This is a genomic window from Microlunatus sagamiharensis, assembly GCF_900105785.1.
GTDB classification, from domain to species: Bacteria; Actinomycetota; Actinomycetes; order Propionibacteriales; family Propionibacteriaceae; genus Microlunatus; species Microlunatus sagamiharensis.
Genome location: NZ_LT629799.1, coordinates 2,632,620 through 3,086,300 on the forward strand (window position 1 = coordinate 2,632,620; position 453,681 = coordinate 3,086,300).

433 protein-coding genes, 4 tRNA genes, 1 other RNA gene and 8 pseudogenes (2 of these 446 running past the window's edge) are annotated in these 453,681 nt (G+C 73.3%); 184 read left to right on the forward strand and 262 right to left on the reverse strand.

Annotation, left to right across the window (positions count from 1 at the left end; translation table 11 throughout):
- Together BLU42_RS20630 and BLU42_RS20635 are read right to left on the reverse strand one after the other, a co-directional pair.
- On the reverse strand, nt 1–1,292 hold the 5' portion of the coding sequence (locus BLU42_RS20630) for a UvrD-helicase domain-containing protein (protein ID WP_157719953.1). It extends 745 nt beyond the left edge of the window; 1,292 of the gene's 2,037 nt are visible here — the first part of the coding sequence; the start codon lies at nt 1,290–1,292; its stop codon lies off the left edge, out of view.
- A gap of 182 nt (nt 1,293–1,474) precedes the next feature.
- The gene (locus BLU42_RS20635; RefSeq protein WP_157719954.1) at nt 1,475–2,305 is read right to left on the reverse strand and encodes a hypothetical protein; all 831 of its coding nucleotides are present in this window, start codon (nt 2,303–2,305) and stop codon (nt 1,475–1,477) included.
- 294 nt (nt 2,306–2,599) lie between these two features.
- Here BLU42_RS20635 and BLU42_RS12000 point away from each other — a divergent pair, with 294 nt between their 5' ends.
- Nucleotides 2,600–3,538, forward strand: coding sequence for a quinone oxidoreductase family protein (locus BLU42_RS12000; protein ID WP_091074673.1), 939 nt, complete (start codon nt 2,600–2,602; stop codon nt 3,536–3,538).
- A gap of 379 nt (nt 3,539–3,917) precedes the next feature.
- On the opposite strand, the gene pyk is transcribed toward BLU42_RS12000, so the two are convergent.
- Entirely contained in the window at nt 3,918–5,333 is a 1,416-nt protein-coding gene (pyk, locus tag BLU42_RS12005; protein WP_091074675.1) for a pyruvate kinase, read from the reverse strand.
- Between the two features lie 331 nt (nt 5,334–5,664).
- Between pyk and BLU42_RS12010 the strand changes: the two genes are divergently transcribed.
- Both BLU42_RS12010 and BLU42_RS12015 read left to right on the forward strand, forming a co-directional pair.
- A complete protein-coding gene (locus tag BLU42_RS12010; RefSeq protein WP_091074677.1) occupies nt 5,665–8,670 on the forward strand; it encodes a hypothetical protein in 3,006 nt (1,001 codons plus the stop codon).
- Complete coding sequence (locus BLU42_RS12015) at nt 8,667–10,271, forward strand: ATP-binding cassette domain-containing protein (RefSeq protein ID WP_091074679.1); 1,605 nt, start codon at nt 8,667–8,669, stop codon at nt 10,269–10,271. Before BLU42_RS12010 ends, BLU42_RS12015 begins: the two co-directional genes overlap by 4 nt.
- Here the strand turns inward: BLU42_RS12015 and BLU42_RS12020 are convergent.
- The 19 genes from BLU42_RS12020 to mraZ all read right to left on the reverse strand — a co-directional run bounded on the left by BLU42_RS12020 (nt 10,223) and on the right by mraZ (nt 31,256).
- On the reverse strand, nt 10,223–11,149 hold the full coding sequence (locus BLU42_RS12020) for an RluA family pseudouridine synthase (RefSeq protein WP_091074681.1): 927 nt from the start codon (nt 11,147–11,149) through the stop codon (nt 10,223–10,225). The genes BLU42_RS12015 and BLU42_RS12020 overlap by 49 nt on opposite strands.
- Nucleotides 11,142–11,690 (reverse strand): signal peptidase II, encoded by a 549-nt coding sequence (gene lspA, locus BLU42_RS12025; RefSeq protein WP_231918118.1) that lies wholly within the window; start codon nt 11,688–11,690, stop codon nt 11,142–11,144. The genes BLU42_RS12020 and lspA overlap by 8 nt, the downstream gene beginning before the upstream one ends.
- 92 nt (nt 11,691–11,782) lie before the next feature.
- A complete protein-coding gene (locus BLU42_RS12030; protein ID WP_091080303.1) occupies nt 11,783–12,301 on the reverse strand; it encodes a TraR/DksA family transcriptional regulator in 519 nt (172 codons plus the stop codon).
- Between the two features lie 183 nt (nt 12,302–12,484).
- Entirely contained in the window at nt 12,485–13,429 is a 945-nt protein-coding gene (locus BLU42_RS12035; RefSeq protein ID WP_091074683.1) for a DivIVA domain-containing protein, read from the reverse strand.
- 138 nt (nt 13,430–13,567) lie between these two features.
- Complete coding sequence (locus BLU42_RS12040; RefSeq protein ID WP_231918119.1) at nt 13,568–13,876, reverse strand: YggT family protein; 309 nt, start codon at nt 13,874–13,876, stop codon at nt 13,568–13,570.
- 160 nt (nt 13,877–14,036) lie between these two features.
- Nucleotides 14,037–14,621, reverse strand: a complete 585-nt coding sequence (locus BLU42_RS21130; protein ID WP_091074685.1) for a cell division protein SepF — start codon at nt 14,619–14,621, stop codon at nt 14,037–14,039.
- Between the two features lie 127 nt (nt 14,622–14,748).
- Nucleotides 14,749–16,005, reverse strand: a complete 1,257-nt coding sequence (gene ftsZ / locus BLU42_RS12050; protein ID WP_091074687.1) for a cell division protein FtsZ — start codon at nt 16,003–16,005, stop codon at nt 14,749–14,751.
- A gap of 293 nt (nt 16,006–16,298) precedes the next feature.
- Nucleotides 16,299–17,048 carry a cell division protein FtsQ/DivIB gene (locus tag BLU42_RS12055; RefSeq protein WP_091074689.1) on the reverse strand — a complete coding sequence of 250 codons (750 nt, stop codon included), beginning with the start codon at nt 17,046–17,048 and terminating at the stop codon, nt 16,299–16,301.
- Nucleotides 17,045–18,556, reverse strand: a complete 1,512-nt coding sequence (murC, locus tag BLU42_RS12060) for a UDP-N-acetylmuramate--L-alanine ligase (RefSeq protein WP_091074692.1) — start codon at nt 18,554–18,556, stop codon at nt 17,045–17,047. Before murC ends, BLU42_RS12055 begins: the two co-directional genes overlap by 4 nt.
- Entirely contained in the window at nt 18,556–19,689 is a 1,134-nt protein-coding gene (locus BLU42_RS12065) for a UDP-N-acetylglucosamine--N-acetylmuramyl-(pentapeptide) pyrophosphoryl-undecaprenol N-acetylglucosamine transferase (RefSeq protein ID WP_091074694.1), read from the reverse strand. The genes murC and BLU42_RS12065 overlap by 1 nt, the downstream gene beginning before the upstream one ends.
- A complete protein-coding gene (gene ftsW, locus BLU42_RS12070) occupies nt 19,686–20,999 on the reverse strand; it encodes a putative lipid II flippase FtsW (protein WP_231918120.1) in 1,314 nt (437 codons plus the stop codon). The genes BLU42_RS12065 and ftsW overlap by 4 nt, the downstream gene beginning before the upstream one ends.
- 49 nt (nt 21,000–21,048) lie before the next feature.
- Entirely contained in the window at nt 21,049–22,566 is a 1,518-nt protein-coding gene (gene murD / locus BLU42_RS12075) for a UDP-N-acetylmuramoyl-L-alanine--D-glutamate ligase (RefSeq protein WP_091080313.1), read from the reverse strand.
- 181 nt (nt 22,567–22,747) lie between these two features.
- Nucleotides 22,748–23,824, reverse strand: coding sequence for a phospho-N-acetylmuramoyl-pentapeptide-transferase (mraY, locus tag BLU42_RS12080; protein ID WP_091074696.1), 1,077 nt, complete (start codon nt 23,822–23,824; stop codon nt 22,748–22,750).
- Entirely contained in the window at nt 23,821–25,290 is a 1,470-nt protein-coding gene (locus BLU42_RS12085; protein WP_091074698.1) for a UDP-N-acetylmuramoyl-tripeptide--D-alanyl-D-alanine ligase, read from the reverse strand. Before BLU42_RS12085 ends, mraY begins: the two co-directional genes overlap by 4 nt.
- The gene (locus BLU42_RS12090) at nt 25,287–26,831 is read right to left on the reverse strand and encodes a UDP-N-acetylmuramoyl-L-alanyl-D-glutamate--2,6-diaminopimelate ligase (RefSeq protein ID WP_456238010.1); all 1,545 of its coding nucleotides are present in this window, start codon (nt 26,829–26,831) and stop codon (nt 25,287–25,289) included. The genes BLU42_RS12085 and BLU42_RS12090 overlap by 4 nt, the downstream gene beginning before the upstream one ends.
- 56 nt (nt 26,832–26,887) lie before the next feature.
- Nucleotides 26,888–28,894 (reverse strand): peptidoglycan D,D-transpeptidase FtsI family protein, encoded by a 2,007-nt coding sequence (locus tag BLU42_RS12095; RefSeq protein ID WP_091074700.1) that lies wholly within the window; start codon nt 28,892–28,894, stop codon nt 26,888–26,890.
- Nucleotides 28,895–28,905: 11 nt separating this feature from the next.
- On the reverse strand, nt 28,906–29,487 hold the full coding sequence (locus BLU42_RS12100) for a hypothetical protein (RefSeq protein ID WP_091074702.1): 582 nt from the start codon (nt 29,485–29,487) through the stop codon (nt 28,906–28,908).
- A gap of 4 nt (nt 29,488–29,491) precedes the next feature.
- Complete coding sequence (rsmH, locus tag BLU42_RS12105; protein WP_091074704.1) at nt 29,492–30,583, reverse strand: 16S rRNA (cytosine(1402)-N(4))-methyltransferase RsmH; 1,092 nt, start codon at nt 30,581–30,583, stop codon at nt 29,492–29,494.
- A 247-nt stretch (nt 30,584–30,830) separates the two neighbouring features.
- Nucleotides 30,831–31,256, reverse strand: a complete 426-nt coding sequence (mraZ, locus tag BLU42_RS12110; RefSeq protein WP_091074707.1) for a division/cell wall cluster transcriptional repressor MraZ — start codon at nt 31,254–31,256, stop codon at nt 30,831–30,833.
- A 347-nt stretch (nt 31,257–31,603) separates the two neighbouring features.
- Between mraZ and BLU42_RS12115 the strand changes: the two genes are divergently transcribed.
- From BLU42_RS12115 to BLU42_RS12125, 3 genes are read left to right on the forward strand one after another with little or no spacing between them, the layout of a single operon-like run.
- A complete protein-coding gene (locus BLU42_RS12115) occupies nt 31,604–32,533 on the forward strand; it encodes an AAA family ATPase (protein WP_091080319.1) in 930 nt (309 codons plus the stop codon).
- Between the two features lie 15 nt (nt 32,534–32,548).
- Nucleotides 32,549–33,811, forward strand: a complete 1,263-nt coding sequence (locus BLU42_RS12120) for a DUF58 domain-containing protein (protein WP_091074709.1) — start codon at nt 32,549–32,551, stop codon at nt 33,809–33,811.
- Nucleotides 33,808–36,063: a transglutaminase family protein gene (locus tag BLU42_RS12125; protein ID WP_091074711.1), complete on the forward strand. Its 2,256-nt coding sequence runs from the start codon at nt 33,808–33,810 to the stop codon at nt 36,061–36,063. The genes BLU42_RS12120 and BLU42_RS12125 overlap by 4 nt, the downstream gene beginning before the upstream one ends.
- A 24-nt stretch (nt 36,064–36,087) precedes the next feature.
- On the opposite strand, the gene BLU42_RS12130 is transcribed toward BLU42_RS12125, so the two are convergent.
- From BLU42_RS12130 to BLU42_RS12155, 6 genes are all read right to left on the reverse strand, one after another.
- The gene (locus BLU42_RS12130; RefSeq protein WP_157719955.1) at nt 36,088–36,975 is read right to left on the reverse strand and encodes a hypothetical protein; all 888 of its coding nucleotides are present in this window, start codon (nt 36,973–36,975) and stop codon (nt 36,088–36,090) included.
- Nucleotides 36,976–37,332: 357 nt separating this feature from the next.
- Nucleotides 37,333–37,746: a DUF3040 domain-containing protein gene (locus tag BLU42_RS12135; RefSeq protein ID WP_091074715.1), complete on the reverse strand. Its 414-nt coding sequence runs from the start codon at nt 37,744–37,746 to the stop codon at nt 37,333–37,335.
- A gap of 161 nt (nt 37,747–37,907) precedes the next feature.
- Entirely contained in the window at nt 37,908–39,122 is a 1,215-nt protein-coding gene (dinB, locus tag BLU42_RS12140; RefSeq protein WP_231918122.1) for a DNA polymerase IV, read from the reverse strand.
- Between the two features lie 93 nt (nt 39,123–39,215).
- On the reverse strand, nt 39,216–39,947 hold the full coding sequence (locus BLU42_RS12145; RefSeq protein ID WP_091074717.1) for a methyltransferase domain-containing protein: 732 nt from the start codon (nt 39,945–39,947) through the stop codon (nt 39,216–39,218).
- 333 nt (nt 39,948–40,280) lie between these two features.
- The gene (locus BLU42_RS12150) at nt 40,281–41,048 is read right to left on the reverse strand and encodes a glycosyltransferase (RefSeq protein WP_091074719.1); all 768 of its coding nucleotides are present in this window, start codon (nt 41,046–41,048) and stop codon (nt 40,281–40,283) included.
- A complete protein-coding gene (locus tag BLU42_RS12155) occupies nt 41,041–41,373 on the reverse strand; it encodes a SelT/SelW/SelH family protein (protein ID WP_091074720.1) in 333 nt (110 codons plus the stop codon). The genes BLU42_RS12150 and BLU42_RS12155 overlap by 8 nt, the downstream gene beginning before the upstream one ends.
- A 539-nt stretch (nt 41,374–41,912) precedes the next feature.
- Between BLU42_RS12155 and BLU42_RS12160 the strand changes: the two genes are divergently transcribed.
- Entirely contained in the window at nt 41,913–42,713 is an 801-nt protein-coding gene (locus BLU42_RS12160; RefSeq protein WP_197680427.1) for an alpha/beta fold hydrolase, read from the forward strand.
- A gap of 608 nt (nt 42,714–43,321) precedes the next feature.
- Here BLU42_RS12160 and BLU42_RS12165 read toward each other — a convergent pair.
- Nucleotides 43,322–43,672 carry a VOC family protein gene (locus BLU42_RS12165; RefSeq protein WP_091074722.1) on the reverse strand — a complete coding sequence of 117 codons (351 nt, stop codon included), beginning with the start codon at nt 43,670–43,672 and terminating at the stop codon, nt 43,322–43,324.
- A 619-nt stretch (nt 43,673–44,291) separates the two neighbouring features.
- Between BLU42_RS12165 and BLU42_RS12170 the strand changes: the two genes are divergently transcribed.
- The 3 genes from BLU42_RS12170 to BLU42_RS12180 all read left to right on the forward strand — a co-directional run bounded on the left by BLU42_RS12170 (nt 44,292) and on the right by BLU42_RS12180 (nt 46,996).
- Complete coding sequence (locus BLU42_RS12170; RefSeq protein WP_091074724.1) at nt 44,292–44,972, forward strand: TetR family transcriptional regulator; 681 nt, start codon at nt 44,292–44,294, stop codon at nt 44,970–44,972.
- Nucleotides 44,973–45,143: 171 nt separating this feature from the next.
- Nucleotides 45,144–45,674: a VOC family protein gene (locus tag BLU42_RS12175; protein WP_231918123.1), complete on the forward strand. Its 531-nt coding sequence runs from the start codon at nt 45,144–45,146 to the stop codon at nt 45,672–45,674.
- Between the two features lie 59 nt (nt 45,675–45,733).
- On the forward strand, nt 45,734–46,996 hold the full coding sequence (locus BLU42_RS12180; protein ID WP_091074725.1) for a winged helix DNA-binding domain-containing protein: 1,263 nt from the start codon (nt 45,734–45,736) through the stop codon (nt 46,994–46,996).
- Nucleotides 46,997–47,076: 80 nt separating this feature from the next.
- On the opposite strand, the gene BLU42_RS12185 is transcribed toward BLU42_RS12180, so the two are convergent.
- Entirely contained in the window at nt 47,077–47,682 is a 606-nt protein-coding gene (locus BLU42_RS12185; RefSeq protein WP_157719956.1) for a TetR/AcrR family transcriptional regulator, read from the reverse strand.
- 161 nt (nt 47,683–47,843) lie between these two features.
- Between BLU42_RS12185 and BLU42_RS12190 the strand changes: the two genes are divergently transcribed.
- The 3 genes from BLU42_RS12190 to BLU42_RS12200 all read left to right on the forward strand — a co-directional run bounded on the left by BLU42_RS12190 (nt 47,844) and on the right by BLU42_RS12200 (nt 50,372).
- The gene (locus BLU42_RS12190) at nt 47,844–48,737 is read left to right on the forward strand and encodes an SDR family oxidoreductase (RefSeq protein WP_091074730.1); all 894 of its coding nucleotides are present in this window, start codon (nt 47,844–47,846) and stop codon (nt 48,735–48,737) included.
- A gap of 211 nt (nt 48,738–48,948) precedes the next feature.
- Nucleotides 48,949–49,386 (forward strand): VOC family protein, encoded by a 438-nt coding sequence (locus BLU42_RS12195; RefSeq protein ID WP_091074732.1) that lies wholly within the window; start codon nt 48,949–48,951, stop codon nt 49,384–49,386.
- A gap of 137 nt (nt 49,387–49,523) precedes the next feature.
- Entirely contained in the window at nt 49,524–50,372 is an 849-nt protein-coding gene (locus BLU42_RS12200; protein WP_091074734.1) for an alpha/beta fold hydrolase, read from the forward strand.
- 698 nt (nt 50,373–51,070) lie between these two features.
- Here the strand turns inward: BLU42_RS12200 and BLU42_RS12205 are convergent.
- The 3 genes from BLU42_RS12205 to BLU42_RS12215 form a co-directional block, all read right to left on the reverse strand.
- On the reverse strand, nt 51,071–51,310 hold the full coding sequence (locus BLU42_RS12205; protein ID WP_091074736.1) for an SMI1/KNR4 family protein: 240 nt from the start codon (nt 51,308–51,310) through the stop codon (nt 51,071–51,073).
- Nucleotides 51,307–51,486 carry an SMI1/KNR4 family protein gene (locus BLU42_RS12210; RefSeq protein WP_091074738.1) on the reverse strand — a complete coding sequence of 60 codons (180 nt, stop codon included), beginning with the start codon at nt 51,484–51,486 and terminating at the stop codon, nt 51,307–51,309. Before BLU42_RS12210 ends, BLU42_RS12205 begins: the two co-directional genes overlap by 4 nt.
- Before the next feature lie 160 nt (nt 51,487–51,646).
- Complete coding sequence (locus BLU42_RS12215) at nt 51,647–52,618, reverse strand: hypothetical protein (protein ID WP_091074740.1); 972 nt, start codon at nt 52,616–52,618, stop codon at nt 51,647–51,649.
- 311 nt (nt 52,619–52,929) lie between these two features.
- On the opposite strand from BLU42_RS12215, the gene BLU42_RS12220 reads away from it, so the two are divergent.
- The 3 genes from BLU42_RS12220 to BLU42_RS12230 all read left to right on the forward strand — a co-directional run bounded on the left by BLU42_RS12220 (nt 52,930) and on the right by BLU42_RS12230 (nt 55,213).
- Complete coding sequence (locus BLU42_RS12220; RefSeq protein WP_091074742.1) at nt 52,930–53,673, forward strand: hypothetical protein; 744 nt, start codon at nt 52,930–52,932, stop codon at nt 53,671–53,673.
- A 513-nt stretch (nt 53,674–54,186) separates the two neighbouring features.
- On the forward strand, nt 54,187–54,588 hold the full coding sequence (locus BLU42_RS12225) for a DUF4304 domain-containing protein (RefSeq protein WP_091074744.1): 402 nt from the start codon (nt 54,187–54,189) through the stop codon (nt 54,586–54,588).
- A 190-nt stretch (nt 54,589–54,778) separates the two neighbouring features.
- Nucleotides 54,779–55,213 carry a DUF805 domain-containing protein gene (locus tag BLU42_RS12230; protein WP_157719957.1) on the forward strand — a complete coding sequence of 145 codons (435 nt, stop codon included), beginning with the start codon at nt 54,779–54,781 and terminating at the stop codon, nt 55,211–55,213.
- Between the two features lie 561 nt (nt 55,214–55,774).
- Here BLU42_RS12230 and BLU42_RS21770 read toward each other — a convergent pair.
- Complete coding sequence (locus BLU42_RS21770; protein WP_456238001.1) at nt 55,775–56,257, reverse strand: immunity protein Imm33 domain-containing protein; 483 nt, start codon at nt 56,255–56,257, stop codon at nt 55,775–55,777.
- A gap of 65 nt (nt 56,258–56,322) precedes the next feature.
- Here BLU42_RS21770 and BLU42_RS12240 point away from each other — a divergent pair, with 65 nt between their 5' ends.
- The 4 genes from BLU42_RS12240 (at nt 56,323) to BLU42_RS12255 (ending at nt 59,948) form a co-directional block, all read left to right on the forward strand.
- A complete protein-coding gene (locus BLU42_RS12240) occupies nt 56,323–57,057 on the forward strand; it encodes an ATP-binding cassette domain-containing protein (protein ID WP_091074750.1) in 735 nt (244 codons plus the stop codon).
- Between the two features lie 92 nt (nt 57,058–57,149).
- Complete coding sequence (locus tag BLU42_RS12245; RefSeq protein ID WP_157719958.1) at nt 57,150–58,562, forward strand: hypothetical protein; 1,413 nt, start codon at nt 57,150–57,152, stop codon at nt 58,560–58,562.
- Between the two features lie 14 nt (nt 58,563–58,576).
- Entirely contained in the window at nt 58,577–59,329 is a 753-nt protein-coding gene (locus BLU42_RS12250) for a hypothetical protein (RefSeq protein WP_091074754.1), read from the forward strand.
- 70 nt (nt 59,330–59,399) lie between these two features.
- Nucleotides 59,400–59,948 (forward strand): hypothetical protein, encoded by a 549-nt coding sequence (locus BLU42_RS12255; protein WP_091074756.1) that lies wholly within the window; start codon nt 59,400–59,402, stop codon nt 59,946–59,948.
- A gap of 96 nt (nt 59,949–60,044) precedes the next feature.
- On the opposite strand, the gene BLU42_RS12260 is transcribed toward BLU42_RS12255, so the two are convergent.
- The gene (locus BLU42_RS12260; RefSeq protein ID WP_091074758.1) at nt 60,045–60,383 is read right to left on the reverse strand and encodes an Imm10 family immunity protein; all 339 of its coding nucleotides are present in this window, start codon (nt 60,381–60,383) and stop codon (nt 60,045–60,047) included.
- A 164-nt stretch (nt 60,384–60,547) separates the two neighbouring features.
- A complete protein-coding gene (locus BLU42_RS12265) occupies nt 60,548–60,985 on the reverse strand; it encodes a hypothetical protein (protein ID WP_091074760.1) in 438 nt (145 codons plus the stop codon).
- Between the two features lie 559 nt (nt 60,986–61,544).
- Here BLU42_RS12265 and BLU42_RS12270 point away from each other — a divergent pair.
- From BLU42_RS12270 to BLU42_RS12285, 4 genes are all read left to right on the forward strand, one after another.
- Nucleotides 61,545–62,882 (forward strand): FAD-dependent oxidoreductase, encoded by a 1,338-nt coding sequence (locus BLU42_RS12270; protein ID WP_157719959.1) that lies wholly within the window; start codon nt 61,545–61,547, stop codon nt 62,880–62,882.
- 133 nt (nt 62,883–63,015) lie between these two features.
- Complete coding sequence (locus BLU42_RS12275) at nt 63,016–65,202, forward strand: HelD family protein (protein ID WP_091074764.1); 2,187 nt, start codon at nt 63,016–63,018, stop codon at nt 65,200–65,202.
- A gap of 202 nt (nt 65,203–65,404) precedes the next feature.
- Nucleotides 65,405–66,865: a SulP family inorganic anion transporter gene (locus BLU42_RS12280; RefSeq protein ID WP_091074766.1), complete on the forward strand. Its 1,461-nt coding sequence runs from the start codon at nt 65,405–65,407 to the stop codon at nt 66,863–66,865.
- Complete coding sequence (locus tag BLU42_RS12285; RefSeq protein ID WP_091074768.1) at nt 66,852–67,283, forward strand: MerR family transcriptional regulator; 432 nt, start codon at nt 66,852–66,854, stop codon at nt 67,281–67,283. Before BLU42_RS12280 ends, BLU42_RS12285 begins: the two co-directional genes overlap by 14 nt.
- An 18-nt stretch (nt 67,284–67,301) precedes the next feature.
- Here BLU42_RS12285 and BLU42_RS12290 read toward each other — a convergent pair whose 3' ends face one another.
- A complete protein-coding gene (locus BLU42_RS12290) occupies nt 67,302–68,492 on the reverse strand; it encodes an ROK family transcriptional regulator (protein ID WP_157719960.1) in 1,191 nt (396 codons plus the stop codon).
- A gap of 97 nt (nt 68,493–68,589) precedes the next feature.
- Here BLU42_RS12290 and BLU42_RS12295 point away from each other — a divergent pair, with 97 nt between their 5' ends.
- Genes BLU42_RS12295 through BLU42_RS12310 form a run of 4 tightly spaced genes read left to right on the forward strand, consistent with a single transcriptional unit; the run spans nt 68,590 to nt 75,689 of the window.
- Complete coding sequence (locus BLU42_RS12295) at nt 68,590–70,044, forward strand: APC family permease (RefSeq protein WP_091074772.1); 1,455 nt, start codon at nt 68,590–68,592, stop codon at nt 70,042–70,044.
- Between the two features lie 4 nt (nt 70,045–70,048).
- Nucleotides 70,049–71,029 (forward strand): ROK family protein, encoded by a 981-nt coding sequence (locus BLU42_RS12300; protein WP_091074774.1) that lies wholly within the window; start codon nt 70,049–70,051, stop codon nt 71,027–71,029.
- Nucleotides 71,026–73,968, forward strand: coding sequence for a glycoside hydrolase family 2 protein (locus tag BLU42_RS12305; protein ID WP_091074777.1), 2,943 nt, complete (start codon nt 71,026–71,028; stop codon nt 73,966–73,968). Before BLU42_RS12300 ends, BLU42_RS12305 begins: the two co-directional genes overlap by 4 nt.
- Before the next feature lie 56 nt (nt 73,969–74,024).
- A complete protein-coding gene (locus BLU42_RS12310; RefSeq protein WP_091074779.1) occupies nt 74,025–75,689 on the forward strand; it encodes a beta-N-acetylhexosaminidase in 1,665 nt (554 codons plus the stop codon).
- Nucleotides 75,690–75,743: 54 nt separating this feature from the next.
- Here BLU42_RS12310 and BLU42_RS12315 read toward each other — a convergent pair whose 3' ends face one another.
- Both BLU42_RS12315 and BLU42_RS12320 read right to left on the reverse strand, forming a co-directional pair.
- Nucleotides 75,744–76,445 carry a cobalamin B12-binding domain-containing protein gene (locus tag BLU42_RS12315; protein WP_091074781.1) on the reverse strand — a complete coding sequence of 234 codons (702 nt, stop codon included), beginning with the start codon at nt 76,443–76,445 and terminating at the stop codon, nt 75,744–75,746.
- 117 nt (nt 76,446–76,562) lie between these two features.
- Complete coding sequence (locus BLU42_RS12320) at nt 76,563–77,504, reverse strand: methylenetetrahydrofolate reductase (protein WP_091074783.1); 942 nt, start codon at nt 77,502–77,504, stop codon at nt 76,563–76,565.
- A gap of 102 nt (nt 77,505–77,606) precedes the next feature.
- Between BLU42_RS12320 and BLU42_RS12325 the strand changes: the two genes are divergently transcribed.
- Nucleotides 77,607–78,749 carry a polyprenyl synthetase family protein gene (locus BLU42_RS12325; RefSeq protein WP_091074785.1) on the forward strand — a complete coding sequence of 381 codons (1,143 nt, stop codon included), beginning with the start codon at nt 77,607–77,609 and terminating at the stop codon, nt 78,747–78,749.
- A 13-nt stretch (nt 78,750–78,762) separates the two neighbouring features.
- Here BLU42_RS12325 and BLU42_RS12330 read toward each other — a convergent pair whose 3' ends face one another.
- Nucleotides 78,763–79,437, reverse strand: a complete 675-nt coding sequence (locus tag BLU42_RS12330) for a response regulator (RefSeq protein ID WP_091074787.1) — start codon at nt 79,435–79,437, stop codon at nt 78,763–78,765.
- The gene (locus BLU42_RS12335) at nt 79,434–80,651 is read right to left on the reverse strand and encodes a sensor histidine kinase (RefSeq protein WP_157719961.1); all 1,218 of its coding nucleotides are present in this window, start codon (nt 80,649–80,651) and stop codon (nt 79,434–79,436) included. Before BLU42_RS12335 ends, BLU42_RS12330 begins: the two co-directional genes overlap by 4 nt.
- Nucleotides 80,652–80,790: 139 nt before the next feature.
- Between BLU42_RS12335 and BLU42_RS12340 the strand changes: the two genes are divergently transcribed.
- Nucleotides 80,791–81,414, forward strand: coding sequence for a ClpP family protease (locus BLU42_RS12340; protein ID WP_091074791.1), 624 nt, complete (start codon nt 80,791–80,793; stop codon nt 81,412–81,414).
- Nucleotides 81,411–82,004 (forward strand): ClpP family protease, encoded by a 594-nt coding sequence (locus BLU42_RS12345; RefSeq protein WP_091074793.1) that lies wholly within the window; start codon nt 81,411–81,413, stop codon nt 82,002–82,004. The genes BLU42_RS12340 and BLU42_RS12345 overlap by 4 nt, the downstream gene beginning before the upstream one ends.
- 22 nt (nt 82,005–82,026) lie before the next feature.
- Here the strand turns inward: BLU42_RS12345 and BLU42_RS12350 are convergent, their stop codons facing one another.
- Nucleotides 82,027–82,359: a helix-turn-helix domain-containing protein gene (locus tag BLU42_RS12350; protein ID WP_091074795.1), complete on the reverse strand. Its 333-nt coding sequence runs from the start codon at nt 82,357–82,359 to the stop codon at nt 82,027–82,029.
- A 111-nt stretch (nt 82,360–82,470) separates the two neighbouring features.
- Between BLU42_RS12350 and BLU42_RS12355 the strand changes: the two genes are divergently transcribed.
- Nucleotides 82,471–83,250: an isocitrate lyase/PEP mutase family protein gene (locus tag BLU42_RS12355; RefSeq protein ID WP_091074797.1), complete on the forward strand. Its 780-nt coding sequence runs from the start codon at nt 82,471–82,473 to the stop codon at nt 83,248–83,250.
- 197 nt (nt 83,251–83,447) lie between these two features.
- Nucleotides 83,448–83,870: an ester cyclase gene (locus BLU42_RS12360; RefSeq protein WP_091080334.1), complete on the forward strand. Its 423-nt coding sequence runs from the start codon at nt 83,448–83,450 to the stop codon at nt 83,868–83,870.
- 15 nt (nt 83,871–83,885) lie between these two features.
- Here the strand turns inward: BLU42_RS12360 and BLU42_RS12365 are convergent, their stop codons facing one another.
- On the reverse strand, nt 83,886–84,293 hold the full coding sequence (locus BLU42_RS12365; RefSeq protein ID WP_091074799.1) for a hypothetical protein: 408 nt from the start codon (nt 84,291–84,293) through the stop codon (nt 83,886–83,888).
- Between the two features lie 81 nt (nt 84,294–84,374).
- Here BLU42_RS12365 and BLU42_RS12370 point away from each other — a divergent pair, with 81 nt between their 5' ends.
- Nucleotides 84,375–85,298, forward strand: coding sequence for an aminoglycoside phosphotransferase family protein (locus tag BLU42_RS12370; RefSeq protein WP_091074801.1), 924 nt, complete (start codon nt 84,375–84,377; stop codon nt 85,296–85,298).
- Between the two features lie 10 nt (nt 85,299–85,308).
- Nucleotides 85,309–86,091, forward strand: coding sequence for an SDR family oxidoreductase (locus tag BLU42_RS12375; RefSeq protein ID WP_231918124.1), 783 nt, complete (start codon nt 85,309–85,311; stop codon nt 86,089–86,091).
- Nucleotides 86,092–86,100: 9 nt separating this feature from the next.
- Here the strand turns inward: BLU42_RS12375 and BLU42_RS21605 are convergent, their stop codons facing one another.
- The 4 genes from BLU42_RS21605 to thiE form a co-directional block, all read right to left on the reverse strand.
- Nucleotides 86,101–87,327, reverse strand: a complete 1,227-nt coding sequence (locus BLU42_RS21605) for a cytochrome P450 (RefSeq protein WP_091074803.1) — start codon at nt 87,325–87,327, stop codon at nt 86,101–86,103.
- Between the two features lie 72 nt (nt 87,328–87,399).
- Nucleotides 87,400–87,744: a barstar family protein gene (locus tag BLU42_RS12385; protein WP_091074804.1), complete on the reverse strand. Its 345-nt coding sequence runs from the start codon at nt 87,742–87,744 to the stop codon at nt 87,400–87,402.
- A complete protein-coding gene (locus BLU42_RS12390; RefSeq protein ID WP_231918125.1) occupies nt 87,741–88,289 on the reverse strand; it encodes a ribonuclease domain-containing protein in 549 nt (182 codons plus the stop codon). The genes BLU42_RS12385 and BLU42_RS12390 overlap by 4 nt, the downstream gene beginning before the upstream one ends.
- Nucleotides 88,286–89,014: a thiamine phosphate synthase gene (thiE, locus tag BLU42_RS12395; RefSeq protein ID WP_091080342.1), complete on the reverse strand. Its 729-nt coding sequence runs from the start codon at nt 89,012–89,014 to the stop codon at nt 88,286–88,288. The genes BLU42_RS12390 and thiE overlap by 4 nt, the downstream gene beginning before the upstream one ends.
- Before the next feature lie 66 nt (nt 89,015–89,080).
- Between thiE and thiO the strand changes: the two genes are divergently transcribed.
- The 5 genes and pseudogenes from thiO to BLU42_RS12420 all read left to right on the forward strand — a co-directional run bounded on the left by thiO (nt 89,081) and on the right by BLU42_RS12420 (nt 94,633).
- On the forward strand, nt 89,081–90,247 hold the full coding sequence (gene thiO / locus BLU42_RS12400; protein ID WP_091074809.1) for a glycine oxidase ThiO: 1,167 nt from the start codon (nt 89,081–89,083) through the stop codon (nt 90,245–90,247).
- A complete protein-coding gene (gene thiS / locus BLU42_RS12405; protein WP_091074811.1) occupies nt 90,244–90,444 on the forward strand; it encodes a sulfur carrier protein ThiS in 201 nt (66 codons plus the stop codon). Before thiO ends, thiS begins: the two co-directional genes overlap by 4 nt.
- A pseudogene (locus BLU42_RS12410) lies at nt 90,437–91,264 on the forward strand (thiazole synthase); the annotation flags it as partial. The gene thiS and the pseudogene BLU42_RS12410, both read left to right, overlap by 8 nt.
- Nucleotides 91,265–91,441: 177 nt before the next feature.
- Nucleotides 91,442–93,604 (forward strand): Stk1 family PASTA domain-containing Ser/Thr kinase, encoded by a 2,163-nt coding sequence (pknB, locus tag BLU42_RS12415; RefSeq protein ID WP_091080349.1) that lies wholly within the window; start codon nt 91,442–91,444, stop codon nt 93,602–93,604.
- 63 nt (nt 93,605–93,667) lie between these two features.
- Entirely contained in the window at nt 93,668–94,633 is a 966-nt protein-coding gene (locus BLU42_RS12420; RefSeq protein ID WP_231918126.1) for a DMT family transporter, read from the forward strand.
- 68 nt (nt 94,634–94,701) lie between these two features.
- Here BLU42_RS12420 and BLU42_RS12425 read toward each other — a convergent pair whose 3' ends face one another.
- Nucleotides 94,702–95,355 carry an MBL fold metallo-hydrolase gene (locus BLU42_RS12425; RefSeq protein WP_091074813.1) on the reverse strand — a complete coding sequence of 218 codons (654 nt, stop codon included), beginning with the start codon at nt 95,353–95,355 and terminating at the stop codon, nt 94,702–94,704.
- Nucleotides 95,356–95,444: 89 nt separating this feature from the next.
- Here BLU42_RS12425 and BLU42_RS12430 point away from each other — a divergent pair, with 89 nt between their 5' ends.
- Nucleotides 95,445–96,119: a GntR family transcriptional regulator gene (locus BLU42_RS12430; protein WP_091074815.1), complete on the forward strand. Its 675-nt coding sequence runs from the start codon at nt 95,445–95,447 to the stop codon at nt 96,117–96,119.
- A 61-nt stretch (nt 96,120–96,180) separates the two neighbouring features.
- Here BLU42_RS12430 and BLU42_RS12435 read toward each other — a convergent pair whose 3' ends face one another.
- From BLU42_RS12435 to BLU42_RS12460, 6 genes are read right to left on the reverse strand one after another with little or no spacing between them, the layout of a single operon-like run.
- The gene (locus BLU42_RS12435; protein ID WP_197680430.1) at nt 96,181–97,722 is read right to left on the reverse strand and encodes a (2Fe-2S)-binding protein; all 1,542 of its coding nucleotides are present in this window, start codon (nt 97,720–97,722) and stop codon (nt 96,181–96,183) included.
- Entirely contained in the window at nt 97,719–98,000 is a 282-nt protein-coding gene (locus tag BLU42_RS12440; protein ID WP_091074818.1) for a (2Fe-2S)-binding protein, read from the reverse strand. Before BLU42_RS12440 ends, BLU42_RS12435 begins: the two co-directional genes overlap by 4 nt.
- Nucleotides 97,990–99,192, reverse strand: a complete 1,203-nt coding sequence (locus tag BLU42_RS12445; RefSeq protein WP_091074820.1) for an NAD(P)/FAD-dependent oxidoreductase — start codon at nt 99,190–99,192, stop codon at nt 97,990–97,992. The genes BLU42_RS12440 and BLU42_RS12445 overlap by 11 nt, the downstream gene beginning before the upstream one ends.
- Nucleotides 99,189–100,142, reverse strand: a complete 954-nt coding sequence (locus BLU42_RS12450) for a proline racemase family protein (RefSeq protein ID WP_231918127.1) — start codon at nt 100,140–100,142, stop codon at nt 99,189–99,191. The genes BLU42_RS12445 and BLU42_RS12450 overlap by 4 nt, the downstream gene beginning before the upstream one ends.
- Before the next feature lie 44 nt (nt 100,143–100,186).
- Nucleotides 100,187–101,677, reverse strand: a complete 1,491-nt coding sequence (locus tag BLU42_RS12455; RefSeq protein ID WP_091074824.1) for an aldehyde dehydrogenase (NADP(+)) — start codon at nt 101,675–101,677, stop codon at nt 100,187–100,189.
- Between the two features lie 17 nt (nt 101,678–101,694).
- Nucleotides 101,695–102,618 (reverse strand): dihydrodipicolinate synthase family protein, encoded by a 924-nt coding sequence (locus tag BLU42_RS12460; protein ID WP_091074826.1) that lies wholly within the window; start codon nt 102,616–102,618, stop codon nt 101,695–101,697.
- Nucleotides 102,619–102,837: 219 nt separating this feature from the next.
- On the opposite strand from BLU42_RS12460, the gene BLU42_RS12465 reads away from it, so the two are divergent.
- Nucleotides 102,838–103,734 (forward strand): bestrophin family protein, encoded by an 897-nt coding sequence (locus BLU42_RS12465; protein WP_197680431.1) that lies wholly within the window; start codon nt 102,838–102,840, stop codon nt 103,732–103,734.
- 124 nt (nt 103,735–103,858) lie between these two features.
- Nucleotides 103,859–104,083, forward strand: a complete 225-nt coding sequence (locus BLU42_RS12470) for a DUF4332 domain-containing protein (protein WP_091074827.1) — start codon at nt 103,859–103,861, stop codon at nt 104,081–104,083.
- 49 nt (nt 104,084–104,132) lie between these two features.
- On the opposite strand, the gene BLU42_RS12475 is transcribed toward BLU42_RS12470, so the two are convergent.
- From BLU42_RS12475 to BLU42_RS12485, 3 genes are all read right to left on the reverse strand, one after another.
- The gene (locus BLU42_RS12475) at nt 104,133–105,173 is read right to left on the reverse strand and encodes a threonine aldolase family protein (RefSeq protein ID WP_091074829.1); all 1,041 of its coding nucleotides are present in this window, start codon (nt 105,171–105,173) and stop codon (nt 104,133–104,135) included.
- 76 nt (nt 105,174–105,249) lie between these two features.
- Nucleotides 105,250–105,768 carry a hypothetical protein gene (locus BLU42_RS12480; protein ID WP_091074831.1) on the reverse strand — a complete coding sequence of 173 codons (519 nt, stop codon included), beginning with the start codon at nt 105,766–105,768 and terminating at the stop codon, nt 105,250–105,252.
- A 58-nt stretch (nt 105,769–105,826) separates the two neighbouring features.
- Complete coding sequence (locus BLU42_RS12485) at nt 105,827–107,242, reverse strand: class II 3-deoxy-7-phosphoheptulonate synthase (RefSeq protein ID WP_231918128.1); 1,416 nt, start codon at nt 107,240–107,242, stop codon at nt 105,827–105,829.
- Nucleotides 107,243–107,410: 168 nt separating this feature from the next.
- Between BLU42_RS12485 and BLU42_RS12490 the strand changes: the two genes are divergently transcribed.
- Entirely contained in the window at nt 107,411–108,109 is a 699-nt protein-coding gene (locus BLU42_RS12490; protein WP_091074835.1) for an alpha/beta fold hydrolase, read from the forward strand.
- On the opposite strand, the gene BLU42_RS12495 is transcribed toward BLU42_RS12490, so the two are convergent.
- Both BLU42_RS12495 and BLU42_RS12500 read right to left on the reverse strand, forming a co-directional pair.
- Nucleotides 108,093–108,923, reverse strand: coding sequence for a lysophospholipid acyltransferase family protein (locus BLU42_RS12495; RefSeq protein ID WP_407940184.1), 831 nt, complete (start codon nt 108,921–108,923; stop codon nt 108,093–108,095). The genes BLU42_RS12490 and BLU42_RS12495 overlap by 17 nt on opposite strands.
- A complete protein-coding gene (locus BLU42_RS12500) occupies nt 108,920–109,654 on the reverse strand; it encodes a lysophospholipid acyltransferase family protein (protein ID WP_091074836.1) in 735 nt (244 codons plus the stop codon). Before BLU42_RS12500 ends, BLU42_RS12495 begins: the two co-directional genes overlap by 4 nt.
- A 75-nt stretch (nt 109,655–109,729) precedes the next feature.
- Between BLU42_RS12500 and BLU42_RS12505 the strand changes: the two genes are divergently transcribed.
- Both BLU42_RS12505 and BLU42_RS12510 read left to right on the forward strand, forming a co-directional pair.
- Nucleotides 109,730–110,521 carry an alpha/beta hydrolase gene (locus BLU42_RS12505; RefSeq protein WP_231918129.1) on the forward strand — a complete coding sequence of 264 codons (792 nt, stop codon included), beginning with the start codon at nt 109,730–109,732 and terminating at the stop codon, nt 110,519–110,521.
- 43 nt (nt 110,522–110,564) lie between these two features.
- The gene (locus BLU42_RS12510) at nt 110,565–111,056 is read left to right on the forward strand and encodes a hypothetical protein (protein WP_091074838.1); all 492 of its coding nucleotides are present in this window, start codon (nt 110,565–110,567) and stop codon (nt 111,054–111,056) included.
- A 21-nt stretch (nt 111,057–111,077) separates the two neighbouring features.
- Here the strand turns inward: BLU42_RS12510 and BLU42_RS12515 are convergent, their stop codons facing one another.
- From BLU42_RS12515 to BLU42_RS21135, 6 genes are all read right to left on the reverse strand, one after another.
- A complete protein-coding gene (locus tag BLU42_RS12515) occupies nt 111,078–112,136 on the reverse strand; it encodes an ROK family glucokinase (protein WP_091080373.1) in 1,059 nt (352 codons plus the stop codon).
- A 65-nt stretch (nt 112,137–112,201) separates the two neighbouring features.
- Nucleotides 112,202–112,627: an SRPBCC family protein gene (locus tag BLU42_RS12520; RefSeq protein ID WP_091074839.1), complete on the reverse strand. Its 426-nt coding sequence runs from the start codon at nt 112,625–112,627 to the stop codon at nt 112,202–112,204.
- 5 nt (nt 112,628–112,632) lie between these two features.
- Nucleotides 112,633–113,769 (reverse strand): glycosyltransferase family 4 protein, encoded by a 1,137-nt coding sequence (locus tag BLU42_RS12525; RefSeq protein ID WP_091074841.1) that lies wholly within the window; start codon nt 113,767–113,769, stop codon nt 112,633–112,635.
- 3 nt (nt 113,770–113,772) lie between these two features.
- On the reverse strand, nt 113,773–114,957 hold the full coding sequence (locus BLU42_RS12530) for a hypothetical protein (protein WP_091074843.1): 1,185 nt from the start codon (nt 114,955–114,957) through the stop codon (nt 113,773–113,775).
- A gap of 106 nt (nt 114,958–115,063) precedes the next feature.
- Complete coding sequence (locus BLU42_RS12535; protein WP_091074845.1) at nt 115,064–116,128, reverse strand: C40 family peptidase; 1,065 nt, start codon at nt 116,126–116,128, stop codon at nt 115,064–115,066.
- 252 nt (nt 116,129–116,380) lie between these two features.
- Complete coding sequence (locus BLU42_RS21135; RefSeq protein WP_197680855.1) at nt 116,381–116,698, reverse strand: hypothetical protein; 318 nt, start codon at nt 116,696–116,698, stop codon at nt 116,381–116,383.
- Between the two features lie 167 nt (nt 116,699–116,865).
- Between BLU42_RS21135 and BLU42_RS12545 the strand changes: the two genes are divergently transcribed.
- The 4 genes from BLU42_RS12545 (at nt 116,866) to BLU42_RS12560 (ending at nt 120,177) form a co-directional block, all read left to right on the forward strand.
- The gene (locus BLU42_RS12545) at nt 116,866–117,690 is read left to right on the forward strand and encodes a class I SAM-dependent methyltransferase (RefSeq protein WP_091074847.1); all 825 of its coding nucleotides are present in this window, start codon (nt 116,866–116,868) and stop codon (nt 117,688–117,690) included.
- 170 nt (nt 117,691–117,860) lie between these two features.
- On the forward strand, nt 117,861–119,651 hold the full coding sequence (locus BLU42_RS12550; protein ID WP_091074849.1) for a DEDD exonuclease domain-containing protein: 1,791 nt from the start codon (nt 117,861–117,863) through the stop codon (nt 119,649–119,651).
- A gap of 9 nt (nt 119,652–119,660) precedes the next feature.
- Nucleotides 119,661–119,939: an Lrp/AsnC family transcriptional regulator gene (locus tag BLU42_RS12555; protein ID WP_091074851.1), complete on the forward strand. Its 279-nt coding sequence runs from the start codon at nt 119,661–119,663 to the stop codon at nt 119,937–119,939.
- Nucleotides 119,926–120,177: a hypothetical protein gene (locus tag BLU42_RS12560; RefSeq protein ID WP_157719962.1), complete on the forward strand. Its 252-nt coding sequence runs from the start codon at nt 119,926–119,928 to the stop codon at nt 120,175–120,177. The genes BLU42_RS12555 and BLU42_RS12560 overlap by 14 nt, the downstream gene beginning before the upstream one ends.
- A gap of 25 nt (nt 120,178–120,202) precedes the next feature.
- Here the strand turns inward: BLU42_RS12560 and BLU42_RS12565 are convergent, their stop codons facing one another.
- Both BLU42_RS12565 and BLU42_RS12570 read right to left on the reverse strand, forming a co-directional pair.
- On the reverse strand, nt 120,203–121,051 hold the full coding sequence (locus BLU42_RS12565; RefSeq protein WP_091074855.1) for a rhomboid family intramembrane serine protease: 849 nt from the start codon (nt 121,049–121,051) through the stop codon (nt 120,203–120,205).
- 19 nt (nt 121,052–121,070) lie between these two features.
- Nucleotides 121,071–121,601: a peptidylprolyl isomerase gene (locus BLU42_RS12570; protein WP_091074857.1), complete on the reverse strand. Its 531-nt coding sequence runs from the start codon at nt 121,599–121,601 to the stop codon at nt 121,071–121,073.
- Nucleotides 121,602–121,818: 217 nt separating this feature from the next.
- Here BLU42_RS12570 and BLU42_RS12575 point away from each other — a divergent pair, with 217 nt between their 5' ends.
- From BLU42_RS12575 to BLU42_RS12585, 3 genes are all read left to right on the forward strand, one after another.
- Complete coding sequence (locus tag BLU42_RS12575) at nt 121,819–123,177, forward strand: sunset domain-containing protein (protein ID WP_091074859.1); 1,359 nt, start codon at nt 121,819–121,821, stop codon at nt 123,175–123,177.
- A 187-nt stretch (nt 123,178–123,364) separates the two neighbouring features.
- Nucleotides 123,365–123,958 carry a hypothetical protein gene (locus BLU42_RS12580; protein ID WP_091074861.1) on the forward strand — a complete coding sequence of 198 codons (594 nt, stop codon included), beginning with the start codon at nt 123,365–123,367 and terminating at the stop codon, nt 123,956–123,958.
- A gap of 27 nt (nt 123,959–123,985) precedes the next feature.
- Nucleotides 123,986–124,663 carry a prepilin peptidase gene (locus tag BLU42_RS12585; RefSeq protein ID WP_091074863.1) on the forward strand — a complete coding sequence of 226 codons (678 nt, stop codon included), beginning with the start codon at nt 123,986–123,988 and terminating at the stop codon, nt 124,661–124,663.
- Here BLU42_RS12585 and BLU42_RS12590 read toward each other — a convergent pair.
- From BLU42_RS12590 to BLU42_RS12600, 3 genes are all read right to left on the reverse strand, one after another.
- The gene (locus tag BLU42_RS12590; RefSeq protein ID WP_091074865.1) at nt 124,653–125,087 is read right to left on the reverse strand and encodes a hypothetical protein; all 435 of its coding nucleotides are present in this window, start codon (nt 125,085–125,087) and stop codon (nt 124,653–124,655) included. The genes BLU42_RS12585 and BLU42_RS12590 overlap by 11 nt on opposite strands.
- A 97-nt stretch (nt 125,088–125,184) precedes the next feature.
- Nucleotides 125,185–126,249: an anthranilate phosphoribosyltransferase gene (trpD, locus tag BLU42_RS12595; RefSeq protein ID WP_091074866.1), complete on the reverse strand. Its 1,065-nt coding sequence runs from the start codon at nt 126,247–126,249 to the stop codon at nt 125,185–125,187.
- 10 nt (nt 126,250–126,259) lie between these two features.
- Nucleotides 126,260–126,691 carry a response regulator transcription factor gene (locus BLU42_RS12600; protein WP_091074869.1) on the reverse strand — a complete coding sequence of 144 codons (432 nt, stop codon included), beginning with the start codon at nt 126,689–126,691 and terminating at the stop codon, nt 126,260–126,262.
- Nucleotides 126,692–126,998: 307 nt separating this feature from the next.
- Between BLU42_RS12600 and ctaE the strand changes: the two genes are divergently transcribed.
- From ctaE to BLU42_RS12635, 7 genes are all read left to right on the forward strand, one after another.
- Nucleotides 126,999–127,703, forward strand: coding sequence for an aa3-type cytochrome oxidase subunit III (gene ctaE, locus BLU42_RS12605; RefSeq protein ID WP_456238011.1), 705 nt, complete (start codon nt 126,999–127,001; stop codon nt 127,701–127,703).
- A gap of 108 nt (nt 127,704–127,811) precedes the next feature.
- Nucleotides 127,812–128,630 (forward strand): cytochrome bc1 complex diheme cytochrome c subunit, encoded by an 819-nt coding sequence (gene qcrC, locus BLU42_RS12610; protein ID WP_091074871.1) that lies wholly within the window; start codon nt 127,812–127,814, stop codon nt 128,628–128,630.
- A 59-nt stretch (nt 128,631–128,689) separates the two neighbouring features.
- Nucleotides 128,690–129,736 carry a cytochrome bc1 complex Rieske iron-sulfur subunit gene (qcrA, locus tag BLU42_RS12615; protein WP_091080379.1) on the forward strand — a complete coding sequence of 349 codons (1,047 nt, stop codon included), beginning with the start codon at nt 128,690–128,692 and terminating at the stop codon, nt 129,734–129,736.
- On the forward strand, nt 129,736–131,526 hold the full coding sequence (gene qcrB / locus BLU42_RS12620; RefSeq protein WP_091074872.1) for a cytochrome bc1 complex cytochrome b subunit: 1,791 nt from the start codon (nt 129,736–129,738) through the stop codon (nt 131,524–131,526). Before qcrA ends, qcrB begins: the two co-directional genes overlap by 1 nt.
- Before the next feature lie 297 nt (nt 131,527–131,823).
- Nucleotides 131,824–132,687, forward strand: coding sequence for a hypothetical protein (locus tag BLU42_RS12625; RefSeq protein ID WP_091074874.1), 864 nt, complete (start codon nt 131,824–131,826; stop codon nt 132,685–132,687).
- An 86-nt stretch (nt 132,688–132,773) separates the two neighbouring features.
- On the forward strand, nt 132,774–133,775 hold the full coding sequence (locus BLU42_RS12630) for a LacI family DNA-binding transcriptional regulator (protein ID WP_091074876.1): 1,002 nt from the start codon (nt 132,774–132,776) through the stop codon (nt 133,773–133,775).
- Nucleotides 133,772–134,452, forward strand: coding sequence for a hypothetical protein (locus BLU42_RS12635; protein WP_157719963.1), 681 nt, complete (start codon nt 133,772–133,774; stop codon nt 134,450–134,452). Before BLU42_RS12630 ends, BLU42_RS12635 begins: the two co-directional genes overlap by 4 nt.
- Before the next feature lie 101 nt (nt 134,453–134,553).
- Here BLU42_RS12635 and BLU42_RS12640 read toward each other — a convergent pair whose 3' ends face one another.
- The 3 genes from BLU42_RS12640 to BLU42_RS12650 all read right to left on the reverse strand — a co-directional run bounded on the left by BLU42_RS12640 (nt 134,554) and on the right by BLU42_RS12650 (nt 137,987).
- Nucleotides 134,554–135,957, reverse strand: coding sequence for an ABC transporter substrate-binding protein (locus BLU42_RS12640; RefSeq protein WP_091074881.1), 1,404 nt, complete (start codon nt 135,955–135,957; stop codon nt 134,554–134,556).
- Between the two features lie 90 nt (nt 135,958–136,047).
- Entirely contained in the window at nt 136,048–136,989 is a 942-nt protein-coding gene (locus tag BLU42_RS12645; RefSeq protein ID WP_091074883.1) for a carbohydrate ABC transporter permease, read from the reverse strand.
- Nucleotides 136,990–137,000: 11 nt separating this feature from the next.
- Nucleotides 137,001–137,987, reverse strand: coding sequence for a carbohydrate ABC transporter permease (locus BLU42_RS12650; RefSeq protein WP_231918130.1), 987 nt, complete (start codon nt 137,985–137,987; stop codon nt 137,001–137,003).
- A gap of 355 nt (nt 137,988–138,342) precedes the next feature.
- On the opposite strand from BLU42_RS12650, the gene BLU42_RS12655 reads away from it, so the two are divergent.
- From BLU42_RS12655 to BLU42_RS12665, 3 genes are all read left to right on the forward strand, one after another.
- On the forward strand, nt 138,343–139,386 hold the full coding sequence (locus tag BLU42_RS12655) for a LacI family DNA-binding transcriptional regulator (RefSeq protein ID WP_091074885.1): 1,044 nt from the start codon (nt 138,343–138,345) through the stop codon (nt 139,384–139,386).
- Nucleotides 139,387–139,457: 71 nt separating this feature from the next.
- Complete coding sequence (locus tag BLU42_RS12660) at nt 139,458–141,704, forward strand: alpha-galactosidase (RefSeq protein WP_091074887.1); 2,247 nt, start codon at nt 139,458–139,460, stop codon at nt 141,702–141,704.
- A 29-nt stretch (nt 141,705–141,733) separates the two neighbouring features.
- A complete protein-coding gene (locus tag BLU42_RS12665) occupies nt 141,734–142,408 on the forward strand; it encodes an HAD family hydrolase (protein ID WP_231918131.1) in 675 nt (224 codons plus the stop codon).
- 59 nt (nt 142,409–142,467) lie between these two features.
- On the opposite strand, the gene BLU42_RS12670 is transcribed toward BLU42_RS12665, so the two are convergent.
- The 7 genes from BLU42_RS12670 to BLU42_RS12695 all read right to left on the reverse strand — a co-directional run bounded on the left by BLU42_RS12670 (nt 142,468) and on the right by BLU42_RS12695 (nt 148,065).
- Nucleotides 142,468–143,193: an urease accessory protein UreD gene (locus tag BLU42_RS12670; RefSeq protein WP_091074889.1), complete on the reverse strand. Its 726-nt coding sequence runs from the start codon at nt 143,191–143,193 to the stop codon at nt 142,468–142,470.
- A 3-nt stretch (nt 143,194–143,196) separates the two neighbouring features.
- Complete coding sequence (ureG, locus tag BLU42_RS12675) at nt 143,197–143,973, reverse strand: urease accessory protein UreG (RefSeq protein ID WP_231918132.1); 777 nt, start codon at nt 143,971–143,973, stop codon at nt 143,197–143,199.
- Nucleotides 143,966–144,640 carry an urease accessory protein UreF gene (locus tag BLU42_RS12680; RefSeq protein ID WP_091074891.1) on the reverse strand — a complete coding sequence of 225 codons (675 nt, stop codon included), beginning with the start codon at nt 144,638–144,640 and terminating at the stop codon, nt 143,966–143,968. The genes ureG and BLU42_RS12680 overlap by 8 nt, the downstream gene beginning before the upstream one ends.
- Nucleotides 144,641–144,659: 19 nt before the next feature.
- Nucleotides 144,660–146,360, reverse strand: a complete 1,701-nt coding sequence (locus BLU42_RS12685) for an urease subunit alpha (protein ID WP_197680432.1) — start codon at nt 146,358–146,360, stop codon at nt 144,660–144,662.
- Between the two features lie 3 nt (nt 146,361–146,363).
- Entirely contained in the window at nt 146,364–146,723 is a 360-nt protein-coding gene (gene ureB, locus BLU42_RS21140) for an urease subunit beta (protein ID WP_197680433.1), read from the reverse strand.
- Between the two features lie 30 nt (nt 146,724–146,753).
- Nucleotides 146,754–147,056: an urease subunit gamma gene (locus BLU42_RS12690; RefSeq protein WP_091074893.1), complete on the reverse strand. Its 303-nt coding sequence runs from the start codon at nt 147,054–147,056 to the stop codon at nt 146,754–146,756.
- 139 nt (nt 147,057–147,195) lie between these two features.
- On the reverse strand, nt 147,196–148,065 hold the full coding sequence (locus BLU42_RS12695; RefSeq protein ID WP_091074895.1) for an oxidoreductase: 870 nt from the start codon (nt 148,063–148,065) through the stop codon (nt 147,196–147,198).
- Nucleotides 148,066–148,128: 63 nt separating this feature from the next.
- Here BLU42_RS12695 and BLU42_RS12700 point away from each other — a divergent pair, with 63 nt between their 5' ends.
- Both BLU42_RS12700 and BLU42_RS12705 read left to right on the forward strand, forming a co-directional pair.
- Nucleotides 148,129–148,764 carry a TetR/AcrR family transcriptional regulator gene (locus tag BLU42_RS12700; RefSeq protein WP_197680434.1) on the forward strand — a complete coding sequence of 212 codons (636 nt, stop codon included), beginning with the start codon at nt 148,129–148,131 and terminating at the stop codon, nt 148,762–148,764.
- Nucleotides 148,765–148,813: 49 nt separating this feature from the next.
- Nucleotides 148,814–149,227 carry a RidA family protein gene (locus BLU42_RS12705; RefSeq protein ID WP_091074897.1) on the forward strand — a complete coding sequence of 138 codons (414 nt, stop codon included), beginning with the start codon at nt 148,814–148,816 and terminating at the stop codon, nt 149,225–149,227.
- On the opposite strand, the gene BLU42_RS12710 is transcribed toward BLU42_RS12705, so the two are convergent.
- Nucleotides 149,214–149,963, reverse strand: a complete 750-nt coding sequence (locus tag BLU42_RS12710) for a sulfite exporter TauE/SafE family protein (RefSeq protein WP_091074898.1) — start codon at nt 149,961–149,963, stop codon at nt 149,214–149,216. The genes BLU42_RS12705 and BLU42_RS12710 overlap by 14 nt on opposite strands.
- Before the next feature lie 44 nt (nt 149,964–150,007).
- Between BLU42_RS12710 and BLU42_RS12715 the strand changes: the two genes are divergently transcribed.
- Nucleotides 150,008–150,940, forward strand: coding sequence for an SMP-30/gluconolactonase/LRE family protein (locus tag BLU42_RS12715; RefSeq protein WP_091074900.1), 933 nt, complete (start codon nt 150,008–150,010; stop codon nt 150,938–150,940).
- On the opposite strand, the gene BLU42_RS12720 is transcribed toward BLU42_RS12715, so the two are convergent.
- The gene (locus tag BLU42_RS12720; RefSeq protein ID WP_091074902.1) at nt 150,937–151,665 is read right to left on the reverse strand and encodes an SDR family NAD(P)-dependent oxidoreductase; all 729 of its coding nucleotides are present in this window, start codon (nt 151,663–151,665) and stop codon (nt 150,937–150,939) included. The two genes, BLU42_RS12715 and BLU42_RS12720, sit on opposite strands and share 4 nt — an antisense overlap.
- 49 nt (nt 151,666–151,714) lie before the next feature.
- Complete coding sequence (locus BLU42_RS12725) at nt 151,715–151,999, reverse strand: hypothetical protein (RefSeq protein ID WP_157719964.1); 285 nt, start codon at nt 151,997–151,999, stop codon at nt 151,715–151,717.
- A gap of 141 nt (nt 152,000–152,140) precedes the next feature.
- Between BLU42_RS12725 and BLU42_RS12730 the strand changes: the two genes are divergently transcribed.
- Entirely contained in the window at nt 152,141–153,055 is a 915-nt protein-coding gene (locus tag BLU42_RS12730; RefSeq protein ID WP_091074906.1) for a hypothetical protein, read from the forward strand.
- Between the two features lie 4 nt (nt 153,056–153,059).
- Nucleotides 153,060–153,587, forward strand: coding sequence for a GNAT family N-acetyltransferase (locus BLU42_RS12735; protein ID WP_091074908.1), 528 nt, complete (start codon nt 153,060–153,062; stop codon nt 153,585–153,587).
- Nucleotides 153,588–153,645: 58 nt separating this feature from the next.
- Here the strand turns inward: BLU42_RS12735 and BLU42_RS12740 are convergent, their stop codons facing one another.
- Entirely contained in the window at nt 153,646–154,392 is a 747-nt protein-coding gene (locus tag BLU42_RS12740) for a polysaccharide deacetylase family protein (RefSeq protein WP_091074910.1), read from the reverse strand.
- Nucleotides 154,393–154,420: 28 nt separating this feature from the next.
- Nucleotides 154,421–155,515, reverse strand: coding sequence for an endo-1,4-beta-xylanase (locus BLU42_RS12745; protein WP_091074912.1), 1,095 nt, complete (start codon nt 155,513–155,515; stop codon nt 154,421–154,423).
- 356 nt (nt 155,516–155,871) lie between these two features.
- Between BLU42_RS12745 and BLU42_RS12750 the strand changes: the two genes are divergently transcribed.
- Nucleotides 155,872–156,906 (forward strand): LacI family DNA-binding transcriptional regulator, encoded by a 1,035-nt coding sequence (locus tag BLU42_RS12750; RefSeq protein WP_091080395.1) that lies wholly within the window; start codon nt 155,872–155,874, stop codon nt 156,904–156,906.
- Between the two features lie 2 nt (nt 156,907–156,908).
- On the opposite strand, the gene BLU42_RS12755 is transcribed toward BLU42_RS12750, so the two are convergent.
- Complete coding sequence (locus BLU42_RS12755; RefSeq protein ID WP_091074914.1) at nt 156,909–157,937, reverse strand: glutathione S-transferase family protein; 1,029 nt, start codon at nt 157,935–157,937, stop codon at nt 156,909–156,911.
- A gap of 91 nt (nt 157,938–158,028) precedes the next feature.
- Nucleotides 158,029–160,281 carry a LamG domain-containing protein gene (locus BLU42_RS12760; RefSeq protein ID WP_231918133.1) on the reverse strand — a complete coding sequence of 751 codons (2,253 nt, stop codon included), beginning with the start codon at nt 160,279–160,281 and terminating at the stop codon, nt 158,029–158,031.
- A 232-nt stretch (nt 160,282–160,513) separates the two neighbouring features.
- On the opposite strand from BLU42_RS12760, the gene BLU42_RS12765 reads away from it, so the two are divergent.
- Entirely contained in the window at nt 160,514–161,971 is a 1,458-nt protein-coding gene (locus BLU42_RS12765) for a GuaB1 family IMP dehydrogenase-related protein (RefSeq protein ID WP_091074918.1), read from the forward strand.
- 224 nt (nt 161,972–162,195) lie between these two features.
- Here the strand turns inward: BLU42_RS12765 and BLU42_RS12770 are convergent, their stop codons facing one another.
- Genes BLU42_RS12770 through BLU42_RS12780 form a run of 3 tightly spaced genes read right to left on the reverse strand, consistent with a single transcriptional unit; the run spans nt 162,196 to nt 164,784 of the window.
- Nucleotides 162,196–163,047, reverse strand: coding sequence for a PhzF family phenazine biosynthesis protein (locus BLU42_RS12770; protein WP_091074920.1), 852 nt, complete (start codon nt 163,045–163,047; stop codon nt 162,196–162,198).
- A 53-nt stretch (nt 163,048–163,100) separates the two neighbouring features.
- On the reverse strand, nt 163,101–164,495 hold the full coding sequence (locus tag BLU42_RS12775; protein WP_091074922.1) for an NAD(P)-binding protein: 1,395 nt from the start codon (nt 164,493–164,495) through the stop codon (nt 163,101–163,103).
- 16 nt (nt 164,496–164,511) lie between these two features.
- Complete coding sequence (locus tag BLU42_RS12780; RefSeq protein WP_091074925.1) at nt 164,512–164,784, reverse strand: DUF2277 domain-containing protein; 273 nt, start codon at nt 164,782–164,784, stop codon at nt 164,512–164,514.
- Nucleotides 164,785–164,847: 63 nt separating this feature from the next.
- Between BLU42_RS12780 and BLU42_RS12785 the strand changes: the two genes are divergently transcribed.
- Nucleotides 164,848–165,765: a ribonuclease Z gene (locus BLU42_RS12785; protein ID WP_091074927.1), complete on the forward strand. Its 918-nt coding sequence runs from the start codon at nt 164,848–164,850 to the stop codon at nt 165,763–165,765.
- Between the two features lie 27 nt (nt 165,766–165,792).
- On the opposite strand, the gene BLU42_RS12790 is transcribed toward BLU42_RS12785, so the two are convergent.
- Nucleotides 165,793–166,518 carry an SDR family oxidoreductase gene (locus BLU42_RS12790; protein ID WP_091074929.1) on the reverse strand — a complete coding sequence of 242 codons (726 nt, stop codon included), beginning with the start codon at nt 166,516–166,518 and terminating at the stop codon, nt 165,793–165,795.
- A 93-nt stretch (nt 166,519–166,611) separates the two neighbouring features.
- Between BLU42_RS12790 and BLU42_RS12795 the strand changes: the two genes are divergently transcribed.
- A complete protein-coding gene (locus BLU42_RS12795) occupies nt 166,612–167,448 on the forward strand; it encodes a LysR family transcriptional regulator (protein WP_091074931.1) in 837 nt (278 codons plus the stop codon).
- Between the two features lie 255 nt (nt 167,449–167,703).
- On the opposite strand, the gene BLU42_RS12800 is transcribed toward BLU42_RS12795, so the two are convergent.
- The 3 genes from BLU42_RS12800 to ctaC are packed head-to-tail and all read right to left on the reverse strand — an operon-like array spanning nt 167,704 to nt 170,819.
- Complete coding sequence (locus BLU42_RS12800) at nt 167,704–168,099, reverse strand: cytochrome c oxidase subunit 4 (protein WP_091074933.1); 396 nt, start codon at nt 168,097–168,099, stop codon at nt 167,704–167,706.
- Between the two features lie 6 nt (nt 168,100–168,105).
- Complete coding sequence (gene ctaD, locus BLU42_RS12805; RefSeq protein WP_091074935.1) at nt 168,106–169,929, reverse strand: aa3-type cytochrome oxidase subunit I; 1,824 nt, start codon at nt 169,927–169,929, stop codon at nt 168,106–168,108.
- Nucleotides 169,926–170,819 carry an aa3-type cytochrome oxidase subunit II gene (gene ctaC / locus BLU42_RS12810; protein ID WP_456238002.1) on the reverse strand — a complete coding sequence of 298 codons (894 nt, stop codon included), beginning with the start codon at nt 170,817–170,819 and terminating at the stop codon, nt 169,926–169,928. The genes ctaD and ctaC overlap by 4 nt, the downstream gene beginning before the upstream one ends.
- 209 nt (nt 170,820–171,028) lie before the next feature.
- Here ctaC and BLU42_RS12815 point away from each other — a divergent pair, with 209 nt between their 5' ends.
- Entirely contained in the window at nt 171,029–172,174 is a 1,146-nt protein-coding gene (locus tag BLU42_RS12815; protein WP_091074937.1) for a cysteine desulfurase family protein, read from the forward strand.
- Nucleotides 172,171–172,401 (forward strand): sulfurtransferase TusA family protein, encoded by a 231-nt coding sequence (locus tag BLU42_RS12820; RefSeq protein WP_091074939.1) that lies wholly within the window; start codon nt 172,171–172,173, stop codon nt 172,399–172,401. The genes BLU42_RS12815 and BLU42_RS12820 overlap by 4 nt, the downstream gene beginning before the upstream one ends.
- Nucleotides 172,402–172,705: 304 nt before the next feature.
- Here BLU42_RS12820 and BLU42_RS12825 read toward each other — a convergent pair whose 3' ends face one another.
- Nucleotides 172,706–173,071, reverse strand: a complete 366-nt coding sequence (locus BLU42_RS12825) for a HesB/IscA family protein (protein WP_091074941.1) — start codon at nt 173,069–173,071, stop codon at nt 172,706–172,708.
- 161 nt (nt 173,072–173,232) lie between these two features.
- Nucleotides 173,233–174,270: a glycerate kinase gene (locus tag BLU42_RS12830; RefSeq protein WP_157719966.1), complete on the reverse strand. Its 1,038-nt coding sequence runs from the start codon at nt 174,268–174,270 to the stop codon at nt 173,233–173,235.
- A gap of 277 nt (nt 174,271–174,547) precedes the next feature.
- Between BLU42_RS12830 and nadA the strand changes: the two are divergent.
- A pseudogene (gene nadA / locus BLU42_RS12835) lies at nt 174,548–175,554 on the forward strand (quinolinate synthase NadA).
- A gap of 196 nt (nt 175,555–175,750) precedes the next feature.
- Here nadA and pspAA read toward each other — a convergent pair.
- The gene (pspAA, locus tag BLU42_RS12840) at nt 175,751–176,035 is read right to left on the reverse strand and encodes a PspA-associated protein PspAA (protein WP_091074946.1); all 285 of its coding nucleotides are present in this window, start codon (nt 176,033–176,035) and stop codon (nt 175,751–175,753) included.
- Nucleotides 176,032–176,913 carry a PspA/IM30 family protein gene (locus BLU42_RS12845; RefSeq protein WP_091074948.1) on the reverse strand — a complete coding sequence of 294 codons (882 nt, stop codon included), beginning with the start codon at nt 176,911–176,913 and terminating at the stop codon, nt 176,032–176,034. Before BLU42_RS12845 ends, pspAA begins: the two co-directional genes overlap by 4 nt.
- Nucleotides 176,914–177,169: 256 nt before the next feature.
- On the opposite strand from BLU42_RS12845, the gene BLU42_RS12850 reads away from it, so the two are divergent.
- Together BLU42_RS12850 and BLU42_RS12855 are read left to right on the forward strand one after the other, a co-directional pair.
- Nucleotides 177,170–177,727: a DUF3043 domain-containing protein gene (locus BLU42_RS12850; protein ID WP_157719967.1), complete on the forward strand. Its 558-nt coding sequence runs from the start codon at nt 177,170–177,172 to the stop codon at nt 177,725–177,727.
- A gap of 26 nt (nt 177,728–177,753) precedes the next feature.
- Complete coding sequence (locus BLU42_RS12855) at nt 177,754–177,975, forward strand: hypothetical protein (protein ID WP_231918134.1); 222 nt, start codon at nt 177,754–177,756, stop codon at nt 177,973–177,975.
- 22 nt (nt 177,976–177,997) lie between these two features.
- Here BLU42_RS12855 and BLU42_RS12860 read toward each other — a convergent pair whose 3' ends face one another.
- Nucleotides 177,998–178,957, reverse strand: a complete 960-nt coding sequence (locus tag BLU42_RS12860; RefSeq protein WP_091074952.1) for a saccharopine dehydrogenase NADP-binding domain-containing protein — start codon at nt 178,955–178,957, stop codon at nt 177,998–178,000.
- Between the two features lie 128 nt (nt 178,958–179,085).
- On the opposite strand from BLU42_RS12860, the gene BLU42_RS12865 reads away from it, so the two are divergent.
- Both BLU42_RS12865 and BLU42_RS12870 read left to right on the forward strand, forming a co-directional pair.
- A complete protein-coding gene (locus BLU42_RS12865) occupies nt 179,086–179,793 on the forward strand; it encodes a TetR/AcrR family transcriptional regulator (RefSeq protein ID WP_091074954.1) in 708 nt (235 codons plus the stop codon).
- Between the two features lie 10 nt (nt 179,794–179,803).
- Complete coding sequence (locus BLU42_RS12870; protein WP_091074956.1) at nt 179,804–180,286, forward strand: NUDIX hydrolase; 483 nt, start codon at nt 179,804–179,806, stop codon at nt 180,284–180,286.
- A gap of 11 nt (nt 180,287–180,297) precedes the next feature.
- Here the strand turns inward: BLU42_RS12870 and BLU42_RS12875 are convergent, their stop codons facing one another.
- Together BLU42_RS12875 and gcvT are read right to left on the reverse strand one after the other, a co-directional pair.
- On the reverse strand, nt 180,298–180,642 hold the full coding sequence (locus tag BLU42_RS12875) for a hypothetical protein (protein WP_091074959.1): 345 nt from the start codon (nt 180,640–180,642) through the stop codon (nt 180,298–180,300).
- Nucleotides 180,639–181,766 carry a glycine cleavage system aminomethyltransferase GcvT gene (gene gcvT, locus BLU42_RS12880; protein WP_231918135.1) on the reverse strand — a complete coding sequence of 376 codons (1,128 nt, stop codon included), beginning with the start codon at nt 181,764–181,766 and terminating at the stop codon, nt 180,639–180,641. The genes BLU42_RS12875 and gcvT overlap by 4 nt, the downstream gene beginning before the upstream one ends.
- Nucleotides 181,767–181,920: 154 nt before the next feature.
- Here gcvT and BLU42_RS12885 point away from each other — a divergent pair, with 154 nt between their 5' ends.
- Entirely contained in the window at nt 181,921–183,477 is a 1,557-nt protein-coding gene (locus BLU42_RS12885) for a leucyl aminopeptidase (RefSeq protein ID WP_091074962.1), read from the forward strand.
- A 501-nt stretch (nt 183,478–183,978) separates the two neighbouring features.
- On the opposite strand, the gene BLU42_RS12890 is transcribed toward BLU42_RS12885, so the two are convergent.
- Entirely contained in the window at nt 183,979–184,314 is a 336-nt protein-coding gene (locus tag BLU42_RS12890) for a hypothetical protein (protein ID WP_091074964.1), read from the reverse strand.
- A 174-nt stretch (nt 184,315–184,488) separates the two neighbouring features.
- On the opposite strand from BLU42_RS12890, the gene lpdA reads away from it, so the two are divergent.
- From lpdA to BLU42_RS12935, 9 genes are all read left to right on the forward strand, one after another.
- Nucleotides 184,489–185,913, forward strand: a complete 1,425-nt coding sequence (lpdA, locus tag BLU42_RS12895; protein WP_197680435.1) for a dihydrolipoyl dehydrogenase — start codon at nt 184,489–184,491, stop codon at nt 185,911–185,913.
- Nucleotides 185,914–186,098: 185 nt separating this feature from the next.
- Nucleotides 186,099–188,081 (forward strand): 2-oxoglutarate dehydrogenase, E2 component, dihydrolipoamide succinyltransferase, encoded by a 1,983-nt coding sequence (sucB, locus tag BLU42_RS12900; RefSeq protein WP_091074968.1) that lies wholly within the window; start codon nt 186,099–186,101, stop codon nt 188,079–188,081.
- A gap of 35 nt (nt 188,082–188,116) precedes the next feature.
- Nucleotides 188,117–189,031 carry a TIGR01777 family oxidoreductase gene (locus BLU42_RS12905; protein ID WP_091074971.1) on the forward strand — a complete coding sequence of 305 codons (915 nt, stop codon included), beginning with the start codon at nt 188,117–188,119 and terminating at the stop codon, nt 189,029–189,031.
- 3 nt (nt 189,032–189,034) lie between these two features.
- Nucleotides 189,035–189,574 carry a GNAT family N-acetyltransferase gene (locus BLU42_RS12910; RefSeq protein WP_091074973.1) on the forward strand — a complete coding sequence of 180 codons (540 nt, stop codon included), beginning with the start codon at nt 189,035–189,037 and terminating at the stop codon, nt 189,572–189,574.
- A gap of 17 nt (nt 189,575–189,591) precedes the next feature.
- Entirely contained in the window at nt 189,592–190,323 is a 732-nt protein-coding gene (gene lipB, locus BLU42_RS12915; RefSeq protein WP_091074975.1) for a lipoyl(octanoyl) transferase LipB, read from the forward strand.
- A gap of 216 nt (nt 190,324–190,539) precedes the next feature.
- A complete protein-coding gene (locus BLU42_RS12920; RefSeq protein ID WP_091074977.1) occupies nt 190,540–191,583 on the forward strand; it encodes an ABC transporter ATP-binding protein in 1,044 nt (347 codons plus the stop codon).
- 5 nt (nt 191,584–191,588) lie between these two features.
- Nucleotides 191,589–192,560, forward strand: coding sequence for an ABC transporter permease subunit (locus BLU42_RS12925; protein WP_091074979.1), 972 nt, complete (start codon nt 191,589–191,591; stop codon nt 192,558–192,560).
- A 134-nt stretch (nt 192,561–192,694) separates the two neighbouring features.
- Nucleotides 192,695–193,618, forward strand: a complete 924-nt coding sequence (gene lipA / locus BLU42_RS12930; protein WP_091080406.1) for a lipoyl synthase — start codon at nt 192,695–192,697, stop codon at nt 193,616–193,618.
- Nucleotides 193,618–194,457: a DUF4191 domain-containing protein gene (locus tag BLU42_RS12935; RefSeq protein ID WP_091074981.1), complete on the forward strand. Its 840-nt coding sequence runs from the start codon at nt 193,618–193,620 to the stop codon at nt 194,455–194,457. The genes lipA and BLU42_RS12935 overlap by 1 nt, the downstream gene beginning before the upstream one ends.
- A gap of 33 nt (nt 194,458–194,490) precedes the next feature.
- Here BLU42_RS12935 and BLU42_RS12940 read toward each other — a convergent pair whose 3' ends face one another.
- Nucleotides 194,491–194,928: a nitroreductase/quinone reductase family protein gene (locus BLU42_RS12940; RefSeq protein ID WP_091074984.1), complete on the reverse strand. Its 438-nt coding sequence runs from the start codon at nt 194,926–194,928 to the stop codon at nt 194,491–194,493.
- A 66-nt stretch (nt 194,929–194,994) separates the two neighbouring features.
- Here BLU42_RS12940 and BLU42_RS12945 point away from each other — a divergent pair, with 66 nt between their 5' ends.
- The gene (locus BLU42_RS12945) at nt 194,995–196,776 is read left to right on the forward strand and encodes an ABC-F family ATP-binding cassette domain-containing protein (RefSeq protein WP_091074986.1); all 1,782 of its coding nucleotides are present in this window, start codon (nt 194,995–194,997) and stop codon (nt 196,774–196,776) included.
- Entirely contained in the window at nt 196,776–198,035 is a 1,260-nt protein-coding gene (gene kynU / locus BLU42_RS12950; protein ID WP_091080409.1) for a kynureninase, read from the forward strand. Before BLU42_RS12945 ends, kynU begins: the two co-directional genes overlap by 1 nt.
- Here kynU and BLU42_RS12955 read toward each other — a convergent pair.
- The gene (locus BLU42_RS12955; RefSeq protein WP_197680436.1) at nt 198,028–198,636 is read right to left on the reverse strand and encodes a YdeI/OmpD-associated family protein; all 609 of its coding nucleotides are present in this window, start codon (nt 198,634–198,636) and stop codon (nt 198,028–198,030) included. The genes kynU and BLU42_RS12955 overlap by 8 nt on opposite strands.
- 56 nt (nt 198,637–198,692) lie before the next feature.
- The gene (locus BLU42_RS12960; protein WP_231918136.1) at nt 198,693–199,142 is read right to left on the reverse strand and encodes an RDD family protein; all 450 of its coding nucleotides are present in this window, start codon (nt 199,140–199,142) and stop codon (nt 198,693–198,695) included.
- A 249-nt stretch (nt 199,143–199,391) separates the two neighbouring features.
- Here BLU42_RS12960 and glnA point away from each other — a divergent pair, with 249 nt between their 5' ends.
- Both glnA and BLU42_RS12970 read left to right on the forward strand, forming a co-directional pair.
- Complete coding sequence (gene glnA / locus BLU42_RS12965; RefSeq protein ID WP_091074990.1) at nt 199,392–200,813, forward strand: type I glutamate--ammonia ligase; 1,422 nt, start codon at nt 199,392–199,394, stop codon at nt 200,811–200,813.
- A gap of 674 nt (nt 200,814–201,487) precedes the next feature.
- The gene (locus BLU42_RS12970; RefSeq protein WP_091074992.1) at nt 201,488–202,219 is read left to right on the forward strand and encodes an HAD family hydrolase; all 732 of its coding nucleotides are present in this window, start codon (nt 201,488–201,490) and stop codon (nt 202,217–202,219) included.
- Nucleotides 202,220–202,482: 263 nt separating this feature from the next.
- On the opposite strand, the gene BLU42_RS12975 is transcribed toward BLU42_RS12970, so the two are convergent.
- The 5 genes from BLU42_RS12975 to BLU42_RS12995 all read right to left on the reverse strand — a co-directional run bounded on the left by BLU42_RS12975 (nt 202,483) and on the right by BLU42_RS12995 (nt 207,561).
- Entirely contained in the window at nt 202,483–203,901 is a 1,419-nt protein-coding gene (locus tag BLU42_RS12975; protein WP_091074994.1) for an ABC transporter substrate-binding protein, read from the reverse strand.
- Nucleotides 203,898–204,791 (reverse strand): carbohydrate ABC transporter permease, encoded by an 894-nt coding sequence (locus BLU42_RS12980; protein WP_091074996.1) that lies wholly within the window; start codon nt 204,789–204,791, stop codon nt 203,898–203,900. The genes BLU42_RS12975 and BLU42_RS12980 overlap by 4 nt, the downstream gene beginning before the upstream one ends.
- Nucleotides 204,791–205,750, reverse strand: a complete 960-nt coding sequence (locus BLU42_RS12985) for a carbohydrate ABC transporter permease (RefSeq protein ID WP_091074999.1) — start codon at nt 205,748–205,750, stop codon at nt 204,791–204,793. The genes BLU42_RS12980 and BLU42_RS12985 overlap by 1 nt, the downstream gene beginning before the upstream one ends.
- A 145-nt stretch (nt 205,751–205,895) precedes the next feature.
- Complete coding sequence (locus BLU42_RS12990) at nt 205,896–206,252, reverse strand: VOC family protein (RefSeq protein WP_091075000.1); 357 nt, start codon at nt 206,250–206,252, stop codon at nt 205,896–205,898.
- A 115-nt stretch (nt 206,253–206,367) separates the two neighbouring features.
- Nucleotides 206,368–207,561 carry a Fic family protein gene (locus BLU42_RS12995; RefSeq protein WP_172825791.1) on the reverse strand — a complete coding sequence of 398 codons (1,194 nt, stop codon included), beginning with the start codon at nt 207,559–207,561 and terminating at the stop codon, nt 206,368–206,370.
- Between the two features lie 116 nt (nt 207,562–207,677).
- On the opposite strand from BLU42_RS12995, the gene BLU42_RS13000 reads away from it, so the two are divergent.
- The gene (locus BLU42_RS13000; protein WP_091075002.1) at nt 207,678–208,565 is read left to right on the forward strand and encodes a DMT family transporter; all 888 of its coding nucleotides are present in this window, start codon (nt 207,678–207,680) and stop codon (nt 208,563–208,565) included.
- Nucleotides 208,566–208,633: 68 nt separating this feature from the next.
- A complete protein-coding gene (gene mshA / locus BLU42_RS13005; protein ID WP_231918137.1) occupies nt 208,634–209,920 on the forward strand; it encodes a D-inositol-3-phosphate glycosyltransferase in 1,287 nt (428 codons plus the stop codon).
- A 105-nt stretch (nt 209,921–210,025) separates the two neighbouring features.
- Here mshA and BLU42_RS13010 read toward each other — a convergent pair whose 3' ends face one another.
- Complete coding sequence (locus BLU42_RS13010) at nt 210,026–212,992, reverse strand: bifunctional [glutamine synthetase] adenylyltransferase/[glutamine synthetase]-adenylyl-L-tyrosine phosphorylase (protein WP_231918138.1); 2,967 nt, start codon at nt 212,990–212,992, stop codon at nt 210,026–210,028.
- A 103-nt stretch (nt 212,993–213,095) separates the two neighbouring features.
- Here BLU42_RS13010 and BLU42_RS13015 point away from each other — a divergent pair, with 103 nt between their 5' ends.
- The 3 genes from BLU42_RS13015 (at nt 213,096) to BLU42_RS13025 (ending at nt 215,123) form a co-directional block, all read left to right on the forward strand.
- Nucleotides 213,096–213,806: a sterol carrier family protein gene (locus tag BLU42_RS13015; protein ID WP_157719968.1), complete on the forward strand. Its 711-nt coding sequence runs from the start codon at nt 213,096–213,098 to the stop codon at nt 213,804–213,806.
- 74 nt (nt 213,807–213,880) lie between these two features.
- Nucleotides 213,881–214,306, forward strand: a complete 426-nt coding sequence (locus BLU42_RS13020) for a nuclear transport factor 2 family protein (protein ID WP_091075007.1) — start codon at nt 213,881–213,883, stop codon at nt 214,304–214,306.
- 40 nt (nt 214,307–214,346) lie between these two features.
- A complete protein-coding gene (locus BLU42_RS13025) occupies nt 214,347–215,123 on the forward strand; it encodes a helix-turn-helix transcriptional regulator (RefSeq protein WP_091075009.1) in 777 nt (258 codons plus the stop codon).
- Here the strand turns inward: BLU42_RS13025 and BLU42_RS13030 are convergent.
- Complete coding sequence (locus BLU42_RS13030; RefSeq protein ID WP_091075011.1) at nt 215,109–216,446, reverse strand: glutamine synthetase family protein; 1,338 nt, start codon at nt 216,444–216,446, stop codon at nt 215,109–215,111. The genes BLU42_RS13025 and BLU42_RS13030 overlap by 15 nt on opposite strands.
- 86 nt (nt 216,447–216,532) lie before the next feature.
- Between BLU42_RS13030 and BLU42_RS13035 the strand changes: the two genes are divergently transcribed.
- The gene (locus tag BLU42_RS13035) at nt 216,533–217,531 is read left to right on the forward strand and encodes an amidohydrolase family protein (protein ID WP_091075013.1); all 999 of its coding nucleotides are present in this window, start codon (nt 216,533–216,535) and stop codon (nt 217,529–217,531) included.
- Nucleotides 217,532–217,534: 3 nt separating this feature from the next.
- On the opposite strand, the gene BLU42_RS13040 is transcribed toward BLU42_RS13035, so the two are convergent.
- The gene (locus BLU42_RS13040; RefSeq protein ID WP_091075014.1) at nt 217,535–217,741 is read right to left on the reverse strand and encodes a DUF5302 domain-containing protein; all 207 of its coding nucleotides are present in this window, start codon (nt 217,739–217,741) and stop codon (nt 217,535–217,537) included.
- A 147-nt stretch (nt 217,742–217,888) separates the two neighbouring features.
- Here BLU42_RS13040 and BLU42_RS13045 point away from each other — a divergent pair, with 147 nt between their 5' ends.
- Together BLU42_RS13045 and BLU42_RS13050 are read left to right on the forward strand one after the other, a co-directional pair.
- Nucleotides 217,889–219,925, forward strand: a complete 2,037-nt coding sequence (locus BLU42_RS13045) for an NAD(+) synthase (RefSeq protein ID WP_197680437.1) — start codon at nt 217,889–217,891, stop codon at nt 219,923–219,925.
- Between the two features lie 76 nt (nt 219,926–220,001).
- Entirely contained in the window at nt 220,002–220,943 is a 942-nt protein-coding gene (locus BLU42_RS13050) for a DUF2510 domain-containing protein (RefSeq protein WP_091075016.1), read from the forward strand.
- Nucleotides 220,944–220,985: 42 nt separating this feature from the next.
- Here BLU42_RS13050 and BLU42_RS13055 read toward each other — a convergent pair whose 3' ends face one another.
- Nucleotides 220,986–221,825 (reverse strand): transglutaminase-like domain-containing protein, encoded by an 840-nt coding sequence (locus tag BLU42_RS13055; RefSeq protein WP_091080429.1) that lies wholly within the window; start codon nt 221,823–221,825, stop codon nt 220,986–220,988.
- An 11-nt stretch (nt 221,826–221,836) separates the two neighbouring features.
- The gene (locus tag BLU42_RS13060) at nt 221,837–222,124 is read right to left on the reverse strand and encodes a hypothetical protein (RefSeq protein ID WP_091075018.1); all 288 of its coding nucleotides are present in this window, start codon (nt 222,122–222,124) and stop codon (nt 221,837–221,839) included.
- A 180-nt stretch (nt 222,125–222,304) separates the two neighbouring features.
- Between BLU42_RS13060 and BLU42_RS13065 the strand changes: the two genes are divergently transcribed.
- The 6 genes from BLU42_RS13065 (at nt 222,305) to BLU42_RS13090 (ending at nt 227,730) form a co-directional block, all read left to right on the forward strand.
- Entirely contained in the window at nt 222,305–222,676 is a 372-nt protein-coding gene (locus tag BLU42_RS13065) for an SRPBCC family protein (RefSeq protein ID WP_197680438.1), read from the forward strand.
- A 115-nt stretch (nt 222,677–222,791) separates the two neighbouring features.
- The gene (locus BLU42_RS13070) at nt 222,792–223,862 is read left to right on the forward strand and encodes a sulfate ABC transporter substrate-binding protein (protein ID WP_091075022.1); all 1,071 of its coding nucleotides are present in this window, start codon (nt 222,792–222,794) and stop codon (nt 223,860–223,862) included.
- Between the two features lie 31 nt (nt 223,863–223,893).
- The gene (gene cysT, locus BLU42_RS13075) at nt 223,894–224,784 is read left to right on the forward strand and encodes a sulfate ABC transporter permease subunit CysT (protein ID WP_231918139.1); all 891 of its coding nucleotides are present in this window, start codon (nt 223,894–223,896) and stop codon (nt 224,782–224,784) included.
- Nucleotides 224,777–225,649, forward strand: a complete 873-nt coding sequence (locus tag BLU42_RS13080; RefSeq protein WP_091075024.1) for a sulfate ABC transporter permease subunit — start codon at nt 224,777–224,779, stop codon at nt 225,647–225,649. Before cysT ends, BLU42_RS13080 begins: the two co-directional genes overlap by 8 nt.
- Before the next feature lie 7 nt (nt 225,650–225,656).
- Nucleotides 225,657–226,694 (forward strand): sulfate/molybdate ABC transporter ATP-binding protein, encoded by a 1,038-nt coding sequence (locus BLU42_RS13085; RefSeq protein ID WP_091075026.1) that lies wholly within the window; start codon nt 225,657–225,659, stop codon nt 226,692–226,694.
- A 37-nt stretch (nt 226,695–226,731) separates the two neighbouring features.
- Nucleotides 226,732–227,730 (forward strand): DUF2332 domain-containing protein, encoded by a 999-nt coding sequence (locus tag BLU42_RS13090; protein ID WP_091075028.1) that lies wholly within the window; start codon nt 226,732–226,734, stop codon nt 227,728–227,730.
- 218 nt (nt 227,731–227,948) lie between these two features.
- Here BLU42_RS13090 and BLU42_RS13095 read toward each other — a convergent pair.
- Both BLU42_RS13095 and BLU42_RS13100 read right to left on the reverse strand, forming a co-directional pair.
- Nucleotides 227,949–229,400, reverse strand: a pseudogene (locus tag BLU42_RS13095) (catalase); the annotation flags it as partial.
- Nucleotides 229,401–229,568: 168 nt separating this feature from the next.
- Entirely contained in the window at nt 229,569–229,742 is a 174-nt protein-coding gene (locus BLU42_RS13100) for an SPOR domain-containing protein (protein ID WP_157719969.1), read from the reverse strand.
- 90 nt (nt 229,743–229,832) lie between these two features.
- On the opposite strand from BLU42_RS13100, the gene map (BLU42_RS13105) reads away from it, so the two are divergent.
- From map (BLU42_RS13105) to aroQ, 4 genes are all read left to right on the forward strand, one after another.
- Nucleotides 229,833–230,684 carry a type I methionyl aminopeptidase gene (gene map, locus BLU42_RS13105; RefSeq protein ID WP_091075035.1) on the forward strand — a complete coding sequence of 284 codons (852 nt, stop codon included), beginning with the start codon at nt 229,833–229,835 and terminating at the stop codon, nt 230,682–230,684.
- Between the two features lie 152 nt (nt 230,685–230,836).
- Nucleotides 230,837–231,685, forward strand: coding sequence for an alpha/beta fold hydrolase (locus tag BLU42_RS13110; RefSeq protein ID WP_091075037.1), 849 nt, complete (start codon nt 230,837–230,839; stop codon nt 231,683–231,685).
- Nucleotides 231,686–231,817: 132 nt separating this feature from the next.
- An RNA gene (gene rnpB, locus BLU42_RS13115) (RNase P RNA component class A) lies at nt 231,818–232,220 on the forward strand.
- A gap of 333 nt (nt 232,221–232,553) precedes the next feature.
- Nucleotides 232,554–233,000, forward strand: coding sequence for a type II 3-dehydroquinate dehydratase (gene aroQ, locus BLU42_RS13120; protein ID WP_091075039.1), 447 nt, complete (start codon nt 232,554–232,556; stop codon nt 232,998–233,000).
- 58 nt (nt 233,001–233,058) lie between these two features.
- Here aroQ and BLU42_RS21610 read toward each other — a convergent pair whose 3' ends face one another.
- From BLU42_RS21610 to BLU42_RS13135, 4 genes are all read right to left on the reverse strand, one after another.
- Nucleotides 233,059–233,193: a hypothetical protein gene (locus BLU42_RS21610; RefSeq protein WP_269457988.1), complete on the reverse strand. Its 135-nt coding sequence runs from the start codon at nt 233,191–233,193 to the stop codon at nt 233,059–233,061.
- 267 nt (nt 233,194–233,460) lie between these two features.
- Nucleotides 233,461–234,699, reverse strand: coding sequence for an ATP-grasp domain-containing protein (locus BLU42_RS13125; RefSeq protein WP_172825792.1), 1,239 nt, complete (start codon nt 234,697–234,699; stop codon nt 233,461–233,463).
- A 70-nt stretch (nt 234,700–234,769) separates the two neighbouring features.
- A complete protein-coding gene (locus tag BLU42_RS13130) occupies nt 234,770–235,519 on the reverse strand; it encodes an esterase family protein (protein WP_091075041.1) in 750 nt (249 codons plus the stop codon).
- Nucleotides 235,516–236,586, reverse strand: coding sequence for an alpha/beta hydrolase (locus BLU42_RS13135; RefSeq protein WP_091075043.1), 1,071 nt, complete (start codon nt 236,584–236,586; stop codon nt 235,516–235,518). Before BLU42_RS13135 ends, BLU42_RS13130 begins: the two co-directional genes overlap by 4 nt.
- A 92-nt stretch (nt 236,587–236,678) precedes the next feature.
- Here BLU42_RS13135 and BLU42_RS13140 point away from each other — a divergent pair, with 92 nt between their 5' ends.
- From BLU42_RS13140 to BLU42_RS13150, 3 genes are all read left to right on the forward strand, one after another.
- On the forward strand, nt 236,679–237,515 hold the full coding sequence (locus BLU42_RS13140) for an Fpg/Nei family DNA glycosylase (protein ID WP_091075047.1): 837 nt from the start codon (nt 236,679–236,681) through the stop codon (nt 237,513–237,515).
- Between the two features lie 88 nt (nt 237,516–237,603).
- Nucleotides 237,604–239,004 carry a M15 family metallopeptidase gene (locus BLU42_RS13145; protein ID WP_091075049.1) on the forward strand — a complete coding sequence of 467 codons (1,401 nt, stop codon included), beginning with the start codon at nt 237,604–237,606 and terminating at the stop codon, nt 239,002–239,004.
- Nucleotides 239,001–239,771 carry a hypothetical protein gene (locus BLU42_RS13150; protein WP_091075051.1) on the forward strand — a complete coding sequence of 257 codons (771 nt, stop codon included), beginning with the start codon at nt 239,001–239,003 and terminating at the stop codon, nt 239,769–239,771. Before BLU42_RS13145 ends, BLU42_RS13150 begins: the two co-directional genes overlap by 4 nt.
- A 3-nt stretch (nt 239,772–239,774) precedes the next feature.
- Here the strand turns inward: BLU42_RS13150 and BLU42_RS13155 are convergent, their stop codons facing one another.
- The 3 genes from BLU42_RS13155 to BLU42_RS13165 all read right to left on the reverse strand — a co-directional run bounded on the left by BLU42_RS13155 (nt 239,775) and on the right by BLU42_RS13165 (nt 242,733).
- Nucleotides 239,775–241,232 carry an RNB domain-containing ribonuclease gene (locus tag BLU42_RS13155; protein ID WP_231918140.1) on the reverse strand — a complete coding sequence of 486 codons (1,458 nt, stop codon included), beginning with the start codon at nt 241,230–241,232 and terminating at the stop codon, nt 239,775–239,777.
- A 59-nt stretch (nt 241,233–241,291) separates the two neighbouring features.
- Nucleotides 241,292–242,041: a zinc ribbon domain-containing protein gene (locus BLU42_RS13160; RefSeq protein ID WP_091075055.1), complete on the reverse strand. Its 750-nt coding sequence runs from the start codon at nt 242,039–242,041 to the stop codon at nt 241,292–241,294.
- A 113-nt stretch (nt 242,042–242,154) separates the two neighbouring features.
- Entirely contained in the window at nt 242,155–242,733 is a 579-nt protein-coding gene (locus BLU42_RS13165; RefSeq protein ID WP_091075057.1) for a histidine phosphatase family protein, read from the reverse strand.
- Nucleotides 242,734–243,001: 268 nt separating this feature from the next.
- Here BLU42_RS13165 and BLU42_RS13170 point away from each other — a divergent pair, with 268 nt between their 5' ends.
- Nucleotides 243,002–244,495, forward strand: coding sequence for an aminopeptidase P family protein (locus BLU42_RS13170; RefSeq protein ID WP_269458039.1), 1,494 nt, complete (start codon nt 243,002–243,004; stop codon nt 244,493–244,495).
- A 21-nt stretch (nt 244,496–244,516) separates the two neighbouring features.
- Entirely contained in the window at nt 244,517–245,617 is a 1,101-nt protein-coding gene (corA, locus tag BLU42_RS13175; protein WP_091075060.1) for a magnesium/cobalt transporter CorA, read from the forward strand.
- A 66-nt stretch (nt 245,618–245,683) separates the two neighbouring features.
- Here the strand turns inward: corA and BLU42_RS13180 are convergent, their stop codons facing one another.
- From BLU42_RS13180 to BLU42_RS20885, 3 genes are all read right to left on the reverse strand, one after another.
- Entirely contained in the window at nt 245,684–246,190 is a 507-nt protein-coding gene (locus BLU42_RS13180; RefSeq protein ID WP_091075062.1) for a general stress protein, read from the reverse strand.
- A 128-nt stretch (nt 246,191–246,318) separates the two neighbouring features.
- A complete protein-coding gene (gene dacB, locus BLU42_RS13185; protein ID WP_091075064.1) occupies nt 246,319–247,890 on the reverse strand; it encodes a D-alanyl-D-alanine carboxypeptidase/D-alanyl-D-alanine endopeptidase in 1,572 nt (523 codons plus the stop codon).
- A gap of 142 nt (nt 247,891–248,032) precedes the next feature.
- Nucleotides 248,033–248,758, reverse strand: a complete 726-nt coding sequence (locus BLU42_RS20885) for a VOC family protein (RefSeq protein WP_172825793.1) — start codon at nt 248,756–248,758, stop codon at nt 248,033–248,035.
- Nucleotides 248,759–248,872: 114 nt separating this feature from the next.
- Between BLU42_RS20885 and BLU42_RS13195 the strand changes: the two genes are divergently transcribed.
- The 4 genes and pseudogenes from BLU42_RS13195 (at nt 248,873) to BLU42_RS13210 (ending at nt 253,148) form a co-directional block, all read left to right on the forward strand.
- Nucleotides 248,873–250,201 (forward strand): magnesium transporter MgtE N-terminal domain-containing protein, encoded by a 1,329-nt coding sequence (locus tag BLU42_RS13195; protein ID WP_231918142.1) that lies wholly within the window; start codon nt 248,873–248,875, stop codon nt 250,199–250,201.
- A pseudogene (locus BLU42_RS13200) lies at nt 250,188–250,706 on the forward strand (DUF1003 domain-containing protein); the annotation flags it as partial. The gene BLU42_RS13195 and the pseudogene BLU42_RS13200, both read left to right, overlap by 14 nt.
- Before the next feature lie 214 nt (nt 250,707–250,920).
- Nucleotides 250,921–252,105 (forward strand): Mrp/NBP35 family ATP-binding protein, encoded by a 1,185-nt coding sequence (locus tag BLU42_RS13205; protein ID WP_091075070.1) that lies wholly within the window; start codon nt 250,921–250,923, stop codon nt 252,103–252,105.
- A gap of 149 nt (nt 252,106–252,254) precedes the next feature.
- Nucleotides 252,255–253,148 carry a cyclase family protein gene (locus tag BLU42_RS13210; protein ID WP_157719970.1) on the forward strand — a complete coding sequence of 298 codons (894 nt, stop codon included), beginning with the start codon at nt 252,255–252,257 and terminating at the stop codon, nt 253,146–253,148.
- Between the two features lie 89 nt (nt 253,149–253,237).
- On the opposite strand, the gene BLU42_RS13215 is transcribed toward BLU42_RS13210, so the two are convergent.
- From BLU42_RS13215 to BLU42_RS13240, 6 genes are all read right to left on the reverse strand, one after another.
- A complete protein-coding gene (locus BLU42_RS13215) occupies nt 253,238–253,663 on the reverse strand; it encodes a twin-arginine translocase TatA/TatE family subunit (RefSeq protein WP_157719971.1) in 426 nt (141 codons plus the stop codon).
- Between the two features lies 1 nt (nt 253,664).
- Nucleotides 253,665–254,909 carry a S1C family serine protease gene (locus tag BLU42_RS13220; RefSeq protein ID WP_091075076.1) on the reverse strand — a complete coding sequence of 415 codons (1,245 nt, stop codon included), beginning with the start codon at nt 254,907–254,909 and terminating at the stop codon, nt 253,665–253,667.
- Nucleotide 254,910: 1 nt separating this feature from the next.
- The gene (locus tag BLU42_RS20890; protein ID WP_091075077.1) at nt 254,911–256,398 is read right to left on the reverse strand and encodes an anti-sigma factor family protein; all 1,488 of its coding nucleotides are present in this window, start codon (nt 256,396–256,398) and stop codon (nt 254,911–254,913) included.
- A gap of 7 nt (nt 256,399–256,405) precedes the next feature.
- Nucleotides 256,406–257,020 (reverse strand): RNA polymerase sigma factor SigE, encoded by a 615-nt coding sequence (gene sigE, locus BLU42_RS13230; RefSeq protein ID WP_231918599.1) that lies wholly within the window; start codon nt 257,018–257,020, stop codon nt 256,406–256,408.
- 327 nt (nt 257,021–257,347) lie between these two features.
- Nucleotides 257,348–258,262, reverse strand: a complete 915-nt coding sequence (gene dapA, locus BLU42_RS13235) for a 4-hydroxy-tetrahydrodipicolinate synthase (RefSeq protein ID WP_091075080.1) — start codon at nt 258,260–258,262, stop codon at nt 257,348–257,350.
- Nucleotides 258,263–258,339: 77 nt separating this feature from the next.
- Nucleotides 258,340–258,561, reverse strand: coding sequence for a biotin/lipoyl-binding carrier protein (locus BLU42_RS13240; RefSeq protein WP_091075082.1), 222 nt, complete (start codon nt 258,559–258,561; stop codon nt 258,340–258,342).
- A gap of 178 nt (nt 258,562–258,739) precedes the next feature.
- Here BLU42_RS13240 and BLU42_RS13245 point away from each other — a divergent pair, with 178 nt between their 5' ends.
- Nucleotides 258,740–259,387, forward strand: a complete 648-nt coding sequence (locus tag BLU42_RS13245) for an O-methyltransferase (RefSeq protein ID WP_407940270.1) — start codon at nt 258,740–258,742, stop codon at nt 259,385–259,387.
- A gap of 88 nt (nt 259,388–259,475) precedes the next feature.
- On the opposite strand, the gene BLU42_RS13250 is transcribed toward BLU42_RS13245, so the two are convergent.
- Both BLU42_RS13250 and glgC read right to left on the reverse strand, forming a co-directional pair.
- Nucleotides 259,476–259,763 carry a DUF1540 domain-containing protein gene (locus tag BLU42_RS13250; RefSeq protein WP_091075086.1) on the reverse strand — a complete coding sequence of 96 codons (288 nt, stop codon included), beginning with the start codon at nt 259,761–259,763 and terminating at the stop codon, nt 259,476–259,478.
- Between the two features lie 413 nt (nt 259,764–260,176).
- Nucleotides 260,177–261,397 carry a glucose-1-phosphate adenylyltransferase gene (gene glgC, locus BLU42_RS13255; RefSeq protein WP_091075088.1) on the reverse strand — a complete coding sequence of 407 codons (1,221 nt, stop codon included), beginning with the start codon at nt 261,395–261,397 and terminating at the stop codon, nt 260,177–260,179.
- 191 nt (nt 261,398–261,588) lie between these two features.
- On the opposite strand from glgC, the gene glgA reads away from it, so the two are divergent.
- Nucleotides 261,589–262,773 carry a glycogen synthase gene (glgA, locus tag BLU42_RS13260; protein WP_091080441.1) on the forward strand — a complete coding sequence of 395 codons (1,185 nt, stop codon included), beginning with the start codon at nt 261,589–261,591 and terminating at the stop codon, nt 262,771–262,773.
- Nucleotides 262,774–262,873: 100 nt separating this feature from the next.
- On the opposite strand, the gene BLU42_RS13265 is transcribed toward glgA, so the two are convergent.
- Genes BLU42_RS13265 through dapE form a run of 6 tightly spaced genes read right to left on the reverse strand, consistent with a single transcriptional unit; the run spans nt 262,874 to nt 266,520 of the window.
- The gene (locus BLU42_RS13265; RefSeq protein WP_091075091.1) at nt 262,874–263,041 is read right to left on the reverse strand and encodes a DUF3117 domain-containing protein; all 168 of its coding nucleotides are present in this window, start codon (nt 263,039–263,041) and stop codon (nt 262,874–262,876) included.
- A 38-nt stretch (nt 263,042–263,079) separates the two neighbouring features.
- Nucleotides 263,080–263,712 carry a DNA-3-methyladenine glycosylase I gene (locus BLU42_RS13270; RefSeq protein WP_091075093.1) on the reverse strand — a complete coding sequence of 211 codons (633 nt, stop codon included), beginning with the start codon at nt 263,710–263,712 and terminating at the stop codon, nt 263,080–263,082.
- On the reverse strand, nt 263,709–264,218 hold the full coding sequence (locus BLU42_RS13275; protein WP_091075102.1) for an SRPBCC family protein: 510 nt from the start codon (nt 264,216–264,218) through the stop codon (nt 263,709–263,711). The genes BLU42_RS13270 and BLU42_RS13275 overlap by 4 nt, the downstream gene beginning before the upstream one ends.
- Nucleotides 264,215–264,550 (reverse strand): DivIVA domain-containing protein, encoded by a 336-nt coding sequence (locus tag BLU42_RS13280; RefSeq protein WP_091075104.1) that lies wholly within the window; start codon nt 264,548–264,550, stop codon nt 264,215–264,217. The genes BLU42_RS13275 and BLU42_RS13280 overlap by 4 nt, the downstream gene beginning before the upstream one ends.
- A gap of 54 nt (nt 264,551–264,604) precedes the next feature.
- A complete protein-coding gene (locus BLU42_RS13285) occupies nt 264,605–265,357 on the reverse strand; it encodes an LOG family protein (RefSeq protein WP_091075106.1) in 753 nt (250 codons plus the stop codon).
- A gap of 59 nt (nt 265,358–265,416) precedes the next feature.
- Complete coding sequence (dapE, locus tag BLU42_RS13290) at nt 265,417–266,520, reverse strand: succinyl-diaminopimelate desuccinylase (RefSeq protein WP_091075108.1); 1,104 nt, start codon at nt 266,518–266,520, stop codon at nt 265,417–265,419.
- 102 nt (nt 266,521–266,622) lie between these two features.
- On the opposite strand from dapE, the gene dapD reads away from it, so the two are divergent.
- Nucleotides 266,623–267,585: a 2,3,4,5-tetrahydropyridine-2,6-dicarboxylate N-succinyltransferase gene (gene dapD, locus BLU42_RS13295; protein WP_091075110.1), complete on the forward strand. Its 963-nt coding sequence runs from the start codon at nt 266,623–266,625 to the stop codon at nt 267,583–267,585.
- Nucleotides 267,585–268,490: a hypothetical protein gene (locus BLU42_RS13300; RefSeq protein ID WP_091075113.1), complete on the forward strand. Its 906-nt coding sequence runs from the start codon at nt 267,585–267,587 to the stop codon at nt 268,488–268,490. Before dapD ends, BLU42_RS13300 begins: the two co-directional genes overlap by 1 nt.
- A 9-nt stretch (nt 268,491–268,499) precedes the next feature.
- Here the strand turns inward: BLU42_RS13300 and dapC are convergent, their stop codons facing one another.
- Entirely contained in the window at nt 268,500–269,633 is a 1,134-nt protein-coding gene (gene dapC / locus BLU42_RS13305; RefSeq protein WP_269457989.1) for a succinyldiaminopimelate transaminase, read from the reverse strand.
- Nucleotide 269,634: 1 nt separating this feature from the next.
- Complete coding sequence (gene fdxA, locus BLU42_RS13310; protein WP_091075115.1) at nt 269,635–269,961, reverse strand: ferredoxin; 327 nt, start codon at nt 269,959–269,961, stop codon at nt 269,635–269,637.
- A gap of 149 nt (nt 269,962–270,110) precedes the next feature.
- On the opposite strand from fdxA, the gene BLU42_RS13315 reads away from it, so the two are divergent.
- Nucleotides 270,111–271,094, forward strand: a complete 984-nt coding sequence (locus tag BLU42_RS13315) for a GNAT family N-acetyltransferase (protein WP_157719972.1) — start codon at nt 270,111–270,113, stop codon at nt 271,092–271,094.
- Between the two features lie 33 nt (nt 271,095–271,127).
- Here BLU42_RS13315 and mshB read toward each other — a convergent pair whose 3' ends face one another.
- The 8 genes and pseudogenes from mshB to ispF form a co-directional block, all read right to left on the reverse strand.
- The gene (mshB, locus tag BLU42_RS13320) at nt 271,128–272,048 is read right to left on the reverse strand and encodes an N-acetyl-1-D-myo-inositol-2-amino-2-deoxy-alpha-D-glucopyranoside deacetylase (protein ID WP_231918144.1); all 921 of its coding nucleotides are present in this window, start codon (nt 272,046–272,048) and stop codon (nt 271,128–271,130) included.
- Nucleotides 272,049–272,123: 75 nt separating this feature from the next.
- A complete protein-coding gene (locus BLU42_RS13325; RefSeq protein WP_091075121.1) occupies nt 272,124–273,125 on the reverse strand; it encodes an ABC transporter ATP-binding protein in 1,002 nt (333 codons plus the stop codon).
- A 146-nt stretch (nt 273,126–273,271) separates the two neighbouring features.
- Nucleotides 273,272–274,255, reverse strand: a pseudogene (locus BLU42_RS13330) (ABC transporter ATP-binding protein); the annotation flags it as partial.
- Between the two features lie 57 nt (nt 274,256–274,312).
- The gene (locus tag BLU42_RS13335; RefSeq protein WP_091075125.1) at nt 274,313–275,299 is read right to left on the reverse strand and encodes an ABC transporter permease; all 987 of its coding nucleotides are present in this window, start codon (nt 275,297–275,299) and stop codon (nt 274,313–274,315) included.
- Nucleotides 275,292–276,212, reverse strand: a complete 921-nt coding sequence (locus tag BLU42_RS13340; RefSeq protein ID WP_091075127.1) for an ABC transporter permease — start codon at nt 276,210–276,212, stop codon at nt 275,292–275,294. Before BLU42_RS13340 ends, BLU42_RS13335 begins: the two co-directional genes overlap by 8 nt.
- Nucleotides 276,213–276,303: 91 nt before the next feature.
- Nucleotides 276,304–277,947, reverse strand: a complete 1,644-nt coding sequence (locus tag BLU42_RS13345; RefSeq protein ID WP_091075129.1) for a peptide ABC transporter substrate-binding protein — start codon at nt 277,945–277,947, stop codon at nt 276,304–276,306.
- A gap of 253 nt (nt 277,948–278,200) precedes the next feature.
- Nucleotides 278,201–280,681 carry an aminopeptidase N gene (gene pepN / locus BLU42_RS13350; protein ID WP_091075131.1) on the reverse strand — a complete coding sequence of 827 codons (2,481 nt, stop codon included), beginning with the start codon at nt 280,679–280,681 and terminating at the stop codon, nt 278,201–278,203.
- Between the two features lie 134 nt (nt 280,682–280,815).
- Nucleotides 280,816–281,316 carry a 2-C-methyl-D-erythritol 2,4-cyclodiphosphate synthase gene (gene ispF, locus BLU42_RS13355; protein WP_091075133.1) on the reverse strand — a complete coding sequence of 167 codons (501 nt, stop codon included), beginning with the start codon at nt 281,314–281,316 and terminating at the stop codon, nt 280,816–280,818.
- 54 nt (nt 281,317–281,370) lie between these two features.
- Between ispF and BLU42_RS13360 the strand changes: the two genes are divergently transcribed.
- The 3 genes from BLU42_RS13360 to BLU42_RS20645 are packed head-to-tail and all read left to right on the forward strand — an operon-like array spanning nt 281,371 to nt 283,808.
- Entirely contained in the window at nt 281,371–282,570 is a 1,200-nt protein-coding gene (locus BLU42_RS13360; RefSeq protein WP_091075135.1) for a GNAT family N-acetyltransferase, read from the forward strand.
- A gap of 30 nt (nt 282,571–282,600) precedes the next feature.
- Nucleotides 282,601–283,587 carry an aldo/keto reductase gene (locus BLU42_RS13365; RefSeq protein WP_091075138.1) on the forward strand — a complete coding sequence of 329 codons (987 nt, stop codon included), beginning with the start codon at nt 282,601–282,603 and terminating at the stop codon, nt 283,585–283,587.
- A 59-nt stretch (nt 283,588–283,646) separates the two neighbouring features.
- Nucleotides 283,647–283,808: a hypothetical protein gene (locus BLU42_RS20645; protein ID WP_157719973.1), complete on the forward strand. Its 162-nt coding sequence runs from the start codon at nt 283,647–283,649 to the stop codon at nt 283,806–283,808.
- A 27-nt stretch (nt 283,809–283,835) separates the two neighbouring features.
- Here the strand turns inward: BLU42_RS20645 and BLU42_RS13370 are convergent, their stop codons facing one another.
- The 3 genes from BLU42_RS13370 to ychF all read right to left on the reverse strand — a co-directional run bounded on the left by BLU42_RS13370 (nt 283,836) and on the right by ychF (nt 285,789).
- Nucleotides 283,836–284,255 (reverse strand): hypothetical protein, encoded by a 420-nt coding sequence (locus BLU42_RS13370; RefSeq protein WP_091075139.1) that lies wholly within the window; start codon nt 284,253–284,255, stop codon nt 283,836–283,838.
- Between the two features lie 92 nt (nt 284,256–284,347).
- On the reverse strand, nt 284,348–284,716 hold the full coding sequence (locus BLU42_RS13375; RefSeq protein ID WP_197680439.1) for a hypothetical protein: 369 nt from the start codon (nt 284,714–284,716) through the stop codon (nt 284,348–284,350).
- Nucleotides 284,716–285,789 (reverse strand): redox-regulated ATPase YchF, encoded by a 1,074-nt coding sequence (gene ychF / locus BLU42_RS13380; RefSeq protein WP_091075141.1) that lies wholly within the window; start codon nt 285,787–285,789, stop codon nt 284,716–284,718. The genes BLU42_RS13375 and ychF overlap by 1 nt, the downstream gene beginning before the upstream one ends.
- Before the next feature lie 103 nt (nt 285,790–285,892).
- On the opposite strand from ychF, the gene BLU42_RS13385 reads away from it, so the two are divergent.
- A complete protein-coding gene (locus BLU42_RS13385; protein WP_091075143.1) occupies nt 285,893–286,351 on the forward strand; it encodes a nuclear transport factor 2 family protein in 459 nt (152 codons plus the stop codon).
- Nucleotides 286,352–286,425: 74 nt separating this feature from the next.
- Here BLU42_RS13385 and BLU42_RS21145 read toward each other — a convergent pair whose 3' ends face one another.
- The gene (locus tag BLU42_RS21145) at nt 286,426–287,040 is read right to left on the reverse strand and encodes a DoxX family protein (protein ID WP_197680440.1); all 615 of its coding nucleotides are present in this window, start codon (nt 287,038–287,040) and stop codon (nt 286,426–286,428) included.
- 104 nt (nt 287,041–287,144) lie between these two features.
- The gene (locus BLU42_RS13395) at nt 287,145–288,422 is read right to left on the reverse strand and encodes a M18 family aminopeptidase (RefSeq protein ID WP_231918145.1); all 1,278 of its coding nucleotides are present in this window, start codon (nt 288,420–288,422) and stop codon (nt 287,145–287,147) included.
- A gap of 127 nt (nt 288,423–288,549) precedes the next feature.
- Between BLU42_RS13395 and BLU42_RS13400 the strand changes: the two genes are divergently transcribed.
- A complete protein-coding gene (locus BLU42_RS13400; protein ID WP_231918146.1) occupies nt 288,550–290,169 on the forward strand; it encodes a DNA recombination protein RmuC in 1,620 nt (539 codons plus the stop codon).
- Nucleotides 290,170–290,378: 209 nt separating this feature from the next.
- On the opposite strand, the gene BLU42_RS13405 is transcribed toward BLU42_RS13400, so the two are convergent.
- Nucleotides 290,379–291,407: a 4-hydroxy-3-methylbut-2-enyl diphosphate reductase gene (locus BLU42_RS13405; protein ID WP_091075146.1), complete on the reverse strand. Its 1,029-nt coding sequence runs from the start codon at nt 291,405–291,407 to the stop codon at nt 290,379–290,381.
- Between the two features lie 66 nt (nt 291,408–291,473).
- Here BLU42_RS13405 and xseA point away from each other — a divergent pair, with 66 nt between their 5' ends.
- The gene (gene xseA / locus BLU42_RS13410; RefSeq protein WP_091075148.1) at nt 291,474–292,700 is read left to right on the forward strand and encodes an exodeoxyribonuclease VII large subunit; all 1,227 of its coding nucleotides are present in this window, start codon (nt 291,474–291,476) and stop codon (nt 292,698–292,700) included.
- On the forward strand, nt 292,697–292,930 hold the full coding sequence (locus tag BLU42_RS13415) for an exodeoxyribonuclease VII small subunit (RefSeq protein WP_091075150.1): 234 nt from the start codon (nt 292,697–292,699) through the stop codon (nt 292,928–292,930). The genes xseA and BLU42_RS13415 overlap by 4 nt, the downstream gene beginning before the upstream one ends.
- Nucleotides 292,931–292,959: 29 nt before the next feature.
- On the opposite strand, the gene BLU42_RS13420 is transcribed toward BLU42_RS13415, so the two are convergent.
- Complete coding sequence (locus BLU42_RS13420) at nt 292,960–293,517, reverse strand: DUF4245 domain-containing protein (RefSeq protein WP_157719974.1); 558 nt, start codon at nt 293,515–293,517, stop codon at nt 292,960–292,962.
- 64 nt (nt 293,518–293,581) lie between these two features.
- On the opposite strand from BLU42_RS13420, the gene BLU42_RS13425 reads away from it, so the two are divergent.
- Both BLU42_RS13425 and BLU42_RS13430 read left to right on the forward strand, forming a co-directional pair.
- Nucleotides 293,582–294,289: a polyamine aminopropyltransferase gene (locus tag BLU42_RS13425; RefSeq protein ID WP_231918147.1), complete on the forward strand. Its 708-nt coding sequence runs from the start codon at nt 293,582–293,584 to the stop codon at nt 294,287–294,289.
- A 31-nt stretch (nt 294,290–294,320) separates the two neighbouring features.
- A complete protein-coding gene (locus BLU42_RS13430; protein ID WP_091075157.1) occupies nt 294,321–295,727 on the forward strand; it encodes a class II fumarate hydratase in 1,407 nt (468 codons plus the stop codon).
- 3 nt (nt 295,728–295,730) lie between these two features.
- On the opposite strand, the gene BLU42_RS13435 is transcribed toward BLU42_RS13430, so the two are convergent.
- The 10 genes and pseudogenes from BLU42_RS13435 to BLU42_RS13480 all read right to left on the reverse strand — a co-directional run bounded on the left by BLU42_RS13435 (nt 295,731) and on the right by BLU42_RS13480 (nt 305,391).
- On the reverse strand, nt 295,731–296,687 hold the full coding sequence (locus tag BLU42_RS13435; RefSeq protein WP_091075159.1) for a sugar kinase: 957 nt from the start codon (nt 296,685–296,687) through the stop codon (nt 295,731–295,733).
- A gap of 30 nt (nt 296,688–296,717) precedes the next feature.
- Nucleotides 296,718–297,518, reverse strand: a complete 801-nt coding sequence (locus tag BLU42_RS13440) for an enolase C-terminal domain-like protein (protein WP_331715275.1) — start codon at nt 297,516–297,518, stop codon at nt 296,718–296,720.
- Between the two features lie 99 nt (nt 297,519–297,617).
- A pseudogene (locus BLU42_RS21615) lies at nt 297,618–297,917 on the reverse strand (hypothetical protein); the annotation flags it as partial.
- A gap of 98 nt (nt 297,918–298,015) precedes the next feature.
- Nucleotides 298,016–299,047, reverse strand: coding sequence for a LacI family DNA-binding transcriptional regulator (locus tag BLU42_RS13445; RefSeq protein WP_091075163.1), 1,032 nt, complete (start codon nt 299,045–299,047; stop codon nt 298,016–298,018).
- Between the two features lie 41 nt (nt 299,048–299,088).
- Entirely contained in the window at nt 299,089–300,048 is a 960-nt protein-coding gene (locus BLU42_RS13450) for an aldo/keto reductase (protein ID WP_091075165.1), read from the reverse strand.
- A 223-nt stretch (nt 300,049–300,271) separates the two neighbouring features.
- Nucleotides 300,272–301,033 carry an aggregation-promoting factor C-terminal-like domain-containing protein gene (locus BLU42_RS13455; protein WP_091075167.1) on the reverse strand — a complete coding sequence of 254 codons (762 nt, stop codon included), beginning with the start codon at nt 301,031–301,033 and terminating at the stop codon, nt 300,272–300,274.
- 97 nt (nt 301,034–301,130) lie between these two features.
- On the reverse strand, nt 301,131–301,793 hold the full coding sequence (locus BLU42_RS21440) for an aggregation-promoting factor C-terminal-like domain-containing protein (RefSeq protein ID WP_231918148.1): 663 nt from the start codon (nt 301,791–301,793) through the stop codon (nt 301,131–301,133).
- A 188-nt stretch (nt 301,794–301,981) separates the two neighbouring features.
- Nucleotides 301,982–303,328: a PhoH family protein gene (locus tag BLU42_RS13465; protein ID WP_407940189.1), complete on the reverse strand. Its 1,347-nt coding sequence runs from the start codon at nt 303,326–303,328 to the stop codon at nt 301,982–301,984.
- Nucleotides 303,329–303,582: 254 nt separating this feature from the next.
- A complete protein-coding gene (locus tag BLU42_RS13470; protein WP_157719975.1) occupies nt 303,583–303,891 on the reverse strand; it encodes an endonuclease domain-containing protein in 309 nt (102 codons plus the stop codon).
- A 693-nt stretch (nt 303,892–304,584) separates the two neighbouring features.
- Nucleotides 304,585–305,391 carry an isoprenyl transferase gene (locus tag BLU42_RS13480; RefSeq protein WP_231918149.1) on the reverse strand — a complete coding sequence of 269 codons (807 nt, stop codon included), beginning with the start codon at nt 305,389–305,391 and terminating at the stop codon, nt 304,585–304,587.
- Nucleotides 305,392–305,511: 120 nt separating this feature from the next.
- Between BLU42_RS13480 and trhA the strand changes: the two genes are divergently transcribed.
- Nucleotides 305,512–306,222: a PAQR family membrane homeostasis protein TrhA gene (gene trhA, locus BLU42_RS13485; RefSeq protein WP_091075176.1), complete on the forward strand. Its 711-nt coding sequence runs from the start codon at nt 305,512–305,514 to the stop codon at nt 306,220–306,222.
- Here trhA and BLU42_RS13490 read toward each other — a convergent pair.
- From BLU42_RS13490 to mca, 4 genes are all read right to left on the reverse strand, one after another.
- On the reverse strand, nt 306,207–308,225 hold the full coding sequence (locus BLU42_RS13490) for a thioredoxin domain-containing protein (protein WP_091075178.1): 2,019 nt from the start codon (nt 308,223–308,225) through the stop codon (nt 306,207–306,209). The genes trhA and BLU42_RS13490 overlap by 16 nt on opposite strands.
- Nucleotides 308,226–308,354: 129 nt before the next feature.
- On the reverse strand, nt 308,355–309,104 hold the full coding sequence (locus BLU42_RS13495) for a VIT1/CCC1 transporter family protein (RefSeq protein WP_331715276.1): 750 nt from the start codon (nt 309,102–309,104) through the stop codon (nt 308,355–308,357).
- 4 nt (nt 309,105–309,108) lie between these two features.
- Nucleotides 309,109–309,333, reverse strand: coding sequence for a hypothetical protein (locus BLU42_RS13500; RefSeq protein WP_091075182.1), 225 nt, complete (start codon nt 309,331–309,333; stop codon nt 309,109–309,111).
- Nucleotides 309,334–309,405: 72 nt separating this feature from the next.
- Nucleotides 309,406–310,314, reverse strand: a complete 909-nt coding sequence (gene mca, locus BLU42_RS13505; protein WP_231918151.1) for a mycothiol conjugate amidase Mca — start codon at nt 310,312–310,314, stop codon at nt 309,406–309,408.
- Between the two features lie 75 nt (nt 310,315–310,389).
- On the opposite strand from mca, the gene BLU42_RS13510 reads away from it, so the two are divergent.
- Both BLU42_RS13510 and greA read left to right on the forward strand, forming a co-directional pair.
- Nucleotides 310,390–310,806, forward strand: coding sequence for a DUF4307 domain-containing protein (locus BLU42_RS13510; protein ID WP_157719976.1), 417 nt, complete (start codon nt 310,390–310,392; stop codon nt 310,804–310,806).
- Between the two features lie 82 nt (nt 310,807–310,888).
- Nucleotides 310,889–311,392 (forward strand): transcription elongation factor GreA, encoded by a 504-nt coding sequence (gene greA / locus BLU42_RS13515; RefSeq protein WP_091075186.1) that lies wholly within the window; start codon nt 310,889–310,891, stop codon nt 311,390–311,392.
- A gap of 156 nt (nt 311,393–311,548) precedes the next feature.
- On the opposite strand, the gene BLU42_RS13520 is transcribed toward greA, so the two are convergent.
- Nucleotides 311,549–311,953: a DUF2089 domain-containing protein gene (locus BLU42_RS13520; RefSeq protein ID WP_091075189.1), complete on the reverse strand. Its 405-nt coding sequence runs from the start codon at nt 311,951–311,953 to the stop codon at nt 311,549–311,551.
- Entirely contained in the window at nt 311,950–312,984 is a 1,035-nt protein-coding gene (locus tag BLU42_RS13525; protein WP_231918152.1) for a hypothetical protein, read from the reverse strand. The genes BLU42_RS13520 and BLU42_RS13525 overlap by 4 nt, the downstream gene beginning before the upstream one ends.
- A 137-nt stretch (nt 312,985–313,121) precedes the next feature.
- Here BLU42_RS13525 and BLU42_RS13530 point away from each other — a divergent pair, with 137 nt between their 5' ends.
- The 3 genes from BLU42_RS13530 (at nt 313,122) to BLU42_RS13540 (ending at nt 316,973) form a co-directional block, all read left to right on the forward strand.
- Nucleotides 313,122–313,583 (forward strand): MarR family winged helix-turn-helix transcriptional regulator, encoded by a 462-nt coding sequence (locus BLU42_RS13530; protein ID WP_091075193.1) that lies wholly within the window; start codon nt 313,122–313,124, stop codon nt 313,581–313,583.
- Between the two features lie 80 nt (nt 313,584–313,663).
- A complete protein-coding gene (locus BLU42_RS13535; RefSeq protein WP_091075195.1) occupies nt 313,664–315,433 on the forward strand; it encodes an MDR family MFS transporter in 1,770 nt (589 codons plus the stop codon).
- A gap of 286 nt (nt 315,434–315,719) precedes the next feature.
- Nucleotides 315,720–316,973 (forward strand): L,D-transpeptidase, encoded by a 1,254-nt coding sequence (locus BLU42_RS13540; protein WP_091075197.1) that lies wholly within the window; start codon nt 315,720–315,722, stop codon nt 316,971–316,973.
- 187 nt (nt 316,974–317,160) lie between these two features.
- Here BLU42_RS13540 and BLU42_RS13545 read toward each other — a convergent pair whose 3' ends face one another.
- Nucleotides 317,161–318,429, reverse strand: a complete 1,269-nt coding sequence (locus BLU42_RS13545; RefSeq protein WP_091075199.1) for an AI-2E family transporter — start codon at nt 318,427–318,429, stop codon at nt 317,161–317,163.
- A gap of 97 nt (nt 318,430–318,526) precedes the next feature.
- Between BLU42_RS13545 and BLU42_RS13550 the strand changes: the two genes are divergently transcribed.
- The 3 genes from BLU42_RS13550 to BLU42_RS13560 all read left to right on the forward strand — a co-directional run bounded on the left by BLU42_RS13550 (nt 318,527) and on the right by BLU42_RS13560 (nt 321,302).
- Nucleotides 318,527–319,786, forward strand: a complete 1,260-nt coding sequence (locus BLU42_RS13550) for an MFS transporter (protein ID WP_091080471.1) — start codon at nt 318,527–318,529, stop codon at nt 319,784–319,786.
- Nucleotides 319,764–320,447, forward strand: a complete 684-nt coding sequence (locus tag BLU42_RS13555) for a uracil-DNA glycosylase (RefSeq protein WP_091075201.1) — start codon at nt 319,764–319,766, stop codon at nt 320,445–320,447. Before BLU42_RS13550 ends, BLU42_RS13555 begins: the two co-directional genes overlap by 23 nt.
- Before the next feature lie 87 nt (nt 320,448–320,534).
- The gene (locus BLU42_RS13560; RefSeq protein ID WP_091075203.1) at nt 320,535–321,302 is read left to right on the forward strand and encodes a DUF1345 domain-containing protein; all 768 of its coding nucleotides are present in this window, start codon (nt 320,535–320,537) and stop codon (nt 321,300–321,302) included.
- 114 nt (nt 321,303–321,416) lie between these two features.
- Here BLU42_RS13560 and BLU42_RS13565 read toward each other — a convergent pair whose 3' ends face one another.
- On the reverse strand, nt 321,417–322,568 hold the full coding sequence (locus tag BLU42_RS13565; RefSeq protein WP_091075205.1) for a cystathionine gamma-synthase: 1,152 nt from the start codon (nt 322,566–322,568) through the stop codon (nt 321,417–321,419).
- Between the two features lie 130 nt (nt 322,569–322,698).
- On the opposite strand from BLU42_RS13565, the gene msrA reads away from it, so the two are divergent.
- The 4 genes from msrA (at nt 322,699) to BLU42_RS13585 (ending at nt 326,943) form a co-directional block, all read left to right on the forward strand.
- A complete protein-coding gene (gene msrA, locus BLU42_RS13570; RefSeq protein ID WP_091075207.1) occupies nt 322,699–323,331 on the forward strand; it encodes a peptide-methionine (S)-S-oxide reductase MsrA in 633 nt (210 codons plus the stop codon).
- A 187-nt stretch (nt 323,332–323,518) separates the two neighbouring features.
- Nucleotides 323,519–325,162: an ABC-F family ATP-binding cassette domain-containing protein gene (locus BLU42_RS13575; protein ID WP_091075209.1), complete on the forward strand. Its 1,644-nt coding sequence runs from the start codon at nt 323,519–323,521 to the stop codon at nt 325,160–325,162.
- A 43-nt stretch (nt 325,163–325,205) separates the two neighbouring features.
- A complete protein-coding gene (locus tag BLU42_RS13580; RefSeq protein WP_091075211.1) occupies nt 325,206–325,499 on the forward strand; it encodes a hypothetical protein in 294 nt (97 codons plus the stop codon).
- Nucleotides 325,500–325,665: 166 nt separating this feature from the next.
- Complete coding sequence (locus BLU42_RS13585) at nt 325,666–326,943, forward strand: MFS transporter (RefSeq protein WP_091075213.1); 1,278 nt, start codon at nt 325,666–325,668, stop codon at nt 326,941–326,943.
- Between the two features lie 9 nt (nt 326,944–326,952).
- On the opposite strand, the gene BLU42_RS13590 is transcribed toward BLU42_RS13585, so the two are convergent.
- A complete protein-coding gene (locus tag BLU42_RS13590; protein ID WP_091075215.1) occupies nt 326,953–328,140 on the reverse strand; it encodes an ROK family protein in 1,188 nt (395 codons plus the stop codon).
- Between the two features lie 161 nt (nt 328,141–328,301).
- Here BLU42_RS13590 and BLU42_RS13595 point away from each other — a divergent pair, with 161 nt between their 5' ends.
- From BLU42_RS13595 to BLU42_RS13615, 5 genes are read left to right on the forward strand one after another with little or no spacing between them, the layout of a single operon-like run.
- Nucleotides 328,302–329,321 carry a Gfo/Idh/MocA family protein gene (locus BLU42_RS13595; protein ID WP_091075218.1) on the forward strand — a complete coding sequence of 340 codons (1,020 nt, stop codon included), beginning with the start codon at nt 328,302–328,304 and terminating at the stop codon, nt 329,319–329,321.
- Nucleotides 329,322–329,347: 26 nt separating this feature from the next.
- The gene (locus BLU42_RS13600) at nt 329,348–330,685 is read left to right on the forward strand and encodes an extracellular solute-binding protein (RefSeq protein WP_091075220.1); all 1,338 of its coding nucleotides are present in this window, start codon (nt 329,348–329,350) and stop codon (nt 330,683–330,685) included.
- 37 nt (nt 330,686–330,722) lie between these two features.
- On the forward strand, nt 330,723–331,649 hold the full coding sequence (locus tag BLU42_RS13605) for a carbohydrate ABC transporter permease (RefSeq protein ID WP_091075222.1): 927 nt from the start codon (nt 330,723–330,725) through the stop codon (nt 331,647–331,649).
- Nucleotides 331,646–332,533: a carbohydrate ABC transporter permease gene (locus BLU42_RS13610; RefSeq protein WP_091075225.1), complete on the forward strand. Its 888-nt coding sequence runs from the start codon at nt 331,646–331,648 to the stop codon at nt 332,531–332,533. Before BLU42_RS13605 ends, BLU42_RS13610 begins: the two co-directional genes overlap by 4 nt.
- A 2-nt stretch (nt 332,534–332,535) precedes the next feature.
- The gene (locus BLU42_RS13615; protein ID WP_091075229.1) at nt 332,536–333,606 is read left to right on the forward strand and encodes an ABC transporter ATP-binding protein; all 1,071 of its coding nucleotides are present in this window, start codon (nt 332,536–332,538) and stop codon (nt 333,604–333,606) included.
- A gap of 76 nt (nt 333,607–333,682) precedes the next feature.
- Here BLU42_RS13615 and ypfJ read toward each other — a convergent pair whose 3' ends face one another.
- On the reverse strand, nt 333,683–334,549 hold the full coding sequence (gene ypfJ, locus BLU42_RS13620) for a KPN_02809 family neutral zinc metallopeptidase (protein ID WP_091080475.1): 867 nt from the start codon (nt 334,547–334,549) through the stop codon (nt 333,683–333,685).
- A gap of 123 nt (nt 334,550–334,672) precedes the next feature.
- Between ypfJ and BLU42_RS13625 the strand changes: the two genes are divergently transcribed.
- Both BLU42_RS13625 and BLU42_RS13630 read left to right on the forward strand, forming a co-directional pair.
- The gene (locus tag BLU42_RS13625; RefSeq protein WP_231918153.1) at nt 334,673–335,461 is read left to right on the forward strand and encodes a carbon-nitrogen hydrolase family protein; all 789 of its coding nucleotides are present in this window, start codon (nt 334,673–334,675) and stop codon (nt 335,459–335,461) included.
- A 26-nt stretch (nt 335,462–335,487) separates the two neighbouring features.
- Nucleotides 335,488–336,954, forward strand: coding sequence for an APC family permease (locus BLU42_RS13630; protein WP_231918154.1), 1,467 nt, complete (start codon nt 335,488–335,490; stop codon nt 336,952–336,954).
- Here BLU42_RS13630 and BLU42_RS13635 read toward each other — a convergent pair.
- The gene (locus BLU42_RS13635; protein WP_091075232.1) at nt 336,903–337,367 is read right to left on the reverse strand and encodes a hypothetical protein; all 465 of its coding nucleotides are present in this window, start codon (nt 337,365–337,367) and stop codon (nt 336,903–336,905) included. The two genes, BLU42_RS13630 and BLU42_RS13635, sit on opposite strands and share 52 nt — an antisense overlap.
- A complete protein-coding gene (locus BLU42_RS13640; protein ID WP_231918155.1) occupies nt 337,364–337,723 on the reverse strand; it encodes a hypothetical protein in 360 nt (119 codons plus the stop codon). Before BLU42_RS13640 ends, BLU42_RS13635 begins: the two co-directional genes overlap by 4 nt.
- Nucleotides 337,724–337,872: 149 nt before the next feature.
- On the opposite strand from BLU42_RS13640, the gene BLU42_RS13645 reads away from it, so the two are divergent.
- Nucleotides 337,873–338,553: an NUDIX hydrolase gene (locus BLU42_RS13645; protein ID WP_091075236.1), complete on the forward strand. Its 681-nt coding sequence runs from the start codon at nt 337,873–337,875 to the stop codon at nt 338,551–338,553.
- 246 nt (nt 338,554–338,799) lie between these two features.
- Here BLU42_RS13645 and BLU42_RS13650 read toward each other — a convergent pair whose 3' ends face one another.
- The 3 genes from BLU42_RS13650 to BLU42_RS13660 all read right to left on the reverse strand — a co-directional run bounded on the left by BLU42_RS13650 (nt 338,800) and on the right by BLU42_RS13660 (nt 342,396).
- On the reverse strand, nt 338,800–340,170 hold the full coding sequence (locus tag BLU42_RS13650; RefSeq protein ID WP_091075240.1) for a cystathionine beta-synthase: 1,371 nt from the start codon (nt 340,168–340,170) through the stop codon (nt 338,800–338,802).
- Nucleotides 340,171–340,205: 35 nt separating this feature from the next.
- Nucleotides 340,206–341,441 (reverse strand): NAD(P)/FAD-dependent oxidoreductase, encoded by a 1,236-nt coding sequence (locus BLU42_RS13655; RefSeq protein ID WP_091075243.1) that lies wholly within the window; start codon nt 341,439–341,441, stop codon nt 340,206–340,208.
- 100 nt (nt 341,442–341,541) lie between these two features.
- Nucleotides 341,542–342,396 (reverse strand): Bax inhibitor-1/YccA family protein, encoded by an 855-nt coding sequence (locus BLU42_RS13660; RefSeq protein WP_091075246.1) that lies wholly within the window; start codon nt 342,394–342,396, stop codon nt 341,542–341,544.
- 261 nt (nt 342,397–342,657) lie between these two features.
- On the opposite strand from BLU42_RS13660, the gene BLU42_RS13665 reads away from it, so the two are divergent.
- Nucleotides 342,658–343,341, forward strand: coding sequence for a DUF5710 domain-containing protein (locus BLU42_RS13665; protein WP_197680441.1), 684 nt, complete (start codon nt 342,658–342,660; stop codon nt 343,339–343,341).
- Between the two features lie 30 nt (nt 343,342–343,371).
- On the opposite strand, the gene BLU42_RS13670 is transcribed toward BLU42_RS13665, so the two are convergent.
- Nucleotides 343,372–343,444: transfer RNA gene (locus tag BLU42_RS13670), tRNA-Leu, on the reverse strand.
- A gap of 112 nt (nt 343,445–343,556) precedes the next feature.
- On the opposite strand from BLU42_RS13670, the pseudogene BLU42_RS13675 reads away from it, so the two are divergent.
- Together BLU42_RS13675 and BLU42_RS21715 are read left to right on the forward strand one after the other, a co-directional pair.
- Nucleotides 343,557–344,486 (forward strand): annotated as a pseudogene (locus tag BLU42_RS13675) (IS30 family transposase); the annotation flags it as partial.
- A gap of 91 nt (nt 344,487–344,577) precedes the next feature.
- Complete coding sequence (locus tag BLU42_RS21715) at nt 344,578–344,754, forward strand: hypothetical protein (RefSeq protein ID WP_407940193.1); 177 nt, start codon at nt 344,578–344,580, stop codon at nt 344,752–344,754.
- 110 nt (nt 344,755–344,864) lie between these two features.
- Here BLU42_RS21715 and BLU42_RS13680 read toward each other — a convergent pair whose 3' ends face one another.
- From BLU42_RS13680 to BLU42_RS13690, 3 genes are all read right to left on the reverse strand, one after another.
- Nucleotides 344,865–346,523: a metallophosphoesterase family protein gene (locus BLU42_RS13680; protein ID WP_091075250.1), complete on the reverse strand. Its 1,659-nt coding sequence runs from the start codon at nt 346,521–346,523 to the stop codon at nt 344,865–344,867.
- 89 nt (nt 346,524–346,612) lie between these two features.
- Complete coding sequence (gene def, locus BLU42_RS13685; RefSeq protein ID WP_091075254.1) at nt 346,613–347,170, reverse strand: peptide deformylase; 558 nt, start codon at nt 347,168–347,170, stop codon at nt 346,613–346,615.
- Entirely contained in the window at nt 347,167–347,682 is a 516-nt protein-coding gene (locus BLU42_RS13690; protein ID WP_091075257.1) for a glycine cleavage system protein R, read from the reverse strand. The genes def and BLU42_RS13690 overlap by 4 nt, the downstream gene beginning before the upstream one ends.
- 77 nt (nt 347,683–347,759) lie before the next feature.
- Here BLU42_RS13690 and BLU42_RS13695 point away from each other — a divergent pair, with 77 nt between their 5' ends.
- Nucleotides 347,760–348,644, forward strand: a complete 885-nt coding sequence (locus tag BLU42_RS13695) for a polysaccharide deacetylase family protein (RefSeq protein WP_091075262.1) — start codon at nt 347,760–347,762, stop codon at nt 348,642–348,644.
- 18 nt (nt 348,645–348,662) lie between these two features.
- Here BLU42_RS13695 and BLU42_RS13700 read toward each other — a convergent pair whose 3' ends face one another.
- From BLU42_RS13700 to BLU42_RS13710, 3 genes are read right to left on the reverse strand one after another with little or no spacing between them, the layout of a single operon-like run.
- Entirely contained in the window at nt 348,663–349,601 is a 939-nt protein-coding gene (locus tag BLU42_RS13700; protein WP_091075266.1) for a Ppx/GppA phosphatase family protein, read from the reverse strand.
- Entirely contained in the window at nt 349,598–350,149 is a 552-nt protein-coding gene (locus BLU42_RS13705) for a DUF501 domain-containing protein (RefSeq protein ID WP_407940194.1), read from the reverse strand. Before BLU42_RS13705 ends, BLU42_RS13700 begins: the two co-directional genes overlap by 4 nt.
- A gap of 9 nt (nt 350,150–350,158) precedes the next feature.
- Nucleotides 350,159–351,475: an MFS transporter gene (locus tag BLU42_RS13710; protein ID WP_157719977.1), complete on the reverse strand. Its 1,317-nt coding sequence runs from the start codon at nt 351,473–351,475 to the stop codon at nt 350,159–350,161.
- A gap of 142 nt (nt 351,476–351,617) precedes the next feature.
- Here BLU42_RS13710 and rbsK point away from each other — a divergent pair, with 142 nt between their 5' ends.
- On the forward strand, nt 351,618–352,577 hold the full coding sequence (gene rbsK / locus BLU42_RS13715; RefSeq protein ID WP_091075275.1) for a ribokinase: 960 nt from the start codon (nt 351,618–351,620) through the stop codon (nt 352,575–352,577).
- A 60-nt stretch (nt 352,578–352,637) separates the two neighbouring features.
- Here rbsK and BLU42_RS13720 read toward each other — a convergent pair whose 3' ends face one another.
- The 4 genes from BLU42_RS13720 to BLU42_RS13735 form a co-directional block, all read right to left on the reverse strand.
- Nucleotides 352,638–353,420 carry an FtsB family cell division protein gene (locus BLU42_RS13720; protein WP_091075278.1) on the reverse strand — a complete coding sequence of 261 codons (783 nt, stop codon included), beginning with the start codon at nt 353,418–353,420 and terminating at the stop codon, nt 352,638–352,640.
- Between the two features lie 9 nt (nt 353,421–353,429).
- A complete protein-coding gene (gene eno / locus BLU42_RS13725) occupies nt 353,430–354,710 on the reverse strand; it encodes a phosphopyruvate hydratase (protein ID WP_091075281.1) in 1,281 nt (426 codons plus the stop codon).
- Between the two features lie 121 nt (nt 354,711–354,831).
- Complete coding sequence (locus tag BLU42_RS13730; protein ID WP_091075285.1) at nt 354,832–356,205, reverse strand: hypothetical protein; 1,374 nt, start codon at nt 356,203–356,205, stop codon at nt 354,832–354,834.
- Between the two features lie 132 nt (nt 356,206–356,337).
- A complete protein-coding gene (locus BLU42_RS13735; protein ID WP_091075289.1) occupies nt 356,338–356,529 on the reverse strand; it encodes a hypothetical protein in 192 nt (63 codons plus the stop codon).
- A 116-nt stretch (nt 356,530–356,645) separates the two neighbouring features.
- On the opposite strand from BLU42_RS13735, the gene BLU42_RS13740 reads away from it, so the two are divergent.
- The gene (locus BLU42_RS13740; RefSeq protein WP_091075293.1) at nt 356,646–357,512 is read left to right on the forward strand and encodes an SDR family NAD(P)-dependent oxidoreductase; all 867 of its coding nucleotides are present in this window, start codon (nt 356,646–356,648) and stop codon (nt 357,510–357,512) included.
- 29 nt (nt 357,513–357,541) lie between these two features.
- Nucleotides 357,542–358,567, forward strand: a complete 1,026-nt coding sequence (locus BLU42_RS13745; protein ID WP_091075297.1) for an aldo/keto reductase — start codon at nt 357,542–357,544, stop codon at nt 358,565–358,567.
- A gap of 103 nt (nt 358,568–358,670) precedes the next feature.
- Here the strand turns inward: BLU42_RS13745 and BLU42_RS13750 are convergent, their stop codons facing one another.
- The 4 genes and pseudogenes from BLU42_RS13750 to mfd all read right to left on the reverse strand — a co-directional run bounded on the left by BLU42_RS13750 (nt 358,671) and on the right by mfd (nt 364,159).
- Nucleotides 358,671–359,030 (reverse strand): hypothetical protein, encoded by a 360-nt coding sequence (locus BLU42_RS13750; protein WP_091075301.1) that lies wholly within the window; start codon nt 359,028–359,030, stop codon nt 358,671–358,673.
- Between the two features lie 9 nt (nt 359,031–359,039).
- Nucleotides 359,040–359,630 (reverse strand): MazG family protein, encoded by a 591-nt coding sequence (locus tag BLU42_RS13755; RefSeq protein WP_091080497.1) that lies wholly within the window; start codon nt 359,628–359,630, stop codon nt 359,040–359,042.
- 62 nt (nt 359,631–359,692) lie between these two features.
- Nucleotides 359,693–360,244 carry a SurA N-terminal domain-containing protein gene (locus tag BLU42_RS13760; protein WP_091075304.1) on the reverse strand — a complete coding sequence of 184 codons (552 nt, stop codon included), beginning with the start codon at nt 360,242–360,244 and terminating at the stop codon, nt 359,693–359,695.
- Nucleotides 360,245–360,545: 301 nt separating this feature from the next.
- A pseudogene (gene mfd / locus BLU42_RS13765) lies at nt 360,546–364,159 on the reverse strand (transcription-repair coupling factor).
- A gap of 116 nt (nt 364,160–364,275) precedes the next feature.
- Between mfd and BLU42_RS13770 the strand changes: the two are divergent.
- Entirely contained in the window at nt 364,276–365,787 is a 1,512-nt protein-coding gene (locus BLU42_RS13770; RefSeq protein ID WP_091075307.1) for a M16 family metallopeptidase, read from the forward strand.
- Nucleotides 365,788–365,800: 13 nt separating this feature from the next.
- Here BLU42_RS13770 and pth read toward each other — a convergent pair whose 3' ends face one another.
- Both pth and BLU42_RS13780 read right to left on the reverse strand, forming a co-directional pair.
- Nucleotides 365,801–366,382: an aminoacyl-tRNA hydrolase gene (pth, locus tag BLU42_RS13775; RefSeq protein ID WP_091075311.1), complete on the reverse strand. Its 582-nt coding sequence runs from the start codon at nt 366,380–366,382 to the stop codon at nt 365,801–365,803.
- Between the two features lie 19 nt (nt 366,383–366,401).
- Entirely contained in the window at nt 366,402–367,088 is a 687-nt protein-coding gene (locus BLU42_RS13780) for a 50S ribosomal protein L25/general stress protein Ctc (RefSeq protein ID WP_091075315.1), read from the reverse strand.
- A 251-nt stretch (nt 367,089–367,339) separates the two neighbouring features.
- On the opposite strand from BLU42_RS13780, the gene BLU42_RS13785 reads away from it, so the two are divergent.
- The gene (locus BLU42_RS13785; RefSeq protein ID WP_091075318.1) at nt 367,340–368,113 is read left to right on the forward strand and encodes a DUF559 domain-containing protein; all 774 of its coding nucleotides are present in this window, start codon (nt 367,340–367,342) and stop codon (nt 368,111–368,113) included.
- Between the two features lie 103 nt (nt 368,114–368,216).
- On the opposite strand, the gene BLU42_RS13790 is transcribed toward BLU42_RS13785, so the two are convergent.
- The 3 genes from BLU42_RS13790 to BLU42_RS13800 form a co-directional block, all read right to left on the reverse strand.
- A complete protein-coding gene (locus tag BLU42_RS13790; protein WP_091075322.1) occupies nt 368,217–369,194 on the reverse strand; it encodes a ribose-phosphate diphosphokinase in 978 nt (325 codons plus the stop codon).
- Nucleotides 369,191–370,801, reverse strand: a complete 1,611-nt coding sequence (glmU, locus tag BLU42_RS13795; protein WP_269457990.1) for a bifunctional UDP-N-acetylglucosamine diphosphorylase/glucosamine-1-phosphate N-acetyltransferase GlmU — start codon at nt 370,799–370,801, stop codon at nt 369,191–369,193. The genes BLU42_RS13790 and glmU overlap by 4 nt, the downstream gene beginning before the upstream one ends.
- Before the next feature lie 85 nt (nt 370,802–370,886).
- Nucleotides 370,887–370,965: transfer RNA gene (locus BLU42_RS13800), tRNA-Gln, on the reverse strand.
- Between the two features lie 227 nt (nt 370,966–371,192).
- On the opposite strand from BLU42_RS13800, the gene BLU42_RS13805 reads away from it, so the two are divergent.
- Complete coding sequence (locus tag BLU42_RS13805; RefSeq protein ID WP_091075326.1) at nt 371,193–371,705, forward strand: MarR family winged helix-turn-helix transcriptional regulator; 513 nt, start codon at nt 371,193–371,195, stop codon at nt 371,703–371,705.
- On the opposite strand, the gene BLU42_RS13810 is transcribed toward BLU42_RS13805, so the two are convergent.
- The 7 genes from BLU42_RS13810 to rsmI all read right to left on the reverse strand — a co-directional run bounded on the left by BLU42_RS13810 (nt 371,694) and on the right by rsmI (nt 378,610).
- Complete coding sequence (locus BLU42_RS13810; protein ID WP_091075329.1) at nt 371,694–372,908, reverse strand: low temperature requirement protein A; 1,215 nt, start codon at nt 372,906–372,908, stop codon at nt 371,694–371,696. The two genes, BLU42_RS13805 and BLU42_RS13810, sit on opposite strands and share 12 nt — an antisense overlap.
- Nucleotides 372,909–372,944: 36 nt before the next feature.
- Nucleotides 372,945–373,874, reverse strand: coding sequence for a 4-(cytidine 5'-diphospho)-2-C-methyl-D-erythritol kinase (locus BLU42_RS13815; RefSeq protein ID WP_091075332.1), 930 nt, complete (start codon nt 373,872–373,874; stop codon nt 372,945–372,947).
- Nucleotides 373,875–373,884: 10 nt separating this feature from the next.
- Nucleotides 373,885–374,733: a 16S rRNA (adenine(1518)-N(6)/adenine(1519)-N(6))-dimethyltransferase RsmA gene (rsmA, locus tag BLU42_RS13820; protein WP_091075336.1), complete on the reverse strand. Its 849-nt coding sequence runs from the start codon at nt 374,731–374,733 to the stop codon at nt 373,885–373,887.
- Nucleotides 374,734–374,758: 25 nt separating this feature from the next.
- Complete coding sequence (locus tag BLU42_RS21620) at nt 374,759–375,844, reverse strand: resuscitation-promoting factor (protein WP_172825796.1); 1,086 nt, start codon at nt 375,842–375,844, stop codon at nt 374,759–374,761.
- A 151-nt stretch (nt 375,845–375,995) separates the two neighbouring features.
- Nucleotides 375,996–376,667: a nitroreductase family protein gene (locus BLU42_RS13830; RefSeq protein WP_091075342.1), complete on the reverse strand. Its 672-nt coding sequence runs from the start codon at nt 376,665–376,667 to the stop codon at nt 375,996–375,998.
- A gap of 1 nt (nt 376,668) precedes the next feature.
- The gene (locus BLU42_RS13835) at nt 376,669–377,550 is read right to left on the reverse strand and encodes a TatD family hydrolase (protein WP_231918156.1); all 882 of its coding nucleotides are present in this window, start codon (nt 377,548–377,550) and stop codon (nt 376,669–376,671) included.
- A gap of 178 nt (nt 377,551–377,728) precedes the next feature.
- On the reverse strand, nt 377,729–378,610 hold the full coding sequence (gene rsmI, locus BLU42_RS13840; RefSeq protein ID WP_091075349.1) for a 16S rRNA (cytidine(1402)-2'-O)-methyltransferase: 882 nt from the start codon (nt 378,608–378,610) through the stop codon (nt 377,729–377,731).
- Between the two features lie 173 nt (nt 378,611–378,783).
- Here rsmI and BLU42_RS13845 point away from each other — a divergent pair, with 173 nt between their 5' ends.
- Nucleotides 378,784–380,301, forward strand: coding sequence for a dolichyl-phosphate-mannose--protein mannosyltransferase (locus BLU42_RS13845; RefSeq protein WP_091080504.1), 1,518 nt, complete (start codon nt 378,784–378,786; stop codon nt 380,299–380,301).
- A 96-nt stretch (nt 380,302–380,397) separates the two neighbouring features.
- Here the strand turns inward: BLU42_RS13845 and BLU42_RS13850 are convergent, their stop codons facing one another.
- Nucleotides 380,398–381,183, reverse strand: coding sequence for an IclR family transcriptional regulator (locus tag BLU42_RS13850; RefSeq protein WP_091075353.1), 786 nt, complete (start codon nt 381,181–381,183; stop codon nt 380,398–380,400).
- A 91-nt stretch (nt 381,184–381,274) separates the two neighbouring features.
- Here BLU42_RS13850 and BLU42_RS13855 point away from each other — a divergent pair, with 91 nt between their 5' ends.
- Complete coding sequence (locus BLU42_RS13855; protein WP_231918158.1) at nt 381,275–382,444, forward strand: glycerate kinase; 1,170 nt, start codon at nt 381,275–381,277, stop codon at nt 382,442–382,444.
- The gene (gene allB / locus BLU42_RS13860) at nt 382,441–383,964 is read left to right on the forward strand and encodes an allantoinase AllB (RefSeq protein ID WP_231918159.1); all 1,524 of its coding nucleotides are present in this window, start codon (nt 382,441–382,443) and stop codon (nt 383,962–383,964) included. Before BLU42_RS13855 ends, allB begins: the two co-directional genes overlap by 4 nt.
- A gap of 214 nt (nt 383,965–384,178) precedes the next feature.
- On the opposite strand, the gene uraD is transcribed toward allB, so the two are convergent.
- A complete protein-coding gene (gene uraD, locus BLU42_RS13865) occupies nt 384,179–386,116 on the reverse strand; it encodes a 2-oxo-4-hydroxy-4-carboxy-5-ureidoimidazoline decarboxylase (protein WP_091075356.1) in 1,938 nt (645 codons plus the stop codon).
- Between the two features lie 325 nt (nt 386,117–386,441).
- On the opposite strand from uraD, the gene BLU42_RS13870 reads away from it, so the two are divergent.
- From BLU42_RS13870 to BLU42_RS13885, 4 genes are read left to right on the forward strand one after another with little or no spacing between them, the layout of a single operon-like run.
- The gene (locus tag BLU42_RS13870) at nt 386,442–387,968 is read left to right on the forward strand and encodes a xanthine dehydrogenase small subunit (RefSeq protein WP_091075359.1); all 1,527 of its coding nucleotides are present in this window, start codon (nt 386,442–386,444) and stop codon (nt 387,966–387,968) included.
- Complete coding sequence (gene xdhB / locus BLU42_RS13875; RefSeq protein ID WP_091075361.1) at nt 387,965–390,424, forward strand: xanthine dehydrogenase molybdopterin binding subunit; 2,460 nt, start codon at nt 387,965–387,967, stop codon at nt 390,422–390,424. Before BLU42_RS13870 ends, xdhB begins: the two co-directional genes overlap by 4 nt.
- A gap of 2 nt (nt 390,425–390,426) precedes the next feature.
- On the forward strand, nt 390,427–391,422 hold the full coding sequence (gene xdhC / locus BLU42_RS13880) for a xanthine dehydrogenase accessory protein XdhC (RefSeq protein WP_091075364.1): 996 nt from the start codon (nt 390,427–390,429) through the stop codon (nt 391,420–391,422).
- Complete coding sequence (locus BLU42_RS13885; RefSeq protein WP_091075368.1) at nt 391,419–392,759, forward strand: guanine deaminase; 1,341 nt, start codon at nt 391,419–391,421, stop codon at nt 392,757–392,759. The genes xdhC and BLU42_RS13885 overlap by 4 nt, the downstream gene beginning before the upstream one ends.
- Nucleotides 392,760–392,893: 134 nt before the next feature.
- On the opposite strand, the gene BLU42_RS13890 is transcribed toward BLU42_RS13885, so the two are convergent.
- A complete protein-coding gene (locus BLU42_RS13890; protein WP_091075371.1) occupies nt 392,894–393,529 on the reverse strand; it encodes a hypothetical protein in 636 nt (211 codons plus the stop codon).
- Nucleotides 393,530–393,791: 262 nt separating this feature from the next.
- Nucleotides 393,792–394,682: a LysR substrate-binding domain-containing protein gene (locus BLU42_RS13895; RefSeq protein ID WP_091075376.1), complete on the reverse strand. Its 891-nt coding sequence runs from the start codon at nt 394,680–394,682 to the stop codon at nt 393,792–393,794.
- Between the two features lie 193 nt (nt 394,683–394,875).
- On the opposite strand from BLU42_RS13895, the gene BLU42_RS13900 reads away from it, so the two are divergent.
- The gene (locus tag BLU42_RS13900; RefSeq protein WP_231918161.1) at nt 394,876–396,267 is read left to right on the forward strand and encodes an MFS transporter; all 1,392 of its coding nucleotides are present in this window, start codon (nt 394,876–394,878) and stop codon (nt 396,265–396,267) included.
- A 146-nt stretch (nt 396,268–396,413) separates the two neighbouring features.
- On the opposite strand, the gene pucL is transcribed toward BLU42_RS13900, so the two are convergent.
- From pucL to glp, 13 genes are all read right to left on the reverse strand, one after another.
- On the reverse strand, nt 396,414–397,304 hold the full coding sequence (pucL, locus tag BLU42_RS13905; protein WP_091075379.1) for a factor-independent urate hydroxylase: 891 nt from the start codon (nt 397,302–397,304) through the stop codon (nt 396,414–396,416).
- A 61-nt stretch (nt 397,305–397,365) separates the two neighbouring features.
- Nucleotides 397,366–397,692, reverse strand: coding sequence for a hydroxyisourate hydrolase (gene uraH / locus BLU42_RS13910; protein WP_091075382.1), 327 nt, complete (start codon nt 397,690–397,692; stop codon nt 397,366–397,368).
- Nucleotides 397,693–397,726: 34 nt separating this feature from the next.
- Complete coding sequence (locus BLU42_RS13915) at nt 397,727–399,178, reverse strand: nucleobase:cation symporter-2 family protein (RefSeq protein WP_091080519.1); 1,452 nt, start codon at nt 399,176–399,178, stop codon at nt 397,727–397,729.
- Between the two features lie 83 nt (nt 399,179–399,261).
- Nucleotides 399,262–400,179, reverse strand: a complete 918-nt coding sequence (locus BLU42_RS13920; protein ID WP_231918162.1) for a bifunctional allantoicase/(S)-ureidoglycine aminohydrolase — start codon at nt 400,177–400,179, stop codon at nt 399,262–399,264.
- On the reverse strand, nt 400,176–401,474 hold the full coding sequence (locus tag BLU42_RS13925) for a DUF6986 family protein (RefSeq protein ID WP_091075385.1): 1,299 nt from the start codon (nt 401,472–401,474) through the stop codon (nt 400,176–400,178). Before BLU42_RS13925 ends, BLU42_RS13920 begins: the two co-directional genes overlap by 4 nt.
- Complete coding sequence (aceB, locus tag BLU42_RS13930; RefSeq protein WP_091075388.1) at nt 401,471–403,069, reverse strand: malate synthase A; 1,599 nt, start codon at nt 403,067–403,069, stop codon at nt 401,471–401,473. The genes BLU42_RS13925 and aceB overlap by 4 nt, the downstream gene beginning before the upstream one ends.
- A gap of 386 nt (nt 403,070–403,455) precedes the next feature.
- The gene (locus BLU42_RS13935) at nt 403,456–405,285 is read right to left on the reverse strand and encodes a glycoside hydrolase family 15 protein (protein ID WP_231918163.1); all 1,830 of its coding nucleotides are present in this window, start codon (nt 405,283–405,285) and stop codon (nt 403,456–403,458) included.
- A gap of 220 nt (nt 405,286–405,505) precedes the next feature.
- Nucleotides 405,506–405,578: transfer RNA gene (locus BLU42_RS13940), tRNA-Ala, on the reverse strand.
- A gap of 72 nt (nt 405,579–405,650) precedes the next feature.
- On the reverse strand, nt 405,651–406,436 hold the full coding sequence (gene sepX / locus BLU42_RS13945; protein ID WP_091075390.1) for a divisome protein SepX/GlpR: 786 nt from the start codon (nt 406,434–406,436) through the stop codon (nt 405,651–405,653).
- A 99-nt stretch (nt 406,437–406,535) separates the two neighbouring features.
- A complete protein-coding gene (locus BLU42_RS13950) occupies nt 406,536–407,186 on the reverse strand; it encodes a GNAT family N-acetyltransferase (RefSeq protein ID WP_269457991.1) in 651 nt (216 codons plus the stop codon).
- A gap of 10 nt (nt 407,187–407,196) precedes the next feature.
- Nucleotides 407,197–407,652, reverse strand: a complete 456-nt coding sequence (locus tag BLU42_RS13955; protein ID WP_231918164.1) for a MogA/MoaB family molybdenum cofactor biosynthesis protein — start codon at nt 407,650–407,652, stop codon at nt 407,197–407,199.
- Nucleotides 407,653–407,684: 32 nt separating this feature from the next.
- Entirely contained in the window at nt 407,685–408,194 is a 510-nt protein-coding gene (moaC, locus tag BLU42_RS13960; RefSeq protein ID WP_091075400.1) for a cyclic pyranopterin monophosphate synthase MoaC, read from the reverse strand.
- Nucleotides 408,191–409,510: a molybdotransferase-like divisome protein Glp gene (gene glp, locus BLU42_RS13965; protein ID WP_091075404.1), complete on the reverse strand. Its 1,320-nt coding sequence runs from the start codon at nt 409,508–409,510 to the stop codon at nt 408,191–408,193. Before glp ends, moaC begins: the two co-directional genes overlap by 4 nt.
- A 175-nt stretch (nt 409,511–409,685) precedes the next feature.
- Here glp and BLU42_RS13970 point away from each other — a divergent pair, with 175 nt between their 5' ends.
- Complete coding sequence (locus BLU42_RS13970) at nt 409,686–410,486, forward strand: Fpg/Nei family DNA glycosylase (RefSeq protein WP_091075408.1); 801 nt, start codon at nt 409,686–409,688, stop codon at nt 410,484–410,486.
- A gap of 135 nt (nt 410,487–410,621) precedes the next feature.
- On the opposite strand, the gene BLU42_RS13975 is transcribed toward BLU42_RS13970, so the two are convergent.
- Nucleotides 410,622–412,307, reverse strand: coding sequence for a glycoside hydrolase family 13 protein (locus BLU42_RS13975; RefSeq protein ID WP_091075412.1), 1,686 nt, complete (start codon nt 412,305–412,307; stop codon nt 410,622–410,624).
- 159 nt (nt 412,308–412,466) lie between these two features.
- Here BLU42_RS13975 and BLU42_RS13980 point away from each other — a divergent pair, with 159 nt between their 5' ends.
- The gene (locus BLU42_RS13980; protein ID WP_091075416.1) at nt 412,467–413,498 is read left to right on the forward strand and encodes a LacI family DNA-binding transcriptional regulator; all 1,032 of its coding nucleotides are present in this window, start codon (nt 412,467–412,469) and stop codon (nt 413,496–413,498) included.
- Nucleotides 413,495–414,124 carry a 5-formyltetrahydrofolate cyclo-ligase gene (locus BLU42_RS13985; RefSeq protein WP_091075420.1) on the forward strand — a complete coding sequence of 210 codons (630 nt, stop codon included), beginning with the start codon at nt 413,495–413,497 and terminating at the stop codon, nt 414,122–414,124. Before BLU42_RS13980 ends, BLU42_RS13985 begins: the two co-directional genes overlap by 4 nt.
- Nucleotides 414,125–414,140: 16 nt before the next feature.
- On the opposite strand, the gene BLU42_RS13990 is transcribed toward BLU42_RS13985, so the two are convergent.
- The 6 genes from BLU42_RS13990 to BLU42_RS14015 all read right to left on the reverse strand — a co-directional run bounded on the left by BLU42_RS13990 (nt 414,141) and on the right by BLU42_RS14015 (nt 423,083).
- The gene (locus BLU42_RS13990; protein WP_231918165.1) at nt 414,141–414,428 is read right to left on the reverse strand and encodes an acylphosphatase; all 288 of its coding nucleotides are present in this window, start codon (nt 414,426–414,428) and stop codon (nt 414,141–414,143) included.
- A gap of 14 nt (nt 414,429–414,442) precedes the next feature.
- Nucleotides 414,443–415,363, reverse strand: a complete 921-nt coding sequence (locus BLU42_RS13995) for a Rieske 2Fe-2S domain-containing protein (RefSeq protein WP_197680443.1) — start codon at nt 415,361–415,363, stop codon at nt 414,443–414,445.
- Complete coding sequence (locus BLU42_RS14000; RefSeq protein ID WP_091075425.1) at nt 415,360–416,547, reverse strand: zinc-dependent alcohol dehydrogenase; 1,188 nt, start codon at nt 416,545–416,547, stop codon at nt 415,360–415,362. The genes BLU42_RS13995 and BLU42_RS14000 overlap by 4 nt, the downstream gene beginning before the upstream one ends.
- A gap of 89 nt (nt 416,548–416,636) precedes the next feature.
- Nucleotides 416,637–416,825: a DUF2795 domain-containing protein gene (locus BLU42_RS14005; RefSeq protein WP_091075428.1), complete on the reverse strand. Its 189-nt coding sequence runs from the start codon at nt 416,823–416,825 to the stop codon at nt 416,637–416,639.
- Between the two features lie 149 nt (nt 416,826–416,974).
- On the reverse strand, nt 416,975–420,214 hold the full coding sequence (ileS, locus tag BLU42_RS14010; protein WP_231918166.1) for an isoleucine--tRNA ligase: 3,240 nt from the start codon (nt 420,212–420,214) through the stop codon (nt 416,975–416,977).
- A 349-nt stretch (nt 420,215–420,563) separates the two neighbouring features.
- The gene (locus BLU42_RS14015) at nt 420,564–423,083 is read right to left on the reverse strand and encodes a penicillin acylase family protein (RefSeq protein WP_091075433.1); all 2,520 of its coding nucleotides are present in this window, start codon (nt 423,081–423,083) and stop codon (nt 420,564–420,566) included.
- A 286-nt stretch (nt 423,084–423,369) separates the two neighbouring features.
- On the opposite strand from BLU42_RS14015, the gene BLU42_RS14020 reads away from it, so the two are divergent.
- The 3 genes from BLU42_RS14020 (at nt 423,370) to mscL (ending at nt 424,936) form a co-directional block, all read left to right on the forward strand.
- Nucleotides 423,370–423,741, forward strand: a complete 372-nt coding sequence (locus tag BLU42_RS14020; protein WP_091075437.1) for an FmdB family zinc ribbon protein — start codon at nt 423,370–423,372, stop codon at nt 423,739–423,741.
- A 49-nt stretch (nt 423,742–423,790) separates the two neighbouring features.
- Nucleotides 423,791–424,438, forward strand: coding sequence for an RcpC/CpaB family pilus assembly protein (locus BLU42_RS14025; protein ID WP_091075440.1), 648 nt, complete (start codon nt 423,791–423,793; stop codon nt 424,436–424,438).
- A gap of 69 nt (nt 424,439–424,507) precedes the next feature.
- Entirely contained in the window at nt 424,508–424,936 is a 429-nt protein-coding gene (mscL, locus tag BLU42_RS14030) for a large conductance mechanosensitive channel protein MscL (protein ID WP_091080545.1), read from the forward strand.
- Nucleotides 424,937–425,072: 136 nt separating this feature from the next.
- Here the strand turns inward: mscL and BLU42_RS14035 are convergent, their stop codons facing one another.
- From BLU42_RS14035 to BLU42_RS14045, 3 genes are read right to left on the reverse strand one after another with little or no spacing between them, the layout of a single operon-like run.
- Complete coding sequence (locus BLU42_RS14035; RefSeq protein WP_091075444.1) at nt 425,073–425,396, reverse strand: hypothetical protein; 324 nt, start codon at nt 425,394–425,396, stop codon at nt 425,073–425,075.
- 1 nt (nt 425,397) lies between these two features.
- On the reverse strand, nt 425,398–426,789 hold the full coding sequence (locus tag BLU42_RS14040) for a UTP--glucose-1-phosphate uridylyltransferase (protein WP_091075447.1): 1,392 nt from the start codon (nt 426,787–426,789) through the stop codon (nt 425,398–425,400).
- Nucleotides 426,790–426,829: 40 nt separating this feature from the next.
- Nucleotides 426,830–427,867, reverse strand: a complete 1,038-nt coding sequence (locus BLU42_RS14045) for an alpha/beta hydrolase (RefSeq protein WP_091075451.1) — start codon at nt 427,865–427,867, stop codon at nt 426,830–426,832.
- A gap of 101 nt (nt 427,868–427,968) precedes the next feature.
- Between BLU42_RS14045 and BLU42_RS14050 the strand changes: the two genes are divergently transcribed.
- Together BLU42_RS14050 and BLU42_RS14055 are read left to right on the forward strand one after the other, a co-directional pair.
- On the forward strand, nt 427,969–428,379 hold the full coding sequence (locus BLU42_RS14050) for a VOC family protein (protein WP_091075456.1): 411 nt from the start codon (nt 427,969–427,971) through the stop codon (nt 428,377–428,379).
- Between the two features lie 25 nt (nt 428,380–428,404).
- Nucleotides 428,405–429,121: an AAA family ATPase gene (locus BLU42_RS14055; RefSeq protein WP_091075459.1), complete on the forward strand. Its 717-nt coding sequence runs from the start codon at nt 428,405–428,407 to the stop codon at nt 429,119–429,121.
- A 46-nt stretch (nt 429,122–429,167) separates the two neighbouring features.
- On the opposite strand, the gene BLU42_RS14060 is transcribed toward BLU42_RS14055, so the two are convergent.
- Together BLU42_RS14060 and BLU42_RS14065 are read right to left on the reverse strand one after the other, a co-directional pair.
- Complete coding sequence (locus BLU42_RS14060) at nt 429,168–429,587, reverse strand: hypothetical protein (RefSeq protein ID WP_091075463.1); 420 nt, start codon at nt 429,585–429,587, stop codon at nt 429,168–429,170.
- Nucleotides 429,588–429,841: 254 nt separating this feature from the next.
- Nucleotides 429,842–429,914 (reverse strand) — tRNA-Arg (locus BLU42_RS14065).
- A 99-nt stretch (nt 429,915–430,013) separates the two neighbouring features.
- Between BLU42_RS14065 and BLU42_RS14070 the strand changes: the two genes are divergently transcribed.
- Entirely contained in the window at nt 430,014–430,970 is a 957-nt protein-coding gene (locus BLU42_RS14070; protein ID WP_157719978.1) for a nucleoside hydrolase, read from the forward strand.
- A 100-nt stretch (nt 430,971–431,070) separates the two neighbouring features.
- Here the strand turns inward: BLU42_RS14070 and trxA are convergent, their stop codons facing one another.
- From trxA to BLU42_RS14085, 3 genes are all read right to left on the reverse strand, one after another.
- On the reverse strand, nt 431,071–431,457 hold the full coding sequence (trxA, locus tag BLU42_RS14075) for a thioredoxin (RefSeq protein WP_091075470.1): 387 nt from the start codon (nt 431,455–431,457) through the stop codon (nt 431,071–431,073).
- Between the two features lie 106 nt (nt 431,458–431,563).
- On the reverse strand, nt 431,564–432,337 hold the full coding sequence (locus BLU42_RS14080) for a class I SAM-dependent methyltransferase (RefSeq protein WP_091075473.1): 774 nt from the start codon (nt 432,335–432,337) through the stop codon (nt 431,564–431,566).
- Between the two features lie 161 nt (nt 432,338–432,498).
- Nucleotides 432,499–433,188, reverse strand: a complete 690-nt coding sequence (locus BLU42_RS14085; protein WP_091075477.1) for a metal-dependent transcriptional regulator — start codon at nt 433,186–433,188, stop codon at nt 432,499–432,501.
- An 86-nt stretch (nt 433,189–433,274) separates the two neighbouring features.
- Between BLU42_RS14085 and BLU42_RS14090 the strand changes: the two genes are divergently transcribed.
- Nucleotides 433,275–434,669, forward strand: coding sequence for a cryptochrome/photolyase family protein (locus BLU42_RS14090; RefSeq protein WP_197680444.1), 1,395 nt, complete (start codon nt 433,275–433,277; stop codon nt 434,667–434,669).
- Nucleotides 434,670–435,176: 507 nt separating this feature from the next.
- Here the strand turns inward: BLU42_RS14090 and BLU42_RS14095 are convergent.
- Together BLU42_RS14095 and BLU42_RS21150 are read right to left on the reverse strand one after the other, a co-directional pair.
- Nucleotides 435,177–436,739, reverse strand: a complete 1,563-nt coding sequence (locus BLU42_RS14095) for an ATP-dependent DNA ligase (protein WP_091075481.1) — start codon at nt 436,737–436,739, stop codon at nt 435,177–435,179.
- Nucleotides 436,740–436,754: 15 nt separating this feature from the next.
- Entirely contained in the window at nt 436,755–438,119 is a 1,365-nt protein-coding gene (locus BLU42_RS21150; protein ID WP_091075485.1) for a glycosyltransferase 87 family protein, read from the reverse strand.
- 133 nt (nt 438,120–438,252) lie between these two features.
- Between BLU42_RS21150 and BLU42_RS14105 the strand changes: the two genes are divergently transcribed.
- Nucleotides 438,253–438,933 (forward strand): HAD family hydrolase, encoded by a 681-nt coding sequence (locus tag BLU42_RS14105; RefSeq protein WP_091075488.1) that lies wholly within the window; start codon nt 438,253–438,255, stop codon nt 438,931–438,933.
- Between the two features lies 1 nt (nt 438,934).
- Here BLU42_RS14105 and BLU42_RS14110 read toward each other — a convergent pair whose 3' ends face one another.
- The 18 genes from BLU42_RS14110 to secY all read right to left on the reverse strand — a co-directional run.
- The gene (locus BLU42_RS14110; protein ID WP_172825797.1) at nt 438,935–439,339 is read right to left on the reverse strand and encodes a rhodanese-like domain-containing protein; all 405 of its coding nucleotides are present in this window, start codon (nt 439,337–439,339) and stop codon (nt 438,935–438,937) included.
- Nucleotides 439,340–439,409: 70 nt separating this feature from the next.
- The gene (rplQ, locus tag BLU42_RS14115) at nt 439,410–440,054 is read right to left on the reverse strand and encodes a 50S ribosomal protein L17 (protein ID WP_091075492.1); all 645 of its coding nucleotides are present in this window, start codon (nt 440,052–440,054) and stop codon (nt 439,410–439,412) included.
- 80 nt (nt 440,055–440,134) lie between these two features.
- Complete coding sequence (locus BLU42_RS14120) at nt 440,135–441,151, reverse strand: DNA-directed RNA polymerase subunit alpha (protein WP_091075495.1); 1,017 nt, start codon at nt 441,149–441,151, stop codon at nt 440,135–440,137.
- Nucleotides 441,152–441,295: 144 nt separating this feature from the next.
- The gene (gene rpsD, locus BLU42_RS14125; protein ID WP_091075499.1) at nt 441,296–441,901 is read right to left on the reverse strand and encodes a 30S ribosomal protein S4; all 606 of its coding nucleotides are present in this window, start codon (nt 441,899–441,901) and stop codon (nt 441,296–441,298) included.
- 32 nt (nt 441,902–441,933) lie between these two features.
- On the reverse strand, nt 441,934–442,338 hold the full coding sequence (rpsK, locus tag BLU42_RS14130) for a 30S ribosomal protein S11 (RefSeq protein WP_091075503.1): 405 nt from the start codon (nt 442,336–442,338) through the stop codon (nt 441,934–441,936).
- A gap of 44 nt (nt 442,339–442,382) precedes the next feature.
- Nucleotides 442,383–442,757 carry a 30S ribosomal protein S13 gene (rpsM, locus tag BLU42_RS14135; RefSeq protein ID WP_091075506.1) on the reverse strand — a complete coding sequence of 125 codons (375 nt, stop codon included), beginning with the start codon at nt 442,755–442,757 and terminating at the stop codon, nt 442,383–442,385.
- A 275-nt stretch (nt 442,758–443,032) separates the two neighbouring features.
- The gene (rpmJ, locus tag BLU42_RS14140; protein WP_091075509.1) at nt 443,033–443,146 is read right to left on the reverse strand and encodes a 50S ribosomal protein L36; all 114 of its coding nucleotides are present in this window, start codon (nt 443,144–443,146) and stop codon (nt 443,033–443,035) included.
- A 98-nt stretch (nt 443,147–443,244) separates the two neighbouring features.
- On the reverse strand, nt 443,245–443,466 hold the full coding sequence (infA, locus tag BLU42_RS14145; RefSeq protein WP_091075514.1) for a translation initiation factor IF-1: 222 nt from the start codon (nt 443,464–443,466) through the stop codon (nt 443,245–443,247).
- Between the two features lie 231 nt (nt 443,467–443,697).
- Nucleotides 443,698–444,729, reverse strand: a complete 1,032-nt coding sequence (locus tag BLU42_RS14150; RefSeq protein WP_331715240.1) for a proline dehydrogenase family protein — start codon at nt 444,727–444,729, stop codon at nt 443,698–443,700.
- 1 nt (nt 444,730) lies between these two features.
- Complete coding sequence (gene pruA / locus BLU42_RS14155) at nt 444,731–446,371, reverse strand: L-glutamate gamma-semialdehyde dehydrogenase (protein WP_091075518.1); 1,641 nt, start codon at nt 446,369–446,371, stop codon at nt 444,731–444,733.
- Between the two features lie 145 nt (nt 446,372–446,516).
- The gene (locus BLU42_RS14160; RefSeq protein ID WP_091080560.1) at nt 446,517–447,680 is read right to left on the reverse strand and encodes an amidohydrolase family protein; all 1,164 of its coding nucleotides are present in this window, start codon (nt 447,678–447,680) and stop codon (nt 446,517–446,519) included.
- Entirely contained in the window at nt 447,677–449,002 is a 1,326-nt protein-coding gene (locus BLU42_RS14165) for a type I glutamate--ammonia ligase (protein ID WP_091075523.1), read from the reverse strand. Before BLU42_RS14165 ends, BLU42_RS14160 begins: the two co-directional genes overlap by 4 nt.
- Before the next feature lie 36 nt (nt 449,003–449,038).
- Entirely contained in the window at nt 449,039–449,914 is an 876-nt protein-coding gene (locus BLU42_RS14170) for a GTP-binding protein LepA (RefSeq protein WP_091075526.1), read from the reverse strand.
- A 121-nt stretch (nt 449,915–450,035) separates the two neighbouring features.
- A complete protein-coding gene (locus tag BLU42_RS14175; protein ID WP_157719979.1) occupies nt 450,036–450,410 on the reverse strand; it encodes a DUF1707 SHOCT-like domain-containing protein in 375 nt (124 codons plus the stop codon).
- A gap of 10 nt (nt 450,411–450,420) precedes the next feature.
- The gene (locus BLU42_RS14180) at nt 450,421–451,470 is read right to left on the reverse strand and encodes a sigma-70 family RNA polymerase sigma factor (RefSeq protein ID WP_091075533.1); all 1,050 of its coding nucleotides are present in this window, start codon (nt 451,468–451,470) and stop codon (nt 450,421–450,423) included.
- 62 nt (nt 451,471–451,532) lie between these two features.
- Nucleotides 451,533–452,390, reverse strand: a complete 858-nt coding sequence (gene map / locus BLU42_RS14185; protein ID WP_091075536.1) for a type I methionyl aminopeptidase — start codon at nt 452,388–452,390, stop codon at nt 451,533–451,535.
- A gap of 10 nt (nt 452,391–452,400) precedes the next feature.
- The gene (locus BLU42_RS14190; RefSeq protein WP_091075539.1) at nt 452,401–452,997 is read right to left on the reverse strand and encodes an adenylate kinase; all 597 of its coding nucleotides are present in this window, start codon (nt 452,995–452,997) and stop codon (nt 452,401–452,403) included.
- Nucleotides 452,997–453,681: the 3' portion of a preprotein translocase subunit SecY gene (gene secY, locus BLU42_RS14195; protein ID WP_091075543.1), read on the reverse strand. The gene runs 623 nt beyond the window's last position; 685 of the gene's 1,308 nt are visible here — the last part of the coding sequence; its start codon lies beyond the right edge, outside the window — the gene reads right to left on this strand; it ends in the stop codon at nt 452,997–452,999. The genes BLU42_RS14190 and secY overlap by 1 nt, the downstream gene beginning before the upstream one ends.

A 453,681-nucleotide genomic window follows, 5' to 3' on the forward strand; every position in this document is an offset into this window, starting at 1 on the left:
CGAGGATAAATTGATGTATCTCTAGAAAGATAGTGGAGGACTTGGCGCTCGAGTGGACTGAAGAGATGGAACTCATCAACAAACAGTAGATCGTAGCCTTGGCTTCTACGGCTTCGATTCCACGAGTGAGTCTCAAGGTGGCTCAGAAGGTCAACGAGAACTTGGTCAGAGGTTAGAAGCGCTCGCCGATCGAGGCTCTCAACGTACCGGGAGTATATGGCGTAGACGACTTTAAGATCGCCAGGAGACTCAAGTGGCAACATCCAGGTCGCTCGCGAAAGTTGCAGATACCGGAGTTCTGCACCCACTCCTGGGAAGATCGCCGAGGCGCCGATGACTGAACCGAACTCAATTGACAGATCCCAGGCGAGCGCGAACCGATCGTCGATGTCCTCGGAGTCGATTCGACGCCGCAGCACCTCCGAGGCTTGCGCCCGGAAGGTTACCCAATCCGTCTCCTTGAACTCAGTAAGGACGTCCAGGATCTCATCGAGTTGGGCCTGCTTTCCACTGAAGCTATCTTCACCGATCAGACTAAAACCAGATTCGTCGTTGACATATTGGGGCGACAGGGTGCGGGCGATCTCGAGTAGTGGAAAGACGTCGATCTCTGGAATTGGTGCGCCATTGATGGAATCGATCGAGTTCGAGATCTGAGCCGCGAGCGACCAACTGTGGGTCACTATTAGCACTCGAGGCGACGATCCGCGAGATCTCGAACTTGTAACTTCCCGGATCGCTTTTAGTGTCAGAGCGAGGGTTTTTCCAGATCCGGCTGGACCCCTTAGTCGAATCGACTTGTCGACAGGGGCGTCGACAAACTGACGCTGGTCGCGACTAATAGCTGCGTGCCATTCGTCGTACGTCCAGCCCTTAGTGAGAGACGACTCAATCGGGGCGAGCGAGATCTCGACGTCGGAATTTGGTTTAACGACCTCAAGTTCACTCCGCGCATTTACCTCCTGAACGGCTCCCTTAAAGTCTTGATCCCAGCCTTTTGGAAGCTCCCGCGGAACGAGCGCGAATCTGTCCAGGTCAAGTTCGCGCTCGTTATCGGTCGACGTCCAGAAGACCACATCAGTCGGCTCGCCTGCGAGGGGTTCGGCTATCCAGCGCGTTGACCTAGGGTCCGATCTTGCATCAGCATAGAAGGCGACCAAACTGTTGTACTTATAAGAGGTCCAGTTCCTCGGTAGCTGAATTCCGCCAGGCGCTTGTGCCCGTTCGACAAAAGACGCCATCCGACTCAATACCGAAGCTCGCGAAGAACCGAGGCCGTCGGGAACAACCACCTCTACTTCATTCAATGGCCGCATGACGACGACGCGCGGACCAGAAATCGAGTCACCTCTCGCGACGATAAAGTCAACCAGCGCGCCGGTCCTAAGTAGCAGCGTACTTGACGTACCGATAGCGTCTGGCGATAAGCCCGTCGCTAGTTCTTTCAGCGCGCCGATCGTAGTGATAAGTGGCTTCACTGATACCTCTCTAGAAGAACCGACGAGTGCAGATCGCGAAGTTCCTCGTACTCTTCTGGTAGCCCGATCGACATGAACACGAGACCGAAACGTTGAACAAGCGCGTGAGAGTATTCCGTCTTGAGACGCGAGATACGCCGGTAAGATTTTTGGAGTCGAGTCGGCTGAAGCGCGATCTCTGGCTCGTAGACCTGTTCAAGGTGCCGGAGGTAGACGAAGTAACCATTCTCGTGCGAAGGTCCCAATGCCGAGACGAAGAGGGCATCTCCGGGTGGTTGCGAGAACGGCGAACGCAGACTCTCCTTGATCGAAGCAAGCACGTTCTTTCGGGATGGTGCATTAGGAAGTGATAGCTGGGCCGCCACGATGGCATTGACTGCCGCATCAAGATTATCAACATCGTCCCGAAGGTTGTGCAGCCCGGCGATAAGGGAGAACGCCTTCTTCCGCTCACCTTCGCTCAACTCAAGCGCGGTGGCGATCGACTCGGGCTCGCTTTCGCTCGTCCACTCCTGTAAGCGATCATTCGAGATGCCCTGAAGTGGAGAACGAGGGACTGCGGATCGCAGACTACCAAGCATCTTTAGTTGCAGGCGCCGACGGATTTTTGGCAACTGTAGGTGTAGTAGATACTCATCACTTGAGAGTATGGGTACACATGTGATACGCCCTGCGTTTTTATCGTGCGCGAGATCGCAGTCGGCTGTGATTACTAACAAGTGGCGCTTCCAGAGAGACGCGCTGGCGTCGACCGCTTCAAGTACGTCACCTTGCCGTACCGCAGTCGACGCATGCACAAGGTCGTACTCCCGCAAGATCTCAGTCACCGATTAGTCTCCCGCTGCGGCTGTATAGGGGTAGGTGGCAGGGTACGTGATCACTTCAGGCAGAAGCCCGCACCCCACACTTCTCCGAGAGATGCACCTGGGCGCTGCGCTCCCGCTCGACACATGGTGGTACGGCGCGTCTTGATGCCTTTGCGAGCGCGTTGAGTGGTCGACCGTTCCGCGAGCGCCGCTGGTGGACGCCGACGGGATCGTGAGACTGGGAATACCTCCGAGACCCTGATGCTGACACTCATGGCAAGTAGAGCTTGATGCATCCAAGGTTTAGGAGCGCTGATGAAGGCCGCCGTCGTCCACGACACCGACCAGGTCCCCCGCTACGACGAGTTCGCCGACCCGGTGGTCGGCGAGGGCCGCGTCGAGGCCGAGGTGCTCGCCTCCGCCGTCCACGTGATCGTGCGGACCATCGCGGCGGGGCGGCACTACAGCTCGACGACGAAGCCGCCCTTCGTGCCCGGCCTCGACGGCGTCGTCCGCCTCCCCGACGGCCGCCGCGTGTACGCCGCCGGCGCCCAGCCGCCGTACGGCCTGCTCGCCGAGCGCGTCGCGCTGCCGCAGGGCGCCGGGGTCGACGTGCCGGAGGGCCTGTCGTCGGCCACCGCGGCCGCCCTGGTCAACCCCGCCGGCTCGTCCTGGATCCCGCTCAGCCGGATCGGCGCCGAGGGCAGGACCGTACTGATCATCGGCGCCACCGGCACCTCCGGCCTGCTGGCCGTGCAGGCCGCCAAGGCGCAGGGCGCCGCCCGCGTCGTCGCCCTCGGCCGCAACGCCGAGGGCCTCGCCCGGGCCGCCGAGCTGGGCGCCGACGCCACCGTCACCCTGTCCGACGACCTGGCCGCCCCGCTGGCGGAGGCCGCCGGTCCGGACGGCGCGTACGACATCGTCCTCGACTACCTCTGGGGCGCCCCCGCCCGCGCCGTCCTCGACGCGCTCGTCGCGAACAAGGTCGACCCGCACCGACCCGTGCGGTTCGTCAACATCGGCAACCTGGCCGGCGCCGAGCTCGCCGTGCCCGCCGCGGTCCTGCGCAGCAGCGCGATCGAGCTCTCCGGCCACGGCATCGGCAGCTTTCCGTTGGAGCTCACCCGCGAGGCGACGAAGGCGATGTTCGCTGCCGCGCTCGAGGGCAAGCTGACCGTCGACTTCGAGGAGCGCCCGCTCAGCGAGGTCGAGACCGCCTGGGACCTCCCCGTCCGCCTCGTCCTGGTCCCGTAGGCGAGGCAGACACCCCACGTTCCGAGCGCTTGCGCGAGGAACCCACCTCCGAGCGTCGGCCAGGGCGGAGCCGGTTCGCGCCTGGACGACTGAACGAGCAAGGCCCCCGACCGCGGTCGCGAGTGCGACCGGGGTCGAGGGGCCTTGTGAGTGAGGGAGGAAGGCGCGGACGTCAGGCGCAGCCCGGGCGCGAGGAGGACAACGCAGCCTGGCGCGAGGAACACCCTCCGAGCGTCGGCAAGGCTGGAGCCCGCTCCGGCCTGGACGACCGAACGAACAAGGCCCCGACCGCGAAGGTCGGGGCCTTGTGCGTACCAGGGCCTTGTGAGCGAGGCCGCCAGGCCGGAGCGTCTGGCGTAAGCCGGGCGCGAGGAGGAGATCAGAGCGGCGCCCCGATCCGGCGCACCCGGATCATGTTCGTGTGGCCGCTGACCCCGGGCGGGGAGCCGGCGACGATGATCACCAGCTCGCCCTCGCTGATCAGGCCCGACTGGGTGAGGGCCAGGTCGACCTGGCGGATCATCTCGTCGGTGTGGCCGACCATGGGCACGAGGAAGGTCTCGACGCCCCAGGTGAGCGTGAGCTCGGCCTGGGTCTGCTCGATCGGGGTGAAGGCGAGGATCGGGATCTCGGAGCGGAGCCGCGCGAGGCGGCGGGCCGAGTCGCCGGAGTGCGTGAAGGCGACGAGGTACTTCGCGCCGAGGCGGTGTGCGACCTGCTCGGCCGACAGCGTGATCACGCCGCTGGTCGTGTGCGGGTCCCAGTCGACGTCGCTGATCTGCCCGAGGCCGTGCTTCTCGGTGTTCTCGACGATCCGCGCCATCGTCTGGACCGTGACCACGGGATAGTCGCCCACGCTGGTCTCGCCGGAGAGCATGACCGCGTCGGCGCCGTCGAGGATCGCGTTGGCGACGTCGGAGGCCTCGGCGCGGGTCGGGCGCGGCGCGCTGATCATGGACTCGAGCATCTGCGTCGCGACGATCACCGGCTTGGCCCAGCGGCGGGCCGCGGTGACGATCTGCTTCTGGACCAGCGGCACCTCCTCGAGCGGGAGCTCGACGCCGAGGTCGCCGCGGGCGACCATGATCGCGTCGAAGGCGTCGACGATCTCGTCGAGGTTCTCGACGGCCTGCGGCTTCTCGATCTTGGCGATGACGGGGACCCGGCGGCCCTCCTCGTCCATGATCTGGTGGACGAGCTTGACGTCCTGCGCGCTGCGCACGAAGGACAGCGCGATCATGTCGACGTTGTTGCGCAACGCCCAGCGCAGGTCGTCGGAGTCCTTCTCGCTCATCGCCGGCACGCTCATCGCGACGCCGGGGAGGTTGAGGCCCTTGTTGTTGCTGACCGGGCCGCCCACGACGACCTCGGTGACCACGTCGGTGTCGGTGACCTCGACGGCCTTGAGCGTCAGCTTGCCGTCGTCGACGAGGATCAGGTCGCCGGGCGAGACGTCGCCGGGCAGGCCCTTGTACGTCGTCCCGCAGCGCGACACGTCGCCCTGGACGTCGTCGACGGTGATGGTGAATCGCGCCCCGACCTCGAGGTGCTCCGGACCGTTCGCGAAGCGGCCGAGCCGGATCTTCGGGCCCTGGAGGTCGGCGAGGACGCCGACCGGCCGGCCGACGGCCTTGGCCGCCGCCCGGGTGTTCTCCAGCCGCATGAGGTGTTCCTCGTAGCCGCCGTGGCTCATGTTGAGCCGGGCCACGTCCATGCCCGCCTCGACGAGCTCGATCAAACGCTCGGGAGCCTCAGCGGCCGGTCCGAGCGTGCACACGATGTTGGCTCTCCGCACGCGTCGACCCTAGCCGACCCCGGGCGGCCCGCCGGTCGCCGTCCGGGCGCCCCCGGGAACGGTTGCACAGGGCCTGCTCAGGAGGGCGACGGCGCCGGGAGCAGCCGCCCGGAGGCGGTGGGCGACGTCGTCTGCAGGCGCCCGTCCACGACGCCGACACGGAGGTCGGCGGCGGCGACCGTCTCCACGACCACCTGCCGGACCGTCCCGGCGCCGGCTGCCGTCCGCGGGGCTGCGGCGTCACGCCCCGTGCCTGCCGGAGTCTCACCAGCGGGTCGCCGATGGTGGTTGGATCACCGCGAGGGCGCAGGAGACGGCGGAGGGGGCGCAGGTGGGCGAGCTCGCGCTGGCGTGGGCCGGGGTGCGCCACCGCCCCGGGCCGTGGCTGCTCCTCGCCCTCGGTGCCGCCCTCGCCGCCGTGATGCCGCTGGCTGCGGCTGGCCTGCAGGAGCGTGCCGCGACCGGTGCCGTCGAGCAGGCGGTGGTCGCCGTCCCCGACGCCTCGCGCGGCGTCCTCGCCGTCACCTCGCGCGACCTGCGCGGGCCGGACCTGACCGCCACCTCGACCCAGGTCGAGACCGCGCTCGCCCGCGCGGGCCTGCCGTCGCCCACCCGGGCCCTGGCCTTCCGCGCGCTGTCGCTGCAGGGCACCGACACCACGGTCGCCGCGCTCGACCCGCTGGCCGACGCCGTGACGCTGGACTCCGGCCGGCTGCCCTCACGCTGCTCCCCCGACGCCTGCGAGGTGCTGGCCGTCAGCAGCGAGGGCGCCGCCGGCACGGCGGCGCTGCCCGGGCTCAACGGGCCCGCCCGCACGCTCGGGCTCGTCGTCACCGGGACGGCGACCCTGCGGGAGCCGCGGCTCGTCGGGCTCGGTCTGGTCGCGCCGTCCCAGCCCCTGCTGCTCGGGTCCGACCCCGCGGCCATGGCCGACCTCGAGCCCCTCACGCTCTACGGCCGCAACCTGGCCTGGTTCACCCCGCTCGACCCCGCCGTCGTCGCCGCGACCGGGCCGGCCTCGTTCGCCGCGGCCCTGGACCGCGCCGCCGAGGAGGTGAGCCTCACCTCCGGCCCTCTGAACGTCGTCTGGCCGAGCGCCGCGGTCCTCGACGCGGCGGCGCGCGGCGAGGACTCGGCGGCGCGCTTCTCGGTGCTGGGGGTCGGGGCCGGGGCGCTCCAGCTCGGCTTCTGCCTGATGCTCGCCGCCGCCCGGCGCGCGCCGGCGCGCCAGCACGGGACCCTGCTCGGCCGCCGCGGCGCCCGTCCGGCCCAGGTGGTCGCGGTCGCGGCGCTGCAGTCCGGGCTGGCCGTCCTCGCCGGCGTCGTCCTGGCCGTCGTGTCAGCCGTCGTCGTGTCCAGGGCACTCGTCCCGGGAGCGCTGGCCGCCGCCTGGCCGGCGGTGCTCGCGCTGGCCGTCGCGGCCGTGCTCGGCAGCGTGCTGCTCACGGTCGGGCCACCCGTCCGCGGCCGGACGCTCCGCCTCGGGCTCGCGGCCCTCGTGCTGCTGGCCGCGGGCCTGGGGGCGCTCGCGCTGGTCCGGCCGACCGACGACCCGAGGGCACCGCTCCCGGTCGCCGCCCTGGTCGCGCTCACCCTGGCCGTCGGCGTCGTCGGCGTCCTGACGTGGAGCCCCGTCGTGGCCCTGCTGCAGCGCCGCGCCCGGGCGGCGCGCCGACCGCTGCGCCGCGTCACGCTCCTCGCCGCGCGCCGGCCGCTGCTGCCCAGCCTGACCGCCGGCTTCCTCGCCGCGACGCTGGCGACGGCCTTCCTGGCCGTCTCCTGGTCGTCCTCCACCCAGCGGTCCGCGGAGGACCGGGCCGCGTACGCGGTGCCGCTCGACCTGCGGGTCTCCCCCGGCACCCAGGTGCAGCTGCCCGCCACCGTCGTCGACGCCGCGCGGCTCACCGCGCTCGACCCCGGCGCCGTCGTGTCCGGGGTGACCACCACGACCGTGGGTGCCTTCGCCGGCAGCAGCGGCGCGACCACGCTGCCCCTGGCCGGCGTCGACCCCGCCGTGCTGCCGCTGGTGCACCGCTGGTCCACGGTCACCGGGAGCAGTGCCAGTGCCGCGGAGGTCGCCGACCGGCTCCGCGCACCGGGCGCCGGGTCCGCGGTCGTGGCGCCCGTGGTCCCCGCCGGCACCCAGGAGCTCGTCCTCGACGTGCGCGGGCTCGACGCCGACGTGACCCTGCGGCTCTGGCTCGCCGGGCCCGACGGCCAGGAGCGCGGGGTCGCGCTCCGGCAGCGCGGACCCGACGAGGCGTACGCCGAGCTCGGGGGCGGCGCGGCGCAGACCGTGCGCGCGCTGGAGATCGGGGAGTCGGCCGACCACCTGACGTTCCGCCAGCACGGCATCGGCGAGGGCAGCACCGACCGGCCGCTGCCGTCGGGGACGCTGCTGCTCGGTGGCGCGCGCGCCGACGGCCGGTCGTTCCCGTGGTCGTGGTCCGACTGGGGTGCCGACTCCGTCGAGGTGCGGGGCGACGGCGCGGGTCTGGCGGCGCGCTACCAGATCCGCGACGCGCGGGCCGTGCTGCTGCCCTCCTGGGTCCCGCCCGCCGAGCGGCCGGTCCTCCCGGTCGCCGTCGACCCCGTCACGGCCGCCCGCGCGGGCAGCCGCGGGACCTTCGGCATCACGGTCAACCAGACGACGGTGCCGGTCCGCGTGGTGGCGGTGCTGGACCGGATGCCGACGCTGCCCGCGCGCTTCGTGGTCGCCGACCGCAGCGCCGTCGCGGCCCTCGTCGACCGGGAGGCGCCGGGCACCGCCCCGGTCCTGCAGGTCTGGGTCTCGGCACCCGGTCCGGGCGGCCCGGCGGTCCGCGGCGAGCTCGACGCCACCGCCTCCGCCGCGACGCTCCAGGACCGCGACGCGCTCGCCCGGACCTACGCCGACGACCCGGTGACCCGCGGCTTCGTGACCCTGCTCGGCGCGGCCGGCCTGGTCGCCCTGCTCCTGGCGCTGGTCGCGGTCGTCGGCGGCGTGCGGGGCGACCGCGAGGCCGCGGCGGCCGACCTGTTCGCCCTGGAGGTCGACGGCGTGGCGCCCGGTGCGCTGCGGCGGGTGCTGCTGGCCCGCGCCGCCCTCGTCCTGGCCGTCGGGCTGCCGCTCGGGGTCGCGGGCGGCGCGGGTCTCGCCCTGGCGACCGGCCGGCTCCTCGCCTCCGGGCCGGACGGCCGCCCCCTCGAGCCGCCCCTGCAGGTCGTCCTCGCCTCGGCCGCGACCGCGCTCGTCGTCGCCGCCGCCGCGCTGGTCACCGTCGCGGCTGCGACCGCCACGGCGACGCTGGCCCTGCGCGAGGCGCGCCTGGCCGCCCCCGAGCTGGACCTGCGGTGACGGGCGTCGAGGGCGCGCCACCGGTCGTCGAGGTGACCGACGTGTTCGTCGCGCACCGCAGCGGTCCGGAACCCGTCATGGCGCTGCGCGGCGCCGACCTCACGCTCGGCGCGGGCGAGCGCCTGCTGCTCGCCGGCCCCAACGGGTCGGGCAAGTCGACGCTGCTGCGGGTCGTCACCGGCGACCAGCCGGTGCTCGCCGGACGCGTGCAGGTGGGCGGTACGGCCGTGCACGCGATGGACGAGGCCGCCCGGCGCCGGTGGCGGAGCACGGCGATCGGCTTCGTCGACCAGCACGCGCGGCGCAACCTGCTGCCCGAGCTCGACGTCCGCGACAACGTCGCCCTCCAGCTCCGCCTCACCGGCACCCGGGCCGCCGCCGCCCGCCGCCGCGCGGACGTCACGCTCGAGCGGCTGGGGCTCGCATCCCTGGCCGGGGCCGACGTGCGCCGCCTCTCGGGCGGCGAGGCGCAGCGGGTCGCGCTGTGCGCCGCGGTCGCGCACGCACCGGCCCTGGTCCTCGCCGACGAGCCGACCGGCGAGCTCGACGACGACGCCGCCCGCGAGGTCTACGGCCTGCTGGAGGCGGTGGCGGCGGACGGCACCGGCGTCGTCCTGGTGAGCCACGACCCGCGCTCGTACGCCTTCGTCGACCGCGCCGTGCGGCTGCGCGACGGACGGCTCGCCGAGGAGTGGGTGCCCGCGGGCGCCGGCACCGGCGGGCCGGACCTGGTCGCCGACAGCCGGGGGTGGGTGCGCCTGCCGGCCGAGCTGCTGGGCGCGGGCGGACGGCCGACGAGCTGGTCGGCGGCCCTGGCCCGGGACGGCCTGGTCCTGCGCCCGCGGTCGGCTCCCGCGGCACCCCTGGCCCCGCAGGACCGACCGGCTCCCCCTGCGGTAGTCGACGGCGGTCCCCTGGTGACGCTGAGCGGTGTCCGTGCGGGCTGGGGTGGGCGCGTGCTCGTCGACGCGCTCGACCTGCGCCTGGACCCGGGGTCGTGGACCGCGCTCAGCGGGCCCTCCGGCAGCGGCAAGTCGACCCTGCTGACCCTCGTCGCCGGCCTGGTCGACCCGCTGGACGGGCGCGTCGAGGTCGGCGGCACGGCGTGGGCCCCGATGGACCGGACCGACCGCGCCGCGCACCGGCGGCGCTGGCTCGCGTACGCCCTCCAGCGCGCCAACCTGGTCGAGACCATGACCGTCGCCGAGAACGTCGCCCTGGCCGCCGCCCTGCGCGGCCTCGAGGTCGACGCGGACGAGGTGGGCGCGCTCTGCACCGGGCTCGGCCTCGGCGCCCAGCTCGCGACCCCGGCCGGGGTCCTGTCCGGCGGCGAGCGCCAGCGGGCGTCGCTCGCCCGGGCGCTGGTCGGGCACTCGCCCGTGCTCGTGCTCGACGAGCCGACCTCCCAGCAGGACGAGGCCTCGGCCGCACGCGTGGTCGAGGCGCTCGCGCGGGCGACGGGTGAAGATTCGGCGGTGCTGGTCGCCTCGCACGACCCGGTCGTGCTGGCACGCGCCACCACGACGGTCCGGCTCGGGGCCGGGCCGGACGGTCAGGCCGAGGCGACGATCTCCAGCGCCCGCGCGAGATCGGCCGGGTAGGGCGACTCGAACTCGACCGGCTCGCCCGTCCCCGGGTGCACGAAACCGAGCCGGACCGCGTGCAGCCACTGGCGCTCGAGCCCGAGCCGCGCGGCGAGGACCGGGTCGGAGCCGTAGGTCGGGTCGCCCACGCACGGGTGGTGGATGGCCGCCATGTGCACGCGGATCTGGTGCGTGCGGCCCGTCTCGAGGCCGACCTGCAGCAGCGTGGTGCCGACGAAGGCGTCGACGGTGTCGTAGTGCGTGACGCTGGGACGGCCGCCGGCGACCACGGCCATGCGCCACTCCGAGCCCGGGTGCCGGGCGATCGGCGCGTCGATCGTCCCCGTGAACGGGTCCGGGTGGCCCTGGACGAGGGCGTGGTAGGTCTTCGTCACCGAGCGCGACTTGAAGGCGCGCTTGAGCACCGAGTAGGCGTGCTCGCTCTTGGCCACGACCATCAGCCCCGAGGTGCCGACGTCGAGGCGCTGGACGATGCCGCGCCGCTCGGCCGCGCCGGAGGTCGCGATCGAGACGCCGGCGGCGGCCAGGGCTCCGAGCACGTCGGGCCCGTCCCAGCCCAGGCTCGGGTGGGCGGCCACGCCGGACGGCTTGTCGACCACGACCAGGTCGGCGTCCTCGTGGAGGATCGTCAGCCCGGGGACGGCGCGCGCGACGACCGCCGGACCGGCGGGCTCCTCGTCGAGCTCGACCTCGAGCATCGCGCCGCCGCGGGCGCGCTCGGACTTGGCGACCTCGGCCCCGTCCAGGCGTACGCGGCCGGCGGCGATCAGGTCGGCGCTGCGACCGCGGGACAGGCCCAGCACCCGGGCGAGGACGGCGTCGACGCGCTCGCCCTCGAGCCCGTCGGGCACGAGCAGGATCTTCGGCTCAGCCACGGTCCGCCCGGCGTCGCCGGCCCGTCCGCGTCTCCGCCTCGGGCTTGCGGCCGTCGATGCCGACGTTGCGGAAGATCGACAGCACCACGACCATCACCGCGGCGACGGTGATGCACATGTCCGCCACGTTGAAGATCGGCCAGTGGGGCAGCTGGAGGAAGTCGACCACGTGCCCGCGGAAGGGGCCCGGCGCCCGGAAAAGCCGGTCGACGAGGTTGCCGGTGACGCCGGCGACCAGCAGCCCCAGCGCGACGGCCCAGCCGACGTGGCCGAGCTTGGGCACCAGCCTGATCAGCACGAAGGCGACCACGAGCAGCGCGGCGACGGCGAAGACCCAGGTGAAGCCCTCGCCCTGGCTGAACGCGGCGCCCGGGTTGCGGATCAGCCGCAGGCTGAGCACCGGTCCGAGGACCTGCATCGGGACGTTCGGCTCGAGGCGGTCGACCGCCTCCACCTTGGTGACGACGTCGAGGCCGAGCCCGAGCAGCGCGACGCTGCCGAACAGCGGCCACAGCCGCGGCCTCGGCTCCTCCGCGCGCACGACGGGTGCCGCGGCCGTCTCCGCCTCGGCCTGATCGTCAGCGGCCCCCGCCTCCTCCGGGCCGGGGCCCGGGGCGACGGGGGTCGAGGGGTTCAGCGCCGCTCTTCGCGCTGCTTGCAGGTCACGCACAGCGTGGCGCGCGGGAAGGCCTGGAGGCGGCCCTTGCCGATCGGCTGCCCGCAGTTGTCGCAGCGGCCGTAGACGCCGAGCTCGATGTGGCGCAGCGCGAGCTGCGACTGGTCGAGCATCTCGCGGGCGTTGTTGGCGAGGCTCATCTCGGCGTCGCGCTCGAAGTTTGCCGAGCCGACGTCGGCGGGGTCGCGACCTGCGCCCTCGGTGCCGTCGCGGAGCAGGTTGTGCAGCTCGGCGTTGGACGTGGCGAGCTGCTCGGCGAAGCGGGTGATGTCCTCGGCGAGGGTGGTGCGGACCTCGTCCAGCTCCTCCTCGGTCCACGGGTCCTCGCCCGCGCGCACCGGCAGCGAGGCCGGGTCGACCGGGACGGTCTCACGCTCGGCGTGCTCGACGGGCAGCGCGTGGACGTTCGGGGCGACCCGCGTACCACCCGCTGACGGGTCCGCCACGGCGCTGTCCGTGGTCTTGGTGGTGCTCATGAAGGGGTCCCCTCGCTCGACGTCGCAGAGACAGTAGGCGGTCACCTGCGTTTCTTCAACGACGAAGCACCCCGGGTCGTCCCCGAGGTGCTCGACCCGGCTGCCCGGGTCCGTCGTGGTCCCACCCGCGAGGTGGACCGGGACGTCAGTGCTGCGACGTCCGGCCCGCCGGCGGGTGGTCGATCAGCGCTGGTCGCCCAGCAGGGCGTCGAGCCGCGGCGTGGCGCTGCTCGTCGGTGCGTCGTCCCCGTCGCCGTCCGTCGTGCCCGCCTGCGCAGCGGTCGTGGACGCGGCGGCCTGCTCGTCGTGCGGCTCCTCGGCGGCGGCCGACGGGGTCGCGGACTGCGGACGCGCAGCGGTCCGCTCCGGGCCGCCCTCGGGCTCGATGCCCACCGTGCCGAGCGAGTCGAGCTGCCCGCGGAGGTGATCGGCGAGGCTCGAGCGGTAGCGCTGCTCGAAGTCCCGCAGCCGGGCGACGGTCTCGGTCAGCGACTCACGCTGCCGGTCGAGGTCGCCGAAGAGCTCGGTGCGACGCTCGGCCAGCTCGCGGTCGAGCGACTCGGAGCGGTTCTTGGACTCCGTCGAGAGGCGCTCGGCGTTGACACGGGCCTCGGACTCCAGGCGGTCGGCACGGGTCCGGGCGTCCTCGGTGACCTGCGCCGCGTCGCGGTTGGCGTCGTCACGGATGCGCGCGGCCTCCGCGTTGGCCTCGCTGACCAGGTGCTCGGCCTGCTCGGTCGAGAGCTGCACGAGCCGCACGACCGCGCTGCTCGCCTCGGCGCTCGTCGTCACGACGATGTGCTCGGCGTCACGGGAAGGTGCCGACGGGGCCGACGGGGTGGGCTGGGCCGGCTGCTCGGGCCGCTCCTGCTCGACCGGGGCGGACGCCCCGGCCTGCGGCGCGGCGGCGGGCTCGGCCTTCTCGCCCGTGGCGGGCTCGGCCTGACGGTCGCCCGAGGAAGACTTCAGCGCGTCGACCTGCTTCTTGAGGTTCGCGTTCTCCTCGAAGAGCTGGGCGAAGCTCTCCTCCACCTCGTCGACGAACTCGTCCACCTCGAGGACCTCGTAGCCGCCCTTGCGGGCCATGCGGAACCTCTTGTTGCGAACATCGTCGAGCGACAGCGTCATCTGGGAACACCTCAAGCTTCGTGGAGACGGCAGTACCGGGCCCTGCGGCCCGCCGACCACCGTATCCGACGGCACCGGGTGCTGCGTGCATCCTCGGCGACCGGGCCGGCCGTACGGGCGACCCCGCCCGGGCTCGGCTCAGATGGCGTACGCGACCGCGCGGTTGACCTGCATGAGGATGCTCACGAGCAGGAACAGCGCGATGAAGGCCAGGTCGAGGCTCATGTTGCCCACGCGGACCGGCTTGAGGACCTTGCGCAGGGCCCGCAGGGGCGGGTCGGTGATGGAGTAGACGACCTCGGCCAGGACGAGCATCGGGCCGCGCGGCTGCCACTCGCGCACGAGCACCGGGACCCAGGACAGGATCATCCGGGCGAAGAGGACCAGCATGAAGATCCACAGGACCATGCCGATGATGTAGCTGACGAGCCCCACGTCGATCTCCACCCCTCCTGGTGCCCCTGGGCCGTCGCGCCCTGGGTACGCCTCCATGGTAGGTCGGTCGCCCGCCGGCAGCACGCTCCCGGGAGCGGAAAGGCCCCGCGACGTCGTCGCAGGGCCTGGCCGGTCGTCCGCGACGACCACGGGGCGCGGGCCCCGGCAGATCTCAGCTCTGGTTGAAGAAACCGCTCGCGATGCGTTCCTTGTCCTCGGTCGCGACCGTGACGTTCTGCGGCGAGAGCAGGAAGACCTTGCTCGTCACGCGCTCGATCGTCCCGTGCAGGCCGAAGATCAGCCCCGCGGCGAAGTCGACGAGCCGCTTGGCGTCGACGTCCTCCATCTGCGAGAGGTTCATGATCACGGGCACGCCGTCGCGGAAGTGCTCGCCGATGGTGCGGGCCTCGTTGTAGGTGCGCGGGTGCACCGTCGTGATGCGGGACAGGTCGGCCGTCCTTGCTCGCGGGGCGGGCGTCGGGGCCGGGGCGGGCGCCGGGGAGGTCTGCGTGGCCACGGCGGCGACCGGGGCCGGCGCGATCGTCGTGGTCGTCGGGCGCTTGCTCTGCAGCGTGGTCACGCTGCCGCCGGCACCCGCACCCGCGGACGCCGCAGCGCGGTCACGCTCCTGGACGCCGATGAGCTCCTCGCGGCTGATGCCCTCGGTGCGCTCGGCGTCGTCGACCTCGTACTCGGCGTAGCGGTCGTCGGTCACCAGGCCCAGCCACGCGGCAGCCCGCTTCAGTCTCTCCGCCATCGTCGCCCCTCGGTCAGCTCAACGCTCGATCGTCATGACGCCGCCTCTCCCTCAAGGAGGAGGCGGCGTCGACGACACTACCGGCCGGTCGACGGGGCACCAGCCACGCCGACCACCGACACGCGGCCTACTTCAAGAAGTCCGGGACGTCGAGGTCGTCGTCGGCCGGCGGGCTCGGCGGCCGCAGCGGAGCGGGCCGGGGGGCCGGGGCCTGACCCGGAGCGGCGCCGCTCGGGGTGGTCGCCGGGACCGGACGCCCGGAGCCGTACGACGGCTGCGGGGACTGGGCCGGGGCCGAGGTCTGGTAGGGACGCTGACCGCCCTGCTGGCCCCCGCCCTGCTGGCCGCCTTGCTGGCCCTGGGCGGGCTGGCCACCCTGCTGTCCGCGGCCGAGGTCGGCGTTGCGGCTGATGCCCGGCTGGCGGCGCGGAGGCTGCCCGCCCTCGAAGCCGGCGGCGATGACGGTCACGCGGACCTCGTCGCCCAGCGCGTCGTCGATCACGGTGCCGAAGATGATGTTGGCGTCCTCGTGGGCCGCCGCCTGGATCAGGTCGGCCGCCGAGGAGACCTCGAACAGGCCGAGGTCGGAGCCGCCGGCGATCGACAGCAGGACGCCGTGGGCGCCCTCGATGCTGGCCTCGAGCAGCGGCGAGCTGACGGCCATCTCGGCCGCGGCGCGGGCCCGGTCCTCGCCGCGCGCCGAGCCGATGCCCATCAGGGCGGAGCCCGCGTTCGACATGACCGCCTTGACGTCGGCGAAGTCGAGGTTGATCAGGCCGGGCGTGGTGATCAGGTCGGTGATGCCGGAGACACCCTGCATCAGCACCTGGTCGGCCTGCTTGAAGGCGTCGAGGATGGCGATCTGGTGGTCGACCATCTGGAGCAGCTTGTCGTTCGGGATGACGATCAGGGTGTCGACCTCCTCGCGGAGGCTCCCGATGCCCGACTCGGCCTGGGTCGCGCGGCGCTTGCCCTCGAAGGAGAACGGCCGGGTCACGACGCCGATGGTCAGCGCGCCCAGCGCACGGGCGATGCGGGCCACGACCGGGGCGCCGCCGGTGCCGGTGCCACCGCCCTCGCCCGCGGTCACGAACACCATGTCCGCGCCCTTGAGCGCGTCCTCGATGTCCTGGGCGTGGTCCTCGGCGGCCTGGCGGCCCTTGTCCGGGTCGGCGCCAGCGCCGAGGCCGCGGGTGAGCTCGCGGCCGATGTCGAGCTTGACGTCGGCGTCGCTCATCAGCAGCGCCTGGGCGTCGGTGTTGACGGCGATGAACTCCACGCCGCGCAGGCCGGCCTCGATCATCCGGTTGACGGCGTTGACACCACCGCCGCCGACGCCGACGACCTTGATGATGGCCAGGTAGTTCTGTGACGCAGAGACCACGGGGGTTCCTTCTCCTCGCTTGCGCGCTCGACCGACTCGTCCGACGTTCCTCCGACCCGGACCTCCGGGCCCTCGACCAGGGGTCGAGACCGGCGGGCCGACCCGGGGAAGGCAGGTCGACGAGGGGAGACGCGAACGCAGGCGAATCTATAGAGGGCCGGATGCGGAAGTCCACGTGGCCAGGGGCCGACACGCGTACGGTCCGCTCCAACCCCCGGATCTCTGGAGATCCACTTGAGGGTGAGGCCGGACGGGCGTCCGACGGCCCCGGACGACGGGGCCGGGGGCCGGGCTCAGCGGGTGGCCGGCGCGTGCGGGGCGGAGACGTCGATCGACGTCTTGACCCCGGAGGCGAGCAGGGCGGTGGCGACCTGCGCCTTGAGCGCGGACTGCGAGGAGTCGCCCCAGGTGATCGTGATGCCGGAGACGGTCTTGAGCCGGATCGAGTCGGGCGTGACCGCCTCGATGCTCGTGACCTGGTCGCGCACGTCCTGCGGCAGCGCGTCGACGACGGAACCCAGCTCGACGAGCAGCGGGCGGTTGGCCGGGTCGGCGGAGACCTGCACGACGCCCGGGGGCAGCGTCGTCTCGGCCGCGAAGACGACGCCGGCCTTGTCGGCGACGAGGAAGCCTCCGGGCTGGGTGATGCCGAGCAGCGGCTGGCGCTCGGTGACGCTCACGCGGACCGTTCCCGGCCACTCGCGGGTGACCGTGGCCGCCGACACCTGCGGCAGCGCCGTCGCGCGTCGGGCGATGTCGTCGAGCGCCTGCCGCGCGAGCGGGCGGCCGAGCGGCACGGCGGCCGCGGCGGTCACCTGCTCGGCGCTCAGGTCCCGGGTGCCGGACACGACCACCGACCGCGTCGCGAGGACGGAGGAGAAGTAGACGAGCCACACGGCGGTGGCCACCAGGACCACCAGCACCACGGCGACGACGGTGCCGACGACGCGGCGGCGCCCGCCGGTGCGTCGGCCGCGCTGCGGTGCGACGGAGGGGCGCGACGAGGGGGCCGAGGTGCGCGGCGGGGTGGCGGTGCTGGTCATGCCGCCCCCTCCCCCGGCTCGGGGGCGTCGGCCTGCGGTGCCGCCGAACCTTCCGTCCGCACCGAGAGGTCGGAGCGACGGGCGAGCGCGTCGACGATCAGCGGGGCGACCTTGGTGACGTCGCCGCAGCCGAGGGTCACCACGAGGTCGCCGGGCCTGGTGATCCCGGCCACGACGGGCGCCGCGGCGTCCCAATCGGGCTCGTAGGTCACGTGCGCCGTGCCCGCGGGCACCGCGTCGGCGACCAGCGCGCCGGTCACCCCGGGGATCGGGTCCTCCCGGTCGCCGCAGACGTCCATGACCACGGCCTCGTCGGCGATCGACGTGGCGTCGGCCAGCTCGCGCCACAGGTCGCGGGTGCGCGTGTAGAGGTGCGGCTGGAGCACCGCGACCACGCGTCCCCCGCCGGGCTGGCTGTCCACGGCGGTGCGGGCCGCGCGGAGCGTGTTCTCCACCTCGGTCGGGTGGTGGGCGTAGTCGTCGAAGACCCGGACGCCGTCCACGGTCCCGACCAGCTGGAAACGGCGGTTGGTGCCGGCGTAGGTCGACAGCTGCTCGCGCGCGGTCTCGTCGTCGACCCCGAGCGAGGTGAGGACCGCGTACGCGGCGGCGGCGTTGGCGACGTTGTAGGTGCCGGGCACGTCGAGGGTCATCGGTCCCCCGGCGTCGCCGCGCGACAGGCGGAAGCTCGAGCCGGTGCCCGCGTAGGTCGCGCCGCTGATCCGCACGACCGCGTCGGCGGCGTGGCCGAAGGTGACGACCTCGGGGCCGCGGCCGGTCTCCTCGACGTGGCGCCGCACCGCGGCCGTCAGCTCGACGGCGCCGGGGTCGTCGGCGCTGACCACGAGCACGGCCACGTCGGGGGCGCTGGCAAATCGGAGGAATCCGTCGGCGTACGCCTGCGCGGTGCCCCAGTTGCTCAGGTGGTCGGGGTCGACGTTGGTCACCACGACGACCTGGGCCGGGTACTGCAGGAAGGACCCGTCGCTCTCGTCGGCCTCGACGACCATCACGTCGCCGCCGCCGAGGTGGCCGCCGCTCTTGGCGCCCGTGAACGAGCCGCCGATGACGTAGCTCGGGTCGAGACCGGCGCCGACGAGCGCCCCGGCGACCATCGCGGTCGTGGTGGTCTTGCCGTGCGTGCCGGCGATGGCGACCCCGCGCCGGCCGAGCATCAGCGAGCCCAGCGCGGCGCTGCGGTGCAGCACCCGCAGGCCCCGGCGGCGGGCCTCGGCGAGCTCGGGGTTGTCCTCGCGGATCGCCGAGGAGGCGACCACGGTCTGCGCGTCGCCCAGCTGCTCGGCGCGGTGCCCGACGTGGACGTCGGCACCCCGGGCGGCCAGGCCGCGGAGGTACGCCGAGTCGTTCCGGTCGCTGCCGCTGACCGCGACGCCGAGGTCGAGGAACATCGAGGCGATGCCGTTCATCCCGGAGCCGCCGACGGCGATGAAGTGGACGCCGCCGAGCTCGGTCGGGGCGACGAGCTCGGTGGGTTCGAGCAGGGCCATCAGTGCTCCTTCCGTCCGGCGCCGTGGGCGACGGCCAGTGTGCGCTCGGCCAGGACCGTGGCGGCGTCGCGTCTCGCGGTGCCCGCCAGGGCGCTCGTCATGCCCGCCAGCCGGTCGGGGTCGGCGAGCAGGCCCGGGACCTCGGCGGCGACCCAGGCGGGCGTGCAGTCCGCGTCCGCCAGCAGCAGCCCGCCGCCGGCGTCGACGACCGGGCGGGCGTTGCGGGCCTGCTCGCCGTTGCCGTGGGGGTAGGGGACGAAGACGCACGGCAGGCCGACCGTCGCGGTCTCCATGACCGTGCCGGCGCCGCAGCGCCCGAGCATGAGGTCCACGGCGGCGTACGCCCGCTCCATCTGCTCGACGTAGGCGAGCGGCACGTACGTGGCGCCGGTCGTGGCGTCCACGCGGCGCACGTCGGCGTCGGTGATGTTCTTGGGGCCGAGCACGTGCAGCACGTCGACGCCGGCCCGGAGCAGGTCGTCGGCCGCACCGCGGGCGGCCGCGTTGACGCTCGCCGCCCCCTGCGAGCCGCCGCTGACCAGGAGCGTCGGCCGCCGACCGGCGTCCTCGGGCTCGAGACCCAGGGCCGCGCGCGCCGCGGGCCGGTCGGCCGCACGGTCGAGGTCGGCGACGCCCCGGCGCAGCGGCAGCCCGATCAGCGTGGCGTGGGCCAGCGGCGTGCCGGGGAAGGACGTGTACACGTGGCGGGTCACCCGGGCGGCCAGCCGGTTGGCCAGCCCGGGCAGCGCGTTCTGCTCGTGGACGACCACGGGGACGCGACGGGCCCGCGCGGCGAGGTAGACCGGCGTGGAGACGTAGCCGCCGAACCCCACCACGACGTCGGCCTCGTGGCGGCGCAGGACGTCGTCCGCCGCGCGGACCGCCGCGCCGAGGCGGCCGGGGACGCGGAGCAGGTCGGGCCCGGGACGGCGCGGCATCGGCACCGGGGGGATGAGCTCGAGGGCGAGGCCGGCGGCCGGCACGACCGTCGTCTCGAGCCCGCGCGCCGTGCCCACCGCGACGACCCGCGAGCCGGGCGCGAGGCGCAGCAGCTCCTGGGCGGTCGCGATCAGCGGCGAGGTGTGGCCGGCGGTGCCGCCGCCGGCCAGGACGACCGAGACGGGTGCGCTCACGCGCGGGCTCGCGGACGCCGCGAGGCGGTGGTCGAGGTGGTCACCGTGACGCGCGGCCGGGTGCCGCCGCGGCGCGAGGCGAGCAGCGCCCGGGCCCCGGGCTCGCGCCGGGCGCAGCCGAGCAGGACGCCGACGGCGAGCAGGTTGCCGATCAGCGCCGACCCCCCGTACGAGACGAGGGGCAGCGGCACGCCGGCGATGGGGAGCAGGCGGAGCACGACGGCGAGGTTGAACAGGGCCTGCACCACGAACCAGGTCGTGACGCCGCCCGCGGCGTAGCGGGTGAACGGGTCGTCGGAGCGCGACGCGATGCGGAAGCCGGCGTAGCCGAGCAGGCCGATCAGGGCGAGCACGACGAGCGAGCCGAAGAGCCCGAACTCCTCGCCGAGCACGGCGAAGATGAAGTCGGTGTGTGCCTCGGGGAGGCTGCCCCACTTCTGCCGGCTGGCGCCCAGGCCCATCCCCCACCAGCCGCCGGAGGCGATGGCGAACATGCCGGCCTGGGCCTGGTCGTTGATGCCGTTGACGTTGACGCTCGGGTCGAGGAAGGCGGCGAGGCGCCGCATCCGGACCGGCGAGGTGACGAACAGCCCGACCACGCCGAGGAACCCGACCCCGGCCAGCCCGGCGAGCACCCGGCCCGGCGCGCCGACGATCCACAGGATCCCCGCGACGATCCCGGCGAGCACGACGGCGGTGCCGGCGTCGCCCTGGAAGACGACCAGCGCGATGACCAGGCCGGCGCCGGGGAGGAAGGGGACGAGCAGGTGGAAGGGCCGGTCGAGCAGCTTCTGCTTGCGGGCGAGCACGTCCGCGCCCCAGACGACCATGGCCAGCTTGGCGAACTCCGCGGGCTGGATGCCGAAGCCGGCGACGCCGGTCGAGAGCCAGTTGCGGTTGCCGTTGATCGTCATGCCGAGCGGGGTGTAGGTGAGCACGAGCAGCAGGACCGCGAGGCCCATGCCGACCCAGCTCACCCAGCGCAGCGTCGCGACCGGGAGCCGCATGATCACCACGGCGCCGACGACGCCGATGCCGAGGAAGATCAGCTGGCGCTTGACGTAGTAGTACGAGTCGCCGGTGGTCAGGTAGGCGTTCACGCTCGAGGCGGACAGCACCATCATCAGCCCGACGACGAGCAGCAGCGCGACCGAGCCGAGCACCAGGTGGTAGCTGGTCATGGGCCGGTCCAGCACCGCCCGCAGCCAGAGGGCCAGCGCGCGCCCGGGGCTCGGCGCGATGTCCGTCCGCGGGCCCGCCTTGCGGCTGCGCCGGGGGTCCTTGACCTCTGAGGGGGTCACGGTCGTCACGGCGGCTCCTCTCGTGCTGCGTACGGGCCCGTCCCGACCGGGGTGCCGGTCAGGGAGCGAGCGCGCGCACCGCCTCGGTGAAGGCGTCGCCGCGGGCGGCGTAGTCAGCGAACATGTCCAGGCTGGCGCAGCCCGGCGCGAGGAGGACCACGTCTCCCGGGCGGGCCAGGGACGCGGCCGTCGCGACGGCCCGTGCCATGACGTCGGCGGCCCCCTCGCGGGTGGCAGCCGGCGCCACGCGTCCATCTTCGGCGGTCCCCACGACCTCGACCGGCACATCGGGTGCGTGTCGAGCGAGCGCTTCGGCGACCACCGGCGCGTCGACGCCCAGCAGCACGGCGGCCCGCAGCCGGGGCGCGTGCTTGGCCACGAGCTCCTCGAACCGCGTGCCCTTGGCCTGCCCGCCGGCGACCCACACGACGCGCGGGCCGGACGGGTCGGAGGGGTCGCCGAAGGCCTGCAGGGCCGCGTCGGCGGCGTGCGGGTTCGTCGCCTTGGAGTCGTCGACGAAGCGCACCCCGCGCCGCTCCCCCACGGTCTGGATCTTGTGAGCGCCGACCCGGACGCCGCGCAGGCCGTCGCGCACGGCGGTCGCGGGGACGCCGTAGGAGCGGGCGAGCGCCGCGGCGGCCAGCGCGTTGGCGACGACGTGCGGCGGGGGCGGGTCGCCCTCGGGGACCCCCGCGGCGACGGCCACGTCGGCCAGCGTGGCGAGCTCGAGCGCGGAGTCGCGGCGCTGCTCGATGAACGCGCGGTCGACGAGCAGGTCGTCGACGACCCCGAGCATCGAGGGCCCCGGCGTGCCCAGGGTGAAGCCGATGGCGCGCGCGCCCTCGACGACGTCGGCCTCCTCGACCATCGACTCGGTGGCGCGGTCGGCGACGTTGTAGACGCAGGCGTGGGTGACGCCCTCGTAGATCTTGGCCTTCGCCGCCCCGTACGCCTCGTAGCCGCCGTGCCAGGACAGGTGGTCGGGCTGCAGGTTCAGCACCGCCGCCGAGTGCAGCGACAGCGAGCTCGACCAGTGCAGCTGGTGGCTCGACAGCTCCACGGCGAGGACGTCGTACGGCTCGGGGTCGAGGACGATCTCCATCACCGGGCGGCCGATGTTGCCGACGGCCGCGGTCCGCAGGCCGGCCGCGGCGAGCATCGCCTCGAGCATCTGCGTGGTCGTGGTCTTGCCGTTGGTGCCGGTGATCCCGAGCCACGGGATGACCTTGGCCGGCCGGCTCAGCCGCCAGGCGAGCTCGACCTCGCTCCAGACCGGCACGGACTGCGCGAGCGCCTGGACCAGGATCGGCGCGGTCGGCGGGAAGCCGGTGGTGACGACGAGGTCGGCGTGCTCGGGCAGGTCCGCGGTCGACCCGGGCCCCAGGCGCACGGTCGCCCCGAGCACCTCGAGCAGCGCGCCCTTGTCGGTGTTCGCCTCGCTCGCCGCGTCGTCGAGCACGGTCACCCGCGCCCCCAGCTGCAGCAGCCCGTCCGCCGCCGCGAAGCCGGACACCCCGACCCCGGCGATCACGACGTGCGCGTCCGGCCAGGGCGACGCCCCGTCGGCGGTCCTCATCCAGGAGATGCTCACACCCCCACCCCATCACGTCCGCGCCTCAGGGCCCAGCCTCCGGCCGACCCCACGGCGACCAGTGGTCAGGTGTGGTCGACGACACGCCGCCGAGACGACCACAAGTGACCAGTGGTCAGGTCAGAGGTGCGGCAGGGACCCGTCGGAGCGAAGCGGGAGAGGGCAATCACGCGTTGCCCGCGACCCACTCCGCGTAGAAGATGCCCAGGCCCGCGGCGACGAAGAGGCCGCAGATGATCCAGAAGCGCATGACGATCGTGACCTGCGCCCAGTTCAGCAGCTCGAAGTGGTGGTGGATCGGCGACATCTTGAAGATGCGCTTGCCCTTGGTCGCCTTGAAGTAGCTGACCTGCAGCACGACCGACATCACCTCGATGACGAGCAGCCCGCCGAGGATGATGAGCAGCAGCTCGGTGCGGGTGAAGATCGCCATCCCGGCCAGCGCGCCGCCCAGCGACAGCGAACCGGTGTCGCCCATGAAGATCTTCGCGGGCTCGGCGTTCCACCACAGGAAGCCGAAGCAGGCCCCGGCCAGGGCGACGGCGACGACGGCGAGGTCGTACGGGTCGCGCACCTCGTAGCACTTGGGCCCGGCCGAGGAGACGTAGGCGCAGGACTGGTTGTACTGCCAGATGTTGATGAGCGTGTACGCGCCGAAGATCATCACGCAGGCGCCGGAGGCGAGCCCGTCGAGGCCGTCGGTGAGGTTGACCCCGTTGCTCGCCGCGGCGATCAGCAGGATCACCCAGAGCACGACCAGCACGATCGGCAGCGTCGGGAACCAGCTGATGTCGCGCAGGAAGGAGATCGCGTTCGAGGCCGGGGTGATGCCGCGCTCGTCGGGGAACTGCAGCGCGAGCAGGCCGAAGACGACGGCGACGATCGTCTGCCCGGCGATCTTGGCCTTGCTCCGCAGGCCCAGCGAGCGCTGCTTGCTGATCTTGATGAAGTCGTCGAGGAAGCCCACGACACCGAGCCCGGCGAAGAGGAACAGCACGAGCAGGCCCGAGGCCGAGGGCAGCGTCCAGGTGATGAGGTGGCTGACCGCGTACGCGAGCAGGACCGAGGCGATGATGACCAGCCCGCCCATGGTGGGGGTGCCCCGCTTGACGTGGTGCGACGTCGGCCCGTCGTCGCGGATCAGCTGGCCGTAGCCCTTCTTGACCAGGATCCGGATGGCCAGCCGGGTGCCGAGCAGCGTGCCCAGCAGGGCCAGGAAGCCGGCGAGGAAGACGACCTTCACGAGCCGCTCCCGGGCTGTTGGTCCGGCTCGGGCAGGTCCCCGGGGGGGCTCAGGATCTCGTCGGCCACGAGGTTCAAGGCTAGGCCACGCGACGCCTTCACCAGGACGACGTCACCGCCGGCGACCTCCGCGCGGACCCAACGGGCCGCCTCGGCACCGTCCGCGGCGACCCGCGCGCGCCCCGGTTGGCCCTCGACCAGCACCGGCGCGAACTCCCCCAGCGCGATGACCTCGTCGACCCCCGCGGCGGCGACCTGGGCCGACAGCGCGGCGTGCAGCGCGGGTGCCTCGGAGCCCAGCTCGAGCATGTCGCCGAGCACCGCCCACGTCCGCCCGCGGCCCCGGCCGAGCTCGGCCAGGGTCTCCACGGCGGCGGCCATCGAGGCCGGGTTGGCGTTGTAGCTGTCGTTGACGACGGTGACCCCGTCGGCGCGCTCGTGGACCTCCATGCGCCAGCGCGAGGCGGGCTCGGCCGCGCTCAACGCCTCGGCGACGGCCGTCAGGTCGAGCCCGAGCGCGAGCGCCGCGGCGGCCGCCGCGGTGGCGTTGGCCACGTGGTGGCGCCCGGTCCCGCGGAGCGCGACGGCCGCCTCCCCCTCGCTGCCCGCGAGCCGGGCGTGCAGCGTGAAGCGGTAGCGTCCGCGGTCGTCGGCGGCGAGCGCGTCGGCCCAGACCAGGTCGGGCTCGGCCGGCGCCGTCGCCCCGTCCTCGACGACCGCGAAGGGCAGGACCCGTCCGCGCGTCCGGCTCCGCATCGCCCACACGCGGAGGTCGTCGCGGTTGAGCACGGCGGTGCCGGAGTCGTCGAGCGCCTCGACGAGCTCCCCCTTGGCCCGGGCGATGGCCTCCTGCCCGCCGAACTCGCCCACGTGCGCGTGCCCCACGTTGAGCACGACGGCGACGTCGGGCGGCGCGATCCGGCAGAGGTACGCGATGTGGCCGATCCCCCGCGCGCCCATCTCGGCCACGAGGAACGACGTCTCGGAGCCCACCCGGCCCACGGTCAGGGGCACCCCGAGCTCGTTGTTCAGGTTGCCGGCCGGGGCGACGGTCGGGCCGGCGGTGGCGAGCACCGCGCCCAGCAGGTCCTTGGTCGAGGTCTTGCCCTGGGAGCCGGTGAGACCGACCACCCGGAGCCCGTGGGGCCTGCGCCGGTCGACCACGCGCCGGGCGACCTGCCCGAGCGCGACGAGCGGGTCGTCGACCACGAGCTGCGGCCCGGGCGCGTCGGGGACGACGTGCGCGACCAGCACCGCCGCCGCGCCTTGAGCGAGGGCGCCGGCCACGTACGCGTGCCCGTCCACGCGCTCGCCGACGAGGGCGACGAAGAGGGAGCCGACCTCGACGTCCCGGGAGTCCGCGGTGACGTGGGTGACCCACCGGTCGAGGTCGACCGGCACCGTGGTCCCCGGCCGCACCTCCGCACCCGTCACCGACGCCACCTCGCCCACGCGCAGCGGGATCACCGGTCCACCTCGTCCCTCTCCTCGCTCCGGCCGCCGAGCTCCGACCAGGCCCGGCGCACCACGTCGGCGTCCACGAAGGGGTACACGACGCCGGCCACCTCCTGACCGCGCTCGTGGCCCTTGCCGAGCACGAGCACCGTGTCGTCCGGGCCGGCCAGCCCCAGCGCGGTCGCGATGGCGCTGCGCCGGTCGCCGCCGTCGACGACCTGCACGCCCTCACGCCGCACCCCGCGAGCACCGGCGAGCACCTCCGCGCGGATCGCCGCCGGCTCCTCGCCCCGGGGGTTGTCGTCGGTGACGACGACGACGTCGGCGAGCTCGGCCGCGGCCGCCCCCATCGGGCGGCGCTTGCCCGGGTCGCGGTCGCCGCCGGCGCCGAGGACGACCACCACGCGCTGCAGGCCGGCGAGCGCCGCGACCGCGGCCGTCACGGCCTGCGGGGTGTGCGCGAAGTCGACGAAGACCGCCGGGGCGCCCTCCCCCAGGTCGACGCGCTGCATGCGGCCGGGCACCGAGGCGTCCTCGAGCCCGCGGGCCGCCGCCTCCAGGTCGCCGCCCGCCGCGGCGACCATGGCCAGGGCGGTGAGGGCGTTGCGGACGTTGTGCTCCCCGGGCAGCGGCAGCCGGGTCCCGACCTGCCGGTCGCCGACCTGGACGCGCAGGTGCGTACGCCCGTGCTCGGCCGGGCCGACCCGCACCGGGTGGACGTCGGCGTCGGGGCCCAGCCCGGTGGTGGTCACGGGCAGGCCGGCGGCCCGGGCACGGCCCACCAGGACCGGGCCGCGGGCGTCGTCGAGGTTGACCACGGCGTGCCGGGCCCGCTCGGGGGTGAACAGCGACGCCTTGGCCTCGAAGTAGGACTCGACGTCTCCGTGGAAGTCGAGGTGGTCCTCGCCGAAGCCGGTGAAGGCGGCGACGTCGAAGACGACCGCGTCGACGCGACCGAGGACCAGCGCGTGCGACGACACCTCCATGACCAGCGCCTGCGCCCCGCGCTCGACCAGCAGGCCGAGCAGTCCCTGCAGCTCCGGCGACTCCGGGGTGGTCACGGTGGTCCGCGCCCCGCCGAGGTCGCGCCCGTCGAGGCTGAAGCCGATCGTGCCGACCACGCCGGTCGACGTCCCGGCCGCCCGCAGCGCCGCGTCGAGCAGGTACGCCGTCGTCGTCTTGCCCTGCGTCCCGGTGATCCCGTACGCGGTCAGCGCGCGCGCCGGCCAGCCGTAGACCGTGGCGGCGGCGTGGGCCATCGCCCGCCGGGGGTCCTCGACCACCGCGACCGGCAGGACGTCCGCCACGAGCCGCGCGCCGTCGGCGTCGGTGAGCACCGCCACCGCCCCGGCCTGGGCGGCCCGGGCGGCGAAGGAGGCGCCGTGGTGGTGGCGCCCGGGGAGCCCGACGAAGAGGTCGCCCGGCTCGACGAGGCGGGTGTCGAGGGTGACGCCCGAGACCTCCACCGAGGACCCCGCGCCCGGGACGAGCACGTCGAGCGCGACCGGGGTCGTCCGGGCGGGCCGGAGCCTGGTCAGCCCGTCGCCCGCCACCTCGACGACGTCAGGGTCACCGCGGGACCCGACGGTCCGCGGCGTGCGTGCACGCCTCACCAGGTCGTCGGCTCGGGGTCGACCTTGCCCGCGTCCGGCGTCACTGAGTAGCGCGGGAGCGCGTACTTCATGACGTCGCGCCAGACCGGGTTGGCCGTGCTCGTGCCCGTGTCGAACTTGCCGCGCGGGTTGTTCATGACCACGTAGGTGAGGATGTCGGGGTCGTTCAACGGGGCGAAGCCGACGAACGAGGTCACGTAGCCCTTGTAGCGGTGCAGCTCGGGGTCGGCCCGCTGCGCGGTGCCGGTCTTGCCACCGCTGGTGTAGTCGTCGAGCCGCAGGTTCTTCTGCCCGTTGTCGCCGTCCATGACGGCCTGCATGAGGTCGCGGACCTGGGCCGAGGACTTCTCCGAGATGACCCGGCGCGGCTTGCGGTCGTCCACGTCGACGGTCTTGCCGTCGGCGTCGGTGGCCTGGGCGATGACCGTCGGCGGGTGGTACACGCCGCCGTTCACGATGCCGGCGATGGCCGCGGCCTCCTGGACGGCGGTCACCGAGATCGCCTGGCCGAAGGCCGCCTGGTCGCGCTGGATGTCGCTCATGTCGGCCGGCGGGATGATGCCCGCCGACTCGCCCGGCAGCTGGATGCCGGTCGGCGAGCCGAGGCCGAAGCGCTCGTAGTAGTCGTGCAGCGTCGAGCGGTCCATCTGGCGGGCCAGCAGCGCGGTGCCGATGTTCGACGACTGGGCGATGATGCCGCGCATCCGCAGCTTGAGCGGGTCGCTGTCGTGGCTGAACGCGTCCTTGATCGACAGCGGGCCGGACTTGAGCCGGTACGGGATCGAGACCCGCGTGTCCGGCGTCGCGGTGCCCGAGTCGATCAGCGCGGCGGAGGTGATGATCTTCTGCACGCTGCCCGGCTCGTACGGCGAGGTGATCGCGTTGTTGCCGCGCGCGTCGGTCGCCGAGGCCCCGGGGTTCGAGGAGTCGTACGTCGGCGCGTTGGCCAGGGCCAGCACCTCGCCGGTCTTGACGTTCATGACGACGGCCATGCCGTAGTCGGACCTGGTCCGGATGACCTGGGTGGCGAGCCGCTCCTGCACCATCCACTGCAGGTCGGAGTCGATGCTCAGCCGCAGGTTGAGCCCGTTGGTGGCCGGGGTGATCGAGCTGTCGCCCAGCGGGATCTTGCTGCCGTTCGGGGCGCTCTCGTAGGTCTCCTTGCCCGCCTCGCCCGACAGCTCCTTGTTCATGGAGAGCTCGAGCCCGCCCAGGCCCTTGCCGTCGGCCCCGACGAAGCCGACGACCGAGGAGCCGGTCGCGCCGTTCGGGTAGGTGCGGATCGGGTCGGCCTCGCGGAACACCCCGTAGATGCCGGCCTTGGACAGGTCGGCCGCGAGCCGGGTGTAGGTCAGCGCCGGGACCTGCTTCTTGAGGTAGACGAAGTGCGTGTCCGGCGTGGTGAGCAGCGGGACGAGCTGCTCCGGCGTCATCTGCAGGTAGGGCGAGAGGATCGCGGCGACCTGGGCGGCCTTGGGGCCGACCAGGGTCGGGTCGGCGGTGACGGCGACGGCGGGCTGCGTCGCGGCCAGGACCGTGCCGTTGCGGTCGGTGATCTCGCCGCGCGAGGGCAGCAGCGGGAGCGTGCGGGTGAGGGCGTCGATCGAGTCCGCGGTGTAGCGCGCGGAGTCGAAGCCCTGCAGCTGCAGCAGCCGGCCCGCGCACAGCGAGAGCCCCATGGCCATGATCACGAGCACGACGTGCAGGCGACGGTTCGAGGAGCCGAGCGGGACGCGGATCGCCGAGAGCGGGGTGCGCGGCGCCGGGCGCCGCACGGGGGCCGTCCGCGCCGACGCCGTCCGGGTCGCGGCGGGACGGCTCGCGCCCGCCGTCCGGGCACGCTCACGGGTGCCGTCACGCAGGATGCGCTCGCCGCGGCGGTGCGCCTCGCCGCCGGCGGCCGGGCGGCGACGCGTGGGCTCGGTCCCCCGCGTCGAGGCGGCGGAGGACCCGGTGCGGGCGCCTCGTCCCCCGGCGGCGGGGTGCGGACGGCGTTGCGGCATGCGGCGGCCTCTCAGCGGGCGGTGGCGGTCGACGGCGGGACGGTGCTCGCGGCGGACGCGACGACGAGGGCCGCCCCGTCGGAGGCCTGCCGCGCGGTCTGCGCGCCCTCGGTCTTGGCCACCTTGGCGGCCGCCTCGGCCGCCGCGCGGTCGGCGCCGAGCTGCTCCTCGACCCCCGGCTGCAGGTAGCGCATCTCGGTCCCCTTGGTGGTCTCCGCCTTGCCCTTGACGGTGCCGTCGGGCATCACCAGGAAGGCGGGGTGGACGTTCGGCCGCATGCCCTGCGCGTACGCCTTCTGCGCCAGCGAGGCGGGCGAGGAGACGTTCTGCAGCTGCGACTCCAGGTCATCCTGCACATACGTCAGCTGGCTGGCCTGGCTGCTGAGTCGGCGCGCCTCGAACTCCTGGTTCTGCAGCGTCGTGTTGAGCATCAGCAGGCCGGCCATGCCCAGCCCGAAGGCGACGATCAGCACCACGAGGAAGGGCAGCCGGGCCAGCCGCCGCGACGGCGTCGCCAGCGGCCGCAGCGCCGGGCGGGCGTCGGGCTGCGGGCGGGCGTGCTTCTTGGCGGGTGCGGCCGTGAGTGCGCTCACGCGCTCACCTCCTGTGCTCGGGGGAAGGGGCAGGACGGGTTCCGGGGCCACCGGTCCGGGCGACCGGGTCACGGGGGTCGAAGACGCGCTCGGCTGCGCGGAGGCGGGCGGAGGCGGCGCGCGGGTTGACGGCGACCTCGGCCTCGGTGGGGCGCTGAGCCCCCTTGGTGAGGAGCCGCAGCTCGGCCTTGAGCTCGTCGGGCACGACGGGCAGGCCGCGGGGGGCGCGGTCGGCGGAACCGGCGGCCAGGACCTGCTTGACCGGCCGGTCCTCCAGCGAGTGGTAGGCGAGGACGGCGATGCGCCCGCCGACCGCGAGCGACGACACCGCAGCGGGCAGCACGCCCTCGAGCGCCTCGAGCTCGCCGTTCACCTCGATGCGCAGCGCCTGGAAGGTCCGCTTGGCCGGGTGGCCGCCGGACTTCTGCGCGGCCATGGGGATCGCGGAGCGCAGCAGCTCGACGAGCCGGCCGGAGCGCTCGAACGGCTCGGCCTCGCGGGCCTCGACGAGGCGGCGGGCGATCCGGTCGGCGAACCGCTCCTCGCCGTAGCGGCGCAGGACGCGCGCCAGCGCCCCCGCGTCGTAGGTGTTGAGGACCTCGGCCGCGGTCGGGCCCGAGCGCCCCATCCGCATGTCGAGGGGCGCGTCGGTCGCGTACGCGAAGCCGCGGTCGGCCGAGTCGATCTGCAGCGAGGACAGCCCGAGGTCGAGCAGCACGGCCTGCACCCGGGGGCGGCCGAGCCGCTCGAGCACGTCGGGCAGCTCGTCGTAGACGGCCTCGACGAGGGTGACCCGGTCGCCGAACGGAGCGAGCCGCTCCCCCGCCAGGGCCAGGGCCTGCGGGTCGCGGTCGAGGCCGACGAGGTGGGCGTCCGGGCAGGCCTCGAGCAGCGCCGAGGAGTGGCCGCCGAGGCCGAGGGTGCCGTCGACGAGCACCGGGTGGGGGTTCGTGGAGGTGGCGGTGAGCGCCGGGGTGAGCAGCGCGAGGATCTCGTCGAGCATCACCGGGACGTGCCGGGGGGCGGAGGAGGCCGGCGGGGTCGCGTCGGGAGGCGTGCTGCCGGAGGCGGCTCCCCCGTGCGCGTGCTCCGTCATGTCCGACCCTGACCTCGACCCTGCCCTGCCTGCGCCCTGGTGCAGGACGTGCCGGGTGGTTCCAACCCGAGGCCGGGCGGCGACCTGGCACCGGGGAAGGGGTGCCAGGGCGCCGGCCGCGGGGTGGAGCCGCTCGGCACGTACTGCTCTGCTGCGTCTGCTGCTGTCCTGCGTGTCCTGCTGTCGTGCTCGGTGGTGCGTGGTGCTCGTGCTGCCGGGGTCGACCTGCGGCTGAGGGGGGAAGTCCTCAGACGCCGGGGAAGACCTCGTCGTCCAGGTCGGCGAACGCCGACTCCTTGCTCGCCTCGTACGCCGTCCAGGCCGCCGCGTCCCAGATCTCGACCCGGTTGATGGCCCCCACGACGACGCAGTCCCGCTCCAGGCCCGCGTACGTCCGCAGGTGCTGCGGGATCGTGACTCGGCCCTGCTTGTCCGGCGTCTCGTCCGAGGCCCCCGACGCGAGCATGCGTTGGTAGTCACGGACCTGCTGGCTCGAGGACGCGCCACGCACGCCCTGCACCAGCTCGGCGAAGGTCGCCACGGGCCAGATGGCCAGGCAGCGTTCCTGGAAGCGCGTGATCACCAGTCCCTCCGCCAGCTCGTCGCGGTACTTCGCCGGGAGGATCAGCCGGCCCTTCTCGTCGAGCTTCGGAGTGTGGGTCCCGAGGAACACGGGCCCGCCTCCTTACTCCCTGAGCAGGGCCGGAGGCTCTGCTGTCCTCCACTGCGCTCCACGTTACTCCACTTTGCTCCACAGCGCCCCTCCCGACGGTCTCGGCGCGGGCAAATGTGTTCCGACCAGGCTTTTCACGGAACCCACCGGGCTTTTCGGACGCGCATACGCTGATCGGGCATGTCCCGGGGCCGAGACCGCGCGCCGGGTGCCGCGCTGGTCGTCGCGCCGAGGAGCTCGTGACGCGACCCGACGGGACGAAGGGATGGCTTGTGAGCCTCGGCGTCGAGAACGACACCCGCCACGAGACCGCGACGCACCACACCGTGGCCGACGTGGTGGACGTGATGGGTCGGGTGCGTGCGGGCATCGAGTCCGTCATCGAGGGCAAGCGGGAGGCCGTCGACCTCGCGCTCGTGGTGCTGCTCGCCGAGGGCCACCTGCTGGTGGAGGACGTGCCCGGCGTGGGCAAGACGATGCTGGCCAAGGCCATCGGCCGTTCGATCGACTGCTCCGTGCGGCGCGTCCAGTTCACGCCCGACCTGCTGCCGAGCGACATCACCGGCGTCTCGATCTGGAACTCCGAGACCCGCGACTTCGAGTTCAAGCCGGGCGGGATCTTCGCCAACGTCGTGGTCGGCGACGAAATCAACCGCGCCTCGCCGAAGACGCAGTCCGCGCTGCTGGAGTCCATGGAGGAGCGCCAGGTCAGCGTCGACGGGACGACCTACCTGCTGGACGCGCCCTTCATGGTGGTCGCCACCCAGAACCCCATCGAGATGGAGGGCACCTACCCCCTCCCCGAGGCGCAGCGCGACCGCTTCCTCGCCCGGCTGCGGATGGGCTACCCGACCCAGCGCGCCGAGCTCGACATGCTCGACTCCCACGGCTCGTCCGACCCGCTCGCCCGGATGTCCCCGGTGACCGACGCGGAGACGGTCCGCGGCCTCATCCACGCGGTCACCCAGGTCTTCGTGGCCCCGGCGGTGAAGGCCTACCTGGTCTCGGTCGTGACGGCCACGCGCACCTCGCGCGACCTCCGGCTCGGTGCCTCGCCGCGCGCCAGCCTCCAGCTGCTCCGGGCCGTCCGGGCGTACGCCGCCCTGCAGGGCCGCGACTACGTCACCCCCGACGACGTGCAGGCGCTGGCGGTCCCCGTCCTCGCGCACCGGGTGCTGCTCTCCACGGAGGCGCAGCTCGCCCGTCGCAGCGCCGAGGACGTGATCGCCCGGGCCGTCGCCGAGGTGCGCGTGCCGGACCGCACGCCCGGCCGCTGAGCCCGTGGAGCCTCGGTGCGACGCATCTGGACGGTGCTGACCGGCCGCGGCCGGTGGCTGGTCGCCGGCGGGCTCGTCGTGCTCCTCACCTCCATGGTCACCGGGCAGCGCGACTTCATGCGCGTCGGCCTGCTGCTCCTCGCACTGCCGGTGGTGGCGCTCGTGCTCGTGCTGCGGGCGCGGCTCAAGATGTCCGCCGAGCGCTCCGTCGAGCCGGCGCAGGTCGCGCTCGGCACCCCGCTGCGCGGCCGCATCACGCTCGGGCACGACTCGCTGCTCCCCGCCGCGCTGCTCGAGCTCGAGGACCGCGTGCCGGTCGAGCTCGGCCAGCCACCGCGCTTCCTCGTCGACGAGGCCACCTCGCACTGGGAGCGCACGGTGGAGTACCCGCTCGTCGGCCGCGCTCGCGGGCACTACCGCACCGGTCCGCTGATGGTGCGCACGACCGACCCCTTCGGCCTCGTCCGCCTCGACCGCACCTTCACCGCCACGAGCGAGGTCGTCGTGACCCCGCAGGTGCACGACCTCGGCGGCGCCGCGGGTGGTGGTGCCGGCGGGAGCGCGGGTGAGGCCTCGCCCCGGCGGATCGGCGTCAGCGGCGCCGACGACGTCCTGGTCCGGGAGTACCGCCAGGGCGACGACGTCCGGCGCATCCACTGGCGCTCGACCGCGCGGTCCGGCGAGCTGATGGTCCGCCGCGAGGAGCAGGCCGTCGACCCGTCGACCACCGTGCTGCTCGACACCCGTGACGGCGCCCACGCGGGCCGCGGGGTGCACCACTCCCTGGAGTGGGCCGTCTCGGCCGTCGCCTCGGTCGGCCTGCGGCTCGTCGAGGAGGGCTACGCGGTCGACGTCACCACCACCGACGCGCGGCTGCAGCCGGCCGCCGGCGCCGCGGGCCCGGTCGCGGCCGACGTGCTGCTGCAGCAGCTCACCGACCTCCGGGCCAGCCGGGACCGCGGGCTCGGCCACCTGCTGGGGTCGGTGGAGGGCGAGCGCGGCGAGCAGCTCGTCGTCGCCGTCCTGGGCCGCCTGACGCCCGAGGAGGCGTACGCCGTCGCGGCGCTGCGCCGCCAGCGGGCGACGGGCCTGGCGATGCTGCTCGACGTGGACACCTGGGCCGAGGGCGGCCGGTTCCAGCCCGACGACGGACCCGGGCCGGCGGCCCGCGCGGCGGAGATCCTGGCCGAGCACCAGTGGCGGGTCGTCGTGGTCGACGCGTCCACCACGGTCCCCCAGGCCTGGTCTGCCCTCGAGCGGACCTCGGTGGCCGCGTGAGCGCGCGCGCCGACGTGCGGCTCGCCCTCGCGACCGTCGTCGCGGTGGCGCTGGCCACCCTCACGGTCCTGCCGCTGACCGTCGACCGGAGCTTCGTGCCGCTCGCCTGGCTCGGCACCGCCCTGGTCTGCGCGCTCGGCCTCGTGCTGCGCCGCCGCGGGGCGGGCGCCGCCCTGACCTTCTCCAGCCAGCTGGTCGGGGTCGTCCTCGGCTCGCTGGTGCTGGCTCTCGCGATCGGCGGCTCGGCCGGCCCGGGCGGGCTCCTCGCCGTCTACCCACGCCTGTGGGCCCAGGGCGTCCTGCACATGCAGACCCAGAGCTCGCCGATGGCACCCGACGCGGGCGTGCTGCTGATCTTCGCCACCGCGATCCCGCTGGTCGGTGCGCTCGCGGACCTCGTCGTGTCGGGGCTCCGTCGACCGGCCTGGTCGATCGCCCCGCTGGCCGCGCTGTTCGCCGTGCCCGCGGTCGGGCTCGGCTTCGACACCGGCATCCTCAGCTTCGCCTGCCTCGCGCTCGGCTACCTCGCGGTGCTCGTCGCCGACGGCCTCAACTCGGCCGCCGCCTGGAACCGCGGCCTCAGCCTCGACCAGGCCGCGGGCGGGCCGGCCCGCACCGGCTCCGGCCGGGCCCGGTCGGCGGGCGGGGCGCCGGTCTGGCGGGCCGCCGGCCTGCTGGCCACCCCGGCCGTGGTGCTCGCCCTCGTCCTCGGGGTCCTGCTGCCCACGATCAGCCTGCCCGGCCTGGGGCTGGGCGGCGGGTTCGGCGGCAACGGCCCGCTGCAGCTGACCGACCCCAGCCTCGACCTCAAGCGCAACCTCAACCAGCCGACGAACCGCGTGGTGTTCCGCTACACGACCGACAAGCCCGGCGGGGTCTACCTCCGGATGGCGGCGCTCCCCCAGTTCTCGGCCTCGGGCTTCGGCAACACCCAGATCCGGCTCAACAAGGGCACGAACCTCTCGGAGCCGGAGGGCTACACCGGGCCGGCTCCCGAGGTCCGCACGACGCGGATCACCTCGGTCGACTTCTCCTCGCAGTACCTCCCGGCGCCGTACGCGGCCCGCACCTTCGACGCCGCCGGCGACTGGAGCTTCAACGCCGAGTCGCTCACGATCGTCAACAGCGAGAACTCCGCCGACGACCTGACCAACCTCACCTACGACGTCCGCAGCTGGGACATCGCCCCCGACGCGGCCGACCTCTCCCGGGCGGCCGCGGGAGCGCCGTCGGACGGCGCCGTGACCTCGGAGGTCCCCGCCGACCTGCCGCAGGAGCTGATCGACCTGAGCCGCCGGGTCACCCGCGGGGCCGACACCCCGTACGCCCGCGCGGCGGCGATCCAGGCCTACCTGCGCGACTCGTCGAACTTCACCTACGACACCGAGCAGCGACCCGGCAACGGCTACCAGGCGCTGGTCAACTTCCTGACCCGGGACCGGCGGGGCTACTGCGAGCAGTTCGCCAGCGCGATGGCGATGATGGCCCGCGTCAACGGCATCCCGGCCCGGGTGGCCGTGGGCTTCCTGCCCGGCACGCAGAACGGCAACGGCTACGACGTCTACGTGCGCGACATGCACGCCTGGCCCGAGCTCTACTTCACCGGCTACGGCTGGGTGCGCTTCGAGCCGACGCCCGGTGTGCAGACCGGCTCCGCGCCGCCCTGGACGATCCCGCCGAGCCAGGACGACACCGCCTCGCCGAGCGCCGAGTCGTCCAGCGCGCCGAGCAGCGCCGCGCCGAGCACCGAGGCGTCCCAGGAGAGCGCACCCCAGGACGCCCCAACGCCGACCACGACCACGACGACGGCGTTCCCGTGGCGCACCGTGGGGGTGGTCGCGGGCGTCGTGGTGCTGCTGCTCCTGCTCGCCGCGCCGGCGGTGGTCCGCGTACGGCGCCGCCGCGCCCGTCTCGACGGCGAGGGCCCGACCGACGAGCAGGTCGAGGCCGCGTGGGCCGAGCTGCGCGACACCGTGCTGGACTTCGGCGGCCGATGGCCCGAGGGCACGCCGCGCGCGGTGGGCCGGGAGCTCGGCCAGCGCCTGGACGCCGATGACCGCGCGGACCTGGGCCGCGTGGCGACGCTGGTCGAGCGCGCCCGCTACGCGCCGAGCCTCGGCGGCGACTCGGTCACCGACGACCTGCCCGAGACGACCGCCTCGCTGCGCCAGGCGATCGGCGCGCCGGCCGGCCCGTGGCAGCGCGCCCGCGCCTTCCTGGCCCCCGCCTCGGTCTTCCGCCGCCGGCGCTGACCCGCAGCCGTCCGGCAGCCGCCGTCAGGCGGGCTGCCAGGCCAGACGGGTGACCCCGCTCAGCCGGCTCGGCACGACCCGGTCGTCGACGGCGTCGTAGAGCACCAGCCCGTCGCGGCCGACGAAGGCGACCCAGCGCTCGGAGAGCCACACCGCCCCGCTGCCGGCGCCCGGGAAGGTGCGCAGCGGGCGGTCCGAGCCGAGCGGTCGCACCTGCACCACCGGGGCGTCGTCGACCAGCTGCGAGAGCAGGACGAGCCGGTTGCCCGGCGAGAGGGCCCCGTCGACCGCGCTCCCGGCGACGGGCACGTCGAGGACGCGCCGCGTACGGGCCACCCCCTCGCGCAGCACCGTGGTGCAGGCCCCGCCGGAGCAGCGCTGCACGAGGAAGCCGTCGGGACCTGTGGCGACGACCGCGCCGGCGTCCGCCTGCCGGTCCGCGACGTCCGGCAGGGGCGGTTCGACGACCCGGACGGCGCCTCCGGCCGCCGCGAGCAGGCCCCCCGCACCGTCGGCGACCGCCCGCCCCCGCACCGCGACCGACGTCGTCGCCGTCCCGTCCGCGTCGACGAGACGCCAGACGGTCCGCCGGTCGGGCCGGGCGGGGTCGACCTGCGCCGCCCACACGCCGTCGGCCCCCGGGACGAAGCGGTTCGCACGCGCGAGGGCACCGGGTGGGGGCGTGCCCGTGTCGAGGCCGAAGCGCAGGAGCCGGCTGGACCAGCCGGACGGGTACCAGACGAGCAGGCCGTCGGCGAGGGGCGCCAGGCGGACGTCATAGCTGCGGGTCCGCAGGCCGGTGTCGGTCACCAGGCCCGTCGAGGCGTCGACCGCGAGCACCGACCGGCCGGACGTCAGGTAGAGCGTCCCGGTGCCGGCGCGGAGGTCTGCCGGCCACGCCCGACCGGGCACGTCGGGCTCGGACGCCCCGGGCTGCCTGACCGGTGCCGAGGCGTACGGGGACGAGGTCGGCGGCCGGGGCGCCGGCGTGGGGAGGCCGGGCAGCTCTCCCACCCGCGCCGCAAGCAGGCCGCCGAGCAGGACGGCTCCGGCGGCCGGGAGCAGCCACCGGCCGCGTCGCCGAGGCCCCCGCGGAGACGGAGGACCCGCCTCGAGGCGCTCCGGTCCGCTCACCACCTCAGTATCCGGCCGACGGTGAGGCAGGGTCGGCCGCCGGCCTGCGTACGCCGACGGACGCACGGCTGCGGAGACGCAGAACGGCGGACGCGTGCTCCGCGTCCGCCGTTCGTCTGCTCGTGGTGCGAGGTCCTACATGCCCTCGTCGCGCCGCTTGCGCCAGCGCTCTTCCATCTTGTCCATGAACCCCTGGTTGCCGGGGGCGCGGCTGCCCTGCGCGGTCTTGGCCCGGTCTGGACGGTCGCCGGCCTCGACGGCCGAGCCGACGTGCTGCCACGAGAGGATGGCGATCACCGCGGCGGCGACCATGAGCACGAAGCCCAATACGCTGAGCGCGATGTAGCCGCGGGCGCCGGTCGCGAGGTAGAGACCCACGACGAGGAGCACGAGGCCGCCGAAGAAGGCCACTCCTGCGAGGGCTGCCCGGCGTCGGTGGACCCGGCGCGTGCCGGTCCCGCGCATGGCGTTGACGAGCTTGGGATCCTCGGCCGCCAGGGCGGCCTCCATCTGCTCGAGAAGCCGCTGCTCCTCGTTCGAGAGGGCCATCGGCCACCTCCACCGGTCACGTGATCAACTACGGCCATCCTACGTGGCGATCCGGCGGTGGCGAGGGGTGCGGCCCGATCGATACGAAGCCGCGACGACGCCGTCGTCCGTCACTCAGGAACCCACGATGACGCTGCAGGCTTCGCCAGTGTAGGCGGGCCCTAGGTCGTGGGGAACAGCCCGAGCGAATTGGCCTCCGCCACGCTCGTCGAACCCCGCCGACCGCCCAGGACGGCGCGCCGCACGGCCCCCGGACCGAAGCGCGCGACGGTCGCGTCGACGGCGTGCTCGGCCTCCCGCCAGCCGAACTCAGGGTCGGTCAGCTGGGGCTGCCGGTGGGCGCGCGAGGCCTCGACGAGCCCCTCCACGCGGACGCCCACGCGCCGGATTCGCGCCCGGTCGAGACCCAGGCGGTCGTAGGTCGCCATGACCGCCGCGTGGATCTCCTCGCCCACGTCGGTCGGGGAGTCGATGGTCACGGCGCGGTTGGTCTCACGGAAGTCGGCGAAGCGCAGGCAGAGCACGACGGTGCGGCCCAGCACCCCCTGTTTGCGCATCCGACGCGCGGTCTTGTCGGCCATCCGCAGCAGCTCGCGCGACACCACCTCGCGGTCGTCGGTGTCGAGCGAGAGGGTCTCCTGCGAGCTGACGCTGCGCTCGCGGGTCCACGGGACGACGCTGCGCGCGTCCCGGCCCCACGCGAGGGAGCGCAGCCCGGCGCCGGCGTTCGGCCCGAAGACCGGCCGGAGGGCACGGACGTCGGCGTGGGCCAGGTCGCCCACGGTCTCGATGCCGAGCCGGTGGAGCTTGGCGGCGGTCGCCGCCCCCACGCCCCACATCGCCTCGACCGGCAGCGGGTGCAGGAAGTCGACGACCCCGTCGGCCGGGACCTCGACCAGGCCGTCGGGCTTGGCCGCCCGAGAGGCGACCTTGGCCACGAACTTGCTGGGCCCGATCCCCACCGAGCAGGTGATGTGCTGCTCGTCGGCGATGGTGGCCCGCAGCCGCTCCCCCATCGCCACCGCCGACCCGTGCATCCGCAGGGCTCCGGTCACGTCGATGAACGCCTCGTCCACCGACGCCGACTCGACGACCGCGCTGAAGGAGCCGAACACCTCCACGATCGCGCGGGAGACCGAGACGTAGCTCTCGAAGTCGGGAGGGACGAAGGTCGCGCCCGGCGCCAGCCGGCGCGCCTCGCCCGACGACATCCCCGACCGGATGCCGAGCGCGCGGGCCTCGTACGTGCAGGACAGCACCACCCCGCGGCCCTCGCCGCCCACGATCACCGGGGTGCCGCGCAGCTCGGGGCGGGTGCGCAGGGCCACCGAGGCGTAGAAGGCGTCCATGTCGACGTGCATGATCGTCCGGCTCACCGCGAGGCTCCTCGTGCGGGACAATCGAACACGCGTTCTAGCGTAGCGCCCCTCGTCGTCGGGCACGGCGCGGCACACGGAGCGAGCGAGCCCTCAGAAGCCGCTGAGCACGTCCTCGGGCGTCAGCCGGGCGAAGACGTGCACGTGCGCCGCGAGGGCGCGGAAGGCCGGGTCGCGGCCGAGCGCCGCCTCGAGCGCGAGCAGGTCGGCCGACGCGGCGGCGCCCTCCACGGCCGACTCGGGCACGAGCTCGGAGACCGCTCCGATCCCGTCGCTCTCCACGACGCCGAAGCCGGCGTCCTCGACGAGGGCGGTCACGCTCGCCAGGTCGAGCCGGCGGGGGTCGGCCCAGGTCTGGCGCGCGGCCGCGACGTGGCCGGCCAGGGCCTGGCCGAGGACAACCGCGTGGCGCTGCGCGACGAGCAGGCTGAGTGCCCCACCGGGCCGCAGGACGGCGGCCGCGTGGCGCAGGACCGCGGCCGGGTCGTCGACGACCTCGAGGACGCGGTGGCAGAGCACGACGTCCACCGAACCCTCACCCAGCAGCCCGACGAGGTCGGCCGCGTCGCCCTGGCGCCCGACGACGCTGGCCGCGAGCTGCTCGTCGGCGAGACGACGCTCCAGCGAGGCGAGCGCGTCGGCGCTCGGGTCGACGACGGTGACGTGGTGGCCGCGGCGCGCGACGTCCAGCGCGAGGCCGCCGGTGCCGCCGCCGAGGTCGACGACGTCGAGCGGGCGCTGGCGGGAGGGCTCGAGGGTGCCGAGCTGGGCGTCGAGCACCTCCCAGAGCCGTGTCGTCGCCACCGGGCGCCGCCGTCTGGGCATCACCACCACGACCCCCTGCCACGCCCGGCCGGGCGCCCCGGGCGGGCTCCGTCACCGTGCGGGCAGCGTAGCGGGACCTGCGGCGCCGGCCCTGGACGGACGACGACCCCGGCGCGTACGGGGGTCGAGGCCGCAAGCACCGGGGTCGAGACGTCGGCGTCGTGCCGCGAACACGCTCGCCGTGGTCGGACGGTGTCGGCGGCCCCTTCCCCAAGCAGCCTCTCGAACACCTGTTCGAACTCCACGCACACTACCCGCGACAACCGGCACGTGCGCGGAACTCGCCGGTCCGCGTGTCGCGCGTGTCGCGTGCGCGGGCGGGCGGGCGGACGGTCAGCGGTGGAGCGCGACCTCGTGAAACACCTGGCGGGGCTGGTGCGCCACGAAGCTGGGGGCGGTCTCGAGGAGCTCCGGCGTGCCGTGGATGCCGACCGCGCCGATGTTCTGGACCCGGCTGACCTCCGGCGAGACGGACACCAGCCCGTGGGCCGGGAAGACCCGGGTGTCGAGGTTCCAGTCGAAGCCGGTCTCGAAGCCGGGCGAGGAGTTCCAGGTCGAGTAGTCACGATCCCACGTCGGGCCGATCAGGCTCGTCCAGCGGTCGCGCCAGGTCCCGAAGACCCAGGGGCAGAACTCCGGCGCACGGACGAGGGCGTCGGCACGCCCACCCGCCGCCGCCCGGCTGTAGGCGTGCACGGTGGCGACCTGCTGCTCGTCGGCGTACGCGGTCGCGGCGTGCGCGAACAGCTCGAGGACGTCGTCGGCGACCAGCAGGTCGTCCTCGGCCCGCACGACGAAGGCGTGGCCGGCGGAGAAGAGGGCGTCGAAGTGGGCGTACGGGTTCTCGAGCACGCCGAGCCGGGACGGGTTGACCACGACCTCGGAGTCGTGGTGGCCGGTGCGCGCGACGAAGGCGTCGACCAGCGCGACCACCTCCGTGGCGGCGTCGCTCGGCTCGACCGCGACCCGCACGTGCCAGCCCTCGAGCCCGCGCACCTCGGACCAGGACGCGAGGACCGGCTCGAGGTAGTGGGGGCGGTCGAAGGCGGTGAGCAGCAGCGCGGGCCGCTCGGGCCTCGCGACGACGGGGACCTCAGGCACCGCCGCCCTCCCCCGCCGGGCGGTGCCGGTCGGTGTGCCCGAGGCTCCGGCCGGGGGCCGCCCGGTCGCGCACGAGCCGCTTGAGGGGCGCGAGGTCGGGGAACCCGCCGTCGGCCTTCCGGTCCCACACGAGCTCCCCGTCGATCTCGACGGTGAACACGCCGCCGGTGCCGGGGCGCAGGACGACGTCGCCGAGGTCGGTGCTGAAGGTCGTCAGGAGCTCGCTCGCCAGCCACGACGCGCGCAGCAGCCAGCGGCACTGCGTGCAGTAGGTGATGCGGACGCTCGGGCGTGGTCCGACGGGCTCGAGGTCCGGGTCGCTCACCGGGCCACCCTCTCACCGAGCCGGGCGGGCTACGGCGCGGCGCTTCAGAGCAGCGCGGCAAGCGGCCTCGGCCGCGACTCCGCTCCGGAACCCCTGGTCCATGGCTGCTCCGCCTCCAGATCGCGCGGTCGTGATTCTTCGACGACGTCTGCTCAGCGTGAGGTGCCGTAGGGGGACCGTCGAGCGGGGCTCGCACAAGCCGACCGTCAAGCGAGACACGTTCGACATGCCTCCAGCTGGTCTCCGCCGGGTGCGGTGGCTGGTCGCCGGGCGCTGGTCCGGCTCGGACGCGTCCTGCTGATCGGAGCAGCAGTCAGCGGAGTCTTCTGCTTCCAGCTCCGCGGCGAGTGGCGCTACGTACCGTTAGCCGCGGCTGGCTTTTGGGGAGCCTCTCTGGGCATGACGATGCCGCTGATGGCTGCACAGCCCGCCAGGACGGTCGGTGACGGACTCGATCGTGCGCGCCGAGGACCGCGATGGCGGGGGGCCGCCGTAGCGCGAGAGGATCCGCTCTCGCAGCCCCGAAGGCGGAGCCCTGCGTGAACTACGTTCCGGGCATGACGCTCAACCATGTTCGACGCGGAAGCGGTGACCCGCTGCTGCTGATCCACGGTCTGGGCGCGGGGTGGCGGTCCTGGGCCCCGATCCTCGACGAGCTGGCCGAGCGGCGCGAGGTCATCGCGGTCGACCTGCCTGGGTTCGGTGAGACACCACCGTTGACTGGCGAGGTCTCCATCGCCACCTTGACCGACTCCGTCGCGGACTTCATCCGCGAGCAGGGGCTGGACGGGGTCTCCACCGTCGGCCAGTCCATGGGCGCCCGGATGGTGCTCGAGCTCGCGCGGCGTGGCGTCGGCGGCGACACGGTGGCGTTGGACCCGGGCGGCTTCTGGAGCGACCGTGAGGTCTTCGTCTTCGGTGCCACGCTGCGGCCGTCGATCGCTCTGGTCCGCGCGCTCCGACCCAGGTTGCCCGCACTGCTCGGCAGCACCGTCGGAAGGACCCTGCTGCTGGCCCAGCTCTCGGCGCGTCCCTGGGCGCTCTCGGCCGAGACCGTGCTGCCGGACGTGCGTGGGCTGGTCGACTCCCCGTCGACCGGCGCGGCTCTGGACGCCTTGGTCAAGGGGCCGAAGCAGCAGGGAGCGCCTGCCGGCACCGTGCCCGGCCGGGTCACGATCGGGTGGGGCCGTCGTGATCTGGTCGCGCTGCCGAGACAGGCTGCACGTGCCACCGCGCTGTTCCCCGACGCGGTGCTGCACTGGTTCGAGCGGTGCGGTCATTTTCCGCAGTGGGACGCACCGCAGGAAGCGGTCCGACTGATCCTCGACAGCACCAGCTGAGGTTGGTCGGGCTGCCCGGCCGACGAGGGTGCCGGCGCCGTGGGCGGGTCCGCCTCCGTCGAGCGAAGCTGCGGGGCTGACCCTCCGTAGCCCACCGGCCGCCGGTCGTGGTGGTGGACAAGAAGACCTGTAGGAACTTGATCGTCTTGTCGTCGCGATCTCGCTCTGACCAGGGAACGACAAGATGCATGGGCGCTTCCAAACTCACTACCTTGTCGGCTTCCTTGGCCAGACAGACCATGGTGTTCGAGCAGGCCGCGCCAGTGGAGCATTGCCGCAAGCCGACCGTCTTGCGAGAACGGCGCGGCAGTAACCCGTGCAACTGCCTCTGGCAGGGAGCTGGTCTGGGCTACCGTCCTGGCATGGGGTTTGACCCGTACCGCGGAGAGGCTCGGGGTCTGCTGTCCACCTCGATCGTGACTGCAGCCGTCGTCGTCGTGGGCTTCGTCCTCGTGGCGCTACTTCGTCCGTACCTTGGGTCTGTTGGATCATTTGCTACTGCGCTTGGCATCGCCCTGGTGGCAGAACTGGTCCTCTGGCTTGTCATCCGGCGGCGGCGTTCAACATCCCGCTAGCCGACCGTCTCGCGAGACGGCAGAAGCAAGTGCCTACGAGCGGTGCCGGGCGACGTTGATCACGTGTCCGTCGGGGCTACGAACGAAGAAGCGCCGGATGCCCCAGGGCTCGTCGGTGATCGGGTGCACGATGTCGTAAGCGCGGCGTTGCGCTTCTTCGTATGCGGCATCGACGTCATCGACCTTGATGGTGATGACCGAGTCCTGCGGTGCGGTTGCGTCCCGAGTCACGACCTGGACGCAGGCGTCAGAGTCGGGAGAGCTGAAGCGGGCGACCCAGCCCTGGTTCATGGCTTCCTCGGTGAGCCCGAGGAAGCCGAAGAACTCCCGTGCTCGTTCGACGTCGTCGGTGTGCAGGTTGGCGATGGCCTCAACTGCTCTCATGGTGTGAGCCTGACAGCCCGGCTTCCGCATCAGAACGCCGAGCCCAGCGGATGAGCCGTAGGAGGACCCCCTCGCGAGAACGCTCGCCGGTATTGCCGCTGCGGTGAACGCGGCGCAACCAACGACCGAGTCGGTGCGAACTATCAGTGGCCGCGCCGATGTCGACTCCGTTGCGCTTCGACCCCCCAGCTGCAACGTGAATCTCGACCGCCGGTCCGTGATGGACGGCTTTGCCCCGAGCTGTTCGTCGCCACGACCGGGCAGCGGACTCGACGCCGCTACCCGGTCGTCCGACGTTCTCCTTCAGCCTTGCTTACAGCGTAAGTCTGGTCGGTGCTGCAGCGGGTATACCTGACACGGCGCCGGTAGTAACACCTTGGGGGGTCGACCTACCGGTCGCGACTGACTCCCTCGGGGGAACTCGGTTGCGAGGTCGGGAGGGGCGGTCACGAATGTTCCCCCCGGCCGCCCGCTCGACTCCCTAAGCGGGCCGTCCTTCGAGAACAACTGCGCTCGTTGACAAGCTTGTAGCAGCACGCGGAGGGGCGTCTTCCGATACTTGTCAGTACCGATATGCTGGAGTATTGTATGTGCCGTGAGTCAAGCACAGTCCACGGTTGTGAGCACAGCCGACCCCGGTGGGGCACCTGCCGTCAAGCAGGTCGGCCGGCCTCGCGACGGTTCCCGTGACGTCTTGATCTTGGAGGAGGCGTTGGCCGTCCTGGCCGAGGTCGGCTATGAGCGGTTGACGATTGATGCCGTCGCTGCGCGCACAGGAGCGGCTCGAGCGACGATCTACCGTCGGTGGCCGACGAAGGCCGAGCTCGTCCTCGACGCGGTGCGCCGGCTCAGCGAGGGAGACGTCGACCCTGCTGACCTCCCTGACACCGGGCGGCTCCGTGACGACCTGGTGGCGATCGTGTTGTCCCAGAGCGAAGACGAACTGCAGTACCGGATGAAGATCGTGGCCGGGGTCGCCTCCCTGGCGTTGACCGAGGACCGGCGCCTGGCGCAGGCGGCGACCGTGGCGAGCGTCGGCTCGTGGACCCGAGCGCTCGAGGTGCTGCTGCAGCGCGCGGTGGACCGCGGCGAGTACCCGAACGTCTCCCGCGACGTGGCCCCTGACGTCTCCGGTGAAGCTGGCATCTCCAGTGGAACGGCCGTCGACGTGGCGGCGCTGGCGCAGGTCGTCCCGCTAATGTGCCTGGCTCGTGCCGTCACCCAGCAGCCGATCAGCCGCGAGTTCAGCCTGCAGCTCATTGACGGGGTCCTCATCCCTGCCATGCGCGGCGCGGGCTGAGCGTCGCCGCCGGCCACGGCGGCCGGACGGCTCTGTCCCGGCCTTCGTCGTGCGAACGCCACACGCACAGTCGTAGAACAGCACCAAGAACGCACTGCCTCGGGGGAGCCGCCCGGCTCGGCCCGAGGTTCCCACTGGGCAGTGTTCGAACCATCGTCGACCTACAGCTCGTTGAGCAAGCAGGAGGAAGCCATGCCCATGACCGCTACCGCCCACCTCAATTTCCGCGGTGACGCCCGCTCAGCGCTGACGTTCTACCAGTCCGTCTTCGGCGGACAGGTGATGGCAGCGACGTACGGCCAGGTCGGGGTCCCGCAAGACTCGCCCGAGTCCGACCACGCCGTGTTCGTTCCGGTCGAGGCGTCCTCGCCGGACGCGGACCGTCTCGCCTTCGGGATGCTCGCCGCCGACAACGGTCTGCGTCTGGCCGCGTACGACGTCTTCGGCGCCCAGGGCGGCGGCCTTGCCGCCGCCGGGTTGGAGCACGGGTCGACCCGCGCCGGTGGCCTTACCCATACGGAGTCGTCGTTCCTGCTCGTGAACAGCAACACTCTCGAGGAAGCCCGCGCCCTGTGGGAGAGGCTGTCCTCGGGCGGCACGGTGATCCAGGCTCTGGCGCCGGCTGACTGGGCTCCCGTCTACGGCATGCTGACCGACCGGTTCGGCGTTACCTGGATCTTCGGCCTCGCACCCAGCGCCTGAGCCGACGCGTCGAGAAGGTGCACGAGGTCGACCGGAACGATCATGAGTCAGCACCTTCCGTGAGCGCGCATCACTCTGTCCGCACGGTTCCCGACGTCGAACGCAGGGCCCGCCTCGCCGTCCGGCACCGGCTCGCGTCGGCACCAGCGACGACGAGCGGCCCCGGAGGACCCGCCGAGTCGGTGACCTCGTCGGGTGCCGTCGCGGCCAGCGCACGGGCGGTGGTGGGCCTGCATGCGACCGAGCCGGTGAGTGTGTACCTCTCGGCCTGGGCTCGAAGTGGCGCCACCCAGGCCGACGTCGACGACGCGCTCTACCGCGAACGAAGCGTCGTCAAGCAGCTGGCGATGCGGCGCACCCTGTTCGCCTTTCCTGTCGACCTGCTGCCCGCCGTGCGGGGCAGTGCCGCCGCCCGCGTCGCCGCCCAGCAGCACGGATTGCTCGCCCGCAGCGTCGTGACCGCCGGCCTCGCCACCGACGGCGACGCCTGGGTCGAACGGGCCTGCGACCTGGCCCTCGAGCGGCTCGCCCAGGAGCCCGCCACCACCAATCAGCTCCGCAACCAGCTACCCATGCTGGCCGTTCGCCTGCCACGACCCGAGAACCCGACCAGCCCGCCGGCGCCGGTCGCGGCGCGGGTCCTCACCGTCCTGGCTGCGTCGGGGCGCGTCGTGCGCGGGAACAACCAGGGCAGCTGGACGACCTCGAAGCCTGTCTGGACGCTCGTCGACGACTGGGTGCCCGGCCCGGCCGGCTCGGCGGAGCCGTGGGGTGCCGCCGAGGGCTACGCCGAGCTCGTGCGCCGGTGGCTGTGGGCCTACGGGCCCGGTACCGAGGCCGACATCGTCTGGTGGCTCGGCGCGACGAAGTCCGCGGTTCGTCAGGCCCTGGCCGACACCCGTGCTGTGGCTGTCTCCCTCGAGGACGGCGCGCCCGCCTGGCTGCACCCCGACGACGTCGACCCCGTCGCCGCACCCGCTCCGTGGGCGGCGTTGCTGCCGGCGCTCGACCCCGCCACGATGGGCTGGCGTGGCCGCACCTTCCACATCGACCCCAGAACCGCCAAAGCCGTCTACGACCGGGCCGGCAACGGTCTGCCCACCGCCTGGTGGAACGGCCGCACCGTCGGCGGCTGGACCCAACAAGCAGACGGCCGCGTCACCGTGGTCCCTCACGTCGACCTGCCCCGGACCGCGATCATCGCCCTCGACCACCAGGCCGACGAGCTCACCCAGCGCCTCGACGGCCAGGTCCTCCGCACCACCTTCCACCGACCCCAGCAGGAAGGGGACCGACCCGTGACAGCGGAACGGGTGCCGTAGAGGACCCCTCCAAGGACCCGCCAGCAGGCTGGGCAGGGCGGCCGCCGCGGAGGGCTGGCGGGGAGTGCTGAGACGTTGGATCATCCTTGGTCGGCGAGCTTGTCGACGATCAGGCGCACCTGGTCGGCGGAGCGGCGACGGAACTCTGGGGTGCGGGGATCGAGCCCGGTGAGGCGTTTGGTCTCGGCGGGGAACAAGGTCCCGGCAACCGTCATGGCCTGGAGGAACAGCAGGACGAACGCCGGGTCGAGGGACGGGGCGAGCTCACCGTCTTGCTGCCGGCGTCGCAGCTCGGCGACCTCGGGGACATCAGGATCGAACTCGACGCCGTCCGGGTCCTGGTCGAGGGTGTCGCGCAGGAAGAGCCGCTCGAGCTCGGGATGGTCGCCGAACACCCGCACGTAGCGGCCCGCAAGCTCCCCGAGAGATGTGTCGGTAGCGTCGAGCTCGGCCACCAGAGCTTGGCGACGCTCCACGACGGCGTCGTACAGCCCGCGCTTACCGCCGAAGTAGTAGGCGATCAGCTGCTTGTTCACCCCGGCCTTCGCGGCGATCGCCTCGACCCTGGCGCCCGCGAAGCCGTGCTCGGCGAACTGCGCCTGCGCCGCCTCGAGCAGGGCCTTGCGGCTCCGGTCGGCATCGCGGACCCGCTCGTGCGCTCGAGGTTGACGTCGTGGCTCCTGCACGATCTCAACAATACGTCCCACTCTGTCACCCGTTTGGTTGATTATTGCTGTCGGACCTCGCATCCTGGATCCACCAGCAACGCGCTCCCGTCGAGCACGACCAACCCCCCTCCTCGCGTGTCCTCTACCGGCAGCGCGACCCACCCGTGAAAGGGCAATCCATGGACACCGACTCGAAGACGCTCGTCACTGGCGCGACCGGAGACATCGGCGGCACCCTGGTCCGGCTGCTGAAGGACTCCGGGCACCCGTTCCGGGTGATGTGCCGTCGCCCTGACCAGGTCGAGGCCTTCGCCGCCGACGGCGTCGAAGCGGTGCACGGCGACTTCGCCGACCCCGCGAGCGTCCGTCAGGCGCTCGAGGGCTGCGACCAGCTATTCCTGCTTCCCCCGTTCACCGCGCAGATGGTCGAGCAGACGAGGGCGGCGATCGACGCCGCCCGCGAGGCGGACGTCGGTCATGTCGTGAAGATCTCCGCCGCCGACGCCAACCCCGACTCGCCGGTGCCGTGGGCCGCCGACCACGGACGGGTCGACACCTACCTGCGCGCGTCCGGGCTTTCCTGGACCCTGCTGAGGCCCAGCTGCTTCTTCAACCTGCTCGCGGTGATGGCCCCGGCGATCCGGCGCGGGCTGCTACCCGGGATGAGCGGGCACGGAGCGACCACCTTCATCGACAGCCCCGACATCGCGGCCGCCGCCGCCCGAGTCCTGACCGACCCGTCCACCCAGGGCGGTCTCGGCGACCAAGGACGGGACTACCTGCTCACCGGCACCCAGCCCCTCTCGCTGCCCCAGTCCGCCGAGATCCTCACCGCCGAGCTCGGCCACCGGGTGCGGTACCTGCCCGTGCCCGCTCCGCTGGTCTACCTCGCAGCCCGCGCCAAAGGTGTCCCCGTCCGTGAAGCCCGCGGCATCGTCAACCAGTTCGCCGTGGTCGTACGCCGCGGCCTCGACAACGTCCGCGTGCACTCCACCGACCTCGAGCACCTGATCGGCCGCCCTCCCACCGACATGAGCACCTACGTCCGCACCCACCGCACCGAGCTGACCTGACCTGACCATCAAAGACCCGCCCCGATGAGGTCAACCGCATCTGAGTCGCAGGGCCGCACCGGTCCGCGGCGAGCAGCGAGCAGCGAGCAGCGAGCAGCGAGCAACCCTTCCTTGACCGAGCATCGCCACCGGTGAGGCGTGCCAGGGCGGCCTGCCAGAGCCTCTCGCGGTGCCGTGAGAACCACACGACCCGACACGACTGGAGAACCTGATGCACCTCAACCACATCAACCTCTGCGCCAGCAACGTCCCCGCCCTGGCCAGCACGCTCGTCAACCACTTCAACTACCGACTCGCCGACTCCGGCGCCATCCCCCGACCCAACGATGACGAGGACTCCCACTTCGCCCTCGTCATCGGCGCCGACGGCTCCGAGCTCGTCATCACCCAGATCACCGCCCCACCAGCCGACCAGTCGGCCTACCCCCAAGGGTTCCACTTCGGCCTCATCCAGCCGTCCCGCGAAGCCGTCTACGCCAAGCACGACGAACTCACCACAGCAGGCCTAACCCCGGGAAAGATCAACGACGGCTTCCAGGTCTGGGGCGCCACCTGGACCGCGTTTTACTGCCCGCTCGGCGACGGCCTCGAGATCGAGATCAACTACCGCACCACCTCCGACTTCCTCGACACTCGAGCCTCGACCTGAAAAACTGTCCCGCACGGGCGAAACCCAATTCAGCATCAAAGCCTGGACCAGGTAAGACCGCAACGAGCGGTTCGTCAGCGTCCGGTACGTGTCGCAGCGCTCCCGGCTCTGACCTCCGACCAGACAAGGAGACGACGATGATCGCCACGGAGCAGGTGACCTCCGCCGACGGCACGCCCATCGGCTACCTCCGCCAAGGACAGGGGCCGGGACTGGTACTGGTGCAAGGCGCCATGGCCGACGTGTCCGCCTACCGCGACCTCGCCGCGGAGCTCGCCACGAGCTTCACCGTCTATTCGGCCGAGCGGCGCGGCCGCGGGCTCTCCCCGCACCCATACAGCCAGCGCCACGACCTCGCGCGCGACGTCGACGACCTCGACGCGATCCTGCACGCCACCGAAGCCGGACTCGTCTTCGGCCTGAGCTCAGGAGCCGTGATCACCCTCGAAGCGGCCCGCACCCTCGACCGCGTGAGAGCCATCGCGGTCTACGAACCCCCGTTCTACCCGAGCGGCATCGACCGCGACGGGATCCGCCGTCTCAGCAGGGACATCGAGTCCGGCGACGCCCCTGCTGCCCTGCTCGAGGCGCTGCGCACCGCAGGCACCGCTCCCGCCGTCTTCCGACTCCTACCCCACTCGATCGGACGGACGCTCACCGCGGCGGCGCTCGCCGTCGACGACCGCCGCAACCATGAAGGGGAGTCGCTGCGACAGCTGCTACCGAGCGTGCGCTACGACTTCCACGACGTCGCCCAGGTCGACGGCCGCCTCGAGACGTACGGCGAGATCAACAAGCCGGCGCTCCTCATCAGCGGCACGAAAAGCCCAACTTTCCTTCGTCAAGCCATCCGGACGCTCCACCACACCATCCCAGACTCCATCCACGTCGAGCTCGAAGGCCTCGGCCACGACGGACCCTGGAACAACGGCTCACCAACCGCGGTCGCGTCAGCCATCCGTCGACACCTGGCCGAGCCGAGATGACCTTCAAGGTTGACCGTAAGACGTCCGCCCTGCGGGCGCTCGCTGTCGCCATAAGCCGACCGTCGTACGACTAGTCGGTACGGGGCCTCGGGGTGAAGGACTGGCAGGAATGCTGGGCGAGATGATGGCGGCGTGACGATGGCTGAGCGTCCCGACGAAGCCGCAATCGAGGAGTATCACGGGGCTTTCGCAATTCGGTGCCATGAGGGCACACTCGCGGCCGACGCCCCGCGAGCCGCTGGCGACCTTGTCTGGCTCTTCGAGGATCCGACCCAGTCCAACTTCCTAGTCGTTCAACACCGGAGGCCAGGGTGGGCCCTTCGCGGTCGCGATGAAGCTCCACGATGACGCCACATCGCGACCGGAGGCTGAGTGGGAGGAGGTGGCCGAGGTGTCTTTTCGCTGTACCGGGCCCCTCATCGCGTCCAGCCTCACTGACCCAGCACCTGAGGCATGGCTCGACTGCAAGCCGGGGTCGTATCGCCTCCGAGTTAGTGCACGCGGTCGGGACGAGGGCCGTCGGCGGGACCGTGAGTGCGACTGGGTCGACTACCCCGTCGGGGCTTACCTGGTTGAGGCGTGGCCTGAGTAACCAGCGGCAAGAGGGCGTAATGGGGCACCAGGGCGCGGATGCGCTGGGCGTCCCTAATGACCGCAAGCCGACCCTCCTACGAGAACGACTAGTTCCGCCCTGTCTGTCAGGTGACGACTCCTCCGCCCACAGTCCACGTGGTCCAGAAGTCGGCGAGGCTGGCGGCGACGGCGCGCGCCTCGCCGTCGATCGGGTACCAGGCCAGCACTGTGGGGGTTCCGTCTCGGCGAAGGCAGAACGAAGTCCCGGCGCCGTCGGTGCCGAATGCGACGAGGCCCGCTGCCGACAGCTCGGTGCACCACGCCGATGGTGCCATTTCGACCAGCTCCTCGAGGGACCAGATCACCTGTAGCTGCGCGTCGTCGTCGCGCAGCCCATCCGTGCGAGGTAGAGGTCGCGTAGAGCGGTCGGTAGCGGCCACCCGAGCGCGGCTTCGGCCCGCTCGATGTCTTCTGCGTCGATGCCGGGACTGCGGGTGACGCCGGGCGTCGGGGCCAACTCGTCCCAGGGCTTCGATTGCACGGCTTCATCATCTGCGGGTACAAGCGGAGAACCCTTATGGCCACGCGGCAGGCCTCAACTGTTGCCGTCCGCGTGCCCTAACCCGACCCTTGTGCGGAGCACGCTACCCACCGCTGTGTCTGCGCTCACGTAGCACCGTGGAGACGGCGGCTGGTCTAGTTCAAGGGAACAGGACGATCAGGAAGGCGAGCAAGGCGACGAAGGCCAGGAAGAAGATTCCGAGCCCGAGGGCCCCTGGCCTGCGCTGACGTTCCGTGCCAATCCGCCCATCGAGCAGAGTGAGGGCAGGCGGGCTGTAGTGCAGAACCGTGCGGTCACCGGGCGAGACCGTGATCGTCGTCGACGCGCGGCCGTGGTCAGTCAGGTACTCGATCCAGACGCTGACTCGGATGGCGCCAGCGGGCACAAGGTATCGGTTAGCCCCCCACTCCGAGGGCACGAGTTGGCCGTTGACCCGGACCATGGTTGAACTGGCGTTCGTCCCGCCGCCCCAGGGCTTGCGGATCTGTAGTTCCAGGACCGCACGGTCGGAGCTCGCGAGGCCGCGTAGGGGTTCGTCCTCGACGAGCCGGTGGACCCCGTGCGTCGGAGGTGAAGGCAGGTCGACGTGGCTGCGGAGGTCGTGCAGATGCCGCGTCCACGTACGGTCGCGCCGCAGAAGCAGACCCGCCAGCCCGGCCAGCAGGGCTGATTCTCCCCACCACCATGGCGACGACACAGCGCCGGCCACCGCGCACCCGGCCGCCAAGCCCGCGAAGACGAGTCCGGTGGCCTGCTTGCTGGTGCCACGGGCCGCTGCCCACTGCTCGGCCAGTCGGCGCGCTTCGACTCTCACAACCGGGTCCGCCGGCAGCGGCCCGGACCGGGCCGCCACCATCACCTGGTCGCGCTGAGCGCCCGTCAGAGCCGACGGCAGCAGGTCCTTGGTCCGTCTACGCGCCTTTCGTGTTGCGAGCGTGGTCATGATGCCGACGCCGACACCTGCCCCGACCCCGCCGTACCCGCCGTGCACGTACTCGGCGAAGCGTGTTTCAGCCAGAGCTTGAAACAGGAAGTAGGCGAACGCCACCATGAGGACGGTCGTCACCAGCGTCGGCAGGACGACGGACCTGAAGGTTCCTTCTCCCGTCACGGCGCCATGTTGGACGATTCGGGGGCTGCACGTGCCGAAACGGGAGGACTCGCCCGTTCTCGTTTCGCCTCCCTCACAAGCAGCCTCCGCGCAGGACACCGCAAGCACGCACGCTGGCGGTCGTTGAGCGCCGCAGCAACGTGTGCCCGTAAGCCGTCCGTCCTACGGGCGCGAACATCGCCGTTAGCCGACCGTCTTGCGAGTCGGAACCCGGCCAACCCTTGAGAGCGATGAGGCCCTCGAACGTACTTGCGCCGAGGACGACAACGGAGGAGTCGGCACGGCCGACGCGGACCCCCCGATACTGAGTCATGGACGACGGCCAGGTTGCGCGGTTCCGCGGCCAGTTGGCCTTCCTGCTCGTCTTGACACTGCTCGTCATCACGGGGCTCTTCGTGGGCGACCACGCACTACGTCAGCGGCAAGACCAGAACCGAGAAGAGCGCAGCTCGACCTCGCCTCCCAGCAGCACGCCGCTCATCCCCTTAAGACGTTCGTCGGTGGTAGCGGCCTCCATCGACCGGGGCGCTCTCAGCCGCAAGCAGGCAGTCACTGCGGCGCAGAACTGCCTTCGTGGAGCCGACAGGACGACCCGCCCGACGACGATCCACCTCGCGCGTCGAACTACCACGCATCGTGTCGTCATCTTCACCGCGGAAGACCACATCGCTTACGTCTGCGCAGGGAACGACCTGAAGCTCTACGACGGGCCCAACCCGCCCTACATCGACGACGAACACCGCCGCGAGCCGGCGGACCGGCTCTACGGCTTCACCATCTCCGCCAGCACCTCCACCTCGGGCAACGTCACAGCTGTCACCAGTGCGGCCTACCGCACTGAGCCCGAAGTCGCCACCATCCAGCTCCGGCTCACACGAGGAGCTCAGACCGGTCCCTGGTACCCGGCTGCCCTGCACGACGGGTACGCGTTCGCTGAAGCTCGCCTCGACTTCGAGCTCGGCTCAGGCGACCCGGCTCCCTTGGACCTCGATGTCGAAGACCGCGCACTCGACCAGAATGGCCAGCCCCTCTCCATCCTCCGGGTCCGCGGCTGAATCGGCCTCACGCTCAAGAAGCAGCGAGTTCTCCTTTACCGCGCTAGAGATGCCCTGTCCGGAAGCCGACCGTCTTACGGACACGACCCGGCCGGGCCCATACAGACCTAGCGATGTGGGCCCACCCGGAGGATTCTGAGGGCATGAGTCGCCTGACGATGCGCCGTCAGCTCTACGCCGCTCGCGCTCGATGGGGCAGCTTGGCACTTGTACAGCGGTGGCGAGCACGACCACCGCGACCGGCGAGTCAGAAGCGTCAGGCCCGATATCGGGACCTCTGGACGGACTAGGTCGGCTGTCACCGCAAGGCGACCGTTGTGCGGAGCTCGAACCGACGGGCTTGCGGAGCACGGAGATCGCCCTCGTGCGCCGCCCAAGTGGGATGCTCTGATCGTGCCCGAGGGTCCGCAAGAGGAAGAGGCTGTTCGCGACTTCGCTCGATGGAAGCACCGGCCACGTGCAGCAGCGCCAGCGGAGCCCGCCGAGAGTCCGCAGGTCGCCTACGCCGAACTCATGAAGACAGCGTTCGCACCATTTTTGCGGGAGCGCGGCTTTCGCGGGTCCTCAGGTCGATTTGAACTACCTTCGGACACCCACTGGGCACAGCTCGGTTTCCAGAAGTCGGCCTACAGCGACCGTGCCGAGCTTCGGTTCACGATCAACCTCTCCGTCATCTCCCGGAACGAGTGGGCACAGCAACTTCAAGCAAACCCCCACCTGGGCGCTCGTCCGACACCAACCATCTCCTACGGCTCATGGGCAGACCAGACGAGAATTGGCATGCTGATCCCCCCACCGGGGGACAAGTGGTGGCGCATCATCGGCGGCTCCAACGTCACCCCCGTTCGTGACGACGTGCTGACCGATCTCGACGCCTACGCGATCCCTTGGATAGTGGCTCAGGCTGCTAGTTGAGAACCTGCGCAGCAGGAGGGTCACCGCAGGTGTCGCTCAGCCATCCATCTCGACGCGTAGAAACTCACTTCCCGAACCGGCAGAGTTCCTGTGTCGTGCCGTAGGCCGTCGTTCTACGGGCGCTGGTCGTGCCGCAAGCCGACCGTCCCCCGAGACGGCAGAGACCAACGAGTCGCTACCCTCCCCTGTCGTGATCAACGAGCCATTCCCTGTTGTAACCGATCCGATCCGGCTTCCGCTGTACGGCGCGAGCCCCGCGCAGGCGTTTCGACGGTTCTGGCGCAAGTACGTCACGTTCTCCGGCCGCGCGAGCCGCAGCGAGTACTGGTGGTGGGTCCTGATCGCCTTCGCCGTCAGCGTGGTGTTCCAGCTCATCGGCGTCGCCCAGACCGGCAGCTTCGCCCTGGGAGAGCGACGCACCGACGACGTCGGCGACATCCTCTCCTCGCTGTGGGGCCTCGCCGTCGCCATCCCGACCCTCGCCCTCAGCTGGCGCCGCCTGCACGACACCAACCGCAGCGGCCTGTGGATCCTGATCGGATTGCTACCCGTGATCGGATGGATCATCCTGCTGGTCTTCTACCTCTCCAGGCCCAAACCAGAAGGCGCCCGCTTCGACCGCTGAACCTCACAAGTCGAGCGGCGACGCCTCGGTGGGCCTCCTCGAAGATCGCGCAGCGCGAGCAAACCTGGAAGGCGTCAGAGCCGGTCGATCCCGAAGCCAGCCCGTCGTCGAATATCGACCGTCGAGCGCAGCTCGCAAGCCGACCCTTTTGCAGGAGGCCGTACAGAGCGACCGCTGCTCGTCATGGCCGACTCTTCGGCGCCGGCTTGCGGGCCTCCCTTACCTTCGAGGTGTGCCCAGTCCTGCGGCCCGACGGCCGTACCACCTGACGGACGCGTTCCCGGGCTACGCGTTGGTCTGTCTAGTCGCCGCCCTGGTTTGGCTGCTTACCGATCACTCGTTCGTAGTTGGCGCGCTCCTCTTGGCTATCGCCGTTGGATGGTTCGTGGCTTGGCGTGCAACCCGGGGTCGCAGAAGGCGGAGTACGAGTTCTTAGCTCGGTTGGGCTCGCCGACGGCCCTGGCCGAGGTAGTCAGGAGTCATCCCCCGGTGCCGCGAGCCCTCCGTCCTGGGGGCGCCCTCGTCGCCGTTAGCCGACCGTCTTGCGGCACACCCGACGGCTCAATCGATCTCCAGCAACATCTCGTCGAACCAGACATCCTCGTAGTCAGGCGCCACTAGGAAGCGCCAGCCCGGCGGTAGCGCCAGGTATGGCATCGCCGCGGGGCACCAGTCGCTGAGGTGCTCGTGGTGAAGAGGCCGGAAGAAGTCCGGATCCTCCGAGAATTGTTCGCCGGCCCACAGGTACCAACCGCTGGTCCCATTCTCAGGGCGGTGCCTCAACCCGTTCAGCGGCAACAGAGCGGTCCTGATGTTGCTAGCGACACCCACGGTCTCGGAGGGAGTAAGTGCTAGAGGTAGGACGGCGAACCGCTGTGCAACTTGGAGCTGCTCCGTGGTCGGTAACACCCGTGTAGGAAAGCACGCGGATCCCGAACCCGGGCCGGGGGCTAGGACCGGACTGCGCACCGTAAGTTGGACGTCCTGCAAGCGCCCGCAAGACGACGGTCTAGCGAGAGCGCGGGCCGACGCTGTGGCTCGCACGGGTGAGCTGCGCTCCCGGCGGTGGAGCTCGGACGTTGCTACTGACGCGGGGCGCCGAAGGTGTGATGATCCGATTCGTGAAAGATTCCTTCGTGGTGGCGACGGACGGGTTGACGAAGCGATTCGCGTCCGGTGGTGGGGTCGACGGTCTCGACCTTCGAGTCCGGCCGGGGCGGGTGTACGCCTTGCTGGGTCCGAATGGTGCGGGGAAGTCGACCACGCTGAAGCTGCTGCTCGGGCTCCTGGTTCCCGACGCCGGACGGGTCTTGATGTGGGGGCGGCCGTGGCAGCGCGGGGTGCTGGCGCGGGCGGGGGCGAGCATCGACGGGCCGGCGCTGTATCCGCACCTGTCGGCGGTACGGAACCTCGAGGTGCATGCCCGGCTGCTGTCGCTGCCTCCCGGACGCATACGTCGGGTGTTGGAGGAGGTGGGCCTGACGGGGACGGGTCGGCAGCGGGTCCGGACGTTCAGTACCGGGATGCGGGGCCGGCTCGCGCTCGCGGTCGCGCTGTTGGGCGACCCGGAGCTGTTGGTCCTCGATGAGCCGCAGAACGGTCTCGACCCCGAGGGTGTGGTGGCGCTGCGCGCGCTGATCCGCAGCTTCGCAGCAGCGGGCCGGACGGTGATCGTGAGCAGTCACCTGCTCGGCGAGGTGGTGCAGCTGGCCGACGACGTCGGTGTCCTGGTCGACGGGCGGCTGCGCTACCAGGGTGAGCTGGCCGCGCTGGCGCCGGACGGGGACCTCGAGCGCGCCTACTTCACCTTGACCACTCCTGCCGCGCAGGGGCGGGTCGCGTGAGCACGACGACTAGACCGCGGTCGCCGCTGGTGGGGGTGCCGGCGGCGGTCGGGGCGGAGCGGCGCCGTTGGCCGGGCAGTGCGGCGGCAAGGTTGCCGCTGCTCGGGCTGGTCGCGGCGGGGCTGCAGGGGCTGCTGTACCTGGCTGGGTCGACGCGGCACGGGTGGGCGGCGTTGACGGCGTGGCAGATCTTGTGGGTGTCGTTCCTGGGACCGGTCGGCATCGGTCTGCTCGCCGGATTGCTCGGGCGTCGCGAGACCACGGCTCGTGGCGGTGGGGCGTGGTGGCGTCCGGTGACCGGTCGGCGGGCGCACCTCGCGGGCTTCGTCGTCCTTGCCGGGTATGCACTGGTGATGCAGCTGGCGGTGCTTCTGGCCGCTGTGCCGTTCGGGTGGGTCGGCGATTTGAGCTTCCCTGGGCCGGTCGGGCATCTGCTGCTGGTCGCCGCCGCGCTGTGGGTCTCAACCCTCGCGCTGCTCGCTGTCGCTCATCAGGTCGCGCTGCGGGCCGGCCTGCTCGCCGCGACAGGTTTTGGGCTGGTGTGGGCGCTCGCGGGGACGTTCACCGCGGAGACGTCTGGGTGGTGGTGGCAGCCGTGGGCTTGGACCGTGCGTGCGATGCTGCCGTTGACCGGGACGCACGCGAACGGTGTCCCGCTGGAACCCGGTAGCCCGCTCGTCGGCGCCAGCATCTGGCCGGCTCTGCTGGCCACCGCCCTGCTCGCCGCTGGTGTCACCGCGATCGGGAGCCGACCCTGGCGGCGCGCTCGCCTGCTGCGCCGCTCAGCGGCTGGCCACGCTGCACACGCGACTGCTGCACGTCCGGTCCGGCTGCCCCGCCGGTGGCGGGTGACTGGTCCGGTCGCCGCGTTGGTCGTCGGTCTGCGGGGGACCTCGATCGCGCCGCTGCTGCTGGTTGCTGCGGGGACGGTGCCGCTCGGGTTGTGGTTGTGGGCCGACCCGACCACGACGACGCAGCTGGTCGCGCTGCTGCTGATGCCGGTCGGTACGACGCTGCTGCCCGTGCTGACCTGGCAGGCCGTCGCCCCGGCCTGGCGAGCACTCGGCGCCAGACCCCTCCCACCCGCTGCTCTGAGCGCGCGGCTCGCCCTGGTGAACGCGGGCGCAGTCGTGGTGTTCGGCGCCTGGTGCGGCCTGCTGCTCGGCGCCGCGGGCCTGGGGTGGTCCGATGCCGCCGAGCTCACGGCGCTGCTCGCCGTGACCGGGACGGCGCTGACGTGGTGGCACCTGTGGCTCGCGGTCCGCTGGCACATCGCGGTCGCGCTCGCCGCCGGCGCGGTCGGGACGTTGCTCGCGCTGGTGGTCGGCGGCACCGGGCTGGCGACCCAGTTGTGGATCGTGGTGCCCTGGGCGTGGGCCGAGACCGGCACGGCCAGCCCCGCCCGGCTGGTCGTCTGTCTGGGACTCAGCGTCGGGGCGAGCGCGCTCCTGTTCCTCGCCTGCCGACCCGCCGGCATCCGGGCAGCGGCAGCGACTGCACCGTGAGCAGGTCTCTGCGGGTGCTGCTCACCCCCGGTGACATGGGCCCCGGTGAATGGTCTGACGTGGCCCACGTACTAACAAGCCGTGGCCATCAGGTCCTCCTCGACACCGACCTGAGCTACGACCGCGGCATCTTGTCCGCGGCCGGCACCCAGCTGCAGCGCCTCCACGACTCGACCTTCTGGGCCCTCCGCGGCGTCCAGCACGTCGACGTCGCCGTCGGGATCGGCATGGGTGCCGGTCCGGCCGCGGCTATGGCCGCCGAAGGGCGAGCGCGATCAGCGGTCCTCATCGATCCAGACCTCACCGCCTTCGCCACGACGCACCCCGACAATCTCGACCAGCTCGCCCCCGACGCCAAGCTCGAACTCGCCGCCGAGATCGGTACTCGCCTCGAGCCCTATGCCGACAACCTCACGTACGGCCCCCTCACCCGAGAGATGGTCGACATCCTCTGCGGCGTCTTCACCGCAGACATGTGGCGCCAACGCCAGGCGGATCTGGTCGCGCACTTCCTCACAAGCCGCGTCGCCACCGATCGATCACTGCGACCAACCCCAGCCAACCTCCAGGCCTCTGACTGGACAGCCGCCGCTGCCACCGCACCCGTGCGCATCTGGCTGACAGCCGGCAACGAGTCCATCGACACCGCCCTCCGAGACGCCGGTCTGAACGTCACCCTCACCGCCTGGGGTCCAGCGCCATGGATCCAAAGCCCCGACGAACTCTCAAGCGCAATCGAGACCACAACAGACCCCACGATCCCCTGACAACCTCATCGCAAGCCGACCGTCTATCGAAAGACCCGCACGGCGACCTCTCGCCCGGCAGGATGTCCATGTGGACATCGGCAGCAGCAGCGCCGCTTTCGGTGCGTGGGGCCGAGTCAGGGTCACGCGCAGTGCTGCGTATCGCGACCTCATCAGGCCGTATCAGCTCTACGCCGATGGACACCGAGTCGGAGAGGTGCGAGCCCGTCAGTCCGTTGACATCCCGCTTCCCGTAGGAAGACGCTCGCTGGAGGCGCGGATCGACTGGTGTCGCAGCAAGGTCGTTCAGGTGGATGTCCTCGAGCAGGAGTGCGTGGATCTGACGGTCGGCACGGGAAACTTCCTCGCGATCGTTCCTCCCGCACGTGGCTACATCCGGCTGAGGAGAGGCACTCCCTCCTCGGAGCTGGCGCCGGCTATCGTGCGCCTCCTCATCGGTGCGGTCCTGCTTGTCGCTGCCGTAGCCGGCTTGCTCCACGGTTGGTCTGGAGACGCTCTGACTGGCGCGCGGGGCCTTCCGCTCCTGTTGATGGTGGTCGTCGGCGCCCTTGGCGCCGTGACGGTCGTCGACGGGATCATCAGACTGCTGACCGTGCGCTTCGGGCAGTCGGGCGCGTAGGCGCTAGCGAGATCGCAGGCCGGCCGAGGGATAGGCCCTCAGTCGCCGTTAGGCGACGGTCTTGCGAGACCTGCCTCTAGCTTGAGGGTGCCGTCGTCAGGTCAGAATCTCCCGCAGTCGCTGCCGAACAAGTGCGAGCCCCTCGGAGTCCAGGTCGTAGACCACGGTCAGGGGCAGTTCGAGGGTTGCTGCCGCATCTGCTGTCAGCGTCAGCGTCAACCGCGCTCCGCTCAAGTCGAAGGTTTCGACCCCGCCATAGACGACTGCTGCACCGTTGCGCACCAGGCAGCAGACGTCGTCCTTCGGCGCCTGATCGCCGGCCGGTCCCCGATATGCGCGTTGCAACTCCAACGTCTCACTCAAGCCCACGTCGTTCAGCACCAGCACTCGAACGCCGAGCTCGGGGTCATCGATCCAGCCAGCGCGAAACGCCATGGCTGCCTCCAGTCCGCTCGTGTGTCAGTGGGGACAACATCTTCAGCATCTCAGCGGAGTGCAGGAGCGGGTCGCCCTGGCAGTTCGCAAGCCGACTGTCCTGCAGGTAGCCGCAGCGCCGGAAGACGACCGTCGTGTGAGACGCCGGGGTAGTGAGAAAGCCTTCAGCTCTCGACCACCAACCAGGGCGGTGTCGCCTCGTAGTCCGAAGTCTCGGGCAGCAGTAGGACGGGCGTTTTGGTGACGCTGCTCAAGATCTGCATCAGGGCGACGATGTCCTCGACGTCCTGCGCCTCGCGCACATCGCGAGGGTTGCCCTGGAGATCAATACAGCTCAGATCCCAGAGACAACTCGTCCACGTCTGCCGGCCAACCTTGATCGCAACCGAGAAGCTGCCGTCAAAGACAGGGACCCAGTTTGAGTGCAGCGCGGACCAGTCGGACGCCAGGTCTCGTCCCTTCACAGGCAGGCCTTGCTGCGAAGCCGTCGCGAGGAACTGTAGCCAATGGGCGGGTTCAACCGGCCGGCAAACGACCTCGATCAGTGCCCCGTCGCTGCTAGCGACCACCCTCAAGAGCCTCTGGGACTCGGACGGATCCATCCCACAATGGTGACATCGACGCCTGCAACGCCCTTCCCGCAAGCCGTCCGCCCTATGCAACCAGGGAACGAACTGGCTAGCGGGCCGTAAGGACGCAGAACTTGCACCTTGTGCGAGCCGACCGCCTGCGTTGACCGCAAGCCGTCCGTTCTGCGGTGACGCGCCTGCTCGCCCGCTACCTGCTCGGTTCAGGCTCGGCACGATTCCCGTAAGACCCGCCCGAGAAAAAGCCCGGTGAAGGGGGCTCATACGGAGAAGGTTGACCACGCTCTATCGGCGTCTCACGGTGCTAGAACTGTTCCGATTGCGCCACGTCACCTGAGCCGTTGCAGCCATGTGGAGGGACGGGAGCGGACAAGGAGACTCCTGGCTGCACGAGTCCGACGCTGCACCAGTCCGACTCGGACAGAGATGCGGGCAGCGCGAAACCGATCCCCCTCGGAGCGCCGGGATTCCACCCGTTCGGCGCCCTCCTCCTTCCACTCCCCCCACCAAGTCGGATGGCCGTCGCGCGACCATCAGCAAACGCGTCGAGAGGGACACGGCCTACCCTCGCCCCGTGCCGACCTCGACCGGATCCCTCGTCGCCGTGGTCGGGGGCGGCCTGGCCGGGATGGCCGCGGCCGCCCGCCTGGCCAAGATGGGCCACCGCGTCCGGCTGCACGAGGCGACGGACCGGCTCGGCGGGGCGTGGGCGCCGTACGCGCTGGCGGGCCCCGACGCCGGGCCGGCGCCCGTGCTGGTCGACGACGCCCCGGCCGTGCTGACCTTCCCCGCGCCGTGGCGCGACCTGTTCCGCAAGAGCGGGCGGCCGCTCGAGGCCGAGCTGGCCCGCGCCGGGTACGCGCTCGCGCCGGCCCCGCCCACCGTGGTCCACCACGATGACGGCAGCAGCCTCGCCCTGCCCAGCGACCGCGGCGAGCAGCAGGAGGTGCTGCTCCGCGCGTACGGGCCAGCGGCGGCCGCCCGCTGGCAGCACCTCCTCGACTCCCTCGACGACGTCTGGCAGGCGCTGCGCCCGCTCGGGCTGGAGGAGCCCTGGGAGCCCGGTTCGCTGAACCGCGACCTCGCCCGCCGCCTGCGGTCGCGCCGGAGCCTCGCCGACCTCGCCGACGACCTCGGCGACCCGCACCTGCGCGCGCTGGTGCGCGCGACCGCGTACCGGCTGGGCACCACACCGGAGCAGGCCCCCGCGCTCGCCGCGGTCGGCCTGCTCGTGGAGCGGACGTTCGGCCGCTGGCAGGTCGTCGCCGAGCGGGGCCGCCCGCTCGACACGGGCCGCACCTCCGTGTTGGTCGAGACCCTGGCCGCGCGGCTCGGGCTGCGGAAGGTCGAGGTGCGGCTGGGCTCCCGCGTCGAGGGGGTCGAGACCGCCGACCGAGCGGTGACGGGCGTCCGGACGTCCGACGCCGGGACCGAGCCGGCCGACGCCGTCGTCCTCGCCGTCGACCCCTGGACGGCTGCGTCCCTGGCCCCCGCGCCGACCGCGCGGTCGTTGCGCCGGTCGCTGCGCCGGGCGTCCCCGGCCCGGCTCCCCCGGGCCGAGCACGTGCTCCTCGAGGAGGGCGGGTCCGGCGACTCCCCGGCCCCCGGGCAGCCCGTGGCCGAGCACCTCCACCTCGACGCCGACGGGCGGCCGCTGGTGGTGACGCTCCGGCGACTCGGTGACCGGCTGGTCCGGACCACCGTGGACCACCGGGCGGACCACCTCGAGGACCGGCCCGGGGCGGGGCTCGTGACCGACGGCTTCCGCGGCTGGCGCCGACGGCCAGGCACCGCCACGCCCACCCCCGGCCTGGCCCTCGCCGGAGCCGCCTCCCCCAGCGGCCCGAGCCCCTGGGCGGTGGCGCAGAGCGGGGCTCTCGCGGCGTACGCCGTGGCCGGGCGGCGCGACTAGCCGCAGTCCGGGGACCCCTCGGGAGGGGGTTCTCCACCCCTCGGCCGGACCTCGGTCTCGGCCGGGTCGGGCCCGCCGACGCCGCCGTATAGTGGGCCGTCCGTTTTGCCCCTGCCGTACCCCCACCGGATGGATGACCCTGTTGGTGACCGAGGCGCGCCCCGACCCGCTCGCGAGCGAGATCGCTGTCGAGCAGGCGCACGTCGACCTCGTCTACGCCCGGCTCGGCGAGGCGACCCGCTCGGCCCAGCAGGTCGCGACCGCCGGCCGTTCGCTGCACAGCTCCGACCGTGAGTCCTACGTGCGCGAGGAGGACGGCACCCGCCTCTACGAGCGCGACGTCTTCGCCTTCCAGTCGGCCAAGCGGCTCGCCGTCCTCGACGCCGAGCACGAGGGCCTCGTCTTCGGCCGCCTCGACCGCACCGACGGCGAGGTCCGCTACGTCGGCCGCATCGGTGTGCGCGACGAGGACTACGAACCGCTGGTGATCGACTGGCGCGCCCCGGCCGCCGAGCCCTTCTACCGCGCCACGCCGACCCAGCCGATGCAGGTGGTCCGTCGCCGGGTGCTGCGCTGCCAGGGGCCGACGGTCGTCGGCATCGAGGACGACCTGCTCGACTCCGAGAACGCCGACGGCGGCCTCGTGGTGATCGGCGAGGGTGCGCTGATGGCCGCGCTCTCCCGGGCCCGCGGGCACCAGATGCGCGACATCGTCGCCACGATCCAGGCCGAGCAGGACGAGGCCATCCGCGCGCCCTACCAGGGCTTCACGCTGATCTCGGGCGGCCCCGGGACCGGCAAGACGGTCGTCGGGCTGCACCGCGCGGCCTATCTCCTCTACTCCAACCGCCGGCGCTTCGAGTCCGGCGGCGTGCTGGTCGTCGGCCCGAGCCGCGTCTTCCTCAACTACATCGAGCGCGTGCTGCCGAGCCTCGGCGAGGAGTCGGTCACGCTGCGCTCGATGGGCTCGGTCCCCTCCGACGTGCTGGCCGTGACCGGCGAGCGCGTCGACGACGCCCCGACCGCCGCGGTGAAGGGCAGCCTGCGGATGCTGCCGGTGCTCAAGCGCCTGGTGCTCGAGCCGCTCGCCGACCAGCCGCTGGAGCTGCGCGTCGTCGTGCAGGGCCAGGTGCTCGTGCTGCGGTCGGGCCAGCTGGCGGGCATCCGCCGTGACGTGCTGTCGCACCACAAGCTCAACGCCGGCCGGGAGGCCGCGGAGAAGGCGCTGCTCAACGCGCTCTGGCGCTCGCGGCCGCGCGAGGTCGACATGGAGCGCGACGAGTTCGACGACGTGGTCACCAGCCTCGCGTCCTTCACGACGTTCGGCCACGCCTGGTGGCCCAGCGTGAGCGCGACCTCGGCGCTGCGCCGGCTCTCCGACCCGGCGCTCGCCGCACGGCTGTCGGAGGGTTCGCTGGAGCGCGCCGAGGCCGAGCTGCTCAGCGCCGGCACGGCCGACCTGGACCGGCTCGGTCCGACCGTCGCCGACGCCGCCCTCCTCGACGAGCTCGTGCACCTGCTCGGCCCGGTGCCCGCGCCGCCGGAGGAGAACGAGACCTCGCTCTTCCTCGACGCCGACTCCGAGTACGCCGAGATCGTCACGACCGCCGACCGGCTCAGCGTGCAGCGCGAGGTCGACCCCTTCGACCTCCCGCACCGCACCTACGCCCACGTGCTGATCGACGAGGCGCAGGACGTCACGCCGATGCAGTGGCGGATGCTGCGGCGCCGCGGCGCGAGCGCCAGCTGGACCATCGTCGGCGACGGCGCGCAGAGCTCCTGGCCCGACGCCGCCGAGGCCGACCGCGCCCTGCGCGAGATCATCGGCACCGCGCCGGTCCGGCGCTTCCGGATGAGCACCAACTACCGCAGCCCCGCCGAGGTCTTCGACCTCGCCTCGCGCGTCGTCGTCGAGGCCTACCCGGAGGCCGACCTGCCCACGGCGGTGCGGTCCACCGGGGTCGAGCCGCTGCTGGCGGTCGCGCAGGACCTGCGCCGCGACGTGGTCGAGCAGGTGCGCGCCCTGCTCGGGCAGGTCGACGGCACGGTCGGCGTCGTCTGCCCGCCGTCGCGCCGGGACACCGTGCTGGCCGACCTGGAGGGCGCCGCGCTCGACGGGGCGGACCGGATCGCCGTCGTGACCTCGCTGGAGTCCAAGGGCCTGGAGTACGACGGCGTCCTCGTCGTCACGCCGGACGACGTGGTGGCCGAGTCCCCCGGCGGCGTGCGCTCGCTCTACGTGTCGCTGACCCGCCCGACGCAGCGCCTCGTCACCCTCGACGAGGGCCGCCCCGGACGGTGGCGCCCGGCAGGAGCCTGAGCCCGAGGTCATCCCTACCCTCACGTGAGGGTAGAGTTCCGTCCTGCTGCCGCACCGCGCAGCCGGGCGCGCCGAGCCGCGTCCGCCCGGGCCGCGCACCGCCGCGCGGCACGAGCCCCCGCGCTCCAGCGAACCCGAACGGAACCCCGTGGCGACGTCTGCCCCTGCCCACCCAGCACCCGCGCTGCACCGTGCCCCGACCGTGCGCGAGACGCTCCGCTCGCCGCGGCGGCTGCGCACCGAGGTCCTTGCGGGCCTCGTGGTCGCGCTCGCCCTGATCCCCGAGGCGATCTCCTTCTCGATCATCGCCGGCGTCGACCCCCGGGTCGGCCTCTTCGCCTCGTTCACGATGGCGGTGACGATCTCGATCGTCGGTGGCCGCCCGGCCATGATCTCCGCGGCCACCGGCGCCGTCGCCCTCGTGATCGCCCCGCTGGTGCGCGAGCACGGCATCGACTACCTCGTCGTCACCGTGCTGCTCGCCGGCGCCCTGCAGGTCGTGCTCGGCCTGCTCGGCGTGGCCAGGCTGATGCGCTTCGTGCCACGCAGCGTGATGGTCGGCTTCGTCAACGCGCTCGCGATCCTGATCTTCACCTCGCAGCTGCCCTACCTGATCGGTGTCCCGTGGCTGGTCTACCCGCTGGTCGCCGTGGCGATCGCGGTGATCGTGCTGCTGCCGCGCGTGACGACCGTGGTGCCCGCCCCGCTCGTAGCCATCGTCCTGGTCACCGTCGCGACCGTGGTGCTCGCGCTGCGCGTGCCCAGGGTCGGCGACCAGGGTGCACTGCCCGACAGCCTCCCCTCGCTCTTCGTCCCGCACGTCCCGCTCACGCTGGAGACGCTGCGGATCGTCGCGCCGTACGCGCTCGGGGTCGCCCTGGTCGGCATCCTCGAGTCGCTGATGACGGCCAAGCTCGTCGACGAGGTCACCGACACCTCCTCGAACAAGACCCGCGAGACCTGGGGCCAGGGCGTGGCCAACCTCGTCACCGGCGCCTTCGGCGGCATGGGCGGCTGCGCCATGATCGGCCAGACCATGATCAACACCAAGGTGTCCGGCGCCCGGACCCGCATCTCCACCTTCCTCGCCGGCACCTTCCTGCTGATCCTCGTCGTGGTCCTCGGCGACGTCGTCGCGGTCATCCCGATGGCCGCGCTGGTCGCGGTCATGATCATGGTGTCGGTCGGCACCTTCGACTGGCACAGCATCCGGCCCTCGACGCTGCGCCGGATGCCGCTCAGCGCCACCGCGATCATGGTCGCGACCGTCGTCGTCACCGTCGCCACGCACAACCTCGCGTACGGGGTGCTCGTCGGCGTCGTGGTCGCCATGGTCTTCTTCGCCCGCCGCGTCGCGCACTTCACCGAGGTCGTCGACGTCGCCCACCCGGACCCCGACACCCGCGTCTACGCCGTGCGGGGCGCGCTGTTCTTCGCCTCGAGCAACGACCTGGTGACGCAGTTCGACTACAGCGGCGACCCCCAGCACGTGGTCATCGACCTCAGCGACTCCCAGATCTACGACTCCTCCACCGTGGCCGCGCTCGACTCGATCGAGCTCAAGTACCGCCAGCGCGGCAAGGACGTGGAGATCGTCGGGCTCAACGAGCCGAGCCGGGCCTGGCACACCCGCCTCACGGGGCAGCTCGGTGCCGGGCACTAGCGCGGCGGCGCCCGGGGGTCGGGAGGAGAGCGCCCACCACCTCCAGATCGGCGCCGTCGCCGAGCGCACCGGCCTGTCGATCCGGACGCTGCGGCACTACGACGAGGTGGGGCTGGTCACGCCGTCGGCCCGCACCGGCGGCGGCTTCCGGCTCTACACCGACTCCGACGTCGAACGGCTCACGACCATCCGGCGGATGAAGCCGCTCGGCTTCACCCTGGAGGAGATGAGCACGCTGCTGGCGTCCCTGGACGCCCTCGACGAGCCCACGACCGGGCCCGACGCGCGCCGGGAGGCGGAGTCGTTCGTCGCCGACTGCCACGCGCGGGCCGAGGAGAGCTGCCAGACCCTGCGGCGCCAGCTCGCGTACGCCGAGGAGTTCCGCGACCTGCTGGCCCTGCGGGAGCCGACCGGCTGAGCCTTGGTCCCGCGAGCCTCAGGCTCCGGCCGTGGCCACCTCGAAGGCGTGGTGCCGCGCCCGGACGAGCCCGTCGGCGAGGGCGCCCTGGAGCGGGGCGTCCACGTCGAGGCGGGAGACCCGAATCTCCGGCGGGGGCAGCGGCAGCCGCGCGGTGAGGACCGCGCGGATCGGATCCAGCAGCAGGTCGCCGTTGCGGCCGACACCGCCGCCCAGGATGATCAGCGGCGGGTCGAGGACGGCCACGACGGCGGTGAGCGCGAGGGCCACCCGCTCCGCCTCCCGCGCGACGACGGCGAGGGCGGCGCCGGAGCCCTGCCGCGCCGCGTCGAACACGTCGACCGCACTCGTCGCCGCCAGGCCGGCGTCCCGGGCGGCCGAGACGACCGAGGCCGAGCCGGTCAGCTCCTCCAGCCGCGTCGGCGACGAGCCGGGCGCGGCCTCGGCCGGGAGGTAGGAGATCTCCCCCGCCGCGCCCCGCGCGCCGCGCAGCAGCCGGCCCTGGTCCACGACCCCCATCCCGAGCCCGGTGCCGACGGACACGAAGACGAAGGTGGGCGCGTCGGACCCGCTCTCCCGGAGCCGCTCGAGCTCGGCCAGCGCCGCGAGGTTGATGTCGTTCTCCACGACCAACGCGCCGGGCAGCCCCTCGCGCAGCCGGGCGAGGACGGCCGGCTCCTCCCAGCCGGGCAGGTTCGGGGCGAGGCGGATCACGTCGGCGGCCGCGTCGTAGACGCCGGGGCTGCCGAGCACCGTGTGGCTCGGGACGGACGCGTCGCTCGCCGGCCCGCCCGCCAGCTCGGCGGCCAGGCGCAGGACCTGCTCGACGATGGCCTCCGCCGAACGACCGTCGGCCTCCAGCGCGCAGGCCGCACCCACCTGCCCGGTGAGGTCGACCCGGGCCGCCCGGACCCACTGCCGCCCGACGTCGACGGCGAGCGCCCCACCGGCCTGCGCCCGGACGCGGAAGAGTCGTGGCGCCCGCCCGGTGCTCCCGGTGCGCCGCCCGACCTGCTCCACGAGGCCGAGCTCCTCGAGCTCGGCCAGCGCGATCCCCACCGTCGGCTTCGACAGGCCGGTGACCCCGGCCAGCTCGGTCGCCGAGCGGTGCCCGCCCAGGGCCAGCACCTCGAAGATCACGCGCTCGTTGGCCACGCGCACGCTGCTCGTCGAGCTCACCGGCGCACCGGGCCGAGGGGTCGCCGACACCGCGTCATCTTCTCACCCGGGCCAGGGTCTTGCGCTTTGGAAGACAGTCTTACTAACGTGTCCGGCACCAGCCACCCGAGGCGCAGGAGGCACGACGATGGCCGCTCCCACGACGGCGACGACCACCGGCACGACGGGGCAGTTCCGTCGTACCGTCGGCACGGTCGGCGCCACCGCCATCAACATGACCCAGATGTGCGGCATCGGGCCGTTCGTCACGATCCCCCTGATGGTCGCGACGATGGGCGGCCCGCAGGCGATCCTCGGCTGGGTCGTCGGCGCGCTGCTGGCGCTGACCGACGGCCTCGTCTGGGCCGAGCTCGGGGCGGCGATGCCGGGCGCGGGCGGCACCTACCTCTACCTGCGCGAGGCCTTCCAGTACCGCACGGGCCGGCTGATGCCGTTCCTCTTCGTCTGGACCGCGATGATCAGCATCCCGCTGATCATGTCGACCGGCGTGATCGGGCTGGTGCAGTACCTCGGCTTCTTCTTCCCGGACATGAGCTGGCTCGCGGTGCACGCGATCGGGGTCGGCGTCGTCGCGCTCGTCATGCTCGCGCTCTTCCGCCGCATCGAGTCGATCCGGGTGATCACCACCGCGCTGTGGGTCGTCATGCTCGTCACCGTCGTGCTCACCATCGCGGCCTGCTACTCCCACTTCAGCCCCGACCTGGCCTTCGACTTCCCCGCCGGCGCCTTCCACCTGGACGGGGGCTTCTTCACCGGCCTCGGCGCCGGGCTGCTGATCGCGGTCTACGACTACCTCGGCTACAACACGACCGCGTACATGGGCGACGAGCTGAAGGACCCGGGCCGCTCGATGCCGCGCTCGATCGTCTTCTCCATCCTCGCCATGATGGTCATCTACCTGACCCTGAACGTCGGCGTCATGGGCGCGGTGCCGTGGCGGCAGGTCGCCGAGTCCGACTCGGTCGCGAGCCTGGCGGTCACGACGAACTGGGGCCACACCGCCGCCGCCGTCGTCACGGTCCTGATCATCATCACGGCCTTCGGATCGGTCTTCGCCGGCCTGCTCGGCGGCTCCCGGGTGCCGTACAACGCCGCCCGCGACCGGGTCTTCTTCCCCGTCTTCGCCCGGCTGGCCCCCAAGGGTGGCTTCCCGTACGTGGCGCTGGCCTTCATGGGTGTCGTCACCGCCCTGGGATCGCTGCTCGACCTGTCGACCGTGATCAACATGCTCACGACGGTTGCCGTCCTCGTGCAGTCCGTCGCCCAGGTCGTGGCCCTGACCGTGCTGCGCCGGCGCCAGCCGGGGTTGCGGCGCCCGTACCGGCAGTGGCTCTACCCCGTCCCGAGCCTCATCGCCCTCGTGGGCTGGGTCTACGTCTACTTCTCCGCGACGACGCTGTCGATCCTGCTCTCGCTCGGCTGGATCGTCGTCGGCGTGGTCGCCTTCCTCGTCTGGGCCCGGGTCCGCCGGTCCTGGCCCTTCGCCCCGGTCGAGGTCCACGAGGCCTACCTCGAGGCGCAGGAGCGGGGAGCCACCACGCCCGGAGGCGACCCGGCGCAGCCCTCCGCCGTGACGGCCTGACGACGTGACCGGGCCCGGCGGAGCCGGAGGGATCCGCGAGGTCCTCCTCGGCGTCGACGTGGGCGGGACCAAGGTCGACCTCGCCCTCGCCACGCCCGACCGGGAAGTCCTCGCGCGGCGCCGGCTGCGGACCAACGCCACGGAGGGGGCCGACCAGGTGGTCGCCCGCGCGTGCGCGCTGGCCCGCGAGCTCGTCGCGGCGCACTCCGCGCAGCTGGTCGCCGCCGGGGTGGTGAGCCCCGGCGTCGTGCGACGCGACCGGGTGCTGCTCGCCCCGAACATCGAGGGCTGGGGCGCGCTGCACCTGGAGGAGGCCCTGCGCGCCGGGCTCGCCGGGGTGGTCGAGGCCGGGGTGCCCCTGGTGCTGGGCAACGACGTCAAGGCCGGGGCGCTGGCCGAGAGCCGCGAGGGCGCGCTGCGCGGCAGCCGTACCGGGCTCTACCTCAACCTCGGGACCGGGGTGGCCATGGCCGCCGTCGTCGACGGGACCGTGCTGAGCGGCGCCCACGGCGCGGGCGGCGAGGTCGCGTACGCGCAGACGGCCCCGGGGCAGACCGGGGCCGCCGAGGACCGGGCGCCCCTGGAGGAGCTCGTCGGCGGACGGTCGCTGGACACCCTCGCGAGCCGCGTCGCCGGTCGGCCGACCACGGCGGTCGAGGCCCTGCTGGGCGACGACGAGGCCCTGCGGTCGGCCCTCTCCCCGGCCCTCGATGCCCTCGACGTCGCCGTCGTGAACGCCTGCTGCCTGCTGGACCCCGACGTGGTCGCGGTCGCCGGCGGGCTCATGGGAGCGGCCTCGGTGCTGCTGCCCCGCCTGCAGCGCGCGGTCGACCGCGGCGTCCCGCTGCCCCCGCGCGTCGTCGGAGCCCGGCACCTCGTCGACGCCCCGCTCGTCGGGGCGCTCCTGCTCGCCGCCGACGCGGCCGGCGCCGCCCACGCCGTCCGTGGCTCGACCCCCCGCCTCCCGACGAAGGAGCTCGCATGACCACTCCCCGGTGGCTCGTCGCCGTCGGCACCGCCGCGGCGCTCGCCCTGGCCGCGACCTCGACGGGCGGCACGGCGGCCGCGGCCGGGCCGCCGCCACCCGCGGCCGGCGGCGCGACGGCCTCTCCTACGGTGACCGCTCCCGCGTCGACCACCGCCTCCGACGCCGCGGCCCGCGACGCCCTCACGTCGCTCGTGCGCCGCCAGGCACCCGGGGACCTCGGGACGACGACGGTCGGGACGCAGGGCTGGCGCGTGACCAGCTCCGCCGACGACCAGGCCGGCGGGTCGGAGGTGTCGTCGCCGGGCCACCCCACGCGCGGCTGGCTGCGGGTGCACCCCGACGACGCCGGCGCACCGGGGACGGAGATCGCCGCCCTGCTGCAGAACGGGGCCTGCCCGCACGTCTTCTACTCCGACACGATGCGTCGCTGCTTCGGCACCCAGGAGACCGGCAAGGAGACCGTCAAGCGCTTCGCCGTCCCGTGGTGGTACCGGACGACCTTCCCGGCGCCGAAGCACCTCGGGGCCGACGGCCACGCCGCGCTCGTCACGAACGGCGTCGTCGGCGAGGCCGACGTCTGGGTGAACGGGACCGAGGTGGCGACCCGCTCGAGCATCACCGGTGCGTACACCCAGCACCGCATCGACGTGACACGGCTGCTGCGGGCCCACGGGGACAACACCGTGGCGATCAAGGTCTACCCCAACGACCCGCTGACGTACTTCACGGTGTCGAACATCGACTGGACCCAGATCCCGCCGGACCAGAACACCGGCATTCAGATGCCCGTGCAGCTCCAGAGCTCGCCGGGCGTCGAGCTCACCGACAGCCACGTCGTGCAGCAGACCGCCGCCGACCTGGGCCGCACCCGGCTCACGGTCGCCGCGACGCTCACCAACCCGGGCGCCGCACCCCGGCAGGCCACGCTGGCCGCGGTCGTCGTCGCACCCGACGACGCGGCCGCACCGGTCTACGTGACGAAGACCGTGACCGTGGCCCCGGGCAGCACGCGGGTGACGATCACCCCCGACGACGCCCCGGCCCTGCAGGTCGAGCACCCGCGTATCTGGTGGCCGTACCGGATGGGCGCCCAGCCGCTCTACACCCTCGTCACCGCCCTGGCGTCCGACGGCGCCCTGGTCGGCAGCAGCACCAGCCACTTCGGCGTGCGCACCGTCAGCAGCGCGCTGGTCGGGGACTCGCCCCTCGCGCCCGGCGGCGTGCGGCAGTACACGGTGGACGGGCGTCCGCTCGTGCTGCGGGGCGGCGGCTTCGACCCCGATCTGTTCCTGCGCTACTCCGCGGCCGACACCGCGCAGCAGATCCGGCTGCTGAAGAGCGCCGGGCTGAACACGGTGCGCGTGGAGGGCCACTTCATGCCGCAGGACTTCTACGACCAGATGGACGCCGCCGGGATCCTCGTGGCCTCCGGCTGGTCCTGCTGCGACGCGTGGGAGCTGCCGACCGACACCCCGGTCAGCGCCCACGACCTCGGCGTGCTGAGCGACTCCGCGTACGCGGTCGCCCGGAGCCTGCGCGCGCACGCGTCGGTCTTCACCTTCCAGTGGAGCGACAACAACCCCACCCCGCCGCAGGAGGACGTGACGCTGAAGGCCTTCCGGGCGGAGGACTTCGACATCCCCGTCCTCGCCTCGGCCGAGGACAAGTCCTCTCCGCAGCTCGGCCTCGCCGGGGAGAAGGAGGGGCCCTACGACTGGGTCCCGCCGTCCTACTGGTACGACCGCGAGCACTCCCCGTACGCCGACGACACCAGCCTCACCAACGCGGGCGGCGCCTGGGCGCTCGACAGCGAGGAGAGCGCCGGCCACACGATCCCGACGCGCGACTCGATGGACCGCTTCCTGTCCCCCGCCGACCAGCGCCGGCTCTGGCGCGAGCCGAAGGCGAACCAGTACCACGCGAACGCCGAGACGGGCACGAGCGGCTACAACTTCGGCACCCTGTACAACTTCGACACCGCCCTGCAGAAGCGGTACGGGTCGTGGTCCGGGCTCGACGCCTACGTGAAGGAGGCGCAGCTCGCGAACTACGAGGACGTGCGTGCCCAGTTCGAGGCCTTCCTCCTGCACTCCACCGACGCCGCCTCGCCCTCGACCGGGACGATCTACTGGATGGCCAACAAGGGCTGGCCGACGCTGCTCTGGGCGCTCTACAACGCCGACTACGACCAGGCCGGGAGCTTCTTCGGCGCCCAGGAGGCGAACCGGTCGCTGCACGCGATGTTCGACCCGGCGACGAGCACGGTCGCGCTGGACAACCTGACCGGCGCCACGGCCCGGGGGTTGTCGGTGGAGGCCCGCGTCGTCGGCACCGACGGGACGGTCCTGGACCACGGACGCAGCGCCCGGGTCGACCTGGCCGCCCAGCAGGTGCGGGGCGGACTGCTGCACCTCGCCGTGCCGGCGACCACCGCGCCGCCGCAGCGGGCCTCGACCTACCTCGTCGAGCTCGTCCTGCGCCGGGGCACGCACGTCGTCGACCGGAACACCTACTGGCTCTCCACCCAGCGCGACGTCGTCGACTGGGCCGCCACGCTCGGCAACCCCCAGGCGACGATGACGCAGTACGGCGACCTCACAGGGCTGCACGACCTCCCCGCGGCGCGCGTCCGCGTCTCCTCCCGCACGCGGACGCACGGCGCGACGAGCACGACGACGGTGACGCTCCGCAACACCTCGACGAGCGCGACCGCCCTCTTCCTGCGCGCCGACGTCCGCCGCGGGACCGCCCGCGGGACCCGCCGGGGCGGCGACGACCAGGTGCGCACCGCGACCTGGAGCGCGAACGACCTGAGCCTCGCCCCGGGCGAGAGCCAGACCATCACGGCGACGTACGCGCGCCGTGACCTGCACGGCGACCGGCCGGTCGTCACCGTCGGCGGCTGGGACGTCGCCACCACGACGCTGCGCGGCTGACCCGCCCGGCGCCCCTCTCCATCCCGCACACCCCCACCCCGAGGCAAGGAAGCCCCATGCACCCCCGTCCGCGCACCACCGGCCTGCAGGCCGCCGCCGTCACCGCCCTCCTGGCCACGAGCCTGGCCCTCACCTCCCCCGCGGCGCAGGCCGCCGACCCGCCCGCACCGCCCTCCTCGGGCGCGGCCCCGTCCGGGCAGACTGCGGCGATGGACGTCCCCACCCCCGCCCAGCGCATCCTGCCGACGCCGAGGTCGCTCGAGACCCGCAAGGGTTCGCTGACCTTCGACGCCGCGAGCGCGGTCGACGTCGGCCGTCACCCGAGGAGGAGCACGCTCGGCGTCGCGGACTACCTGGCGGACTTCCTGCGCACCCCCACCGGCTACGACTGGCCGGTCGAACGCGGCTCGAAGGCGCCCGGACGCGTCGTGCTCCGCACCGGCGGACCGGCCAGCCTCGGCACGGAGGGCTACCGCCTCGAGGTCGGCACGAAGAGCGTCACGATCGAGGCGCGAACGAGCACCGGCCTCTTCCACGGCGTGCAGACGCTGCGCCAGCTCATGCCCGCCGCGGTCGAGGGCCACCAGCGCGCCGAGGGCACGACGTGGTCGATCCCGCGGGTCCGGGTCAGCGACTCCCCGCGCTACCCGGTGCGCGGCGCGATGCTCGACGTCGCCCGGCACTTCATGAGCGTCGAGGAGGTCAAGGCCTACATCGACGCGATGGTCCCGCTGAAGCTGAACACCTTCGAGCTCCACCTCGCCGACGACCAGGGCTGGCGGCTCGAGATCCGCAGCTGGCCGAGGCTCGCGACGTACGGCGGCGCGCTCGAGACCGGCGGCACGAAGGGCGGCTACTACACCCAGGAGCAGTACGCCGACCTCGTCGCGTACGCGAAGGCCCGCCACATCACCGTCGTCCCCGAGATCGACCTCCCCGGCCACACCAACGCGGCGCTCTCCAGCTATGCCGAGCTCAACTGCGACGGCAAGGCCCCGGCGCCCTACACCGGCACCGAGGTCGGCTTCAGCTCGCTGTGCGCCGACAAGGACGTCACCTACCGCTTCCTGTCCGACGTGCTCGGCGAGGTCGCCGCGCTGACGCCGGGGAAGTACGTGAGCATCGGCGGCGACGAGGCCCACAGCACCACCCAGGCCGACTACACGAAGATGGTCGACGCCGCCCAGAAGGTGCTGCGGCAGCACGGCAAGCGGATGTGGGGCTGGCACCAGACCGCCTCGGCCGACCCGGCGAAGAAGAGCATCGCCGCCTACTGGGGCACGACGGGGTCGAAGGACGACATCGCGCTGGCGCAGGAGGCCGCGCGGAAGGGCCAGCGCCTGGTCATGGCACCGGCCGACCACGCGTACCTCGACATGAAGTACGACCCGACCTTCACCTACGGCCAGGACTGGGCCGCCGTGGTGCCCGTCTCCGACTCCTACGCCTGGGACCCGGCGACGCTCGTGGCGGGCGTCCCGTCGTCGGCGGTCGCCGGCGTGCTCGCGCCCGTGTGGACCGAGACGCTGCCCGACATCACGACGGTCGAGCTGATGGCCTTCCCGCGCCTGGCCGGCATCGCCCAGATCGGCTGGTCACCGCGGCGGACGCACGACCTCGAGCCCTACCTGGTGCAGCTCGCGGTGCAGGGGCCCCGCTGGGAGGCGGCCGGCGTGAACTTCTACCGTTCGCCCGAGGTCGCCTGGCACCGGTTCGGCTGAGCCACCGGGCACCCCGGTCGTCCTCCACCCTCGCGGGTGGTGGACGGCCGGGCGTCAGGCGCTGGCCGCGGCCCGCTGCCGGAAGTGCTCGCGCGGCAGCACCGAGGGCTCCGGGGGCGGCGTGGTGTGGCGGCTCGTGATCACGTCCGCCGACTCCCGCAGGGTGCCGTCCAGCGGGACCCCCGGGGAGTTCTGGCGGAAGAACTGCGAGGAGAACGACGAGCCGGCGAAGTACACGGGGACGCCTGCGTCGGAGATCGCCCGCACCGAGCGGACCGCCGGGCTGGCCACGGTCGGGGTGTGCGAGCAGACGACCACGGCGCTCGGGTGGACCGAGCGGAGGGCGACGAGCAGCGACGCCACCGGCGTCTGCGCACCCAGGTTGCACACCTCGACCCCACGGCTGACGAGCAGCAGGTCGAGGCAGTCGAGCGCGAGCGTGTGGAGGTCCTCCGGGCCGGCGGCCAGCAGGATCGTGCCGCGGCGGCTGGGTGCGGGGAGGACCGACGACCGGGCCGCGACCCAGCGCGTCATCGCCGAGGAGAGCACGTGCTCGTGGGCGACGTCGAGCGTGCCGCTCGACCAGAAGGTGCCGACGACGCGCAGCGCCGGGAAGACGATCTCGTCGATCGTGGTGTCCAGACCGAGGGTGGCGTCCGCGTCGTCCAGGGCCGCGCAGACGCGGTTCTGGTTGAACGAGCGGACGGCGGTCAGGATCGTGCCCACGTACGTGGCAGGTGCGGGGTCGACGTGCACGGCTCCATGCTCCTGTAAGAGATGAGTCCTGGCGGTCGACCCCCGTCGACCTGAATGATGACGTTGTCATCCTGAAGGCACATCGCGCCTGGGTGCAAGGCGGAGCGCCGGAAATTCTTATTTGCGTTGCAGAGAAGAACGCAGCCGGGCGTAGATCTCACGCGTCGCGGGCGAGCGGTTCATGGTGATGAAGTGCAGCCCGGGGGCCCCGCCGGCGAGCAGCTCCTCCGACAGCGCCGTCGCCAGGTCGACCCCCGCGGCCCGGACGAGCGCCGGGTCGTGCTCCACCTCGTGGAGCCGGTCGGTGACGAAGGCGGGCAGCGCGGCACCCGACAGGTCGGCGAACCGCTCGATCTGGCTGATGCGGGTCACGGGCATGATCCCGGGGATGATCGGCAGGTCGCTGCCCAGCGCCCGCACGCGCGCCACGAGGTCGAAGTAGCGCTCCGCGGTGAAGAACAGCTGCGTGATGGCGAAGCTGGCGCCCGCGCGCTGCTTGGCGACCAGGAGCCGCGCGTCGAGGTCGGCGTCGCGGGTCTGCGGGTGCAGGTCGGGGAAGGCGGCCACCCCGATGCAGAAGTCGCCGAGCCCGGCGACCAGCGAGACCAGCTCGGTCGCGTTGGCGAGACCGTCGGGGTGCGCCTCCCAGGGGACCGTCGGCCCGCCCGGCATGTCGCCACGGATCGTCATGATGTGGTTGATGCCGACCGAGGCGTACGCCCCCACGACGTGGCGCAGCTCGTCGCGGCTCTGGCTCGCCGCGGTGAGGTGGGCCATCGGGCGCAGCGTCGTCTGCTCGGCGATCTGCTGCGTCGCGCTGACCGTGCGGTCGCGGGTCGAGCCGGACGCCCCGTACGTCACCGAGACGAAGTCGGGGCCCAGCGACTCGAGCTCGCGGATCGTCGTCCAGAGCTGGCGGTGCTGCTCCGCGTCCTTCGCCGGGAACAGCTCGAACGACACCAGCGGCCGCTCCCCCGCCTCGAGGAGCTGGGCGACGGTGGGACCGCGGCCCGGGCGGGAGAGGCGCGGGCGCGCGGCGACGACAGCAGGCCCGGGCACGCACCAACGATAGGTGCCCGGCCCGTGGCGGTTCCGTACTCTCTCCTGGTGGTCACACCGGCACCGCCCGTCACGACGCGGCACGTCCAGGCTCCCGGAGCGGTGCCCGCGGTCCGAGACGTCCTCGACCCGGCCGACCCCGTCTCGGCGTCGTTCCGACGCGCCGTGTCCGCCCGCGTTGCCGCCTTCGTGCAGCGCCAGGCCCCCGTCCTCGAGCCGATGGGCGTCGAGCTCGCCGCGGTCCGGACCATGGCCGCGGAGCTGCTGGACGGCGGCAAGCGGCTGCGTCCCGCGTTCGCGGCGTGGGGGTTCGTGGCCGCGGCCGGCCGGCCCGCCGAGGACGGGCTGGGGGCGCTCCTCGACGCCGCCGCGAGCTTCGACCTGCTGCACGCCAGCGCGCTCGTGCACGACGACGTCATGGACTCCTCGGACGTGCGGCGCGGCCGGCCCGCGGCCCACCGCCGCTTCGAGGCGCTGCACGACGAGGCGGGCTGGCTCGGGGACGGCCCCGGCTTCGGCCGGGCCGGCGCGATCCTGCTCGGCGACCTGCTGATCATGTGGTCGGCGCAGCTGCTGGGCGAGGCCGGCCTCGCCGACGACGCTCGCCGGCGGGCGCAGCCCCTGGTCGACCGGATGCGCACCGAGGTGACCTGCGGGCAGTACCTCGACATGCTCGTGCAGGCCCAGCCGCTCACCCGGTGGCTGCCCGAGGTCGACGGCCGCGTCGACCTGCGCGTGGCGCTCGCCGACGTCGACCGCGTCACCGAGCACAAGTCGGCCCGCTACACCGTGGTGCGGCCGCTGCAGGCCGGCGCCGCGATCGGCGGGGCGGACGACCGCCTGCTCGAGCGCCTCGCCGCGTACGGGTCGCCGCTCGGGCGGGCCTTCCAGCTCCGCGACGACCTGCTCGGCGTGTTCGGCGACCCGGCGGTCACGGGCAAGCCGGCCGGGGACGACCTGCGCGAGGGCAAGCGGACCGCGATCGTCGCCCACGCGTACGCCCGCACCGACGACGCCGGGCGCGGGCTCCTCGTCGCGCTGCTCGGCGACCCTGACCTCGGGCCCGACGGCGTCGCCCGGCTCCAGGAGCTCGTCCAGTCCTCGGGCGCCGCCGCCGAGGTCGAGGCGACCATCGAGGCCGCGTACGAGGAGTCGCTCGCCGCGCTGGAGACCGCCGAGGTCACCGACGAGGGCCGCGAGGCCCTGCGGGCGCTCGCCGACGCCGCGGTGCGCCGGGCCTTCTAGGACGAGGGTCGGCTCAGTCCGCGGCGGCGAGCCCGGCGGCGTAGGCGAGGATCACGAGCGCCACCCGGTCGCGCCGGCCGGTCTTGGCGAGGAGCCGGCCGACGTGGGTCTTCACCGTGGCCTCGGACACGAACAGGTCCTGCGCGATCTCGGGGTTGCTGCGACCTCGGGCGATGGCGCCCAGCACCTCGCGCTCGCGGTCGGTGAGCCCGGCCACGACCTTCGCGTCCTCGGCGCGGGGCCCGCGGCTCGCGGTGGCCGTCGCGTAGCGCTCGACCAGGCGCCGGGTCGTGCTGGGAGCGACGACCGTCTCGCCGAGGTGGACCGTACGGATCGCCGCGAGCAGGTCCTCCGGCGGCGCGTCCTTGAGCAGGAAGCCGGACGCCCCGGCCTGCAGCGCGGCGAAGGCGTGCTCGTCGAGGTCGAACGTGGTGAGCACGAGCACCCGCGGCGGCTCCCCCGCGGGCTGGCCGCGGGTGATCAGCCGCGTCGCCTCGACCCCGTCCATGCGCGGCATCCGGACGTCCATGAGGACCACGTCGGCCGGCGTCCTCCGGAGCTGGGCGACGGCCTCGGCGCCGTCGCGCGCCTGGCCCACGACCTCGAGGTCGGGCTGGGAGGCCACGACCAGGGCGAGGCCCGAGCGCACGAGGTCCTGGTCGTCGACGAGGAAGACCGAGATCGTCACGACGCACCGCCCGGCCGCAGCGGCAGGCAGGCCCGCACCGTGAACCCACCCGCGGGCGCCGGTCCGGCCGCAGCGCGACCACCCACCGCGGCCACGCGCTCCTGCAGCCCGGTCAGCCCGAACCCCGGCGTCCCCGACCCGGCGGCCGGACCACCGTTCCCCTCGTCGTGGACCTGCACCACCAGCTCCTCCCCCTCGACCTCGAGCACGACCTCGACGCGGTCCCCGCCGTGGCGGCGCGCGTTCGTCAGACCCTCCTGCACGACCCGGTACGCGGTGAGCCCGACCACCGGGGCCACCCGGGCGAGGTCGCCGCGACGGCGTACCGACACCGCGGCGCCGGCCGACCGGGCCTGCTCGACCAACGCGTCCAGGTCGTCGAGGCCCGGCACGGGCCCTCCGCCGCCGGCCGCGGTCCCGGCCGGCGCCGCGCGCAGCAGGCCGAGCAGCTGGCGCATCTCGCCGAGCGCGGTGCGCCCGGTCTGCGCGACCTGCGCGAGGGCCTCGCGGGAGGTCGCGGCGGACTCGGGCAGCGCGTAGCGGGCGCCCTCGGCCTGCACCACCATCACCGACAGCCCGTGGACGACGACGTCGTGCATCTCGCGCGCGATGCGCGCCCGTTCGGCCGCGGCGGCCAGCTCCGCCTGCTGCTCGCGCTCCCGCTCGGCGAGCGCCGCGCGCTCGCGGACGGCTTCCGCACCGGCGCGCGCCCGCCGCGTCTGCTCCCCGTACGCCCACGCGGCCAGCAGCAGCACCAGCGCCCCGAGGGTCGTGAGGACGTGGGTCGTGCCGGTCGCGGGTCCGAGGCGGGAGTCGAGGTAGGCCCACCACGGGGTCAGCGCGGCGAGCCCGACCAGCAGGGCCGCGAGCGCGAGGACGACCAGCCCCGTACGCCGGGTCGTCCAGCCCGTCACCGTCGCCAGCGCGACGAGCACGGCGGCGTCGTGGAACCCGACGGGCGAGCCCACCAGGACCTGGACGGCGGCGGCGAGGCCGACCAGGGCCGCGGTCGTGCGCGGCACGGTGCGGCGCAGGGCCAGGGGCAGCGCGACGAGCACGACGAAGACCCAGTCCCCGGCGTCCGCGCGCGGCGAGAGCACCTTGAGCAGGACCGCGGACGAGCCGACGGCGAGCACGGCCAGGGCCACGTCCGCGACGACGATCCGGGCGTCCGGCGTCGCGCGGGGGCGCTCGAGCTCGGTCACCAGCGGCACCTCGCGAACCCTAGCGAGCCGGTGCTCCGCCGACCGCCTCCGCGGCCCGTGCCGCGCGGCCCGCCCACGCTGCCCAGGGCAGCGCTGCTGCCGGCAGCGCGACCTGTCGTCGCCGTCCTCGCGCTCGCAGGCTGGCCGCATGAGCGACGACGACACGACCGACCCGCAGTCCGCGCTGGACCGCGGGCTCTACCAGCTGCTGCTCGAACGGCGCACCCTCGTGCTGGGCGAACCCCTCGAGCAGCGCAACAGCAACCGCCTCTGCCACGCCCTCCTGCTGCTCGCGGCCGAGGACCCGCAGGCCGACATCGCCCTGCTGATCAACTCCCCCGGCGGCTCGGTGCCGGGGATGCTGGCGATCCGCGACTGCATGCGCACGATCCCCAACGACGTCGCGACCGTGAACCTCGGCATGGCCTACAGCGCCGGGCAGTTCCTGCTGTCGTCGGGCACGCGCGGCAAGCGCTGGTGCATGCCGCACGCCAAGGTGCTGCTGCACCAGGGCTCGGCCGGGATCGGCGGCTCGGCGATGGACATCGCCATCCAGGCCGACGACCTGCGCCACACCCGCGACACGGTGCTCGGCCTCATCGCCGCCGACACCGGCCAGCCCGTCGAGCAGGTGGAGCGCGACTCGCAGCGCGACCGGTGGTTCACCGCGGAGGAGGCGCTGGCGTACGGGTTCGTCGACGCGGTCGTCGAACGCCTCGACGACGTGCTGCCCGGCCGGCGTCGCCCCGTCGGGATGGGGGTCGCGCGATGAGCAGCTACGCCATCCCGTACGTCACCCTCCAGACCACCCGCGGCGAGCGGACGGTCGACGTCTACAGCCGGCTGCTCGCCGACCGGATCGTCTACCTCGGCACGGGCATCGACGACGGCGTCGCCAACGCGGTGATCGCCCAGCTGCTGCACCTGGAGAACGAGAGCGCCGAGCTCCCGGTGTCGCTCTACGTCAACTCCCCGGGCGGCTCGATCCCGGCGACGCTGGCGATCTACGACGCCATGCAGTTCATCCGGCCGGCCGTCGAGACGACCTGCGTCGGGCAGGCGGCGGCCACCGCCGCGCTGCTGCTCGCCGGCGGGACGCCCGGGCGGCGCAGCATCCTGCCCCACGGCCGGGTGCTGATCCACGCCCCCGCCGCCGAGGGGCGCGGGACCGTGCCCGACCTCATCCTCGAGGCCGACGAGGTGGCCCGCGTCCGGGCGCAGCAGGAGGAGATCCTCGCCGCGCACACGCACCGGAGCACCGCGCAGGTGCGCGAGGACACCGAGCGCGACCTCGTCCTCGACGCGCAGGCGGCGGTCCGCTACGGCGTCGTGGACCTGGTGCTCCCCTCCCGCGAGCCCTGAGGCCCGGGGCCCGTACGCGGGTTCAGGCGGCGAGGGCGACCGGTCCGGTCGGGCGGCCGACAGAGACCGCGCGCGCGGCCAGGCGGCCCGACGAGCGCTGGGTCAGGTCGAGCACGCGCAGCCCGAGCGCGCCGGACAGCGCCGCCAGGACCTCCGAGGACGGGTCCTTCCGACCGCGCTCGATCTCGGAGAGGTACTGCGGGGAGACGCCGGCCCGGGCGGCGACGTCGGCGATGCGCTCGCCGCGCCGGCGTCGCTCCTCGCGCAGCTGGGCGCCCACGACCTCGCGCCACAGCGGTTCGGGCCGGGTGGGCTCTGGCTCGCGCCGGCGCGGGAAGGGGACCACCGTCGTCATGGTCGGACGCTAGTACGCCCCTCCCCCGCCCGTCAGCCCCGCGGGACCGGATATGCCCAGGGCGGAACCGTCCGACGGAATCAGGAGGCGCCCGACCCGGTTGCCAGGAGCATGACCGACCTCGCGACACGCGCCAAGACCCTGCTGGACCTCCACACCGCCCCGGAGGTGCTCGTCCTCGCCAACGTCTGGGACGTGGTCTCCGCGCGTACCGTCGCCGCGGTCGAGGGCGTGAAGGCCCTCGCGACCGCCAGCCACTCGATCGCCGCGACCTTCGGCTACGAGGACGGGGAGAACATCCCCCTCGAGCTGCACCTCGACATGGTCCGCCGGATCGTCTCCGACACTGGCCTGCCCGTGTCGATGGACTTCGAGGCCGGCTACGGCGACGCGGGCGCGACCGCGCGCCGCGCGATCGAGGTCGGCGTCGTGGGCGGCAACCTCGAGGACCAGATGAAGCCGCTCGACGAGGCCGTCGCCGCGGTCGAGGCCGTCCTCGCCGCCGGGCGCGACGCGGGCATCGACTTCGTGCTCAACGCCCGCACCGACGCCGTCGTCCGTGCCGGTGACACCCCGCGTCCGCAGGTCATCGACGAGGTGATCCGCCGCGGTCAGGCCTTCCTCGCCGCCGGCGCCCCCGTCGTCTTCGTCCCCGGCCTCCTCGCCCGGGACGAGATCAAGACGGTCGCCGAGGCCTTCGGCCCGCAGAAGCTGACGGTGATCAGCGTCCCCGGCGCCTCGCTCCCCACCAGCGAGCTGCAGGAGCTCGGCGTCGCCCGCGTCTCCACCGGCCCCTTCACCCAGCGCGTCGCGCTGACCGCCCTTCAGGACGCGGCCGCGACGGTCATCGGCGGCGGCACGCTCCCCGAGGGGACCCGCGCGCTGAACTGAGGGCGCGAACGCCGCGTCGTCGAACTCCGCCGCTGAACTTCTGCGCATCTGACCACCCGTGAGGTGGTCAGATGCGCAGAGTTGTTGGGCGACGGCCACGTTCGGAGCCCAGCTGGAGCGATGGGGCTCGTCGAGGCCGTCCAGCGCGTCATGGAACCGCGCCGCCGCCCCGCCCACGGAACCTGCACCGTGTGAGCATGACCGACGTGGCAGCGAACCATGACGACGTCGTCGCCCTGTACGAGCGCTACCTCGCCGCGTGCAACGCCCACCGGCTGGACCTGGTGGCCGAGCTGGTCTCCGACGAGGTCGGCGGGTCGGGCGTGGACGACGGGCTCGCGCCGTACCTGCGCCGCATCGAGGTCGTGCTCGAGGCCTTCCCCGACTACCACTGGGACCTGCAGCAACGCGTCGTCGAGGGCGACACCGTCGTCGCGCGGCTCATCGGGCGCGGGACGCACACCGGGACGTTCGACGGCATCGCCCCGACCGGGCGCAGCGTCGCGACGCAGGAGCTGGTGATCTACCGCTTCGTGCAGGGCAAGATCGTCGGCTGCTGGGGCGACCTCTTCCCCGTGGTCCGCGATGCCCTGACGACCACCGGGACCGTCACGACCTGAGCACCGCTCGGGTGCTCAACCTTTGCGGAAGGCGGTTCCCAGCCGGTCCGGGAGCTCCCTCGCCAGGACGTCGTACGCGGGGTCGACCCGCAGCCAGAGCAGCTTCGAGCGGGTGCCGTCCTGCAGGGTCAGGGCGAGGCGGTCGTTGAGGGCCCCGCGGCGGAGGCGGGCCGAGGTGATCTCGGTCAACCGGATGCAGCGGTTCGTGGGGTCGAGGTCGAGCAGCGGCCCCGCCTCGTCGGCGGACGGCAGGTCGCGGTAGCGCGGCGTCGGCCCGACGGTGTCGCGGAACCGGCGGCCCTCGGCGGTCGGCACGGGGAGGCGGACCCGCACCAGCGCCTCGGCGGTGAGGTAGAGGTCGCCGTGGTTCCAGTCCGACCAGCTCGTCGTACAGCTCCGGCTGATGAGGCGTCCGCTGATCACCGCCCCGACCCTAGGGCGACACCGGGGCGACGAGGAGCCCGGTCGGTCCTCACCCTCGCTCCCGGTCCCTAGGGTGGCCCGATGAGCGGAGGGACCAGCGCCGGGCTCGTCCGCGACCTCCTGCTCGACCAGCACCCCGACCTGGCCGGCCTGCCGCTCCGCGAGGTCGACGGCGGCTGGGGCAACCAGATGTGGCGCCTCGGTGACGACCTCGCCGTCCGCGTGCAGCGGATGGACACGACCCCGGACCACCAGCTGAACGAACGGCGCTGGCTGCCGGTCCTCGCCCCGCGCCTCCCGCTCCGGGTCCCCGTGCCCGTACGCGTCGGGGCTCCGTCCGAGCGGTTCGGGAAGCTGTGGACCGTCGTGACCTGGGTGCCCGGGACGCCCCTGGACCGCGGCTCGATCGACCGCCCGCAGCACGCCGCGCAGAGCCTCGCGGCGTTCCTGCGCGCCCTGCACGTGACCGCACCGGACGACGCCCCGACTGACACCGGCCGCGGCGCGCACCCGCGGGACCGCACCGCGGGCTTCGAGGGGCTCCTCGGCTCCGTCGACGCCGCCGTGGGCGACGCCGACGCCGCCCGTGCGGTCTGGGCCGACGCCGTCGCCGCCCCCGCCTGGGACGGCGCGCCCGTGTGGGTCCACGGCGACCTCCACCCGGCCAACGTCGTCGTCGAGGACGGGACGCTGGCGGGCGTCGTCGACTTCGGCGACCTGTTCGTCGGCGACCCGGCCCTCGACCTGGCCGCCGCCTGGGTGCTGCTGCCCGCCGGTGCGGCACGAACCTTCCTCACCGCCTACGCGCCCGACCCGGGCGCCGTCCGCCGCGCCCGCGGGCACGCCCTGCTCAAGAGCCTCTTCCTGATGCTGATGGGCCAGAACGGCGACCGCGGCCTGCCCGGCGGCAAGCCGGGCTGGGGCCCGCTCGGCCGGGCGGCGCTCGACCGCGTCCTCACCGACGACCTGACCGGCCCGCTCCACGGCGCGACAGGTCCGACCTAGGGTGCGCAGCGTGTCGTCCCCGCTGCCCCTCGACGGTCGGGTCGCCCTGGTCACGGGTGCGAGCCGTCGCAGCGCGATCGGGGCGGCGGTCGTCCGGCGGCTGGTCGCGGACGGCGCCGCGGTGGTCGTGCACGCGTGGGAACCCGCCGACGGCGATCGGGTCGACGCCGGCGGCGCCGAGCAGCTCGTCGAGGAGCTGCGGGCGGAAGGCGGGCGGCTCGTCCACGTGAGCGCCGACCTCGCCGAGCCCGACGCCCCGGCGCGGCTGGTCGCGCACGCGGTCGAGGCGTTCGGCCGGCTGGACGTCCTCGTCGCGAACCACGCGCGCAGCGCCCGGCAGTCGCTCGAGGAGCTCACGGCCGCCGAGGTGGACCTCACGTACGCGGTCAACACCCGCGCGACCCTGCTCCTGGTCCAGGCGTTCGCCCGGGAGCGCGACACCGGCCGCGGCGGTCGGGTGGTGCTGTTCACCAGCGGGCAGTACCACGGCGTCATGCCCGACGAGCTGCCCTACATCGCCTCGAAGGCGGCGCTCCGCGAGCTGACGCCGACGCTGGCCGCGCACCTCGCCGGACGCGGGATCACCGTCAACTGCGTCAACCCGGGACCCAACGACACCGGCCACCACGACGCGGCGGCCTGGGCCTGGGTCGCCGAGCGCAACCCCGGCGGTCGCGCGAGCACGCCGCAGGACGCGGCCCGGCTCGTGGGGTGGCTGGTCAGCGACGAGGCCGACTGGGTCACCGGCCAGGTGATCGCGTCGGACGGGGGCTGGTCGACGCTCGGCGCCTGACGGCAGGCGTCAGCGACGGCGGACGAGGAAGCCGCGCAGCTCGTAGCTCTCGATCAGCGCGTTCCACGCCAGCTGGGGCGGCGAGACGACCACCAGGTCCTGCGCGAGCAGCCGGGTCAGGAACACGTCGCTCTCGAGGAGGGCGATCGCGTTGCCCGGGCAGCGGTGGTTGCCGTCCCCGAAGCTCATGACCGCGTCGGGCACCCCACGCGGCAGGTCCCGGAAGACGCCGACCCGCAGGGGCTGCTCGCCGAGCACCTCGGCGTCGGCGTTGATCGCGCGGATGTCGAGGTCGACCAGCGTGCCGGGCGCGAGCTCGACGGTCTCGTCGCCGTCGCTGACCGTCACGGGAGCGGTGGTCCGGCGGTAGAGGTGACCGACCACGGGCTCGAGCCGCAGGATCTCGGCGAGCACCCCCATCCGCTCGGCCTCGCTGCCGGCCAGGTAGCGCGTACGCAGGTCGTCGTCGTCCAGCAGGTGCCACGCGGCCACGCTGATGAACTCCCGCGTGGTCGCCATGCCGGCCGCACCGAAGGTGATCGCCTCGGTGAGGACGGCCGGGGCGGAGTACCCGCGACCCACGAGGTCGCTGATCACGTCCTCCCGCGGACGGATCCGGCGGGCGAGGATCGCCGGGTAGACGTCGAGGACGTGGAACGCCAGCGGTCCGAGCGCCCGGCCGTACGAGCGCGCCCGGGCCAGCAGGCGCGGGCCCTGCTCGTCGACGGCGCCGGTCCGGAAAAGGGCCTCCAGCCGCCGGGCCAGCCCGGGCGGGGAGCTGGTCAGACCGAGCACGCGCGCGGCGACCTGGACGGCCATGTGCAGGGACAGGTCGCTGATCGCGACCGGGCGGCCGCGGTCGAGGCGGGCCACGAGCCGGTCGGCCAGCCGCTCCATCATGGCGCGGTAGCCCTCGGTGACCTTCGGGGCGAAGTGACGCGCGGTGGCGCTGCGCTGGCTGCGGTGCTCCGCACCCTCCTGGTAGAGGATCGGCCGGTGCATCGTGTCCGGCAGCTCGCCCCCGTCGGGCAGGAAGCCGGCCTGACGGACCGAGCCCTCGGCGCGCAGCACGGTCCGGGCGGCGGCGAAGGAGCGGACGACCCACCGCTCGCCGGCGGCGCCGGTCCGGCGCTCGAGCCGCGGCACCAGGGCGTCGTCCTCCCGCCCGGTCCTGCGGCCGCCGAAGAGCAGCGTGGAGCCTCCCGCGGAGGGTGAGGACGGTGTCTGGGGAGCCATCCATCGAGGCTATGCCGGACCTCCGCCGAGAGCGCGCGCCAGCGCGGCCTCCCGGTCTGTCCTCCGTCGCCCTCAATCCGCGAGCACGACGAGGAGCGGGGGCTCCTCCGCTGACCGTCCCGTGAGCAGCTCCAGCAGCGAGGCCCAGCGGTCGGGGCGCGCGGTCGCGTACGCCCACCAGGCGGCGACGACGAGCGCAGTGGGCCGCTCGAGGTCGTGGAGGGCCTCCTCGAGGGCGTCGAGGTTCCGACCGAACCACCCGGGCAGGGCCAGCGCGGAGGTCAAGCCGTCCCAGAGCGCCGCGTCGTCGCCCGCCCGGGGCACGAGCCCGACGTCCCAGCCGTCCTCGGCGAGCAGGGCCCCGACCTCCTCCGCCGGACCGAGGACCCGCCGCACCCCGCCGCGCAGCCCGCTCACCGGGCGACCCGGACGAACGAGCCGTAGTGGTCGCCGGTGTAGAAGACCTGCCGGTCGTCGTCGCCGGTGACGATTCTGCGCGGGCCGCGGTCGTCCTCGCCGGGTGTGACGACGGTGTACTCGCGGTACCAGCCGCTCGGGTGCGAGGGCAGGCGCCGCTCGCGGTTGCCGAAGGTCGCGCCGTCCTGCCGGTAGGGGAACGGCCCGCCGCGCTCGACCAGCGCGACGGTCTGCTGCGCCTCGCGCGGGAGGCTGCTCAGCGCGACGAGGCGGAGCCCGGTCTCGGGGTCCCGCGTGGCTGCCGCGGAGGGCGCCCGGGTGGTGGCGCTCCGCGAGGACGTGGCCGAGGACGAGGGCGCCGGCGACGCGCTCGTGCCCGGTTCGGCGGAACCCGGCCCGGTGCCCTCCGGACCTCCGCCCACGAGGCGGGTGAGGACGACGACCAGCACGAGCGCCAGCAGCGCGACGGCGACCACGGCGTTGCGCGGACCGCGAGTGCGCGGCGCCTCCGCCGGCGCGGCCCCGCGCGGAGCCTCCTGGCTCACAGGCCGAGCGAGGCGGAGCGGAGCGCGTACGAGGCGAGGGCCGGGTCGTCCGCCCACGCCTGCCCGAGCCGGTCGGAGAGCGCGCGGGCGGCGGCGCGGGGGTCGGAGGCCTCGGTGATCGCGCGGACGACGACGACCCGGCGCGCGCCGGCCTCGACCACCTCGTCGAGGTTGCCGAGGTGGAGCCCGCCGATCGCGAACCACGGCTCGGACGTCACGTCGCCGACGGGGGCGATCCTGGCGGCGTGGCGGACCAGGTCGAGACCGACCGGGACGTAGTCGGGCTTGGTCGGGGTGGCGTGCACCGGGCCGACGGCGAAGTAGCTGACGTCGGGATCGGCCAGTGCCTCGTCGGCCTGCTCCGGGGTGTGGGTCGAGCGCCCGACGAGGGCCCACTCGTGCAGGCGCCGGCGGGCACGGTGGGCCGAGCCGTCGGTCTGGCCGAGGTGCAGCATGTCGGCGGCGAAGGCCTGGGCGATGCGCGGCGAGTCGTTCACGCAGACGATCGGCGGCGCCCCCGTCCGCGAGGCGGTGGCGACCGAGCGGGCGACCTCGAGCGCGGCCAGCTCGGCGTCGCGGTCCATGTCCTTCTGCCGGATCTGGACGACGTCCACCCCGCCCGCGAAGGCCTCGCGCAGGAAGTCCCCGAGGTCGCCCTGCCGCTCGCGCGCGTCGGTGCAGAGGTAGAGCCGCGCCGACCGCAGCCGGGAGGCGAGGCTCGTCATCACGGTCACGTCCCGATCATCCCGCACGGCCACGGCCTAGGGTGAGGCCGTGGACGGGAGGCCGGCGTGAGCGGCGCGGACGTCGTGGTCGTCGGCGGCGGGCTGATCGGGACCGCGACGGCCTGGCGCCTCGCCCAGGCCGGGTTGGACGTCGCCCTCGTGGTCGGCGAACGTTCGCTGGCCGCCTCCCGCGTCGCCGCGGGCATGCTCGCTCCGGTCACCGAGACGACCTTCACCGAGCGGACCCTGCTCGCCCTCAACCAGGCCTCGGGCGAGCGCTGGCCGACCTTCGCCGACGAGGTGGTCGATGCCTCGGGCGGGCCGTCCGGGCTGCGGCGCGGACCGACGCTCTCGGTGGCCTCCGACGCCGACGACCTGGCGCGGCTGCGCACGTTCGCCGACTACCTCCAGCGCCAGGGCCTGGCCGCGGAGCGCCTGACGAGCCGGGAGTGCCGCGCCCACGAGCCGCTGCTGGCGCCCACCGTGCGCGGCGGGCTGCTCGTGCCGAGCGACTGGAGCTGCGACAACCGGGTGCTGCTCGAGGCGCTGACCACCGCCGCGGAGCGAACGGGGGTGCGGACGGTCACGGGGTTCGTCAAGCGCGTGGAGAGCGACGCGGACCGGGTGACCGGCGTGACCCTGGTCGACGGGACGACGCTGGCCGCCGGAAGCGTGGTGCTGGCCAACGGCTCCTGGGCCGCGCAGGTCGAGGGCGTGCCCGACGTCCCCGTACGCCCGGTGAAGGGCCAGGTGCTCCGCCTCGACCCGGGCCGCCTGCCCGGCCCCGGCCTGACCGTGCGCGCGTTCAGCCGCGGCAACGAGGTCTACGTCGTCCCCCGCGAGCACGGCCGCGAGGTCGTGGTCGGCGCGACGGTCGAGGAGCAGGGCTTCGACGACCGGGTGACCGCCGGCGGGGTCTACGAGCTCCTCCGCGACGCCCGCCAGGTGATCCCGCTGAGCGCCGAGTACGCGATCGCCGAGACCAACGTCGGCTGGCGTCCAGGCACGCCGGACAACGCCCCGATCCTGGGTCCCTGCGCGCTCGAGGGCCTGACGCTCGCCACCGGGCACCACCGCAACGGCGTGCTGCTGACGCCGGTGACCGCCGACGTCACCGCCGCGTACGTCACCACGGGCGTCCTCGACCCCGTCGCGGAGCCGTTCGCGCTGGGCCGCTTCGACCGCGAGCCGGCGCCGACGCGGCGGCTGCGCACCGCCGGGAGCGTCGCGTGATCGTCTTCGTCAACGGCGAGCGCCGCGAGGTCGACGCGAGCGCGACGGTCGCCGAGGTGCTCGGGCTCGGGGACCAGGCGCCGCGGGGCTTCGCCGTGGCCCTGGACGGCGCGGTGGTCCCCCGCGCCCGGCACCGCACGACGACGCTCGAGGAAGGGTCCCGCGTGGAGGTCGTGACGGCGGTGCAGGGTGGCTGACGCACGGGACCTGGCCGGTCCCGACCCGCTGGTGATCGCCGGCCGGTCGTTCGGGTCGCGGCTGGTGATGGGGACGGGCGGAGCGCCGAGCCTCGAGGTCATGGAGGCCGCGCTGCTCGCCTCGGGCACGGAGCTGACCACCGTCGCGATGCGGCGGGTGGACCCGGACGCCCCGGGATCGGTGCTCGACGTGCTCGACCGGCACGGGATCGCCGTGCTGCCGAACACCGCCGGCTGCTACACCAGCGCCGACGCCGTGCTGACCGCGCAGCTCGCCCGCGAGGCGCTGGAGACCGACTGGGTCAAGCTCGAGGTGATCGCCGACGAGGTCACCCTGCTGCCCGACCCGATCGAGCTCCTCGACGCCGCCGAGCGGCTCGTCGCGGACGGCTTCGTCGTGCTGCCGTACACCAACGACGACCCGGTGCTAGCCCGCCGGCTGGCCGACGCCGGGTGCGCCGCGGTCATGCCGCTGGGCGCCCCGATCGGCTCGGGCCTCGGCATCCGCAACGAGCACAACATCGAGCTGATCGTCGCCGACGTCGACGTCCCGGTGATCCTCGACGCGGGCATCGGCACCGCGTCGGAGGCGACCCGGGCCCTCGAGCTGGGGTGCGACGCCGTCCTGCTGGCCTCCGCCGTGACCCGCGCCGAGGACCCGGTCGCCATGGCTCACGCCATGCGGCTGGCCGTGCAGGCCGGGCGGCTGGCCGCCGGGGCCGGGCGCATCCCGGTCCGCCGCTACGCCCGCGCCTCCTCGCCACGACGGGGCCGGATCGAGCCCGCGGCCGCGGGTCACGCCGAGCCGCGCGACCCCGACGAGACCGGTCAGGACCCTGGTCTCGACCCCTGGGCGGACCCCTACGGTCCCGCGGGCGACCGGCGCGTCAGCAGCGGAGAGGCCCCGTCGCGCTCCTAGACTCGCGACTCAGCGCGAGGGCGGACGGCGGCACCAGACGACGCCCGTCTCGCGATCGCGGCGGGAGCGGGCGTGACGATGACCAGCACCTTCGGCTCGCGGGGGCCGGGCTCCCGCGGCCCGTCCGGTGACCCGTTGGTCGGGCGCGTCCTCGACGGCCGCTACCAGATCACCGAGCGCCTCGCCCGCGGCGGGATGGCCACCGTCTACCGCGGCGTCGACACCCGCCTGACCCGGACGGTCGCGGTCAAGATCATGCACGTCGGCCTCGGCGACGACGTCGAGTTCGCGCGCAAGTTCGACCGGGAGGCCCGCGCGGCCGCGCGGCTCTCGCACCCCAACGTCGTGTCGGTCTTCGACCAGGGCGCCGACGCGGTCGACGGCCACGTCGTGCGGCCCTACATCGTCATGGAGTACGTCGAGGGCGAGACGCTGCGCGACGTGGTCAACGCCCACGCGCCCCTCGACCCGCTCGCCGCGCTCGACCTGCTCGAACCCGTCGTCTCCGCGCTCGCCGCCGCCCACGACGCCGGGCTGGTGCACCGCGACGTCAAGCCCGAGAACGTCCTGCTGGGCGCCCGGGGCAAGGTCAAGGTCGCCGACTTCGGCCTGGCCAAGGCGATCAGCTCCCAGACCCAGACCGCGACCCAGGGCCTGCTCATCGGCACGGTCTCCTACCTGCCGCCCGAGCTGGTGACCACCGGCGTGGCCGACGCCCGCAGCGACGTCTACAGCGCCGGGGTGGTGCTCTTCGAGCTGCTCACCGGGCGCAAGCCGCACAGCGGCGACACCCCGATCCAGGTCGCGTACGCCCACGTCCACCACGACGTCCCGCCGCCGTCGACCCTCGCGCCGTACGGGACGATCCCGCCCTACCTCGACGCGCTCGTCGCCCGCGCGACGGCCCGCGACCCCGCACTCCGCCCGCCCGACGGCCGGGTGCTGCTCACCCAGGTGCGCCGGGTCCGCGCCGCGCTGCGCGAGGGCCTGCGCGACGACCCCGAGCTCACCCAGGACCTGACGCCCACCGCACCCGTGGTCGAGGACACCCTCGCCCAGGACACGGCGTCGGCGCAGACGCAGGTGGTCGGGGACCGCGCCGACCTCGAGGCCACCCAGCACATCGGGGCGGCCTCCGGTCCGTCCTTCGCCCGCCCGCGCGAGGAGCGCACCGACCCGCACCCCTTCGGCGCGGGCGCCTACGGGGCGGCCGCCCAGGGCGCGACCGCGTACCAGCCGGTCCACCCGACGTTCCGTGACGCTCCCCCGCCCGTGGTCCCCGGCCACGACCCGCGGGTCCGGCTGCCGCGCACCGAGCACTCCGAGCGGATCGCCCGGCGGCGCGAGCACGAGGCGCGCCGCCGCCGCCGCGGCTGGCTCGTGCTGATCCTCGTCCTGCTGCTCACCACCGCCGCCGCGGTGACCGGCTGGTACCTGACCGAGGGCCGCTTCACCAGCGCCCCCGCGCTGACCACCCTGAGCCGCGCCGACGCCGGCGCGGTCGCCGAGCGCGCGGACGTGGCCGTCGACTTCACCGACGGCTGGAGCGAGACGGTGCCCGCGGGCGAGGTCGTGTCCACCGAGCCGACCGCCGGCGCCCGGGTGCGCAAGGGCAGCCACATCGAGGCGGTCGTCTCGCGCGGGCCCGAGCGGTTCGCGATGCCGACGGTCGTCGGGCTCACCCAGGACGCGGCGACCACGGCCCTGGCCGCGGTCCACCTCAAGCCGGGCAAGGTCACGAACCGCTGGAGCGACACCGTCGCCAAGGGCGTCGTGCTCGACGCCGGCCAGGACCCCGGTGCCTCGCTGAAGCGCGACGCCGCAGTCTCACTGGTCGTCAGCGGCGGCCCGAAGCCGATCGAGCTCGACGACTGGACCGGCAAGGACGCCGACAAGGCGGTCGCGGCGATGAAGAAGGCCAGTCTCGACGTCACCGTCACCGAGCAGAACTCCGACGAGGTCCCCAGCGGCGACGTGATCAGCCAGGACCCGCCGACCGGTTCCCTGACCAAGGGCGACGAGGTGTCGCTGGTCACCTCCAAGGGCCCGGTGCTCGTGACCGTCCCCAACGTGCGGGCCATGGGCGTCTCCGCCGCCCGGGACGCCCTCACCGAGGCCGGCTTCAAGGTCAAGACCACCAAGGCGTCGGGCTACCTCGGGCTCGGCTACGTGTTCAGCGCCTCCCCCGGCGGTGGTGACAAGGCCCCCAAGGGGTCGACGGTCACGCTCTCGCTGATCTGATCCGCGCCCGCTCCGCGCTGGACGAGACCTCCAGGAGGGGTCGGCCGTCCCTAGGCTGACGCCGTGACCAGGTCGCGCACGGAGCGGCTCGCCTTCGCCGCCCTGCTGACCATGGCGGCGGTCTGGGGCTCCACGTTCTTCCTGATGAAGGACCTCCTCACCCGGGTCGGGGTGCTGGACATGCTGGCCGTGCGCTTCGCCATCGCCTCCGTCGCGCTGGCCCTGCTGGCCGCGCCGCGGCTGCGCGTCGACGCGACGGTCCTGCGGCGAGGCGTGCTCCTCGGGCTGCTGTACGGCGCCGCCCAGATCGTGCAGACCGTCGGGCTCTCGCTGACCAGCGCAAGTGTCTCCGGCTTCGTCACCAGCCTCTACGTGGTGCTGACCCCGCTGCTCGGCGCTCTCGTCTTCCGCTCCCGCATCGGGGCGGCGACGTGGGCAGGGGCGGCGCTGGCGGCGGTGGGGCTGGGCGTGCTGTCCCTGCAGGGCTTCAGCGTCGGCTCCGGCGAGGCGCTGACGCTGGCCTCCGCCGCGCTGTACGCGCTGCACATCCTCGTGTTGAGCCGGTTCACCGACCCGGAGCGCGCGCTCGGGCTCAGCCTCGTGCAGCTCGTGGTCATCACCCTCGTGTGCACGGGCGCGGCGCTGCTCCCCGACGGCTCCGGCCACGTCGGCGTCACCCTGCCCGCCACCGCCGGCGACTGGGTCTCGATGCTCTACCTCGCCGTCGTCGCCGGGGCCGGCGCCATGGTCCTGCAGACCTGGGCCCAGGCCCACGTGGAGCCCTCCAGCGCCGCCGTCGTGATGGCCGCCGAGCCCGTGTGGGCCGCCGTCTTCGCGGTGCTCCTCGGCGGCGAGCGGCCGACAGTGCGGATGGTGCTCGGCGGCCTGGCCATCGTCGGGGCGATGTACCTGGTGGAGCTCGCCCCGCGCCGGTCGCGGTCGACCGACGCGGCGGACGACGCCGTCGAGCCCGCCCTCGAGGTGCCGCCGCCCGGGGCACCCTCGGTGGTGCCGCCGCCGGTGCCCTGAGCCCCGCCCGCTCGTCCCGCTGAGGGCGCTCCCCGGACGATCGGTGGACGGAGCTCAGGGCGTCGCGGTCAGAAGGTGCGCAGCTCCCCGCCGCGGAGGTCGACGAGGTTCGTCGGCGTCATGTCGCGGACGCGCCCCATGACCAGCCCGAGGCCGCGCTCGTTGAGCAGCCCGTCGTGGATGCCGAACCCCTCCGGCGCGGCGACCGACCGGGCGAAGTCGACGGTCTCGCGCAGCGCGCCCCACGGGCCGTAGAGCGGCACGGCCACGACGTCGACGCCGCCGGGCGCGACCGCGTACGAGTCGCCGGGGTGGAAGAGGTTGGGCTCGCCCTCGGAGCGGAGGACGTAGCCGACGTTGCCGATCCGCGGGATGTCGGGGTGGATGACGGCGTGGGCGCCCCCGACCGCGGTGACCAGCACGTCGCCGATGGCGGTCTGGTCGTCGGGCGCGAGCGCGTCGGCGCCGGGCAGGTCGAGGTCGCCGGACTCGCTCGCCGTCCGGATCGACGGCTCGACGATCAGGCGCGCCTTCGGGTTGGCCCGGAGCAGCGCGGGCAGCGCGGCCGGGTCCAGGTGGTCGGGGTGCTGGTGGGTGACGAGCACCGCGTCGAGGTCGGTGAGGTCGTGCCAGGCGTCGGACAGGTTGCCCGGGTCGATCAGGATGCGGGCCCCGTCGGTCTGGACGAGGACGGCCGAGTGCCCCAGGTGCGCGATCTGCATGGGCTCACGCTAGTCGGCGGTCCGTGCGGCCGCGCTCGAGGCAGGACCGGGAGCGGGGCCGTACGGTGTCACACAGCAGAGGAGGACCGATGAGCCCCGCACCCAGCATCACGACGCTGCCGAAGACGAGCCTGCGCGAGCGCGTCTCGCAGGCCCTGCGCGCGGCGATCGTGTCCGGCGAGATGGAGCCCGGCGTCGTCTACTCCGCGCCGTCCCTGGCGTCGCGGTTCGGGGTGTCGGCGACGCCGGTGCGCGAGGCGATGCTCGACCTCGTCCGCGAGGGCACGGTGACGATCGTGCCCAACAAGGGCTTCCGGGTCAGCGAGGTCGACGACGCGTCGCTCGACCAGCTCACCCAGATCCGCCAGCTCCTCGAACCGCCGGTGGTCGGCCGCGTGACGCCGCACGTACCCGCCGAGGACCTGCCGGAGCTCCGCGCGATGGCCCAGCGGATCGTCGACGGCGCGACCGCCGGCGACCTCGTCGCGTACACCGAGGCGGACCGCGAGTTCCACCTGCGGCTGCTCTCCTACGACGGCAACCCCCGGCTGGTCGACCTCGTCGCCGAGCTCCGCGGCCAGACGCGCCTGCTCGGGCTGACCGGCATGCTCGCCTCCGGCGTCCTGGCCGAGAACGCCCGCGAGCACCTCGTGCTCGTCGACCTCGTCGAGGCGCGCGACGCCGCCGGCGCCGAGGCCCTGATGCACGCCCACGTCGCCCGGACGCGGACGACCTGGGCCGGCCGCACCCCCGCCGACCGGTAGGTTGCCGCGCCCGACACGCCGGTGAGCGCCGCGGCAACCTACCGCTCGGCGGCCACGAGGGTCACTCGAGGTCGAGCGGGACCTTCCCCGGCGCGGCGTCGCCGAGGTCGGCCAGGTCGGCGAGCCGGCCGAGGCTGAGCGGCGTGGCAAGGGTTCGCTTGGCGGTGGGCCGCAGGTCGTCGACGGCCAGGCCGCGACCGGCGTCCTGGGCGGCGAGCAGCGCGGTGGCGAAGCCGCACACCCGGCCCTGGCACCAGCCCATGCCCGTCCGCGTCAGGAGCTTGGCCGTACGGAAGTCGCCGCCGCCGAGCTCGTCGCGCGCCTGCAGCACGGTCGCGACGTCGACCTCCTCGCAACGGCACACCAGCGTCTCGGGCGTGAGCCAGGTCGTCCAGGTCCGCGGCACCGGGTGGGCGCGGTGCATGGCCCGGGCGAACGCCCGGCCGCGGCGGATGCCGAAGCGCAGCCGGCCGAGCGTGCGCGCCGGGACCTCACGACCCCCGTCCTGCGCCGCGGCGAGACCCGCGAGCTCGCCCTCGAGCAGCGCGAGCGCGGCCCCGCCGACCCCGGTCGCCTCCCCTGCGACGTAGACGCCGGGCGCGGTGCTGCGCTGGTCGTCGTCGACGACCACGACGAGCGAGTCGTCGACGTCGACGCGCGTGTCCGCCCCGACGGCGGTGACGAGCTCGAGCGACGGCGTGAAGCCCCAGCCGAGCGCCACCAGGTCGACCTCGGCCGTGCGCTCGCTGCCCGGCACGACGAGGCCGTCGCGGCCGAGCCGGGCGGTGGTGACCGACTCCACCTGGTCGGTCCCGCCGATCGCGGTGACGACGGTCCGCTGCCGGTAGGGGATGCGGTGCGCCAGCATCGTGCGGACGTAGCCGACGGCATCGAGGCCCTTGCGCGGCGACTGGACCGCCCCGCCGACCTGGCGCACCCAGCCCGTCACCGCTCCGGACTCGCAGATGCCCAGGACCTCCGCGCCCGCCTCGGCGAGCCCGGCGGCGACGGGCAGCAGGAACGGGCCGGTGCCGGCCACGACGGCGCGGCGGCCCGCCAGCGAACCGTGACCCTTGAGCAGTGCCTGCACCCCGCCCGCGGCCATCACCCCGGGCAGGTCCCAGCCGGGCACCGGCAGCTGCCGGTCGTAGCCGCCCGGGCAGAGCACGAGCGCCGGGGCCACGACCTCGGTCGGGACGCGGTCGTCGGGCTCGACGGTCGGGCTCGTCCGCAGCCGCCAGCCGAAGCTGGTGGACCCGCCCGCACCGTCCGCGCGCTCGACGAACCACACCTGCGTGCCGGGGACGTACGTGACCCGCCCGCTCGCCCGCAGCGCGTCGAAGCGCTCACGCAGGCGGACGTAGACCGTCCAGTCGTGCTGCCCGGCGGGGTGCGCGGGCAGCTCCCCCGCGTCGGCCTCGGCGCCCAGACCGGCCTCGGCCTGCTCGTCGGGGTGGCGCCAGTACTGCCCGCCCGGCTGAAGCCCGGCGTCGACCACGACGACCGACAGACCCTGCGAGGCCGCGGCGACCGCGGCGGCGAGCCCGGCCGGCCCGGCGCCGACGACCGCCAGCTCGGCGGTGAGGCGGGCGGTGCTGCTCACGTCCACTCCTCGGGGGCTCCGGTCCGCAGCCGCATGCCGGGCTGCACGGGGGTCAGGCAGGCGCGCTGGTCGGGCCGGCCGTCGACCTCGATGAGGCAGTCGAAGCACACGCCGATCCCGCAGAAGAGCCCGCGCGGCTTCTCCCGCCTGCGGGTCGTGCGCCAGGACCGTACGCCGGCGTCGGTCAGCGCGGCGCCCACGCTCTGGCCCGGGCGGGCGGTGAGCGGTCGGCCGTCGAGGGTGAAGGGCACCTGGGGTCGTGCACCGTCAGTGGGCACCGGCCAGCTCCTCGGTCGCGGGGGTGCCGGACTCCTCGAAGCGCTCCGGCCGGAACGCGTGCAGGTCCAGCTCGGGCGTGCGCCCGCTCAGGGCCTGGGCGAGCAGCGACCCGGTGCCGACGCAGAGCCCGATGCCGGCGCCCTCGTGCCCGCAGGCGTGCCAGAGACCGGGCGCGCGCGGGTCGGGCCCGATGACGGGCAGGTGGTCGGGGCAGTAGGGCCGGAAGCCCGCGTACGCGCGGATGAGCGACGCGTCCCGCAGCACCGGGAAGAGCGCCGCGGCGGCCGCGGCCAGGCGGGCGAGCACCGGGAGCGAGGGCGTGCGGTCGAAGCCGACGCGCTCGCGCGAGGCGCCGACCAGCACGGTCCCGCTCGGCGTGCCCTCGACGACGGGGGACGTCTGCAGCGCCTCGTCGGAGCTGGCCACGTCGGCGACGTAGCCGGCGCCGTACACCTTGTGGCGCACCAGCGGCGGGAGGGGCTGGGTGACGAGCACGAAGCCGCGTCGCGGCAGCACGGGCAGGTCGACCCCGGCCAGCGCGGCGACCTCGCCCGACCAGGTGCCGGAGGCGTTGAGGACGGCGCCGGCGCTGATCCGCCCGCTGCGGGTCCGGACGCCGGTCACCCGGTCGCCGTCGCGCAGGAAGCCGGTCACCTCCGAGCCCGTCACGACCTGCGCGCCGAGTCCGCGGGCCAGGCGCAGCAGGTGGGCGGTCAGCAGCATCGGCTGGACCTGCGCGTCCTGGGGGTAGAAGACGCCACCGGCGACGACGCGGGTGAGGTGCGGCTCGTACGCGGGCAGCTCGTCGTGGGCGACCCGGACGGCCTCGACCCCGACGGCGCGCTGGTGCTCGGCGAAGCCGGTCAGTGCCTCGAGCCCGGCGTCGTCGTCGCCGACGACCAGCCCGCCCTTGGCCTCGAACTCCCAGTGCCGCCCGTGCTCGCCGAGGTCCTCGGTCCACACCCGCCGCGACAGCAGGGCGAGGTCGAGCTCGGGCCCGGGCTCCTTGTCGGAGACGAGGAGGTTGCCCTCCCCCGCGCTGCTCGTCCCGCCGGCTACCGGCCCGCGGTCGAGCACGACGACCCGCAGCCCGGCGCGGGCCGCGAAGTACGCGCACGCGGCGCCCACCGCGCCGGCGCCGACGACCACGAGGTCGGCGGTCCGCGTCGAGCTCTGACCGACGACGGTCACAGGCTGAAGCCGGCGGGGAAGGGGTCGGTCGGGTCGAGCAGGTACTGGCCCATGCCCGTGACCCAGGCGCGGCCGGTGATCTGCGGCAGGACGGCGGGCAGGCCGCCGACCGTGGTCTCGCCGAGCAGCCGCCCCCGGAACTGCGACCCGATGAACGACTCGTTGACCAGCTCGTCGCCTACGGCGAGCTCGCCGCGGGCGTGCAGCTGGGCCATCCGGCCGCAGGTCCCGGTGCCGCACGGCGACCGGTCGAACCAGCCCGGGTAGATCGCCATCGCGTGGCGCGAGTGCTTCGCGTCCGAGCCCGGCGCGGCCAGGTAGACGTGGTGGCAGCCGCGGATGTCGTCCCGCTCGGGGTGCACCGGCAGGTCCTGCTCGTCGATCGCGGCCATGATCGCCAGGCCCGCGTCGAGCAGCCGGTTCTTGGCCGCGTGCTCGAAGGGCAGCCCGAGGGCCTCCAGCTGCACGATCGCGTAGAAGTTGCCGCCGTACGCGATGTCGTAGGTGACGTCGCCGTAGCCCGGCACCGAGACCGTCCGGTCGAGCCCGAGGCTGAAGGACGGCACCATCTCCAGCGTCACCGAGGTGGCGTGCCCGTCAGTCACTGCGACCTGCGCGACGACGAGCCCGGCGGGCACCTCGAGGCGGATGGTCGTGACCGGCTCGACGACCGGGACCATGCCCGTCTCGACCAGCACGGTCGCCACGCCCATCGTCCCGTGGCCGCACATCGGCAGCAGCCCGGAGACCTCGATGAACAGCACGCCCCAGTCCGCGTCCGCCCGGGTCGGCGGCTGGAGGATCGCCCCGCTCATGGAGCCGTGGCCGCGCGGCTCGCACATCAGCAGCGTGCGCAGGTGGTCGGCGTTCTCCATGAACCAGACGCGCCGCTCGGCCATGCTCGCGCCGGGGATGACGCCGAACCCGCCCGTGATCACACGGGTCGGCATGCCCTCCGTGTGCGAGTCGACCGCGGAGAAGACCCGGCTGGCCCTCATGGCTGACGGACCCCGTCCACCAGGCGCGGCAGCGTGGCGTCCTCGCGCAGCTCCGCCGGCAGCAGGCCGGAGGGGAAGCCCTGGTACGCGACCGGGCGCAGGAAGCGCGTGATCGCCGCGGTCCCGACCGAGGTGGTCCCGCCGGCCGTGGTCGCCGGGTAGGGGCCGCCGTGCTGCTGGGCGTGGGTGACGCTCACGCCGGTGGGCCAGGCGTTCCAGAGGACCCGGCCGGCGCGGTTCGCGAGCACGGTGACGAGCTCGCCCAGCGACGCGGCGTCGGAGTCCTCGGCCACCACGGTCGCCGTCAGCTGCCCGTCGATCGCCTGGGCGAGGGCGACGAGGTCGTCGTGCCCCTCGGAGCCCTCGTACGTGGCCACGAGCACCGTCGGCCCGAAGCACTCGCGGAAGAGCTCCTCGACGTCGGCGAGCAGCGTGGCCACGTCGACCAGCAGGATCGTCGGCGCGGGCGTGCCGTCCTCGGCGTCCTCGCCGCGGGCGAGCACCTCGACCCCGTGGGCGCCCTCGAGCTCGTGGCGCACGCGGTTGTGCCCCTCGACCATCCGCGCCGAGAGCATCGGCGCGGGGCCGGGCAGGTCGGCGCTGCGCAGCGCGTCGACCACGCTCGAGCCGGCCGGCACGACGAGCACGCCGGGCTTGGTGCAGAACTGCCCGGCGCCCATCGTGAAGGAGCCGACCGCCTGCGTGGCGATGTCGGCGCCGCGGGCCTCGGCGGCGGCGCGGGTGACGAACACCGGGTTGACGCTGCCGAGCTCGCCGAAGAACGGGATCGGCACCGGCCGCGAGACCGCGAGGTCGAAGAGCGCCCGGCCGCCGGCGGTGGAGCCGGTGAAGGCGCCGGCGCGCACGCCCGGGTCGACGAGCGCCTCACGACCGGCCTCGTCGCCCACGAGCAGCGTGAAGAGGTCGTCGGGCGCCCCGGCGTCGGCCAGCGCCCGGCGGACGACGTCCGCGGTCGCGACCGAGAGGCGCAGGTGGCCGGGGTGGGCCTTGAGCAGCACCGGGCACCCCGCCGCCAGCGCGGAGGCGGTGTCGCCGCCGGCCACGCTGAACGCGAAGGGGAAGTTGCCGGCGCCGAAGACCACGACCGGCCCGAGCGGCACCATCGTGCGCCGCAGGTCCGGCCGCGGCGCCCCCATCGGCCAGTCGGGGTCGGCGTGGTCCACGCGCACGTCGAGGTAGCCGCCCTCGCGGAGCACCTCGCCGAAGAGCCGCAGCTGGAACGTCGTGCGGACCAGCTCGCCCTTCAGCCGCCCCTCGGGCAGCCGCGACTCCTCCACCGCGAGCGGCACCAGGGTGCCGGCCGCGGCGTCGAGCGCGTCGGCGACGGCGTCGAGGACGGCGGCCCGCTCGGTCCGGCTGGTCGCCGCCCAGCGCTCGCCCGCCGCCGCGGCGGCGGCGACGAGCTCGGCGACGTCGGCCGGGGCGGTCTCGGTGGGCGTGGGGGCTTCGGTCGTGGAGGTGCTCACCTCACCACTCTCCCTGACTACTTGTAACCCTTGGCGAGCGCGGCCTCGGTGTCGGCGACCACGCGGTCGTGGATCGCCGTCGGCAGCGCGGCCCGCGGCGGGCGGCAGCCGCCGCCCTTGCGGCCGGCGACGTCCATCGAGAGCTTGATCGCCTGGACGAACTCGGTCTTGGAGTCCCAGCGCAGCAGCGAGTGCAGGTCGCGGTAGATCGGCAGCGCCTTGGCGAGGTCGGCCGGGTCGCCGGAGGTCGCGAGCTCGTAGAGCTCGACCGTTGACTGCGGGATCGCGTTCGGGTAGCCCGCGACCCAGCCCACCGCGCCGGCGAGGCCGAGCTCGAGCAGGACGTCGTCGGAGCCGACGACCAGGTCGAGGTCGGGGGCGAGCTCGGCGATCTCGTACGCGCGGCGCACGTCGCCGGTAAACTCCTTCACCGCGACGATCAGGCCCTCGGCGTGCAGCTGCGCGAGGATCGCCGGCGTCAGGTCGACCTTGGTGTCGTACGGGTTGTTGTAGGCCACGACCGGCAGGCCGACCTTCGCGGCCTCGCGGTAGTGGCGCAGCACGGTGTCGGTGTCGGCGCGGTAGGTGTTCGGCGGCAGCAGCAGCACCGAACCGGCACCGGCCTGCGCCGCCTGCTCGATCCAGCGGACGCTCTGGAGGGTGCCGTACGCACCGCAGCCGGCCATGACGCCGAAGCCCTCCGGGCTGGCCTCGACGGCCGTGCGCACGACCTGGGCACGCTCGTCGTCGGACAGGGTCTGGTACTCCCCCAGCGACCCGTTCGGGGCGACGCCCTGGGTGCCGTTCGCCGCCAGCCACGCGACGTGCTCGCCGAAGGCGTCGAAGTCGACCGACAGGTCCTCGTGGAAGGGCAGCGCGGTCGCGGTGTAGATGCCGCGCCAGGCGGCGGGGTCGTGGCTGGTGGTTGCCGTGTCGGCCATGGGGACCATCCTCTCTCGGTGTTCAGTACCATATGCAATTGCACTGAACCTGTCAACGCCTCGTCCTCGACGGGATCGATCGCCTGCAGCAGCGCGTTGGGATGCTGACGGGTGGCGCGTCGCGACCACCACGCCCCTCGCCGCCGAGGCCGTCGTCCCCCGACCGCACTCCCCGACCGCTCCCCCCCGACCGCTCCCCCGAGCCCTGAGGACCCCGTCGTGATCCTGTCCGAGAAACAGCTGCCCCTGCGCGCCTGGCGCACCCTCGCCGTGTCCGTCGCCGCCCTCCTCGTCTGGGACGTGGCCGTCACGTTCCTCTACCTGAACGACACCACCCATTTCGACGGCATCGACATCCAGTTCACCCTCTTCGGCACGGCCATCGCGCTGTTCGTCGGCTTCATGGTCAACGCCTCGTACGGGCGCTGGTGGGAGGCGCGGACGCTTTGGGGCCAGGTCGTGAACTCCTCGCGCAGCCTGGCGCGGCAGGCGCTCGTGCTCGTCGACCAGGACCGTCCCGACACCGCCGAGCTCGCCCGGCAGGTGGTGCGCAACCAGGTCGCGTACGTCCACGTGCTCCGCACCTCGCTGCGCGGGCAGCCGCTGCCCCCCGAGGCCGGTCGCTTCCTCGGTGCCGACCGGCTGGAGCGGGTGGCGCGGGCGGCCAACCGGCAGACCGCGATCCTGCTCGACAGCGACCGGCTGGTCACCGAGGCGCAGCGTCGCGGCGGCGTCGGGGAGCTGGCGAGGCTGGAGCTGGAGGCTGCCCTCGTCGCGCTGACCGACGCCCAGGGCGGGCTCGAGCGCATCCAGAAGACGCCGCTGCCGGTGCAGTACCGCTTCCTCCCGCGCTTCTTCTCGCGGGTGTTCTGCCTGATCCTGCCGTTCGCCGTCGTGGAGGACCTCGGGTGGCTCACCCCGCTCGGGTCCGGGCTGGTGGGGCTGATGTTCCTGATGGCGGTGCAGATCGGTGACCAGCTGGCCAACCCCTTCGCCGACGACGTCTACGACGTGCCGATGACCGCGATGACCCGGACGATCGAGATCGACCTCGTGCAGATGCTCGGCGACGAGGCCCCCGGACCGGTCACCCCGGTCGAGGAGGTCCTCTACTGACCCGGCCCCGTACGGGCCCGCGTCGAGCCGGAGCGGTTCGACCCGGACCATCGACAGGACCCCGGCCGAGGCTTACATTGCGGACGGGGCCGGAGGGGCCGGCCGACAAGGAGCGCGGACCAGCATGGCGATGGAGAACGACCTCTACAAGCTCAAGGGCATCGGGCCGAAGCACACGGAGATGCTCGAGAGCATCGGCGTCGACTCGATCAAGGAGCTCAGCCACCGCAACCCGGCGTCGCTGACCCAGATGATCCTCGACCGCCACGGCCGCGTCATCGGCGTCTCCGAGAAGCAGGTCAGCGCCTGGATCGACGAGGCCAAGGGCCTGCAGCAGTCCGGGGCCTAGGGCCTCCTGCCGTCGGGCCCGTCCGTCCCGGGACGCCGGGGCGGACGGGTCAGGCCGCCTGCTCCACCCTCGCCAGGACGTCGCCGAGCACCTCGCCCGCCTCCCGGGCCTGGTCGAGGGTCGCGTCCAGGTGGGTGACGGCGCGTACCGTGCGCGTGCCGACCGTCCCCACGCGGACGCCCTGCTCGGCCGCCGCGGCCACGACCGCGGTCGCGGGCACGCCCCCGGTGTCGAGGGCGACGATGTTCGTCTCGACCGCCGCCGGGTCGATCGCCTGCGGGGCGCGGGCGGCGACGGCCTCGGCCAGCGCCTTCGCCGCGGCGTGGTCGTCGGCCAGCCGCTCGACGTGGTGCTCGAGGGCGTACAGGCCCGCGGCCGCGAGGATGCCCGCCTGCCGCCACCCGCCGCCGAGGCGCTTGCGCTGCACGCGGGCCCGCCCGACCTGCTCGCGGGTGCCGACGAGCACCGAGCCGACCGGGGCGCCGAGGCCCTTGGACAGGCAGATGCTGACGGTGTCGAAGAGCCGCCCGTAGGTCTCGAGCGAGACGCCCGAGGCGACGGAGGCGTTGGCCATCCGCGCGCCGTCGAGGTGGAAGGCGATGCCGAGGTCGCGGCACAGCGCGCCGACCGCCTCGAGCTGGTCGAGCGGCTGCACGGTCCCGCCGCCGAAGTTGTGGGTGTTCTCGACCGCGACGCAGGCCGTGGAGACGAGGTACGGGCCCGCGTCGGGCGACACGATCTTCTCGACCTCGGCCGCGTCGAGCCGCCCGGACAGCGAGGGCCAGGTCCGCATGGTCACCCCGGTCAGCGCACCGTGCGCCCCCATCTCCGCACGGGCGACGTGGGCGTTCACGTCGCAGAGCACCTCGGTGCCCGGGGCGACGTGCAGCCAGACGCCGAGCACGTTGGTCATCGAGCCCGTCGGGCAGTAGAGCCCGGCCTCGTGCCCGAGCAGCTCCGCCGCCCGCTCCTCGAGCGCGTGGATCGAGGGGTCCTCGTCGTAGACGTCGTCCCCCACCGGGGCCGAGGCCATCGCCTCGCGCATCGCGGCGGTCGGCTTGGTGACGGTGTCGGAGCGCAGGTCGATCACGTGGAGACCCTATGCACTCCCCGGACGAGCCGCCGGGCCGTCCACCCGGACGGCCCCGACGACGTGCTCCCGAGGCTCAGCCGCAGTTGCAGGTCCCGTTGCGGGCGCGCTCCTGGAAGCACTCGTCGCAGGGCTCGCCCCACAGCTCGCTGACCGTGGTGGTTCCGGTGCGGTGCTGCGGCAGGGGCGTGAACTCGTCACCGATCTGCACGTAGGTCCGCCCGGCCCAGGCGACCCGGCGGCCGTCGAGCGCGAGGGCCAGGTAGGCGCGGCTCGGCGGCAGGTGGGCGTCGTCCCACGCGACGCCCTTGAGCAGCGCGACCATCCCCTTGCGCTCGGGCAGCTGCACGCCGAGCTCGCGCAGCCCGGCGTCGACCGTGCGCTGCGGGATCCGGCCCACGCCGGTCAGCTCGGTCCAGCTGAAGCGGCAGGTCGGGAGGTCCGCGTCGTCGGCGGTCACCGGGGTGACGTCACGCCCCACGACGTGCGGGCAGCCGCGCAGGTGGGCCCGCTCGCCCGTCGCGGTCCGGTAGAGGGTGTCGGTCTGGGTGCCGGCGGAGGCGTCGGTGCGGGAAGGGCTCTGGGTGCGGGTCACTCCTCAGAGTGACACAGGTTCGAGGGCCCGCCGGACGTCGTGGCTCCGGTGGAGGCCCTCAGAGCGAGACCGGGGCGTACGCCTGGACCGGGTTCTGGCGCTTGATGCGGCCCGAGGTCAGCCGCTCGGCGACGAGGAAGGCCAGCTCCAGGCTCTGGTTGCGGTTCAGGCGCGGGTCGCAGAGCGTCTCGTAGCGGTTCACGAGGTCGGCCTCGACGATCTCGTCGCTGCCGCCCACGCACTCGGTGACGTCGTCGCCGGTCAGCTCGACGTGCACGCCGCCCGGCCAGGTGCCGAGCTCCTCGTGGACGTCGAAGAAGCCGTTCAGCTCGTCCATCACGTCGGAGAAGGCCCGGGTCTTGAAGCCGTTGCGCGCCTCGAACGTGTTGCCGTGCATCGGGTCGCACACCCAGGCCACCTGGCGCCCGCTCGCGGTCACCTTGGCCACCAGCTCGGGCAGGACGTCGCGGACCTTGCCCGCGCCCATCCGGGTGATGAAGGTGATGCGGCCGTCGACGTGCTCGGGGTCGATCCGGTCGGCCAGCGCCAGCGCCGCGTCGGCCGTCGTGGTCGGACCGAGCTTGATGCCGATCGGGTTGTGCATGTGGCTCAGCAGCTCGACGTGCGGGCCCTCGAGCTGACGTGTCCGCTCGCCGATCCACAGGAAGTGGCCGGACGTCCCGTACGGGTTGCCCGTGCGGGAGTCCACGCGCGTGAGGGCGTGCTCGTACTCGAGGAGCAACGCCTCGTGGCTGGCGTAGAAGTCGACGGTGCGGAAGGTGTCCTCGTCGATCCCGCAGGCGACCATGAAGGCCAGCGCGCGGTCGATCTCGCTGGCCAGCTGCTGGTACTGCACGCCGGCGCCGGAGCTCGCGGCGAAGTCGGCGTTCCAGCTGTGCACGCTGCGCAGGTGGGCGAAGCCGCCGGTCACGAACGCGCGGGTGAGGTTCAGGGTGGCGGCGGAGGCGTTGTAGACGCCGACGAGCCGCTCGGGGTCGGGGACCCGCGCCGCCTCGGTGAAGTCGAAGCCGTTCACCGCGTCGCCGCGGTAGGCCGGCAGCGTCACGCCGCCGCGGGTCTCGTTGTCGGAGCTGCGCGGCTTGGCGTACTGCCCCGCCATCCGGCCGACCTTGACGATCGGGACCTGGGCGGCGTAGGTCAGCACGACCGCCATGGAGAGCAGGGTGCGGAGCTTGCCCTGGATGTTCTGCGCGGTCACGCCGGCGAAGGTCTCGGCGCAGTCGCCGCCCTGGAGGAAGAACGCCTCCCCCGCGGCGACGCTCGCCATCTTGGCGCGCAGCTCGTCGCACTCGGCGGCGAACACCAGCGGCGGCAGCACCCGGAGCCGGTCGACGACGCCGGCCAGCTGCGCCGGGTCGCGATAGGTCGGCTGCTGCTTCGCGTCTAGGGCGTGCAGCTCCTCCAGGGAGGGCACACCCGCCTCGCTCAGTCGGGCCTGGACCGTCTCGGACACGCGCCAAGGGTACGGGAGCGCGCGCCGGCCGCCGTCGGGTTTCCAGCGCCGGGCGCGACGACGGGATCCCGACACCCGATGCGACCGAGGCGGTGCCGTCGAGCGTGGAGACGGCGCCGCGGCCCCGTCGAGTGTCGACATCCCGTCGGCGAGGCCGGAGACTGGAGCATGGCGCCGACGACCTTCGTCCTGCTCCACGGCGCCGGGGGGACGGGCTCGTCCTGGAACCTCGTCCGACCGCGGTTGGAGGCGGCCGGGCACCGCGTCCTCACGCCCGACCTCCCGAACCGTCCCGGCGCGACCGTCAGCGACCAGGCCGCGGCGGTCGTCGATCTCGCCCGCGACGCCGCACCCCTCGTCCTCGTGGCCCAGTCGATGGGCTCGTACGCCGCCGCGCTGGCCGCCGACCGGCTCGCCCCCGCGCACCTCGTCCTCCTCGACGCCATGGTCCCGGCGCCGGGCGAGAGCGCCGGTGCGTGGTGGGACGCCGTCGGGCAGGGCGAGGCGGTGCGTGCCGCCGAGGTGGCGGCCGGCCGCGACCCGGACGCCGCCTTCGACCTGGAGAGGGTCTTCCTGCACGACGTCCCGCCGGCGGCCCGCGTGCACCTCGAGGGCGAGGGCGAACCCGCCGGCTCGCTGTTCGAGGCGCCCTTCCCCCTCCGCGGCTGGCCCGACGTGCCGACGACGGTGGTCAGCACCCGCGACGACCGGCTGTTCCCGCTCGCCCTCCAGCAGCGGGTCGCCCGGGAGCGCCTGGGCCTCGAACCCGTCGTCCTGCCCGGCGGCCACCTCGCGGCGCTGAGCCACCCGGCCGAGGTCGCCGAGGTGCTCCTGCACGTCGCCGACGGGCTCAGGCCTGCGGGCTGACCTCGTCGAGGTCGGCGGCCTTGCGCTCCTTGGCGGCGAGCTCCTTGGCGACGGGGGCGTAGAGGTCGACGTACTCCTGGCCCGAGAGCTCCATGATCGCGTACATGATCTCGTCGGTGATCGAGCGCAGGGCGAAGCGGTCGTCCTCCAGCCCGGCGTAGCGGGAGAAGTCGAGCGGCTCCCCGAACCGCACCGTCGGGCTCACCACACGCTTGATGATCTTGCCGGGCGGGGCGATGACGTCGGTGCCGATCACCGCGGTCGGGATGACCGGGACCTTGGCCAGCAGCGCGAGGCGGGCCACGCCGGTGCGGCCCTTGTAGAGGCGGCCGTCGTGGCTGCGCGTCCCCTCGGGGTAGATGCCGAAGAGCTCGCCGCGCTGGAGCACCTGGAGCCCGGCGCGCAGCGCCCCCTCGCTCGCCTTGCCGCCGCTGCGGTCGACCGGGACCTGGCCGGTGCCGGCGAAGAAGCGCTTCTGCGCCCAGCCCTTGACGCCCACGCCGGTGAAGTAGTCCGACTTGGCCACGAACGTCACCCGCCGGTTCAGCGCGAGCGGGGTGAAGAGCCAGTCGGCGTACGAGAGGTGGTTGCTCGCCAGGATCGCCCCGCCCTCGTCGGGCACGTGGTCCGCACCCTCCTCGATCGGCTGGAAGAGCTGGTCGACGACGGGACCGAGCACGACGTGGCGCAGCAGCCAGTAGATGCCGCGGCCCGGGCGCCGGCCGTCGGCGCTGGCGACGCGGAGGGTGCCGGTGGCGTCGACCGAGACGACGTCCGTCGCCCCGGCCGCCGGGTCGGGCCGCCGGGCCCTCACGACCGGCTGCCGGGCACCGGCGGCGCGACGCGGCCCTGACCGGGCCGGTCGAGCTCGACGACGTCGATGGAGCGGCCCTCCTTGAGCGCGGTCTTGACGCCGTTCGCGTACGCCTCCACATAGCGCTGGCCGCTCAGGTCGTGGATCGCGGCCATCACCTCGTCGGTGACGTGGCGGAGCACGTCGCGGTCGTTGCCGGCGCCGGCGTACGCGGAGAAGTCAAGGGGCGGGCCGAACCGCACGACCGGGCGTCGCCAGCCCGGCCGGGTGTTGCGCAGGCCCACCGGCACGACGGGCACACCGGTCGCGAGCGCGAGCCGGGCGACGCCGGTGCGCCCGCGGTACATCCGCCCGTCGGGCGAGCGGGTGCCCTCGGGGAAGATCCCGACGACCTTGCCCTCACGCAGGGCGTCGAGCACGACGTCCATGCTCGACGCGCTCGCGCGTCCGCCCGCGCGGTCCATCGGGAGGATGTCGACGGCCTTGAGGAAGCGCGACACCACCCACGAGACCGGGCTGCGGGCGACGAAGAGCTCCGCCTTGGCCGGGAACGTCATCTGGCGCGGCAGCATCGCGGGCACCACGAGGGTGTCCCAGCCGGAGACGTGGTTGGCCGCGACCAGGGCGCCGCCGGTGCGGGGCACGTGCTCCCGGCCCAGGACGCGGGGCCGCAGCAGCACCCGGATGGCGGGGGTGAAGAGCCCGCGCTTGAAGAACGTGTACCAGTTCACCCGACCTCCTCGTCGCCGTCCGGGCGTACCCGAACCCTAGGGGTCCGCGCGCGTCGCGGGTGCGAGCATGCCGGTGTGGACCTCGCCGAACGACTCTCCCGCGCGCCCCGGGCGGCGCAGGTCGACCCGCACGCCGAGCCGTACGCGGGCGGGCCGCAGGACGGTCCCCCGGTCCTGGTCCTGCACGGTTTCACGGGCTCGCCGTACGCGATGCGGGCGTGGGGTGAGCACCTGGCCGGGCACGGGTTCCGCGTCGAGGTGCCGCGCCTGCCCGGCCACGGCACGAGCTGGCGCGAGATGAACGTGACCGGCTGGGAAGACTGGTACGCCCACGTCGAGCGCGCACTGCTGACGCTCACCGACGCCGCGGGCCGTCCCGCCGGGATCACCGGGCTGTCGATGGGCGGGGCGCTCGCCCTGCGCCTCGCGCAGCGCCACCCCGACCTCGTCACGGGCCTCGTGCTGGTCAACCCGGTCATCAACATCACCGACCCGCGCATCCGCTTCCTGCGGCTCATCCGGCTGCTGACCCCGTCGCTGCCGGGCATCGCGGGAGACGTGGCGAAGCCGGGCGTCCTCGAGGGCGGCTACGACCGCAACCCGCTGCACGCCCTCTACTCCCAGAGCCACCTCTGGACCGCCGTGCGCGCGGACCTGGGCTCGGTCACCGCGCCGCTGCTGGTCTACCGCTCCACGCAGGACCACGTGGCCGACGCCTCGTCGGTGGAGCTCCTCCGGCGCCGGACGGCGTCGACCGACCGGACCTTCGAGGTGCTGCACCGCAGCTACCATGTAGCCACGCTCGACTTCGACGCGGAGACGATCTTCGACGGCAGCGTCGGGTTCCTCGCACGGGTCGCCGGGTGAGCGCAGCTGCACGCAGGCACGAGCCTCCGGAGGGGTCGGGGAGATGGCGGAGCCCGAAGAGGACCGCGAGTCGGTCGACCGCACCTTCGCCGAGATGGTCGCGGGCTACCACCTGACCGCCGACCGTCCCGAGCCGCACGGCGCGGAGCTCACGCAGACCGACGAGCCCCGCACCGAGCGGGCCGAGCCGGCCGTCCCGCCGGGCCCGCCCGTCGTGCTGCCGTTCGTCGACGCGACGCCCGTGGTCGCCACGCCGCTGTCGTGGCGCGCGTCGCCGGAGCGCCAGGAGCCGGTCGACGACCGCTACGTCCCCGACGCGCTGCCGCCGCTCTCGCGCCCGGGCACGCCGTCGATGGTCGGCTGGGTGGCCGTGCTCTTCGCCGCCGTCGTCGTGCTCGCCGCCGGCTTCGGCCTGCCGCTGCCGACGTGGCTCGGCTGGCTCGCCGTCTGCTCGTTCATCGTGGGGTGCGTCGTGCTGCTGACCCAGCTCCCACGTCACCGTCCTCCGGACGCCGGGGACGGCGCCGTCCTCTGACGGGCTCGGCGCTCACCACGCTCAGGCGCTGAGCTCGCGGCGCCGCGCCCGGGCCTCGGCCCGCTCGCTCGGCGTCCGCCGGCGAAGCCGCTTGCTCCGCCGCGGCCAGAAGCCGAAGAGCGCGGAGTCCGGCGGCTCGCGCAGGGCCAGGCGGGCCAGGTCGGCCGCACCGACCAGGCCGGCGTCGTTCCGGAACCTCGCCAGCTCGATCCGGGCGTACGCGCGGAAGCCGCGGCCCGTGAGCGTCGACTCGAAGGCCTGCCGCGCCGGGCCGAGGAGCAGCTCCCCCGCTGCGCTGACGCCGCCCCCGATGACCACGACCTCCGGGTCGAGCCCGGCGACGACGTCGGCGATCCCGAGGCCCATCCAGGTGCCGACCTCGCCGAGCAGCTCGACCGCCTGCGCGTCCCCGGCCATCGCGGCCGCCGTGACGTGCGGTCCGGTCAGCGCATCCGGCCCGACGCCGAGGGCCGCGGCGAGCGACTCCCCGGCCGGGCCGCCGGCGCGCAGCCGCGCCCTGGCCTCGCGCACCAGGGCGTTGCCCGAGGCGTACTGCTCCCAGCAGCCGAGGTTGCCGCACTCGCAGGGGTGGCCGCCCGGCACCTTGACCATGTGGCCCCACTCGCCGGCCATGCCGTAGGTGCCGCGGAACAGCTCGCCGTTGATGACGAGCCCGCCGCCGATGCCCGTGCCCAGGGTCAGGCAGACCATCACCGAGGTCCCGGCGCCGGCGCCGAAGCGGTACTCGGCCCAGGCGGCCGCGTTCGCGTCGTTGTCGACGATGAGCGGGAGGTCGATGCGGTCGGCGAGCGCGGCCCGGAGCGGTTCGTCGCGCCAGGCGAGGTGGGGGCTGAACCGCACGATGGACTGGGTGTTGTCGACCCAGCCCGCCGCGCCGATGCCGACGGCCTCGATCTTGTGACGCGCGCGGAGCCGGTTCACGGCGTCGACGATCGCGTCCTCGACGGCCTTCGGGTCGTGCGACGGCGTCGGCACCTGGGAGCGCTCGAGGACCTGGCCCGACTCGTCGACGACGCCCGCCGCGACCTTGGTGCCCCCGATGTCGACCCCGACGCTCAGCCGCTCCACGACCGGGCGCGGCCGGACCGGTCGGGTCGGGCGGGCGCCGGCGGGCCTGGAGGTGCTCAGCCCTCGACCCGACGCTTGAGGCCGCGGAGGGCACCGTCGACGATGGTCTTCTCCGCCTTGCGACGCAGCAGCCCGATCATCGGCATCGTGGTGTCGACCGACAGCGTGTAGGTCACGGTCGTCCCCGCGCCCTTCGGGGCCAGGGCGTACGAGCCGTCCATCGCGGTGAGCAGCCTGCCGCGCACCAGGTGCCAGGACACGAGCTCGGGGCGCCAGTCGTAGGCGAGCACGTAGGTGTCGGAGAAGAGCGGGTGCGCGAGCTCCATCTCGACCTGCTCGGGGCGGCCGTCGGCCTCGGTGAGCACGGTCACGCGTCGCATCGAGTCGACCCACGCCGGGTAGTCCTCGACGTCGGCGATGACGGCCATCACCGCGTCGGGCCCGGCGTCGATGTCGACGCTGGAGCTGGTCTGGCCGGCCACGGGCCTCAGGGTACGGGATCGGGGCCGAGACCCAGCGCGTCGCGCAGCGTCGCCCGCGCCCGGCCCGGGCCGAAGTGCTCGCCGACGAAGGCGCGGCCGCACTCCCCCATGTCCGACGCCGCCCGCGGCTGGTCGAGCAGGCTGAGCATCGCGCGGGTCCAGGCGGGCACGTCCCGGCTGGGCAGGACGTGCCCGGTGACCCCGTCGAGCACGGTCTCGGGCGCACCGCCGGAGCGACCGACGAGGACGGGGAGCCCGCACGCGGCGGCCTCCAGGGCCGCGAGCCCCAGGCCCTCCGGGTTGAGCCCGGCCAGCCGCGTGCGCACGGGCAGGGCGAACACGTCGGCGTCCCGGAGCCGGGCGGCGACGCCCTCGGCGGGCAGAGCCCCGGTGAACGTGACCGTGCCCTGCTGGTCCGGGGCCGCGGCGAGGCGTCGGAGGCGGGGCTCGTCGGGCCCGGCCCCGACCAGGACCAGCCGCGGCCGGCGGCCCGGGCCCAGCCCCGCGACGACGCCGGGCCAGGCCGCGAGCAGGACGTCGAAGCCCTTCTGCGCGACGAAGCGCCCGGTCGCGACGACGGTCGGGGGACGGGAGGGGGTTCGCGCAGCGACTCCGGGCGGCCCCGGCGTGAAGGCCGGGCCCACGACCGGCGGCAGCCGCCGCAGCCGCTCCCGGGCGGCCGGGCTCAGCGCGGGCGCGATGCGGGCCGCCGTGTAGTCCGAGATGGTCGTCAGGTGGTCGACGGCGTCCCCGACCCGGCGCAGCACCCTCCGGGCGCCGGGGACCGTCGCCCACCACACCTCGTGGCCGTGGGTCAGCGCGACGACGGCCTCGGCCCCCGCTCGCCGCAGCGCGGGTACGACCAGGCCCAGCGGCATCGCGGCCCCGACGACGACGCGGGTGGCCCCGCTGGTCTCCAGCAGCTCCACTGCGCGCCGGGCGGTCGCGGGAGTGGGCAGCAGGAGCCCGCCGTCGCGGACGACCCGGAAGGGCCGGCCCGCGTCGGTCGCCGCGGCGCCGGGAGGGCCGGAGGCGAGGACCACGACGTCGTCGTCGAGGAGGCGGCAGACCCCGGCGACGAAGGACTCGATGCCGCCGATGCGCGGCGGGAAGTCGTTGGTGACGACGAGGGTGGTGGGCACCGCTCAGCCCCGACCCGTGGCGAGCGCCCGGCGCTGGGCGTCGCGGGCCCAGCCGGCGAGCGCCTCCGCGTCGACCCCGAGGCTCGAGGTCGCGGCGCGGTCGAGGGTCTCGCCCGCGTCCAGGGCGGCGTAGAGGCGGCCGAGGCCGTCCGTCCCGCGGCGCTCGACCACGGCACGGGAGGCCAGCCAGGCGCGGGCGTACGCACCCGGGACGCCGGGCCCTCCGGCGGCGAACGCCGGGTCGGCAGGCAGCGGGTCCTGGTCCTGGTCGTCGCCGGACGCGTCGCGCAGGGCCGACAGCTCGGTGGCGCGCTGGTCGGGGTGGGCCTCGAGGGCGACGAGCTCGGCCAGGCCCTCGACCACCCACAGCGGGGCGGGCGAGCCGGCCGAGCGGGTCGCGACGTGGACGGTCTCGTGCGTCAGGAGGGTCGCGAGGCCCTCCCCCGTGGCCGCCGCCGGATCGACCACCACCCGTACGGCGGCGTCGGTCGTCGGACCCTCGGGCCGCGTGACCGCCGCCGTCCCCGCGTACGCCGACGGTGCGCCGCCCAGCACCCGGACGACGTCGCTCCGGCTGCCGGGCACCTCGACCACGACGTGGCCGTCCCAGCGCCGTCCGAGCGCGGCGGGCAGGAGGTCGTGGACCTCGCTCGCCGCGCGGTCGGCCAGCGCCGCCCACCGGGTCGCGTCCTGGCCGGCGCCGACGAGCACGGTCGCGCGACCGCGGTCCGCCCGGGTCGTGGGTGCGAACCACCACAGCGGCTCGGCGGGCGCCTGCGTCGTCGGGCCGTCGCCGGTCGACACGAGCCGGGCGCCGTCCGGGCCGCCGACCAGCGTGAGCCACACCGTCGCGGACGCGTCGGCGTCCTCGCCGCCCACCCGCCAGGCCAGGTCGGCCTGCAGGACGCGCGCGTCGGGCCCCAGCGCCGTCTGCCGTGCCGCGCGGAGCGGGAGGACGCCGCCGGTGAGCCGGGCCTGGAGGCGGTCGGGGCGCAGGGCGCCCAGGTTGGCGAAGAGCACCGCGGAGCGGGTGGTGAACGAGGGGTCGGCCGTGGAGACCCGGGCGTCCCACGCGGCGCGGTCACCGGCGGTCCCGGCGGAGAGCCAGGCGTCGACCGCGTGCTGGTCGTCGGCGAGGGTCGCCGCGTCGGGCGGCCCGGGCGTGACCGCGGCCGTCGACCCGGACACGCTCGGCGTCGGGGCGCCGTCGAGCGCGGGCGGAGCCGAGCAGGCCGTCAGGGTCAGCAGAGCGCCGAGCGCGAGCCGGGCGCGGAGCAGGGTCAGGCGGAGAGGATCAGGCGGGGCGACGCGCGCCGGCGAACGGCATCGAGTCGAGCTTGGCGTAGCGGACACCGACGCCCGGGTGCGGCGCGTGGATGATCGTGCCGTCACCCACGTAGAGGGCCACGTGGCTGAGGCCGCTGTAGAAGAAGACGAGGTCGCCGGGCTGCAGGTCGGACTTCGAGACGGCCTGGCCGTTGCGGAACTGCGCCTGCGACGTGCGGTTGAGGCTGACGCCGGCGGCCTTCCAGGCGCCCAGCGTGAGACCCGAGCAGTCGAACGAGTTGGGGCCGGTGGCGCCGAAGACGTACGGCTTGCCGAGCTGCTTCTTGGCCCACGCGATGGCGGTGAGGCCCTTGCTGCTGGCGTCGGCCGGGTCGTCCGACGGGTCGGGCGTGGTGCCCAGCGCGCTCTCGGCGACGGTCTTGGCGTCCTGGCTCTCGCGCTTGGCCTGGTCGGCCAGGGCCTGCTGCTGCTGCGCGGTCAGCTTGTCGAGGACCGACTTGGCGTCGGTGAGCTTCTTGTCGGAGCGCTCCTTGAGGGAGGCGAGGTCGGCCTCCTTCTCCTCGAGCGCGGCGAGCTCGGTCTGACGGGACTTCTGCAGGTCGGCGAGGCTGGCCCGCTGCTGCTGGTAGTCCTGCAGGACGGTGTTCTGGTTGGCGCCGACCTTCTCGATCGTCGACACCTGGGACAGGAAGCCCTCGGTGTCGGAGTTGAGGAACAGCTGGGCCGCGGTGTCGACGTTGCGGTCCTGGAACTGCGCCAGCGCGGCCTGGCCGACCTGCTTGCGCAGGGCGTCGACCTTCTGGGCCTGCAGCTGGGCGTCCGACTGCTTCTGCGCGATCTCGGCCTTCGAGGCGTTCACCTGCTGCTGGATCGCCAGGTAGTCCTGGTTCAGCGCCTCGGCGTCGACCTGCAGCTGCTCGATCTGGGCCTTGGCCTCGGCGATCGTGACGGCGGGGTCGGCGGAGGCCGTCTGCACGGGGCCCGCGAACAGCGTGGTGCCGAGCGCCAGGCTCGTGAGTCCGAGCGCCACCGTACGGGCGACGCCGCTGGTCTCGCGGAGGCGTGAGAACACGCTGGATGAACCCCTTCGTCATGTGCGCCCGACCCCTCGACGCTCACGTCGACGGTCCAGGCAGCGCTGTACCTCCAGGACACGTCCTGGACCCCGAGCCTCCATTGTGCCCGAGCGACGCCCGGAGCGGACTGGCAAGCGAGGATTTCCTCAACCACCGAGAAGCGGTGACACGGTTGTCATGTCGTCAACCGTTCAAGCGATCTCAGCCAGAACAGGCTAGGTCACGATTTGGTCACTGGCAAACGATCGTCACCGTTCTGCACCTCTTACGTACGTCGTACCCATCGGCAGGAACCCCTCGGACGTTTCGTCGGGGTCGGAGAAGACGTCGGGGTCGCCGTACGCCGGGGCCGCGACGCTGCGCACGGGCCGGGCCCGCGGCACCAGCCGCAGCGGCGGCACGAGGCCGGAGCCGGCGAGGGCGGACAGCGCCTGCTGCTCGTCGGTGTCGAGGTCGACCCGCGGCCCGGGCAGGCCGAGCAGGACGCTCACGACGCAGTCGGTGCAGGCCGGACCACGCGCCGAGCAGCTGTCGCAGTCCACGTGCAGGGTGCTCGGATCGCTCATGGCGGTCCTCTCGTCCGGGCCGGTGGGTCACCGGCTGGTGGTGGTCGCGGACCGGTGGAGTCCCCTGCCCCCACCGGCCCGCGCAGGATCCACTGTGGAGAGGCCCACTGACAGTTCCGGTCGGGTCCGGGCGCGGGCGCCGCGGTGGTCCGGGCGAGACTGCGGACGTGAGCAGCAGCGAACCCTCCGGCGCCGCCCGCGCCGCGACCTACTCCCACGGCCACCACGCCTCGGTCCTGGCCTCGCACGGCCGCCGCACCGCCGAGAGCTCGGCGGCCTACCTGCTCCCCCACCTCCGCGCCGACGACGTGCTGCTCGACGTGGGTGCGGGCCCGGGCAGCATCACCGCCGACCTCGCCGGCCGCGTCGCCCGGGTCGACGCGGTGGACAGCGCGGACGCCGCGGTCGCCGCCGCCCGGCAGCTCGTCGCCGGCCGCGGCCTGACGAACGTGCACGTCGCGGTCGGGGACGTCCACGCGCTCGACGCGCCGGACGACGCGTACGACGTCGTGCACGCCCACCAGGTGCTCCAGCACCTGGCCGACCCCGTGGCCGCGCTGCGCGAGATGCGCCGCGTCTGCCGCCCGGGCGGCACGGTCGCCGTCCGCGACGCCGACTACGCCACGATGAGCTGGTTCCCGGCCAGCGACGCGCTCGAGCGCTGGCTCGCCCTCTACTCCGAGCTCGCCCGGCGCAACGGCGGCGAGCCCGACGCCGGCCGCCGCCTGAAGTCGTGGGCGCTCGAGGCCGGCTTCACCGACGTGACCGCGAGCGGCTCGGTGTGGTGCTTCGCGAGCGCGGAGGACCTCGCCTGGTGGACCGGCACCTGGGCCGAGCGGCTCACCGAGTCCACCTTCGCCACGTCGGCGCTGGGTCACGGCCTGTCCGACCGCGCCGAGCTCGAGGCGCTGGCCGCGGGCTGGCGCGCCTGGGGCGCCGACCCGCGCGCCTGGTTCCTCGTCCCCCACGGCGAGCTCCTCGCCCGCGCCTGACGACCGGCCGACGGGCCGGTCCGTCCTCGCACCGCTTCCCGCTCCTCGCACCGTGCAGACCCGGTGCGAGGAGCGGGAGAGGGTGCGAGGACCGACAGAGGGTCCGAGGGGCGCAGCGAGGGGTGCGGACGAGGCGGAACTGTCACCCGGGCGCCGTACGGTCTCGCGCCATGACGACCGCTCCGGCGCAGGCCAGCTTCGACGACCTCGGCACCCTGCTGTCGGACCTGACCTACGTCGTCGTCGACCTGGAGACCACCGGCGGCGCGGAGAGCGACCGCATCACCGAGATCGGTGCGGTGAAGGTGCGTGGCGGCGAGGTCCTGGGCGAGTTCCAGACCCTGGTCAACCCGCGGACCGACGTGCCGCCGCTGATCGCGGTCCTCACCGGCATCACCAACGCGATGGTCGCCGGGGCGCCGACCCTGCGCGAGGTGCTCCCGGCCTTCCTCGCCTTCGCCCAGGGCTGCGTGGTCGTCGCCCACAACGCACCCTTCGACACCGGCTTCCTGCGGCGGGCCTGCGAGGGCCTCGGGTACGCCTACCCCCGCTGGCCGGTCCTCGACACCGCGACGCTCGCCCGCGTGATCCTCGTCCGCGACGAGGTCCCGAACTGCAAGCTGGGCACGCTGGCGCGCCACTTCCGCACCGCCGTCACCCCCAACCACCGCGCCCTGACCGACGCGCAGGCGACGGTCGACGTGCTGCACGGGCTGATGGAGCGGGTGGGCAACCTGGGGGTGCACACGCTGGAGGACCTGCAGGAGTTCAGCCGCCAGGTCTCCCCGCAGCGCCGTGCCCGGCGCACCTGGGCTCGGGACGTGCCCGAGGTGCCCGGCGTCTACCTCTTCGTCGCCGAGCACGAGGCGGGCACGGGCACGCCCGGGGGCGAGGCCCAGCGCCACGTCCTCTACGTCGGCAAGTCCAAGAACCTCCGCGCCCGCGTCCGCACCTACTTCACGGCGGCCGAGAAGCGGCGGCGGATCGACGAGATGGTCCGCCTGGCCACGGGCGTCGAGACCATCCCGTGCCTCACCACGCTGCAGGCCGACGTGCTGGAGCTCCGGCTCATCGCCGCCCACGCCCCGCGCTACAACCGGCGCTCCAAGTTCCCCGAGCGCACCAGCTGGGTCAAGATCACCGACGAGGCCTTCCCGCGGCTGTCGATCGTGACGGGGGTGCGGGACGACGGCGCGACGTACTTCGGCCCCTTCCCCCGCCGGCAGGCCGCCGAGGACGTGGTGCTCGCGGTCTACGACGGCTTCCCCCTGCGCCAGTGCACCGCGCGGCTGAGCGCCACGAGGCCGACCGCGGCGTGCGCCCTCGCCGGGATGCGGCGCTGCTGCGCGCCCTGCGACGGCTCGGTGGGACGGGAGGAGTACGCCGCCCTGGTCGAGGAGGTGCGCTCGGCGCTGGTCAGCGACCCGCGCCCGGCGGTGCGCGCGGTCTCGACCCGGCTGACGCGCCTGGTCGCGGAGCACCGGTTCGAGGAGGCGGAGACGATCCGGCGCCGCCTGGAGGCGCTGACGCGCACGGCCCGCCGCTTCCACCGCATCGCCAGCCTGGCCGCCTGCCCCGAGATCGTCGCTGCGCGGCGCGAGGGCGACGGCTGGGACATCCACGTGATCCGGCACGGCCGGCTGGCCGCCACCGGCGTCGCCTCCCGCCACGAGGTCCCGCAGGCCGTGGCCCGGAGCACCGTGGCGACCGCGGAGACCGTCCGGCCCGCCTCCGGCCCGCTGCCCGCCGCCGGCATCGAGGAGACCGAGCAGATCGCCGACTGGCTCGAGCAGCCCGGGGTCCGGCTGATGCACATCGACGGCGACTGGGCCTGGCCGCTGCACGCGGTGCTCGACCACGAGTCGTTCGTGCACCACGCGCTCGGCGGCGCGGGACCGGTGACGAGCACGGACGTCGTCGAGGACCGCCGGCTCGAGGCGGTCGGCCCCGGGGGTGCCTAGGATGACGCCGTGGTGACCGCGATCGTCTTCATCAACGCCGAGGTGGCGCGGATCCCCGAGGTGGCCGAGACCGTCGCGGCCCTGCCCGGGGTGTCCGAGGTCTACTCCGTCACGGGCGCGCTCGACCTCGTCGCGATGGTCCGCGTCGCCGACCACGAGCAGGTGGCGGAGGTCGTCGCCGACCGGCTCAACAAGGTCCCCGGCATCCTGCGCACGGAGACCCACATCGCCTTCCGCGCCTACTCGGCGCACGACCTCGAGGCGGCCTTCTCCCTTGGCGCCGACTGACCGCGGCGGCGCCCCGCCGGTGCCGTCGGCCGCACCGGCACCGGCACCGGCACCGGGCACGGAGCCGCTGAGCGCCGACCTGCGCACGCGGGGCCCGCGGGTCTCGACGCGGGCGCTCCTCTACGCGGTCGGCGTGCTCGCGGTGCTGGTGCTGGTCGCCGCCGTCGTGGCGCTGGTCGTGCTCCACCAGCCGCGCCTGACCCCGGTCCCGGTGCCGTCGGTGTCCTCGATCGCCTGAGGACCGCCTCCGACGGCCAAGCGGCTCAGCCGACGAAGGTCGGCACCACCACGGCGACCAGGCAGACCCCGACGACCGCCAGCAGGCCGAAGGCCTGGATGGCGCTCCGGTTGGTGCGGGGCGCGTACGCCAGCACCCACCCGGCCAGCGCGCCGACGAGGATGCCGCCGATCATCGTGAGCCAGCCGAAGCTCGAGAAGCCGACGAGCAGGCTGTAGAGCACGAGGACGACGAACAGCGCGAGGTCGCCGCGCACGTCCTCGCCGCTCTTGCGCTTGCCGATCGTGTTGGCGGCCAGCAGCCCGACCACCGCCGAGGCCCCGCCGATCGTGGCCGACGTGCTCGGCCCGAGCAGGTAGAACAGCGTCGAGCCGCCGAGCGCGGCGGCGAAGAAGATCGCGACGAAGCGCGCCCCGCCCACCTCGGACTCGATCGCCCGGCCGGCGAGGTAGAGCACGAGCAGGTTCATGGCCAGCCCGAGCAGGCTGCCCGAGACCAGCCCGCTCGTCACCAGGCGCCAGAGCTCGCCGGAGGCCACAGCCGGGTTGAACATGATCAGGGGGGTCTGCACGACCCCCCGGGTGGCGAAGTTCAGCACGTAGACCGCGGCGAGCACGATCATCAGCGCCTTGGTCGCCCGGCCCCCGCCCTCGCCCAGCCGCGCACCGAAGCGCGTCCGCGGCTCACGCGTGCCCGCCCGGCCCAGGCCCACGCAGCGCGGGCACTGGAAGCCGACCGAGGCGGGGTTCATGCACTCCCCGCAGATGGGCCGCCCGCAGCGCTGGCAGGCGATCCCCGTCCCCCGGTCGGGGTGGCGGTAGCAGGACTGGAAGCCGGGTGCCGCGAAGTCCGGCCCCGTCGGTGACGCGGTCATCGCAGCGCCCGGCCCGTGCTCAGGAGGAGGCGCCGTCGTCGAACGTGACCGACTCGATGACCACCGGCTCGACCGGGCGGTCGCCGCGGCCCGTCTGCACGGTGGCGATCTCGTCGACCACGGCGCGGCTCGACGCGTCGGCCACCTCGCCGAAGATCGTGTGCTTGCGGTTCAGGTGCGGCGTGTTCGTCACGGTGATGAAGAACTGCGAGCCGTTGGTGCCGGGCCCCGCGTTGGCCATGGCCAGCAGGTAGGGCCGGTTGAACGAGAGGTCGGTGTGGAACTCGTCGGCGAAGGTGTAGCCCGGGCCACCGGTGCCGGTGCCGAGACGGTCCCCGCCCTGGATCATGAAGCCCTCGATGACGCGGTGGAAGACGACGCCGTCGTAGAAGGGCTCGCGGCTGGTCGCGCCGGTCTTCGGGTCCTTGTACTCCTGCGTGCCCTTCGCGAGGCCCTCGAAGTTGGCCACCGTCTTGGGCGCCTGGTCGGCGAAGAGGTTGAGCACGACGTCGCCGTGGTTGGTGTGGAGGGTTGCCGTTCGCTGGGCCACGAGCAGGGGCGCCTTTCTCTGGTTGGGCCCCGGACGTCCCGGGGCACGTCCCGGGCCTGGCCCGGGCGCGACGGGCGGTCGTCGAGACCACCCGGCTGGCCCTCCATCCTGGCAGACCACCCCAACGCGGCCCGCCGCTCCGGGGCCGCCGGCCGCGGACGATACGGTTGATGCCCTTGGCCGGTGGACGCCGGCCGAGGTCGTTGAGGAGGCACGCGTGAGCAAGACCACCGACCCCGTGGAGGTCGTCCGAGACAAGGTGGTGCCGGCCGCCGAGGAGCTCGTCGCGGCCGCCGCCGAGCGGATCTCCCCGCTGGCGAAGGAGGCCGTGGAGCGCGTCTCCCCCGTGGCCCACGCCGCGGCCGAGAAGACGGCCGCCCTCGTGCACGCCGCCGCGGAGAAGGTCGGCCCCGTGGCCGAGCAGGCCCGCGACACCGTGGCGCCGTACGCGCAGCAGGCCGCGGACGCCGTCGGCCCCTACACCGAGCGGGTCGCCCCGCTGGCCCACCAGGCCGCCGAGGCCGTCGCGCCGTACGCCGCGCTCGTCAAGGAGCAGGGCCGCAAGACCGGGCTCGACCTGGCCGAGCGCCTGGAGCCCGCCTACGGCGCGGCCGTCGACGCCTTCAACGACACCAAGGGCAAGGTCACCGAGCGCGCGGGCGACGTCATCCCCGCCGTCGGCGCCGCGGCCACGAGCGCCGCCGCCACGGCCGCGCCGTTCGTCAGCGCCGCCGCCGACCGCGGCCGCTCGCTCGTCAAGAACGTGCGCTCCGAGGCCCCCGTCCCCGTCGTCCCCGACCCGCCGAAGAAGCGCGGCTGGCTGACCACCCTCGCCGTCGTGGCGGCCGCCGCGGGCGCCACCTACGTCGTGGTGCGCCGGCTGACCGCCGACAAGGGCTCGCAGTGGCAGACGGCTCGCCCGTCGACGCCCTACGCCCCGCCGACGGCGGCCGCGACGACCTCCGCGTCGACCACGACCGCGTCGACCACGCCCACCACCGCCGAGCCCAGCACCGCGTCCCTCTACGGCACCGGCCAGGAGCCCCAGGGGTCCGCGACCGGCACGGACGAGGACGCGACGGCCGTGTCCGACGTGGTCGGCAGCACCGACCGCGTCGCGGACGCCGACGAGGCCACGCCCCCGGTGCCCGGCACCCCGGAGCACACCGGTGGCTCCGACGGCTCGACCGGCTCCGGCGACGAGGGCACGGCCTTCCGCAGCGTCGGGGGGCCGTCCGACGACGGCGAGCCCACCTCGCCCTACGGCCAGGACAAGGTCGAGACCGAGCTCGAGACGGCCCAGGAGCGCACCTACGAGGAGCCCGAGGACGCCGTCCTGGCCGAGCAGGACCAGGCCGCAGGCGTCGGGCCCGACGCCCACCCCGACCGCTACCTCGACATCCCCGGGGTCTACCTGGGCATCGAGCCGCCCGAGGGCTACACGATCAAGGGCAACGAGCGCTCGATGAAGTACCACCTGCCCGACTCGAACAGCTACGCCCGCACCATCGCCGAGGTCTGGTTCCTCGACGAGGAGGCCGCCCAGAAGGCCGGCTTCACCCGCGCGCAGCACTGAGCCCGCGCCGGCCCAGCTCCACCGCCGCCCCGGCACCCGTGAGGGTGCCGGGGCGGTGTGCGTCCACGGCGACGGACAACACCGTCGGCCGCTCCGACAACACCCGGCCTGACACATCGGCGCCCTGACCGAGGCCTTCTTCTCGTGAGGGCCCCGCTGCGGGGTCTCGGGAGACGGGGGACGTGCAATGGGGACGACGGGGACGACCATCAGCAGGACGGGCAGCCCGGTCGCGGTCCGGACGACGCCCGCGGGCGCCCGGACGGGACCGGTCACCGCGGCCGCCGCCGCCGACCCGAGGACCCGGCTCACCGTGGGCGAGCCGGACCCGGCCTGGGTGGACGCCGCGCCGTTCCGCGCCCACGTGCGGCACCTCATGTCCGTCGGGCGGCTCGACACGACCGAGGTCGCCCTCGTCCTCGGGCTGCCGACCCGCGCGGTGCAGCACCTGCTCGAGGGCCGGGGCGGGCGGGCCGCGCGGCGCATCAGCCCCTGCACGGCACGCCGCCTCCTCCTGGTCGGCGCCGACGACGTGCGCGGGCTGCGCTGGTCGTTGACGCCGGCGGGGGCGGCCCGGCTCGCGCTGCACCGGCTGCGCGGCGACGGCTGGTCCGACGCGGGCCTCGCCCGGGTGGTGGGCGTGGGGCTCGACGAGCTCGCCTCGCTGGAGCGGTCGGAGCGCTGCAGCCGCCTGCTGGCGGTCCGGCTCCTCGGCCTCGCCCGGCGGCTGCCGGGCACCGTCGACGACGAGGACCTGGCGGTTGTCAGTCCGGCCGCCTGAGCCCGCCCGCACCCGTACGATCGGCCGGTGCCGAGCCCGCCGACCACCTGGTGGCACGTCGTGCTGCTCGTGGTGGTGACGGCCGTCCCCGTCCTGCTGGGCACGCGCCCGGTGCTGCGCCGGCTCCCCGAGCCGCCGGAAGCGCCCGAGCCCAAGACCCCGTACGCCGCGCTGCCGACCGGCCGACTCGTCGCGGCCTGCACCGCGCTCGCCGCCGCCGGGGCGCTGCTCGTCGGCGTCGCGCTGCCGCCGGCCACCTGGCCGCTGTGGTGGGTGCTGGGCGCACCGGCGCTGGTGCTCGTCGCGGTCGACGCGCGCACGACCTGGCTCCCGCTGCCGCTGACGCGGGCGGTGCAGGCGGCGGCCGTCGGGGCGGGCCTGCTGGGCGCGGGACTCGCGGGCTGGGAGCTCGGGGCGCGCGCCGCCGGGGGCGCGCTGGCGGCGGGGCTGCTCTACCTGCTGCTCTGGCGGGTCTCGGGCCGGGCCCTGGGCTTCGGCGACGTCCGGCTGGCGCCCGTGCTGGGGGCCGCGGCCGCCGCCGTGGGCTGGCCGACGCTGCTCGCGGCGCTGCTGCTCGGGAGCCTGGTGGGCGCCGGGGTCGGCGTGGTCCTGGCCCTGCGACGCCGTCGCGGAGCCTTCGCCTACGCCCCGTCGATGCTCGCCGGCGCCTTCCTCGCCGTGGGTCTGGTCGGCCTCAGCGGCTGAGCACGTCCGCCGCGCCGGTGCGCGCCCCGGCGGGCAGCGCGACGAGGAGGGCCTCGGCGTACGCGTCGCAGGCGTCGCCGCGCGGCTCGGTGTGGAAGGCCCCGTCGGGGCCGGTCCCGCTGACGACCCAGGCCCCGCCGACCCGGTCGAGGGAGAGGAAGGCGTCGCCGAGCAGCCCGCGCAGCTGCTCCTCGCGCGGCATCCACACGACGACGTCGGACTCCACCGAGTCCAGGGCCCACTCGACGGTGCCGTTGAAGTGGAACCGGGAGTCGCCGTTCTTGACGATCAGCTCGACCACCATGTCCGCGATGGTGAAGGTCGACTCCGAGATCTCCGGCCGCGGGATGTAGAACTGGTCGCCGTTCGCCGGCGTCCAGTCCAGCAGCGGGGCGAGCCGGGCGGCGAGGTCGCGGGAGATCACCGCTCCAGCGTACGGACCGCAGGGCAGGCCCGGGGTGCGCGCGGAGCGCCGCCGCCAGGGGCGCCGGCGGCCGGGAGCCGCGAGGGCCGAGCCGGCGTCAGGCGCGTGCCCGGCGGGCCTCCTGAGTGGCCTCGACCCACGTCTGGAGCGTGCGGCCGGCGGCCCCGCTGTCGACGGCCTCGCGGGCCGCGTCGAGCCCCGCGGCCAGCTGCTGGTCGAGGCGGGCGGCGTCCGGTCCCTCGTACGCGGCCAGCGCCGCCGCCGCGTTGAGCAGGACGACGTCGCGCACCGGGCCCGGCCGGCCGGCGAGCAGGTCGCGGACGACACCGGCGTTGTGCTCGGGACCGCCCCCGACCAGGTCGTCGGGCGTCGCCCGCGCGATGCCGAGGTCGAGCGGGTCGAGGGTCGTCCGGACGACCTCGCCGTCGCGGTGCACCCAGACCGTCGAGGCGGTCGTCGTGGTCAGCTCGTCGAGCCCGTCGCCGCCATGGACGACGAGGCCCTGGTGCCCGCGCCGGGCGAGCACGCCGGCCATCAGCTCGGCGACGCGGGCGTCGGCGACCCCGACCGCCTGCGCGCCCGGCTGCGCGGGGTTGGCCAGCGGCCCGAGGAAGTTGAAGACGGTCGCGACGCCCAGCTCGCGCCGCACGAGCGCGGCGTGCCGCAGCGCCGGGTGGTAGAGCGGAGCGAAGAGGAAGGCGATGCCGGCCGCGTCGACGACCCCCTGCTGCTGCTCGGGCGCCACGTCGAGCGCGACGCCGAGGGCCTCGAGGACGTCCGCGGCCCCGCACGCCGACGAGGCCGCCCGGTTGCCGTGCTTGACCACGGTCGCGCCGGCGCCGGCCGCCACGATCGCGGCCATCGTCGAGATGTTGACCGTGTTGGCCCGGTCGCCGCCCGAGCCGACCACGTCCACCGCGGCCGGGCCCACCTCGATCGGCGTCGCGAAGTCGAGCATGGTCTCGGCCAGGCCGGCGATCTCCTCGACCGTCTCGCCCTTGGCCCGCAGGGCGACGACGAAGCCGGCGATCTGCGCGGGCGTCGCAGCGCCCCCGAGCACCTCGCGCATCGCCCAGGCCGTCGTCTCCCGGTCGGCGTCGCGCCCGGCGATCAGCCCCGAGAGCACCGAGCCCCAGGTCCGCGCCCCGGCGGAGTCCCCCACGCCGGGCGCCTCAGGCCTGCTCGACCGAGGACGCCCGGGTGCCGCGGAGCAGCTGGGCGACCACGGCGGGCAGCCGGACCGGGTCGACCGGGTGGCCGACCACGCCGTCCGCGCGCGACCAGGTCGCCAGCCACGCGTCGTCGGGCCGGCCGGTGAGGACGAGCAGCGGCGGGCAGCGGCGGATCTCGTCCTTCAGCTGGCGGCACAGGCCCATGCCGCCGGGGACGGCCTCGCCGTCGAGGATCGCCAGGTCCACCCCGCCGCGGTCCATCGCGGTGAGAACCGCGGGCTGCGTCGCGACCTCCTCGACGCGCACGGGCGGCAGGTCGCGGGCCACGCGGCGTCCGAGCGCGAGCCGCACGTCCTCGCGGGTGCGCCGGTTGGAGGAGTAGAGCAGCACGGTCAGGGCGCCGGGCGCGTCTGGTCCGGGGTGGCTGCTCATGAGGGTTCTCCTGCTCGGCCTGGGGCGGCGTGTCGGTGGTGACGCGTGTGTCGGTGATGGCGGAGGTGCTGGGGCGGGCCGCACGGCGCGGCGAGCCGCGGAGCAGCCTAGTGCCCGTCCCCGGCGCGAGGCCCCGCCGGACACGCGCCGCGCCCGGACCGGCCCGCCGTCCCCCCGCCGTCTTCCCCGCCGTCGCACCGGCCGCCGACGCCCGCCCCGGCACCCGCACAGTTGTGCCCCGGCTGTCTTCTGCCCAGCGACCAGCCGTGACCACTGGGGCATCTGTGGACATAATGACTCCGTGGCCATGCACACCCACAGCGTCACCGGCTCCATGACGAAGCCGGCCAGCTCGCTGCACCCGATCCCCCAGTCCCGCCTCTACGGCAGGGCCGGGCGACCAGACGCCGTCGCCGTGGGCACGATCATCTGGCTGGCCTCGGAGCTGATGTTCTTCGCGGCCCTGTTCGCCGCGTACTTCACGATCCGCAACGTGACGGCCGCCCAGGCGGCGGAGGCGAACGTCCCCTCGCTGTGGGCGGTCGAGACCGCGACGCTGAACATCCCGTTCGCCATCGCCAACACCGCGGTGCTGGTGTCGAGCTCGTTCACCTGCCAGATGGGCGTGTTCGCCGCCGAGCGCGGCCAGGTCGGGCGCACCGGGTCGGTCCTGAACTTCGCCCGCTGGGGCCTGCGGGAGTGGTACTACCTCACCTTCGGCCTCGGCGCCTTCTTCATCGCCGGCCAGACCTTCGAGTACGCCACCCTGTTCCACGAGGGCCTGACGCTCGCGACGAACGCGTACGGCTCCGTCTTCTTCCTCGCGACCGGCTTCCACGGCCTGCACGTGACCGGCGGGCTCATCGCCTTCCTCTTCGTGCTGGGGCGTACGTTCCTGGCGCGCACGTTCACCCACGAGCAGGCCGTCACCGCCGTCGTCGTGTCCTACTACTGGCACTTCGTCGACATCGTCTGGATCGCGCTCTTCGGCGTGATCTACCTGCTGCGCTGAGCCTGCGACATTCCCCGGCGCGGTGACTCGGGCGTCACACCTGGTGCTCGCATCCGCGTACGGACCCACAACTGAATCCAAGACGTAACGACAGAGGGGTTCGATCACGTGGCATTCCTGGCAGCTCGACGGCGGCACCCGGCAGCACGGGTGCTGCTGCTGCTGATCGCCCTGTTCGTCATGGGAGCTCTGTCGACCCTGCTCGCCCCGAGCCAGCAGTCCTCGGCCGACACGGGCACCAGCCAGCAGGTCACCGAGGGCAAGGCCCTCTTCACGGTCCAGTGCTCCTCGTGCCACGGCCTGAACGGCGAGGGCCAGACCACCGCCGTCATCCAGGGCCCGCCGCTCGCGGGCGTCGGCGCCGCCTCGGTGGAGTTCCAGGTCGGCACCGGCCGCATGCCGATGTCGCAGCAGGGCGTCGCCCAGGCCCCGGTGCACCCGGTGCGCTTCAGCCCCGAGGAGATCGCGGCCCTCGCCGCGTACGTGGCGACGCTCGGCCCCGGCCCGGCGATCCCCTCCCCGGAGGAGTACGACACCTCCGGCGTCAGCGAGGAGGACATCGCCCGCGGCGGTGAGCTCTTCCGCACCAACTGCTCCGCCTGCCACAACTTCGAGGGCGCCGGCGGCGCGCTGCCGGGCGGCAAGTACGCCCCGTCGCTGCTGCAGACCTCGAACCTGCACATCTACGAGGCCATGGTCACCGGCCCGCAGCAGATGCCCGTCTTCAACGACGACGTCCTGCGCCCGGAGGACAAGAAGGCGATCATCGCCTACCTCAACGACCTGCACTCGCGCCCCAACCAGGGCGGCCTCAACCTCGGCGGGCTCGGCCCGGTGAGCGAGGGCCTGTGGGCGTGGATCATCGGCATCGGCGGTCTCATCATCTTCGCGATCTGGATCGCGGCCAAGGGAGTCAAGGCGAAGTGAGCGAGCTCGAGCGCAGCGCGTCGGCCGGCGACGGTCACGCCACCGGCACAGGCACCGAGGTGGACCTCCACCCGGAGCCGCAGTACCCGGTCGACGACCCCGGCCACCCGGAGCACCTGCCCCGGCTGACCGACGTCGACGAGAAGGCCGCCGACCGGGCCACCCGGCAGGTGGCGACGATGTTCGGCATCGTCCCGGTCCTGGCGATCGGCTTCGCGGTCACGTACTTCGCCGTCCCGGAGACCGCCTACATCGACTTCGGCTTCCTCCACGTCGGGCTGCAGCACACGCTGCTGGGCGTCACGGCGGGCCTCGCGCTGCTGCTCATCGGCATCGGCGCCGTGCAGTGGGCGCGCCAGCTGATGGACGACCACGAGATGGTCGACTACCGCCACAGCGCCGCCTCTGACCGCGACGACCGCGAGTACGTCGTCACGGAGCTCCAGAAGGGCACCGAGGAGTCCAAGATCACGCGGCGCAAGGTGCTGGGCCGCAGCCTGGCCGGCGCGCTCGTGGCCATGGGCATCCCGCTGGTCGTCAGCTTCGCCGACCTGGGGCCCTGGCCGACCAAGAGGCGTCGGGCCGCGACCATCGAGACGACGATCTGGGCCGAGGGCGTGCGGCTCGTCAACGACATCACCTACGTGCCGATCAAGGCCTCGGACCTGGAGATCGGCCAGCTGGTCAACGGCCAGCCGGAGAACCTCAAGGACCTCGAGGGGACCGAGCTCCTCCAGGCCAAGGCCAAGTCCTCGATCATCGTCGTCCGCATGAACCCCAACACCATCCAGATCCCGGCCTCGCGCCAGGACTGGCAGGTCGGCGGGATCCTCTGCTACTCCAAGATCTGCACCCACGTCGGCTGCCCGATCAGCCTGTGGGAGCAGCAGACGCACCACCTGCTGTGCCCCTGCCACCAGTCGACCTTCGACCTCGGCAACTCCGGGCTCGTGGTCTTCGGCCCGGCGGCGCGTGCGCTGCCGCAGCTGCCCATCACCGTGGACAACGAGGGTTACCTCGTCGCCCGCAGCGGATTCACCGTCCCGGTCGGCCCGAGCTACTTCGAGCGGGACTCGCGCAACGACTTCAAGGAAGGGGACAACTGATGGCTCGTCCCGCAGCCACAGTGACCGAGGCCACAGCGACGAGGGCCGAGACTCCCAAGCCGGAGCTCGGTCCGGTCTTCAAGCGCGCCGCCGCCCCGGCCGACTACCTGGACCAGCGTCTGGGTGTCGCCAAGCTCAGCCGGCCCTTCATCCGCAAGGTCTTCCCCGACCACTGGTCGTTCCTGCTCGGTGAGATTGCGCTCTACTCGTTCGTCGTCCTGCTGCTGACCGGTGTGTTCCTCACCATCTGGTACAAGCCGTCGATGGCCGAGGTCGAGTACGAGGGCACCTACCAGCTGCTCCACGGCCTGTCCATGTCGCAGAGCTACGAGTCGACGCTGCACCTGTCGTTCGACATCCGCGGCGGCCTCCTCGTGCGGCAGATCCACCACTGGGCGGCGATGCTCTTCCTCGCCGCGATGCTCGCCCACAGCCTCCGCGTCTTCTTCACGGGCGCGTTCCGCAAGCCCCGCGAGCTCAACTGGCTCCTCGGCGTGGCGCTCATCGCGACCGGCCTGATCGAGGGGTTCGCGGGCTATTCGCTCCCGGACGACCTGCTGTCGGGCACCGGCCTCCGCTTCGTCGACGGCCTGATCCGCTCGATCCCGCTGATCGGCACCTGGGCCGAGTTCTTCGTCTTCGGCGGCGAGTTCCCCGGCGACATCATCGTGGCCCGCCTCTACATGGTCCACATCCTGCTGCTGCCGGCGATCATCCTGGGCCTCATCGCGGCCCACCTGGCGCTGGTCGTCTACCTCAAGCACACCCAGTTCCCCGGCCCGGGCCGCAACGAGACGAACGTCGTCGGCTACCCGGTCTTCCCGGTGTACATGGCCAAGGCCGGTGGCTTCTTCTTCATCGTCTTCGGCGTCCTGGTCCTCATGGGCGGCCTGATGCAGATCAACCCGGTCTGGACCTACGGCCCGTACAACCCGGCGCAGGTCACGGCCGGCTCGCAGCCCGACTGGTACATGGGCTTCGTCGAGGGCGCGATCCGAATCATGCCGAACTGGGAGTCGCACATCGGCGGCACGACCTGGTCGTGGAACGTCGCGATCCCGGGTCTGGGCACCATGGGCCTGTTCTTCGGGGTCATGGCCCTCTACCCCTTCATCGAGGCGTGGGTCACCAAGGACAAGGCCGAGCACCACATCCTGGAGCGTCCCCGCAACAACCCGACGCGCACGGCCTTCGGCATCGCCGCCATGACCTGGTACGGGATGCTGTGGATCGGCGGCGGCAACGACCTCGTGGCCACGCAGTTCCACGTGTCGCTGAACGCGGTGACCTACATCCTGCGGGTCGCGGTCTTCGCCGCCCCGGTGCTCGCCTTCATCATCACGAAGCGGATCTGCATCGGTCTCCAGCGTTCCGACGAGGAGCGGCTGCTGCACGGCGCGGAGACGGGCATCATCGAGCGCGACCCCTCCGGCGCCTACACCGAGCGGCACAACCCGATCAGCCAGGGCGAGGCCTACACCCTCACCCAGCACCGCGAGTACGCCGCGCTGATGCCGGCCGAGGCCGACGACGACCTCAGCGACGGGCAGCTGCGTCGGGAGAACCTGCGGCGTCGGGCCAGCCGGTTCTACTTCATCGACACGCTGCGCAAGCCGACGCGGGCCGAGCTCGAGGCCGCCGCCCACCACGGCGACGACCACGACGCCATCGGTGACGGGCACGACGGCAACGGCCACAACGGCCACAACGGGAACGGCAACGGGCACCACTCGATCGAGGCGGGCCGCGGAGCCGAAGGCGCCGGGGCGGTCCCGAGCCAGACCCAGTAGCCCCTGCAGCACCCCGACGCCCCGTCTTCCCCTCAGGGAGGCGGGGCGTCGTGCTGTTCTGATGGCCTTCGCTCCGCTCAGGCACGGGCCCTGCTCTGGTCCTCCGCCTGACCCGGGCTTGACGACAGTGAAGCTGACCACCGCGAGATGCGTTCTTGAGGGGCCGAGCGCGCAGAGGGCGCTGTGGACTTCGTCACGGCTGGTAACGAACCTCTCGACCGGTCCGTTGGCGGTTCTCGGACGAGGACACCGGCGACGCCGCGGGGTCCACCACGCCCGGACGAGACCGACGGAGACATGAGCACCGACCAGCGCGACCCCTCGAGCAAGCCCCCCGGCGAGACGCCCCCGGAGAAGCCGAAGCCGGCCCTCTCGATCACCCAGGTGGTGGGCGGTGCCCTGGCGGCGATGACCGCAGCGGCCCTCGGCTCGCGGGTCGGCGTGGCCGGCACCGTGATCGGCGCGGCCCTGGCGAGCGTCGTCGCGGCCGTGGCCAGCACCGTCTACACCTCCTCGCTGCGGCGGACCAGCAAGACCGTCAGCACCGTGTGGAGGACCCGCGTACGCCCCGACGGGCACGGCGGCACGACGACGGTCGTCGAGGAGACGACCCCGGGCGGGACGAGCATCGAGCCCGCCACGAGCGCTCCCCCGACCTGGGCGGAGGCGACCGCGGACCCCGACCCGGCAGCGACGGACGTCGAGGCCGACCAGCGCGACGACCAGCCCGACGACCAGCAGCGTCGGCGCCGGATCGGCTGGAAGCCGGTGGTCGTCACCGCCGTGCTCGCCTTCGTCGTGGCGGCCGTTGCGCTGACGGGCCTCGAGCTGGCCACCGGCCGCTCCTTGTCGGGAGGCGGCGGCACCACGGTCGGCCAGGTGGCCGAGGGCGGCGGCGCCGCGACGCCGGAGCCCTCCCCCGCGCCCACCCGCAGGGCCAGCGCCAGCCCGTCCGCGACGCCGACGGCCGAGCCGACCGCGGCGCCCAGCACCACGGCGCCGACCCCGTCGGCGAGCGCGCCGACGACCGAGCCGACCCCCACGCCCAGCGCGGGACCGACGGCGAGCGAGGAGGCACCGACACCACGCACCTCCAGCACGCCCTCGTCGCCCGTGACGCCGGGAGGTCCGGCGGGGACGGGTCCCGCCGCCACCCCCTGATCATCAGCGGTTCCGCTAGCATCGGGCCCGCACCGGAGGCGCCTGGAGCCGTCGGGCGGCGAGGTGGGACCGATGCAGGCGGATGCGTGAGCGCCGAGCGGGGCAGCGTGACGCGGGACGACGTGGCACGGCAGGCGGGCGTGAGCACCGCCGTCGTCAGCTACGTGGTGAACAACGGGCCCAAGACGGTCGCCCCGGAGACGGCGGCGCGGGTGCGCCGGGCTATCGAGCTCCTCGACTACCGCCCCAACCCCAGCGCCAAGGCCCTGCGCAAGGGCTCGACCGACGTCCTCGGGCTGGTCCTCTCCGACGCCGACAACCCCTTCTACAGCGAGTTCGCCTCGGCCATCGGCGCCGAGGCGTTCCGCCGCGGACGGGCGCTCATGATCGGGACGGCCCGCCACGACCAGGAGACCGAGCGCCACCTGGTCGACGACCTGCTGGGCCGGCAGGTCGACGGCGTCATCGCGGCGAGCGTCCTGCCGCACCCCGAGGAGACCTACCGGCGCTCCCGCACCCCGCCGGTCGTCCTGCTCGACGCCTCCGCCCGGGTCCCGGGCTTCGCCGCCGTCGGCAACGACGGCAACCAGGGCGCCCGGCTGGCCGTCGAGCACCTCGTCCGGGTGCACGGCCACCGCAGCGTGGGCATCGCGCTCGGCGACTGGAACGGCACGGACCCGCGAGAGGCGGGCTGGCAGCAGGCGCTGCGCGAGGCCGGGCTGCCCGAGGGTCCCGTCGCCCGCGTGCCCTGGACGCGTGACGGCGGCTACGAGGCCGGCCGCCTGCTGCTCGACGCCGACGAGCCGCCGACCGCGGTCTTCGCCTGCTCCGACCTGCTGGCCGTGGGCCTGCTGCGGGCCGCGCACGAGCGCGGGGTCGACGTGCCCGGCGCCCTCGCCGTCGTCAGCTTCGACGGCACGAAGGAGGCGGAGTACTCCTGGCCCCCGCTCACCTCGGTCCGGCAGCCGGTCGAGCAGATGGCCGAGGCCGCGGTCTCGTTCGCGCTCGAGCCGCGCACGCCCGCCCCGTACGCGCAGTTCCGCTGCAGCCTGGTCGTGCGGCGCTCGTGCGGCTGCCCGGTCGCGTGAGGACGCGCACCGGGAGCCTGGAGCGGCGCCTGGTGCTCGGTGCCGTCGTCGCCGGTCTGCTCGTGCACGGGCTCCAGCTCGGGGCGTACGCGGCCGTGCGCGCCGCGGTCGACCGTCGCGAGCAGGTGAGCGAGCTCCGCCTGGACGCGGCGATGGAGACGTTCCGCCCGGTCGACCGGTCCGGCCTGGCGCAGCCGGCCGACGTCGCGACCTTCGCCGCCGACCGCAACCCGCGCACGGAGCCGACGCGCTGCCGGGCGCTCACCGCCCTGACGACCACGGCTCCCCTCGACGGCCGCTCGTGGACCGGCGTCAACGGCCGACCTGCCCAGCCGGTCACGCTGCTCACCGTCCGCTTCGCCGACGCCGGTGCCGCGCGCGCGGAGCTCGACCGCAAGCGGTGGGCGCTGCTGCGCTGCACCCGCGTGGTCGTGACCTTCCCGCCGTACGACGCTCCCCCGACGTCGTACGAGGTCGGGGGCCGACGGGTCTCGAGCGCGGTCGGCGACACCGTGCGCTGGAGCCTGGTCGACGACGGCCGACGCTTCGACTTCTACGTCCGCCGCTACGGCAACACGCTCAGCTGGACCTACGCCGACGACGTCAGCACGCCCGCGGTGCGCGAGCAGGTCGCCGACAGCCTCGTCGACCGGCTGAAGGACCTCGCCGGGCGCTGACTTCCCCGAGGCCCCCGGGCCGGCTGACGAGGCGGTGCTGGTCCAGGACGCAGCAGGGGCGCCGTCCGGAGACCGGACGACGCCCCTGCGACGGGTCGGGACTACTGGAACAGCTGGTTGATCTGGTCGTTGGCCTCGGTCAGTGACGAGACCTCCGCCTTGCCGGAGAGGACGTTGTCCATGGCCGGCTGCAGGATGTTCGTGATCCCCGCCGCGTGGTCGGTGATCGGGAACAGGAACGTGGTCTTGTCCTGCACCTGCACCAGGAATGGGCTGACGTCGATGCCCTTGGACTTGAAGGCCGCCTGGGCCTTCTCGGTGGCCGAGGGGATGGCCGGGAAGACGACCGACTTCTCACCCACGATGTTCTGGCAGTCCGGCGAGCCGAGGAACTCGACCCACTTGGCGGCGGCGGGCTTGTTCTTCGAGCCCACCCAGATCGAATCGGCGAGACCGTTGTACATGCTCGCGCGCTTGCCGCTCGGGCCGACCGGGTTCGGCGCGAGGCCCACGGCGAGGTCCTTGTTGCCGGCGAGGGCGTTGGTGTTCCACGAGCCGTTGGTGACCATGGCGTACTTGCCGGCGGTGAAGATCGACGACTCGTCCTGGCCGGTCACCTGGGCGACGCTGGGCATGTAGCCCTTGTCGATCAGGCTCTTGAACCAGCCGAAGGCCTCCTGGAACTGGGGCTGGTCGTAGTTGTAGTGCGTGCCCCACGGGTTCTTGTCGGTGTAGGTCCACGGCGTCGCCGTCGAGCCGGTGTACATGCTCCACTGGGTCTGCCCGGCGCCGTTGCCGCCCGAGCCGCCGTCGAGTCCGAGGCCGTAGACCTTGATCTTGGACTTGTCGAAGCCCGCCTCGTCGCCCCGCTTGCCGTTGGTGTCCATGGTCAGGTGCGCGATGACCTTCTCGTAGGAGCCGCCGTCGGTCGGGTTCCACTGCAGGTCCTGCAGGTCGGAGGCGGAGTAGCCGCCGGCCTTGACCAGGCTCTGGTTGTAGAAGATCGCCGTGGTGTCGAAGTCCTTGGGCAGCCCGTAGCGCTTGCCGTCCTGCCCGACCCACAGGTCGGCCAGGCCCGGCTGGTACTGGTTGGTGTTGAAGCCGTCCTTGGCCAGCGTCGCGTCGAGCGGGACCAGCTGGTCCTGGCTGACGAACTCGCCGTACTTGGACAGGTGGTCGGTGAAGACGTCAGGGGCGTCGCCGGCGACGAAGCCGTTGGTGATCTTGCCCCAGTAGTCGTCCCACGAGTACTGGCTGATCTTGACGTTGACGTTCGGGTTCGCCGCGTGGAAGGCGTCCGCGCAGGCCTGGTACGCGGGCAGCTGCCCGGCGTCCCACAGCCAGTAGCTGATGTCGCCGCTGGCGTTGCTCGTGTCGATCGCCTCGCCGTCGGCGCCGCCGCTGCCGCCGTCGTCGGAGCCGCCCCCGCCGCAGGCGGAGAGGGACAGGCTGAGGGCGGCGAGGCCGACGAGCGCGGCGCCCAGCTTGGTGCGGATTCTTGCCATCGTTGGCATTCCTTTCGGGTTCACCGCGCCGGCGGCGAGGTGTGGAGGTGGTGCGGGTCCGACGGGCGGTGGGGCCGCCGTCGTGGCGTGCTACTTGGAGCCGGAGAAGCCGATCGAGTTGACGATCCGCCTCGCGAAGAACAGGAAGACGATCAGCAGGGGCAGCGCCGCGATGAGCACGGCGGCCATCAGCCCGGCCCAGTCAGGACCGGTCTGCGGGGTCTGGGACCGGAACACACCCAGGGCCACGTTCAGCACGCGCGTCTGCTCGTTGGTGCCGACCAGCAGCGGCCACAGGTACTCGTTCCACATGTTGATGACCGTGAGGATCGAGAGCGTGGTGATGGGCGCCCAGCTCATCGGCAGGACGATCCGGAAGAACATCGTCAGGTGGCCGGCGCCGTCGAGCTTGGCGGCCTCCTCGACCTCGCGGTTGATGCCGAGGAAGAACTGGCGGAGGAAGAAGATCGCGAACGGCGTCATGAAGAAGTACGGCGCGATGAGGCCCGGGAAGGTGCCGAGCAGCCCGAGGTTCTTGATCAGGATGAAGTTCGGGAGCGCGGTGAAGATCGGCGGGACCATGAGCGCGGTCAGGAAGGCGAAGAACACGATGTCGCGCCCCGGCCACCGCAGCCGCGCGAACGCGTACGCGGCGAGTGCGGAGAAGAACACCTGCCCCGCGGTGGCGACCACGGCGAAGATCGTCGAGTTGCGGAGGTAGAGGAAGAAGTCGACCGACGCCCCCGAGCCGCCCTGCGCCTGCGCCTCGGCCGTGGTGGACAGGCCGAGCACGCGCTTGTACGCGCCCAGCGTGGCGTCGACGGGTCCCAGGCTGCCCGGCTGGAGGAAGAGCGCCTTCGACGTCGAGAACGAGGTGCGCAGCATCCAGTAGAACGGGAAGAGCGTCACCAGGATGATGATGATCATGACGGCCCAGGCGAGGGCGCGTCCGGGGCTGAAGGGCTTGCGCCCACGCGGAGCGGCGTCCCGGGCGGCGGTGGTCGCCGGTGCGGGGGCGATGGTCGTGGCCATGTCCGTCCCTCTCAGGCCAGGTCCGACTCGCCCGCGTTGAGCAGGCGCAGCTGGACGAGGGCGACGATGGCGAGGATCACGAAGAGGACGAAGGAGATGGCGCTCGCGTAGCCGAACTGCCCCTCCGCGAAGCCCTTCTGGACGATGTAGTACTGGATCACCCGGCTCGCGTTGCCGGGCCCGCCCCGGGTCGTCACGTTCACCGTGTCGAAGATCTGGAACGAGCCCGTCACCGTGATGACCAGGACCAGGGCGAGGATCGGCCGCAGCAGGGGCAGCGTGATCCGCCAGAACGAGCGCCACTCGGTGCTGCCGTCGACGGCCGCGGCCTCGTACACGTAGTCGGGGATCGTCTGCAGCCCGGCGAAGACCAGGAGCGCCGTGTAGCCCATGTGGCGCCAGACGTTGACCGCGGCGATGGTCGGGATGGCCGTCGCGTCGCCACCGAAGAAGGTGATGCGGTCCAGCCCCAGGTTCGCGAGCAGCTCGTTGACGATGCCCACCTGGAAGTCGAGCATCAGGAACCAGACCAGCGCCGCGATCACGTTCGAGATCAGGAAGGGCAGCAGGATCACCGCGCGCACGGCGGTGTTCTTGGTCAGGCGCTGCATCAGCACGCCGATGGCCACCGCGAGGATCGTCTGGAAGAAGATGTTGAGGACGACGTACTCGAGCGTCACCTTCATGGCGTTCCAGAACAGCGCGTCGTTGACGAGCTTGGTGTAGTTCCCCAGCCCGATGAAGTGCGGCCTGCCCAGGATGTTGTAGCGAGTCAGGCTGAAGTAGATGCCGCGGATCGTCGGGTAGAGGTAGAAGACGCAGAAGCCGACCAACGCCGGCAGGATGAAGAGCAGGGCGATGCCGAGGTCGGACCGCCCCGGTCCCCGCGACGGTGCCGTCCGGGCGGCCGGAGCCACCGCCGGCTGGGTCGTGCCGATCGTCGCGGCGGTCATCGTGCCGCTCCCGCCGGGCACCGCGACCCGCGGTGCTGCTGCCACTCGTGCGACGTCATCGTCTTCCTCCCGAGCTCCCAAGGACCCTGTGCGCCGGCCCTGCCCCGGGGGGCCGCACCATCGCGTTGATCGGGAAGTTACACCAGTAGATTCGGGGGCGCAAGAGGTCGCCGCGAGCGTTTCCGAAGCGAGACCTGAGAGCGTCACAGCCGCCCGGATCGACTGTTTTCCCAGGTGGACAGAGGTTTGACCTCTGTACGGGCGCACGGTGCCGCACTCGGGCGCCCCAACCTGAGAACCGCGCCGAGCGGGGCCCGCCGCGCCGACTGATGACTTCCGCTCCGGCTTCTACCGCAGTAGATTGCGCCTCACCAGCCGACGTCGACGGGAGGAGGACCGCATGACGACGACCCTTCCCGCGCCCGAGGTCCAGGACGCGCCCGCGCCCGCCCCGGCCCGCGCGGCCACCCGGGCGGACGTCGCCCGCGCCGCCGGCGTGAGCACCGCGGTGGTCAGCTACGTCGTCAACGAGGGTCCCCGCAGGGTCGCCCCGCACACCGCCGCCCGGGTCCGGGCCGCGATCGCCGCGCTCGCCTACTCCCCCAACGTCGCCGCCCGGTCGCTCCGCAAGGGCTCCAGCGAGATGGTCGGCCTGGTCGTCCCCGACATCGGCAACCCCTACTTCGCCGAGCTGGCCCGCGCGGTCGAGGTCGCGGCGTCCGAGCAGGGGCTCCTCGTCGCGCTCGCCAGCAGCCAGGCCGACGGCGACGTGGAGCGGGAGCTGATGGCCGAGCTGTCCAGCCGCAACGTCGACGGCCTGCTCGTCTCGACGGTGCGTCCGCCCGAGCACCTCCCACCACCGCCCCCCGGGCACCGGCCGACCGTCCTGGTCAACGCCTCGCGTCCCTACCCGGGCTACGCCGCGATCGGCGCCGACGCGGCCCAGGGGGCGTACGACGTCGTCGACCACCTGCTGGGGGTGCACGGGCACACGAGCGTGGCCCTGGTCATCGGCGCCTCCACCGAGCGCCTGCCCGAGCCCCGCGAGGAGGGCTTCGCGAACGCCTTCGCTGCGCACGGTCTGCCCCCGGGACCGGTGGTGCGGACCGTCTTCAGCCGGACCGGCGGCTACGAGGCGCTCCGACGCATCCTGTCGTGGCGCCACCGCCCCGGCGCCGTCTTCCTGTCCTCCGACGAGCAGGCCAGCGGCGCCTACCGGGCGGTGCGCGAGGCCGGGCTCGAGTGCCCCGAGGACATCGCGCTGGTGGCGTACGACGGCACCTCGCACTCGGAGTTCAGCTGGCCGCCGATGACCGTGTCGCGGCAACCGATCGCGGCGATGGCCCGCGCCGCCCTCGCCACCGTCCTCGGCTCGAGCCCGGTCGGTAACCACCAGGAGTTCGCCACCGAGCTCGTCGTGCGCCGCTCCTGCGGCTGCCCCTGAACCCGCCCGTCCCCGCTCCTCACGTCGAGCCACACCCGGCCCCACCCGGCCCCACCGCAAGGAGACCCCGCGTGCCCACGCCACTCCCCCCGACCTGCATCGCCCTCGGTGCCGCCGGCGTCAGCCTCGTCCTCGACCTGGCCGGCGACCGGCTGCCGAGCGTGCTGCACTGGGGCGCGCAGCTCCCCCCGCTCACCGACGACGACGCCCTCGCGCTCAGTGAGGCGGTGGCCGCGGTCCCCGCCCCGAGCTCCGTCGACGCGCCAGTCCGCATCGCGCTCCTGCCCGAGCACTGGACGGGCTGGACCGGTCGGCCGGGCCTGAGCGGCTCGCGCGCCGGCGCGGGCTGGTCGCCGAAGTTCGTCGTCACCGGCGCGACGCTCGACGGCGCGGCCGTGGCTCCCGACCGGGTCACCAACGCCGGCGCCGCCGTGCTGGTCGTCGAGGCCGCCGACGCCGACGCCCGGCTCGAGCTGCGGCTGACCGTCGAGCTCACACCCGAGGGCCTCGTCCGGCTGCGGGCGCGGGTGACGAGCGGGGCCGACGGGTACGCGGTCCAGGACCTCGTCCTCGCCCTGCCCGTCCCCGCCGTGGCGCGCGAGGTCCTCGACCTCGCCGGCCGCTGGGGCAAGGAGCGCGTCCCGCAGCGCTCGCGCCTGGACGTCGGCACGCACCTGCGCGAGGGCCGACGCGGTCGCACCGGCCCCGACGCCGCGACGGTCCTGCACGTCGGCACGCCGGGCTTCGGCTTCGCCTCCGGCGAGGTCTGGGCCGTCCACACCGGGTGGAGCGGCAACCACACGCACTACGCCGAGCGGCTCTCCACCGGCGAGCAGGTCGTCGGGGGCGGCGAGCTGCTCCTACCGGGCGAGGTCGTGCTGGCGGCCGGGGAGTCGTACGAGTCGCCGTGGGTCTACGCCGCGTACGGGACGGGCCTGGACGAGGTCGCCCGCCGCTTCCACCGCTTCCTCCGTGCGCGGCCGCAGCACCCGAGCACCGAGCGTCCCGTGACGATCAACGTGTGGGAGGCCGTCTACTTCGACCACGCGAACCACGCGAAGCTGATCGAGCTGGCCCGTCTGGCCGCCGCCGCGGGGGTCGAGCGCTACGTGCTCGACGACGGGTGGTTCGGTGCCCGGCGCAACGACTCCGCCGGGCTCGGCGACTGGACCGTCTCCCCCGACGTGTGGCCCGACGGGCTGCACCCCCTGGCCGACGAGGTGACGCGGCTCGGCATGCAGCTGGGGCTGTGGTTCGAGCCGGAGATGGTCAACGAGGACTCCGACGTGGCCCGCGCCCACCCCGAGTGGATCATGGCCACGGGCGGCCGGCTCCCGGTCGAGGCCCGCCGCCAGCAGGTGATCAACATCGGCATCCCCGAGTGCTACGCCCACGTCCGCGACCAGGTGCTGGCGATCCTCGACGAGTACCCGATCTCCTACGTCAAGTGGGACCACAACCGCGACCTCGTCGACGCGGGCACCCAGCCGCTCGGCCGCGCGGGCGTGCACGAGCAGACGCTCGCCTTCTACCGCCTCGTCGACGAGATCAAGGCCGCGCACCCCGGGCTGGAGATCGAGTCCTGCTCCTCCGGCGGCGCGCGCGTCGACCTCGGGGTCCTGGAGCGGACCGACCGCATCTGGGTCTCGGACTGCATCGACCCGCTCGAGCGGCAGCTGATGCACCGCTGGACCACCCAGCTGGTGCCCCCGGAGCTCATGGGCGCGCACGTCGCCTCGGGGCACTCGCACACCACCGGTCGACGTCACGAGCTGCGGTTCCGGGCGGCGACGGCGATCTGGGGCCACCTCGGCGTCGAGTGGGACCTGACCGCCGCGAGCGAGGCCGAGCTCGCCGAGCTCGCGGGTTGGATCGCCTTCTACAAGGAGCACCGTGCGCTGCTCCTCGGCGGGGACCTCGTCCGGATCGACTGCCCCGACGACGCGCTGCTCGCGGGCGGGGTCGTCGCCCACGACCGGCGCAGCGCGATCTACTCCTTCGCCTCGGTGTCGCGCTCCGACGTCGCGGTCGTCGGCACCGTCCCGCTGCCGGGGCTCGACCCCGACCTCCGCTACTCCGTGACGCCGGTGATGACCGACTCCCCGCCGGCCGGGCTGGTCCCGCCGCGGTGGTGGCACGCCGGCGTCACCGGGACCGAGGACCACGCGCTCGCCGCGCAGCTCGGCCCGCGCCGGCTCGTGCCCGAGGAGCGCGGTCCGGTCGTCCTGACCGGTGCGGCCCTGGGCCGGGTGGGGCTCACCGTGCCGCCGACCCACCCGGAGCAGGCCGCGGTCTACCTCGTCGAGGCGGTCCGCTGAGCCCGGCGGACCCCACGGCGATCGAGGCGGTGGTCCTCGACCTCGACGACACCCTGCTGGACCACCGCGGGTCGACCCGGCGCGCGCTGGCCGGCTGGCTGGGCGACCTCGGCGTCGAGGTCGAGCCGTCGCTGGAGCGGGCGTGGTTCGAGGTCGAGGACCGGCACTTCGACACCTGGCGCGCCGGGATGATCGGGTTCGAGGAGCAGCGTCGTCGCCGGCTGCGCGACTTCCTGCCGCTGCTCGGACGCACGGTCGGGACCGACGGCGAGCTCGACGTCGTCTTCGGCGGCTACCTGCGCTGGTACGAGCGGTCGTGGCAGGCCTTCGCGGACGTGCGCCCGGCGCTCGACGCGCTCGTCGCCCGGGGGCTCGTCCTGGCCGTGCTCACCAACGGCCGGGCCGAGCAGCAGCGGGCCAAGGTGGCGGCCCTCGGGGTCGAGGAGGCGGTGTCGTTCGTCCTCACCTCCGAGGAGGTCGGGGCCGCCAAGCCGGCGCCCGAGGCGTTCCTCGCGACCTGCCGACGACTCGAGGTGGCGCCCGATCGGGTGCTGCACGTCGGCGACCGCCACGACCTCGACGTCCTCGCCGCCCGGGCGGCGGGCCTGCGGGCCGTGCACCTCGACCGTGACGACGTCCGCCTCGAACCGCCCGAGGGGCGGATCACCAGCCTCGCCGAGCTGCCCGCGCGGCTGAGGGACTGACGGCCAGAGGACGCTGCCCGCGTGACGCTCCCTGAGCCTGTCGAAGGGCCTCGAAGAGGTCAGCGTCCAGAGACCGGAGCGACCTCCTCGGACCGCACGACCTCCTCCAGGCCCACGCGGTGCAACGGCGACTCGGCCAGGCTCGCGCCGAGCCAGCGGGTCAGCGTGCCCGCGCCGTCGACCAGGGCGAAGGTCGTCGCCCCCACGGTCGACGGAACCGCCGCACCGAACCACCCGAGCGTGTCGAGCACCCGGTGCGGACCGAGGAGGCCGGGGGCCGACCGCAGCCGGTCGGGGTCGAGGGTCTGGTCCTCGAGCAGGACGTCCTCGCCGGCGCGGCGGACCCGGGTGAGCGACCGCAGCCGGCCGCCGACCTGACCGGCGCGCCCCAGGACGACCGTGTCCCGCACGACCGCCGCGGCACCCTCGGCCAGGTCCACCTCGAGGGTCCGCGCGACGTCCGCCCCGTCGGCCACGACGAAGGGCTCGCCCGCGTAGGTCAGGGTCGCGCCCTCGTCCACCGCGAGGCGGGCGCGCCAGGCGCTCGGTGCCCCGCGGCCGTGGTAGGCGACGGTCCCCGCCACGTCGAAGAGGTCGAGCCGCGCACCGGCCCCCACCCGCACCTCGAGCGCGACCTCGTCACCGCCGAGGAGCAGCGCCGTCGTCGCGAGCAGCCCGATGCGGCAGCGGTCGGGCCCGGAGGCCACCACCTGCGGACGCAGCAGGTCCTGCGTCAGCCGCGCGATGTGGCGGCCGCCGACCCGCTCGACGACGACGGTGGTCACGGGTCAGTGCGCGTGCTCGTGGTCGTGCGCGTGGCTGTGCGTCTCGCCCGTCTCCGCGTGGAAGTGCGGCGCCATCGGCCCCGGGTCCTGCGCGACGTGCTCTCCGCTGCGGAACTGCTCGAGCGTGTGCAGCACCCACGCCCTGACCCGGGCGACCGAGGCCGGGTCGAGCCGGCTGAGCGGGAGGACCGTACGGCCCTCGCGCGCGGCCTCGGCGTCGGCGACCATCTGCTCCACGTCGACGCCGACGTACGGCGCCAGGTCGGTCTTGTTGACCACGAGGGCGTCGGCGCGGCCGATGCCCGGGCCGCCCTTGCGGGCCACGTCTCCCCCGCCGGCGACGTCCAGCACGAAGAACTGCGCGTCGACCAGCGCGGGCGAGAAGGTCGCGGTCAGGTTGTCGCCGCCCGACTCGACGAGCACGACGTCGACCGGCGCGAAGTCGCGCTCGAGGTCCTCGACGGCGAGCAGGTTCTGCGTGACGTCGTCGCGGATGGCGGTGTGCGGGCAGGCGCCGGTCTCCACCGCACGGATGCGCTCGGGGTCCAGCACCCCGGCCGAACGCAGGAAGCGCGCGTCCTCGTCGGTGTAGATGTCGTTGGTCACCACGGCCAGGCTCAGCTCGGTGCCGAGCTCGCGGCAGAGCAGCGCGATCAGCGAGCTCTTGCCGGTGCCGACCGGGCCGGCGACGCCGATCCGCAGGGCTCGGCCTCCGCTCCCTGAGCCCTTCGACGGGCTCAGGACAGGCTCTGTCGAAGGGTGGGTGGGGGTCTCAGGCACGGAACAGCCGCCTCTCGCTCGTACGGTGGTGCTGGCCCCACTCCTCGACGAGGAGGGCGCTGTGGGCAGGGATGTCGTCGGGAGTGCGGACGTCGGCCACGCGCGCGACCAGGGCCTCGACGCCGACGGCTGCGTCGGCCGCCCAACGGACGCCGAGGGCCGGGTCGAAGGGCTCCAGCTTGAGCGCCGCGGCGACGACGGTCTGGACGTCCTCGTACGCGACGAGGCGCGCGGTCTGCTCGGCGTCGAGCCCGGCCTCGGCGGCGACGACCCCGATCACGACGGCGCGGCACCACGGGCCCGGCGCGGCGGCGAGGGGCCGCAGGTCCCACACGGCGGCGGCCGTGCGGAGGTAGCTGCGCCCGAGCAGGTCCGACGCCTCCCGGAGCGCGTCGGACAGCGTCCGGACCCGCCAGGCACGGTCGACCGCGCGCAGCGCGTCGACGACGGCCCCTGCCGGCGTCCGGCCCGTCCACGCGCGGCCGGCGACGACGGCCGCGGCGGCCTCGACCTCGGTCACGGTGGCCAGCCGCACGCGCAGGTAGGCCGGGACCTCGTCGACGCGCATGCCGTGACGCAGCGCGGGCTCGACGCCCGCCGACTGCGTGTGCGCGCCGGTCGGCAGCCGGCCGTCGGCCAGCAGCAGCGAGAGGTACTCGGCCGTCATGATCAGCAGCTGTCCGCGGTCAGAACATCGCGTAGAGCTGGGCCAGCGGCAGCACGCTCGCCGGCGCGGGCGTGATCAAGGAACCGTCGACGGTGATCGCGTGCGTCTCGGCGTCGACCTCGATCACGGGCAGCGCGTCGTTCATGATCATCTGCGCCTTGCCGACGTCGCGGGTCGAGCGGCAGGCGACGAGCTCGTGGCGCAGCCCGAGCCGCTCGGCGAGGCCGGTGTCGAGCGCGGCCTGCGCGACGTACGACTGGGAGCGCGCGGCACCGCTGGAGTGGTAGAGCGCGGGCCGCATGAGCACGGGCTGCGGCGTGGGGATCGACGCGTTCGGGTCGCCGAGCGCGCCGACGACGATGCCGCCGCCCTTGATCACCACGCTCGGCCGCACCCCGAAGAAGCGCGGGTCCCAGAGCACCAGGTCGGCGAGCTTGCCCACCTCGACCGAGCCGATCTCGTGGTCGACGCCGTGGCTGATCGCCGGGTTGATCGTGTACTTGGCGACGTAGCGCCGCGCGCGGAAGTTGTCGGCCGGCAGGCCGCCGGAGAGCTCGCCGCGGACGTGCTTCATCACGTGCGCGACCTGCCACGTCCGCGTGACCACCTCGCCGATGCGCCCCATCGCCTGCGCGTCGGAGGACGTGATCGAGATGGCTCCGAGGTCGTGCAGGTGGTCCTCGGCGGCGATCGTCGTGGCGCGGATGCGCGACTCGGCGAAGGCCAGGTCCTCCGGCACCGCGGGGTTGAGGTGGTGGCAGACCATGAGCATGTCGAGGTGCTCGGCGACGGTGTTGACCGTGTGCGGCAGGGTCGGGTTCGTCGAGCCGGGCAGCACGTGCGGCAGCCCGGCGATGGTGAGGATGTCGGGCGCGTGCCCGCCGCCGGCGCCCTCGACGTGGAAGGCGGAGATGCTGCGCCCGCCGATCGCCGCGACCGTCGACGCGACGAACCCCGACTCGTTGAGCGAGTCGGAGTGCAGCGCGACCTGCAGGCCCCACTCCTCCGCGCCGCGCAGGGCGGCGTCGACCGCGGCCGGGGTCGAGCCCCAGTCCTCGTGCACCTTGTACCCGCCCGCGCCGGCCAGCGCCTGCTCCTCGAACGCAGCGGCGGAGACCGTGTTGCCCTTGCCGAGCAGCAGCACGTTGACCGGCAGGTCGTCGAGGGAGCGGTGCGCCTGCTCGAGGTGCCAGGCGCCGGGCGTCACCGTGGTGGCCTTCGACCCCTCCGAGGGGCCGGTGCCCCCGCCGCCCAGGGTCGTGAGCCCCGCGGCCAGCGCCTCGTGGACCTGCGACGGCGACAGCAGGTGCACGTGGCTGTCGAACCCGCCCGCGGTGAGGATCTTGCCCTCGCCGGAGATCACGTCGGTGCCCGGACCGATGACCAGCGCGGGGTCGACGCCGTCGGCGATGTCGGGGTTGCCGCTGCGCCCGACGCCGACGATGCGGCCGTGGCGGATGCCGACGTCGGCGCGCACGATCCCCCAGTGGTCGAGCACGACCACGTTGGTGATCACCGTGTCGAGGGCGCCCTCGGCCGAGGTGACCAGCGACTGGTTGCCCGACTCCCGGATCGACTTGCCGCCGCCGAAGACCGACTCCTCGCCGCCGACGGTCAGGTCCTGCTCGATCTCGATCCACAGGTCGGTGTCGCCGAGCCGGATCTGGTCGCCGGCGGTCGGGCCGAAGATCGCCGCGTACGCGTCGCGGGAGATGCGCACGCCTCAGCCCTCCCGGCTCGTGGGGGCGCCCGCGACGAAGGGTTCCGGGCGGACCTGCAGACCGGGCACCGAACGTCGACCCCGCAGCGCCACGACGCCCACCGTCCGCGAGGCGCCCGGCTCGAAGCGCACCGACGTCCCGGCGGCGATGTCGAGGCGGAAGCCCGACGCGGCATCCCGGTCGAAGTCGAGCCCGGGGTTCACGTCGGGCAGGTGGACGTGCGAGCCGACCTGGATCGGCCGGTCGGCGGTGTTGGTGAACACCAGCTCGCCGCGCTCGTCCGGGCCGCGGTCGGCGTTGAGCTCGATCTCGCCGGGAGCGATCCGGTACGCCCCGGGTCCCGAGGTCGCGATTCCTGCCATCGTGTCGTCTCCCCTACCGGTCCTGGCCGGTCACTGGATCGGGCTGTGGAGGGTGACGAGCTTGCGCCCGTCGGGGAAGGTCGCCTCGACCTGGACGTCGGTCATCATCTCGGCGACGCCGTCCATCACCTGCTCGCGCGTGAGCACCTCGCGGCCGCTCGTCATCAGCTCCTCGACGCGCGCGCCCTCGCGCGCCCGCTCCACCACCCAGGTGCTGAGCAGGGCCACGGACTCGGGCCAGTTGAGCCTCACCCCGCGGGCCAGCCGGTCCCGGGCGACCATGCCCGCCACGGCCATCAGCAGCTTCTCGGTCTCCGAGGGCGCGAGGTTCATGCGGGGGTCCTCCCTGCGGGCGGCGGTGGTCGCGGGCGTACGGCGGTCACGCTAGCGACTGATTGTTTCCCCGCTGTTGCGAGCGGCGTGGTCCTGATCGCTCGACCTCCCTGGGGACGTGCTGGCGCCCCGATGCCTCTCAGAGGGGGAAGGAGACGCCTGTGAGCTGCTCGGAGACGGTCCACAGCCGGGCGGCGAGAGCGGCGTCCCGGGCCTGCCCCGACCGCTTGATGACCTCCGCGCCGCCGCGCATGTGGAGCAGGTGCTCGGGCCCCGTAAGGGACGCCCCGGGCACCTCGCCGGTGGCGGCGAGCAGGACCGGCAGGGCACCGTCCTCGGGGGCCTGCGCGAACCACCGGGTGACGAGCCGGGCGATCCCGGTGGTCTGGCCGGTCATGGCGGTGGCGACGAGGCCGGGGTGCGCGGCGACTGCGGTGACCGACGAGCCGGCGGCGGCGAGGCGGCGCTGCAGCTCCGCGACGAAGAGCAGATTCGCCAGCTTCGAGGCCGCGTAGACCGCGCCCTCCTTGTACGGCCGGCGCTCGAAGCCGAGGTCGTCGAAGTCGAGCCTGCCCATCCGCTCGGCCTGCGAGGACAGCGACACCACGCGGCCGGTGATCTGCGGCAGCAGCAGGTTGGTCAGCGCGAACGGACCCAGGTGGTTGATGCCGAGCTGCCTCTCGAAGCCGTCGACCGTCCGACCGAACTTCCCCACGGAGATCCCGGCGTTGTTGACCAGGACGTCGATCGGCTCGTCCCAGCCGGCCGCGAAGCGTCGGACCGACCCGAGGTCGCCCAGGTCGACCCTGCGCACGAGCGTCTCCCCCGGCAGGGCGGCGGCGACCGCGTCGCCCTTGCCGGTGTCGCGCACCGCCAGCACGACGCGGGCGTTCGCCGCGGCGAGGGCGTGCGCGGTCGCACGGCCGATGCCGCTCGTCGCCCCGGTCACGACGACCGTGCTCCCGGAGAGGTCGGGCAGGTCGGCGGCTGAACGAAGGGTGGTGGGCATGACCTCATACTAGGCAGTGCCTAGAATCTAGTCAACGTCTAGTGCGGCAGTAGGATCGCCTGCGTGGCCGACCGTCCGTTCCACCACGGCAACCTCCGCCAGGTGCTGCTCGAGCGCGCGGAGGCGATGCTGCGGGTCGACGGCGTCGACGCGCTGTCGCTGCGCGACCTCGCGCGCCAGGCCGGGGTCAGCCACGGGGCGCCGCGCAGCCACTTCATCGACCGGCAGGCGCTGCTCGACGCGCTCGCCGTCCGCGGCTTCGACCGGTTGACGAGCGCCATCCGCTCCGCGCTGCGGAGCGAGGCCGACTTCGACGAGCGGTTCCGGCGGGTCGCCCGGACGTACGTCGCGTTCGCGGTGGACGACGCCGCGCTGATGGAGCTGATGTTCGCGGTCAAGCACGACGGGAGCGGGCTGGTGCGTGACGCCGCCGCCGGTCTCTTCCAGGTCCTCGACGAGGCGCTCGAGGCCGAGCAGGACGGTCCACCGGCGCCCGCCGACGTGCAGGAACGGTTCAAGCTCCTCTTCGCCGCCACGTTGCAGGGCACCGCGACGCTGGTCGCGGCGCGCCGGATCACCGCCGACCAGGCCGACCGGCTCGTCGACGACGCGGTGGGCGAGCTGCTGGGCTCGGCGCTCGGGGCACAGGTGCTCGGCCGATCCGGGGCGGGGCCAGGGACCCGGGTGCGGGGCGCGTGACCCCCGACCCGCTCGGACCCGTGCCCGGCCGCGCTGCGAGCATCTCGGGATGCCCGCCGCGCACGTCCGGCTCCACCGGAGCCCGTCCCTCGCCACCGGCGTCCCGTACGCCTACGCGGCGAGCACCTCGACCACCGGACGGGTGCTCTTCACCGCCGGCGCGTGCCCGCTCGACGCCGACGGCGCGACGGTGGCCGTGGGGGACGTCGTGGGCCAGGCCGAGCAGGTCATGGCCAACCTGCGCGTCGTCCTCGAGGACGCGGGCGCCGGTCTCGCCGACGTGCTCATGACCCACGTCTACGTCGCGAGCACCTCGCGCGACGACCTGACGGCCGCCTGGGAGGTCGTGCGCCGCCACTTCGGCGACCACGACGCCCCGGGCACGCTGCTCGGGGTCACCGTGCTCGGCTGGCCCGACCAGCTCGTCGAGGTGGAGGCGGTCGCCGTCGTCAGCGCCGGGTGAAGAGGAAGACCGCCAGCCCCAGGCCGGCGACGGCGATGCCGACGCGGACGACGACCTCGGGCAGGCGGCGCACCAGGCGCGGCGCGACCGCGCTGCCGACGACCATGCCCAGGGCCAGCGGCACGGCCGCGCCCCACTCGACGAGGCCCCGGGCGACGAAGACGAGCGTCGCCACCAGGTTGGCCAGCCCGAGCACGACCGCGCGGAGGGCGGCGATGCGCGCGAGGGGCTCGCTGAGGACCAGCGAGAGGGTCGCGATCACGAGCGTGCCCGCGCCCGCGCCGAAGTAGCCGCCGTAGACGGCGAGCAGCGCCACCGCGCCCACGGCCAGCTGGCCGCGCTCGGACACGCGCCCGCCGTGGAGGTGCTGGAGCCAGGGCCGCAGCAGCAGCACCACCGACCCGAGGACCACCAGCCACGGCACCACCGCGGCGAAGGTCGACTCCGGCAGGACGACCAGCAGCAGCGCGCCCACGACACCGCCGACGAGCCCCGCCGCACCGAACCGGACCAGCCGCGCCCGTGTGCCGACGAGCTCCTGGCGCGCCGAGGAGACCCCACCCACGGCGACCCCCGTGAGGGCCGCCGTGTTGGTGGCGTTGGCCGCCAGCGGGGACAGCCCGACCGCGAGCAGCGCGGGGTAGGAGACCAGCGAGGCGAGCCCGGCGCCGTAGCCGGTGATGCCGGCGCCCACGCCGGCGAGGAGCAGCAGGACGACCTCGGCCGTCGCGCTCACGCCCCGCAACGTACCCGTCCGACGCCGGTCGTACGGTGTCGCGGGTGACGACGCGACCCGGGCACGCCCCGGCCCACACCGTCCCGACGACCTGGGAGCGGCTGGACGACCGCTTCGCCGCGGTCGACGGCGACTCCCTGGTCGAGCGGATCGCCACCGGCTGCCGCTGGGCCGAGGGCGGGGTCTACCTGCCCGCCTCGCGCAGCTTCGTCTGGAGCGACATCCCCAACGACCGGCAGCTGCGCTGGGACGAGCTGACCGGCGAGGTCGGCGTGATCAGCCACCCCGCCGGCTACCCGAACGGCAGCACGCTCGACGGGCAGGGCCGGCTCGTGACCTGCGAGCACGGCGGGCGGCGGGTGCGCCGGGTCGAGCACGACGGCTCGGTGAGCACGGTCGCCGACCGCTTCGAGGGCCTCCGGTTCAACAGCCCCAACGACGTCGTCGTGGACCGTCGCGGCCGGGTGTGGTTCACCGACCCCGGCTACGGCATCGCCACCGACTACGAGGGCTTCGCCGCCGAGGAGGAGGTCGGCGGGCGCCACGTCTACCGCGTCGACCCCGACGGGAGCATCCACCGCGTGACCGACGACTTCGACCAGCCCAACGGCCTCGCCTTCTCCCGCGACGAGTCGCAGCTCTACGTCGTCGACTCCGAGCGGCACCACCTGCGCGTCTTCGACGTGACCGACGACGGCGCGCTGGAGGGCGGCGAGGTGCTGGCCACCTGCACGGCCGGCACCTTCGACGGCGTCCGCCTCGACAGCGCCGGGCGGATCTGGACGGCCGCCGGGGACGGCGTGCACTGCCTCGACCCGGACGGCACGCTGCTCGGCAAGCTGCTGCTGCCCGAGATCGCCGCGAACCTGACCTTCGGCGGGCTCAAGCGCAACCTGCTCTTCGTCTGCGCCAGCACGAGCGTCTACATGATCATGCTCAAGGTCACCGGGGCGCCCGGGCCGTACGCCTCCCGCTAGAGGACGTGGCCCCCGTTGACCGTCAGCACCTGACCGGTCACGAAGGCGGCGTCGTCCGACAGCAGGTAGGCGACCGCGCCCGCCACGTCCTGCGGCACGCCCATCCGGCCCAGCGGGACGTCGGCCTCGTACGCGGCCGTGTCCGCACCCGAGTGCCGCTCGACCGGGATCCAGCCCGGGTTGACCGCGTTGACCGTCACCCGGTGCGACCCGAGCTCCTTGGCCCAGATGCGCACCAGCCCGAGCTCGGCGTTCTTGGCGGCGGCGTACGCCGACGTGCCGGGCAGGTTGCGGTCGACGGTGTCGGAGCCGATCAGCACGACCCGGCCCCCGCCGGCCTCGCGCATCGCCGGCAGGGTCCCCTGCACGAGCAGGGTCGGGCTGAGGACGAAGAAGCGCAGCTGGTCGAGGTAGGCCTGCCAGGTGAGGTCGACCAGGTCGGCGTTCGGCTGGGGCCCGGTCGCGTTCGCCACGACGGCGGTCACCGGCCCGAGCTGCGCGGCGGTCGCGAGGAGCCGCTCGACCTCGGCCTCGTCGGTCACGTCGCCGGGGACCGCCAGCGCGCGGCCCCCCGCCGCCTCGATGTCCGCGACCACGCCCCGTGCGCCCTCGGCGCCGGAGTGATAGCCCACCCCGACCGCCCAGCCGCGGCTCCCGAGGTGGCGGGCGATCGCCGCGCCGAGCCCCCGCGAGGCGCCGGTGACGAGGCAGACGGGTGCGGTCATGCGCGGAGCGTAGCGGGACCGCTCCCGCACGGGTCGCCTTGGACCTGCGTCAGGCGCGGACCAGCACCCGGGTGTCGTCGTCGAGGACCTCCTCGACCCCGAGGTGCGCGAGGTCGGCGACGAAGCGCGCCCGCGACACCGGCGCGCCCGTGGTCGCCCGCAGGTAGCCGCCGTAGAGCGCGTCCGTGGACAGCTCGCCCAGCCAGGCCGGGTCGAGCCGGAACCAGCGCACGACCGACGGGTCGGGCGAGCCCTCGACCACCGAGGAGGGCGAGGCGGGCGTGAAGGCGGGGGTGGAGGTGTGGCCGCAGGAGGGGCGGCTGACGTCGGGCATGCCCGCCAGCCTGCCCGGGCCCGCGCGCCCCCACATCGGACCGCGGCCCGAGGGAGCCGGGTGCGTCGTCCACCCGTGGGCCGACCCGTGCCCGCCCCTGGGCGGTCGGCCCGTACGCGTCCGAGGCCGAGGATGGTCCGGGTGACCCCGACCGCCGGCACGTCGACCGCCCGTCCTGCGACCACGCCCCGCTGGGCCCTCCTCCTCGTCGGGGTCGCGGCCGCGGCGGTCGGGCTGCTGCCCTGGCTGGCGACCGGCGCTCGGCTGCTGATCCAGAACCTGTGGGCCACGGACGCGACCCCGGAGACGATGCCCCGGGCCCTGCTGCCCTTCAGCCAGTACACGATCACCACGATCATCGGGGTGGTCGTCGTCGGCGCCGCCCTCGCCGGGCTGTGCGCCCGGGCGCTCGCCCGCCGGCTCCCCCGCCTGGGCACGGCCACGGTCGCCACCGGCGTCCTCGCCGTCCACGTGACCGCGCTGCTGCAGACCGCGTCCGTGGTCCGGGCGGGGCTGCGGGAGGGCACGGAGTCCTTCGTCTACGTCACGGCGCTCGAGGCCGTCGCGCTGCTGTCGGTCCTCGTCGGGGTCGGCGCGCTCGCCCTGGTCGAGCGGGCCGGCCGCGCCGGGGCCGTGCTCGGTCTCGCGGTCGGGGCGCTCGCGCTCGGGCCGTGGCTGTCGGCGCTCCTCGTCCTCGTCGACGGCGGCACGACCACCCTCCTCGGCGCCGCCCGGCTGGCGACCTGGGTGCCGGCGGCGCTGGTCGGCGCGGCGATCGGGTGGTCCGGCGTCCGTACGGCGGGCCGGGCCCTCGCGACCGCCGTGGCACTCGTCCTGGTCGCCGTCGTGCCGGCCCTCACCACGGCGATCTCGAGCTCGGCCGGCAGCCGGGTCCTGGCCCACGACCCGCGGGAGATGGCCGCGTACGCCGTGCAGGTCTTCCTCGGCGCCTCCACCACGCCCGCGCTGGTGCTGCCCCCGCTCGCCGTCGCGCTCGGGGCGGCCGTGGTCGTCGGGGTGCTCCTGGGGCCCGTCCGGCGCGGCCGTGAACAATGACCGCGTGCTGATCAGGACCAGGACCGCCGCCGACGACGAGGCCTGCGTCGCGGTCATGCGGCGCACCCACGAGCTGGACGCCTACCCCATCTACTGGCCCTCCAGCCCGGCCGGCTTCCTCCGCGCGAAGGGCGAGACCGACGCCTGGGTCGCCGTCGACGAGGCGGACGGGCGGGTCCTCGGCCAGGTCGCCCTGCACCGGGCCGAGGGCGAGCCCGTCCTGGCGCTCGCGCAGGAGGCGACGGGCCTGCCCGCCGAGCGGCTCGCGGTGCTGGCCCGGCTGCTCGTCCACCCCGACGCCCGGGGTCGCGGCGTCGGTCGCGCGCTCGTCCGGACGGCCGCCGCACGGGCCCGGGCGACCGGGCGCCGGGCCGTGCTCGACGTACTGCAGAGCACCACCGGCCCGGCCGCGCTCTACGAGTCGGAGGGCTGGGTCCGGCTCGGGCCGACGAGCCTCGACCTGTCCGACCGGGGCTTCGGCGACGTCCCGCCCCTGCAGCTCTGGGTCTACCTGGCCCCCGAGGCGGGCTGACGACGACGAAGGGGACCCGGCCGGTGCGGCCAGGTCCCCTCCGTCGGTCGCGCGTCGCCTACGGCTTGACCGCCTTCGCGTGGAAGGTCGTGGCGCCGAAGGGCACGGCCTCGGGCGTGTAGACGATCTTCCCGGCGCACAGGCCCTGCTCGCGCAGCACCCGGGCGATGCCCGGGATCGCCTGCACCGTGCTCGGCGGCCAGTCGTGCATCAGGATGATGCCGCCGTCGGTCAGGGTCGCCGCCGCGGCGACGATCGCGTCGACGCCGGCCCCGTTCCAGTCCTGGGAGTCGACGGTCCAGAGCACCTCGAGCACGCCCACGCGGTCCTCGTCGGCCCGGACGGCGTCGTTCGTCGACCCGTACGGCGGCCGGAACAGCGTCGGCTCCTTGCCCGTGATGTCGCGCAGCACCCACTGCGTGCTCGCGATCTCGGTGAAGCGCTGGGCCTCCTCCAGCGTCGTCAGGTCGGGGTGGGTGAAGGTGTGGTTGCCGACCCACATCCCCGCCCGCCGCTCGGCCCGGACGAGGTCCGGCCGTGCGAGCGCGTGGTCGCCCTGGTTGAACGTCGTCGCCCGCAGGCCCTCGCGCCGGAGCGCCTTGAGCAGGTCGGGCGCCGTCGGGCTCGGCCCGTCGTCGAAGGTCAGGCCGACGTAGCCGTTGCGGTAGGCCCGCTGGTGGTGGCCCTGCCCGGCGTCCTGGCTCGCCGGCGTACCGGCACCGGCCGGGGCGGCCCCGACGACGGCCGTCGTCAGGGCCGCGGCGGCCACGAGCGCGGCCCGGAGGGACCGCCTCAGCAGCGTCATGATCGCTCTTCCGTCCGCGTCGGTGCCGTCAGTGCTTCTTGACGCCCTTGGCGAGCTGCAGGTCGCGCTGCACCGCCGCGTACGCCGACTTGGGCTGGTAGTCCTCGTCGTAGAGGTTCGCCTGGCCCTCACCCGGGAAGACGCCCGGGATCCACGAGTACTTGTCGGTGAAGCCCCAGACCGTGAAGGAGATGCAGCTGCGCTCGAGCAGGCAGCTCTGCAGCATGTAGCTGTAGCCGTTGTCCTGCGCCTGGACCTCGGCCGGGCTCGCCGGCAGCGTGATCCGGACGTCCGCCTCGGTGACGGCGGTCTTGAGGCCGACCTTGGCGAAGCGGTGGAAGTTCGCCTGCATGTCGTTCGGCAGGCCGTAGTCGGTGCTCAGGTGGCCCTGGACGCCGAAGCCCTGCACCGGCACGCCCTCGCTGCGCAGCTCCTTGATGAGCTTGTACGCGGCGTCGCTCTTGGCGTTGATCCCCTCGGTGTTGTAGTCGTTGTAGAAGAGGATCGCCTTCGGGTCGGCCTTGTGCGCCCAGCGGAACGCGTCGGCGATGTAGTCCGGACCGAGCTGCTGCAGCCACAGCGAGTCGCGGAGCGTGCCGTCCTCGTTGAAGGCCTCGTTCACCACGTCCCACGCCCAGATGTCGCCCTTGAAGTGGCCCATCTCGGTGGCGATGTGCTGCTTGAGGATCTTCTTGAGCGCCTTCTTGTCGATCGAGCCGTCCTCGACGCCGCTGGTGAGCCAGGCCGGCAGCTGGCTGTGCCAGACGAGGGTGTGGCCCCGGACCTTCTGCTTGTGGGCCTTGGCGTAGGCGACGAGCTTGTCGGCCTCGGTGAAGTCGAAGCGGCCGCGCTCGGGCTCGACGACCTCCCACTTCATGACGTTCTCGGGCGTGACGCTGTCGAACTGCGCGGCGGCCGCCGTGCTGTACGTGGCGTCGCTCGCCAGCGCGGACGTGTCGATCGCGGTGCCGACGCGCACGCCGGTCGGCTTGGCCAGCTGCTTGAGGGTCTTGGTCGACGTGGTGTCGGTGGCGGCGCCGGCGGCGGGCGCACCGCCGGCGAGCAGGGCGGAGGCGAGCGCTCCGGCCGTGACCAGGCCGACGCAGGTGCGGCGTAGGGACATGGGGTTCCTCTCCATCGAGGCATGGGTGACCCGCCGACGACGTCGGCCGGACTGTGGCTGGGTGCTCCCGACAAGTCTCCGAAAGTTTCGGGAGTCCAACCGGGAGTCGGTCGATGAGAGGGACCTTAGGGTGCCGCCTGAAGGAACGTCAAGAGCGTCTTCAGGGAGCGTGGATCGACGGAACCCGCATCCGCCGAGCGTGGTTCCGGCGTACGTCACGCAGCCTCCTCAGCAGCTCCGTGGACCCCGTCCTGTCAGAAATGTTTCGAAAACTTTCGGGGTCGAGGGCGTGGTCGTGTGGTGCGATGGGTACCTGCAGCGAGGTGCGCGACGAGGCGTGCCGTGAGGAGGACGCGATGACCAGACGTGGACGGCCGACGCTCGCCGCGGTGGCCGCCGAGGCCGGGGTGTCCCTGGCGACGGTGTCCAAGGTGCTCAACGACCGCACCGACGTCTCCGCCCGGACACGGGCCCGGGTGCGCGTCGTCCTCGACGAGCACGGCTACGAGCCGACCGCACACCGTGGCGCCCGGGGGCGCTGGCTCGTCAGCCTCGTGCTCCCCGCCCTCGACAGCCCGTACGCGCTGGAGGTGCTGCGGGGCGTCACCGCGAGCGAGCTGGACGTCGTCGTGTGCTCGCTGGCCGACTCGACCGCGACCGCCCCGTGGACCGCGCAGGTGCTGGCCCCGGGACGCGCCGGCACGATCGCGGTCGTCCCCGAGCTGACGCCGGCCGAGCGGGGCCTGCTGGCCGGGGCCCGCACGCCGTGCGTCGTGGTCGACCCGACCTCGAGCGACCCGCAGCTGCCGAGCGTCGGCGCGACCAACCGCGCGGGTGGCTTCGCCGCCACGCGGCACCTGCTCGACCTGGGCCACCGCCGCATCGGCGTGATCGGCGGCCCCCGGCAGGTGCTCTGCAGCCGGGAGCGGGTCGAGGGCTACGCAGCGGCGCTGACGAGCCACGGTCTCCCGCTCGACCCCGCCCTGGTCCGCTCCGGCGACTTCCACCACGCGGGCGGGCTCGCGGCGACGCGGGCACTGCTCGCGCTCCCCTCCCCGCCGAGCGCGGTCTTCGCCGGCAGCGACGAGCAGGCGCTGGGCGCGGTCGACGCGGCCCGTCAGGCCGGGCTGCGCGTGCCCGAGGACCTCAGCGTGGTCGGCTTCGACGACCTCCCGGTCTCACGCTGGGCCTCACCCGCCCTGACCACCGTGCGTCAGCCGCTGGCCGAGATGGGCGCGACGGCCGCCGCGATGCTGCTGTCGCTCCTCGACGGCGTCCCGCTCGACCAGCCGCAGGTGGAGCTGCCGACGCGGTTGTGCGTCCGCGCGACCACCGCACCCCCGCCCCGCACGAGCGAGGGGCGACGGCGCCCGCAGGCCGCCGTCGCCTGAGGTCAGGCGGCGGCCGAGGCATCGACCGGCACCCGCTCGCCCTCGCGGACCGGGCCGGGCGGCGTGCCGTCGCCGAAGGGCCGGCCGCCGAGCTCCTCGCGGTGGTGCGGCGTCAGCCAGCCCGACACGTCCGGACCCTTGGGCACGACCTGCGTCGGGTTGATGTCGCTGTGCACCACGTAGTAGTGCTTCTTGATCTGCAGGAAGTCGGTCGTGTCGCCGAAGCCCGGGGTCTGGAAGAGGTCGCGCGCGTACGCCCACAGGACCGGCATCTCCGACAGCTTCTGCCGGTTGGCCTTGAAGTGCCCGTGGTAGACGGGGTCGAAGCGCGCCAGCGTGGTGAACAGCCGCACGTCGGCCTCGGTGATCGAGTCGCCCATCAGGAAGCGGCGGGTCGCGAGGCGCTCCTCGAGCCAGTCCAGCGCCGTCCACAGGCGGTCGTACGCCGCCTCGTACGACTCCTGCGAGCCCGCGAAGCCGCAGCGGTAGACGCCGTTGTTGACCTCGGTGAAGACCCGCTTCATCACGGTCTCCATCTCGTCGCGCACCGCGTCCGGCCACAGGTCGGGCGCCCCCGCGCGGTGGTGCTCGGTCCACTCGGTCGAGAAGTCCTGGGTCATCTGCGCGAAGTCGTTCGTGACGAGCTCGCCGGTCCGCTCGTCGACCATCGCCGGCACGGTGATGCCGCGCGGGTAGTCGGGGATGCGGGCGAAGTAGGCCTGCTGGAGGCGCTCGTAGCCGAGCACCGGGTCCTTGCCGCCGGGGTCGAGGTCGAAGGTCCAGCTGCGCTGGTCGTGCGTCGGGCCGCACAGGCCCATCGAGATCGCGTCCTCGAGCCCGAGGAGGCGCCGCACGATGATGGCGCGGTTCGCCCAGGGGCAGGCGCGCGCGGCGATCAGCCGGTAGCGGCCCGCCTCGACCGGGTAGCCCTCGGAGCCGTCGCGGGTGATGCGCGTCGTGACGTAGCGCATGTCGCGCTGGAAGTCCTCGCCGGCCTTGACGTACCCCGGGGAAGTAGAAGCGTCAACCATCCGACCATCGTACCGTCCGCCGTCCGTCCACGGGCGGTCCCGCGGGGACCCGTCCCCGTCCCCACCAAGGTCGGTGGGGACGGGGGCGGGGTCAGCCCTGCGCCAGGTCGTGGTGCTCGGCCACCTGGGCGGCGCTGAGCGCCGCCGGGTAGACCGCGACCTCGTCGAGCGATCCCGCGAGCTGGGCACCCACGCCCCAGCGTCCCGTGGTCGACAGGCTCGGGGCGCCGGAACCGCTGACGACGGCCTTGCCGTCGACGTAGAGCGTCACGGTCGAGCCCGACTGCGTCGCGACCACGTGGTGGTAGGCGCCGTCGTCGTAGGTCTTCGGCGAGGTCAGCGTGACCTTCGAGGACGTGTCCGCGCTCTCGACGGTGTACTGGACCTTGCCGTTCACGGTGCGCAGGTTGCGGACGTAGACCTGGCTGCCGTCCGGGCGGAAACGCACCAGACCGTTGTCGGCACGCTTGGTCGAGAACCACAGCTCGATGCTCGAGCCCGTGCCCGCCGGGTCGTTGGTGAGCGTGCGGGCCAGCGTGTCGTCCGCGCCGGCGAAGGTCGCGGCCGGGTCGGCGTCGCCGTCCACCGCGCCCTTGGCGCCCAGCGTCACGCCCGCGGCCAGCGAGAGCGGCAGGTCACCGATCCGGTCCGGGTCGGAGGTCGTGACCTCGGGGTCGAGGCGCCACTGGTGGGTCGCGCCGTCGGTGCGGACCTGGTCGGCGTACGCCGACGGGGTGTACAGGCTGACGGTGGCGTTGGTGCGGCGGTTGCCGTCGGCGTCGACCGCGCGCACGGTGAAGGTGTAGCGCCGGCCGGGCTTCAGGCCCTTGGTCGTGAGGTCGACGGTCCCCCGCTTCCAGAACGGGTCCGACGCGGTCGCCTTGCCCACCACCTTGCTGCCCGAGACCAGCTCGTAGCGCAGGGCGAGGTTGTCGGTGTCCCACGTGGTCGGCGTGGTGACGGTGGCCGAGGTCGGGGTGGCGGCCTTGACGACCGGGGCGCCCGTGAACGCCTGGGGGCCCTGCTTGGACTTCACGGCCTTGACCTTGCCGGGGACGCCGAGGCGGACCAGGCCCTGCTGCTTGGTGCTGCCGACCTGGGTGAACTCCCCGCCCATGAGCAGGTACTTCGACGTGGATGCCAGGCTCCAGGCGGCCTGGTTCTGGCCGGTGTACTTGCCGGCCGCCAGGTAGGGGAACCAGTTGTGCAGCGCCGGCGAGGGCGTGCCGGAGTAGTCGGGGAAGAGCTTCTCGCTCTGCGCCGTACGGGTCACGACGCCCTTGGCCGCCGTGCTGACGGCGAGGCCGCGGTAGCGCGCCGAGGTCGAGCGGGTGTCGGGGAAGCCGCCGATGTTCACGCAGTCGTGCGCGTGGCCGGCGCTGTAGAGCACCTTGCCGACCGGGGCGACGTCGTAGGTGTCGCCGTGGCAGTCCTGCAGCCACTTGATGCTGCCGTCGGCCGGGTCGGCGGCGAAGGCACCCTCGAAGTCGCGGCTGCCGCGGTAGGCGTAGGCCGAGCCGTAGATCGTGTCCTTGTCCGCCCGCAGGCTGGTGACCGACGCGCCCGAGCCGCCGTTCTTGATGACCTGGTTGATCTTCCAGGGCTGCGTGGCACCGGTCTTCGCGTCGAGCGAGCCCATCCCGTTGGCGTCGACGCCGTTGAGCGTCGTGAAGTTGCCGCCGACCACGATCCGCTTCTTGTCGGGGGTCGCGACGATCGCCGACGTGGTGCCGTTGGCGACGGGCGCCCAGCCCTTGACCAGCGCGCCCGAGCTCGTGAGCGCGGCGAGGCGCGACCGCCGGTTGCCGTCGACCGTGGTGAACCAGCCACCGACGTAGACGGTCTTGTCGAGCACGTGGACCGAGGTCACCTGCTGGTTGAAGACCGGGGCGGCCGGCCGGAGCTTGCGCTTGGCGATGTCGAAGGCGGCGAAGCGGTTGCGCACCGTCGAGCCGACCTTGGTGAAGTCGCCCACGACGTACAGCGTCTTCTTGTCCGAGGAGAGCGCGAGCTGGCGCACGGTGCCGTTGAAGGAGGGCGCCCAGGCCCGCATCTTGCCGGTGTCGATGCTGTAGCCGATGAAGTTCTGGCGCTTCACCTCCTTCTTGCCGGCGGCCGCGCCGGCCGGGCGCGCCTTGCTGAAGCTGCCGGCAGCGAAGACCGTGCTGCCAGCGACGACCTGCGAGTACACGACGCCGTTGATCTGCGCGGTGGGCAGCGGGTCGGTCGTCACCATGGCGGCCGTGCGGTCCTCGACGGGCGCGGAGCCCGCGGCCGGGTCCGGCGCGGCGACGGCCGCCGGGGCGGTCATGACGAGTCCGGTGGCCGTGAGCACGGCTGACACGAGCAGGGAGACGGGAGCGACGACGGCGCGTCGGACAGAGCTGGTCAAGGCGTTCCCCGAGGTTGCGTGGCACCGCACCCCATGCGGCGGCCGCCGAGAGGCGACTCCTGGACTTTAACGTTCAGGATGCTTTCCAAAAAATCTCTGGGGCCACGTTCACCTGAATGTCACACGGCGCAGACGCGCTGACGGCAGGCGACACGGCCCCTGCAGGCGAGGGAGAATGGGGGCCATGCGCTTCCTGCAGCCGCCCCCTGCGACGGACCTGACCTACAGCGACGTGTTCATGGTGCCGCGACGCTCGTCGCTCACCTCGCGACTCGAGGTCGACCTGAGCTCGACCGACGGCGTCGGCACGACGCTGCCCCTCGTGGTGGCCAACATGACCGCCGTGTCCGGGCGCCGCATGTCCGAGACCGTGGCCCGCCGCGGCGGCGTCGCGATCATCCCCCAGGACATCCCCACCGAGGTCGTCGCGTCGGTCGTGCGCAAGGTCAAGGGCTCGCACACCGTCTTCGACACCCCCGTCTCGGTCACCCCCTTCACCACGATCGGCGAGGCCCTGTCGCTGCTGCCCAAGCGCGCGCACGGTCAGGTCGTCGTCGTCGACGACGGACGCCCGGTCGGCACGGTCGGCGAGGCCGACACGATCGGGGTCGACCGCTTCGCCCAGGTGAAGGACGTGATGAGCACCGACCTGGTGGTCGTCGGCGCCACCACGTCGCCGCGCGAGATCTTCGACGCGCTCGCCGCGTCCCACCTCGGCCTGGCGGTCGTCGTCGACGAGGACCAGCGGCTGCTGGGCGTCATGACCGCCCGGTCCGCGCTGCGCTCGACGCTCTACCGGCCCGCGCTCGACCCGGACGGTTCGCTGATGATCGGCGCCGCGGTGGGCATCAACGGTGACGTGGCCGGGCGCGCCGACGCGCTGCTGCAGGCGGGCATCGACGTGCTCGTCGTCGACACCGCCCACGGCCACCAGGACAAGATGCAGTCGGCCCTCAAGTCGGTGCGCGAGGTGCGCGACCGCCTGGCCGACGCCACCGGGCGCAGCGTGCCGCTGGTCGCCGGCAACGTGGTCTCGGCCGACGGCGTCGACGACCTGGTCAGCGCGGGCGCCGACGTGATCAAGGTCGGCGTCGGGCCGGGCGCCATGTGCACCACCCGGATGATGACCGGGGTCGGGCGGCCGCAGTTCAGCGCGGTGCTCGAGTGCGCGGCCGCGGCGCGCGCCCTCGGCAAGTCGGTCTGGGCCGACGGCGGGGTGCGCTACCCCCGCGACGTCGCCCTCGCCCTTGCCGCCGGGGCGGGCAGCGTGATGATCGGCTCCTGGTTCGCCGGCACGTACGAGAGCACCGGCAACCTGATGGTCGACGCGCAGGGCCGGGCGTACAAGGAGTCGTACGGCATGGCCTCGGCCCGCGCCGTGCGGCTGCGGACCAAGGACGCCAGCGGCTTCGACCGCGCCCGCTCGTCGCTGTTCGAGGAGGGCATCTCCTCCTCGCGGATGTACCTCGACCCCGAGCGCCCCGGCGTGGAGGACCTCATCGACTCGATCGTCGCCGGGGTGCGCAGCTCCTGCACCTACGCCGGCGCCTCCACCCTGGAGGAGTTCCACGAGCTCGCCCTGGTGGGCGTCCAGTCCAGCTCCGGCTACGACGAGGGCCGGCCCTTGAGCACGAGCTGGTGATGCTCGCGCCCGGTCGTCCGCTTCGGCTCCTGCCTTCCTCGTCCCCGTCGACGCCACTCGTCTGCGGTTGCCTCACGCCCGTGCCCTGAGTGGCGCCGCCGGGGGGGCTCGTCCAGGCAGGACCGGCTCCCGACCTACCCGGCGCTCGCATCGACGCGGTCGACCCGGGTGCCCTCTCAAGTCCTCCGAGCGGCTGGCGGTCCTGCCCCTCTGCGGCCGGCTGGCTAGGCCGAGATGGCGCTGGCCGCGCCTCTTACCCTCACGCCGGGCTCGCCGCGCTGGACGCTGACCTCGATGCGGCTCGGGCGGCCCATGTCGTCGCCCTGGAGGATCGTGAAGTCGGCGGTCGCGCCGATCTTGTGGAGCTCACGCAGGTAGCCGCCGAACGCCGCGGCCGCCGCGCCGGTGGCCGGGTCCTCGACGACGCCGCTGCCCGCGAAGGGGTTGCGCGCGTGGTAGAGCTTGCGGCTCTCCGGCCACACCAGCAGGACGGTGATGAGCCCGTGCTCGCGCATCAGCGCGGCCAGGGCGTGGAAGTCGTAGTCGAGGGCGGCCAGCCGGGAGCGCGTACGCGTGACGAGGACGAGGTGCTCGGAACCGGCGTTGGCCAGCGACGGGGGGTAGTCGTGGTCGAGGTCGTCCCAGCGCCAGTCGAGGGCCTCCAGCACGGCGCCGACCAGCCCCGGGTCGGCCGCCTTCACGCGCGGGGAGACGCTCGTCAGCTCGGCGACGAGACCGCGGTCGGTGCGCTCCGTGCTGACCGTGACGAGCCCGGCCGGGGTGTGGAACACCAGCTCCTCGGCGGGACGACGCTCGACGAGCGCGACGCCGGAGGCGATGGTGGCGTGCCCGCAGAAGGGCACCTCCTGCTCCGGGGCGAAGTAGCGGACGTCGTAGACGTTCGGCTCCTCCTCGCGCGGGAAGAGGAAGGCGGTCTCGGAGTAGCCCAGGTCGGCCGCGATCGACTGCATCGCGGCCGCGTCCAGCCCACCGGCGTCGAGCACGACCCCCGCCGGGTTGCCACCACGGCCGTTCTCGCTCGTGAAGGCGGCGTAGCGCAGGACCTCGGTCGCCATGGCGCTCAATCTAGACCGGGGGCACCCGCAGGGACAGGGCCCGACCCGCCCGGTCAGGCGGGTCGGCTGAGCTCCTCGAGCCGGGCGAGCCCCGGCGGGACCGCAGCGGCGAGCCTGGCCTGCACGGCGGTGAGCGCCGGCGTGCGCGGGTGCTCGGGCGCGACCCGGGCCGGGTTGAGCGCGACCCGGTCGCTCCACGCCTTGACGTCCGGCTCGGCGCCGAAGGCGGCCGACGCCCGGAACCCCAGGACGTTCATCCGCGCCCAGTCGACCAGCGAGTTGCCGAACACCGATGGCGGGCACAGCCGGTTCTTCTCCGCGTCGTCGTCCCGCGTCGCCTCGACGTAGCCGATCAACGCGGCCCCGAAGCACGGGAAGCCGGCACGCACGGGCTGGACGGTGATCAGCGAACCCGCGCCGTTCTCGCGGTCGCGCTGCCACACCGGCACCCGCGGCGGCTGCTTGAGCCCGTCGGCCGCGCAGTTGACGACCAGGGCGTCCTCGCCGAGCGCGACCGACCCGTCGTCGAGCTCGAGCCGGTCGCGACCGGCCACCCGGACGCGTCCGAGGCGGACGACGTCCTCCACACTGCGCAAGAGCTCGAGCTCCCAGCGCCCGAGGGTGGGCGCCTTGGCCATGCTCGGCGTCACGGCAGGGTCGATGCGCATCATGATCCCGGCCTCCTCGAGGCCGGCGAAGAGCGTCGGCAGGTCCGGCGCGCCCGCGGCGACCTGCATCTGGTCGGCGACCATGCCGAGGTAGACGGTCGGCTCGGGCTGGACGTTCGCGCGGTCGAGCATCCAGGGCTCGCGGGGCCGCACCCAGCGGATGCGGTCGGGGTCGACCCCGTGCCGCAGCAGCCACACGACGCTGTCGGTCGCGGTCTTGCCGGAGCCGACGACGACGTACCGGCTCGCGGGACCGGCGTCGGGCAGGGCGTTGACCGGGACGACGTGCGCGCCGTCGACGGTGAAGCGGGGCGGGGTCTCGGCCGGGATGTCCGGCGCGACGTAGCGGGCGTCGACGACCGTGCAGCGCTCGGGGACCGCGTAGCGCTCCCCCGTCTCCCGCGACACGAAGGTCCGTCCACCGAGGTAGTCGCACCCGGTGAAGAGCTCGACCCGGCCAGGTCCGACCATCCGGCGGGCCAGCACGTCGTCGTAGTAGGCCAGGATCGTCGGCTGGTCGGCCCGCTCGTGCAGGCCCGCCTCGGGCCCGTCGGTCTGCACGCGGCCGCCGCCGAGGAGCGTGGAGGCCACGCCGTAGAAGGTGGACGACTGGTGCAGCTGCACGAAGGGGTACGCGTGGCGCCAGTGGCCGCCGACGCCGTCGCGGCGGTCGACCATGGCGACGCGGGCGTCGGAGTGGTCGATCAGCGCGTCGGTGAAGGCCATGCCGGCGGCGCCGGCGCCGACCACGAGGTGGTCGACGTCGAGGAGTCGGGTCACGGGTTGGGGCGCCGGGTCAGGCCGTGGCGAAGCGGGCGGCCGAGCGCGCCCGCGCCTTCGCCGCCTCCTCCTCGCGGTTCTTCGGCGGCGCGCTGCTGACCAGGGCCTCCAGGAGGTGCTCGGTGGCGTGCGCGATGTCGTGCACCGCCCGCTCGAACGCCTCCTCGTTCGCCTTGGAGGGCTTCGAGGTGCCGGCGATCTTGCGGACGTACTGCAGCGCCGCGTCGTGCACCTCGGTCGAGGTCGCCGGCGGCTCGAAGTTGTTCAGCGGTCGGATGTTGCGGCACATGGCCCCCATCCTTCCTCGCCTCGCCGACCGGTGGAAGAGGCTGCTCTCGTACGCTCGGCGTCCATGAGCGTGCGGGAGCTCGTCGTGCTCGGCACGTCGTCTCAGGTGCCGACCCGGACCCGGTCGCACCAGGCGGCGGTGCTGCGGTGGGACGACGAGGTGGTCCTCTTCGACCCGGGCGAGGGCACGCAGCGCCAGCTGACGCTGGCCGGGGTCCCGGCCGCGTCGATCTCGCGGATCTGCCTCACCCACCTGCACGGGGACCACTGCCTGGGGCTGCCCGGGGTCCTCCAGCGCATCGCCCTCGACGGGCGGCAGAAGCCCGTCGACCTGTACTTCCCCGAGGCAGGGCAGGAGTTCGTCGACCGGCTGCGCACCTCGAGCGCGTCCGGCCCGGGACCCGACGTGCGCGAGCACCCGGTCGCGGCCGACGGCGTCGTCGACACGTGGCCCGGGCTGGTGCTGTCCGCCCGGGCGCTCGACCACCGGGTGCCCGCGTACGGGTGGCGGCTGGTCGAGCCCGACGGGCGGCGCGTCCTGCGCGACCGGCTCGACGCGACCGGCCTGGCCGGGCCGGAGGTCGGCCGGCTGCTGCGCGAGGGCGAGGTGGTCGTCGACGGCCGCACGGTGCGGGTCGAGGAGGTGACCGAGCCGCGCCGCGGCCAGGTGTTCGCCTTCGTGATGGACACCCGCCGCTGCGCCGCCGCGGTCGAGCTCTGCCGCGACGCCGACCTCGCGGTCACCGAGTCGACCTACCTGCGCACCGAGGCGCACCTCGCGCAGGACTACGCCCACCTCACCGCCGCCGACGCGGCCGGGATCGCGGCCGAGGCCGGCGTGCGGCGCCTCGTCCTCACCCACTACTCCTCGCGGCACCCCGACGAGCAGGTCTTCGCCGACGAGGCCCGCGAGGTCGTCCCGGGGCTGGACGTCCTCGCCGTGCGGGACCTCGACCGCGTCGAGGTCCCGCGGCGGCGGTGACGCCTCAGGCCCTGCGACCGAGCCTGCTCACCAAGGAATGGTGCCGGCGTCCTCGAAGTAGCCGCCGGTGGGACCGTCGTCGGGCAGGGTCGCCAGGCGGATCGCGACCTGCGCGCCCTGCTCCGGGGTCCGCACGCCCCGGAAGCCGTTCAGGTCGGTGGCGACGAAGCCCGGGCAGGCGAGGTTCACGAGGACGTTCGTGCCGCGGAGCTCGCGGACGTACTGCAGCGTGACCGCGTTGAGGAAGGTCTTCGAGGGCGAGTACGCCGTGTGGACCGGCCCGACGTCGCCCTCGGGGTCGCTCTGCCGGGTCAGCGAACCGACACCGCTCGACATGTTGACGACCCTCGGCGAGGGCGCCTGCCGCAGCAGGGGCAGGACGGCGTTGGTGACCCGGACGACCCCGAGCACGTTCGTCTCGACGACCCGCCGGACCATGTCGAGGTCAGCCGTCGTCGGCAGGTTCTCCCCGCCGCCGGTGATGCCGGCGTTGTTCACCAGCACGTCGAGGCGCCCCTCCTGGTCGCGGAGCTGCGCGGCGGCAGCAGCGACGCTCGCGTCGTCGGTCACGTCGAGGGGGACGGCGAAGGCGTCCGTGCCGCCCTGGCGGAGACGGTCCACCGCCTCCTCCAGCCGCTGGGGGTCGCGGGCGCCGACCCCGACCCGCCAGCCGAGGGCGCCCAGCCCCGCCGCGATCGCGTACCCGATGCCCTTGTTCGCGCCCGTCACGAGCGCGGTCGTCTTCTCAGTCATGCCTCGATCGTGGCTCGGCCGCCGCCGCGCACCAAGACCGCTTCGGTCAGCCGCGATACCCCTGCGGTATGACGGCAGGACTAACCTCGGACCGTGGAGACCAGGGAGCTGCGGTACTTCGTCGCGGTCGCCGAGGAGGGCCACTTCGGCCGCGCCGCCGAGCGGCTGGGGATCGCCCAGCCCCCGCTGTCCCGCGCCGTGCAGCAGCTGGAGCGCCGCCTGGGCGTGCAGCTCCTGGTCCGCGCCAGCCGCGGGGTCACGCTGACGGGACCCGGCGAGGTCCTGCTCGCCGAGGGACGGGCGGCGCTCGACGCGGTGGAGGCGGCGGGCCGACGGGCGTCCCGGGCGGCCGGCCCTGCCGCCGTCGTGCTGGCGACAAAGGCCGGCGCCTCCAGCGAGCTGCTGGCCAAGCTGCTCGGGGCGTACGCGGCCGAGCCGGGCTCCGTCCACGTCGAGGTCGCGCTGTGCGGGATCGGCGAGCAGGGCGCCATGCTGCGCGACGGCCGCGCGGACGTGGCGCTCCTGCACCGCCCGTTCGACTCCGTGGCGGGCCTCGACGTCGAGGAGCTCGGCACCGAGGGTCAGGTCCTCGTCGTCCCCGCCGGGCACCCGGTGACGCTGCGGCCCCGGCTCCGGCTCGACGAGGTGGACGACCTCGAGGGGCTCCCGCCGCTGCGCTGGCGCCGGGCCGACGGCACCTACCCGCCCGGTCCCGGCGCCGAGATCCACGAGCACGTCCAGATGCTGCAGCTGGTCGGCCTCGGCCGGGGTTCCGTCCTCCTGCCCGAGTCCGTACGCCCGCTGCTCGGCTCCGACCTCGCGGCCGTGCCCGTCGTGGACGCCCCGCTCGTCACCACGGTCATCGCCTGGCCCGCGCACAGCCGTTCCCGCACCGTCGCCGACCTCGTCCGGACGGCGACCCGCCTCTAGCCCGGGCGGTCGCCCGCGCCCTTCGACAGGCTCAGGGATCGTGGTCGGCCCGCAGCCGCCGAGCAGAACTCTTCCGGCTCCCGGCTCGACTGCGCCGTCGTGAGCGTCGGGTAGGTCAGGCGCCGGTCACGCCTGGACGAACGAACGGTGACGCCACTCGACCCGCAGACGAGAGTTCGTCGGCGAACGAGTGGCGTCAGCGTTCGAGAGGAAGGCGTGATCGTCAGCGCCTGACCGGGCGCGAACGACATAGGTCTAGTGCGCGTGGTCCCCGCGGTAGTACTCGAAGACCAGGCCCATCAGGGTGACCGCGCCGAAGGCGAAGCCCAGGATCATCAGCCACCAGCCGAACACCGGCCCGAGGATGACGAACGTGAACGACACCGCGACGAACAGCGGCCACTTGCTCTGCGGCGGGAAGAAGCCGAGCTCGCCGGCCCCCTCCGCGATCTCGCCGGACTTCTTGTCCTCCGGGCGAGGGTCGATGCGCCGCGCGATGAGGCCCAGGTAGAGGGCGATCATCAGCACGAGGAAGAACGTCAGGATCAGCGCAGCGGTCCCCGTGGGGTCGTTGCTCATGAGCCAGTAGATCGGTGTGATGGCGGCGACGAACACCGCCAGGGCCACGAAGACCCAGGTCTCAGCCTTCATCGGTGCTCAGCCCCTGTCCCTCTGGTCGTCCGGCGCGGCCGGTGACTGGTTCGGGTGGTCCTCGTCGAAGACCGCGACCGGGTCGGTCGTGGTGCCCTCGACGCGGGCCTTCAGCTCGTCCGGACGGCCGGTGTCGTCCGCGGCGTCGACGAGCGTGTCACGCAGCTCGCCGTCGAAGCCGTTGTACTCCGAGAGGGCGACCTCGGGGTGGTGCAGGTCGAACGCCGGCGCCTCGGAACGGATACGCGGGATCGAGGTGAAGTTGTGCCGAGGCGGCGGGCACGACGTCGCCCACTCCAGGCTGCGACCCCAACCCCACGGGTCGTCCACACCCACCCGCGGGTTGTTCCTGCTCTTCCACACGTTGTACACGAACGGCAGCATCGACGCCCCGAGCAGAAACGCCCCCGCCGAGGAGATCTGGTTCAACACCGTGAACCCCTCGTTCGGCAGGTAGTCCGCATAACGGCGGGGCATGCCCTCCACACCCAGCCAGTGTTGGACCAGGAACGTCGCCTGGAACCCGATGAACAACAACCAGAAGTGCACCTTGCCCAACCGCTCGTCCAACATGTAACCCGTGAACTTCGGCCACCAGAAGTAGAACCCCGCGAACATCGCGAACACCACCGTGCCGAACACCACGTAGTGGAAGTGCGCCACCACGAAATAACTGTCGGACAAGGCGAAGTCCAGCGGCGGCGACGCCAGCACCACACCGGTCAACCCGCCGAACAGGAACGTCACCAGGAAGCCCACCGCCCAGAGCATGGGAGTGCGCATCGCGATGTTCCCGCCCCACATCGTGCCGATCCAGTTGAAGAACTTCACCCCCGTCGGCACCGCGATCAGAAACGTCATGAAGCTGAAGAACGGCAGGTTCACCGCACCCGTCACGTACATGTGGTGCGCCCACACCGCCACGCTCAACGCCGCGATGCTCAACGTCGCGCCGACCAGGCCCACGTAACCGAAGATCGGCTTGCGGGAGAACACCGGGAGGATCTCGGTGATGATGCCGAAGAACGGCAACGCGATGATGTACACCTCGGGGTGACCGAAGAACCAGAACAGGTGCTGCCACAAGATCGGCCCCCCGTTGCCGGCGTCGAACACGTGCGCACCCAGCTTCCGGTCCGCCTCCAAGACGAGCAGCGCCGCGGCCAGGATCGGGAACGCGATCAGCACCAGAATGCTCGTGACCAGGATGTTCCAGGTGAAGATCGGCATCCGGAACATCGTCATCCCCGGCGCCCGCATCGTCAGGATCGTGGTGATGAAGTTCACCGCACCCAGAATCGTCCCGAGCCCCGCCATGTAGAGACCCATGATCCACAAGTCCCCACCCACACCCGGCGAGTTCACCGCATCACTCAGCGGGGCGTAGGCGAACCAGCCGAACGACGCGGGACCCGACGGGGACAAGAACCCCGACACCGTCACCAGACCACCGAACAAGAACAACCAGTACGACAGCATGTTCAACCGCGGGAACGCCACATCCGGGCTCCCGATCTGCAATGGCATGATCGCGTTCGCGAACCCCGCAAACAACGGCGTCGCGAACAGCAGCAACATGATCGTGCCGTGCATCGTGAAGAACTGGTTGTACGTCTCATAGCTCATGTACTGCAAACCCGGGAACGCCAGCTCAGCCCGGATCCCCAGGGCAAGAATGCCGCCGAAGAAGAAGAACAACATCGTCGTCACGAAATAGAGATTCCCGATCACCTTGTGATCGGTCGTCACCATCCACTTCCACGAGATCGTCCCCAGCTGCCGCTTCGGCAGGGCGATCTCGGGGGTGGCGGTGCGCTGGAGCGTCGTCATCGCGTACCTCCCTGCACGCCGGCAGGTGCGCCGTCGCTGGTGTCCGGGTTGGACGTGTTGCCCGGTTCGCCGACCGGGTTGGGAATGGCTGCGCCCTTGACCTGACCGGTCTGGCCGCGGTCGGCCAGGGTCTTCAGGTGGGCCTCGTACTCGGCCTGGCTCACGATGTGCACCTCGAAGAGCATCGCCGAGTGGTAGGTGCCGCAGAGCTCGGCGCACTTGCCGCGGTAGACGCCCTCGCGGTTGGGGGTGACGGTGAAGTGGTTGTCACGGCCCGGGATGACGTCCATCTTCTCGTAGAACGCCGGCACCCAGAAGGAGTGGTTGACGTCGGGCGAGGAGAGGTTGAAGCGCACCGTCTTGTTGACCGGCAGGTAGAGGGTCGGACGCACGTTGATGGTGCCCGACTCCCAGACGTCGGTCCCGACGCTGGCGATGTCGGCCGACTCGTAGTTGAAGCTCCACGACCACTTCTGGCCCACGACGTCGACGGTCACGTCGGGGTCGGGGTTCTTCTGGACGGTGTCCTGCGCCAAGATCGTGTAGTAGAAGAGCACGCCGATGACGACGAACGGCGCCACCGTGTAGAAGATCTCCATCGGCAGGTTGTAGCGGTTCTGCCGGGGCATCTCGTTGTGGTTGCTCTTGTAGCGCAGCGCGGCCCAGCCGATCAGGCCCCAGACCGCGATGCCGATCGAGCCGGCCGCGATCCACGTGCCGATCCAGAGGTTGCCGATCGCGGGGGCCTGGTCGGTGGCAGCCACCGGCAGCCCGAGCCGCTTGAGCTCACCGACGGTGTCGGCCGAGCAGCCGGCCAGCAGCGTGAGGGCGACGCCGCACAGTGCCAGCGTCGCGCGGAGTCCGACGCGTCGCGCTCGTTGCCTGGTCACGCCCACCTGTGCCTCTCCTCGGGCCGGGTCCGCCTCGGGCGGACCTCGACCTCGTCACTCGTACGTCTTGCCTGCGCTCCCGCCGGGGAGCACCCGCCGGAAGGCCTGTGACGCAGGTGGTTGAAGGGCCGCCTGCGGCAGGGTCGTGCTGCCTCACACTAACGCAGGAGACCGACACCTCCCGTGCGCGCCCGGGCTATCTTTCCCGTGTGGCAGAGGGGCTCTCGTCGGTGTTCCTCGACTGTTCTTCGGGCGAGCCGACGCTGCCGGAGGCGCGTGCGGCGTGGCAAACGGCGTCGACCTCCGGCTGGGGTGACCCACGTCGCCTCCACCGGCCCGGACGGCTCGCCTCGCAGGCGCTCGACGCGGTGCGGGAGCGTGTCGCGACTCACGTCGGCGCCCGTCCCGACGAGGTCGTCCTCACCGGTCCGCTGGCCCCCACCGCGCAGGCCGCGGTCGCCGGGCTCGCCCTCGGACGGCGCCGTACCGGGTCCGCGGTCGTCACCTCGAGCGTCGAGCACTCCGCGGTCCTGGCCGCGGCCGCCGCGGTCGGCGACGCCGTGCAGGTCCCGGTCGACCGGCTCGGCCGGCTCGACCTCGACGCCTGGACGGAGGCGGTCGGCCGGCCCGGCGTCGCCCTGGCCTGCCTCCAGGTCGCCAACCACGAGGTCGGGACGCTCCAGCCGTACGCGGCGGCGGCCGACGCCTGCCGCGCGGCCGGCGTACCGCTGGTCCTGGACGCGACCACCGCCCTGGGCCGGCTCGATACCACCGACCTCGGCGCCTGGTCGGTGCTGCTCGGCTGGGCCGGGGCCTTCGGCGGCCCGGCCTCGGTGGGCTTCATGGTGGTGAGGCGCGGCACCCGGTGGCGTGCGCCCTACCCGACCGACGACCACCAGCAGGGGCGCTGGCCCGGGGCGGTGGACGTCCCCGCGGCGTGGGCAGCCGCGGCGGCGCTCGACGCCGTCGTGGCGGACCGGGACGCGGTCGCCGAGCGGCAGCGCCGCCTGGTCGACCGGCTGCGCGACGGCGTGGCCGGCCGCGTCCCGGACGTCGACCTCGCCGGCGACCCGGTCGACCGCGTCCCCCACCTGCTGACCTTCTCGGCGCTCTACGTCGACGGGGAGGCACTGACCCTGGAGCTGGACCGCGCGGGCTTCGCCGTGGCCAGCGGGTCGGCCTGCAGCGCCGGCAGCGAGCACCCCTCGCACGTCCTCGCCGCGATGGGCGCGCTCACCCACGGCAACGTGCGTGTCGGCCTGACCCGGACGACGACCGAGGCCGAGGTCGACGCCTTCCTCGACGTGCTGCCCGGCGTGGTGTCCGAGATCCGCGCCCGGCTGGGCGCGACGTGAGCACCGCCAACGCCCCCGCGCTGACCCTCGACTGCACGGGCCTGCGCTGCCCGCGCCCGATCATCGAGATCGCCCGCCACATCACCGAGGTCGAGGTCGGCGCCCTCGTCGAGCTCCTGGCCGACGACCCCGCCGCCGAGCCCGACGTCGCCGCCTGGTGCCGCATGCGCGGCCACGAGCTGATCGGTTCCGCTCCCCCGAGGTTCCTGGTCCGCCGCTCGCACTGAATCGTCTGCCTCCGCTTCGCTACGGCGCGCCCGGGGCTCTGGTCCGCTGCCTTCCTCCCTGCGGCAGGAGGCTCGCGAGCAGGCACTCGGGCACCCACGTGCCGCGTGGCCTCCTGCCTCCGGTCGTCCAGGCAGCGGCGCCCCGGTCGGCGTCGGTCAGCTTCCGGTGGTTCTGTCCTCGCCTCGCCTGATTCCGGCCGGATCGGTGTCACACCAGCAGAGGCGGACACCCCCGAACAACACGACGCCCTGCCCCCGGACTCGGTGGGGGCAGGGCGTCGTGAGACCTGTCAGGCGTTGCGGCTCAGTGGAAGCTGTCGCCGCAGGCGCAGGAGCCCGTCGCGTTCGGGTTGTCGATCGTGAAGCCCTGCTTCTCGATCGTGTCCACGAAGTCGATCGTGGCACCCATGAGGTACGGCGCGCTCATGCGGTCCGTGACGACGCCCACGCCGCCGAAGTCCTTGCGGACGTCGCCGTCGAGCTGGCGCTCGTCGAAGAAGAGCTGGTAGCGCAGACCGGAGCAGCCTCCGGGCTGCACGGCCACGCGGAGCGCCAGGTCGTCGCGGCCCTCGGACTCGAGGAGCGCCTTGACCTTGCCGGCGGCCTCGTCGGTCAGGAGGACACCGTCCGCGGGCGCGGTGGTGATGTCGATGTTCGTGGTGGCGGTCATGAGGTCTCCCCTCGTCGGCCCGGATGCTGCTGCTCGGGTAGCGCAACCCGTCCGAGGCGGATCGTGTTCCCGGGTCTCATGGTAGATCCGTCGGGCACGAGCGCCCAAGCGATCCGCAAGGACAGTGTCACGGGTCTCAACGTCAGCCGCCGAGCCGGGCGTCACCAGCGCCAGGTGCGGCCCACCCGTCGAGCGGTCTCGGCGAGCTCGTCGGCCCCCACCGCGCCACCGGGCGCGTCGTCGTCTGAGCCGTGCACCGGATAGGCGGCCTCGACGCCCATCGTGCGCATCTCGCGGGCGCCGATCACGACCTCGCCGGCCACCACCACGCAGGGGGCGAGGAGCCGGGAGGCCAGGGCCGCCGCCGCCGCGATCACCCCGCCCCCGCGGTGCGCGAAGTCGAAGACCGAGCAGCCCGTGACGACGAGGTCGACCGGGCCGGTGATGCCGCCCAGCGCGAGCTCGGGCCCGCCGACCAGCCGTCCGCCGAGCGCGAGCACGGCGAGAGCCGTGCCGCCGCAGGCGCCGGCGCCCGGGACGCTCCCGAGCCCGTCGCCGGACAGCTCGGCCAGGCGCTGCAAGCCCGCGTCGGCCGCGAGCAGCGGCTCGGCGTCGTCACCGACCGCCCGCCCGCGGACCGAGGTGATGCCGCGCAGACCGAGCAGGGGGGTGGAGCGCTGCGCGGCCGGGACGACGCCGACCAGGTCGGTCCCCGCCAGCCGACCGCGAGCCGCCTCAAGGTCGAGCCGGGTAAGGCCGCGGAGCCCGGCGGTCCCGGCCGTCAGGTCGACGTCCGCCTCGGCACCGAGCGCGGCGAGGAGCCCGGCCCCGCCGTCGTGGACGTCGTCGCCCACCAGGTCGACGAGCAGCGCCCCGGTGGCGGGCAGGCTGTCGGCGACGAGGCGGCCCAGCGGGAGCGAGCTGGCCGCGTACGGGACCGGCCCCTCCCCCGGCCCGTCGCCCGGCAGGCCGAGCGCGGTCCCGAGCGGCCCACGGGCGCGGACCCCGACCCGGCCGTTGACGACGACGGGCTCCTCCGCCACGCCCCACCGGTCGGCGACGGCCCCGACGAAGCCCGCTCCGGCCTCGCCCACCGGCACGACCGCGGTCCGCTGCCCCGGCCAGCCCTCGGCGAGGCAGCGTCCGGCCTCGGCCGAGGAGAGGCCCCCGACGGCGTCGGAGCACACGAGCACGCGCACCCGCCGCATCCTGCCAGCGCCGGGTGCATCCGGCCGCGCACGTGACGGAGCAGACGTCGCCCGAAGCGGCCGGTGCCCGGCTCACAGGTAGAATTCAGGCGTGACGACGACGCCCGCACCGACCCGTACGCCGCTGTCGCTGTTCGTGCTCGGGCAGGGCTCCGACCCCCGCTCCGAGCGCGGCGTCGAGTGCCCCGGCGACCTGCCTCCCGCCTCCGACCCGGCCCTCGTCGAGCGCGCCCGGCGCGCCAAGGCGGCGCTGGGCGAGCGGGTCTTCGTGCTCGGCCACCACTACCAGCGCGACGAGGTCATCCAGTTCGCCGACGTGACCGGTGACTCCTTCAAGCTCGCCCGCGAGGCCGCGGCCCGGCCCGAGGCGGAGTACATCGTCTTCTGCGGCGTGCACTTCATGGCCGAGTCGGCCGACATCCTCACCAGCGCCGAGCAGAAGGTCGTCCTGCCCGACCTCGCCGCCGGCTGCTCGATGGCCGACATGGCCCGGCTCGCGCAGGTCGAGGACTGCTGGGACGTGCTCGCCGACGCGGGCGTCGCCGACGTGACCGTCCCGGTCACCTACATGAACTCCTCCGCCGACATCAAGGCCTTCTGCGGCCGCGAGGGCGGCGTCGTGTGCACCTCGTCCAACGCCAAGAAGGTCCTCGAGTGGGCCTTCGCGCGGGGCGAGAAGGTGCTCTTCCTCCCCGACCAGCACCTCGGGCGCAACACCGCCGTCCTGGAGATGGGGATCGGCCTCGACGAGTGCGTGCTCTACGACCCGCACCAGGTCAACGGTGGGCTGAGCGTCGAGCAGCTGCGCGCGGCGAAGATGATCCTGTGGAAGGGCCACTGCTCGGTCCACGGCCGCTTCACCCCGAGGCGGTGACGGACGTGCGTGAGCGGGTCCCCGGCGTGAAGGTGATCGTCCACCCGGAGTGCCAGCACGAGGTCGTGCTGATGGCCGACGAGGTCGGCTCGACCGAGTTCATCATCAAGGCCGTCGAGTCGGCGCCGCCGGGCACGCGGTGGGCCGTCGGGACCGAGCTCAACCTCGTGCAGCGCCTCGCCAAGGCCCACCCGGAGCAGGAGATCACCTTCCTCGAGCAGCACGTCTGCTACTGCTCGACGATGAACCGCATCGACCTGCCCCACCTCGTCTGGGCCCTGGAGAACCTCGTCGACGGCCACGTCGTCAACCAGGTCACGGTCGACGCCGACACCGAGCACCACGCGCTGGTCGCCCTGCAGCGCATGCTCGACCTCCCCGGCGAGACCACCAAGGACTGACGCAGTCGGCTCCGCCGAGGTGGTAGCGCTCCCCGAGCTCGTCGAAGGGCCTCGAAGAGGTCGGCGCTTCTCAGGGGCCCTGAACAGACGCCGACCACTTCGTGGCCCTTCGACAGGCTCAGGGAGCGTCTGACAAGCAAAAGCCCCGCCTGGATCGGTCCAGGCGGGGCTTCTGCGTCGTACGAGTTGCTCGGGGTCAGCCGGGGATGAGGCCCTCGGAGGAGTCGGCCAGCAGTCCCTCGACCTCGGAGAGGCTCGAGTCGACGTCCGGCAGGATCAGGTCGGAGTCGGCGAGCTGGTCGTCGGGGACCGGGGTGCCGACCGAGCGGACCTCGTCGAGGAGCTCCGACAGCGCCAGCGTGAGCTGGGCCTGGTCGCCCTGCGACACGGCCTGCTCGACGCGGTCGTCGAGGGTGTTGAGGCTGGCGACCGCGTCCTCGGGCACCTCCCACTGACCCTCGCCGAGGATGCGGACGATCATCGGAGGTCCCCCGCGTTCGGCTGCGACGGCTGCTGCTCGTACGGAGCCGGCTGGCCCTGCAGGTCGCGCTCGACGTCCTCGAGCGACCGCGCCCGGGCCGGGGCCTGCTGCGTCGGCTGCGACTCGATGGCCGGGGCCTGCCCGCCGCCGATCGCCTGCGTGCCGGCGCTCGGACCCTGGCCGATCAAGGCCTTCATCCGGCTGAGCTCGTCCTCCACGTCGGAGGTCGACGCGAGCTGCTCGAGCTCGAGGGTGATGTCGTCCTTGCTCGTGCCCGACGCGTCGTCGAGCGCCCCGCTGGCGAGCAGCTCGTCGATCGCGCCGGCGCGGGCCTGGAGCTGCAGCGTCTTGTCCTCCGCGCGCTGCACCGCGAGGCCGACGTCGCCCATCTCCTCGCTGATGCCCGAGAATGCCTCGCCGATGCGGCTCTGCGCCTCGGCCGCGGAGTACGTCGCCTTGATCGTCTCCTTCTTGGTGCGGAAGGCGTCGACCTTGGCCTGCAGCCGCTGGCTGGCCCGGACGAGCTTCTCCTCCTCGCCCTGCAGCTGCGCGTGCTGGGCCTGGAGGTCCGTGAGCTGCTGCTGGAGCCCCGAACGTCGCGTCAGCGCCTCGCGGGCCAGGTCCTCGCGACCGACCTCGAGCGCCTTCTGCGCCTGCTGGGTGAGCTTGTCGGCCTGGGTGGAGAGCCCGTTGGCCTGCAGCTCGATGCGCTTGCGGCTCGTGGCCACGTCGGCGACGCCGCGGCGCACCTTCTGCAGGAGCTCGAGCTGACGCTGGTAGGAGTAGTCCAGCGTCTGCCGCGGGTCTTCGTACTTGTCCAAGGTCTTGTCCGCCTTGGCGCGGAAGATCAGGGACATGCGCTGAAAAAGGCCGGCCATGTGGTCTCGGTGGTCCTTCCTGGGCCGAGGAGCGGGGCGAGCGTCGTCCGGAGGAGGCTCCGCCGAGGAGGGGCGCCCCCGCGTGACAGGCCCCCACCGTATCTCCGTCGTGGGAGCCGGCGCCGGGTAGGAGGGTGCGAGGTTTCGGTTTCCAGGGTCCGGCCTGGGATGATCTAGGGGTCGAGACGCCGACGTCCGGTGCTGCGCCAGCCTGCAGCCCACGGCCGGCACGAGGTACGAGGAGCACGAGGCAGCAGTGGCACTCTTCCGTCGCAGCACGACCACGGAGCCCGAGCCGGCGCCGGCCCCCGAGGTCCGCGACCCGTCCGGGCGCAAGTCCGGGCCGACGCCCAGCCGCAGGGAGGCCGAGGCGGCCCGGCGCCAGCGCGTCACGCAGACCTACAGCAAGCGCGAGGCCCGGCAGCTGGCCTCGCGTCAGAACCGCTCCGAGCGGATGCGGGCGCTCGCCGCCCGGGACAACACCCCGGAGAAGGCGCTGATGCGCGACTACGTCGACCACCGCTTCAGCATCGGCGAGATCCTGCTGCCGGCGCTCGTGCTGATCCTGGCGTCGAGCTTCCTCAACACGATCTTCCCGCGCGCCGCCGTCTTCGGCACGGTCGTCATGTACGTCTACGTGCTGGCCGTCCTGCTCGACCTCTTCCTCATGTGGCGCGGCTTCAAGAAGGTGCTGGCCAAGCGGATGCCGGGGGCCTCGACGAAGGGCCTCGCCTTCTACGGCGCCAACCGGGCGATCCAGATCCGCCGCTTCCGCATCCCGTCGCCGCGCATCAAGCGCGGGCAGGCCTACTGAGCGCCGGCCCCGGGGACGAGGACGCCGTGACGAACGACTGGCACTGGGTGGCCGAGCGCTCCGGGACGGGACGCTCGGGCGCCGCCCGCGCGGTCGGTCCCGAGGGCTTCCCGACGCAGGGCGAGGCCGAGAGCTGGCTGGGCGAGACCTACCCCGACCTGCTCGAGGGCGGGGTCAGGGCGGTGAGCCTGCACGAGGGCGACCGCCGCGTGTACGGGCCGATGAGCCTGGAGCCCGAGGCCGGCTGAGCCGCCCGACCCGCGGCCGCCGTCAGCGGGCCGCGGCCGGCGACCCGGAGAGGTTGCCCTCCCCCGTGCGCCGCAGCGTGTCCTCCCACGGCGACGGCGCGAGGCCGAGCGCGGCCTGCGTACGGCTGGAGTCCATGACGTAGGGCCGCTCGAAGACGTAGCCGAGCTGCCCGAGCTCGCGCATCATCGGGCTGACGACGCCGGTCGCCCGCACGAGCGGGACCGGCAGCCCGTGCACCGCGACGGCGGGGCGGCCCAGCGCGGCGAGGGCGCCGTCCAGGGCAGCGCGCTGCGTGCTCGGCGGCCCGCTGACCGCGTGCCACACCTGCCCCCAGGTCCCCTCGTCGAACGCGACCCGGGCGAGCGTGCGCCCCATGTCGGCGACGTCGGTGAAGGTGTGCGGCAGGTCGGGCCGCCCGATCATCCAGGCGGCGCGGCCGCGGGCGGCCGCCGGGACGTGGCGGGAGACGTGCCCGTTCAGCCCGACGCCGGCGCCGAGGTAGTCCGACGCCCGCACCTCGACCGCCGCCAGCCGCCCGGCGTCGTGCGCCGCCTTCGCCTCGGCCCACATCCGCGCCCGCAGCCGCCCCTTGTGGTCGGTCGCGACGTCCGGCATGCCCTCGGTCATCGGAGCGTCCACGGGCCCGTACGGGTAGAGCGACGCCGCCGTCACGAGCGTGGCGCCGGTCCGCTCGGCGGTCGTGAGCAGGCTCGCCGCCAACGGGGGCCAGACCTGCTCCCAGACCGTGTAGTCGCGCGGGTTGGCGCAGTTCAGGAGCGCGTCGGCGCCCCGGACCACCGCCTCGAGCGCGCCCGCGTCGCTCGCGTCCACCGCGACCGACGCGACCCCCTCGATCCCGGTGGGGCGGCCCGAGCGGGTCACGACCGTGACGCGGTGGCCCTGCTCGGTCATCACCCGGGCCGCCTCGCGCCCCACCGGTCCTGCTCCGACCACGACGGCCGTACGGGTCTGATCACTCATCTACGTCTCCTGTTCTTCTTCGAGAGCATTGCTCTCGTGGAGCACGAGCATGGCATCGCTCAGGAGACGAAGCAAGAGCGGTGCTCTCGGAACAGGGCGACGCTCTTCCCTTACGGCATGATGTCCGGGTGAGCCCCTCCGCCTCGACCTCGGCCCGGGCCCTGGCGCGCGACCAGCTGACCCGCGCGATCCTCGCCAGCGCCCGCGGCCAGCTGGGCACGGTCGGCCCGGCCGCGCTCTCGGTCCGGGCCGTCGCGCGTGACGTCGGCATGGTCTCCTCCGCGGTCTACCGCTACTTCCCCAGCCGGGACGAGCTCCTGACCGCGCTGCTCGTCGAGTGCTTCGACGAGCAGGGCGAGGCCGTCGAGTCCGCGGTCGCCGCTTGCGGGCCGGACGACGTCGCCGGCCGGTGGTCCGCGCTGGCCCACGCCTTCCGCGGGTGGGCGCTGGCGCACCCCTGGGACTACGCGCTGCTCTACGGCTCGCCCGTCCCGGGCTACGTCGCGCCCGAGCAGACCGTGGGTCCCGCCGTCCGGACGCCGCGGGTGCTCATGGCCCTGCTCGTGGACGCGGCCGCGCGGGGGTTCCGACAGCCACCCGGTGCGGCCCCGGGACCCGGCCCCGCCTTCCACGCCGCGGTGGCCGACCTGCGCGGCCTGGCCGGCGCCGACCTGCCGGACGGCCTCCTGCTCGCCGGGCTCGCGGCCTGGTCCGGGCTCGTCGGCGGCGTGACGCTCGAGCTGTTCGGTCACCTCGAGAACGCGGTCGGCGACCGGGAGGCGTGGTTCGACGCGCTCGCCGCGCGGCTCTGCCCGGTCGCCGCGACGCCTGCGTAGGGTCGCGCCCGTGCCCGTGCCCGACTTCGTCCTCTCGCTGCGCCGGCACGTCGGCCACGCACGGCTCCCCCTGACCGGCGTCTGCGCGGTCGTGCTGCGGACCGACCGCGGCGGGCCCGAGGTCCTCTACGGGCGCCGCTCCGACAACGGGCTGTGGTCGCTGCCCTCGGGCATCGTCGAGCCGGGCGAGCAGCCCGCGACCACGGTCGTCCGCGAGGTCTGGGAGGAGCTGCGGGTCGAGGTGGAGACCGAGCGCCTGGCCCTGGTCACCAGCGACCCCGACATCCGCTACCCGAACGACGACGTCTGCCAGTACGTCAGCCTGACCTTCCGCTGCCGCTACGTCTCCGGCGAGGCCGCGCTCGGCGACGACGAGACGCTCGAGGTCGCCTGGCGCCCGGCCGACGACCCGCCGGCCGACCTCGACGACGTCCAGCGCCGCCGGCTGGCCGTGGCGCTGGCCGACGACCCGGCCTGCGTGTTCGACCGCTAGACCGTGTTCCTCTAGACCGTGTCCCGCTCGTCCGTCTGCCCGGCCGCACCCGGGGTGCGGGCCTCCTCGCCGCGCCGGCGACGGACGTCGGCGACCAGCAGGGCGGTGCCGAAGCCGGCCACGACGAGGCCCACCCCGGCGACGACGGGCTGGGCGCTGCGCCGCGTCGCCAGGCGCTGCTCGTAGGTCTGGCCCTCCGAGCCGTCGGCCTTGACGCAGACCGAGCCCGGGGTCATGACCTCGCCCCGGCAGCGGATCTCCGGCGACCCGCCGAGCGTGACCGCGTACGCGACCGCGACGAGGCCCAGGACCAGCAGCACCACGTGGGCGAGCCGGGTGCGCAGCCGGGCGTTCACCGGACGTGCGAGGGGACGAACGGGGGCTTGACGACCCGGAAGGCCTCGCGCCGGGAGCGGACGTCCACGGTGACGTCGGCGTCCGGGGCGACCGCCGCGTCGAGGAGCGCGAGCGCGATCCCGGTCCGCAGCGTCGGCGAGAAGGTCCCGGAGGTGACCGTCCCGACCTCGGTGCCCTCGGCGTCGCGCACGACCATGCCCGCGCGCGGGATGCCGCGGCCCTCGGCCCTGAGCCCGCGCAGCAGCCGGCTCGGCCCCGCCTCCTTCTCCGCCCGCAGCGCGTCGGCGCCCACGAAGGACGGCTTGCCCCACCCGACGGCCCAGCCGACCCGCGCCTGCAGCGGGGTGATCGAGGGCGACAGGTCCTGGCCGTGCAGCGGGTAGCCCATCTCGGTGCGCAGGGTGTCGCGGGCGCCGAGCCCGGCCGGACGCAGCCCGTACGGCTCGCCGGCGGCGACCAGCGCGTCCCAGACGGCGAGCGCGCCGTCGGCGGGCACGACGAGCTCGTAGCCGCGCTCGCCGGTGTAGCCGGTGCGGCAGACGATCACCGGGGTGCGGTCGACCAGGACGCGGGCGAAGGCCATGTAGGCCAGCTCGACGTCCACGCCGGCTGCGGCCAGGACCTCGTCGGCGCGCGGGCCCTGGAGGGCCAGCACCGCCTGCTGGTGGTGCAGGTCGACGACCTGGACCCCGTCCGGCGCGCCCACGTGCAGGGCGGCGACGACGGCGGAGGCGTTGGCGGCGTTCGGGACGAGGAGGACCTCGTCGGAGCCGGTGACGTAGGCGATGAGGTCGTCCACGACCCCGCCGTCGGGGTTGCAGAGCAGCGTGTACTGCGCCTGGCCCGGGCCGATGCGGTCCAGGTCACCGGTGAGCACGGAGTTCACGTGGGCGAGCGCCCCGGCGCCGACGACTCCGACCTTGCCCAGGTGGCTGACGTCGAAGAGGCCGACCGCCTCGCGGACGGCCGTGTGCTCCGCGACGACCCCGCCGCCCGCGTACTCCAGCGGCATCGACCAGCCGCCGAACGGCGCGAGCTTGGCCCCGGCGGCCAGGTGGCGCTCGTGCAGCGGGGACGTGTGCAGCGGAGGCGTCCGCACCTGCGTCTCGTCCTCGGCGCCCACCGCTCCTCCTCGACCACGTCCGCGGGCGCCCGTGCGGGTCCCGTCCGACCGCGAACCTACCGTGCCGCGCGGCGCCCCCGACCCGCTCGACCCCGGGCACGCACCCGCCCCCGGGCCCCTGGGCCCGGAGCAGAGCCGCACTAACCTGACGGGCATGCCGACTCCTCCGCTGCCCACGCTCGCCCTGTCCACCTCCCTGCCGAAGGGTTCCGTCGTCCTCGTCGTCGGGCTCGGCGCCGAGGGGGTCCGCGGCGTGCCGGCGGCGGTCGACCAGGCGTACACGAAGACCTACGGCAACGACGTGGCGACGCTGGCCACCGCGGTCGGCGCGACGAGCAAGGCGGGCCAGACCCGTACGCTCCCGCCGGTCGGCGACGTCCGCGTCGTCGTGGTCGGCCTGGGTGAGCAGAGCGAGCCGGGCGAGGACGAGGCGGCGGCCGGCGTGGCGCTGCGCGACGCCGCGGCCACCGCCGTGCGCTACGCCGGCGGGCTCGTCGAGGGCGCGGAGACCGACGGCAAGGCCCGTGCGCGCAACGCCCTGTCCGTCGTCGTCGCCCTCGGGACCACGACCGCGGAGGCCACGCTGGCCGTCGCCACGGGCGCGCTGCTCGGGACGTACGCCTACGCCGGCGTCGGCGCGAAGTCGTCGACCCCGCCCGCGATCGACAAGGTCACCGTGCTGCACGACGGCCCGGCCCGCACGCCCGAGGGCGACGACGTGGCCGAGGTCGCGACGGTGCTCGCCGGCGCCGTCCTGGCGGCCCGCGAGTGGGTGAACATCCCGGCGAACCTGCTCTACCCCGCCTCCTTCGCCGAGGAGGTGCAGTCCCTGGTCAAGGGCACCCGGCTGACCTGCGAGGTGCTCGACGAGCGCGAGCTCGAGGCGCAGGGCTACGGCGGCCTGATGGCCGTCGGTGGCGGTTCGGCGCGGCCGCCGCGCCTCGTGCGCCTCAGCTACCGCCCGCGCGGGGCCAAGACCCACCTGGCGCTGGTCGGCAAGGGCATCACCTTCGACACCGGCGGCCTGAACCTCAAGCCCGGCGACAGCATGTACACGATGAAGTGCGACATGGCCGGCGCCGCCGCCGTGCTCGCCGCCACGTGGGCGATCGCCCGGCTCGGGCTCAAGGTCCAGGTGACCGCGTACGGCGCGCTCGCCGAGAACATGCCGTCCGGCTCGGCCTACCGCCCCTCCGACGTGATCACCATCTACGGCGGCACCACGGTCGAGAACGGCAACTCCGACGCGGAGGGCCGCATCGTCATGGCCGACGCCCTCGCCCGGAGCAACGCCGACTCCGCCGACCTCGTGGTCGACGTGGCCACGCTGACCGGGGCGGCCGTCGTCGCGCTGGGCGACCGGACCGCCGCCGCGTTCGCGACGGACGAGCCGACCTCGCAGCGCGTGCTCGACGCCGCCCGCACGGCCGGCGAGGCCTTCTGGCCGCTGCCGATCCCGGCCGAGACGCGGGGCAAGCTCGACTCCTCGGTCGCCGACCTGCGCTCGACCGGCGGCAGCGACCGCGCCGGCGGGGCGCTCGTCGCGGCGGCCTTCCTGCGCGAGTTCGTCGACGCGCCCACGCCGTGGGCGCACCTGGACATCGCGGGCCCGGCCTTCCGCACCGGCGGCCCCGAGGGCGCGCTCAGCACCGGCGGCACGGGCGTCGGGGTGACCACGCTGGTCGCGCTGGCGCGCTCGATGGCCGGCTGAGCCCCGGCAGCAGCACCGACGCCGCGTCCCCCCGAGGGGGCGCGGCGTCCGTGCGTCCAGGGTCCGTCGCACCTGGCAGAGGCGGCTCGGCCGGCGAGGCAGCTCGATTCGGAGAGGTGGGTCGGGGACGACCGGGGGGAAGCCGCGCCGACCCCCCTGGACCAGCGCGGCTCCCGCGTGAGGGGTCGCCCCCCGGCTCGGCCGACGACCTGACCCGCCGACCACCACCCACGCGTCCCTGGTCCACCGCCCGGCACCTCGCTCACGAGGGGCCGGGCGGGACCACGGTCGTCCGCACCGGCGGTGCCCCGGCGGCCACGAGGCCATCCCACCTCTGGCACACCCCCGCCGGTGCGGGTGTCCGGGCGCGGCCCGGAGGCCGAGGACTTGTCAGGTAGTCCTCACTGGGGCGCCCGTACACCCGGGGTTTCGGAGTGCCGGCGGGACCGGATTGGTACGGCGCACGGCTGTTCCGCCGTCTTCGGGTGTGGCCCCGGTCACTCAGCGCAGGTCGGGGTGCTTCTTGTTGCGCGTGTTGTAGTCGCGCATCCGCTGCGGGTAGCCGACGACCGCGGCGTCGTAGCCGGGGATCTGCAGCGACTCGGCGAAGGCGTGGGCCCACTGCGGGGACGGCACGACCCGCCGCGTCCACTCCCCGTCGTAGGCGACGAGCAGCAGCGTGGGCCGCGTGACCGAGGTCTGCGGCTCGACGAACGCCTCCACGCCGCGGCGGCTGCGGGCGAACGTCGTCAGGTGGGTCGTCGTCGCCTCGTCGACCTTGCCCGACGCGCCGCCGGAGCGGCGCCCCTTGCCCCTCGCACGGCTGAACCAACCCATCAACCAAGTATTGCGTGCCCTGCACGCGGCGTCATGAAGGAGCGACCACCGCCGGATCGCGCGCCGGTGCCTGGACGACGAGAGAGCGAACACGCTTCTCGTTCGCGAACGAGGAGGAAGGCACCGGGTTGGAGCGCGAACCGCGCCGCAGCGGAGCGGAGGCAGAATCATGGGGTGACTGACGACGCGTACGACCTGGTGGTGCTCGGGGCCGGCAGCGGCGGCTACGCCTGCGCGCTGCGGGCGGCGCAGCTGGGTCTGTCGGTGGCGCTCGTCGAGCGCGACCGGGTGGGCGGCACGTGCCTGCACTACGGCTGCATCCCGACCAAGGCGATCCTGCACGCCGCCGAGGTCGCCGACGCGGCCCGCGACGGCGCGGCGGTCGGGGTGCACGCGACCGTGGACAAGATCGACCTGGCCGGCGTCCGCGCGTACGCCGAGGGCGTCGTGGGACGTCTCCACAAGGGCCTCACGGGGCTCGTGGCCTCCCGCGGGATCACCGTGGTCCAGGGCGACGGCCGCCTCCTCGCCGGCCCGGACGGGGGCACCCCGGCCGTCGCGGTGGTCGGCGCCGACGGCGAGCGGACGCTGACGGCCCCGTCGGTCGTGCTCGCGACCGGCTCGCAGACGCGGTCGCTGCCGGGCATCGAGCCGGACGGCGAGCGCGTGCTGACCAGCACCGACGCGCTGCGGCTCGAGACCCTGCCTACCTCCGCGGTCGTGCTCGGCGGCGGGGTCATCGGGGTGGAGTTCGCCTCGGCCTGGCGCTCGTTCGGCGTCGAGGTCACCGTGGTCGAGGCGCTCGACCGCCTCGTCCCCGGGGAGGACCCGGCGTCCTCGGCGGCCCTGCTCCGGGCGTACCGCAAGCGGGGCATCACCGTGCGGACGCAGAACCGCGTGCGCTCGGTCGAGACCCTGCCCACCGGGGTCCGCGTCGTGCTGGACGACGAGGCGGCCACCGCGCTCGAGGCCGACGTCGTGCTCGTGGCCGTCGGGCGCGGTCCGCGCTCGGCGGGCCTGGGCTACGAGGAGACCGGCGTCGGGCTGGACCGCGGCTTCGTCGAGGTCGACGAGCGGCTGCGGACCGCCGTCCCCGGCGTGTACGCGGTCGGCGACCTGGTCCTCGGCCTGCAGCTCGCCCACCGCGGCTTCGCGCACGGCATCTTCGTGGCCGAGGACGTGGCCCACGGCCTGGGCCGGCTCGACCGCGCCCCCGTGCTCGTGGCCGACGAGCAGATCCCCCGCGTCACCTACTGCGACCCCGAGGTCGCCTCGGTCGGGCTGAGCGAGGCCGTCGCCCGCGAGCGGTTCGGCGAGGTGGAGACGCAGACCTACGACCTCGCCGGCAACGGGCGGGCCCAGATCCTGCGGACGGCCGGCTTCGTCAAGCTCGTGCGCCGCAAGGACGGACCCGTCGTCGGGGTCCACATGGTCGGGGCCCGCGTGGGCGAGCTGATGGGCGAGGCGCAGGCCATCACCGCCTGGGAGGCCTGGCCCGACGAGGTCGCCGCCCTGCCCCACGCCCACCCGACCCTGGACGAGGCGCTCGGCGAGGCCCACCTGGCCCTCGCCGGCAAGCCGCTGCACGCCCACCGCTGACCCGCTCCGGGTCGGGGGTACGCAGGTCCGCCCCGGCAGGACCGGGCCGGGCCCGCGCGGGGGGCACGGAGGCCCAGGGCGTCCGGCACTAGGCTGACCCCCGTCCGAGCGGCCGGAGGGTCGCAGGCGAACGGTCGAGCAGGCGGACCACGCCAATGCAGCGCGAGAAGGAGCATCACACCGCCATGTCGACTTCGGTCACCCTTCCGGCCCTGGGCGAGAGCGTCACAGAGGGCACGGTCTCGCGCTGGTTGAAGCAGGTCGGCGACACGGTCGCGGAGGACGAGCCGCTCCTGGAGGTGTCGACCGACAAGGTCGACACCGAGATCCCCTCCCCCACCGCAGGCGTGCTCCTGGAGATCAAGGCCGCCGAGGACGAGACCGTCGAGGTCGGCGCCATCCTGGCCGTCATCGGCGAGGCCGGCGAGGCGCCGTCCGACGGCGGCGGCGAGCAGGGCGCGGGCTCCGGCTCGTCCGAGCCCGCCGGCGGGTCCGGGAACGACGCCGACGCCGAGATCGAGGCGGAGGACCCGACGCCGGTCAGCGGCGGCACCCCGGACAGCGGCGCGGGCGCCAACGCCTCGCGCCCCGACAGCGTCGTGGCCGACGCCGCCCGCGAGACCGGTGCGTCCGGCACCTCGGGCGGCTCCGAGGGCTCCAGCGGCTCGGGCGGTCCCGCGGAGGGCACCGAGGTGCGCCTGCCCGCGCTGGGCGAGAGCGTCACCGAGGGCACCGTGACCCGCTGGCTCAAGCAGGTCGGCGACTCCGTCGCGGCCGACGAGCCGCTCCTCGAGGTCAGCACCGACAAGGTCGACACCGAGATCCCCTCCCCGGCCGAGGGCACGCTCCTCGAGATCCGGGTGGCCGAGGACGAGTCCGTCGAGGTCGGCGCCGTCCTGGCCGTCATCGGCGACGCCTCCGCGACGCCGTCCGCGCCCGCCGCCCCGGCCGAGCAGCCGAAGGAGCAGCCGGCCGCGCCGGCCGCGCCCCAGGACTCCGGCCAGGACGCCCCGCCGGTCGCCCCCGGCCAGCAGGCCGCCCCGACCGCCAGCAGCGCGCCCGAGCCGCCGTCGTACAGCGACGCGGACCGCGGCCGCGTCGGCCAGGGCCCGTCGAGCAGCCCGAGCCGCCAGGACGCGCAGCCCGAGCAGCACGGCCCCACCGGCGGCTCCGCCCCGGCGCCCGTCGCCGGCGACCACGAGGGCTACGTCACCCCGCTGGTGCGCAAGCTCGCCCGCGAGCACGGCGTCGACCTGGGCTCGGTGACCGGGACCGGCGTCGGCGGCCGCGTGCGCAAGCAGGACGTCCTCGCCGCCGCCGAGGCGGCCCGCAAGGCCGCCGAGGAGGCCGCCAAGGCGCCTGCCGCCCCGGCTCCCGCAGCCGCCCCCGCTGCACCTGCCGCCCCGGCCTCCCGCCCGTCGGCCCCGGCCGCCGAGCCGAGCGCCCTGCGCGGCACGACCGAGAAGATGTCGCGGCTGCGGTCGACCATCGCGCGTCGCATGGTCGAGTCCCAGCAGGTCGCGGCCAGCCTCACGGCGACGGTCGAGGTCGACCTGACCGCGATCTCGCAGATCCGGGCCAAGGCCAAGGACGACTTCAAGCGGCGCGAGGGCGCGAGCCTGTCGTACCTGCCCTTCATCACCAAGGCCACGGTCGAGGCGCTGAAGGTCTTCCCCAAGGTCAACGCGACGATCGACACCGACGCCGGGACGATCAGCTACCCGGCGGCCGAGCACATCGGCATCGCGGTCGACACCGAGAAGGGCCTGCTGGTCCCGGTGATCAAGGACGCCGGCGACCTGAACATCGCCGGGCTGGCCAAGAAGATCGCCGACCTCGCCTCTCGGACGCGGGCCAGCAAGGTCACGCCCGACGACCTCAGCGGCGGCACCTTCACCATCACCAACTACGGCTCAGCCGGGACGCTGATGGACACGCCGATCATCAACCAGCCGCAGGTGGCGATCCTCGGCACCGGCGCGCTGGTCAAGCGGCCGGTGGTGCTGAGCGTGCCGGGCGTCGGGGACACCATCGCGGTGCGCGACATGATGTACCTGTCGATGACGTACGACCACCGCCTGGTCGACGGCGCCGACGCGGCCCGCTTCCTGAGCATGGTCAAGGCGCGTCTCGAGGGCGGGGACTTCGGCTCCGAGTTCGGGGTCTAGGCGAGGACGCGGACCGGCGGGCAGAGGGCCACGGCATGACGACCTGGCTGCTCGCCGGCGCGTCCGGCTTCCTGGGGACGGCCCTGCGGGTGCGGCTGGCGACCGAGGGCGACGACGTCCTCCGGCTGGTCCGCCGTGAGCCCGCGGCGCTCGGCGAGCGCCGCTGGGACCCGCGCTCGGGCGAGCTGGACCCAGCCGTCCTGGACGGCGTGGACGCGGTGGTCGACCTCGCGGGCGTCAACGTGTTCGCCGGCCGGTGGACGCAGAGGCGTCGTGAGGGGATCCTCGCCTCGCGCGTCCAGACGACCTCGACCATCGCCCGGGCCCTCGCCGCGCGGGGTGCTGAAGCCCCGGTGCTCGTGCAGGCCGGCGGCATCGCCTGGTACGGCGGACGGCGTACGGACCACCCGCACGTCGAGGGCGACCCGGCCGCGCCGGACTTCCTCGCGCAGGTGTGCGAGCGCTGGGAGGGTGCGGCCCAGGAGGCCGTCGACGCCGGCGTGCGCGTCGTCCTCCTGCGGACCAGCCCTGTGCTCGACCGCAGCGGCGGCCCGTTCCTGCCGATGCGGCTCGCGTGGTCGACCGGCCTCGGGACGGTGCTCGGCGACGGCCGGCAGCGGATGCCGCTGATCAGCCTGGCCGACTACCTCGGCGTGGTGCGCTGGGCCGTGTCGACGCCGCACGCCCGCGGGCCGTACAACCTCACGATCCCCGAGCCGTGCACCAACGCGGAGTTCACCGACGCCCTCGCCCGGGCTCTGCACCGGCCACGGCTCCTCAAGGCGCCGGCGGCGGTGCTGCGTGCGGCGCTGGGCGAGCTCTCGGGCCAGCTCCTCGACGACATGTGGGTGCTGCCGCAGAGGCTGCTCGACGACGGCTACGTCTTCGAGGCCCGCGACGTCGAGCAGACGGTCGCGGCCGCGCTGCGCGGCGCGAACCCCAGCGTCTGAGGAGTGGCCGCACCGCACGTCGAGGTCCGCCTCGTCCGACCCGACGACGCCCCAGCCCTCGCCTCCCTCGTCGTCCGCAGCCGCGAGGCGCTGGCGCCCTGGGAACCGCTGCACGACGCGGCCTACTTCACCGAGGCGGGCCAGCGCAGCGGCATCGCCACGGCGCTCGCCCGGCAGGTCCGGGGTGAGCAGCACCCGTTCCTGGTCCTGGTCGACGGCGTGCCCGCCGGCCGCATGAACCTCAACGACGTGGTCCGCGGCGCCTTCCAGAACGCCCACCTCGGCTACTGGGTGGACGTCGACCACCAGGGTCGCGGCGTCGCCACGGCCGCGGTGCGCGCGGTGCTCGGGCTGGCCTTCGGCGAGCTCGGGCTGCACCGCGTGCAGGCCGGCACCCTCGTGCACAACCACGCGTCGCGGCGGGTGCTGGCCAAGAACGGGTTCACCGAGATCGGCCTGGCTCCTGGCTACCTCCGGATCGCGGGCCGCTGGCAGGACCACGTCCTGCACCAACGGCTGGCCGACGACCGCCCCTGGGGCTGAGTCCTAGACTCGCCGCCGTGACCCTCGACGTGCGCCACCTCGGTCTCGGCTCGGACCTCGTCGACTACCGCGAGGCCTGGGACCTGCAGCACCGCCTGCACGCCGAGGTCGTCGCGGGCGAGGCGCCCGACACCCTCCTGCTGCTCGAGCACGCGCCCGTCTTCACCGCGGGCAAGCGGACCGAGCCCCACGAGCGTCCCCTCACCGCCGGCACGCCGGTCATCGACGTCGACCGCGGCGGCAAGATCACCTGGCACGGGCCGGGCCAGCTCGTCGGCTACCCGCTCGTCCGGCTGCCGGAGGCGTACGGGGTGGTCGACTACGTGCGCCGCCTCGAGCAGGCCCTGATCGACGCCCTCGCCGAGATCGGGCTGACCACGGGCCGCGTCCCCGGCCGCTCGGGCGTCTGGCTCGGCGCCGACCCGGCGACGGGGCGTCCCGAGCGCAAGGTCGCGGCGATCGGGGTGCGGGTGGCCGGCGGCGTGACCATGCACGGCTTCGCGCTGAACGCCGACCCCGACATGGGTGCCTTCGACCAGATCGTCCCCTGCGGCATCGCCGACGCCGGCGTCACCTCGATCGCCGCCGAGCTCGGCACCTCGCCCGCGCTCACCTCGCTCGCCTACGTCCTGCTCCCCCACCTCGAGCGCCTGCTCGCCTTCGAGCCGTACGAGCGCACCCCGGACGTGGCCGACCTCGTGCCCGCCGTGCCGGCCGGGGTGACGTACGGCCTGACGGCGGTCCGCTGAGGTCCCGCGCCGGTTTTCTTGCCGCAGCGCGGCTGACGGCGGCGTCTCGCCCCCTGTCCGCCCGTTCCCGGTAGGAAGACCGGCAGCGCGAACCGGGACCAGGGTCTGACCCGACACGTCCCCCGGGCGGACGACAGGTCGCGCGCGCCCCGGGAGGGTGGGACCTCCCGGCCGCTAGCGTGAGTGGCCCCTGACCCCCGAGCAGAGGGTGGACCCATGACCACGAGCGCTGCCCCCCGGCACGCCCGCGCGCCCGAGCTGGCCGTCTCGACGACGGACCTGCGCAAGACCTACCGGAGCCGCAAGGGCCGCCGCGTCGCCGTGGAGGGCCTCGACCTGCGCGTCCCACGTGGCGGCGTGCACGGCTTCCTCGGCCCGAACGGCTCGGGCAAGACCACGACCATCCGCATGCTCCTCGGCCTGATCAGGCCCGACTCGGGGACCATGACGCTCTTCGACCAGCCCGTCCCCGAGCGGCTGCCCGCGGTCGTCGACCGCGTCGGCGCGATCGTCGAGCAGCCCAAGTTCTTCCCCGCCTTCACCGCCCGGCGCAACCTCGAGCTCCTCGCCGCCGGCATCGGCGCACCGAAGGAGCGCGTGCCCCAGGTGCTGGAGGAGGTCGGGCTGGGCGAGCGCGGCCGCGACCGCTTCCGCTCGTACTCCCTCGGCATGAAGCAGCGCCTGGCCATCGCCGGCACGCTGCTCAAGGACCCCGAGCTGCTGATCTTCGACGAGCCCACGAACGGCCTCGACCCCGCCGGCATCCACGAGATCCGCCAGACCATGCGCGGCCTGGCCGACGCCGGGCGCACCGTGCTCGTGTCGAGCCACATCCTCAACGAGGTGCAGCAGGTCGCCGACACGGTGACGATCATCGGGCGCGGGCGGCTGCTCGCCGAGGGCGACGTCGACGACATCCTCGCCCGCGGTGGCACCGAGGCCGTCCGGGTCCGCGTGCCCGACCCGGCCGTCGCCGCGCAGGTCCTGGTCGAGGCCGGGTTCGCGCCCGAGCCCGGGCCGGAGGGCACCGTCCTCGTCCGCGCCCGCCCGGGCGCGCCCCGCCTGGACTCCTCCGCGGTCAACCGCGTGCTCGCGCAGCGCGAGATCTACCTCGCCGAGCTCGTCTGGCAGCGCCCCGACCTCGAGGAGGTCTTCCTCAACCTCACCGCCGAGGAGCACCTCGGCGCCGGCGCCCCGCACAGCGCCCCACCACCGCCGCTGCCGCAGTCGGCACCGCGCCGGAGCGGGGGCCGGTCGTGAGTGGCATGGTGCGCCTCACCGGCGCCGAGCTGGACCGGCTGCGCTCGCGCCGGGTGAGCATCGTCGCCGCCGTGGTCGTGCTGGCCGTCGTCGCACTGTTCCAGATCCTCATCCACTCCGAGGTCGCCCCGACCGCCGAGGCCCAGGCGAGCGCCCGGCAGGCGTACGAGGCGGCCCAGCAGAGCTGGCAGGCGCAGCACACGCAGTCGGTCGCCGAGTGCGTCCAGCAGGGCGGCGGCACCCAGGAGGAGTGCGAGTCCTACGACCCGGCGCCCACGGAGGCCGGCTTCCAGGTCACGCCACCGCCGTTCGACGAGATCGGGCTGAGTGGCGTCAGCACCGCCACCTACCTGTCGGTCTTCGCCGCCTTCCTCGTGGGAGCGTCGTTCATCGGCGCCGAGTACGCCACCGGCTCGCTCGCCAACTGGCTCACCTTCGTGCCGCAACGGCTCCGGGTCTTCACCTCCAAGGCGGTCGCCGTGCTGCTGGCGTCCGCCCTGCTCGGTGCCGTCGCGGTCTTCGCCACGACCGGCCTGACCGCCGTGCAGGTGGCGGGGCACGGTGACCCGCTCGTCCGGTCCGGGCACGTCCTGGCCGCCGGGGGTCGGGCCGTCGTCATGGTCGCGCTCGCCGGGCTCGGTGGCTACGTGATCGCCCTGCTCACCCGGCACACCGTCGCAGCCATCGCCGCGCCGCTCGCGTACGGCCTGGTGCGCACCGTGGTCGGGGGCTACATGCAGGACGTCGACGCCCCTCTCGCCTGGCTCCCGCCCTACCTCCCCGAGCTCAACCTGCAGGCCTTCCTCGAGCACGGCGCGACCTACACCCAGTACCGCAGCACGCTGGCGGACGGGAGCGACTACACCGAGATCGAGAAGCACGTCTCGTTCGCCCACAGCAGCCTCTACTGGCTCACGCTGGCGGTCGTCGCCGTCGTGTCGGCCGCCCTGGTGTTCCGTCGCCGCGACGTCACCTGAGGTCTCGCCCCGCGCCGGGAACTCCCGCGGCCGCGCGCTCGTGCCACAGGCGTACGACGGCGCTGCGTCGGGGGAGCTCCCTGTGCGGCGGCGGGTATCGTGACGGGGTGACCGTGACGCCCGAGGGACGCAAGATGCTCCGGCTGGAGGTCCGCAACGCCGCGGTCCCGATCGAGAAGAAGCCGAGCTGGATCAAGACCACCGCCAAGATGGGTCCGGAGTACCGCGACCTCCAGCAGCTCGTGAAGTCGGAGGGGCTGCACACCGTCTGCCAGGAGGCGGGCTGCCCCAACATCTTCGAGTGCTGGGAGGACCGCGAGGCCACCTTCCTCATCGGGGGCGACCAGTGCACGCGGCGCTGCGACTTCTGCCAGATCGACACGGGCAAGCCGGCTGACCTCGACACGGGCGAGCCGCTGCGCGTCGCCGAGTCGGTGCAGAAGATGGGCCTGAAGTACGCGACCATCACCGGGGTCTGCCGCGACGACCTCCCCGACGAGGGCGCCTGGCTCTACGCCGAGACGATCCGCAAGGTGCGCGAGCTCAACCCGGGCACCGGCGTCGAGATGCTGGCGCCGGACTTCTCGAGCAACACCGACTTCCTCGACCAGCTGTTCGCGGCGGGCCCGGCGGTGTTCGCGCACAACGTCGAGACGGTGCCGCGGATCTTCAAGCGCATCCGTCCCGGCTTCCGCTACGAGCGGTCCCTCGGCGTGCTGCGCTACTCCCGCGCGGCCGGCATGGTGACCAAGTCCAACCTCATCCTCGGCATGGGCGAGACCCGCGAGGAGGTCTCGGAGGCGCTGCGCGACCTGCACGAGGCCGGTACCGAGATCATCACCATCACGCAGTACCTGCGCCCCTCGCCGCGGCACCACCCGGTCGACCGCTGGGTCAAGCCGGAGGAGTTCGTCGAGCTCGCCGCGGAGGCGAAGGAGATCGGCTTCGCCGGCGTCCTGAGCGGGCCGCTGGTCCGCTCGTCCTACCGGGCCGGCCGGCTGTACCGCGAGGCGCTCGAGTCGCGCGACAACCTGACGATGGAGGAGGTCGGCCGCTGATGGCCGAGCGCAGGACGACGACCCGTACGGGGTCCACCGCCGTGACCCCGGCGAAGGGCGCCCAGGCGACCAAGACGCCCACCGCCAAGGAGGCCAAGGCCCAGGCCAAGGCGGCCCGCGCGGCGATCAAGGAGCGCCGGAAGAACTCGACCGACCCGGCCGACATGGGCCGGTTCCGTCAGATCGGGCAGGCCTACAAGGTCACCCACGAGTTCGACCCGCAGCTGCCCTGGTTGCTCGCGGCGGCGTTCCTGGTCCCCGTCGCGATCGGTGTCGCCGTCGGTCTGCTGTGGGACCACCTGATCTACCTCGTCGTGATGGGCCTGCTCGTCGGCCTGCTGCTCGCGATGATGCTGCTGGTCCGGCGCGCCAAGCGCGCGACCTACAAGCGCTACGCCGGGCAGACCGGCTCGGCCGAGGTGGCGCTGTCGATGCTGCCCAAGCAGTGGGTCTCGAGCCCCGTCGTCGCCGCCACGCGCCAGCGCGACGTCGTGCACCGCACCATCGGCCCGGGCGGCCTGGTCCTGATCGGGGAGGGCGAGGCGAGCCGCGTCCGCCCGCTCCTGCAGAGCGAGGCGCGCAAGCACGAGCGCGTGGCGTACGGGATCACCGTCACGACGCTGGTGATGGGCGACGCGCCCAACCAGGTGCCGCTCGACAAGCTGGCCGACCGCATCCGCAAGCTGCCGAAGACCCTCGAGTCCAACCAGGTCACCGACCTCAAGCAGCGCCTCCGCGCCCTCGATGCCGTCCGCCCCGTCATCGGCATGCCCAAGGGCCCCATGCCCGGCGACCCCCGCCACGTCCGCAGCTCGCGCCAGGCGACCCGCGGGCGCTGACCCGCCGCAACGCTCCCTGCGCCTCCGACGGGCTCAGGGAGCGTTCGTGCGTCCCGCGCCCTGAGCGCGTGGCGTCAGGCGCAGCACCGGGATGGTGCGGGTCGTCTTCTCCTCGTAGGAGCGGAAGCCGTCGGACATCTGCTTGAACCGCTCCCACGCGGCGTCCCGCTCGGCGCCGGTCAGCTCCGTGACGTGGACCTGCTCCTCCCCTTCCGGGGTCTCGATCGTCACGTCGGGGTGCGCGAGCAGGTTGTGGTACCAGGCGGGGTTGTCGGGGGCGCCGGCCTTGGAGGCCGCGACCAGCCGTGAACCGTCCTCCTCGCGGATGTTGGCGATCGGGCTGACCCGCTCGGTGCCCGTCCGCGCGCCGAGGTGGTGCACGAGGACCAGCCCGCGCCCGAACCCCATGGTCGCCACCGTGCCGCCGTTGGCACGGAACTCGTCGATGATCTGCTGGTTCCAGTCGGCCACGTCGTCATCATGCGCCGCGTCCGTGGGCGCCGCCACCTCCCACGGGCGTGGAACACTGGGCCGGTCATGGTCAGCCTCGTCAACGCCGAACGCATCGGCATCACCTTCGGCACCCGTACGCTCCTCGACTCCGTCAGCCTCGGCCTCTCCCGCGGCGACGTCATCGGGGTCGTCGGGCGCAACGGCGACGGCAAGACCACCCTGCTCAAGATCCTGACCGGCGAGGGCGAGCCCGACTCCGGCCGTGTCACGCAGACCGGCCGCGTCTCCGTCGGCCACCTGCACCAGACCGACGACGTCCCGCCGGGCACCACCGTGCGCGCGATCATCGTCGACGGCGAGCCCGACCACGTCTGGGCCGCCGACGCCGGCACCCGCTCCGTCGTGGAGCACCTGCTCGCCGACATCGACCTCGACACCGAGCTGACCACGCTCTCCGGCGGCGAGCGGCGCCGCGTCGCGCTCACCGAGCTGCTGCTGGGCGACCACGACCTGCTGGTCCTCGACGAGCCGACGAACCACCTCGACGTGGAGGCCGTCGCCTGGCTCGCCGACGCGCTCAACGCCCTCCAGGCCCGCTCCGTCGCGATGCTCGTGGTGAGCCACGACCGGTGGTTCCTCGACGCGATCTGCACGCGGATCTGGGAGGTCCACGACGCCCGCGTCGACGCGTACGACGGCGGCTACGCGGCGTACGTCCTCGCCCGAGCCGAGCGCGCCCGCCAGGCCAGCGCCAACGAGGCGCGTCGCCAGAACCTGCTGCGCAAGGAGCTCGCGTGGCTCCGGCGTGGCCCGCCCGCGCGGACGTCGAAGCCGCAGTTCCGGATCGACGCGGCCAACGCCCTGATCGCCGACGAGCCGCCGCCGCGCGACCGCTTCGAGCTGCAGCGCTTCGCCACGAGCCGGCTGGGCAAGGACGTCTTCGACCTCACGCACGTGAACCTCTCGGTGGGGCACCCGCCGAAGGTGCTGCTCGAGGACCTCACCTGGTCGATCGGGCCGGGCGACCGCATCGGGCTGGTCGGCGTGAACGGCGCCGGCAAGACCTCGCTGCTGCGCCTGCTCACCGGCGAGGCTCAGCCCACGTCGGGCACGGTCAAGCAGGGCAAGACCCTGAACGTCGGGCACCTGGGTCAGACGCTCATGCAGCTCGGCGGGCTGACCGGGTCCGAGCGCGTGCTCGAGTCGGTCGAGGGCGTGCGCCGCCAGGTCCAGGTCGCCACCGGCAAGGAGGTCACCGCCAGCAGCCTGCTGGAGGGCTTCGGCTTCACCGGCAACAAGCTGACGACGCGTCTCGACGACCTCTCGGGCGGTGAGCGCCGACGGCTGCAGCTGCTGCGCCTGCTGCTCGCCGAGCCGAACGTCCTGCTCCTCGACGAGCCGACCAACGACCTCGACATCGACACGCTGAACGTCGTCGAGGACTACCTGGACGGCTGGCCGGGGACGCTCGTCGTGGTCAGCCACGACCGGTACTTCCTGGAGCGCGTCTGCGACGTCACCTACGCGCTGATGGGCGACGGCACCTGCGTGCTGCTGCCCGGCGGCGTCGAGCAGTACCTCGAGGTGCGTCGCCAGCGGGCGGCCGCCGGGGACCTGCCGAGCGGTCCGGCGACGGGCGCGCCGAGCGCGAGCGCCGACCTGCGCGCCGCGCGGAAGACCATGTCGCGCGTCGAGTCGCAGATCGGCAAGGTCGACCGCCGGATCGCCTCGCTGCACGACCAGATGGCGCGGGCGGCCGCCGACTACAGCAAGCTCGCCGACCTGCAGCGCGAGCTGGACGCCGCGAGCGCCGAGAAGGACGACCTCGAGCTGGCCTGGCTCGAGGCCGCGGAGCTCGTCGGGTGATGACGGCGCCGACCACGCGCGCCGACTGCGTACGCCTCGACGAGGCCGACCCGCTCGCCGCCCTCCGCGACGAGTTCGCGGTGCCCGACGGGCTGGTCTACCTCGACGGCAACTCCCTCGGCGTGCGCCCCCGGGCCGCGGCCGCGCGGGCGGCGCAGGTCGTGGAGCAGGAGTGGGGCCACGACCTCATCGGCAGCTGGAACAGCGCCGGCTGGTGGGAGCTGCCCGGCCGGCTGGGCGACCGCCTGGCCCCGCTGATCGGCGGCGGCCCGGGCACGACGCTCGTCACCGACACCACGACGTCGAACCTCTTCAAGGCGCTGGCCGCGGCGATGACGCTGCAGTCCTCCGCCGCTCCCGGGCGGCGCCTGGTGGTGAGCGAGCGCGACAACTTCCCGACCGACCTCTACGTCGCGGCCGGGCTGGCCGAGCTGCTCGGGCAGGGCCACGAGCTCCGGCTGATCGAGAGCCCGGCCGACCTCGACGCGGCCCTGGCCGACGGTCCGGCCGTCGTGACGCTCAGCCACGTCAACTACCGCACCGGGGCGCTCTGGGACCTCGCCGACGTGACCGCCCGCGTCCACGCGGCCGGCGCCCTCGTCGTCTGGGACCTCGCCCACTCCGTCGGCGCGCTGCCGATCGACCTCAGCGGCGCCGACGCCGACTTCGCGGTCGGGTGCACGTACAAGTACCTCAACGGCGGGCCCGGCTCCCCCGCCTTCCTCTGGGTCCACCCGCGCCACGCCGGCGCCGGCACCTCGGCGCTGCCCGGCTGGTGGGGCCACGCGCGGCCCTTCGCCATGGAGAGCGCCTTCGAGCCGGCCGAGGGCGTCGGCCGCTTCCTCAGCGGGACGCAGCCGGTCGTCTCCCTGGCCCTGGTCGAGTGCGGTCTGGACATCGCCTCCTGCGCCGATCTGGCCGCCGTGCGCGCCAAGTCCCTCGCGCTCGGCGACCTGTTCCTCGACCTCGTCGAGCAGCGCTGCGGCGACCACCCGCTCACGCTGGTCACCCCACGTGAGCACGAGCGCCGTGGCAGCCACCTGACCCTCGCCCATCCGGACGCGTTCGCCGTCGTCCAGGCGCTGATCGCCCGCGGGGTGGTGGGTGACTACCGCGAGCCGGACTGCATGCGGTTCGGGCTCACGCCGCTCTACCTGCGCTTCGTCGACGTGTGGGACGCCGTGGACGCGCTCGCCGACGTGCTCGACACCCGCGCGTACGAGGACCCGGCCCACCGGACCCGCAGCACGGTCACGTAGCCGGCTCCGGGCGCGCCCCGGCTCTCCGGAAGGCCGCCGGGCGCTCGTCGGCGGCCGCGAGGGCCACGGTCGCGGCGACGCGCTTCTCCCGCGTGGCTGCACGCTTGGCGCCGTAGACCTGCTCGAGCGCGAAGCGCTTCACCGAGCGCGGGTAGGCCTGCCAGTGCTCCCGGGCCCCGGGCTCGGCGTCGAGCGCGGCCGCGAGGTCCGGCGGCACGACGAGGTCCTCCACGAGGTCCAGGCTGTTCCAGGTCCCGGACACCTTGGCCGCCGCGACCGCCGCGCGGCCCGCCGGCGCCATCAGCCCGGCCGCCTCGAGCTCGGCGACTCGGAGCTTGTTGGGCCGGGACCAGCCGCTGCGGGGCCGGCGCGGCGTGAGCAGCTGCTGGGAGCGCAGCGCGTCCAGCGGGCGGGCCTGGCCGTCGATCCAGCCGAAGCACAGCGCCTGGCGGACCAGGTCCTCGTACGCGACGTAGCGCTCGCCCGCGGCCTTCTTGCCCGTGACGAGCCAGATGCCGGGCGAGGACGCGTGGTGCTCCTCCAGCCACGCCCGCAGCTCGGCGGCGCTCGCCACCTCGACCTGCTCGTACGCCTCGCTCACGCCATCCACCTCCGCACGCCTCATGGTGGCGCAGCCGGGCGGTGCGGAGGAAGGGTTCAGCGGCGGTTGACCACGGCCGTGCCGGCGGCGAGGTCGTGCAGTCCACGGCGGTCGGTCCCGATCACGACGGCGGGCAGCACGAGGCACACCATCAGGGCGCGCAGCCCGGCCCGGAGGAAGCCGACGGGCTGGTTGTCCAGCCGGACCACGGCCAGACGGCAGAGCAGCTGCCCGGCGCTGGCCCCGGCGAGGGCGACGAGCACGGTGGTCTGGACGAAGAACATGACCATGGTCATCCACGACGTCCAGCCGTCGGAGCTGAGCACGCGGGTGCCGAAGAACAGCACCGCGAGGACGGTGCTCATCACCCAGTCGAGCAGGAGCGCGACGATCCGGGCGCCCCAGGTCGCGAGCGAGCCGCGGCCGGTCTCCGGGAGCCCGACCCGCTCGCCGGGATAGGGCTCGGAGCCGCCCGCTCCGGCGGTCGCGTCGATCGGTCGGGCCACACCTCGAAGGTACCCGGAGGTCCGGCACCGGCGGTCCGCCCAGATCCGCCCGGGCTCGTACGGAGCCCGTGTTACGTCAGCGGAACAATCCGGAAACGCACCGGCAACCCCACGTCCCTACGTTCGCTACCCGTGGACGTGTGAGGTGGGGGCCCGTGAGAGCCTGCCCGTGCACGCTCGTGAGAGCCCGTTCCTGACCCAGCCCTACCCGTGCACGCGCACCCGGCGCGTCGAGAACCCGGAGGACAGATGTTCCAAGGCGCCGACGACCTGTTGGCCTACATCAAGAACGAGGGCGTCGAGATCGTCGACATCCGGTTCTGCGACCTGCCCGGCCAGATGCAGCACTTCACCGTGCCGGCCGGCTCGTTCGACGAGGCCGTGTTCAGCGACGGCCTGGCCTTCGACGGCTCCTCCATCCGTGGCTTCCAGAAGATCCACGAGTCCGACATGGCGCTGCTGCCGGACCCGACCACGGCGTTCATCGACCCGTTCCGCAAGACGAAGACCCTCGCGCTGAACTTCTTCGTGCACGACCCGCTGACCAAGGAGCCCTACAGCCGCGACCCGCGCAACATCGCGCGCAAGGCGGAGAACTACCTGGCCTCCACCGGCATCGGCGACACCGCGTTCTTCGCCCCCGAGGCCGAGTTCTACGTCTTCGACGACGTGCGCTTCGAGACGAAGCAGAACACCGGCCACTACTCGATCGACTCCGTCGCCGGCGCCTGGAACACGGGGCGCATCGAGGAGGGCGGCAACCGCGGCTACAAGGTCAAGTACAAGGGCGGCTACTTCCCGGTCCCGCCGGTCGACCACTTCGCCGACCTGCGCGACGAGATGACGCTCAACCTCGAGGGCGCCGGCCTGACCGTGGAGCGCGCGCACCACGAGGTCGGCACCGCCGGCCAGGCGGAGATCAACTACCGCTTCAACACGATGCTCGCCGCGGGCGACGACGTGCAGAAGTTCAAGTACATCATCAAGAACACGGCGTGGGCCGCGGGCAAGACCGCCACGTTCATGCCCAAGCCGATCTTCGGTGACAACGGCTCGGGCATGCACGTGCACAGCTCGATCTGGAACGACGGCACGCCGCTGTTCTACGACGAGGCCGGCTACGGCGGCCTCTCGGACCTGGCCCGCTGGTACATCGGCGGCGTCCTGGCCCACGCGCCCTCGATCCTGGCGTTCACCAACCCGAGCGTGAACTCGTTCCACCGGCTCGTCCCCGGCTTCGAGGCGCCGGTCAACCTGGTCTACAGCTCGCGCAACCGCTCGGCCGCCATGCGGATCCCGATCACCGGGTCCAACCCGAAGGCCAAGCGCGTCGAGTTCCGCTGCCCCGACCCGTCGTCGAACCCGTACCTCGCGTTCGCGGCGATCCTCATGGCCGGCATCGACGGCATCCAGAACAAGACCGAGCCGCTGGCCCCGGTCGACAAGGACCTCTACGAGCTGCCGCCCGAGGAGCACGCGAACGTGCCCACGGTCCCCGACAGCCTCGGCGGCGTGCTCGACAACCTCGAGCGCGACCACGAGTTCCTGCTCGGCGGCGACGTCTTCACCCCCGACCTGATCGAGACCTGGGTCGAGCTGAAGCGCGCCGAGATCGACGCGATCCGCCTGCGTCCGACGCCGCACGAGTTCGAGCTCTACTACGACGTCTGATCCTCCGGTAGACCGAGGCCCGTCGCACCTGCTGGTGCGGCGGGCCTCGGTCTGTTCGGGGGGCTTCGCTGAGAAGGCCTCACTCGATGGGCGGCCGACGTGTTGTCCACGCTCAGCGCGCGGGCTTCGGCCTCATCGAGTGACGCCTTTTCAGCAGGACGTCGCTCAGGCGGCGGCCGCGGGGTCGTGGCAGGTGTCGCGCTCGCTGCCGTGGCGCGGGTGGCGGTGCCGCCGGCGGGAGTAGACGAGCGCGCCGCAGGTGCAGCTGACCCAGCCGCAGCGGTCCTCGCGGCAGTGTCGCGTCAGGGTGTCGGTGTTGGTGCAGTGGGGGCAGGCGACGCGGAGGCCGACGACCGCCCGCGGCCCGGCCCGGGCGCGTCCGGGTACCTCATGGGCACGACGGGGAGGCCGAGGCGGAGCCAGCGGAGCCCGAGGGCGGCGATGTCGCTCATCGAGCGGCCGCCGGGATCGGCAGGGGCGAGGGGCGCGCGCAGGCGCGGGCGTGGAGTGGCACGACGGGTCTTTCCCGGTCGCTGTCGGGACACCGCTGCGCTGCCGTGCCGTTCGCCGTCCCCCTACCCCGCTCCGCCCAGCGGCACACCCACGGCTCCGGGCCTCCGCGTCACGTGACCCGACCGCACGGCGGAGGCCCGGGCGACCCGTAGGCTCGGCCGGTGGCCGCGCTCCCCGAACTGACCGACGTCGAGGTCGTGCTCTGCGACGCCGACGGCAACCTCTTCCCCTCCGAGGAGCCGGCCTTCGAGGCGTCGGTCGAGGTGACGAACGCCTACTTCGCCGAGCACGGCGTCGCCCGCCAGTACGGCGCGGAGGAGCTCCGGCTGGCCGCGACCGGGCGGAGCTACCGCACGATCCTGGCCGCGCTCACCCGCGAGCACGGGCTGCCCGACCTCACGGCCGAGGAGCTCGAGCAGCTGGTCCGGCGCGAGCGGCAGGCGGTCACGGCCCACCTGCGCACGGCGCTGCACCCCGACCCGGACGTCCTCGAGCCGCTGACCCGGCTGGCCGAGCGCTTCGGGCTCGCCGCGGTGAGCTCGAGCGCCGACGACCGGATCGCCGCCTGCTTCGAGGTGACCGGGATGGCCGGGTGGTTCCCGCCGGAGCGCCGCTTCAGCGCTGAGGACTCGCTGCCCGTCCCGACGAGCAAGCCCGACCCGGCCATCTACACGTACGCGCTGCACGCGCTCGGGCTGCGGTCCGAGCAGGCCGTGGCCCTCGAGGACTCCCCCACCGGCGCGACCGCGGCCGTCGCCGCCGGCATCCCCACGGTCGGCAACCTGCAGTTCGTCCAGGCCGCGGAGCGCGACGAGCGCGTCCGGCAGCTCCGGGCGGTCGGTGTGCTCGCCCTCGTCGAGAACTGGGACGAGCTCGTCGGTCTGCTCGCCTGAGCTCCCCGCCGGTCGGTCGACACCCCTCCGGGGGAATTTCGGCGGAAAGTTCGACGACGCCCTTGGAATAGCGCGGCCCTCGGCTACGGTTACGTCTCGTGCCGGCCGGTTCGTGGCCCCCGGGCTCTAACCTCAGCCGCTACGAGCGGCCTTTCGCCGTGAGGCGCCCGCCGGTCGGCACTCAGTCTCAAGCAGCAGCGCAGCGGCGCGGACCTCGGTCCGCGCCACTGTTCGCGTCCTGGGCCGAGCCCGGCACCGACGGTTCAGGACCCGCCCACCGACTCGTTGTAGCTCTCGACCGACTCGGCGACGTTCTCCTGCACCTTGCGCAGCGAGGTCGCCGGGTCCTTGCCGATCAGCGCCCGCTCGAGACCGTCCTCGAGCGCCTTGCGCATCTGCGGCATCGGGCCGGCGGCGCAGCCCGTCGTCGCCGGCGACACGTCCGTCTTGTTCAGCGAGTCGATGGCGACGGTGAAGAGCGGGTTCTTGGCGACGAACGCCTTGTCCTCGGGCAGGTCGAGCGCCTTCTGGTTGACCGGGAAGTAGCCGGTCTGGGTGTGCCAGAACGCCTGCGAGTCAGGCTGCGCGAGGAACTGCGCGAGCTCCCACGACGCCTCCTTCTCGGCCTCGCTGTGCCCGGGCCCGGAGATCCAGAGGCTGCCGCCGCCGACCGACGGCCCGTTGCCGGGCGCCTCGGAGCCGCTGACCACCGGGAACGGCGCGGCACCGAGCTCGAACTTGCCCTGCGAGGCCGCGGTGAAGCCCTTCACCTGGCCCGTCGACTCGAAGGTCATCGCGGTCTGGCCCGCCTTGAACGCGTCCTGCGCGTCCTTGCTGACCCGGCCGGTGTTCACGGCCAGGCCGTCGGCGACCATCTTCTGCCACCACTGCACGGAGGCGAGGATCGTCGGCGAGGAGAAGTCGGCGCTCGTCACCCGGCGCCCCGTACGCCCGTTCTGCGGGTCGCAGAACTCCTCGCCCGCCGTCGCCGCGAGCTGCTCGAGGTACCAGCCGTAGATCGCGGCGCCGAACCCGTACGCCACCGGCCCGCCGTTGACCTTGCTCAGCTTCTCGGCGGCCGCACGGATCTCGTCGAGGTTCTGCGGGGGCTTGTCGGGGTCGAGCCCGGCCGCCTCGAACGCGGTCTTGTTGTAGTAGAGCAGCGGCACCGAGCTGTTCAGCGGCATCGACCACTGGGTCCCGTTCACGGTGTAGGTGCCGGCGATGTTCTTCTGGATCACGCCGAGGTCGTAGCCGTCGCGCTGGGCGAAGCCGGAGACCGGCACGACCTCTTTCGAGTCGACCATGAACTGCGTGCCGATGTCGTAGATCTGGATGATCGAGGGCGTCGTGCCCGACTGCACCGAGGCCTTGTACTTGGTGATCGCGGTGTCGTAGTCGCCCTGGAAGACGGCGCTGACCTCGACCTTGCCGGCGTGCGCGGCGTTGAACTTGTCGACCAGGGCCCGCAGCGCGACGCCGTTGCTGGAGTCCATCGAGTGCCAGAAGGTCACCTTGGTGACCCCGGTCGCGCGCTCGAGCGCGTCCTTGGCCGGTACGTCGAGGTTGCCCTCCGGCCGGCCGCTCCCGCAGGCGGCCAGGCCGACGACCAGGAAGGTGCTGAGGACCGCGGCGAGCAGGCGGCGCCCCCGCGACAGGCGCGGCGCGCGAGGGGCGCTCATCGGCTCGACCCCGCCGTCAGCCCGCGGACGATGAACCGCTGCCCGAAGAGCACCAGCGCGAGCGTCGGGAGCAGCGCGAGCACGACACCGGCGAGGACCATCCCCGGGTCGTTCGCGTCGACCGACTGCAGCTGGGCGATGCCGATCTGGATCGTCTGGTTCTCCGGCGCCTGGGTGATCAGCAGCGGCCAGAAGTACATGTTCCAGGCCGAGAGGAACGACCACACCCCGAGCGCGGCGAGCGTAGGGCGGGTCAGCGGCACGAGGATCCGCCAGAGGAAGCCGAGGTTGCCGACGCCGTCGACGCGGGCGGCATCGCGCAGCTCCATCGGGAAGGTCAGGAACGCCTGCCGCACGAGGAACACCCCGAAGCCGGCGGCGAGGTAGGGCAACGCCAGCGCGGCGATGGTGTTGATCAGCCCGAGCTGGGCCATCGCCAGGTAGTTCGGGATGATGATCGCCTCCCAGGGGATCATCATCGTGGAGAGCAGCAGCGCGAACCAGAACCGCTTGCCCCGCAGCCGCAGGAAGACCAGCGCGTACGCGGCCAGCACGCTGGTCAGCAGCTGGCCGAGGACGACCAGCACCGCGACCGCGAGCGAGTTCAGGTACTGGCGCAGCAGCGGGATGACGTCGAGCGCGTTCGCGTAGTTCTCGGCGACGAAGCCGCTCGTCGGCCACAGCTTGGCCGGGAACGTGTTGATGTCGCTCGGGCTCATGAAGCTGCCGATGATCCCGTAGTAGACGGGGAAGAGCAGCACGACGAAGAGCAGCCCGAGCAGCACGTAGGTGCCGACCGGCGTGCGGCCGTCGCGGGCGCCGCGGCGGCGACGGGTGGGGCTCGCGGGCCGGCCCGCGGCCAGCCCCGGGGTGGAGGTGAGGGTGGCCATCAGGCGTAGAACACCTTCCGCTCGAGGAAGCCGAACTGGAACGCCGTGATCGCGAGGACCACGACGAGCAGCACGATCGCCTGGGCCGACCCGGCCCCGAAGTTGGAGTTGTTGTTGGCGAAGGCGACGTCGTAGATCGAGTAGACGAGCGTCTGGGTGGACCGGTCGGGCCCGCCTCGGGTGAGGATGTGGATCTGGCCGAAGCTCTGCAGCGCCTGGACCGTCCCGGTCACCGCGAGGAAGAACAGCTGCGGGCTGATCAGCGGCAGCACCACGCCCGTCTGCAGCCGCAGCCCGGACGCCCCGTCGAGGCGGGCGGCCTCGAGGACGTCGTCGGGCACCGCGCCGAGCCCGGCGGACAGGACGAGCAGGTTGTAGCCGACCTGCATCCACACCGAGGTGATGGCGACCGACAGCAGCGCGGTGGAGGGTTCGGTGAGCCAGCCCACCGGCCCGGCCCCGAGGTAGGACAGCAGGCCGTTGACCACCCCGGTCGCCGGGTTGAGCATCACACCGAACACCACGGCGGCGGTCGCGACGGAGAACGCGAACGGCAACGCGAAGGCGGTGCGGAAGAACTTGAGGCCCCGGATCCGGTTCGACAGCAGCAGCGCGAGCACCAACCCGATCAGCATGCTCGGGATCACCGTCAGCAGGACGAAGCCGAAGGTCACCAGCAGCGTCTTGCCGAAGCCGGCGTCGGTGAAGAGGTCGGCGTAGTGCTCGAAGCCGACGAAGCCGCTCGGGCGGCCGAAGAGGTCGCTGCGCTGGAAGGACAGGTAGAACGAGCGCGCGAGCGGGAAGAAGAAGAACGCGCCGAAGACCACCAGCGCCGGGATGAGATACGCGAACGCGCCCCAGCTCTCCCGGCCGTGGGCCCGCCGTCGCCCGGAGCGGTCCTCGGTCGGGCCGGACGGGTCCGGGGAGACGTCCTCGGGCGTACGGACGGCCGTGCTCACGGCCGGTTCCCGCCACAGGAGGAGATCTGCGTCACTGCAGTCACGTCCGTGACGTTACACCGCACCCTCCACCGCGGCGGGCACGTCGGAGGGGACCCGGGCCCGCCCGGGGCCGGCCGGTCCCGTCCGACGTGCGCGCCTGGGCTCAGTCCGCCGGCGGGGCGTACAGCTGCAGGTCGTTGCCCTCGGAGTCGCGGAACGGCGCGATCCGGCCCCACGGGTGGTCGCTGATGCCGCCCGGGAAGGTGATGCCCTCGCCCTCCAGGCGCCCCACCTCGGCGTCGATCCCGCCCTCGGGAGTGAAGGTGATCACCGCGCCGCCCTCGGCGTGGCGCGCGGTCTCCTCGCGGGCGTTGAGCCCGATGGTGAGGTTGCCGGCGTCGACCTCGCTCCACTCCGGCGTCTCCTTGGTGACCTGCAGCCGCAGGGTCTCGCCGTAGAAGCGCTTCGCCCGGTCCATGTCGTCCACGGGCACCCACACGGTGGCGACTGACTTCGCCATGGTTCCTCCTCGGTTCTCGATCGGTGTTCTGGAGGAAGTTTGCCCAGCGGGGCGGGCGTCACACACCGGGAGCCGTGCAGGCCGCTGACGACTCTCCGCCGCGGCCCCTCCTACATCACGGACGCAGGAGCACCTCGACCACGGCAGGGGCGTGGAAGCGCCGCCCGTACGCAGCACCCTCGCGTACCGGGGCAAGGACGTGGAGGCCAACGAGCGTGGCCACGAGGGTGTTGGCTCGGGCGTAGCCGACGTCGAGCTCGGCGGCGGCCTGCTTAACGGTGAACGACGTTCTGGACACCGCGAGGTCCACGAGCTTCAGGGCCGTCGCCGAACGCAGGGACGAGGCTCCGACCTGCACGAGGAGCTCGTCACGGACCGAGAGCAGCCGGAGCATCTGCCGGTGCGTGTCGACGGCCGACGCCTCGAGCCCCGCACCGAAGAACGCGACCCAGCGGTCCCAGTCGCCGTGCGCGCTCACCGCGAAGAGGGCGTCGTAGTACGCGGTCCGACGTGCCTCGAACCAGGGCGACACGCTGAGCGTCGGCTCCGAGAGCACCCCCTCCGTCAGCAGCTGCATCACGACGAGCAGCCGCCCGACACGACCGTTGCCATCGAAGAAGGGGTGCAACGCCTCGAACTGGTAGTGCGCCATCGCCGTGGCGACGACGGGGTCGATGTCCTCGCCGTGATCACGGTTCACCCACGCGAGCAGGTCTCGGACTCTCGCCTCGAGGTCCTGGCCCGGTGGGCTCGGTATGAATCGAGCTGCCCGGACGGGCGGGTCGGAGTGCGACGCGTCCTGCCGCCGACCGATCACGACCTGCTCTCCCCTGAATTGGCCTGGCCACTTCTCCGCGCTCGGCGTCCCGTGCACGAGGACGCCCTGGAGGTTCGTCAGCAGCCCAGGGGTGAGCGGTCGTCCGTCGGCCAGCCACGCGAACGCCTGCTCGGCCATCGTCAGATAGTTCAAGATCTCTCGGAGGTCGGTCGTCTGCGGCTCGTCCTCGTCAGCGGCCAGCACCTCGACCAGCGGGGCGTACGTGCCCTCGAGCGCCGACGTGCTCTGCGCCTCGCGACGGAGGACCGGACGACGCAGCAGGGTCGGGTTCGCCAGCTGGCGAGCCGTGCTGTCCAGGCTGGCCAGCGCCGCGCGAGCGCGGGCGACCTGGCGATAGGTGGCGCCGCACAGGAACGGCTCCTGATCAGGGAGCGGGTGAGCCGCGAAGGCCACGTGCTCCCAGGGCCCCAGCCGAGGGTCCGTGCCCGTGATCGGGACGAGGACGCCTGTCATCCGCGACTTGTCGAACATTTCCCTGAGCACATTTACACACTAAGGCCCGATCAGAATCATTTGGCCAGACCGAATGGTTGTTCACAGGACATCGGCGCAGAAGTCTGCTGCACCACGACCTCTAGCCTGAGCCGGTGCTGTTCGTCGTCCTGGCCGGGGTGTCGGGGCTCGTCTGGGGCGTCGGCGACTTCGCGGGCGGCAAGGCGACGCAGCGGGCGGGCGCGCTGCCGGTCGTGCTGGTCTCCAAGCTGGCGAGCCTGCCGCTGCTCGCGCTCTCCCTGCTCCTGCTGTCCAGCACGCCGGACGGCGCGAGCCTGGGCTGGGGTGCCCTCGCCGGGATGTTCGGCGCCTTCGGGGTCGTCGTCTTCTACGCGGCGCTGTCGGGCGGGGCGATGACCGTCGTCGCCCCGATCACCTCGGTCACCTCGGCCGCGATCCCGGTCGTGGTCGGGCTCGTCGGCGGCGAGCGGCCGAGCCCGGTGTCGCTCGTCGGCGTGGTCTGCGCGCTGGTCGCGATCGCCCTGGTCAGCCTCGCGCCGCCGAGGCCCGGCACGACGTCGCTCGTCACCGGACGCCTGGTCGCCATGGCGGTCGCGGCCGGCGTGGGCTTCGCGCTGTTCTTCGTGTTCCTCGCCCGCGCCAACGAGGCGGCGCCGGGCGGCGACGCCGGGCTGTGGCCGATCGGGAGCGCCCAGCTCGCGGCGCTCGGCGTCTGCGCGGCGCTCGTCGCGGCGACCCGTGCCCGTCCGGCGCTGGTGCCCGGCAGCGGCACCTGGCCCCGCGGGCGCGCCCTGGCCTGGGCGTGCGTCGCCGGACCGTTCGACATGTCGGCGAACGCGCTCTTCCTCGTCGCCACGCGCTACGGCGACCTCAGCCTGGTCGCGCCCCTCGCGGCGCTCTACCCCGTCACCACCGTGCTGCTCGCCCTCGCCGTCGACGGCGAGCGGCTGCGCGCCCTCCAGGTGGTCGGGCTCGCCCTCGCCCTCGCGGCGCTGCTGCTGGTGAGCGGCCCGTTAGGCTGAGACGGACAGGCGGCAGGGGCCGCACGGAGCGGGTCGTGGAGACCCGTGGCAGACGGGATGATCGCGGCGTGGACGTGTCCGTCGACTACCCGCGCCGTGTCGCCATGGTCAGCCTGCACACCTCCCCGCTGGCCACCCCGGGCGTCGGCGACGCCGGCGGCCTCAACGTCTACGTGGCCGAGGTCGCCCGCCGGCTCGCCGAGCGCGGCCTGCACGTCGACGTCTTCACCCGCGACGACGGCACGGCGCCCGCCGAGGTCGTCGAGGTCGACGACAACCTGCGCGTGCTCCACGTCCCCGCGGGCCCGCGCGGGCCCGTCGCCAAGGAGGACCTGCCGGACCTGGTCCCGGAGTTCTCCGACCGTCTCGAGTCGGTGGCGTCGGCGTACGACCTCGTGCACAGCCACTACTGGCTGTCGGGGATGGTCGGGCTCGCCCTGCGCCGCAGCCACGGGCTGCCGCTGGTCCACACGATGCACACGATGGCGCGGGTCAAGAACGGCAGCCGCCCCTCCGGCGGGGTGACCGAGCCCGACCTGCGCGCGCTCGGGGAGTCGCAGGTCGTCTCCGGCGCCGAGGTCCTCACCGCGAACACCGAGGACGAGGCGGCCGACCTCGTCCGCGCGTACGGCGCCCGTCCCGACCAGGTCTCGGTCGTGCCGCCGGGCGTCGACCTGCACACCTTCCACCCCTGCGACCAGCAGGAGTCGCGCGAGCTGCTCGGCGTCGCCCAGGACGCGCAGGTGGTGCTCTTCGTCGGGCGGATCCAGCCCCTCAAGGCGCCCGACGTCCTGATCCGCGCGGTCGCCCGGCTCCTCGAGCGCGAGCCCGCCCGCCGCCGGCACCTCCGGCTCATCGTCATCGGCAGCGCGAGCGGGCCGGACGCCGGCTGGTCCGGCACCCTGGCCCCGCTGGCCGAGCAGCTCGGCGTCGGCGACGTGGTCGAGTTCCGTCCGCACGCGGAGCGCTCGGAGCTCTTCCGCTACTACTGCGTCTCCGACGTCGTCGGCGTCCCGTCCTACAGCGAGTCGTTCGGGCTCGTCGCCCTCGAGGCCCAGGCCTGCGGGCGTCCCGTGGTCGCCACCGACGTCGGCGGGCTGCGCCACGCGGTCCGCGACTCCCACACCGGTCGCCTCGTCGACGGCCACGACCCCGACGACTGGGCCGACATGCTCGCCGAGGTCCTCGACCACCCGGCCGAGCGCGTCCGGCTCGGGGCGAACGCGGCGGCGCACGCGTCGAGGTTCAGCTGGTCGACCACCGCGGCCGCGACGCTCGAGGCGTACGGCGACGCCCTTCGCGTGGCCCGGCGGCGCTCGTTCATCACCGGCGCCTGGTTCGAACGAGGTAGGTAGGGACGTCGCGACGCTAGACGCGCCGTCAGCCGGCACGGTGCGCGTCGGGCAGGCCCGAGCCCACCGAGGACCGCCGAGCTCGCGAGCGGGGCGCAGACAGGGCGCCTACTCCTCCCAGAAGACGCGGTCGACGACCTGGCGGGCGCGACGGGTGACGCGGCGGTAGTCGGCGATCAGGTGGGAGGACTCCCCCGGGCCGTAGCCGAGGAGCTCGGCGAGGGCGGCGAGCTCGCGGTTGTCGGAGGGGATCGAGTCCGAGGCGCGGCCGCGCATCAGCATGATCGAGTTGCGGATCCGGCTCGCGAGCAGCCAGGCCTCCTCGAGCTGGCCGGCGTCGAGCGGGTCGATGAGCCCGGCGTCGCGGGCCGCGCGCAGGGCGACGACCGTCTGCGTCGAGCGCAGCTGCGGCAGCCGGTGCGCGTGCTGCAGCTGCAGGGTCTGCACCGTCCACTCGACGTCGGCGAGACCGCCCGGCCCGAGCTTGGTGTGCCGCTGCGGGTCGGCGCCACGCGGCAGCCGCTCGGCCTCGACGCGCGCCTTGAGCTTGCGAATCTCGACGAGCTGGGCGCTGGTCAGCCCCTCCTCGGGCCAGCGGCGCCGGTCGACCTCGGCCATGAGCCCGGCCCCGACGTCGGGGTCGCCGGCCAGGGCGTCGGCACGGACGAGGGCCTGCAGCTCCCAGGTCGAGGACCAGCGCTGGTAGTAGTTCCGGTACGCGGCGAGCGAGCGGACCAGCGCGCCGCCCTTGCCCTCGGGCCGGAGGTCCGCGTCGACCGAGAGCGCCGGGTCAGCCCCGGGCTGGGCCAGCAGCTTGCGCAGCTGCGTGATCACGGCACCGGCGAGGCGTACGGGGTCGGTGGGCTGCGGACCGTCACCGGTCGTGTCGCCCATGACGAACATCGCGTCGGCGTCCGAGGCGTACGACAGCTCGCGCCCGCCCCAACGCCCCATCGCGACGACGGCGATCGGAGGCACCGGCTGGTCGGCGTTGGCCCGCAGGGTCTCCAGCGTGGCGTGGACGGTGGCCGAGACGAGGTCGGTGAGCGCCTCCCCGACCTGCAGCACGTCGACCTCGCCGAGCAGGTCGGCTGCGGCGATGCGGAACAGCTCGCGGCGCCGGATCGCCCGGACGGCCTCGACGGCGGCGGCGCTGCTCGACTGCCGCCGGGCCGCGGCGAGCATCTCGCTGCGGACGTCGGCCAGCGGCCGCGGGCGCAGGTGCTCCTCCTCGGCGAGCATCTGCACGGTCTGCGGTGCGCGCAGGAGCAGCGAGACCGCGTACCGGCTGCTGGCCAGGATCTTCGCGAGCCGCTCGGCCATGGCGCCCTCGTCGCGCAGCGCCCGGAGGTACCAGGGGGACGAGCCGAGCGCCTCGGAGACCTGGCGGAAGGCGAAGAGCCCGGCGTCGGGGTTCGGCGCCTCGGCGAACCAGCCGAGCATGGCCGGGAGCAGCTGGCGCTGGATGCCGGCCTGACGGCTGACGCCCTGGCTGAGCGCGGCGATGTGGCGCAGCGCGGCGGCCGGGTCGTCGTAGCCGAGGGCCTGCAGCCGGTCCTCCGCGGCACGGGTGGTCAGGCGCAGCTCGCTCGTGGGGATGCGCGCGACGGCCTCGAGCAGCGGGGAGTAGTAGAGCCGCTCGTGCAGCCTCCGCACCGAACCGGCGACGTTGCGCCAGGTGGAGACCAGCTCGGTCACCGGGTCGGGGTAGCCGAGCGAGCGCCCGATGCGGCGCAGGTCCTCCTCCGACTCGGGCAGCACGTGCGTGCGGCGCAGGCGGAAGAGCTGGATCCGGTGCTCGAGGACGCGCAGGAACCGGTACGCCAGCCCCAGCGTCTTGCCGTCCTCGCGACCGACGTAGCCGCCGTCCACGAGGGCCTTGAGCGCGGGCAGCGTCGCGCCGACGCGCAGCGACTCGTCGACGCGGCCGTGCACGAGCTGGAGCATCTGCACGGAGAACTCGACGTCGCGCAGGCCTCCCTCCCCCAGCTTCAGCTCGCGGCCGGCGTCGCGCGCCGGGATGTGGGCGACGACGCGGCGCCGCATCGCCTGGGTGTCGTGGACGAACCCCTCGCGCTCGGCGGCGCGCCAGACGTACGGGGTGACGAGGTCGACGAACTCCCCGCCGAGAGCGAGGTCGCCGGCGGCGGGCCGGGCCTTGAGCATCGCCTGGAACTCCCAGGTCTTGGCCCAGGTGGAGTAGTACTTCGCGTGGCTCGACAGGGTGCGGACGAGCTGGCCCGCCTTGCCCTCCGGCCGCAGCGCGGCGTCGACCTCCCAGATCGTCCCCGCGGCGGTGTGCGCCGAGCAGATCCGGGTCATCTCGGCGGCCATCCGCGTGGCCAGGCTGATCGCGCGCTCGTTCTCGACGACCGGGCGCCCCTCGGCGTCGCGGACCGGCTCGGCGACGAAGAGGACGTCGACGTCGCTGAGGTAGTTCAGCTCCTGCGCGCCGGTCTTGCCGAGCGCGACGACGGCCAGCCGCGTGCTCGCCGCCTCCGGCCCGGCCTTGGCCCGCGCGATGGCCAGGGCCGCCTCGAGCGTCGCGTCGGCGAGGTCGGACAGCTCGTCGGCCACGCCGTCGACCGCCTCGATCGGCTCCGGCGCGCAGAGGTCGCGGGCCGCCACGCGCAGCAGGGCCGCACGGTAGGCCAGCCGCAGCCCGTCGCCCACGAGGTCGGTGGCCACGGGCACGTCGGCGGCCGGGTCGGCGCCGACCGCGAGGAGCAGCTCGCGGCGGAGGTCGGTCGCCGTCGTCCGGCGGAGCGGCCCGTCCAGGGCGTCGACGAGCTCGGGGTGGGAGACGAGGTGCTGGCCGAGGGCGACGCTCGCCCCGAGCACCGGCACGAGGTGCCCGGCGAGCTCGGGGTCGTCGACCAGCCGGTCGAGCAGGCCCGGGTCGGCGTCGTCGAGACGGTCGAGCGAGGTCAGCGTGAGGTCGGGGTCGGCCGCACGGACGACGACGTCGAGCAGGCGCAGCTGGTGCTGGGTCCACGACGCGACCCGCCGGCTGGCCGTCTCGGCGTCGGTGAAGCCACGACGCGCGAGCGCCCCCTGCGCCGTCTCGGTCCTCACGGGGGAGATCGTACGGACGCACGCGCCGTCCTCGGGGGCGTCGCGTAACGTCGGGGCGCCCCGGGACGCCTCGCCGGGGCGGAGCCCCGAGGAGGACCAGGCCGTGGTGCGGACCCGCCGGACGCCGAGCGAGGCGCTGGTCGACCAGGGCCGGCAGCTGCTCGGCTGGTTCGCCGACCTCGACGACGCCGACGCCTCGCGACCGACGGTCCTCGAGGGCTGGGACGTGCACGCGGTGCTGGCCCACCTCGACCTCGGCCTGCAGCGGACCGCCGGCGGGCTGGGACCGGAGCCCGGCTCGGCGGAGGGGTCGCGGCAGCGGGCGCTCGAGCACGCCGACCGGTTCGCGTACGGCGCGCTGCTCGACCGCGTGGACGAGGCGCTCGAGCGGCTCGACGGCGCCCCGCTCCCACCCGACGTGGTCGGTCCCGCGGTGGTGGAGCTCGTCGTGCACGCCGACGACCTGACCCGCTCGCTGCCGGACCGCGACCCCGCACCCCAGGCGAAGCCGGCGATCGGCGTCGCCTGCCGCGCCCTCGCCGGCGTGCTGGAGACGCGCTACCCGGGACGCTCGGTGGAGGTGCGCGTCCCGCCGCACGCCGCGGTGCAGATCTCCGTGCTGCGCGACGGCCGTCTCGACCCCGGTCCGACGCACACCCGGGGCACGCCGCCGAACGTCGTGGAGACCGACGCGACGACGTTCCTGCGGATGGCGACCGGGCGCACGACCTGGGCCGACGCGCTCGCCTCGGGGAAGGTCGCGGCCTCCGGCCTGCGCGCCGACCTGAGCGAGATGCTCCCGCTCACCACCTAGACGACGCCGGTCCCCGAAAACGTCTCGGAAAACACCGACATGCCGTTGTCGCCCCGGCCGACGACGGTGGGGGCATGACCGACACGACCGTCCTGCCCGAGACCCCGCAGCCCGAGACCACGCAGCCCGCCACCACCGCCCGCCGCTCGCTCGACCGGTGGCTGACCATGTGGAACGGCGACGGGGCCCTCGCGCACGTCCTCTGCGCCGAGGACTTCCGCATCCACTTCGCCGTGACCGAGCGCGACGGCTCCACCCCCGCCGACGACATCCGCACCGCCGAGGACTTCGCCCGCTACCTCGCCTGGTGGCACCGCGAGCACGCAGGCACCGTCTTCACCGCGGTCGCCGACGCGATCGACGGCGACCACGGTCGCCTGCTGTGGGACGTCGAGGCGGACGGCGCCGTCGCGGGCGGGGTCGACGTCTTCGACTTCGCCGAGGACGGGCGGGTGAGCCGGGTCTGGTCGGTCGGCGGTCAGCGGAGCATGCGGAGCTGAACCACCGCACCCGGCTCCCGCTGCTGCCAGGCTGGGCTTCGTGAAGAAGGCCGAGCGGCAGTACGCCCTCGTCGACCTGCTGCGCGGCGCGCGGCGGCCCTGGTCCGCCGCGCGCCTCGCCGCCGAGCTCGAGGTGTCCTCGCGCACGATCGAGCGCGACATCGTCTCGCTCCAGCTCGCCGGCGTGCCCGTGTACGCGACCCCGGGCGTGACGGGCGGCTACGCGATCCTGCGCGAGTACTCGCTGCCGCCGCTGAACCTCTCCGCCACCGAGTCCCTCGCCGTGCTGGCCGGCCTCGCGCTGCTCGACTCCTCGCCCTACCGCAGCGCTGCCCGCCGCGCACGGGCGAAGGTCACCGCGGTGATGAGGGACGCGGACCGGCCGGTCGTGCAGGGACTGCTCGAGACCGTACGGGTGATCGACTTCAGCGAGCCCGACGCCGGCGCGGTGCCGCTGAGCATCCTGTCCGACGTCATCGGCGCCCGGCGGGTCGTGCGCCTGACCTACGTGGGCGAGCCCGACGGCGACGGTCGGCCCGGGCCCGTCACGGTCCGCGACGTCGAGTCGATGGGGCTGCTGCGGGCGGCCGACGCATGGCTGCTGGTCGGGTGGTGCCGGCTGCGCGACGCCGTCCGCGGCTTCCGCGTCGAGCGGATCACCGCGCTCGAGATCCTGGACGAGACCGCCCCGCACCGCGACCCGGCCCTGCTCGACGCCGACCTCGCCCGGTGGCCGAGCCGGAGCCTCGCCGAGCGCGCGCCGGACCCGCAGGACCGGCGCCGACCGGGACCTCCGAGGTCGTCAGAGGACGGGTAGCAGCCGCTCGAGCTCCTGCGGGGTGACCTGGCGGCGGTACTCGTTGAACTCGGCCCGCTTGTTGCGCAGGAAGAAGTCGAAGACGTGGTCGCCGAGGGTCTCGGCGACGAGCTCGGAACCCTCCATCGCCCGGATGGCCTCGTCGAGGTTGCGCGGCAGCGGCGCGATGCCCAGGGCCTGGCGCTCGCGCTCGGTGAGCGACCAGACGTCGTCCTCGGCACCGTCGGGGAGCTCGTACTCGCCCTGGATCCCGGCGAGGCCGGCGGCGAGGGTGAGGGCGAAGGCCAGGTACGGGTTGGCCGCGGAGTCGATCGAGCGCAGCTCCACACGCGCCGACGAGCCCTTGTTCGGCTTGTACATCGGGACCCGGACCAGCGCGGAGCGGTTGTTACGGCCCCAGCAGATGTAGCTCGGGGCCTCGCCGCCGCCGGCGAGGCGCTTGTACGAGTTCACCCACTGGTTGGTCACGGCCGAGATCTCGGCCGCGTGGCGCAGCAGGCCGGCGATGAAGTGGCGCCCGACCTTCGAGAGCCGGTTCTCACCGCCCGCGTCGTAGAAGGCGTTGGTGTCGCCCTCGAAGAGCGACATGTGCGTGTGCATCGCCGAGCCGGGCCAGTCGGTCGACGGCTTGGGCATGAACGAGGCGTGGATGCCCTGGCTGAGCGCGACCTCCTTGACCACCACGCGGAACGTCATGATGTTGTCCGCGGTCGACAGCGCGTCGGCGTAGCGCAGGTCGATCTCCTGCTGCCCCGGGCCCGCCTCGTGGTGGGAGAACTCGACCGAGATCCCCATCTGCTCGAGCATCGTGATCGCCTTGCGGCGGAAGTCGCTGCCGGTGCTCTGCGGCGTGTGGTCGAAGTAGCCCGAGTGGTCGACCGGGGTCGGCGTGACGTTGGGCAGCAGCGGGTCCTGGAAGAGGTAGAACTCGACCTCGGGATGCGTGTAGAAGGTGAAGCCGAGGTCGGCGGCCTTGCCCAGCGCTCGCTTGAGGACGTAGCGGGGGTCGGCGTACGAGGGCGAGCCGTCGGGCATCGAGATGTCGCAGAACATCCGCGCCGTCGCCGGGCTGCTGTCGCGCCAGGGCAGGACCTGGAACGTCGAGGGGTCGGGGTGGGCGATCATGTCCGACTCGTAGACGCGGGCGAAGCCCTCGACCGCCGAGCCGTCGAAGCCCATGCCCTCCGCGAAGGCGCCCTCGAGCTCGGCCGGTGCGATGGCGACCGACTTGAGGAACCCGAGCACGTCGGTGAACCACATGCGGACGAACCGGACGTCGCGCTCCTCGATGGCCCGGAGGACGAACTCCGTCTGCTTGTCCACGCGCTCAGTGTGCCCGTCGGGGCGTAACGCCGGCGTTACGGGGAGGGGTGTCCGGCGGAGCGGACCCGAGGACGAGCATGGGAGCCGTGGCGAGGATCGCGATCGAGGAGCACTGGAACCTGCCGGAGCTGAGCGAGGCGGTGCGCGCGCTGCCCGCGGAGCGCGGCGACCCGAGCCTCGTGCTCGACGAGGCGGGCGACAACCTCGCTCTCCTGGAGGACCTCGCGGACGCCCGCCTGCGGGTGATGGACGCCCAGGGCGTCGACCTGCAGGTCCTCTCGCTCGCCCCTCCTGGCACCCAGCCGCTCGACCCGGCGCAGGCCGTCCCCCTCGCCCGGCGGGCCAACGACCTGGCCGTGGAGGCCGTACGCCGCCACCCGCGGCGGTTCCGGGCCCTGGCGACCCTGCCGATGCCCGACCCGGCCGCGGCGGTCGCCGAGCTCGAGCGCGCGGCCGGCCTCGGCATGGTCGGCGCGATGGTCTACGGCCGCTCGGGCGACGTCCCGCTCGACGACCCCCGCAACGACGACGTCCTCGCCGCGGCCGCGTCCCTGGGGATGCCGGTGTTCGTGCACCCCCAGGTGCCCCCGCTCGCCGTGCGCGAGGCCTCGTACGGCGGCTTCGACGAGCTGACCGGCCTGGCGATGGCGACCTTCGGCTGGGGCTGGCACCTCGAGGCGGCGCTCGCCGCGCTCCGGCTCGTCGTCCGCGGGACCTTCGAGCGGCACCCCGACCTCCAGCTGGTGCTGGGCCACTGGGGCGAGCTGCTGCCGTTCTGGCTGGACCGCGCCGACAGCCTCGCCCGCGTCGCGGGGCTGGGTCGCAGCGTGTCCGACTGCATCCGCACGAACGTGCACCTGACGAGCTCGGGGATGCTCAACCCGGCGCTGCTGCGACACGTCCTCGAGGTGACGACGCCCGACCGCCTGCTGTTCAGCACGGACTACCCGTTCCAGCGTCCCGACGCCGAGGCGGTCGCGACGTTCCTGACGAGCTACACCGACACCGCCGGGGACGCCGGGCGCGACGCCTTCACCGAGCACAACGCCCGGGCGCTGTTCGGCATCGAGGGCGAGATCGGCTGAGCGCTAGCCGGTCTTGCGGCGGAACGTGCTCCGCTTGCCGTCGGCCTGCCCGTGCGCGTGGCCGCCGGCCTTGCCCCCTCCGTCGAAGTGGTCCTGGCCGTGGCGGCCCTGCTTGGCGGCGAGCGCCTCGCGGAAGCGGCGCTTCGTCTCGTCGACCGGGTCCTCCTGAGGGGTCTGCTGCTCGGACGTGCCCGGCTCGTCGGCGTTCATCCGTCCAGTGTGACCCCCGCCGGCCGGCGCTCAGGCCCCGGCTCCACCGTCGACGCTCTCCCGACGCCGATGCCCTGACCCTGCTGGGGCTGCTGGCCGCGCAGGGTGTCCCCAGCCCCCGCTGAGCGCCGCTGCGAGGATGGGGCCGTGTTCGCCTCGATCTACGACCAGGGCTTCGTCCGCGTGGCGGCGTGCGTGCCCACCGTCACCATCGCCGACCCCCGGGCGAACGCCGCCGCCGTCGCCGACCTCTTCCGCGCCTGCGTCGACGAGGGGGTCGGGGTCGCGGTGTTCCCCGAGCTCGCGCTGTCGGGGTACGCGATCGAGGACCTGCTGCTGCAGGAGACCGTGCTCGACGAGGTCGAGGTCGCCCTCGCCCAGCTCGTCGCCGCCTCGGTGGACGCCCCGACCGTGCTCGTCGTCGGCGCTCCCCTGCGCCACGGCAACCGCCTCCTGAACTGCGCCGTCGTGATCCACCGCGGCGCGGTGCTCGGCGTGGCGCCCAAGTCCTACCTGCCGACCTACCGGGAGTTCTACGAACGGCGCCACTTCGGCCCCGGCGACGACCGGCGCGGCGAGACGGTCCTGCTCGCCGGGCAGCGCGTCCCGCTCGGCCCCGACCTGCTGTTCGCCGCCCAGGACGTGCCCGGGCTGACCTTCCACGTGGAGGTCTGCGAGGACATGTGGGTGCCGGTGCCGCCGAGCGCCGAGGCGGCGCTGGCCGGGGCGACCCTGCTGCTGAACCTCTCCGGGAGCCCCATCACCGTGGGTCGTGCGGAGGACCGTCGCCTGCTCGCCCGCTCGGCGTCGAGCCGGTGCCTGGCGGCGTACGTCTACACCGCCGCCGGTCCGGGCGAGTCCAGCACCGACCTGTCCTGGGACGGCCAGACCATGGTCTACGAGCTCGGGCAGCTGCTGGCCGAGACCGACCGCTTCCCCGACGGCCCGCGGCGCGCGGTCGCCGACGTCGACCTGCTGCGGCTGCGCCAGGAGCGGCAGCGGACCGGCACCTTCGACGACAACCGGCGCACGCACGCCGCCCGCACGGCGGAGTTCCGCACGGTCGACCTCACCCTCGACCCGCCGCGCACCGACCTCGGCCTGCGCCGTTCGCTGGACCGCTTCCCCTTCGTGCCCGACGACCCCGACCGCCTCGCCCTCGACTGCTACGAGGCGTACAACATCCAGGTCACCGCGCTGGCCCAGCGCCTCGTCGCGATCGGCAACCCCAAGATCGTCATCGGCGTCTCGGGCGGGCTCGACTCGACCCACGCGCTGATGGTCGCGGCCCGCGCGATGGACCGCCTCGGCCGCCCGCGCAGCGACATCCTCGCCTTCACGCTGCCCGGCTTCGCCACGACGTCGACGACCAAGGACAACGCGACCCACCTGTCGCACGCCCTCGGGACGACCTTCGCCGAGATCGACATCCGCCCGGCGGCCGAGCGGCTGCTGGCCGACATGGACCACCCGTTCTCCGACGGCCACCCCGTCTACGACGTCACCTTCGAGAACGTCCAGGCCGGGCTGCGCACCGACTACCTCTTCCGCCTGGCCAACCAGCGCGGCGGCATCGTGCTCGGCACCGGCGACCTCTCCGAGCTGGCGCTGGGCTGGTGCACGTACGGCGTCGGGGACCAGATGTCGCACTACGCGGTCAACGCGGGCATCCCCAAGACGCTGATCCAGCACCTGATCCGCTGGGCGATCGGCAACGGGGAGTTCGACGAGGAGACCAACGCGGTGCTGGGCGCGATCCTCGCCCAGGAGATCAGCCCCGAGCTCGTCCCCGTCGCCGAGGGCGAGGGGCCGCAGAGCACGGAGGCCAAGATCGGGCCGTACGCGCTGCAGGACTTCACGCTCTTCCACGTGCTGCGCTACGGCTTCCCGCCCAGCCGGATCGCCTTCCTCGCCCACCACGCGTGGTCCGACCCGGACGTCGGACCCTGGCCGCCCGGCTTCGACGGGGTGCGGACGAGCTACGACCTGGCGACCATCCGGCACTGGCTGCAGGTCTTCTGCCACCGCTTCTTCGGCATCAGCCAGTTCAAGCGCTCGGCGATCCCGAACGGCCCGAAGGTGGTGGCCGGCGGCGCGCTCTCGCCCCGCGGCGAGTGGCGCGCGCCGAGCGACGGGAACGCGAACGCGTGGCTCGCCGAGCTCGAGCGCAACGTCCCGGCCTGACCCGCCGCTCCGACGAGCCGGGGCCCGGGGCGCGTCGACGGGCCGGTCCTGCGCCGCGCGCCGTTAGCGTGAACCCGTGTCCGAGCCCGGCTGGTACCCCGACCCCGGGGGCCGCTCCGGCCACTACCGCTTCTGGGACGGCCAGGCCTGGGGCCTGAGCACGACCTCCGAGCTGCCCGGCGGCCCTGGCCCTGCCGGCTCCGCGGGGGGCGCTGACGGCGGCAGGGGCCCGCGGCGGTCCCGCGGGCTCCGCATCGGCCTGGCCGCGACGGCCGCGGCCGTGGTGCTCGTCCTGGTCGCCGTGGGCGCCCTCGTGCTCCGCGAGCGGAGCCGCGCGACCGTGGACCCCGCTCCCGTACCGGCGCCGAGCGTGACTACCCCGCCGAGCACCGCTGCGCCCCTGCCGACGGGCCCGAGCACCGAGCCGGGCCCCGACCCCAGCGGCGGGCCGAGCGGCACCCCGAGCCCCGTGCCCAGCGCGGAGCCGTGCCTCTTCGGCAGCCCCTACAGCCGCCAGGACTACCCGCGCGACGACCGGGTGCACGGCGGCAGCCTGTCCTTCCCGCTGCCCGCCGGGTGGACCTACCCCGGCCGGCAGGTCGACTCCTTCACCTGGGCGTACGACGTCGGCGAGGCCGACACCCAGGTCCAGCAGCAGTGGTACTCCACCTACGCCGTCGGTGCGGTCTCCGTCGCCGACGGCTTCGAGGACCCGGCCGGCGCCGCGGAGCGGATGATGGGGTGCACGCTCGCGTCGTCGCTCTACCGCGGGGTCACCTCGCGCACGGACCTGGTGAACGAGGAGACGAGCGTCGGCGGCTACCCCGCCTGGACGCTGCGCAGCGAGATCCGCGCGGACGACCCCCGCACGACGTCCGGGGGCGACACGGTGCAGATCACGGTCGTCGACCTGGACTCCGGCGAGGCGCTCGCCTTCTTCTGGGGCTGCGCCCCGCTCGGGGACGCGGCCCTCACCGCCCAGCTCGACGAGGTGGCGTCCGAGCTCGAGGTCGGCTGAGCCCGAGGTCGGCTGGGCTCTGTCGGCTGGGCGGCTCGCGCCTCAGGCGCCCGGCTGGGTCCCGACCGGGGCCACGGCCTCCTCGGCGACGACGGTCATCCGCTGCAGCCAGGGTGCTCCGTACGTCGTGGCCATGGCCACGTCCCCGGCGTCGCGACCCCGCCCGATCAGGACGCGGCCCTTGCGGTGCACGTTGTTGCGCGGGTCGAAGGTGAACCAGCGCCCGCCGAGGTAGACCTCCATCCACGCCGCGAAGTCCATCGGCGCACCCAGGGGCTCGACGTCGATCTGCGGCAGGTAGCCGAACACGTAGCGGGCCGGGATGTTCAGGGCCCGGCACAGCGACACGGCCAGGTGGGTGAAGTCGCGGCAGACGCCGTAGCCGGCCGCGTGCACGTCGGCGGCGGTGCTGCGGGCGTTGCTGCTGCCGTACTGGAAGGTCAGGTGCCCGTTGACGTAGTCGCAGATCGCCTGCACCCGGGAGTAGCCGCGCGGCAGCTGGCCGAAGCGGTTCCACGCCTCCGCGCCCAGGACGTCGGGGAGGCAGTAGCGGCTCGGCAGCGTGAAGATCAGCACGTCGTCGGGCAGGTCCTCGGGCGCCAGCTCCTCGGCGCTCTCGTCGACCTCCTCCGTCGCGTCCGGCACGGTGACCAGCGCGGAGTAGGTGATGGTCGACTGCCCGGCCGGGATGGTCAGGCGGCGGCACACGTTGTCGTACAGGTCCGCATACGTCCGGCTGGCCTGCTCGGGCTGCATGGTCCACGACTCGTCGTGGACGCGCACGGCCTGGTCGGGGGCGGGCTCGACCTGGAAGACAGCCGGAACGTCGTAGGCCGAGGAGTGGACGAACTCGCAGCCGATCCTGACCTCGCGGGTCCCCACCGCGGCCTGCGTCACGCCGAGGCGGAGGAGGTCGAGCCTGGGGTGGTGTCGGGCTTCGGCGCCTCGGCCACCGCGTCCGCGGCGGTGTTGATCACGCTCGCCACCGGGTCGGGCAGCGAGGAGGTGTTCTTCTTGACCTCGGAGGCGACCTTGGCCGCGGCGTCCTGCGCCTGCTGGCTGTGCGCGAGGTCGTTGGCCCGGGCCTTGAGCTCCTCGAACTTCTCCCGGCCGGCCCGCGTCCCGAGGACGTAGCCGACGCCACCCGCGACCGCGGCCACCAGCACTGTCTTCAGCTTCATCTGCTCCTCGATCCCTCGGGTGTCGCCGTCCGGCGCGTGCGCCTCACCCTACGGTGGGCCCCGGACGCGGGTCGGGGCAGCCCGGCGTCGTCACACGGTCGTCACGTGGGCCCCGGCCCCGCGTGCGGCACGGCTGCGGGAGGGACGTCCTTGATGTCGTGGCGAGGGGCGGTCCGGCGGGTGGACGTCACGGGTGCGGTGCGGCCCGCGGTGGCCTGGGAGCGCTACGCCGACCTGGACGCCTGGCCGACCTGGGCACCGCAGATCCGCGACGTGGAGGCCGACGGGAGGCGGCTCGCGGTCGGGCGCCGCGGCGTCGTCCGCGCGCGGGGCGGGCTGCGGGTGCGCTTCGTGGTCACCGCCGTCGACGAGCGGGCGATGCGGTGGAGCTGGATCGCCCGGGTGGGGCCGCTCTCCCTCTCGCTGCACCACGAGGTGGCGCCCGACCCGCGCGGCACCCGCGCCGGGCTCGTCCTCGAGGGCCCGGGGCCGGTCGTCGCCGCGTACGCCCCGCTGACCCGGATCGCGCTCACCCGGCTCGTCGCGCCCTGACCGCACCGCGGGCGTCTCATCTGCTGAACGAACGTCTCAGCATTGCCTCCGTTCCCTGCATTCTCTAGTGCGCCGGTAGGCATAGTGCCGCCGCCTCGACAGAACAGGGCTCGCCATGTCCCCCTCGCTCCTCCGCCGTACGCGCGTCCGCGCGGTCGCCGCCGTGGCCACCGCCGCTGCGTCGACCCTGCTGCTCGCCGGCTGCGTCGGCGGGTCGGCGGCCCCCGCGGGCACCTCCTCCGACGGCTCGGCCGCGGCCTCGTCGGTCATCCACCTGGTCGGCTACTCGGTGCCGAAGGAGGCGAACAAGGCCGTCGAGACGAAGTTCCTCGCCACGCCCGCCGGGCAGGGCGTCAGCTTCGAGGAGGCGTACGGCCCCTCCGGCGACCAGAGCCGCGCCGTGGTCAACGGCCTCCAGGCCGACTACGTCAGCTTCTCCCTCGAGCCCGACGTCACCCGCCTGGTCAAGGCCGGGCTGGTCGACGCGAGCTGGAACAGCGGCGCGACCAAGGGCATGGTCGCCGACTCCGTCGTGGTCATCGCGGTGCGCAAGGGCAACCCGAAGGGCATCAAGGGTTGGGACGACCTGGTCAAGCCGGGGATCAAGATCATCACGCCGAACCCGGCGTCGTCGGGCTCCGCCCGCTGGAACACCCTCGCCGCGTACGAGCACACGATCGCCGAGGGCGGCTCGGAGGCCGACGCGAAGGAGTACCTGACGAAGTTCTTCGGGAACGTGCAGGCGCTGCCGGGCAGCGGCCGCGACGCGACCAACGCCTTCCTCAGCGGTGACGCGGACGCGCTGATCAGCTACGAGAACGAGGCGATCCTCGCGCGGCAGTCCGGCGAGGAGTTCGACTACGTCGTCCCCGACCAGAGCGTGCTCATCGAGAACCCCGCCGCGGTGACCACCAAGGCGACGCCGAAGGCCAAGGACTACCTCGACTACGTGCTGTCGGCCGACGGCCAGGCCGAGTTCGTGAAGAAGGGCTTCCGCCCGGTCGTCGAGGGCACGCCGACCACCGGCGTCGAGGGGGCGAACGACCCGTCGAACCCCTTCCCGACGCCGGCGAAGCTGACGACCATCGCCGACCTCGGCGGCTGGGACGCGGTGAACGAGAAGTTCTTCGCCGACAAGACCGGGATCGTCTCGCAGGTCCAGCAGGCCACGGGCAAGAGCCAGTGACGCTCGCGCCGCACCCGGTCCGGAGGTGGCCGTGACGACGCCGAGCGCGTCGGCCACCTCCGCCCTGGCCGGCCCCGCCGCCGCCGAGGACGACGCGCCCACCCCGGGCCGCGCGCCCTCGGGGCGGCGTCGGCGCACCACCCTGACCCGCGCCTCCGCGCTCGGGCTGGGGGTGGCGATGCTGTGGTTCAGCCTGCTGGTCCTGATCCCGCTCCTCGCGGTGCTCGTGCAGGCGTCGAGCGGCGGCTGGGCCGCCTACGCCGACGCCCTGACCAGCCCGCAGACGGTCGCCGCGCTCGAGCTGACCGTGGGTCACGCCGTGCTGGTGACGCTGGTCGACGTCGTCATGGGCACCGCCATCGCCTGGGTGCTCGTGCGCGACTCGTTCGTGGGCAAGCGCGCGCTCGAGGTCGTCATCGACGTGCCCTTCGCGCTGCCGACGATCGTCGCCGGGCTGGTGCTGCTCAGCCTCTACGGCGCCGGCTCCCCGCTCGGGCTGCAGTGGGCCAACACCCAGCACGCCGTCACGCTCGCCTTCCTGTTCGTGACGCTGCCCTTCGTCGTGCGCACCGTGCAGCCCGTGCTCATGGAGATCGAGCCCGAGGTCGAGGAGGCCGCCGCGTCGCTCGGCGCCGGCCGCTTCACCGTCTTCCGCCTGGTGATCCTGCCGAGCCTGGTGCCGGCGATCACCTCCGGGGCCGCGCTGGCGTTCGCGCGCGCGATCAGCGAGTACGGCTCGCTGGTGCTGCTGTCGGGCAACCTGCCCTACTCCACCGAGGTCGCGAGCGTGCGCATCCTCTCCTTCGTCGAGGGCGACCAGCTGACCGCCGCGGCGGCCGTCGCGTCGGTGCTCCTCCTCGTCGCGCTCGTCGTCATCGTCGGGCTCGAGATCGTCTCGCGGCGGGTGGCCCGGCATGGCTGAGCCCACCACCCCGACGGCGGGACGGACCGGCACGCGCACCCGGACGGTCCGGCAGCCGTCGCTGCTGCGCTGGCCGCTGCGGATCTCGGTGGTCGTCTACCTCGCGCTGCTGGTCGTCTGGCCCGTCGGGATCGTGGCGTTCAAGACCTTCGAGCGCGGCCTCTCACCCGTGCTCGAGGCGCTCGGGCAGCCCGAGGTGATCTTCGCCTTCGAGCTCACGCTGGCCAACGCCGTGTGGGCCGTGGTGATCAACACGGTCTTCGGCGTGGGCATCTCGCTGCTGCTCGTGCGCTACGAGTTCCCGGGGCGGCGCGCGCTCTCGGCGCTCGTGGACCTGCCGCTGTCGGTCTCCCCCGTCGTCGTCGGCCTCGCCCTGCTGCTCGTCTACTCCGGGCGCACCGGCTGGTTCGGCCCGACGCTGGAGCGCCTCGGCGTGCAGGTGATCTACGCGCAGCCCGGCATGATCATGGCGACCGCGTTCGTCAGCCTGCCGCTGGTCATCCGCGAGGTGGTGCCGGTGCTGCACGAGATCGGCACCGACCAGGAGCAGGCGGCCACCAGCCTGGGTGCGTCGGCCTGGCAGACCTTCGGCCGCATCACGCTGCCGGCCATCCGCTGGGCCCTCGTCTACGGCGTCGTGCTCAGCCTCGCCCGCTCGCTCGGCGAGTACGGCGCGGTCAAGGTCGTCTCCGGCGGCGTCGCCCTGCGCACGCAGACCGCGACGCTGCTGGTCGAGGAGCGCTACTCCCAGTTCGGCGCCGACAACACCACGGCGGCGTACGCGGCGGCCTTCGTCCTCGCGCTCCTGGCGGTCGTCGCGCTCGTCGTCGTGTCCGTCCTCCGTCCCTCCGACCACGACCGGTGAACCAGCCATGAGCATCCGCATCGCGGGCGTCAACAAGTCCTTCGGCGACTTCGCGGCGCTGACCGACATCGACCTGGACCTGCCGAGCGGCCAGCTGACCGCTCTGCTCGGGCCGAGCGGGGGCGGCAAGTCCACGTTGCTGCGCATCATCGCCGGGCTCGAGGTCGGCGACACCGGCACCGTCGAGATCGAGGGGGTCGACGCCACGCGGCTGCCCGCCCGCAAGCGCAACGTCGGCTTCGTCTTCCAGCACTACGCCGCCTTCCGGCACATGAGCGTCGCGGACAACGTCGGCTTCGGGCTCAAGATCAGGAAGCGCCCGAAGGCCGAGGTCAAGGCCCGCACCGCCGAGATGCTCGACCTCGTGCACCTGTCGCAGTTCGCCGAGCGGCTGCCCGCCCAGCTCTCCGGCGGGCAGCGCCAGCGAATGGCCCTCGCCCGCGCGCTGGCCATCGAACCCACCGTCCTGCTCCTCGACGAGCCCTTCGGCGCCCTCGACGCCAAGGTCCGCAAGGAGCTGCGCGACTGGCTGCGCCGGCTGCACGACGAGGTCCACGTGACGACGGTCTTCGTCACCCACGACCAGGAGGAGGCCCTCGAGGTCGCCGACCGGATCGTGGTGATCAACGACGGCCGGGTCGAGCAGGAGGGGACGCCGGACGAGCTCTACGACGCCCCGGCGAGCGAGTTCGTGATGGGCTTCCTCGGCCCGGTCACCGCGCTGCAGGGCCACCTCGTCCGGCCCCACGACCTCGAGGTCGAGAGCCACGCCTTCCCCGGGGCCGTCGAGGGCCGGGTCGCCCGCCTCGCCCGCGTCGGGTTCGAGGTGCGCGTGGAGCTGGCCGTGCCGGGCGAGCCCGCGCCGGTGCTCGTCACCCTGACGCGCGCCGAGGCCGCGCACAAGCAGCTCGCGGAGGGCGTCGCCGCCTGGGTCCGGCCGGTCCCTGGTGCCGGCCGGGTCGCGGTTGGCGGGTCGTCCGCGGCGTCCGCCGGGCCGGATCCCTCCACCGGCTCAGGAGTGCCCCTGGTCGCGCCGGGCGCCTGAGGGACCGCGGCGCCGAGCCCCTCGGTAGCGTGCCCGGATGAGCCTGCCCGTCGAGCTCGAGGCGGTCGCGCGGCAGTACCGGGGCTTCGCGGTCGCCACCCGGGGCCAGTCGGCCTGCTTCGAGGAGTGGTCCTCCGGCGTCGCCGGCGACGAGGAGGTGCTGGGCTGGATCGCCGCGCTCCCCCGGGGCAAGCAGCAGCCGAACCTCGTCTTCGCCGCCGCACGCTGGAACGGCGTCGCGGCGCCGGGTCCGTACGCGGGGCTGCGCGCAGCCCTGCTGAGCGACGGCGGCACGATCCGGGCCACGATCCTCGAGCGCCGTACGCAGACCAACGAGGTCGGGCGGCTCGCCACCCTCGTCCCGGCCCTCGCGCGCGTCGCCGCGGAGGCCGGGCCGCTGGCCCTGCTCGAGGTCGGCACGAGCGCCGGGCTCTGCCTCTTCCCGGACCGCTACGACTACGCCTGGCCGCCGCTCGGCACCCTGGCTGGGAGCGGCGGCCCGGTGCTGACCGCGCCGGCGGAAGGCCCGCTGCCCGTCCCGGCGGGCCCGCTGCCGGTCGCCTGGCGTGGCGGGATCGACCTGGCCCCCGTCGACGTCCGCGACGAGCAGGCCGTCGCCTGGCTGGAGACCTGCGTCTGGCCCGAGCAGGACGAGCGCCGCGCGCGGCTGCGTACGGCCGTGGCGATCGCGCGCACGGACCCGCCGCTGATCGCGCAGGGTGACCTCTTCGACCTCCTCGACGAGCGGGTCGCCGAAGCCGGCCGGCACGGCACCGTGGTGGTCTTCCACAGCGCCGTGGCCATGTACCTCGACCGGCCCGGACGCGCCCGGTTCGTCGGGCGCATGCGCGGCCTCGTCGCGGCCGGCCGAGGCCGTTGGGTCAGCAACGAGGGCCGCGACGTCCTGCCGGAGGTGACCGCGACGGTGCCCGCGGAAGGCCCGCAGCCCGACGAACGGCTGTCCTTCGTCCTGGGCCTCGACGGCCGGGCCGTCGCGCTCACCCACCAGCACGGTGCCGGGATCCGCTGGCTCTGAGCGCCGACCACGCCCGAGGACGCACGAGGCCCCGCCCCCGGTACGGGGACGGGGCCTCGACGGCGACCTCAGAGACCGGAGCGGCCTGCCGGCAGCGGCCCGTCGTTCAGCGGCGTGGTCTTGTCGACCTCGACCTGCTTGTTGACCGGGGTGTCGGGGTCGTCGCTCGCGGGCGCGGGCCCGTGGGCCTCGACCGACGGGTCGGCCGCGAGCTCGGCGATGTGGTCGCCGACGGCCTTGTCGATGCTGCGCCAGTAGTCGAAGACGCGCTCCTTGATGTCGGGGCGCACCGTCCCCAGCGTCGACGCGACCGTCTCGGCGAGCCGGTTCCGCTGGTCGGCGTCGAAGACCTGGTTGACCATCGCGTTGGCCTGGCTGAAGTCGTCGTCGTCCTCGCGCAGCGTGTAGGCCTGCCGCACGAACGCGCCGTCGGCCTCCCAGCCGGTGTCGGCGAAGAGGTCGTCCTTCACCTCGGGGCCGCCCACCGTGTTCGGGTAGTAGGTCGGCTGGCCGGGGTTGAAGTCGACGCGCATCGGCCCGTCGAACTCGTAGGTGTTGACCTCCACCTTCGGCCGGTTCACGGGCAGCTGGTGGTAGTTCGCGCCGATGCGGTGCCGGTGCGTGTCGGCGTAGGAGAAGACCCGGCCCAGCAGCATCTTGTCGGGGCTGAAGCCGATGCCCGGGACGAGCGCGCTGGGCTCGAAGGCCGCCTGCTCGATCTGGGCGAAGTGGTTCTCCGGGTTGCGGTTCAAGGTCATGCGACCGACCTCGATCTCCGGGTAGTCCCCGCGCGGCCAGACCTTCGTCAGGTCGAACGGGTTGATCCGGTAGGTCTTCGCGTCCTCGTACGGCATGACCTGGACCTTGAGCGTCCAGCTCGGGAAGTCCCCCGCGGCGATCGAGTCGAAGAGGTCGCGGCGGTGGGCGTCGGGGTCGGTCGCGGCGGTCTGCGCCCCCTCCTCGTTGGAGAGGTTCTCCACGCCCTGGTCGGAGTGGAAGTTGAACTTCACCCAGCTGCGCACGCCCTCGGCGTTCACCCACAGGTAGGTGTGCGAGCCGTAGCCCTGCATGTGCCGCCACGTCCGCGGGATACCGCGGTCGCCCATCAGGTAGGTGACCTGGTGCGCCGACTCGGGGCTGAGGGTCCAGAAGTCCCAGCGCATGTTCCAGTCCTGCAGACCCGAGTCGGGCTGGCGCTTCTGGGTGCGGATGAAGTGCGGGAACTTCATGGGGTCGCGGACGAAGAAGATCGGCGTGTTGTTGCCGACGAGGTCCCAGTTGCCCTCGCTCGTGTAGAACTTCAGCGAGAAGCCGCGGGGGTCGCGGACGGTGTCGGCCGAGCCGATCTCGCCGGCGACGGTCGAGAAGCGGGCCAGCATCTCGGTCTTGACGCCGGGCTGGAACATCGCGGCCTTCGTCAGGTGGCTCACGTCGGCCGTGGTCTCGAAGACGCCGAACGCGCCGCCGCCCTTGGCGTGCACGACGCGCTCGGGGACCCGCTCACGGTCGAAGTGCGCCATCTGGTTGACGAAGTGGAAGTCGTGCAGCAGCAGCGGCCCGTCCGCGCCGACGGACAGCGAGAACTGGTCGCTGGGCGCGGGCGCCCCGGTGTCGGTGGTCGACACCTTCGCGTCCGGGCCGGTCGGCGGTGCCTGGAAGTCGGTGGTCATAGGGGGTCCTCCGTCGGGCGCGGGTGCAGCCCCGCCAAGGGGCGGGTCGGAGGCGGCGGGCCCACGCCGCCTCACCCCATGCTTACCCCGCCGAGCTGGGCGGAACCTGTACGGGTCCAGCGGGCCGGGACCGCGTACGGGCGCCTGCCCGGCGACCGCGCGCCCGGGTCAGTCGTCGTCCCAGGAGTCGGCGGCCTCGTTGCGCTGCTGGACCTTGTCCAGCGCACGCTCGGCGTCCTCCCGCGTGGGGTAGGGCCCGAGCCGGTCGGCCGCCTTGCCGGCCTTGCTGTCCTGCACCGCCTGCTTGGTCTCGAGGTCGAACCACCAGTCGCCGTCGGCCATGTCCGTCTCCTCCTCGCCCGGGCGGCCGTCCACCGCCTCGAGGGCCGACGCTACCGACCCGCCTCCGGGCGCCGCACGTAGCATCGGGCCGTGCCGACCGCCGTCCTGCCCGCCCCGGTCTCGCCGGTGCGAAGCGTGCCCAGCAGCATCCCGCGGCCGGAGTACGTGGGCCACGACGGCCCGCGGCGCTACGAGGGCCCGGACGTCCAGACGCCCGAGACGATCGAGCGGATGCGCGTCGCCGGGCGCATCGCCGCGCAGGCGATGGAGGCGGCCGCGGCGGCGATCGCGCCGGGCGTGACGACGGACGAGCTCGACGCCGTCGTGCACGCGTTCATCCTCGACCACGGCGCGTACCCCTCCACGCTCGGCTACCGGGGCTTCCCCAAGTCCTGCTGCACCTCGGTCAACGAGGTCATCTGCCACGGCATCCCCGACGCCCGCCCGCTCGAGGACGGCGACCTGGTCAAGATCGACGTGACCGCGTACAAGGACGGCGTCCACGGCGACAACTGCGCCACCTACTTCTGCGGCGACGTCGACGAGGACGCCCGGCTGCTCACCGAGCGCACCCGCGAGGCGCTCGCCCGGGCTATCAAGGCCGTGCGCCCCGGACGGCAGGTCAACGTCCTGGGCCGGGTCGTGGAGACGTACGCGAAGCGCTTCGGCTACGGGGTCGTCCGCGAGTACACCGGCCACGGCGTGCACTCGACCTTCCACTCGGGCCTGGTGATCCCGCACTACGACGAGCCGCGCTACGACACGGTGATCGAGCCGGGGATGACCTTCACCATCGAGCCGATGCTCACCCTCGGCAGCGGCGACAACTACATGTGGGACGACGACTGGACCGTGCTGACCAGCGACGGCAGCCGCTGCGCGCAGTTCGAGCACACCCTCGTCGTCACCGACACCGGCGCCGAGGTGCTGACGCTCCCCTGACCTGTCCCGGTCGGCGGTCCGGCACCGGCTGAGAGCGCACCGAGAAGTTGACGAGTGGACGACCCCGGGCCGGTCTGTCGCGCGCGACCGAGTCATGATGGTGGAGGACCGGGACGACCGGTCCTGACGCTCGACTCGGAAGGACACCTGACATGACTGAGGTCACCGCCAACTCCGGCCTGCTCGGCAAGGTCGACCTGCACGTCGAGGACAGCGGCGGCACCGGCCGCCCCGTCGTCCTCATCCACGGCTGGCCGCTCTCGGGCGCGTCCTGGAGCGAGCAGACGGGTGCGCTCAGCGCGGCCGGGTACCGCGTGGTCGCGTACGACCGCCGCGGCTTCGGGCAGAGCGACAAGCCCAAGGGCATCGGGCACGCCGGCTACGACTACGACACCCTGGCCGAGGACCTGCACAACCTGCTCGTCGAGCTCGACCTCAACGACGTCACGCTCGTCGGCTTCTCCATGGGCGGCGGCGAGGTCGCGCGCTACGCGAGCAAGTTCGACCTGGAGCGCGTGCACAGCGTCGTCTTCGCCGCGGCTGTGCCGCCCTTCCTCGCCAAGAGCGACGACAACCCCGAGGGCCCGCTCGACCAGGCCACCGCGGACTCGTTCGAGTCGGGCCTGAAGGACGACCGCGACGCCTTCTTCGACCAGTTCACGACGAACTTCTTCTCGGCCAACGGCGAGCTCAAGGTCACCGAGGCGCAGCGCCTCGAGGCCAAGGCCCTCGCCCAGCAGTCCGACCAGCGCGCCGCGCTCGGGTGCCTGAACTCGTTCGGCACCACCGACTTCCGCGAGGACCTCAAGAGCGTGAACGTCCCGACGCTCGTCATCCACGGGGACGCCGACGGCATCGTGCCCTTCGAGGGCTCGGGCAAGCGGACCCACGAGGCGGTCCCGGCCTCCGAGCTCGTCCTCGTCAAGGACGCGCCGCACGGCTTCAACGTGAGCCACGCCGACGAGTTCAACGCGGCGCTGATCGCCTTCCTCGCCAAGTAGCCCCTCGCCCCTCGCCCGGGGCTCCAGCAGGTGCGCGAACCGCTGACGGACGACCGCCCGACCACCCGGTTCGGTGTCGACCGTCAGCGGTTCGCGCGTGAGGGGGCGGCGGCACTACCCTTCTCGCCGGGACGAGTCGGTCAGGCGGCCGCGGCGTACGCCCTCGGGCACGCGTCGAGGAAAGTCCGGACTCCTCAGAGCACGGTGGTGGGTAACGCCCACCCGGGGTGACCCGCGGGACAGTGCCACAGAAAGCAGACCGCCCGTCGGCCTCGGCCGGCGGGTAAGGGTGAAACGGTGGTGCAAGAGACCACCAGCACCCCTGGTGACAGGGGTGGCTCGGCAAACCCCACCGGGAGCAAGACCAAGAAGGCGCCCTCCTGCGAAGGAGGACGCCGCGGGAGCGTTCGAGGGCTGCTCGCCCGAGCTCCCGGGTAGGTCGCACCAGGCCGCTGGCAACAGCGGTCGCAGATGGATGGCCGCCCCCTCCGCCTCGGCGGAGGGACAGAATCCGGCTTACCGACCGGCTCGTCCCCTCTTCACCGCGGCAGGACGGTGGCGGACGTCGCGACGACGCTCGATCAGGTCGGCGGCTCCGGGGCCGTGAGGAGCGGCGAGAGGATGCTCGGGGGGTCATCCCCTCGCCGCTCTCGAGGGACCCTACGGGATTTTGTCGCCCTTCGTTGCAATCGTGCGACATCCGTTGTCGGACATGTCCCGGAGCGGCTGCGGCCGGCGAGGGCCGCCTGCAGGTGGCTGACGTGGTCAGCGCACCTAGCCGGGATGCGCGTGCCGCGGCGGTCGGGGGACCACAGGCACGCGCACCGGGTCGGACCTCCGTCTCCGGCGACATCGCTAGCGTGGACCCGTGCCCCGGCTGCTGCTGCTCAACGGACCGAACCTCAACCTGCTCGGCACCCGGGAGCCCGCGGTGTACGGGTCGGCGACGCTGGCCGACGTCGAGGAGCTCGTCCGCCGCACCGCCGAGGAGGCCGGGCTCGAGCTGCGGGCCGTGCAGAGCAACTCCGAGGGCGCGCTCGTCGACGCGGTCCAGGCCGCGCGCGAGGACTGCGCGGGCCTCGTCGTCAACGCCGGGGCGTACACGCACACCTCCGTGGCCCTGCGCGACGCGCTCTCGGGCGTGGCGCTGCCCTTCGTGGAGGTGCACATCAGCAACGTGCACGCGCGCGAGGAGTTCCGTCACCACTCCTACCTCGCGCCGATCGCCAGCGCGGTGATCGTCGGCGCCGGGATCCAGGGGTACGCGTTCGCCGTGCAGCGGCTGGCCACGCTGCTCGCGCCCGCCGACGGCTGAGCGCGTCGAGCGGGTCCGCCCGATCCGGCGGAACGGTTCCGTCGGGTCGCCTCCCGTCCTACCGTGGACCGGTGAGCAGCTCCGTCGTGCAGGGCCGGACCTGGCGCCCGCGCTGGCCCACGACCCTGGTGCTCGTCAGCGCCGTGGTCGTCGTCTGCACGATGCTCGTCTCGACCACCGCCCTGCTGCCCATGGGCGTCACCACCGCCCTCGCGGTGGCCGGCGGGACCGGCTTCGTGCTCGGCGTCTCGGCGTCTCGGCGAGCATCAGCGCCTTCCTCGACCGCGACGCGAACGCGGACTCCGACTTCTGGCGCTGACGCTCCTCCAGGCGCTCGGGGGCGGCCGAGGTTCGCGGCCCTTCGACAGGCTCAGGGATCGGGGACGGTTCCGCGACCGGCGCCCTTCGACAGGCTCAGGGATCGTGAACGGCTCGGCGACCCCGTACGCCGAGGGCCGGGTCAGGCCTTCGTCGGGCGCGCCTGGTCGCGGGACCAGAGGTCGATCAGGCCGTGGAAGTGGGCCAGGAACGCGTCGTGCTCGTGCGGCGGGTAGGTCGCGCGGACGGTGTCGAGGAGCATCCGGTCGAAGGCCGGTGACGTCACCCAGTCGTGGACCTGCTCGTCGAGGTGCGGCAGGTTCTCGCTGCACCAGTCGCCGTAGCGCTCCGTCTCGAAGTAGCGGTCGGCGATCGCGAGGTAGGCGTCGATCTTCTCGGTGTAGGAGCGGTCCGGGTCGTCGGCGACGGCGAAGTACTCGCTCGTGCTCAGGTCGACCCCGGCCTTGCGCCCGGTGACCAGGCAGTAGACCGACCAGCGCACCAGGGCGCTGATCGCCCACGGGAAGTAGTAGTGCAGCGAGGTCACGGCCACGTCGGGGCAGGCGTTGGCGTAGTCGATCGGGTAGACCTCGTCGCCCGCCACGAGCATCTCCGCGGAGTTGAACTCCCAGCCGAAGAACGCGTTGACGATGCGGCTGATCGCCACCGCCTCGTGCCCGGCCTGCGGGGACAGGAAGTCGTGGCTGACGGCGTACCGCTGGTGCATCGGCTGGTCGGGCCGGAAGTCCATGACCATCGTCTCGGCCCCGATCGACAGGGCGCGGGCGAACTTGTCGTAGTCCACGGTCGCCTGCAGGTGCATGAGCATCTCGCCCGAGGCGTCGTAGCTGCGGTGCAGGTCGTCGGGGTTCTCGATGCGGGAGACCCCGCGCCACCCGCCGCCGTCGAACGGCTTCATGTAGAGCGGGTAGCCGACCTCCTCGGCCAGCGCGTCGAGGTCGAAGGCCTGGTTGTACTTGGCCGAGGTGTAGGCCCAGCGCACGTTGTCGACCGGGTTCTTGTAGGGCACGAGCACCGTCTTCGGCACCTTGAGCCCGAGGCGCAGCATCGCGCAGTAGGCGCTGTGCTTCTCCATCGACTGGAACGTGAACGGGCTGTTGAGCAGGTAGGTCCCGTTGACCAGCGCGGCCTTCTTGAGCCACTCGCGCGGGTGGTAGTACCAGTACGCGAGCCGGTCGATGACCAGGCCGCTGCGCACCGGGTCGGTGAGGTCGAAGGGCTCGATGGTGAGCCGTTCGCTGCTGAAGGTGTGCTCCTGCCCGCCGCTGCGGAGGGTACCGACCCCCGCGAGAATGCCCTCGAAGGCGGTCGGCCAGTCCTCCTCGGCCCCCAGCAGCAGCCCGATCAGGTGCGACGTCACGTCCCCATGACTAGCAGGGCATGGGCCTGCGTGGGGAGCCCCGGCCCTCGCGTCTCAACGGGCAGGTGCGTCAGCAGAAGCGCGGCAGGTGGTGGGCGATCTGGCGCTGCCACCACACCCAGTCGTGCGAGACGTCGGTGCCCCACAGGTCGAGCTCGCAGTCGATGCCGCGCTCCTGGAGCAGGCCGGCCATGCGCCGCGTCTGCGGCAGCGAACCCGTCGGGTGCGTCTCCCAGGCGCCCTGGCCGACGACGAGGACGACCTCGAGCCGGCTCCGCAGCCAGTCGAGGTGCTCCCCGTGCAGCCCGGGCACGTAGTCGGAGGGGTTCGTGAGGTACGCGGCCTCGCCGCGCTCGCCCCACGCCCGCCAGGTCGACGGGTCGTAGTTGCCGGACAGCCCGATGACGACTCCGAAGAGGTCCGCGCGGCTCAGCCCGAGCTGGAGGGCGTGGTAGGCGCCGAGCGAGCAGCCGGTGACGACGGCGTCGGCGGCACCCGGGGTGTCACGCCCGATGAACGGCACCACCTGGTCGGTGACCCACGACGCGTACGGGGCGTGGCGCCGGGCCCGCTCCTCGCCGCTGATCCACGGGTCGGACCAGCTGACCTCGTCGAAGGAGTCGACGCAGTAGAGCTTGACGCGCCCCTCGTCGAGCAGCGGCCGCAGGGCGTCCACCATCCCGTTGGCCTCGTAGTCCCAGGCCCGCCCGCGCTCGCTGGGGAAGACGACCACCGGGCGGCCCCAGTGGCCGTAGCGGATCACGGTGCCCGGCCGCGGCAGCCCGGGGGCGTCGAGCTCGACCTGCACGCGTTCGGTCACGAGGCGCGCCCGGCGGCGTCGAGGATCGTCACGAGCCAAGGATCGAGCAGGTCGCGCCAGCACGTCCAGGTGTGGCCGTCGCGGACCTCGCCGACGGCGACGTCGAGCCCGAGGCCGCGCAGGGACTCGGCGAGGAGGCGGTTGTTGGCGGCGTTCTCCTCCGCGCTGCCGTGCACGACGCCGACGGGGAGCGCGATCGGCGCCCTCGTCGCGGCGTGGACCTCGGCGACGAAGCCGGTGATGCTCCCCCACCCGCCGTGGTGGTCCTCGTGGCCGTCGAGGTCGGGGGTGAAGAAGGAGCCCGACTGCAGCAGCAGCCCGCCGAACGTGCCCGGGTGGCGCCACTCCGCGTGCAGGGCGGCGACGGCGCCGAGGCTCTGCCCCATGAGGACGGGGCGCCCGACGGTGGGCGTCTGGGCGAGGAGGGCCGGCACGACCGTCCCGCAGAGCGCGTCCGCGTAGGCGTCGTCCGCCGCGTAGCGCTCGTCACGGGGTCCGGGGGCGAGGAGACCGACGCGGACCGGCGGGATCCCCCCGCTGCCCTGCACCTCGTGCAGCGCGGTCATCACCCCGACGAACCGGGTCAGCTCGCCGAGGTGGTCCATCTCGGGGCCGTCGTGGGAGAGCAGGAGCGGCAGCGGTTCGTCCGGGTCGCGGCCGGCCGGGGACCAGAGCTGGACGTGGACCGGCCCGACCGCGGTCTCCACGGCGAGGTCCGCCCGGCTGCCCTCCTCGGCCTGCAGACGCAGCCAGGCCGGTTCGTGGTAGCCGAGCAGGACGACCGAGTGGTCGCCGAACGCCCCGCCCACCTGGTGCGGGTTCGCGGGGTCGGTGCGCATCACCGTGCGGCCGTCACCCGTCTCCTCGAGCAGGTACTCGAGACGGTCGACGGGCGGCAGCCGGTCGCGCCCGACCTCGAGCTCCCACCCGCCCTCGACCCGCGAGAAGTCGGTGCGGCCGAGGTCGAAGTCGGTCCACAGCCGGACCGACCCCAGCCGCCCGTCGGCGTCGTCGACGCGCCACGTGACCGAGTCCTCGGTGACGGACGGGAAGGGCGGACCAGGCATCCCGCGAGCGTAATCGCCGCCGCGGCAGCGCCCTGCGGGCCGAGGTGGACGCTCGTGCGCAGGTCCTCGGCGAGCCCGCCAGACTGGGCGCCGTGCCCGAGCTGCCCGAGGTCGAGAGCGCCCGGTCGACGATCGAGGCGGCCGCGCTGCACCGCCGGATCGTCGCGGTCGACGACACCGACACCTACGAGTGCCGACCGCACCCGCCCGGCGAGATCGCCGCGGCGCTGGTCGGCCGGTCGCTGACCGCGGCGCACCGGCGCGGCAAGAGCATGTGGTGCGACACCTCCGGCGTCGACGGCGACGACACCCCGGGCCCCACGCTCGGCATCCACCTCGGCATGAGCGGGCGGATCCTCGTCACCGGACCCGACGGCACGCTGACCGAGGGCGGGGACTGGCAGGGCGGGCGGTACGGCACCGGCGGCGAGGAGCCGGACCGCAACCCGGTCTGGGACCGCTTCACGATCACGTACGCCGACGGCGGCACGCTGCGCCTGTTCGACAAGCGCCGCCTGGGCCGGGTCCGGCTCGACCCCGACCTCGACCGGCTCGGGCCCGACGCGGAGACGGTCGGCGCCCAGGAGCTCGCGGAGCGGGTCGGGCGCGGCACGGCGCCGGTCAAGGCGAAGCTCCTCGACCAGTCCGTGGTGGCCGGCGTCGGCAACCTGCTGGCCGACGAGACGCTGTGGCAGGCCCACCTGTCCCCGAGGCGCCCCGTCGACCAGCTCCGCCCCGACGAGCTCGTACGCCTCCACGAGGCCCTGCACGCCGCGACAAAGGCGGCCATCCGGAACGGCGGGGTGCACACCGGCGAGGTGATCGAGTTCCGTCGCGCGGGCGCGCACTGCCCCCGCTGCGGGGCCGAGATGACGCGCGCCACGGTCGGCGGCCGGACGACCTGGTGGTGCCCGCAGGAGCAGGTCTGAGGTCCGCCCGAGCCGCAGACACCGACGCCCGGGCCCATTAGTATCCGGTCCAGGCTGAGGGAACCTCAGCGGACGCCGAGGAGTTCCGATGGTCCGAGCCCGACCCGCCCGAGCCCTGGCCTGCGGCCTCCTCGCGGGCCTGCTGTCGTGGGGCCTCGTCGGCCAGGCGGGGGCCGAGACGCCCTCCCCCGCACCCGAACCCTCGGCGACGCCCGCAGTCTCCCCCGCGCCCGCGGAGACGCCGGCGGCTCAGGGCCGGCCGTCCGCGCCGAGCAGCCCGAGCGTCCCGAGCAGCCCGAGCACCCCGGCCAGCCGCGCCGCCGCGGCGGACGACCCCTCGGCGTTCCTCACGCTGGCCGTGGCACCGCGCGGCGGACCCGTGGCCGACGCCTTCTACGAGGACCTCGGCTCGTTCGCCTTCTCCGGCTCGGTGGCGCTCGCCGACGGCTCCCAGGTCCGCGTCGAACGGCGTGACGCGAGCGGCTGGACCGCGGTGGCCACCACCGCGGTGACCGCCGGCGCGTACGCAGTGAGCCTGCCGGTCGAGGCCGCGGGGACCGCGACCTTCCGCGCCCGCGGCGCCGGCACCGAGGGGGCCGACGTCGTCAGCGCCGAGGTCGGCGTGGAGGTGGAGGACTCGCGCATCACGGTCTCGGCGGCGAGCAAGGTCGACTCGCTCAAGTCCCTCACCGTCCGCGGTGCGATCGTCCCGGCCCGCGGCGGGGTGACGGTCCACCTCGACGTGCACGACGGCACGAGGTGGTCGAACTCGGTGAGCACCACGACCGCGGCCGACGGCTCGTACCTGACCTCGGTCTCGACCGGCAAGGGCCGGCTCAAGAAGTACGGGCTGCGCGCGTCGTACCGCGCGACGAACCGGCCGCGCTGGGAGCGGAGCCCGGGGATGCCCTTCACCCGCATCGCGGTTCTCGACGCGGAGGTCGACGACACCACGAGCGCCGACGTGGCCAAGACCTACCGCAAGGGCTGCCCGGTGGGTGCGTCGAAGCTGTCGACCATCCACCTGAACTACCTGGGCTACGACGGGCGCATGCACCGCGGCGTGATCATCATCCGCACCGACCTGCGCCAGGAGATCATCCGCGGCTTCGGCAAGGCGCTCGACAAGCGCTTCCCGATCGCCAAGATGAACAACCCCAACACCTACGGCGGCAACGACCCCAAGCAGATGGCGGCCAACAACACCAGCGGCTTCAACTGCCGCAAGGTCGTCGGCAACCCGTACAAGATGAGCCCGCACTCCTACGGCACCGCCCTCGATGTCAACACCGTGCAGAACCCCTACCGCGACGCCCGCGGGAAGTGGTGGCCGAGCGCCGGCAAGAAGTACCGCGACCGCAGCCCGCTCAAGAAGGGGATGCTCGGCTCGGGCTCGGCGCTCACCACGTCGCTGGCCGGGGACAAGTTCTTCTGGGGCGGGCGGTGGAACCCCGGCCGCGACTACCAGCACTTCGAGTACCGCGGGTGAGCTCGCGCGGACGCCTCGCCGCGCTCGGCGCCCTCGGCGCCACCGCGGCGCTCCTGCTCGGGGCCTGCTCGCCGCCCGGACCCGAGGCCCCGGTGAGCCCGACCGCGTCCGGCCCGGCGACGTCCAGCCCGACAGCGTCGGCCGTCACGCCCGGTCCGGCGGAGCCGACGACGACCAACACCCTGCCGCCGCCCCCGGAACCGTCCGGTCCCGCGCCCTCGACCGCCGGACCGCTGTCGGCGGCTTCGCTGCCGGTGCCGGACGGCTGGCGCACGGTCGAGCCGCCGGGCAACGACGAGATCGGCCAGCCCGGCAACGGGACGTGGGTGCAGGCGCTCGACCCCCGCTACGCCGCGCAGGGAGCGATGGCCGTCGGGTGCGCCGACGTCACGCGCGACGACTACCCCGACCCGGTCGTGGCCCTCGAGGGCGGCTACGAGAGCAGCGCCGGGGACCCCGGGGTCGGGCTCGCGCTCGAGTTCGGCGACGAGGCGCAGGCCCAGCGCTTCTGGCGCACGTACGTGGTCGGCGTCCGGGCCTGCAGCGGCGCGACGGACGGCATCAGCACGTCAGGCGTGCGCGAGCCCGCGACCGCCGGCGGGCAGGGCCTGGTCGACCGGCGTACGGACGAGACCCAGGAGCCGTCCGACTGGAGCGAGGCCGGCACCGTGCGCGGGCGCCGCGTCGTCCTGCTGAACCTCGCCGACCCGGACCACCGGATCGGCGACGGTTCGCTGGAGGCCCTCCTCGCCCGCATCCCCGCGTGAGGCTCAGGCCCGCTCGAAGGTGACCTTCCCCTGCTCGAGGTCGGCGGAGACCAGCCGGACCTGCACCTCGTGGCCCAGCGGGAGCCCGTCACCCTCCACGCGGGCCTCGACGGCCGGGTCCTGGATGACGACGGTGCCGCGGTGCTTCTCCGGCTCGACCTCGACGACGGTGCCGGTGAAGACCTCGCCCACCCGCGGCTGGAGGACGCACGCCTCGACCCAGTCGACGACCGCGCGCTCGTAGCGGTGGGCGGCCTGGTCGGCGCGGGCCATCTCGCCCGGCAGCGCGGGCAGCGCCTCGCGCACCCAGCCGGGCACGGGCTGGTCGGCGCACAGCGCGAGGCAGACCTCGCCGGCGTAGCGGTCCACGAGGCGGCGCAGCGGCGCGGTGACGTGGCTGTAGTCGCTGGCCAGCGCGGCGTGCTCGGGGTCCTCCGGCGTGCTGCCGTCGAAGGCCGCGTAGCCGGCGCCGCGGAAGAGCACGGTGCAGGCGTTGATCATGGCCGCGTCCTGCGGGCGCGACGCGTCGAGCGTCCGGACGAACTCGGGGTAGTCGAGCTCGGCCGGCCAACGGATGCCGAGGGCCCGGGCGACGGCGTGCAGACGGCGCAGGGCCGAGCCGGCCGCGGGCGGCATGGTCCGCACGATGCCGACGCGGGCGTAGAGCATCAGGTGCGCCGCGGCCATGCCGGTGAGCAGGGAGATCTGGGCGTTCCAGCCCTCGACCGGCAGCAGCGCGCGGTAGGTGAGGCCGAAGCCGCCACCCTCGGCCGGCACGACCTCCTGCTCGGGGATGTCGAGGCTGACCCCGCCGCGCTCGCGCTCGCGCTGCTCGCGCAGCGGACCGACCTGGGCGAGCAGGGCCAGCGTGGGTCGCGTGCCGCTAGGGCCGGGGTGGTCGACGTCGTCCTGCGCCTGCTCGTACGTCAGCTGCTCGCGGCTGCGGACCTTGGCCCGCACGACGTCGGCGTCGGTCGTGCGGCCTTGCGCGTCGAGCTGGATCGTCCACAGCAGGGCGGGACGCACCTGGTCGGGCAGCAGGCTCGCGGCGCCCTCGGAGAGGACGGGCGGGTGCAGCGGGGTGCGCTGATCGGGGCCGTAGAAGGTCTCGCCGCGCCGGTGCGCCTCCACGTCGACCGGGTCGCCCGGGCTGACGAAGGCGGCGACGTCGGCGATCGCGTACGAGACGGTCCAGCCGCCGTCGTCGCGCGCGGCGATGTGCAGGGCCTGGTCGAGGTCCTTCGACCCGGGCGGGTCGATGGTCACCAGCTCGAGGTCGGTCCGGTCGAGCTCGGGGAGCCGGGGCGCGGCCGCCGCCCGCTCGGCCGCGGCGAGCACCTCGGCCGGGAAGTCGCCGGGCACCTGCAGCTCGGCCCGGATGTGGTCGAGTCCGCGGGTGACGCCGACCGCCTCGGGCGCGTCGAGCACACGGCGGGGCAGTCGCATCCTGGGGCTGGGCACGCCTCAGCCCTCGAGCAGGGCTCGGCCGGACAGGACGCCGCGGGAGGCGGTCGAGCGGCTCACAGCCCCGACTCCGCCGTGCGCACGAGGATGCGGCCGCACTCCTCGCACCGCAGCACCTGGTCGGGCGGGGTGGAGGCGTACTCCCGCAGCTCGTTGGCGTTGACCTCGAGCTGGCAGCCGGTGCAGCGGCGCTGCCGCAGCTCGGCGGCCCCGACCCCGCCCTTGCTCGCGGCGATCCGCGTGTAGAGGGCGAGCAGGTCGGCCGGCACCTCCGGCGCCAGGCGGTCGCGCTCGGTGCGCTTGTAGCCGGCCTCGTTGACCAGCTTGGCCACCGCGGCGTCGCGCGCCGCGGTGGCCTCGGCGATGTCGGCGGCCAGGGCGTCGACGCGCGCCTGGATCGCGTCACGCTCCGACTGCGCCTGCTCCATCGCCTCCATGACCTCGAGCTCGACGTCCTCGAGGTCGCCGATCCGGCGTCGCAGGTGGGCCACCTCCTCGACCATCGAGCCGAGCGACTTGGCGTCGACGGTCCCGTCGGCGATGCGCTTCTCGTTGCGGGCGAGGCGCTGGCGGACCGGCTCGAGGTCGGCCTCCGCGCGCTCGGTGTCGAGCTCGAGGTCGGAGACGCGCGTCTGGGCGCCCACCAGGTCCTCGGTGACGGCCGCCGACTCGGTGGTCAGGCGGTCGAGCGCCTGCTGCTCGGGCAGCGTGCGCCGCTGCTCGCCGAGCCGGGCGATCGCGGAGTCGACCGCCTGCAGGTCGAGCAGCCTCAGCTGCGCAGTGACGTCGGCTCTGATCGTCCTCACCCTCTCGGCGCGGCGCCGTACGGGCGCCGCACGATCGCATCGGTCACCGAGGGTGACCGGTGGGCCAGCCTACTGAGGGCGGGCGAGACCGCGCCCGGCGCCTGGGTGCGGGCTCAGGCCGGCCGGGCGTTCCACTGGTGCAGGGCGGGACCGCCCTTCGCCTCGCCGAGGATCGAGACGGTGCTCGTGTCGAGGGGGAAGCGGTCCCCCACCGTCAGGTCGAGACCGAGCCAGCACAGCGTGAGGGCGCGCAGCGCGTGCCCGTGGCTGAACACGACCGCCTGCTCGGCCCCGCTGCCCCGGACCCGCTCGACCACGCGCGTCAGCCGCGTACGGACGTCGTCGGCGCTCTCGCCGCCGGGGGTCGGGGCGGTGAAGATCGTCCAGCCCGGGTCCTGCTCGTGGATCTGCGCGCTGGTCAGGCCCTCGTAGTCCCCGTACGCCCACTCGACGAGGTCGTCGTCCACCTCGGGGGTGTGCGGGCCGACGAAGCCGGCCAGCTCCGCGGTGACGCGGGCCCGGTGCCGGGGGCTGGTGAGGACCAGGTCGAACGCGCTCGGCTCGAGGTGGCCGAAGAGCTTCAGGGCCTGGTCGCGACCGTGGTCGGTGAGCGGGAGGTCGGTCACCGACGTGTGCCGCCCGTCGCGGCTCCACTCGGTCTCGCCGTGCCGGACGAGGTAGAGCCGGGTCATGGCGGTCAACCTATCGGGCGCTCGTGCTCGGACTCAGACACCGACCACGGCGTACGGGCGGGCACCTCGCGACGGCGCCGAGGGTTCATCCTGGCGTTGCCGGGCGGTGCGACAATGCCCGACGGACCAGGGGACGGACGAGAGGGAGGGCAGGGACGTGCCTGCGAGCTCAGATCAGACCGAGGCTCAGACCGAGGACCAGGCCGAGGCCCAGGCCGACGCCGGTGCCGTCACGACGAGCGAGGAGCCGCCCCCCAGCAACCGGGGCGTGCCGTTCTCCGAGGCGTTCAAGGCCTTCGTCGCGCAGGGCTGGGCGCCCTACCCCACCGAGCGCCCCGAGCCGCTGCCCGCGACCGCCTGGACCGCCGCCCGCCGGGAGGCGCTGAGCGCGCTCTTCCCGGGCGAGCGCCTGGTGATCGGCGCCGGGGGGCTGGAGGTCCGCTCCAACGACACCGACTACCGCTTCCGCCCGCACTCCGCCTTCGCCCACCTCACCGGGCTGGGCACCGACCGCGAGCCGGACGCCGTCCTCGTCCTCGAACCCACCGACCCCGCGGCCGGCGGCGGCCACGAGCCGACGCTCTACTTCAAGCCGCGTGCGCCGCGGGACTCCTCGGAGTTCTACGCCGACGCCCGTTACGGCGAGATGTGGGTGGGCGTCCGCTTCTCGCTCGAGGAGATGTCGGCCCTGACCGGGCTGCCGACGGCGCCGATCGAGGACCTCGCGGACCACCTGCGCAAGGACGCCGACACCATCGCCGTCCGGGCCAACCGCGCCGACCTGGCCGCCGACGTGCGCGCCGTGCTCGCCGAGGTCGCCCCGGCGGCGACGGCGGGCGAGGAGTCGCAGGCGACCGAGGACCCGACCACGGAGTCCGCGTGCGACGCCGAGCTGATGACCGCGCTCAGCGAGCTGCGCCTGGTCAAGGACGACTTCGAGGCCGAGCAGATGCGCGAGGCCTGCGCACGGACGGCCGAGGGCTTCGAGGCCGTCGTCGCCGACCTGCCGCGGGCCGTCGCCGCCGGCCGCGGCGAGCGCTGGGTCGAGGGCGTCTTCGGCCTGCACGCGCGCCACGTGGGCAACGCGATCGGCTACGACACGATCGCCGCCTCCGGCGACCACGCGTGCACTCTGCACTGGATCCGCAACGACGGCGAGCTGCGCGAGGGCGACCTGCTGCTGCTCGACGCCGGGGTCGAGCTCGACTCCCTCTACACCGCCGACGTGACCCGGACGCTGCCGGTGAACGGCCGCTACAGCGAGGCGCAGCGGCGCGTGTACGAGGCCGTGCTCGCCGCGCAGGAGGCCGGGATCGCGGCGGCCAAGCCCGGCGCGACCTTCTCCGACGTGCACCGCGCGTCGATCCGCGTCGTCGCCGAGCACCTCGACGCGTGGGGCCTGCTGCCCGTGCCGCTGGAGGAGGCGCTCTCCGAGGAGGGCGGCCAGCACCGGCGCTGGATGCCGCACGGCACCTCGCACCACCTCGGCATCGACGTGCACGACTGCTCGCAGGCCCGCCGCGAGAACTACCGGGAGGGCACGCTGGCCCCCGGCATGGTGATCACGGTCGAGCCCGGCATCTACCTCAAGGCCGACGACCAGCTCGTCCCCGAGGAGCTGCGGGGCATCGGCGTCCGCATCGAGGACGACATCCTCATCACCGCCGACGGCAACGAGAACCTCTCCGCCGGGCTCCCCCGTACGGCGGACGACGTCGAGGCGTGGATGGCCGGCATCTGGTCGGGCCGGGACGCCCGGTGACGCCGGAGGAGTGACGACGCCATGACGACGACCCCCCACCGGCGCCACCTGCCGGCGGTCCCCGCGCTCCCGCTGTCCGTCCTCGGTCGGCGGGCGGGCAGCACGGCGGTCACCCCGATCGACGACGACGTGAGCTCCGTCGTGGCCTGGGCCTGGTACGTCGACGGCGTGCGCAAGCCGGCCGAGAGCATGGCCGAGGCCGCCCGGCAGGCGCAGGCCGGCGAGGGGTTCGTCTGGCTGGGGCTCAAGGACCCCGGGGACGCCGACCTCGAGGCGCTCTCCTCGGAGTTCGCGCTGCACCCGCTGGCGATCGAGGACGCGGTCCACGGCCACGACCGCTCCAAGCTGGAGACGTTCGGCGACGACCTCTTCATGGTGATCTCCACGGTCGCGTACGTCGACCACGAGGAGATGACGGAGAACTCCGAGGTGGTCACCACCGGCCAGGTGATGATCTTCCTCGGCGACCACTTCGTGATCACCGTGCGTCGTGGCGAGCACGCGCAGCTGAGCGCGCTGCGGCGGGCGCTCGAGGGCGACCCGGAGCGCCTCGCCCGTGGTCCGTGGGAGGTCCTGTACGCGGTGACCGACAAGATCATCGACGACTACCTCGCGGTGGTCGACGAGATCGAGACCGATGTCGACGAGGTCGAGAGCGCGGTGTTTGCCCGCGGCGGCTCGCACGAGGTGGACCGCGTCTACCAGCTCAAGCGCGAGCTGATCGAGTTCAAGCGCTGCGTGCTGCCGCTCGGCGCTCCCCTGCTGCGCCTGGCGACCCGCGAGCTGCCGGTCGTCCCGCCGCAGGCCCGGGCGTACTTCCGCGAGCTCGCCGACCACCACACCCAGGTGCGCGAGGCGGTCGCGTCCTTCGACGAGGTGCTGAGCTCGATCCTGCAGGCCGGCCTGGCCCGCGCGTCCGTCGCGGACAACGAGGACATGCGCAAGATCTCGGCGTGGGTGGCGATCGTCGCGGTGCCGACCATGATCGCCGGCATCTACGGGATGAACTTCGAGAACATGCCCGAGCTGAAGTGGCACTACGGCTACTACGGCGCCCTCGGGCTGATCGCGGTGGTCATGGTCGCGCTCTACATCGGCTTCAAGCGCAACCGCTGGCTCTAGCACCGCCGAGCGGTAGGTTGCCGCGCGTTTTTCCGTCGGAAAGGCGCGGCAACCTACCTCTCGCGGTCACTCGAACTGCGCGGCGCGGGCGCCCGGGAGGTTCTGCAGCATCTCGCGGGCCTGGACGGCGACCTTGTGCTCGCAGAGGACCTCGTACTTGGTCGCCACCGTCTGGCTGATCGAGGTGAAGTCACGGCGGCCGCGGCTCAGGGCGTAGCCGAGCGCGGCGAAGCCGATGCCCAGCAGGATGCCGATGCCGAGCGCGACGGCGAAGAGCGCGAGGAAGTTCACGCCCGCCGGGGTGAAGATCAGCAGCACGAGGGCCACGAGCAGACCGGTCGAGAGGCCGGACTGGATCCCGCCGGTGATCACGGTGCCCCAGTTGCGGCGGCCCAGCACCCGCTCGACCGACTTGAGGTCGGTGCCGACGATGGCGAGGTTCTGCACCTCGAACTTCTCGTCGGCGAGGTAGTCGACGGCGCGCTGCGCGTCGTCGTAGGTGTTGTAGATGCCCACCGACTGCGGGAACTGGAGCTCGAAGAGCGAGCTGGGCTGCGGACGGGCGAACGACATGCGACCTCCTGGAGACTGGCCTCGATGCTATCGGGGACCGCTGTGCGTCTCCTGTCCGACCACCGGGCGCCCGCTGTTGCGGCGGGCACCCGGCGTACGCGTCCTCGCGGGCGTCCGCAGGGGTCGGCTCAGCCGCGCCAGTTCGCCAGGGCGACGACGACCTCGTTCTCGACCGGCCGGGGCGTCGCGCCGGCGTAGTTGCTGATCAGCGAGAAGGCGTAGCGCCGCCCGTCGCGCCCGGTCACGTAGCCGCTGAGGGCGGTGACCCCGGTCAGCGAACCGGTCTTGGCGTGCGCGTTGCCCGCCGCCCGCGTCCCGGTCATCCGGTGGCGCAGCGTGCCCCCGCCCAGGTGGGTGTTCACCCCGGCGACCGGCAGCCCTGCGTCGAACTGCGACCACCACGGCTCCTCACGCACCTTGACCAGGACGCTCGCCAGGGTGAGCGGGCTGACGCGGTCCTTGCGGCTGACGCCGGACCCGTCGGTGAGGCTGAGCCCGGCCGTCGGCACGCCGAGGCTCTTCACGTACGCGACCGTGCGCGCCGTGCCCGCCGACCAGCTGCCGGGCTTGCCGCCGCGCGCGCCCATCGTCTTGGTGAGCGCCTCGGCGTGCATGTTGTTGGAGAGCTTGAGGAACGGCACGAGCAGCTGGGTGAGCGTGATCGAGCGGTCGCGCGCCACACGGGTCCGCCCCGACGCCGGCGTGGTGCCGAGGGACGTGCCGCCCTTGACCTTGACCTTCTGCTTGTCGAGCTCGGCCCGGAACACCGCGGCCGCGTACAGCTCGGGCTTGTCCACGGTGACCAGGCCCGACCAGCTGCCGCCGCTGCGCACCTGGCCACGCACGGTGATCGTGTTGCCGCCGGCCTTGCGGCTGAGCGACAGGCTCGTCGAGCCCGTCGTGGTGGCGGAGTTGACGAGGCGGACGTACTTCTTCGCCGCGGCCGGGGTGGTGGTCAGCGTCGGCCGCTTGCCCCGGGTGCCGCCCTTGACGTTGACGAGGACGGTGCCGCTGTCGAGGTCGGAGTTCGGGGCCACGGTGAGGGCGGCGGTCTGCGCCGCGTAGTACTCCGAGGCGTACGAGGTGTACCAGCCGGGGTTGTAGCGCTGGCTGTCGAAGAAGCTGCCGTCGGCCACGACCTTGCCGGTGACCGAGGTGATCCCGGCGGCCTTGACGGCCTTGGCCAGCGCGGCGTAGTCGGACTGCCGGCTCGTGGGGTCGCCCTTGCCGATGAGGTAGAGGTCGCCCTTCAGCACCCCGTCGGTCACGGTGCCACGGCGGACGACGTCGGTGGTGAAGCGGTAGTCCGGGCCGAGCTCGTGCATCGCCGCGACCGCGGTCAGGATCTTGTTGTTGGAGGCGGGCATGCCCGCGCTGGTCGCGCGCCGGGCGTAGACCACCGCCCCGGTCTTCGCGTCGAGCACGGAGACGTCGGTCTCGGTCTTGCTGCGCGAGTCGTTCAGGATCGACGACAGGGTGCTCGAGAGCGTGGCGGCCTTCGCCGCGGCCGCCTGCGCCTCGACGGCCGGGGCCTGGGCCGACCCGGTCGCGGCTGTGCCGGCTACCGGGGCGTTCACGACCGGGGCGGCGGACGCGGGCTGGGCGAGGACGGGTCCGGCGCCCAGCGCGAGGGCCAGGCCGGCAGCCAGCGTCGCTCGTCGGAGCGCGTGGCCCCGGGGCTCGGTCGTGGACATGGGCATGCAGGCCTCCGCACGTTTCAGGGTCCCCGAGCGCGAGAACGGTAAGCCGTCCCGCCCCGCTCTGCACACCGGTCGCACGCGCCTCTGAAGTCGCGGTCGAGAGTTCGTGGTCGGGCGCCCCGACCACGAGGCCTGCCCGGGGTCAGCCCTCCTCGGCGTCCTCCGGGGCGAAGACGCAGAACTCGTTGCCCTCGGGATCGGCGAGCACGTCCCAGGAGATCTCGTCGTCGCGGGCGCGCAGCAGCGTGGCGCCGGCGTCGAGGAGCTCGGAGGCCGTTCCGACGACGTCGAAGTGCACCCGGTTCTTGACCCGCTTGCGTTCGGGGACGCCGGCGAAGACCAGCTCCCACGGCAGACCGCTGCCGGCCGCGGGGACGCCGTCGGGACCGCCGGGCAGCCAGACCACCTCCCCGTCGTCCTGCAGCTCCACCCCGAACCGCTCCGCCCACCACGTGCCCAGACCGCGCGGGTCGTCGCAGTCGACGACGAGCTCGTAGAGCCGGTAGGGCCGCAGCCGCTCGGCCGGCCGGACGAAGGCGCACAGCTCGCCGGCCTGGGCCTGCGTCAGCACGGTCCAGGGCTGCGAGGCGTCGAGCACCCGCGCGCCCGCCGCCGTCACGTCCTCGACGGCCGCCACGTCCACGTCCAGGTGCACGCGGTTCTTGGCCGTGCGCGGCTCGCTCACGAGGTTCAGCCAGACGGCGTGGCGCGGTTCGTCGTCACCGAGGAGCAGCACCGCGTCACGCCGCCTCTGCACCTCGAGCCCGAGCAGCGGGCCGAGGAAGGCGGCGCCGGCCTCGAGGTCGGTGACGTCGACGCAGAGGTCCTGGTAGCCGACGCGCGCGACGCCACCATGATCGTCGGACAAGGTCGGTCCCCTCTCATGATCATCAAGTGCGCCGGACGGCGCTGCGACGGAGCGTGTCCAGCCTCGCACGTGCCGTGGCCGGCAGACCCTGCGCCGGGGACGATAATCGCAGGCGTGGCGTCCCCGACCTCGAGCACGATCTTCGTCTCACGCATCCGTGGCCTGCCGGTCCTCGACCTGTCGGGCGACCAGGTGGGACGGCTGCGCGACGTCGTCGTGCAGCGACGGGCGGGCCTGCTCGCACCGCGGGTGAAGGGCCTGGTGGTCGAGCTCTTCGCCCGGCACCGGATCTTCATCCCGATGGTGCGCACGTCGAGCATCGACGCGGTGCAGGTGGTGATCACCGGGGTCGTGAACACCCGCCGCTTCGAGCGGCGCGACTCCGAGACGTTGGTGACCGACGACCTCTTCGACCTGACCGTCGACCGCTTGGACCACAGCGGCAAGGCCGTGATCTTCGACGTCGCCATGCAGCCGGTGCGCTCCCAGGACTGGGAGCTGTCGAAGGTGGCGCTGCGGGCGACCGGCCCGGTCCGGCGCTTCGGCCGCCCCGGTGCGGTGACGATCGTCGACTGGCGCGACATCCGCCTGCCCGGCACGACGGTCGGCCAGGGCACCGAGCAGATGCTGGCCCACCTGGAGGACATGAAGGCCGCCGACGTCGCGCGCGAGCTGCACGAGATGTCGCCCGAGCGCCGGGTCGAGGTCGCCTCCGCCCTCGACGACACCAAGCTGGCCGACGCGATCGAGGAGCTGCCCGAGGACGAGCAGGTCGCGCTGATCAGCTCGCTCGACACCGACCGCGCGGCGGACGTGCTCGAGGAGATGGATCCCGACGACGCGGCGGACCTGATCAACGAGCTGAGCGACGACATGGCCGAGCGGCTGCTGCAGCGGATGGAGCCCGACGAGGCCCGCGACGTGCGCCGGCTGCTCAGCTACAGCGAGTTCACCGCGGGCGGCATGATGACGCCGGAGCCGGTGGTCCTGCCGCCCGACGCGACGGTCGCCGACGCCCTGGCCCGCATCCGCGAGCCCACCCTGACCCCGGCGCTGGCGTGCATGGCGTACGTGTGCCGCGCACCCCTGGAGACGCCGACCGGGCGCTACATCGGCGCCGTCCACTTCCAGCGGCTGCTGCGCGAGCCACCCTCGACGCTGGTGTCCGCGCTGGTGGACACCGACATCGAGCCGGTCAGCGTCGACGCCGGCCTGCACGCGGTCAGCCGCTACTTCGCCACGTACAACCTGGTCAACGCCCCCGTGGTCGACTCCGCGCACCGCCTCATCGGCGCGATCACCGTCGACGACGTCCTCGACCACGCGCTGCCCGCCGACTGGCGGGGCAACCAGCTCGACGCGCCGATCGAGGAGGCCACCGGCATCGGCCAGATCCCGCCCGTCCGCCCGCTCGACGAGGCGGTGAGCCGTGGCCAGGGCTGAGCGCGACGAGCGCGACGCCGGGCCCGCCCGCGACCAGCAGCGGCTGAACACGCCGGGCCGTCGGACCCGGTGGGTCGTCCCGCGCGTGCGCTGGGACCGCGACGCCTTCGGCAAGTTCGCCGAGGGCTTCGCCCGCTTCATGGGCACAGCCCGGTTCCTCGGCGGCATGACGGTCGTCATCGTCGTGTGGGTCCTGTGGAACGTCCCCTACGGGCCCCCGCGGCCGCGCTTCGACGAGTACCCCTTCATCTTCCTGACCCTGGTGCTGTCGCTCCAGGCCTCGTACGCGGCCCCGCTCATCCTGCTCGCGCAGAACCGGCAGGAGGCCCGGGACCGCGTGGCGCTCGAGGCCGACCGCGAGCAGACCGCGCAGAGCCGTGCCGACATGGACTTCCTGGCCCGCGAGATCGCCGGGCTGCGGATGTCGGTCGGCGAGCTGGCCACCCGCGACTTCCTGCGCGGCCAGCTCCGCGGCGAGCTCCGCGCGATCATCGACGAGCTCGACCGCGAGGAGGAGGACGAGCTCGACGTGCTCGGCACCCCGAGCGGGGCGGAGCGCGGCGACCGTCGCGACCGCGGCGAGCGCGCGGAGCAGCCGGTGGCGGCGTCCCCCGGCTCCCGGCGCGACGCGGGCTCGGAGAACGGCCGGCGCGACCGGGGTGCCCGCTCCCGCTGAGCGCGCGAGGGCCTCACCCGGAGCGACCTACCCTTGGGTCATCATGACCTCGACGACGCTCGACCAGACTGACGACACCCGCGAGCACCCGCTCGTCCCTCGCGTCCGCGCCGCCCTCCACGGCGTGAACGACCCCGAGATCCGCCGGCCCATCACCGAGCTCGGGATGGTCGACGCCCTCGACGTCGACGCCGACGGCCGCGCGCGCGTACGCGTCCTGCTCACCGTCTCCGGCTGCCCCATGAAGGACACCCTGACCCGCGACGTCACCGCGGCGGTCTCCGCCGTCGAGGGCATCAGCGGGGTCGAGGTCGACCTCGGGGTCATGAGCGACGAGCAGCGCACGGCCCTGCGCGACGTCCTCAAGGGCGGGACGCCGGAGCGGGAGATCCCCTTCGCCCAGCCCGGTTCGCTGACGAAGGTCATCGCGGTCGCGTCCGGCAAGGGCGGCGTCGGCAAGTCCTCGGTGACGGTCAACCTGGCCCTCGCGCTCGCGCGCCGCGGGCACATGGTCGGCCTTCTCGACGCCGACATCTACGGGCACTCGGTGCCGGCCATGCTCGGCGTGGGCGACGCGAAGCCCACCGCGGTCGAGGACATGATCATGCCCGTCCCCACGCAGGGGCTGAAGGTCATCTCCATCGGCATGCTCAAGCCGCGCCGCGACCAGGTCGTCGCCTGGCGCGGGCCGATCCTCGACCGTGCCCTCACGCAGATGCTCTCCGACGTCTACTGGGGCGACCTCGACTACCTGCTCCTGGACCTGCCGCCCGGCACCGGCGACGTCGCCATCTCGCTGGGCCAGAAGCTGCCGAACGCCGAGGTCCTCGTCGTCACCACGCCGCAGCAGGCGGCAGCCGAGGTCGCCGAGCGCGCCGGGACGATGGCCTCGATGATGAACCAGCGTGTCATCGGCGTCGTGGAGAACATGGCCTACCTCGAGACCACCTGCGCGCACTGCGGCGAGCTGGAGCGGCACGACGTCTTCGGCTCCGGCGGCGGGGAGACCGTCTCCGACGCCCTCACCAGCCGTCTCGGCTACCGCGTCCCGGTGCTCGCCGAGATCCCGCTGGACCCGCGCCTGCGGGCCGGTGGCGACGAGGGCTCCCCGATCGTCGTCGACGCGCCCGAGACGACGGCCGCGAAGGCCCTCCTCGACCTCGCCGACGGCATCGCCGCCCGTGGCCGCAACCTCCTCGGTCGCCAGCTGGGCCTCTCGCCCGTCTGACCCGCGTGGGCCCGTCGGGCTGCGAGACCGGCGGGTCCGAGACGTGGTGGCTCCCCCTCTTCCCCCGAGGTCCGTCGGTGGGCTATGACGGGGGTGCGGGCACCCGGCGCACCGGCGCCGCCCTGGACCCGCCGCCGGACGGAGCGCCCGTGACCACCACACGACCGACCGCACGCCCGGCCGTGAGCCGCCGCACCGTGATCGCCGCCGGCCTCACGGCCGCCGGCAGCGCGGCCCTCACCCCGGTCCGGGCGGACGCCGCGCCCGGTCAGGGCTCGTGGGCCCCGCGGAGCATCCCGCCCGGCTACCAGCAGGTCGACCCGCGGACCGCCGACCGCGTGCCCCTCACCCTGTCGCTGCGCGACGGCGTGCCGCTCTACCCGGGCGACCCCGCCTTCACGTGGGAGGTCGCGGACGACACCCGGACGCCGGCCCACGACGACGGCGGCTACCTCCTGGAGCGCATCACCAGCCTGGGCACCCACACCGCCAGTCACGTCTCCGCCCCGGTGCACTTCATCATCGGCGGCAAGCGCCTCGACCAGCTGGACGAGGACTTCACCCTCATGCCGCTCGCGGTCGTCGACGTCCGCCGCCGCATCGCGACGGACGGCCCCGACTTCCTCGTCGGTCGCGACGACCTGCGCGACTGGGAGCGCCGGCACGGGCGCATCCCGCCGCGCGGGTGCGTGCTCCTGCTCACCGGCTACGCGTCGCTCTTCTCGGAGGGGACCGGTCCGGACTCCCCGTACGTGACGACGCCGGCGCCGGGGTTCTCGGGCGGTGCGGTCGACTGGCTCTTCGACGCCCGCTCGGTCCTGGCCACGGGGGCCGACACCCTCGGTCCTGACGCCACGGCCGACGAGGCCCTGCAGGCCACCACCCGCACCCTGCTCCACGGGGGCGTCACCCTCGAGAACGTCGGGCCCGGGCTCGCGCGCCTGCGCCCGCACGGCGACTGGATCGCCGTCAACGGCAACCGGCCGGCGTTCAGCGGCTTCCAGACCGGCTTCACGGGCTTCACGACCGCTCGGCACCGCTGAGCACCGGCCCCCGGCCGGACGCCCCGCGCTGCGCCGGGTGCGGCGCGCGTCGCGGGTCACGGCCGGGGTGGGGGCTCGCCCCCGTCGGGCTAGGTCGCCTCCGAGTCGTACGGCGTCCGCGCGGGGGTGGCGGCGGCCATGGCGTCCGCCGGGCCGCCCGGGCTCACGTCCTTGGCGCCGTCGATGGACTTGCGCAGCGAGTCCTGCGACTCCGAGAGCGTCTCCCCCACCCCGGCGATCTCGGCCTTGACGTCGGCGACGACGGAGTTGTCGAGCAGGTTCTTCTGGATGAACGAGCGCGGGTTGAGGTCGCGGAAGTCGAGGTTCTGGAACTCGGGGCCGAGCTCCTTGGTCAGCTGCTGCTGGGCGTTGTTGGCGGTGGCGCGCAGGAAGCTCACCAGGCGCGCGGCCTTGCGGGCCAGGTCGGGCAGCCGTTCCGGGCCGAAGAGGATGACCGCGAGGACCAGGAGCAGCGCGAACTCCGGGCCGTTGATGTCGAGCAGCAGTGGGGTCACGTCAGCCCACCTTCCCACCGAGCGTCACGTCGGTCTCGGTCTTGGCCCCGTCGCGCGTGTAGCCGAAGCGCACGACCTCGCCGGGGCGGTGGGTGCGGACCGCGACGACCAGCTCCTCGCGGGTCGTCACGCGCCGCTCGTCGACGCTGGAGACCAGGTCACCGGCGCGCAGGCCCGCCTTGCGCGCGGCGCCGCCGGCCTCGACGCTCGACAGCTCCACGCCGCGCGAGGTCTCGCGCAGCTGCACGCCGACGACGGGGTACGTCGCCCTGCCGTCCTTGACCAGGAGGTCGCCGATGGTGCGGGCCTGGTTGATCGGGATGGCGAAGCCGATGCCGATGTTGCCCGCCTGGCCCTGGCCGGAGCCGAGCGTGAGGATCGCGGAGTTGACGCCGACGACGCGGGCCGAGGCGTCGACGAGCGGACCGCCGGAGTTGCCCGGGTTGATCGGCGCGTCGGTCTGGATGCCGTCGATGTACGCCGTCGGCGCGTCCGCGCTGCCCGACTCGTTCACCGTGACCGGCCGGTCGACCGCGGACACGATCCCCTGCGTGACCGTGCCGGGCAGCCCCAGCGGCGAGCCCACGGCGACCACGGTCGCCCCGACCCGGGCCGACGAGGAGTCGCCGGTCTCGAGGGGGCGGAGGCGCTCGTCGGCGTCGACCTTGATCACGGCGAGGTCGTAGGACGGGCTGCGGCCGACGAGCGTCGCGCTCGTGCGGCGACCGTCGGAGAAGACCACGCGCAGCCGGGCGCCGTCGGCCGCGCCGGCGACCACGTGGTTGTTCGTCATGATGTGCCCCTCGCGGTCGAGCACGAAGCCGGAGCCCGTGCCCTGCTCGCCCGACCCGCGCACCTCGATCATCACCGTGCCCGGCAGCGCGCGGCGGGCGACCTCCACGGTGGTGGTGGTCTCGCCGGACGGTACCGGTGCGGGTGCCGGTTCGGAGGGCGCGGGGTCGCTGACGGACGTCGAGGCCGGGCGCTCGGAGAGCCGGGCCGCGCCGAAGCCGGCACCGCCGCCGACGAGCAGCGCGGTCACCGCGGCCAGGGCGATCACCCCGGCGGTGCCCCCCGCACGGCGACGGGGCGACCGGGGCGGCTCGGGAGCGCTGACGGGTTCGCCGAAGGGCCAGTGGTACGCGGCGGGCGCCTGCTCGGCGGCGTGCGGCGGAGACCAGGGCGTCGCACGGGTGTCCGGGACGCGGGGCGCGCTCGCCCGGTCCGGGGCCGGACCGTCGGCCATCTCAGGCCGTCAGATCGGCGAAGATCCTCGACCAGCCCTCGCGCACGCGGCCCAGGGTAGTCGTCTCGACCGCACCCTCGTGCGGGAAGGCGGAGACCGCCCGGCTCAGGAGCTTGGGCGAGCCGTCGGTGGTGACGGTGTAGACGGTGTCGCCCGACTGCCACGTCGCCCAGCGCACCGCACCGGCGTGGCGCCAGACGCCCATGCCCGCGTCCCAGGTCGCCCCGCCGGGCGCGCCGCTCAGGCGGCCGTGGCGCTGCAGGACGCTCACCGTGCGCGCGCCGTCGCCGTAGACCGCGTGCATCGACCGCGGGTCCGTCGGGGTGTCCGTGCTGACCTGGAGCAGGTCGAGGCCGGCCAGCTCGTCGCTGCAGTCCCACCCGGAGCTGCTCAGCCGCGCGGCGCTCGCCGCGGCCGACGCGGCGGTGATCGACCGCGCACCGGTCCGCACCGTCGCGACGGCCGCGTACGGGGTCACGGAGACCTCGGTGAAGCCGGCGGCGGTGCTGAGGCCCTCGTCGTCGTAGCTCTCCTGCCACAGCAGCACGCCGGTGGCGTCGTCGATCCACCACCGCTTGACGACGTGGCCCTCGCCGTCCTCCGCGGCGACGACGGTCGCTGGGCGGTGCGCCACCTCGACCCCGCGCTGGGCGGACAGCGCGTACGCCCGGGAGATGAGGTCGACCGGGGACGGGGCCCCGGTGGCCGCGACCTGCGGCGGGGCGACCGAGCTCGCCAGCACCGACCCGTCGGGGTCGTAGACGCTGACCAGGGTGCCCTGGCGGCTGCGGGTGTCGACGGCCACCTTGGCGGCGACGACGCGCTTGTCGAGACGGGCGATGACCGCCTGGTCGCCGTCGACGGTCGTGGTCTCGCCGGCACCGACGGCGCGCTCGAGCAGGGCGACCGCGTCGCGCTCGCCCTCGCGGCTGGTCCCCTTCCGCTCGGGCCGGGTGACCCCGGACGCGTCCTGGGTGGCCTCGGGCAGCGAGTCGAGCAGCATCAGGGCGCTGAGCGAGGCCCCGGTGACCGACAGCTCGGCCGCCGCGGCGCCGAACTCGGCCTGCGCCTCGTCGGCCGGGTCGGCCACGGCCCCCAGGCTGCTGGTCGGCGCCGCGAACCAGCCGGTCAGGCCGAGCGCCGTCGCGACGGCGCCGACCGCGATGACCCCGAGCAGCGCGCGGACGCGGGCCCGGTGCCGCTCGGAGGGCAGGGCGAGGGAGCCGCCGCGGTCGAAGGCCTTGGTCCAGGGCCGTGCGGACGCGTCGCCGGCGATGCTCACGAGCCGGTCGGACAGCGGCGAGGGGGCCGCCGTACGGGCGCCGCTGCGGCCCAGCAGGTCACGGACGGCCCGCAGCTCCGCCACGTCGGCGCGGCAGGCGGCGCAGCCGAGCAGGTGGCCGGCGACCCGCTCCCGGTCCTCGGCGGACAGGGCGCCGTCGACGAGACCGGAGCGCAGCTCGGCGAGGTCGTCGCAGGAGCTGCTCACGTGCGCATCACCAGGCGCCCGCCGCAGCCCGCCCGGAGGTGACCTCCTCGTCGGTCACGACGCGCTGGCCGGGCTCGGCGTCGACGCCGAGGTAGCGGGTGTGCTCCAGCGTGGGGCGCCGGTGCGCCAGGGCCTCGCGCAGCCGGGCGCGGCCGCGGTGGATCCGGCTGCGGACCGTGCCGATCTTGAGGTCGAGGACGTCGCTGATCTCCTCGTAGGTGAGCCCCTCGATGTCGCACAGGACGACGGCGGCGCGGAAGGTCGGCGCGAGCGCGGCGAGCGCGGCCGCCACGTCGTGGTCGAGGTCGGCGTCGTCGAGCTGCTGCGAGGGGTTCGGCCAGGAGCTGGCCATGCGGTCGTCGCTGCCCTCGGCGAGCCCGTCGAAACGGATCTTCTGGCGGCGCCGGGCACCGTCCAGGAAGAGGTTCGTGGTGATGCGGTGCAGCCAGCCCTCGAAGGTGCCGGGCTGGAAGCGGTGCAGGGAGCGGAAGACCCGGACGAACACGTCCTGGGTCAGGTCCTCGGCGTCGTGCGCGTTGCCGGTGAGGCGGTAGGCGAGGCGGAAGACGCGGGCGCTGTGGTCGCGGACGATCTCCTCCCAGCTCGGCGGCTGCCACTCCACGGCGGGCTGCTCGGCGGAGCCGGCCGGCGCGGCCGGTGCCGCGTCCTGACCGGGGGTGGTGACGAGCACGGTGCCGGGATCGGTACGCACGGGGGGTGCCTCCTGCTTGGCGAGGGCCCCGGAGCGGCCGGCTCCCTCGGTCGGAGTCTCATCGTCCCGGGACGACCTGTTCAATCCCTTGACCAAACCTGTCAGCAACCTGTGCACCTCCCCTCGTCCTGCGTGGGCCGTTACGCCGTGACCCCCCTCCGGGGAGACGGTTGTACGCGGGGAAGAACGAGCCGCGCCCCGGCGGTGTTCCCGCGCCCCGGAGCCCGGGGTGCGGCGTCAGGAGGCCGGAGCCTCGGGTCCCGACGGCAGCCCGGCCGCGTCGAGCGCCCGGGCGAGGGCCGCCCGCTCCTCGGTGGTCGCCGCGACCATCGGCAGCCGTACGCCGCCGACGCCGCGGCCCTGGAGCTCCAGGCCCGCCTTGACCAGGATCACGCCCTGGGTGGCGAAGATGCCGGTGAGGATCGGCAGCAGCTGCCGGTGCAGGCGCAGCGCCTCGGCGTGGTCGCCGGCCAGGGCGGCATCGATGAGGGCGCGCATCTGCGGGCCGCAGAAGTGGGTCGAGGTGCCCACGACGCCGACCCCGCCCACGGCGAGCATCGGCAGCGTGAGCGCGTCCTCGCCCGAGTAGTACGCGAGGTCGGACTCGGCCATCACCCGCGAGGAGGCGGCCAGGTCGCCCTTGGCGTCCTTGACCGCGACGATGCGCGGGTGCTCGGCGAGGCGCAGCAGGGTGTCGGTGGCGATCGCGGTGCCGGCGCGGTGCGGGATGTCGTAGAGCATCACCGGCACGCCGGTGGCGTCGGCCACGGTGCGGAAGTGCTCGAGGAGCCCGGCCTGCGGGGGCTTGGAGTAGTACGGCGTGACGAGCAGCAGCCCGTCGGCGCCGGCCTTCTCCGCGGCGGCCGCGAGCTCGAGGGTGTGCGCGGTGTCGTTGGTGCCGATGCCGGCCACGACGTGCACCCGGTCGCCGACCGCGTCGACCACGGCCCGGACGAGGTCGGCCTTCTCGGCGTCGGTCGTCGTGGGCGCCTCGCCGCCGGTGCCGTTGACCACGAGCCCGTCGTGGCGGTCGTCGACCAGCCGCTGCGCGAGCGTCGCCGCCGCGTCCAGGTCGACAGAACCGTCCGGCGCGAACGGCGTCACCATCGCGGACAGCAGCCGTCCGAAGGGCGGACCAGCGGGCGCAGCCATGGCCTCAGTCTAGGGACGGGGGCTGCGAAGGGCACCGCGACGGGCCCAGGGCCCGGGCCCGCGTGCCGGGCGGGCGCTCAGGCGGGCGTGATCACGACGAGCGGGTCGCCGTCGTTGACCACGTCGCCGTCCTCGACCACGATCTCGGTGACCGTGCCGGCCACCTCGGCGAGGACGGGGATCTCCATCTTCATCGACTCGAGGATGACCACGGCGTCGTCGGCCGCGACGCTCTGCCCGACCTCGACCTCGACCTTCAGGACGGCCGCGACGAGCTCGGCGACGACGGTGTGGCTCATGGGCCGCATCCTAGGGCGTGGTGATCGATCCCGGCACGTGCCGCGGGGGCGTCCGTGCCCCGTCGGGGCGCTCTCGCCGGGCTCCGGCGGAGGCGGGGGTCACGCGGTTCTCGATACAGTGAGCGCCGTGAGTCCTACGCCCGCGTCCCCCGCGTCCAGCGCCGCCGCGAACCCCGGCATCCCCACCTCTGCGCAGTCGGCGCCCGCGGCCGCCTCCTGGGTGTTCGCCGAGGACTTCGTGCCCGAGGGCGACGCCGCCGCGCAGGCGCGTGTGGAGGCCGAGCCGCTGGGCGTCGAGCCGCTGAGCCGGGGCACCGTGTCGGCCCTGACCTTCCTCGCCGCGGCGGTCCAGGCCCGCGCGGTCGTCGAGATCGGCACCGGCACGGGTCAGTCGGGCCTGGCGCTCTTCGCGGGCATGCAGCCCGACGGCATCCTCACCAGTGTCGACCTCGAGGCCGACCACCAGCGCCAGGCGCGGAGGGCCTTCAGCTCCGTCGGCATCGCCAGCCAGCGGTTCCGGCTGATCGCCGGCGACGCGCTCACCGTCCTGCCCAAGCTGAGCGACGGCGCGTACGACCTCGTCCTGGTCGCGGGCGACACCCTCGAGTACCGCGACTACGTCGAGCAGGGCCTGCGGCTCCTGCGCCACGGCGGGCTGCTCGTCGTCACGCACACGCTGCAGGGCGGGCGTACGGCCGACTCCTCGCAGGACGACGACGACACCCTCGCGGTGCGCTTCGCGCTCGACGCGGTCACCGAGAACGAGGACCTCGTCGCGGCGCTCCTGCCGGTGGGTGACGGCCTGCTCGCCGCGGTCAAGCGCTGACGGCTCCCGCAAGCAGCAGAACGGGGAGGGTTCGGCACCTGTGCGGTGCCGAACCCTCCCCGTTCGTCGTGCTGACGAGGCTGGTGCCTCAGGCGGCCTGGTAGGACAGGCAGTCGGCGCCCGAGGTGCCGGACGGGCCGACCCTGACCGAGGGGGCGCGGCACTCGAGCGACTCGTTGAACCGGCAGTCGCTGCGCTGGCACGCGCCGACCTGGGCGACGACGTCGAGGCCGCCCTTGTCGTTGAGGGAGAGGAACGTCGCGCACCCGGCGTCGGAGTTCATGCTGATGGCGAAGGCGTGGCAGCCGTCGTCGTTGTAGGCGCAGGCCGTCGCCGAGCAGTCGTGGACCTGGGGCATCTCGAGCGTCGTGGTCATCGGGGCCTCCTGGAGGGCGTTCTGCGTGCTGGTGACGCTGACGCTAGACGGCCCGGGCGACGCCCGCCAGCAAGCGGAGGCTCCCCTCAGAGAAGTGAGGGAAGCCTCCCCTGAGCAAGATCAGGAGGGCTGAAAGTCAAGATCAGGAGCCCTTCGAAAAGCTCAGGGATCGTGGGCGCGCATGCCGGTCGACAGGCCAGGGAGCGTGGTCGGGAGCCCTTCGACAAGCTCAGGGATCGTGGCCGGGAAGCCTGACCACGTGGACCGGACCACCGCCGACCGCCGCGCCGACCTCTGGACGACTGGACGATGACGCCGCTTGCGGACCCGAGCAGCGCCTCAGTCGTGCGGCGTCAGCGGGAGGGAGGAAGAGGTCGGACCGGAGCGGCGGGCGCATCCGAACGGAGTGAGGATCATGTGACCGTGATGCCCTTACCGACCACCGTGATCCCGCCGTCGGAGACCGTGTAGCCCCGGGCGAGGTCGTCGGCCTTGTTCACGCCGACGGTGGTGCCGTCGGGCACGATCACGTTCTTGTCGAGGATCGCGTCGCGGACGACCGCCTTGTGCCCCACGCGGACGCCGGTCAGGAGCACCGAGTGGTCGACCTTCGAGCCCTCGTCGACGCGGACGTTCGGCGACAGCACCGAGCTCTCGATCGAGCCGCCCGAGATGATGCAGCCCGGGCTCACGAGCGAGTCGAGCGCGAGGCCGCGGAGGGTGAACTTCGCCGCCGGCTGCTGCACCGGGTAGGTCCAGATGGGCCACTCGGCGTTGTAGAGGTTGAAGATCGGGTCGATCGAGACGAGGTCCATGTGGGCCTCGTGGTAGGCGTCGATGCTCCCGACGTCGCGCCAGTAGGCCTTGTCGCGGTCGGTCGAGCCCGGCACGTTGTTGCCGGTGAAGTCGTAGACCTGCGCCTCGCCGCGACTGACGAAGTCGGGCACGATGTCGCCGCCCATGTCGTGGCGGGAGTCGGCGAGGTCGGCGTCGCTCTCGAGCGCGTCGATCAGGTCGCGCGCGGTGAAGATGTAGTTGCCCATCGAGGCGAAGGACGCGTCGGGGTCGTCGGCGGTCCCGGGCGGGTCGGCCGGCTTCTCGAGGAACTCGGTGATCTTGTTCGACGCGTCGGCGTCGATCACGCCGAACGCCGAGGCCTGCGACCGCGGCACCCGGATGCCCGCGACGGTCAGGCCGAGGCCGCCGTCGATGTGCGCCTCGAGCATCTGCTCGACGTCCATCCGGTAGATGTTGTCGGCACCGAAGACGACGACGTAGTCGGGCTTCTCGTCGCGGATCAGGTTCATCGACTGGTAGATCGCGTCGGCGCTGCCCTGGTACCAGCGGGGCCCGAGGCGCTGCTGCGCGGGCACCGGCGTGACGTAGTTGCCGAGCATGGTCGACATGCGCCAGGTCAGCGAGATGTGGCGGTCGAGCGAGTGCGACTTGTACTGCGTCAGCACCGCGATCTGCCGCATCCCCGCGTTCGCCAGGTTGGACAGCACGAAGTCGATCAGGCGGTAGGTCCCGCCGAAGGGCACGGCCGGCTTGGCCCGGTCCATCGTCAGGGGCATCAACCGCTTGCCCTCGCCGCCAGCGAGGACGATGGACAGGACCTTCGGTGGTGCGGCCATGGACGGAAACCTAGGGCCCCACCTGTGATGCCCGCCACCCGGGGTCGTACGCGTGCTCGCCGACCTGCATCGCAGGCGGGCGACGTCGCTCCAGGGGTGCGTGGGATATTGCGAGCATGAGCCCCGCCGATGACGTCGCCGACGCCGACACGCTCGCCCCGACCGACGGTCCGGCCGCCGACGACCGGCGCCTGTCCGTGTCGGTCCTCACCCGGGAGTACCCGCCAACGATCTACGGCGGCGCCGGGGTCCACGTGGCCCAGCTGGTGCCGCAGCTGCAGAAGCTCGTCGACGTGGACGTGCAGTGCATGGGCGAGCCGCGCGCAGGGGCGACGGCGCACGCCGAGACCTACCCCGAGGGCGCGAACGTGGCCCTGCGCGTCTTCGGCGCCGACCTGTCGATGGTCGCCTCCGTCCCCGAGGTCGACGTCGTGCACTCCCACACCTGGTACGCGAACCTCGGCGGACTGCTCACGGGGCTCTACCAGGACATCCCCCACGTCGTGACCGCGCACTCGCTCGAGCCGCACCGCCCGTGGAAGGCCGAGCAGCTGGGCGGCGGCTACCGGCTCTCGTCGTGGGCCGAGCGGACCGCGTTCGAGGCCGCCGACGCCGTGATCAGCGTCAGCGAGGGCATGAAGACGGGGATCCTCGAGTCGTACACCGACCTGGACCCGGCCAAGCTGCACGTGGTCAAGAACGGCATCGACCCCGAGGAGTTCAAGCCGGACACGGGCACCGACGTCGTCGAGTCGATCGGGATGTCGCTCGACGCGCCCAGCGTGGTCTTCGTCGGCCGCATCACCCGGCAGAAGGGCCTGGTCCACCTCGTCCGGGCGGCCGAGCAGTTCGACGCCGGGACCCAGCTGGTGCTGCTCGCCGGGGCGCCGGACACCCCCGAGATCGCGCGCGAGTTCGAGGACGCGTTCGCCCACCTGCGCTCCAGCCGCGGCAACGTGGTGTGGGTCCAGGAGATGCTTCCCCGCGCCAGCGTGCGGCAGGTCCTCTCGCACGCCACCGTCTTCGCCTGCCCGTCGGTCTACGAGCCGCTCGGCATCGTGAACCTCGAGGCGATGGCCTGCGAGACCGCCGTGGTGGCCAGCGCCGTGGGCGGCATCCCCGAGGTCGTCGTCGACGGCGAGACCGGCTACCTCGTGCCGTACGACCCGGCACGCGCCAACGACCAGGAGTTCGTGCGGAGCTTCGAGGCCGAGTTCGCGGCCAAGGTCAACTCCCTCACCCAGGACCGCGGCCGGGCGGAGGCCTTCGGGCTCGCCGGGCGCCGGCGCTGCGTCGACGAGTTCAGCTGGGCCAAGATCGCCGGCGAGACGGTGGACGTCTACCGCGCCGCGATCGCGGCCCACCAGAGCCGCTGACTCGGCTCGACCCGACGCCGCCCGGACCGGCAGGTCCCGGGAACGCCACAGGCCCCGCGCACGTGTGCGCGGGGCCTGTGGCGTTCGTCGTCGGGCGAGCTCAGCCGATGACGCCCTTCAGGGCCTCGGCCAGGTCCGTCGCCTCGGTCGCGTTGAGCTCGACGACCAGGCGCCCGCCCCCCTCGAGCGGCACCCTCATGACGATCCCGCGACCCTCTTTGGTGACCTCCATCGGTCCGTCACCGGTCCGCGGCTTCATCGCAGCCATCGTGCATCCTCATCTGCTAGGGATCGTGGTCCGCATGATTATCCAGTACGGTGCGGCTCCGGCGCACGCCGGGCGGCAGCGGCGTCCACGGCCGCCCTCAGCGCGTCGCGGTCGGGCACCTCGCAGTCGCTGCGGTGGTCGTCCACCAGCCCGGTCGCCTGCATCAGCGCGTACGCCGTGGTCGGGCCGACGAAGCGGATCCCCTCGGCCTTGAGCGCCTTCGCGAGCGCCGTGGACTCCGGCGTGACGGCCCGGAGCTCGCCGGGCCGGGGCCGCGGTGACGGCGTCCGGAACGACCACACCAGGTCGACGAACCGCTCCCCCAGGACCGCGACGACCCGGGCGTTGGCGATGGCCGCGTCGACCTTCGCGACGTTGCGCACGATGCCGGCGTCGGCCAGCAGGCGTACGCGGTCGTCCTCGCCGAAGCCCGCCACGACCTCGGGGTCGAAGCCGGCGAACGCCGCCCGGAACCCCTCGCGCTTGCGCAGGATGGTGATCCAGGCCAGCCCGGACTGGAAGGCCTCGAGGGTCAGCCGCTCGTAGAGCCCGGCCACGGAGTCGACCGGCCAGCCCCACTCGGTGTCGTGGTAGGCGACGTACTCCGGCGCCGACAGCGACCAGGGGCACCGCACCAGCCCGTCGGGGCCGTGCACGACCTCGGTGCTCATGCGGCGGCGGAGCGGAGTCCCCCGGCGTCGGCGCCCTCCGGCCCCTCGACGATCCCGGCGAGCGTCTCCAGGCTGGCGGCGAAGCCGCGCCGCATGAGCGGGAGCGCGGGGCGGAGCAGGCGCTCGGTCCCGCCCGGGAGGGTGAAGACCTCGGTGCAGACCAGCCGGCACCCGGCCGGGTCGTCGTGGACCTTGAACGAGCCCTCGCCGGTGAAGTAAGGCCCGAGGTGCAGGACGGCGAGCTCCGCCGGCCCGCCGTCGACGGCCTCGACGGGGGGCGTCCAGCCGGTGATGACGAACCGGTCGAGCAGCCCGACCGGGACCGGGCCGAGGCGGAAGCCGCTGAGCGCGGCCACCCGGACGCCGAGCCCGCGCGTCCGGTCGCTGGTGGCGCGGACGTGGGTGAACGGGATCCAGAGGTCCTGGCGCGGCCAGTCGACCAGCTCCGCCCAGACGCGCTGCGGGGCGGCGCGGAGGGTGCGTGACACCTCGAGGCGGAGGCTCACCGGGCCTGCTCCCGGCCAGGCGCCCCGCTCGGGGTGGCCGCGGACCTCCCGGACGCCAGCTGCGCCTCGAGCTCGGCGATCCGGCTGTCGCGCGCCTCCAGGTCGGAGGCGAGGCGGTCGAGCACCGTGTCGACCTGGTCCATCGCGTAGCCGCGCAGCGCGACGCCGAAGCGCAGCCCGCGCACGGCCGGGCCGTCGAACCGGCCCTCCGGCAGCGGGGCTGCGTAGGTATCGCGGACCGGTTCCGAGCTCATCGACCCTCCTCGTCCCGAGGCGACGACCGCGGCCACGCCCAGCGCGACCACGGCGATCGCCGCGATGAACCACTCCATGAGGAGAGTTTGACAGGCCGACCGCGCACCGGGCGCCCGCCGCGGGCGGGGCGGCTACTCCGGGCGCTCGGCCCGGACGGGCTCCGGGTCGCCGACGACGGCGGCGACGGCCTCCGCGACGTCGTCGGTCACCGTGAAGATGTCGAGGTCGCCGGGCGAGACCGTGCCCTGGGCCAGCGCGCTCTCGCGCAGCCAGTCCACGAGCCCGCTCCAGTAGTCGACCCCGAAGAGCACGACCGGGAAGGACGTGACCTTGCGGGTCTGGACGAGGGTCAGCGCCTCGAACAGCTCGTCCAGCGTGCCGAAGCCGCCGGGCAGCACGACGAAGCCCTGCGCGTACTTGACGAACATCGTCTTGCGGGCGAAGAAGTAGCGGAAGTTGATGCCGAGGTTGACGTAGCGGTTGAGCCCGGTCTCGAAGGGCAGCTCGATGCCCAGCCCGACCGACACCCCGCCGGCCCGCGCCGCGCCCTTGTTGGCCGCCTCCATGATCCCGGGGCCGCCGCCGGTGATCACCGCCTGGCCGGCCTCGGCGAGCTTGCTCCCGATCTCCTCCGCGGCGGCGTACAGCGGGTGCGAGGCCGGCGTCCGCGCCGACCCGAAGACGCCGGTCGCCGGGCCGAGCTCGGCCAGCGTCCCGAAGCCCTCGATGAACTCGGACTGGATGCGCAGCACCCGCCAGGGGTCGGTGTGCACCCAGTCGGTCGGCCCGCGGCTCTCCAGCAGCCGCTGGTCGGTCGTCGTCCGCTCGCCGTCGGCGCCCGTCCCGTTGCGGACGCCGGGCCCGCTCCCGTTCGTCTCTGCCACCCCGCGACTCTAGGTCGGCGCGGGGCGTCGCGCCGGGCGTCCGACGAGCCCGGAGAGACCTAGCCGAGCCAGCGCAGCAGCGCGTCGCGGCAGGTGTGCAGGTCGGCGGTCGGGCAGAACTCGTCGTCGGCGTGGGCCTTGCTCGGGTTGCCCGGACCGAAGTTCACGGCCGGGATCCCGAGCGAGGAGAAGCGCGCGACGTCGGTCCAGCCGAACTTCGGCCACGCCTCCCCGCCCACCGCCGCGACGAAGTCGGCCGCGACGGGCCGGTCCAGCCCCGGCCGCGCGCCGACGGCGACGTCGGTGATCGTGACGTCGAAGCCGTGCAGGACCTCGCGCACGTACGCCTCGGCGGCCGCGGCGTCCTTGTCGGGCGCGAAGCGGTAGTTGACCTCGACGACGCAGCGGTCGGGGATGACGTTGCCCGCGATGCCGCCGGAGATCCGGACGGCGTTCAGCCCCTCCCGGTAGACCAGCCCCTCGACCTCGACCTCGGCCGACGTGTGGCCCGAGAGCCGCTCCAGCAGCGGACCGGCCGCGTGCACGGCGTTGCGGCCCATCCACGAGCGGGCGGAGTGCGCGGCCACGCCGGTGAAGGTCACCTCGGCGCGCATGGTGCCCTGGCAGCCGCCCTCGACGCGCGCGTTGGACGGCTCGCCGAGCACGGCGAACGTGGCCTCGAGCAGCTCTGGGCGCTCACGGGCGATCCGGTTGAGGCCGTTGAGCTCGGCCTCGACCTCCTCGTGGTCGTAGAAGATGAACGTGAGGTCGCGCGACGGCGCCGTCAGCGCGGCGGCGACCGCGAGCTGCACGGCCACGCCGCCCTTCATGTCGCAGGCCCCGCGACCGTGCACCACGCGCTCGTCGCCCTCGCCGGTGACGACGGCCGGGACGTTGCCGGCGATGGGCACGGTGTCGGTGTGGCCGGCCAGGACCACCCGCTCCGCGCGGCCGAGCTGCGTACGGGCGAAGAGGACGTCGCCGTCGCGCTCCAGCTCGAGGTGCGCGAGCGGTCGCAGCGCGGCCTCGATCGCGTCGGTGACCCGCCCCTCGTCGCCGCTGACCGACTCGATGTCGACCAGCGCCACCAGCAGGTCGGTGAGGTCGCCGGTGAGGTCGAGCGCGGGCAGGTCCGGTGCGGCTCCGGTCGCAGGTGCAGCCATGCGCGCGACCCTACCGAGGCCGGTGGGCAGGGCGGACCGGGCGCAGGGCGCGGCCCGCGTTCGGCGGCGGGGCCTGTCGGTGCGCCCCGATACGCTCGGGGCATGACCGACGCCGCCGTGGCCGACAAGGCCGACGCCAGTCCACGCAGCGCCTGGGGCTGGGGCCTCGCGACCGTGCACGAGGAGGCGGGCGTCCTCGACGTCGCCTTCCCCTCCCCCGCCCTCGGGGCGGCGAGCGACGAACCCGCCCCCGCGGCCTGGGCCGCCGCCGAGCGCACCGACGAGCTGCGCGGCGTCCGCGTGGAGCTGCTGCGCGCCGAGATCGACCTCGACGCGCCGCCGGCCGACACCGCCGACGCCTACCTGCGACTCCACCTGCTGAGCCACCGCCTGGTCGCCCCGCGCACCGTGAACCTGGACGGCCTGTTCGGCGTGCTCCCGAACGTCGTGTGGACCAGCGCCGGGGCGTGCGCGGTCGCGGGGTTCGAGGAGGTCCGCTGGCGCCTGCGGGCCGCGCTCGGCCACCTGACCGTGCACGGGGTCGACAAGTTCCCGCGGATGGTCGACTACGTCGTGCCGCGCGGCGTCCGCATCGCCGACGCCGACCGCGTACGGCTCGGGGCCCACCTCGCCGAGGGCACGACCGTGATGCAGGAGGGCTTCGTCAACTACAACGCAGGCACCCTCGGGACGTCGATGGTCGAGGGTCGCATCTCGGCGGGGGTCGTCGTCGGGCGCGACTCCGACGTCGGCGGCGGGGCCTCGATCATGGGCACGCTCTCCGGCGGGGGCAAGGAGCAGGTCTCGATCGGCGAGCGCTGCCTGCTCGGCGCCAACTCCGGCGTCGGCATCTCCCTCGGTGACGACTGCGTCGTCGAGGCCGGCCTCTACGTCACCGCGGGCACCAAGGTCACGCTCCCCGACGGGCAGGTCGTCAAGGCCGCGGCGCTGTCGGGCAGCGACGGCCTGCTGTTCCTGCGCAGCTCGCTGACCGGGGCCGTCGAGGTGCGCGCGCGCCAGGGCCGCAGGGTGGAGCTCAACGCGGCCCTGCACAGCAACCAGTAGTGGCCACGGCTGGCCCGGGCCGGAGGCCTCGGGCAGGGAGCACCGCCCGCCGACGGCCCTCGTACGCGCGCCGCCGGGCCCTCGCGCTGGGGGCGGCGCTCGCGGTCCTCGCCCTCGTCGTCGTCGCGGCCGTCGGCCTGCACGGCTGGCTGCGCGGGCGGGGCGTGGTCCCGCCGCTGCCGGGCGAGGAGCGCTGCGTGGCCACCGTCAAGGACCGCAGCGTGGTCCTCGACCCCGACCAGGCGCACTACACCTCGATCGTCGTCGGCCTCTCGGTCCGGCGCGACCTCGCACCCCGAGCCGGCTCGATCGCGATGGCGACCGTCTACCAGGAGACGGGCATCCGCAACCTCGACTACGGCGACCGCGACTCCGTCGGGCTCTTCCAGCAGCGTCCGTCGCAGGGCTGGGGCAGCGAGAAGCAGCTCATGGACCCCTACTACGCGACGACGAAGTTCTACAACGCGCTGGTCCGCGTCCGCGACTGGGAGAACCGGGACATCACCAAGGTCGCCCAGGCCGTCCAGCGCAGCGCCTACCCCGACGCCTACCGCGACCACGAGCCCGACGCGCGGGTGCTGGCCAGCGCCCTCACCGGGCAGACCGCGCGGTCCTTCACCTGCCTCGTGGCCGGCACGCCGGACGGCGACGCGAAGGGCCTGGCGGGCTCGCTCAGCAAGACGTTCCGGGTCGACGTCGAGACCGAGGGCCAGGTCGTCACCGTCAAGGCCAGGAGCGACCGGCTGGCGTGGGCGTACGCGCAGTACGCCGTGGCCAACGCCGGCCGGCACGGGGTCGTCACCGTCGAGGTCGACGACCAGGTGTGGGAGAGCGACGCGTACGCGCTGCCCTCCTGGACCGACGGCGAGGACGTCGGGCGGACGGTCAGGGTGACGGTTCGCTGAGGGACGGACTCAGGCGCGCAGCCGCTCCACCGCCGCGTCGACGCGCTCGTCGGTCGCGGTGAGCGCGAAGCGCACGAACTGCTCCGCCGCCGCGCCGTAGAAGTCGCCCGGGGCGACGAGGATGCCGCGCTCGGCCAGCCACGCCAGGGTGTCGCGGCTGCCCTCGCCGCGCGTGGCCCACAGGTAGAGCCCCGCCTCGGAGTGGTGCACGGTGAAGCCGACCGCCTCCAGGGCCGGGCGCAGCCGGGCCCGGCGGGAGGCGTAGCGCTCGCGCTGCTCCTCCACGTGCGCGGTGTCGGCGAGAACGGCGACCATGACCTCCTGCACCGGCCGCGGCACGAGCATCCCGATGTGCTTGCGCACCTCGAGCAGCTCGGAGACCAGGGCCGGGTCGCCGGCGACGAACCCCGCGCGGTAGCCCGCCAGGTTCGACCGCTTGCTCAGCGAGAACAGCGCCAGGAGCCCGTCGTGGCTGTCGCCGGACACGCTCGGGTGCAGCACCGACACCGGGTCGGCCTCCCACCCGAACTCGCCGTAGCACTCGTCCGAGGCGACGATCGCGCCGTGGGCGCGGGCCCAGGCCACGCGCTCGGCGAGCACCTCGGCCGGGAGCACCTGACCGGTCGGGTTCGAGGGCGAGTTCAGCCAGACCAGGGCCGGGCGGACCCCCTCGGCGTCGAGGCGGGTGAGGTCGTCGCACGCGACCCCCGTGGCGCCGGCGAGCTGGACGCCGGCCGCGTACGTCGGGTAGGCGGCCTCGGGGTAGACGACGACGTCACCGGCACCCAGACCCAGCAGGGTGGGGAGCCAGGCCACCAGCTCCTTGCTGCCGATCACCGGCAGCGTCGCCTCGGGCAGCACGGCGGCGCCCCAGCGACGGTCCAGGTGGTCGGCGAGCGCCTGCCGGAGCGCGGGGGTGCCCGACGTCAGCGGGTAGCCCGGGCTGTCGGCGGCCTCGGTGAGCGCGCGCTGCGCGACCTCGGGCGTCGGGTCGACCGGCGTGCCGATGGAGAGGTCGACGACCCCGCCCGGGTAGGCGTTCGCCGTCGCGCGGGCGCCGGCGAGGGTGTCCCAGGGGAAGTCCGGGAGACCGGCGCCCAGCCCACGGCGCGTCGTGCTGGTGGTGCTCGTGGTGGCACTCACCTCACTCGTCGTGCTCCTGCGGGGGCAGCGCCGCGACGAGGGGGTGGTCGGCGTCGATGACGCCCATCTTGGCCGCACCGCCGGGCGAGCCGAGCTCGGAGAAGAACCCGACGTTGGCGTCGTAGTAGCTCTTCCACTCCTCGGGCGTGTCGTCCTCGTAGAAGATCGCCTCGACCGGGCAGACCGGCTCGCAGGCGCCGCAGTCGACGCACTCGTCGGGGTGGATGTAGAGCATCCGCTTGCCCTCGTAGATGCAGTCGACCGGGCACTCCTCCACGCAGGCGCGGTCCTTGAGGTCGACGCAGGGCTGGGCGATGACGTACGTCACGGAAGAACTCCTCGATGAGGCGGCGGCCGTCGGTCCCGGGAGCGGGGCTGGACGGGCAGCGGGGCATTCGTCTGGGTCGTGCCCCCCTAGTATCGCGCCTGCCCGACCGGTGGCGGCGGGCCGGTCAGCCAGCGGGAGGACGGACGGCGGTGGGAGCTCCCTCGACCCTGCGCTCGGCGCGGCCCGGCGAGCGCTGGGTGGTCCGGGTGCGGAGGCCCGACGGCTCGGCCACCGACCTCGTGGGATGGCTGCTCGACGCCGACGGGCGCACCCTGCGGCTCCAGGGACCGCTGGACCCGACGTCGGACGACGAGGCACCCGTCTGGGCCGTCGCGCTCGACGACGTCGTGGTCGCCCGTCGCGCGCCGCAGGCCCGTGGCGGACCCGCGCCCTCGCGCACCGCGCCCGACCTCCTGGAGCACCTGGCCGTCGAGGCCTGGGCCGTGGACCTCGAGCCCCTCGGCGGGTGGTGGCTGCGCTCGGCGTCGGGGTTCACCGGGCGCGCGAACTCCTGCCTCGCGGTCGGCGACCCCGGCCTGCCCGTGGCTGAGGCCGCCGCACGCGTCCGGGCGTACGCGGCCGCGCACGCCATCCCCCCGCTCGCCCAGGTCGTGACCGGCTCGACCGAGGACGCGGCGCTCCAGGAGCTCGGCTGGCGGGAGACCTACGTCGCCACCGACGTCCTGGCCGTCCGCCTCGCCGACCTGCTCGGCGACCACGAGCCCGACCCGCGCGTGGCGGTCGACGAGGAGCTGACGCCCTCCTGGCGCGCGACCTACGACTCCTACCGTCCGCACGACACCGACCCCGCCCTGGTCACGCGGCTGCTCGAGGGGCGGGCGCCGCGGGCGTACGGCTCGGTGGGCACCGAGGAGGGGCTGGTCGCCGTCGGGCGCGGCCACCTGTCCGGCGGCTGGCTGGGCGTGGCCGCGCTCTGGACCCGGCCCGACCACCGGCGTCAGGGCCTCGCCACCGCGGTGATGTACGGTCTCGGCCGCTGGGCGGCCCGGCGCGACGCGCGCTGGTGCTACCTGCAGGTCGACGCCGCCAACGCGGGTGCGCACGCGGCGTACGAGCGGCTGGGCTTCACGCTGCACCACCGCTACCGCTACCTGGCGCCCGCCGCGGACTGAGCAGCAGCCACCGGACTCGGCCGGCGAGGGGCGTCAGCCCAGGCCGGCGAAGAGGTCGTCGGCCCAGGGGCTGTCGGGCGTGGCGGGGAAGGCCGTGCCCGCGGCGAAGCGGTAGAACTCGTGCGACCACATGCTGTCGACCGACATCTTGCCGCCGGCGAAGAAGGTGCCGTCCGGGAGGATCTGGGTCGCATGCGCACGCATCGCGTCGAGCTTCTGCGCCACGTACGCGGTCCCGTCGACCGCGGCGACGATCTCGGAGTCCGGCGACATCATCGGCATCTCGCCCTCGGCGTCCTCGAAGCCCTTGAAGGTCTCCTCGTCCCCGGCGGCCCGGAGCGCGGCGACGGCCGCCTTCATCCGCGAGGCGCTCATGGTGCTCCAGAGGACGCGCTCGACCGTCCACGGCTCGCCCAGGTCGGTCCGGTAGCCGGGCACGCCCGCCAGCAGGTAGCCGTACATCGCCACCCGGTGCGCCTGCACGTGGTCGGGGTGGCCGTAGCCGCCGATCTCGTTGTACGCGACCAGCACCTGGGGGCGGCGGTCGCGGATCAGCGCGACGAGGTCGTTCGCGGCGGAGAGCAGGTCGGCGGTCCAGAAGATCCCGTCGCGCAGGACGTCGCGGGCGATCGCGCGGCCCTTGTCGTCGTACGCCATCCCCGAGTCGCGGTAGCGGCCGTCGCCGCCGAGGCGGACGAAGTCGGTGACGCCGAGGAGGCGCATGGCCTCGGTCAGCTCGGACAGCCGCTGCGGGGCGAGGTTGTCCTCGTGCTCGGCGTCGAGGTGCACGAGCTCGGGGACGAGGACCTCACCCTCCTCGCCGAGCGTGCAGGTCACGAGCGTCACCTGGCCGCCCTCGGCGACGTGGCGGGCCATGGTCACGCCGTTGCCGATGGTCTCGTCGTCGGGGTGGGCGTGGACGAGCATCAGCCGGCGGTTCGCCTGAGGGATCACGGCGTCCACCCTAGGACGGCCGCGAGCGCGTCCGCCCGTCGAGCACGACGGGCGGACGCAGGGGCTGCAGGCGGCTCAGACGACGACGCGGGGCTCGGCGAAGTGGCACGCCGAGCGGTGGGCGTCGACGCCGTCGGGGCGCGGCTCGAGCGCCGGGTCCTCGACGGAGCAGACGTCCTGCGCCTTCCAGCAGCGCGTGTGGAAGCGGCAGCCCGAGGGCGGGTTGGCCGGGCTCGGCACGTCGCCGGTGAGCATGATCTGCCGCCCGCTGCCGCGCAGCGTCGGGTCGGGCATCGGCACGGCGGAGAGCAGCGCCTGGGTGTACGGGTGCGTGGGCCGGTTGTAGATCTGGTCCTCGTCGCCGATCTCGACCATCCGGCCGAGGTACATGACCCCGACGCGGTCGGAGATGTGGCGCACGACCGAGAGGTCGTGGGCGATGAAGATGTAGGCCAGCCCCAGCTCGGCCTGCAGCTTCTCCAGCAGGTTGACGACCTGTGCCTGGACCGACACGTCGAGCGCGGAGACCGGCTCGTCGCAGATGATCACCTTGGGGTTCAGCGCGACGCCCCGGGCGATGCCGATGCGCTGGCGCTGCCCGCCGGAGAACTGATGCGGGTAGCGGTTGATGTGCTCCGGGTTGAGCCCGACCAGCTCGAGCAGCTCCTGGACGCGCTCGCGCCGCTTGTTGCGCGGCACGACGTCGGGGTGGATCTCGAAGGGCTCCCCCACGATCGACCCGACCGTCTTGCGCGGGTCGAGCGAGGTGTAGGGGTCCTGGAAGACGATCTGGATGTCGCGACGGAGCCGGCGCAGGTCGCCGCCCTTCTGGGCGAAGGCGTCGACGCCGTCGAACATCAGGCTGCCGCCGGTCGGCTCCTCCAGGCTCATCAGCAGCCGGCCGAGCGTCGACTTGCCGCAGCCCGACTCCCCCACGATGCCGAGCGTCTCGCCGCGGTGCAGCTCGAACGACACCCCGTCGACGGCCTTCACGTGCCCGACCGTGCGGCGCAGCACGCCGCGGCGGATCGGGTAGTGCTTCTTGAGGCCCTCGGCCCTCAGGACGACGTCGCTCACTGCCTCAGCTCCCTGCTCTGCTCGACCTGCTCGGCGTCGACGGTGTGCACCGTGTCGTCGAGCGTGCTGCCCTGGCCCTCGTCGTGCTCCATCGCCCGCTGGACCTCGTCCGCCGACTGGGTCACCCGGAGCTCGGGGCTGTCGACGAGCAGGGCCTCGGAGAAGTGGCACGCGGCCAGCCGCCCCGGCTGCACCTCGCGCAGCGGCGGGCGCGGGTCGTGACGGCAGACGTCCTGCACGTAGCGGCACCGCGGGTTGAACGGGCAGCCCGGCGGGATCCGCGTCAGGTTCGGCGGCAGCCCGCCGATGGCGGCGAGGACCTCGCCCTTCTGGTCCAGGCGCGGGATCGACTCCAGGAGGCCCTCGGTGTACGGGTGCGCCGGACGCGCGTACAGGTCGTAGACGTCGGCCTGCTCGACGATCCGGCCCGCGTACATGACGGCGATCCGGTCCGCGACGTCGGCGACGACGCCGAGGTCGTGGGTGATGAGGATCAGGCCCATCTGACGCTCGGCCTGCAGCTCCTGCAGCAGCCCCATGATCTGGGCCTGCACGGTGACGTCGAGGGCGGTGGTGGGCTCGTCGGCGATCAGCACGGCCGGGTCGAGCGCGATGGCCATCGCGATCATGATGCGCTGGCGCATGCCGCCCGAGAACTGGTGCGGGAAGGCCCGCACCCGCTGCCGGGCACCCGGGATCTGCACGCGCTCCATGAGGCGCACGGCCTCCTCGAGCGCGTTGGAGCGGCTCATGCCGCGGTGCACCCGGAACATCTCGGCGATCTGCCAGCCGACCGGGAAGACCGGGTTGAGCGCGCTCAGCGCGTCCTGGAAGACCATCGAGATCTCCGGCCCGCGGATGCCGCGACGCGCCTCCTCCGACATCGTCAGGAGGTCCTGGCCGCAGTAGCGGATCTCGCCGCCCGTGACGTACCCGGGCGGGGAGTCGATGATGCCCATGACCGCCTGCGCGGTCACCGACTTGCCGGAGCCCGACTCCCCGAGCACGGCGAGGGTCTCGCCCTCGCGCAGGTCGAAGGAGACCCCGTTGATGGCACGCGCGACACCCTCGCGCGTGCGGAACTCGACGAACAGGTCGTCGACCTCGAGCAGCAGGCCGTCCTGCGGCACGTACTGCTTCCCGGTCTTGACCGTCTCGCGCTCAGCCACTGATGACACGTCCGTCTCCTAGCGCAGCTTCGGGTCGATGGCGTCACGCACGGCGTCGCCCAGCATGATGAAGGCGAGCACCGTGACGGACAGGAACAGCGACGGGAACAGCAGCATGTTCGGGGCCGCGCGCACCAGGCCGATCGAGGACGCGTTCGAGATGTCGATGCCCCACGACACGGCCGGCGGGCGCAGGCCGATGTTGAGGAACGACAGCGTCGCCTCGACCGAGATGAACACGCCGAGGTTGATGGTCGAGACCACGATCACCGGGGCGATCGCGTTGGGCAGCACGTGCTGGAGGATCAGCCGGCCCGGCGAACCGCCGAGGGCCCGCGCCGCCGTGACGTAGTCGTTCGGCTTGACCTGCAGGACCGAGGACCGCATCAGCCGCGCCACGCTCGGCCAGCCGAAGATCGCGATGACCAGGACGACCTTGCCCACCTGCAGCCAGAACGGGGTGTCCAGGCCGTTGGGGAAGACGTAGAGGAAGAGGATGCCGCCGAGCAGCAGCGGGATGGCGAAGAAGATCTCGCCGACCCGGGAGAGCACGGCGTCCAGCCAGCCGCCGGTGAAGCCCGAGATGAGCCCGACGACGATGCCGATGACCGCGGTCAGGATCGAGGAGCAGAGCCCCACCAGGACCGAGGCCCGCGCCCCGTAGATGGTGCGGGAGTAGACGTCGTAGCCGAGCGCCGTCGTGCCGAAGACGTGCTGGTCCGACGGCCGCTGCCGCGCCTGGGCCAGCGAGGCGTACGTTGGGTCGACGCTGGTGAAGAGGCCCGGCGCGACGGCCATGACGAGCAGCACCAGGATCAGCACGCTCGAGATCCAGAACAGCGGGCTGCGCCGCAGGTCGTACCAGGCGTCGGTCCACAGCGACGCGGGCTTCTCCGCGGTCGTGCCCGCGTCGGTCGGCTGGACGAGCGAGCCGGAGCCGTCGGCGCCGGGCTCGGACGCGGCGATCGTCGTCCGCGTCTGGTCGGTCCTCGTGGTGTCAGTCATTGCTGATCCGTGGGTCCAGGACGCCGTAGAGGACGTCGACGATGAGGTTCACGAGCAGGTAGACGAGGACCAGGCAGGTGATGGTGCCCACCACGATCGAGCCGTCCTTGAGCGTGATCCCCCGGAAGAGGAAGCCGCCGATCCCGTTGACGTTGAAGATGCGCTCGGTGACGATCGCCCCACCCATCAGCGCGCCGACGTCGTAGCCGATGAAGGTGACGACGGGGATGAGCGAGTTGCGCAGCGTGTGGACACCGACGACGCGTCTGGGTGGCAGACCCTTGGCCTTGGCGGTGCGGACGTAGTCGCTGCGCAGGTTCTCCATCAGCGTGGCGCGCATCAGCCGCGCGATGTAGGCCAGTGAGAGGGCCCCCAGCACGAGGCCGGGCAGCACCAGCTGCCCCCAGGTGCCTTGTGTCGAGGTGACCGGGAAGATGCCGAGCCGCAGGCCGAAGATGAGCTGGGCCAGGCCGCCGATCACGAAGACCGGGATCGAGATCACGAGGAGGCTCGACAGCGTCACGAGGTAGTCGAGGAACTTGCCCTTGCGCAGCGCGGCGAGGATGCCGGCGGCGATGCCGACGACGCTCTCGAAGACGACGGCGATCAGGGCGAGCTTGAGCGTGGTGGGCCAGCGCTGGATCAGCTCGGCCCCGACCGAGTTGCCGGCGAAGGTGGTGCCCAGGTCGCCGTGGAGCAGCCGCCCGAGGTAGAGGGCGTACTGCACCGGGATCGGCTGGTCCAGGTGGTTGTCGGCCCGGAACTTGGCCACGTACGCCGGTGGGCAGGCACGCTCCCCGCAGCGCCCGGCGACCGGGTCGCCCAGGGCGAAGACCATCACGAAGATCAGGAACGTCGACCCGATGATCACGGGGATCATCTGCAGCAGACGTCGAACCACGTACGCAGCCATGCGCACCTCCTCCTCCGGCCACCATCATGGCCAGACATGACGCGACCGGCCACGGCGGGGTCTTCCCCCAGCCGCGGCCGGTCGCATCAGCTCACTTGACGGTGATCGAGCTCAGGTCGGGGGTGCCGAACGGCGTGATCTTGACGTTCGAGACCCGGTCGGACCAGCCGAAGTTGGCCTTCTTGTAGTCCAGCGGGGCGGTCGGGAAGTCCGTGCCCAGCTGGGCCTCGGCCTGCTGGTAAAGGGCGTTGGCCTCGTCCGGGGTGGACGCGGCGGCGGCCTTGTTCAGCAGGTCGGCGAAGGTCGGGCTGTCGTACTTGGACCAGTTGCTGTCCGCGCCCTTGGAGTAGATCGGGGCGAGGAAGTTCTCGATCGAGGGGTAGTCCATCTGCCACGCGGACCGCATCATGCCCTTGTACTCACCGGCGTCGATGCCCTTCTGGAACGTCGCGAAGTCGTTCACGCCGTTGAGGACGCAGTCGACACCGAGGGTGTTCTTGATCGAGTTGCAGATCGCGGTGCCCATGTCCGCGTTGCCGGCGCCGTCCACGTTGGCCGTGTAGGTCAGCGTGCCCTTGTAGCCGCCGGCCGCGTCGTAGGCCGCCTTGGCCTTGGCCGCGTCGAAGGTGCACGCGTCACCGCAGGCACCGGCCTTGTAGCCGTCCACGGCCGGGGGGACCCAGCCGGTGGCCGCGCTGCGGGTGCCGTTGAAGACGGTGTTGAGGATGCTCGTGCGGTCGATCGCCATCGACAGCGCCTTGCGCAGCGGCACGTTGTTCTTGAGCTGCGGGTCCTCCGGGGAGAAGGTCACCCAGTCGTTGCCACCGATGTCGCGCTGGCCGAAGCGGTCGGCGAGGTCGGACTGCCACTGGTCACCGATGAGCTGGTCCGGCGGGATCTGGTCGAGCACGTCGAGGTTGTTGGCGACGACGTCGTTGTACGCGGCGCTCGGGTCCTGGTAGACGCGGAACGTCACCTGGTCGACCTGCGCGGGCGCCACGCCCTTGTAGTCGGCCCACTTGCTGAGGACGGTCTCGGTCGAGCCCGTGCTGTCGACCTTGAACGGGCCGGCGCCGACGGGCTTCTGCCCGAAGGTCTCCGGGTTGTCGAAGAAGGCCTGCGGCTGCGGCGCGAAGGCGGAGTAGCCCAGGCGCGTCAGGAGGTTCGAGACCTTGTCCGAGGTCTTGATGGTGAAGGTGGTGTCGTCGACGACCTTCAGGCCCGACATGGTCTCGGCCTTCGGCTTCTGCTTGCAGTCGGCGTCGCCGCACTGCACGTCGGCGAAGCCGTCGAACGGCGTCATGAAGTACGAGCCGGCCTGGCCGTTGGGGCCGTAGGCGGTGTAGTTCCACGCGTCGACGAAGCTCTTCGAGGTCAGCGGGCTGCCGTCCTGGAAGGTGAGGCCCGACTTCAGCTTGACCGTGAAGTTCTGGTTGTCGCTGGTGTCGATCGACTCGGCGAGGTCCATCTCGGGAGCCGCCGTGTCGGAGTTGTAGTGCACGAGCTTGGCCGTGAACGCGTCGACGATGTTGCCGCCGCAGGTCTCGGAGGTGTTCCCGGCGATGAGCGGCGCCTTCGGGGTGCAGCCGTTGACCGTGATCTGGCCCCCGCCTCCGCCCGTGGTGCCCGCGCTGTTCCCGGCGTCCGGGCTGCTGGAGCCGCCGCCGCACGCGGTGGCCAGGAGCGCCAGCGAGGTCACCGCGGCGCCGGCCAGCAAGCGAGTTCTTGCTCGCATGTACTTCCTCCTCAGGAAATTCTGCGTCGAAGGACGCGGTCAGCGCGAAGGCGAGTGGGGTGCTCGACGCGCACGAACGGGGTCATTTCTAGGCGAACGGACAAGTCGTGCACAAGCCAGGGGCATGAACGGCGTGGATCAGCAACATGATTGTGACCTGACGTGAATGCTTCGACCGACTATGCACGCGCGCCCCAACGGCGACCGGAACACGGCTCTGACCAGGGCATTCGCCGGTCGCCCGGCACCGGTCTCACGGCCAGCGCGCGAGCGAGGCGACGGCGCGGCGGATCTTGTCGGTCCCGTCGACCACCGCCCGGCGCACCTGGGCGGCGAGATCGGTCCGCAGCGCCGCGTCCGCAGCCTGCAGCGCCTCCGGGGTCGCGGCGGTGCGCGGGAAGGCCTGCGTCGCCACCTGGCCGAGGGCCCAGCCCTCCCGGAACCGCGCCGTGCCGCCGATCTCGGCGAAGTAGCGCGCCACGTACGGGGTGGTGAGCTCCTCCTGCCCCGCGGTCCAGAACCCGTCGCCGGTGGCGTAGAGCTCGTAGGCGCCGGCCGGTGACGGCTCCACGAGCAGCCGCCAGGCCGCGGCCTTGGCCTCGGCGTCCGGGCGTGCGGCACGGGCGCGCGCGGCGTGGACCTGGCCGGAGGCGGAGGGGTCTCGAGCCAGCGCCTGGTCGAGCAGGCCGGTCCCGGTGCCCAGGGCGCACCAGCGCTCCACCACCGACCAGACCAGCTCGGGGTCGAGGCCCAGCCCGGGCGGCAGGTCGGTCCCGTCGAACCACGCGGCCAGGCGGTCCGGGTCGGTCTCGAGCCGGACGGCCTGCCGGAAGGAGACGAGCTGACGGTCCGAGCGCGGCGCGGCCCCGTCGACCAGGCGCCAGGCGACCTCGCGCACCCGGGCGGCACGCCCCGCCCGCTCCCCCACCGGCGCGTACACCCCGGCCAGCTGGGTCCGGGCGAAGGCGAGCACGGAGTCCCACACGACCTCGGAGCGCTGCTGCGGCAGCGAGGTCGCGACGAGGTCCAGGGCCGCGCGCGGGTCGAGGTCGGCGTCGCGGACCGCGTCGCGCACCGCGTTCCAGATCGCGACCGAGGCGGTCTCGTCCTGCAGCGTCGGCAGGGCGGCGGCCACGCGCTCCCAGCCGTCGGGGCCGAAGCGGACCTTGGCCCAGGCCACGTCGGTGGCGTCGGGGGTGACGAGCACGGCCGGACCGGCCACGGGGACGACCGGTGACGGCTCGCCGCCGACCGTGACCGGGTCGAGCACGGTGAGCGCAAGGGCCTCGTCGACCACCCCGACCTGCACCGTGTGCGGCCGGACCGGGGACCCCTCCGACGGGGTCGCGACCAGGCGCACGCCGGCGTCGGCGTGCTCGACGTCGAGGGTGTCCATGCCGGAGGTGCGCAGCCAGGCCTGCGCCCAGGCCGGCAGGTCCTGCGCCCCGGCCCGCGTCCACGAGCCGACGAGGTCGGCGAAGGTGGCGTTGCCGTACGCGTGGCTGCTGATGTGGTCGCGCAGCCCGTCGAGGAAGACGTCGTCGCCCACGTAGGTCGCGAGCTGGCGCAGCACGGCCGCGCCCTTGGCGTAGGAGATGCCGTCGAAGTTCTGCAGCGCCGCGGCCGCGTCGGGCGCCTCGTTGCCGGCGACCGGGTGGGTCGAGGGCGACTGGTCGGCGACCGAGCCCCAGTCCTTGCGGGCGATGCCGAACTCGGTCCACAGCGCGTACGGGGTCGCCTCGGTGCAGCAGCGGTGCGCCAGGTACTCCGCGAACGACTCGTTGAGCCACAGGTCGTCCCACCAGCGCATGGTCACGAGGTCCCCGAACCACTGGTGGGCCATCTCGTGGGCGATCGTGCCGGCGCGGGTGCCCTGCTCGGCGTGGGTGATGCGACCGCGCGGCACGTAGCTGTCGCGGAAGGTGACGCAGCCCGGGTTCTCCATCGCGCCGGCGTTGAAGTCGGGCACGAAGGCCTGGTGGTACTCCCCGAAGGGGTACCGGATGCCGAAGAGGCGGTGGTAGTAGTCGAACGACGCGGCCGTGACCGCGAGCATGTCGGGCGCCTGCGCCTCGAGCTCCGCACGCAGTGACGCGCGCACGTGCAGCCCGAGCGGGATGCCGTCGTGCTCGCCGTGGACCGACGCGTACGGACCCGCGACCAGCGTCGTGAAGTACGTGGACAGCGGGTGCGCCGAGACGATGCGCCACCGGCCCGGCTCCAGGACCTCCGCCGGACCGTTGCCCAGCACGGTCCAGCCGACGGGCGCGGTGACGTCGAAGGTGCACCGGGTCTTGAGGTCGGGCTGGTCGAAGCAGGCGTACCAGCGCGGCGCCGCGTCGAGGAACGACATCGCGTAGAGGTAGGTGCGCCCGTCGGCGGGGTCGACGTGGCGGTGCAGGCCCTCCCCGTCGCTGGAGTAGCCCATCCGGCCCTCGACCTCGAGCACGTTGTCGGCCTGCAGCCCGGTCAGCGGGATGCGCGCCCGGGACCAGGCGGCGAGGTCGAGCGGGCGACCGTTGAGCACGGCCGCGGTGAGCTCCTCCCCGGCGAAGTCCACGAAGGTCTCGGACGCGGTGCTGGAGAAGCGGATGACGCTGCGCGAGCCGAAGGTCGGTCCCGCCTCGTCGGTGAGGTCGAGGGCCACCTCGACGCTCTGCACCGAGACCGCGCCGGCGCGGACCTCGGCCTCGGCCCGGGTGAGGCTGGTGCGCCCGTCGGCGCCCGCGCTCACGCCTGCACCGCGGCGACCGGCGCCGGCCCGCGGAGCCCCTCGCCGACGGCTCGGTCGTGGGAGGTGCTCGTCCGGGGGGCGGGGGTCGTCATGCCCGGCAGTCTGCCCCGCACCACCGCCCCGGGCGTGGGCGGTCAGGTGTGCTGCTCGGCGCCGAGCGGCGACAGCAGCAGGCTGACCGACGCGCTGGCCGCCTCGCCACGGCCCTCCGGACCGAGCCCGTCGGCAGAGCGCGCCTTCACCGAGACGCGGTCGAGGTCCACGCCGAGGGCGACGGCGAGGTTGGACCGCATGGCCTCCAGGTGGGGCCGGAGGCGCACCGTCCCGAGCACCACGAAGCTGTCGAGGGAGGAGACCATCCAGCCCCGTTCGCGGACCCGTGCGGCGAAGGCGACGACGAAGTCCAGGCTGCGGGCCTCCTCGGCGTCCGGGTCGTCCTCGGGGAAGTGCGTGCCGAGGTCCCCGTCCGCCATCGCCCCGGCGAGGGCGTCGACGACGGCGTGGCTGAGGACGTCGCCGTCGGAGTGGGTGTCGAAGCCCGCGGGCGCCGGCACCTCGACCCCGCCGAGCACCAGGCGCCGGCCCGGGACGAGCCGGTGGATGTCCCAGCCGATGCCGGTGCGCAGGTCGCTCATCCGCGACAGACTAGGCAGCGGCCGCCCCGGGCCTCTGCAGGGCAGGATGGGGCGATGACCACGACGGTGCGGCGGCTCGGACCCGAGGCATCGGCCGCGTCGCAGCGGCTGGGCCACGAGGCGTTCGGCGTGCCGGCGTCCACCACGGGTCCGCCCGCGGAGCCGCGCTCGCTCGATCTGCCGGGCTGGCACTGGTGGGGCGTCACCGAGGGCGACCGGCTGCTGGCGCAGGCGGCCGACCGCGAGTTCGACGGGTGGTTCGGCGGCCGGGTGCTGCCCGTGGCCGGCATCGCCGGGGTCACCGTCGCCGCCGAGGCCCGCGGCCGGGGCGTGCTCGGTCCGGTGCTGCTCGCCCTGCTCGAGGGGGCGCGCGAGCGGGGCGCCGTGGTGTCCACCATGTTCCCCAGCGCGCCCGGCATCTACCGCCGCACCGGCTACGAGTCCATCGCCGGCGTCCGCGTCGTCGACGTCCCCAGCGCCTCGCTCGCCGGCCTGCGACCCGGGGGCGAGGTGACCCTGCGCCGGGCCGAGCCGGTCGACGCCGAGCGCGTCCGGAGGCTCTACGACGCCTGGGCCGCCGGCGTCGACGGCGCGCTGACGCGGCGCGGCGTCTCCTTCACCACGACCGACGAGGAGCTCGTGGGCGGGCCGACCGGGGTCACCCTGGCCGAGGCCCCCGACGGCCGGCTGCTCGGCTACGCCTCCTGGCTGCGCGGCCGCGGCGACGGCAGCGGTCCCGAGCTCGTCGTGGACGACCTGCTCGCGACGGAGGTCGACGCGTACGCCGCCCTGCTCGGCATGCTCGGCAGCTTCGCCAGCGTGGCGTCGACCGTGCGGCTGCGCACGACCGCCGACGACCTCGTCCGCGTGCTCCTCGGATCCCTGGCCTGGACGACGGTGCAGGACGAGCTCTACATGCTCAAGGTGCTCGACGTGGAGGCCGCCTTCACCGGCGCGGCCTGCTCGCCGGCCCTGACCGCCGCGCTCGGCTTCCACCTGAGCGGTGACGTGCTCCCCGGCCTCGACGGGGCGTACGCGGTCACGGCGTCGGGCGGCCTGGTGCACTGCGAGCGGGCCGTCGTGACCGGCGACCGGACGCTCTCGCCGCGCGGGCTCGCCCTGCTCGTCACCGGCGCGCGGCCCTGCCGTGACCTGCGCGCCCTCGGCCTCCTCGTCGGCGGTGACCGGGCCGAGGACGCGACCTGGGACGCGCTGGTCGCCGGTCGCGTGCGCGGGGTCCTGGACCACTTCTGACGCGGACCCGGCCGAGGGACGAGGAGCGAGATGAGCCAGAGCGCGGCAGTCGGCGACGGGCCCGTGGTCGGGGTGGGCCTGGCCGCGGTCGGCCGCCCGGCGTACATCACCCCGGGTCGTGACCGGGACCTCGGCCGCTCGCGCTCGGTCGAGGAGCTGGAGGCCGACGCCCGCTCCGTGCTCGACGCCGCGTACGCCGCCGGGGTCCGCTACGTCGACGCCGCCCGCTCCTACGGGCTCGCCGAGCGGTTCCTCGGCGGCTGGCTCTCGACCCGGGCGGACCGACTGGGGTCGGCCGACGTCACCGTCGCCTCGAAGTGGGGCTACGCCTACGTCGGCGGGTGGCGCCTCGACGCCGAGGTGCATGAGGTCAAGGACCACTCGCTCGACGCCTTCGAGCGCCAGGTGGAGGAGACGCGGGCGGCGTTGGGCCGGCTGCCGGACGTCTACCAGGTCCACTCCCTCACCCCGGACAGCCCGGCGCTGACCGACGCCGCCCTGCACCGCCGGCTGGCCGGCCTGCGCGACGGCGGGACGGCGGTCGGCTTCTCGACCTCCGGGCCACGGCAGGCCGACGTGGTGCGCCGCGCGCTCACCCTCGAGGTCGGCGGCGCCCGTCTCTTCGCCGTCGTGCAGTCGACCTGGAACGTCCTCGAGCCCTCCGCCGGACCGGCGCTGGCCGAGGCCCGGCGCGCCGGCCTGCGGGTGGTGGTCAAGGAGGCGGTGGCCAACGGCCGCCTCGTCGGGGTGGAGGCCGACCCCGCGCCGGGCGTCGCCGCCGTGCTGCGCCTCGCCGGCCAGCTGGGCGTCACGCCCGACCAGGTCGCCGTGGCCGCCGCCCTCGCCCAGCCCTGGGCCTCGGTCGTCCTCTCCGGCGCCGTCACCCCGGACCAGCTGCGGAGCAACCTCGGCGCCGCCCGGGTCGACCTGCCCCCGGGCTGGTTGGACGACGTCCTGGCCGCCCGCGAGCAGCCCGAGGCCTACTGGCGGGAGCGCTCCGCGCGCGCCTGGACCTGAACCGCAACCGTCGGCGCGGGTCGGGAGGTAGAAGCAGCGACGACGAGAGGAGGCCGCTGGTGGCCGACAAGTTGGGCAAGGGCAGCGACACCGCCAAGAAGGCGAACGCCAAGGCGGCGAAGGAGGGCAAGAAGAACCCGCGGAAGTCCTCCGCCGCCCAGGCCGAGCTGGGCAAGAAGGGCGGCAAGGCCAAGAAGGCCAAGAAGGCCAAGAACAAGTAGGACCGCCTCACGCCTCCCGGCGCACGATCAGACGGGGCAGCCGCAGTGCTGCCCGTGCGCGGTTGGGAACCGGCAGCCGAGCGGCACCCCGGGCCGCCACTTCGGCGAACGGGCCTCCGGGTGGCGGTAGCTGCCGTCGGCCGCGATCTTCAGCTCCTTGACGATGCAGACGGGGCACCAGGCCGTCTCGGCGCTGAAGGGCCACTCCTTGCCGGACGTCTCGGTCGAGGTGTCCTCGTCGACGGCCCGGACCCACGCCGCGTCGACCTCCTCGTCGGACAGCGGGACCAACGCGGGGTTGCCCTCGCCGTACTTCTTGAGCGTGCGGCAGGTGGTCAGGTGCAGCTCGCGCTCGGCGCCGACCACGGGCTGGGTGTTCGCGACGACCGATTCGGTGGTGACCCGGTAGACACGACCGCGGAACAGTGCTTCGGCTTCGATGGACATCGGTGGAGAACCTCCGTTTGGGTCGGGCAGGAGCGTGAGGACGCCACTGTCGATCATGAGTGAACCAGGTGCGGACGCATGGCCCGTCCGGATCAGGGGTCGGGGCGCACCCGGGGCCAGAGCTCGGCCACCAGCGCCGCGTAACGCTCGGGCCGTCCGGCGGTGTCGGCGTCGAACCAGCGTACGAACTCCGCGTGCACCAGGGCGAGCAGGTCGGCCTCGGACCGGACCCGCGGGAGCCGCACCACGATGGACTCCGCCTCGCCGCGGTACTCGTCGACGTTGTCCTCGCCCGCGATGCCGATCGGGTCGTGCCGGTAGAGCAGCGCCTCCACCTCGGCCGCGAGCTCCTCGCGCCCGGCCAGCGCGCGACGGCGGGCGAGGCGCACGGCGTCCGCGCGGGACGCGGCGTCGCGCCCCTCGCAGACCCGGACGTCCTCGTCCTCCCCCGGAGCGGCCATCAGACGTTGAAGCGGAACTCCACCACGTCGCCGTCGGCCATCACGTAGTCCTTGCCCTCCAGGCGGACCTGGCCCTTGGCGCGGGCGTTGTTGACCGAGCCGGCGGCGACCAGGTCGTCGTACGACACGATCTCGGCCTTGATGAAGCCCTTCTGGAAGTCGGTGTGGATCACCCCGGCCGCCTCGGGCGCGGTGGCGCCCTGCGGGATCGTCCAGGCACGCGACTCCTTCGGCCCGGCGGTCAGGTAGGTCTGCAGCCCGAGCGTGGCGAACGCGACCCGCGCGAGGTGGTCGAGGCCCGGCTCGTCCATGCCCATCTCGGCGAGGAGCTCGCGCGCCTCGTCGGGCTCCATCTCGACGAGCTCGGACTCGATCTTGGCGTCGAGGAAGATCGCCTCGGCCGGGGCGACGATGCCGCGCAACCGGTCGAGCAGGGCGGTGTCGGCCAGCTCGTCGGAGTCGCAGTTGAAGACGTAGAGGAACGGCTTGGCCGTGAGCAGGAAGAGCTCGCGCAGCGGCTCGCGGTCGAGGCCGGCGGCGAAGACGGTGCGCCCTGAGTCGAGCACCTGCTGCGCCTCCTTGACCGCGGCGATGACGGCGAGCTTGTCCTTGTTGGTCCGCGCCTCCTTCTCCAGCCGCGGCAGGGCGCGCTCGAGGGTCTGCAGGTCGGCCAGGATCAGCTCGGTGTTGATGGTCTCGATGTCGTTGGACGGCTCGACCTCGCCCTCGACGTGGGTGACGTCGGGGTCGGTGAAGACCCGGGTGACCTGGCAGATCGCGTCGGCCTCGCGGATGTGGGACAGGAAGGCATTGCCCATGCCCTCGCCCTGGCTCGCCCCGCGGACGATGCCGGCGATGTCGACGAAGCTGACGGTCGCCGGGACGGTGCGCTCGGAGGAGAACAGCCCACCCAGCACCCCGAGCCGCGGGTCCGGGACCCCGACCACGCCGACGTTGGGCTCGATGGTCGCGAACGGGTAGTTCGCGGCGAGGACGTCGTTGCGGGTCAGGGCGTTGAACAGGGTGGACTTGCCCGCGTTGGGGAGTCCGACGATGCCGATGGTGAGCGCCACGTCGGCCCAGCCTAGTGACTCGCAGGGGTCCCAGCGACCGCGTCGACGGGCCGACGCACCGGACTCCCGGGCGTGGCGTCCCCACGTGGCCTAGCGTCCAGTCATGGCCGACCGACCGCCCCTGCCCCCGTTCACCCGTGAGACCGCCGCCGCGAAGGTCCAGGCCGCGGAGGACGCGTGGAACAGCCGCGACCCGGAGCGGGTCTCGGTCGCGTACACAGGGGACTCGCGCTGGCGCAACCGCGACACCTTCGTCACCGGTCGCGAGGAGATCGTCGCCTTCCTCACCGCGAAGTGGGAGCGCGAGCTCGACTACGCCCTGCGCAAGTCGTTGTGGGCCTTCACCGACGACCGGATCGCGGTGCGCTTCCAGTACGAGTGCCGCGACGCGGACGGGCGCTGGTGGCGCAGCTACGGCAACGAGAACTGGGAGTTCGACGCGCACGGGCTGATGCGGCGCCGCGAGGCGAGCATCGACGACGTCGCGATCGCCGAGGCCGACCGGCGGATCTTCGGCGCCCGGCCCGAGAGCGAGCGCGGGGTCGAGCTCCCCCTCCGGTGACACGACAGCCGCCCAGGTCGGGACCTGGGCGGCTGACGGAGACGTGCGGGACCGCGTGGCGGTCCAGCCGGTGCCTAGAGACCGGCCTCGCGGGCCTCGCGGGCGCGGCGGCGGCGCTTGGCGCCGAACAGCGCCCGGTCGAGGGAGATCTTGCCCGCGCCGGTGACGGCGAGGACGAGGGCGACGACGCCAGTCAGGGCGGCGAACTCGTAGCCGTTGTCGGCGACGAAGAAGCCGTGGGGCAGGTGCACGAGGTAGACGGCCAGGGCCATCGCCGCCGCGTACGCGATCCCGACGACCACGGTGAAGAGCCCGACGACCATCGCGAGCCCGCCGACCAGCTCGAGCACGATGATCAGCACGCCGGCCACCTGCGCGTACGGGACGCCCAGCTGCGCGAAGCCGGACTGGGTCGCGGCGAACGAGCCGCCGCCCTGCAGGAAGAACTTCTGGTAGCCGTGCGCGATCATCACCGCGGCAAGGCCCAGGCGCAGGACGAGCAGGCCGAGGTCGTCGCGGACGTGGCCGCGGGGCCGGACCGGCTTGACGGCGGGGTCACCGAGGCCGTCGCGGGCCTCGGGGCCGGTCGGGCGCGGATCGTCCGTGGCCGTGGGGCGCGAGCCGTCCGTGGCCGTCGTGCCGGTCGCGTACCCGGTGGGCCGGGTCGGCGGGGTGTAGGAGCTGGACACCGTCGGTCCTCCGAGCGTCGTCGGCCCGTGGGGTGGGCCGTGGACGACACACCGTAGGGGTGCGGGCCGCCGATCCCAGGGACGCTCGCCGGGGCCGGGAGGGTTCAGTCGGACCAGTACGCGGTCAGCGCGCGGGCGAGGTCGTGCGGGTCGCGGCTCCCGGTGAGCTCGCGCGCCGAGTGCATGGACAGGGTCGGGATGCCGACGTCGACGACGTCGATGCCCAGCCGGGTGGCGGTCAGCGGCCCGATGGTGGAGCCGCAGGGCATGGCGTTGTTGGAGACGAAGGCCTGCACCCCGACGCCGGCCCGGCGGCAGACCGCGCGCCAGCGGGCCGTGCCGCGGGCCTCGGTCGCGTAGCGCTGGTTGGCGTTGATCTTGAGCAGCGGGCCCGAGTTGAGCAGCGGCCGGTTGGCGGGGTCGTGGCGCTCGGGGTAGTTGGGGTGGACCGCGTGGCCCGCGTCGGCGGACACGCAGAAGGAGCGCGCCCAGGCGCGGTGCTGCTCGTCGGTGCCCGCGCCGAGCGCGGCGCCGGTGCGCGTCAGCACGTCGGCGAGCAGGGGTCCGGAGGCGCCCGAGCGGCTCGCGCTGCCGAGCTCCTCGTGGTCGAAGGCGGCGAGCACGGCGATCTCGTCGCTGTCCCCCGCCGCGAGCAGCGCGGTCACGCTCGCGTGGACGGAGGCGAGGTTGTCCAGGCGCGCGGAGGCGAAGAACTCGCCCTCGGCGCCGAAGACCGCCGGCGACGCGGTGTCGAAGGCCAGCAGGTCGTAGCCGTCGACGTCGGACGCGCTCGCACCGATCCGGCTCGCCACGTGGTCGAGCACCCCGGCGCCGGGCAGGCCCACGCCGAAGACGGGGGCCGTGTGGTGCTGCCGGTCGAGCTTGAGCCCCGTCTCCCCGATCGCGCGGTCGAGGTGGATGGCGAGCTGCGGGATGCGCAGCACCGCGCCGGTGCGGACGAGCTCGGTGCGCCCGTCGCGCAGCACGAGGCGACCGGCGAGGCCGAGCTCGCGGTCGAGCCAGGAGTTGAGCAGCGGCCCGCCGTAGACCTCCCAGCCGAGCTGGTGCCACCCGTACGCCGACAGGTCGGGCCGGGGCTTGAGCTGGAAGGTCGGCGAGTCGGTGTGGGAGCCGACGATGCGGAAGGGCGTCAGCGGCCCTGCACCCTCCGGGACGCGCCAGGCGACGAGCGCGCCGTCGCGCACGAGGAAGTGGCCGCCGGGGCCCGCGTCCCAGGCCTCCGCCTCGTCCTGCTCGACGTAACCGGCCGCGGCCAGGCGGCGCGCGCCCTCGGCCGCGGCGTGGAAGGACGTCGGCGAGGCCCGGACGAAGGCCGCGAGGTCCTCGACGTGGGCGGTGGCGGGGTCGTCGGTGGCGGGCACGCGACCACCGTAGACGCGCGGTCGGACGCCCGACGGGCCGACCACGACGGCCCTCCGGCCCGCGTCACACGCGGCGCGCCGAGCGGCGTCGGCGGTTGTGTCAGTGGCTCCCGGCATGCTCGGACGCATGAACGGGTTGTCGGTGCTCCTGCTGCTGCTGGCGCTGCTGGCCGGCCTCGTCGCCGGGGTGGTCGGCGGCATGACGGTCGGCCGTCGGCTGGCGCGCTCCGAGCTCGACACGGCCGACGCCCACACGTCGGCGGCCCTGGCCGCCGCCCGGGCCGAGGTGGCCGACGCCCAGGCCGGGGCCGCCCAGGCCCGGACCGAGGCGGCCACCGCGCGCGCGGAGGCCGCGAGCGCCCGTGCCGAGATCGGCCAGGCACGCGCCGACGTCGCCGAGGCCAAGGCCGGGGTGTCCGACGCCCGCAGCGAGGCCGCGGCCGCGCAGGCCGAGGCGGCGACCGTCGCCGCGGAGATGGCCGGTGCGGTCGCCCAGCGCGACGCCGCCGTCGCCCGGGCCGCCGAGGTGGCCGCCGACCGCGAGGCGCTGCTCAACCACTTCAAGGTCGTCTCCGCCGAGACCCTCGAGCGCCAGGGCAAGAGCGCCGACGCCGTCCACGAGACCCGGATGAAGGCGACCGCCGAGCTGATGGCGCCCGTGCGCGAGCAGCTCGGGCTGCTCAGCACCCGCCTCACCGAGGTCGAGAAGGAGCGGGTCGCGATGTCGGTCGACCTGCGCGCGCAGGTGCAGACCGTGCGGCAGACGGGCGAGACCCTGCGCCGCGAGACCTCCGCCCTGGTGACCGCGCTGCGCAAGCCGCAGATCCGCGGCTCGTGGGGCGAGACCCAGCTCAAGCGGGTCGCCGAGATCGCCGGGATGCTCGACCGCTGCGACTTCGAGCTCCAGCACACGATGTCGGCCGACGACAAGACGCTCCGCCCAGACATGCGGGTCAACCTCGCCGAGGGCAAGCACGTCTTCGTCGACTCCAAGGTGCCGCTGTCGGCCTTCCTCGAGGCGGCCGAGGCGGAGGACGACGCGGGTCGGGGCGAGGCGCTGGTCCGCTACGGCCGCCACGTGCGCACCCACGTCGACCAGCTCTCGACCAAGCAGTACTGGAAGAGCGGCGAGACGCCGGAGTTCGTGGTGCTCTTCCTGCCCAGCGAGGCGTTCTTCGCCGCGGCGCTCGACCAGGTCCCCGACCTGTACGACTACGCCGCCAGGCGCAACGTCGTCCTGGCGACGCCGACGACGCTCATCGGCCTGCTGCGCGCGGTCGCGTACGGCTGGCGCCAGGCCGCGCTGGCCGAGAGCGCCGCCGAGGTGTTCCGCCTCGGTCGCGAGCTGCACGAGCGCCTCGGCGTCATGGGCAGCCGCCTGGACAAGCTCGGCCGGGCGCTGCAGGGCTCGGTGAAGGCGTACAACGAGACGGTGGCCACGGTCGAGAGCCGGGTGCTCGTGCAGGCCCGACGCTTCTCCGACCTCAAGGTCACCGAGGCCGAGCTCACCGGGCTGACGCAGCTCGAGGCCACCACGCGCCAGATCCAGGCCCCCGAGCTCGTCGAGGACGCCACCCAGGTCGAGCCGATCATCGGGCGCACCAGCAAGCGGCGCGGTCGTGGCTCGACGGCGATGACGCCGGCCATCCCCGAGGTCGACGAGCTCGTCCGTCCCGAGCCCGACCTCTGGGAGCTCGTGGCCGACGAGGCCCCGGCGGACGACGAGCGGGAGGCGCGCTCGTCCTGATCGAGGCGGGTCGCACGCGTACGCCCTGAGCTGCGAAGCCGAAGGACGCTCCCTGAGCCTGTCGAAGGGCCCGGAACGGGTTGGCGTCTCTTCTGCGGACGGGCGAGCACGCCGACCTCTTCGAGGCCCTTCGACAAGCTCAGGGAGCGTTCTCTGCGCTCATCCTCCGAGGAGTTCAGGGAGCTCCTCTGCCGCTGTTGGTCGGGCGGTCAGTCGCCCTTGACGCTGCGCTTGAGACCGCGGCGCAGCTCGGGCGGGAGGGCGAAGACGAGGGACTCCTCGGTCAGCTTCTCCTCGCGGGCGGTCGGGTAGCCCCGCTCGACCAGGAGGTCGAGGACACCCCGGACGAGGTTGTCCGGGACCGACGCGCCGCTGGTCACGCCGACCGAGGCGACGCCGTCGAACCAGGCGAGGTCGACCTCGCCGGCGTTGTCCACGCGGTGCGCAGCCTTGGCGCCCGCCTCGAGCGCGACCTCGACCAGACGTACGGAGTTGGACGAGTTCGCCGAGCCGACGACGATCACCAGGTCGGAGTGCGCGGCGATCTGCTTGACCGCCGCCTGACGATTGGTCGTGGCGTAGCAGATGTCGTCGCTGGGCGGGTCGAGCAGCTGCGGGAACCGCTCGCGGAGCCGGCCCACGGTCTCGAGCGTCTCGTCGACGCTGAGCGTGGTCTGGCTCAGCCACGCGAGGCGGCTGGGGTCCTTCACCTCGAGGGTGTCGACGTCGGCCGGGGACTGCACGAGGGTGGTGCGCTCGGGCGCCTCGCCCATCGTCCCCTCGACCTCCTCGTGGCCGGCGTGGCCGATGAGCAGGATCTCGCGGTCCTCGCGGGCGAAGCGGCGCGCCTCGTGGTGGACCTTGGTCACCAGCGGGCAAGTCGCGTCGATCGCCTGCAGGCCGCGCTCGACCGCCTCGGCCTTGACCGCCGGGGAGACGCCGTGGGCGCTGAACACCACGGTCGAGCCCGGGGGCACCTCGTCGAGCTCCTCGACGAACACCGCCCCGCGCGCCGCGAGGTCCTCGACGACGTGCCGGTTGTGCACGATCTGCTTGCGGACGTAGACGGGGGCGCCGTACGCCTCGAGCGCCTTCTCCACGGTGATGACGGCGCGGTCGACGCCCGCGCAGTAGCCACGGGGTGCCGCGACGACGACCTGCTTCTCCCCCGCGGGCGCCGGCGCGGCGGGCAGCAGGTCGAGGGTGGCGCTCGGGCTCGCTGCGGGGGTCTCGGCCATGTCCTGAGTCTACTGAGCGCGACGCGGACCCCAGGACTGTCGGCCGTGATCACTACAGTTCCCCGCGTGGCCCTCGAGTCGTCGCCGGAGAACCCGCAGCCGCTGCGGCGCGTGGCGCACCTCGTCCGCGGCTGGATCGAGCGGCTCGGGCCGGTCTGGGTCGAGGCCCAGCTCATCGAGGTGAGCCGGGGGCGTGGCCGCACGATCTTCCTCACCCTGCGCGACCGGCTCGCCGAGGTGTCGGTGTCGGCGACGGTCTCGCCGACGACCTTCGACGCCGCCGGTCCGCTCACCGAGGGCTCGACGGTCGTCGCGCGGCTCAAGCCGTCGTACTACGAGCAGTCCGGCCGCCTGACCTTCGCCTGCGACGCGCTGACGCCGGTCGGCGAGGGCCGGCTCCTCGCGCGCCTCGAGCAGACCAAGCGGCTGCTGCAGGCGGAGGGGCTCTTCGACGCCGCCCGCAAGAAGCGGTTGCCGTTCCTCCCCCGCGCCGTCGGGCTGATCACCGGCGCGGGCAGCGCCGCCGAGCGCGACGTCGTCGAGAACGCGCGGCGACGCTGGCCGGGCGTCCAGATCGAGGTCCGCCACGCCCTGGTCCAGGGCGCGCAGGCGGCCGAGCAGGTGATGGCCGCGCTCGACCGGCTCGACGCCCTGCCCGAGGTCGAGGTGATCGTCGTCGCGCGCGGTGGCGGTTCGCTGGAGGACCTGCTCCCCTTCTCCGACGAGGGGCTCGTCCGTGCCGTGTTCGCGGCCCGGACCCCGGTCGTGAGCGCCATCGGCCACGAGAGCGACAACCCGATCCTCGACCTGGTCGCCGACGTGCGCGCCTCGACCCCGACCGACGCGGCCAAGCGTGTGGTGCCCGACGTGACCGAGGAGCGCCAGCGCATCGCCGCGGTCGGCGCCCGGCTCGACCACCTCGTCGACGCCCTGCTGGCCCGCCAGTCCGAGGCCCTGCGTGCCCTCCGGTCCCGACCGGTGCTGGTCGACCCGACCGGCTCGTTCACGGTGCACGACCGGCAGGTCGCCGAGGCGCGCGGGCGCGCCCTGCGCGCGGTCAGCGCGATGGTCGAGCGCGAAACCGTGGCGGTCGGTCACCACCTCGCCCGCGTACGGGCGATGTCACCCAAGGCCACGCTGGAGCGCGGCTACGCCATCGTCGTCGGGCCGGAGGGCCACGCGCTCACCTCGGTGACCGACGTCGACCCCGGCGACGACCTGCTCACCTACCTCGCGGACGGGCAGCTGACCGTCGAGGTCCGAGACGTACGACCGGGACGGAGCGCAGCATGAGCCCAGCCGAGCAGGCCGGCACGCAGCCGGAGCTGACCTACGAGCAGGCCCGCGACGAGCTGCTGACGGTGGTGCAGCGCCTGGAGTCCGGCGGCGTGCCGCTCGACGAGTCGCTGCGGCTGTGGGAGCGCGGCGAGGAGCTGGCCGCGGCCTGCCAGCGGTGGCTCGACGGGGCCCGCGCCCGGGTCGAGGCGGCGCGCCGAGCGCGCACGCCGGACGAGGCCGACTGACCGGCGCCCTCGCGGCTGCGGAGCAGGGGTCAGGAGCCGGAGGTCGAGAGGATCCCGGCGTAGGTCTCCAGGCCCTCGTAGGGGAGGTCGCCGCTGACGATCGTCGTGACCTGCGGTGAGCGCTGGACGAGCGACCGCGTACGCCCGTCGTCGCTGACCAGGCGCTCCCACGTCTGGTCGCCCACGGTGCTCTGCCCGTCGGGGAGGCCCTTGCGCGTCTGGTCGCTGACCAGCTCGTCGGGCTTGAGGTCGCCCTGCGTCAGGGAGATGAAGACGTCGTCGGTGGTGAGGAAGCCGAGCTTCCACAGGTTGCGGACCGACGGGTCGCCGTTCAGGTAGGGCTCGCCCACCTTGACCCAGGTGGCCTGGGTGGCCCGCCACCCCGGCGGCACGTTGACCGGGGCCAGCACGGGGAAGGGCGCCTCGGCCCGCGCCTGCGCCGCGACCGGCTGCCAGTCGACGACCGTCACCGGGGCGTCCTCGAGGTTGCGCGTGAAGAAGAGCGTGACCAGCACGAGCGGGATGATGATGACGACGAGCGACCTGATCAGGTCGCCCATCGTCGCTGGTTTCTTCGCCCGTGCCACGCCGTCATCCTCTCGCACCGCGCCAAGTCACCGGGCACAGTGCGCGCACGGGAGGATGCTCGGCGTGGACGAGGTCGTGGAACTGGGACGCGCCCAGGGCGAGCGCGGCGAGGTCCTGCTGCGCCGTCGTGGGCCAGAGCAGGGCGGGGTCGAGGAGCTCGTCGTCAACGGGGCCTTCGCGATGGACAGCACCGAGACCCACAGCGAGCGCGAGCTAGGGCGGCTCGCCGGCGGGGCACCGCACGTGCTGGTCGGCGGGCTCGGGCTGGGCTACACCGTCGCCGCCGTGCTGGACGAGGCCGACCGGCTCGATGCGGATGTCCGGGTGGACGTCGTCGAGCTGGAACCGGCCCTCGTCGTCTGGGCGAGCGAGGCGCGGACGCGGACGCTGGCGCGGGCGGCGAGCGATCCGCGGGTGAGGCTGCACGTCGGTGACGTTGCCGGCGTGCTTGACGTCGACGGCCGCCAGACCCAGGGCTCGCCGGGGCCGCACGGCCCCTGGGACGCGGTCCTGCTCGACGTCGACAACGGCCCCGACTTCCTCATCCACGCGGCCAACCACGCCCTCTACGCCGAGGCCGGGCTGCGCGCCTCGTACGCGCGCCTCGCCCCCGGCGGCCTGCTGGCGGTCTGGTGCCAGGCCCCGTCTCCCCCGCTGCTGGCCGCCCTGCGGAACCTCCACCCGTCGGCCGCCGAGACCCTGCTCGAGGTGCGGCGCGAGGGCCGGACGTTCACGTACGCGATCGAGACGGTGCGTCGTCCACCCGCCTGAGCGCCCGGCGCGGGTGCGGCAGGATGAGGCCATGGCCAGCGCTGAGACCAGTGAGTTCCGGATCGAGCACGACACGATGGGCGAGGTCCAGGTCCCGCGCGACGCGCTGTGGAAGGCCCAGACCCAGCGCGCGGTCGAGAACTTCCCGATCTCCGGCACCCCGATCGAGCCGGCGCTCGTCGCCGCGCTCGGCCTGATCAAGGGCGCGGCCGCGCGGACCAACGCCCGCCTCGGCCGCCTCGACCAGCCCCGGGCCGACGCCATCGCCGCGGCCGCGGCGCAGGTCGCCGAGGGCGCGCACGACGCCGAGTTCCCCATCGACGTCTTCCAGACCGGCTCGGGCACCTCGAGCAACATGAACGCCAACGAGGTCATCGCGAGCCTGGCCAGCGCGAGCCTCGGTGACGACGTCCACCCGAACGACCACGTCAACGCCTCGCAGTCGAGCAACGACGTCTTCCCGAGCGCGATCCACATCGCCACGACGCAGGGCCTGCTGCAGACGCTCGTCCCGGCGCTCGAGCACCTGGCGACCTCGCTGGAGGGCAAGGCGGCGGAGTTCGCCGAGGTCGTCAAGAGCGGCCGCACCCACCTCATGGACGCGACGCCGGTGACCCTCGGGCAGGAGTTCGGCGGGTACGCCGCGCAGGTCCGCTACGGCGTCGAGCGCGTGCAGGCGGTCGTGCCCCGCGTCGCCGAGCTCCCCCTCGGCGGGACCGCGGTCGGGACGGGCATCAACATGCCACGCGGCTTCGCGGCCGAGGTCATCGGCGACATCGCCGGGCAGACCGGGCTGCCGCTGACCGAGGCGCGCAACCACTTCGAGGCGCAGGGCGCGCGCGACGGGCTCGTCGAGGCCTCCGGCGCGCTCAAGACCATCGCGGTCGGGCTCAACAAGATCGCCAACGACATCCGCTGGATGGGCTCGGGCCCCCGCGCCGGCCTCGGCGAGATCGCCCTGCCCGACCTGCAGCCGGGCAGCTCGATCATGCCGGGCAAGGTCAACCCGGTCCTCTGCGAGGCGATGACCCAGGTCTGCGCGCAGGTGATCGGCAACGACGCGGCCGTGACCTTCTCCGGCGCGGCCGGCGCCTTCGAGCTCAACGTGATGCTCCCGGTCATGGCCCGCAACGTGCTCGAGTCGATCCGCCTGCTCGCCAACATCAGCACGGTCTTCGCCGACCGCTGCGTCGACGGGATCACGGCCAACGTGGAGCACTGCCGCTTCCTCGCCGAGTCGAGCCCCTCGATCGTCACGCCGCTCAACCGCTACATCGGCTACGAGGCGGCGGCGTCGGTCGCGAAGCAGGCGCTCAAGGAGTCGAAGACGATCCGCGAGGTCGTCGTCGAGCGCGGGTTCGTCACCGACGGCAAGCTCACCGAGGACCAGCTCGACGCGGCTCTCGACGTGCTGTCGATGACCCGCCCGCCCGCCTGAGGTTCAGCGGCTCCGCAGCAGGGCGTCGACCTCGGCCCGCGAGGGCATGGCGTCGAGGTCGCCGGCCCGCGTCGTGACCAGCGCGCCCACGGCGGCCGCCCGGTCGAGCCGGTCCTGGAACCCCTCGCCGGCGAGCATCCCGGCGAGGTACCCGGCCGCGAACCCGTCACCGGCGCCGACCGAGTCGACCGGGCGCACCGGGAAGCGGCGCGAGCGGACCACCTCGGCTCCGAGCGACCCTCCTGCGGCGCCCTCGGCACCGAGCTTGACCGCCACCTCGCCCGCCCCGCGACCGCAGTAGAAGGCCATCACCTCCTCGGGGTCGTCGGTACCCGTCAGGAGCCGGGCCTCGGCCGCACCCGGCAGCACCACGTCGGCGCGTGCCGCGACGCCGTTCACCACCTTGCGCATCTCGTCGCGGTCGGGCCACAGGGGCAGCCGGAGGTTGGGGTCGAAGGAGACGGTGCAGCCGGCAGACCGCGCCGCGTCGAGCAGGAGCAGCGTCGCCTCCCTGGTCGCGGCGGAGACGCCGAGCGTGATGCCGGTCAGGTGCACGTGCGCGACCCGCCGCAGCAGGTCGCTCACCTCGGGCACGACCGCGCCGGCGCCGCGCGCGAAGGCGGTGTCGTGGCGGAACTGCAGCACCTCGGGGTCGCCCGTGCCGGCGCCGGCCTTGAACATCACGGCGGTCGGGCCGGGAGCCCGCCGCAGCAGGGCCGGCACCTCGAGCTCGTCGAGGCGGGCGGCCGCGAAGTCACCGTGCGCGTCCTCGCCGAGCACGGTCGCGTACGTCGCGCGGACACCGAGCCGCCCGAGCCCCACGGCGACGTTCAGGTCCGCGCCGCCCAGGAACCGCGTGAACGCGGTCGCCGCCGCGAGGGACGCCTGTCCGGAGGCGTAGCCGACCAGCGCCTCGCCGAAGGTCAGCACCCCGCTCCGCGGCCGCGGTTCCTCACCCATCGGCTCCCCCTCCGTCCGTCCTCGGCCCGCTCAGTCGAAGAAGTCCTGGTCCTCCGGCCGCAGGTAGGCCCGGGTCGCGTCCTCGTCGAAGGTCACGCCCAGCCCGGGCGCGTCCCCGACCGCCACGAACCCGTCCTGCACGATCGGCGTCGGCAGCCCGGTGACGATCTCGTACCACCAGGGGTGCTCGGCGACCGGGTACTCGAAGGCGATGAAGTTGTCGGGCAGGGTCGCGCAGACCTGGACGAGCGCGGCGAGACCGAGCACCCCGTCGAGCACGCCGTGCGGCGCCATCTGCACGCCGTGGAGGTCGGCCAGCTCGGCGACACGCTTGAGCTCGGCGAGCCCGCCGACGTCCATCGGATCGGGCCCGACGACGCGCACGGCTTTCCGCTCGACGAGCTCCTGGAAGTTCTGGCGCAGGTAGATCTGCTCGCCCGTGTGCGTCGGCGTGGTGGTGGCGACCGTGACCTCGCGGTACTGGTCGGCGTGCACCCACGGCACGTAGTCGCCGGTCAGCAGGTCCTCGCCCCAGAGGATCCCCAGCGGCTCGACGGCCCGCATGACGCGGATCGCGTCCGACACCGTCCAGCCCGGACCCATGTCGAGGGCGAGGCCGACCTCGTCGCCGAGGACGTCCTTCATCGCCTCCACGCAGCGGACCGTGTGCTTCAGGCCCTTCTCGGTCAGCGGGCCGCGGTTGGGGTGGCGGGGTCCGGTGCGCTGGTCCCCGAGCATGAAGCCGGCGACGTTCTGGCTCATGAAGCCGTGGAAGCCGACGCCCTCCTTGATGATCGTGAAGCCCTCGGGCGCCGCCTTCATCTCGGCCATCGCCGCGGCGTAGTGCTCGGGCTCGTGGCCCTCGAGGACCGGCCGGACGCCGCCGTTGTAGACGCGGACCCGGTCGCGCACCTTGCCGCCGAGCAGCTTGTGGACGGGGATGCCGTACGCCTTGCCCGTCAGGTCGTGCAGCGCCACCTCGAGGGCGGAGACCACGCTCCCCCACGGCTTGAACGCGGCGAAGCGGCGGATCTTGAGCATGCAGCGCTCGATGTCGGTGGGGTCCTCGCCGAGGAGGAAGGGTTCGTACATCGGCACGACCGTGGCCATGTACGGCTTGGACGACTCGATCTGGCTGTAGCCGTCGACGCCGGCGTCGGTGGCCACGCGGATCACCGGGCTGTCGCCGAGCAGCGCGCAGCGGATGGCCGTGATCTTCATGCCGACGGGCTCCCTCGCTCGTGGTCGGACGCGCCGCCGTCCTCGACGGTCGGCAGGTCGAAACCGGTTTCGGCGACGCTAGCAGAGCGCCTCGCGCGCGCGGGCCGTCACCCCGCCGACTCCCGCACCACGAGCACCGGGTCGGCGAAGGCCGGCGGCTCCTCGACCTGCTCGCCGAGGATCCCGAGCAGCCGGGTCGCGCAGCGCACGCCGAGGCCGAAGACGTCCTGGGAGACGGTGGTCAGCGCCGGGGTGAACCAGCGGCTCACCGACAGGTCGTCGTGCCCGACCACCGCGACGTCGTCGGGGATCCGCAGCCCCGCGGCGTTGATGGCCCGGCAGCCGGCCAGCGCCATCTGGTCGTTGTCGTAGAGGATCGCGGTCGGGGGCTGCGGCTGCGCGAGCAGCGCGGCCGTCGCAGCGAACCCCTCCTCGGCCGACGCGTCGGTCTGGCGGATGCCGACGAGCGCGGTGCCGCAGTCGGCGACCGCCTGCACCAGCGTCCTGGTGCGGTAGACCACGTAGGACCGGCTCGGCGGACCGCAGACGTACGCGATCCGGTCCCGCCCGCGGGCGACGAGGTGGCGGACCGCCTCGTCCATGCCGCCGCCGGGGTGCTCCGGGCCCTCCCAGGGCAGGTCGACCGGCGACCACGGCCGGCTGACCACGACCGCGGGCAGGCCCAGCTCCTTCACCAGGCCGAAGCGGTAGTCGTCGACGCTGGTCTCGGCCACCAGGACGCCGTCGACGCGGTGGGAGTGGGCGAGCTCGCGGTAGGTCGCGGCCTCCTCCTCCGGACTCGCGTGGGTGCCGATACGCAGCAGCAGCCAGTAGCCGTGCCGGGCGAGCACCGACTCGATGCCCGAGACCAGCTCGGCGTGGTATGGGTCGGCGGCGAGCAGGTCGGGGCGCCGGTCGAGGATGAACCCCACCGTTCGCGTGCGCCCGGCCAGCGCGACGGCCCGGGCCGACGGCCGCCAGCCCGCGAGCTCGGCGATCTTGAGGACGCGCTGCCGGGCCTCCTCGGAGATGCCCGGCTGGTTGTTGACGGCCTTGGAGACCGTCGCCTTGGAGCACCCCGCGAGCAGCGCGATGTCGGAGATGGTGACCCGCCGCTGTCCCTCGGCGCTCCTCGTCATGACGACTCCCCTTCGCCGGCCGCCGCGACGCTGCTGCGGGCTCAGTCCTCGCCGAAGTCGACGGGCGGGGTCCCGAGCTGCTCCACAGCATCCCAGAAGCCGTCCGGGATCACGCGCTCCGCGAGCACGCGCGTCTGCTCGACCCGTCCAGGCACCGACGTGCCCACCAGGGTCGTCGAGACGGACGGGTTGCGCAGCGAGAACTGCAGCGCGGCGGCCGGCAGCGGGACGTCCCACTCCCGGCAGACAGCGTCCAGCCGCTCGACGAAGCCGAGCACCTCCGCGGGTGCCGGCTCGTAGGCGTACGTCGACCCGGGGCGCGGGCCCCGGGCGAGCAGCCCGCCGCCGAAGGCCGCGCCGTTGAGCACGCCGAGGCCGCGCTCGGCCCAGGCGTCGATGAGGTCGGCCGCCGAGCGGTTGAGCAGCGTGTAGCGGTTGTGCGTGAGGACCACGTCGAAGACGCCGGTGCCGACGTACGCGTCGACGAGCGAGAGCGGTCCGGCCGCGATGCCGAGGTGCCCGACCGCGCCCTCGTCGCGCAGCCGCACCAGCGCCGACACCGCACCGCCGGGGCCCATGGCGTCGGCGAAGGAGACCGTGTACGGGTCGTGCAGCTGGTAGAGCGGGAAGTGGTCGAGCCCGGTGCGGCGCGTCGACTCCTCGAAGGAGCGCAGCACGCGGTCGTGGTCGAAGGCGCCCGTGGTGAGGTCGCGGTCGGCCTTCGTCGCGAGCAGCTGCCCCTCGGGGAGCGTGCCGCCCAGGGCGGCGAGACCGGCGCCGAGCGCCGCCTCGCTGCGCCCCTGGCCGTAGCTGTTGGAGCTGTCGACGAGGCGGAACGGGCCGGTGAGCATCACCCGCGCGGTCTCGGCGGCCTGCTCGCTCGGCGGCTCGCCCTGCGGCCGGTCCTGGCCGAGCGTCGAGGCGCCGAGCGAGACGGCCGAGACCTGCAGGCCCGTCCGGCCCAGCGGCCGCAGCCCGTCCTGCGTCACCTGTGCCTGCATCGTCGTCCTCCTGGAGCGCGTCACCGAAACCGGTTTCTCACACCCTAGGCGACGATCCGCCACGGAGTGGGCGACCACCACCGGCTGGCGCGCCTCCGCCTGGACTGACGAGGGAGGACGCGCAGCGGGACTCGACCGAGGCGGGAGTCACCGCGTCCGAGCGAGGAGGGAAGGCGGAGGGTTCGAGCGCCAGGCGCGTGCGAGCGGAGCGAGCACAGAGAACTCAGTAGTTCCCCGCCCGCTCCCAGTGCGCCTTGGCGTCGCACGGGCTGCCGTAGCGGCTCTTCATGTAGCTGACGCCCCAGATGATCTGGGTCGCGGGGTTGTCGCGCCAGTCGGACGCGACGCTGGCCATCTTGTCGCCGGGCAGCGACTGCGGCAGCCCGTACGCGCCCGAGCCCGGGTTGGTCGCGTGGACGTTCCAGTTGCTCTCGCGCTTGATGATCCAGTCGAAGCAGGAGAACTCGTCGTCGCCGTAGCTGAACTTGTTCGCCAGGATCTGGCGTGCGATCTCCCGCACGTCGGTCGTGCCGGGCGTGTAGCCCTGGTTGGCGATCGCCGCCTTGCGCGCACGCTCCTGCGCCGCCGCGGCCTCGGCCTCGGCCGCCTCGGCGCGCGCCTTGGCGGCGGCGATCCGGGCCTTGATCGCGGCCTTGTTCTCGGCCGACTGCTTGTCGATGGCGTCGCCCTGCTCACCCAGGCTCAGCGCCCGCTGGTAGGCGGTCTCGGCGGCGACGGCGGCGACGCGGGCACGCTCGGCCTCCTCGTCGTCCCGCGCCGCGGTCGCGGCACGCTCGGCGTCGGCGACGGGGTCCGCGGGCACGTAGGCCACCGGGACGAACTCGCCCGGCGGGGCCGTGCTGGTCACCGGCGGCGGTGCGGCGACGGTCACGTCGTCCGACGACCCGAGGGCGGTGACGCCGGCGGCGACCGTCAGGGCCGCGGCCGCGACCCCGACGAGGCCGTGGCGGAGGGTTCGTCGCACCCACCGAGATTGCCACACCGCAGGGGCGGGCGCGGCCGGTCCGACGTGGCTCGGGGACGGGCCGGGGTCGGCCGGGCCGCTCCCGGCGGACGCGGGCCTAGTAGTTGCCGGCGCTCTGCCAGTGCGACTTGGCGGCGCAGGGGCTGCCGTAGCGGTCCTTCATGTACTTCGCGCCCCAGATGATCTGCGTGGCCGGGTTGTCACGCCAGTCGGACGCGACGCTGGCCATCTTGCTGCCCGGCAGCGACTGCGGCAGCCCGTACGCGCCCGAGCCCGGGTTGGTGGCGTGGACGTTCCAGTTGCTCTCGTGCTTGATGATCCAGTCGAAGCAGGAGAACTGGTCGGAGCCGTAGCCGAACTTGTTGTCGAGGATCTGGCGGGCCATCTCGCGCGGGTCGGTCGTGCCGGCCTCGTAGCCCTGCGCCTTGATCGCGGCCTTGCGTTTCGCCTCGGCGGCCTTGGCGGCGGCCTTCGCCTTGGCGGCGGCCTCGGCCTTCGCCTTGGCCCGCGCCTTCTTGATGCCGTCGGAGGTCTTGTCGATGACGTCGCCCTGGGTGTCGAGGTTCGACGCGCGCTGCGTGGCCGCGGTGGCGACGGACTGGGCGATCCGGGTGCGCTCGGCGTCGCGGTTCTCACGGTCGGCCGCGGCACCGCGCTGGGCCTCGAGGGCCGGGTCGACGGACGCGACGACCGGGGCCGGGGCGAGGGTCGTCGCGGGCTCCGCGAGCGTCGTCGTCGTGGGCGCGCCGAGCGCGGTCACCCCCGCGACGACGGCGAAGGTCGCGGCTCCTATCCCAGCAAGGCCATGACGGACGAGTCGACGCACCGGAAGACCATGCCACAGCGCCGTTATCAAAAGGAAATAATCGGATCTTCCGGTCTCCGGAAGATCACGGGCCGGGTCGGAGCCCCCACACGACCTCCTGCGGGGGGCTCCGACCGGTGCCGTCAGACGCCGAGGTCCTCCAGCATGTCGGTGACGAGCGCCGCGATCGGCGAGCGCTCGGACCGGTGCAGGGTGACGTGGGCGAAGAGCGGGTGGCCCTTGAGCTTCTCGACGACGGCGGCGACGCCGTCGTGGCGGCCCACCCGGAGGTTGTCGCGCTGGGCGACGTCGTGGGTCAGCACGACGCGGGAGTCCTGGCCGATCCGGCTGAGCACGGTGAGGAGCACGTTGCGCTCCAGCGACTGCGCCTCGTCGACGATCACGAAGGCGTCGTGCAGCGAACGGCCGCGGATGTGGGTCAGCGGCAGCACCTCGAGCAGCCCGCGGTCCATGACCTCCTCGATGACGGGCTTGGAGGTGACCGCGCCCAGGGTGTCGAAGACGGCCTGGGCCCAGGGCGCCATCTTCTCGCCCTCCGAGCCCGGCAGGTAGCCGAGGTCCTGCCCGCCCACCGCGTACAGGGGACGGAACACGACGACCTTGGAGTGCTGGCGCCGCTCGAGCACCGACTCGAGCCCGGCGCACAGCGCGAGCGCCGACTTGCCGGTGCCCGCCCGACCGCCGAGCGAGACGATGCCGACGCTCGGGTCCAGCAGCAGGTCGAGCGCCACCCGCTGCTCGGCGGAGCGGCCGTGGACGCCGAACGCGTCGCGGTCCTTGACCAGGCGCAGCTCCTTGTCCGGGGTGACCCGGGCCAGCGCGGTGGAGCTCGAGCCGAGCAGCACGACCCCGGTGTGGCAGGGCAGCGCCCGGGCGGCCTCGAGGTCGAGCGTCCCCGCGTCGTACAGGGCGTCGAGCTCGGCGCTGGTGGCGTCGAGCTCGACCATGCCGGTCCAGCCGCTGCTCACGGTGAGCTCGGCGCGGTACTCCTCGGCGCGCAGCCCGACCGAGGCCGCCTTGACCCGCATCGGCAGGTCCTTGGAGACCAGGGTGACGTCGCGGCCCTCGTTGGCGTAGTTCAGGGCCACGGCGAGGATGCGGGAGTCGTTGTCGCCCAGCCGGAAGCCCGACGGCAGCGCGCTCGGGTCGGTGTGGTTCAGCTCGACGTGGAGCGTGCCGCCCTCGTCGTTGGCCGGGACCGGCGCGTCGAGACGGCCGTGGGCGACGCGCAGGTCGTCGAGGTGACGCAGCGCGGTGCGGGCGAAGTAGCCCAGCTCGGCGTCGTGGCGCTTGCCCTCGAGCTCGGTCACGACGACCAGCGGGAGGACGACGTCGTGCTCGGCGAAGCGCTTGAGGGCGCTCGGGTCCGACAGCAGGACGGAGGTGTCGATCACGTAGGTGATGCGGTCGGTGGTGGTGGTGCCCGAAGCGAGAGACGGTGCGGATGAAGACACGGGTCTGCCCTTCACGGGGGCCGCACGCCATCGCGTCCGGCCCCACGGATCACGTGGTCGGCCGGGTGAGATGACGGACCGCGAGCGGTCCGAGGGTCCTGCCCGTCAGGTGACGGAGCATGCATCGCCTCCCAGGCGGGTCCGCTTCCCCACGGCCCCGCACGGACGACGCTACGTCGCTCAGCAAGGGTTCAGGACCCGCCACGCCGGGCCGGCCGGCGCGCCACCGCGCCTGTCACCGCACGGTCACGTGCCTGTCACCCGTCCGCTCATTTTTCGACCCGAGATCGCGACGCGCGCTGCACCTGCAGCGTGGGCGAGCGGCTCTGCCACCACCTCGGGTCGCCGATCGAGCAGGTCGCCTCGGTGACCGTCTCCACGAACTGCTCCGGACGGTCCTCGAGGAGCCGCCAGGTGAAGCGCAGGACCGTCCAGCCCTCGAGGACGAGGACGTTCTGCCGCAGCCGGTCGCTCTCGAACAGTCCCCGATCGGTCTGGTGGATCCGGCCGTCGATCTCGACCACGAGCTTCAGACCGGGGAAGCCGATGTCCAGGAAGTAGCGCCGTCCGCGGAGCACGACCGGGAGGTTCGCCCTCCAGCCGTCGATGCGCCTGCCGCAGGAGCCGGTGCGCGAGCCGCTCGGCCGCTGACCACGGCTCGTCCCGCGAGTCGAGCAGCAAGGCCCTCCGGTCGGCGTTGCCGCTGCGCGAGGCGGTCAGGCGGAGCGCCTGGTGGAGCTCGTCGAGCGTGGCGGCCCGGGTCCGGAGCACCTGGTCGAGCGCGTCCGCCCCCAGCACACCGCACAGGTCGAGCGCCGTGAGGCTGGGTGCGGTCACCGCCAGCGCGCCGTGCCGGAGCACGAGCTCCGGGTGGATCCGGCGCTTGGCGAAGACGAAGCCGGGCTGCGGCTCCCGGCGTACGGGGACCGCGCACTCGACCACGTCGCCCGGCAGACCGGGCCAGAAGGTCAGCTGAGCGGCCGTCCGTCCGACGAGGACGGCGTCAGGGGTCGACAGCCGCAGGGCGGCGAGGCGGGCGTGGCGGTCATGTGCCGCCCCGGCCGGCGCGTAGACGCCCGGCAGCACGGCGACCAGCTCACCGTCCCTGACCAGCCGGGCGAGGGCCCCGGTCAGGGCCGGGTGGTCCCGGCGGGCCACCACATCCTCGCGTCGGACGATCTCGCGCACCTCGTCGGAGAGCCTCACGCTCCCAGGACGTCAGACCGGTGTTGTCAGAGGTGTTGTCCGGTGGCGTTGTCCACGGGGCTTCGTCAGCGACCGAACCGGCGCTCCCGCTGCCCGTACGCCCGGAGCGCGCGGATGAAGTCGACCTTGCGGAAGTCGGGCCACAGGGCCTCGCAGAAGTAGAACTCGCTGTGCGCCGACTGCCACATGAGGAAGCCGGAGAGCCGCTGCTCCCCGGAGGTCCGGATGATGAGGTCGGGGTCGGGCTGGCCGCGGGTGTAGAGGTGCTCGGCGATGTGCTCGATGTCGAGCGTCTTGGCCAGGGCCTCGATCGGGGTGCCCCGGCGGGCCTCCTCGGCCAGCAGCGACCGGACGGCGTCGCGCAGCTCGTGCCGGCCGCCGTAGGAGACGGCGATGTTGACCACCATCCCGTCGACCTCGGAGGTCTCGGTGTCGACGCTTCGCAGGTGCTCGGCGGTCTCGGGTGGTAGCAGGTCGAGCGCGCCGACGGGGTTGACGTGCCAGCGGCCGGTCTCGGCCAGCTCGTCGACCAGCCCCTCGATGACGGCGAGCAGCGGGCCGAGCTCGGCGTCGTCGGCCCGGCTGAAGTTGTCGGTCGACAGCACCCACAGGGTGACCACCGGGATGCCGATCTCGTCGCACCACTCGACGAAGTCGCGCAGCCGCCGCGCGCCGGCCTTGTAGCCCTCGCTCAGCGGGAGGCCGGGGGCGTTGGCCCGGGCCCAGCGGCGGTTGCCGTCGGCGAGGACCGCGACGTGCTGCGGCAGCCGCTCGGTGTCGAGCTCGGCGACGAGGCGGTGCTCGTAGGTCGCGTAGAGCAGACCGCTGGGGTGGAGGCGGTCGAGGTACTCCCGCCACCGGTCTGCACGCACGCCAGGCAGCGTATAGCCGGACCCTGGCTACCCTGGCGAGGTCGCGGGGACCCGCGCCGGGCCGACGCCGACGCCGGTCCCACCAACAGCTCCGAGCGAGCAGCACAGGGGGACCGACCGATGCCCACGACCCTGCCGAACGCCTCCGCCCGGCCCGGCCGCGACGCGCCGGACGGCGTCGCCGACGTCGTCCGCGAGGTGAAGCCGCGGCTGCGCGGCTGGCTCCACACCGGCATGGCCCCGCTCGCGCTCGCGGCCGGGATCGTCCTGGTCGCCCTCGCCCCGACGACCGCCGGTGTGGTCGGCGGCGCGGTGTTCCTGGCCGCCTCCGTGCTGCTGTTCGGGACGAGCGGGCTCTACCACCGCTTCTACTGGGGCGCCCGTGGCGAGGCCGTGCTGCGGCGGATGGACCACGCGAACATCTACGTCTTCATCGCCGCGACGTACACGCCGCTGGCGCTGCTGCTGCTCGACGGCGGGTCGCGGGTCGCGCTGCTCGTCATGATCTGGACCTCCGCGCTCGGCGGGCTGCTGTTCCGGACGCTGTGGCTCTCGGCGCCCCGCTGGCTCTACACCGCCCTCTACCTGGTGATGGCCTGGGCCGCGGTCGGCTGGATGGGGTCCTTCTACGCCGCCGGCGGCGCGGCCGTGGTGGCGCTCATCCTCGGCGGCGGGGTCTTCTACACCGGCGGGGCGATCGTCTACGGGCGCAAGCGGCCCGACCCGTCACCGCGCTGGTTCGGCTTCCACGAGATCTTCCACGCCTGCACGATCGCGGGCTTCGTCTGCCATTACGTCGCGATCTCCCTGGTCACCTACGCCGCCCGCTGAAGCTCGGCGCCCAGCGCCGCCTCGTCGCTGACGGGGAGCCGGCAGACGAACCCCCGGCAGACGTACGCGGTCGGGCGCCCGTCGCGTGCCGTGCGGTCCTCGAGCAGGGCGAACCCGCCCGACCCCTCCGTCGCAGCCACCACCACCGAACCCGCCGGCGCGAGCCGCCAGGCCAGCCGGGCCATCGCGTCGCGCTCGGGACCCTCGGGGCCGACGACCGCGACCTCGACCGGGGCGGCGGACGGCAGCACCTCGCTGACCGCGTCGGCCCACAGCCAGCCCGCGAACCTCGGCGCGCGGCCCACGAGCGCCCCGACCGTCGCCGCCGCCTCGTCGGCGCGGCGGGCGTACGCGTCCTCGCCGGTGAGCCGCGCCATCAGCCGCAGCGCCCGCAGCGCCGAGCTCAGCCCGGACGGCGTCGCGTTGTCGGTCACCTCGTGGGGGCGGGTGTAGAGCGACTCGGCGTCGGCGGCGGTGTCGAAGTAGCCGCCCTTGCCGTCACCGAACTGCTCCTCGACGAGCGCGAGCAGCGTGCGCGACCGTTCGACCCAGACCGGGTCGCCGGTCGCGCAGGCGAGCCGGACGTACGCCGCCGCCAGCGCGCCGTGGTCCTCGAGGATCCCGGTCGCGGTGCCCGCCCGCCCGTCGCGCGACGTGCGCCGCAGGCGCCCGTCCACGAGGTGCAGGTCCCACAGGGTCTGCGCGGCGACCCGCGCGGCCTCCAGCCAGTCCGGCCGGTCGAGGACGACGGCCGCCTCGGCCAGGGCGTCGACGAGCCACCCGTTCCAGGCGGCCACCACCTTGTCGTCGCGGCCCGGCCGCGGGCGCCGCGCGCGGGCCTCGGCGAGCCGCGCGCGCACCGACACCAGCCGCTCGACCTCGCCCTCCCCGGCCCCGAGGCGCTGCAGCGTCGAGGCCCCGTGCTCGAACGTCCCCGCCGTCGTCACCGTGAAGACCTCCGCGGCCCACGCCCCGTCGTGCTCCCCCAGCACCTCGACGAGCTGGTCCGGCGTCCAGGCGTAGTACGCGCCCTCGTGCAGGTGGCCGGCCTCGTCGAGGGAGTCGGCGTCCAGGCTCGCCGCGAACGCGCCCTCCGGCGTCCGCAGCTCGCGCAGCAGCCAGTCGACGGTCTCCTCCACGACCCGCGCGGCGAGCGCGTCGCCCGTGCGCCGCCACAGGTGCGTGTAGACGCCCAGCAGCAGGGCGTTGTCGTACAGCATCTTCTCGAAGTGCGGCACGACCCAGTGCGCGTCGACGCTATAGCGCGCGAAGCCGCCGGCGAGCTGGTCGTAGATCCCGCCGCGGGCCATCGCCGTGCAGGTCCGGTGGGCCATGGCCAGCGTGTCCTCGGAACCGTCACGCAGCAGCGCCTCCAGCACCATCGACGGTGGGAACTTCGGTGCCCGCCCGAAGCCCCCGTACGTCGCGTCGAAGTCCCGCGCGAGCGTGGTGCGGGCGGCCTCGAGCTCGGCCTCGCCCACCGCGCCCGGGGCCGCGATCAGGGCCTGCTCGGCGAGCTGGGTGGCGATGCCGCCCGCGCTCGCCACGACCTCGTCGCGCCGGTCGCGCCAGGCCGAGCCCACCGCGTCGAGGACCTGGACGAAGGCGGGCATGCCCTGCCGCGGCGTGGGCGGGAAGTACGTGCCGGCGTAGAAGGGCCGCCGGTCGGGGGTGAGGAAGACCGTCATCGGCCAGCCGCCCTGCCCGGTCAGCGCCTGCGTCGCCGCCATGTAGACGGTGTCGACGTCGGGCCGCTCCTCGCGGTCGACCTTGACGTTGACGAAGTCGCGGTTCATCCGCGCGGCCGTGGCCTCGTCCTCGAACGACTCGTGCGCCATCACGTGGCACCAGTGGCAGGCGGCGTAGCCGACGCTCAGCAGGACCGGACGGCCGCTCCGCTCGGCCTCGGCGAAGGCGTCGTCGCCCCACTCCCACCACTCGACCGGGTTGCCGGCGTGCTGGAGCAGGTAGGGACTGGTGGCGTGGGCCAACCGGTTCGGCACAGGAGCCTCTCGGGGTCGTCCGGCAGGGCCCCGGTGCGAGGCCCGCCCCTCGGTTCTACCCGCTCGGACGGCCCGTACGCCCCTCGGCCAGGGCCGCGTCTCTCTATTCCGCCGGAACGGAGAGACGACCTAGCCCCCGACCGTCGTCCCCAGCAGCGAGCCGATGGCGAACGTCGCGGCCAGCGCGACCGCACCGCCGACCACGAGCCGCAGCGTGGGCCGCAGGGTCGGGGTCTCGTTGAAGCGGGCGCTGGCGAAACCCGTGACGCCCAGCGCGAGCAGCACCGCCACGAAGGTCAGCGGGACCGCGACCGCGTCGGGCAGCAGCACGATCGCGAGGAAGGGCAGCAGGCCGCCGGTCAGGAAGGCCGCGGCCGACGCGGCCGCCGCCTGCCCCGCACTGACCACGTCGTCCTCGCTGAGGTTCAGCTCGGCCGACAGGTGGGCGCCCAGCGCGTCGTGCGCGGTCAGCTCCACCGCGACCTGGCGGGCGGTCTCGTACGACAGCCCCCGCTCCTGGTAGAGGCCGGTCAGCTCGTCCAGCTCCGCCTCGGGCTCGGCGGCCAGCTCGGCGCGCTCCTTGGCGATGAGCGTGGTCTGGGCGTCGCGCTGGCTGCTGACGGAGACGTACTCGCCGAGCGCCATCGACAGGGCGCCGCCCACGAGGGCGGCCGTCCCCGAGGCGACCAGGGTGTGCGTCGACGCCCCCGCGCCGGCCACCCCGATGACCACGGCGGCGACGGAGACGATGCCGTCGTTGGCGCCCAGGACGCCCGCGCGGAGCCAGTTCAGCTGGCGGGAGAGCCCGGAGGTGGCGTGCGGCTCGTCCTCGTGCGCGCCGGGGACGGCTGACCCGGACGCCGCGTCGATCTCGGTCAGGTCGTCAGGCCTTCGGGCTCGCCGGCTCGCTCGGCGTCGCCGCCGTCTCGCCGCCGGCAGCGGGCGCCTCGGGCATCGGGAACGTCTTCTCGATCTTGCGGAACTGCTTGCGCAGGCTGAAGTAGAGCAGGACGATCGCGGCGCCCAGGACGATCGTGATGATCAGCGGGGTCCACCCCGGCTTCACGATGTTCGGGTCCAGGTCGAGCAGGGTCAGCACGTCGGGCACCTCCTCACGGTGTGGTCTACCTGATGAGCCTACGCGCGCGGGCGCACCCGCCCGGCCCGCGCGGCGGGACGCTCAGCCGGCGACCGGGACCGCGATCCCCGCGAACAGGTCGTCCTCGGGCAGCCGCGTGGCGACCGTGGTCCGGACGAGCTCCCAGTCCTCGGTCGGCCAGGCCTCCTGCTGCAGCTCGAGCGGCACCTGGAAGAAGAAGCCCTCCGGGTCGATCTGCGTCGCGTGCGCGATCAGCGCCCGGTCGCGGACCTCGAAGTACTCCCCGCACGGCACCCGCGTGGTGATGCGGTTCTCCATCTCCGGGTCAGGCTTCCAGTCGCGCAACCGCTCCTCGTACGGCGACTTCAGCCCGCGCGACGTCATGGCCCCGTGAATGGCCGTCGTCTTGTCGAGGTGGAAGCCGAAGGAGTAGTAGAGCTTGGGCACCTGCCAGGCCGCCCCGAGCTCGGGGTGGAAGTCCGGGTCGGCGGCGTGCTCGTACGCGGCCACGCTGATCCGGTTGCACATGATGTGGTCGGGGTGCGGGTAGCCGCCGCGCTCGTCGTAGGTGGTCATGACGTGCGGGCGGAAGCGGCGCACGACCTCGACGAGCGGAAGGCAGGCCTCCTCGGGGTCGAGCGTGCCGAAGCTGCCCTCGGGCAGCGGCGGGAGCGGGTCGCCCTCGGGCAGGCCCGAGTCGACGAACCCCAGCCAGACCTGCTCGATGCCGAGGATGCGGCGGGCGGCGTCCATCTCCTGCCGGCGGATCTCGGCGATGTTGGCCAGCACGTCCGGGCGGTCCATGTTCGGGTTGAGGATCGAGCCGCGCTCTCCCCCGGTGCAGGTCGCCACCATGACCTCCGCGCCCTCGGCCACGTAGCGCGCGGTCGTCGCGGCGCCCTTGCTGGACTCGTCGTCGGGGTGGGCATGCACGTGCAGGAGCCGCAGCCGTTCGCCGCGGTCGTCCGCACGCAGGGCGGGCTGGATCACGCCGGTCATCGTCCCACGGCTACCGAGGCCGTCTCACGTCCGAAGGCCTTACCGGGGGCGGGGGATGATGGTCGCGTGACCGTGCCGACGACGCTGGACCCGGCGGCCGCCGAGCGCCTGGCCCGCCGCTACCCGCCGCCGCGGGTCAACCGGCGCACCAAGGCCCTGATGGTGGCCGTCGCGACGCTCGTCGCGCTCGGCTGGCTCGTCTGGGCGGCCCTGCTGCACGCCGAGCCCGCGGTGACCGGCCAGGTCGCGTCGTACAAGGTCCTGTCCGACACCTCCATCCAGGTGGAGGTCACCGTGCAGCGCCGCGACCCGTCCAAGCCGGCGAGCTGCCGGCTGCTGGTGCAGTCGACGGACTTCCAGCCGGTCGCCGAGCAGTCCGTCGAGGTCGGGCCGAGCCAGTTCAAGGTCGTGGACACGAACGTCACGCTCACCACGCTGCGCCGGGCGACGGCGCCCTCGATCAAGAGCTGCACCTCGTCCTGAGCCGCGGGGTCCTGAGACGCGGCGTCCTGAGGCGTGGCCGCGAGGCGTGGGCGCACGCGCCCCGCGTTGCTATCCTCGTCCGATGTCCGAGGCCACACAGACCATCTGGTTGACCCAGGATGCGTACGACAAGCTGCAGGCGGAGCTCGAGCAGCTGTCGGGCCCTGGGCGCGCCGACGTGAGCGCGCGCATCGCCGCCGCCCGTGAGGAGGGCGACCTCCGCGAGAACGGTGGCTACCACGCGGCGCGCGAGCAGCAGGGCCAGCAGGAGGCCCGCATCCGTCAGCTCACCGACATGCTCCGCCGCGCCGAGGTCGGCGAGGCCCCGTCGAACAGCGACGAGGTCGCCCCCGGCACGCTCGTGACCATCGCCTTCGACGGCGACGAGAGCGACACCGACACCTTCCTGCTCGGCTCGCGCGAGGTCCTCGGCCTCGACGACGTCGACACCAACGTCTACAGCCCGCAGTCGCCGCTGGGCTCCGCGATCCTCGGGAAGTCCAAGGGCGACGAGGCGTCGTACGAGGCCCCGAACGGCAAGAAGATCAACGTGACGATCGTGAAGGTCCAGCCGTACGGCGTCTGATTGCCTCCGCTCCGCTCCGGCGCGGAGCGCGCTCTGGTCCTCCGCCTTCCTCCCTCCGGGTGACGCCGACGAAGAACGTGTCGACGTCACCCTCCGGTCGTCCAGGCGGAGGCGCGCGCTCCGGCGACGGTCGCTGACCGCAGACCTCTGGGTTCGTCAGAGCTGGGCGAGCAGTGTGGCGGCCTCATCGGGGCTGAGGGCGCCGGAGGCGACCTCGGAGAGGATCTGGTCGCGGTTCGGGGCGCTCGGCGCCTCCTCCGCGCCCGCCAGACCGAGCTTGCGCAGCAGGTCGTTGAACCTCGCCCGTGCGGTCGGGTAGGAGACGCCGAGGTGCTTCTCGACCTCGCGCAGGTTGCCGCGCGAGGCGAGGAAGACGCGCAGCATCTCGCTCTCGCGGTCGTCGAGCGCGCAGTAGTCGCAGGGTGCGAAGAGCCCGGCGAGCTCGGTGCCGCACGTGCCGCAGCCGAGCCGGGTCACGGCCAGCCGGTCGCCGCAGACCGGGCAGGCGCTCGGCGCCCGGTGCTCGTGCTGGGGTCCGGCGGCCCGGACGCGCTCGCTCACTCGGAGTCCTTGGCGCTCGCGGCGTCGGAGCCGACGCGCACCTGCGCGTGCCCCATGACGACCTCGACGTCGAGCCGGGCGTTGCCGTGGCCCATCACGACCTCGTCGCCCGCGCCGCTGTGGCCGCCGGCCCAGCTGACCCGGCCGAGCTGGGCGTCGCTCTTGACCGTGACGTTGGAGTCGTCGCCGAGGGTGATGGACAGCGAACCCGACTCCGCCCGGACGCGGTGCCGCCCCTGGGTGATCGTGCCCTTGATGGTGGCCGAGCCCGCCTGCACGAGCACGTCGTGCACCTCGGTCACGTCGAGGAGCTTGGCCCCGCCGGCCGTCACCCGGATCTTGCCGAGGTGCGGCACGCGCTCGGTGCTCAGCTGGCCGGCCGTGACCTCCACGTCGACGGCGAGCGCCGGGTTGACGCGGAGCAGCAGCTCCTTGCCCAGCCCGAGCGCCCGGAAGTCCTCGAGGCTGCGCGGCACGCCCCGCAGGATGCTGAAGCCGTCGAGGCTCGGGCCGATCTCGCCGTCGCTCGACACCTCGAGGGTGGAGCCGTTGCGGCGCAGCACGTGCGGCCCGTCGGCGGAGAGGGTGGCCACCGAGGTCTCCCCCACGATGCGCACCCGGCGACCGACGACGCGGACCGTGATCCGGTCGACGCCGTTGGTGCCCTTGGTGCGGGGCCCCTTGCCGTCCGTGGCGGCCGGCTCCGGGACCTCGACGGTCTCCACCGGCTCCGGCTGGACGTCGCGCGGGGCGCCGACGGTCTCCCGGGCGAAGGTGGCGTGCTGCGGACGGTCGGTGGCCAGGGCCCACGGGTCGCCCGCGGGCTCGTCGCCCGTACCGGGAGCGGCGGGCGGCGGGCTCGGCACGGCGGTGGGCTCGGACCGGTCTTCCGCCGTCGGGGCGGCGGGTGGGGCCGGCGGGGCCGGCGGAGCGGCCTTGAGGCCGTCGATCCGCCGGGCCGCCTCGGAGGCGTCGATGCGCCCCGCGGCCAGCTCGTTGAGGATCGCGGACATCAGCGGATCAGTGCTCATGACCAGAATGTAAAACCCAGCTTTCCATTCCGGAAGGTCTGACGGCGAAGTCCAGGGGTTCCCCTGAGGAGGACGGGGTGCCGAGGCGATTTTCCCTTTGTTTGCATGAGTCAAGCACCTGTACGTATGCTTGCGACATGCAACCGAACGCGGCTCCTGGGGCCGCCGGCCAGGAGGCGACGGGCCACGTCGTCGACTCTGTCCTCCACACCACCATGAGCATCGGCCGCCTGATGCGCCAGCGCGTCGTGGGCGACCAGCTGGAGCCCGCGGCCTACTGGGTGCTCAAGCACCTCGACCACGGGTCGCTCAGGATCACCGAGCTGGCGAGCAGCGTCCAGCTCGACACCTCCACCGCCTCGCGCCACGTCAGCCAGCTCGAGCGGGTCGGCCTGGTGGAGCGGAGCCAGGACCCCGACGACGGCCGGGCGCAGCGCATCGACCTCACCCCCGAGGGCCGGGCCCAGCTGCACGCCTCGCTCACGCGCCGGCGCGACGCGCTGACCAGTGCCTTCGCGACCTGGGACGCCGCCGACATGGCTGACCTCGACCGCCTCCTCTCCCGCCTCGCCGCCGACATCGAGGCCCGCACTCCCTAGGACGCGCCGGAGAACGACCTCCCCGCGCCCCGTCCCGCAGCACCCACACCACGCACCACCAGAGCAGACAGAGACCCACCATGAGCACGTACGAACCACGCCGCGCCCTCGTCGAGGACCCGGCCGCACCGCACCCGGAGGCCGCGCCCTCCGGCCACCCCGCCCGCGCCGCCCGGGAGGCCCTGGAGGCGACCGCCGCGCAGGCCGGCGGCACCCCGGGCACCAGCACGGCGCCCCAGGCGCCGGCGACGGGCACGGGCACGGGCGACGGCGGCTACCTCAGCCACCGCCAGATCCTCGTCGTCATCGGCGGCCTGATGGCCGGCATGTTCCTGGCCGCGCTCGACCAGAGCATCGTCGGCGTCGCGCTGCCCAAGATCACCTCCGAGCTCGGCGGCCTCGACAAGCTCTCCTGGGTCGTCACCGCGTACCTGCTGACCTCGACCGCGGCGACGCCCCTGTGGGGCAAGATCTCCGACCTGCGCGGGCGCCGTCCCGTCTTCCAGGCCGCGATCCTGGTCTTCCTCGTCGGGTCCGTGATCTGCGGCTTCGCCCTGCCGATCTCGAACGCGCTCGGCCTCTCGGGCATCGACGTGATGATCATCGGGCGCGCGGTCCAGGGCCTCGGCGGCGGCGGGCTCATGTCGCTCGCGCTCGCCGTCATCGGCGACGTCATCCCGCCGCGCGAGCGCGGCAAGTACCAGGGCCTCTTCGGTGCCGTCTTCGGCGTCTCCTCGGTCGCGGGCCCGCTGCTGGGCGGCCTGTTCACCGACCACCTCGGCTGGGAGTGGATCTTCTTCATCAACCTGCCGATCGGCGCCGCGGCCCTGGTCGTCACCTCGATCGCGCTCAAGCTCCCGCACGTCCAGCGCGACGCGTCGGTGGACTACCTGGGCGCGGCGACCATCGTCGGCTCGGTGACGAGCCTGGTGCTCTACCTGAGCTGGGCCGGCCCGGACCGCGGGTGGACCTCGGCGGTCGGCCTCGGCCTGCTCGCCGCGGTCGTCGTCCTCGGCGCGCTCTTCGTCGCGGTGGAGCGCCGCGCCGAGGAGCCGATCATCCCGCTCGAGCTCTTCCGCTCCTGGACCTTCGTGTCCAACATCAGCTTCGCCATGATCATGGGCGTCGCCATGTTCGGCGGCCTGATCTACCTGCCCATCTACCTGCAGGCGGTCAAGGGCATGAGCGCCACCGAGTCCGGCCTGGCCATGCTGCCGCTCGTCCTCGGCATCTTCTCCACCTCGATCTCCGGCGGCCAGATCATGAGCCGCACGGGGCGCTACAAGTGGATGCCGATCACCGGCGCGATCGTCGTCGGCGTCGCCTTCGTCGGTCTCTCGCGGATCGCGGTGGACACGTCGTACGGGCTGATCGCCGTGCTGATGTTCGTCTTCGGCGCGGGCCTCGGCCTCACCATGCAGGTCGTCGTCACCGCCGTGCAGAACAGCGTCGACCGCAGGCACATGGGCGTCGCCACGGCGGCGGTGACCTTCTTCCGCTCGATGGGCGGCGCGGTCGGGACGGCGCTGTTCGGCGCGATCCTCAACACCCGGCTGGCCCACCACCTCGCCACGGTGATCCCGGCCGGGGCGGGCGGCCAGGCCGGAGCGGCCACCGGCGCGGTGAACGACGTGACCGCGATCCGCGCCCTCCCGGAGCCGGTCCGCACCTGGGTGCTGACGGCCTTCACCCAGGCCATGGACGACGTCTTCCTCGTCGCCGTGCCCTTCCTGGCCGTGGCGCTGGTGATCGCGGTCCTCATGCGCGAGAAGGTGCTGGGCGGCCGGGAGCCGTCGGCGCCGACCGGCTCCGCCGAGCGCGAGGAGCAGCTGGTGGCCGTCGGCCACTGACCTCGGACGACCCCGTGGGACCCGCCGCGCGGCGGGTCCCGCGGGCCGGCCGACACCGCGGCGTCACCATTCCGACGGCCGCCGTAGAAGTACGCAACGGTCTCGTCTCGAGGTCGAGAACGATTAGGAATTGGCCCACCCGGATGGCACATTGGGAGCGCGGGTGGGCGGGCACCTTAGCGGAGCCTGAGGTGACGTGCCCACACCGACCACGGACGCCCCGACCGCAGGGCCGACGGCGAGACCGAGTCCAGCCCGTACGCAGCCTCGAGGAGACGAGCACCGAATGCCGACCCGACGACACCTGGCCGCTGGTGGCCTGGCCTCCGCCGTCCTGCTCCTGGCCGTGAGCGCCGGCTGCGGCACCGTGCCCGACGCGCAGGGCTCGACCGGTGGCGCCTCAACCCCCGCAGGCAGCTCGCAGCCGAGCAACAGCTCCTCCCCCAGCCCCTCGGCGACGCCGACCACGCCGGCGGTCGAGCTGTCCTCGAACGTCGACGACGGCGCCAAGGGCGTCCAGGTCTCGACCCTCGTGACCGCCAAGGCGAGCCAGGGCCAGCTGTCCAAGGTCGCGGTCGACTACACGTACACCGACACCAAGGGCAAGGCCCAGGAGGGCACCCTCAAGGGGTCGATGAACAAGGCGAAGACGAGCTGGACCGCGGGCGACCGCCTGGAGCCGTCGGGCACCTACACGATGACCGTCACCGGCAAGAACACCGCCGGGGACAAGTCGACGCAGAAGACGACGTTCAAGACCCAGCAGCTCGCCCTCAGCGACCAGGTCTTCCCCGAGCTCTACCCGCTGCCCGGCAGCAAGGTCGGCGTCGGGATGCCGGCGGTCGTGCGCTTCGACACCCCGGTCACCGACCGCAAGTCCTTCGAGAAGAACCTGCACGTCACGACGGTCCCCAAGCAGACCGGCAGCTGGCACTGGTACAGCAACCAGGAGGTGCACTGGCGCCCGAAGTCGTACTGGAAGCCGGGCACCAAGGTGAGCGTCGAGGCCGACGTCAACGGCGTGCCGGCCGGCAACGGCAACTACGGGCAGAAGTCGTCGAAGACGAACTTCACCATCGGGCGTGAGTTCGTCATGAAGGTCAACCTCAAGTCGCACTACCTGACGGCGTACAAGGACGGCAAGAAGGTCCGCAGCATCCCGGTCACGGGCGGCAAGCCGGGCTGGACGACCCGCAGCGGCACCAAGCTGATCATGGCCAAGGAGTACGACAAGGTCATGACCAACGAGCAGATCGGCGCCGAGGAGGAGTACAGCCTCAAGGCGGCGTACGCGATGCGGCTCACCAACTCCGGGGAGTTCCTGCACTCCGCCCCGTGGAGCGTCGGCAGCCAGGGCCGCGCGAACGTCAGCCACGGCTGCGTCGGCATGAGCATCGCCGACTCGCGCTGGCTCAGCGAGCAGACCCTGATCGGCGACCCGGTCGTCACCACCGGCACCAATCGCGGGATCGAGCCGGGCAACGGCTACTCCGACTGGAACGCGTCCTTCAAGGAGTACGCGAAGGGTTCCGCCCTCTGAGGGTGAGCACCCCCTGAACGACACCGAGGGCGGGTCCGGCTGAGGCCGGGCCCGCCCTCGTGCTGTGCGTGGACGAGAGGGCTCGGGTACGGCGAGCGTGACGACACACCGGGTGACCGTTCCGAGGTTGTCCCGAGGTCGTCCGCGCGTCGTCACTCTCGACGCGGCGGCCTCCGGGCCGAACGTTCTAGCGGGCGACCTGGTTGGTGCTCGGGTCGGGGACCTCGTCGGAGAGGTGCTGCACGAACGTCTTGACGAAGGCGAGCATCGGGACGGCGAACAGCGCGCCGACGATGCCGCCGAGGATGATGCCGATCGCGATGGCGAGCAGCACGGCGAGCGGGTGCAGCTTGACGGCGCGCCCGAGCAGGAACGGCTGCAGCAGGTGGCCCTCGACCTGCATCACCACGATGATCGCGCCCAGCATGAACAGGGCCTGCACCCAGCCGAGGGCGACGAGCGCCACGAGGACGGCGACGAAGCCCGAGACGAAGGCGCCGACGATCGGCACGAAGGCGCCGATGAAGACGAGCGCCGCGAGCGCGGGGGCAGCTGGCACGCCGATGATGAGCGCCGCGATCAGCACGCCCAGACCGTCGGCGAGCGCGACGACGATCGTCGCGCGCACGTACGACGACAGCGACTGCCAGCCGTTGAGGGCGGCGCCGTCGACCCGGCGGCGCGAACGACGGGGGAAGAAGCGCATGCAGAAGGTGAAGATCTCGCGCCCGTTGTGCAGGAAGTAGAACAGCGAGAAGAGGGTCAGCGCCGTCCCGGCGAGGAAGTGGCCGACCGACGAGCCGATCTCGGCCGCGTACGTGGTGATCGTGTCCTGGCTGGCGGTGACCCAGCTGGTGATCCGCGTGACCCACTCGTCGGGGTTGAAGTAGGTCGCGCTCACGTGCAGCGGGCCGTTCTGCAACCAGTTGGAGAGCTGCTTGAAGCCGGTGGTCACGTTCGTGCCCAGGGTGGACGACTGCGACACGATCGAGCTGACGATCAGGTAGAGCACGCCGGCGATGACGGCGATCCCGCCCAGGACGGTGATGGCGGTGGCCAGCCCCAGGTTGACCCCCCAGGAGTGCAGCCGCTTGGTGACCGGCAGCAGCAGGGCGGTCAGGAGCACGGCCACGAGCAGCGGGATCGTCACCTCGGAGAGGTACGCGAGCGCGTACGCGATCCCGGCGGCCATGATCGCGACGACGATCACCCGCCAGCCCCAGGCGGCCGCGACGTGCAGGCCGTCGGGTACGGCCTGGTCGTAGACCGAGTTCTTCTCCTCGACGTGCACGTGCATCTCCGGGACCGCCGACTCGGGCGCGGCGACGGTCGCGCCGTCGGCCGCGGGTGCGGTCGGTCCTGCGGGCAGCGCCCGGGTGTCCGCGCGGGCGCGGGCCTCAGCGGTCCTGGCCCGGAGACGGTCGGCCCCACGCCGGAGCTGCTGGGAAATGGTCATGCGCCTGCTCTCTCCTCCGCCCGACGCAACGTGCCGGGCTCTCCAACGGTAGTGGTCCGGGCCGCTCCCGCCCGCCCACGCGGGGCACACTGTGCCGGTGCCTCGCCAGCGTCCCGCCTTCCTGCCCGGAGCGGGACGGCGCCAGCCCCTCCCCCGCGAGGTCTACGTCCTCGGGTTGATCGCCTTCTGCGTGGCCGTCGGCTTCGGCGTCCTGGTGCCGGTGCTGCCGGTCTTCGCCCGCAGCTTCGGGGTCGACAACTTCCAGGTCGGCGCCGTGGTGTCGGCCTTCGCGCTGATGCGGCTGGCCTGCAGCCCCTTCTGCGGCCGCCTCATCGCCCTCTTCGGCGAGCGCCTGGTCCTGGCCGTCGGCATCTACGTGGTCGCGGTCTCGAGCGGGCTCGCCGGCATCTCGACGAGCTACGGCCAGCTGCTGGTGCTGCGCGGTCTCGGCGGGATCGGCTCGGCGATGTTCACGGTGTCGGCCACGACGCTGCTGCTGACGAGCGTGCGCCACGAGCTCCGCGGCCGCGCCGCCGGCTTCTTCCAGGCGGGCTTCCTCATCGGCGGGATGGCCGGGCCCGCGATCGGCGGGCTGCTGTCGGCCATCAGCATCACCGCGCCCTTCTTCTTCTACGCCGCCACGCTCGCCGTCGCCGGCACCGTCGGACTCCTGCTGCTGCGGACGCGGTCGGCCCGCGACGACGACGCGCCTGCGCTGCCCGTCCGCCCGCTGCGCGAGGTCCTGCGCGACCGGCGCTTCCAGGCCGCCTGCCTGGTCAACCTCGGGCAGGGCTGGTCGTCGTTCGGGGTCCGCTCGGCCCTCGTGCCGGTGCTCGTCGTCGAGGTCCTGGGGCGCGACACCTCCTGGACCGGCATCGCCTTCACCTGCGCGGCCGTCGTGCAGACCGTCGCCGTCGGGCCGGCGGGACGGTTCGTCGACACGGTCGGGCGCCGCCCGGCGATGGTGCTCGGCACCGCGCTCGCGGCCGGCTCGATCCTGGCCGTCGCCTTCGCCCCGAACGTCTACGTCCTCATCGCCGTGCTCTGCGTCTACGGGGTGTCCGCGGCCTTCCTCGGCACGGCACCGGCCGCCTCCGTCGGCGACGCGGCCGGCGCACGCGGCGGCACCCCGGTCGCGATCTTCTCGATGTCGTCGGACGTGGGCGCGATCCTCGGCCCGCTCGTGGCCGGCTTCCTCGCCGACCAGGTCGGCTACCCGGTCGCCTTCGCGGTGGGGGCGGCGCTGCTGCTGGTCGGGACGTTCGCCTCGGCCCGGATGCCGCGCGAGAGGCCGCGCCCCACCCCCGTCGAGGTCCGCGACCCGGAGGGCAGCGATGAGCCGACCCGCGTGGACTGAGCAGCTCGCGCCCGACTGGGCCGAGGCGCTGCGCCCCGCCGAGGCCGCGCTCGCCCGCGCCGAGGCGTTCTGCGACGCCGAGGACGCGGCGGGTCGGGTCTACCTGCCGTTGCGCGACCGCGTGCTGCGCGCGTTCGGACGCCCGCTCGCCGACGTCCGCGTGCTCGTCGTCGGGCAGGACCCCTACCCCAACCCCGGGCACCCCGTCGGGCTCGCCTTCTCCGTGGCGCCCGACGTCCGCCCGCTGCCGCGCTCGCTGGCGAACGTCTACCGCGAGCTCGAGGCCGACCTCGGCATCGCCCCGGCGGCGCACGGCGACCTCTCGGCGTGGTTCGAGCAGGGCGTCCTGCTCCTCAACCGCGTCCTCACCGTCGCGCCGGGCCAGTCCGGCTCGCACCGCCGCAAGGGCTGGGAGCAGGTCACCCAGCGCGCGATCGAGGCGCTCGTCGAGCGCGGCGGACCGCTCGTCGCCGTGCTGTGGGGTGGCGACGCGCGCAAGCTCGCGCCTCTCCTCGGCGACGTCCCCGTCGTCGAGAGCGCCCACCCGTCGCCGCTCTCGGCGCGCTACGGCTTCTTCGGCTCGCGTCCCTTCAGCCGGGTCAACGAGCTCCTCGCGGCCCAGGGCGCGGAGCCGATCGACTGGCGCCTTCCCACGGTCTGAGTGCTCCCGGCACCTCGGGGCCGTGCCTCCAGCCTCTCGAGCACGGGAGCAATCTAGGCTCGGCGGACGCGACGAGAGGAACGCCGCATGTCCCGCAGGAGGACGCCGGCCCCGAGGCGGGCACCCCGGCCGGCCACGAGGGTCGTCCCTCGCCGGCCACCCCGGCTGACCGGGGACGCCTTCCGCGCCTGGTTCGCCCTGGGCCTGACCGTCCCGATCGCGGCGGCAGTCGGCCTGGCCGCGTCGCCGGACCTCGGCGAGGACGGCCGCGCCGCCTTCGTCCGCGACCAGCTGGTCGTCGGGCTGGCGAGCCTCGTTGCCTACTTCGTCCTCTACGCGGTCCTCACCTGGTCGACGTTCCGGTCCTCCGAGCGTCCCGAGCTGGAGCGGGTGCTTCGGGCGACCCGACCCCGGGAGCGGTCGGCCCGGGTCGCCCTCGCGCTCAGCGGCGGTGGCGCGACGAGCTGGTCGGTGTCGGCGGGGCTCTTCTCGCTGGCCGTGGTCGTGCTCGTGGCCGTCCAGCCCGTCCTGCGTGCCGACGCCATGGTGCTCGTGGCGAGCGGCCTCGCCGTGATCGCGAGCTGGCTGGTCGTGGTGGTCACCTTCGCGGTGCAGTACATGCGCACCGACGTCGAGTCGGGCGGGCTCGCCTTCCCGGGCGAGGAGCGCCCCGTCTTCGACGACTACGCCTACCTCGCGCTGCAGATCAGCACGACCTACTCCTCCTCCGACGTCGAGGTGACGACCCGGGCGATGCGGCGTCGCGTCGGGCGCCACACGCTCGTGGCCTTCGTCTTCAACTCGGTGATCGTCGCTCTGCTGGTCAGCGCGCTCCTGGCCGGCGTCTCGGGCTGAGCACCGTGAAGGGTCCGCAACGGGTGGGCGTGTCCAGCTGCTGCTCAGGCTGAGAGGGGACGCCGACCTTGTCGAGGCCCTTCGACAGGCTCAGGGAGCGTCCCTCGGCCCAGCTCAGCCGGCGAGCGCCTGCTCGAGGTCGGCGACGAGGTCGTCCGCGTCCTCGATGCCCACGCTGATCCGGACGAGGTCAGCCGGCACCTCGAGCCGGGTGCCCGCGACGGAGGCGTGCGTCATGCGGCCGGGGTGCTCGATGAGGGACTCCACCCCGCCGAGCGACTCGCCGAGGATGATCACCTTCGTGCGCCCGCACACGGCGACCGCCTCCTCCTCGCCGCCGTGGACGCGGAAGCTCACCATCCCGCCGAAGCGGCGCATCTGACGCGCGGCCAGGTCGTGACCGGCGTGCGACTCCAGGCCGGGGTAGATCACCTCGGCGACCTTGGGGTGGCCCTCGAGGAACTGCGCCACGCGCTCGGCGTTGTCGCAGTGGCGCTCCATGCGGACGGCGAGCGTACGGATCCCGCGCAGCGTGAGCCAGGCGTCGAACGGACCGGCCACCGCGCCCATCGCGTTCTGGTGGAACCGCAGCTTCTCGGCCAGCGCGTCGTCGGAGACGACCAGCGCGCCGCCGACGACGTCGGAGTGCCCGCCGACGTACTTGGTCGTCGAGTGCACGACGATGTCGGCGCCGAGCGCGAGCGGCTGCTGCAGGTAGGGGCTCGCGAAGGTGTTGTCGACCACGAGCAGCGCCCCGGCGGCGTGCGCGAGCTCGGCGATGCCGGCGATGTCGGCGACGCTCAGCAGCGGGTTGGTCGGCGTCTCGACCCACACGATCGTCGTGCGCTCCGGCACGATCGCGGCGCGCACGGCGTCGAGGTCGGTGAGGTCGACCGGCGAGACCTGCAGGCCCCACCCGTCGTACACGCGGGCGAACAGGCGGTAGGTGCCGCCGTACGCGTCGTGCGGGATCACGGCGTGGCCGTCGGGCCCGGTGAACGCGCGCAGCACCGCGTCCTCGGCGGCGAGGCCGCTGGCGAAGGCGAGCCCGTGCCGGCCGCCCTCGAGCGAGGCGAGCGTCTGCTCCAGCACGGTCCGCGTCGGGTTGCCCGAGCGCGAGTACTCGTAGCCGCCCTTGAGCCCGCCGACGCCGTCCTGGGAGTAGGTCGACGTCGCGTAGATCGGCGGCGTCACCGCCCCGTACGCCGGGTCCGCCTCCGGGCCGGCGTGGATGGCGCGCGTGCTGAAACCCTGCTGTTCGCTCACGGGCCCGAGGCTACGCGGGGCCCTCCGCCCGGTTCAGGGAACGCGGCGCCCCCGGAACATCGGGTCGTGCGCGACGGTTGCACCTCCTGCCGGGCCATCCAGGTCCGCGCAGAGAGGCAGACTCGTACCCATGTTCTTCTCGAAGATGAAGTCGACGCTCGTCGAGCCGGAGCAGGCCCTTCCCGGTCGCGGCCGCTCGGTGCTGGTCGACCCCACGTTCCACGAGATCTTCGGCATCCCGGTCCAGCAGGTCCCGACGGGCTCCGATGTCGTCTACCTCGCCCTCGGCTGCTTCTGGGGCGCGGAGAAGCTCTACTGGCAGGCCCCCGGCGTCACGAACACCGCGGCCGGCTACCAGGGCGGCTACACACCCAACCCCTCGTACGAGGAGGTCTGCAGCGCCCGCACCGGGCACACCGAGATCGTCAAGGTCAGCTACGACCCGCAGAAGACGAGCTTCGAGCAGCTGCTCAAGATCTTCTTCGAGAACCACGACCCGACCCAGGGCATGCGCCAGGGCAACGACGTGGGCACGCAGTACCGCTCGGCGATCTACACCACCACGCCCGAGCAGCTGGAGACGGCCGAGCGTGTCCGCGACGAGTACCAGGTGCAGTTCACCCGCTCGGGCTACGGGCAGATCACCACCGAGATCAAGTCCGCGCCGGACTTCTACTACGCCGAGGACTACCACCAGCAGTACCTCGACAAGAACCCGTTCGGCTACTGCCCCGTCCACGCCACCGGCGTGACCTGCAACTGATCACCAGGGGCTGATGTACGCCCCCTGAGCTTGTCGAAGGGCCTCGGAGAGGTCGGCGTGCTCCTCTCGCCAGGAGGACGCCGACCCCTTCGGGGCTCTTCGACAGGCTCAGGGGGCGGTCCTCGTCCGAGCCCTCCACCGTAAATCTGGTCGCACGACAGCGACCACGTCCGTAAGTTGGTCCCCCGTGTCCGCCACCCTCGTCGCCCGTGACCTCAGCGCCGGGCACGGGGCGCGCGTCCTGTTCTCCGGCCTGGACCTCACCGTCGCCCCCGGCGACGTCACCGGGCTGGTCGGCGCGAACGGCGCCGGCAAGTCCACGCTCCTCGGCCTGCTCGCCGGGCTCGGTCGGCCCGAGGCGGGGACCATCGCGCTGAGCCCGCCGAGCGCCACCGTCGGTCTGCTGCCGCAGGAGCCCGAACGTCGAGGAGACGAGGACGTGACCGCGTACGTCGCCCGGCGTACGGGGGTCGCCGACGCCCAGCGCGACCTCGACGCGGCGACCGAGGCGCTGTCGCGCGAGGACGCCGGCTCCGACGACTGGTACGCGGTCGCCTTCGACCGCTGGCTCGCCCTGGGCGGCGCCGACCTCGAGGAGCGCACGGCCGAGCAGGCCGCCGACCTGGGTCTCACCGTCCCGCTCGACGCGGCGATGACCAGCCTGTCCGGCGGCGAGGCGGCCCGCGTGGGCCTGCTCGCGCTGCTGCTGTCGCGCTTCGACGTGCTGCTGCTCGACGAGCCGACCAACGACCTCGACCTCGACGGGCTCGACCGGCTCGAGCGCTTCGTGCAGACCCTCCGCGTCGGCGCGGTCGTCGTGAGCCACGACCGCGAGTTCCTGCGGCGCTGCGTGACGACGGTCGTCGAGCTCGACCTAGCGCAGCAGAAGGTCGAGGTCTTCGGCGGCGGCTACGAGGCCTACCTCCACGAGCGCGAGGTCCGCCGCCAGCACGCGCGCGAGGCGTACGAGGAGTACTCCGAGACCAGGGCCGACCTCACGCAGCGGATGCGGGCGCAGCGCGCCTGGGCCGTGCAGGGGGTGACCAAGGAGAAGAAGAACCCGAAGGACAACGACAAGGCGCAGCGCGACTTCCGGATCAACCGCACGGAGAAGCAGGCCTCCAAGGTGCGGGCCACCGAGCGCCTGATCGAGCGGCTCGACGAGGTCGAGGAGCCGCGCAAGGAGTGGCAGCTGCAGATGGAGATCGCGGCCGCCCCGCGCTCGGGCAGCGTCGTCGCCACCCTGAACCGCGCCGTCGTGCACCGCGGGACCTTCACCCTCGGGCCGGTCGACCTGACCCTCTCCTACGGCGACCGCGTCGCCGTCCTCGGCCCGAACGGGGCCGGCAAGACCACGCTCATCCGCCTCCTGCTGGGTCGCACGGCGCCCGACGAGGGGCTCGCCTCCCTCGGCGCATCTGTCCGCGTCGGCGAGGTCGACCAGGCCCGCGACCTCGTCGACGGGCCCGACCTGCTCGTCGACGTCATGGAGCGGGAGCTGCCCGACCTCAGCCCCGCCGACGTGCGGACGCTCCTGGCCAAGTTCGGGCTGCGGGCCGACCACGTCCGCCGCGCCGCCTCCTCGCTCTCCCCCGGCGAACGGACTCGGGCCGCACTGGCCCTGCTGCAGTCGCGCGGGACCAACCTGCTCGTCCTCGACGAGCCGACCAACCACCTCGACCTCCCGGCGATCGAGCAGCTGGAGAGCGCGCTCGCCTCGTACGCGGGGACGCTCGTCCTGGTCAGCCACGACCGACGGATGCTCGAGGCCGTGCACGTCACCCGCCGCCTGCACGTGGAGCGCGGCGTCGTGGAGGAGCGCCCCGTCTGAGCACTGGAGCCCCGGGTGCGGCGCCGCCCACTACGGTCGGCACATGAGCAACGACACCCCGGAGACCCCGGACCTGCAGGAGATCGACGTCCACAACAACCGGGAGTCGCGCGCCTACGCCGCGGAGTCGACCCAGCGCGTGTCCCGGGCGAGCGACGGCGGTGCCCCGCCGCACGAGGCGACGCCCGCCGGCGAGCTGCCCGAGCGCGGCGACCAGGGCACGGCCGGCGGCAACCCGGTGGCCGGGCTGGAGATCAGCCACGCCGAGGCCGAGGACGCCGCGGTCCCGGACGACCGCCCGCAGGAGGTCGACGGCCCCGCAACCGGGCACGCCTGAGCCGAGCGTCATCGGGTGACTTCCTGCACCGTGACGGTGCAGGAAGTCACCCGTTGTTCGTCCCTGGGCCCGATTGACGGGCACTCCGAACAGGCCGTGCCGTGGGAGGGTTGAGGTCCCTGGTCAGCGGAGACCTCGTGCCCGTGCCCCACCCGAGGAACCGCTGATGACCACCACCACGCCTGCGCCTGCCGCCACGCCTCCCGTCGCGACGACGTCCGCGCCCGCTCCCCTCCGCTTCGGCTCGCTCGGCGGCGACCGCCCCGCCAGGGCCGGCTGGGCGCTCTTCGCCCTCGCCGTCGGCGGCTTCGCGATCGGCACGACCGAGTTCGCCTCCATGGGCCTGCTGCCCCAGATCGCCGCGGGCGTCGGCGTCTCCATCCCGACCGCCGGCAGCCTGATCTCCGCGTACGCGCTCGGCGTCGTCGTCGGCGCCCCGCTCATCGCCGTCCTCGCCGCGCGGATCCCGCGCCGCCGCCTGCTGCTGGCGCTGATGCTCGTCTTCGCGCTCGGCAACGCCGCCTCGGCCGCCGCGTCCTCGTTCGGCTTCCTGCTCGTCGCGCGGTTCGTCGCCGGCCTGCCGCACGGCGCGTACTTCGGCGTCGCCTCGCTCGTCGCCGCCGCCCTCGTCGCCCCGAACCGGCGCGCCTCGGCCGTGGCCCGCGTCATGCTCGGGCTGACCGTGGCCAACGTCGTCGGTGTTCCTCTCGCCACCTGGGCCGGTCAGCACCTCGGCTGGCCGGCGCTCTACGTCGCCGTCGCCGTCCTCGCGGTCCTCTGCCTCGTCGCGATGGCGTCGTTCGTGCCGCCCGTCCGGGTCGGCCCCGCCGACGCGGTCGCGAGCGTGCGTACGGAGCTCGGCGCGCTCGCGCGTCCGCAGGTCTGGTTCGCCCTGGTCACGGGCATGGTGAGCTTCGGCGGCATGTTCGCGACCTACTCCTACATCTCCCCGACCGTCATGACGCTCGCCGGCCTGAGCGAGGGCGGCGTGGTGTGGATCCTCGCGATGTTCGGCATCGGCTCGACCGTCGGCACGCTGCTCGGCGGCCGCCTCGCGGACCGGGCGCTGGTCCCGACGCTGCTCGGCGGGCTGGTCGGGATCGGGGTCGTGCTGGCCACGTTCGGCCTGCTGGCCACGACGCCCGTCGGCGCGTTCGTGGCGGTGTTCCTGCTCGGCGCCTCCGGCAGCCTGATGCTCCCGGCGCTGCAGACCCGGCTGATGGACGCCGCCGCCGGCGGCCAGTCGCTCGCCGCGGCCCTCAACCACGCCACCCTGAACATCGCCAACGCGCTCGGCGCCTGGCTCGGCGGCGCGGTCCTCGCCGCCGGCTACTCGTACGCCTGGCCGAGCCGGGTGTCCGTCGTGCTGCCGGTCCTCGGCCTGATCGTCTTCAGCGTGGGCCTGGCCCTGCAGCGACGCGAGCGGGCGGCGACGAGCGGCTGAGCCCTCGGCTCAGATCCCCGCACCGAGCTCCTGGGACAGGACGAGGCCCGCCCCACCGAGCAGGGCGATCTGGTCGCCGCTGTCGCCCAGCACCACGGACGGCGGGGTACCTCTCCGTGGGCTGAAGCTGGTGAGCCAGTGCTCGAGCCGGCTCTTCATCAGCTCTCCCCCGGCGGCGGCGTCGCCGTGGACGACGTAGGTGCCCGACGCGAGCATCTGCTCGTTGTTCGCCATGCCGATCGCGAGGTTGCGGGCGTAGAGGTCCAGCAGCTCCTTCGCCGTCTGATCACCCGCAGCCGCAGATCCGGCCAGCGCGGCGGCGCCCACGGCGCCCGCGTCCTCGACACCTCGACGCTCGGCCTCGCGCCGGAGCCAGAGCACGCTCGCGACCATCTCCCAGCAGCCACGGCGGCCGCACAGGCAACGCTCGCCGCCCATGTCCACGACGATGTGCCCGTACTCACCGCCGGCGCCGGCAGGCCCGGCGATGATGCGGCCCTCGTGCACGATGCCCATGCCCAGGGCCTCGCCCGTGTAGACCGACGCGAAGCTCGACAGGTGCCGGCCGTGCCCGAACCACTTGTCCCCCAGCGCCCGGACCCTCGGGTGGTGGTCGACGGCCACCGGTACGCCGAACCTCTCGGCCAGCACCCGGCCCAACGGGTAGTCGTTCAGGACCGGCGCCAGGTGGAGCGAGATGATCGTCCCCGTCGTCGTGTCGACCATCCCCGACGCCGCCACCCCGATGCCGAGGAGCGCCTGGCCGTCGAAGCAGCGGGCTGCGAGCGCGAGCACCGCCTCCTGCACCTGGTCGATCCCGTGCTCGGGCTCGATGGTGGCCTGCGCCTGGACGCGGACGGTGCCGTCCATGCCGATGCGCGCCGCAGCGACGGTGCGGTCCGCGAGTCGCATGCCTCCCAGCTCGAGGCCGTCCGCGTCGAACCACAGCGGTCGCGCGGGCTTCCCGCCGTTGGGCGAGGCGGCCACCTGCTCACCCTCGACCAGCGTGTTGTTGTCGATGAGCGGCTGGAGGATCGAGGCGATCGTCGCCCGGTTCACGTTCAGCGCCCTGGCCAGCTGAGCCCGGCTCGACGGACCATTCTGGTGGAGCAGCTCGAGCACGCGTGACCTGTTGACCTGGCCGATGCTCGCGGGGTTCAGCAGTCCGACGTCGCGCTTGACCGTCGACTCCGTCAAGGCGGGCCCCCTGGATGAGGCGCTGAGGCCCCTCGACTTGTTCACAGCACCGTAATCCCGGCCCCTAGACAGTGTGATGCGGGTATGTAAGAGTTTAAAACATACTTCGTGCTGCTCGCTCGGTCCGTCTGCAGCCCCTCCCTGACGAAAGTGGTTCGCCCATGGTCGCCTCCGTTCCCCAGGTCGTCGTGGTCGGCGGTGGCATCCGGGGCTCGATGTTCGCAGCGACGGTGCAGCAGCACCCGGACGCAGCCCTTGTCGCCCTCTGCGACCCCTCCCCCTCGGTGCGGGAGCGGAACGCGGAGACCCTTGGCGTACCCGTCTACGCCGACCTGCACGCCATGCTCGCCGCGCACCCCGAGGCCACGGCCGCCATCATCGCCACCCCGGACTTCGCGCACCGGGACGCGGCCGTGGACTGCGCGTCGCGCGGGCTCGACCTTCTCGTGGAGAAGCCGCTCGCGACCACCAGCGACGACGCCGAAGCCATCAGGGCCGCCGCAGACGCGGCGGGCTCGCGAGTGGTCGTCGGGTTCGAGAACCGGTGGAACCAGAAGTTCATCGAGGTCCGCGACCAGCTGTCGCAGGGGACCGCCGGTCGCACGGTGACCCAGGTCGTCAACCTCAACGACACCCGCTGGGTGCCGACCAGCATGTTGAGCTGGGCCGCGCACAGCTCCCCCGCCTGGTTCCTGATGCCGCACAGCCTGGACCTCACCATGTGGCTGACGGGGACCACACCCGTCGAGGTCTTCGCCCGCGGGACACGACGGATCCTGCCCGGGCTCGGGGTCGACACCTGGGACGCCGTCAGTGCGTCGTTCCTGATGTCCGACGGGTCCACGGTCGTCCTCAACTCGTCGTGGGTCCTGCCCGAGTCGGCGCCCTCGGTCTTCGACTTCCGCTACGAGCTGCAGGCCGAGCACACGGCCTACCACCTGGACATCTCCTACGACGGCGTCACCCGGTACGACCCGGACGGCGTCAGCTGGCTGCAGTTCGGCGTCCACGAGCGGCACGGCCGCCTGGAGGGGATCCCCATCGACATGGCTCGCGACTTCATCGCCGCCCTCAACGGCGAACCGCGCGACCTGCCCGACGCCGCCCACGGCTGCCTCGTCACCGCCGCCATCGAGGGCGTCCACACCAGCCTCGCCGCAGGACTTCCGCACACCCTCTGACCGCCCACCGAACCAAGGACACGCCCATGCCCGGAACCGCCCTCACCCGCCGTCGCCTGCTCTCGCTGAGCGGGCTCGCCCTCGGCGGCGTCGCCCTCAGCGGCTGCGTCAGCGCCAACGACCCTGCGAGCAGCGGCGCGTCGGGCGGCACGTCGGAGGCACCGCTCAAGCCGGGGAGCGCTCCCTCCGGGGAGATCACGATCGTCGACGACAACACGAACAAGCTGTTCCAGTCGTCGACCATCGCGGCCTTCGAGGCCGCGACCGGCATCAAGGTGAAGTCGTACTCCCAGGGCAACTTCAACGACCTGCACGACCGCTACGCCACCCTGTTCGCCGCCCAGGACAGCAGCGTCGACGTGGTGATGACCTGGGCGGGCTGGTCGGCAGAGTTCGGCCAGGCGGGCTGGCTGCAGGAGCTGGACACCTCTGCCGTCCCGACCGACCTGATCAAGCCCGCCCTCGACGCGGTCTCCTGGCAGGGCAAGGTCTACGGGCTGCCGAAGTTCTCGAGCGTGCAGACGATGTTCTGGTCCAAGCCGCTCTTCGAGCAGGCCGGCGTCGATCCCTCCGCGGCGCCGGCGACCTGGGACGAGTTCGTCAGCACCGCCAAGTCCCTCACCTCCGGCGACCGCTACGGCTACGCGTGCGACATCGGCAACGCGGCCGGCGCGTACCAGAACTTCCTCCGGGTGCTGCTGCTGAACGGCGGCGACATGTACGACGCCGACTACAAGCCGATCTTCAACAGCGAGCAGGGTGTGCAGGCCCTCTCCAACTTCGTCGACCTGCTGCAGGTGCACAAGGTCATGGACCCGTCGTCGCTCCAGATCACCAACGCCTCCGACCTCGGTGACCTCTTCGCGAAGGGCGGCACGGGGATGGTCTTCAACTGGCCGTTCCAGTACGCCGTCGCCACCGGTTCGGGGTCGAAGCTGGACGCGAGCACGGTCGGGAACGGCCTCATCCCCGGGATGAGCGTCCGCTCGGCGTCCATCGACGGCTCCGAGGGATTCGCCATCAACAAGTTCAGCAAGAACAAGGAGGCCGCGCTCGCGTGGCTGCAGTTCGTCGCGACCGAGGGCGTGCAGAAGCAGATCGTGAGCCAGGAGGGTTGGTTCCCGGTCTCGGAGCCCGTGCTGACCGACCCCGCGAGCGTGAAGGCGCTGCCGGTCCTCACGACCTACCAGGAGTCGACCCAGTACGCGACGAAGCGCTGGGGCACCCCGTGGTCGAGCGAGCTCGACCAGCTGATGTCGGTCCAGATCATCAACGCGATGAACAAGAAGACGACGCCCAAGGAGGCGCTGGACACGCTGGCCACCCAGACGCAGGCGCTCGTCGACAAGTACCTGAAGCGCTGAGGTCGGCGATGAGCAGCACCGAGCCCGGGAGGACGTCATGAGCACCGTGAGCAGGGCCGACCTGCGGCGGCGTCGGGACCTGCGTTTCGGCGTGGGCCTGTCGCTGCCGGCCGTCGCCGTCGTGGTGCTGCTCCTCGGCTACCCGATGGGCTACGCGCTCTACATGTCCGGCTTCTCCTGGAACGACAAGCTCGGGTCCTACCACCCGTTCGTCGGCCTGGGGAACTACCGCGACCTCCTCGTGGACCCGGCGGTGCACCGGGCCATGGGCCGCACGCTCTACTTCTCCGTGTTCACGGTGCTCGGCGGCGTCGCGCTCGCGGTCCTGATCGCGGTGCTGCTCAACGTCGAGTTCCGCGGCCGCACCCTGGTGCGCGTGCTGCTCCTGGTGCCCTGGGCCGTCCCGCCGGTGGTGAACGGGATCATGTGGAAGCTGATCTTCGACGGGTCGAGCGGGATCATGAACACGATCCTGCTGGGGACCGGCCTGGTCGACGAGCGCGTGCAGTGGCTCGCCGACCCGGGCCTGACCATGAACGTGCTCGTCTTCGCCGAGCTGTGGAAGCTGCTGCCGTTCCTCTGCCTGCTGATGCTCGCCGGTCTGCAGGGGATCCCGACGAACATCTACAAGGCGGCGCGCATCGACGGGGCCAACGGCTGGCAGCGCTTCCGGCGGATCACTCTGCCGAACCTCCGGGGGCCGATCATGTTCGCTCTGATCGTCCAGTCGATGTGGTCGCTGAAGGTCTTCGACACCATCTACGTCCTCACCGGGGGTTCCGGCGGGCCCGCGGAGGGCACGACGACGATCAACTTCCTCGCCTACCTCACGACCTTCAGCAACCTCGACCGGGGCTACGGGGCGAGCCTGGCCGTGGCGGCCATGGTCCTCATCGTCCTCGTCACCCTGATGTGGGTCCTGCTGCTCGGGCGTCGACGCGAGGACCGGGAGGAGGCTCGATGAGCGCCACGACCGCCCCGCGCGTCGACACGTCGGCGGGCAGCCCCAGGCCGCCAGGACCGCGGCCCCGACGGCTCGGCACGGTGGGTCACCGGGTGCTCGTCGCACTCCTGCTCGTGTACCTGCTGGCGCCCTTCGTCTGGATGCTGGTCTACAGCCTCTACCCGTCCTCGGCCCTCCAGCAGGCCCGGCCCGACCTCGACCCGTCGCTGCTGACGGGCGCCTCGTACGCCCGCCTGCTCTCCGACACCTCGTTCCTGGTGCCGATGGCCAACTCGGCCGTGGTCGGGATCTCGACCACGATCATCTGCATGGTGCTGGGCTCGGCGTGCGCGTACGCCTTCGCCCGCTACCGGTTCCGCGGTCGGAGCACGCTGCTCCTCGGGATGCTGACGGTCCAGGCGATCCCCGTGATCGTCCTGGCGGTGCCCCTGTTCATCCTGCTGCGCGCGTTCGGGCTGTACGACCGGCTCCCCGGGCTGATCGTCACGTACACGGCCTTCATCCTCCCGCTGGTCGTCTGGATGCTCGTCGGCTTCTTCGACGAGATCCCGCCGAGCCTGGAGCGGGCCGCGCGGATCGACGGGTGCAACCGGCTGCAGATCATGGTCAAGATCGCGTTCCCGCTCGCCGCCCCCGGTCTGGCCGCGACCGCGATCCTCGCCTTCATCACCAGCTGGAGCGACTTCTTCCTGGCCAAGGTCCTGACGTCGACCTCGGCGTCGACGTTGCCGGTCAAGACCGCGGCGTTCCAGGGGTTGTTCGCGATGGACTACACGTCGGCGGCGACGGCAGGCGTCATCACGGCGGTGCCGGTGCTCGTGCTCGCCCTCGTGGCTCAGAAGTGGATCATCCGCGGTCTCGTCGAGGGCGCGGTGAAGGGGTAGTCATGGCAGAGATCGAGCTGGTGAACGTGCAGAAGACCTACCCGGGCCGGAAGGAGGGCCCACCGGCGGTCGACGACCTCAGCTACACGATCGGGGACGGGCAGTTCGTCTCCCTGCTCGGGCCGTCGGGCTGCGGGAAGTCCACCACCCTGAACATGATCGCCGGGCTGGAGGACGTGACCTCCGGGGAGATCCTGATCGACGGCCAGCGCGTCGACGACCTCGACGCGGACAAGCGCGACCTCGCCTTCGTCTTCCAGGACTACGCGCTCTACCCGCACATGAACGTCTACGAGAACATCGCCTTCGGCCTGCGCATGCGCAAGGTGCCCAAGCCCGAGATCGACCAGCGCGTCCACGACGCCGCACGCCGTCTGGACATCGAGCACGTGCTGCGGGACAAGCCCCGCCGGCTCTCCGGCGGCCAGCGGCAACGGGTCGCGCTCGCCCGCGCCATCGCGCGCCGCCCGGCGGTCTTCCTCTTCGACGAGCCTCTCTCGAACCTCGACGCCCTGCTCCGGGACCAGACCCGCAGCGAGCTCAAGCTGCTGCACGCCGAGCTCGGGGCGACGAGCGTCTACGTGACCCACGACCAGGAGGAGGCGATGACGCTCTCGGACCGCATCGTCGTGATGAGCCGGGGCAAGCTCGAGCAGTACGGGACGCCGTACGAGATCTACCACCGGCCGGCCACGGACTTCGTCGCCTCCTTCGTCGGCAAGCCGCGCATGAACCTCCTCCCCGCACGGCGTGGCGGCGCCGGGCGGTACGACGTCGCCGGGTCGGGCCTGGGGGTCGAGCTCCCGCTCTCCCAGCCCGAGGTGCGGGTCGGGCTCCGACCGGAGGAGTGCGCGCTGCGGGACGCGGCGCCGGGCGAGGCCCACGGCACCGTCAAGGTCATCGAACCGCTGGGCAACGCCTCCGACGTCATCGTCGACCTCGGGCAGGCCCTGTTCACCGTCCGCGTCCCCGGCTTCAGCAGCGTGCGCGTCGGCGACACGGTGCAGGTCGACACCTCGTCCGCCCGCCTGCACGCCTTCGACGTCGCGACGGGACGTCGGCTGGTGGACTAGCTGGTGGGCTTGCTCGTCCAGGAGCCGTCGAGCCCGTCGGCGCCGGCGCTGGTCCTGCGCAGGCGGCGAAGGAGCCTCAGACCGCGCCCCGGGCGAACGTGTCGCAGGAGGCCGGGTCGCCGGAGGTGAAGCCGGTGGTCAGCCACTTCTGACGGTTCGCCGCCGAGCCGTGGGTCCAGGACTCCGGGTTCACCTGGCCCTGCATCTTCTTCTGGATCCGGTCGTCGCCGACGGCGGCGGCCGCGTCGAGCGCGTCGTCCAGGTCGGCCTGCGTGACCTCGCTGATCGGCGACTGCGGGTCGTTCGTCGCGTGGTTGAACCACACCCCGGCGTAGCAGTCGGCCTGCAGCTCGAGGCGTACGCCCGGCGACGTCGGCCCGGTCCCGCCCGAGCCCCCCTGGACCCGCGCCAGCGTGCCCTCGAGGTCCTGGACGTGGTGGCCGAACTCGTGGGCGAGCACGTACGCCTCCGCCGCGTCGCCGCCCTGCGCGCCGAGCCTGGTCGTCAGCTCGTCGAAGAAGCCGAGGTCGAGGTAGACCGCGGTGTCGCCCGAGCAGTAGAAGGGCCCGACCTCGGAGGTCGCCGTCCCGCAGGCCGTGGAGATCTGCCCGGTGAAGGTGTTGACCTTGATCACCTGGTAGTCCTGCAGCTCCTGGCCCCAGTAGTCCTGGATCGAGTTCGTGTACGCCACGAAGCGGCAGTTCCGGTCCTTGCCGATGTCGCTGCCGCGCGTGCACTGCGCGAAGGGCGACGCCGGCGCCTGGCTCGACTGGGTGCCGGGCTCGGCGGACGACCCGAGCACGTCGCCGGGGTTGACCCCGAGCAGCAGGGCGATGATCAGGACGACCACGCCGGCACCGCCGCCGATCGCGACCTTGCCGCCGCTGCCGCCGCGGCTGCCGACCTGGGACGGGTCGAGGTTCGCGCCCTCGTTGTACTTCACGCGCCCAGTCTGGCGGAACGCGGTGCGCGCACCGCGCAGGTCTAGGGTCGTGCCGACGACGACGGCGACAGCGGAGACGACGGCGCCGGGTGCGGGCGACGGGTCGACCAGGGCGGAGGACGGGTGACGCTGACGATCGCCGGGCTGCAGCACCCCGGCCACCCCGGCGACGTCGAGGCCAACCTCGCGGTGGTCGCCGAGGCCGCCCGTGCCGCGAGGGCCCGCGGGGCCGACCTGCTCGTGACGCCGGAGATGTTCGTCACCGGCTACAACATCGGGGACCGGGTCGCCGAGCTCGCCGCCCGGCCCCTCGTCGACGAGGTCGCCCGGATCGCCGCGAACGAGGGGATCGCGGTCGTCGCCGGGCTGCCCGAGCGGCTGCCCGACGGGTCCGTCGCCAACACCGCGGTGCTCGTGGATGCCTCCGGCACCGAGCTCACCCGCTACCGCAAGACGCACCTGTTCTCCGACCTCGACCGCGCCCTGTTCGTCGAGGGCACCGAGCGCAGCCGGGTGGTCGAGCTGCACGGCGTCCGGCTGGCCCTGCTGATCTGCTACGACGTGGAGTTCCCCGAGCCGGTCCGGGCCGCGGCCCGCGAGGGCGCGCACCTGGTCGTCGTCCCGACCGCGCAGATGGAGCCCTTCGCCTTCGTCGCCGAGCGGCTGATCGGCGTCCGCGCCTGGGAGAACCAGGTCTACGTCGCGTACGTGAACCGCAGCGGCGCGGAGGGCGACCTGGCCTACGTCGGGCGCAGCTCGGTCGCGGCCCCCTCCGGCGAGGTCCTCGACGCGCTCGCGCCCGACGATGGCACCGGGCTGGTGCTGGCGAGCATCGACCCCGCCGTCGTCGAGGCCGCGCAGCGCGACAACCCCTACCTCGACGACCTGCGCCTCGACCTCTACCCGTCCTGAACCCCGACCCCACGACGAGGACCACCGTGACCGCACCGACCTCCACCGGCGTCGACGACAGCCCCGCAAAGCCCGCCCGCCTCACCGGCCAGCTCGGCGTCGGCGCCATCGTCTTCATGGTCATCGCGGCCGCGGCACCGCTCACCGTGATCGGCGGCAACGTGCCGCTGGCCGTCGCCGGCGGCAACGGCGTCGGCGCCCCGGTCGGCTTCCTGCTCGCGGCCACGGTGCTGCTGGTCTTCGCCGTCGGGTTCGTGACCATGACGCCCCACGTGCGCGAGGCGGGCGCCTTCTTCTCCTACGTGACGACCGGACTGGGGTCCCGGGCCGGGCTGGGGGCCGCGTTCGTGGCGCTGGTCGCGTACACGGCGGTCCAGGTCGGTGTGTACGGCTACATGGGCTGGGCCGCGAACGACCTGGTCACCTTCTTCGGCGGCCCGTCGGTGCCGTGGCCGGTCTACTCCTTCCTGACCATGGCCGTCGTGGCCGTGCTCGGCTACCGCCACATCGAGCTGAGCGCCAAGGTCCTGGGCGTCGCGCTGGTGCTCGAGATCGCCGTCATGGTCGCCCTCGACGTCGCGGTCTTCGCCACGGGCGGGGCGGCCGGCCCGGTGTGGTCGACCTTCACGCCGTCGAACGTCCTCAGCCCCGGCCTCGGCGTCGCCGTGCTCTTCGCGCTGACCGGCTTCATCGGCTTCGAGGCGACGGCGGTGTTCCGCGACGAGGCCCGTACGCCGGAGCGCACGATCCCACGCGCCACCTACCTCGCCGTGACGATCATCGGCGTCTTCTACGCCCTGTCCTGCTGGGCGCTGGTCACCGCGGCGGGCGCCGCCGACGCCGTGCCCGTGGCGCAGCGCACCCTCGACGGCGAGGGCAACATGATGCTCGACACCGCCCGCGCCTACCTCGGCACGGGGCTGCGCGACGTCATGAACGTCCTGCTGATCACGAGCCTCTTCGCCTGCGTCCTCAGCTTCCACAACGTGCTCGCGCGCTACCAGTTCACGCTGGCGCACAAGGGCGTGCTGCCCGCCCGCCTCGGCCGGACCAACCCGCGCCACCACGCCCCGTCGACCGCCTCGCTGGTGCAGACCGCGACCGCGGCGGTCGTCCTGCTGGTCCTCGCGCTGGTGGGGCTCGACCCTCTCGTCGGCGTCTTCGGCTCGATGGCCGGGGTCAGCACGATCGGCATGGTGCTGCTGATGACCGTGACGTCGGTCGCGGTGGTCGTCTACTTCTCGCGCCACCCGCGGGCCGCCCGCGGCCGCGTGCTGCCGACCCGCGTGGCCCCCGTCGTCGCGATCCTCGGGCTGCTGGCCTGCGCCTGGCTGGTCGTCTCCAACTTCACGCTCGTGACCGGTGGGAGCGTCGCGGTGAGCACCGTGCTCGCGCTGGTCCCGCCGGCGGCCTTCGTGCTCGGGCTCGTGCTCGGCGGGCGCTACTCGCTGCTCGAGGACGCCGAGGAGTCCGGGGCCGACGTCGTCGGCTGAGGACGGGTGCGCCGCAGCCACAGCAGGCCGAGGACCGGCAGCACCAGCGGCACGAAGCCGTAGCCGCTGCCGTACGCCGACCAGACCGTCGCGCGCGGGAACGCCTCGGGGTCGACCAGGCTCAGGGTGCCGACGCTGAGGACGCCGACCAGCTCGACGCTGACCGCGACGAGCGCGACGCGGCGCGAGGTCGCCGTGCCGCGGGCCAGGGTCACCGTTGCGACGATGTAGACGATCCCGGCGACGAGGCTCAGCACGTACGCGAGCGGCGCCTCCGCGTACTGCGTGACCAGCTGCGTCACCCCGCGGGCCGTGGCGGCGAGGGCGAAGAGCCCGTAGACCGCGACGAGCGCGCGGCCGGGGCCGGAGCTCGTGCGCGGGGCCGCCGGCTGCGGCTCGCGGGCGGTGCTCACCGCGCCACCCAGAGCACGAGCAGGCGGAAGGTCATGGCGGCGACGGCCGCGGCGGCCACCGCGAGCACGACGCCGGAGAAGCGGGTGCGCTCGCTGTTGGCCCATAACCAGGCGACCGGCAGCAGCACCACGATCCCGACCAGGTAGCCGATGGTCGTCGCCAGCTCGACCGGCCGGAAGCCGGCGCCGAGACGGACGAGGGCGATGACCGACTGAACCAGGACGACGACCTCGAGCCCAGCCGCGTACAGCAGCTGGGCCTTGCCCGGCGGCTTGTCGAGCACCGCGGTCACCAGGCCCCAGCCCATGCTGACCAGCGCGAGGGCGCACACGCTGTAGGCCAGTGCGGCGATCACGCGGCTGCTCCTCGAGGCTGGGACGCCTGTCGGGGTGGGGCGGCACGACCAGGCACGAGGCCCCAGGCTACGGCGTGGCCGGAAGGGCTCGAGGAGTCCGCCACTAGATTGGGGCGATGCCATCCCCCACCAGGTCCGCGACGCGCTAGATGCGGGTGGTCGGGGTCGCCGCACGGCACCGTCAGGTCTTCGACCGGCGGCTCGAGCACGGGGTCGACCCGCGGGTGCTCGCGTACGAGGCCGGCTGGGTCGTGCTGCGGCCCGTCGAGGCCGACCTCGACGCCGACGGCGAGCTGCGCCTCGTGCTCAAGGTGCGCCACCGGCGCGAGGGCGACGGGCACCCGCGCACGCGCAAGCCGGGCCGCGACCGCGGGCTCCGCAGCGCGCCCGACGAGCAGCCGGTCGTCCGCCAGCGCTTCGCCGCGTACGCGGTCGTGAAGTCCGAGCGCGGGCTGCTGGCCACGGAGTACTCCGACCTCACCGCGGTCAACGGCCGCTGGGGCATGCCCGGCGGCGGGCTCGACGAGGGCGAGGAGCCGGTGCACGCCGTCGAGCGCGAGGTCGACGAGGAGACCGGCCAGGTCGTCGAGATCGGCGAGCTGGTGCTCGTGCAGAGCTCGCACTGGGTCGGCCGCAGCCCGCACGGCGGGATCGAGGACTTCCACGCGGTCCGCCTGATCTACCGCGCCACCTGCCCCGAGCCGACCGACCCGGTCGTCCACGACCAGGGCGGCACCACCGCCTCGGCCCGCTGGGTCCCTCTCGACGCCTGGGCCGACACCCCCTGGACCGCCAACTGGCGCCAGGCGCTCAAGCGCCTGCTGCGCTGAGCTGCCTCCGGCGGACCTCGCGCCGCAGACGAGCGACGTTCGCTCGACGCGTCGACACCTCGGTGCGCCGCCGGCGGGAACGTATGCGCGCACAGGTTCCGCTCACTGAGCCCACGATGCAGCCTGGGCTCGGTGCCGGGAACCTGTGCGCGCACAGGTTCCCGACCACGGGCGCAGTCGTCGGGTCCGCGGTCGGGTCGGAACGCGTGGTGCGCCTAGGCGGAGCGGAGGCAATCAGACACAGCTTCAGCCGATGTCGCCCAGGAGGTCCTGGCGGGTGAGCACGCCCGCGGGACGGCCGTCGTCGAGGACGAGGAGGGCGTCGCCGTCGACGAGGAGCTCGACGGCCCGGGTGACCGGCTCGGTCGCGCCCAGCGTGGGGAGCGGGGCCTCCATGGCGCGCTCGACGGGGTCGGCCGGCCGGACGTGCTGGCCGAACAGCGCCCCGAGGAGCCCGCGCTCGCTCACCGAACCGACGACCTCCGCGGCCATCACCGGCGGCTCCGCGCGCACGACGGGCATCTGCGAGACGCCGTACTCGCGCAGGATCTCGACGGCCTGGGCGACGGTCTCGTTCGGGTGGGTGTGGACGAGGTCGGGCAGGCCGCCGGACTTCTCGCGCAGCACGTCGCCGACCACGCGGACCCCGGCGTCCGGGCGTGGCGCGAAGCCGTAGCGGGCGAGCCAGGCGTCGTCGAAGATCTTGGTGAGGTAGCCGCGCCCGGAGTCGGGCAGCAGCACGACGATCACCGCGTCCGGGTCCTGCAGCTCGGCCGCCAGCCGCACCGCGGCGACGGTCGCCATGCCGCACGAACCGCCGACGAGCAGCGCCTCGGTACGGGCCAGCCGCCGGGTCATGGCGAAGGAGTCGCCGTCGGACACCTCGATCACGCGGTCGCAGACCGTGCGGTCGTAGGTCGAGGGCCAGAAGTCCTCCCCGACGCCCTCGACGAGGTAGGGCCGGCCGTCGCCGCCGGAGTAGACCGAACCGGCCGGGTCGGCACCGATCACCTGCACGCGCCCGCCCGAGACCTCCTTGAGGTAGCGCCCGGCGCCGCTGATCGTGCCGCCGGTGCCCATGCCCGTGACGAAGTGCGTGATGCGGCCGTCGGTCTGCGCCCAGATCTCCGGGCCGGTGGTCTCGTAGTGGCTCAGCGGGTTCTGCAGGTTGCTGTACTGGTCCGGCTTCCAGGCCCCGGGGATCTCGCGCACGAGCCGGTCGGAGACGGAGTAGTAGGACTTCGGGTCGTCGGGGTCGACCGCGGTCGGGCAGACCACGACCTGCGCCCCGTACGCGGCGAGGACGTTGCGCTTGTCCTCGCTGACCTTGTCGGGGCAGACGAACACGCACGAGTAGCCCTTGGCCTGCGCCACGATGGCCAGCCCGACGCCGGTGTTGCCGCTGGTCGGCTCGACGATCGTCCCGCCCGGCTTCAGCGAACCGTCCCGCTCCGCCGCCTCGACCATCCGCACGGCGATGCGGTCCTTCACCGAGCCGCCGGGGTTGAGGTACTCGACCTTGGCCAGCACGAGGCCGGGCGCGCCGTCGGTGACCTTGGACAGCTGGACCAGCGGGGTGTTGCCGACGAGGTCGATGACGTTGGTGACGTACTCCACGCAGAGACTCTACGGAGCCTGCCCCTGCCCCGCGGTCAGCGCGCAGCCAGGATCGCGTCGGCGGCCCGTCGTCCGGACACCAGCGCGCCCTGGATCGAGGCGATGTCGCGGTGGTCGCCGGCCACGTGGACCCCGCCTCCCACGGTCACCGGCTGGCGGTCGTCCAGGGGCGGCGGCTGCGCGGGCAGCGCCTCGGCCACGACGTGGGTGGTGACGAGCTCCCACGTGGCCGTGCCCGTGCCGTAGACCAGGCCGGCCTGCTCCCGGGCGGCGCGCTCGACCTCGGCGGAACCGTCGGCCCCGAGCACGGTGGTCGCAACGAGCACCCGGCCGGCCGGCGCGTACGACCCGGCGACGTTCGTCATGACGGCGGTGTTGACCATCGGCCCGCGGTGGTCGGCGTCGAGGTGCAGCAGCGGCCGGGTCGTCGGCGGCTCGTCGGTGGTGTGCCAGAAGGTCGTGAGCGCCTTCATCCGCGGCGCGACCGCCCCGGTCAGCGAACCCGCCGTGCTCGGATCCGTTGCCACGACCACGGCCCGTGCGGTCAGCTCGCCGTCGTCGGTGCGGACCGACGAGGCCGTGACGCCGTGGGCCCGGACGCCCAGGCGGACCGTTCCGGCGGGCAGCGTCGCCGCGACCACCGCAGGGAAGTGCCCCATCCCGAGCGCGGGGATCGAGGGCGAGCCGAGCACGAACGAGCGGACGAGCATCCGCACGAGGTGCGCCGAGCTCGACCCGTCGTCCTCGGCCAGCACGCCGGTCAGGAACGGGTCGACCACCCCGGCGCGGAGCCGGCCCGTGATGCCCCAGGCGTCGAGCTCCTCGGCGCGGCTCCGGTCGGGTGCGGCGAGCTGGCGCCGTACGGGGGTCAACGTCGAGGCCGCCCAGGCGGCGAAGCGGACCTTCTCGGCGAACGTCCCGACGGGTGCCCGGAGCGAGGCGGCGACGTAGCGCGGCACGCGGCGCGGGTCGGCCAGCACCGAGCGGCTGCGGCCGTGCCCGACCACCGTCCCGGCCTGGAAGGGCTGCAGGTCGAGCGCCCTCGTGCCGGCCTCGCCGAGGACCGGTCCGAGGGCCGGGTAGGAGGGGTTCAGGAGCTGGAAGCCGCGGTCGCAGCGGTAGCCGTCGACCACGTCGGTCCGCACCCGGCCCCCGACCCCGTCGGACGCCTCGAGCACGACGACCTCGACCCCGGCCCGGCTCAGCCGCTGCGCGCAGGCCAGCCCGGCCAGCCCCGCGCCGACGACGATCACGGGGGCGTCGGTGCTCATGCCCCCATCCTGCCCGGGCCGGGTGGTGGTCGGCGCCCAGGAACGCCGACGGGCCGCGCCTCCCGGAGGAGACACGGCCCGTGGGTGCTTCGAGGAGCGCTCAGCGGCGGATGTAGGAGATCAGCCGGAGCATCTCGATGTAGAGCCAGACCATCGTGACGGTGAGGCCGAAGGCCGCGCGCCAGGACTCCTTGGCCGGTGCGCCCATCTCGACGCCGCGCTCGACGTAGTCGAAGTCGAGCACCAGGTTGAGCACCGCGAGGACGATCGCGACTGCCGAGACCAGGACGGACAGGCCGCTCACCGGGCCGGTGATGCCGCTGCGCAGGCCGCCGCTGCCGGTGACCAGCGAGAAGATGAAGTTGATCAGCATCAGGCCGGCGAAAGCCGCGGTCGAGATGAAGACGATCTTGGTGAACTTCGCCGTCACGCGGATGTTGAAGAACTTGTACGCCGCGAGCGTCACGCCCGCCGCCACGAACGTGGCCACGACCGCCTGGGCGACGATGCCGGTGTAGACCGACTCGAAGACCTTGCTGATCATGCCGATGAAGATGCCCTCGATCGCGGCATACGCGATGACGAGCGGTGGCGAGACGACCCGGCGGAAGGAGACCAGCAGCACGACGACGAAGCCGACGAGCGCCGACAGGACCATCGCCGGGAAGTACAGGGACTGCGGGACGAAGTTCCACGCGAGCGCGGCGGTCAGCACCAGGATGCCGATGGTCACGGCGGTCTTGGTGATGACGTCGTCCAGCGTCATCCGGCCCTGGCCGGCCTGCTGGTTCGGCGTCGGGGCGTTGCTCCACGGGTCCTGCGGACCGCGGCCACCACCCTGCACGGGGTAGCCCTGCTGCCCGTAGCCCTGGCCGTACGGCTGCTGGCCGTACTGGGGTGCTGCGGGGGTGAACGCGTCCTTCTTGGAGAGGATCGGGTTCGAGCTGCGCAACATGAGTGGGGTTCCTCCTGGTGAGGCGCTCTGGAGCCCTCCGGGGAGGAGAACCCGCGCGCCGTGCTTCCAGTGTAGACAACGAACGGGTGCCACCTGCGTGTTCCCCTGGCCCGGCGTCCCTGGGAAACCCCTGGTCAGACGCATGTTCGGGCTATACGACCGGCGCCGCGCCGACCCAGCGGGGCGCCGGCGCCGCAGGTGTCGGAGCGGTTGCCTACCGTGGACCGTGACGAGGTCGGGCGGCTCGGGGAGGTTCGGGTGGTGGATCTCACCTGGCTCGACGTGCCCTTCTCGGAGAAGGACGCGGCCAAGGCGGCCGGGGCCCGTTGGGACGCCGCCGCCAAGCGGTGGTACGCGCCGCAGGCCAGCGTCGAGGCCCTCGGGCGGTGGACCGCGGCCGCACCGGTCCCCGACCTGCTACCCGGGGAGGACCGGTCCCTGGGCACCGGTCTCTTCGTCGACCTCGTGCCGTCGAGCTGCTGGTTCACCAACGTGCGCTCCTGCGTCTCGCAGCGCGACTGGGAGCGTCTGCGTCGCATGGTTACGGGGCGTGCGGCGCACCGGTGCGAGATCTGCGGCGCCGGCGAGGACCGCGACCGGCACCGGTGGCTCGAGGCGCACGAGCGCTGGACCTACGACGAGGCCGCCGCCCGCCAGACCCTGCGCAGGATCATCTGCCTCTGCACGGACTGCCACACCGTGACGCACTTCGGCCTCGCCACGCTGCGGGGCGACGACGCCGCGGCGTTCGCCCACCTCATGAGCGTGACCGGCATGTCGCCGGCCCAGGCCCAGACCCACGTCCGGGAGGCGTTCCGGACCTGGCAGGCCCGGTCGGCCAGGACCTGGGAGCTCGACCTGACCATGCTGACCGGCGCCGGGATCGCGGTCCGTCCGCCGCCGGACGCCGACCGGCGGGCGGGGCTGGCGTCCGGGGGCGGGTGACGCCGCGTCGTCCGGGCTGCCGCGGTGCGGTGCCCCCGGCGGGATTCGAACCCGCACTCGGGCGGGTTTAAGCCGCCTGCCTCTGCCGTTGGGCTACGGGGGCTCGACGCGTACGCCGGCGGCGTGAGCCTAGACCGATGACGCTCCCTGAGCCTGTCGAAGGGCCTGGTGGGTTCTCGTGATCGTCGCAACGCTCTTCGAGGTGGAGGTCGTTGATGGTGTTTGCGGTGGGGGTTCGTCAGCAGGTCTTCGCGTTGCTGGGTGCGGGGTGGTCGCAGAAGCAGACCGCGTTGGTGACGGGTGTGTCGGCGCGGGCGATCGGTCGATGGCGGGCCGAGGTTGGCGGGGTGCAGTTCGAACCGTGCCAGGTCCAGCGCTACCTCAGCCGTGACGAGCGCTACGAGATCGCCCGGTTGCACGACAGCGGGCTCGGGGTGCGCGAGATCGGGCGCCGGCTGGGCCGCTCGGGTTCGACGATCAGCCGCGAGCTACGCCGTCCCGAGCGTGATGCGGGGGTGCCGGGGCGTCCGAGCGGGCGCACGCCGGGCTACCAGCCCGAGGCCTGCCACCAGGCCGCGGTCCGGGCCCGGAACCGGCCACGGGCCTCGAGGTTGGCCAGCGACGCGCGGCTGCGGGTGTGGGTCCAGGCCAGGCTGGACCTCGGCTTGTCTCCCGAGCAGATCAGCGGACGGCTGCGCGTGGAGTTCGAGGATGATGAGCAGATGCGGATCAGCCACGAGGCGATCTACCGCGCGATCTACGTCCTGCCTCGAGGTGAGCTGCGTCGCGAGCTCCGCGCCCACCTGCGCACCGGCCGGTCTCAACGCAAGACCCGTCAGAGCCGGACCCCGCGCAACCGGCCGGGCCAGATCGTGGGCGCGGTCTCGATCCACGAGCGGCCCGAGGAGGTCGAGGGCCGCCTCGTGCCCGGTCACCACGAGGGCGACCTGGTCTGCGGCCCGGCCGGGACGACGGCGGCGATCGGCACGCTGGTCGAGCGGACCAGCGGGTTCTTGACCGCGTTCTTGCTGCCCGAACGTCACACCGCCGAGGCGACCCTGGCCGGGCTCAGCGAGGCTGTGAACCGGACCGGGTGGCCGATGGCCTCGCTGACCTGGGACCGCGGCTCGGAGATGGCCCGCCACGCCGAGTTCAGCACAGCGACCGGGATCCAGGTCTACTTCGCCGACCCGCACGCCCCCTTGGCAGCGCGGCTCGAACGAGAGCACGAACGGCTTGCTGCGCGAGTACGTCCCCAAAGGACGCGACATCGCCACCGTCACCGACAACGAACTCCAACACGCCGTCGAGCTGCTCAACAACCGGCCCCGCAAACGCCACAGCTTCCTCACACCCACCGAAGTCCTCGCCGCCATACTCAAAGACCAAACCGGTGTTGCGACCACCCCATGAATCTGGGCCCGGAACGGGTTGGCGTCCGTCGTGGAGCCGTAGGGGTGCCGAGGACGCCGACCTCTTCGAGGCCCTTCGACAGGCTCAGGGAGCGTCTCGGCCCAGCTGGGTCAGCGCTGGCTCTCCTGCGGCGTCGGCGACGGGCTCGCCCCGGTCAGCCGTCGGCGGGTCTCCTCGGGCAGGCCCGCGAGGTCGCCGGTGTCGGTGCGCGGGTCGATGACCACCTCGCCGTCCGGCTCGAGGTGCACGGCCTGGACGCCGGTGACCAGCCCGGTCGCGTCGTCGCGGAAGTAGAAGTAGGAGTCGGCGCGCACCAGCGGCGGGCTGAACGGGGTGCTGAACGACGCCAGCGTCGGCTGCTTCACCCCGCCCGACGTGCCCTGCTGCATCCCGACGGTCCAGGTGCCGTCGGCGTGCGTGACCACGGTCGGCCCGACCTGGGCGTGCATGTGGCCCCAGAGCACCAGCCGGGCGGGCGGGTCGTCGGCCTCCATCACCTGCTGCGCGGCCGTCGGCTGGTGCAGCAGGATCGCGTCGACGGGGCGTGGGCGCGCGACGGAGACCATCCGCTGCCCGAGCTGGGCCTCGTCCTCCGGCCGGTCGAGCGTGCGCTCGACGCTGAAGGGCACCTGGCGCTCGGGGTCGTCGTCACCCAGGACGTCCCAGCCGGCCGCCTCGACCGTCGTCCCGTCGAGCACCGTGGCCCCCGCCGCCCGCAGCTGGGCCTCGGTGACGTCGGAGTCGTGGTTGCCGGTCGCGACCACGAACGGCCGGCCGCCGGGGATGCCGACCTCGCGCCGGATGCAGCCGCGCTCGGCGGCCGTGCCGTTGACCGTGTCGTCGCCGGAGTCGAGGACCACCGCGGGTTCGCTGACGGCGACCAGGCGGGACATCAGCTCGGTCGTCGCCTGGTTGCAGTGCAGGTCGCTGAACCCGTACGCCATCGACTCCCCCGCGCGCGGCCGCGGGAGGGCCTCGAGCTGAGCGGACAGGCTCTTCGTCGCCTCGTCCTCCCACGCCCGGACCGCGGCCTGCTGCCGGGAGGACAGGATGCGGATGCCCGAGACGCCGCGACCGAGCAGGTCGGCGAGCAACGGGCTGTCGACGCTGATCGTCGGGCTGCGGTCGGGCAGCGGCAGGTCGATCGGGATCCGCGGCCCGTCGGGCCGGGCGGGCACGAGGATCCCGCCGACGAGGACCGACACCACACCGAGGTAGACCGCGAGCGTCCGCCGGCGCGTCACCCGCCGCACCACCCAGGGGGCGAGGAGCCGCGAGCGCAGGCTCCACAGCGCGAAGCCGACCAGCAGCACCGTCTCGGCCACCGCGGTCCGCTCGAGGGCGTCGCGCTGGAGCCGCTCGACGACGCCGCGGACCGCCTCCTCGGGGTCGGTGTAGAGGGCGGTGTAGGCCGACAGCGTCTCGCTGGAGAACAGCGACCCGAGCGTCGAGCCCGACTCCCCGACCCCTCCGACGGTCGCGCGGAGGCCGACGGGCGCGTACGGGCTGTCGAGGTACGCCCGCCCGAGCGGTCCCAGGTCGATCTCGATCTCGCCGCTGTAGTCCGCGGCCAGCGCGACCCGGTTGGGCCCCAGGTAGTCGTCGACGCGGGCGTGCCCGACGCCCCACGCCGCGGCCAGCGGCAGCGCGAGCACGGCCGCCACGAGCGTCACGGCCAGGGCGCGACCGGTGCTGACCAGGAGCGTGCGTCGCGAGCGCACCCGCGCGGCGTGCCGCGCGAGCACGCTGCCGAGCCGCTGCGTACGCACGGCACCAGTCTGCGGAAGCCGCGTTGCGAGGGAGGGTCTTCCGTGAGACGGCCGTGTGCCCCTGCCCCCGGCGGGACGGTCGCCAGCGGTCAGGAGGCGGGGTCCGCCGGCGCGTCGAGGTAGACCTGGCGGGCGTGCAGGGCGTGCGCGCCGGCGACGCGGTCGAGGAAGAGCAGGCCGGCGCAGTGGTCGATCTCGTGCTGCAGGGCGCGGGCCTCGAAGGCGTCGGTGACGAGGTCGACCTCCTCGCCGCTGACCGGGAGCTGGCCGCGGACCGTCACCCGCGTCGCCCGCTTCACGTCGCCGGTGAGGTCGGGCACCGACATGCAGCCCTCGCGGGCGCGTTCGTTGCGGCTGGACTCGACCACGCGCGCGTTCACCAGCACGACCAGGCCGTGCCTCGTCCGCGTCTTGGGGTGGTCGGTCACGTCGACGCAGAAGGCCTGGGCCGAGACGCCGACCTGGGGCGCGGCGAGCCCCACGCAGCCGGGCGAGACCCGCATCGTCGCCACGAGGTCGGCGCAGAGCTGCACGACCTCGGGGTCGGTGGGGTCGACGTCCGGGCCGGCGGTCGCGAGGACGTGCGCGGGCGCGCGCACCACCTCACGCACCCGGCCCGGCGGCAGGGTGGACTCGTCGAAGCTCACAGCTCGTCGTTCTCCACCGGACGCAGGGTCACCTCGACGCCGAGCTCGGCCGCGACCTGCTCGAGCCGGGTCCGCAGGCCGTCCGCGTCGGCGCCCGCGGGCAGCGCGGCCTCGGCCAGCAGCACGTAGAGCTCTCCGGAGAGCCGCGTCGTCAGGTCGGTGACGTTGCCGCCGGCCTCCGACACCACGCCGACGAGCCGGGCGACGATCCCGAGCCGGTCGGCGCCGTAGACGGTGACCAGGTGCGTCGCCGTGGCGGCGGGCACGTCGGGGTCGGGCACGACCTCGCGGACGGCGACGTCCAGCCCGGACGCTTCGAGGGGTCCGAGCGCGGCGCGGACGGCCTCGACCGAGGCGTCGCCCGCGCAGACCAGCGTCATGGCGAAGTGGCCGCGCAGCAGGGTCATCGAGGAGTCCTCGAGGTTCATCCCGCAGGTGGCGAGGGCGTCGGCCGCCGCGGCGATGATGCCGGGGCGGTCGTGCCCGACGACGGTCACGGCCAGGGAGCTCACGGGCGTCATCCTGCCAGCCCGGGCGCCCGCGCCCACCGGACCGACCGGCCCGCTGGGCGCGTCGGCATGATGGCCGGGTGCTGCCCACCCACGGCCGGTTCGGCCACTCCGCCATCACCGAGCGCCCGGACTTCGACTGGCCGGGCGGCGCGCGCCTGGCCGTCTACGTCGCGGTCAACTGCGAGCACTACGCCTACGACGACGGCGAGACCGACCTCGGCTGGACGCCCGGGCTCGACCAGCCCGACTCGTACAACTACGGCTGGCGGGAGTACGGGAACCGCGTCGGCGCCTTCCGCGTCGCGCAGACCCTGGAGCGCGTCGGCATCCGCCCGACCGTGCTGGTCAACAGCGAGGTGTACGAGCACGCGCCCTCCGTCCCCGCGGCCTTCCGGGCGCTCGGGGCCGAGTTCGTCGCGCACGGTGCCACGAACTCGATGCAGCCCGACGAGCAGACCGAGGACGAGGAGCGCGCCACCATCGAGCGCGTCCGCCGCGTCGTCGCGGAGCACGAGGGGGCTGCGCCGCGGGGGTGGATGAGCCCGGGGGCCAACCCGAGCCGCGTCACCGAGGACCTGCTGGCCGAGGCCGGGTTCGCGTACACGCTCGACTGGCCGGTCGACGACCAGCCGCTGTGGATGACCACCCGGGGCGGGCCGCTGCTGTCGGTCCCCTACCCCCACGAGGTCAACGACCTGCCCGCCTTCGTGCACCACCACCAGACCGCGGAGACCTTCGCGTCGATGATCGTCGACTCGTTCGCCGAGCTGCGCGAGGACGCGGAGCGCCAGCCGCTGGTGCTCTCGGTCTCGCTGCACACGTTCCTGGCCGGGCAGCCCTACCGGCTGCGGCGGGTGCGCGAGGCGCTCCAGCACCTGCGCGAGAACGGCGACGGGGTGTGGTTCACCACGCCCGGCGCCATCGCCGAGCACTACGCCTCGGTGGTGCCGGCCCCGTCCTGAGCCCTCGGGCCCGGAGGGCTACCTGCCCTGCCGGAGCAGCTGGAGGGCGATGCCGTCGAGGATGTCGGACTCGCTGACGACGAGCTCGTCCACGCGCATCCGGGCGGCGACGCGCGAGGCGATCAGCGCGCCGGCGGTCACGACGTCGGCCCGGCCGGGGTGCATCGACGGCAGCGCCCTGATCTGCCCCACGTCCATCCGGCTGAGCAGGAAGGCCAGCTCGTCGAGCTTGGTCAGCGGGATCGTGGAGCCGTGCACCGCCGCCCGGTCGTACGCCTCGAGCTGCAGGTGGACGCCGGCCAGCGTCGTGGCCGTGCCGGCGACGCCGACCCAGGTCCTGACGGAGGCGAAGTCGACGCCCGAGGTGTCGAGGAGCCCGTCGACGTGCTCGCGGGCGACCTCGAGGGCCGCGGGGGTGGGCGGCCCGGCGCCGAGGAAGCGTTCCGTGAGGCGCACCGAGCCGATGTCGAGCGAGATCGCCGAGGAGACCTTCCCCTCGGCGTCGCCGACGATGAGCTCGGTCGAGCCGCCGCCGATGTCCATGACGAGCACCGGGCCGCCGTCGGGGCGGATGCGGCTCAGGGCGCCGGCGAAGGAGAGGCGGGCCTCCTCGTCACCGCTGATGACGTCGGGCCGCACGCCCAGGAGCTCCTCGATGCCGGCGAAGAACGCCTCGCGGTTGCGGGCGTCGCGGGAGGCGGAGGTGGCGACGAACCGCGTGCGCTCCGGCGGCACCCCGGCGGCCCGGACCCGCTCGGCGTAGCGGCGGGTCACGGCGAAGGTGCGCTCCAGCGCCTCGGGCGCGAACTCGCCGGTCGCGTCGACGCCCTGGCCCAGCCGCACGATCTCGGTCTGCCGGTCGAGGTCGGTCAGCGCGGAGCCGTCCGTGCCCGGGTCGGCCAGCAGCAGGCGGATCGAGTTCGTGCCGCAGTCGACGGCGGCGACCGTTCGGCTCACGCGTCCTCCTCGTCCCTCGTCGGTGCCGTCACGCGGTCCGGCAGGCAGGGGCGTGACCACCACTCCCCCACGCGCGCCAGCGTCTCATCCCCGAGCGGGTTGACCCCGGGACCGGCGGCGAGGGCGTGGCCGAGCAGCGCGTGCAGGCACTTCACCCGCTCGGGCATGCCGCCCGCGCTGACGCCGTCGATCTCGGGCACGTCGCCGTCCCCGGTCTCCTCGCCCAGGGCACGGCGGTCGGCGAGGTAGGCCTCGTGGGCGCCGGCGTACGCGTCCGCGAGCGCCGGGTCCTCGCCCAGGCGGGCCTGCATCTCGGCCATCACGCCGTTCGACTCGAGCGTCGAGCAGGCCGAGGACGCCCGCGGGCACGTCAGGTAGTAGGTCGTCGGGAAGGGCGACCCGCCCGGCAGCCGGGGCCGGGTGGCGACGACGTCGGGCCGTCCGCAGGGGCAGCGGTGGGCAACGCGGACGGCGCCGCGGGTGGGGCGGCCCAGCTGGGCCTCCACGGTCGCGGCGTCCTCCTCGCTCAGCGAGGGCACCTGGTCCACGGCCACGGCTCAGGCCCGCCGTTCGGTGCCGGGGAGGGCGAGCGTACGGATCGCGGGCGAGACCCAGGTGATGACCACGGCCACCATGATGAAGCCGCCGCCGAACAGGAACGCGCTGGAGGCGCCCAGCACCTGCGAGGTGATGCCGGTCAGGGAGAAGCTGACGGGGTCGCCGACGTAGCCGGCGAGCGCCGCGACGGCCATCACCCGGCCGAGCTGGCGCACCGGGGTCGAGATGACCAGCGAGGCGTTGATGAGGGTGCCGAAGAGCCCGGTGCCGACCCCGGCCAGCGCGCCGCAGACCCCCGCCAGCACCACCTCGTCACCGGGGGCGAGGCCGGCGAGGTCCACCAGGCCGAGCGCCAGCAGCCCGAGGCTCATCAGGGTGAGGCCAGTCGCCGCGACCACGCCGGCCCGGACCGTCGGTCGGCGCCAGGTCAGCAGGACCGCGGTGACGACGGCTCCCACGCCGAAGCCGCCCAGGACCCAGCCGATCCCCCCGGCCCCCCAGCCGCGCTCGGCCGCCAGCAGCGGCACGCCGGCGGTCATGGGACCGGCGAAGCCGAAGTCGAGGACGGCCAGCACGACCACGGTGACCAGCAGCCGGCGGTCCCGCGAGACGAGGCGCAGGCCGTCACGGATCTCGGCGACGACGCCCTGCGCGGACCCGGCCGACCCGCTCGGGTCGTCCTCCTCGGGCCTGGGCCTGGTCATCCGCGTGAGCGCCAGCGCGACGACGGACGCGGCGAACATGAAGGCCGCGACGCCGAAGGCCGCGACGGCCCCGTACGCGACCAGGAGCGCGCTGGCCAGCGGGGCGCCGACCATGGGCGCCCCGCGGTAGACCACGGTGCGCAGCGCCTGGAGCCGGGTCTGGGCCTCGAGCGTCGCCACGAAGGCGGGGGCGGCGCCGACCGCGGGCAGGAAGAAGCCGTCGACCACCCCGAACACCGCCGCGAGCGCGCCGATCAGCAGGGTGCCGTTGGCCCCGATCCCGGAGAGCACGGCCGCGGCCACCATGACCAGGGTCCGCAGGACGTCGGAGACGATGATGACCCGCTTGGGGCCGATCCGGTCGACGAAGACGCCGCCCGCCAGCAGCACGACGGCCCGCGGCAGGGAGCCGAGCACGAGCACGAGGCCGACCTCGGCCGGGGACATGATCGTCACCGCGACCCAGGTCAGCGCGACGTAGAAGATCTGGTCGCCGACGAGCGAGTGGGCGTAGCCGAACAGCCACCAGCCGGAGTCGCGGGGACGCGGGAGCGCGCGGCGGGGAGCCGTCGGGCGACGCTCCGGCCGCACGGACCTCGTCGGGCTGCCCACGCTCCGGGTCTTCTCCGTCCTGCGCGCGACGAGGCGCGCGCCGTTGGTGCCCGGGCCCCACCGGGGCGACCCGGGGTCCCGCGTGGCCGCCGTCCGGCGACCGACGCCCACCGTAGCGGTGTCCGTCGCTACGCTGCGGGACATGGTGGCGACGGCGGCTTCTGCACGCGCGGGCTCGGGACCGGGCGCGGTCGTGGTGGTCGGCAGCATCAACATCGACCTCACCGTCGCGGCCTCGCCGCTCCCCCGGCCCGGGGAGACGCTGACGGGCAGCTCGTTCTCCACCGGTCTCGGCGGCAAGGGCGCCAACCAGGCGGTCGCCGCCGCCCGAGCCGGCGCCACGACCACGATGGTCGGCGCCGTGGGGACCGACGCCTTCGGCTCGCTCGCCCTGGACGCCCTGCGGGCGGACGGCGTCGACGTGGGGCGGGTCCAGCAGGTCGAGGGGGCGACCGGGATCGCGCACATCCGGGTCGACGCGAGGACCGGCGAGAACACCATCGTCATCGTCCCCGAGGCCAACGGTGCGCTGACCGGTCCGCAGGTCGAGGAGGCGCTCCGGGCCCTCGCCCCGTCCTCCCCGGTCGTGCTGCTGCAGCTGGAGACGCCCCTCGAGGTGACCCTGGCCACCGCGCGCGCCTGCGAGGAGCTGGGGCTGCGCCTCGTGCTCGACCCCGCGCCCGCCGCGCCCCTGCCCGACGAGGTCTGGGCCGGCGTGTGGCTGGCCTGCCCCAACGAGACCGAGGCCGAGCTCCTCACCGGCGTCAAGGTCACCGACGTGCGCTCGGCCGAGCGAGCGGCCCGCTGGTTCTCCGAGCGCGGCGTACGGCAGGTCGTCGTGACCCGTGGCGGGCGCGGGACGGTCGTCGTCGGTCCCGGCGGCACCAGCGACATCCCCGCCTTCGGCGTGACCCCGATCGACACCACCGCCGCGGGCGACTCCTTCGCCGGCGCGCTCGGTGCGGCCGTCGCCGCCGGGCTCGCCTGGCCGGTCGCGCTCCGCCGCGCCGCGGCTGCCGGTGCCCTGGCCACGACCAGGGTCGGCGCCAGCCCGAGCATCCCGACCGCCGCCGAGGTGGACACCTACCTCAGGGGACGCTGACGCGCCGCTCCGTCGCCGGGCGGGGGCGCCAGAACGGATCGAGGGCCGCCGGCGCTCGACTCACCTCGGCTTGGAGTCCTCGGACACGGGGGCGCGCTTGCCGGGGTCGGCCTTCTTGGCGGCCGGCCGGTCGGCGGCCTTGACCGAGCCCCACATGCGGTCGTACCAGGTCGTCTGCTTCTGGCCGGGCTCGTCGGCCTCGGACGAGTCGAGCGTCAGCCCGCCCCCGAGCGGCTTGCCGTCGGCCCCCACGACCGTGTAGCCCGTCTCCCCGGGCACGAGCCAGCCGAGGCGCTCACGGGCCTGGGCGGAGACGTAGGCGGGGTCGTCCCAGCGGGAGATCTGGCTCTGCAGGTCGGCGATCGTCGCCTGGCTGTCGGCGATCTGCGCCTTCGTGGAGGCGATCTCGTGGGCCTGGGAGAAGTAGATGCGCAGCGAGGTCGCGTACGAGATGGTCAGGACGAGCACCACGACGACCAGGGCGAGCGCCCGGGCCGTGAGGTTGGCCCGGACCGCGCGCTGCAGCACCGCGGCACCGGCGCCGGCCCGGCCCGCCGCCTCAGCCGTACGCCGGCGGGTCGGGGCCGTCGAGCCGCTCCGGGCGGCGGAGGCACGGGTCCTGGCGGTGCCGCGCGACGAGGCACCGCCCGCCCGGCCGCTCCGGGATGCCTTGGCCGACGAGACCTCGGGCGGCGCCGTCGCCCCCGCGTCGAGGGCGATGGTGGGCTCGTCGGCCCCGTCCGCCGGGACGACCCGGTCGCGCGACGCCGGCCGCGGGCGCGGCTTGCCCCGGCCGGGACCTGCACCCGGCCGGGCGGTCGGACGAGGTCCCGACGGCGGCACTGCTGCGACCTACTTGGCGGTGAAGCGCGGGAAGGCGGAGGCGCCGGCGTAGCGCGCGGCGTCGTCGAGGTCCTCCTCGATGCGCAGCAGCTGGTTGTACTTCGCCACGCGGTCGGTGCGCGCGGGGGCGCCCGACTTGATCTGGCCGCAGTTGGTGGCGACCGCCAGGTCGGCGATCGTCGTGTCCTCGGTCTCGCCCGAGCGGTGGCTCATCATGCAGCGGAAGCCGTTGCGGTGCGCGAGGTCGACGGCGTCGAGGGTCTCGGTCAGCGAACCGATCTGGTTGACCTTGACCAGGAGCGCGGAGGCCGCCTTCTCGCTGATGCCGCGCTGGAGGCGGGTGACGTTGGTGACGAAGAGGTCGTCGCCGACGACCTGCACCTGGTCGCCGATGCTGGCGACGAGCGAGCTCCAGCCGGACCAGTCGTCCTCGGCCAGCGGGTCCTCGAGCGAGACGATCGGGAAGTCACGCACCCACTGGGCGTAGATCTCGGTCATCTCGTCGGCGGACTTGGTGCCGCCCTCCCAGCGGTAGACCCCGTCGGCGAAGAACTCGCTGCTGGCCGCGTCCAGGGCCAGCGCGATGTCGCTGCCGAGCGTGAGCCCGGTGGCCTCGACGGCGGTGGAGATCAGCTCGAGCGCCGCGACGTTGGCCGGCAGGTTGGGCGCGAAGCCGCCCTCGTCGCCCAGACCGGTCGACAGGCCCTGCTTCTTGAGCACGGACTTGAGCGAGTGGTAGACGCCGGCGCCCATCTCGAGCGCCTCCTTGAAGGTGGCCGCCCCGATCGGCGCGATCATGAACTCCTGGATGTCCACGTCGGAGTCGGCGTGCGAGCCGCCGTTGACGATGTTCATCATCGGCACGGGCAGAACGTGGGCGTTGGGGCCGCCGACGTAGCGGTACAGCGGGAGGTCGGCCGAGTTGGCCGCCGCGTGCGCCACGGCGAGGGAGACGCCGAGGATGGCGTTCGCGCCGAGGGAGCTCTTGTTGTCGGTGCCGTCGAGGTCGAGCATCGTCTGGTCGATCAGGCGCTGCTCGCTCGCCTCGAAGCCGATGAGCTCCGGCCCGAGCTGGTCGACCACGCCGAGGACGGCCTTGGTCACGCCCTTGCCGCCGTAGCGGGAGCCGCCGTCGCGGAGCTCGACCGCCTCGAACGCACCGGTGGAGGCGCCCGACGGCACGGCCGCCCGCCCCTCGGACGCGTCGTCGAGGATGACCTCGACCTCGACCGTCGGGTTGCCCCGGGAGTCGAGGATCTCGCGCGCCCCGATGAACTCGATACTCGCCACGAACTGCTGCCTCTCGCTTGCGCCCAGGCGTCAACGACAGGGACGACCTGGTGTCGTCACCACCCTAACGGCGTCGGGGCGCGCGGCCCCGACGCCACCACGGTCAGCGCGTCAGCAGTCGTCAGCAGTCCTGGGGCACCGGCAGCCGCACGAAGGCGTCGAGGTCGTCCTCGTCGACGGGGAAGGGCGAGGCCAGCTGCTCGAACCGGTTGGCGGGGTCGACCTGCTCGGCGAAGGCGAGGACGACCGCCTCGCGCTGCGTCCACGCGACCGTCGCGCTCGCGCGACCCGCGAGGGTCCGCTCCTGCAGCTGGTCGCTCTCGGGGTCGTCGCCCAGGTCGACATCGGGGTCCTCGAACAGCGCGGGGTCGAGGACGACCAGCCCGACGGCGACGTCGTTGGGGTTGGTGAGGTCGAGCGCCCGGCACACGGGCGTCACCTCGACGCAGCGGAGCACGGTGAAGGTGGTCTCCTCGAAGGGCTGCACGTTCTTGTTCGCGTACGCGCGGTAGGTGTAGGTGCCGGCCGGCAGGGGCACCGTCCGCGGCTTGCCCCGGGTCCACGAGCCCTGGGCGACGACGGTCCCGGTGGCGTCGACGACCCCGTACGACCGGTTCTTCAGGCTCTTCTGCGCGACCCAGTCGAAGGTGACGGGACCCGTGGCGGCGCCCGCCCCGCAGCCGACGAGGGCGTTGGTCTGCACGGCGTTCTGCGTCGGCGTGGCCACCTTGGCCTTGCAGGACTGGTCCACCTTGAGGGTGCCGCGACCCAGGTTCACCGGGGCCGGCCCGTCGAGCTCGTCCTCCTGCTCGGCGGGCGTGGCGTCGGGGTCCTCCGGCGTGACGGCCCACGCCGAGAAGAAGATCAACTTGTCGTCGACCCGCACGGTCCGGACCTCGCCGGGCGCGAGCGTCAGGTCGAACGACTGCTCGTCGTCGGCCCCGTACGAGAGATCGGCCGCCGGGTTGGAGGCCGGGTTGGTGAACCGCACGGCGTGGCAGCTCGTCTTCACCTGGAGGCACAGCCTGACCTCGAAGGTGTCGTCGGACACCGGCGCCGAGGCACCCCGCTCGGTCACGGCGATCCGGTAGCTGCCCAGGCGGAGGCTCGGCAGCTTGAGGGCGACGATCCCGTCGCGCTTGACCTTCGCCGAGCCGGTCTTCCGGTAGCCCGAGGTCGAGGTCAGGACCCAGTCGAAGGTCGCCTTGTGCGTGGAGAACACGACGCCGTCGGGCTTGGCCGACTTCTTCGCGCTCGGGGCGCAGGAGCCCAGCACGGAGACGAAGACCTCCTCGTCCGCCTCCTCGGCCGCACGAGCGAGGTTCGCCCGGTCCGTCGCGCGGTGGGCCTGCACCCGCCCGCCCTGCGCTCCGTCCACGAGCCGCGCCACCGGCGAGGGGGCCGACGCCTGCACGGGGGCCGCCTCCGCGCCGGCCAGCCCGGTGGCGGCGAAGGTCAGGGTGAGGAGCGCCCCGACGAGGGCCCTGCCCACCACTCGTCGTGTCCTGCCTGCGTGCATGTCCGAACCCCGTCCCAGGTCCCGCGAACCCGACCATCGGGCAGGTGGAGCGTAGGGAGAGAAGGAGCCCGGCGTGCGGTCGTGGCCTGATCGTGACCTGGGCGCGGCTCAGCCAGCGCGGGGCGGGCCGGGAGGACGGCGGGCGCCGCCCTGCTGCTCCCAGTTCCGGTTGGTCTCGGCGATGCGGCGCGCGGTCCGGCGGCGGCGCTCGACCCGCGAGGCCACCCACCAGCCCAGCACGGCCAGGGCGAAGGTCGCCAGGATCGCCCCGAGGGCGAACGGCAGGAGCGGGACCTCCACGCGGACCTCCTCGTCGACGGCGTGCGCGGCACCGGGGTGCCCGGGGCCGAGTCTCCCACCCGCCCTGCGGGAGGGCGCTGGCGCTTCACGGGGTGGCGTACGGGTAACGCAGACCCATGAGCGACCAGCAGACCCCAGAGACCGTGCAGCCCGACGCCCGCCCCTTCGCCCTCGTCACCGGGGCCTCGAGCGGGATCGGCCTCGAGCTGGCGCGCCAGCTCGCCGGGCACGGCCACGACCTCCTCGTCACCGCCGAGGACGCCGCGATCGAGGGCGTGGCGGGCGAGCTGCGCGCGCTCGGGGCGGACGTGACGACCTTCGTCGCCGACCTGCGCACCGGTGAGGGCGTCGAGGCGCTCTACGCCGCCACGGTGGCGCGCGGCCGCACGCTCGCCGTCGCCGCGCTCAACGCCGGCATCGGACGCGGCGGCGCCTTCGTCGACAACAGCCTCGACGACGAGCTCGACGTCATCCGCCTGAACGTGCTCGGCACCGTCCACCTGGCCAAGCTCGTCCTCGACGACATGGTCCTGGCCAACGCCGGCCGCATCCTCGTGACCTCCTCGATCGCCTCGGAGATGCCGGGTCCCTTCCAGTCGACCTACAACGCGTCGAAGTCCTTCCTGCAGTCCTTCACCCAGGCGCTGCAGGCCGAGCTGGCCGAGACCGAGGTGACCCTGACCGCGCTCATGCCCGGCCCGACGGACACGCCCTTCTGGGAGCGGGCCGGCGTCGAGGACACCGCGCTCGGGCAGGGCCCGATGGACGACCCGGCCGAGGTCGCACGCCAGGGGTTCGACGCGCTGATGGCCGGCAAGGCCAAGGTCGCCGCCTCCTCCCCCATGACCAAGGCGACCGCGGCCGCGGCCGCGGTGATCCCGGACAAGGTCAAGGCCCTGCTGCACCGCGTGGCCGCCAAGCCGCGCGGCGAGGACGCCGACCAGGCGGGCGGCGCGACCGGGTCCGGCGGGGCCGTCGACTGACACCCGGGCGTACGGGTAAGGATCAGGTCATGGAATACCGCACTCTCGGGCGCAGCGGATGCGCCGTCTCCTCCCTGTGCCTCGGCACGATGACCTTCGGCAACGAGACCGACGAGGCCGGCTCGCACGAGCAGCTCGACACCTTCCTCGAGGCCGGCGGCACCTTCGTCGACACCGCGAACGTGTACACCCGCGGCGTCTCGGAGGAGATCATCGGGCGCTGGTTCGCGAACCGTCCGAGCGACGTGACCGACCGCGTCTTGCTGGCGACCAAGGGCCGCTTCCCGATGGGCGACGGCCCCAACGCCTCCGGCCTCTCCCGCCGCCAGCTCACGCGGGCGCTCGACGCCTCGCTGACCCGGCTCGGGCTCGACCACGTCGACCTCTACCAGGTGCACGCCTTCGACGCGCTGACTCCCCTGGATGAGACCCTCCGGACGCTCGACGGCTTCGTGCGCGAGGGCAAGATCGGCTACTACGGCCTGTCGAACTTCACCGGCTGGCAGCTGACCAAGGCCGTGCACACCGCCCGGGCGCTGGGGCTGAACGAGCCCGTCACGCTGCAGCCGCAGTACAGCCTCGTCGTGCGCGAGATCGAGTGGGAGATCGTGCCCGCCGCCCTCGACGTCGGCATGGGCCTGCTGCCGTGGAGCCCGCTCGGCGGCGGCTGGCTGTCGGGCAAGTACAAGCGCGACGAGCGCCCGACCGGCGACACCCGTCTCGGCGACAACATCAACCGCGGCATGGAGGCCTGGGACCGGCGCGGCACCGAGCGCACCTGGAACACCATCGACGCCGTGCAGAAGATCGCCGAGGACCGCGGCATCTCCATGGCCGAGGTCGCGCTGTCGTGGGTGACCGACCGCCCGTCCGTCACGTCGACGATCCTCGGCGCCCGGACGACGCAGCAGCTCGAGACCAACCTCAAGGCCGCCGGGCTGCACCTCACGGCCGACGAGACCGCCGCGCTGGACGAGGCGAGCGATCTGAAGGCCGCCGACTACCCGTACGGCGAGCTCGGCGTCGGGCAGCGCAACCGCAACATCGACGGCTGACCCCGGCCCTCACCCTGCTCGGCCACGATCGCCGAGCCCGCGCCACGATCCCTGAGCCTGTCGAAGGGCACTCCTCGACAGGCTCAGGGCACGTCCGGGGCTCTCAGCGCCGGCGGCGGGCACCCCAGACGGCGGCGACGTTCACGCCGACGATGCCGGCCCAGGCGATCGCGAGACCGAGTCCGCCGGGCTCGACCTGCGTCGCCGCGATGCCGCTGATCGGGATGCCGCCGCCGATCGAGATGATGCCCAGCACGAAGCGCTGCGTACGGCTCGAGCGCTCGTCCTCGCGGTCGGCCCGACGTTCGGAGACCTCGCCCCGCTGGTCGGCGATCCGGACCGCGACGAGCTCGTCGATGCGGTCGGCGAGGCCGGCGGCGACCTGGTCGTCGTACTCCGGGCCGAGCTCCCGGCGCGCGGCGAGCGCCGCCTCGACGTCCCGACGCATCTGCGGATCGGCCATGGGCCGAGCCTAACGAGCAGCGGCCTCCGCGTCGCGCACCTGAACCTCGAGACGGCGTACGGCCGAGCGCGCGGACTGCTCGGCGTCCAGGCCGGACGCCTGCGCCCGGCGGACGAGCTGCACCAGGGCCTCGCCCAGCTCCTGCTCGTCGATGGGTTCCACCGCCTCGGGCTCGGCCAGCGGGACCCGCCGCGAGCGGGCCCGCGAGAGGATCTTGGCCGCCCGCGCGAGGGCCGAGAGCCGCTCGGGGATGCCGTCGAGCGCCGAGGCGCGGTTCTTCTCGACGGCCTTGCGCTGCTCCCAGGTGGCGTGCAGGTCCTCCGGGACGTCGGCCGTCTCGAAGACGTGCGGGTGCCTTGAGACGAGCTTGTCGGCGATCCCCGCGGCGACGTCGCCGAGGTCGAAGGCGCCCTCCTCGGACGCCAGCTCCGCGTGGAAGACCACCTGCAGCAGCAGGTCGCCGAGCTCCTCGCGCTGGTCGGCGGTGGTGCCGTCCTCCAGCGCCTCGACGACCTCGCAGGCCTCCTCGACGAGGTAGGGCACGAGGGACGCGTGCGTCTGCTCCGCGTCCCAGGGGCAGTCGGCGCGCAGCCGGTGCATCACCGCGACGAGGCGGTCGACCTCCCGCACGCGGTCCCCCGCGTCCGGGGCGGACGAGCCGTTCAGGGCGTGGGCGTCGGGCTGGGGCTGGCCGGCCGGGCCAGCGAACCGGACTTCTCGCCGTCGATGAGCTTCTGCTGCTCGTCGAGCACGCCGTAGCGGGGGTTGATCGTCACCTGCTGCTCGCCGATCTGCTGCAGGTACGGCTCCGAGCCCACCTTCTGCGCGACGATCTGCTGGTCGGCGATGTCGTACGCGACCTCCTTGGCGGCCGGGATCGGGAGCAGCGGCTCCAGGTTCGAGCCCTTGAGCACCGCGTCGCGGTCGGCGTCGGTCACCGTGATGCCGTTCTTCGCCGCGATGTCCTCGGCGATCGCCCCGTGGACCATGGCGTTGAGCACGGCCTGCGGGGAGACCTGCTGACCCTCCTGCACGGTCTGCTGCACCCCGGCGACGGCGGCGTCGAGCTGCGTCTGCGTGATGCGGGTCCCGTCGACGTACGCGGCGACGGCCGGGTTGGCGTTCGCGCAGCCGGCGAGGGCGCCGGCCCCGACCAGCATGGCCGCGGCGGCGGCGGTCCGGGAGCGGCGCGATGCGGTGGACCAGGGACGCATGGGACCTTCCAGTCGTACGACGAGGTCCGGGCTCAGCACCGAACCTCCGCGATCCTAGCCCGCGCCGAGGTCCGCCCCGCCGAACCCGTCGCGCCACGCCCGACCGTCCTCCGACCGTCCACCCGGTGACGCCGTCCGGTTACCTGGGCGGTCTCCACGAGTGGTCGGGAACCTGTGCGCGCTGAGGTTGCTGACACCGAGCCCAGGTTGCAACCTGCGCTCGGTGCACGGAACCTGTGCGCGCACAGGTTCCCGACCGGCCGACCAGCGGACGGGCCAGCAGCCTGGGCAGCCGCGCGGGTCAGCTCAGGAAGATCTCGCGCACGACCTTGGCGCACCAGCGCAGCAGCTCGAGGTCGGTGACCGCCGGCCCGCCGATCGTCTCGGCGAGGGGACGCGGCACGAGGATGTGCTGCGCCGACTGCTTGACCACGCTGCGCGGGTAGAGCCGCTTGAGCCGCAGCTGCTTGGACTCGAGCAGGTCGGCCGGGCCGAAGCGGATGTAGTTGCCCTGCGACACGACCTCGGAGATCCCGCCCTCGCGCGCCAGGAGACGGAACCTCGCCACCTCGAGCAGGTTCAGCGAGGGCTGCGGCGGCGTGCCGTAGCGGTCGTGCAGCTCGGCCTCGATCGCCTTGACGTCGGCCTCGCTCTTCACCTCGGCCAGGCGCTTGTACATCTCGAGGCGGAGCCGCTCCGACTCGACGTAGTCGGTCGGCAGGTGCGCGTCGATCGGCAGCTCGATCCGCATCTCGGGCTCGGGCTCGGAGTCGTCGCCGCGGTACTCCGCGACCGCCTCCCCCACCAGCCGGATGTAGAGGTCGAAGCCGACGTCGGCGATGTGGCCCGACTGCTCGCCGCCGAGCATGTTGCCGGCACCGCGGATCTCGAGGTCCTTCATGGCCACGGCCATGCCCGCGCCGAGGTCGGTGTGCGCCGCGATGGTGGCCAGCCGGTCGTACGCCGTCTGGGTCAGCGGCTTCTCCGGCGGGTAGAGGAAGTACGCGTACCCGCGCTCGCGGCCCCGGCCGACGCGCCCGCGGATCTGGTGCAGCTGCGAGAGCCCGAGCTGGTCGGAGCGGTCGACGATCAAGGTGTTGGCCGTGTTGATGTCGAGGCCGGCCTCGACGATCGTGGTGCAGACCAGGACGTCGGCGCGGCGCTCCCAGAAGTCGACCATGACCTGCTCGAGGCGCTGCTCGCCCATCTGGCCGTGCGCGGTGACGACCCGCGCCTCGGGCACGAGCTCGTTGATCCGCGCCGCGGTCTTGTCGATGCTCTGCACCCGGTTGTGCACGAAGAAGACCTGGCCCTCGCGGCTCAGCTCGCGCCGGATCGCCGCGGTCACCTGCGCCTCGTCGTACGGGCCGGCGAAGGTCAGCACCGGGTGGCGCTCCTCCGGCGGCGTCGCGATCGTGCTCATCTCGCGGATGCCGGTGATCGCCATCTCGAGCGTGCGCGGGATCGGCGTCGCCGACATGGCGAGCACGTCGACGCTGGTGCGCAGCCGCTTGAGCTGCTCCTTGTGCTCGACGCCGAAGCGCTGCTCCTCGTCGATGATCACCAGGCCGAGGTCCTTGAACTTGATCTCCCCGCCCAGCAGGCGGTGGGTGCCGATGACGACGTCGACCTTGCCCTCGGCGACGCCCTCGATCGTCGCCTTGACCTCGGCGTTGGACTGGAAGCGGCTGATCGGGGCGACGTTGACCGGGAAGCCGGAGTAGCGGTCCGCGAAGGTCCCGTGGTGCTGCTGCACGAGCAGCGTCGTGGGCACCAGGACGGCGACCTGCTTGCCGTCCTGCACGGCCTTGAACGCCGCGCGCACGGCGATCTCGGTCTTGCCGTAGCCGACGTCGCCGCAGATGAGGCGGTCCATGGGCACGACCTGCTCCATGTCGCGCTTGGTCTCCTCGACCGCGGCGAGCTGGTCGGGCGTCTCGACGAACCCGAACGCGTCCTCGAGCTCGCGCTGCCAGGCCGTGTCGGGGCCGAAGGCGTGGCCCTGGGTCGCCTGCCGGGCCGCGTACAGCTTGATCAGCTCACCGGCGATCTCGCGAACGGCCTTGCGGGCGCGCGTCTTGCGCTTGGCCCAGTCGCCGCCGCCCATCTTGTCCAGCGTCGGGTTCTCCCCGCCGACGTAGCGGGTGACCTGGTCGAGGGCGTCCATCGGCACGTAGAGCCGGTCGCCCGGCTGGCCGCGCTTGCTCGGCGCGTACTCGATGACGAGGTACTCGCGCACGGAGTCCTTGCCGACGCTGCGCTGCACCATCTCGACGTAGCGCCCGACCCCGTGCTGGGCGTGCACGACGGCGTCGCCGCCGCTCAGCTCGAGCGGGTCGATGGTCTGCTTGCGCCGCGCGGGCATCTTGCGGCTCGACTTGTCGGCCGCCTGGCGCTGCCCGGACAGGTCACGGGCGGTGAGGACGAGCAGGTCGAGCGCGCTCGCCACGAAGCCGTGGGTCAGCTCGCCGCAGACGACCGTGGCGATGCCGGGGGCGGGTTCGTCGTCGAGCGCCTCGACCCGGCGCACGGGCAGGTCGGCGCTGGTCAGCACCTCGGCGAGGCGGTCGGAGATGCCCTTGCCCTCGGCCATCAGGAGCACGCGCCAGCCGTCGCGGATGCGGGCGGTGACCTCCTTGAGCGCCGCGTCGGTGTCGCCGCGGTAGGCCTCGACCGGGTGCCCGGCGACGGTCCGGCTGACGACGCCGGCCTCGCGGGCGACGGAGCTGAGGTCGACGACCTCGCCGTCCTCGGTGCGGACCACGCCCCCTGAGCCTGTCGAAGGGGCCGCGCTCTCGCCGGGGCCCGCGCTGAACGGCGACAGCGTCCACCACGACAGGCCGCGGGCGAGCGCGGTCGCGCGCACCTCGGCCAGCGGCCGGTAGGAGGACTCGCCCAGGTCGATCGGCGCCTGGCCACCGCCGGCCGCCGCGGCCCAGGACGCGTGCAGGAACTCCTCGCTGGTCCGCACCAGGTCGATCGCGCGGCCGCGGACGAGCTCGGGGTCGCAGACCAGCACCTGCGTGCCCTCGGGCATGAGCTCGACGAGCAGCTCCATGCCGTCGACGAGCACGGGCGAGAGCGCCTCCATGCCGTCGACCGCGTGGCCCTGCGCGATCTTGTCGAGCATCTCGACCAGCTCGGGGTGCTCCTGCGACAGGGCGAAGGCGCGGCTGCGGACCTCGTCGGTGAGCAGCAGCTCGCGGCAGGGCGACGCCACGACCTCGCGCACCGTGATGTCGGTCGACCGCTGGTCGGCGACGGTGAAGTAGCGGATGTCCTCGACGGTGTCGCCGAAGAAGTCGATGCGGAGCGGGTGCTCCTCGGTCGGGGGAAGACGTCGACGATCCCGCCGCGGACGGCGAACTCCCCGCGCCGCTCGACGAGGTCCACGCGGTTGTACGCCGCCCCGACCAGCGCGACCGCCAGGTCGGACGTGTCGAAGTCCTCGCCGACGACCAGCCGTACGGGCGTCAGGTCGGCCAGGCCCTTGACCTGCGGCTGCAGGATGCTGCGGACCGGGGCGACGACCACGCGCGGCGGGGGCAGCTCGTCGCGCCCGGCGAGGCGGCGCAGCACCGCGAGCCGGCGCCCGACCGTGTCGGAGCGGGGGCTGAGCCGCTCGTGCGGCAGCGTCTCCCAGGCCGGGTAGTACGCGACGGCCTCGGTCCCGAGCAGCGACTGGCAGGCGGCGCTCAGGTCCTCGGCCTCGCGGTAGGTCGAGGTGACGAGCAGGACGGGACGGTCGGCGCCGCCCTCGTCGCGCGCGGCCGACAGGGCCGCGGCGATCAGCGGCCGCATGGAGGGCGGGGCCGTCAGGTCGAGCGCTGGGCGCGTGCGTGAACGCGCGTCACCGACGGTCTCGGCGACGGTGGGATCGGTGCAGAACAGGCGCACCAGGCCAGCCAGACTCACTGGTCAGACTGTACTGATCGGAGCCAACCGTCGCGCGGGCGGCGGACCCCTCGGTCGGTGGAGCCACCACCGAGAAATCCGCCACGCGGCCCGGTGCTCCGTGGAACGCTTCCGCCATGGTCAGCGCGCACCCCGGGCTCGTCGTCGACGGGGTCCAGGTCGTCCACGTCCCCCTCGACGACGACGTCACCCACGTCCGGCTCTGCTTCGCGGTCGGCTCGAGGGACGAGACGCTCCGCGAGCAGGGCGTGCTCCACATGCTCGAGCACCTGGCCATGCACGCCGTGACGGGCGACAGCGTCATCGACGCGAACGCCTCGACCGGACCGAGCCGCACCGAGTTCTCGGCCTCCGGTCCACCCCGGCTGGTGGCCGACCACCTGGAGCGGTTGTGCCGGGCACTCGCGCACCCGAAGGTGGCGCGGATGGCCGACGAGGCCCCCGTGGTGGCGGCGGAGATCGACGGCGACGACGGCCCCCACCACGCGTTGCTGGCCGCTCGCTACGGGTTCGTCGACCTGGGCAGCGGGAGCGTCGTCGGTCCAGGACCGGACGGGCTCACGCCCGAGCAGGTCCGCGCTGCAGCGGCCCGGTGGTTCGTCCGGCAGAACGCGGTGCTCCTGGTGGAGGGATCGATGCCGACCGACCTCCGGCTGCCCCTGGCCGACGGGCCGGTGCCGACCCACGTGCGCGTGGCCCCGCGTCGTCGCCCCGGACCGGCGGCCCTCCTGCTGGACGGTCCGGCCTGCCTCGTGAGCCTCCTGCTCCCCCCACCGGACCCGCAGCGGCTCGACGAGCTTGCCGTCGAGCTCGTGCGCCAGCGTCTGCTCGACGTCGTGCGTCACGAGAAGGGCCTGACCTACGCGCTGGACGACGAGCACTTCGTCGACGTGCCCCACGCGTCGGGAGGACGGGGCAGCGACTTCATGATCGGGGCCGACCCGCTCGAGGCGCGCCTGGTGCCCGCCGTGCAGGCCTTCGTCCGCACCGTGCTCGCGCTCCTGGGGCACGGGCCCCGGCCGGAGGAGCTGCGCAGGGCTCGCGAACGGCTCGCGCTGTCGGCCGAGGGCCGGCGGGCTTCGCTCGAGCGGGACCTGGACCAGGCCCTCGACCGCGTGGCCGGGAGAGGCCTCGCGGTCGGCGACCGTCGTACGGTCGCGGACGAGGAGGGCACGGTCACGGCGTACCTCCGGCGCCTGACCGGGGACGCGCTGTTCGCGCTGCCCGACCACCCGGAGCTCGACCTGGCGGAGCTGGGGCTGCAGCCGGCCTCGGTAGAGCCGCTCGGCCCGGGTCCCCTTCCTCCGGGACGACGGTTCCGTCCTCCGCTCCTGGCCCGCGCGATCAGCTCGAGCGCCCGGAAGGCCGAGCTGTGCCTGACCGACGACGGCCTGCACGTGATGCTCGAGGGCGAGGTGCAGTCAGTTCGCTGGACCGACGTCGTCGGCGTGCTCGAGGAGGACGAGCACGGGCACGAGCTGGCCGTGTTCGGCGCTCAAGGGTCCACGGTGATGATCGGGACCAAGGTCTGGCGTGGCGCCGAGGGCGTCACCACGGCACTCCGCGCGGCCGTCCCGGCCGACCTCTTCTACCGCCGCTCCAGGTTGCTCAGCGGACCTGAGGAGTGAGGGACGCCGACGATCAGGAGTTGAACGCGCTCTGCGTGCGCTCAAGGCCCTGCTCCACGAGGGACTCGACCGCGTCAGCGGCGCGCTGGACCTCGATCTCGACGTCCGTCCGTGCCGAGGCGGCGAAGTTGCTCAGCAGGAAGTCGGCCGGGTCCTGCCGACCGGGAGGGCGGCCGACGCCGATCCGTACGCGGTAGTAGTCGCCGGTGCCGATCGAGCGGCGGATCGACTTGAGCCCGTTGTGCCCGTTGTCCCCGCCGCCGTGCTTGACCCGCAGCTGCGTCGGGTCGATGTCCAGCTCGTCGTGCACGACGACCAGGGCCGACGGCTCGATCTTGTAGTAGGACAGCAGGCCCGAGACGGGCCCGCCCGTCTCGTTCATGTAGGTGCGCGACTTGGCCAGGACGAGCCGGTGCTGGTCGGGCCCGGGAGGGCCGACGCGCACGTCGGCCGTCTCGGCCCGGATGCCCTTCGCAGCGGCGAAGCGAGCGCCGCCACGGCGCGCCAGCTCGTCGACGACCATGAAGCCGACGTTGTGGCGGTGGCCGGCGTAGGTCGGGCCCGGGTTGCCGAGCCCGACCACCAGCCAGAGCATGCTGCCTCCGTCAGGCAGGTCAGGCGTTCGCGGAGCCCTCGGAGTCGCCGTCGGCGGACTCCGGCTGCTCCGGGGCGTCGCCCTCGGCCTCGGTGCCCTCGGCCAGCGTCGGCTCGATGCCGACCTCGGCCTCGGCCTCGGCCAGGTCGGCCTCGATGTCCGCCGCGGTCGGGGCCGCGGTGACGTTGACGATCAGCGACTCGGGGTCGAGCCCGGACAGGGTCGAGCCCTCCGGCAGCTGCAGGTCGGCGGCGGTGATCTGGGTGCCGACCTCGGCGCCCTCGATCGACACGGCGATCTGCGTGGGGATGTGCGTGGCCTCGGCCTCGAGCGGCACCGAGTTGGCGACGAGGTCGACCAGGGCGCCCGGCGTGGCCTCGCCCTCGAGGACGACCGCGACGTCGACGGTGACCTTCTCGCCGCGACGGACGAGCACCAGGTCGACGTGCTCGATGGTGCGCTTGATCGGGTCGCGCTGGACCTGCTTGGGCAGGGCGAGCTGCGAGCTGCCGTCGAGCGAGATGGAGAGAAGCGCGTTGGCCGTGCGCAGCGCCAGCAGGGTCTCGTGACCCGGCAGCGTGATGTGGACGGGATCGGTGCCGTGCCCGTACAGGACGGCGGGGATCTTGTCGGCACGACGGATCCGGCGGGCGGCACCCTTGCCGAACTCGGTGCGCGCCTCGGCGACGATCGTGACCTCGGGCACTAGGACCTACTCCTTGCATATGCGACGAACGGTGGGATGGAGCTCGGGTGTCGCCACCGGCGTGGAGCAGCGTGCGACCGCAGACCGGCCCTTGGGAGAACCGGTGCCCTGTCGATCACGGTCAGCGACCCTCGCCGAGGCAACCGGGGAAGCCTAGCCGACGCCTGGGCGTACGCCCGAATCCGTCCGTCTGTCCACAGGAGACCGCGTCCCGGGCGGCACGGACCCGGGGTTCTCCTTACAACTCCGACGTGGACCCGCGACTGCTCGACTCCTGCGCCCGGGCACGCTACCGCGCCTCGGCCGACGCGGTCCTGACCGGCGTGACCGCCCTCCACCTGCTGGGGGTCGAGGTCGGCGACCCCCTGCCCGTACGGCTCGCGACCGCGGGTGCGGCGCAGACCCGGGACCGTACGGTCCGGCTGCACCGGCTCCGCGACCTCCCGAACTCTGCAGGCGGCGTCGCCCTGCCTGCTGACGCCTGGCTGGCCGCGGCGTCCGACCTCGACCTGCTGGACCTGGTGACGGCCGGCGACACGCTCGGCCGGCTCGGCCGCTCCACCCCGGCCGAGCTCCAAGGGCTCGCCAGCGCACGACGAGGACGGTCCTGCCGTCATGCCCGGCGGGCGGCCGGGCTCGTCCGCGACCGGGTCGACTCCGTGCGCGAGACGTGGCTGAGGCTGTGCCTCGTGCTCGTCGGCCTCCCCGAACCCCGGACCAACGTGGTGCTCGGCCACGGTGAGCGCCTGATCGGCCGCGTGGACCTGCTCCTGGACGAGTTCGGCCTGGTGATCGAGTACGACGGCGACCAGCACCGTGACCGGGGCCAGTGGAACACCGACCTCGACCGCGACGACGCCTTCGCCGAGGCGGGCTTCACCACGATCCGCGTCACCCGCGACCGAGCCCGCCGGCCCCGCCGGCTGGTCGAGAAGGTGCACGCTCGCCTGGTCCAGCGGGGCTATGCCGGGCCGGCACCCACCTTCACGCCCGAGTGGGTCGAGCTCTTCGAGCGCCGAGTGTGACGACACCCCGGACGAATCCGATTCTCGAGCCGGACATCACCGGCGTGTCGTCACACTCGGCGCCCCTACCGACGGATCCGCTTCGGTGCAGAGGGACGAGCGGTCAGCTCTGCCCGTCGAACAGGCTCGTCACCGAACCGTCCTCGAAGACCTCCCGGATCGCGCGGGCGACCAGCGGGGCGATCGAGAGGACGGTCAGCTTGTCGAGGCGGCGGTCCTCGGGGATGGGCAGCGTGTTGGTCACGATGACCTCCTCGAACGCCGAGCTGGTCAGCCGCTCCGTCGCCGGGCCGGACAGCACCGGGTGCGTCGCGGCGGCGATGACCTTCTTGGCCCCGCGGGCGACGAGCGCCTCGGCCGCCTGGCAGATGGTGCCGGCGGTGTCGATCATGTCGTCGACGAGCAGGCAGACGCGGCCCTCGACCTCGCCGACCACCTCGTGCACGGCGACGGTGTTGGCGACGTCGGGGTCGCGGCGCTTGTGGATGATCGCCAGCGGCACGTTGAGCCGGTCGCTCCACATGTCGGCGAGGCGTACGCGACCGGCGTCGGGCGAGACGACGGTCATCTCGGACTTGTCGTAGCGGCTCTCGACGTAGTCGGCGAGCACCGGCAGCGACCACAGGTGGTCGACGGGGCCGTCGAAGAAGCCCTGGATCTGCGCGGCGTGCAGGTCGACCGACATCAGGCGGTTGGCGCCGGCGGTCTTGAACAGGTCGGCGACCAGACGGGCCGAGATCGGCTCGCGGCCGCGGTGCTTCTTGTCCTGGCGCGCGTACGGGTAGAAGGGCGCGACGACGGTGATCCGCTTGGCCGAGGCGCGCTTGAGCGCGTCGACCATGATCAGCTGCTCCATCAGCCACTCGTTGACCGGGGCCGCGTGGCTCTGCAGGACGTAGGCGTCGCTGCCGCGCACCGACTCCTCGAAGCGGACGTAGATCTCGGAGTTGGCGTAGCTGATCGCCCGCGTGGGCACGATGTCGACGTCGAGGATCTGCGAGACCTCCTGCGCCAGCTCGGGGTAGGCACGCCCCGAGAACAGCATCAGGTGCTTGACGTTCGGCCGCTTGAAGCCGGTCACGACTCCCTCTCGGTGTCAGGTTGGGGGTCTGCCGGGTGGCCGACGACCTCTTGGTCGCTCAGGGGTGCGTGGACGACGTGCTGCTCGACCTCGGGCGGTTCGGAAGCGCCGTCGGGCTCGTCGTGGGCGGCGTCGCCGGCCCGGGCGGCCGTGGCCGCCTCGGCCGCCGCGGCGGTCTTGGTGCCGGCGCGCTTGCGGGCGACCCAGCCGGCGACGTTGCGCTGGCGGGCGCGGCTGACCGCGAGCTCGCCGGCGCCGACGTCGCCGGTCACGGTCGACCCGGCGCCGACGTAGGCGCCGTCGGCGACCGTCACCGGGGCGACGAGGGTCGAGTCGCTGCCGACGAAGCTGGCGCGCCCGACGCGGGTCCGCGACTTGGTGACGCCGTCGTAGTTGGCGAAGATCACGCCCGCGCCGATGTTGGCGTCCTCGCCGACCTCGACGTCGCCGGCGTAGGTCAGGTGCGGGACCTTGGCCCGGTCGCCGATGCGCGCGTTCTTGGTCTCGACGAAGGTGCCGATCTTGCCGCGCTCCCCCAGCACGGTGCCGGGCCGGAGGTAGGCGTACGGGCCGACGCTGGCGCCGGCGCCGATCACCGCGAGCGAGCCGTGGGTGCGCACGACGGTGGCGCCCGGACCGACCTCGACGTCGACGAGCGTCGTCTCCGGCCCGATCGTCGCGCCCGCGGCGACGGAGGTGGCGCCCTCCAGGGAGGTGCCGGGCAGCAGCGTGACGTCCTCGCCGAGGTCGACCGAGGCGTGCACCCACGTCGACGCCGGGTCGACGACCGTCACGCCAGCGCGCATCCAGCGCTCGAGCGCGCGACGGTTGACCTCGGCGTTCATCCGGGCGAGCTGCACGCGGTCGTTGACGCCCTCGGTCTGCCAGGCGTCGGTCGTCACGTGAGCCCCGACCAGCCGGCCGGACTCGCGGGCGGAGCCGACGACGTCGGTCAGGTAGAGCTCGCCCTGCGCGTTCGTCGGGCGCAGCGCTGCCAGCCCCTCGCGCAGGGTCTCGGCCTCGAAGACGTAGATGCCCGAGTTGATCTCGTCGATGCGCCGCTGCTCCTCGCTGGCGTCGCGGTGCTCGACGATCGCGAGGACCTCCTCGCCCGCGCCGCGCACGACCCGCCCGTAGCCGGTGGGGTCCTCGACCCGGGCGGTGAGGACCGAGACGGCGGTGCCGGCGGACCGGTGCTCCGTGACCAGGGCGGCGAGGGTGTCGGCGGTCAGCATGGGCACGTCGCCGTAGGTCACGAGGACGTCGCCGTGCAGCTCCGGCAGCGCGGCCAGCGCCACCTGCACCGCGTGGCCGGTGCCGCGCTGCTCGGTCTGGACCACGGTCGTGACGTGGGGGGCGATCTCGTCGAGGTGCGCCTCGACCTGCTCGCGGAGGTGGCCGACCACGACGACGACGTGCTCGGGCTCGAGCGCGGTCGCGGCGTCCACGGCGTAGCTGAGCATCGAGTGCCCGGCGATCTCGTGGAGGAGCTTGGAGCGCGAGGAGCGCATGCGCTTGCCCTCGCCCGCGGCCAGGATCACCACCGCGGAGACCGGCCCGCCCTCGAGGGCGGGGGTCTGCGGGCCCGTCGGCGCCGCGCTGCTCACACGCTCGTCCTGTCTGTCGATCCGTCCGACGGTCGGTGCCGCTCCCGGACGTCGGCGCAGGACGGCGCCGCGAGGCACCGCGCTGCTCCCCGGGTAGGAGTCGAACCTACGTCGCTTGTCCTGATTCAAAGTCAGGCGGGCCCTGCCGGCAGACCAACCGGGGATCGCCTCGTGCTGAGTGCCCCCGTCGTCACCAGACCGACCGGGACCGGCCCGGCCCAGCGTACGCAGGACAGCGCCCCGCGTCATTCCGAGCGCCCGGGTGCGGACGCCCGGAGCCGCTCCCGCCGAGCCGGCGGACCTCCCTCGGACGGCCCCTCGAGGTCGCCGCCCGAGCCCGTCCGGAGGCGTCCTCCGCCGCCGCCGGGACCAGTCCCCTTAGCCTGACCGCATGGGTGACGGGGCGGACGAGGTCGACGACCTCGTCGCGGCCTGGCGCCGGGAGCGGCCCGACGTCGACACCTCACCGATGGAGGTCCTCTCGCGCGTGGACCGGCTGGCCCGCCACGTGGACCGTGCCCGGGCCGCCGCCTTCAGCCGCCACGACCTCGAGGGCTGGGAGTTCGACGTGCTGGCGGTCCTGCGCCGCTCGGGCGAGCCCTACCGCGCCTCGGCCGGCGCCCTGGTCCGCGCCACGGGCGTGACCTCGGGGACCATGACGAACCGCGTGGACCGCCTCGTCTCGCGCGGCCTGGTGCGCCGCGGGAGCGACCCGGACGACCGGCGCTCGGTGCTCGTCGAGCTGACCCCCGAGGGCCGCACGGCCGTCGACGGCGCCCTGGTCGACCTCCTCGAGGCCGAGCGCGAGCTGCTCGCCGCCCTCGACGAGCCGGGCCGGCGCACGCTCGCCGCCGCCCTGCGCGGCCTGCTCGCGTCGTACGCCGCCCCGGCCTCAGCCGGCTGAGGCCCTCCGCGCCGCCAGGCGGGTCTCCACCACGACGAGGGCCGCCAGCACCGCCCCCGTGACGAGCTCGGAGACCGGCAGCGGGGTGCTGGCCAGCACGAGCGCGGCGGCGCCGACGAAGGGCACCGCGGTCCGCCAGGAGCGGTCGTGCAGGCGCAGGTGGACCACCCACATCGCGAGCAGCAGCACGGCGACCGGCACCGTCACGGCCGCGGAGGTGACGAGGTCGAGGTGGCGCCCCTCGGGGTGCGCGACCGCCTCGGTCCGCGCCGCCAGCCCCGCGCCGACGCCGGCCGCGGCGGCGTAGATGACGTAGTGGCCGAAGCCGAACAGGTACTGCGCGTGGGTGCCGTCGCGCCGCGCGCGCTCGAGGACCTCCGCCGCCTCGCGGGAGAAGTAGAGCCACCACAGGCTGAAGACGACGAGGACCCCGCCGAGCGTGACGCCGGCGACGGCGACCCGGTGCTCGGTCTCGCCGGTGAACGCCTCCTGCACGGCCAGCGTCGCCGACAGGATCGTCTCCCCGAGCACGATGATGAAGAAGAGGCCGTAGCGCTCGGCGATGTGGTGCGGGTGCCAGCTCGTCTCCCCCGTCCGCTCGGCCCACGCGGGCACGAGCAGCTCGCAGGCGACGAGCGCCGCGAACAGCGGCACCACGAGGCCCGGGACGTGGCTGGCCAGGTAGAACGCCACCCACCCCAGCTGCACGACGACGATCCCCAGGGCGTAGCGCAGGCAGGTCCGCCGCCGGGCCGGGTCGTTGCGGGCGGCCCGCAGCCACTGCAGCACGAGCCCGACACGCATGACCACGTAGCCGACGACGACCAGCCCGAAGTGCCCCTCGCGCTCCTCGACGCCCTCGGCCAGCGTCATGATCCCGGCCGCCAGGGTGAGCACGCCGACGATCTGCAGGATGGTGAGCAGGCGGTAGCCGACGTCGTCGTTGTCGTAGGCGGAGGAGAACCAGCTGAAGTTCAGCCAGGCCCACCAGATGGCGAAGAAGGCCATGGCGTAGCCGAGCACCGCCGGTCCGACGAGCCCGGCGACCAGTCCGTGGTGCAGGGCCGCGGCCGCCTGGGCGACCGCGACGACGAAGCACAGGTCGGTGAGGAGCTCGAGCTCGGAGGCGACGCGCCCCTGCTCGTCGGGGTCGCGGGGCCGCAGGGGCCGGACGAGGCGGGCGGTGACGGCGGGCGCGCTCACGCCTGGGAACACTAGGCCGTCGTCGGCGCGGCCGCCTCAGCCGACGACGCGCGCCCCGACGACCGGCCCGCCGGCCCGCATCACCTTGCGCGCCACGCCCTCCGCGCTGAGCGCGATGCTGAGGTCGACGGCGTCCTCCTCGTCCTCGACGAGGAAGGCGCAGGTCGGCCCGGAGCCCGAGACCACGGCACCGACGGCCCCCAGGTCGAGGCCGGCGTCGAGGACGCGGCGCAGCTGTGGGCGCAGCGTGAGCGCGGCCGGCTGCAGGTCGTTGACCAGGGCGGCGCCGAGCTCGTACGGGTCGCCGCCGCGCAGGGCGTTCATCAGGTCGGCCGGGACCTCGGGCGGCTCGGGCGAGGGGTTCAGCTCGTCGAAGCGGCGGTAGACCGCCGGCGTCGAGAGCCCCTCCTGCCCGAAGGCCAGCACCCAGTGGTAGCTGCCGCGGGCGAGCGCCGGGGCCACGTCCTCCCCCCGACCGCTGCCGACGGCGGTGCCGCCCATCAGCGAGAAGGGGACGTCGCTGCCCAGCTCGGCGCCCAGGTGGCGCAGCACCTCCGGGGCCAGGTCGATGTCCCAGAGCGTCGCGCAGGCGAGCAGCGCCGCGGCCCCGTCCGCGGAGCCGCCGGCGAGCCCGCCCGCGACCGGGATGTTCTTGCGGATCGTCAGGTGCACGCCGAGCCGGTCGCCACCACCGTGGGTCCGGGCGAGCAGCCGGGCGGCGCGCAGGGCCAGGTTGCTGTCGTCGAGGGGCACCTGCTCGACGCCCTCCCCGCTGGCCTCGAGCTCGAACTCGTCGGGCTCGGCCCACTCCGCGTGGACGTCGTCGTAGAGGGAGACCGCGTGGTAGACCGTCGCGAGCGGGTGGTAGCCGTCGGGACGCGGCGCGCCGACCTTGAGGGCGAGGTTGATCTTGGCGGGCGCCCGGACGTGCACGCCGACCGGGGCGGGCGGCAGGGGCGAGGCCATTCCCGGAACCCTACGCAGCCGGTCCGGGGAGCCGTTCGGCGACCCGGGCGAAGGCGGCCACGTCGAGCACCTCGCCGCGTGCCTGGGGGTCGACCCCGGCGGCCACGAGCGCCTCCGACGCCGCGGCCGACGAGCCCGCCATGCCGGAGAGCGACGAGCGCAGCATCTTGCGCCGCTGCCCGAACGCGGCGTCGACCACCGCGAAGACCCGCTCGCGGGTCGCCCCGGTGGCCGGGGGCTCGCGGCGCCGCAGCGCCACCAGGCCGGAGTCGACGTTGGGCACGGGCCAGAAGACGCTCGGCGACACCGAGCCGGCCCGCCAGGACTCCGCGTACCAGGCCGTCTTCACCGAGGGCACGCCGTAGACCTTGCTGCCGGGCGGGGCGGCGATGCGGTCGGCCACCTCGGCCTGGACCATGACGAGCCCGCGCTGCCACTCCGGGAAGGTGGCGAGCAGGTGCAGCAGCACGGGCACGGCGACGTTGTACGGCAGGTTGGCCACGACGGCGGTCGGCGTCGCGGGGAGCTCGGTGACCCGCATCGCGTCGGCCGTGACCACGTCCAGGCGGTCCGCCCGCTCGGGCAGCCGCTCGGCCACGGTGCGGGGCAGCTCGCCGGCCAGCAGCTCGTCGATCTCGACCGCCACCACGCGGTCGGCGACCTCGAGCAGGCCCAGCGTCAGCGAACCCAGCCCCGGACCGACCTCCAGCACCACGTCGTCGGCCCCGACGCCCGAGGCGGCGACGATGCGCCGGACGGTGTTGGCGTCGACGACGAAGTTCTGCCCGCGCTGCTTGGTCGGCCGCAGGTCGAGCCGGGCGGCGATCTCACGGATCGAGCGGGGGTCCAGCAGGCTCACCGGGCACCCCGCCCGTCGTGGTGCGTCAGGCGCAGGACCAGGCGCTGAGGCCCGAAGCCTTGCGGACACGCTCGGCCACGGCGATCTGCGCGGCCTTGCTCTGCTGGTCGGGGCGACCCGTGCCGCCGTAGGCACGCCAGGTCTGCAGGTTGAACTGCAGCCCGCCGTAGTAGCCGTTGCCGGTGTTGATCGACCAGTTGCCGCCGGACTCGCACGCAGCGATCTTGTCCCACAGACCGACGTTCGCCACACCGGCGCTGGAGGTCGAGACCTTCTTGGGCGCCGGCGCCTTGGTGCCGACGACGACCACGCGGGTCACGGGCTTGCGGTTCACGACGGTCTTGGTCGCCTTGCGGCTGACCTCCTTGCCGTCGTGGGAGACGACCCGGTAGGTCGTGGTCTTGGAGCCGACCTTGCCGGCGGTCTCGGTGCGCGTCTTGCCGCGTTCGAGCTTCGACGACTTCTTCGACACCGTCGCGTACCCCACGTCGCTGCGCTTGGTCTTCGACGCGACGTCGACGCGGACGAAGGTGACCTTGGTGCCGTCGGTGAGCTTGGCGCCGACCGGCTTGCTCAGCTCGTCGTCGGAGTCGGGCTTGACCCCGGCCGCCTCCAGCGCGTCGCCGACGGTGGCACCGGTCGTCGTGAGGGTCTTCTTCTTGCCCGCGACCGTGACGGTCACCTTCTTGGGCATGGCCAGCGAGACGGTGAGGCCCTCGCGGCCCACGGGCGTGCTGCGGCTGGTCGAGAGGTCGGCACCGCTGGTGTCGAGCCCCAGGGCGGTGATCGCGCTGCCGACGTCGGTGGCCGTGGTCCACAGGGTCTGCGGGGCGCCGTCGACGTCCACGGTGACCTGGCGCCCGAAGCGCACCGACACCTGGGTGCCGTCGTGCAGCTCGGTGGCCGCGGAGGGCGCGACCACGTCGTGCGGGCCGACGACGATGTCCTGGGCGGTCAGCAGGTCGCCGACGGTCTGGGCGCTGGTGGTGACCTGGCTCGAGTGGCCGTCGACGGCGAGGTCGACGTCGGACCGCAGGCCGGCGTAGGCGAGGGAGCTGCCGCCGACGGCGAGGACGGCCGCTCCGGCGATCACGGGGACGATGGCGCGCACGATGCTCCTGGCTGGCCGGGGCAGGCCGGTCGGGGTCAAGCGGCCGCTCCGGCCGCAAAGGTCACGGAACCATAACGAGCACCTGAGAGGTCGTCAAAATCGCAACGGTCCGGCCACGGGCGCGAGCAGGTCTGCCACCGCCTCGAGCGGCTCACCAGCGACCGCGGTGCACGACCTCCGCGGCGGGCTTGCGCGGTCGTCGTGCGGGCGACCCGCGGCTGCCGCGCTCCCCCGTCGCCGGCGCGTGGCCGAGGCTCACGACGCCCACGCCGAGCTGGTCGGCGGGCACCCCGAAGGCCGCGTGGACGGCGTCCGCCCGCTCGGGCGGGACGCCGAAGAAGCAGGCCCCGAGCCCGAGGTCGACGGCCCGCAGCAGCATGGCCATCGCGGCCATCCCGGCGTCGACGAACCAGTACGGCGCCGACCACCGCCCCTCGTCGCGGTCGGTCCAGCCCTTGTCAGGCTCCGCGTAGCGGTCGAGGTAGGCCTCCCGGTCGGTCAGCACGAGCACGAGCACCGGCGCGGTCCGCATGCCGTCGAGCCAGCGGTTCGACGCGCCCGGCCGGGTTTCCGGAGCGCCAGCGACGGGAACTCCTTGCGGGGGGTGTGGGGGGTCGTCCCCCCTCAGGACGGTGGCGGACCAGAACCGTCGCACGTCCTGGGGTGCGTCGAGCACGAGGAGCGAGACCCCCTGGGTGAAGCCGGCCGACGGCGCCCGGAGGGCCGCGGCGACGACCGCCTCGACCGCGTCCGCGGGCACCGGGGCGTCGGGGTCGTAGCGCCGGACCATGCGGCGTCGGGCGAGGGCGTCGGCGAGCTCCACGTCAGGCGTCGGCGTCCGCGTACGCGGGCCAGCTCCCGCCGAGCGCGACGTCGGCGTTCGCGTCGAGCACGCGGCAGAGCTCCTCGAGCGGGAGCTGGCGGACCTCGGCCATGACCCGCGCGGTGTGCGGGACGAGGTAGGAGGCGTTCGGGCGTCCGCGCACCGGCATCGGCGTGAGGAAGGGCGCGTCGGTCTCGACCAGCACCCGGTCGAGCGGGGCGACGGCGAGGGCCCGGCGCAGGTGCACGTTCGCCTTGAACGTCACCGTCCCCGCGAAGGACAGGTGCGCCCCGCGGTCCAGGCACGCCCGCGCGAAGGCCTCGTCGCCGCTGAAGCAGTGCATGACCACGCGGTCGGGCACCCCCTCCGCGTCGAGGACGTCGAGCACCGCGTCGTGGGCGTCGCGGTCGTGGATCATCAGCGTGCGGTCGTACGCCTTGGCGAACGCGATGTGCGCGGCGAAGGACTCGCGCTGCAGCGCCTGGCCCTCGGCGCTGGGCGTGCGAAAGAAGTCGAGCCCGGTCTCCCCCACGACCCGGACCTCCGTGTCGCCCGCGAGCGACTCGACGACGGCGAGCCCGTCGGCCAGCGCCGTCCGCGACTCGGCGCCGAGCCGGGCGGCGTCGTTCGGGTGCAGGGCGACCCCGGCGACGACCGACGGGTGCCGCCGCGCGAAGTCCACGGCCCAGCGCGACTGCTCCACGTCGCACCCGATCTGCGCGAGGCGGGTGATCCCCACCGCCGCCGCCCGGGCCAGCGCGTCGTCCGGGTCGAGCCCCGACAGCTCCGCGGTGATGTCCAGGTGGCAGTGCGTGTCGACCACCGGCCCCGGCAGCCCCTCGGGCGCCGGCGGCAGGTCGGTCCAGTCGGTCCGTGAGCTCACGCTCCCGATCCTTCCTCAGCGAGCCGCAGCCACCCCTTCGGGCCCTTCGACAGGCTCAGGGAGCGTCCTCGAGACGGGCGCCCGGAGACGGAAGACGCTCCCTGAGCTTGTCGAAGGGCCTCGAAGAGGTCGGCGTCCTCCGCTCCTGGAGAGATGGATGTGAACCCCTTCGACAGGCTCAGGGAGCGGTCTTGCGCTGCCTCGTCAGCTCGAGGGCAGCCGCGTACAGGGCGTTGCGGGGGACCCCGGAACGTTCGGCGACCTCGGCGACGGCGGGCTTGAGGCGCGCGCCGGCGGCGACGAGCGTCGCGACCTCGGCCGCCGCGCCCTCGAGGTCGGCGACCTGCTCGGCGGCGCCGGAGACCACGAGGGTGACCTCGCCGCGGACCTCCTCGGCGGCCCAGGCGGCCAGCTCGGACAGCGGCCCGCGCACGACCTGCTCGTAGGTCTTGGTCAGCTCGCGGCAGACCGCGCCCGCCCGCTGCGGCCCGAACGCCTCGACCATCGCGGCCAGCGTCTCGGCCGTGCGGTGCGGGGCCTCGAAGAAGACCATCGTGCGGGGCTCACCGGCCAGGCGGGCGAGCTGGCGCGAACGCTCCCCCGCCTTGCGCGAGAGGAAGCCCTCGAAGCAGAAGCGGTCGACCGGCAGGGCCGACAGCGCCAGCGCGGTGAGGACCGCGGACGGGCCGGGCGCGCTCGTCACGGTGACGCCGGCCGCGACCGCAGCGGCCACGAGGCGGTAGCCCGGGTCCGACACCGAGGGCATCCCGGCGTCGGTCGCCACGACGACACGCGCCCCGTCGAGCAGCGTCGCCACCAGCTCCTCGGTCCGCGCCGCCTCGTTGCCCTCGAAGTAGGAGACGACGCGGGCCGAAGTCGTCACGCCCATCCGCTGCAGCAGCGCCCGCAGCCGGCGGGTGTCCTCGGCGGCGATCACGTCGGCGCCGGCGAGCTCGGCACGCAGCCGCGGCGAGGCGTCCTCGGCGTGCCCGATGGGCGTCCCGGCGAGCACGAGCACGCCCGCGCCGTCCGCTGCGGCTTGCTCTGGGGGCTGGTGCACCTGGTCAGGATGGCACCTCGTCACAGGTTGGCCTGGTTACTCTTCTTCGCGTGACGCGGCCGGTGCTCGAGCGCGGGCCGGCGTTCGACGCGGAGCCCGAGGACGAGCGCCCGGCACGCGCCGTCGCCGCCACGCCCGCGCTGCGCACGCCCGTCGACCGCCTGCGCGACCCGATGCCGGCCGACCGCCTGCGCGGCTGGGTCGTCACCCTCGTCATCAGTGCGATCGCCTTCGTGCTGCGGCTGCCCGGGCTCGCATACCCGAACAAGCTCGTCTTCGACGAGACGTACTACGCCAAGGACGCGTACTCGCTTCTGACGTTCGGCTACGAGCGCAACTGGCCGGAGAACGCCAACGAGCAGATCACCAGCGGCAACGTCGACGTCATGCAGCGCACGGCGGAGTTCGTCGTGCACCCCCCGGTCGGCAAGTGGCTGATCGCCTTCGGCGAGCACCTCTTCGGGATGAACTCGTTCGGCTGGCGCTTCGCCCCGCTGGTCTTCGGCGTGCTGCTCGTGCTCGTGACGATCCGCCTGGTCCGCCGCGTCTCGCGCTCGACGCTGGTCGGCGGGCTCGCGGGGCTGCTGCTCGCGGTCGACGGGCTGGCCTTCGTGATGTCCCGGACGGCACTGCTGGACGTCTTCGTCGCCTTCTTCACCGTGGCCGCCGTCGCCTGCCTGGCCGCCGACCGGGACTGGTTCCGGAACCGGCTGGCCGACCACGTCGTACGCCTGGGTCGGCTCGACCTGGACCGCGCCTTCGGCCCGGCGCTGGCCCTGCGGCCGTGGCGGATCGCCTCCGGCGTCTGCTGGGGCCTGGCCCTGGGCACCAAGTGGAACGCCCTCTACGTGCTCGCGGCGTTCGCGCTGCTGAGCGTGGCCTGGGACGTCGGCGCCCGCCGGCTGGCCGGGGCCGGGCGCCGAGCCAACCTCGCGCTGCTGCGCGACGGGATCCCCGCCTTCGTCTCCCTCGTCGTCGTCGCCCTCGGCGTCTACGTCGCGACGTGGGCCGGCTGGTTCGCGACCTCGGGCGGCTACGACCGCGACTGGGGCACCAAGCACCCCGAGGCGACCACGACCAAGGTCTTCGGCGAGACGCTCGCGTCGTGGTTCCAGTACCAGCGCGACATCTGGAACTTCCACACCGGCGACTTCATCAACCACGCCGAGCACGCCTACCGCGCCGACCCGTGGGGCTGGCTGCTGGTCGCGCGCCCGATCGGGATCGACGCGGTCAACAACATCGCGCCGGGCACCGACGGCTGCGCCGGCCCGGACAACTGCATCCGCGTCATCAGCGGCATCGGCACCCCCATCCTGTGGTGGGTCGCGATCCCCTGCCTCGTCGTGGCGCTGCTGCTGTGGGTCGGGGGCCGGGACTGGCGGTTCGGGATCCCGGTCGTCGGGGTCGCGGCCGGGTGGCTGCCGTGGTTCCAGTACGACTCGCGGCCTCTGTTCTTCTTCTACGCGATCATGATCATCCCGTTCTCGGTGATGGCCGTGTCGCTCGTCGCCGGGCGCCTGCTGGGCGACGCGAGATCGGGTGACCGACGCCTGCTTGCGGGGATCGTCGTCGGCGTCTTCGTCGCGGTGGTGATCGCGAACTTCGCCTACCTCTACCCGATCCTCACCGACACCCTGCTGCCCTACCCGAGCTGGCTGACCCGGATGTGGTTCCGCAGCTGGATCTAGCCCGACTGCATTTTCTAGCGCCAGTCGAGCGGCGGGTCGGCCGCCCACGCTCGTGCGGCTCCAGGCAGCGCGACTAGCGCTAGAAAGTGCAGTGCGTCAGCCGACGAGCTCGACGCCGTTCGCCCGGGCGGCGGCGAACTGCTCGCCCACCTCGCGCGCGATCTCGACGAGCTCCGGCGCGATGTGCGGCACGTCCTCGGTGCGCACGCGGCTGCTCGGGCCGGAGACGGAGATCGCGGCCCGGAACGGCAGCCCCTTCAGGGGCACGGAGACGCAGCGGACGCCGAGCTCCTGCTCCCCGTCGTCGAGCACGTAGCCGTCACGCCTGCCGAGCGCGAGCCGCTCGAGCATCGCCGGCACCGTGGTGATCGTGCGCTCGGTGCGCGCCGGCATCCCGGTCCGCTCGAGCATCGCCGTGACCTCCTCGTCGTCGAGCTCGGAGAGGATCGCCTTGCCGACACCGGTGGAGTGCAGCATCACCACGCGCCCGACCTCGGTGAACATCCGCACCGACCGCGGCGACGGCACCTGGGCGACGTAGACGCAGGCGTCGCCCTCGAGCAGGGCCAGGTTCGCGGTCTCGCCGAAGAGGTCGACGAGCCGCGCGAGGTACGGCGTGATCCAGGGGCCCAGCCCCCGGCTCGCGCTCTGGCCCAGCCGGATCATCCGCAGGCCGAGGGCGTAGCGCTTGGCGCGGTCCTGGCGGGCGTAGCCCTGGCTGGTCAGGAAGCGCAGCAGCCGGTGGACCGTCGGCATCGGCAGCGAGGTCGCCTCCGCCAGCTGCGACAGCGTCATCGGGCCGTCGGCCAGCTGCTCGAGCAGGCTGAAGGTGCGGTCCAGCGACTGCACCCGCTCCGGGCTCCGGGCCCCTGCTTCCGCCATGCGGAAAACCTACCCCGCAGGGCAGGGGCGAGCGGCGGCCGAGCACCGGGCTCCGGTGCGTCCGTGGCGACGGGTCTGCTGGACTGGTCGCGTGGAGCCGGTGCGGGTGGTGGTCGCCCCCGACAAGTTCAAGGGCTGCTTGCCCGCGGCCGGGGTCGCCGAGGCGCTGGCCGACGGGATCCGCTCCGTCCGCCCGGACGTGGAGCTCCTGCTGCTGCCCGTCGCGGACGGCGGCGACGGAACCGTCACCGCGGCGCTCGCCGCCGGCTTCCGCGAGGTCGTGGTCACCATCGAGGGCCCGACGGGCGAGCCGGTGCGCGCGCCGTACGGGGTCCGCGGCGACCGGGCCGTGATCGAGCTGGCCGCGGCCTGCGGGCTCGACCTGCTGCCCGGCGGCCGGCCCGCGCCGCTGTCCGCCTCGACGTACGGGCTGGGCCAGGTGCTCCGGCACGCGCTCGAGCACGGCGTACACCACGTCGTCCTCGGCCTCGGCGGCAGCGCCTCGACCGACGGTGGCGCCGGGATGGTCCAGGCGCTGGGTGCTCGACTCCTCGACGGCGCCGGTCTCGAGCTCGGCCGGGGCGGCGCCGCACTCACCGACCTCGCGACCCTCGACCTCGACGACCTCGTGGCCCTCGAGGGCGTACGGGTCGTGGTCGCGAGCGACGTCGACCACCCGCTGCTCGGGACGTACGGGGCCGCAGCGGTCTTCGGGCCGCAGAAGGGCGCCGGACCCGACGAGGTGCGGCTCCTCGACGACGCGCTCACCCGCTGGGCCGACGTCGTCGCGGCGGCTACCGGGCAGGACCGGCGCGACCTCCCCGGAGCCGGGGCCGCGGGCGGGACCGGGTTCGCCGCGCTCGCGCTGCTCGGGGCCTCCCTCCGCCCGGGGATCGACCTGGTGCTCGAGCTCGTGGGGTTCGACGCCGCGGTGCGCGGTGCGTCGCTCGTCGTGACGGGTGAGGGTTCGGTGGACGCGCAGTCGCTGGCCGGCAAGGCGCCCGTCGGCGTCGCCGCGGCCGCCGCACGGGCCGGCGTCCCGACCGTCGCCGTCGCCGGCCGGAGCCTCCTCGCGCCCGGGCTCGCCGAGGCCGCGGGGATCGGCGCGGTCCACCCGCTCTCCGACCTGGAGGCCGACCCAGCACGCAGCATCGCGGACGCCGTCCCCCTGCTGCGCCGCGTGGGCGCGAGGATCGCCACCCAGCACCTGGGCCCGAGGGCACCTGGACCGGAGCAGGCCATGAGCAAGGAGGAACGGTGACGGACGAGGACGGCCAGCAGGAGCCGGGAGCGGACGTCGACGACAGCCGTACCGTCGCCGACCGCGTCAACGACCCCGAGCGCATCCGCGGCCTGATCGCCGCGTACCGGCAGGAGCACGGCGTGCCGGACGACCGCGTTGCGGTGACCCGGCCCGCCCGCTCGCAGGGCTCGCCGGGCGGGCCCGAGCTGGACCTCGTGCTCCGCGGCCGGCGGGTGCTCACCACCGCGGGCGTCGTCGCCCGCGAGGTCGGGGTGCGCGACGGGACCGTCGTGGCCCTCGAGCCGCTCGGCGCGGGTCTCCAGGCCCGCCAGGTCGTGGAGCTGGCCGACGACGAGGTGCTGCTGCCCGGCCTCGTCGACACCCACGTCCACGTCAACGAGCCCGGGCGGACGAGCTGGGAGGGGTTCGCGTCGGCGACGCGCGCGGCCGCAGCGGGGGGCGTGACGACGCTGCTCGACATGCCGCTGAACTCGGTCCCGGCCACGGTCAACGCCCCCGCGCTGGAGTACAAGCGACTCTTCGCCGACGGGCAGGTGTTCGTCGACGTCGGCTTCTGGGGCGGAGCCGTGCCGGGCAACGCCCCGCACCTGCGCGCGCTGCACGACGACGGCGTCTTCGGCTTCAAGTGCTTCCTGCTGCACTCCGGCGTCGACGAGTTCCCGCACCTCGAGGCCGACGAGCTCGAGGCCGACCTCGCGGTGCTCAGGACCTTCGACTCGCTGATGATCGTGCACGCCGAGGACTCGCGGGCGATCGACCGCGCGCCGCGCCCGGACGGTGCGGCGTACGCGTCGTTCCTCGCCTCACGCCCCCGCGGTGCGGAGAACCTCGCCATCGCCGAGGTCATCGAGCGAGCCCGCTGGACCGGCGCCCGGGCGCACCTGCTGCACCTGTCGTCCTCCGACGCGCTGCCCATGATCGCCTCGGCCAAGCGTGACGGCGTCGACCTCACGGTGGAGACGTGCCCGCACTACCTGACGCTGCTCGCGGAGGAGATCCCCGACGGGGCCACGGCCTTCAAGTGCTGCCCGCCGGTGCGCGAGGCGAGCAACCGCGAGGCGCTGTGGGAGGGCCTGGTCGACGGGACGATCGACTTCATCGTGTCCGACCACTCCCCCTCGACCCTCGACCTCAAGGACCTCGAGAACGGTGACTTCGGCGTCGCCTGGGGCGGCATCTCCTCGCTCCAGCTCGGGCTGTCGCTGATCTGGACCGAGGCCCGCCGCCGCGGCATCGGCCTCGAGCGCGTGGTCGAGTGGATGGCCACGCGACCCGCGCAGCGCGTCGGGCTCCGGTCCAAGGGGGCCCTCGCCCTCGGCTTCGACGCCGACCTGGCCGTCTTCGCCCCCGACGACGCCTTCGTCGTCGACGCCGGGCGCCTCCACCACCGCAACCCGATCACGCCCTACCAGGGCCGCGCGCTGTCGGGCCGCGTCCGCCGTACCTACCTCCGCGGCGAGCCCGTCGACCTCGAGGGCACGCCCACGGGCCGGCTCCTGCGCCGCGGCGAGGCCTGAACCTCGACTGCGCGCACTCCCCCGGCCCCCCGGTGCTCGGTTCCGTGGTGTCGGCAACCTGTGCGCGCATAGCTTCCGCTCACCGAGCCCACGCTGCATCCTGGGCTCGGTGTCGGGAACGTATGCGCGCACAGGTTCCCGACACCGGGCTCCCCACCGCCTCGTCCGGCCGCGACCCGACCGTGGAGCAGGGGCCGACCGCAGCGCCGCGAGCTCAGGCGTCGGCGAGACCCCGCGTACGGGCGGTGTAGATCGGGTTCGCGTCGGCGACGAGGTCGTCGAAGCGGTGCCCGGCGATGTTCGCGATCTCGATCAGGGCGAGCGCGTGCTCCTGGGTCGGGGAGTTGTCCAGGCGGTGGCGGCCGTGCTCGAGGATCTGCTCGAACGAGGACCGGTCGCGCACGGAGATGATCAGCGGGAAGCCGAACCGCTCCTCGTACGCGTCGGCCAGCGCGGCGAGCTCTCCGTGCGCCTCGTCGTCGAGCCGGGTGAGCCCGAGCGCCGACTGGTCGCCGAACGAGCCCGCGCCGGCCTCGCCGGAGGCGACCGCGTCCGAGCCCAGCTCGGGGTAGGCCGCGAAGAGCTCGCGCTGCTCGTCCTTGCTCGCCACCAGCAGCGCGTCCTGGAACGCCCGCCGCAGCTCACGGGTGTCGGCGTACGGGCGCTCGTCGTACGCGCGCTCGACCACCCAGCGCGGGCCCTGGAAGAGCCCGCCGAACGTCTCGACGAACTCCTCGCGGCTCATCTGGTTCACGTCGTTGAGCCCGACCAGGCTGCGCCCCGGCACGCCGGCCACGGCGGCACCGCGGCTGCGGCCGACGTGGTGGAAGAGCAGGTTGAGCCCGATGGCCACGATGCTGCCGAGCGTGATGCCCGAGCCGAAGATGATCTGCGCCCACGACGGCACGGCCTTGGCCACGTCGGGCTGCACGGTGACGAACACCGCCAGCCCGATCGCGGTGGAGACGATGACGACGTTGCGGTGGTCGTGGAAGTCGACCCGCGACAGCGTCTGGATGCCGACGACGGCGACGGTCGCGAACATCGCCAGCGCGGCCCCGCCGAGCACCGGGTGCGGGATGCCGGCGACCAGCGCGCCGGCCTTGGGGATCAGGCCGAGCACGATCATGATCGCGCCGGCGGTGGCGACGACGTATCGGCTCTTGACCCGGGTCAGGCGCACGAGGCCGACGTTCTCGGCGAAGCAGGTGTAGGGGAACGAGTTGAAGACGCCGCCGATCGTCGTGGCGAGGCCGTCGGCCCGGAGCGCACGGGCGATGTCGTCGCGCTTGATCCGCTTCTCGACGATCTCGCCGGTGGCGAAGACGTCACCGGTCGTCTCGACGGCGGTGATCAGCATGACGACGATCATCGAGATGATCGCGGCGACCGAGAACTTCGGCCAGCCGAAGTAGAACGGCGTGGTCAGCCCGACCCAGCTCGAGTCGGCGACGCCGCTGAAGCTCGCGTCGCCCAGCAGCCAGGCGACGAGCGTGCCCACGACCAGGCCGACCAACACAGCGACCGTAGCGAGGAAGCCGCGGAAGATGCGCTGGATCGCCACGATCAGCGCGAGGGTGCCGAGCGCGTACGCGAGGTACTTGGGGTTGGTCGGGTCCGACGTCGGCCCGGCCCCGCCGGTCGCGTCCCCTGCGGCGACGGGCAGCAGGGCGATGCCGATGATCAGGATCACCGAGCCGGTGACGACGGGCGGGAAGAACCTGATCAGGCGGCTGAAGTACGGCGCCATCAGGAAGGTGAAGATCCCGGCGACGATCACCGCGCCGTAGATCACCAGCAGGCCCTGGGTGCCGCCGCCGGCGGCGAGCGCGATGGCGATCATCGGCGACACGGCGGTGAAGGTCACGCCCTGGAGCAACGGCAGCCGGACCCCGACCTTCCAGAATCCGATCGACTGGACGATCGAGGCGATGCCGCAGGTGAACAGGTCGGCGTTGATCAGGTGGATCAGCTCGCGCTCCGACAGCCCGATGGCGCTGGCCAGGAGGATCGGGACGACGACCGCGCCGGCGTAGAAGGCGAGGACGTGCTGGAAGCCGTAGACCGCCAGCTTGCCGGCGGGCAGCACCTCGTCGACGGGGTGCTTCGCGCGGCGCGCGGGTCGCTCGGGGAGAGCGGCAGTGGTGGCCATCGGGTGCCCCTTCCGCCGGGCTCTCGCCTTCCGTCGCACGGAAGCGCCGTACCGGTCGCCGGACGAGGCTAGGACCGCACCACACACGCGTCAAGGACTGCGCGCCGGGACGTGTGAGGTCGTCTGGTTTCGCTGGGTGGAACCCTGCTTCCGTCCAGTGGCAGCGTCAGCGCAGGTTCCAGTTACGCTACGAGGCACGGCCCGCTGTCGTTGCGCATGGATAACCGGCGTCGGACCAGCCAGAATCGACACCAACCATGCGACGACGCCGACGCCCGGAGCCGGGCGGACGCGTCGTCGCAGCACGGGACGGAGCTGGCTGACCATGGCGGTGCCCACTGTCGACGCCCCCGCGGGCGTGCCCGACGACGCGGCGTCCGAGGTGACCGTTGCGCCCTCGATCGTCGTGAACGGTCGCGAACGGCGCCTCGGCGAGGTGGGCGGGCACGTGACCCTGCTCGACTGGCTGCGCACCGAGGGGCTGACCGGCTCCAAGGAGGGCTGCGCCGAGGGCGAGTGCGGCGCCTGCGCCGTCATGGTGCTGCGGCCGGACTCCTCGATCGACGGCGCCACCGGCCCGGGCGCGAGCACCTGGGTCTCGATCAACGCCTGTCTCGCCCCGGCCGCCGCGCTCGACGGCCAGGAGGTCCGGACCGCGGAGGGCCTCGGCCGGCCCGACGCCCTGCACCCCGTGCAGCGGGAGATGGCCGACCGGGGCGGCTCGCAGTGCGGCTACTGCACGCCCGGCTTCGTCTGCTCCATGGCCGCCGAGTACTACCGGGCCGGCCGCTCCCCCGTCGTCGACGGGCAGGAACCGGCGCACGAGCACGGCCCGAACGGTTTCGACCTCCACGCGCTCAGCGGCAACCTGTGCCGCTGCACGGGCTACCGCCCGATCCGCGACGCCGCGTACGCGCTCGGCGCCCCGGACGACGACGACGCGCTGCTGGCGCGCACCCGGACCGCGGCTCCCGCACCTCGTCCGACCCGGACCTCCAGCCCGCTGGGCTCGTTCGTCCGGCCGGCGTCGCTGGACGAGGCGCTGGCGCTGCTGGCCGCGGAGCCCGACGCGCGGCTGCTCGCCGGCTCGACGGACTGGGGCGTCGAGCTCAACCTGCGGCACAGCCGGACGCGCCTCACCGTCGCGCTCGACCGGCTGCCGGAGCTGCGGACGCTCGCCGAGACCGACGAGGCCTTCGAGATCGGGGCCTCGCTCACGCTGAGCGAGGTCGAGCGCGGGCTCGACGGACGAGTGCCGCTGCTGGCGGAGCTCTTCCCCCAGTTCGCGTCGCGGCTGATCCGCAACGCGGCCACGTTCGGCGGCAACCTCGGCACCGCGAGCCCGATCGGCGACAGCATGCCCGTGCTGCTCGCGCTCGACGCCCGGCTCGTGCTGGCCTCCGCCGCCGGCGAGCGCACCGTCGGCCTGGCCGACTACTTCACCGGCTACCGCGCTTCGGTCCGCCGACCCGACGAGCTCATCCGGACCGTCGTCGTGCCCAAGCCGCTTGCCCCGCTGGTCGGGTTCCACAAGATCGCCAAGCGACGGTTCGACGACATCTCGAGCGTGTCCGTGGCGTTCGCGCTGACGCTCGACGGCCCTTCGACAGGCTCAGGGAGCGTGGTCGCCCAGGCGCGCATCGGTCTCGGCGGCGTGGCCGCGACGCCGGTCCGGGCGCTGATGGCCGAGCAGGCGCTCGTCGGGCGGCCGTTCACGGCCGAGGGCGTGGCCGAGGCGGCCGAGGCGCTCGGGAGTGAGGGCACGCCCCTCGACGACCACCGGGCGTCAGCCCGCTACCGGAGGGCGATGCTGCGCCAGAGCCTGCTCAAGCTGGTGGAGGAGTCCCGATGAGCACCCTCGCCGAACGTCCCGTCAACCCCAAGGTCGGGCTCGAGGTCTCGCACGAGAGCGCGCCGCTGCACGTCACCGGGGCCGCTCTCTACACCGACGACCTCGCCGTGCGGATGAGCGGCGTCCTCACCGCGTGGCCGGTGCAGGCCCCGCACGCCCACGCGAGGATCACCCGCCTCGACGTCGAACCGGCGTACGCGGTCCCCGGCGTCGTGCGGGTGCTCACCGCCGCCGACGTCCCCGGGGTGAACGACGCCGGCGTCAAGCACGACGAGCCGCTCTTCGGTGACGAGGTCATGTTCTACGGCCACGCGGTCTGCTACGTCCTCGGCGAGTCCGACGAGGCGGCCCGGCGGGGTGCCGAGGCGGTCGTGGTCGCGTACGAGCCGCTGCCCTCCATCCTCACGCTGCACGAGGCGATCGAGGCCGAGAGCTTCCAGGGCCACCAGCGCACCCTGTCGCGCGGCGACGCCGAGGCCGGGCTGGCGGGCGCCGCGCACCGCTTCTCCGGCGAGCTCGAGCTCGGCGGGCAGGAGCACTTCTACCTGGAGACGCACGCCGCGCTCGCGCACGTCGACGAGGGCGGGCAGGTCTTCGTGCAGTCGAGCACGCAGCACCCGAGCGAGACGCAGGAGATCGTCGCGCACGTGCTCGGCCTGGCCAGCCACGCGGTCACGGTCCAGTGCCTGCGGATGGGCGGCGGGTTCGGCGGCAAGGAGATGCAGCCGCACGGCTTCGCGGCGGTCGCCGCGCTCGGCGCGGTCCTCACCGGACGCCCGGTCCGCCTCCGCCTGAACCGCACCCAGGACCTGACGATGTCGGGCAAGCGGCACCCCTTCCACGCGAGCTGGGAGGTCGGCTTCGACGCGGAGAACCGCCTGTGCGGGCTGCGCGCCACGCTGACCAGCGACGGCGGCTGGAGCCTCGACCTCTCCGAGCCGGTGCTCGCGCGGGCGCTGTGCCACGTCGACAACGCCTACTGGGTCCCCGACATCGAGGTCCTCGGGCGCGTCGCGAAGACGAACAAGACGTCGCAGACCGCGTTCCGCGGGTTCGGCGGGCCGCAGGGCATGATCGTCGTCGAGGACATCCTCGGGCGCTGCGCTCCCCTGCTCGGCGTCAGCGCCGAGGAGCTGCGTCGGACGAACCTCTACCTGCCCGGCCAGGCCACCCCGTACGGGCAGCCGGTCCGGCACGCCGAGCGGCTCCGGGACATCTGGCAGATCCTGCTGGAGCGCTCGGACTTCGCTACACGGACGGCCGAGGTCGAGGCGTTCAACGCGGCGCACCTCCACACCAAGCGCGGGCTCGCGATCACGCCGGTGAAGTTCGGGATCTCGTTCAACCTCACCGCCTTCAACCAGGCCGGCGCGCTCGTGCACGTCTACAAGGACGGCTCGGTGCTGATCAACCACGGCGGCACCGAGATGGGCCAGGGCCTGCACACGAAGATGATCCAGGTCGCGGCGACCGCGCTCGGCGTCCCGCTGAGCCACGTCCGCCTCGCCCCGACGCGCACGGACAAGGTCCCGAACACCTCCGCCACCGCGGCCAGCTCCGGCGCCGACCTCAACGGCGGCGCGATCCGCAACGCCTGCGAGCAGATCCGCGAGCGCCTGGCCGACGTGGCCGCGCGCCACCTGAACATCCACCCCAACGACGTGCGGTTCGTCGACGGCGTCGTCACCGGCATCGGCTTCCACGACCGCGAGATCGCCTGGTCCGAGCTGACCCAGGCGGCCTACTTCCAGCGGGTGTCGCTGTGGGCCGCCGGCTTCTACCGGACCGAGGGCCTGCACTGGGACGCCGAGCGCATGCAGGGCGAGCCGTTCAAGTACTTCGCGTACGGGGCGTCGGTCAGCGAGGTCGAGGTCGACGGGTTCACCGGGACCTACCGGACGCGGCGCGTCGACATCGTCCACGACGTCGGCGACAGCCTGTCGCCGCTGATCGACGTCGGGCAGATCGAGGGCGGGTTCGTCCAGGGCGCCGGCTGGCTGACGCTGGAGGAGCTGCGCTGGGACACGACCGACGGCCCGCACCGCGGGCGGCTCTCGACGCAGTCGGCGAGCACGTACAAGCTGCCGAGCTTCTCCGAGATGCCCGAGGACTTCCGCGTGCACCTCTTCGAGCGCGCGACGGAGTCGGGCGTCGTCTACGGCTCCAAGGCCGTCGGCGAGCCGCCGCTGATGCTCGCCTTCTCCGTCCGCGAGGCGCTGCGCCAGGCGGCGGCCGCCTTCGGGCCCGGGGGCATGGAGGTCGACCTGGGGAGCCCGGCGACGCCCGAGGCCGTCTACTGGGCGGTCGAGGCGGCGCGGTCCGGCCGGGCCGAACCTGCCCTGGCGACCTCGGCCGCGAGCGAGGCGTACGCGGCCGGCGAGCACTCCGGCGCCGTCGCGACCGAGCACGCGGTCAGCGAGTCCGCCTCGACCTCTCCGTCCCTGGCGCAGGCATGACCATGGCTTGTCCGGAGGTTCCAGGGGGTCGTCCCCCTGAGGCAGCGGGTGGGGACTGGCTGGGCGCGGTCCAGCAGCTGCGGGCTGACGGTGAGGCCGGCGTCCTCGTCACCGTGACCGCCGTGCGCGGGCACGCCCCGCGCGACGCCGGCGCCAAGATGGTCGTCAGCGCGGTGCGGACCTGGGGCAGCGTCGGCGGCGGCAACCTCGAGCAGACCGCGGTCGACCGGGCGCGGGCGCTCCTCGTCACCGGCGCGACGACCCCCGAGTCGCTCGAGCTGCGCCTGAACGACCACGCCCGCACCGAGCACGGCCGGCAGTGCTGCGGCGGCGAGGTCGCCCTGCTCCTCGAACCCCTCCCCGTACGCCCCACCGTCGCGATCTTCGGCGTCGGGCACGTCGGCTACGAGCTCGCGCGCATCCTGTCGCGGCTCGAGGTCTCGCTGCACCTCGTCGACTCCCGCGCCGCCGAGCTCGACCCGCTGCGTCTCGCCGACGTGACCGAGGGCGTCGCGGACGTGACCGTGCACCGGAGGCTCGTCGGCGAGACCGTCCTCGAACGCCTACCCCGCGGCGCGCACGTGCTCGTGATGACCCACGACCACGCGGAGGACTTCGCGCTCTGCGACGCTGCGCTCCGGCTGCTCGAGGAGAAGGACAGCCTGGGCAGCGTCGGCCTGATCGGCTCGAGCGCGAAGTGGTCGAGGTTCCGTCAGAACCTCCGCGCCGAGGGTCACGACGACGCGACCCTCGACCGCATCACCTCCCCGATCGGCCTGCCCACGATCACCGGCAAGGACCCCGCCGTCATCGCCGTCAGCGTCGCCGCCGCCCTCCTCGAGACCCTGATCGCACGGCCGCTGACCCAGCCACGATCCCTGAGCCTGTCGAAGGGCTCCGAAGGAACGGGAAGCGAAGCACGCAGGCAGACCGGATCACGATCCCTGAGCCTTTCGAAGGGCACGGAAGGCGCCCAGGCCGACCAGGTCGACGCATGACCCTCTACCGCGCTCTCGTCGTCGACGTCGCAGCGAACCCCTTCACGACCGACCCCACCGCTGCGCTCCGCGCCGACGACGACTGCGGCCTGCTGGTCCGCGACGGCCGCGTCGTGGCGCGCGCCCCGTACGCCGACCTCGTCCGCGACCACCCTGACGAGGAGACGGTCGACCTCCGCGAGGGCGTGCTGCTGCCCGGGTTCGTCGACACGCACGTGCACTACCCGCAGGTCCGCGCGATCGGCGGGCTGGGGATGCCGCTGCTCGACTGGCTGCGCGACTGCGCGCTGCCCGAGGAGGCCCGGCTCGCCGACCACGCGTACGCGGCCGTGGTCGCCGAGGAGTTCCTCGACGGGCTGGTCGCGGCCGGGACGACGACCGCCCTCGTCTTCGGGTCGCACTTCGCCGACGCGGTCGACACGCTCTTCACCGCGGCCGAGCACCGGGGCCTGCGCATCACCGCGGGCCAGGTCGTGAGCGACCGCATCCTGCGCGGCGAGCTGCTGACCGCGCCCGAGGTCGCCTTGTCGGAGGGGCGCAAGCTGATCGAGCGCTGGCACGGTGCCGGGTCGGGCCGGCTGCGCTACGCGGTGACGCCGCGCTTCTCGCTCTCGGCGTCCGAGCCGATGCTCGACGTCTGCGCCGAGCTGCTCGGCCTGACCGACGGCGCCTGGCTGACCTCGCACGTCAACGAGAACGGCGTGGAGGTCGAGGAGGTCCGCGCGCTCTTCCCCGACCGTCGCGACTACCTCGACACGTACGCCCACCACGGCCTCGTCGGACCGCGGACCGTCCTCGCGCACAACGTGCACCCGACCGACCACGAGCTCGACGTCCTGGCCGACGCCCGCGCCTGGGTCGCGCACTGCCCCACCAGCAACGCGGCGCTCGGCAGCGGGCTCTTCCCCCTGCGCCGTCACCTCGAGCGCGGCGTCGGTGTGGCGTTGGGCAGCGACGTCGGAGCAGGGACCGGCTTCTCGCTGGTCAAGGAGGGGCTGCAGGCCTACTTCGTGCAGCAGCTGCTCGGTCCCGCGGGCGTCCCGCTGTCGCCGGTGCACCTGCTGCACCTGGCCACGCGGGCCGGCGCCGAGGCGCTCGGCCTGTCCGACCGCGTGGGCGACCTGGCCGCGGGGAAGGACTTCGACGCCGTCTGGCTCCGGCCGGCAGCGGGCAGCACCCTGGCGGTCAACGTGGCCCACGCCAAGGACGCGAGCGACCTCCTGGCCCGGGTCTTCGCCCTGGCCACCCCGGCCGATGTGGCGGGCGTCTGGGCCGCAGATCGCCCGTTGCGTGCGTCGACCAGCCTCGCGTCCGGCTCCTCCGGCGGACCGTACTGATCGTCCGGCCCTCGAGTCATCCGTCCCCGGACGCAGCGCGGCGCTCCCCGATCGTGGCCGCACCGGTCCCTCCTCCGTCCTCCGGCCCTTCGTGCGTGCCCTCCGACAGGACGCCCTGAGCCGGTGGACCGGGCTCAGCTGTTCTGGGCCTCCCAGGTGAAGCCGACGGCGGCGGTGCCGCCCTGGGTGTCGTTCGTGGTCTCGGTGCGGACGCTGTAGGTCAGCTGGTAGGTGCGGGTCTCGGGGTTGGCGACCGTGCCGGCGCCGGTGGTGTTCCAGGCGCCGAGGCCGTTGGAGAAGTTCGTGGCGGCGGAGGAGAAGCCGGCGAGCGTGCCGCTGTAGACCGCGGAGTTCTTGGGGAGCGGGGTGTAGCCGGTGCAGTCGCCGAACGAGCCGCCGGTGCCCTGGGTGATGGTGAGGTTGATGTCGCTGGCGAGGGCCTTGGTGGTGGCCGCGCCGGTGCCGTAGAGCTTGACCGCCGAGGGCAGCGAGCCGGTGGAGGACACCACGATGCAGCGGCTGCCGGTGGAGCCGGGCTTGAGGTTGGAGGCCGTGAAGGCGGCGGTGTTGTTGTCGTCGTCGCTGAGGGCGACGGTGCCGGTGGCCCAGTTGCTCGTCGGGTTGGCGGTGGTGGCGGAGTAGGCCGAGTAGGAGGACTGGGCCACGACGAGGCCGGAGGCGGCGAGGGCGACCGGGACGGCGATGAGGCTGACGATCGTGGCGACCTTGCGCGACGGGCGGCGGGCGGAGGTGGCGGAGGTGGTGTTCATGGCGGGGGTCTCCTGACGAGGTCTTGGTGTCCTTCGAGCCAGCCCCCGCTTGCTCCCCGGCCCCTCCGGGCTGGTGAGAAGAACTCTGCCGCCCGGACCTCTACGCTCCCTCTGCCCGACTGACATCGTTTCCTCAGGAGCGTCGAAGGATTGAGCCATCAACCGTTCTGGCTCAAGAACGGCTCAGGAGGGGCTCGGCGCACCTCAGGGACAGGCCCTCGGGTGCGACGTGAGCTGCGTCGCGACCGTGAGCGCCGGGGTCTCAACGCGGCGGGACCCCGGACGCCTGGTGAGGCCCGAGCGGCAGGTTGACGATCGCCCGGCTGAGCGCCTCGATGGGTTCGCGCGCGGCGAGCGGGTTGTCGACCAGCGCCATCTCGACGTCGGGCAGAGCGGGGAGATCGAAGCGGCCGGAGAGGATGCGCAGGTCGCCGGGCACGCGGCTCTGGGCGAGCACGCAGATGCCGATGCCGGCCCGTGTCGCGGCGAGGACGCCGTTGATCTCGCGGGTGTTGCAGGTGATCCGCCAGGTGCGGCCGGCCTGGTCGAGCGAGTCGATCGCGGCCGAGCGGCTGAGGCTCGGCGCGTGGTACGTGATCACCGGGACCGGTTGGTCGGCCGCCAGCTGCAGCCGCTCGGTCCCCACCCAGACGAGCCGGTCGCGGCGCACGAGGGTCCCGCGGCCGAGGTCGGCCTCCTGGTTGATGAAGATCAGGTCGAGGTGGTTGGCCGACAGGCGGCGGTAGAGGGTGCCGCTCTGGGTGACCGTCAGCTCCAGGTTGATCCGCGGGTAGAGCTCCCGGAACTGGCGCAGGATCGTCGGCAGCTCGCTCAGCGCGAGCTCGTCCGCCGCCCCGAACCGCAGCCGCCCGCTCATGGCCGAGCCCGTGAAGTACGCGACCGCCTCGTCGTTGGCCGCGAGGATCGTCCGCGCGAAGCCGGCCATCGCCTGACCGTTGTCGGTGAGCGACACCGAGCGGGTGTCCCGGCGGACGAGCTGGCGCTTGGCCGCCTCCTCGAGGCGCCGGACGTGCTGGGAGACGGTGGGCTGGCTGAGCCCGAGCTGCTCGGCCGCGCGGGTGAAGCTCAGCCCCGTCGCCACCGCGAGGAAGGTGCGCAGCAGCACCGGGTCGAAGCTGACCTCCTGCGCCACGGCCTGCCCCTTCGTCGTCGCCGGCGAGCGACGAAGAGCCACTCATTGCGAAACACAATAGTAGAAATCGCGTGTATTCCTTCGCTCAATCGGGCTCGATCGTTTTAGTTTGGTCCGGTCGGTTCACCGCTGAGCCGAGCCCCGTGAGCCTCACGCTCCGCTCCGCCACGCTCTTCGAATTTGGGTGAACCCTGTGTCCGCGGCTCCCGCCGAACACGCCCTGACGACCTCCGCACCGTCAGCCGCTCCGCCTCCCGACCTTCCCGTCGACCTTCATGTCGACCCCGCCGCCGATCTCGGCGCCACCCGCGTACGCCGCTGGCCGCGCGCCTTCGCCGCCCTCGAGGTGCGCGACTACCGGCTCTTCCTGACCTCGCAGGTCGTCGCCACGACCGGGCTGTGGATGCAGCGCATCGCCCAGGACTGGCTGGTGCTGGAGCTGACGGGCAGCGTCACGGCGGTCGGCATCGCCGTCGCCCTGCAGTTCCTGCCCGTGCTGCTCCTCGGCCTCTTCGGCGGGGTGGTCACCGACCGCTTCCCCAAGCGGCGCATCCTCGTCGTCACCCAGTCGACTGCGGCGCTCGTCGCGGCCACGCTGGGAACCTTGGCCCTGACCGGCACCGTCCAGGCGTGGCACGTCTTCGTGCTCGCCACCGTCCTCGGGCTGGTCACCGTCGTCGACAACCCGACGCGGCAGGTCTTCGTCTCCGAGCTGGTCGGCCCGGCCCACATCCGCAACGCGGTCAGCCTGAACTCCTCGGTCTTCCAGCTCGGCGCGCTGGTCGGCCCGGCGCTGTCCGGCGTGCTCATCCACGCCGTCGGGCAGGGCTGGTCGTTCCTGCTCAACGCGGCCTCGTGCCTGGTCGTCGTGTCGATGGTGCTGGTGATCCGGCCGAAGGCCGCGCTCGTGCCGGAGCGCTCGCGCGGCGGCTCGGGCGAGCTGCGGGCGGCGCTGCGCTACATCGGGCGTACGTCGGAGGTGGCCTGGTCGATTGCCCTCGCCGCGACCATCGGCCTCTTCGGGCTCAACATGCCGGTGATCCTCGCTGCCTTCGCCGACCACGTCTTCACCGCCGGCGTCAGCGGCTACAGCCTCTTCAACTCGTTGAGCGCCGTCGGTGCCCTGACCGGGGCGATCGTCTCGGCCCGCCGCCAGGCGGCGCCCCGGGTGCGGACGCTGACCGCCACCCTCGTCGCGCTCGGCCTGACGCTGATGATCGCCGCGCTCGCGCCGTCGGCCTGGACCTTCGGCATCGCGCTGGTCGCGATCGGCTTCTGCACGCTGCAGTTCCTCACCGGGGCCAACTCGCTGGTGCAGACGACGGCGACGCCCGCGCTGCGCGGCCGGGTCATCGGCGTCTACCTGCTCGTCCTGCTCGGGGGCCAGGCCATCGGCGGACCGGCGGTCGGCTGGCTCATCGACCACGTCGGCGCGCGTCCGAGCATGCTCGGCTGCGGCGCCCTGGTGGCGCTCGTGTCGACCGGCGTCGGGCTCCTCATCGCCCGCCGCTCGCACCTCACGCTCGAGCTCGAGCTGCACGGCCGCTCGCGCCTGCCGCTGCACATCGTGCCCGCGCACCGCTGAGGGCCTGGGCGAGCTCCGGCCCGCACCTCTACGAACCTCCCCCACCGCCCCACGACCCCGCCGAGCGGTAGGTTGCCGCGTTCGAATCGCCTGATCGGGCGCGGCAACCTACCGCTCGGCGGTCTTGAGGAGAGCGGGACCGGGGCTCAGCAGAAGCCGGCGATCCCCACCCAGGCCGCGTCCTTGGTGGGGGTGCCCTCGCGCTGGAAGGTCGCCTCGATGAGGCCGTACGGGCGGTCGGCGGCGTAGAAGACGACGCCGGGGTTGTCGAGCCCGAAGGGCGAGAGGTCGCTCAGGAAGTGGTGCTTGTTCGGGCACGAGAACTTGATCTCGTCGACCACGTCGTGCGCCTCGATCACGGCGGCGGCCATGTCGTGCAGGGTCTGCTGCAGCGCCTTCGAGTAGCCCTTGGTGAAGGTCTCCATGATCGTCGCCTTGATGCTGTCGTACGTCGCGTCGAAGTCGAGGCCCTCGACCGCGTCGGCGGCGTAGCGCCAGCGGGTGGAGACGTCGGTGGCGAGGATGCGGTCCTCGGTCTCGGGCAGCGTCGTGTAGCGGTCGCGGGGGTAGCCGACGAACCCCGACTGCGTCGTCTTCATGACCGTGAGGCCGTGGAACCCGGAGATCAGCGTCGTCGCGTCCCCGTCGCGCACCACCACGGCGGTCCGTGTCTCCGGCGCGCTGCGGTAGAAGGAGTGGTCGTGGTCGCCGATGCGCGACCAGCCGTACTCCTCCGCCGCCCAGCGCCCGCCGCTCACCCACGCGAACTCGGACGTGAAGTGGTCGGCCAGCGAGACCAGGAACTCCTCCGGCGAGCCGATGGGCTCACGCGCGAAGGCGAAGATCGTGTTCTTCTGCGTGTCCGTCGCGACGACGTGGGCGTTGTCGCCCTCGAGGAACGCCGCGTCGAAGTCGCCGCGCAGCTGCGAGGTGACGTTCAGGTCGACGAGGTCGTGCCGGTCGGTGTCCCGGGTGACGCGGACGACGCGGTTCTCGGCCTTGCCGTACTGGTTCGCAGCCAGCCTGATCGGGGTCATGACGGGTTCCTCCCTGTGGTCGTGCCGTGCGTAGGAGTCTGGACGAGCAGCGGCGCGGCGCTCAGCTGCCGCGGTACGTGGTGTACGCGAACGGGCTGAGCAGCAGCGGCACGTGGTAGTGCGCCTGGCCGGCGACCACGCTGAAGACGACCGGAACGTACGGGTGGAAGCACGCGACGCCCTGCGCGGCGAAGTGCTCGCCGGAGGCGAACCGCACCTCGTACGTCCCCGGCTCGAGCGTGTCCGGCCCGAGGTCGGGCACGCGGCCGTCGTCGTCCGTCACGGCCTCGGCGAGCACGGTGCCGGACGCGTCGGACAGCGTCACGCCGACCCCGGCCGCCGGCCGGCCGGCGCTCGCGTCGAGCACGTGCGCGGTGACGAAGCTCATCGCTCCCCCTCCTCTGGTCGGACGAGCACGCGGATCACGGGTTGCCCGCCTGCTGCTTGCCGCGCGCCGTCGGACCCTCCGGGTCAAGCCTGGCCTCGTCCTCCCGGGAGATCGCAGCGGGGGCCGGCCCCTCGGCGAAGAGCGGCCCCTCGCTCGGCGCGGGATCGCGGCCGAGGATGTTGAAGACGACGTTGAGGACCACGGCGGTCAGCGCGGCCGCGGTGATGCCCGAGTCGAAGATGACGGTGAACCACGACGGGAACTCGTCGTAGAAGGTCGGCACCGCGATCGGGATGAGACCCATCCCGATCGAGAAGGCGACGATGACGATGTTCGCGTTGCCGGAGAAGTCGACGCGCGACAGCGTGCGGATGCCGCTCGCGGCGACCGTCCCGAACAGCGCCAGCCCGGCCCCGCCCAGCACCGGCAGCGGGACGAGCGCGACCAGGGCCCCGAGCACCGGGAAGAGGCCGAGGAAGACCAGGATCGCGCCGCTCACCGCGACGACGAAGCGGCTCTTGATGCCGGTGATGGCCACGAGCCCGACGTTCTGGGCGAAGGCGCTGAGCGAGAAGCCGTTGAAGACGCTGGCGAGCGCGGTCGCGCCCATGTCGGCGCGCAGCCCGTTCGTCACCGTCCGCCGGTCGGCGGGCTTGTCGACGACCTGGCCGATGGCCAGGATGTCGGCCGTCGTCTCGGTCATGATCACCAGCATCACGACGAGCATCGAGATCGTCGCGCCGACCGCGAAGATCGGCGTGCCGAAGTGGAAGGGCGTCGGCAGCTGGAAGATCCCGGCGTCGCCGATGCGGGAGAAGTCCGTCAGGCCGAACGGGACGGCGACGACCGTACCGAGGACGAGTCCCAGCAGGATCGCCACGCGACTGAAGAAGGGCGGCGCCAGGCGGTAGATCAGCACGATGATCACCACGGTCAGGAACGCGACCAGGATGTTCACCGGCGCCCCGAACGTCGGCGTCACCCCCGGCGTGCCGCCGCCGGCCCAGCGGATGGCCACGGGCAGCAGCGAGATGCCGATCACCGTGATGACGACCCCGGTGACGACCTCGGGGAAGAAGTGCAACAGCTGGGTGAACACGGGCGCGAGGAGGAAGGCGATCACCCCGGCGAGCAGCAGCGCACCGAAGATCGCCCGCAGCCCGTCGGTGCCGCCGCCCTGGGCCAGCCCGACCGCGAGCATCGTGGACACCGCGGCGAACGACGTGCCCTGGACGATCGGCTGCCGAGCGCCGATCTTCCACAGCCCGAGGGTCTGCAGGAGTGTCGCGACGCCCGACATGAAGAGCCCCGCCGACACCAGGAAGGTGATGTCGGTCGGCGACAGCTTCAGCGCGGTGCCGACGATCAACGGCACGGCGACGACGCCGGCGTACATGCTCAGCACGTGCTGCAGCCCGTAGAGGAGCATCTGCGGCGCCGGCAGCACCGCGTCGACCGGGTGCCGTTCAGGAGCGGTCTGGGTCATGCTCGCCATCGTGCTGACCTCTCGTGACAGGCGGGTGTCGGTGCTGTCGCGGTCCGTGGGCGCCACCTCTCGGGCGCCCGGCCTCAGAGGAACGTGCGCGAGAGCCGCGCGTGGCGGTTCACGTCCTTGTAGAGCAGGTAGCGGAACCGTCCCGGTCCGCCGGCGTAGCAGGCCTGCGGGCAGAAGGCGCGCAGCCACATGAAGTCGCCGGCCTCGACCTCGACCCAGTCGGTGTTGAGCCGGTAGACCGCCTTGCCCTCGAGGACGTAGAGGCCGTGCTCCATGACGTGGGTCTCGGCGAAGGGGATCACGGCGCCCGGCTCGAAGGTGACGACGTTGACGTGCATGTCGTGGCGCAGGTCGCCCGGGTCGACGAACCGCGTCGTCGCCCAACGCCCGTCGGTGCCCGGCATCGGCGTCGGGGCCACCTCGCGGTCGCTGCTGACGAACGCCTCGGGCGCGTCCAGCCCCTCGACGCGCTCGTAGGCCTTGCGGATCCAGTGGAACCCGAGGGTCTCCGGCCCGTCGTTGTGCAGCGTCCAGCGCTGGCCGGGCGGCAGGTAGACGAAGGTGCCCGCCTCGAGACGGTGCTCGGCCCGGTCCTCCTCGGGGCCCAGCGTCAGGCGGCCCTCCCCGCCGACGACGAACAGCACGCCCTCGGCCGCGGCATCCGGCTCCGGGTGGTCGCTGCCGCCGCCGGGAGCGACGTCCATGACGTACTGCGAGAACGTCTCGGCGAACCCCGACAGCGGCCGCGCGAGCACCCAGGCCCGGGTTCCCTCCCAGAAGGGGAGGTAGCTGGCCGTGATGTCACGGATCACGCCGCTGGGGATCACCGCGTACGCCTCGGTGAACATGGCGCGGTCGGTGAGCAGCGCAGTCTGCGGGGGCAGCCCGCCCGGGGGCACGTGGTAGCTGGTGCTGGGCAGCGGACCGCCCGCTGGCCGCAGCGCGGCGGGGTCGGCGCTGACGGTGTCGTGCGTCGTTCCGTCGCTGGTCACGCGTGCTCCTCCTCGGCGCGGGCGGGCGCCCGCAGGCTCTCGGTGTCGGACTTGGGCTGCGCCAGTCGAGCGAGCGTGGCGTGGTCGAGGCCCGTCGCCTCGCGCAGGGTCTCCTCGCCGACCGCGCCGCAGGAGACCCCGCGGTCGACGAAGCGCGCCAGCGCGCGGGCGGTCGCCGGCTCGTCGAGGACGCCGCCCTCGTCGCGCCGCAGGTACGCCCGCAGCCGGCCCGCGGCACGGTCGAACCCGCCGGCGAAGAAGGCGAAGGTCGCGAGGTAGCGCGTCGGCAGCTGGCCGGGGTGCAGGTCCCAGCCCTGGTAGTAGGCGCGCTCCAGGCTGCGGCGCACCAGGTCGTGGTGCAGCCGCCAGGCGTGGCGGACGGCGTCCGCGTCGCCGACGGGCAGGACGTTCGTCGAGCCGTCGGAGAGCTGCACACCGGTCTCGGCCGCCGCGGCCTGCATGACCAGCTTGGCGAAGTCCGCGCCCGGGTGGGCCATCGACTGCTGCTCGGCGGCGACCTCGAGCGAGGCGCTGTAGTCGTACGTGCCGTAGTGCAGGCCGGTGACGCGCCCCGCGCCGACGTGCAGCGCGGCGGCGACCTCGTGGCGGCCGTCGGCGCCGAGGACCAGCGGCGGCGTCTCGACCTGGACCTCGAAGCCGAGCCGACCCTCGGGCAGCCCCGCGGCCTGCTCGATCGCCGCGCACGCGCCGACCATGACCTCGACCTGGCTCGCGGTGCTGACCTTGGGCAGCGTGAGCCGCAGGCCCTCGGGCAGCCCGCCGTGCTCGAGCAGCGTGGACAGGAAGAGGTCGAGCGTCCGCAGGCCGCGGCGCCGGGTGGGCGCCTCGAAGCACTTGAAGCGGATGCCGACGAAGGCGGGCGCACGGCCCTCCGCCATCGCCGAGGCCAGCGCGGACGCGGCCCGGACGACGTCGGCGTCCTCCTGCGCGTCGCCGGGGCGGCCGTAGCCGTCCTCGAAGTCGATCCGCAGGTCCTCGACGGGTTCGCGGCCGAGCTTGGCCACGACCCGCGGCGCGACGGACCCGGCCACCCCGTCGGGCAGCCCGACCAGCGCGCACAGCGCATCGATTCCCCCGTGCGCCTCGAGCAGCGCGGTCGCCTCGGTGCCCCAGCGCTCCGTCAGGTCGGGCGTGTAGCGCTGCCCCGGGACGTACACGGTGTGCACGGGCTGCCGCAGCCCGCGCCCGCCCGGGTAGGCCCGGGCCAGGTGGGCGTCGGTCTCGGCCAGCCGCGCGTCGGCCTCGTCGAGGAAGCCGGCGCCGAGCAGGGTCACGCGATCCGCTCGTACGCCGGCAGCGTCAGGAAGTCGACGAACTCCTCCGAGAGGCACAGGTCGGCGACGAGCGCGTGCGCCGGGCGGTAGTGGGCCTCGAAGGCCTCCTCCCCCACCTGGCCGCGCAGCCGCTCCGACTCCTCGTCGAGGACGCGGGACACGAGCTCGCGGGTCACGGGCTCCCCGGTGTCGGCCAGCACGGTCGCGTTGCGGATCAGCTGCCAGACCTGCGCACGGCTGATCTCCGCGGTCGCCGCGTCCTCCATGAGGTTGTGGATGGCCACCGCGCCGTTGCCCGACAGCCACACGGCGGTGTAGGCCAGGGCGACGTAGAGGTTGTTCCGCAGGCCGGTGAGGGTGTTCGATCCCGAGGCCGACCGCACGTCGAGCAGCTGCTCCGCGCTCACCTCGACGTCGTCACGTCGCCGGTCGACCTGGTTGGGCCTGTCGCCGAGCCGGGCGTCGAAGACCTCCTGGCAGACGGGCACGAGGTCGGGGTGGGCGACCCAGGAGCCGTCGAAGCCGTCGCCGGCCTCGCGCTCCTTGTCGGCCCGCACCTTGGCGAAGGCGGCCGCGTTGACCTCGGGGTCCTTGCGGCTCGGGATCACCGCGGCCATGCCGCCCATCGCGAAGGCGCCGCGGGCGTGGCAGGTCTTCACGAGCAGCTCGGTGTAGGCGCGCATGAAGGGCGCGGTCATGGTGATGTCGGCGCGGTCGACGAGCACGAAGTCCGGCCCGGCGTCACGGAAGAACTTGATGATGCTGAACAGGTAGTCCCAGCGACCGGCGTTGAGCCCGGACGCGTGGTCGCGGAGCTCGTAGAGCAGCTCCTCCATCTCGAAGGCCGCGGGGATCGTCTCGACCAGCATCGTCGCGCGGATGGTCCCGTACGCGACCCCGAGCTCGGCCTGGGCGAAGGTGAAGACGTCGTTCCACAGCCGCGCCTCGAGGTGCGACTCCATCTTGGGCAGGTAGTAGTACGGCCCGTGGCCGTTGTCGAGCAGCAGCCGGGCCAGGTGGAAGAAGTGCAGGCCGAAGTCGACCAGCGCGCCGACGCCGCGGCGGCCGTCGCGCAGCAGGTGGGCCTCGTCGAGGTGCCAGCCGCGGGGACGCATGACGACGACGGCGAGCGGGGCGTCGGTGCGCAGCGCGTACTCCCGGCCGTTCTCGGCGGTGAAGGAGAGCGTGCCGCGGGCGGCGTCGCGCAGGTTCAGGACCGAGCCGACGACGTTGGCCCAGGTCGGGCTGCTGGCGTCCTCCATGTCGGCGAGCCAGACCTTGGCGCCGGAGTTGAGCGCGTTGATCGCCATCTTGGCCGGGGTCGCCGGGCCGGTCATCTCCACGCGGCGGTCCTGCAGCGCCGGCGGGGCGGGCGCGACCTGCCAGTCCGACTCCCGCACCTCGCGCGTCGCGGGCAGGAAGTCGAGCCGCCCGGTGCGGGCCGCCTCCTCGCGCCGGGCACCGCGCGCGGCCAGCAGCTCGTCACGCCGGTCGGCGAAGCGCTCGTGCAACGCCTCGACGAAGGCCAGCGCCTCCGGCGTGAGGATCTCCTCGGCCCGCTCGATCGGGTGCGGGTCGGTCAGCTCGAGCGTCATGCGGGGCGCCTCTCGGTGGTGGAGCGGACGGGCGTCGGTCGGGCTGGGGTCGCGGTGACGAGGTCATCGTGGCAGGTCCGTCAGACAGGACGTGGCACCGGCCCTCGAGGTGTGCCCCAAGGGCTACGCTTCCGCAGAGTGGACTCTAGATTCTGCCACTTGGAAGAGCAAGGTCTGGCCCGGCCTCCTCACGCTCCAGACCTCGTCGCCCTGCCGCCTCGCACGACGCACCGGCACCGAGCCGCCGCAGCGGCTGCCCCACTCCCCTGACCAGTGGTCACCAGTGGCGCCGACACGCCGGGCCCACCGCCCCTAAATGACCACTGGTCACCACACCGCCGAGCCGACCACCCGGACGTGACCAGTGGTCAACCCGGGTGCACCGGTCAGCCGAGCTCGCGGTCCAGGTTGTGGGCCGCGCTGATGAGGGCGAGGTGGGTGAAAGCCTGCGGGAAGTTGCCGAGCTGCTCGCCGTTGAGGCCGATCTGCTCGGCGAAGAGGCCGAGGTGGTTGGCGTACGTCATCATCTTCTCCAGCGCCAGCCGCGCCTCGGCGATGCGGCCGACCCGTGTGAGCGCCTCGACGTACCAGAACGAGCAGAGCGAGAAGGTGCCCTCGCCGCCCGAGACCCCGTCCGAGACGGCCTCGACGTCGTAGCGGAACACCAGGGTGTCGGTGACCAGGCGCTCCTCGATGACCTTGAGCGTGGAGAGGAAGCGCGGGTCCTGCGGCGCCACGAACTTGACCTGCGGCATCAGCAGCAGTCCCGCGTCGACGGTGTCGGAGCCGGTGGCCTGCACGAAGCTCTGCAGGTCGTCGTCCCAGCACTCCTCCATGACGTTGGCGTAGATCTCGTCGCGGACGCGCGACCACTTCGTGATGTCGCCGGGCAGCCCGCGCTGGCGCGCCACCCGCACCGCACGTTCGAGGGCCACCCACTCCATGAGCCGCGAGGTCGTGTGCTGGCGGGGCTCGTCGCGCGACTCCCACATGCCCGCGTCCTTCGCGTCCCAGTGGTCGAGCAGCCAGTCGACGAGGCGGCGCAGGTCCTTCCAGGCGTCGTAGCTGATGCCCGGGCCGTACTTGTTGTAGAGGTAGATCGAGTCGATCAGGTCGCCGTAGATGTCGAGCTGCAGCTGCCCCGCGGCGGCGTTGCCCACCCGGACCGGCTTGGACCCGGCGTAGCCCGACAGGTGGTCGAGCTCCTCCTCGTGGCTCGGGATGTTGCCGTCGAGGTCGTAGAGCACGCGCAGCGGGCCGAGCTCCTCGGTGCTGTCCTGGTCCTGCTGGCCGAGGCGCTCGGAGAGCCACCGGATGAACGCGGCGGCCTCCTCCAGGAAGCCGAGGCGCAGCAGCGCGTAGAGGCTGAAGCCGGCGTCGCGGATCCAGACGTAGCGGTAGTCCCAGTTGCGGCCCCCGCCGATCTCCTCGGGCAGGCTCGTCGTCACCGACGCGACGATCCCGCCGCTGGGCTCGTGGCAGAGCATCTTGAGGGTCAACGCCGAGCGGTTCACGGTCTCGCGCCAGCGGCCCGTGTACGACGACTGACCGATCCAGGCCTGCCAGAAGCGGTTCGTCGCGTCGAAGAGCTCGTCGGCGTCGGTCCCGGTCTCGGGCTCGAACGCGTCCTCGGCGTCGAGGACCTCGAGCACGAGCAGGACACGGTCGCCCTCGGACAGGTGCAGGTCGGCCATGACGTCGTCCCCGTCGACGTGGACCTCGACGGTCGTGCTGAACCCCAGCCGCAGCGAGCTGCTCTCGATGAGCACCCCACCTTCGACCTCGGTCAGCCGCGGACGCTCGCGCGCGTAGTCGGGCCGGGCGGCCAGACGCATCTGCAGGCGGATGTCGCCGCGCACGCACTGCACGCGGCGTACGAGCCGCTGCCGGTGGTCCTCGTCGCCCGACTTGAGCAGCGGCATGAAGTCGTGGACCTCGACCATGCCCTCGTCGGTGAGGAAGCGGGTGTTGAGGATGTTGGAGTCGGGGAAGTAGAACTGGTGCGCCCGCACGTCGCCGTCCACGGGGCGCAGGTCCCACGACCCGCCCTCGTCGGTGTCGAGGATCCGCGCGAAGACGCTGGGCGCGTCGAACCGACCCGGGCAGAACCAGTCGATGCTGCCGTCGGTCGCGACGAGCGCCGCCGTCCGGAGGTCGCCGATCATGCCGTGGTCGGAGATCGTGGGCGGGGGCGGCTGGTCGTCCTGACGGGTCACCCCGCAAGCCTGCCAGGGCAACCCGTACGCCGACGCGTGGTGGTCAGCCAACGGGCTCACCCGTGATCTCGGTCGAGCGGTAGGTTGCGGCGCCTCTCGGCGAGGAAAAGGCGCGGCAACCTACCGCTCGGCGAGGAGAGCTGGGCGCACCGGATCATGCAGAGGCAGAGGGTGCTGGAGAACGCAGAACGCCCGTGACATGGTCACGGGCGCTGGAGGGTGGAGCCTAGGGGATTCGAACCCCTGACCTTCTCATTGCGAACGAGACGCGCTACCAACTGCGCCAAGGCCCCTCGTGGTCGTTCCCGACCGGTGGTGAACATTACCACCGTCGGGAGGCGATCGCCTCCCGACGAGACCCGGGGTCAGGCCGAGGCGGCCTTGGCCCCGCCGTCCTGCTCGTCGATCCCGGTGGTCTCGACGTCCTCGACGACGACCTCCGGGGCGTCGGCGGTGACCGGGACGCTCCGGCGGCCCGAGGAGGTGACGTCGGGGGCGGACAGGTCGATGGTGCGGACCGTGCGCGGGGCCAGCGGCTTGGACACGTACGTCGGCACGGTGATCGGCAGCGGGTCCCACAGGCCCGGCTTGCTGTCGGTCTCGGCGTCCTTCTTGGCGGCCTTGCGGGTCTTGCGGTCGCGGGACTCGACGTCCTTGCGGCTGATGAGGACCGTCTTCTCGTCACTGCCGCGGCTGATGGCGACGTAGCGCGCGTCGAGGTCGCGACGCATCGCGCGGACGCTGACGCGGGAGACGACCACGAAGAGGAGCACCAGACCGCCGGGGACGGCGACGCTCCACCAGGGCAGCCAGCCGACGGAGGCGACGCTGATCACGCCGCACAGGACGGCGAACAGCGCCGACAGCACGCGGCGGCGACGAGAGGCCGCGACCCGCTCGAGACGGCGCAGGTCGGCGACGGCCGCGCGGCGCGTGACGGGGGTCGACACCTCGAACTCACGCAGCTCGGTCAGGTCCTGGTCGAGCAGCGGCGCGGTGCCGTGCCGCAGGATGCGGACGGAGTCGGAGAAGGGGTCGACGTGCTCGCCCTCGACGTCCGGCTCGCCCTCCCGACGGCGCACGAAGTGCGGCACCAGGTAGGCCAGCCAGGCGATCGCGATGGCCGCAAAGATCAGTCCCGTCGTCCCCACGAGCGAACGCTATGGGGTGGGCCGGTGCGGGCAGCCGACCTGCGGGGGTGTGTCGCGTGATCGTCGCGTGACCTCGCCGTCGAGGAGGTCACAGTTCAGTCAGGCGGGCGCCGTCGGGCCCCGCAGGGACTCGTAGCGGCGCACCATGCCCTCGCCCACCTCCTCGGCGTTCAGCGCGAAGACGAGGTGGTCGCGCCAGTCGCCGTCGATGTGGAGGTAGCGCGGACGCAGCCCCTCGGTGCGGAAGCCGAGCTTCTCCACCACGCGCAGGCTCGCCGCGTTCTCGGGGCGGATCGCGATCTCGATGCGGTGCAGCCGCATGACCGAGAAGCAGTAGTCGACGGCCAGCGCCACCGCGGTCGGGATGATGCCGCGCCCGGCGAGACGCTGGTCGACCCAGTAGCCGATCTGGCCCCACGACGCCGACCCGCCGACGATGCCGCTCACCGTGAGCTGGCCGGCGAGCGAGGCCGGTCCCCCGGGCTGCTCGTCGTAGAAGACGAGCCAGGGCAGCATCCGGTCGTCGCGGGCCTGGCGGGTCAGCGAGCGCACCAGCGCGGAGTACGAGGTGGGTCCGGCCGACGACCCCGGCGGCAGGGTCGCCTCCCACGGCTTGAGCCAGGCGGCGTTGCGGCGGCGCACACGCTCCCACGGCAGCTGGTCGCGGCGCCGCATCGGCGAGAGCACGACGCGGTCGTGCCGCAGGCTGACCGGCCAGTGGTGCGTGCCGTAGCTGTACCCGGAGCTCACCGGACGGGCCTCAGTGGTCCCCGCCGCGGAGCTGGGCCACCGCGTGCTGCAGCACCGGCGCCAGCACCGACATCGCGTCGCGGGCGCCGCCCCGGGAGCCGGGCACGTTGACGACGAGCGTCCCGCCCACCGTCCCGGCGACACCACGGCTCAGCACCGCGGTGGGCACCCCGTGCGCGACCCCGTACGCCGCGATCGCCGCGCTCAGCTGCGGCACCTCGCGCTCGAGCACCGCGCGCGTCTGCTCGGGGGTGTGGTCGTCCGGGCTGAGCCCGGTGCCTCCGGTGGTGATCACCACGGCGTGTCCCGCCGCGACGGCCGAGCGCAGCGCCTCGCCGACCTCGTCGCCGTCGGGCACGACGAGCGGGTCGCCCACGTCGAAGCCGACCTCACGGAGACCGGCGACCAGGATCGGGCCGGAGCGGTCCTCGTACACCCCCGCGGAGGCCCGCGTCGACACCGTCACGACGAGAGCGGTGGGACCGGCAGACGGGACCGTCACTTCCCCGCCCTCCGGTAGTCGCCGCTGCGCCCGCCGGACTTGGCGATCACGCGGACGTCGGTGATCACCGCGTCGCGGTCGAGCGCCTTGACCATGTCGACCACGGCCAGACCGGCGACACCGACCGCGGTCAGGGCCTCCATCTCGACCCCGGTGCGCTCGTTGGTCTTGACGGTGGCGCGCAGCTCGACTCCGTCGTCGGTCACCTCTGCGGTCACGTCCACGCCGCTGATCATGAGGGGGTGGCACAGCGGGACGAGCTCGGGGGTCTTCTTGGCCGCCATGATCCCGGCGATCCGGGCGACCGCGAGGGCGTCGCCCTTGGGCACGTCACCCGACCGCAGGGCGGCGACGCACGCGGCGCTGAGGCGTACGCGGCCTGCGGCGGTCGCCGTGCGGATGGTGACCTCTTTGGCCGAGACGTCGACCATCCGGGCCTCCCCGGCGGCGTTGAGATGCGTCAGCCCGCCCGGGCCCGCCGTGTCTCCCGAACCGGTCGCGCTCATCGCGGCTGGTCCAGCAGCCAGACCTCGAGCTCGGTGCCGGCCGGGACGAAGTCGGTGTCGTGGGGCAGCACCACCAGCGCGTCCGCCTTGGACAGGTCGCCCAGCAGGTGCGAGCCGTGCCCCCCGACGAGCTCGACGCTGCGGGCGCCGGTGTCGTCGGCGCGCACCACCCCGCGGGCCAGCTGCGTACGGCCCGGGATCGAGCTCATCGCGTGCGCCGCCGTCGCCCGCACGCCCGGCCGCACGTACGGCGTGACGCCCATCAGCTTGCGGATGACGGGACGCACGAAGGCCTCGAAGGACACGAAGGCGCTCACCGGGTTGCCCGGCAGCATGACGATCGGCGTCCGGTCCTCGCCGATGAGGCCGAAGCCCTGCGGCTTGCCCGGCTGCATCGCCACGGCGGCGAAGTCCGTCGCGCCGAGCTCGGGCATCACGGCCTTGACGATGTCGTAGTCGCCCTGGCTCACCCCGCCGGTGGTGATGATCAGGTCGGCGCGGACGAGCTGGTCGTAGACGAGCTGCTTGAGCGAGGCCGGGTCGTCGCCGACGTGGCCGACGCGGAAGACCTGGGCGCCCGCGTCCTTGGCCGCCGCCGCGAGGAGGTAGGAGTTCGAGTCGTAGATCTGCTCGGGGTCCAGCGGCAGGCCGGGGTCGACGAGCTCGGAGCCCGTGGAGATCACCACGACGCGGGGCCGCGGGCGCACCATCACCTTGTCGATGCCGACGGCGGCGAGCAGGCCGACGTCGCGGACGCCGATCCGTGAGCCGGCGGCGAGCAGCAGGTCGCCGACGCCGATGTCCTCGCCCTGGCGACGGATGTGCTGGCCGGGCGAGCTGGCGCGGTTCACGGTGACGTCGGTGCTGCCGCGGTCGGTCGCCTCGTAGGGGACGATCGCGTCGGCGTCGGCCGGGATCGGCGCGCCCGTCATGATCTTCATCGCCGTGCCGGGCGACAGGCGGTGCGGGGCCGAGGCGCCCGCCGGGACCTCACCGACGACCGGGAGCCGGACGGGGCGCACGTCGGTCGCGTGCTGGACGTCGGCGGCACGGACGGCGTACCCGTCCATCGCCGTGTTGTCGAAGCGCGGCAGGTCGATGCCGGACGTGACGTCCTCGCAGATGCTGAGGCCGAGGGCGTCGAGCACGTGCTGGCCGAAGGGCATGAGCTCCTCGACGCAGGACAGCAGGTAGTCGCGGTGCTGCTCGAGGGTGCGCAGGCCGTCGGGCCCGGTCGCGGGCGGCTCGGGGAGCGTCGCGACCTCGGGGGTGTGCCGCAGCGCCTCGTCGTTCTTCTTGCGGCCGAACAGGGGCATGGTCGGCACCCTACGGGGGCGCGCGGACCGGCCCCAGTACGCGCGCCGCGGCGCGGACCCGGTGCGCCCGCGCGAGAGGCGTCGCGTCCGCGGGCGCCGGGTCCGGTGAAGGATGTCCCAGCGCCTCCTGGGCGCGACGAGGCCCGGCGTCCGCCGGCGAGAGAAGGAGCACCGCGTGCCCGAGGGCCACACGATCCACCGGTTCGCGCGTCTGCACCGGGAGGCGTTCGCCGGGCACGAGGTGGCGGCGTCGAGCCCGCAGGGACGGTTCGCCGAGGGGGCTGCGCTGATCGACGGACGGGTGTTCGAGGGCACGGACGCCTGGGGCAAGCACCTCTTCCACCGCTACTCGGGCGACGTCCTCGTGCACGTGCACCTCGGCCTCTACGGCAAGTTCGCGCAGGGTCCGCTGCCCGCGCCCGAGCCGCGCGGCGCGCTGCGGATGCGCATCGAGGGCAACGGGGAGTACCTCGACCTGCGTGGCGCGACCCGCTGCGAGGTCGTGACGCCGGAGGAGAAGAAGGAGATCACCGCCGGGCTCGGCCCCGACCCGCTGCGGCCGAGGACGGACCCGACGCCCGCCCGCGAGCGGATCGGCCGGTCCCGGGTCGCCATCGGCGCGCTGCTGATGGACCAGAGCGTGCTGGCCGGCATCGGCAACGTCTACCGCGCGGAGATCCTCTACCGCCACGGCGTGAACCCCTACGTCCTCGGCCGCGACCTCGAGCCGGCCGTGTTCGACGACATGTGGGCCGACCTGACCAAGCTGATGCAGGCGGGCGTGCGCGCCGGCCGCATCGTCACGACCGAGCGCGAGGACCGCGTACGCCGCTCCGGCCGCGCCACCCGCGCCGACTCGTTCTACGTCTACCGCCGCACGGGCGAGCCCTGCCGCCGATGCGACACCCCGATCGCCCACGCGGTCATGGTCGCGCGCAACCTCTTCTGGTGCCCGCACTGCCAGCCCGCGCTGTGAGGACGGCCGAGCCCCAGGCGCGGATGTGGCGCTGCCGCTGACCTCGGGCGGGCTTCGTGCACCTGAGCGCCGCACAACGGGGACGATCCGGCACCGCAGCGGTGCCAGATCGTCCCCGTTGTCGCCGGAGCCCGATCAGGCGGTGAACCAGGCGCTCGACTCGCCCGCGAGCCGGCCGTCCTCGACGGGCGCGCTCGCGACGCGGACCTCGCCGGACGGGAGGGCGTACGGCTCCGTGCCGAAGTTGGTGACGCAGTGCCAGCCGTTCGGGCGGACGAAGTGCACGACGTCCTCGCGGCCGGTCTCGACCCAGGCCAGGGACTCCTCGGTCTGCAGCGCACGGCGGGCGTGCAGCGCCGCGCGGTAGAGCTCGAGGGTCGAGGTCGGGTCGCCCACCTGCTCGCCCACGGCGATGCGCGACCACGCGGCCGGCTGCGGGAGCCACGCGTTGCCGGAGCCGAAGCCGTACGTGGCCCCGTCCCGCGTCCACGGCAGCGGCACGCGGGCGCCGTCGCGGCCCTTCTTGGTGTTCTGGGTCCGCAGCCAGATCGGGTCCTGCAGCGCCCCGGCCGGCAGGTCGGCCACCTCGTGCAGACCGATCTCCTCGCCCTGGTAGAGGTACGCCGAGCCGGGCAGCGCGAGCATGAACAGCACCGCGGCGCGCGCCCGGTGCAGGCCCTGCTCGACGTCGAGCACGGTGCCCAGGCCGTCGGTCATCAGCCAGTCGTCGAGGTCGGTGCCGGCGGGCAGCCCGTAGCGCGAGGCGTGGCGCACGACGTCGTGGTTGGACAGCACCCAGGTCGACGACGACCCCGCCTCGGCCGCCTGCGCGAGGCAGAAGTCGACGACCTCACGGAACTGCGCCGCGTCGAAGTCGGCCTTGAGCAGGTCGAAGTTGAACGCCTGGCCCAGCTCGGTCGGACGCGCGTAGAGCGCGCGGCGCTCGGGCGCGGAGAAGGCCTCGGCGACGGCCGTGCGCGGCGGGTCGTAGGAGTCGAAGACCTGGCGCCACTCGGCGTAGATCTCGTGCACCTCGTTGCGGTCGAAGAGCGGGTCGCTGCCGTCGAGCGGCAGCTCGCCGGGCGTCTCGGGCTTGCTGCGTAGCGGCTCGGAGAGGTCCTTGGCCAGCGCGTGCGCGACGTCGACGCGGTAGCCGTCGACACCGCGGTCGGCCCAGAAGCGCAGCGTGGTCAAGAACTCCTCGTGCACCTCACGGTTGTCCCAGTTGAGGTCGGGCTGCTCCGGGGCGAACAGGTGCAGGTACCACTGCTCCGGGTTGCCGTCGGCGTCGACGAGCCGGGTCCAGGCCCGGCCGCCGAAGTGGCTCTGCCAGTCCGAGGGCGGCAGCGAACCGTCCGGGCCCGTGCCGTCGCGGAAGACGTAGCGGGCCCGCTCGGGCGAGCCCGGGCCGGCGGCGAGCGCGGCGAGGAACCAGGCGTGCCGGTTGGAGGTGTGGTTGGGGACGATGTCCACGACGATCTTGATCCCGACGGCGTGCGCGGCCCCGACGAGCGCGTCGAAGTCCGTCAGGGTGCCCAGCTCGGGCGCGACGTCGCGGTAGTCGTCGACGTCGTAGCCCCCGTCGGCGAGCGCAGAGGGGTAGAAGGGGCTGAGCCAGATGGCGTCGACGCCCAGCTCGGCGAGGTAGCCGACGCGCGAGGTGACGCCCGGGATGTCGCCGAGCCCGTCGCCGTCGCTGTCGGCGAAGCTGCGCGGGTAGACCTGGTAGACGACCGCCTGGCGCCACCAGCTCGCGCCGCTGACGTCGGTGAGGCTGGGCTGGGGACTGTCGGTGGGCTGCTCGGGAGCAGGAGAGGGCACGGCTGGTCCTCGCGAGGATCGGTTCGGGAGCGCCGCGGGCGTCCGGTGCCGTCGCGCGCGCCCTCAGCGTAGGGACGACGGGCATTCGTACGCAACGCGTCCGGGGCGGCCTTGTTACCCTCCTCGTCAGGCCGGGTCCCTGCCCGGGCAGGGGGTGCGGTGCCGACGGACAGCCACGCGAGCATGGCCGACGTGGCCCGGTTGGCCGGGGTCTCGGTGGCCACCGTCTCCCGTGCGCTGCGCGGTTCCCCGCTCGTCTCCGCCGAGACCACCGCCCGCGTCACCGCGGCGGCCGATGAGCTCTCCTTCGCCATCTCCCGGGCAGCCTCGGGCCTGGCCCGGGGGCGCCTGGGGCGCATCGGCGTCCTGGTCGGCGCCCCCCTGCGGACGTGGTTCAGCGGCTCGGTCCTCGACGCCGTCTACGCCCGCCTCGCGCAGGCCGACGTAGAGCTGACGATCTTCCGCACGCAGGACGCGGCGGAGCGCGAGGCGTTCTTCACCCGCCTGCCGGCGCGGCGCAACGTCGACGCCCTGATCGTGGCGTCCTTCGAGCTCACCGGCGCCGAGCGGGCCCGGCTGGCGTCGCTCGACCTGCCGCTGGTCTACCTCAACCAGCGCGTGCGCGGCGTGCCGAGCGTCGCGATCGACGACGCCGGCGGGATGCAGGAGGGCGTGCAGAGCCTGCTCGACCACGGGCACCGCCGGATCGGCTTCGTCCGGACCGACCTGCGCCAGCCGGGGTTCGTCTTCAGCTCCGACCGCCGGATCGAGGGCTACCGCCGGGCGATGGCCGCGGCGGGCGTGCCCGAGCAGGACCTGGTCGTGCTGTCGGCCCCGAGCCCTGACGCCGGGGAGCTCGTGGCCCGGAGCTACCGCGCGCTGGCCGACCCGCCCACGGCGCTGGCCGTCGACTCCGACGACCTCGCACTCAGCGTGCTCGTCGAGCTCGACCAGGGCGGGGTCCGCGCCCCGCGCGACATCTCGGTGATCGGCTTCGACGACCACGCGTACGCCGCCCGCATGGGCCTCAGCACCGTGGCCCAGCCCGTGGACGACCTGGGCACCGAGGCGGCCGACCTGGCGCTGATGCTCGCCGCCGGCGAGGTGCCCACGCACCCGGACGTGCTGGTCGCGACCCGCGTCGTCCACCGCCTGACCACCGGCCCCGTGCCGACGCCGGGACCGCGATGACCACCGGGGACGCCGACCAGGCCGCGCTCGCCGGGGCCAAGCGGACGCTGCGGGACGCGGTGCTGCGGCGGCGCGCGTCGCGCCCCGAGCCCGACCGGACCGCGGACGACGAGGCCCGCTTCGCCCTGCTCGCGACGACGCTGGGCGACCGCCTGCCCGACACGGTGGCGGCGTACCTCTCGGTGGGCGACGAGCCGGACACGCTGCGCCTGGTGGCCTGGCTCGACGCCCGGCGGGTGCGGGTGCTGCTGCCGGTGCTCACCGACGGCGCGGGGGCCCGGCTCGACAGGCCTGCGTGGGCGGCGTACGAGGGCCCGGACGCCCTGCGGGCGGGCCCGCTGGGGCTGCTCGAGCCCACCGGCGCGGTGCTGCCCGCCCGTCAGCTGCCCGAGGCCGAGCTCGTGGTGTGCCCGGGCCTGGCCGCGAACCGTCACGGCGACCGGCTGGGACGCGGCGGCGGGTGGTACGACCGCGCGCTCGCCCACGCGGGCCAGGCCTCCCCGGTGCTCGTCCTCCTCAACCGCGACGAGGTGCTCGAGGCCATCCCCGCTCAGCCCTGGGACCGGCGCGTGGACCGCATCGTCACGCCCGACGACGTGCTCGACTGCGACCCGCCGTACTCCTGAGCGCCACCCAGGGGACTCAGCGGACCCGGAACACCTCGTCGCCCTCCGGGGGCACGACGGTCGCGTCGACGACGTCGACGCCGGCCAGGAGCGGCCCACGGTGCATCCAGGTGAGGAGGGCGTCAACCGCGTCCTGCCGGCCCTCCAGCGCCGCCTCGACGGAGCCGTCGGGCAGGTTGCGGACCCAGCCCGCGACGCCGAGCCGCTCGGCCTCGCGGCGGGTGGAGTCGCGGTAGGTCACGTTCTGCACGCGACCGGTGACCCGGACGTGGCGGCGGACCACCGCCACGTCCGGGACGCCCACGCTCAGGACCTGACCTAGATCCCGACCGGGTTGGTGCGCAGGGTGCGCTCCTCCGAGCTATGGCGCACGAGCACCTGCCCGTCGCGCTCGACGGTCTCGTACGCCAGCTGCGGCCGCGTCGCCGGGCCGCGCTCGACGGCACCGTCGAGGGCGAACGCGCTGTCGTGCCACGGGCACACGATGCAGCCGTCCTCGAGCGAGCCCTCGTGCAGCGGTGCGCCGCGGTGGGTGCAGCGGTCGGCCAGGGCGACGACGGTGCCGTCGGTCTGGCGGGTGAGCACCACCGGCACCCCGTTCGCGTCCCCGCCGGTCAGCTCGCCGACGCGGACCTCGCCCGCCGCGGCGGCCGGGGTCCAGTCCTCGTCGGTGTGCTGGAAGGCGGTGGTGTCGATGCCGACGCCGAGCGCGTAGGACATGTGCCCGCCGAGCCAGCCGCCGACCGCCATCGTCGTCGCGCCGACCACGGACCAGGCGATGCCCCGGGCGTCGTTGCCGCGGTGCCGCTCCCACCAGCTGAGGGCGTACGCCCCGAGCGTGGCCGAGTTGGCGCTCGCGTGCACCAGGCCGACGCGCTGCTCCGCGCCGTTGGTGTAGGCCCAGTCGGAGCCGCCGCTGGCCATCGTCGGCAGCGCCCCGAGGATGCCCAGCCCGATCAGGCGCTTGGCGCCCTTGCGGTCACCGACGACGTCGAAGGCGGCGGCCGCGGTCCACGACCCGATCGGCACGGTCACCAGCAGCGGGTGCAGCGGGTGGCCGAGGAAGGTGCCGCTCATCAGGTTCTTCCACCACGGCAGCGTCTCGCCGATCTTCTGCTCGACCGCGGCCACCGGGGCGGCGACCGGGTCGAGGAAGTCCGCGTGCTCGATCGCGCCGACGAGACGGTCCAGCAGCCGGGTGAACGGCGCGGCCGCCGTCAGCGTGCGGGTGCGGCTCACGGGTTGAGCACGATCTTGACGGCGCCGTCTTCCTTGTTCTGGAAGATCTCGTACGCGTGCGCGGCCTCTTCCAGCGACAGGTGGTGCGTCGCGAAGGTGTCGACGCCCAGCGGGTCGTCGTCGGTCAGCAGCGGCAGGATGTCGGGCACCCAGCGCTTGACGTTCGCCTGACCCATCCGCAGCTGGATCTGCTTGTCGAACAGCGTGAGCATCGGCAGCGGGTCGGCCGCCCCGCCGTAGACGCCGCTGAGCGAGATCGTTCCGCCGCGGCGGACGAGCTCGATCGCCGAGTAGAAGGCGGCGAGCTTGTCGACCCCGGAGGTCTTGAGCAGCGGCTCGGCGACGGCGTCGGGCAGCAGCCCGGCCATCGTCTGCACGACCTTGGCCTTGGGCGAGCCGTGGGCGTCGAGGCCGACGGCGTCGATCACCGCGTCCGCGCCGCGACCCCCGGTCAGGCTCTGCACGGCCTCGAGCAGGTTGTCCCCGGCCTCGTTGAGGTCGATGGTGATGACGCCCCGCGCGCGGGCCCGCTCGAGCCGCTCGGGCACCAGGTCGACGCCGATGACGGTGCGGCCCGGGTCGTTGTGCAGCGCGATGCGGCAGGCCATGTCGCCGATCGGGCCGAGGCCCAGGACCAGCAGCGAACCCTCCGGCGGCGCCTCGGCGTACGTCACGGCCTGCCAGGCCGTCGGCAGCACGTCGGAGAGGTAGACGAAGCGGTCGTCCGAGGGGCCCTCGGGGACCTTGATGTGGGTGAACTGCGCCTGCGGCACGCGTAGGTACTCCGCCTGCCCGCCCGGGACCTGCCCGTAGAGCTTGGAGTAGCCGAAGAGCGCGGCGCCGCTGCCCTGGTCGCGGACCTGGGTGGTCTCGCACTGGGTGTAGAGCCCGCGGGTGCACATCCAGCAGTGCCCGCAGGAGATCTGGAACGGGATGACGACGCGGTCGCCGACCTTGAGGTCGCCGACCTCGCTGCCGACCGCCTCGACGATGCCCATCGGCTCGTGGCCGAGGACGTCCCCGCGGTCCATCAGCGGGCCGAGGGTCTCGTAGAGGTGCAGGTCGGACCCGCAGATGTTGGTGCTGGTGATCTTGATGATGGCGTCGGTCGGCTGCTCGATCGTGGGGTCGGGCACCTCCTCGACCGAGACGTTCCGCTTGCCCTGCCAGGTGACGGCGCGCATGGCCGTTCCTTCCGTCGGTGTGTCGGGTGGGACTCACCTGCACCGTCGCACCGCCGGTCAGGCGGTGCGACGGCGGGTGGGCCTGGGTGCTAGGAGCTGATCTCCTTGGTGACGCCGTTCGGGCCACCGAACTCACGGTCGGGCAGGTCGTTCAGGAACGTCATGACCTCGTCGTCCGCGCCGTTGTCCTTGGCGGTGGCGATGAGGTCGTCCTTGCTGGCGGGGTAGTTCGCGCCCTTGAGCGCCTTCTGCAGGTGGATCGGGTTGATGTCAGCCATGCCCTTCCCCTACCCGGCTCGGGTGGGGCGCAATCAGCCCGGCACCGCGCCGGCCCGCCCCGTTCCCGTACGGGGTCGTCACGAGCGGGAGTGACGACGCGCCGACGGCCTCCGCAGAGATCGCCGGTGCGTCGTCACGCTCGGTGGTTCTAGATCCGGCTGAGCGCCAGCCGCACCTGCTGGCCGTCGCCGACGGCCACCCCGGCCGAGCCGTCCGGGACCGCGCCCCCGATCTCGACCGACGCCGCCAGGACCTCGCGGGCCACGAGGTCGCGGTGCTGCTCCAGCGCCCCGCGCACGCGCTCGTCGCCGTCGAGCACGAGGGCGATCCGGTCGCTCACCTGGAGCCCGGCGTCGCGACGCGCCTGCTGGACCGCGCGGACGACGTCGCGCGCCAGGCCCTCGGCCGCCAGCTCCGGGGTGACCGCGGTGTCCAGCACGACGAACCCGCCGCCGGGCAGCATCGAGACCGCCCGCTGGTCGTCGGCGCCGGTCTCGGCGACCTGCGTGAGGAGCGTGTACTCCCCCGCCTGCAGGGCGATGCCGCCCGCGGTAACTCCACCGTCGGCGTCGACCGACCAGTCGCCGCCCTTGCTGCCCTTGATCGCGGTCTGCACCTCGCGTCCCAGACGCGGACCGGCGGCCCGGGCGTTCACCTGGAGCACCTGGCGCACGCCGAAGGAGCCCGCCGCCTCGTCGTCGGCCGCGACCAGGTCGACGGCCCGCACGTTGAGCTCGTCGCGGACGAGGTCCACGAAGGGCTCCAGCGCCGCGGGGTCGTCGGTCACCACCGTGAGGCGCGACAGCGGCAGGCGTACGCGCAGCCCCTCGGCCTTGCGCAGCGCCGAGCCCGTCGAGCAGACCTCGCGGACCCGGTCCATCGCCGCGGTCAGGGACGCGGCGTCCTCCGACGCCTCGCCCACCGTCGGCCAGTCCTCCAGGTGCACCGAACGTCCACCCGTCAGCCCGCGCCACACCTCCTCGCCCACCAGCGGCAGCAGCGGCGCCGCCGCGCGGGTCACGGTCTCGAGCACCGTGTAGAGCGTGTCGAACGCCGCGTGCGAGGCGTCGGAGTCGCCGTCCCAGAAGCGGTCGCGGGAGCGCCGGATGTACCAGTTGCTCAGCACCTCGAGGAAGCCGCGCACCGCGTCGCAGGCGCCCGCGACGTCGAGGGTGTCGAGCCGCGTGGTGAGGTCGGCGACGAGCTCGTCGAGCTTGCCCAGGACGTAGCGGTCGAGCACGTGCTCGGAGTCGCGGCTGATCTTGGCCTCGTAGCCGGCGCCGCCGTTGGCCGCGTTCGCGTACAGGGTGAAGAAGTAGTACGCGTTCCACAGCGGGATGAGCGTCTGGCGCACGCCCTCGCGGATGCCCTGCTCGGTGACGACGAGGTTGCCGCCGCGCAGGATCGGGCTCGACATGAGGAACCAGCGCATCGCGTCGGCCCCGTCGCGGTCGAAGACCTCGCTCACGTCGGGGTAGTTGCGCAGCGACTTGCTCATCTTGGCGCCGTCGCTGCCCAGCACGATGCCGTGGCTGATGCAGCTGGAGAAGGCCGGCCGGTCGAAGAGCGCCGTCGCCAGCACGTGCATCGTGTAGAACCAGCCGCGCGTCTGCCCGATGTACTCGACGATGAAGTCGCCCGGGTAGTGGTGCTCGAACCAGCCCGCGTTCTCGAACGGGTAGTGGACCTGGGCGTAGGGCATCGACCCGGAGTCGAACCACACGTCGAAGACGTCGCCGATCCGGCGCATGGTCGAGCGCCCCGTCGGGTCGTCGGGGTTGGGCCGGGTCAGCTCGTCGATGAACGGGCGGTGCAGGTCGGTGACCTCCACGCCGAAGTCCGCCTCGAGCTGCGCGATCGAGCCGTAGACGTCGGTGCGCGGGTGGGCCGGGTCGTCGGAGACCCAGATCGGGATCGGCGTGCCCCAGTAGCGGTTGCGGCTGATCGACCAGTCGCGCGCGCCGGCCAGCCACTTGCCGAACTGGCCGTCCTTGACGTGCTCGGGCACCCAGGTGATCTGGTCGTTGAGCTCGCCCATGCGGTGCTTGATCTTGGTGACCTCGACGAACCAGCTCGACACGGCCTTGTAGATCAGCGGGTTGCGGCAGCGCCAGCAGTGCGGGTAGGAGTGCGCGTACGACTCCTGGCGCAGCAGCACCGTGCCCGGCGTGACCGAGCCCGCGGCACCGCCCCGGGTGACCGTCTTGAGGTCGTCGATGACGTGCGGGTTCGCGTCGAAGACGAGCATGCCGGCGTACTCCTCGACCGGCCAGGTGAACTTCCCGTCCGGCCCGACCGGCATCACCGCCTCGATGCCCTCGCGGTCGGTGACCTCCTTGTCCTCCTCGCCGAAGGCGCCGGCGCTGTGGACCAGCCCGGTGCCCTCGTCGGTGCTGACGAAGTCGGCGACGACGACGCGGTGCGCACGCGGGTGGCCGGCGTAGTAGGAGAACGGCGGCGCGTACGAGCGGCCGACCAGGTCGGCGCCGGTGAGGCGCTCGACGACGCGGGACTGCCAGTCGAAGCCCTTCTCCTTGGCGGCGTCGCCGAAGAGCTCGCGGGCGTACGCGGCCACGCGCGCCTCGCCGATCACGTAGCGCTCGGTCGTGCCGGTGTAGTCGCTCTCGACGACCACGTAGTCGATCTCCGGGGAGACCATGATCGCCAGGTTGCTCGGCAGGGTCCACGGCGTCGTCGTCCAGATCAGCGCGAGCTCGCCGGTCTCGAGGCGGAAGCCGACGGTGACGGCCGGGTCGTTGCGCACCTGGTAGACGTCGTCGTCCATGCGCAGCTCGTGGCTGGACAGCGGCGTCTCGTCGTTCCAGCAGTAGGGCAGCACGCGCCAGCCCTCGTAGACCAGGCCCTTGTCGTAGAGCGTCTTGAACGCCCACAGCACCGACTCCATGTAGTCGGGCTCGAGGGTCTTGTAGTCGTTGTCGAAGTCGACCCAGCGCGCCTGGCGGGTGACGTAGTCCTGCCACTCGTCGGTGTAGCGCAGCACGGACTCCCGGCACGCGGCGTTGAACTTCTCGACGCCGAGCTCCTCGATGTCGGCCTTGGTCTTCAGCCCGAGCTGACGCATCGCCTCGAGCTCGGCGGGCAGGCCGTGGGTGTCCCAGCCGAAGCGCCGCTCGACGTGGCGCCCGCGCATCGTCTGGTAGCGCGGGACGATGTCCTTGACGTAGCCGGTCAGCAGGTGGCCGTAGTGCGGCAGGCCGTTGGCGAAGGGCGGCCCGTCGTAGAAGACGAACTCGTTGGCGCCGTCCGTGCCCGTCGGGTTCCTCGCGACCGAGGCGCGGAAGGTGTCGTCACCCTTCCAGAACGCGAGGACGCCCTCCTCGATGCGCGGGAAGTCCGGGCTCGCGGGGACGCCGCCCCTGGTCTCCACGTTCCCTGAGCCTGTCGAAGGGCCGGTCTTCTGCTTGGGGTACATCGGCGTGTCTCTCGTGATCGCGTTCGTGCACTGACCACGAGGACGACGGGCCCCCGTCCGAGGACCCACCGCGGTACCACCCCGCTTGACGGCCCACCGGCACGGCCGCCCGCTCGTCCGGGCTGTGTCGGGCCCACCCGTCCGGTTCTACTGAGGCCCCGCTCGCGCTCGGCCCGTTCTTCCGGAGGCTCGCCGGTGATGGCCGGGTCGACGCCTTGTGGACCTCATCCTAGCGACGTGCCCCCGTGGTGGCACCACACTTCACGCCGCGCACGCGGTACGTCCCCTGAGCCTGTCGAAGGGCCTAGCCGTCGGGCGTGAGGACGAGCGTGTGCCGCGTCTGCGCGGCCACGGCGTTGCGCGTGGTGACCATCGGCCACGTGCGGTTCGTCGCCCACAGCTCGGCCTGGTCGGCGTAGTAGGGGCCGAAGGGGTGGCCCGAGGCGCCGCTCTGGTTGACCCAGCGCCCGCCGTCGGGGTCGGCCAGGTCGACCAGCATCCGCATCGTCGGCCCGGCGGTGACGGTGTAGCCGTCGGCGCCGTACGCGAGCGCGTTCACCGTCGCCGGGGCGCCGCCGACGCCGACCGGCTTGCGGTTGAACAGCGCCTCGACGGCCGGGTTGCCGCTCGTGCCGAGCGTCGAGCTCTTCAGCGCGACCGTGTGGATCCGGTCCCACGACCAGCCCGCCGGGTCGCGGGACATGAGCGAGGTCGCCTCCTTGCGCGCCAGCGTCATGGCCGCGAGCAGGACGTCGTCGCGCTTCTCCACGCCCGGCGTCGAGGCGTCGTCCCACCAGGGGTTGTCCGGGTCCTGCAGCAGCGTGTCGAGCACCGCGTACCAGCGGTCCCCGCCGGCCGGCCACAGCGCGGGCGGCAGCTGGTCGCGGAAGACGAGCTTTTCCAGGTCGTGCTCGACGACGGCGAAGTAGGCCGCGGCCGCCGAGCCCGGCTCCATCCGGTAGTCCCACCCGAGCAGGGTCTGCTGGCCCTCGCGCACGAATGCGTCGTCGACGCGCACCTTGAGCAGCGCGGGGACGAGGTCGGCGGCGAACCGCTGCCGGGTGTCGTAGAACAGCGGCTCGGCCGTCGCAGCGGTCAGGCCGCGCGCGTCGGTGAGCCGGTCGAGCAGCTCCTGGCTGCGCCAGCCGTAGGAGTTCGCGGACCCGACGACGTAGGGGTACTGCGACCCGATCACCTGGTTGTTGGCGGCCACCACGACGCCGCTCGACGGGTTCTCCACGAAGGGCAGCTCGGCGAACGGGATCGTGCCCGTCCAGTCGTAGCGGCGGTCCCAGCCCGGCACCGGCACGGTGCCGTCGCCGCGGCCGCGGACCGGCACCAGCCCGGGGAGCTGGTAGCCGATGTTCCCGCGGACGTCGGCGTAGACGAGGTTCTGCGAGGGCACCGTGAGCAGCGAGGCGGCGCTGCGGAAGGAGTCCCAGTCGCTCGCCGCGTCCAGCCCGAGCAGGGCGTCCATGCTGCGGCCCGGCGTCGAGCCGGTCCAGGCGATCGAGACCGCGTACGCCCCGCCCGGCGCGTCGGTGCGGCGGCCGGCGTCGGCGGTGGCCGGGTCGGCGTCGGACAGCAGCGGACCGTGCCGGGTCGAGCGGACCGTGATGGTGCGCGGCTCGTCCTCGCCGGCGACGCGCAGCTCCTCGGTGCGGACGGTCAGGGGCTCGTACGCCTCCCCCACCCGCACGGTGTCGCCGACGACCTGCTCGAGGTAGAGGTCCTGCACGTCGGCGTAGCTGGTGGTCATGCCCCAGGCGATCGAGGCGTTGCGCCCGATCACCACGCCCGGGAGGCCGGTGATCGAGTAGCCGGTGACGTCGAAGGGGCAGTCGCGCCCCACGGTCCCGCAGTGCAGGCCGACCTGGGCGAGCACCGAGGGGATGGAGGCCGCTAGGTGCGGGTCGTTGGACAGCATCGGCTTGCCGCTGGCGGTGTGCGCGCCGCTGACGACCCAGGAGTTGGACCCGATGCCGTCGCCGGAGCCGAAGAGGCCGGTCAGCGTCTCCCGCGCCCGGGCCGAGGCCTCGACCGCGCCCGTCCCCTCGGTCGCGGCCACGGTCCCCGACGGCCCGGCTGACGTCGTCCCCGTGGCGTCGGGGTCGAAGGCCTTCCCGCGGACCGTCCCGGCGGTCACGATCGGGTCGTAGCCCGGCAGCGGGCCCGGGAAGAGGTCGGCGGCGCGGTCGGCACCCACCGCGGCGGTGGCGCGGGCGCGGTAGGTCTCGGCGTCGGCGTTCGAGCCCAGCTGCCAGCCGAAGACCTTGAGGATGGCGAGGGAGTCGACCGCGGTCCACGGCTCCGGCGTCGCGACGCGGCCCGCCAGGTCGAGCACGCTGTACTCCAGCGACAGCTGCCCCGGCGAGCGTCCGCGCAGGTAGGCGTTGACGCCCGAGGCGTACGCGTCCAGGTAGCGCCGGGTCGAGGGCGACAGCAGCGGCAGCTCGGCCTCGGCCGTGCGGTACCAGCCGAGCGTCCGGACGAAGGTGTCGGTGGAGACCTGCGAGGACCCGAACAGCTCCGACAGGCGCCCGGCCGCCGCGTGCCGGCGCACGTCCATCTCGAAGAAGCGGTCGGACGCCGCCACGTAGCCCTGCGCCTCGAAGAGGTCCTCGGGCTCGTCGGCGTAGACCTGCGGCACGCCGTGGTCCTCCCGCAGGACCGTCGCGCGCCCGTTCAGGCCCGGCAGGGTGACCTCCCCCTCGAGCATCGGCAGCGGCCGCCGCACGGTGGCGGCGCCGAGGCTGACCAGCCCGCCGGCGACCAGCACGACCACCACGAGCGCGAAGACGAGCCAGCGGGGGACGAGACGCACGTGCTTGATTGTCCTCGCTCCGCTCGAACGCGGACCGCGCTCTCACCCGGTGTCTTCCTCCTCGTTCGCGAACGAGAAGCGTGTTCGCACTCTCGTCGTCCAGACACCGGCGCGCGGTCCGGTGGTGGTCGACTTGAAGACGTCGAGGTCAGGTCAGAGACGTCGGCGTCGGGCAGGAAGGCGCACGGCTCGTTCCGGCGTCCCGGGAATGGGTTGGCAGTCGATATTCTTGAGTGCTAGCGAGACACGGTCGGCCCGCGGGGCCGGTCACGACGGAGAGAGCACCATGCCTACCTACCAGTACCGCTGCACCGAGTGCGGGCACGACCTCGAGGCCGTGCAGAAGTTCAGCGACGCCGCGCTGACGGAGTGCCCGAACTGCCACGGGCAGCTGCGGAAGATCTACAACGCGGTGGGCGTGGTGTTCAAGGGCTCGGGCTTCTACCGCACGGACTCGCGGCCCAAGGAGGGTTCGTCGAGCGGTTCCGGCTCGTCGGGCTCCTCGGGGTCCTCCGGCTCCGACACCAAGAGCAGCGGGTCCGGCTCCTCCGACAAGTCCGGCGACAGCGGCTCGGGCTCGTCGGGCACCAAGACCGACACCGCCAAGCCGGCCAAGGCCGCCGCCTCCTCGTCCACAGGGTCGGGCTCCGCCGGCTGAGGTCTGTGGACGACCGGCACGTCCGGGCCGACGTCATGAGGGTTGAGGCGTGCGCGCCTCGACCAGCCGACCCGGCATCCCCCACCACCGTCACCACCCGCTGCGCCTCCTGGCGCGGGCGGCGTCCTGGCACCGGCGCAAGCTCGCGGTCGTCGCGGCCGCGGCCGCGGTCCTGACGGGGCTGGCTGCCACCGCGCCACCCGCGCCCGCGACGACGGACGTCGTCCGGGCGCGCAGCGACCTGGTCGGCGGTGCCGTCCTCACCGCGGACGACCTCGAGACGGTCGCCCTGCCCAGCGACGGGCTCCCCGACGGGGCGAGCGCCGACCTCGACGCGCTCGTCGGTCTGCGGCTGGCCGCCCCGGTCCCCCGCCACCAGGTCCTCACCCCCGTCGCGCTCACCGGTCCCGCCGCCGTGGGTCCCGGGCACGTCCTCGCCCCGGTCCGTCTGGCCGACGCCGACGTCGTCGGGCTCCTCCGCCCCGGCGACCTCGTCGACGTCCTCGGCGTCAGCGCGGAGGGCGGTCGTTCGTCGACCGTGGCGCGGCGCGTCCGTGTGGTGACGGTGCCCGCTCGGAGCGAGGACGACCAGGCGACCTCCGCCGGCGCGCTCGTCGTGCTCGACGTCCCCGACACCGACGTCGGAGCGTTGACCCGGGCAGCGGCGGGTGGCAGCCTGACGATCACCTGGACGTGAGTCGCCGACGTGGGCGCACGCGGAAACCAGATCCCGACCACCCCACGGAGGACACGACCTATGAAGAGCCTGACCGGTTTCCGCGACTTCCTGATGCGCGGAAACCTCGTCGACCTGGCCGTCGCCGTCATCATCGGCACGGCGTTCGCCGCCGTGGTGAAGGCGTTCACCGGGATGATCATGGACATCATCGGCAAGTTCGGGGGTGTCCCCGACTTCAGCAGCACCTCGATCTACGGCATCAGCGTCGGCGTCTTCATCACGGCGCTCCTGAGCTTCGTGCTCACGGCCGCCGTCGTGTACTGGCTCGTCGTCATCCCCTTCACCAACATCAGCGCCCGCCTCAAGAAGCAGGAGGAGCAGGTCGAGGCCGCGCCCGCCGTGACCTCCGAGGACCTCCTCACCGAGATCCGCGACCTCCTGCGCCAGCAGGCCGTCGGTAACCCGACGCCCGGCCAGGTCCCCGGCTCCTTCCCTGGCCAGGTCACCGAGCGCTGAGGCCCCACCCGGGTCTTCACACCAGCAGCACGACGAAGCGCCCTCCACCTCGCTGATCGGCGAGGTGGGGGCGCTTCGACATCTGCCGTGACGTCGGCCGAGGGCGTCCCGCATGGAGGTCGTCGCGACGTCGTCCTCAGGAGCCGTGGTGCGGCGGCACGTCCGCGAGCAGCCGACGCTCGTCGGCGTCGGGCGCGCGGTCGACGAGGACCGGGCGCGAGGCTCGGCCGAGCCGGGCGCGCAGCTCGGTCACCGCCGCGGCCATCTGGGCCGCACCGATCCCCTCGCGGAGGTCGGCGGGCACGACGAACGCGCCCCGCGGACGCCCCTCCAGCGCCTCGACCACGGCGTCGAGGTCGGGCGCGACCTGCGCGCCGAGCTCGGGGCGCCGCTCGCCGCAGACCGCGTACGCCAGCGCCTGGTGCCAGGGGCGGAGCGGCAGCCCGGGAGCCTCGTCCACCTCAGGCCTGGTCCCCGCCCAGCACGGTGCCGCTCGGCACGGTGCTCGGCGAGCCCTCGTCGTCGAGCGTCGCGGCACCGGTGACCCGGACGTCGGCCTCGAAGGTCCAGTCGCCGTGCACGGTAAGGCTGCGGGCCTCGCGCAGGGAGGGCACGCCCGCCGGGAAGCGCGCGTCGAACTTCGAGATGGTCTTGTAGTGCTTGGGGTCGAGGTCGACCAGCGGCGCCGGGTCGGTGACGCGGTCCAGCCGCCCCTCGGGCGTGACGTCGTAGACGTCGGAGCGCAGCAGGGCCAGGTCGTTCGTCGTCTTCACGGGCAGGAAGCGCTCGCGCCCGACGCCGATCGCCGTGGCGCCGGGGAAGACCTCGATCGCGGCGCCCATCGCGCTCTCGACCTGCACGACCTCCGGCGAGGAGGAGTCCGACGGGTCGACGTTCTTCACGTTCTTGATCAGCGGCAGCCCGAGGACGGCGTTGCGCTCCTTGAGCACCGTCGAGACCGCGGCCAGGTCGAACCACAGGTTGTTGCAGTGGAAGAACGGGTGGCGGTGCTCGTCGGTGAAGAAGTGCATCTCGTCGGGCGCGGTCTGCGCCGTGTCGCGCAGGATCAGCTGCCCGTCGGACTTCCGGACCGCGAGGTGGCCGCCCTTGCGGTCCGCGGGCGTGCGCCGGCACACCTCGGCCGCGTACGGCGCGCCGGTCGCGGCGAACCACCCCGCGATGCGGGCGTCGGGCGCGGCGCCGAGGTTGTCGGAGTTCGAGACCGAGGCGTAGCGGTAGCCCTGCTCGATCAGCCGGTCGAGGACGCCGGAGCCCTCGAGGGTCGTGTAGAGGTCGCCGTGCCCGGGCGGGCACCACTCCAGGGCCGGATCGGCCGGCCACTCCACCGGGGTCAGGTCCTCGGTGAGGAGCTTGGGCTCCTGGTTCTGCTGGAAGTCGAGGTCGAGGCCGTCGACCGGGAGGTCGGTGTGGCGCGCCAGCGCGGCGAGGGTGTCCTCGCGCGTGCGGAAGCTGTCCATGAACAGCAGCGGGAGCCGGGCGCCGTACGTGGCACGCGCCGCCTGCACCTGCTCGACGATGAGGTCGAGGAACGTCTGGTCCCCGCGCACGGGCAGCAGCGACTTGGCCTTCTCCATGCCCATCGACGTGCCGAGACCGCCGTTGAGCTTGATGATCGCGGTCCGCCCGAGCGCCTCGGCGGCCTGCTCGTCGCTGACCTCGACGTCGACCAGCATCGGCGGGTCGGTCAGCGGCTCGATGCTGTCCTCGGCGATGAGGCCGGTGACGCCCTCCTCCAGCTGGTGGTAGTAGTGCGCGAAGACCTCGATCGCCTGGGGCTGCACCCCCGCGTCGGCCATCTTCGTGCGGGCGGCTTCCAGACCTGCTGCGCTCATGGGTCGATCGTAGGGACGATCCGCCCCGCCCGCGGAACCGCTACTTGGCCTCGGGCGTGATCGCGACCAGCAGGGCGACCGCCGCGGCGGCCACCTGCTCCTGGACCGCGCCGAGGTCGGCGGTCGCCGTGCCGTCGTGGGGCTGGAGGCCGTAGTCGGCGAAGCTCGCGTGCGCGGCGCCGGAGATCACGACGTAGGTGGTCTCGGCCGGCAGGTTCGCCTTGGAGCGCTCGATGTCGGCGGGCGTGGCGAGCCCGTCCTGGCCACCGGAGACCGACGTGACGCGCAGGTCGGTGCGCTCGAGCCGGCTCGCGGGGTAGGAGGCGAGCAGGAGCAGCCCCTGCACGCGCTGGTCGTCCTCGGCGAAGGACGCGGCGACGGTCCCGCCGAGCGAGTGCCCGCCGACAGCCCAGTGGGTGATCTCCGGGTGGTTGGCCAGGATGGTCCCTGCGTGGCCGCCGTCGAAGATCGAGAAGCCGAAGGGCTCCTTGAGCACCACGACGAGGTAGCCGGCCTCGGCCACCCGGCGCAGCTCCGGGGCGTACGAGCGCGGGTCGACCCGGGCGCCGGGCAGGAAGACCAGGCCGGTCGTGGGCCGCACCGTGGCGCCCTTGGCGTCCTCCATGCTCGGCACGAGCTCGTACCAGGTCACCCGGTCGACGACGCGGACGCCGTTCTCGCTGCGCATCGCGGCGAGCGCCGACGGCTGGGCGGCGAAGGGCCTCGAGTAGCCGAGGAGCACGACCGACAGCACGGCGAGCACGAGCAGCGGCACGGCCAGCAGGACCCGCACCTTGGCACGGCGCTCGAGCTGCGCCGGAGTGCGGCGCACGGGGTGCTCGTCGTCGCCCTCGCGGTCCTGCCGGTCGCCCATCACGAGCGTGGCCACCGCCCAGGCCATCGCGACGAAGCCCAGCAGCCCGGTGGCCAGCCCGAGGACGACGGCGGCCGGGTGACCGTTCAGGAGCACGCCGCCGCGCGTCCAGCCGATCCACGCGGTCACGACGACCATCGCGGCGCCGACCACGAGCCAGATCAGGGCCAGCACGGTGCGGCTGAGAGCACCGGGTTGCCGCATGGCGACGAGGGTACGGCGCGACCCCGATGAGTGTTCCGCGACGCGCGGGTCAGGATGGTCGTGCCGAGCGCCCGGCCGGCCGCGAGCAGAGGAGCACCGCCATGCCTTCCCGTCTCAACCCCTACCTGAACTTCCGCGGCCAGGCCCGCGAGGCCCTGGACTTCTACCGGTCGGTCTTCGGAGGCGAGTACACCGTCACGACGTTCGGCGAGTTCGGCGAGACCCCGCCCGGCGTCGAGGGCGACCAGGTCATGCACGGCCAGCTCGAGACGTCGATGGGGTTCACGCTGATGATCTCCGACGTGCCGTCCTCGATGGACCTCACCCCCGGCGACAACATCACGGTGAGCCTCAGCGGCGACGACGTCGACGCGCTGCGCGGCTACTGGGAGCGGCTCTCCGAGGGCGGAACGGTGACCTTCCCCCTCGAGAAGCAGATGTGGGGCGACGAGTACGGGCAGTGCCAGGACCGGTTCGGCATCCCCTGGATGGTCAACATCGCCGGCAGCTGACCCGCCACGTCCCACGGCGTCCAGGATGCGGTTCGACGACCGCCCCGTCCGCCGGGTCGAGGCCCGGGAGCCGGTGCCCGACGACGAGTGGCCGGCCACCGTCCCCGCCGTCGCCCAGGTGCTGCGCGACGGCCTCGACCTGCCGGCCGGGGTGACCTTCCTGGTCGGGGAGAACGGCGCGGGCAAGTCCACGCTCGTGGAGGGCCTGGCCGGTGCGTTCGGCCTGGGCGTCGAGGGTGGCGAGCGCGGCTCGCTGCACGCGACGTACGCCTCCGAGTCGGGACTGGCCGACACGCTGCGCCTCGTGCGCGGCGGCGGTGCCCAGCGCAACGGGTTCTTCCTGCGCGCCGAGACGATGCACGGCTTCTTCACCTACCTGGCCACCGAGGCCGCGGTCGGTCGCTACCACGAGATGAGCCACGGGGAGTCGTTCCTGTCGGCGGTCGAGTGGTACCTCCGCAGGCCCGGCTTCTACTGCCTCGACGAGCCGGAGGCGGCCCTGTCCTTCTCCTCGACGCTCGTGCTGCTCGGCCGCCTGCACGAGCTGGCGCGGACGCCTGGCGCGCAGGTCGTGTGCGCGACCCACTCCCCCGTGCTCGCGGCGCTGCCCGGCGCGACCATCCTCGAGCTGGGCGAGTGGGGCGTGCGCGAGACGACGTGGGACGACCTCGTCCTCGTCGCGAACTGGCGCTCCTACCTGACCGACCCGCGGCACTACCTGCGCCACGTCCTCGACGACTGACGCGCCGAACCGATCTCCTCGACCGGCGCCGGCGTCGTCGGACGACTCAGAGGTGCGTGAGCACCACCGCGAGCACCGCGGCGACGGCCACGAGCGCGAACGCCAGCAGGACGACGTTGATGCGGGCCGCCTGGTCGAACAGCGCGTCCACGGCGGCGCTCTCCTCCGCGGTCGGGGCGCCGGTCGGCTGCGCGAGCGCGAAGGGCGCGGCGACGGCCGGGACGACGGACGCGGCGGCCTCCGGCTCGACGGTCGGGGTGAGCTTGATCGTCCCGCTCAGGGCCTCGGCCTGGCGCTGCTGCGCCGCGGCGTGGTGGCCGGGGGTCCAGCCCGGCGCGCCGACGGTCAGCGCCGCGTCACGGACGAGCGGCGACGCGTCGCCGGCGAGGGCGGACTGCCGGGTCAGGACCTGTGCACCGTCGAGCGCGGAGGGGGTGGGGACGAGGCCTGCACTACGGGGGGACATGCGACTCCCTGGTTCACGGGCTGCGGACAGCCGTTGCGATCAAGCTCTTTCCCCGAGTGCTTCACGCAGGGCACAAGCGTCGGTCCGGCCGCACCCCGGCGGGGGCGATTTCGCACTGTTCCCAGGAAATTCTTGGGAAGGGGTTGACAATCGCTCGATCGTTGTGCTTTCCGCCTCGGAAGTGGTCCTGGGAGGCGATAACACGCCGAGGCGGGACACCGCCCGGAGCAGCGGGAGCCGCGAGGGCGACGGGGCGCCCCCAGCAGGATTCGAACCTGCGACACGAGGTTTAGGAAACCTCTGCTCTATCCCCTGAGCTATGGGGGCCGGCGACCCAGGCTAGTGGCAAGCGGCGTGCCGCGCCTCCGGGTCCGCCCCTCCGGGCCGCGCGCTCCGGCGGCGCCCGCCGCTGCGAGCATGAGGCCCATGGCCCGACCGATCGTGGTGGACGTCGACACCGGCACCGACGACGCGCTCGCCCTGCTCTACGCCGTGGGCTGCACCGACCTCGACCTGCGCGCGGTGACCTGCGTGGCCGGCAACGCCGGTCTGGAGCAGGTCGTCGAGAACACCCTGCGGGTGCTGGAGGCGGCGGGTGCGGGAGACGTCCCCGTCGCCGCCGGCGCGACGAAGCCCCTGATCGAGCGCATGCGGCCCGAGGGGCAGTTCCACGGGGCGGACGGGCTCGCGGGCGTGGAGCTCGCGCCGACGAGCCGTACGGTCGCCGACCAGCCCGCCACCGAGCTGCTGCACGCCGCCATCACGGGGGCGTCCGAACCGGTGACGCTCGTCAGCCTCGCGCCGATGACGAACGTCGCGATGCTGCTCACGCTGCACCCCGACGTCGCCGACCACCTCGAGCGGCTGGTCTTCATGGGCGGCTCCGCGTCGGTGGGCAACGTGACCGCGCTCGCCGAGTTCAACGTCTGGCAGGACCCCGAGGCGGCGACCTGCGTCGTCGAGTCGGGCCTGCCCGTGACGATGTACGGGCTCGACGTCTTCAACCGCCTGGTGATCGAGCAGGAGGTGGCGGACCGCTGGACCCGCTCCGACCACCCGGCGGTCCGGGCGGCCGGGGAGCTGCTGCACCGTCGTGGCACGCGGGCCGCGGGCTTCGAGCAGGACTACGTCGGCGTCCTCGGCGACGCCGGTGCCCTGCTGGTGCTGACGCACCCCGAGCTGTTCACCACCGAGCACCTGCCCGTCCGCGTGAACCTCGAGGGGCTCGGCCGCGGTCAGACGATCGTCGACCGGAGGCCGCACGCGCAGGACCAGCAGGCCCTCGACCGCGACCCGTGGCCGGTGCTGGAGGTCGCCCTCGACGCCGACCTGGCGGCCGCCGCACAGGCCTTCGTCGACGTGGTCGACGCCCTCGAGCGGTAGCCGCTCACCGCGCGACGGCGGCAGGACGCACGAGGACCCGCGCCGGGATGATTCCCGGGCGGGTCCTCCGTGTCTACTGCGGCTCGTTCCGAGCCGGGTCTCACTCGTGCGAGTGGCCCTCGTGCTTGTCCTTGAGCTCGGCGACCTGCTTGTGCACCTCGGCCATGTCGAGGCCCTTGACCGCGTCCACGACCTGCTTCAGCGCCGGGCCCGGCAGCGCGCCGGCCTGGTTGAAGACGAGGACGCCCTCGCGGAAGGCCATCAGCGTCGGGATTCCCTCGATGCCGAGCGAGCCCGAGAGCTGCTGGTTGGCGTCGGTGTCGAGCTTGGCGAAGACGATGTCGCCGTTCTCCTCCGACTCCTTCTCGAAGATCGGGCCGAAACGCTTGCACGGGCCGCACCAGTCGGCCCAGAAGTCGACCAGCACGATGTCGTTGTCGCTGATCGTCTTCTCGAAGTTGTCGGAGTTGATCTCGACCGTCGCCATGCTTCCTGCTCCTCCACGTCGCGTGGTCCGTCCGACGTACGTCGCGGACCTGCACACCAGAACCACACGCCGGCCGGGGCTATTCCGGGCCCCGCCGGAGGTCCGGCTACCTGAGGGCGACGATCCTGCGGACCGGGATCGCGATCTCCACGCCACCCTCGCGCTCGGCCGCCTCCGAGAGGTGGTCGACGGCGGCCGCGACGCGCGCCGGCGACGTGTGCGGCAGGTAGAGCGAGGAGACGAGCAGCCAGGCGTCGTCGGAGGTGCCGACCGTGAACCGGTAGCGCTCGCGCTTGTCCTCCACGACCTGGAGGCCGTGCTCGGCGAGGCCTCGGCGGAAGCCGGCGAGCTCCACCGGTCCGGGGAAGCGCGGGCCGCCGCGCAGGGTCGTGCTGAGTCGTCCGAGCCGGCGCAGGTCGCTCGGCGCGAGCGGCCTGAGGGCGGGGGCGATCGCGGCGAGCACACCACCGGGCCGCAGCACCCGGGCGACCTCGGCCAGGACCTCCCCGAGCGGCTGCACGACGACCAGCCCGAGCGCGCTCGTCACCACGTCCACCGAGGCGTCGCGGAACGGGAGCGTCCTCGCGTCCGCGCGGACCAGCGGTCCGGCCCCACGGCGCGCGGCCAGGCGCAGCTCGTCGGCGGAGAGGTCGAGGCCGACGACCGTACGGCCGGGCCGCGCGAGCTCGCGGGCGACCGGGCCCGAGCCCGACGCCAGGTCGACGACGGTCGTCGCGTCCTCGGAGACGGCCCGGGCGAGCCAGCGGTAGGGCGACTGCCCGGCCCGCGACGCACGCGACAGCACGTCCTCCACCACGCCCGGGCGCTCGGCGTGGAAGCGGGCGAGGTACGCGGGCCAGTCGACCTCGCGACCAGGCACTAGGCCGTGTCCCTCGACCGGTGCTCGTGGCGAGCGGCGTCGAGGTGCGGTGGCGGCACGGCGGAGGAGGAGTCAGCGACCGGACGTCCCTGCGACGACGACGCAGCGGACGCCGTGCGTCGGCGCCGCGCAGCCGAGCAGCGGGCGAGGGGCACGGCCTGTCAGACCCGGGTGACGAAGAGGTGGGTCGACGCCTCGCGGTCGATCTCGCAGCCGGGGTGGCCCTCGGCGTTGAGCCGGACGCCCAGGCCGCCGGCTTCGGCCTCGACCTCCGCGCCCGGGCGGATGCCGGCGACGCGCAGGGTGCCCATCATCTCGACGTCCTTCTGGATCTCCTCGCTCATCCGCTCGATCACGACCCGCACCGGCGCACCGCGCACGGCGTCGGCCAGCTGCTCGTTGCCGTCGCGGAAGCGCCCGGACGTCTCGAGCACGCCGAGCTCGTCGAGCCCGGGGATCGGGTTGCCGTACGGCGACACCTGGGGCTGGCCGAGCAGGTCGACGAGCTTGCGCTCCACGTCCTCGGAGATGACGTGCTCCCAGCGGCAGGCCTCGTCGTGGACGAGCTCCCAGTCCAGGCCGATCACGTCGATGAGCAGGCGCTCGGCGAGGCGGTGCTTGCGCATCACGCGGATCGCCCGGGAGCGGCCCTCGTCGCTCAGCTCCAGGTGGCGGTCGCCCTGCACGCGGACGAGGTTGTCGCGCTCCATGCGGGCGACCGTCTGGGACACCGTCGGACCACTCTGGTGGAGGCGCTCGGCGATGCGCGCGCGGAGGGGGACGATGCCCTCCTCCTCCAGCTCGTAGATCGTCCGGAGATACATCTCCGTGGTGTCGATCAGGTCACTCACGTTCAGCCCTCCGTGGTCGGCCCGCGGGTCCTCCGGAGCAGGACTGCCCCTCTCGCGCACGCGACCCGGGGGCAAGACTAGTGGACGTGCCCGACCCCCACCCGCCGGCGATCTGGTGGCTGCGCCGCGACCTGCGCCTCGCCGACAACCCGGCCCTCCTCGCCGCCCTGGCGGAGGGGCCGGTCCTGCCCCTGTTCGTCAGCGACCCCGTCCTGCGCCAGGGCGCCGGGCGCGCCCGGGCGACGTGGCTCGCCGCCGCGCTCGTCGACCTCGACGGCGAGCTCCGCGAGGCCGGCGGACCGGGACTGAGCGTGGTCGAGGGCCGCCCCGAGGACGTGGTCCGGCGGGTCGCCGCCGAGGTCGGCGCGGGCACCGTGCACGTCAGCGCGGACTTCGGGCCGTACGGGCGCCGGCGTGACACCCGGGTGGCCGAGGCCCTCGCGGCGGACGGGCGCAGCCTGCGGGCGACTGGGTCGCCGTACGCGGTCGCCCCCGGGACGTTGCTCAACCAGTACGGCACGCCCTTCCAGGTGTTCTCGCCCTTCCACCGCGCGTGGTCCGCCCGTGGCGTCCACGGCCCCGCGGAGCCGGTCGACCCCACGGCCGTCACCTGGGTGGCGAGCGAGCAGCGGGTGCCGCTCGAGGACGCCGACGCCGACCTGCTGCCCTTCGTGGGCGAGCGGCACGCCCGCGCCGCCTGGCAGGCGTGGCTCGACCGCGAGGCGGAGGGGCCGGCCGGCTACAAGCGCCTCCACGACCTGCCCGCGCCCGACGCCACCGCCCACGTCTCCAAGGCCCTGCGCTGGGGGCACCTGCACCCCCGCACGCTCCTGGCCGACCTGGCCGGGCTCGACGGCGAGGGGCCGGCCGCCTTCGCCCGCCAGGTCGTCTGGCGCGACTTCTACGCCGACGTGCTGTGGAACCGGCCCGACGCCATCCGCAGCCCCGTCCAGCCGAGGTTCCGCGACTTCGAGCGCGACGACCCGGCCACGTCCGGCGTCGCGGCCGCGCGGCTCGACGCCTGGCAGCAGGGCCGCACGGGCTACCCGCTCGTCGACGCCGGGATGCGCCAGCTGCTCGCCGAGTGCTGGATGCACAACCGCGTACGGCTCGTGGTCGGGTCGTTCCTGGTCAAGGACCTGCACCTGCCGTGGGAGGACGGGGCGGCGTGGTTCATGGAGCACCTGCACGACGGCGACGTGGCCAGCAACCAGCTCAACTGGCAGTGGGTCGCCGGGTGCGGCAACGACCCCTCACCCTTCTACCGGGTCTTCAACCCCACCCTGCAGTCGACGAAGTTCGACCCCGACGGCGCCTACATCCGCCGCTGGGTGCCCGAGCTGGCCGGCGTCAGCGGCAAGCACGTCCACGAGCCGTGGCTCGCCCCCGAGGGCCTGCCACCCGGCTACCCGGCCCCGGTCGTCGACCACAAGGCCGAACGCCTCGAGGCCCTCGAGCGCTACCAGCAGGTCCGCGGCTGAGCGCCTCGCGCGCCCACCTCCCGGTCCGCTCGGGGTTGGCCGCGGAATGCGCTGGAGAAAGTCGTTGACCCCCTTGAAGAGCCGACCTAACGTGGTGGGTACACGGGAAGGAGGTGGTCCGATAAATGAGTGACATACGGACGAGTGAGGTGGCGGCGGCCTAGCCGTTCGACCAGGACGCGGCGTGATCCGCCCGGTCGAGAGGCCGGCTAATCCACAGCCAACACCCGAACCCGCGAGTGCCGGACCGTCCATCCGGCCGACCGCACAGCTCCACCGGAGCCCGGTTGACAAGCTCGCGGGTTTGTCCATGTTTGATGTCCTTCGCTTCGCTCCGGACGCGGATCGGGCTCCAACCCGGTGCCTTCCTCCCTTCGTCGGAAGCCCGCGGGCAACGCCTCCGGTCATGACCGCGCCGCGGAGGCTTCCTCCTCCGGTCGTCCAGGCACCGGCGCCCGATCCGGCGCATCCCGGGCTTCAGGCGCTCCTGCCGCAGCGCGTCCTCGTCTAGTCGGGGTCCTCGTCCTTGTCTCGCTCAGTCGGTAGCACCGGGGCCAGCGCTCTCACGGTCTCCAGCAGGTCGGCCTCGTCGGCCGACTTGTCCTGCCGGTAGCGGAGGACCCTGGCGAAGCGGAGGGCGACGCCGCCCGGGTAGCGGGTGGAGACCTGCAGGCCGTCGATCGCGATCTCGACCACCGTCGTCGGCTCGACGTGCACGACGTGGCGCGTCCGGCTCGTCTCCAGGCCCAGGAAGTGCTCGGTCTGCCAGCGGAGCGTCTCGTCGGTCAGGCCCTTGAACGTCTTGCCGAGCATGACGAAGCCGCGCTCGGGGTCGCGGGCCGCGAGGTGCAGGTTCGACAACCAGCCCTGACGCCGCCCGCTCCCCCACTCCACCGCGACGACGACGAGGTCGAAGGTGTGGCGGGGCTTGAGCTTGACCCAGGCCGAGTCGCGCCGGCCGGCGGCGTACGGGGCGTCGAGCCGCTTGACCACGACCCCCTCGTAGCCCTGCCCGACCCACTCGCCGAACACCCGCTCGACCGTGGCCACGTCGTCGGCGACCACGCGCGGCACCACCTGGTGCGCGGGCAGCAGCGCCTCCATCGCGGCCACCCGTTCGTGCAGGGGAGCGTCGAGGTAGTCGTGCTCGTCGACGCGCAGCACGTCGAAGAAGAAGGGCCGCAGCGGCAGCCGGCGCTGCGCCGACTCGACGTCGGAGCTGCTCATCGTCCGCGAGGCGACGGCCTGGAACACCTCGGGCCGACCGTCCTCGCGCAGGGCGAGCACCTCGCCGTCGAGCACCACCCGCGCGTGCGGCAGCGCACGGACGGCGGCGACCACCTCGGGCAGCCGGGCGGTGATGTCGTCCAGGCTGCGCGTGTAGACGCGCACCTCGTCGCCGTCGCGGTGGACCTGCACCCGGATGCCGTCGAGCTTGGCGTCGACCAGGGCCGGCAGGCCCGTCCGCGCGACGGCGGCGACCGGGTCGGGCTCGCTCGCCGCCAGCATCGGCTGCACCGCGGTCCCCACCTCCAGCCCGACCGCCTCCAGCGCCGCCAGGCCCCCGGTGTGGAGCAGGGCCGCTGCGGCCACCGTCGAGGAGCGCAGCATCGCCGCACGCCGCACGGCGGCGAGCGGGACCCCGTACGTCGTCGCGAGCGCGTCCTGGACCGCCGCCTCCGACGCCCCCTGCCGCAGCTCGCCGAAGACCAGCCCGCGCAGGAAGGGCTGCTCGGCGGCGGTCGCCCGCCCGAACAGCTCGGCCACCGCGTCGGCCCGCGCCGCCACCGAACCCGCACCCGCCAGCCCGGCGATGCGCCCGAACGTCGCGTCGACCTCGGCCACGGTGAGCGACGCGTCGGCGGCGGGTGGCGGCAGCCGCACGAGCGAGCGGGCCCCGACCCCCGTACGCCGTTGCCGCAGCGACCCGATGAGGTAGGCGACGACGGTCTCGAGCTCGTCGTCGGGGCCCACGTCGGCCAGGACGCCCGCGATCAGCTCGCGCTTGGCGATCCGGCTCCGCGTCGCGGCGAGCGCGGACCAGGTCTCGGCCAGGCGCTGGAGCAGCATGGACCGATCATGCCGTCAGGCCCTGACGGTTCCCGCCGGACGGCCGTCGGGACGCCGGAGCCGCAGCACCAGCACGGCGCTCGCGACGAGCGCCGCAGCCAGCGCGACGCCCGACGCGGCCTCGAGCGGCAGCAGGGTGACGCGGGCCAGGTAGGTCCAGTAGGTGCTCAGCGTCGCGACCTGCATGAGGACGGCCACCGCGACGAAGCGCCGGTCGACGAAGGCCGCGAGCACGGCCAGCACCTCGCCGAGGAAGAAGTAGCGCTCGTGCATCTCGGGCAGGAGCAGGGGGACGACGAGGCTCAGGGTCGCGGCGACGAGCAGCACCTCCCCGGGCACCAGCCGGCGGCGCCGGGCCACGAGCCAGACCGCGAAGGCGAGGGCGACGGCCGCCGCGACCCCGAGGCCGACCCACTTCCAGGTGGTGGCGGCGTCACCCGGGAGCCAGGCGTACCAGGTCGGGGCGTTGTCGGTGAAGCTGTGCGCCGTCACGGTCGCCCCGCGGCCGCCACCTCCCCCGCCGAACCCGCCGCCGCCCGGGGCGCGCCCACCGAACCCGCCCCCGCCGACGCCTCCCCCGCCGAAGCCGCCGGTGGGCCGGCCGGCGCCGCCGCCCGCCGTGCCGGAGCCGTCCGTCACCTGCGCCGGGTAGACCGACAGCTGGCTGGCGAAGCCGCGGCCCGCGAACCAGGCGGGCAGCAGCGCGGCGAAGAACGTCACCGGGACGAGGACCAGGCCCCGCAGCCGCCGACGGTCCACGACGAGGAGCACGAGCAGCGCGGGCAGGAGGAAGACCGCCTGGAGCTTGAAGGCGAACGCCAGCCCGAAGGCCGCGCAGGCCAGCGCGGTCCGCCGCCGGAGGAGGAAGAAGAGGCTGCCGAGGCAGAGCGAGGCGTAGACGGAGTCGCACTGGGCCCACCAGGCGCTGTTCAGGACGACGGTCGGCAGCAGGAAGGTCAGCCCGGCGGCGACCACCGGCGACCAGCGCGAGCCGGGCCGGACGCAGCGGACGATCCCGTACGCGAACGCGGCGAGCACCACGTCGAAGACGATCGAGATCGCCTTGATCCCGACCAGCGGGTCGACGGGCAGGTGGGTCAGCGCCGCGAGCAGCACGAGGTAGGGGGTGTTGTAGTTCGAGAACGCGTCGGCGAGCCCGCCGAACCCGCCCGCGTCGAGCAGGTGCTCGTACCAGGGCAGCAGGAACGCCCGGTAGTCCCCCGACTGCTCCGACAGCATCGGCACCCGCACCGCGAGCCCGACCACGAGAAGCGCCGCGAGGACGACGGGGACCGTCCACCGGCGGCGCGGGCCCTGGAGGTCGGCGCCGGCGGGAGGCGTGCGCGGAGCCGCCTCGACGGGGATCGGGGTCGTCGTCACGGCAGGCCCTTCGTACGTGGTCGCCGACCGGACGGCCGGGCGACGACCACCCTCACGGGCGGGGCTGTGGGCGGGCTTTGACCACCGTGTGGTTCCCCCGTCGGACGCGACCGGGGCCTGCGAGCATCGGGGGATGAGCGCGGACGACAAGCCCGGGGTGCTGCTGGACGTCGACGGCACCCTCCTCGACACCAACTACCTGCACGCGCTGGCGTGGTGGCAGGCGTTCCGGGACGCGGGCGTGGCCGGCGTGACCATGGCCGACACCCACCAGGCCGTCGGCATCGCCAGCGCCGGCCTGGTCGACCGGCTCGCCCACGAGGCCGACGAGCGGACCAAGCGCAAGGTGACCAAGCGCCACACCAAGCGCTACGCCAGGCTCCAGGGCGAGGTCGTCTCCTTCGCCGGTGCCGACCACCTGGTGCGCCGGTGCCAGGAGGCGGGCTTCCGGGTCGTCCTGGCCACCAGCGGTCCCCGGAGCGACCTCGACTGGATGCTGCCGGCCATCGGCGTCGGCGAGGGCGTGCTCGCCGGGACGACGACGTCCGACGACGTCGCCGAGGGCAAGCCCGCGCCCGACCTGATGACGACGGCCATCCAGCAGCACGGCCTCGACCCCGCGCGGACCGTCGCCATCGGCGACACGGTGTGGGACGTGCAGGCCGCCCACGCGGCCGGCGTACGCCTGATCGGGCTCACCTGCGGGGGCATCCCCCGCTGCGAGCTCAGCGGCGCCGGGGCGGACGAGATCTTCGACGGACCCGCCGACCTCGTCGACCGCTGGGACGAGTCCATCCTGTCCCGGCTGGCCTGACCTACTCCCGCACGTCCGCCGGGCCCGCGACGAGCGGCAGCCCGGCCGCCAGCCAGCCCTCGACCCCGTCGACGACGTCGGTGGCGTCGACCCCGAGGCCGCGCAGCGAGCGGGCAGCGAGGGAGCTGCTGAAGCCCTGACGGCACACGACCACGACCTGCGGGCGCGCGCCCGCCTCGGGGATCCGTACGGGGCTCGTCGGGTCGAGGCGCCACTCGAGCACGGTGCGGTCGATGACCAGCGCCCCGGGCAGCTCCCCGGTCCGCGCCCGCTGCGCGGCCGTCCGGGTGTCGACGAGGAGCGCGCCGCGGGCCACGGCATCACGGGCCTCGAGGGCGGTGAGGCGCGTCCAGCCCTGCCGGGCCCGGTCGAGCAGCAGGTCGATCGCGGCGGGCGGCGTGGGCACCGGCCGATCATGCACGAACGGCGCCCACCCCGAGGGGTGGACGCCGTTCACGTGGTCGTACGGGCCTTCGTCAGGCCTTCTGCTCGCCCTCGGTCGAGGTCTCGGCCGAGGCCGCCTCCTCGGCGTTGACGTCGTCGCTCGGCTGCTCCTGGGCGGAGGTGGCCTCGTCGCGCTCGTTGGTCTCGGTCACGAGCTCCTCGGCGGGAGTCTCCTCGACCGGGGCCTCCGGGGCGACCTGCTCGTCGGCACCGCCGGCCGCCGGAGCCGCCGCCTTCCGGGCGCCACCACGCTCGGCCGACTTGCGCGCGGCCGGCGCCGGGGCGGCGACCTTGGCGCGGTTCTTGCGGCCGTCCTCGACCGTCTCGGTGAGGATCTCGACCTGCGCCATGGGGGCGTTGTCGCCCTTGCGCGGCCCGACCTTCGTGATGCGGAGGTAGCCGCCGTCACGGTCGGTCAGGGTCGGCGCGATCTCGGTGAAGAGCACGTGCACCACGCCCTTGTCGCGGACGGTCGTCAGCACCTGGCGGCGGGCGTGGATGTCACCGCGCTTCGCCTTGGTGATGAGCTTCTCCGCGAGCGGGCGGAGACGCTTGGCCTTGGCCTCGGTCGTCACGATCTTGCCGTGCTCGAACAGCTGCGTCGCGAGGTTGGCGAGGATGATCCGCTCGTGCGACGGGCTGCCGCCGAGGCGGGCGCCCTTGGTCGGTGTGGGCATGGTGTCCGTTCTCCAGTGTCAGGTGCTTGCTCTGCCTACCCGTGCCCGACCGCCGGGGCGGGCGGGCACGGGGTGCGGGATCAGTACTGCTCGGTCTCGCTGTAGTCGGCCTCGTCGGCCTCGTCGTCGTAGCGGATGGCGCTCAGCGGGTCGAAGCCGGGAGCGCTGTCCTTGAGCGACAGACCCATCTCGTGCAGCTTCAGCTTGACCTCGTCGATGGACTTGGAGCCGAAGTTGCGGATGTCGAGCAGGTCCTGCTCGCTGCGCGAGACGAGCTCGGACACCGTGTGGATGCCCTCGCGCTTGAGGCAGTTGTAGGACCGGACGGTGAGGTTCAGGTCCTCGACCGGCAGGGCCAGGTCGGCGGCCAGCTGCTCGTCGATCGGCGAGGGGCCGATCTCGATGCCCTCGGCCTCGACGTTCAGCTCGCGCGCCAGGCCGAAGAGCTCGGTCAGCGTGCGACCGGCCGACGCGACGGCGTCGCGCGGGCGGATGGCCGGCTTGGTCTCGACGTCCAGGATCAGACGGTCGAAGTCGGTGCGCTGCTCGACGCGGGTGGCCTCGACCTTGTAGGTGACCTTGAGGACCGGGGAGTAGATCGAGTCGACCGGGATGCGGCCGATCTCGGCGTCGATGGACTTGTTCTGCACCGCGGAGACGTAGCCGCGGCCGCGCTCGACCACGAGCTCCATGTCCAGGCGACCGGAGTCGTTGAGCGTGGCGATGTGCAGCTCGGGGTTGTGCACCTCGACACCGGCCGGCGGCGCGATGTCCGCGGCGGTGACCTCACCGGCACCCGACTTGCGCAGGTACATGGTGACGGGCTCGTCCTCCTCGGAGGAGACGACGAGCGCCTTGAGGTTGAGGATGATCTCGGTGATGTCCTCGACCACGCCCTCGATCGTGGAGAACTCGTGGAGGTTGCCCTCGACCTTGATGCTCGTCACGGCCGCGCCCGGGATGGACGACAGCAGCGTGCGGCGCAGGGAGTTGCCGAGGGTGTAGCCGAAACCGGGCTCGAGCGGCTCGATGGCGAACCGCGAGCGGTTCTCGGAGACGGTCTCCTCGGACAGCGTGGGGCGCTGGGCGATCAGCATGGTGCTCTTCCTTCCCCGCACCCCCGTTATTTGACGGTGCGGAACCGGACCCGCATCTGGCGGTCCGGGTGGTGCTCCGTGGCCGGGGCCACTGACGCCCGGACCCGTCGATCGCTCGACGGGCCCGGGGTACGACGGTGAGGACTACTTGGAGTAGAGCTCGACGATCAGCTGCTCCTGGACGTCGATCGCGATCTGCGCACGGCTCGGGAGCTGGTGCACGAAGATGCGGCCGCGCTCGGGGAGCACCTGCAGCCAGGCCGGGACCTCGCGCTCGCCGTGGGTCTCGCGGTTGATGACGTGGGGCGTCTGCTCCAGCGCCTTCGGGGCGAGGTCCACGATGTCGTGCTGGCTCACGCGGTACGACGGGATGTCGACCTTGTGGCCGTTCACGAGGAAGTGGCCGTGCACGACGAACTGGCGGGCCTGCCGACGCGTGCGGGCGAGCCCGGCGCGGTAGACCACGTTGTCGAGGCGGGACTCCAGGATCTGCAGCAGGTTGTCACCCGTCTTGCCCTGGACCCGGTTCGCCTCCTCGTAGTAGAGGCGGAACTGCTTCTCGAGGACGCCGTAGGAGAAACGGGCCTTCTGCTTCTCGCGCATCTGCAGGAGGTACTCGGACTCCTTGATGCGGCCCTTGCCGTGGGCACCGGGCGGGTAGGGGCGCTTCTCGAACGAGCTGTCGCCGCCGACCAGGTCAACACCCAGGCGACGCGACTTCTTGGTCATGGGACCGGTGTAACGAGCCATGTCTGTTCAGCTTTCCTTTCTGGGTGTGAGGGTCAGACCCGGCGCCGCTTGGGAGGGCGGCAGCCGTTGTGCGGGATGGGGGTGACGTCGGCGATCGCGCCGACCTCGAGGCCGACGGCCCCGAGCGAGCGGATCGCGGTCTCGCGGCCCGACCCCGGGCCCTTGACGAAGACGTCGATGCGCTTCATGCCGTGCTCCATGGCGCGGCGGCCGGCGGCCTCGGCGGCCATCTGAGCGGCGTACGGGGTCGACTTGCGCGACCCCTTGAAGCCGACGGTGCCGGCAGAGGCCCAGGCGATGACCGCACCCGTGGGGTCGGTGATCGAGATGACGGTGTTGTTGAACGTGCTCTTGATGTGGGCCTGGCCCGACACCACGTTCTTCTTTTCCTTCTTCCGCACCTTCGTGGCGCGGGTGTTGCGGCCTGCGGTAGCCATCTGTGCTCTGTTCTCCTGGATCTAGGCGCGGGACCCGCGGGGGGTCAGCGCGCCTTCTTCTTGCCGGCGACGGGCTTGCGCGCACCCTTGCGGCCACGGGCGTTCGTCCGGGTGCGCTGACCACGGACGGGCAGACCGGCGCGGTGGCGACGGCCCTGGTAGGAGCCGATCTCGACCTTGCGGCGGATGTCGGCGGCCACCTCGCGACGGAGGTCACCCTCGGTCTGGTAGTGCGCTTCGATCCAGTCACGCAGGGCGACGAGCTGCTCGTCGTTCAGCTGGTGGACACGGGTGTCCCCGCTGATCCCGGTGTTCTCCAGGGTCTCCAGCGCACGGGTGTGACCGACGCCGAAGATGTAGGTGAGGGCGACCTCGAGGCGCTTGTCGCGCGGGAGGTCAACCCCGATCAGGCGAGCCATCAGGCTTACGACCTTTCGTGTGTCGGCGCGCGCCTGTCGGGGCGCTGCGCCGCGGAGGTGTCTGGCGTGACGCGTCCCCGGCTGCCTTGTGGTGGTCCCGGTCTCCGGTCCCACCGCCTGGGCCCCGGCCTCCGACCGGGGGTGTCCCCCGGGCCTCGCGGTCCGGGGGTTGCGATCACACTTTTCTGGGTGCTGCTGTGGTGCTGGTGCTGCTTGTCGTGCTGCTCTGCTCGTGCGCCGGGGCGGGCCCCGGGTCTTTCAGGTGAGGGGTGCGATCAGCCCTGGCGCTGCTTGTGGCGCGGGTTCTCGCAGATCACCATCACGTTGCCGTGACGACGGATCACCTTGCACTTGTCGCAGATCGGCTTGACGCTCGGCTGGACCTTCATCGAGCTTCCTTCTTCGTGCTTCGTTGCCGGACGGGGCGGCCCGTCCGACGGCTGGTGGTGTGCTCAGCTGCCGGCCCGTCGCGAGACGGGCCCGGGGATCACTTGTGCCGGTAGACGATGCGTCCGCGGGTCAGGTCGTACGCCGAGAGCTCGACGACGACGCGGTCGGCCGGGAGGATGCGGATGTAGTGCTGCCGCATCTTGCCACTGATCGTGGCGAGGACCTTGTGACCGTTGGCCAGCTCCACGCGGAACATCGCGTTCGGCAGGGCCTCGACCACGGTGCCCTCCAGCTCGAGCGCGCCTTCTTTCTTCGCCATGACTCCCAATCAACCTGATCGCATGATGCATCGTGTCACCGGCAGGTGACCGACAGGCAATGTTACGTCAGCGCGTCGCGGCCCCCAAATCGTGCGCGGGTGGCGTACAAGGCGCGGGGCGGGAGCGCTGTGGTCGTGCCAACGCCGGGGCCGTGGGCGCCATTCCCCCTGGTGCCCGGTCCCCCGACCGTCGACGCCGGTGCCGCGCAGCTCCGGGGCGCGAGCGCCCGGCTAGCGCCCGACCAGCGAACGGGCGAAGAAGAGCAGGTTGGCCGGGCGCTCGGCGAGGCGGCGCATGAAGTAGCCGTACCACTCGTCGCCGTAGGGGGTGTAGACGCGCACCGTGTGGCCGTCGGCGGCCAGGCGGCGCTGCTCGTCGTCGCGGATGCCGTAGAGCATCTGGAACTCGTAGCCGTCCTTGCCCTTGCCGGTCCGCTCCGCGAGCGCGTGGGCGGTGTCGATCATCGCCGGGTCGTGCGAGGCGACCATCGGGTAGCCCTCACCGGCGAAGAGGACCTCCAGGCAGCGCTGGTAGGAGGCGTCGACCTCCTCGCCGCGCTGGAAGGCGACGTCGGCGGGCTCGGCGTACGCGCCCTTGCAGAGCCGGATCCGCGAACCCGGGCCCGACAGCGCGCGGCAGTCGTCCTCGGTGCGCCGCAGGTAGGCCTGGAGCACGGTCGCCAGCGTCGGGTGGTCGACCCGCAGCTCGCGCACGATCGCCAGCGTGGAGTCGGTCGTCGTGTGGTCCTCGGCGTCGACGTTCACCCAGGCGCCGACCGCCTCGGCCGCGGCGCAGATCCGTCGGGCGTTGGCCAGGGCGATGTCGTGGCCGTCCTGGGGCAGGAACTGCCCGAGCGCGGACAGCTTGAGCGACACCTCGAGCGCGGGCACCGGGAGCCCGGCGGGCACCTCGAGGCGGCCGAAGTCCGCGAGCAGGTCGAGGTAGGCCTGGACGGTCGCCTCCGCCTGGGCGGGGTCGGAGGTGTCCTCGCCGAGGTGGTCGATGCTGATCGCGCGGCCCGAGGCGAGGATCTCGCGGGTCGCGGAGACGACCGCGTCCTGCGCCTCCCCGGGCACGTAGCGCCGGACCATGGAGCGGGTCACCGGCAGCGCCGTGACGGCGCGCTTGAGCCCCGACGAGCGGCCGGCGGCGAGCAGCAGGGGACGCAGCGGGTTGGAGACCGCCGGCAGCCGCTCGCGCAGCTTGGAGAGAGCGCCGCTCGAGGGGTTGAGCCCGGCGCGGGGCGTCGTGGAGGTCGTCACGTCAGGACTCCTGTCCCTGGTGCGGGTAGCGGGGGCTGCGCGGCGGGACGAGGGTCTCCTTCATCGACCGGGCCGACGTCCAGCGCAGCAGGTTCTGCGGGGAGCCGGCCTTGTCGTTGGTGCCGGAGGCCCGGCCCCCGCCGAAGGGCTGCTGGCCGACGACGGCGCCGGTCGGCTTGTCGTTGACGTAGAAGTTGCCGGCGGCGAAGCGCAGGTCCGCGCTCGCCTGGGCGACCGCCGCGCGGTCGTCGGCGATCACCGCACCGGTGAGGGCGTACGGCGTGCCCTGGTCGATCACCTTCATGACGTCGGAGAAGGCCGTCGGCCCGTCCTCGTAGACGTGCACCGACAGGATCGGGCCGAAGTACTCGTCGCAGAAGGCCGCGTCGGTCGGGTCGTCTCCGAGGAGCACGGTCGGCTCCACGAAGTAGCCCTCGGAGTCGTCGGTGCCGCCGCCGGCCGCGACCGTGACGCCGCTGGTGGCCCGGGCGCGGTCGATGGCCGCCTTGTTCTTGTCGTACGCGCGCTGGTCGATGACCGCGCCGCCGAAGTTCGACAGGTCGGTCACGTCGCCGTAGCGCAGCCCGCGGACCTGCTCGAGGAAGTCCTCACCCATCCGCGACCACACCGAGCGCGGCACGAAGGCGCGCGAGGCGGCCGAGCACTTCTGGCCCTGGTAGTCGAAGGCCCCGCGGATCAGCGCGGTGGTGAGGACCTCGGGGTCGGCCGAGGCGTGCGCGAGGACGAAGTCCTTGCCGCCGGTCTCGCCGACGAGGCGCGGGTAGGAGGCGTAGCGCTCGATGTTCGTCCCGACCTCGCGCCACAGGTGCTGGAAGGTCCGGGTGCTGCCGGTGAAGTGGATGCCCGCGAGGCGCGGGTCGGCGAGGGCGACCTCGGAGACGACCGGGCCGTCGCCCAGTACCAGGTTGATGACGCCGGCCGGCAGGCCCGCGGCCTCGAGCAGCTGCATCGTCAGGTACGCCGACAGCGCCTGGGTCGGCGACGGCTTCCAGACCACGACGTTGCCCATCAGCGCCGGGGCCGTCGGGAGGTTGCCGGCGATGGCGGTGAAGTTGAAGGGGGTGATCGCGTAGACGAAGCCCTCGAGCGGGCGGTGGTCGGTGCGGTTCCAGACCCCAGGGCCCGACATCGGCTGCTCGGCGAGGATCTGGCGGGCGAAGCCGACGTTGAAGCGCCAGAAGTCGATGAGCTCGCAGGGGGTGTCGATCTCGGCCTGGTAGGCCGTCTTCGACTGGCCCAGCATGGTCGCGGCGGCCAGCGTCGCGCGCCACGGGCCGGACAGGAGGTCGGCCGCGCGGAGGAAGACCGCGGCGCGGTCGTCGAAGGACAGGGCCTGCCAGCCGGGGGCCGCGGCCTGCGACGCCTCGATGGCCGCGGCGACGTCGGCGTGCGTGCTGCTGGCGTAGCGGCCGACGACTGCGCTGTGGCGGTGCGGCTGCACGACCTCGTACGCGTCGCCCGACGCCGGCTTGTGCTCACCGCCCACGACCTGGCTGATCTCGGTGACCTGGCCGCCCAGCCGGTCGAGCTCGGCGGTCAGCCGGGTCCGTTCCGGGCTGCCCGGTGCGTAGTCGCGCACCGGCTCGTTGGTCGGGGCCGGCACCTGCGTGATCGCGTCCACGTCGCTCCTCGGTCGCTCGACGACGCCGGTCGCGCCACTCGCTCCCGGCACTGCCCATCCCATCGTCCACCGCGGCAGAAGTCACGCGACAGCGGTCGCAGGTCCTGGGTCGGGGTTCGACAGGTGTCGAAGTCCCGCGAGCCGGTCAGGCGTCGAGGTAGACCCGCCGGGCGTTGTCGCGCCCGACCATCGTCGCGACGCGGGCCGCGTCGCCCGCCGACCACTCCCCCTGCTCGACCCAGCCGCCGAGCACGCTCACCACGGCGTTGCGCCACAGCCGTGCCCCGAGGTGGTGCAGCTCGGCGGGCCCGGCGGCGTCGGAGGAGTAGAGCACCTTGTGGAAGGGGGCCAGCTCCAGCGAGCGGGCGACGGCCCCCACGCCGCGCGCGCCCAGGAAGTGGGTGGTCAGCCCGACGTCGAGGTGCACCTCCTCGAAGGCCTGGGCCAGGTAGCCGGCGGCCCGCTCGTAGGGGTAGCAGTGCAGCAGCATGACCGGCACGCCACGGACCTCGTCGCGGCGCAGCAGGCCGGTCAGCAGCAGCGGGTCGACGGCGGCGAGGTCGAGGTCCCGGTCGCCGAAACCCACGTGCAGCTGCAGGGGCCGGCGGGTGCGCAGCGCGGCGTACAGGCCGGCCACGAGGAGCACGGGGTCGTCGAGCCGCGGGGCGCGGCCGTCCACGACGCCGGCGTGCCAGCGCCGGGCCGCCTCGGCGACGGCGCGCGGAGCGGGCGGGGCGAGGTCGACCGCGAACCCGCAGCGGTAGGCGATGACCGACTTGAACCCCACCGAAGTCCGGGCGGCCTCCTCGACCCGGGCGCCGAACGCCTCGGCCCAGGAGCTGGGGTCGTCCAGGGTCGGCAGCAGCTGCTCGGCCAGGGTCTCGAGGCGCACGACCTCGTGGCCCGTGCCGCCGCCGAGCGCCGCCAGCCCGTCGGGGCTCGTGAGCCCGGTGCTCCAGCCCGTGTCGACGAACCACGCGTCGACGTTCGTGGGCCGCAGCAGCCTCCTGGCCACCTCCTCCTCGCCGAGCTCGGCGCGACGGGCGACGTACGCCTCGGGCGCGACGTGCGGCTCGAGGTCCAGCAGCGGCGCGCACCAGCGCCGCACGGCGAAGCCGAGCTGGGTGTCCCAGGCCGTGCGGGGGTCCGCCAGCGGCGCGGTGTCGGCCTCGTTGAGGGCGTTGGCGAGCCGTACGGGGTCGGCGTCGGCCGTCCAGGTCCCGTGGACGTGGTGGTCGACCAGGCCGAGCCGCTCGACGTGCTCGCGCAGCGCCGCGGTGGCGCCGCTCGCGCTCGCGTCCGCGCTCACGCCGACCACGCCAGCCGGAGCCGCCGGGCGACCTCGTCGAGCTCGACGTCGGCGAAGGTCTCGCGCTCGAGCCGGCGCACGGCGACGGTCGCGTCGACGACCGCGTCGCCGAGCAGGCGGCGGACCCGCTCGGAGCGGTCGAGGGTGTCCACGACCGCCGCGAGGTCCGTGGGGAGGATCTCGAGCCCCGCGGCCGCACGGTCGGCCTCGGCGACCACGCTCGGGTCGTCCACGACCTCGGGCGGGAGCTCCGTGCCCTGCTCGATCCCGTCGAGCGCGAGCGCCAGCAGCGCGGCCGAGGCGAGGTAGACGCAGGAGGACGGGTCGACGACCTTCACCTCGACGTTCGCCCCGTGCGGGTTGCCCGTCCCGGCGGCGAGGTAGCGGACCGCGGCCTCCCGGTTCTCGGTGCCCCAGCACCGGAAGGCCCCGGACCAGCCGCCCGGCGCGAGCCGGGTCCCGGACAGCACCGAGCCGCCCAGCAGCGCCTGGACCTCGGGCAGCCCGTCGACGAGCGCGCCCAGCGCCGCCGCGCCGTCGCCGGTGAGCCCGCGCGGCCCGTCGCCGCCGGAGAAGAGCGGGACCCCGTCGCGGGTGAGCGAGAGGTGCTGGTGGGCCCCGCTGCCCACCGTGCCGGGGAACGGGGCGGGCGAGAAGGACGCGCGCACGCCGTGGCGCCGCGCGACCTGGCCGATGACCACCCGGGCGAGCACCACGCCGTCGGCGGCGCGGACCGGGTCCGCGGGCGGCAGGGACAGCTCCAGCTGCTGACGGCCGTACTCGGCGTGGACCTGCTCGAGCGGGATGCCGGCGCGCGCGCAGGAGGACATGAGGTCGTCGACGAACCCGGCGTGGTCGAGCAGCCCGGTGGCGCCGTACGGCACCCACGAGCCGGTCTCGAGCGCCGAGCCGTCCGGGGCCACGAGGACCAGCTCCAGCTCGTGGCCGACGAGCGCCTGCAGCCCGGCCGCGGCGAGCCGGTCGGTCACCGAGCGGAGCGTGGTGCGGGGGCAGCCGGACACCGGTCCGCCGTCCTGCGTCACGAGGTCGAGCGGCCCCCAGGCCAGCCCGTCGCCCAGGTCGGCGAGCCCGTCCGTGTCCAGCCGGAGGCGCCGGTCACCGACCGCGCTGATGGCGTCGGTGAAGGCGATGGCGCCGTCGACGGTGAAGACGTCCCAGACCGGGGCCGCCCCCAGGCCGTGGCGGGCGAAGGCGTCGACCCGCCCCAGCGGCACGGCCTTGGCCAGCAGCAGCCCCGACGCGTTGACCATCGTCCCGAGCACGCGCCGGACACCGGCCGCCTCGAGTTCGCTCCCGATCATGGCCGCAGCCTAGGGCTGGCCCGTGACGGGCGCGTGTCAGGCCGTGGCCGGGCCGAACCCGCGCTCGCGGTAGAGGTCGACGCTCTCGCGGAGCGCGCGCAGGATGTACGGCGGGAAGGGCATGCCCTGGCGGTGCGCCCACAGCAGCCGCTGCTCCACGCGGCCGATCTCGCGGGCGTACCCCTCGAGGTCGGTGTCGATGCCGAGGTCCTCGGCGACGCGACCCATGGCCGCCTTGTGGTCGGCGCGGCCGTTGGTGCCGACCAGGCCGTAGCTGCGCTCGCGCAGCACCCGGGCGAGGAAGAGCTGCCACGGCTTGAGCACGCCGTCGTTGACCATGGCCGACGCCGACATGTTGTAGAAGGCGAAGTGGCCCGGCTCCTGCTGCTTGATGGGGTTGACGATGGTCTCGGCGATCGCCGTCTCCCCCATCTCCTTGAGCCCGGCGCTGATCTGGTTGTACGCGAGCACGGCCTGACGCTCGGTGCTCGCACCGGTCAGGAAGTACATCAGCTTGGCGACCTCCTGGATCGGCTTGAGGTTCGCCAGCGCACCCAAGATCTTGATCTTGAAGGAGACGTCCATGTGGGGCGAGGCCGGCTCGCGCCCGAGGTCCTGCTGGAGCCGGTCGAGGATCAGCCCGTGCTGGATCTCCTGCGGCTGCCAGACGTCGGAGTAGAAGGTCTTGTTGGTGTCGTCGACGTCGGGCAGGAGCACGAGCAGCTCCAGCACGTTGCGGTCGACCTCGAGCTCGACGCGGGCCAGGTAGTCGATCGTGTGGCCGAAGCGGGCCTTGACCGCCTCGGCGTCGTGGATCGTGCGGTCGACGGAGTCGAGCGGGATCGGCGGGTGCTTCTCGCCGAGCCGCTGCACGTGCTCCGCGATCTTCGCGTGCGAGTCCTGCCTGGCCACGGCGGAATCTTAGTGGCGAAAGGAGCTCAGGTGGGCACGATAGAACAGTGGTGTGCGCCACTCTTAGGTTTGCCTAACCAAACGCGGCGTCCGCACCGGCCGTCGACCGCCGTCCGACGGCTCAGCCCAGGCCGACGAGCACCAGGAAGAGGACGGCGATCACGACCAGCACGCCCGCGACGGCCACGACCACGCCCAGCGAGACGCGGCGCACGTCGCGGGCCTCCGACAGCTGCCCGGGCTCCCCGCCGCTCGGCGCCACCATGGCGGGGCTGTCGTAGGTCGTCGCCGGCAGCAGCCCGTCGACGACGGGGACCAGCTGGCCGAGGGTGCTCGCGCCGAACAGCGTGTCCAGCCGGGCCTGGTAGTCGTCGGCGCTCAGGCGGCCGTCGGTGTACGCCGCGTTGAGCCGGGCGTTGAGCTGCTCGCGCTCGGAGTCGGTCACGGGCGCGTCGGGCCGGCTGCGGTAGGGCGAGGAGATCGGCAGCTCGGACACGCTCTCCAGGCTACCCGTGGGAGGTCTCGCCGCTCCCGGCCCGGAGGGCCTGCGCGCGGCCACGGTGCTCCTCGGGGAGCTCCTCGGGCAGGCCGAACCGGGCGAAGAGCGAGGTGTCGAAGAAGGCCGAGACGTGGGTGAAGCCGCCCTCGCCCAGCACCGGCACCTGCAGGTGGAAGGCGCGGTGCACGCCGTCGGCGGGGTCGCGCATGTAGAGCGCGAAGGCCGGGCCACCGTTGGCCGTGGTCTCCACCAGGATCTGGTCCCCCGCGCGCTCCGCGGGGCAGTTCAGCCGGATGAGGTCGCCGATCTCCTCGGCCCCGGAGTACCAGCCGGTGAAGGGCGGCATCTCCCACACCGCGTCGGCGCTGAGAAGCGCCACGATGCGCTCGACGTCGTAGCGCTCGAACGCGTCGACGTACTGCGCGAGCAGCTCCCGCTTACGCTCGTCGTCGGGCTGCCGGGCGCTGTCACGCTCCGACTCGGGGTCGAGCTTGGCCAGGTGGGCCCGGGCCCGCTGCAGGCTGCTGTTCACCGCGGCCACGGTGGTGCCGAGCAGCTCGGCCACCTCGCTCGCCGACATGCTCAGCACGTCGAAGAGCACGACCGCGGCGCGCTGCGGCGGGGTGAGGTGCTGCAGCGCCGCCACGAAGGCCAGCCGGACGCTCTCGTGGTCGAGCGTCGCGGCCTCCGGGTCCTCCGGGCTCCCGCCCCAGATGACCGCGTCGGGCAGGGGCTCGAGCCAGGTCACCTCCGGGCGCGACTCGAGCGTCCCGCGAGGGTCGGAGGCCGGCTGACCCAGCCCGGTCGGCATCGGTCGACGGGCGCGGCCGTCCAGCGCGGTGAGGCACACGTTCGTGGCGATCTTGTACATCCACGTCCGGACCGACGAGCGCCCCTCGAACTTGTCGTACGAGCGCCAGGCGCGGATGAACGTCTCCTGGACCAGGTCCTCCGCGTCGTGGACCGACCCGAGCATCCGGTAGCAGTGCGCGGTCAGCTCGCCGCGCAGCGGCTCGACCAGGGTGGAGAAGACGTCGCCGTCCGTCGCCAGCGTCATGGCGGCAAACTACTAGCGCACGCTGACAATGCGCAGCCCCCTGCGCGAGGTCGCGGCAGCGCTCAGAGCGGGGCGTACGGGGCGCCGAGCGCGGCCAGCGCCGCCTCTCCCCCGTCGTGCGCGGTGAGCACCCACAACCCGGCCGGCGTCAGCGCGACGGTGTGCTCGAAGTGGCAGGCGAGCCCGCCGTCGTCGGTGACGGCGGTCCAGCCGTCGTCGAGCTCGTGCGTCTCCGGCGACCCGAGCGTGAGCATGGGCTCCACGGCGAGGACCGTCCCGGGCACCAGCCGGGGCCCTCGGCCCCGGACCCGCTCGAGCAGCCCGTGCGGGGCACGGTTGGGCACGTCGGGCTCCTGGTGCATCGCCGTGCCGATCCCGTGGCCGACGTAGTCGTCGACGATGCCGTACGGCCCGGCGGCGCGCACGGCCGCCTCGACGGCCCGCCCGACGTCGGCGACCCGTCCATCGGGGCGCAGCGCGGCGATGCCGTGCCACATGGCCGTCCGTGTCGCGTCCAGCAGCCCGGCCACCTCGTGGCGCGGCGGCTCGGGGCCGACGACGACGCTGACCGCGGCGTCGCCGTGCCAGCCGTCGACGACGGCACCGCAGTCGATCGAGAGGAGGTCACCGGCGGCCAGGACACGGTCGCCCGGGATCCCGTGCACGACCTCGTCGTCCACGGAGAGGCAGAGCACGCCCGGGAAGCCGGGGCGGTCCTCCTCGGCGCCGTAGCCGAGGAACGACGGCTGCGCACCGGCCCGCGCCATGACCTCGGCGGCCACGGCGTCGAGCTCACGGGTCGTGGTCCCGGGCCGGACCGCCGCGACGACCGCCTCGAGGGCGTCGGCGACGACGAGCCCGGCGCGGCGCATCAGCCGCACCTGCTCGGGGCTCTTGACCTCGACGCCGGTGCGGCTCACGCCGGTGGGTTCAGGAGCTGGCGACGAGCGCGCCGTCGCCGGCCCGCTGGTCGAGGGCGGCGAAGAGCCGGCGGGTCACGTCGTCGATGTCGCCGAGGCCGTCGACCTCGACGAGGAGGCCGCGCTCCCGGTAGACGTCCAGCAGCGGCGCCGTCTGGTCGGCGTAGACCTGCTGGCGCGTGCGGATGGCCTCGGGCGTGTCGTCGGCGCGGCCGTCGGTCGCCCCACGACGCGTCAGCCGGGCCACCAGCTCGTCGGCGTCGACCGAGAGGGAGATGACCGCGTCGAGCTCGCAGTCGGCCTCCTTCAGCACCCCGTCGAGGAACGACACCTGGTCGAGCGTGCGCGGGTAGCCGTCGAGCAGGAAGCCGTCCGCGCAGTCGTCGGCGACGAGGCGGTCGGCCACGACCGCGTTGGTGACCTCGTCGGGGACGTACGCGCCGGACGTCATGATCTCCTGCACCTGCTTGGCCAGCGGGGTGTCGGAGTCCTTCATCGCGCGGAACATGTCGCCGGTCGAGATCGCCGGGATCGAGTAGTGCCCGCCGATCCGGCTGGCCTGCGTGCCCTTGCCGGCGCCGGGCGGACCCATGATCAACAGATGCATCAGCGGAGGAACCCTTCGTAGTTGCGCTGCTGCAGCTGCGACTCGATCTGCTTCACGGTGTCGAGGCCGACGCCGACGATGATCAGGATCGAGGTTCCACCGAAGGGGAAGTTCTGGTTGGCGTTCAAGAAGATGAACGCGACCGACGGCAGCAGTGCGATCAGTCCGAGGTAGAGGGCGCCCGGCAGGGTCAGCCGCGACAGCACGAACGCGAGGTAGTTCTCGGTCGGCTTGCCGGCGCGGATGCCGGGGATGAAGCCGCCGTACTTCTTCATGTTGTCGGCGACCTCTTCGGGGTTGAAGGTGATCGCGACGTAGAAGTAGGCGAAGAACACGATGAGCAGGAAGAACGTCGCCATGTAGATCGGGTGGTCGCCCTTGACGAAGTTCCCCGAGATCCAGCTCGAGAAGCGGTCCTCCGGCCGGAACTGCGCGTAGAGCGCCGGCAGGTAGAGCAGCGAGCTGGCGAAGATGACGGGGATGACGCCGGCCTGGTTGACCTTGATGGGGATGTAGGTGGTGGTGCCACCGAACATCCGCCGCCCGACCATGCGCTTGGCGTACTGCACCGGGATCCGGCGCTGGGACTGCTCGACGAAGATGACGCCGACCATGACCAGCAGGCCGAGGGCGATGACGAGCAGGAAGACGACCCAGCCCTGCTGGCCCGGGCGGGCGACCTTG

Coding starts and splice junctions, on each gene's coding strand:
- BLU42_RS12000 (WP_091074673.1), top strand. CDS start 2,600: ATGAAGGCCGCCGTCGTCCACGACACCGACCAGGTCCCCCGCTACGAC.
- BLU42_RS12030 (WP_091080303.1), bottom strand. CDS start 12,301: ATGAGCACCACCAAGACCACGGACAGCGCCGTGGCGGACCCGTCAGCG.
- BLU42_RS12035 (WP_091074683.1), bottom strand. CDS start 13,429: ATGACGCTGTCGCTCGACGATGTTCGCAACAAGAGGTTCCGCATGGCC.
- BLU42_RS21130 (WP_091074685.1), bottom strand. CDS start 14,621: ATGGCGGAGAGACTGAAGCGGGCTGCCGCGTGGCTGGGCCTGGTGACC.
- BLU42_RS12055 (WP_091074689.1), bottom strand. CDS start 17,048: ATGACCAGCACCGCCACCCCGCCGCGCACCTCGGCCCCCTCGTCGCGC.
- murC (WP_091074692.1), bottom strand. CDS start 18,556: ATGGCCCTGCTCGAACCCACCGAGCTCGTCGCCCCGACCGAGCTCGGC.
- murD (WP_091080313.1), bottom strand. CDS start 22,566: ATGAGGACCGCCGACGGGGCGTCGCCCTGGCCGGACGCGCACGTCGTG.
- BLU42_RS12095 (WP_091074700.1), bottom strand. CDS start 28,894: ATGCCGCAACGCCGTCCGCACCCCGCCGCCGGGGGACGAGGCGCCCGC.
- rsmH (WP_091074704.1), bottom strand. CDS start 30,583: ATGACGGAGCACGCGCACGGGGGAGCCGCCTCCGGCAGCACGCCTCCC.
- BLU42_RS12115 (WP_091080319.1), top strand. CDS start 31,604: ATGGGTCGGGTGCGTGCGGGCATCGAGTCCGTCATCGAGGGCAAGCGG.
- BLU42_RS12135 (WP_091074715.1), bottom strand. CDS start 37,746: ATGGCCCTCTCGAACGAGGAGCAGCGGCTTCTCGAGCAGATGGAGGCC.
- BLU42_RS12145 (WP_091074717.1), bottom strand. CDS start 39,947: ATGCCCAGACGGCGGCGCCCGGTGGCGACGACACGGCTCTGGGAGGTG.
- BLU42_RS12165 (WP_091074722.1), bottom strand. CDS start 43,672: ATGAGAGCAGTTGAGGCCATCGCCAACCTGCACACCGACGACGTCGAA.
- BLU42_RS12190 (WP_091074730.1), top strand. CDS start 47,844: ATGGACACCGACTCGAAGACGCTCGTCACTGGCGCGACCGGAGACATC.
- BLU42_RS12195 (WP_091074732.1), top strand. CDS start 48,949: ATGCACCTCAACCACATCAACCTCTGCGCCAGCAACGTCCCCGCCCTG.
- BLU42_RS12200 (WP_091074734.1), top strand. CDS start 49,524: ATGATCGCCACGGAGCAGGTGACCTCCGCCGACGGCACGCCCATCGGC.
- BLU42_RS12220 (WP_091074742.1), top strand. CDS start 52,930: ATGGACGACGGCCAGGTTGCGCGGTTCCGCGGCCAGTTGGCCTTCCTG.
- BLU42_RS12225 (WP_091074744.1), top strand. CDS start 54,187: ATGAAGACAGCGTTCGCACCATTTTTGCGGGAGCGCGGCTTTCGCGGG.
- BLU42_RS12240 (WP_091074750.1), top strand. CDS start 56,323: ATGATCCGATTCGTGAAAGATTCCTTCGTGGTGGCGACGGACGGGTTG.
- BLU42_RS12260 (WP_091074758.1), bottom strand. CDS start 60,383: ATGGCGTTTCGCGCTGGCTGGATCGATGACCCCGAGCTCGGCGTTCGA.
- BLU42_RS12265 (WP_091074760.1), bottom strand. CDS start 60,985: ATGGATCCGTCCGAGTCCCAGAGGCTCTTGAGGGTGGTCGCTAGCAGC.
- BLU42_RS12275 (WP_091074764.1), top strand. CDS start 63,016: ATGACCCTGTTGGTGACCGAGGCGCGCCCCGACCCGCTCGCGAGCGAG.
- BLU42_RS12295 (WP_091074772.1), top strand. CDS start 68,590: ATGGCCGCTCCCACGACGGCGACGACCACCGGCACGACGGGGCAGTTC.
- BLU42_RS12305 (WP_091074777.1), top strand. CDS start 71,026: ATGACCACTCCCCGGTGGCTCGTCGCCGTCGGCACCGCCGCGGCGCTC.
- BLU42_RS12310 (WP_091074779.1), top strand. CDS start 74,025: ATGCACCCCCGTCCGCGCACCACCGGCCTGCAGGCCGCCGCCGTCACC.
- BLU42_RS12340 (WP_091074791.1), top strand. CDS start 80,791: ATGAGCGACGACGACACGACCGACCCGCAGTCCGCGCTGGACCGCGGG.
- BLU42_RS12345 (WP_091074793.1), top strand. CDS start 81,411: ATGAGCAGCTACGCCATCCCGTACGTCACCCTCCAGACCACCCGCGGC.
- BLU42_RS12350 (WP_091074795.1), bottom strand. CDS start 82,359: ATGACGACGGTGGTCCCCTTCCCGCGCCGGCGCGAGCCAGAGCCCACC.
- BLU42_RS12355 (WP_091074797.1), top strand. CDS start 82,471: ATGACCGACCTCGCGACACGCGCCAAGACCCTGCTGGACCTCCACACC.
- BLU42_RS12360 (WP_091080334.1), top strand. CDS start 83,448: ATGACCGACGTGGCAGCGAACCATGACGACGTCGTCGCCCTGTACGAG.
- BLU42_RS12370 (WP_091074801.1), top strand. CDS start 84,375: ATGAGCGGAGGGACCAGCGCCGGGCTCGTCCGCGACCTCCTGCTCGAC.
- BLU42_RS21605 (WP_091074803.1), bottom strand. CDS start 87,327: ATGGCTCCCCAGACACCGTCCTCACCCTCCGCGGGAGGCTCCACGCTG.
- thiE (WP_091080342.1), bottom strand. CDS start 89,014: ATGACGAGCCTCGCCTCCCGGCTGCGGTCGGCGCGGCTCTACCTCTGC.
- pknB (WP_091080349.1), top strand. CDS start 91,442: ATGACCAGCACCTTCGGCTCGCGGGGGCCGGGCTCCCGCGGCCCGTCC.
- BLU42_RS12425 (WP_091074813.1), bottom strand. CDS start 95,355: ATGCAGATCGCGCACCTGGGGCACTCGGCCGTCCTCGTCCAGACCGAC.
- BLU42_RS12430 (WP_091074815.1), top strand. CDS start 95,445: ATGAGCCCCGCACCCAGCATCACGACGCTGCCGAAGACGAGCCTGCGC.
- BLU42_RS12450 (WP_231918127.1), bottom strand. CDS start 100,142: ATGCCGACCCGTGTGATCACGGGCGGGTTCGGCGTCATCCCCGGCGCG.
- BLU42_RS12460 (WP_091074826.1), bottom strand. CDS start 102,618: ATGGCCGACACGGCAACCACCAGCCACGACCCCGCCGCCTGGCGCGGC.
- BLU42_RS12470 (WP_091074827.1), top strand. CDS start 103,859: ATGGCGATGGAGAACGACCTCTACAAGCTCAAGGGCATCGGGCCGAAG.
- BLU42_RS12490 (WP_091074835.1), top strand. CDS start 107,411: ATGGCGCCGACGACCTTCGTCCTGCTCCACGGCGCCGGGGGGACGGGC.
- BLU42_RS12510 (WP_091074838.1), top strand. CDS start 110,565: ATGGCGGAGCCCGAAGAGGACCGCGAGTCGGTCGACCGCACCTTCGCC.
- BLU42_RS21135 (WP_197680855.1), bottom strand. CDS start 116,698: ATGAGCGATCCGAGCACCCTGCACGTGGACTGCGACAGCTGCTCGGCG.
- BLU42_RS12550 (WP_091074849.1), top strand. CDS start 117,861: ATGACGACCGCTCCGGCGCAGGCCAGCTTCGACGACCTCGGCACCCTG.
- BLU42_RS12565 (WP_091074855.1), bottom strand. CDS start 121,051: ATGACCGCGTCACCGACGGGGCCGGACTTCGCGGCACCCGGCTTCCAG.
- BLU42_RS12580 (WP_091074861.1), top strand. CDS start 123,365: ATGGGGACGACGGGGACGACCATCAGCAGGACGGGCAGCCCGGTCGCG.
- BLU42_RS12600 (WP_091074869.1), bottom strand. CDS start 126,691: ATGAGCAGCCACCCCGGACCAGACGCGCCCGGCGCCCTGACCGTGCTG.
- ctaE (WP_456238011.1), top strand. CDS start 126,999: ATGCACACCCACAGCGTCACCGGCTCCATGACGAAGCCGGCCAGCTCG.
- qcrB (WP_091074872.1), top strand. CDS start 129,736: ATGGCTCGTCCCGCAGCCACAGTGACCGAGGCCACAGCGACGAGGGCC.
- BLU42_RS12625 (WP_091074874.1), top strand. CDS start 131,824: ATGAGCACCGACCAGCGCGACCCCTCGAGCAAGCCCCCCGGCGAGACG.
- BLU42_RS12640 (WP_091074881.1), bottom strand. CDS start 135,957: ATGGCAAGAATCCGCACCAAGCTGGGCGCCGCGCTCGTCGGCCTCGCC.
- BLU42_RS12645 (WP_091074883.1), bottom strand. CDS start 136,989: ATGGCCACGACCATCGCCCCCGCACCGGCGACCACCGCCGCCCGGGAC.
- BLU42_RS12655 (WP_091074885.1), top strand. CDS start 138,343: ATGACGACGACCCTTCCCGCGCCCGAGGTCCAGGACGCGCCCGCGCCC.
- BLU42_RS12680 (WP_091074891.1), bottom strand. CDS start 144,640: ATGACGGCCGAGTACCTCTCGCTGCTGCTGGCCGACGGCCGGCTGCCG.
- ureB (WP_197680433.1), bottom strand. CDS start 146,723: ATGGCAGGAATCGCGACCTCGGGACCCGGGGCGTACCGGATCGCTCCC.
- BLU42_RS12690 (WP_091074893.1), bottom strand. CDS start 147,056: ATGAACCTCGCGCCCTCGGAGACCGAGAAGCTGCTGATGGCCGTGGCG.
- BLU42_RS12695 (WP_091074895.1), bottom strand. CDS start 148,065: ATGCCCACCACCCTTCGTTCAGCCGCCGACCTGCCCGACCTCTCCGGG.
- BLU42_RS12705 (WP_091074897.1), top strand. CDS start 148,814: ATGCCCGCCGCGCACGTCCGGCTCCACCGGAGCCCGTCCCTCGCCACC.
- BLU42_RS12720 (WP_091074902.1), bottom strand. CDS start 151,665: ATGACCGCACCCGTCTGCCTCGTCACCGGCGCCTCGCGGGGGCTCGGC.
- BLU42_RS12725 (WP_157719964.1), bottom strand. CDS start 151,999: ATGCCCGACGTCAGCCGCCCCTCCTGCGGCCACACCTCCACCCCCGCC.
- BLU42_RS12740 (WP_091074910.1), bottom strand. CDS start 154,392: ATGACGCTGCTGAGGCGGTCCCTCCGGGCCGCGCTCGTGGCCGCCGCG.
- BLU42_RS12745 (WP_091074912.1), bottom strand. CDS start 155,515: ATGTCCCTACGCCGCACCTGCGTCGGCCTGGTCACGGCCGGAGCGCTC.
- BLU42_RS12750 (WP_091080395.1), top strand. CDS start 155,872: ATGACCAGACGTGGACGGCCGACGCTCGCCGCGGTGGCCGCCGAGGCC.
- BLU42_RS12755 (WP_091074914.1), bottom strand. CDS start 157,937: ATGGTTGACGCTTCTACTTCCCCGGGGTACGTCAAGGCCGGCGAGGAC.
- BLU42_RS12765 (WP_091074918.1), top strand. CDS start 160,514: ATGCGCTTCCTGCAGCCGCCCCCTGCGACGGACCTGACCTACAGCGAC.
- BLU42_RS12770 (WP_091074920.1), bottom strand. CDS start 163,047: ATGGCGACCGAGGTCCTGCGCTACGCCGCCTTCACGAGCGAGAACGGC.
- BLU42_RS12780 (WP_091074925.1), bottom strand. CDS start 164,784: ATGTGCCGCAACATCCGACCGCTGAACAACTTCGAGCCGCCGGCGACC.
- BLU42_RS12785 (WP_091074927.1), top strand. CDS start 164,848: ATGAGCGTGCGGGAGCTCGTCGTGCTCGGCACGTCGTCTCAGGTGCCG.
- BLU42_RS12790 (WP_091074929.1), bottom strand. CDS start 166,518: ATGACTGAGAAGACGACCGCGCTCGTGACGGGCGCGAACAAGGGCATC.
- BLU42_RS12800 (WP_091074933.1), bottom strand. CDS start 168,099: ATGAAGGCTGAGACCTGGGTCTTCGTGGCCCTGGCGGTGTTCGTCGCC.
- ctaD (WP_091074935.1), bottom strand. CDS start 169,929: ATGACGACGCTCCAGCGCACCGCCACCCCCGAGATCGCCCTGCCGAAG.
- BLU42_RS12825 (WP_091074941.1), bottom strand. CDS start 173,071: ATGACCGCCACCACGAACATCGACATCACCACCGCGCCCGCGGACGGT.
- pspAA (WP_091074946.1), bottom strand. CDS start 176,035: ATGATCGTCCGCATCCTCGGCGAGGGTCAGTGGGAGGTGCCCGAGGAC.
- BLU42_RS12845 (WP_091074948.1), bottom strand. CDS start 176,913: ATGGCCGGCCTTTTTCAGCGCATGTCCCTGATCTTCCGCGCCAAGGCG.
- BLU42_RS12860 (WP_091074952.1), bottom strand. CDS start 178,957: ATGAGTGATCAGACCCGTACGGCCGTCGTGGTCGGAGCAGGACCGGTG.
- BLU42_RS12885 (WP_091074962.1), top strand. CDS start 181,921: ATGCCGACTCCTCCGCTGCCCACGCTCGCCCTGTCCACCTCCCTGCCG.
- BLU42_RS12890 (WP_091074964.1), bottom strand. CDS start 184,314: ATGGGTTGGTTCAGCCGTGCGAGGGGCAAGGGGCGCCGCTCCGGCGGC.
- sucB (WP_091074968.1), top strand. CDS start 186,099: ATGTCGACTTCGGTCACCCTTCCGGCCCTGGGCGAGAGCGTCACAGAG.
- BLU42_RS12905 (WP_091074971.1), top strand. CDS start 188,117: ATGACGACCTGGCTGCTCGCCGGCGCGTCCGGCTTCCTGGGGACGGCC.
- BLU42_RS12920 (WP_091074977.1), top strand. CDS start 190,540: ATGACCACGAGCGCTGCCCCCCGGCACGCCCGCGCGCCCGAGCTGGCC.
- BLU42_RS12925 (WP_091074979.1), top strand. CDS start 191,589: ATGGTGCGCCTCACCGGCGCCGAGCTGGACCGGCTGCGCTCGCGCCGG.
- lipA (WP_091080406.1), top strand. CDS start 192,695: ATGCTCCGGCTGGAGGTCCGCAACGCCGCGGTCCCGATCGAGAAGAAG.
- BLU42_RS12935 (WP_091074981.1), top strand. CDS start 193,618: ATGGCCGAGCGCAGGACGACGACCCGTACGGGGTCCACCGCCGTGACC.
- BLU42_RS12945 (WP_091074986.1), top strand. CDS start 194,995: ATGGTCAGCCTCGTCAACGCCGAACGCATCGGCATCACCTTCGGCACC.
- kynU (WP_091080409.1), top strand. CDS start 196,776: ATGACGGCGCCGACCACGCGCGCCGACTGCGTACGCCTCGACGAGGCC.
- glnA (WP_091074990.1), top strand. CDS start 199,392: ATGTTCCAAGGCGCCGACGACCTGTTGGCCTACATCAAGAACGAGGGC.
- BLU42_RS12975 (WP_091074994.1), bottom strand. CDS start 203,901: ATGAGCGCCCCTCGCGCGCCGCGCCTGTCGCGGGGGCGCCGCCTGCTC.
- BLU42_RS12980 (WP_091074996.1), bottom strand. CDS start 204,791: ATGGCCACCCTCACCTCCACCCCGGGGCTGGCCGCGGGCCGGCCCGCG.
- BLU42_RS12990 (WP_091075000.1), bottom strand. CDS start 206,252: ATGGCGAAGTCAGTCGCCACCGTGTGGGTGCCCGTGGACGACATGGAC.
- BLU42_RS12995 (WP_172825791.1), bottom strand. CDS start 207,561: ATGTTCGACAAGTCGCGGATGACAGGCGTCCTCGTCCCGATCACGGGC.
- BLU42_RS13020 (WP_091075007.1), top strand. CDS start 213,881: ATGACCGACACGACCGTCCTGCCCGAGACCCCGCAGCCCGAGACCACG.
- BLU42_RS13040 (WP_091075014.1), bottom strand. CDS start 217,741: ATGAACGCCGACGAGCCGGGCACGTCCGAGCAGCAGACCCCTCAGGAG.
- BLU42_RS13060 (WP_091075018.1), bottom strand. CDS start 222,124: ATGAAGCTGAAGACAGTGCTGGTGGCCGCGGTCGCGGGTGGCGTCGGC.
- BLU42_RS13070 (WP_091075022.1), top strand. CDS start 222,792: ATGTCCCCCTCGCTCCTCCGCCGTACGCGCGTCCGCGCGGTCGCCGCC.
- BLU42_RS13080 (WP_091075024.1), top strand. CDS start 224,777: ATGGCTGAGCCCACCACCCCGACGGCGGGACGGACCGGCACGCGCACC.
- BLU42_RS13085 (WP_091075026.1), top strand. CDS start 225,657: ATGAGCATCCGCATCGCGGGCGTCAACAAGTCCTTCGGCGACTTCGCG.
- BLU42_RS13090 (WP_091075028.1), top strand. CDS start 226,732: ATGAGCCTGCCCGTCGAGCTCGAGGCGGTCGCGCGGCAGTACCGGGGC.
- BLU42_RS13100 (WP_157719969.1), bottom strand. CDS start 229,742: ATGGCCGACGGCGACTGGTGGTTCGACCTCGAGACCAAGCAGGCGGTG.
- BLU42_RS13110 (WP_091075037.1), top strand. CDS start 230,837: ATGACTGAGGTCACCGCCAACTCCGGCCTGCTCGGCAAGGTCGACCTG.
- BLU42_RS21610 (WP_269457988.1), bottom strand. CDS start 233,193: ATGGGCAGCAGGGCGGTGGTCGAGACGAGCATCGTGCAGACGACGACC.
- BLU42_RS13135 (WP_091075043.1), bottom strand. CDS start 236,586: ATGCCTGGTCCGCCCTTCCCGTCCGTCACCGAGGACTCGGTCACGTGG.
- BLU42_RS13145 (WP_091075049.1), top strand. CDS start 237,604: ATGGTCCGAGCCCGACCCGCCCGAGCCCTGGCCTGCGGCCTCCTCGCG.
- BLU42_RS13165 (WP_091075057.1), bottom strand. CDS start 242,733: ATGACCCGGCTCTACCTCGTCCGGCACGGCGAGACCGAGTGGAGCCGC.
- corA (WP_091075060.1), top strand. CDS start 244,517: ATGACGACGACCCCCCACCGGCGCCACCTGCCGGCGGTCCCCGCGCTC.
- BLU42_RS13180 (WP_091075062.1), bottom strand. CDS start 246,190: ATGTCGTTCGCCCGTCCGCAGCCCAGCTCGCTCTTCGAGCTCCAGTTC.
- dacB (WP_091075064.1), bottom strand. CDS start 247,890: ATGCCCATGTCCACGACCGAGCCCCGGGGCCACGCGCTCCGACGAGCG.
- BLU42_RS13205 (WP_091075070.1), top strand. CDS start 250,921: ATGACCTCGACGACGCTCGACCAGACTGACGACACCCGCGAGCACCCG.
- BLU42_RS13220 (WP_091075076.1), bottom strand. CDS start 254,909: ATGGCCGACGGTCCGGCCCCGGACCGGGCGAGCGCGCCCCGCGTCCCG.
- dapA (WP_091075080.1), bottom strand. CDS start 258,262: ATGGCTGCGCCCGCTGGTCCGCCCTTCGGACGGCTGCTGTCCGCGATG.
- BLU42_RS13240 (WP_091075082.1), bottom strand. CDS start 258,561: ATGAGCCACACCGTCGTCGCCGAGCTCGTCGCGGCCGTCCTGAAGGTC.
- BLU42_RS13250 (WP_091075086.1), bottom strand. CDS start 259,763: ATGACCACGACGCTCGAGATGCCCCAGGTCCACGACTGCTCGGCGACG.
- glgC (WP_091075088.1), bottom strand. CDS start 261,397: ATGGCCGCACCACCGAAGGTCCTGTCCATCGTCCTCGCTGGCGGCGAG.
- BLU42_RS13265 (WP_091075091.1), bottom strand. CDS start 263,041: ATGGCTGCGATGAAGCCGCGGACCGGTGACGGACCGATGGAGGTCACC.
- BLU42_RS13270 (WP_091075093.1), bottom strand. CDS start 263,712: ATGAGCACCGAGGTCGTGCACGGCCCCGACGGGCTGGTGCGGTGCCCC.
- BLU42_RS13280 (WP_091075104.1), bottom strand. CDS start 264,550: ATGGAGTGGTTCATCGCGGCGATCGCCGTGGTCGCGCTGGGCGTGGCC.
- dapE (WP_091075108.1), bottom strand. CDS start 266,520: ATGGCTGCACCTGCGACCGGAGCCGCACCGGACCTGCCCGCGCTCGAC.
- dapD (WP_091075110.1), top strand. CDS start 266,623: ATGACCGACGCCGCCGTGGCCGACAAGGCCGACGCCAGTCCACGCAGC.
- BLU42_RS13335 (WP_091075125.1), bottom strand. CDS start 275,299: ATGACTGACACCACGAGGACCGACCAGACGCGGACGACGATCGCCGCG.
- BLU42_RS13340 (WP_091075127.1), bottom strand. CDS start 276,212: ATGGCTGCGTACGTGGTTCGACGTCTGCTGCAGATGATCCCCGTGATC.
- BLU42_RS13345 (WP_091075129.1), bottom strand. CDS start 277,947: ATGCGAGCAAGAACTCGCTTGCTGGCCGGCGCCGCGGTGACCTCGCTG.
- ispF (WP_091075133.1), bottom strand. CDS start 281,316: ATGAGCGACCTGCGCACCGGCATCGGCTGGGACATCCACCGGCTCGTC.
- BLU42_RS13360 (WP_091075135.1), top strand. CDS start 281,371: ATGACCACGACGGTGCGGCGGCTCGGACCCGAGGCATCGGCCGCGTCG.
- BLU42_RS13365 (WP_091075138.1), top strand. CDS start 282,601: ATGAGCCAGAGCGCGGCAGTCGGCGACGGGCCCGTGGTCGGGGTGGGC.
- BLU42_RS13370 (WP_091075139.1), bottom strand. CDS start 284,255: ATGTCCATCGAAGCCGAAGCACTGTTCCGCGGTCGTGTCTACCGGGTC.
- BLU42_RS13375 (WP_197680439.1), bottom strand. CDS start 284,716: ATGGCCGCTCCGGGGGAGGACGAGGACGTCCGGGTCTGCGAGGGGCGC.
- BLU42_RS13385 (WP_091075143.1), top strand. CDS start 285,893: ATGGCCGACCGACCGCCCCTGCCCCCGTTCACCCGTGAGACCGCCGCC.
- BLU42_RS13400 (WP_231918146.1), top strand. CDS start 288,550: ATGAACGGGTTGTCGGTGCTCCTGCTGCTGCTGGCGCTGCTGGCCGGC.
- BLU42_RS13405 (WP_091075146.1), bottom strand. CDS start 291,407: ATGGCCGAGACCCCCGCAGCGAGCCCGAGCGCCACCCTCGACCTGCTG.
- BLU42_RS13415 (WP_091075150.1), top strand. CDS start 292,697: ATGAGCCCAGCCGAGCAGGCCGGCACGCAGCCGGAGCTGACCTACGAG.
- BLU42_RS13430 (WP_091075157.1), top strand. CDS start 294,321: ATGGCCAGCGCTGAGACCAGTGAGTTCCGGATCGAGCACGACACGATG.
- BLU42_RS13435 (WP_091075159.1), bottom strand. CDS start 296,687: ATGGGTGAGGAACCGCGGCCGCGGAGCGGGGTGCTGACCTTCGGCGAG.
- BLU42_RS13440 (WP_331715275.1), bottom strand. CDS start 297,518: ATGGCCGAGATGAAGGCGGCGCCCGAGGGCTTCACGATCATCAAGGAG.
- BLU42_RS13445 (WP_091075163.1), bottom strand. CDS start 299,047: ATGACGAGGAGCGCCGAGGGACAGCGGCGGGTCACCATCTCCGACATC.
- BLU42_RS13450 (WP_091075165.1), bottom strand. CDS start 300,048: ATGCAGGCACAGGTGACGCAGGACGGGCTGCGGCCGCTGGGCCGGACG.
- trhA (WP_091075176.1), top strand. CDS start 305,512: ATGCCCACGACCCTGCCGAACGCCTCCGCCCGGCCCGGCCGCGACGCG.
- greA (WP_091075186.1), top strand. CDS start 310,889: ATGTCCGAGGCCACACAGACCATCTGGTTGACCCAGGATGCGTACGAC.
- BLU42_RS13525 (WP_231918152.1), bottom strand. CDS start 312,984: ATGAGCACTGATCCGCTGATGTCCGCGATCCTCAACGAGCTGGCCGCG.
- BLU42_RS13530 (WP_091075193.1), top strand. CDS start 313,122: ATGCAACCGAACGCGGCTCCTGGGGCCGCCGGCCAGGAGGCGACGGGC.
- BLU42_RS13535 (WP_091075195.1), top strand. CDS start 313,664: ATGAGCACGTACGAACCACGCCGCGCCCTCGTCGAGGACCCGGCCGCA.
- BLU42_RS13540 (WP_091075197.1), top strand. CDS start 315,720: ATGCCGACCCGACGACACCTGGCCGCTGGTGGCCTGGCCTCCGCCGTC.
- BLU42_RS13545 (WP_091075199.1), bottom strand. CDS start 318,429: ATGACCATTTCCCAGCAGCTCCGGCGTGGGGCCGACCGTCTCCGGGCC.
- BLU42_RS13555 (WP_091075201.1), top strand. CDS start 319,764: ATGAGCCGACCCGCGTGGACTGAGCAGCTCGCGCCCGACTGGGCCGAG.
- BLU42_RS13560 (WP_091075203.1), top strand. CDS start 320,535: ATGTCCCGCAGGAGGACGCCGGCCCCGAGGCGGGCACCCCGGCCGGCC.
- msrA (WP_091075207.1), top strand. CDS start 322,699: ATGTTCTTCTCGAAGATGAAGTCGACGCTCGTCGAGCCGGAGCAGGCC.
- BLU42_RS13580 (WP_091075211.1), top strand. CDS start 325,206: ATGAGCAACGACACCCCGGAGACCCCGGACCTGCAGGAGATCGACGTC.
- BLU42_RS13585 (WP_091075213.1), top strand. CDS start 325,666: ATGACCACCACCACGCCTGCGCCTGCCGCCACGCCTCCCGTCGCGACG.
- BLU42_RS13595 (WP_091075218.1), top strand. CDS start 328,302: ATGGTCGCCTCCGTTCCCCAGGTCGTCGTGGTCGGCGGTGGCATCCGG.
- BLU42_RS13600 (WP_091075220.1), top strand. CDS start 329,348: ATGCCCGGAACCGCCCTCACCCGCCGTCGCCTGCTCTCGCTGAGCGGG.
- BLU42_RS13605 (WP_091075222.1), top strand. CDS start 330,723: ATGAGCACCGTGAGCAGGGCCGACCTGCGGCGGCGTCGGGACCTGCGT.
- BLU42_RS13610 (WP_091075225.1), top strand. CDS start 331,646: ATGAGCGCCACGACCGCCCCGCGCGTCGACACGTCGGCGGGCAGCCCC.
- BLU42_RS13615 (WP_091075229.1), top strand. CDS start 332,536: ATGGCAGAGATCGAGCTGGTGAACGTGCAGAAGACCTACCCGGGCCGG.
- BLU42_RS13645 (WP_091075236.1), top strand. CDS start 337,873: ATGCGGGTGGTCGGGGTCGCCGCACGGCACCGTCAGGTCTTCGACCGG.
- BLU42_RS13655 (WP_091075243.1), bottom strand. CDS start 341,441: ATGAGCACCGACGCCCCCGTGATCGTCGTCGGCGCGGGGCTGGCCGGG.
- BLU42_RS13660 (WP_091075246.1), bottom strand. CDS start 342,396: ATGTTGCGCAGCTCGAACCCGATCCTCTCCAAGAAGGACGCGTTCACC.
- rbsK (WP_091075275.1), top strand. CDS start 351,618: ATGGTGGCGACGGCGGCTTCTGCACGCGCGGGCTCGGGACCGGGCGCG.
- BLU42_RS13740 (WP_091075293.1), top strand. CDS start 356,646: ATGAGCGACCAGCAGACCCCAGAGACCGTGCAGCCCGACGCCCGCCCC.
- BLU42_RS13745 (WP_091075297.1), top strand. CDS start 357,542: ATGGAATACCGCACTCTCGGGCGCAGCGGATGCGCCGTCTCCTCCCTG.
- BLU42_RS13750 (WP_091075301.1), bottom strand. CDS start 359,030: ATGGCCGATCCGCAGATGCGTCGGGACGTCGAGGCGGCGCTCGCCGCG.
- BLU42_RS13755 (WP_091080497.1), bottom strand. CDS start 359,630: ATGCACCGGCTGCGCGCCGACTGCCCCTGGGACGCGGAGCAGACGCAC.
- BLU42_RS13760 (WP_091075304.1), bottom strand. CDS start 360,244: ATGCGTCCCTGGTCCACCGCATCGCGCCGCTCCCGGACCGCCGCCGCC.
- BLU42_RS13770 (WP_091075307.1), top strand. CDS start 364,276: ATGGTCAGCGCGCACCCCGGGCTCGTCGTCGACGGGGTCCAGGTCGTC.
- pth (WP_091075311.1), bottom strand. CDS start 366,382: ATGCTCTGGCTGGTGGTCGGGCTCGGCAACCCGGGCCCGACCTACGCC.
- BLU42_RS13805 (WP_091075326.1), top strand. CDS start 371,193: ATGGGTGACGGGGCGGACGAGGTCGACGACCTCGTCGCGGCCTGGCGC.
- BLU42_RS13815 (WP_091075332.1), bottom strand. CDS start 373,874: ATGGCCTCGCCCCTGCCGCCCGCCCCGGTCGGCGTGCACGTCCGGGCG.
- BLU42_RS13845 (WP_091080504.1), top strand. CDS start 378,784: ATGCCGGCCGACCGCCTGCGCGGCTGGGTCGTCACCCTCGTCATCAGT.
- BLU42_RS13850 (WP_091075353.1), bottom strand. CDS start 381,183: ATGGCGGAAGCAGGGGCCCGGAGCCCGGAGCGGGTGCAGTCGCTGGAC.
- uraD (WP_091075356.1), bottom strand. CDS start 386,116: ATGGCCACCACTGCCGCTCTCCCCGAGCGACCCGCGCGCCGCGCGAAG.
- BLU42_RS13870 (WP_091075359.1), top strand. CDS start 386,442: ATGGCGGTGCCCACTGTCGACGCCCCCGCGGGCGTGCCCGACGACGCG.
- xdhB (WP_091075361.1), top strand. CDS start 387,965: ATGAGCACCCTCGCCGAACGTCCCGTCAACCCCAAGGTCGGGCTCGAG.
- xdhC (WP_091075364.1), top strand. CDS start 390,427: ATGGCTTGTCCGGAGGTTCCAGGGGGTCGTCCCCCTGAGGCAGCGGGT.
- BLU42_RS13885 (WP_091075368.1), top strand. CDS start 391,419: ATGACCCTCTACCGCGCTCTCGTCGTCGACGTCGCAGCGAACCCCTTC.
- BLU42_RS13890 (WP_091075371.1), bottom strand. CDS start 393,529: ATGAACACCACCTCCGCCACCTCCGCCCGCCGCCCGTCGCGCAAGGTC.
- pucL (WP_091075379.1), bottom strand. CDS start 397,304: ATGACCCCGATCAGGCTGGCTGCGAACCAGTACGGCAAGGCCGAGAAC.
- uraH (WP_091075382.1), bottom strand. CDS start 397,692: ATGAGCTTCGTCACCGCGCACGTGCTCGACGCGAGCGCCGGCCGGCCG.
- BLU42_RS13915 (WP_091080519.1), bottom strand. CDS start 399,178: ATGACCCAGACCGCTCCTGAACGGCACCCGGTCGACGCGGTGCTGCCG.
- aceB (WP_091075388.1), bottom strand. CDS start 403,069: ATGACGCTCGAGCTGACCGACCCGCACCCGATCGAGCGGGCCGAGGAG.
- moaC (WP_091075400.1), bottom strand. CDS start 408,194: ATGAGCGCGACCGGTTCGGGAGACACGGCGGGCCCGGGCGGGCTGACG.
- glp (WP_091075404.1), bottom strand. CDS start 409,510: ATGCCCCTGTTCGGCCGCAAGAAGAACGACGAGGCGCTGCGGCACACC.
- BLU42_RS13985 (WP_091075420.1), top strand. CDS start 413,495: ATGACCACCGGGGACGCCGACCAGGCCGCGCTCGCCGGGGCCAAGCGG.
- BLU42_RS14000 (WP_091075425.1), bottom strand. CDS start 416,547: ATGCGCGCCGTCACCTGGCAGGGCAAGCGGAACGTCTCGGTCGAGGAG.
- BLU42_RS14005 (WP_091075428.1), bottom strand. CDS start 416,825: ATGGCTGACATCAACCCGATCCACCTGCAGAAGGCGCTCAAGGGCGCG.
- BLU42_RS14020 (WP_091075437.1), top strand. CDS start 423,370: ATGCCTACCTACCAGTACCGCTGCACCGAGTGCGGGCACGACCTCGAG.
- BLU42_RS14040 (WP_091075447.1), bottom strand. CDS start 426,789: ATGAGCGCAGCAGGTCTGGAAGCCGCCCGCACGAAGATGGCCGACGCG.
- BLU42_RS14045 (WP_091075451.1), bottom strand. CDS start 427,867: ATGCGGCAACCCGGTGCTCTCAGCCGCACCGTGCTGGCCCTGATCTGG.
- BLU42_RS14050 (WP_091075456.1), top strand. CDS start 427,969: ATGCCTTCCCGTCTCAACCCCTACCTGAACTTCCGCGGCCAGGCCCGC.
- BLU42_RS14055 (WP_091075459.1), top strand. CDS start 428,405: ATGCGGTTCGACGACCGCCCCGTCCGCCGGGTCGAGGCCCGGGAGCCG.
- BLU42_RS14060 (WP_091075463.1), bottom strand. CDS start 429,587: ATGTCCCCCCGTAGTGCAGGCCTCGTCCCCACCCCCTCCGCGCTCGAC.
- BLU42_RS14070 (WP_157719978.1), top strand. CDS start 430,014: ATGGCCCGACCGATCGTGGTGGACGTCGACACCGGCACCGACGACGCG.
- trxA (WP_091075470.1), bottom strand. CDS start 431,457: ATGGCGACGGTCGAGATCAACTCCGACAACTTCGAGAAGACGATCAGC.
- BLU42_RS14095 (WP_091075481.1), bottom strand. CDS start 436,739: ATGCTGCTCCAGCGCCTGGCCGAGACCTGGTCCGCGCTCGCCGCGACG.
- BLU42_RS14105 (WP_091075488.1), top strand. CDS start 438,253: ATGAGCGCGGACGACAAGCCCGGGGTGCTGCTGGACGTCGACGGCACC.
- rplQ (WP_091075492.1), bottom strand. CDS start 440,054: ATGCCCACACCGACCAAGGGCGCCCGCCTCGGCGGCAGCCCGTCGCAC.
- BLU42_RS14120 (WP_091075495.1), bottom strand. CDS start 441,151: ATGCTGATCGCCCAGCGCCCCACGCTGTCCGAGGAGACCGTCTCCGAG.
- rpsD (WP_091075499.1), bottom strand. CDS start 441,901: ATGGCTCGTTACACCGGTCCCATGACCAAGAAGTCGCGTCGCCTGGGT.
- rpsK (WP_091075503.1), bottom strand. CDS start 442,338: ATGGCTACCGCAGGCCGCAACACCCGCGCCACGAAGGTGCGGAAGAAG.
- rpsM (WP_091075506.1), bottom strand. CDS start 442,757: ATGGCTCGCCTGATCGGGGTTGACCTCCCGCGCGACAAGCGCCTCGAG.
- rpmJ (WP_091075509.1), bottom strand. CDS start 443,146: ATGAAGGTCCAGCCGAGCGTCAAGCCGATCTGCGACAAGTGCAAGGTG.
- infA (WP_091075514.1), bottom strand. CDS start 443,466: ATGGCGAAGAAAGAAGGCGCGCTCGAGCTGGAGGGCACCGTGGTCGAG.
- BLU42_RS14165 (WP_091075523.1), bottom strand. CDS start 449,002: ATGATCGGGAGCGAACTCGAGGCGGCCGGTGTCCGGCGCGTGCTCGGG.
- BLU42_RS14180 (WP_091075533.1), bottom strand. CDS start 451,470: ATGACGCTGGCGACGGACGGCGACGTCTTCTCCACCCTGGTCGAGCCG.
- BLU42_RS14190 (WP_091075539.1), bottom strand. CDS start 452,997: ATGCATCTGTTGATCATGGGTCCGCCCGGCGCCGGCAAGGGCACGCAG.